Raw genomic sequence first — 461,373 nt, forward strand, 5'->3', positions numbered from 1 at the left:
CTCATGTTGAGAATTCGATATTGGCTTGTCGTCACGTTACTGAATCGACGAGAACTCACACTCGTTTTAAAACCAGCCCGCACGCTTCACAGCGCCGCAGACATGGCCGGCCTCTTGCGAAGCCAAAACGAAGTGTTGTCTCTTGATAAACGTGACCGCCAAAGTCTCTTCCAGGACAATCCTTCCGGACCGTCCGCGACACTCCGCCGCCCACGTTTCTCTTTCTTCCAATCTTCAATTGTCAAAGAACAGACGAACTTGGTCGTCTCAACCCAAAGCCGAAGGCCACAGTCGCGTCCGCCGGTCAAAACCGGCCGTTCCTCGATCCGCATCCATTCGGAAACTTCAGAGCGAGTTCGTCAGTCGCTAGCAGCGCCGCCGCCCTCGTTGGTGAGGCGGTTTCTAGGCCCAACCCCCAACCAAGTCAACAGCCATTTTCGGAAAAATAGAAAAAACTTGCAAGTCATTGAAATCAAACAACCGACGCTGATTTTCGGCTGAAAGCATCGGGTTTTCAACCCGTAAGCGAGATCGGCCCCGGGGGCTCGCCCGGTCCGCTGGCTCTCACCTTGCCCGCATGCCCTTGACCGGCCCTAACGGCGGTCGGGCCAGCCTGCAAAGGCGCTTCCGCCGATCATGGCAGGGGTTTATGGAAGCAGGGAAGTGACAGGAGGCGAGACGGTGATGGATATCGTTACACAGGAGCAGGCGCGGAATGCCCTTCTAAAGATGGGCGGCGCGCCGGCTGCCCCTGTTGGGGCCGGCCGCGACGATTGCAGCGACAGAGATTGAGCCGGTGCAGAACGACGCCCCATATACTGCGAAGCTCGCCTCCGTGATCGCGCTGCCGAGCCTGCCGGTTTCGGAGGTGCTCCCCGCCATCTCGAACGCCCTGAGTGAAAAAACCCTGGCGGTGCTGGCTGCCCCGCCTGGCGCCGGCAAGACGACGCTGGTGCCGCTGCATATTCTGTCCGAACCGTGGCGCGGCGACGGCCGGATCATCCTTCTCGAACCGCGGCGGCTTGCGGCGCGGGCGGCCGCAGGGCGGATGGCGGAGCTGCTGGGCGAGAAGATCGGCGAAACCATCGGCTACCGGATGCGGCTGGAAAGCCGCGTTTCGTCGAAGACCCGGGTTGAGGTGGTGACGGAGGGCGTCTTCGCCCGCATGATCATCGACGATCCGGAGCTTTCCGGGGTCGTGGCCGTGCTCTTCGACGAGTTCCACGAACGCTCGCTCGACGCCGACCTCGGCCTGGCGCTGGCGCTTGATACCCAGGGGGCACTTCGGGAGGACCTGCGCATACTCGTCATGTCGGCGACCCTCGACGTCGCTGGGGTTTCGCGGATCATGGGCAATGCCACGGTGATCGAGAGCGCCGGACGCAGCTATCCGCTCGAGATCCGCCATGCCGCACGTCCCGCCGGTGAGCGGATCGAAGACAGCATGGTGCGGTCCATCCGCGAGGCGCACGCCGGCGAGGCCGGATCGATCCTGGCCTTCCTGCCCGGCCAGGCCGAAATCCGCCGGACGATGGAGCGGCTGGAGGGGCGGTTCGGCGGCGAGACGATGCTCGTGCCGCTCTACGGCAACCTGACCCAGCAGGAGCAGGACGAAGCGATCCGACCGCCGCCGGCGGGCCGGCGCAAGATCGTGCTTGCAACCGCGATCGCCGAGACCTCGATCACCATCGACGGTGTGCGCATCGTCGTCGACAGCGGCCTGCAGCGGCTGCCGGTGTTCGAGCCGTCGACCGGCATCACGCGGCTGGAAACGGTGCGCGTCTCGCGCGCTTCGGCCGAGCAGCGGGCCGGCCGTGCCGGGCGCACGGAGCCGGGCATCGCCATTCGCCTCTGGCATGCCGGCCAGACCGCCGCGCTGCCAGCTTTTACGCCCCCGCAGATTCTCGCAAGCGACCTGTCGGGTTTCGTGCTCGACCTGGCCCAGTGGGGTGTGACCGACCCGGCCGACCTGAAATTCATCGATCCGCCGCCGGCGGCGAGCTTCGAGGAGGCGCGCGCCCTGCTTCGGCTGCTCGGCGCCATCGACGCGTCCGGGCGGCTCACGGCGGCGGGGCGGAAGATGCGCGCGCTGGCATTGCCGCCCCGGCTGGCGGCGATGGTCATTGCCGCGGCGAGCGAAGGACGGGCGGCGGATGCCGCATTGCTGGCCGTGCTTCTGACCGAACAGGGGCTCGGCGGCACCTCGCTCGACCTTGAGGAGCGGCTGCGGCGGTTCAAGGGCGAGCGCGGCGAGCGGGCCGAGTCGGCGCGCCGCCTTGCCTCAAGAATTGCGGAAGCCGCTGGCGGTGCGGCCGGAGCAAAAATGGTGTCGCATCCAGGCGCCCTGCTGATGCATGCCTTCCCGGACCGGATCGCCCTGCAGCGCGGCGGCCGCGGGCGCTTCGTGATGGCGAACGGGCGCGGAGCGGAGCTGCCGGAAACCGAACGGCTCGCCGGCAGCCAGATGCTCGTCATCGCCGACCTCACCGGCCAGGCCGGACGCCAGCGCATCCTGGCCGCCGCCGAGATCGGCCGTGCCGAGGTCGAGGCGGAAATGGCTGGCAGCATCGTTACCGAGGAACAATGCCTGTTCGATCCGGCGAGCCGGCAGGTCCGCGCGCGCCGGGTGACGCGGCTCGGCGCGATCATCTTCGAGGAGACGCCCCTCCCCCGCCCATCGGGGCCAAAAGCGGCGCAGGCACTCGCCGACGGTGTTCGCCAGCTGGGACTGCAGGTCCTGCCCTTCTCGAAATCCGGCGGCCAGTTGCGCGAGCGCATCGGCTTTCTGCATCGCAGTGTCGGAGCGCCGTGGCCGGACATGAGCGATGAGGCGCTGCTGGCACGGCTGGCCGAATGGTTCACCCCATTCCAGGAGCAGGCGCGCGGCCTCGACGACATCAGCCCGTCGAGCCTGTCGGAGGGGATGATGGCGCTCGTGCCCTACGAATTGCAGCGGGACATCGATCGGCTTGTGCCCACCCATTTCGAAGCGCCGACCGGCCAGCGCCATCCGATCCGCTATGACGGCGCCGAGCCGACGCTGCCGATCCGCGTGCAGGAACTTTTCGGGCTGCGTCAGCATCCCTCCGTCGCCGGCGGTCGGCTGCCGCTGCTGCTCGAATTGCTGTCGCCGGCGCACCGGCCGATCCAGACGACGCGCGACCTGCCGGGCTTCTGGGCCGGATCGTGGAAGGAGGTGCGATCCGAGATGCGCGGACGCTATCCGCGCCATCCCTGGCCGGAGGACCCGGCCGAGGCCGCGCCGACGACACGGGCGAAGCCGCGTGGTACATGAGGAACAGAAGACGCAGTAGCGGCAGAAGCGCCAAGCACTGCTACCCTGTCTGGATCGCCTGGAGACATCGCCGGAATGACCGTGCCGACCCATCACGACATCATGGACATCAGCCACAGCCAGCACCTGCGGCTGGAAACGCTGATCCGGCTCCGGTGGCTGGCGGTCGCCGGGCAATCGATCACGGTGATCGCGGTCGCCTTCTGGCTCGCCTTTCCGCTTCCCCTGGTAGCGTGCGCGGTGCTGATCGCCCTGCTCGCCGCCGTCAACTTCTATCTTGCCGTGCGCTATTCGCCCGCGCATCGGCTGACGCCGGCGGCCGCGCTTGCGCTGCTCGCCTTCGACCTCGCACAATTGATGGCGCTCCTGTTCATCACCGGCGGCCTCGCCAATCCCTTCGCGCTGCTGATCTGCGTGCCGGTGATCATCTCGTCGTCGGCGCAGCCGATCCGCTACAGCCTGGTGCTCGGCATCCTCGCCGTTGCCGGGATCACGGCGCTCGCCTTCACGCCGTATCCGTTGCCGTGGTTTCCCGGGACCCTTCTGGTGCTGCCGCCGGTGCTCACGGCCGGATACTGGATCGCCATCGTTTCGACGACCGCCTTTGCCGCCTTCTATTCCTACCGCGTCTCGCTCGAGGCCTCGGAACTCTCGGACGCGCTGGCTGCCACCGAACTGGTGCTGCAGCGCGAGAAGCACCTGTCGCAACTGGATGGCCTTGCCGCCGCAGCGGCGCATGAACTGGGAACGCCGCTCGCCACGATCAGTGTCGTGGCCAAGGAGATGGAGCGCGAACTCGGCGCCGACCCCCGTTTCGGCGAGGACGTGCAGCTGTTGCGCAGCCAGAGCGAGCGGTGCCGCGACATCCTCCGTCGGCTCACCACCCTGTCGGCGGAGGACGAGGAGCACATGCGCCTGCTGCCGCTCTCCTCGCTGCTCGAAGAGGTGATGGCGCCGCACCGCGAGTTCGGCATCCGGATGACGCTGGTTGAGACGAGCGATCGCAAAGGCGAGCCCATCGGCCAGCGCAATGCCGGCATTCTCTACGGGCTCGGCAACCTGCTCGAGAACGCCGTGGACCATGCGCGTGAAGAGGTGACCGTCACCGTCAGCCACACGGCCGACCGGGTCACGCTCGTGATCGAGGACGACGGCGAGGGCTATGCGCCCGACATCCTGCTCAGGATCGGCGAACCTTATGTCACCAAGCGGCAGCGCGACGACCGGGCCGGCGGGCTCGGTCTGGGGTTGTTCATCGCCAAGACATTGCTGGAGCGCTCCGGCGCGCGGCTGACGTTCGGCAACCGGCAGGGCGGAGCACCCGGCGCCCGGATCGAGGTCGAGTGGCCGCGTTCGCGCATGGACGTCAAGCTGGCGAAATGACTTTACCCTCCATGCCGAACCGGTCATAACAAAACGGACGGAAACCGAGGAAAATCAGCGCGGACTGGCATGATGACAGAAAACACTTCTGCCCCCGATGCGGCTTCAGACGACGCCGACTACATCGGCCCGGATCGCTCCCTTCTGATCGTCGACGACGACGCGCCTTTCCTGCGCCGGCTGGCCCGCGCCATGGAAACGCGGGGGTTCATCGTCGATGTCGCCGAATCGGTGGCGGAAGGCATCGCCAAGGCGAAGGGCGCACCGCCGAAATATGCGGTGATCGATCTGCGGCTCGGCGACGGCAGCGGTCTCGACGTCATCGCCGCCATCCGCCAGCGCCGCGACGACACGCGCATCATCATGCTGACCGGCTACGGCAACATCGCAACGGCGGTGAACGCGGTGAAGCTCGGCGCCGTCGACTACCTGGCGAAGCCCGCCGATGCCGACGACATCTTTGCCGCCCTCACCCAGAGGCCGGGCGAAAAGGCGGAACTGCCGGAAAACCCGATGTCGGCCGACCGGGTGCGTTGGGAGCACATCCAGCGCGTCTACGAAATGTGCGACCGCAACGTCTCCGAGACGGCACGCCGGCTCAACATGCACCGACGCACGCTGCAGCGCATCCTCGCCAAGCGCGCACCGAAATAAGTATCCGGGTCAGTCGCGGTTGCCGGAAACGATCGCCGCCATTTCGGTACCCTCGCCCCCCCCTGTCGGTCAGGAGCTCCGCCTGCAACAGGCGGCTGGCCGCGATCCGGGCGAAGGAAAAGGTTACCGACTTGCGGGTCGGCGGCGCGATCCGGTGCTCGGGCGCCTCGCGGGTGACGTGTGCGCCATAGCCGTCCGAGACGATCAGCCCGCATTCCTCCGGAAAAATATCCAGCGGGACACCGCGATGGGTGGCGAAGAACAGACGATCGCAGTGAAAGCGGTAGTCCGGCCATTTCCGGTCGACGCGAAAATCCTCGATCGACGTCTTGATCTCGACGATCCAGATCTCGCCCTTCGGCGACAGGCTGACAAGGTCGGCGCGCCTGCCGCTCGCAAGCGTCATTTCCGCCAGGACCGCATGGTTCAGCTCGGCGAACAGCCGCTGGACCCCGCGCCGGACCATCATCGCACGCTCCGACTGCCGGCCATCGACCAGCGGATTATCGTTGTGCAGCGATACGATCGTCATCGGCAGATCTCCAGGCGAGCGCGATTCCCGCACCTTAGCAGATCACGCTTCGATGCGCCTTAGCCGCCGGGCGTGGCGAGATTGTTGCAAAAAAGCAATCCGACCACTTTTTGCTGCCTTGCAACCGCCGACATCGGGGCCCGCGCTTGCAATTCCGGGCTCTATCGAAAATAAACCATCGCCGACGAACGTCCGGGAGTCCTGGACGTCTCACCCCCTAGTTGAAGAGAATTCGATGCGCCTTCGCACTGCCCTGCTTCTGTGCGGTCTTGCAGCGTCCACGACGCTTGCCGCCTGCTCTTCCGTTCCCGCCGACGCGCCGGTCATCGGCGAGAAGGTCGCGACCAACCAGATCTTCACCTCCGAATACGGTCCGATCGAGGATCACGGCTACACGCTGCCGGCGATTCCGATCAAGCGGGTCGATTCCAAGTTTCACCGGCAGATCGTCGATTATCGGACCAGCGAGAAGCCGGGCACGATCATCGTCAATACCCCGACCCGCTTCCTCTATTTCGTACTGCCGGGTGGCAAGGCGGTGCGTTACGGCATCGGGGTCGGCAAGCAGGGCTTTGCCTGGGAGGGCGAGGCCTATATCGCCTGGAAGCAGGAATGGCCGATGTGGCATCCGCCCGAGGAAATGGCCGAGCGCAAGCCGGAGATTGCCAAGTACGTCAAGGAAGGCATGAAGCCGGGGTTGACGAACCCGCTCGGCGCCCGCGCGCTCTACCTTTTCAACGACAAGGGCCATGACACGCTGTTTCGCATTCACGGCTCGCCGGAGTGGGCCTCGATCGGCACCGCCGCCTCCTCGGGCTGCATCCGCATGATCAACCAGGACATCATCGATCTCTACAGCCGCGTCCGCCCGGGCAAGGGCGCGCGTGTGGTCGTGCAGCAGTAAGACTGCTCATCAATGCTGATGAGAAAGGCCGCCGGTCATCCCGGCGGCCCTTTCTATTTGTGCCGGCCTGTTCAATCGCGGGAAGGTCTAGGCCCAGCGGGCGGCCTTCAACTCGCGGCGTCGGCGGTGGAGGACGGGTTCGGTGTAGCCGTTCGGCTGCTCGCGGCCCTTCAGTACCAGTTCGCAGGCCGCCTGGAAGGCGACGGAGGCCTCGAAATCCGGCGCCATCGGCGTATAGAGCGGATCGCCGGCGTTCTGGCTGTCGACGACTGCGGCCATGCGCTTCATGGTCTCAATGACCTGCGCCTCCGTGACAACCCCATGATGCAGCCAGTTCGCCATGTGCTGGGCGGAGATGCGCAGCGTCGCGCGGTCCTCCATCAGGCCGATATCGTTGATGTCCGGCACCTTCGAGCAGCCGACACCCTGGTCGATCCAGCGCACCACATAACCAAGGATGCCCTGTGCATTGTTGTCGAGGTCGCGCTGGATCTCCTCCGGGCTCCAGTTCGGCCGCACGGCGACCGGCACAGAGAGAATGTCGGAAAGCCGGGCGCGGGGCCGGCTCTTCAGCTCAGCCTGAACCGACGCGACGTTGACCTTGTGGTAGTGGGTGGCGTGCAGCGTCGCCGCCGTCGGCGACGGCACCCAGGCCGTGTTGGCACCTGCCTTCGGATGGGCGATTTTCTGTTCCAGCATCGCCGCCATCAGGTCCGGCATGGCCCACATCCCCTTGCCGATCTGGGCATGGCCGGATAGGCCGCATGCGAGGCCGATGTCGACATTGGAGTTCTCGTAAGCGGCGATCCAGGCTGCCTGCTTCATGTCGCCCTTGCGGATCATCGGGCCGGCTTCCATGGAGGTGTGAATCTCGTCGCCTGTGCGATCAAGGAACCCGGTGTTGATGAAGAAGACCCGGTCCTTCGCCGCCCGGATCGATTCCTTCAGGTTGACGGTGGTGCGCCGCTCCTCGTCCATGATCCCCATCTTGACCGTGTTGGGGGCAAGGCCCAGCGCTAATTCCACCCGGTCGAAGAGCTTGCTGGCGAAGGCGACCTCCTCGGGTCCGTGCATCTTCGGCTTGACGACATAGATCGAACCCGCGCGCGAATTCCTCCGCCGGCCGTTCGGGCCGATGTCGTGCAGCGCGATCAGCACCGTCACCATGGCGTCCATGATGCCTTCCGGCACCTCGCGGCCATCCTTGTCGAGGATGGCCGGATTGGTCATCAGATGCCCGACATTGCGCACCAGCATCAGCGACCGGCCCTGAAGGGTGATCGTCGACCCGTCCGGCGCGGTATATGTGGGATCGGGATTCAGCCTGCGGGTGAAGGTCCGGCCCGCCTTTTCCACCTCCTCCTCGAGGTCGCCCGTCATCAGGCCGAGCCAGTTTCGGTAGACGACAACCTTGTCGGCCGCATCGACGGCGGCAACCGAGTCCTCGGCATCCATGATCGTCGTCAGCGCCGCTTCGATGCGAACATCGGAAATGTGCGCGGCATCGCCGCGGCCGATCTCCGTGGAGGCGTCGACCACGATCTCGATGTGAAGGCCGTTGTTGCGCAGAAGAATGGCGCGCGGAGCGACCGGCTCGCCGGCATAGCCCGCAAACTTTTCCGGCGACGCGAGGCCGGCGACTGCGCCGCTTGTAAGGGTGACGCTGAGAACGCCGTCCTTGACCGAGAACGCGCTGGCATCGCTCCAGGTCGCCCCTGAGAGGGGGGCGCTCGCATCGAGGAAATCGCGCGCCCATGCGATAACCTTCGCGCCGCGCTTCGGATTATACCCCTTGCCGCGGGCTGCGCCGTCCTCGTCGGAAATCGCGTCGGTGCCGTAAAGCGCATCGTAGAGCGAGCCCCAGCGGGCGTTAGCGGCGTTCAGCGCATAGCGGGCGTTCATCACCGGCACGACCAGTTGCGGACCGGCGACCGTCGATATCTCCGGGTCGACATTGGCGGTGGTGACGGTGAAGTCCGGACCCTCCGGCACGATGTAGCCGATCTGCCGCAGATAGGCCTCGTAGGCGGCCAGATCGGTCGGCGCGCCGTTCGCCTTGTACCAGTCGTCGAGCTTCTGCTGCAGAAGATCGCGCTTTTCGAGCAGGGCCCGGTTCTCCGGCGCCAATTCTCCGACGATCCCGGCGAACTCCGAGAAATAGCGGTCCGCGTCGACGCCCGTCCCCGGAAGTGCCTCCTTGACGAGGAAGTCCAGCAGTTCGCTGTCGAAGGAAAGCCCGTATTTCTCGGTGTAACTCATCTGGTGCGCTCCGTTTGTGCGGGAACTGTCACCGTCCCCTGGATGCTGCCACTTTTCAGAGCCTTCATTCACAGTCAATTCGGCGATGGTTCAATGGATTTGTTCCATGCCGGAACAAATCCATTAGAGCTCAAGAGCGATGCGCGGGCGCCCGCTCGCGGTGGCGGTGAAGCGCGCCTCGACCAGCTTCCGCCGCCCCTCGACCTCGGGCGCGTCGATCGCTTCGGTCAGGGTGACGGCCGGTTCGTCGGCACCGCTGAGCCGGGCCGCGTGCAACGCCGCGCTGATGGCACGCTCGCGCGCCAGCGAGAACGCCGCCTCCTCGTCCACGAGCCGTACGCTCTCGCCTGCTCCGCCGACGATAAACAGCCCCTCTTCAGGGCTGGTGACAAAGACCGTGATGCTCTCGCGGACCTGGCCGACGACAGCGCCGATCGCATTGGCGACGTCTGCATCGGTCGGAATGATGGACTCGGCCCCGAGCATGGCGGCGATCGCGGGATAGTAGACCGGCGCCGACGCCCCGAGACCGATCAGCGGACGATCGAGGTGGACGCGAAACTGGACGATGCCGCGCATGCGCTGCAGCGCCCGGTCGACCGGTAGCGATTCGGCCGGGTCGATCGCACCGGCGCCGTCCTCGGCAAGGCAGGCCGCCATGATGACGTCAGCGGACTGCCGGGTCAGCCGGTCGACGATCATGCCCGCCAGTTCCGTCGCCGAGCCGGCGATCGGACGGCCGGAACCGTCCTTGGCACGGGCGGCGAGCTCCAGTCCCAGCCTCGCGGCTTCGCGGTCCCACTGGTTCTGCCGGCCGAGCACGTGCATCGCGTCGGAAGGGGTGATCGCGCAGAGGTGCACGAGCCCGCGCCCGACGAGCCGATCGAGCGTCGCCTTCTGCAACGTGTTCGTCAGCAGCGTGTCGAGGGCGACCGGCACGGCACCGATCCGTTCGTACAACGCCTGTTCCTGCGGCTGAAGACCGCTGGCGAGATGTTCCGGCACGCCGGTGCGCACCGCGAAGCGGCCCTCATTGCGCGCCACGTGCTGGCTGCGGAGCTGACGCTCCAGCGCCGCGTGCATGACCTCGCCATGCACCGCAGCGGCAAGGCTCAGCGGCAGGAAGCGCCGCGGCCCGAGATCGAGCCGCGCGGCAAGGCCGCGATCGTTGATGCGCACCTCGGAATCGCCGCCGAGCCCGTAAGTGCGCATGGCGACGGCCTCGACCATCGTGCGGTAGCCGCCGACGACCGCTCCGTCGGCGTCGAGCCGGGGACGGCCCTGGTCGAGGACCGCCACGTCGGTCGTCGTGCCGCCGATATCGGAAACCACCGCATCGTCGCGGCCGGTAAGGTGGCGCGCGCCCACGAGGCTTGCGGCCGGGCCCGACAGGATGGTTTCGATCGGCCGCAGCCGCGCCTCGGCGGCGGAGATCAGCGCGCCGTCGCCGCGCACGACCATCATCGGGACGTGAATGCCGCGTTGCTCCAGATACCGCTCGCAGGCCCCGATCAGCCGGTCGATCATCGACACGAGCCGGGCGTTCAGCAGCGTCGTCAGGGCGCGGCGCGGGCCACCGAGCTTGGACGACAGCTCGTGGCTGCAGGTGACCGGGAGCTTGGAGATCTCACGGATCCGGTCGCGCACACGCAGCTCGTGCGCGGGGTTGCGAACGGCAAAATAGCCCGCGACGGCGAAGGACGAGACAGTGGCGGAGAGTTCGGGAAGGGCGGCGTCCAGGGCCGTCATGTCGAGCGGGTTCTCGTTGCCGTGCACATTGTGCCCGCCAGGCAGGAAGATGACCGGATCGCTGCCGAGTGCCTCGGCAAGTCCGTCGCGCTTCAGGTCGTCGGGAGCGAAGCCGATCATCACCAGTCCGGCACGGCCGCCCTGGCCCTCGACGAGGGCGTTGGTGGCGAGCGTCGTTGAAAGCGACACGAGGCTGATGGCCGTCACCGGCACCCGCGCCTCCTTCAGCACCGCCTCAACGGCCCCCGAAATACCGACGGCGAGGTCGTGGCGGGTGGTCAGCGCCTTGGCCTTGGCGACGACGCCCGTTGTTTCGCTGAAAAGCACGGCATCCGTGTAGGTTCCGCCAGTATCGATACCGAGTAACAAATGATCTGCCACGGGAATTTTCCGGTGTCTGCGGCCAATCCGAACGGCTGGCCAGGAATGGTCGTCACCGATCTATTGCATCTTACACGGGATTGCCACAGCCCCACCCGCGACAGCTTCTGTCGGGGTGCCGCCGCATCGATACACGGGCGGATTCCGGCGAGGACCAGGGCTGTGCGGTCAGACGGACGAAGCGGCGCCCGGGCGCGCGCTGACCCGCATCGGCAGGCCATTGGCCGGCTGGGTCGTCAGCCGCTGCACCGGCCAGGGCCTGGTCGCTGCGGTGACGTCGAAGCGGAAGCGGTGCATGAGCACAGCAAGCGCCACGACGGCCTCCTGCAGCGCGAAGGTCGCGCCGATGCAGACGCGCGGGCCGGCGCCGAAGGGCAGGTACTGGAAGCGGTCGATGCGGTCGCGATTTTCCGGCAGGAACCGCTCCGGCATGAAGGCCCGGGGGCGGTTCCAGTAGAGCTCGTGCCGGTGCAGGGTCCAGGGCATGATGAGGACGGTGATCCCCTGCGGAATGTCGACCACCTCCCCTTGCGGACTGGTCCAACGGTCCGCCTCGATCGCCGCCCGGTTGATGGACGGCGCCGGCGGGTAGAGCCGCATGCCCTCCTCAAAGGCGGCGCGCGTCCGGGGCATCAGCTCGAGCCACTCGACGGGCTCGGCACCCGAGGCCAGCACCTGGTCGATTTCCGCCTCCATGTCCTTGCGGACGTTGGGACAGTTGGCGACGCAGTAAAGCGTCCAGGCGAGCGCCCGCGCCGTCGTCTCATGACCGGCACCGATGAAGGTGAGAATGTTGTCCTCGATCTCGCCGCTCGTCAGGCCGTCGGATCCGAGCTGTTCGAGCAGAAGGGTCAGCAGATCCTTGGGGACGGCGTCGGGCTCCGCCTTCATCCGCTCCAGTCGCATGTCCATCGTGCGGCGCACGATCTCCCGGAACTTGTCGAGCACCTTCCGTCCGCCGATCCGCGTCAGCCGCGGCACCCAGGCGGGCGCCTTGAGGAGGTCCATCGGGTCGACCCGGCCCATGCGGTGCAGCAGCGCATTGACGTCATCGGCGAAGTTGCTGGAGGACGCGATCTCGCCGGAAAAGAGCGTGTCGGCGAGGATCGCGAAGGTCAGTTCCGTCATATCGGTGGAGATGTCGAAGACCACGCCTTCCGCTCCCGCGCCGGCATATTTCTCCGCGTATCGCTCGGATTGTCGCAGCATCTGTCCGGCGAAGCCCTGCGAATGTCGCGGCGTGAAGATCGGCGCGACCGCCTTGCGCGAGCGCTTCCAGACTGCCCCTTCCGCCGTCAGGAGGCCATCGCGCAGGATCGGCCGAAGGACGAGCTGGCGCACGTCGGCCATGCGGTAGTTCCTGGCATTGTCGACGAGAATGTGCCTGATCAGCCCGGGATCGTTGACGATCAGCGTGTGCTCGCGGAAGAAGCGCGTCTCGATCCACGGCAGCGTGTAGGACGGCACGCCCCAGAGCTCCAGCGGGTTGCGCAGGATGGTTCGGATGATCTCCAGGCGCGAGGGCGGCACCGTACGCGGCTCGGGCGCCGGCGGCTCGAATGGCTCGGGGCGCATATCCATCAGAACCCTCGCACATGTCGCAATCGCGGCGGACGGCACCGCCGGCGGCCAACTGAATGGCCGCGCCTGGAGACGGAGTTTAGAGCAGGCCCTGCAGTTCGGCCAGCTTGTCGTTGACCAGCCAGCCGTAATAGTTTTCCTCCGGCCAGGCCGTCGGATCCTCGGCGCGGCGCCGGGCGAAAGCGCTGGCACGCGCGTCGGGGTCGCCGACATTGTAAAGCGTTGCCGTGATGCCGGGGTTGCCGGAGATGTCGACGCCGCCGATCTGCTTGTAGGCGTCGATCGAGTGGCGCAGCGCCGCCGCCATGTAGGCGAGCGAGATGTCCGGATCCATGATCGCCTGGTAGACGCCGGAGGCATTCTTCTCGTCGAGCCGCTCGTAGCCCGAAATCCGGGCGACCATGTCGGTCAGCATCAGCGCTGTCAGCGGATTGATCTGGCCGAGCCCGAAAGTCTGCCCGGCATAGAAGGGCTGGAAGAAGACAGCGCTGAAGCGATTGTCGGGGTAGGCTGTTCCTCCAACAACCCGGCCCCGGAACTTCCGGTCCCAGACCGACTCGCGGCAGGACCAGAGGGCGTAGGAACCTTTCCTGCTTTCACAGGCGGAAAATTCGGGCCGCTGGACGAACTGGTCGACGCGCTCGCCATCATATGCGAATCGAAAGCGGTCGCCGGCATAGGCTGCCGCCTTGATGTAATAGCTCTGCAGCCGATCATAGGCGTCGACGTTATAGGTGTGCTCGCCGACGATGGCACCGATCATGTGGATCGGCGCGATGCCGTATTGCGCCGCCGTCGACCTGATCTTGCCGAGCAGTTCGCGATCGGTGGCGAGCAGATCGCGCACCTTCTCGTACTTGGCGTCAAAGCTCGTCCGGCCAGCCTTGGTGCGGCGCACGGATGCGCCGGGCACGGGCGGCTGTTCGGCATGCCGGTTGCCGGCAGGGACGACATCCATGGCCCGTACGGCGGGGGCGCCGGCAAACAGGGCAGCGGCAATGGCAAGCATTGTCAGCAGATGTCGCACGTTCCGATATCTCCAATGGTCGCAAGCCATTCAGGTCGGCATGAGCCGCCAGTTTCGCGGAACCCCATGTAGGCCAATCATGTCGGAATGATGCCTGGCCTTGCGGGAATGCGAAAACGAGCCGCGTTTCTAGATGGAAGCGCGGCCCCTGTCGAGGCGATGCGATCGATTTCGCGCAGTCAGCGGCCCTCCCCGGCCGTCAGCCCTAGAGGATGTAGCGCGACAGATCGGTGTTGGAGGCCAGCGCACCGACGTGCTTGCGCACGTATTCGGCGTCGATCGTCACCTGGTTGCCGGCCTTGTCCGGGGCCTCGAACGAAATCTCGTCGAGCACGCGTTCCATCACCGTCTGCAGGCGGCGGGCACCGATGTTTTCGACGTTCGCATTCAATTGCACGGCGACATCGGCCAGCGCGTCGATCGCGTCTTCGGTGAACTCCAGCGTCACTTGCTCCGTCTCCATCAGCGCCTTGTACTGGCGGATGAGGCTCGCCTCGGTTTCCGTCAGGATACGGCGGAAATCCTCCTTGGTCAGCGCGCGGAGCTCGACGCGGATCGGCAGCCGGCCCTGCAGCTCCGGCAGGAGGTCGGAAGGCTTGGAGACGTGGAAGGCGCCCGAGGCGATGAAGAGGATGTGGTCGGTCTTGACCGGCCCGTACTTCGTCGCGACCGTCGTGCCCTCGACCAACGGCAGCAGGTCGCGCTGCACGCCCTCGCGGGAGACGCCGGCACCGATGCCGCCCTCGCGCGCGGCGATCTTGTCGATCTCGTCCAGGAAGACGATACCGTCGTCCTCGACCGACTTCACGGCCTCCCGCTGGATCTGCTCGTTGTCGAGCAGCTTGTCGGATTCGTCGGCGATCAGCAGCTTGTATGAGTCCTTTACGGTCGTCTTGACCTTCTTGGTACGGCCGCCCATCGCCTTGCCGAACATCTCCGATAGGTTCAGCACGCCGACATTGGCGCCCGGCATACCGGGGATCTCGAAGCCGGGCAGTCCGCCGCCGGTATCGGCGACGTCGATTTCGATCTCCTTGTCGTCGAGTTCGTTGTTGCGCAGCTTCTTGCGGAAGGAATCGCGCGTCGCCGGCGAAGCGGTCGCGCCGACAAGGGCGTCGAGCACGCGCTCCTCCGCATTCATATGCGCCTTCGCCACCACCTCGGCACGCTTCTTCTCGCGCACCAGGCCGATGCCGATCTCCACGAGGTCGCGCACGATCTGCTCGACATCGCGGCCGACATAGCCGACCTCGGTGAACTTCGTCGCCTCGACCTTGACGAACGGCGCGCCGGCGAGCTTGGCAAGACGCCGGGAAATCTCGGTCTTGCCGACACCGGTCGGTCCGATCATCAGGATGTTCTTCGGCATGACCTCGTCGCGCAGGTCGTCGTCCAGCTGCTGGCGGCGCCAGCGGTTGCGAAGGGCGATCGCCACGGCGCGCTTGGCGTCCTTCTGGCCGATGATGTAGCGGTCCAGTTCGGAGACGATCTCGCGGGGGGAAAAGTTAGTCATCTCGTTCTCGCCTTCGGGCCCGGTCCCGGGCCATCATCAGCGCCGGGCCGTCCTCTGTCTGTCGTTGATCAAAAACACGGAAACCCGCCTTCTCATAGGCCCGGATCGCCGGTCTGTTGTCGGGGTGCGGGTCGATGATGATCCGCTCCACCCCCTGTTCGAAAAGGCCTGCGACGAAAGCCTCTATCATCTGCGGTCCGAGGCCCCGGCCGATATGTGATCGCGGCCCGATGAACTGATCGATGCCGACCGTGCCGGCCGGCTGGTCTCCGTAAGGATGCTCCGGCCCGTCGACCACGTAGCTCTGGATGTAGCCGATCGGTTCGCCATCGAGCAGGACCAGATAGGGGTTCACCAGGGGATCGCTGAAATGTCCGCGGATTTCCTCCGCCTCGACCTCCGGTTCGCCCCACCAGCGCCGCACATGGGGTTCAGCCAGCCAGCGCAGCAGAAGCGGAAGGTCCGCCTCCGTCACGGGCCGAAAGACGAACATCTCAGCGCTCTGCCTCGAGCGTCTCGACCACGATATTCTGGTTCGTGTATACGCAGATGTCGCCGGCGATCTGCATGGCGCGCCTTGCGATCTCCTCGGCCGACTTGTCGGTGTCCATCAGCGCGCGTGCCGCCGCATAGGCATAGTTGCCGCCGGAGCCGATCGCGAGCGTGCCGTGCTCGGGTTCCAGCACATCGCCATTGCCGGTGATCGCCAGCGTGATCGACTTGTCGGCGACCAGCATCATCGCCTCCAGATTGCGCAGGTACTTGTTGGTCCGCCAGTCCTTGGCAAGCTCGACCGCCGCCCGCATCAGCTGGTCGGGATACTGTTCGAGCTTCTCCTCCAGGCGCTCCAGCAGCGTGAAGGCATCGGCGGTGGCACCCGCGAAGCCGGCGATCACGTCGCCCTTGCCGATGCGGCGCACCTTGCGCGCATTGCCCTTCATTACCGTCTGGCCGAGGCTCACCTGGCCGTCACCCGCCATCACCACCATGCCGCCCTTGCGGACGGTGATGATCGTCGTGGCATGCATCGTTCCATAGGGATCGTGTTCGCTCATAGACACACCTTGATTTCCGCACCCGCCGAAGCCGGGTCTGCGCCGCCCGCAGCGGGCCGGCCTTCTTGTCTCCTATGTAGGCGGCGGAACCGCAAATGCAATCGGCGGTGCGACTGCGGTTCCGGCAATGCTGGCGTTTTCTCCATTCGCCTGTTATGGGACGGCTAACACTTCTAAGATCACCCGAGTGGGTCCCATACATGAGCCGCAAAGCCACCATTTCCCGCACGACGAACGAGACCGCTATCTCCGTGAGCGTCGATATCGACGGCACCGGCACGTCGAAGATCGCGACGGGCGTGGGCTTCTTCGACCACATGCTGGAGCAGCTTTCCCGCCATTCGCTGATCGACATGGAGATCGAGACGAAGGGCGACCTGCACATCGACGACCACCACACCGTCGAGGACACGGGTATCGCAATCGGGCAGGCGATTGCAAAGGCGCTCGGCGACCGGCGCGGCATCACCCGCTACGCCTCGCTCGACCTCGCCATGGACGAGACGATGACGCGCGCGGCGGTCGATGTTTCCGGCCGTCCCTTCCTGGTCTGGAACGTCGCCTTCTCGGCGCCGAAGATCGGCACCTTCGACACGGAGCTGGTGCGGGAGTTCTTCCAGGCTCTGGCCCAGAACGCGGGGATCACGCTGCACATCCAGAACATCTACGGCGCCAACAATCATCATATCGCCGAGACCTGCTTCAAATCCGTCGCCCGGGTGCTGCGCACAGCAACCGAAATCGATCCCCGCCAGCAAGGCCGTATCCCTTCGACCAAGGGCTCGCTTGCCTGACCGGCAGACCGGCAGGAACACCCACGTTGACCGCGTCTTTCCTGATCCTGACCCCGCCCGGCGAACCCGCTGCGACTGAGAGCGCCGCCTTCGTCCGCGACGGCTTCCGCTGGACGGCATTCTTCTTCCCGGCGCTGTGGCTGCTTGCACACCGGCTGTGGCTCTGGGGTGCGATAGCGCTGGCACTGCAAATCGCCGCCACGGTCCTGACGGGATCGCCCGGGCTCGAACTCGCTGGATGGACGCTGGCGCTGACTGTTTCCGTCCTGACGGCCCTGGAAGGACCCTACGCGCTCGCCCGTGCCCGGGAGGCCTCCGACTGGACGCTGCGGTCGGTCATCACCGCGCGCGATCTCGAGACGGCCGAGCATATCTACTACAGCGAGCATGCGCCGCCGGAGAAGCCCGCGGCTTACGCCCTGCCCGCTTCTGACACTTCCTCGAAGGCCGCCCCTCCGCCCGCGATCGGCCTTCTCGGCTACGACGGAGACTGACCATGCGCGTGGCAATCATCGACTATGGCTCGGGCAATCTGCGCTCCGCCACCAAGGCCTTCGAGCGCGCCGCCCGCGAGGCCGGCATTGCGGCGGAGATCGACCTCACCGATCGGCCTGAGCGCGTCGCCGCCGCCGACCGCATCGTTCTGCCCGGCGTCGGTGCCTACGCCGACTGCCGACGCGGACTCGATACGGTGCCCGGCATGGTGGACGCCCTGCGGGAAGCCGTCGAAGCCGGCGGCCGCCCCTTCCTCGGCATCTGCGTCGGCATGCAGCTGATGTCCTCGCGCGGCCTCGAAAAGACCGTGACGCAGGGGCTGGGGTGGATCGACGGTGACGTGGTCCCGATGAAGCCTGACAATCCGCAGCTCAAGATTCCGCAGATCGGCTGGAACACGCTGCAACTGAAGCGCGAGCACCCGCTCTTTGCCGGCATCCGTACCGGCGACGACGGCCTGCACGCCTATTTCGTCCATTCCTACCATCTCGCGGCTGCCAAAGCCGAAGACGTGATCGCGACGGTAGACTATGGCGGACCGATGACCACCTTCGTCGCCCGTGACAACAAGGCCGGCGCGCAGTTCCATCCCGAAAAGAGCCAAGCGCTCGGCCTTGCCCTGATCACCAATTTCCTGCGCTGGAAGCCCTGACCTTCCGCGCCCACCGAACGGACGACAAGAATGATCCTCTTTCCCGCCATCGACCTGAAGGACGGCCAGTGCGTCCGCCTGAAGCTCGGCGACATGGACCAGGCGACGGTCTACAACCCCGACCCGGCAGCCCAGGCGAAAGCCTTCGAGGACCAGGGTTTTGAGTGGCTGCACGTGGTTGACCTCAACGGTGCCTTTGCCGGCGAGAGCATGAACGGTGCTGCCGTCGACGCGATCCTAAAGGCGACGAAGAACCCGGTTCAGCTCGGCGGCGGCATCCGCACGCTGGAGCATATCGAGAGCTGGCTGTCACGGGGGCTCGCCCGGGTCATCCTCGGCACCGTTGCCGTGCGCGATCCCGCCCTCGTGGTCGAGGCCTGCCGCACATTCCCGGGCAAGGTCGCCGTCGGCATCGATGCCAAGGGCGGCAAGGTCGCCGTCGAAGGCTGGGCTGAAGCCTCGGAGCTCGGGGTGATCGAGCTTGCCAGGAAGTTCGAGGGCGCCGGCGTCGCCGCCATCATCTACACCGACATCGACCGCGACGGCATCCTAGCGGGCATCAACTGGGCCTCCACGCTGGAACTCGCCGATGCGGTCTCGATTCCCGTGATCGCCTCCGGCGGGCTGGCTTCGCTGGACGATATTCGCCGGATGCTGGAGCCCGATGCTGCAAAACTGGAAGGTGCGATTTCGGGGCGCGCGCTTTATGATGGGCGCATTGATCCGAAGGAGGCGCTGGCCCTGATCCGCGCCGCGAAAGGACAAGCGCAATGACGCTCAAGGCCCGCGACATCCCCTGCCCGGACGTCAAGGACAGGCCGCGCCGCCCGCAGCCGCACTACGGCAAGGAGGCGCCAATGCAAAAGAAGGAGGCCGTCCTTTGACCTTGAAAGCTCGCGTCATCCCCTGCCTGGACGTAAAGGACGGTCGTGTCGTCAAGGGCGTCAGCTTCGTCAACCTGGTCGACGCCGGCGACCCGGTGGAATCGGCCAAGGCCTATGACGCCGCCGGTGCCGATGAGCTCTGCTTCCTCGACATCACCGCCTCCTCCGACAACCGCGACACGATCTTCGACGTCGTGGCGCGCACGGCCGACCACTGCTTCATGCCGCTGACGGTTGGCGGGGGCGTGCGCAGCATTGCCGACATCCGCAAACTCTTGCTTGCCGGCGCCGACAAGGTCTCGATCAACTCGGCCGCCGTGAACAATCCGGATTTCGTCGCCGAGGCCGCCGACAAGTTCGGCAACCAGTGCATCGTCGTCTCGATCGATTCGAAAAAGGTTTCGCAGGACGGCGAGGAGGATCGCTGGGAAATCTTCACCCACGGGGGGCGGCAGGCGACCGGCATCGATGCGGTCAGCTTTGCCGAGAAGATGGTCCAGCGCGGAGCGGGAGAACTGCTCCTCACCTCAATGGACCGCGACGGCCAGAAGAGCGGCTACGACATCGCGCTGACGCGCACCATCGCCGACCGGGTTTCGGTGCCGGTGATCGCCTCGGGGGGCGTCGGCACCCTCGACCATCTCGTCGAAGGCATCCGCGACGGACATGCGACCGCCGTGCTGGCCGCTTCGATCTTCCACTTCGGCACCTACACCGTCGGCGAGGCCAAGCGTTACATGGCCGAGCACGGCATCGCCATGCGGCTCGACTGAGCGGAAAGGCAGGCCCTTTGATGAGCGACTTCACCCTGGCCGATCTGGAGCGGATCGTCGCCGCGCGCGCCGGCGCGTCGCCGGACGAATCCTGGACCGCCCGGCTTGCCGCCGCCGGCCAGCCGAGAGCAGCCAAGAAGCTCGGCGAAGAGGCGGTCGAAACCGTCATCGCCGCGATCGAGGGCGACCGCACCGCGCTGGTCAGCGAGACCGCCGACCTTCTCTATCACCTGATGGTGGTGCTGCGGATCGGCGGCGTCGGACTGGCCGAGGTCATGCAGGAACTCGAACGGCGTACCGGGCAGTCCGGCATCGCCGAGAAGGCGGGCCGGCCGCAATGACCGCACCGTCCCTTCGCGCTCAGATCCAGGCGGACATCCCAGACAACTACGGCCAGACCCGCTACTCCCCCTATCGCTTCTTCTCGGCCGAAGAGTGGGCGCAGTTCCGGGCGGATACGCCGCTGACGCTGACGGCGGACGAGGTGCGGCGGCTGCGCTCGCTGAACGACCCTGTCGATCTCGACGAGGTGCGCCGCATCTACCTGTCGCTGTCGCGGCTGCTCTCGGCGCACGTCGAATCCTCGCAACTGCTGTTCGAGCAGCGCAAGCACTTTCTCAGCCTTTCGGACGAGACGAAGACGCCGTTCGTGATCGGTATCGCCGGGTCCGTCGCCGTCGGCAAGTCGACCACCGCGCGCATTCTCGCCGAATTACTATCGCGCTGGCCATCGAGCCCGAAAGTGGATCTCGTCACCACCGACGGCTTTCTCTATCCTAATGCGATCCTGACCCGCGAGAACCTGATGGAGCGCAAGGGCTTCCCGGAGAGCTACGATACCGGGGCGCTGCTGCGGTTCCTCTCCACCATCAAGGCAGGGCAGGCAAACGTCAGGGCGCCGACCTATTCGCACCTCACCTACGACGTGCAGCCGGACGCCTTCCAGATCATCGACCGGCCGGACATCCTGATCTTCGAGGGGATCAACGTGCTGCAGTCGCGCAGCCTGCCGGCCGATGGCAAGATCGTGCCGATGGTGTCCGATTTCTTCGACTTCTCGATCTACATCGACGCCGACGAGGAGCTGATTCACAACTGGTATGTCGAACGCTTCATGCGGCTGCGCGAAACCGCTTTCCAGAGGCCGGAGTCCTACTTCAACCGCTATGCCAAGGTCGACGAGACGGAAGCGCTCTTGATCGCCGAGGGCCTGTGGCGCGATATCAATCTGAAGAACCTGCGGCAGAACATCCTGCCGACCCGGCCGCGCGCCGACCTCATCCTGCAGAAGGGCAAGAACCATCTGGTGGAGACGGTAGCGCTTCGGAAGATCTGACCACCCGTCCGCCCCTATTTGCCGCTCCTCCTCAGGGCGTCACGCGGCGCAGCGTCAGATTGATCCGGCCACCGTTGCGCAGCAGCGTCGAGGTGCCGGGGTAGACCCGGTCGACGCCATGGAAGCTCAGCCGGCTTTCGCCGCCAAGGACGACCACGTCGCCACTGGACAGACGAAACGATCGCGTCGGCGCACCATGTGCGGTGCCGCCAATGCGGAATAGGCACTGGTCGCCAAGCGACACCGAAACAACCGGCGCCTCGAATGTGCGCTCGTCGCGGTCCTGGTGAAGGCCCATCTTTGCCTCACCCTCATAAAAATTGACGAGGCATGCCTCCGGCGGCTGCGGGTAGCCGGAGACCTCCTGCCAAAGGCGCAGCAGCACCGGCGGGATCGGCGGCCATGGTAGGCCGGTCACCGGATGCAGTTCCTGATAGCGATACCCGCGGTCTTGATCCGTCACCCAGCCGAGCGTGCCGCAGTTGGTCATCCGCACCGACATCGGCTTGCCGGTCTTCGGCATCCGCGGCACAAAGAGCGGCGCCGCAGCCACCACGGCCCGAATCTCGTCGACCATCGCCTCCTGCGCCAATCGGTCCAGGTATTCTGGCAGGTAGCGGAACCCTGCGGGAAGCTCGTGCACGGCGATTGTCCTTTTCAATTTGCGGCCGAAGCAGCCGAAGGCTTCAATGAGCTTCGGCTGCGCAACACCTCGCGCGGACAATCTTGTCCGGTTCAAACCGCATAGGGGCGATTGACCTCGAAGATCCGGGCGTGTTTGGCGCCACCTGCTTGCCATCGGCCCTTCTTCATCGGCCTCTAAGGTTATGGACGGTGAGAATGACCGGCCGTGCGGCGGTTCAAGGTGGTGGGCCTTGCCTGTCACTCGGCCGTCGGCTTGCCCCGCATTCGCTTCACGTCCGAACGGCCGGCCTTGGCCTTCAGCCGCCGTTCGACCGCCCCTTTCGACGGTCGGGTCTTCTTGCGCGGCGGCGGCGGCGGCTCCGCCGCCTCGAGCAGCAGGGCCTTCAGCCGCTCGCGCGCATCCTCCCTGTTCCGCTCCTGGCTGCGGAAGCGGTTGGCCTCGATCATCAGCACGCCGTCCTTGGAGAGGCGTCGGCCGGCGATTTTAGTTGCATTGGCCTTGATCCGCTCGCTCAGCGACGGCGAATTGCGCAGATCGAAGTACAGCTGAACTGCCGTCGAAACCTTGTTGACGTTCTGCCCGCCGGGACCGCCGGCCAGCACAAACTGCTCGGTCAGTTCCCAGCCGGCGATGACGATGGAGCCTTTGATGGGGAGCGGATCGCTGGCCATGGATTTATCCTCGTTAGGTTTCCTGCATAGCGCAGGCTCCAAGGAATCGGAAACCCGCATTCTGCGAGCCGTTCCGTTGCCAATCGGCCCATCACCGACCACGAAAAAACCCGGCCGGAGCCGGGTTTCACGTGAATCATCCAATGGCGGGGCTGTTATTCGGCTGCGACCCGAAAGCCCGGCGCCGCTTCGCGGACGCCCCCCTCGACATGGTCCTCGAACTTGGCGAAGTTGGCGACGAACATTTCGACCAGCTTGCGTGCCTGCTTGTCGTAGGCCGCCCCGTCAGACCAGGTCGAGCGCGGGTCGAGGATCTTGGTGTCGACGTTCGGAACCGAGACCGGCACCTCGAAGCCGAAATTGTCGTCGCGGCGGAACAGTGCGCCGTTCAGCGAGCCGTCGAGGGCGGCCGACAGCAGGGCCCGCGTCGCCTTGATCGGCATGCGGCGACCTTCGCCATAGGCCCCACCGGTCCAGCCGGTATTGACCAGCCAGCAGGTGACGCCGTGCTCGGCGATCAGCTTCTTCAGCAGGTTGCCGTACTCGGCCGGATGGCGCGGCATGAACGGGGCGCCGAAACAGGTGGAGAAGGTCGCCTCCGGCTCGGTGACGCCACGCTCGGTGCCGGCGACCTTGGCGGTGTAGCCGGAGAGGAAGTGATACATCGCCTGGTCCGGCGTCAGCCGTGCGATCGGCGGCATCACGCCGAATGCGTCGGCCGTCAGCATGATGATCGTCTTCGGGTGCCCTGCCCGGCCGGTCTCGCTGGCATTCGGGATGAAGTGCAGCGGGTAGGCGCAGCGCGTGTTTTCGGTCAGCGAGCCGTCGTCGAAGTCCGGCACGCCGTTGGCGTCGAGCACGACGTTCTCCAGAACGGTGCCGAAGCGCTGCGTCGTGGCGTAGATCTCCGGCTCGGCCTCGGCCGAAAGCCGGATGGTCTTGGCGTAGCAGCCGCCCTCAAAGTTGAAGATGCCGTTCTCGCCCCAGCCATGCTCGTCGTCGCCGATGAGCGTGCGGTTCGGATCGGCCGAAAGCGTCGTCTTGCCGGTGCCGGAAAGGCCGAAGAAGACAGCCGCGTCGCCGGCGGGCCCAACGTTGGCCGAGCAATGCATGGGCATGACGTTGCGGGCCGGCAGCAGGTAGTTCAGCGCCGTGAACACGGACTTCTTCATCTCGCCGGCGTAATAGGTGCCGGCGATCAGGATGAGGCCGTTGGTCAGGTCGCAGGCGATCATCGTTTCGGTGCGCGCGCCATGCCGGACCGGATCGGCCTTGAAGGTCGGCAGGTCGATGATCGTCAGCTTCGGCAGGAAGCTGTCGAGCGCTTCGCGCGCCGGGCGGATCAGCAGGTTACGGATGAACAGCGAATGCCATGCGAGTTCCGTCACCACGCGGGTCGGCAGCGCATAGTCGCTGTCGGCACCGCCGATCAGGTCCTGGACGAACAGATCCTTGCCGGCCGCATGCGCCAGCATGTCCTGGCGCAGCGCCTCGAAATGCGCCGGCGACAGTTCCTTGTTGTTGTCCCACCAGATCTGGTCGGCCGTGTTCTCGTCGCGCACGACGAACTTGTCCTTCGGCGAGCGGCCGGTGTGCTGGCCGGTCAGGGCGCGCAGCGCGCCATGGGCCGTCTTGACGGCTTCCCCGCGCCCGAGCGCCTGCTCGTAGAGGTCGACTTCGGTGAAGTTATAGTGGACCGTGCCGGTGTCCTTGAAGCCGATCTTTTCGAGCCCATAAGAGGGATTGCGAGAGCCCAGTTCCTTCATGGCCCAGTTTTCCTTCGCGTTTTGGGAGAGGGGAATTTCTTCGAAAACTAATCTTTGTAGCGCCAGAAGACAAGGGGCCGCTCAAAATATCTCAATAATATCAGTATATTAATCGATTAAACAATTTCATTGACGTTTAAATCGTTTAGAAAATCGATTGAAATCGCGCATCCTGATTGCCTGCGGCAAGCCGACCCATTGCGCCGAAACCCGCTTTGCCACAATTTGTTCCACCTTTATACCCAAAGGAAGCGCAGCAGATTTCCGGGCCCCGGACATGTCTAGGACAAAGCGAGGCGCACATGACCATGGAGACAAGCAGGATGCAGACCATTGCGCTGGTGGACGACGACAGGAACATTCTGACGTCGGTCTCGATCGCGCTCGAGGCTGAAGGCTACCGGGTCGAGACCTACACCGACGGCGCGTCGGCGCTCGACGGGCTCCTCGCCCGTCCGCCGCAGCTTGCCATTTTCGACATCAAGATGCCCCGCATGGACGGCATGGAACTGCTGCGTCGGCTGCGGCAGAAATCCGACCTGCCGGTGATCTTCCTGACCTCGAAGGACGAGGAGATCGACGAGCTCTTCGGCCTGAAGATGGGCGCCGACGACTTCATCACCAAGCCGTTCTCCCAGCGCCTGCTGGTCGAGCGCGTCAAGGCGGTGCTGCGCCGCGCCTCGAGCCGCGAGGCAGCCGCGGCAGGTTCCGCCCCCTCGGCCAAGCCCGGCGACGTGCAGGCCCGATCGCTCGAACGCGGCCAGCTGTCGATGGACCAGGAACGCCACACCTGCACATGGAAGGGCGAGCCCGTCACCTTAACGGTGACCGAATTCCTCATCCTGCACGCACTCGCGCAGCGCCCCGGCGTGGTGAAGAGCCGCGACTCGCTGATGGATGCCGCCTATGACGAGCAGGTCTATGTCGACGACCGGACGATCGACAGCCACATCAAGCGGCTGCGCAAGAAGTTCAAGATGGTCGACGCCGACTTCGACATGATCGAAACGCTCTACGGGGTCGGGTACCGGTTCCGCGAAACGGCCTAATCGGTCGGGAAGCACCCGAAACGCCGCGCCGGGCGCGATTTTGCTTGCATCACCACCGGCGGCAGTGGCATCCCAGCCGGTACGGAGGCGGCCGGGCGCCGTTGGAAACAAGTGACCGCTTTGCCACAGAACACGCTGGACAGGGAATTGGACGACCAGGACGGCCGCCCGACCCGCCGGCCTGCGCGCCTCTACTGGACCTATCCGTTCAAGCTGATCCGCCGCATCTTCGGCAATGCGGTGTTCTCCAGCCTGACCCGGCGCATCCTCTTCTTCAACCTCGTCGCACTGGTCGTCCTGGTCGCCGGCATTCTCTACCTGAACCAGTTCCGGGAGGGGCTGATCGATGCGCGCGTCGAAAGCCTTCTGACGCAGGGCGAGATCATCGCCGGCGCCATCTCCGCCTCGGCCTCCGTCGACACCAACTCGATTACCATCGAGCCGGAGAAGCTCCTGGAACTGCAGGCCGGCCAGAGCATAACGCCGCTGCCCAATGACGAGGACCTGGAGTTTCCGATCAACCCTGAACGCGTCGCCCCGGTGTTGCGGCGGCTGATCTCACCGACCCGGACGCGGGCGCGCATCTATGACACCGACGCCAACCTGCTGCTCGATTCACGCCATCTCTATACGCAAGGCCAGGTGCTGCGCTTCGAGCTTCCGCCCGTCGAGCCGGAGGAAGCCTCCCTGTTTGACCGCTTCAATGCCTGGTTCAACCGCATCCTGCAGCCGGGCAACCTGCCCGAGTACAAGGAGGCGCCGGGCGGTGACGGTTCGATCTATCCGGAAGTGATGAATGCGCTGACGGGTGTGCGGGGCGCGGTGGTCCGCGTCAACGACAAGGGCGAACTGATCGTCTCGGTGGCCGTGCCCGTCCAGCGCTTCCGCGCCGTGCTCGGGGTGCTGCTGCTGTCCACCCAGGCCGGCGACATCGACAAGATCGTTCATGCCGAGCGTCTGGCCATCATGCGCGTGTTCGGCGTCGCCGCGCTCGGTAACGTGTTCCTGTCGCTGCTTCTGTCGAGCACGATCGCCAATCCGTTGCGCCGGCTGTCAGCCGCGGCGATCCGGGTGCGACGGGGCGGAGCCAAGGAGCGCGAGGAGATTCCCGACTTCTCCTCCCGGCAAGACGAGATCGGTAATCTTTCGGTGGCGGTGCGGGAGATGACCACCGCCCTCTACGACCGCGTCGATGCGATCGAGAGCTTCGCCGCCGACGTCAGCCATGAGTTGAAGAACCCGCTGACCTCGCTGCGCAGTGCGGTCGAGACGCTGCCGCTGGCGCGCACCGACGATTCGAAGAAGCGGCTGATGGACATCATCCAGCACGACGTCCGCCGGCTCGACCGGCTGATCAGCGACATTTCCGACGCGTCGCGCCTCGATGCCGAGCTGGCCCGCAGCGACGCCAAGACGGTTGACCTCGAAAAGGTGCTCGGCGACCTCGTCGACATCTCCCGCCAGGTGCGGAGCAACAAGAAGCCGGTCATCCTCGATTTCGTCGTCGACCGCAACGACAACCCCAAGGCACGCTTCGACGTCAGCGGGTATGAATTGCGCATCGGCCAGATCATTACCAACCTGATCGAGAACGCCCGTTCCTTCGTGCCCGACCAGGGTGGGCGGATCGTCGTGCGGCTTTCGAACGGGCGCAACGGCCAGCGGATCGTCAAGGTGGAGGACAACGGGCCTGGAATCCCGGGGGAAGACATCGACCGTATCTTCGAGCGCTTCTACACCGATCGCCCGGACAGCGAAGGCTTCGGCCAGAATTCCGGGCTGGGCCTCTCGATCTCGCGGCAGATCGCCGAGGCACATGGCGGCACATTGAAGGCGGAGAACATCATCGACCGCAGCACCGGCGAGATCAAGGGCGCGCGCTTCATCCTCTCGCTGCCGGCCGGACGGACACAATGAGCAACGGTGTCAACGTCCATGGCACGGCGATCGTCATCGGCACCACCGGGCTGATTTTCCTCGGACCCTCCGGATCCGGCAAAACGGCGGCGGCCCTACACTGCATCGGCCGCGCGCGCGAGCGCGGGCTGTTTTCGGCGCTGATCGCCGACGACCAGGTCCTCCTCAAGGCAGCCTCTGGCAGCATCGTGGCCAGCGCGCCAACAGCGATCGAGGGCCTGGCGGAGGTGCGCGGCTCCGGCATCATCGCAGTCGAGCCCGTTCCCTGCGCCATCCTCCACCATGCCGTCCGGCCGGTCCGCCCGCCCTTTCCGGACCGGATTGCTCCCGAAGGCGAAAGCTGCGAAATGCTGCCGGGGCATAGGCTTGCCGTGGCCCGGCTGCCGATCGATGACGGCTACGATTGTTTTGATCGCCTGGCGCTTTTGCTGCCGTTTGTGCTCCGAAACTAGCGCGGACAGCGGGCGAACGGCCCGGCGCGGGGCATTTTTAGCTTGCACTCGGGCTTTTCATGGATATGATGACCTCCCCGGCGGTAGACGTCTCTTTCGCAGCGCGGTATGGGCGGCGGCCGTAATCTGGGCAATTGGAGCTGTGCATATCATGATCGGACTGGTGCTTGTCACCCATGGCAAGCTGGCGGAGGAATTCCGTCTCGCGCTCGAGCATGTCGTGGGGCCGCAAGAGGCGATCGAGACTGTCTGCATCGGCCCGGAAGACGACATGGACCAGCGGCGCCAGGATGTGCTGGATGCGGCAAGGCGCGCCGACCGCGGCCACGGCGTCATCATCCTGACCGACATGTTCGGGGGCACACCCTCCAACCTCGCCATTTCCGTGATGAGCGCCGGCACGATCGAGGTCATCGCCGGAGTGAACCTGCCGATGCTGATTAAGCTGGCTGGGGTGCGCAACGACGGCGACATGGAGCGCGCTCTGGTCGAGGCCTCGGAAGCCGGACGCAAGTACATCAATGTCGCAAGTCGAGTGTTGAGCGGTAAATGATATGGATGCGTCCAACTCCACGCACGGTCCGGCCATGACTGCCTGCAAGGACCTCCTGATCGTCAACAAGCGCGGCCTGCACGCCCGCGCCTCGGCGAAATTCGTCCAGACCGTCGACGGCTTCGACGCCGAGGTGACCGTCTCGAAGGACGGCATGACCGTCGGCGGAACCTCGATCATGGGTCTGATGATGCTCGCCGCAAGTCCCGGCTGCTCGGTGCAGGTGACGGCCACCGGGCCTCAGGCGACAGAGGTTCTCGCCGCTCTGGAGGCGCTCGTCGCCAATCGGTTCGGCGAGGAAATCTAGCCGCGACCAAACATAAAGATATAAAGACCTCTTTATATCCCCGTTGCTCCCTTGCGTGTTTCCTGATACAGCTGCGCCCACTTGCGGGTGGGGCGGGGCCCCCTTCCATTTACGCCGGATAACCGGCTTCGCGGCATGATAATTCATCTGGAGAAACGCATGAGCAACACCAAGGACTACCATGTTGCCGACATCGGCCTTGCCGACTTCGGGCGCAAGGAAATCGCCATTGCCGAAACCGAAATGCCTGGCCTGATGGCCTGCCGCGAGGAGTTCGGCACTGCCAAGCCCTTGACGGGCGCGCGGATTACCGGTTCGCTTCACATGACCATCCAAACGGCCGTGCTGATCGAGACGCTCGTGGCGCTCGGCGCCGAGGTCCGCTGGGCATCGTGCAACATCTTCTCCACCCAGGACCATGCGGCTGCCGCAATCGCTGCCGCCGGCATTCCGGTCTTCGCCGTCAAGGGCGAGACGCTCGAGGAGTACTGGACCTACACCGATCAGATCTTCCAGTGGGCCGATGGCGGTCTCTCCAACATGATCCTCGATGATGGCGGTGACGCCACCATGTATATCCTGCTCGGCGCCCGCGCCGAGGCCGGCGAGGATGTGCTTTCCAATCCGGGCTCCGAAGAGGAAGAGATCCTGTTCGCCCAGATCAGGAAGCGGCTGAAGGCCTCGCCCGGCTGGTTCACCAGGCAGCGCGACGCCATCAAGGGCGTTACCGAAGAGACGACCACCGGCGTCAACCGCCTCTACCAGCTGCAGCAGAAAGGCCTGCTGCCGTTCCCGGCCATCAACGTCAACGACTCGGTCACCAAGTCGAAGTTCGACAACAAGTATGGCTGCAAGGAATCGCTGGTGGACGGCATCCGCCGCGGCACCGACGTGATGATGGCAGGCAAGGTTGCGGTGGTCTGCGGCTACGGCGATGTCGGCAAGGGCTCGGCCGCCTCGCTGCGCGGCGCCGGCGCCCGCGTCAAGGTCACCGAAATCGACCCGATCTGCGCCCTGCAGGCGGCGATGGACGGCTTCGAGGTCGTGCAGCTCGAGGATGTCGTTTCCTCGGCCGACATCTTCATCACGACCACCGGCAACAAGGACGTCATCCGCGTCGAGCACATGCGCGAGATGAAGGACATGGCGATCGTCGGCAACATCGGCCACTTCGACAACGAGATCCAGGTCGCAGCCTTGCGGAACCTCAAGTGGACGAACATCAAGCCGCAGGTCGACATGATCGAGTTCCCCAGGGGCAACCGCATGATCCTGCTGTCTGAAGGCCGCCTGCTGAACCTCGGCAACGCGACCGGACATCCGTCCTTCGTGATGTCGGCTTCGTTCTCCAACCAGGTGTTGGCCCAGATCGAACTGTTCACCGATACCGGCAAGTACAACAACGAGGTTTATGTGCTGCCGAAGCACCTCGACGAGAAGGTCGCCCGCCTCCACCTCGCCAAGCTCGGCGTGAAGCTGACGGCGCTTTCGGAGGAACAGGCTGCCTATATCGGCGTGAGCCCGCAGGGTCCCTTCAAGGCCGAACACTACCGGTACTGATCGTTACCCGACTTACCCACAACATTTAGTTGACCGCGCCCTTGACAAGGGCGCGGCTTCTTTTTTGCCAGCGTGGCTTTTCGCAGATTCCCTAAAGAAGTATGGTTATCTCGTTGATTCGACGCCGAGATGCGGACATGGAGCGCCGCACGTCCCTTGCACTGAAGGAGGGGCGCTCCCGAGCCATGCATCCGCCGCCAGCCTCCCGGGTTCAGTTTGGGGAGGCCGTGCGCGGGCGCCGGACATGGGATGTCTTGTCGATCAAGCGGCAAATGGACGGAGACATACCGGGGATGATGTCGGAACTGAAACGGGCGTCGTTGAATATCGCCGGACCTGTATGGTCGATCCTGGCGACGATCGCATCCGCGAGGCGCCACCACCGGCGGCGATTGCGGTGGCTCGCGGCCGGTACCGCCCTTTCCGCCTTCGCCGGTCCCGCTAATGCCCTCGACGGCGAACCGGCGGCGCGTATGCTCGGCTCCTCCGAGGTCATCAGCTTCGCGGTGCTTCTCGGGGTCGTGGCCGCCGCACTCTTTTCCGCCATCTGGATGATCCGACAGCGCGCAAGGCTGGAAGAGGAGAACCGCGTGTTGCGCGCCACGGTGTCCGACGCCCGGCACCGGAATGCCCGCCTGCAGGCGCTGATCAGCGACAAGAACCGGCGCATCATCGTGTGGGACGGCATGTCGCAGAAGCCGGAGGTTATCGGACATCTGCCGCCGGAAACCGGCGCACCACTTGCCGACAGCGAGTTCCTCGCGCTGGGCCGCTGGCTGACCCCGGGCTCGGCATCGGCGCTGGAGCGGGCGATCGAAGCGCTGCGGTCTCAGGCGCAGAGCTTCGATCTCATTATCGAAACAACCCGCAACGAGATCATGGAAGTGCAAGGCGGCGTGGCCGGCGGCCAGGCCTTCGTCCGTTTCGTGGCGCTCAACAACCTACGGCGGGAAGCGGCCGAACTGCAGCTCGAGCGCGATCGGCTGTTGCAATCGTTGAGCGTGCTGCAGAACCTGCTCGATTCACTCGATCTGCCGGTCTGGCAACGCTCGAGGGAAGGCACGCTCGTCTGGGCCAATGCCGCCTATGGCGAAGCCGTTGAGGCCCGTGATGCGCAGGAGGCAGTGCGCGAGGGGCGGGAGCTCCTGCCGGCGATCACGCGCGAAAAAATCAGCAGCACCAGCACCTTCGACACGCCGTTCCGCGACAAGGTCTCGACGGTCGTGCGCGGCATGCGCAGCTTCTTCGAGGTCGTCGATGCGCGTTGCCCGGCAGGATCCGCCGGCATGGCGCTCGACGTGTCGGACATCGAAGGCGTTCGCGAAGAACTGCAGCGGACGCTGAAGAGTCATGCCGAGACGCTCGACCATCTGGCAACGCCCGTCGCCATCTTCGATGGTGCACAGCGCCTGCAGTTCTACAACCAGGCCTTCCAGCGCCTCTGGGACCTCGACACCGCGTTCCTCGAAGGCAATCCGGATCACGGCGAGATGCTCGATCGGCTGAGAGCGGCCGCGAAGCTCCCTGAGCAACTCAACTGGCGGCAATGGAAAGAGAACGCTCTTTCCGTCTACCGCGCCATCGACACGCAGACCGACCTCTGGCACCTGCCGAACGGCCAGACGCTGAAGGTGTTCGCGACGGCACGCCCCCAGGGCGGCGCCACCTGGGTATTCGAGAACCTGACCGAGCGGGTCGATCTGGAAACGCGCTACAACACGCTCGTGCAGGTCCAGGACGAGACGATCGACCACCTTTCGGAGGGCGTTGCCGTGTTCGGGCCGGACGGGCGCATCCGCCTGTCGAACCCGGCCTTCCGGGCGCTGTGGGGCATCACCGAGACGCAGGCGCAGCCGGGGACCCATATCCGCGCCATCGAACAGGCCTGCGGACCGTCCTACGACGGCGCAGACGGCTGGAAGCGGTTCGGGCACATCATCACCAGCTTCGACGACGAGCGCCCGTCCTACCGGGGCGTCCTCGAGCTCAATACCGGCCTGGTGCTCGATTTCGCCGTGACCCCGCTCTCCAATGCCCAGACGATGCTGACCTTCGTCAACATCACGGACAGCGTGCGGGTGGAACGGGCCCTGACCGAGAAGAATGAGGCGCTGCGCAAGGCCGACGCGCTGAAGAACGATTTCGTCCAGCACGTATCCTATGAGCTGCGCTCGCCGCTGACGAACATCATCGGCTTTGCCGATCTCCTCAAGACGCCGACGATCGGCATGCTGAGCGAACGACAGGCCGAGTATGTCGATCATATCGCGACCTCGTCGGCCTTGCTGCTGACGATCGTCAACGACATTCTCGACCTTGCCACCGTCGACGCCGGCATCATGCAACTGGATCTTAGCGATATCGATCTTTCCGGCCTCCTCGACGACGTTGCGATGGAATTCGCCGACCGGCTGCAGGAAAGCCGCGTGACCCTCGAAATCGCAGCGCCCTCCCCTCTCGGGACGATCGTTGCAGATTATCATCGGCTCAAGCAGATCGTGGTCAAGCTGCTGACGAATGCGGCAAACTTCGCCCCGGAAGGCTCTTCGGTCGAACTGAAATGCTGGCGCGACGGGCAGGACCTGCTGTTCTCGGTTTCCGACAACGGCCCCGGAATTCCGAAGGACATGCTTCGCACCGTCTTCAACCGTTTCGAAAGCCACGGCCGTCGCGGCGGCGCCGGGCTCGGTCTTTCCATCGTCGAAAGCTTCGTCAGCCTCCACAACGGCACCGTGACGATCGACAGCCGCGAGGGTGAGGGAACACGCGTCACCTGCCGCATCCCATCGGGACCGATGCCGGCGATCGTTGCCGCGGAATAGGGCCATGCTGGTCGGCACCATCCATCTCGCCGACGAGGCAGAGACCATCCGCTTCGGCGAGGACATCGCCCGGGCCATCAGGGCCGGTGACCTGATCGCCCTTTCCGGCGACCTCGGTGCCGGCAAGTCGACCTTTGCGCGGGCGCTGATCCGCGCCGTCGCCGACGACGAGTTCCTTGAGGTGCCGAGCCCGACCTTCACGCTGGTGCAAAGCTATGCGCTGCGTATTCCGATCGCCCATTTTGACCTCTACCGCATTGCCGATTCCGCCGAACTCGACGAACTCGGCCTCGACGAGGCGCTGGAGGGCGGCGTCTGCCTGGTGGAATGGCCGGAGCGGGCCGACGACGCCCTGCCGGCCGAACGCCTGACGCTGCGTTTCCTGCACGAGGCAACCGGACGGCGTGTCGAGATCGACGCTCCCGAGGGGATCGCCGCGCGCGTCCGCCGCACGCTCGATATCCGTGCTTTTCTTGCCGATGCCGGGCTTGCTGACGCGCGCCGGCGGCATCTGACCGGCGACGCATCGGCCCGCGCTTATGAACATATCCATGCCGGCGGCCAGCGCCTCGTGCTGATGGATTCGCCACGCCACCCGCCAGGGCCGATTCTTGCAAACGGCAAGTACTACCAGCAGATCGCCCATATCGCCGAAGACGTCCGTCCCTTTGTCGCCATCGCGGCGCATCTCGGCAGCCGCGGCTTTGCGGCGCCCGTCGTGTTTCATCAGGATCTCGACCGCGGTATCCTCCTGCTCGAGGATCTGGGGCAAGACGGCATCCTCGACAGCCATGGGCGGCCGATCGCCGAGCGGTATCTGGAAAGTGTCGCCGCTCTCGCCAAGTTGCACGGGCAGCCTGCACAGGCGACGATCCCGGTCGGCGACGGTTCCGACTACCATATCCCCGATTTCGATCACGACGCTATGCAGATCGAGGTGAGCCTGCTCACCGACTGGTACCTGCCCTGGAAGGCCGGCAGGAAGACGGATGAAGGCCTGCGCGCCGAGTACCGCGCGATCTGGAGCGCCCTCATCGCAAGGCTCGCCGCGGCGGAAAAGAACCTGCTGTTGCGCGACTTCCACTCGCCCAACATCATCTGGCGGCCAGACGCCACCGACATCGGACGCATCGGCATCATCGACTTCCAGGATGCCATGATCGGTCCCACAGCCTACGACGTGGCCTCGCTGGTGCAGGACGCGCGCGTCGACATTCCGGCTGACCTTTCCGCGCGGATGATGGAGCACTACCTGACGCTGCGTGCCGGCTCGGGCGCCTTCGATCGTGACGCTTTCCTCGAGGCCTGGCACATCATGGCGGCGCAACGGAATTGCAAGCTTGCCGGGATCTGGGTCCGGCTGTTGCAACGCGACGGCAAGCCGGCCTATATGCGGCATATGCCGAGAACCTTGGAAAACCTGCGCATTGCACTCGGTCATCCCAGTCTCGCCCCCTTGCGCGACTGGTGCGGAAAGGCTGGAGTCCTGTCCGACGAATCATAGGACGGATACCATCGATGCAGATCGAGAGTGCCATGGTGCTGGCGGCGGGGCTCGGAACCCGCCTGCGGCCCGTGACGAACACGATGCCGAAGCCGCTGGTGCCGATCGCCGGAAAGCCGATGATCGACTACGGTCTCGACGCCCTTGCCGCCGCCGGCGTACAGCGCGCGGTGGTCAACGTCCATCACTTCGCCGAGCAGATGATCGATCATCTCGCGCGTCGCGACCACCCGCAAATCCTGATCTCCGACGAGACCGCCGCGCTGATGAATTCCGGCGGCGGCCTTGCCAGGGGGCTGAAACTGCTCGGCCCCGACCCGGTCTTCGTCCTTAATGCCGACCTCTTCTGGGTCGGCGAGCGCGAGGGCGAAGAAAGCAACCTGCGCCGTCTCGCCACCTTCTTCGACCCGGCCCGCATGGACATGGCGATGCTCTGCGTCCGGCTCGAACAGACCACGGGCCACAACGGCAAGATAGACTTCTCGATGCAGGGCGGCCGGCTGTCCCGCTACGTGCCCGGTCAAGGCACGCCGGTCGTCTATGCGGGCGCCATGGCAATGCTGCCGGCGCTCCTTGCCGATGCGCCGGACGGGCCCTTCAATCTCAATGTCTACTTCGACCGTTCCATCGCAGCCGGCCGGCTCCACGGACTGATGCTCGACGGCCACTGGATCACGGTCGGCACGCCGGAGGCGATCGCCGCGGCCGAGGCGGTGGTCGGCAAGCAGGCTGGCGCCGCATGAGCGAGCGGACGGCATCGGCCGGGAACGTCTTTTCGATCCGGCTGGGCGCACCGTTCCTGCGGACGCTCGCGGAGGCAATCTGCGACGGCACGGTCATTGACGGGTTCCGCTACGATCCTGCGGACCCGCTCTCGCTCGCCGACCTGACCGTGTACGTTCCGACGCGCCGCTCGGCGCGAACGTTGCGATCCGAGTTCGTCGACCTGCTCGGTGGCTGCTCGGCCATCCTTCCCGTTATTCGCCCGCTCGGCGAAACCGACGACGACAGCGGCTTCTTCGATGAGGCGGCGCCTGCGGCGCTCGACATGGCCGAGCCGCTTGCCGGCCCGGCGCGCCTGCTGGAACTGGCCCGCCTCGTTCTTGCCTGGCGCAACAGCCTTCCGGCGGCGATCACCGCCGTCCATGCCGAAAGCCCGCTCGTGGCACCGGCGAGTCCGGCCGACGCCATCTGGCTCGCCCGCGAACTCGCCGATCTCATCGACGCCATGGAGACCGAGGGATGCGACTGGCGGGCGCTCGACGCGATCGACGCCAGCGACCACGCCCAGTGGTGGCAGCTGACGCTCGCCTTTCTCGGCATTGCCAGCGAATTCTGGCCGCGACGCCTGGAGGAGCTGAACCGCTCGTCCCCCTCGATCCGCCGCAATGCCACCTTGGACGCCGAGGCCCAGCGCTACCGGACCACGGTGTCGACCGGACCCGTGATCATCGCCGGGTCGACCGGCTCCATTCCGGCCACCGCCCGGCTGATAGAGGCGGTGGCGGCGATGCCGAACGGTGCGGTCGTCCTTCCCGGTCTCGATTTTTCGATGTCCGAAGAGGCGTGGCGGCTCATCACGCACGACCCGCAATCGGACCAGCCTTCTCAGGAGGCCGCCAACCGCAGCCACCCGCAATACGGCTTGTGCCGGCTACTCCAACGGCTCGGTCTGGCGCGAAGCGAGATCGTACAGCTTGGTGAGCCGGTACAGGAACTGGTCTCCCGGGGCGGCGTGCTGTCACGGGCGCTGCTGCCGGTACACGCCACCGCCGGCTGGGAAGAGCAAAAGCAGGACCTGAACGCCGACCAGCTTTGCGCGGCCTTCGTCGACGTCGCGCTGGTAGAGGCGGCGAACGAGCGCGAGGAAGCGACGGCGATCGCGATCGCGCTTCGCCTTGCGCTCGAAGCCGACGAGGAGAGCCAGGCGGCGTTGATCACCCCCGACCGCAAGCTTGCGCGGCGCGTCACCGCCGAGCTCTCCCGGTTCGGCATTGACGCCGACGATTCCGCCGGCACGCCGCTGTTGTCGACGCCGCAGGGCGAACTTGTGCGGCTGCTGCTGGAGGCGACACTGCGTCCCGGCGATCCCGTTGCCCTGGTCGCACTGCTGAAGCATCCGCTCGCGCTGTTCGGACTGCCGGCCGAAACGGTGCGTGGCGCCGCGACCGCGCTAGAGCTTCTTGCGCTTCGCGGCGGAACGACGGAGGTTGACATTTCGGCGCTGGAACCGCTGCTCGAGGAGGCGCTGGCCCGTCATGCCGCGGACGTAAAGCCGCCCGCCTGGCGCGAAGCGATCCCAGCTGACGCCGTCGCGCCGGCCCGCGAACTCGCCCGACGTATCGCGGACGCCGTCGAGCCGCTGGCAGGAGCGCTGGTGCGCCACGGCCGCACCGGCCGGCGCTTCACCACGGCGCGCTCCCTTTCCGACTGGGCCGAGCGCACCGGCCGCGCCCTGGAGGCGATCGCCGCCGACGAACGCGGCAATCTGGCCGGGCTCTGGTCGGGCGAAGCGGGCGACGGGCTGGCGTCGCTGCTGAAGGGCGTGATCGAGGCCGAGGGTCAACTGGAGGCGGACGGGGCGCAATGGTGCGACGTGCTCGTGGCGCTCGGCGCCAGCGAAGCGGTCAAGCCGCGCTCCATGCGCCATCCCCGCGTATTCATCTTTGGGGCGCTGGAGGCGCGCCTGCAGGAGGTCGGGACGGTCGTCATCGGCGGCCTGAACGAGGGGACCTGGCCGGGACAGACGACCAACGACGCCTTCCTGTCGCGCGTGATGAAGGCCAACATCGGTCTCGAGCCGCCCGAGCGCCGCATCGGTCAGCTGGCACACGACTTCCAGATGGCCTGCGCGGCGAAAAAGCTGGTGCTGACCCGCGCCATGCGCAGCGGCACTTCACCAACGGTGGCGTCGCGCTGGCTGCAGCGGCTGCTTGCGGTTGGCGGCGAGACGCTCGCCAGCGATCTCAGGCGCCGCGGTTCGGAGCTACTGCATTGGGCCGGCCTGCTCGATCAGGGCCCGCCGCTGCCGGTGACCAGGCGACCGGAACCGCGTCCGCCGGCCGAATTGCAGCCACGCAGCTATTCCTTTAGCGAGGTGGGACGGCTGCGCCGTGACCCCTACGCTGTCTATGCACGGCGAATCCTGCGACTGCATCCGGTGGCACCGTTCAATGTCGATCCGAGTGCTGCCGAGCGCGGCACGCTCTATCACCGGATTGTGGACCGCTTCGTGCGCGAACGGACCAGCGACGGCAGCGATGCCGCGCTTATGGAGCGCATCATCGCGGAAGAATTCGACGTCATGGCGCTGCCGCTGCACGTCGACGCCGTCTGGCGGCCGCGCTTCAAGGCGGTCGCAGACAGCTTTCTGGATTGGGATGAGAAGCGGCGCGCCAGCCTGGAAAAGAGCCTGACCGAAGTGCGTGCCTCGCTCGATCTCAACATACCGGGAATGCGCCTCACAGGGGTTGCCGACCGGATCGACCTGCGCTCGGACGGCCGCGCCGACCTGATCGACTACAAGACCGGCAGTTCGCCGTCCGTCAGCGTCGCACGCGCGCTCCTCGACCCGCAGCTGGCGCTGGAGGCCGCAGCCCTCAAGCGTGGAGCCTTCCGCGACCTGCCGGCGATCGCACCGGCCGACCTGACCTATGTCCGCCTGAAGCCGGGCGAACGCTTCAAGCCGGAAAACGTCAACAACGAATATTCAAAGCCGGCGAAAGACCGCCCGGCCAACTCGGCGGAGGATCTCGCCGACGAGGCGCTCGGGGAACTGGAGAAGCTGCTGACGCAGTTGCTGTCCGGACGCTACGGCTTTGCTTCCCGGGTCATTCCGGCGGCGGAACGGGACTTTGGCGGCGAATACGACCACCTCGCACGGGTTGCGGAATGGTCGACTGCGGAAGCAGCCGAAGGAGACGGCGATGATTAAGGACGACCGGCCCCACGCCGACGATCCCGGCGCCTGGCTGAGCTGGACGAGCCGCAAGCAGGCGGCTGCCTCGGATCCGTCCGGCTCGGCCTGGGTATCGGCCAATGCAGGATCGGGCAAGACGCATGTGCTGACGCAGCGGGTGATTCGGCTGCTTCTGGCCGGCTGCCGCCCCTCGGCCATCCTTTGCCTGACCTACACTAAGGCCGCAGCCTCGGAAATGTCGAACCGCGTGTTCGAGCGCCTCGCCGAGTGGGCGGTGCTGTCGGACGAAGAGCTGGCGGTCCGGGTCGAGCGGATCGAAGGGAAAACCCCGGATCGGCTGAAGCTTCAGGAGGCGCGCCGCCTGTTTGCGCGCGCGCTTGAAACACCGGGCGGGCTGAAAATCCAGACGATCCACGCCTTTTGCGAAGCGCTGCTGCACCAGTTCCCGCTCGAGGCGAACGTTGCTGGCCATTTCTCCGTCCTGGACGACCGCGCCGCAGCGGTGCTCCTGGCCGACGCCCGCCGGTCGCTGCTGACCGCCACCTCGGCGGAGGACGACCCGGCGCTGGCGGAAGCCTTTGCAACCGTTCTCGACATCGCCGACGACACGGGTCTCGAACGGCTGATCGAGGACATCGTCGCCAATCGCGGCGCCATCCGCGCCTTCGTCGAGCAGGCCGCCGGCCATGGCGGTACGGCAGCCTTCCTTCGCGCGAGGCTCGGATTTGCTGCGGATGAGGATGCGGACGCCCTCATCGAGGCGTTCTGGCCGCCGCCCGGCTTCGCGCCGGAGACGTTCGGCCGCTATATCGAGGCGGCGCTCTCCGTCGGCAGCAATACGGTCAAGGCGAATGCACCCATCCTTGCCTCGGTGCCGGAGGAGCGCGAGGCGGAGCGCCGGCGCAGCCTTCTCTGCGGCCTGTTCTTCAACGGTGGCGGCGCGCCTGCCAGCCTCGATCGCGCCTTCCTGTCCAAGGAGGTGAAGGAGCCGGCGTTCGAATCCTTCTTTGCCGACCTGCAAGCCCATGTGATCGCCTGCGAGGACCGGCTCCGGCGCTATCGCATGTTCGAGGCGACGCGCGCCGCCCTGGTCATCGCCGAACGCCTGATCGGGGACTACGAGGACCTGAAGCGCGGCCGCAGCCTGCTGGACTTTGACGACCTGATCGACCGTGCCGCGACGTTGCTGACACGCTCGGACGTTGGCGCCTGGGTCCACTACAAGCTCGACCGGGGCATCGACCATGTGCTCGTCGACGAGGCGCAGGACACGAGCCCGCGCCAATGGGAGATCATCGGGGCGCTGACCGGAGAATTCTTCGCCGGCGCCTCGGCCCGCGCGGCCGCCCGCACCGTCTTTGCCGTCGGCGACGAAAAGCAGTCGATCTATTCCTTCCAGGGTGCACGGCCGGAGCGCTTCGCAGCCGAGGGACGACAAACGGAACGACGCGCCGGCGACGCCGGCGCGTCGTTCCATCCGATCCGGCTGCTGCTGTCCTTCCGCTCCACCCGCGACGTGCTGTCGGCGGTCGATCGGGTCTTTTCCATCGCCGACAATGCGCGCGGGCTTTCACCCGATAACGACCAGATCGTCCACGCCTCCAACCGCGGTCACGAACCGGGCGCCGTCGACGTCTGGGACGTGATCGCGCCGACGGAGACGGTCGACGAAGACGACTGGACGGCACCGTTCGACGCCGTGCCGGAAAAGTCGCCGGTGAACATCCTTGCCCGGCGTATCGCCGGCACGCTTGCCGCCTGGATCGGCAAGGAATCCGTCAGGGAGAAGGGCGTTGTCCGCCCCATGCGGCCGGGCGACGTGATCGTGCTGGTGCGCAAGCGCGACGCCTTCGTCAACGCCCTGACCCGCGCGCTGAAGCAGCAGCACGACATTCCCGTCGCCGGCGCCGACCGGCTGGTGCTGACCGGCCACATCGCCGTTCAGGACCTGATGGCGCTCGGGCGTTTCGTCCTGCTGCCCGAGGACGATCTGTCGCTTGCCGCCCTTTTGAAAAGTCCGCTGTTCGGCATATCGGAGGAGACGCTTCTCGATCTTGCGGCCCGTCGGCCCGAGCGCACGAGCCTGTGGCAGCACCTTCGCATGCTTGGGGCGGAGAACGAGGTGCTGGCGGCGATAGTGAGCCGGCTCGAAACATTTGCAACACTCGCCCGGGACCTGCCGGTCCATGATTTCTATGCCCGCGTGATCGGCAAGCTCGGCGGCCGGGCCGCCTTCCTCGCGCGTCTCGGACGGGAGGCCGGCGAAATCATCGACGAATTCCTGTCGTTCGCGCTGGAGCACGAAGAAAACGGGCTGCCGGGGCTGCAGGCCTTCATTTCGACGCTCGAGTTAGAAGCGCCCACTGTCAAGCGCGAACAGGACAAGGGCCGCGACGAGGTCCGCATCATGACGGTTCACGCCGCAAAGGGCCTCGAGGCGCCCGTCGTCTTCCTCGTGGACGGGGGCGGCGCGCCCTTCACCCACACGCACCTGCCGAAACTGCGGTTCCTGACGGCTGCCGGCGGCGACCCGCTCCCGGCCTGGCTGCCGGCCAAGGCGCTCGGCAATGCCTTGAGCGATGCGGACGCCGAGCGCATCCGCATCCAAGCGGAAGAGGAGTACCGTCGGCTCCTCTACGTGGCGATGACGCGGGCCGCCGACCGGCTGATCGTCTGCGGGTATCGCGGCAAGAGGGAAAGCAAGGGTACCTGGCATGAGATGGTGCGGCTGGGTCTTCGCGACGACCCGCGCTGCAGCGAGGTGTCGTTCACCGCAGGGGAAGAGGAGTGGTCGGGCTGCCGCTGGCGGGAGCCGAATGCTCGGCCCGAGGCGCCCACGGCCGTTGAAGAGCGGCCCGAAGCACCGAGACCAGCTCTGCCGGCGGCACTCGGCCGGGCCGTGCCGCCGCAGCGCCGCCTGCCCCGCCCGCTCAGCCCCTCCGGCGCCGCGGCCGTTATCGACAGCTCGCAATCCGATCTTGTCGTCGGCTCCGCCCTGTTCGCGACCAGGACCGGGACGGGGTCTGGCTCGGCGCGATCGCTCGAGCGTGGGCGCATCCTGCACCGGTTCCTCCAGGTCCTGCCCTCGATGCCCGCAGCGGAGCGCCGGAGTGCCGGGCAGCGCTATCTGGAGCGGGCGACACGGCACTGGTCGGGCCGGGAGCGGGATGCGCTCGTCGCCGCCGCCCTGTCGATCATGGTGGACCCGTCGCTGGCCGCGATCTTTTCGCCCGCCGCCCGTGCCGAGGTGTCGATCATGGGCACGCTGCGCCTGGGCCGTACCGACTATGCGGTATCAGGACGGATCGACCGGATGGTCGTCACCGACGACAGCGTCGAAATCGTCGATTTCAAGACGAACCGGCAGCCGCCTGCTGTCCCCGCAGATATCCCCTCCGAGCACGTCGCGCAGCTTGCGATCTACCGGACGATCCTCGCGCCGCTCTATCTCGGCCGGTCGATTCGCTGTGGCCTGGTCTATACCGAAGCACCGTCGGTATTCTGGCTCGACGAGGCGGCGATTGCCTCCAGCCTTGCCGACCTCGCGACAAAGTGAGATACCGGTCATTGAAATGGGCCGGCCGCCCATCACATGAACTGCAACCGCAATTTCCAAGGAGCAGCCCCCTCATGGCTACCGTGAAAGTCGACAATTCCAATTTCCAGGCCGAAGTTCTCAACGCTGCCGAGCCTGTCGTGGTTGATTTCTGGGCCGAATGGTGCGGACCGTGCAAGATGATCGCCCCGGCGCTGGAGGAGATCTCCGCAGAGCTCGCCGGCAAGGTGAAGGTTGTAAAGCTCAACATCGACGAGAACCCGGAACTCGCCGCCCAGTTCGGCGTGCGTTCGATTCCCACCCTTGCCATGTTCAAGGGCGGCCAGGTCGCCGACATCAAGGTCGGCGCAGCGCCGAAAACGGCGTTGTCGTCCTGGATTTCGTCGGCCGCGGCCTGAGGTCAAACCCTCGATTGCTTACGAAAAAGGCCCGGCATGTCCGGGCCTTTTTTGTTTCACGTGAATCCGAAGCAACCAGCGAAGAAATCAGGTGGGCGGCGTGCCGTTGTCCGCCAGCACATCCCCGACGAGATATAGCGAGCCGCCGATCAGGATACGCGGCGCAACAGTGTCTTCCTCGACGATCCGTCCGATCGCCTGCAAGGCTTCGGCCACCGTCGAGACGGGCGCCGCCGTAAGGCCGGCTTCCATTGCATCGCTTGCCAGCACGGCCGGGTCGATGCCCGCATCCGAGCCGCGGATCGGCACGGTGAAGACCCGCTCGGCAATGCCGCGGAAGGCGTCGAAATAGCCGACCGCGTCCTTGGTGTTGATCATGCCGGTGACGAGAAACAGCGGCCGCGGGTCCCGATCCTCGAAATTGGCCATCGTTTCGGCGATCACCACGCCGGCAGCGGGATTGTGCCCGCCATCCACCCAGATCTCGGAAGATGCGGGGGCCACCTTGGCGAGGGCCCCGACCGGCAGGCGCTGCAGTCGTCCCGGCCATTCCACCGAGGCGAGGCCGCGCTCGATGGCGTGCTCGGTCACCGGAAGGCCGCTCGCCTTGATCGCGCGGATCGCCGCTGCGGCATTTGCGAACTGATGGCGACCGGGAAGCTTCGGGGCCGGCAGGTCGAACAGGCCGAACTCGTCCTGATAAACCATCCGTCCGAATTCTTGGTAGGCCAGATAGTCCTGGCCGTAGACGGTGTAAGGGCAGGACAGGCGCTCGGCCGTTTCCACCAAGACGGCGCGCGCCGCATCCTCCTCCTGATGGCCGATGACGACCGGGGCCCCCCTCTTCATGATGCCGGCCTTCTCGGCGGCGATCAGTTCGACCCGGTCACCCAGATAGGCCTGGTGGTCGAGGGAGATCGGCATTATGACCGAAACAGCGGGCCGCTCGATGACGTTGGTCGCATCGAAGCGGCCGCCGAGCCCGACCTCAATGATCGCAACGTCGGCCGGGTGCTCGGCAAAGAGCAGGAAGGTCACGGCCGTCAGTATCTCGAAGACGGTGATCATCTGGCCGCCGTTGGCATCGGCAACACGGCGCACCGCGTCGGCGAGCACCGGATCGGAAACGAACGCGCCTCGTCCGCCCTTGCGCCCAAGGCGGTAGCGCTCGTGCCAGTTGACGAGGTGCGGCGAGGTGTGGACATGGACCGACAGGCCGGCGGCCTCGAGGATCGCGCGGCTGAAGGCCGTCACCGATCCCTTGCCATTCGTGCCGGCCACATGGATCACCGGCGGCAGGCGCTTATGCGGATCACCGAGGGCGGACAGCAGTCGGCTGATCCGGTCCAGTGAAAGATCGAAGCCCTTGGGATGAAGGGCGAGCAGTTTCTCGATCTCCCGTCCTGCTTCGGTCGTGGCAGCCGCCTCCATCGCCTCCCCCGTCTGCCTGCGTCAGGCGCTTGCGGCAATGGCGACAACGCCGTCTGTCTTGGCAGCTTCGGTCACCGGCTTCTTGGTCAGAATGTTCAGCAGGCGCGCAAGCGTGTCGGGGATGTCATGGCGCTTCACCACCATGTCGATCATGCCGTGCTCCAGCAGATACTCCGACGTCTGGAAGCCTTCCGGCAGCTTCTCGCGGATCGTCTGCTCAATCACCCGCTTTCCGGCAAAGCAAATCTCCGCGCCGGGCTCGGCCAGGTGGATGTCGCCGAGCATGGCATAGGACGCGGTGACGCCGCCGGTCGTGGGATTGGTCAGGACGACGATGTAGGGCAGGCCGGCCTCCTTCAGCATCTCCACGGCGACAGTCGTGCGCGGCAGCTGCATCAAGGACAGAATCCCCTCCTGCATGCGCGCGCCGCCGGAGGCCGGGAACATCACGAGCGGGCATTTCTCTGCAATGGCGCGCTCGAAGGCCCGGATGATCGCCTCGCCTGCGGCAATTCCAAGCGATCCGCCCATGAAATTGAACTCATGGACGACCGCCACCAGCTTCAGGCCACGAACGCGGCCGACGCCAGCCAGGATCGTGTCTTCCTGGTCCGTCTTGATGCGGCTGTCCTTGAGACGGTCGACATATTTCTTCGAATCCCGGAATTTCAGCGGATCCTGTGCCACTTTCGGCTGCGGCAGCGCCTCGTAGACCCCGTCATCGAACAGGTCCTTCAGGCGCGCCTTGGCCGGCATTTTCATGTGATAGCCGGAGGCCGGGATGACCCACTTGTTCTCTTCGAGATCACGATGGAAAACCATTTCACCGGTTTCCGGGCACTTGATCCAGAGGTTCTCCGGAACTTCCCTGCGGCCCAGCATCGAATTGATCTTCGGCCGAACGTAGTTTGTAATCCAGTTCACTGAGGTTACTCCTGAATCTCTCGCCCCAATGTGGGGATTTATTCCGCCGCAGCAAGCCGGGCGCTGCGCACGCCTGATGCCAGGCTGCGCACCAGCGCCTCGACGCCGGCGACGGTCGCTTCGGTGGCGGCGCCTTCAGCCGTCAGGCTGGAGGCGATCTGGTTGACGATCGCGCTGCCGACCACGACGCCGTCCGCCGAGGCGCCGATGGCACGCGCGTGCTCTGCCGTCTTTACGCCGAAGCCGACGCAGACGGGAAGCGGGGTGTGTTCCTTGATGCGCCGCACCGAACCGCCGATGAGCGCAGGATCGGGCAGGGCCGACCCGGTGATGCCGTTCATGGAAACGTAGTAGACGAAGCCCGAGGTGTTTTTCAGCACCTTCGGAAGCCGCTTCGCGTCGGTCGTCGGCGTAGCCAGGCGGATGAAGTTGATCCCCCGCTCGAGTGCCGGAATGCAGAGCTCGTCATCCATTTCCGGCGGCAGGTCGACGACGATCAAGCCGTCGATGCCGGCCTCCAGCGCGTCCGTGAGAAACCTGTCGACACCATAAATATAGATCGGGTTGTAGTAGCCCATCAGCACGATCGGGGTGTTGGCGTCCTCGAGACGGAAGTCGCGGGCCATCTGCAGCGTTTTCGCCAGCGTCTGCCCGCCCTTCAACGAGCGCTGGCCCGCCAGCTGAATTGCCGGTCCGTCGGCCATGGGATCGGAGAACGGCATGCCGAGCTCGATCACGTCCGCGCCAGCCTTCGGCAACGCCTTCATGATGGCGAGCGAGCTGGCATAATCGGGATCGCCGCCCATGAAATACGTCACCAGCGCCGGGCGGCCCTCGGCTGCGAGATTGGCAAAGCGTTTGTCCATGCGCGCGGTCATCTTAAAGCTCCATGCCGAGAATCTTGCCGACGGTGAAGATGTCCTTGTCGCCACGGCCGGAGAGATTCATCAGGATGATTTCGTCCTTGCCCATCTTCGGCGCCCGCTTGATCACCTCGGCGAGCGCGTGGCTCGGCTCGAGCGCCGGGATGATGCCTTCGACGCGGGTCAGCAGCTGGAATGCTTCGAGCGCCTCGTGGTCCATGATCGGAACGTACTCGGCGCGACCGATGTCGTTGAGCCAGGAATGTTCCGGGCCGATGCCCGGATAGTCCAGGCCGGCCGAGATCGAATGGCCTTCTTTGATCTGGCCGTCGCCGTCCTGCAGCAGATAGGTGCGGTTGCCGTGCAGCACGCCCGGCGAGCCGGCCGTGATCGAGGCGCAATGCTCCTCGCCCTCGAGCCCCTTGCCGCCGGCCTCAACGCCGACGATCCTGACGTCCTTGTCATCCAGGAAGGGGTGGAAGATGCCGATGGCATTGGAGCCGCCGCCGACGGCGGCAATGACGACGTCCGGAAGCCGGCCCTCGGCGGCAAGGATCTGCTCGCGTGCTTCACGGCCGATCACCGCCTGGAAGTCGCGCACCATCTCGGGATAGGGGTGCGGCCCTGCGGCGGTGCCGATCAGGTAATACGTGTCGTCGACATTCGTGACCCAGTCGCGCAGCGCCTCGTTCATCGCATCCTTCAGCGTGCCGTGGCCGGCGGTGACCGGCTTGACCTCGGCGCCGAGCAGCTTCATCCGGAAGACGTTGGGGGCCTGACGCTCGACGTCGGTGGCGCCCATGTAGACGACGCAGGGCAGACCGAAGCGCGCCGCGACGGTGGCGGAGGCGACGCCATGCTGGCCGGCGCCGGTCTCGGCGATGATCCGCGTCTTGCCCATGCGCTTGGCAAGCAAGATCTGGCCGATGCAATTGTTGATCTTGTGCGAACCGGTGTGGTTCAGCTCCTCGCGCTTGAAATAGATCTTGGCGCCGCCGAGGTGCTGCGTCAGGCGTTCGGCGAAGTAGAGCGGCGACGGCCTGCCGATGTAATGGGTGCCGAGATCGGCCAGTTCACGCTGGAATTCCGGATCCGTCTTCGCCTCGTTCCACTTCTCCTGCAGGTCCAGGATCAGCGGCATCAGCGTCTCGGCGACGAAGCGGCCGCCGTAGATGCCGAAGCGACCGTCCTCGTCGGGACCGCCGCGAAACGAATTCAGATTGGTTGACTGCTTCACATCGTGCTCCCTGCGGCCGAGGCCCGATCGGTTGCCCGCCGCACCGCCTCGAAGAATTCTTCCATCCGGGTGATATCCTTGACGCCCGGTGCGCTTTCGACCCCGGACGAAACATCGATGCCGGCCGCCCGCGTCATCGCGATCGCCTCGCCGACGTTGTCCTTGTTCAGTCCACCGGAAAGCATGTAATCGACGCCGCCGTCAAGCGCATGCATGAGCGTCCAGTCGAAGGAGACGCCATTGCCGCCGGGCAGATCGGAGCCGGCCGGCGGCTTGGCATCGAACAGGAACCGATCGGCGATGCCAACATAGGCGTCGATCCGGGCAAGGTCGCCCGCCTCGCGGACCGAAAAGGCCTTGATGATCGGGAGGCCGTACATAGCCTTGACCGTCAGCACCCGCTCGGGGCTTTCACTTCCGTGCAGCTGCAGCATGTCCGGCCGCAGAAGCGCGACGATTTCATCGAGATCGTCATTGTCGGCATTGACCGTCACGGCGACCACCTTCGCCCGGCCGCGCGCCAGTTCTGCGAGTTCGGCGGCATCCGCCGGGTCGATGTTGCGCGGGCTCTTTCCGAAAAAGATAAAGCCTACATGGGTGGCGCCGAGATCGAGGGCGCGCTGCACGGCCTCTGCTGTCCTCAGACCGCAGATCTTGACGTCGATGTTCGTTCCGGCACTGGTCTTCATGGCGATGGACCTCGCATGAATTCGTTCAAGAGTCGAGGGTGTCCATCCCGCTCTGGACATCGCATTCAGTCGAAGTCGAGGGCATGCAGCATCGTGCCATTGCGCTTCAACCAATGCTTGGCCTCGTCGACACGCGCGCACAACTCCCCACACAGACTCCAAAAGGCAGGGCCGTGGTTCATTTCGCGCAAATGCGCGACTTCGTGGGCGGCGAGATAGTCTATCACAAAGGGCGGCGCCATGACGATGCGCCAGGAAAAGCTGAGCGCACCGTCCGCGGAGCACGATCCCCAGCGGCTGCGGGTGTCGCGGAGCGTCAGCGATCGGACTTTTCGGCCGACCTTCGCCGCGTGCACGGCGACCCGCTCCTCCAGGTCCCTGCGAGCCTCTTTCTTCAGATAGTCGCTGATGCGCCGCGGCACGTGCTCGGGCAGGCCGCTGACATGGATAACCGCCTCCCCGTCAACCATCAGTGTCTCGGTCAGGCCGCGCAACCTGCCGGTCTCCTCGATGCGATGGGCGACACCGCGGATGAAGATGTGGTTGCCGTGCGACAGCGCACTGCGTGTCGAAAACCGCGCCAGCTTCGTCATCAGCCAAGGATGGTGGCGATCGAGGAAATCGCGGATCTCGCGCTCGGACAGGCCGCTCGGCACCGTCATCCGCAACGCGCGGCCGCCGGGCTCGATCCGAAGCGTCAGGCGCGTCGCCTGGGCGTTGCGACGGATCGTCAAGGGCACGCTCTTGCCGTTCACCTCGACCTGCCTGGTCTCCGGAGAAGATGGCCCGGGGTTCTGGCGAGGTTTGAGGACGGAGCGGAACATCACGCCTTTCACTATCCGATTCGCGCCGGGCTTTGAACACAACAAACCGGCGCCGCGAGGCGCCGGCACAACCGATCGACAGAGCTATCGTTCAAGCACTCGGCATTTCCTGCACCGGGCCACCGTTGCCGGAACGGCGCTCCCGCATGAAGCGATCGAACTCTTCCCTGTCCTTGGCCCTGCGCAGCTCACGCACGTAGGTTTCGAACTCCTCGCGCATCTCGTCGAGCTTGCGGCGCTCTTCCTCGATACGGTTCAGTTCGGCTTCGCGCCATTCGTCGAAGGCGACGTTGCCCGAGCCGAACCCGGGACCGCGGAAACCGCGAAAGCCACGAGAGCGTCCGCGGCAGGAGGCGAAGAAGCCGTCCGCGGCGTCGTTGGCATCTTTCTTGAAGCTCTTCAACCGTTCGCCGAACACGATGTAGGCGAGCATGGCCAGGCCCAGGGGCCAGAAGACCATAAAGCCCAGCACCATCAGCGCGATGGTCGCAGGCGTCCAGTCAGGACGCAAGAATGCAGACTGGTTCATTTGCAATCTTCCTCACATTCGGCGGATCGCCACAATGGCGCCCGATGATTTCGATGTGGTAAGACCGCTATGCTGCTTCAAGGCGCCACCCGGGGGAATCGGACAAGCGCCTGAAAGCTCCGCGAAAATTCGGCTGCCAACTAGGTGGTACGGGCCTTGCCGCGCTTTATGACGCCTTGCACGGCCTTCTCGCCGCGGCCGTGTTCGGCGATGAAGGAAAGGATGCGCGGAGCGATCTCGCGGCGGAATCGGGAGCCGTTGAAGACGCCGTAGTGGCCGACATCCGGCTGCATGTAGTGCATCCGCATGCTCGCGGGGATATTGGTGCAGATCTTCTGCGCCGCTCGGGTCTGTCCAACGCCGGATATGTCGTCGTTCTCGCCCTCGACGGTCAGAAGCGCCACGTTGCGGATTGCCGTCGTGTCGACGCGCCGGCCGCGGTGCATCATCTCACCCTTCGGAAGGGCGTGCTGCATGAACACCGTCTCGACCGTCTGCAGGTAGAACTCGGCGGTCATGTCCATGACCGCGAGATACTCGTCGTAAAAATCGCGGTGCTTTTCGGCCGCATCGCCGTCGTTCTTGACCAGGTGTTCAAAGAACTCGCGGTGTGCCACGAGGTGACGGTCGAGGTTCATCGACATGAAGCCGGAGAGCTGCAGGAACCCCGGGTAGACCATGCGCATGAAGCCCGGCTGCGGCCACGGCACCGGCATGATGACATTGTCGCGGAACCAGTCGATCGGACGCTCCTCCGCAAGCCGGTTGACGGCGGTCGGATTGACGCGTGTATCGATCGGCCCGCCCATCAGCGTCATCGATGACGGGGCGAGCGGATCCCTGTCCTCCTCCATTAGCGAGACGGCCGCCAGCACCGGCACCGCCGGTTGGCAGACGGCGATCACATGCGTGTCCGGGCCGATCGCATGCAGCATCTGGATGACGTAGTCGATGAAATCGTCGAGATCGAAGGACCCTTCCGAGAGCGGCACCATCCGCGCGTCGACCCAGTCGGTTATGTAAATCTCGGCGTGCGGCAGCATCGCTTCCACGGTGCCGCGCAGCAGCGTTGCATAGTGGCCGGACATCGGCGCCACCATGAGGATCTTCGGGTCGCGGCGGTGGGCGGCCGGCAGGCAGCGTTCGAAATGGACGAGATTGCAGAACGGCAACTGCCAGACGATCTTCTCGTGGACGGATACATCTTCGCCGTCGACCACGGTTTCGTGCAGCCCGAATGACGGCTTGCCATAGCGGCGGGTGACGCGCTCGAGTACCTCCAGCCCCGCCGCCATCGTCCTGCCGAGATAGGTGTGGGAGATCGGATTGAGCGGATTGCGATAGGCGAGCCGCATCTGATCGGCGACGGCACGCCACGGCGCCAACATCGCATGATTGAACTCATACAGCTGATAGTACATTCGGGAATCACCTCTCGTGAATTCCAAGGCCACCCGGCCGCCGCGCCGGGCAAGAGGCATTTCTTGGCCTTTTGCAGGTGCTAACACACTATCAGGTTTTCGCTGCAGGGCAACAGAACTGCGCGGCAATGAACGGCGGAAGCGGCGCCGCAGCGGCCGATCGAAAGACGCTCAGCCTGTCCAGCCACCGTCGATGATGTAGGCCTGCCCGGTGGTGTAGGTCGCGCCGGAGAGGTATACGGCGAGGTCGGCGATCTCCTCCGGTGTGCCGATCCGCCCCATCGGCTGGCGGGCGATGAAGGCGGCACGGGCCGCCTCGTAATCACCGCCGGCGCGCATGCGCTCCTGCAACGACGGGCTTTCCACGGTTCCCGGGCAGATGGCGTTGCAGCGGATGCCCTGGCCGACATAGTCGGCCGCGACCGACTTCGTCAGCCCGATCACGGCAGCCTTGGTCACCGAATACGCGAAGCGGTTCGGCACGCCCTTGACGCTGCTCGCCACCGAAGACATGTTGACGATGGCGCCGCCGCCGCGGGCCAGCATGCCTGGCAGCACTGCACGGATGGTGCGCACCATCGACCGGACGTTGAGGTCCCAGGCGAAGTCCAGATCATCGTCATTCAACTCCAGCACCGAGCCACCATGGACGACGCCGGCGCAGTTGAACAGGATGTCGACCGGACCGATTTGGGCGGCGACTTCCGTCACGGCCTTGGCGTCCAGCACGTCCAGCAACCGCGTGGAAATTCCCTCGGCAGCCAGCGTACCGAGCGTTTCGGCGTTGATGTCGGTGGCGATGACGCTCGCGCCGGCCCGCTTGTAGGCCAAGGCCGAGGCGCGGCCGATCCCCTGCCCCGCCGCCGTCACGAGCGCGGTCTTTCCTGTCAGATTTGCAGTCATTCCCTCATCCTTGCCCTTGGATTTCTATTGCTATGCGGCCGCTGTTGGTCAGCGGCTGCTGCGCCGCCGCAACTGGTCGAAATAGACGATCACGATGATCAGCACGCCGGTAATGATGCGCTGCCAGAACGAGTTGACGTTTAGGAGGTTCGCGCCGTTGTTGATGGTGGCGAGGATGAAGGCGCCGATCAGCGGGCCGTGGACCGAACCGATCGCGCCGAACAGGCTGGTGCCGCCGATAACCGAGGAGGCGATCGCCTGCAGTTCCCACCCTTCCGCCTGCGTCGCGTTGCCGATGCCGATGCGGGAGGCGAGCAGGACGCCGACGAAGGCCGCGCAGGTGGCCGACAGGATATAAGCCGTGTAGATCGTGCGGGTGACGTTGACCCCTGACAGGCGCGCCGCCTCGCTGTTGGAACCGACGGCGAAGAGATAACGGCCCCAGCGGCTGAGATGCAGGAAGACGTAGGCCGGCACCGCAATCAGAATGACCATCCAGAAAAGGCTGGGGATGCCGAGAAAATCGGCGCGCGCGAAGTTAGTGAACGCCTCGTTGGTGATCGAAATGGTTGAGCCGTTGGTGATCAGGAGGCCGATGCCGCGCAACGCCGTGAGCGTCGCAAGCGTGATGATGAACGGCGGCAGGCCCATCCGGACAATACCGAAGCCATGAAACGCGCCGATCGCAACGCCCAGAAGCAGCGTCGCCGCAATTGCAATCCAGAGTGGCACTCCGGCCTGCAGCAGCCAAGCCAGGATGACGCTCGAAAAGCCGACGATCGCGCCGACCGACAGGTCGATGCCGGCGGTGATGATGACGAAGGTCTGTCCGACTGCGAGGATCGCCGTCATCGCGCCCTGCCGCAGCAGGTTGGAAATGTTCAGCGGGGTCCAGAAGCTGGCGGTCGCGAAACCGAGTACGATCCAGAGGGCGAGCAGCAGGCCTATCAGGGTCAGACTGAAGAGGACGTTCATCCCGCGCCGTGGTGCGGCTGCGGCGCTTTCCGTCGAAGTGATGGCCATGTGCGTCTCCCTCTTCGCTCTTCCTGTCGCTCAGATGCCGATCGCTTCGGCAAGCACGTCCTCATGGCTGGCGGCATGGAAATCATGGCTGCCGACCAGGTGGCCGGCCCGAAACACATGCAACCGGTCTGCCAGCTCGTAGACCTCCGGCAGGTAGGACGAGATCAGGATAATGCCGGCGCCCGCCTTCAAGAGCTTGGCAAACAGCCGGTAGATCTCCGCCTTCGTTCCGACATCGACCCCGACCGTCGGCTCGTCGAAGATGAAGAGCCGAGCGCCGTGGCTCAGCCACTTGCCGATAACGATCTTCTGCTGGTTGCCGCCCGACATCGACGAGACGAGCACGCGCTGGCTCGGCGTCTTGATGCTGAGGTCGCGGATCTGCTGGTCGGCGTTGCTTGCCGCCTCGGCCCGCCCGATCACCGGGCCGTGGCTCAGCCGCCGGAGGATGGGCAGGTTGATGTTGAGGCCGATCGGCAGATTGAGGCAGAGGCCCTGGTCGCGGCGGCTTTCCGGAGCCAGCGCGATGCCCAGTTCCATGGCGGCCCGCTCGTCCTTGATATCGACCATCCGGCCCATCCAGTGGACCTCGCCCGCCGAAACCGGATGGCGGCCGTAGAGACCCAGCGCAAATTCGCTCCGCCCCGCCCCAATGAGCCCGTATAGACCGACGATCTCGCCGGCCCGCACGGACAGCGAGACATTCTCGAAGCCGGGGCCGGAGAGGCCGCGCGTTTCGAGGATGGTCTCGCCGAAGGCAATCTTCTCCTTGTGGTAGATCTGCTCGATCGAGCGATTGATCATCAGCGCAATCAACTCGTTCTCGTCCGTCTCGGCAATTTTGCGCGTGCCGACATGGGTGCCGTCGCGCAGCACCGAGACCCGGTCGGCGATTTCGAACACCTCCTCCATGCGATGGCTGATGTAGACGATCGTCACGCCCTCGCTCTGCAGGCGACGGATCAGCTTGAACAGCTGCGCCGATTCCTGGCGCGTCAAATAGGCGGTCGGCTCGTCGAAGATCAAAAACTGCGTGCCGCGCATGGCGGCGCGGGCGGTGGCGACGAGCTGCTGCTGGCCGATCGTCAGCGAACCCAGCGGCACGTGCGCCGGCAGGCCGAACCCGAGATCGTCGAGCACGGCCTGCGCCATCTTCTCCATCTGCCGTTTACGCATCAGCCCATTGCGGTTGATCTCGTCGCCAAGGAACAGGTTGGCGGCCACCGTGAGGTGGGGACAGAGCACCACCTCCTGGTGCACGGCGTTGATGCCGCGGGCGATCGCCTCGTTGGGCGTGGCGAGCGCGACCGGATGGCCGCACCAGATTATCTCGCCGGCGGTGCGCGGGATGACGCCGGTCAGGAGCTTGATCAGCGTCGACTTGCCGGCGCCGTTTTCGCCGACGATCGCATGGATCTCTCCCGCCAGGAACGTCATCGTCGCAGGCTTGAGCGCCTGAACGTAGCCGTAATTCTTCTGAAGGCCCTTCAGTTCGAGGATGGGCGCGCCCAACGGAACACGATTTGCCTCGGTCAGCCTGGCGCTGCTGTCGTCGTGGCGATGGGCAACCTGTTCCAGGGTCATGACCTTCCTCCTCGGTGTGGACCCGTTCGTTTCGGCGATGCTCCGGGTCTCCTCCACGCGCCGGCGCAACGACGAAGGGCGGCCGCGCCAGCCATGCCGGCGCGACCGTTACATTCTACTTGATCTTCGGATTGAGCAGCGCGTCGATCTTTGGCTCGTTCATATTGGCCTTGGTGACAAGGTTCGCCCCGGTGTCGACGAAGGTCTCGACCTTTTCGCCCTTGGAGACCGCAAGAGCGGTCTTCACCCCGTCATAGCCCATGCGATAGGGGTCCTGCACGACGAGGCCGGCAAGCGCGCCTTCCTTCAGGAAGCCGACGGTCTTGTCGTCGCTGTCGAAGCCGATCACCTTGATCTTGTCGCCGAGCTTGTTTTCAGCGATCGCCTGGCCGACGCCCTGGGCCATGATCAGGTTCGAGGCGAAGACGCCGACGAGATTGGGGTTGGCGGTGATCAGGTCAGTCATCATGTTGAGACCGGTCGTGGCCTGGCCGTCGGCATACTTGTCGGCAACCACCTTGAAACCCGGATACTTGGTCTTGACCTGGTCGAGGAAGCCCTCGCGCCGCTGGTCGAGCGAGCCGACACCCGGGAGACTGGTGATGATGGCGACCTCGCCTTCTTCCTTGCCGGTCGCTTCCTTGATCGCGGCAGCGAGCCCGTCGGCAGCGATGCGGCCGCCTTGGACGTTATCGGTCGTCAGGAACGAGGTGAATGCCTTGGAATCGGCCGCTGAATCGATGCCGATGATCGGCACGGCTTTTGCGGCCTCGTCGATCGGCTTGCCGAGCGCCTTGAACTCGGTCGGTGCGATCACGACCGCGGCCGGACTGCCCGCGACGGCATTCTCCAGAATGCTGATCTGGCCGTTGATGTCTGATTCCGACTGGGCCCCGAGTTCCGGGACGTTGACGTTGAGGTCCTTGCCGGCCGCGCGAGCGCCGGCCAGAACGATTTGCCAGTAGAATGAGGTCGTATCCTTGACGATGATCGGGATCGTGACAGTCTGGGCGAAGGATGGGAATGGGGCCATCGTCGCTAGCATGGCGGCGCCTGCGAGCGCGGTGAAGGAGCGGCGTGTCACAAGCTTCTTGGCGATGCGCATAACTTCTCCTCTCTGGTGCGTTCTCCTCCGGGAAACCGATCTGCCGAACGCAGGCGGTCGGTCGTTATGGATCAAAATCGAAAGATTGCATTCCTTGTCCTGATGCGCTTCCAGCTGTCTCGCTGAGCGTCCCCGGCTCAACTTGTGTTTGCGTGAACGCAACTGAACCACTCGTTCATGATTTCTGTCAACGTGGATCCATTTGTTGCCCTTCAGGGGATCGCCCAGCCTGGAAGGCCTCATGCGGATGCACGACGCCCTTGCGGAGGATGATGTTACCGTAGAGCCGGTACTCCGTCGTTGCGACGATACAGGCCGCGCGCCTCGCCAGATCGTAGAAGGCGAAGCGTTCGACCGAGTGTACGACGAAACTGCCGGCCAGCCGCGACACGACCTTCTGGAACTCGGCGCAGACCGGCGGCACCGCAGCAGGGTCGTCGACGACCTGCATTCGCCAGGCGGACTCGGGCACGAAGGTGTCGAGCGGCATGTGCGACAGGACGGCCTCGGTCATCGCGATGGCGTCGACACCGTCGGCGCGGATCACCTTCGGGCCCATGGAAGTGGCCGGAAAGTTCGCGTCGGCGATAACGATGTCGTCGCCATGCCCCATCGACCGCAGCGCGTGCAGGAGATCGGGACCGAGCAGGGGATGGATTCCTTTCAACATGCGCTTGCACTCCCGATCTGAATACCTCTACTGCCGCACCGCCTCGCCCATGAGCGGCGGCGCGACGAGACTGAAAGCCTCGGCCTCTGCATAAAGCGTTTCCGGAACCGGCAATCGCATCAACCCGGCGTTGCGGTGCAGGCTCGACGGTTGGGCGGTGCCGAGCAGGACGGAGGCGACGGCGGGGTGCCGCAACGGAAATTGCATTGCGGCCGCCGCAAGAGGCACGCCGCTCTTCCGCGCCAGTCCCTCCAGCGCCCGCACCCGGCCGAGCACGTCATCCGTCGCCGGCATGTAGTCGAAGTGGGCACCGTCGACCGGCCCCGTCGCCAATATGCCGGAATTGAAGACACCGCCGATGACGAGGGAGGTGTTGCGCGCCGTGCAGAGCGGCAACAGCTCCGCGACGGCCGAGCGGTCCAGCAAGGTATACCGGCCGGCAAGCAGGATACAGTCGAGCGGCGCCCGCTTCATCACCTCGAGGCAGACGGGCACTTCGTTGACGCCGAGCCCATAGGCCTTGATGGTGCCTGCAGACTTCAGCTCCTCCAGCGCCTTCAGGCCCGAATCCATCAGCGCCCGGAGATGGAAGGCATTGCGCTCGGCCCCGTGAGTATAGACCCCGATGTCGTGGACGTAGAGGATGTCGATGCGGTTCAGCCCCAGACGAGCATGGCTCAGTTCCAGCGATCGCATGATGCCATCGTAGCTGTAGTCATAGCGCACGTCGAAGGGGAGCGGATCGACGTAACCGTAGTTGGGCACCTGGTCGTCGGCGACGGGAAACATGATCCGCCCGACTTTCGTGGACAGGACCCATTCCTTGCTCGGCTTGTCGCGCAGAAAATCGCCGACGACACGCTCGGCGCGGCCAAAGCCATACCAAGGTGCGGTGTCGAAATAGCGGATCCCCTCGTCCCAGGCCGCCTTCAGGGTGTTGACCGCCGTCTGGCGCGGGCAGGCCCGATAAAGGCCTCCGAGCGGAGCCGTACCGAAGCTGTATTCGGTAACCGCAAGGTCGGTCGTGCCGATGGTCCTCGTGCGCATCCTCCTCCCCGACCGGCCCTCTTGCGCTCACTGCCCCTCGCCTTGCGCCGCAAGCATGCCTTTGTCATTTATCGACAACAGACAGATCAGGGTCAACGGCTATTGTGTGGGCGCTTGTCATGACAGTCGGCCAAGTGCTGCGCTCGTGCCCATGACGCATGGGCACAGAAGATATAGCGCCGACGCGCGAAACGCTGCTGGAGCCGTTTGGGCTAGATACGACGAATGTTCGGCCCGGTGGCCTAGTACCCCCCACCCCGTTTGTTCGAAGACGGGGCTTCACCCAGAAAATCGCGTCGCAATCCGTCCAGTGCCGCCGAAAGGCTGGTGACGTCGGTGCCAATCGCCATGAAATCGGCACCCATGGCGCGGTATTCGTGCGCCTGGTCGAGGGCCAGCGTCATGATTCCGCGCGCCTTGCCGTGCGCATGCGTTCGGGCAAAGGCATCGCTGATCGCTTCCCGCACCGGCCCTGCCGAAGGCCTGCCGAGATAGCCCATGTCCGCTGCGAGATCGGACGGCCCGATGAAGATTCCATCAACTCCTTCCACCGCTGCAATCTCGTCCAGCGCCGCCAGCCCGGCGCGGCTCTCGATCTGGAGCAGAAGACAGATCTCGTCGTCGGCGGTCTCCAGGTAATCCGGGATGCGGTTGAAGTTCGTTGCCCGGCCGAGCGCCGCGCCGACGCCGCGGATGCCGGCCGGCGGATAGCGCACGGCCCGCACCAGCGCGCGTGCCTGCTCGACGGTCTCCACCATCGGAATGAGAAACGTCTGCGCGCCGAGGTCCAGCAGCTGCTTCAGGAGCCAGGCCTCGCCCATCGGCGGCCGGACGATCGGGTGACTTACACTGCCGCGAAGGGCGCCGAGCTGCGCCCCGATCAACGGCACGTCATTCGGTCCGTGCTCACCGTCGATCAGCAGCCAGTCGTAGCCGCTTCCCGCCGCGATCTCGGCGGCATAGGCGCTGCCGAGCGCCACCCACATGCCGAGCTGAAATCGGCCCTCCCGCAGGGCGGCCTTGAAATGGTTCTTCGGGGCGGGCATCGCGCTAATCCTCGGTGCAATGACGTAAAGAAAATGCACCGGCCGGTTCTCCCGGCCGGTGAGGGATCGCTATCGTTCAGGCGATGCCGCCGAGGCAGACATACTTGATCTCGGTGAACTCCTCGATGCCATACTTCGAGCCCTCGCGGCCGAGGCCGGATAGCTTGACGCCGCCGAATGGCGCCTCGGCCGTCGAGATCAGGCCGGTGTTGACCCCGACCATGCCGTATTCCAGCGCTTCGGCGACGCGGAAGACGCGGGCGAGATCCTTCGCATAGAAATAGGAAGCGAGACCGAATTCGGTGTCGTTCGCCTGAGCAATGACGTCGGCCTCGTCCGTGAACCGGAACAGCGGCGCGACCGGGCCGAAGGTCTCCTCGCGGGCAACTGCCATCTCCGGCGTGACGTCGGCAATCACCGTCGCCTCGTAGAAGGTGCCGCCGAGCGCGTGGCGCTTGCCACCCTGGACGACGCGGCCGCCCTTGGCCACGGCATCGGAGACGTGCTCCTCGACCTTTGCGAGCGCGGCGCTGTCGATCAGCGGCCCGAGGATCACGCCCTCGTCGAAGCCGTTGCCGGTCTTGAGCTTGCCGACCGCGGCGGCGAGCTTTTCGGCGAACGCATCATAGATGCCGTCCTGCGCGTAGATCCGGTTGGCACAGACGCAGGTCTGGCCGTTGTTGCGGAACTTCGCGATCAGCGCGCCTTCGACGGCGGCATCGAGATCGGCATCGTCGAAGACGATAAAGGGCGCGTTGCCGCCGAGCTCAAGGCCGAGCTTCTTGATGGTCGGCGCGCTCTGCCGGTAGAGCTCGGCACCGATCTCGGTCGAGCCGGTAAAGGTGAGCTTCCGCACGGTGGGGTTCGCGGTCATCTCCGCGCCGATTGCCGCGGCCGAGCCGGTGATGACGCTGAACAGCCCAGCGGGCAGGCCGGCTCGCTCGGCGAGAAGGGCTATGGCGATCGCCGAGAACGGCGTCTGCGAGGCCGGCTTCAATACCATGGCGCAGCCTGCGGCGAAGGCCGGACCGGCCTTGCGGGTGATCATGGCGTTCGGGAAGTTCCAGGGGGTGATCGCCGCGACGACGCCGATCGGCTGCTTCATGACCAGAATGCGCTTGTCCTTCTGGTGTCCCGGCATGATGTCGCCATAGACACGGCGTGCTTCTTCGGCGAACCACTCGATGAAGCTCGCGCCGTAGGCGATCTCACCCTTGGCTTCGGCGAGCGGCTTGCCCTGCTCCATCGTCAGGATCCGGCCGAGGTCGTCCTGATTGGCCATCATCAGTTCGAACCATTTGCGCAGGACCGTCGAGCGCTCCTTGGCGGTGCGGCCAGCCCAGTCCTTCTGTGCCTTCTCCGCAGCGGCGATCGCTTCCTTCGTTTCGGCGGCGCCGAGCTTAGGCACATAGCCCACCAGTTCGCCGGTGGCCGGATTCTTCACCGCGATCGCGGTTTCAGGGTCTGCCTCTATCCAGCGTCCGCCGACAAGGGCTGCCTGGCGTAAAAGGGTCGGGTCTTTGAGGCTCATGCTGTGGTCTCCTGATGCATATCGTCCGCAGCGTTTATAGGCCCTTTGCAGCCGGGCCGACAATGTCGCTGCAGGTGAAATAACGCATAGACCGGCCACTGCGTTGAACGGCCGACGGCCGTCCCGGTCCGCGCGAGCTATCCCGGGCAGCAACCACCGCGAGCCGCAGCCGGAATCAGATGTCGAGGTTCGCCACGTTCAGGGCGTTGTCCTGGATGAACTCGCGCCGCGGCTCGACCTCGTCGCCCATGAGGCGCGAAAATAGACCGTCGGCGTCCGTCGCGTCGGACACCCGCACCTGCAGCAACGAGCGAACGTTCGGGTCGAGCGTCGTCTCCCAGAGTTGCTCGGCGTTCATTTCTCCAAGGCCCTTGTAACGCTGCAGGTTGAGGCCCTTGCGGCCAGCGGCAAAAACCGCGTCGAGCAGCGCCCGAGGGCCGCTGATCTCGGCTTGGCTTTCCTTGCGCTTCAGCGTCGGCGGGATCGCGTAGATGTCCTTGAGGCGCTCCGACATCTGGTCGATGTAACGGGCGTCCGATGAGCCGATCAGCGCCATGTCGAGATGGGCAAACTCCTTGACGCCGCGCACCATCCGCTCGAACTTCAGCCCCCCATCGGTGGCCACGGTGCCTGTCCAACCACGCTCGGTCTCTTCGGCGATCAGGTCCAGGCGGCGCGCCACCTGTTCGGCCATCTCGGCATAGTCTTCGCGGTTGTGGCTTAGTTCGAGGTTCAGTGCGCCGCAAATTGCCGCCTGCTCAACGATCCCACGATTGTACCGGGAGTGCAGGCCGTCGAGCAGCGAGCGCAGGCGCATCGCGTCCTGGATGACCTCGCGCATGTCCTGGCCGGCGCGCACCTCGCCCGAACCGAGTTCCAGCGCCGCATCCTCGAGGCCCGCGGTGATCAGATACTCGTCCAGCGCCTTCTCGTCCTTCAGGTACTGGGACGACTTCCCGCGCGATACCTTGTAGAGTGGCGGCTGGGCGATATAGAGGTGGCCGCGCTCGATCAACTCCGGCATCTGCCGGAAGAAGAAGGTCAGAAGCAGCGTGCGGATATGCGCGCCATCGACGTCGGCGTCCGTCATGATGATGATCTTGTGGTAGCGCAGCTTCTCGGGATTGAACTCGTCCTTGCCGATCGAGGTACCGAGCGCGGTGATCAGCGTGCCGATTTCCTGGCTCGAAAGCATCTTATCGAAGCGGGCACGCTCGACGTTGAGAATCTTGCCGCGCAGCGGCAGGATCGCCTGGTTCTCGCGCGACCGGCCCTGCTTAGCCGAGCCGCCAGCCGAGTCACCCTCCACGAGGAAGACCTCGGACTTTGCCGGATCGCGCTCCGAGCAGTCGGCGAGCTTGCCGGGCAGCGAGGAAATGTCGAGCGCACCCTTGCGGCGCGTCAGTTCGCGCGCCTTGCGGGCCGCCTCGCGGGCAGCGGCGGCTTCGACGACCTTGCCGACCAGCACCTTGGCCTCCGAGGGGTGCTCCTCCAGCCAATTGCTCAGCGCCTCGTTGACCAGGCTCTCCACGACCGGCCGGACCTCGGACGACACGAGCTTGTCCTTCGTCTGGGACGAAAACTTCGGATCGGGGACCTTGACCGACAGGACGGCGGTCAGGCCTTCGCGACAGTCGTCGCCGGTCAGCGATACCTTCTCCTTTTTCAGGATGCCCGAGCTCTCGCCGTAGGATACGACCTGGCGCGTCAGCGCACCGCGGAAGCCGGCAAGATGGGTTCCGCCATCGCGCTGCGGGATGTTGTTGGTGAAGCAGAGCACGTTCTCATGGTAGCTGTCGTTCCACCACATCGCCACCTCGACCGTGATGCCGTCGCGCTCGCCGCGGATGGCGATGGGCTTGGGCACCAGCGGCTTCTTGGCACGGTCCAGAAAATGGACGAAAGCCTCCAGGCCGCCGTCATACATCATCTCGTCCTGCCTGACGTCGGAGTGGCGGCGGTCGGTCAGCAGAATGCGCACGCCCGAGTTCAGGAAGGCGAGTTCGCGCAGCCGGTGCTCGAGCGTCTGGTAGTTGAATTCGATGTTGGAGAACGTCTCCGGGCTCGGCAGGAAGGTCACCTCGGTGCCGGTCTCATCGCCGCAGTCGCCGGTGATCCTCAGGGGTCCGTCGGCAACGCCATGGGTGAAGCTCATCTCGTGGATGTGGCCGCTGCGGCGGATCTTCAGTCTGAGCATGACGGACAGCGCGTTCACGACCGACACACCGACTCCGTGCAGTCCCCCGGAAACCTTGTAGGAGTTCTGGTCGAATTTTCCGCCGGCGTGCAGTTGGGTCATGATGACCTCGGCGGCGGAGACCCCTTCCTCCTTGTGGATGTCGGTCGGAATGCCGCGGCCGTTGTCCGTCACGCTGACCGATCCGTCGGCGTTGAGGGTCACGGTCACGAGGTCGGCATGCCCGGCCAGCGCTTCGTCGATGGCGTTGTCGACCACCTCGTAGATCATGTGGTGCAGGCCGGAACCGTCGTCGGTGTCGCCGATATACATCCCCGGCCGCTTGCGCACCGCGTCCAGGCCCTTCAGAACCTTGATCGAATCCGCGCCATACTCGGCCGCGCCGCCGGTCTCGGTCTCATGCGTATCAGTCATAAAGGGTGTCTTTCCAGGGTTCCTGAGGAGGAGGACGGAAACGGCGAATCACCGCTCACCGGTCAAGCAAATATAGGGATTTTGCCACCGCTTTCCAAATCATGTGGGGGTCAATAGCGGCAGAATTCGGGGGATCAGCCCGTTTTCCGCCGCGAATTGCAGGCCTTTTCAAGAATACCGGCAAGCCGCCTGATCGTCTCGGGTGGCAGATCGCGGATTTCGACGGCCAGGCGATTGGCGAAGGCGGTGTATTCCGGCGGCAGCCCGGCGGTATCGACGATGATGCGCGGATCGGAAATGCCTGCAATCCGGAACAACTCCTCAGCCTCGTCCCAGATAACGTTGAAATAGCCGGCGACGCGCTGCAGGAAGTCGAAGCTTGGCGTACCGCGCCGGCCATGCTCCAGCGCCGAAAGATAGGCCGGAGAGACGTTCAACGCCGCTGCCATTTCCTTCTGGGACACGCCCTTCCTTGCCCGCAGGTGGCGCACCGCGACGCCGAACGGTGTCGTCATCGCTCGGCCCCTTTCACGCGGGCGAGGCGGACATAGAGCGCGCCCTCGCCGCCGTGATTGCGGGCCGCGGTTTCATAGGAGGAAATCAGCGGCCGGAACTCCGGCAGCGAGAACCAGAGCGGAACCGCCCGTTTCAAAGCGCCGTCGCTGCCGAACGACGTGCCCTTGCCGGTGATGACCAGGACATGCCGAAGTCCGCGGGCATGGGCATTCAGGATAAAGTCGAGCAGAAACCCGTGCGCTTCGCTCTGGACCATCCCGTGAAGATCGATCCGAGCCTCGAGCGCCAGCCGCCCCTTGGCGATCTTGCGCTTGACCGGCCGCTCCAGCGGATTATGCCGCCCATCGCGGGATGGGGCGCCGGCGGTTAGCCGGATTCCTGCATCGCTCGCCGGCTGTCGACCCGATGCGGGTGCGGTTGGCGCCGCTGCCGGCTTCTCGTCCGGCATGGTCAGCGCCTCGGCCGCCTCGAGGTCCTCGAGCCGGCCCGGCAGAGCCCGTGCGCTCCTGGCAACCTTGCCCCAGAGAATGCGATCCTCGACGCTGAGCGGCTTATGCTTTGCCATGGCCAAGTCTCTGTGCGGCCGTCTTCGGCACGAAGACATAGAAATCAGCGGGGTTGCGGACGTTTCCGGCAAGATCGCCGGCCGCATCGCCGGAGCCGGTAAAGATATCGCCACGCGCCGGTCCGACGATCGCAGAACCGGTGTCGAGCGCCAGCATGGTCCGGGCGAAGGGTCTTCCGCCGTCAAGATGGGTCAGGCTCTCGCTGCGGATAAAGAACGGCGTGCCAAAGGTATGGATCAGACGGTCGACGGCCAGCGACCGTCCCGCCACGATCGGCACCTTGGCGGCCGCCACCGGTCCGAGTCGATGATCCTCCACCGGTGCATCGCGGAAGAAAATATAGGATCGATTATGCCAGAGCACCTCGTCGACTCGGTCCGGGTGGCGGGCGAGCCAGTAGCGGATCGAGGCCATGGAGACCGTGGCCGCATCAATCTCCCCGCGGTCGATCAGGAGCCTGCCGATCGGCGAGAAGCGGTGCCCGGTCTTGGCCGCGTAGGTAATGCGCCGCACCGTGCCGTCCGGATAGAGCAATCGGGCGGCACCCTGGATGTGAATGAAAAACACATCCACCTTGGAGCGCGCGTAGGCGATTTCAAGCCCCTGCCCGGCGAGCAGACCACGGTCGATCGCAGCACGGTCGGGATACTCCTCGATCCCGCTTTCCCGTTGTCGCCCGAACGCTAGATAGGGATCAAAGCCTTCCGGCCTGTTGGTGTCGTCGATGTCGACGAGATCTTGGGGCCGGCGATGGAAGGGAAAGCGAAACGCGTTGTCCGGCGTCGCCCGAACCTCGACCTCCGGCTCGTAATAGGCCGTGACGATGCCTTGCCCGCCGTCGGCCGCCGCAATCAGAAAGGGCTGGAACCTGGCCTCGAAGAAGGCCCGCGCCGCGGCTGTGTCCGACGGCGCGAAAGAACCCGCCGCCGCAAGTTCCGGCAGCAGGTCTTGGGCGGTGATGCCGAGCGATCCGGTGCGGTAGGGCTTGGTGCCGAGGATATGGTCGCGGCAACGCCGCATCGGCTCCAGCAGTGGCGTCGGGTCGTCTTCCGTCCATCCGGGCAGATCCGAGAAAGCGACCGGGGTCAGGCGGAAGTCCATGGTTGTTCCGATCAGCCTTCCGATTCGGTGGCGATCAGCTTCCAGTTGGGATCGCGTGAGCGGATATCGCGTGCGAACGTCCAGACGTCGTTGACTTCCGCGACCGATTCCGCGTCGCCATCGATCAGGCTGCCGGCCTTGTCGTAGGTGGCGGAGATCAGCTGGCTGACGATGCGAATGGTGATGTTGACCTCATGGTCCTTAACCTCGGCCGAGAGGATGTCTGCCTTCTCGATCCCGACGAAGTTCGACTTGACGACCTCGCCCTTGCTTTCGCGCTCCGAAATGGCCGCATCGAAGCCTTCATAGACGTCGCGGGACAAAAGGTTCTTCAGGGTCTTGCGGTCACCGTCGGCAAAGGCGACGACGACCATCTCGTAGGCGAGCTTGGCACCGTTGATGAACTCCTTCGGGTTGAAGGAAGGATCGGCATCGACGACGCGGCGGAGCGACTGGTTGAGCGGGTTGCCGGCGGTAACGAGCGCATCGACCTCGGCATACGCGCCTTCCTCCGCCTCCGCGCCGTCGCGGCGCGGCAGGGTGACGACCTTGCTGCCATCGGGCTTCGGAAGCGTTTCGGCAGACTCACGGCGCGAGTATGGATCGAAGGGCGGCTTCTCATTCCCCGTGCGCCGGCCAAGAACGTTGCGGAGCTGCAGAAAGATCACCACCGCCGCCACAAGGAAGAAAACCGTTATAAAGTCGAATGAGCCCATATCGATCCGGAACCACCGTTCACCTTTTCATCTTGATCCCCATATAAGCCGCAAACGTCCATTCTTCAAAGGTCCGCGGCAGCGTTTGTGCGATTGGGCGCGTTCTCCTTGACCCTGCAGCGGAAAGCAGGACAAGGAGTTGTACTTTTACAGCGCCGCAACGCGCCAAACACGGCCACCCAGTCCCAATGATGAAATCGATCGTCGCCCTTTTCGCTCTTTCGCTTCCGCTCCTGGAAATCGCCGGGTTCGTCGTGGTGGGACGGCTCATCGGCCTCGGGCCTACGCTGCTGCTCGTCATCATATCGGCGGTGGTGGGGATGGCGATCCTGCGGAGACAGGGCTTTCAGGCCCTTGCCGGGCTGCGGCGAAGGTCGTTTTCACGGGAACTGCCTGCCGAGCGCTTTCTCGATACCGCGATGGTACTCCTTGCCGGCCTGCTGCTGATCGTGCCCGGTTTCGTAACCGACGTGCTCGCCCTGGTCCTGCTGCTGCCGTTCGTCCGTCGGATGCTGGCAGCCCGGCTGGCCAGCCGCTTCGTCGTCGTTGACCTCGATGCCGCCGCGAGACCGGATTATCCGCCTCCTTCGACGCCGCGGACCATCGATCTGGACGCCGACGATTTCAGTCGCGATAACCGTCGCTGAGGCGCGAAGGGGCTGGCCGCCGGAGTGCCGCAGGGTTGTAAGCCCATTGTCGAAGTGCTAGACCGCTGCCCACCTTTTTACGTCCCGAGGAAAGATCATGGCAACCGACAACCAATCCGCCAACAGCGCGGCCAGCCCGTCCATCAACATCCTGGCCCAGTATGTGAAGGATCTTTCCTTTGAGAACCCCGGCGCCCCGCGCTCGCTGCAGGCGCGTGACAAGGCCCCGTCGATCAACATCAATGTCAACGTCAACGCCAACCCGCTGTCGGAAACCGAGTTCGACGTTATTTTGTCGCTGAATGCCGAAGCCAAGGACGACACCAAGGTCCTGTTCAACGCCGAACTGGCTTACGGCGGGGTCTTCCGCATCTCGGGCTTCCCGCAGGAGCACATGCTGCCGGTGCTGTTCATCGAATGCCCGCGGCTGCTGTTTCCCTTCGCCCGCCAGATCATCGCCGATGCGACCCGCAACGGCGGCTTCCCGCCGCTGATGATCGACCCGATCGATTTCGCCCACATGTTCCAGCAGCGGATGGCCGAGGAGCAGTTGAAGGCGAAGGTTGCCACGACCACGCCGAACTGATCGGTCTGATCCGTCATCCTGGATCGCCTACGCCCGGCTCCGCCGGGCGTTTGCATTTCAGGACGATGCTTCTGCTTCCTGCTGCCGGTATTCGAGCCAGATCGCCTTGGCGCCGATCTTCTCGACCATGGCCGCATGCGCCGCGAGTTCTGCGGGACTGATCCGGTCCGGCAGCGGTCTTGGGCGACGACCGATCGGCAGCACGATCTCCTCGCCATCGGCCGCTTCAAGCGCATCACGCCGCTCGGCAATGCCCAGCCCCAGCGCGGCCTGCCGCCCGCCGATCATCTCGATATAGACTTCGGCGAGCAGTTCGGAGTCGAGCAGGGCGCCGTGCTTGGTGCGATGCGAGTTGTCGATGCCATAGCGGCGGCAGAGCGCATCGAGCGAGTTCGGGCCCATCGGGTGCTTGCGGCGCGCCAGCGCCAGCGTATCCGTAACCCGCTCGGCCGGAACCGGCGGGATGCCGAGGCGCTCGAACTCCGCGTTGATGAAGCCCATGTCGAAGGTGGCGTTATGCGCGACCCACCGGGCGTCGCCGAAAAAGACCTGCAATTCCTCAACGATCTCGGCAAAGACCGGCTTGTCCTTCAGGAACTCGTCGGAAATGCCGTGCACCGCAAGGGCGTCCGGATGTACCTTGCGGTCACCTGGATTGATGTAGACGTGGAAGGTCCGGCCGGTCGGAAAGTGGTTCTCGAGCTCGATGCCGCCGATCTCGATGATCCGGTCGAGCCGGTTGTCGAGACCGGTCGTTTCCGTGTCGAAGATGATCTCACGCATCGCCGCTGATTTCCTTGTTAAGGGCCTCGACGATCTGTGCCACCTGTTCGCGCGCTTCTTCAAGCCCACCGTCGGTGTTGACCACAAAATCCGCTCTGGCGCGCTTCTCTGCATCGGGGAGCTGTCGCGACAGCAGCATCGTGAACTTCTCGTCGGTCATGCCCGGTCTTGCCAGCACGCGCTGACGCTGGGTTTCCGGCGCGCAGCTGACAACGACGATCTTGTCGACCCGTTTTTCCCCTCCGGTCTCGAACAGCAAGGGAATGTCGAGGACAACGTAGGGTGCCCCGGCGGCTCGTTGCGCATCGAGGAAAGCGACCTCCCTGCCCCGGACCAGCGGATGAATGATGGCCTCGAGCCGCGCAAAGCCCTCAGGCCGCGCCGAGAGTTCCGCCGCGAGCGCCTTGCGGTCGACGACACAGTCGATGACAACACCCGGAAATGCCTGCCCGACCGGTTCGACGGCTTCGGCGCGATAGAGGTCATGGACAGTAGCATCGGCATCGTGCACCGGAACGCCCAACTCGCGGAACATCGCCGCCGTGGTCGACTTGCCGGTCCCGATCGATCCGGTCAGTCCGACGACGATCATGCGTGGTGCTCCATGTCGTCGATGATGCGCTGACGGAGGGCCGCATCGACCTGCGGCCGCCGGCCAAACCATTTTTCGAAACCCGGCACCGCCTGGTGCAGCAGCATGCCGAGCCCGTCGACGGTCGCAAAACCCTGTTGCTCGGCCTGCTGAAGGAAGGGCGTCTTCAGCGGCACATAGACGATGTCGGTGACGATCGCGCCGCTTGCCAATCCACTGAAGTCCAGTTCCGGCGCCGCCTCGCCGGCCATGCCGAGCGACGTCGTGTTGACGAAAAGCCCGGCACCCTGCATCACCTCGGCAAGTGCGTCCATGCCGTGGGCGTGGATCCTCGCACCGAACCGGTCCGCCAGTTCGCGGGCGCGGGCGACGGTGCGGTTCACGACGTGGATCTCGGCAAGGCCGCGATCGCCGAGCGCCTGCAGCACCGCGCGGCTCGCTCCGCCGGCGCCGAGCACGACGGCGCGGTCGGCCCGCTCCCAGCCCGGCGCATGCTCGTCGAGGTTGGCGACAAAGCCGCGGCCGTCGGTGTTGGTGGCGTGGATCAGACCGTCCTCGACCCAGAGCGTGTTGGACGCACCGAGTTCCTCGCTAAGCGCATCGGGCCGGTCCGCCAGCCTAAAGGCTGCTTCCTTGTGCGGAATCGTCACGTTGCCGCCGACGAACTTGGGGTGCTTGTCCCTGAGTGCGGCGATGAACGCAGGAAACGCCTGCGGCGCCACGTCCTGGCGCGTGTAGCTGCCGGCAATGCCAAGCTGGTCTAGCCAGTAGCCGTGGATCAGCGGCGAGCGCGAATGCCGGATCGGGTGACCGACGACAAACGCATGGTTAACAAATGTTTCACGTGAATCATGCATCGATCGTACCCATGGCGCGCAGTTGGCCGAGAAGGGGGAGCATCGGCAGGCCGATGATGGTGAAGTAGTCGCCCTCAATCCTCTCGAACAACTGGATCCCCTCACCTTCGAGCTGATAGGCGCCGACGCTGCCGAGGGCCCGCTCGCCGACCCGGGCCAAGTGGCGATCGATGAAGGCGTCCGACAACGACCGCATCGTCAACAGCGCCGTTGAGACGTGGCGCCATCTGGTTTCGCCGCCATGGCAGATCGCGACCGCGCTGTTGAGCGCATGCGTACGTCCCGACAGGGCGCGCAGGTGCTCGCGCGCGTCGGCCATGTCGCGCGGCTTGTGGAAAATCCGATCGTCGAGGGAAAGCGTCTGATCGGATCCTATCACAAGGTGTTCGGGATACCGGGCGGCCACCTCCTGTGCCTTTGCTTCGGCCAGGTGCAGCGCGATCTCCGATGGCGAGGCGGCGTCGTCGAGTTCCTGCTCGATTGCGCGCTCGTCGATGGCGGCGGCGATCGCCTCGAAGACCAATCCCGCATTCTTCATCAGCATGCGGCGAAACGGACTTTGCGAGGCAAGAATCAGCGGTCGGGTCATGGATGAATGCCTTCTTCGTCCATCGGGCTTAGCGGAGCTTCGGTCTCAGGGCAACAATTGCCGCCGCCGTCTCCTCGATCGATCGCCGGGTTACGTCGATGATCGGCCAGTTGTGACGGGCGCAGACCGAACGGGCATATTTGAGCTCCTCGGCGATCTGCGCCCTGTCGGTGTAGTCCTCGCCGTGGAAATCCTTCGCCGACCCGAGAACCCGGTTTTCCCGGACTTGAGCGATCCGGTCGGTGGTGGCGATCAGGCCGACAACCAGCGGCCGCGACACCTGCGACAGGCGCTCCGGCAGAGGGACGCCGAGCACGATCGGGATGTTGGCGGTCTTTATGCCGCGATTGGCGAGATAGATACTGGTCGGCGTCTTCGAGGTACGGCTGATGCCGACCAGGATCACGTCGGCCTCTTCCAGGTCCGCCGGCAACTGTCCGTCGTCGTGGTCCATGGTGAAATTCAGCGCTTCGATGCGGGCGAAATATTCGGCGTCCATTACGTGCTGGGCACCGACCCGTCGCCGCGATGTCGCCCCCAGATAGGATTGAAAGACATCGATGATCGGCTCAAGCACCGAAACGCACGGCAGTCCCATCTCGCGGCAGCGCTGGTCGATGGCGGCGGAGAGTTCCCGGTCGACGATCGTGTAGAGCACGATGCCGGGAGCGGCATCGATCGCATCGAGAACCGGCGCGAGCTGCTTGCGGTTGCGCACGAGCGGATAGACGTGCTCGAGGGCCTGCGAGGCCTGGAACTGCGCGGCCGCAGCCCGTCCTGCGGCGATTAGCGTTTCGCCGGTCGAATCGGAGATCAGATGCAGATGGAAGTAGTTTTTGTGGTTCTCCACATGATCCTCCGTGGGCTGTTGATAGAGCGGGACAAAACTGCCGGTCATCAGCCCGGGGGCGGCCGGCCGGGGAAAACCGCCAGTTTTTCCACAAATCGGATTTCGGCGGACGGCCTTTCGCCGGGGTTGTGGAAAAATGGAAGCGGGCGGCATAGTGTCACGCAGTTTCAGAATCTGTCCACAGGCTGTTCAAAACGGGCCATGGCGCAACACACTGAATCGCAATCGTTTTCTTCGTTATTCACAAATTCGGCTGTTTCGGAGCGATCTTCTGCTCCAGCCTTTGCCGATTCCGGCGGCGGCGGACCAGGTGTGGACGGGATTTAATCCTTGATAGTCACCGACTCTAAGAAATAGAAACCTCTTCAATATAGATTTCTTTGTTAGAGGGAGTACCGCACCGGTGGCGAGCGGAACGCGAAAGATCGTCGATGTGCTGAACGGCAACACCGTCTTCCCGCCTCCGATCTGGCTGATGCGGCAGGCAGGACGATATCTGCCGGAATATCGTGAGACCCGGGCAAAAGCCGGCAGCTTTCTGGATCTGTGCTATTCGCCCGAACATGCGGTCGAGGTCACCCTGCAGCCGATCCGGCGTTACGGTTTCGACGCGGCGATCCTGTTCTCCGACATCCTGGTGATTCCCGATGCCCTGAAGCGGCAGGTTCGCTTCGATGAGGGGCATGGTCCTCGGATGCAGCCCTTGAGCGTTGACGAGATTCCATCGCTCTCACCCATGCCCGTGATGGAGCATCTGGAGCCGGTGATCGAGACCGTTCGCCGTCTGCGCCGCGAACTGCCGTCCGAAACGGCGTTGCTCGGCTTCTGCGGTGCACCCTGGACGGTCGCCACCTACATGATTGCCGGGCATGGCACGCCGGACCAGGCGCCGACCCGGCTGTTCGCCTACCGGGAGCCGAAGGCATTTGCCGCCCTGCTCGACATCCTGGCCGAGAAATCCGCCGAGTATCTGGTCGCCCAGATCGATGCCGGTGCCGATGCCGTGCAGATCTTCGATTCCTGGGCGGGTGTGCTCGGTGAGCCCGAGTTCGCGGCCTATGCGGTCAAGCCGGTCCGCCGCATCATCGATCTCGTCCGGGCGCAGCGGCCGAATGCCAGGATCATCGCCTTTGCCAAGGGTGCTGGAATGCTGCTGAAGGATTACCGGCAGGGTACGGATGCCGATGCGATCGGACTCGACTGGACTGTTCCGCTGTCGTTTGCAGCCGATCTGCAGAAGGACGGGCCGGTGCAGGGCAACCTCGATCCCCAGCGCGTCGTCGCCGGCGGGGCAGCGCTCAGGGACGGCGTGGATGCGATCCTGCAGGCGCTTGGTAACGGCCCACTGATCTTCAACCTCGGCCATGGCATCACCCCGCAAGCCGACCCCGCAAACGTCGCGGAACTGGTAAACCGGGTCAGGGGATCGTCGCGATGAGCACCCGCCAGACGGAAGGCGCTGTCGGCCGTCGCGCCGCGCTGCGCGCCGTCACAGTGCTCGGCTTGTTCGCTCTGATAGCCGCGGCGCTGGTCGCCTTTCCTCCGGAGAGCCTCTATCTCTGGGTCAAGGCGCTCCACATCGTCGCCGTGATCTCCTGGATGGCCGGGCTGCTCTACCTGCCGCGGCTGTTCATCTATCACACGGACGCCCCCCCCGGATCGCAGATGGATCAAACTTTCAAGACGATGGAGGGGCGCCTCTACCGCGTGATCATGAATCCGGCGATGATGCTGAGCTGGGCGCTCGGGCTCTATCTCGCCTGGTCGGTCTATGGTTTTTCCGGTGGCTGGCTGCACGCAAAGCTCGCTCTCGTGCTGCTTCTGACGGCGGTGCATAGCTTCTTTGGCCGTGCGGTCGCCGCCTTCCAGCGCGACGACAACCGCATCAGCGCGCGGCGCTGGCGCGCCCTCAATGAACTGCCCGCCCTGCTGATGGTGGCGATCGTCGTGCTTGTCGTGGTGAAGCCATTCTAGGGCACATCCGTGACAAGCGACCAACCGGACCGTGGTGCTCCTGCCGTGCAAGGTTTGCTCCCAAGCGCTACTCGTTCAGGGATCGCACGTAGCCGATTGGCAGAAACCTGACTGGAAATTTCGCAAGGGACTTGCGGGGTGTCATATGAACGGCTATTTTCCGCCCATCTCATCTCATCTTTCGTGGCATGTGTATCCGCTTTGTGAACTGCACCCCTCCGCAGTTCGGTCTCGACCCGCACGCCAGTTTTCCATCCTAAAATCACGCATGGTCCCCCTTCATGGCTGAAATGAAGCTACAAGAACTGAAGAACAAGACGCCGACCGATCTGCTTGCTTTTGCCGAGTCGCTCGAAGTCGAAAACGCCAGCACAATGCGCAAGCAGGAGCTGATGTTCGCGATCCTGAAGATGCTTGCCGCCCAGGACACCGAAATCATCGGCGAGGGTGTCGTCGAAGTGCTTCAGGACGGCTTCGGCTTCCTGCGTTCGGCGAACGCCAACTATCTGCCGGGACCCGATGACATCTACATCTCGCCTTCCCAGATCCGGCGCTTCTCGCTGAAGACTGGCGATACGGTCGAGGGACCGATCCGCGGCCCGAAAGAGGGCGAACGCTATTTCGCGCTGCTGAAGGTCAACACGATCAATTTCGACGACCCGGAGAAGATTCGCCATAAGGTCCACTTCGACAACCTGACGCCGCTCTATCCCAACGAGCGGTTCAAGATGGAACTCGAGGTCCCGACCTCCAAGGACCTGTCGCCACGCGTCATCGATCTCGTCGCGCCGCTCGGCAAGGGACAGCGCGGGCTGATCGTCGCACCGCCGCGTACCGGTAAGACGGTTCTCCTCCAGAACATTGCCCACTCGATCACCGCCAATCACCCGGAATGCTATCTCATCGTCCTGCTGATCGATGAGCGGCCGGAGGAAGTGACGGACATGCAGCGCTCCGTGAAGGGCGAAGTTGTCTCGTCTACTTTCGACGAGCCGGCAACCCGGCACGTTCAAGTGGCTGAAATGGTCATCGAAAAGGCCAAGCGTCTGGTCGAGCACGGTCGCGACGTGGTGATCCTGCTCGACTCGATCACCCGCCTCGGCCGCGCCTACAACACCGTCGTTCCCTCCTCCGGCAAGGTCCTTACCGGCGGCGTCGATGCCAACGCGCTGCAGCGGCCGAAGCGCTTCTTCGGCGCCGCTCGCAACATCGAAGAGGGCGGTTCGCTGACGATCATCGCCACCGCGCTGATCGACACCGGCAGCCGCATGGACGAGGTGATCTTCGAAGAGTTCAAGGGCACCGGCAACTCCGAAATCGTGCTCGACCGCAAGGTGGCCGACAAGCGCATCTTCCCGGCAATGGACATTCTCAAGTCCGGCACCCGCAAGGAGGATCTGCTGGTGCCGCGGCAGGACCTGCAGAAGATCTTCGTCCTGCGGCGCATCCTTGCGCCCATGGGCACAACCGATGCGATCGAGTTCCTGATCGACAAGTTGAAGCAGACGAAGAACAACGGTGATTTCTTCGATTCGATGAATACCTGATCCGGATTCATAGCCGGATTCAAATCTGGAAGACTGCAGGCGCTTTGCCGGCGCCTGCGATACCCCCGCCTCCCGTGCGAGTTAGGGACGCACAATGGCTGGACCTTTCGAGGCACATGGTGTATCGGACCGGCTTGCGAGCGGCGGGTCCATCGGGACGCGCCACGCCCTATTGTCCCCCTTGGCATCCGTGATCTCAAATGGTCGGCACTGACACCATTTTCGCGCTATCCAGCGGCGGACTCCCCTCCGGCGTGGCTGTGATCCGCATCAGTGGGCCGGGCTGCCGCGAGACGCTGGTGACCATGTCCGGTGGCTTGCCGCCGCCGAGGCTCGCAACCCTTCGTTCGATTCGAGACCGAAACGGTTCCTTTCTGGATCAGGGATTGGTGATTTTCTTCCCCGGGCCGGCATCGTTCACAGGCGAGGACACGGCGGAACTGCATATCCACGGCGGCAGGGCGACGGTCAGGGCGGTTCTGCAGGCACTTGCATCATTGCCAGGTCTGCGGGCGGCGGAGGCCGGCGAGTTCAGCCGCCGCGCATTCCACAATGGCAAGCTCGACCTCGTTGAAATTGAAGGATTGGCAGACATTGTGGCTGCCCAGACCGAGATGCAGCGCCGGCTTGCCCTGGAGCACGCCGCCGGCGGCGTCTCCGAGCTTTACGAGAATTGGACGCGTCGCCTGACCCACGCCCGGGCAATGATCGAAGCCGAGCTGGATTTTGCTGACGAGGAGGACGTGCCGGGTGCCATCGGCCAGACGATCCGCGCCGACCTCCATGCTGTCATCGACGAGATCGAGTGCCATTTGCAAGGAGCAAGGGCTGGCGAAATCATCCGGGATGGTCTGACCGTGGTAATTACCGGTCCTCCGAATGTCGGGAAGTCAAGCCTGCTTAACTATTTGGCCAGGCGCGACGTCGCCATCGTCACCGACATACCCGGAACGACCAGGGATATCGTTTCGGTGGATCTCGATCTGGATGGATTCGCCGTCCGGATCCTCGATACGGCCGGCATTCGCGACACGGCCGAACTCGTCGAACAAGAAGGAATCCGGCGCGCCAGAACCGCCGTAGCCAATGCGGATCTCGTCCTGGCACTGCAGGATGGCGCCGAGGTCCGAGTACCGAGCGTGCCAATGCCGAACGGCGCTGCGCCGGTCATCCGGGTTGTCACCAAAGCAGACCTGCTTGGCGATATTAGCAGCACTCCGGACGCACTCGCGATCTCCACGAAGACGGGTGCCGGAATGAACGAGCTGCTCGACCGGATCCGGGCACATCTGCCGCAACTGTCGGAGGCGACTGCCTTTGCCGTGCCGTCGCGCGAGCGGCACAATGAGGCGCTGCGGACGGCGCTCCATGCGATCGACGAAGCGCTTCGGCTGCCCGGGGATGAGTTGGAACTGCAGGCCGAAAGCCTGCGGAGAGCCGCGCACGCCATTGGCCGGATCACCGGGCAGGTAGACGTCGAGAACTTGCTGGACATCGTCTTTTCGGAGTTCTGCATCGGCAAGTGATTCACGTGAAACAGAGACTGCAACGCAGGCGAGTCTGCGCTAATGTTTCACGTGAAACGATTCAATCGGCCCCGATCAAGAGGCAGGGTAGACATGAATTATGATGTAGTGGTGATTGGTGGCGGACATGCCGGTTGCGAGGCCGCCGCTGTGGCGGCACGGGCGGGCGCCAGGACCCTGCTCCTCACCCATTCACGGCAGACGGTCGGCGTTATGTCCTGCAATCCCGCCATCGGCGGGCTGGGAAAGGGGCATCTGGTCCGGGAGATCGACGCTCTGGACGGACTGATGGGGCGTATTGCCGACCGCGCAGGAATCCAGTTTCGGCTGCTCAATCGCCGCAAGGGCCCGGCCGTGCGCGGTCCACGCACCCAGGCCGACCGGAAGCTCTATCGCGAGGCGATGCAGGCGGAGATCGCCGCGATTGCCGGCCTCGACGTGATCGAGGGCGACGCCTTCGACATCGATGCCGCAGACGGGCAGATCAAGGCGGTCATTACCGCCGACGGGCGTCGCATCGCTTGCGCAGCCGTCGTTCTGACGACCGGCACGTTCCTGCGCGGGCTGATCCACATTGGCGATGAGACCATGCCGGCCGGCCGGATGGGTGAGCGCCCCTCCGAGGGCCTGTCGGACACGCTGGGCCGCCTTGGCTTGCGTCTCGGGCGCCTCAAGACCGGCACGCCGGCGCGGCTTTCCAGTAAAAGCATCGACTGGGCGGCAATCGGGCGGCAGGCTGCCGATGCCGACCCCGTGCCGTTCTCGTTTCTGACCGACCGCATCACCAATCCGCAAGTCGAGTGTGGTGTCACGCGCACCACCCCAACAACCCACCGGATCATTGAGGAGAACATCGGGCAATCGGCCATGTACTCCGGGCAGATCAAAGGGGTTGGACCGCGTTATTGCCCGTCCATCGAGGACAAGATCGTCCGCTTCGGCGAGCGCGACGGCCACCAGATCTTCCTCGAGCCCGAGGGGCTGGACGATGACATCGTCTACCCGAACGGCATTTCCACCTCCCTGCCCGCCACAGTCCAGGCGGAGTTCATCCGCACCATTCCCGGGCTGGAGCGTGTCGAGATTCTGCAGCCCGGCTATGCCATCGAGTATGACCATGTCGATCCGCGCGAGCTTTCGCCGGCATTGGAGGTAGCGAAGATGCGCGGGCTGTTCCTCGCGGGCCAGATCAACGGCACCACCGGCTATGAGGAAGCGGCGGCGCAGGGGCTCGTCGCCGGCCTGAACGCCGCGCGCAAAGTGGGTGGCCAGGCGCCGTATCACTTCAGCCGGACCCAAAGCTACATCGGCGTGATGATCGACGACCTGACCTCACGCGGGGTCGCCGAACCTTATCGGATGTTCACCTCGCGAGCGGAGTACCGTCTGTCGCTGCGGGCCGACAACGCCGACATGCGCCTCACTCCCGTTGCGATCGAGCTGGGCATCGCCGGCTGGGAGCGGCGCCAGAAGTTTCAGGATTGGCAGCGCGAGCTCAACCGTCATCGTGAACTGGCCAAAAGCCTAACGATTACGCCAAGCCAGGCGGCGCAGCACGGATTGCGCCTCAACCAGGATGGCCAGCGGCGGAGCTCCTACGAGCTGCTCTCCTATCCGGAGCACTCGATCGCGTCCCTCGCCGCCATCTGGCCCGAACTGGAGAACGCATCGCGGCGCAGCCGCGAGGCGCTGGAGATCGAGGCGGCGTACGCGGTCTATATGGATCGGCAGGCCGCCGACATAGCCGAGGTTCGCCGTGAGGAGGAACGCGCCATCCCCGCTGATTTTTCATTCGAGGCCTTGCCCGGTCTGTCGAACGAGCTTCGTCAGAAGCTGACGCGCGATCGGCCGGCCAATGTCGCCCAAGCCGCTCGCATTGACGGAATGACCCCGGCGGCGATCTCGCTGTTGCTCACCGCGTTGCGCCGAACCGAAATGGAAAGCCAGAACGGCGCCAGACGGAGCGCTGCAGAATGAGGGCTACGGATCCATCGTTCGATCAGCTGGCTGTTTCACGTGAAACCAATGAGCGCCTGCAGCGGTTTGTGGCGCTCTTCGACAAGTGGGCCCGCTCGATCAACCTGGTGGCGCCATCGACGCTCGATGATTTCGGCGAACGCCACATCCGCGACAGCGCCCAGATCTTCCAGCTTCATCCCCATCCGGTCCGATGGGTCGATCTCGGCAGCGGTGGTGGCTTTCCCGGCATGATCACCGCCATCCTGTTGCACGAGACGAGCGGCGGCTGGGTGCATCTCATCGAGAGCAACAATAAGAAGGCCGCCTTTCTGCGGACGGCGATCGGTGAGACCGGCGCCCGGGCAAGCGTGCATCCGATTCGGATCGAAACGGCGGCGTCCGTCGTGCCGCAGTGCGACGCCATATCGGCGCGGGCGCTGGCGGATCTGCCGACGTTGTTCGGATTCAGTGAACCCTGGATGAAAAGCAACCCGCACTGCCGGGGCTTCTTCCACAAAGGCCGGGATTACCAGGCTGAAGTGGACAAAGCGATTGGCCGCTGGAGTTTCGATCTGGTACAACACGACAGTGTCGTAGAGCGCGATTCTGTCGTGCTGGAGATAGCGAATCTTTCCCGGATCAATCAGTGACGGCGGACCCCATGGCAAGCCTATCCAACCGGATCATCACCATAGCGAACCAGAAAGGCGGGGTTGGCAAGACCACCACAGCCATCAACCTGGCGACGGCCTTGGCGGCGATCGGCGAGAGCGTTCTAATCGTTGATCTCGATCCGCAGGGAAACGCTAGCACCGGCCTCGGCATCGAGCGCCGCGACCGCAAGCTCTCGTCCTACGATCTTCTGATGGGGACACACGGCATTTCCGAGATCGTTCAACCCACAGCGGTGCCGAATCTGGCCATCCTCCCGTCGACCATGGATCTTCTCGGCATCGAGATGGAGATCGCCGGCGCAAGTGACCGTGTCTTCCGGCTGCGGCGCGCACTTTTTGCGGATGATGCGGCAGCCTATTCCTACATTCTCGTTGATTGCCCGCCGTCGTTCAACCTGCTGACGATGAACGCGATGACGGCGGCGCATTCCGTTTTGGTACCGTTGCAATGCGAGTTCTTCGCCCTCGAGGGATTGAGCCAGCTGCTTGAAACGGTCGACCAGATCCGCCGGACCGTCAATCCGTCGCTGGATATCCAGGGTATCGTGCTGACGATGTATGATTCGCGCAACAATCTGGCGCTGCAGGTCGTCAATGACGTCCGGACTCATCTTGGCGAGAAGGTGTACCACACGCTCATTCCTCGAAATGTCCGGGTCTCCGAAGCGCCGTCCTACGGAAAGCCGGCTATCCTTTACGATCTGAAATGCGCTGGAAGCCAGGCCTATCTGCAGCTCGCTTCGGAGGTGATCCAGCGCGAACGCCAGCGCAAGGCAGCATAAGCTAACCGGAAGTGGTGATCATGAGCGACGACAATTCCAAGCGGCGTCTCGGCCGTGGCCTGGCAGCCCTGATCGGCGAGATGGATCGGCCGATGGTGACCGCGGATACGCCAGCACCGGCCGCCGTCAATGCCGACCGGCTGGTGCCGATCGAGTTCGTGGGGCGCAACCCGCGCAACCCGCGCCGTTACTTCGACGAAGCCGAGCTGCAGGACCTGGCCGCTTCCATTCGCCAGCATGGCATCGTCCAGCCGGTTGTCGTGCGCACCATCGCCAATGAGCGCTACGAGATCATCGCCGGCGAGCGGCGCTGGCGAGCGGCACAGCTCGCCGGCTTCGTGGAGATACCGGTGATTGTCCGCGATGTCGACGACCGCACCGCGCTCGAGATCGCCATCGTCGAGAACGTGCAACGGTCGGACCTCAATCCGCTTGAAGAGGCGCTGGGCTACGAGCAGCTGATTGCCGAGCACGGCTATACGCAGAACGACCTCGGCGAGATCATCGGCAAGAGCCGCAGTCATGTTGCAAACAGCCTGCGGCTGCTGAAGCTGCCTGAGCCGGTCCGCGACATGCTGGCTTCGGGGACGCTGTCCGCCGGCCATGCGCGTGCCCTCGTTCCGACCTCCGATCCCACCAGCTTGGCGAAGACGATCGTCGCCAAGGGACTTTCGGTGCGTGACGCAGAGCGGCTGGCACAGAACGATATCAAGGCGCAGACCGATCCGGAGCACGGCCGCAAGCCGGTGCACAGGGACGAGAAGGATGCCGATACGCTGGCGCTCGAGCGTACGCTCTCCGACAGCCTTGGTCTGGATGTGACCGTCAACCACAAATCCGGTGGCGGCTACTTGCGTATCAACTACAAGACGCTCGACCAACTCGAAGAAATATGCCGGCTTCTGGAGCGGCGTTAAGCGGGACGCCGAGGTAATAGCGCTGCCAGCCGGCAGTCTCGAATCTCCCACGGGCCTTCGTTGCTGACGCAATGTTAGCCGGATTCCATGACTGCAGCTGCGGTGTCAAGCGGAGTTTGCACGGCAATGGTACCTTCGAGAGCAGGCCGTTCACGGCTTTGCAGGATGCCGAAGCCTGGCCGTTTCGCGGCGGATGGCCGGCAGCTGCCGGGTTTTCAGCGCTTGTTCGATGACCGGTCTGCGCCTGAAATGGAGGTGGCGGCCGAGCGTTCCAAAGACCTGACCGGCCCTCGGCGCTTGTCAGCCATTTCGGTATTGATAGCGCTGCCTGCCTGGCAGCCTCGAATTTGCCACGGTCATTGTCTCAGACCTTGTTGAGATACATGCACCGCTGCCGGTGGAATCATCGCAGTTGCGGTCGGTCAGCGGCGCGCCGACTGGAGCACCGTGCCAAGCAGGGTCTGCATGGCAATGGTACCTTCGAGAGCAGGCCGTTCACGGCTTTGCAGGATTGCCGATTGAAGCCTGGCCGTTTCGCGGCGGATGGCCGGCAGCTGCCAGGTTTTCAGCGCTTGTTCGATGACCGGTTTGCGCCGGAAATGCAGGTGACGGCCGAGCGTTCCTAGCACCTGAGCGGCGGCCATTCGCTTTTCATCCATTTCGGCGCGCATCAAATCCAGCAACTGGAATTGCCTGAGGCAAGACTGCAGAACGAGAAAGACCGGCGTTTTCGAGCTCATGATCTTCTGCATGGCGTTCAGGAATGCGGCCTGCTCACCCTTCAAGATGGCGTCCACGGCGTCATCGACAGATATGGCGCTCGCATCGCCGATCGCCGCCAGTACGTCTTCCTCCTCGACCACCACGCGGCCGTTGCAATAGAGGGCCAGCTTGCGGATCTCGTTGCGCGAGGCAATGCGGTCGCCGCCGATCAGGTCCATCAATCGCTGCCGGGCCGCCGGGACGATGCGAAGACCCGCGGCTTCCAGTTCCTTGTCGACAAGCGCGCTCAAGGCGCGGCTGTCGTCGGGGTAACAGGGAATCGCGATGGCGCCACGTGCCCCCTCCACCGCCTTGCGCAAGCCGGCGCCCTTCTTCAGATCGCCAGCCTCGATTAGCAAGGTCACGCCGCGCGGCGGCTCCTTGTCGAGGATCCCAATGGCGTCCAGCAACGGTCGCTCGTTGGCAGCGTCTTTGATCCAGACCAGACGGTCGCCGCCAAACAGGCCGATCGCATTCATCTCGTCGAGCAGGCGGCCCGGTTGGCCGTTGAGCTCGGTGGCCGCGATCTTCAGTACAGAGAATGCGTCATCGAGCGGAACTCCCGTCTGACGGGCCAGCTGCGCCGCCCGTTCCGAGACGAGGCCGCGATCCGGCCCGTAGACCAGGAAGATGCCACCCGAACGCGGGGCCCTCTGCAGGAAGGCCTCGAACTCGTGTGACTTGATCTCGGCCATGGAAGCTAACGTTGCGCTAGTGCGGCAGCCACGTCGGCACTGATAAGCTCCGCCAGTTCGCGCGCCGCCCTGTTCTCGGCATCACGGATCGCGCGCAGCTTCGCAAACTCCTGGGTCGGGAAGTCAACGAGGGCCACCACCTGCCGCCTGCCGGAGCGGAGTGTTTCGCCGGATTCCGCGAGGGCAAGATTGTAATCGGCCGTCATAACGATCCGGCCGGCGCGGGCCACGTCGTCCGAGGAGCGGAGCAGAACGCCGGTGGCGCGCGACCGGACATTCATTTCCATGTTGTAAGCTGCGTCGGCCGGTTCGCCGCGGCCACCACCCAACAGGAAGACCAGTTCGTTGCGGACCCTTTGCTCGACCCGGCTATCAGCCTCCGAAATCGATACGGAAGCTGCCGCAGACTCGGTGTTGGAACCGGTTGAGTAAAGCGGGCGAGCCTGACATCCGGCTACAAGTCCCAGAGCAATCATTCCAAATGCCGTTGCGGCCAGCTTCCTCATGCGCGATCCGTCACACAACAACATTCACGATCCTCTGCGGAACGACAATGATCTTCCTTGGGGTCTTGCCGGCTAGCGCCGCCTGCACCTGTTCAAGGGCCAGAACGGCCGATTCGATCGCCATCTGATCCGCGTCGCGCGCAATTGTCAAATCGGCCCGCTTCTTGCCATTGATCTGCACCGGAAGGGTCACCTCATTCTCGGCGACCAAGGTCTCGTCGTAGGCCGGCCACGCGGTTCGTGCGACGAGATCGCCGCCGCCGATCGCCTGCCAGCACTCCTCGGCCAGGTGCGGCATGATCGGAGCGATCACCGCGACCACGATTTCGACAGCGTTGCGCAGGGCCGCGGCCATGTCGGCTTGTATCTTGCCCTCGCCGGCGGCGGCAAGCGGGGCGGCGATCGCGTTGACGAGTTCGTAGATGCGGGCAACCGCCTTGTTGAAGGCCAGCTTGTCGTAATCGGCCTGAATTGCCTTGAGCGTCCTGTGGGCCGTCCGGGAAATGGCCAGCGCTTCGCCATCGGTGCCGGGCCGCGACGGTACCGTCTTCAGCACGGCGGCTGCTTCGGAGACGAGACGCCAGATACGCTGGACGAACCGATGCGCCCCCTCCACCCCGGCTTCCGACCAGATGACGTCACGGTCCGGCGGCGAATCGGAGAGCACGAAGAAGCGTGCCGTGTCGGCCCCATAGGAGGCGATGATGTCGTCCGGGTCGACGACGTTCTTCTTCGACTTCGACATCTTCTCGATCGAGCCGATCGAGATCTCTTCGCCGGATTCGATGTGTACAGCGTGCCGCTTGCCGTCGACCTCTTCGATGCGGATCTCCGCCGGCGTCACCCACTCGCGCTTGGCTCCCTCGCCGCGGCTGTAGGTCTCGTGCACGACCATGCCCTGGGTGAACAGCCCCTTGAAGGGCTCCTTCACGTCGAGGTGGCCGGCGACCTGCATGGCACGGGTGAAGAAGCGTGAGTAGAGCAGGTGCAGGATGGCGTGCTCGATGCCGCCGATATACTGGTCGACCGGCAGCCAGGCGTCGGCGGCGGCAGGGTCGGTCGGCCGGCTCTCCCACGGCGCGGTGAAGCGGGCGAAGTACCAGGATGAATCGACGAACGTGTCCATCGTGTCGGTCTCGCGCCGCGCATCCTTGCCGCATTGCGGGCAAGCGACATGCCGCCAGGTGGGGTGACGGTCCAGCGGGTTGCCGGGACTGTCGAAGGTGACGTCGTCCGGCAGCTTGACCGGCAGGTCGGCCTTCGGAACCGGAACGACGCCGCAGTCATCGCAATGGATCACCGGTATCGGGCAGCCCCAGTAGCGCTGGCGGGAAATGCCCCAGTCGCGCAGCCGGAAATTCACCTTGCGCTCACCCTGCGGCGCGTTGCCGAGCATCGTCTGCGTCAACCTGCTCGCCACCGCCTCGAATGCGGCTTCGGTGGTCAGGCCGTCCAGAAAACGCGAATTGATCATCACGCCATCGTCGACATAGGCCTCGTCACTGATCGTGAACGTCGAAGCGTCCCCGTCCTCGGGCATGACGACCGGCACGACCGGCAGGTCGTACTTGCGGGCAAAATCGAGGTCGCGCTGGTCGCCGGATGGGCAGCCGAAGATGGCGCCGGTGCCGTAGTCCATCAGCACGAAGTTGGCGACATAGACCGGCAGCTCCCAGCTATCGTCGAGCGGGTGGCGGACGCGGATGCCGGTGTCGATGCCCTTCTTCTCGGCCGTCTCGAGCGCGGCCAGCGAGGTTCCAGCGTGGCGACATTCATCGCAGAAGGCCGCGATGGCGGCGTTCTGCGCCGCCGCATCCCTGGCGATCGGGTGGTCGGCGGAGATCGCCAAGAACGAGGCGCCAAACAGCGTGTCGGGGCGGGTGGTATAAACGCTGACTTCGCCGGCATCCGTCAGGCCGGCCCGCTCGGTTATCTCCCAGCGGATTAGCATGCCTTCGGAGCGGCCGATCCAGTTCTTCTGCATGAGCCGAACCTTCTCCGGCCACTGGTCGAGCTCGTCCAGCGCCTTGAGCAGGTCGTCGGAGAAATCGGTGATCTTGAAGAACCATTGCGTCAGTTCGCGCTGCTCGACGAGCGCGCCGGAGCGCCAGCCGCGGCCGTCGATCACCTGCTCGTTGGCGAGCACGGTGTTGTCCACCGGGTCCCAGTTGACCTTCGACTGCTTGCGATAGACCAGCCCCTTCTCCAGGAAATCGAGGAACAGGCGCTGCTGTTGCTGGTAGTAGGCAACGTCACAGGTGGCGAACTCGCGCGACCAGTCGAGCGACAGGCCCATCGCCTTTAGTTGCGCCCGCATGGACGCGATGTTCTGGTAGGTCCAAGCGGCCGGATGGACGCCACGCTCCATCGCCGCGTTCTCGGCCGGCATGCCAAACGCATCCCAACCCATCGGATGCAGCACGTTGAAGCCGCGGGCCCGCTTGTAGCGCGCCACCACGTCGCCCATGGCATAGTTGCGGACGTGACCCATGTGGATGCGCCCCGACGGATAGGGAAACATCTCCAGCACGTAGTACTTTTCGCGCGGGTCGTCGTTTTTGGTCAGGAAGACGTTCTCGTCGTTCCACCTTGCCTGCCAGCGGGGCTCCGCATCGCGCGGGTTGTAACGTTCGGTAGCCATGTCGTCGATGTTTCCGGATAAGCTGATCGGGCAAAGCCCATGCGAATTTGTGGCGAGACCTTCACCATGAAACCGCCATAGCGTCAAGGTTTCCGCGCTGCCGCGACCGGCGCAAACCGTACGCGGCAGGCCGGCGGACTTGGCAAGCGAGGGCGATTTCGCTACGTCCGGGGCAGGATCAGGCAACGGAGGTCGGCATGGAACTGGAAGAGCGTCTGCACGAGGTTCGCGACCGGATCGGCGCGGCATCCGTGGCAGCCGGTCGTGCACCGGATGCAGTGGTGCTGGTGGCGGTGTCCAAGACCTTCGGGGCGGAGGCTATCCGCCCCGCGATCGCCGCGGGCCAGCGCGTCTTCGGCGAGAACCGCGTGCAGGAGGCCCAGGGCAAATGGCCGGAACTGCGGGCCGAGACGCCGGGCCTCGAACTGCATCTGATCGGTCCCCTGCAGTCGAACAAGGCGGCCGATGCCGTCGCGCTGTTCGACGTGATCGAGACCGTCGATCGCGAGAAGATCGCCAGGGCGATCGCGGCGGAGATGCAGCGGCAAGGACGGCGGCCCCGGCTCTATGTGCAGGTCAACACCGGGCTTGAGCCGCAAAAGGCGGGGATCGCACCGGATGATACGGCCGCGTTCGTCGATTTCTGCCGCAATCAGCTCGGGCTGGAGATCGAGGGCCTGATGTGCATCCCGCCAGCAGACGAGAACCCCGGTCCGCATTTCGCCCTTCTTTCGAAGCTCGCCGGAAGGGCCGGGCTCGCGCGCCTGTCTATGGGCATGTCCGGCGATTACGAGACTGCCATTGCATTCGGGGCGACGAGCGTGCGCGTCGGATCGGCGATCTTCGGAGCCCGCTGAGGCGGCAGCTGGCCGCGGACCGGCCGGATCGCCGCACCCTTTTTTTGCCTAGTCCGTTGGTCTGGCTTCCCTGCCGGGACGGCGTTTCCTATTGTTGCTTCCGGAGACGGCCGTCAGCGACGGCCATGGGAATTCGGGAGGTACAGATCATGGCAAGCACCTACGCGGCCGTGTACGCGCGATGGAAGTCCGAACCGTCGGTCTTCTGGTCGGAGGCGGCGGCTGCGATCGACTGGTTCAAGGCGCCCGATATCGCCTTTGATGGCCAGCGCGGCGTCTACGGGCACTGGTTTCCGGATGGGGAGACCAACACCTGCTACAACTGCCTGGACCGCCACGTTGCGGGCGGCCGCGGCGAACAGACAGCCCTCATCTATGATAGCCCGGTCACCGGCCGGAAGCAGCGCTTCACCTACCGGGAGATGCTGACGGAAGTCGAAGCGGTCGCAGCCGTGCTCGCCGATCTCGGCGTGGGCCGCGGCGATCGGGTGATCATCTATATGCCGATGGTGCCCGAAGCGGTCTTCGCCATGCTGGCCTGCGCCCGCCTCGGTGCCGTCCACTCGGTGGTCTTCGGCGGTTTTGCGGCGCACGAGCTGGCGACCCGGATCGAGGACTGCAAGGCGAAGGTGGTCGTGGCGGCCAGCTGCGGCATCGAGCCCGGCCGCATCGTCGCCTACAAGCCGCTGCTCGATGCCGCGATCGATCTTGCCGTCCACAAGCCCGAGCACTGCCTGATCCTGCAGCGGCCCGAACTGGAGGCGCCGTTGTCCGGCGAGCGCGACGTCGATTTTGCCCTGTCAGTCGCCGCGGCAAAGCGGGCCGGACGGCCGGTGTCCTGCGTTCCGCTGCCGGCAACCGACCCGCTCTACATCCTCTACACATCCGGCACGACCGGTCAGCCGAAGGGCGTGCTGCGCGACAATGGCGGGTACATGGTGGCGCTCGCCTGGAGCATGAAGCACTTCTACGGCGTCGCGCCGGGCGAGGTGTTCTGGACCGCCTCCGACATCGGCTGGGTGGTCGGTCATTCCTATATCGTCTATGGGCCGCTTCTGAACGGCAGCACCACAGTGCTCTACGAGGGCAAGCCGGTCGGCACGCCGGATGCGGGGGCCTGCTGGCGGGTGGTTCAGGAGCATGGCGTGCGGGTGATGTTCACGGCCCCGACCGCATTTCGGGCGATCCGGCGGGAAGATCCGGAAGGCGCGCTGGTCGCCGGCTACGACCTGTCCTCCCTGCGCTGCCTGTTCCTGGCCGGCGAGCGCGCCGATCCCGATACGCTGCAATGGGCCGAGCGGGTGCTCGGGATTCCGGTGATCGATCACTGGTGGCAGACGGAGACCGGCTGGCCGATGGCCGGCAATCCGCTCGGGCTTGGCCTGCTGCCCGTCAAACACGGGTCACCGTCAGTGCCGCTGCCCGGCTATCACATCGATGTGGTCGACGACGCCGGTCATCCGGTCGGCCCCGGCACGCTCGGCAACATTGTCGTCAGGCTCCCCCTCCCCCCAGGTTGCCTGCCAACCTTCTGGAACGCCGACGAGCGGTTCCACACCACCTGCCTTGCTGAATTCCCGGGCTACTACAAGACCGCCGATGCCGGCTATATCGACGAGGACGGATACGTCTTCATCATGGCGAGGACCGACGACATCATCAACGTGGCCGGCCATCGCCTTTCGACCGGCGCGATGGAGGAGGTCTGCGCCAGCCATCCCGACGTCGCCGAATGTGCGGTGGTGGGCATCGCCGACACCGTGAAGGGCCAGATCCCGGCCGGCTTCCTCGTGCTCAACAGCGGTGTTTCACGTGAATCATCGTTAATCGAGCAGGAGGTGGTGACGCTCGTCCGGGAGCGGATCGGCCCGGTGGCGGCGTTCAAGACGGTTGTCTGCGTCAAGCGGCTGCCGAAAACCCGTTCCGGAAAGATCCTGCGCGGGACGATGCAGAAGATCGCGGACCGCGAGGCGTGGAAAATGCCCGCAACGATCGACGATCCGACGATCCTCGACGAAATCCGCGAGGCGCTGCAGGCGCGGGGTATTGGCATTTGACGCACATCGCCCGGAAGCGGGTGGCGGTTGCAGGAAAAAGAACCTGATTGCGGACCAGGGCCGATCCGGCTTCAGGGCAAAGCCGCTCTCTGGGTCATCTCAGCGGCGGCAAACAAAAAGCCCGGCCGTCGGAGAAACGGCCGGGCTTGAGTGGCATTGAGGCGCGCGCCGCTCAGAAGTTGTCGTCTTCGTCTTCCTGGCGCGTCGACTTCAGCGACTTGAGTTTGGCGAAGACCGCCTCGGCGTCGATTTCCTTCTCCTCCTCGCGCTCGTGGCTTTCGTAGGGGAGCTTCTCGGTCTCCTGCGCGGATGCCAGGGTGGCGCCGACCTCGGCTGCGGTCGGCAGCGGCCGCCCCTTGGAAGCGCGCTCGACCTCGAGGTCGAGGTCGATCTGCGAGCACAGGCCGAGCGTGACCGGGTCCATCGGCGTCAGGTTGGCGGAGTTCCAGTGGGTGCGCTCACGGATCTGCTCGATCGTCGACTTGGTCGTGCCGACGAGGCGCGAAATCTGCGCGTCCTTCAGTTCCGGGTGGTTGCGAACCAGCCAGAGAATGGCGTTCGGCCGGTCCTGGCGCTTGGAGACCGGTGTGTAGCGCGGGCCCTTGCGCTTGGATTCCGGTACGCGCACCTTTGGCTCGGAAAGCTTCAGCTTGTGGTTGGGGTTTGCTTCGGCGCGGGCGATCTCGTCGCGGGAGAGCTGGCCGGTGGCGATCGGGTCGAGACCCTTGATGCCTTGGGCCGATTCGCCGTCGGCAATCGCCTTGACCTCAAGCGGGTGCAGCTTGCAGAACTGGGCGATCTGGTCGAACGACAGCGCCGTGTTGTCGACCAGCCAGACGGCAGTCGCCTTTGGCATGAGCAGTTGTTGGGCCATGGATACAATCCTTCTGTGCGTCCGCGCCGGTGTCGCGGGCCGTGGGGTATAACCACTGATTTCCGGGAATTGTGCACCTCTATAACGCTGCTGTCGCGGAAATGCAATTCTTCAAGTGACAAATGACCTTTGTCTAATTGCCGTAAGGCCTTGACCTGATATGAATGGCGAAATCGACGGGTCGGAGGAGTTGACCCGACCATCTGCGCTGAGGAGAATTTCATGTCTGCCAAGACCTATCCGGTCCTGAAATCCGCGAAAAATCGGGCGCTGATCGACAACGATACCTATCTGAAATGGTATCGCGAGAGCGTCGATAACCCCGAACGCTTCTGGGACAAGCACGGCATGCGGATCGACTGGTTCAAGCCTTATACCAAGGTCAAGAACACGTCGTTTTCCGGCAAGGTCTCCATCAAGTGGTTCGAGGACGGCATCACCAATGTGTCCTACAACTGCATCGACCGGCACTTGAAGACCCACGGCGACCAGGTGGCGATCATCTGGGAGGGCGACAACCCCTACATCGACAAGAAAATCACCTACAACGAACTCCACGAGTACGTCTGCCGGCTGGCCAACGTGATGAAGAAGCACGGTGTCAAGAAGGGCGACCGCGTCACCATCTACATGCCGATGATCCCGGAGGCGACCTACGCGATGCTCGCCTGCGCCCGCATCGGCGCGATCCATTCGGTCGTCTTCGGCGGTTTTTCACCGGATGCGCTCGCCGGTCGCATCGTCGACTGCCAGTCGACCTTCGTCATCACCTGCGACGAAGGCGTGCGCGGTGGCAAGCCGATACCGCTGAAGGAGAACACCGACACGGCCATCGACATCGCGGCCAAGCAGTATGTCATCGTCAACAAGGTGCTGGTTGTCCGCCGCACCGGGGGCAAGACCGCTTGGGCCCCTGGCCGCGACCTCTGGTATCACGAGGAGGTCGCAAGCGTTGCGCGCGACTGCCCGCCGGCGAAGATGAAGGCGGAAGACCCGCTCTTCATCCTCTACACCTCCGGTTCCACCGGCAAGCCGAAGGGTGTTCTGCACACCACCGGCGGCTATCTCGTCTATGCCTCGATGACGCACAAATACGTCTTCGATTATCAGGATGGCGATATCTACTGGTGCACGGCCGACGTCGGCTGGGTCACCGGCCATTCCTACATCGTCTACGGGCCGCTGGCGAACCGGGCGACGACGCTCATGTTCGAGGGCGTGCCGAACTTCCCGGATGCCGGGCGGTTCTGGGAGGTGGTCGACAAGCACAAGGTCAATATCTTCTACACTGCGCCGACGGCGATCCGTGCGCTGATGGGGGCCGGGGACGCCTTCGTTCAGCGCTCCTCGCGTTCATCGCTGCGCCTGCTCGGCTCCGTCGGGGAGCCGATCAATCCCGAGGCGTGGGAATGGTACTACCACGTCGTCGGCGAGGGCCGCTGCCCGATCGTCGATACCTGGTGGCAGACCGAAACCGGCGGCATCATGATCACGCCGCTTCCGGGCGCCACCGAGTTGAAGCCGGGGTCGGCGACTCGGCCGTTCTTCGGCGTCAAGCCCGAGCTCGTCGACGCCGACGGCAACGTGCTCCAGGGAGCGGCCGACGGCAATCTCTGCATCGCCGACAGCTGGCCGGGTCAGATGCGGACTGTCTACGGCGACCACCAGCGCTTCATTCAGACCTATTTTTCCACCTACAAGGGCAAGTATTTCACCGGTGATGGCTGCCGCCGGGATGAGGACGGCTTCTACTGGATCACCGGCCGCGTCGACGACGTGCTCAACGTATCGGGCCACCGCCTCGGCACGGCGGAGGTGGAATCGGCGCTCGTTTCCCACCACCTCGTATCCGAGGCCGCGGTCGTGGGATACCCGCACAGCCTCAAGGGACAGGGCATCTACTGCTACGTTTCGCTCATGGCCGGCCAGGATGGTACGGACGCGCTGCGCCAGGACCTCATCAAGCACGTGCGCAAGGAGATCGGACCGATCGCTACGCCGGACAAGATCCAGTTCGCACCGGGTCTGCCGAAGACCAGATCCGGCAAGATCATGCGCCGTATCCTGCGCAAGATCGCCGAGGATGACTTCGGGGCGCTGGGCGACACCTCGACGCTTGCCGATCCGGCGGTTGTCGATGATCTGATCGCCAACCGCCAGAACAAGGCTGCGGTCTGAATGCAAGTTTCGTGGGGCTGACTTGACCCCTCACCTACCCCTCAGGGAGCGTCGCCGCAGCGCGGCGACGTCTTGCGGCCGCCGTCATACGGCAGCGCCAGCCCGGCGGCGATGAGGTCGTGAGCCGGATTGGAGCCGTCCGGCAACTCGACGTCGGCAACGACGCGACCAAAATATTTGTCGCCCGTTACGTTCGTCAGCAGCAGCGACGTCCCTTCGCCGGCCAATCGTACCAGCCGGTCCCGCGCCGCAGTGGCGGCCTCACGCTCCTGCCTGCACCTGGCCTTCATTTCCGGCGCGTCGATGCCGCGCAGGCGGACAAAAACCTCGACAGTCTGTTGCGGCCATGGCCGCGCCGACACCAGCAGCGTGTCGCCGTCGACAATGCGGAGCACTTCCGCGGCCACGGGGCCGAAAACGCGATGGCGGTCAGCGGCTTTCGCAACGGCGACCGGAAAGACTACGCCAAGGGCAGCAACAAAGCAGGGAGCGAACATGTGCATGAAAGGAATATATTCCGCATTCATGCCGCTGGCAATGGGAAACTAATCTTAGAAATCGATTGCCCGGCCCTTGATCTCCCAGTCACCGAAGCGCGCCGGGTCGAGTCCTCCCCGCCCGCCGATCTCACGCGGGAGCGGCTGCTGCGTTTCGGCCGCACGTCGCGCCGCGGCCTCCTCAAGTGCCCGGACCGCAGCCGGGGGAAGGACGCGGCCGCTTCCCATCGCGTTGTCGTTGTCGCTCTGCAAGATTTTGTCCAAAGTCTTGTCCATATTGAACTGAGCCTTCGTCTTTCCCATCATATAGGCGCAAGATCACCACCGGCAAAGCGCTGATTCACGTGAAACATCGCCGCACCGGTACAGTTGGAGGCTTCCCATGAATCTCGTCCGAACGGCAATGCTGCTGGCCTTCCTGACAGCGCTCTTCATGGCCGTCGGTTTTCTGATCGGCGGCAAAAGCGGCATGATGATCGCGCTGTTGATTGCCGCCGCCACCAACCTCTTCTCCTATTGGAATGCCGACAAGATGGTGCTGTCGATGTATGGCGCCCAGGAGGTCGATGAACGCAGCGCCCCGGAATATTACGGAATCGTTCGCGATCTCGCGCAACGTGCCGGCCTGCCGATGCCGCGCGTCTTTGTCATCGACAGCGCCCAGCCGAACGCCTTCGCGACGGGACGCAATCCGGAAAATGCCGCCGTTGCCGCCTCGACCGGCCTCCTGCAAGCGCTTTCCTACGAGGAGGTGGCCGGCGTGATGGCCCACGAACTCGCCCATGTCCAGAACCGTGACACGCTGACGATGACGGTGACGGCGACCATTGCCGGCGCCATTTCGATGCTGGCCAACTTTGCCTTATTCTTCGGCGGCAACCGCGAGAACAACAATCCGCTCGGCTTCGTGGGCATGCTGGTCGCCATGATCGTCGCGCCTCTCGCCGCCATGCTGGTGCAGATGGCGATCAGCCGGACACGCGAATATTCCGCCGACCGCCGGGGCGCAGAGATCTGCGGCAATCCGCTGTGGCTCTCTTCGGCGTTGCGGAAGATCGCGATCGCAGCCGGCCGCATTCCCAACGAAGAGGCCGAGCACAACCCGGCGACGGCGCACATGTTCATCATCAATCCGCTGTCGGGGGCGCGGATGGACAACCTGTTTTCGACCCATCCGGACACCGAAAACCGGATCGCTGCCCTCGAGGCGATGGCTACGGACATGCGCCAGACCTCGACGGGCCCGGTCGCGGCTGCTAAGCCGGCACGCAAATCGCGTTCCGTTCCGACAACCGGCTGGGGACGCGGTGGTTCGCAGCCACCGAAAGGTCCCTGGTCTTGACATCCGAGCGCAGCCGAAACGAATCGCATCCGAAACAAAGGCCGGCGCCCCGTGCAAGCGGCTCCAGTGCGGACCCCAGAGCGGAGAAGCCTGGGCTGCAATCCCGGCAAGCGGCGGCCAAGCTTCTCGCTGCTGTCGTCGATCGGCAGACCCCGCTCGACGGCATGCTCGACGTCGAGCACGGCAATCCCGCCTATCGGGCGCTCAGCGAGTCGGATCGGGCCCTGGTGCGCGCTGTCCTCAATACGGCCCTGCGCCACCTGCCCCGTATTCAGGCGATCATTGATTCGCTCGTGGAGACGCCGCTGCCGGAGGGCGCCCGCTCGCTCTATCACGTGCTTACGGTGGCGGCAGCCCAGATTCTCTACCTGGACGTGCCGGACCATTCCGCTGTCGATCTCGCAGTGGAACAGGCGCGCGCCGATCCGCGCAGCCGACGCTTCGCCAATCTGGTCAATGCAGTGCTCCGTCGCCTGGCTCGCGAGAAGGTGGCGCACCTGACCGCGACGCATGCCATCCCGGTCGTCCCATCCTGGTTCTTCAATCGGCTGGTGCAGGTCTACGGCGATGAGCACGCGCGGCGGATCGCCGATTCGCTGCTCGAGCCGGCGGCAATTGACCTCACTGTCAGGTCAGACCCGGAGGGCTGGGCCGACCGGCTCGGCGGGCTTGTGCTGCCGACCGGATCGGTGCGGCTTGCGGCGTTCTCCGGCAGGATCCCGGAACTGGCCGGCTTCGCCGAAGGCGAATGGTGGGTGCAGGATGCCGCGGCCGCGATTCCCGCAGGTTTGTTTCCCGAGCTTGCCGGGCAGCGGGTCGCCGATCTTTGTGCCGCGCCGGGCGGCAAGACGGCGCAGCTGGCGCTGGCCGGCGCCGACGTCACGGCGATCGACCAGTCGACAAGCCGCCTGAAGCGGTTGCAGGCAAACCTCGCCCGCCTTTCCCTGCCGGTCCAAACCGTCGAGGCCAACCTTCTGGATTTCCAGCCCGAGACCCCGTTCGATGCCGTGCTGCTCGACGCCCCCTGCTCCTCGACGGGAACGATCCGCCGCCATCCCGACGTATTGTGGACGAAGGGACCACAGGACATCGCGAAGCTCGCCGGACTGCAAGAGAGAATGCTCCGTCATGCGATGACACTGGTCCGGCCGGGCGGTCACCTGGTGTTCTCGAACTGCTCGCTGGACCCGCTGGAGGGCGAGGAGGTCACCGCACGGGTGCTAGCCGACGTTTTCGGCTGGTCGCGGGTCGCGATCGATCCGCAGCGGTGGCCCGGCCTGGGAGAGGCTGTCTCGCCGCTCGGCGAAATTCGCACGACGCCGGCCATGCTGCCGGGCCACGGTGCCACCGCAGGCGGACTGGACGGCTTTTACGCCGTGCTGCTGCGGCGGGCGGACTGATCGGCGCCGCTGCCATCTTGGCCTAAACCGCCTCTTGCGGCCCGCCCTCATCAACAACGTGCATCGGCGGGTGAATTGACGCCATTGCATCCTGTGCCTACCAATGGTGCAGGCGGGGAAAGAGTTTGTTAACAATGCGGCTTTCAGACCGGCACAGGCTTGCCTGCCTTTACGCATCCGAGGCGTGGAGGCGCTTTTCGCAGCGTTTGGCTGTCGGTCGTGTCAGCGCTCTGCGTTTTGCCGGCCGCACGCCAGACCGGCTGGTGGTTGCGCCCACCGATCTGCGGCCAGCCGACGCCTTCACCGCCGAGGAAATAATCGCCGGCCGGTTTCCGCTGGCGGGGCGGATGCTGGATTGCGAAGGCGAGTCTCCCTTCGCGCTCGACCTGCCATCCGAGGAATTCGCGCGTCGGCTCCATTGCTTCGGCTGGCTTCGCCACATGCGCATGGCCGAAAAGGACGTCGCTTCCGCTGTCGTGCGCACGGTCATCGACGACTGGATGCAGACGCATGGGCGCGTCATCGCCGGCCTGGCCTGGCACCCGGAGGTCATCGCCCAGCGAATTATCGCCTGGTTGTCGCACTCACCGGTCGTGCTGCGCGACGCCGACTACCGCTTCTATCGCCGATTCCTCAAGAGCCTCGCCTTCCAGGTGCGGTACCTGCGCCACATCGCTGATGTCATCCGTGACGGCGAGCCGCGCCTGCAGGCGCGCATCGCCCTGGCCATGGCCTCGATCGCCATGCCGCACTCCAATGCGGCCATCAGGCGGGCGGCGCGGCACCTCGATCGCGAACTCGACAGGCAGATCCTTGCAGACGGCGGTCACGTCTCCCGCAATCCCCGCGTCGGCCTGGATCTGCTCTTCGACCTGCTGCCGCTGCGTCAGACCTATGTCAATCTCGGCCACGATGTGCCGCAGCGCCTCATCCCGTGCATCGATCGCATCTACCCTGCCCTGCGCTTCTTCCGCCATCAGGGCGGGGAACTGGCGCTGTTCAACGGCGCCACCTACACGATGGCGAACGAACTTCTGTCGGTGCTGCGCTACGATGAGACGGCGGGCGCACCGTTCCGCGCCTTGCCGCAATCCGGCTATGCAAGGCTCGCCGCCGGTGAAACCACGATCATCGTCGATACCGGCAAGCCGCTCTCCACCCCGCTGTCCAACACGGCGGGGGCCGGCTGCCTGTCGCTTGAGATGTCTTCGGGGCGGCATCGTTATTTCGTCAATTCCGGGATGCCGCGGTTTGCCGGTGAGAAAATCCGGCAGCTGTCCCGCGCCACGGCCGCCCACTCGGTGGCGACCCTGAACGATACCTCCTCGGCAAGCCTGTCGGCGTCGCGCTTCCTTGGGCCCATTATCTTCGGCGGGGTGTCGGAGATCGACATCACCCGCCAGGCCGGAGAAACCGGGGCCGAAGACCTGCGGGCGCGGCATGACGGCTACCGCGAAAAGTTCGGTCTGCTTTACGAGCGTGACATCCACCTGAGCGCCAAGGGGACGGAAATTCGCGGGCTGGAACGGTTCGTCAGGCCGGACGGCACCCTGCCCAAGGGGGGACGGGATGTTGCTGTGGTGCGCTTCCATGTCCATCCGGCGATCCGCATCTTCCCAATGAACCAGCACGAGGTCCGGCTGGCAGCGCCCGACGGCGAAAGCTGGACGTTCTCCTGCCTCGACGCCGTTGTCGTCGAGGAGGACGACGTGTTCTTCGCCGATCCCTCCGGTGTGCGCGCGGCCCGCCAGCTGACCCTCACCATGCCGCTCACGGGTATCCCCGAGGTCCAGTGGCTGATGCGGCGCGACTAAGGGCGGATTGGCGGTTTCCACGGGGTCGCTCGTGTGTTAACGGGTCCCCATGCATTCCGCCGGCGGCATGCTCGGACGCCGGCCCCCACCTCCCGGAGAGTACCATGGCCGTCGCCTCGAAGAAAATTCCCGCACCCGATCGCGTGGAGGTCCGCACCGCGCTGCTGTCCGTCTCCGACAAGACGGGGATCGTCGAGTTCGCGCGCGCCTTGGCAGAGCGCGGTGTGCGGCTTCTTTCCACCGGCGGCACCCACCAGGCGCTGGCGGATGCCGGCGTTCCCGTCACCGACGTCTCCGAGGTGACCGGCTTTCCCGAGATCATGGACGGTCGCGTCAAGACCCTTCACCCAAATGTTCATGGCGGCCTGCTGGCGATCCGCGACGATGCCGAGCACGTCGAGGCGATGAAGGCGCACGGCATCGGCCCGATCGATCTCGCCGTCATCAATCTCTATCCGTTCGAAGAGGTGCGCGCCAAAGGCGGCGACTACCCGACCACCGTCGAAAACATCGACATCGGCGGCCCCGCCATGATCCGTGCCGCCGCCAAGAACCATGCCTATGTGACGATCGTCACCGATCCCGCCGACTATTCCGCCCTTCTCGAGGAACTGGCGCACGGCAGCACGACGTACGCCTTTCGCCAGCGCCTGGCTGCGAAGGCCTATGCCCGCACCGCGGCCTACGACACCGCGATCGCCAACTGGTTTGCCGAGGCCCTCGACATTGCAGTCCCGCAGTACCGCACGGTCGGCGGCGTCCTGAAGGAAGAGATGCGCTATGGCGAGAACCCGCATCAGAAGGCGGCGTTCTACCTGACCGACGAGAACCGGCCGGGTGTCGCCACCGCGACGCTGCTGCAGGGCAAGCAGCTGTCCTACAACAACATCAACGACACCGATGCGGCCTTCGAGCTCGTCGCCGAGTTCCGTCCCGAGAATGGCCCGGCTTGCGCCATCATCAAGCACGCCAATCCGTGCGGGGTGGCGACCGCCCCGACCCTGAAGGAAGCCTACATGCGGGCGCTTGCCTGCGACCCGGTCTCGGCGTTTGGCGGGATCATCGCCCTGAATTCGACGCTGGACGGTGAGACGGCCGGCGAAATCGTCAAGCTCTTTACCGAGGTCATCATCGCGCCGGACGCCGACGAGGCGGCGCGGGCCGTCATGGCCGCCAAGCCCAATGTGCGCCTCCTGGTGACCGGGGGCCTGCCGGATCCGCGCACGCCGGGTATCACCGCCAAGACCGTCTCCGGCGGCCTGCTCGTGCAGACGCGCGACAACGGCATGGTCGAGGATCTGGAGCTGAAGGTGGTGACGAAGCGCGCACCCACGGCGCAGGAACTTCAGGACATGAAGTTCGCCTTCAAAGTGGCCAAGCACGTCAAGTCGAATGCCGTCGTCTACGCCAAGGACGGGCAGTCGGCGGGCATCGGTGCCGGGCAGATGAGCCGCGTCGATTCGGCGCGGATCGCCGGCATGAAGGCCGAGGAGGCCGCCAAGGCGATGGGACTGGCCGAGCCGCTGACCCGCGGTTCAGCGGTTGCGTCGGAAGCGTTCCTGCCGTTCGCCGACGGCCTGCTGTCGGCGATTGCCGCCGGCGCCACCGCGGTGATCCAGCCGGGCGGCTCGATGCGTGACGCCGAGGTGATCGCCGCGGCCGACGACGCCGGCGTCGCGATGGTGTTCACCGGCATGCGCCACTTCCGCCACTGAGGCTGGGGCAGGTCGCCGAGCGCCGCGGGGCCCCCGGTTGCTGACGCCTTACCCTCAACACGCCGTCACTTGCCGGCGTGTTGTCCGATCCGTCCGAGGTGGGTGAACGTGAATCCCTCCTGCGCCTTCAGTCCGTAGCCGAGCATCCGGTCGAAGCCGGAATGGGCCATCCACAGAGCGCCGAGCGACCACAAGGTGGGGTTGGACGTCAACAGGCCGGCAGCGAAGAACGCCAGCCCGAACGCGTAGACGTGAACGGCATTGTAACAGAAGGCGCCTACCTTCGGCCCGAAGGCGTATCCGGCGAAACTGAGGTCCGGGGCAAAGAAGATCAGCACTGCAGCCCACCAGGGCAGATCGGTGTTGGCCTGCCGCAACAGCAGAAGTCCAACAACAAATATGATCAGGCCTTCAACCCGCTGCCATTGAACGGCTCGGTGCATTTCGTTTCCCCCGAGAATGTAACGTCGCCTTAAAACGGCGCGCCGTCACAAACAAGGGCATGCATTATCTCCGATCCGGATGAACGCCGTTCCCTTTGGTTCACTCTGGCAATTCAGTCAGCCGACGGTGCTGTGGAATACAGGGCCCGTCTGCTGAGCAAGGAAACAACGTTTTGCGCGCCCCGAGCAGCGCCGCGGCGGTGTTGTCATTCGGCAGGTTGCGAACGCTGCTGCGCTGCCGGAGGATGAACGTAAACAGGCCGTCCTATCCCGCAGCAAAAGATCGGGACAGGCGGCGCATCTGCGTCCGCTCTCCCGTCCTCCGTGCTCGCGGCGGCGACCAGCCGAGCAAGGTAATTGACCAGGAGCTTCCAGCGGGCGGTGCTGGCTGAAGCGATTACCTCAGCCGGCGCCGTCAAGCGCGACATATTGCTGATCATGTGCTCCTCCCAGGCATTGATCCGGCCGTCAGTGTACTGGTGTCACACGCTGCAGCGAAAATTTATTCGCCAAATGCTTCTATTTGCGGCGCTTTGCGTCGATTGATGCCGCTGCGGGGCGCGCCCGGTGCTGATTTGCAGTCGCTCAAGCCGTGCGATGCCCAGTATAATTCTTTGAAATGACGACATCAGGTGAATAAATTTTCCTGATGCGAGCCGTCCCATTAACGTCAGCGCCATCTAAGGTCCCAGGCAATGGAGGAATGCGATGACCGACGACATGCTGCACGTGATGAAATGGCATAATGGCGAGAAGGACTATTCACCCTTCTCCGACGCCGAGATGACGCGCCGCCAGAACGACGTGCGCAAATGGATGGCCGAGAACAAGGTCGATGCGGCCCTGTTCACCTCCTATCACTGCATCAACTACTATTCGGGATGGCTGTACTGCTATTTCGGCCGCAAGTACGGCATGGTGATCGACCACAACAACGCCACGACGATCTCGGCGGGCATCGACGGTGGTCAGCCGTGGCGCCGCAGCTTCGGCGACAACATCACCTACACCGACTGGCGTCGCGACAACTTCTACCAGGCCGTCCGCCAGCTCACCCCGGGCGCCAAGCGGATCGGCATCGAGTTCGACCACGTTACGCTCGATTTCCGCCGCACGCTCGAGGAGGCGCTGCCCGGCGTCGAGTTCGTCGATGTCGGCCAGCCCTCGATGTGGATGCGCACCATCAAGTCGCTTGAGGAGCAGAAGCTGATCCGCGAGGGCGCCCGCGTCTGCGACGTCGGCGGTGCCGCCTGCGTGGCCGCCGTCAAGGCCGGCGTGCCCGAGCATGAGGTGGCGATCGCCACCACCAATGCGATGATCCGCGAGATCGCCAAGTCGCATCCGTTCGTCGAATTGATGGACACCTGGACCTGGTTCCAGTCCGGCATCAACACCGACGGTGCCCACAACCCGGTGACCAACCGCATCGTCCAGTCGGGCGACATCCTGTCGCTCAACACCTTCCCGATGATCTTCGGCTACTACACCGCGCTGGAGCGGACGCTGTTCTGCGATCACGTCGACGACGCCAGCCTCGACATCTGGGAGAAGAACGTCGCCGTTCATCGCCGCGGTCTCGAACTCATCAAGCCCGGCGCCCGCTGCAAGGACATCGCCATCGAGCTCAACGAGATGTACCGCGAGTGGGATCTCCTGAAGTACCGCTCGTTCGGCTACGGCCACTCCTTCGGCGTGCTCTGCCATTATTACGGCCGCGAAGCCGGCGTGGAGCTGCGCGAGGACATCGATACGGTGCTGGAGCCCGGCATGGTGGTGTCGATGGAGCCGATGGTGATGCTGCCCGAAGGCATGCCCGGCGCCGGCGGCTACCGCGAGCACGACATCCTGATCGTCAAGGAGGATGGCGCCGAGAACATCACCGGCTTCCCCTTCGGCCCCGAGCACAACGTCATTCGCAACTGAGCACGGCTCAGGCCGAAAAGGAGGGCCGCCCGGTGTCGGCGGCCCTTTTTGTCGGCAGTCGGAATGCTGGCTCGTCAGCCGGGAAACTCGGTACGCAGCGCATCGACGATGCCTCGGACGCAGACATCGAGCAGGATCCGTCCTTTTTCCTCGGAAGCCTGTTTGGGCGAGGAAAGCGTGCCGCTCTGCGGCGTCCATTCGGGCTTCGGCGGATAGACGTCATAAGGCGGGAAACTGGCGGGCGCATGCTCGATGGCACGCTCGAGATGCACCATATGCGGATGCAGCGCCAGCATCAGCGATGTCTCAAGTACGCCGCCATGTTCGATTTCCCAGCCGGGAAAGCCGTCCGGGTAGAGCTTCGCGATCGTCGCCTTGTCGACGAAATCCCAATAGGACAACACCACGATCTTCACGTCGTCGATGCCGCCCCAGCGCAGTTCGCGCAGCGCCAGGTCGATGCCCTCGATGATGAACCAGGAATTCTCGAAATGGCCGTTCACCAGACAGATTCTACGAACCCCATGCCGGGCGAATTCCTTGATCACGTCGCGCAAGGCCGCGACCAGCGTCGCGCCATCGAGGCTGGTCGTGCCGGGAAGGTGGTTTCCGCCGCCGGATTTCTGGTGCGACTTGTACCCGTAGGTGAAGGGTGGCGCCACCAGAGCGCCGATCGATTCTGCGACCCGGCGGGCAAATTCGACCGGCAGAAGCACGTCGACATGCATCGGCATATGATGGCCATGCTGCTCCATCGAGCCGATCGGGATCAGGATCGGAACGGTCCCGTCCCTGACCTTGGCGTCGTAGTCCGGCCAGGGCAATTCCGCGGCAAAAACTGAATCGGCAGGCATGTCCATTCTCCTCCTTCTCCATGAGAGGAAGAATGTTTGCGTTTCCCGATTCGATATGTGAAATTTATTATCGTCATTGCTCCATGAGAAATGTAAATGCGCAACTTCGTCAATTTTCAGACTGATCTTTTGCGTACCTTTGTCTCGGTCATCGACCTCGGGGCATTCACCAAGGCCGGAGACGCGCTCGGCCGGACCCAGCCGGCCGTCTCCCTGCAGATCCGCCGGCTCGAGGAACTTGTCGGCGCGCCGATCATCAAGCAGGTCGGCCGGGCGCTCGTTCTGACCGGAGAAGGCGAGATCCTTCTGAGCTATGCCCGGGAAATCCTGCGCCTCAACGATGAAGCCGGGTCCTACTTCAATCGCTCGAAGATTGCGGGCGTTCTCCGCGTCGGCCTGCCGAACGACTATGCCGTGGCATTCCTCCAGGGACTGATCACCGAGTATACCCGGCAGCATTCGGACATCTCGCTCGAACTGCACTGCGGATGGAGCGCCGAGATCCTTGATCGCTTGCGCTCCGATGAACTCGACCTCGCCGTTGCCATGGTCAATAACGAGCAGTCACAGTATCTGTCGCGCTCCTGGATCGAGAGGCCCATCTGGGCGGCGGCCGAAAACGCCACATTCGACCCGTTGCTCGGCATTCCGCTGGCCGCGCACCCGGAAGGCTGCGCCTACCGCGCGCGGATGATCCAGGCCCTGGACAATGCCCAGATCCGCTGGCGCGTGGCCTATACCGGGTCGGGCATCTCCGGCCTCCAGAACGCCGTGATCAACGGGCTCGGCGTCAGTGCGCTGACGCATTATACGATGCTCCCGGGGATGCGGGCGCTTGACGAGCGGGACGGATTCCCGCCGCTGGCCGAGATCCGGGTCGGCCTGTTCTACAAGCATCCGCGCCTGTCCGATGCCGGTATCGGACTGGTCAATCATGTCATCGCACGCTTGGATGAAGCCGGCGTGTCCCCCGTGGCGATGAACCGGGTGGAGCTGGTGCGCCAATAAGCGAGGCTAATGCGAAAATTATTAGAATTAATTTTCCAAATGTATTGCCCCTTACTACGATTTCTGGAAACAACAGAACTAGGGGAACTTCAATGTCTATCAAGAAAACACTTTCAGGATGCCATAGTCGGCGCACAATTCTGAAGGGTGCTGCCGTCCTCGGCGGTAGCGCGCTCGCCACGCCCTTCGTGAGCCGGCTGGCTTTTGCCGCGCCGGTCGAATTGAACATGCTCGCCTGGTACGGTCACGCCGAACCGGACGTCGTGGCCGAGTTCGAGGCCGAGCACAACGTCAAGTTCAAGCCGAAATACTATACCGGCGGCGACAACATGCTGGGGCTGATCGCCCAGTCTCCTCCCGGAACCTTCGACATCATCCTGTCGGACGCCGAATACGTACAGCAGCTCAATGCGGCCGGCTATATCGAGAAGCTCGATCCTGCCGACTATCCGTTCGACGACTTCTTTCCGGAGTTCCAGAAGTTCCCCGGCCACTGGGAGGGTGACGAACTCTATTCGGTGATCACCCGCTTCGGTTTCCTCGGGGTCGCCTACAACACCGAGGCCATCACCGAGAAAGAGGCCTCTACCTACAAGGTCTACTGGGACGAGAAGCTCAAGGGCAAGGTCGGCCATTTCGACTGGCACCTGCCCAATCTCGGCCAGATCAGCCTGCTGAACGGCAATGCTTCTCCCTATGACATCGACGAAGCCGGTTGGGAAAAAGTGCAGGAAGTAACGAAGACGCTGCGCCCGCAGATCGGCGGCTTCTTCGACTACGGCGGCACCTTTTCGTCGCTGCAGAACGGACAGATGCTGGTCATGGCCGGCATCGGCGACTGGATCACCGGCGCCCTCGAAAAGGGCGGCGCCAAGGTGCGCACCCAAATCCCAGAGGAAGGCGGGCTGCAGTTCACCGAATCCTTCTCCATCGGCAAGGGCTCGCAGAAGGCCGATCTCGCCAAGAAGTGGATCCAGTACATCACCTCGGCCAAGGGCCAGGTCAAGTCGGCCAACATGGCGGCCTATCCCTGCCTGATCCCGAACAAGAAGGGATGGGAGCTGCTGGCCAAGGAAACGCCGGAAGAGGCGAAGCGTCAGGGCATGCTGCTCAACGAGAGCAACGTGATGGATCTGATCCGCGCAGGCCGCATCAAGTACCGGCAGCTGCCGGTGCAGCAGAGCCTTGAAGACTGGAACGACTTCTGGTCCGACTACAAGGCAACGTGATCGCCGGCAGCCATACGGCTACCCCGGACGTCAGCGCGCTGATTCCGGCAAGGTTGCGCGCAGCGCCGTGAGGGGGCGGGCATCAGTCCCGCCCTTTCTCTTGGGATCATTCGCCACCGCCGGGCGATAACAACTCGTCTGCCGTGGCCGGGACATTCGTAATGCGCAAATCGATTACCCTGTATGGGATGACGTTTTCACTGCCGATGGCGATCTGGCAGGTAATGTTCTTTCTGGCTCCGCTCGTCTTCCTGATCGCCTTGAGCTTCTGGTCCGTCAAGAACTTCCGAATGGAGCCGGATTTCAATCCGGACAACTGGACGCGCGTCCTGGGACGTGCCGTCTTCTGGCAGGCCTACCTGAGGACGGTCATCCTGTCGGCGGTCGCAGCCATGGTCGCCAGCGTGCTTGCCTTTCCCTGCTCGTACGGCATTGCCTTCAAGCTGTCGCCGACCGCGCGGCGCTGGGCCATCTTCATGATGGTCATCCCGTTCTTCACCAGCTACCTCGTCCGCGTCTATTCCTGGCAGATATTCCTGTCTGACAACGGCATCATCAACGCGGCGCTGGCACGGGTCGGGCTTGGGCCGTTTCCCATGCTGAACTCGGACTTCGGCGTGATGGTCGGCTATCTCACCCTGTGCTTTCCGCTGGTGGTGCTGCTGCAGCTCTTCAGCCTGATCTTCGTCGACAGGACCTTGATCGAGGCGGCGCACAACCTGCAATGCGGCCGGCTGCGCACCGTCTTCGAGGTCGTCATGCCGTCCGCCAAGGTCGGGCTGGTGATCGCCGCGCTCTTCTGCTTCATCCTCACCTTCGGGGATTTCGTCAGCCCGCTCTATCTCGGCGGCGGTGATCCGCCGACGCTCTCCATCCTGATCACCGACACCACCAAGTCCGGGCAGCAATGGCCGCGCGCCGCGGTGATCGCCCTGACCATGATCGCAACCCTGCTCTGCGTCGCCTTCGCCGCCGTGAGCTACGCCTACAGGGAGCGCGGACGATGAGCCCACACAACCGCAATCAATGGATCGACTGGGGATTGAAGCTCTATATCCTACTGTCGTTCGCCTTCATCTTCGCGCCGATCGCCGCGAGCTTCGTCTTCTCGCTGAACGTCGACCGTTTCCCGTCAATGCCGCTCGGCGGCTTCTCGACCATCTGGTACGAAGCCGTCTATGCCGATCCGCTCGTCTGGGAGGGCCTGCGCAACACGCTGGTGACCGGCGTTGTCGTCTCCCTGACGGCCACGGCCATCGGCTTCGGCGCCGCCTACACCGACTTCCGCTACCGCTTCTTCGGAAAGCCCGTTTACCTGGCGCTGGCGTTGCTGCCGCCGACCATTCCGGTCGTCATTCTCGGCCTGGCGATGCTGGCGTTCCTGGCCAACATCAGGCTTTCCGGCGAGATCTATTCGGTGATCATCGCCCACGTGGTGATGTGCGCCCCGTTCGCCATGGCGATCATTCGCCTGCGGTTGTCGCAGATGGATCCCTCACTCGAAGCGGCGGCATGGAACCTCGGCGCGTCCGAGTGGATGGCGATGCGGCACGTGATCGTGCCGTTCTGCCGGCCGGCCATCTTTGCCGCCCTGTTCATCACCATGGCCGTGTCCTTCGACGAGTTCGCAGTCGCCTGGTTCGTATCCGGGCTGCACGAGACGCTGCCCGTCAAGGTCCTCGGCTTCCTCCAGGGCCAGGTGAGCCCACGCATCAACGTCATCGGCACCTTCGTGTTCCTCGTCTCGATGACCCTTGTGGTGCTCGCCCAGCTCCTTCTCATGAAACGCAGTGCCGCGCCGAAAGCCGCCGGAAAAGTGGAGTAACCCTGAATGTCAACGGAAGCATTGGTCGTCTTCGACGGCGTCATCAAGAAGTTCGGTCAGTTCCTCGCCGTCGAGCGCGTCGATTTCGAGATCCGAAAGGGCGAGTTCCTGGCGATCATGGGTTCGAGCGGCTGCGGCAAGACCACGACGCTGCGCATGCTGGCCGGCCTCGAGGCGCCGACCGAAGGTGAAATTCGGCTTGCTGGAAAACGGATCAACGACCTGCCGACATGGCAGCGCGACACGCCGATGGTATGGCAGAGCCTGGCGCTTTTCCCGTTCCTCACCGTGCGCGAGAACGTCGAGTTCAGCCTGCGGATGCGCAAGATCGAGAAGGCGGAACGGCAACGCCGGGTCGACGAGTGGCTCGAGCGGATGCAGATCACAGAATTCGCCGACCGTAACGTCGCCCACCTGTCCGGCGGCCAGCGCCAGCGCGTGGCGCTGGCCCGATCGCTGGTCACCGAGCCGGAAATCCTGCTGCTCGACGAGCCCCTGTCCGCGCTCGACGCCCATCTGAAGGTGCGGATGCAGACGGTGCTTTCCAATCTGCAGCGCGAACTCGGGATCACTTTCGTCTATGTGACCCACAGTCAGTCCGAGGCGTTCTCGATGGCCGACCGCGTCGTCATCATGAGCCGCGGCCGGATCGAGCAGATCGGTAACCCGCAGGAGATCTACCGCGCTCCGCGAACGAAATTCGTGGCCGAGTTCCTCGGTTCCTCCAACATTTTCAGCGGCCAGGTGACGACGGCTGGAAACGGGATGATCCGGATCGCGACGCCGGCCGGCGAATTCGACGCGGTATCCGGCGCCGCCAAGGCGCTCGGCAAGGGCGACAAGGCGACCTTCGTTGTTTCGGATGACCGGATCCAACTGAGCAATCAGCGGCCGGAGACCGGCAACGCCCTGCGGGCTTCGGTGGTCGGCGAGGAATTCGTCGGCGCCACCGCTGTCGTTCACCTCGAAAACCCTGCGGGAGGGCTCGAGCTGAAGGCCCAGAAGAGCCATGAGGAACTGGAGCACCTGGATCTTTCACCCGGTGCCCAGGTGTGGCTGTCCTGGCGCCCCGAGGCGGCGCACATTCTGCCGGGCGAGTGAGCCGGGACATTCCGCTCGCTAGTCGGTCGACGGAACCGGTCGATCTTTGGCAAGACCGAACGGTCATCGGCTGCAAGTCGTCGGTTCATGAGATAAGCCGGACGTCGCTGGTGCAGCGACGTCCGGGTTTACGCTACGTTCGGGCTCTGTGACCCGGCGGCCCAGGGCGTGTCCGCCTTTCCCGTCGGGAGGGGCGGCCGCCTGCGACTTCGCGTCAGTCCCCTGGCCTCAGACCGTGCGGGCGCTCATCGTCAGGAGGTCATAGCGGGCGACCGTCTCGTCGTGCTGGTTGAAGACTTCGGCATCCCAGCGCACCTCTCCGTATTCCGGGCTGCGTGCCGCCCTCTTGTCCTTCACCGTCAGCCGCACGCGGATCGAATCGCCGGGCGAGACGGGTTTCAGGAAGCGCAGGTTGTCGAGGCCGTAGTTGGCGAGCAGCGGGCCCGGCGCCGGATCGACGAACAGGCCTGCGGCAAAGGACAGGATCAGGTAGCCGTGCGCCACCCGGCCCGGGAAGAACGGATTGGCGCTCGCCGCCTCCTCGTCCATGTGCGCATAGAACTCGTCGCCGGTGAAGCGGGCGAAATGCTCGATGTCGTCCAGGCTGATCGTGCGCGACGGCGTTTCCACCGTCTCGCCAACCTTGAGCCCTTCATAGTTGCGCTTGAAGGGATGCTCGGGCGTGACCGGTGCGGCCGCACCCTTCGTCCAGCGCCGGGTGATCTGGGCGATCCGTCCGGGCGAGCCCTGCAGGGCTGTGCGCTGCATGTAGTGAAATACGCCGCGAAGTCCGCCCATCTCCTCGCCGCCGCCGGCCCGGCCCGGGCCGCCGTGCACGAGACCCGGCAGCGGCGAGCCGTGGCCGGTCGATTCCTTGGCGCAGTCGCGGTCGAGCACCAGCACGCGGCCGTGATAGGGGGTGATGCCGAAGATCAGCGCATCGGCGACATCGGCGTCATAGGTGTAGACGGAGGCGACGAGGCTGCCCTCGCCCTTCTTCACCAGCTCGACTGCCTCGTCCAGCGTGTCATAGGGCATCAGCGTCGCGACCGGGCCAAACGCCTCCACCGAGTGGACCTTCTTCGCCTTCAGCGGCTGGTCGCAACGCAAGAGTACCGGCGCAAAGAAAGCGCCTTCGCCTTCGGGAATGTCGACGTGGCCGAAGGCGATCTCCGCCTCGCTGCGCAATTCCTCGATCGCTTCGACAACCGATGCCCGCTGCGCGCGCGAGGCAAGGGCGCCCATCCGCGTCTCGTCGAGGCGCGGATCGCCGGGAACAGCCTTGCCAAGTGCCGCCTTCAGCGCTTCGGTCACGGCCTTCTCCTGCGCCCGGGGCACGAGAACGCGGCGGATCGCGGTGCACTTCTGCCCGGCCTTCACCGTCATCTCGCGCGCCACTTCCCTGACGAAAATCTCGAACTCCGGCGTGCCCGGCACCGCATCCGGTCCGAGTACCGCGGCGTTCAGCGAATCGCGCTCGGCGATGAAGCGCACCGCATTGCGCGAGATCGACGGGTGATTGCGCAGCTTTTCGGAGGTGTCGGCCGAGCCGGTGAAGGAGACGACGTCCTGGCCGGTTAGGTGGTCGAGCAGGTCGCCGGTGGAGCCGGCGATGAACTGCAGGGCGCCCTTCGGCAGGATGCCGCTTTCGACGATCATCCGCACGCAGGCTTCCGCCACATAGGCGGTCGCCGTCGCCGGCTTGGTGATCACCGGCACGCCGGCGAGGATCGTCGGCGCCAGCTTCTCCAGCATGCCCCAACAGGGGAAGTTGAAGGCGTTGATATGGACGGCGACGCCGGTCAGCGGCGTCAGGATGTGGCGGGCGACGAAGGTGCCGCCCTTGGACAGAGGCTCGGTCTCGCCCTCGATGACGAAGCGCTCGCTCGGCAGCTCCTTCTTGCCGCGCGAGGCATAGGCAAACAGCGTGCCGATGCCGCCGTCAATGTCGATCCAGTTGTCGCGGCGCGTGGCACCGGTGTCGAAGGCCAACTGGTAGAGCTCTTCCTTGCGCTCGTTAAGATAGACCGCGATGGCCTTCAGCATCCCTGCACGCTCGTGGAAGGTGAGCGCGCGCAACGCCGGCCCGCCGATCTCGCGGGCATGGCGAAGGGCTGCGGCGAAATCGAGGCCCTTGGTCGAGGCGCGGGCGACGACGCGGCCATCGATCGCGCTCGGAATGTCGGCAAAGCCGCCTTCCGGGGTGAACCAGCGGTCCTCGACATAGCTCTTCAGGATGGTTGACATGGCATGGTCTCCTGTTTGCGGCACGCGTCAGTGGCGGCGCCACGCGGCAAAGGTCTTGCCCGTGCCGGCGAGTTCAATGAGAAGCGGAGCGGGCTCGGAGCCGACACCGCCGGCCTTGTGCGCCGCCTCGACCTCTTCGAGGATGTGGGCAAGGCCGATCTGATCGGCCGCCCACATCGGGCCGCCCTTCAGGCGCGGGAAGCCGTAGCCATTGACGAAGGCGAGATCGATGTCGGAGGCGCGCAACGCGATCCCCTCGGCAAGCACCTTGGCGCCTTCGTTCGCCATGACGGCGACGAGGCGGCGCTGGATCTCTTCCGGCGTGAAGGCGCGGGGCGAAATGCCCTTTGCCGCGCGGGCGGCCTCGATCGTCTGCGTCGTCATCGGATCGACCGATTTCTTGCCGGCGGCGTCATAGGCATACCAGCCGGCGCCCGTCTTGCGGCCGAGCCGGCCGGCCTCCACCAGCGTGTCTGCGATCGTCACATAGCGCTCTCCCGGATCGCGGCCGGCGGCGCGACGCTTGCGCATCGCATAGGCGATGTCGAGGCCGGACATGTCGGAGACGGAAAAGATGCCCATGGCAAAGCCATAGGCCTCCAGCGCCGCGTCGACCTGTTCCGGCGAAGCGCCGTCCTCGATCAGGTACTCGGCGTGGCGGCGATAGACGGCGTAGATGCGGTTGCCGACGAAGCCGTCGCAATTGCCGGCGACGACGGGAATCTTTCCGATTTTCTTCGCCAGCGCCAGCGCGGTTGCAAGTGTTTCACCACTGGTCTTCTCGCCCCGCACCACCTCCAGCAGCTTCATGATGTTGGCCGGCGAAAAGAAATGCAGGCCAACGACATCTTCGGGCCGCTTCGTCACGGCGGCGATCGCGTCGAGGTCGAGATAGGAAGTGTTCGAAGCAAGGATCGCCCCCGGCCGGCAAAGCGCGTCCAGCCGCCTGAAGATATCGGTCTTCACCGCCATGTCCTCGAAGGCCGCCTCGATGACGAGGTCCTGCCCGGAGAGCACGTTCCAGTCGGCGCCGACCGTCAGACGGCCAAGCCGCTCGGCCATGATTTCGCTGCTGATGCGGCCGCTCTTGATCTGCCGCTCATAGAGCCCCTTCACCCTTTCCCGGCCTGTCGCGGCTGCCGCCTCGTCGCGTTCAAGGACGGTAACCGTCAGTCCGGCATCGGCGAGCGCCACGGCAATGCCGGCGCCCATCGTGCCGGCGCCGATGACGGCCACCTTGGCGACCGGTCGGGCGGCAACACCCTGCAGCCCCGGCACCTTCCAGACCTCGCGTTCGGAGAGAAACAGGTGGCGCAAGGATTTCGCTTCCGCGCTCTCCCGCAACTGCAGGAAGGCGGCGCGCTCGGTGGCTAGCCCGTCGGAGAAGGCCGGATTGCGCGCGGTGCGGATGATCGGGATGACCTCTGTCACCGCCGGCACGCCCTTGGCGCGGGAGATCGCTGCCGCGGCGGCCGCTTCCTCTTCGGCCTCGTCGCCTTCGGGAACCGGCAATTCGCGCACGCGGCGCTTGTCCATCGTCTCCGCCGCTGCGATTGCGGCGGCGAGCAGGTCGCCCTCGACGACGCGATCGATGATGCCCTGCTTTTCGGCTTCCGCCGCCTTCAGGATCTTGCCCTCGGCGATCAGGGTGATGGCTGCCGCCATGCCGGTCAGGCGCGGCAGCCGCTGGGTGCCGCCGGCGCCGGGGATGATGCCGAGCCGCGTTTCCGTCAGGCCGAGTATCGCCTTCGGACCGGCGATGCGGTAGTCGCAGGCAAGCGCGATCTCGAGGCCGCCGCCGAGGGCAGCCCCGTCGATCGCCGCGACCACCGGCTTTTCCAGCGCATCGATCGCCGCCACCACGTCGGGCAGGAACGGCTCGTCCGGCGGCAGCGCCATTTCCTTCAGGTCGGCGCCGGCAATGAAGCGGCCCGGGCCACCATAGAGGACGGCGGCGGTGACGCTGTCGTCCGAGGCCACCTCCGAAGCGACAAAAAGCAACCCCTCGCGCACCGCCTTGGACAGCGCGTTGACGGGCGCGTAATCGATGGTGAGGAGTGCGACCCCGCCATGGCGGGTGATGGAAACGGGATGGGCAGGGCTGGTCATGTCACACCCTTTCGATCAATCCGGCGATCCCCTGGCCGACGCCGATGCACATGGTGGCGATTGCCCGCTTGCCGCCACGCCCTTCCAGGGCGCTGACGGCCGTCATGGCAAGGCGCGCACCCGACATGCCGAGCGGATGGCCGAGCGAGATGGCGCCGCCATGCGGGTTGACGTGCTCGGCGTCGTCGGGCAGGCCGAGCTGGCGCAGCACCGCAAGCCCCTGCGAGGCGAAGGCCTCGTTCAGCTCGATCAGGTCGATGTCGGAGAGCGAGAGCCCGGTCTTTTCAAGCAGCTTCTTGGTCGCCGGGGCCGGACCGATCCCCATGATGCGCGGAGCGACGCCGGCGCAGACGACCGAGACGACACGGGCGCGCGGCGTCAGGCCGTAGCGCTTGACGGCGGCTTCCGAAGCGATGATCAGCGCGCCGGCCCCGTCATTGACGCCCGAGGCGTTGCCGGCCGTCACCGAGCCGCCCTCTTTTCGGAACGGCGCCTTCAGCTTGGCGAGCTGTTCCGGCGTCGTCTCCGGGCGCGGATGTTCGTCGACGCTGACCGTCGTCACCCCACCCTTCTTGCCGGCGACTTCGATCGGCGAAATCTCGCCGGCGAAGAAGCCGGCATCCTGCGCGGCCTTGGTCCGCTGCTGAGAGCGGTACGCAAAGAGGTCCTGGTCCTCGCGTGAAATGTTGAACTCGGCGGCGACGTTCTCTGCCGTTTCCGGCATCGAGTCGACGCCGTACTGCGCCTTCAGCACCGGATTGACGAAACGCCAGCCGATCGTGGTATCGAAGATCTCCGCCTGCCGCGAGAACGCGTCGGTCGCCTTGCCCATGACGAAGGGCGCGCGGGTCATGCTCTCGACGCCGCCGGCGATCACGAACTCGGCGTCGCCGGCCTTGACCGCGCGGGCCGCCATGCCGACGGCATCGAGGCCAGAGCCGCAGAGGCGGTTGATCGTCGTGCCCGGCACGCTCACCGGCAGGCCGGCCAGCAGCACCGCCATGCGCGCCACGTCGCGATTGTCCTCGCCTGCCTGGTTGGCGCAGCCGAGGATCACGTCGTCCACCGCTTCCCAGTCGATGCCGGGATTGCGCTCCTTCAGCACGCGCAGCGGATGGGCGGCAAGGTCGTCGGCGCGGACGTCCTTCAGCGCGCCGCCATAGCGGCCGATCGGCGTGCGGGTGAAGTCGCAGATATAGGCTTCCGACATGAAATCCTCCTTGGAATGCGGTTCAGGCCGCTGCCGGACGGCGGACGCAGACAACGCGGAAGCGCTGGGCGACATAGGCCGTATCGGTCAGGCAGGCATTGCCGGCGGGGTTGGCGCCGGTGACATGGAAATCGCTGAAGGCGGCACTCTGGTTGACATAGATGCCGCCGGTCAGGTTGACCGAGAGCGGAGCGCCGGCCTGCGCATAAAGCCCGGCCGCCTTGTCGATCAGGTCGCTGTCGCGGCTGTAGAGGGCCGCAGTGATACCGCCCTTCGTGCGGGCCGCGCGCGTGGCGCGATCGATCGCGTCCGTGACATTTTCGCAGGATACCACGAAGCTGATCGGGCCGAACTGTTCCTTGGGATAAGCCGCCTCATCCGTCGCATCGACTGCCAGGATCAGCGGGGTCGCGGTGCGCGCACCCTCCTGCCCGGCAACGGGGGCGCTGGGGCGGATGATGCGGCCGAGGCTGCTCGCCTTGTCGATCCGCTCCAGCGTCGCCGGGTTCTGGATTGCGCCGCAAACTGCTGCGGCACGAGCCGGATCGGCAAGCAATGCGTCGACCGCCGCGGCAATGCCTGAGGCGACCTCGTCAAGGCTCTTGTGGCCCTCGTTCGTCTCGATGCCGCCGCGCGGGACGAAAATGTCCTGCGGGGTCGTGCACATCTGACCGCTGTAGAGGGACAGCGAAAAGGCGATGTTCTGGCACATCGCCGCAAAATCGTCGGTGCTGTCGATGACGATGGTGTTGATGCCGGTTTCCTCGGTGAAGACCGGCTTGCCCCGGACATTTTCGCGCAGCCAGCGGCCGAACTCGGAAGAGCCGGTAAAGTCGACGAGCGCGACGGCCGGATGAACGGCAAGCGTCTGTGCGACGGGTGCCTCGGGGGCGTCAACGGCAAGTTGAATGACATCCGCGTCAAAGCCGGCCTCGGTCAGCACCTCGCGGGCAATCTTCACCGTGATCGCCAGCGGCAGGATCACCGCCGGATGCGGCTTGACGATCACCGGGTTGCCGGTGACGAGATCGGCAAAGAGCGCCGGATAGCTGTTCCAGGTCGGGAAGGTGGCGCAGGCGATGACGAGCCCGATGCCGCGCGGCACGAGGTGGAATTCCTTCGTAAGCCGGATGACTTTGCGGCCGGCCGGCTTCTCCCAGGCGACGTCGCCCTGCGGAATGTCAGTCATTTCCCGATAGGCGTAAGCGACGGCCTCGAGAGCGCGGTCATGCGCATGCGGGCCACCGGCCTGGAAGGCCATGGCGAAGGCCTGGCCGGTCGTCTGCTCGACCGCATGCGCGATCAGGAAGGAGGCGCGGTTCAGCCTGGCGATGATCTCGAGGGCGACCCCGCAACGCGCCTCGACGCTCGCCTGTGCCCATCCGGCGGCAGAGGCCGACGCCCGTTCGATCAGACGATCGATACCGGTGCGTGGATAGGTGATGCCGAGGGCCGGGCCGAAGGGCGAGACCTCGCCGCCGGCGCGGCCGTCGTCTTCGCTCTGGTCGAGCGGGAAGGGCTTGCCGAGCAGCGCCTCGAAGGCGGCCTTGCCTTCTTCCGGCAGCGTCTCGCCATAGCTGCGCGGGACTTCGGAGAAGGCGCTCCAGAAGCCGCGCTCCTCGATGGCCTTTACCGCGTCGGCAAGCAGACCGGCGTGCGTTTCGAACAGCTTGGTCATCGATTCCTCCATGTTCGGCGCGATCGTGCTTGATAGTTGACACCGGCTCGATTTCCGCTAATTATTAACCGAACGATCGGTCAATTCAAGTGAAACTTGTGACCCGGCCAACGGAGGTAGACAGTGACGTCGACGATCAAGGTGGACCTGCGCGACGGCTGGACCAGGATCACGTTGAACCGTCCCGACCGGCTCAACGCCTTCAATGAAGAGATGCACCGCGCACTTGCCGCAGCACTTGACGAGGCCGCTGATGAAAGCTGTCGCGCCGTGCTGCTGACCGGCGAGGGCCGCGGCTTCTGCGCCGGGCAGGACCTGTCCGACCGGGTCGGCACGGATGGACCGCCGGACCTCGGCCAAACGATTGAAACCTTCTACAATCCGCTGGTGCGTCGCCTGCGGGCGCTTCGCAAGCCGGTCGTCTGCGCCGTCAACGGCGTCGCCGCCGGTGCCGGTGCGAACATCGCCCTTGCCTGCGACATCGTACTCGCCGCCCGCTCGGCCCGCTTCATCCAGTCCTTCGCCAAGATCGGCCTCGTGCCGGATTCCGGCGGCACCTTCTTCCTGCCCCGCCTGATCGGCGAGGCCCGCGCCCGGGCCCTGGCGCTGACCGCCGAGCCGCTTTCCGCCGAAAAGGCCGAGGAATGGGGACTGATCTGGAAGGTCATCGACGACGACAGCTTGATGGCCCAGGCTGAAGCTCTCACCGCGCATTTTTCCACCCAGCCGACGCAAGGCCTTGCCCTGATCAAGGAAGCGATGCAGGCCTCAAGCGCCAACGACCTCGACACCCAGCTCGAACTGGAGCGCGATCTGCAGCGCCAGGCCGGCCGCACGCCGGATTATGCAGAGGGCGTCAAGGCTTTCATGGAGAAGCGCCCGGCCGCTTTCACGGGAAAAGCGAAATGACCACAGGCGCCGAACTCGCAAGCCTTTCGGCCCAAACGATGTGGGAGAGCGACCGCGCCAGCCAGGGACTCGGCATGGAGATCGTCGCCGTCGAGCCCGGCAAGGCCACGCTTGCAATGCAGGTCCGTGAGGACATGACCAACGGCCACGGCACGGCGCACGGCGGCTTCATCTTCGCGCTTGCCGACAGTGCCTTTGCCTTCGCCTGCAATTCCTATGGCGAGACGACTGTCGCCGCCCATTGCAGCATCAGCTACATCCGCCCCGGGCGGTTGGGCGACCTGCTCGTCGCCGAGGCGCGAGAAGTCTCGCGCTCCGGCCGCTCGGGAATCTACGACGTGACGGTCAGCGCCGACGGCGTGACCATCGCCGAGTTCCGCGGCCACTCGCGCAGTCTCGGCAGCGCTTTCGTTGACCATGGCGCAGCCGGCCGGCCCGCCTGATTTCGCCTGGACGACAGCCCCGACACGGAGGAGAATATGAACATGAGGTTCCCCAACATCCAGTCCGGTCGGGACTTCGTCGGTCTCGACGAGCATGAGCGTGCTTCGCGCGACCGGATCCAGTCGCTGCAGCGCGAGCGCCTGGCCTGGTCACTGCGGCACGCCTACGAGAACGTACCCTTCTACCGGCGGAAATTCGACGCGGCCGGCGTTCATCCTGCCGATTTCCGTGATCTTTCCGATCTCGCCAAGTTCCCCTTCACAGTGAAGCAGGACCTGCGCGACACCTATCCCTATGGCATGCTCGCCGTGCCGAAGGAAAAGCTCGCCCGCGTGCACGGCTCCTCGGGAACGACCGGCAAGCCGATCGTCGTCGGCTACACGAAGAACGACATCGACATGTGGGCCGATGTCATGGCCCGGTCGATTCGCGCGGCCGGCGGCAAGCCGGGCATGATGGTGCATGTTGCCTACGGCTACGGCCTGTTCACCGGCGGTCTCGGCGCCCACTACGGCGCCGAGCGGCTCGGTTGCACCGTCGTGCCGATGTCCGGCGGCATGACCGAGCGGCAGGTGCAGCTCATCAGCGATTTCCAGCCGGACATCATCATGGTGACGCCGAGCTACATGCTGGCGCTGCTCGACGGCTTCACCAAGGCCGGCATCGACCCGCGGTCGACCACGCTGAAATACGGCATCTTCGGCGCCGAGCCGTGGACGAATGCCATGCGCCAGGAGATCGAACACGCCTTCGAGATGCAGGCGACCGACATCTATGGCCTCTCCGAGGTCATCGGTCCCGGCGTTGCCCAGGAATGCGTCGAGACCAAGGACGGCCTGCACATCTGGGAAGACCATTTCCTGCCGGAGATCATCAATCCGGAGACCGGCATGCCGGTCGAGGACGGCGAATATGGCGAGCTGGTCTTCACCTCGCTGACGAAGGAAGCCTTCCCGATCATCCGCTATCGAACCCGCGACCTCACCCGGCTGCTGCCGGGCTCGGCTCGCCCGGGCATGCGCCGCATGGAGAAGGTCACCGGCCGCTCCGACGACATGATCATCCTTCGCGGCGTCAACGTATTCCCCAGCCAGATCGAGGAAGCGCTGCTCGCCACCGACTGGTGCGCCGGCCATTTCGTCATCGAGCTTTGCCGAGAGGGGCGCATGGACAAGATGACCGTGCTCGCCGAGGCCCGCCAGGAACATTGGGACGGCGAAGGGCTGCAGGCGCATGCACAACGCCTGGCAAAGCACATCAAGGACACGATCGGCATCTCGACCGCCATCGCCATCCAGGCCCCGAACTCCGTGGCTCGCTCCGAAGGCAAGGCCAAACGGGTCATTGACAAGCGTCCGAAGGATTGATGCCCACGGGCTGAAACCGTTCGGGGTTTCGGCACGCCAATGAATCAGGCGGCTATACGCCGCCGCCAGGCGATGCATGGGCGAGGACCTCAACGGCCCCGAACCGGTGTGTCAGCCTTCAGGCTGCAACCGGTTCACTCGAAAGCCGCGACGGCCGGTCACTCGCTCTGCCGGGCTCCGTTTGAGTTTCATACGGCCGGACGTCGTCGTTCCGGGCGCGCGTCTCATGTGGCGCGCAACCATACATCTCCCGATAGCATTTCGAAAAATGCGAGCTCGCCACGAACCCGCAGGCGATGGCGATGTCGACGATCGGAAGGGCCGTCTGGGTCAGCAGCAAGCGGGCGCGCTCCAGCCGAACCTCAAGATAGTAGCGGGCTGGAGAGCGCTTCATCTCCTGGCGGAACAGCCGCTCGATCTGCCTTCGCGACAGTCCGGCGTGGGCCGCAAGCTCGGACAGGGCGAGCGGCTCGGCCAGGTGTGCCTCCATCTCCTCGACGACCCGCAGCACGGCCGGATGGCTGCTGCCAAGTCGGGCCGACAATGGCAGCCGTTGGCGGTCGGACGAACAGCGGACCCGGTCCATCAAGGCCTGCTCGGAAACGCTGGCCACGATCCGGTCACCGAAGTCCTGGCCGATGAGATGCAGCATCATGTCGACCGCTGCCGTTCCGCCGGCGCAGGTGTAGATGTTGTCGTCGATCTCGTAGATGCGCGTCGTCACGGTGACGTTCGAGAACCGCTCCACAAAGCCTGGAAGATTTTCCCAGTGCATGGTGCAGCGCTTGCCATCGAGCAGGCCGGCCCTTGCCAGGAGATAGGCGCCCGTGCACAGGCTGCCGATCTTGACCCCACGACGGCCGCATTCGCGAAGCCAGGCTTCCGCGCTGCGATCCATATGCTTCTCGACATTCCGGCCGGCCGCGACAATGGCCATCCCGGGGCGCGACAAGGTCGACAGGGCCGAGCGCTCCGCAGCGATCGAACAATCCGGCTCGATCGACAGGCCGCAGCTCGAACGCACGCGATTGCCGTCGGCGGATGCCACGCGCCAGGCATAGGCATCGTAACCGAGCACGGTATTGGCAAGGCGCAGCGACTCGATCGCCGAGGTTAGCGCGAGCATCGTGAAGTCCGGAACGAGATAGAAGACAAACAGACGTCTTTGGTGCTGCATTGCGTCCACGACAAGCCTCCCTGGAGCACGCCGTAAACCGTTCCCCGCCGGCGCGTGCAGGAGCGAGTATTGACGAGGGATGTCGGAGCGAACAGAGTAAACGCGACATTTCGCCAGAAGGTTTGAGACGTATCATGTCCAATGTGAGCCGCGCCGCTCTTCGTTCGCCGATCAGGCTCGGCGGTCGAACCGCATCGCTCTCGGTGGGGGTCATCCTCCTGAAGCGCTTCACGCTCTGCGCCTTCGCCAATTTCATCGACGTCTTACGCCTGGCCGCCGACGAAGGAGACCGAAGCCGCCCCATTCACTGCCAGTGGTCGGTCATTTCGGCCGACATGCAGCCGATCGTGTCGAGTTGCGGCATCTCCATCCAGCCGCAGGCGCGCTTCGGTGATCCGGGCCGCTTCGATTACATCGTGATCGTCGGCGGGCTCGTGGACGAGATCGCCCAGAAGGACGAGAAGGTGGACGGCTATTTGCGGCAGGCCGCTGCGGCCGGCGTGCCGCTGGTGGGATTGTGCACTGGCGCTTTCGTTCTCCACCGTGCGGGCCTAATGCAGGGTTACCGGTGCTGCGTCAGCTGGTTTCACCACGCTGACTTCCTGGAACAGTTCGACGGGCTGCGGCCGGTCTCCGACCAGATATTCGTCGTCGACCGTGACCGGCTGACCTGTTCGGGCGGAGCCAGTGCTGCCCATCTCGCCGCGTTCCTGGTCGAGCGCCACGTCGGCCGCGCGCAGGCGACGAAAAGCCTGCACATCATGATGATCAGCGAGGCGGCCGTCGGCGAGACGCCGCAGCCGGGCTTTCCAGCCAATTTCGAGACGAACGATCCCGTCGTGCGGAGGGCGCTTTTGATCATGCAGCAGAGCCTCGACGTACCATTGCCGATCAAGGTCATCGCTGCGCGGATGCAGAGCGACAAGCGTCGTCTCGAGCGGCGGTTCCAATCGGCCCTGAACACCTCCCCGCTCAGCGTCTATCTCACGATGAGGCTCGACTACGCCTGCCATCTCATCGAAATGACCGAGCGTTCCGTCGCGTCGATCGCCGCCGACTGCGGGTTTTGCGATTCCTCCCACTTCGCCCGCATGTACGCCCGGCGATTCGGTTCGACGCCCGGCAAGCATCGCGAGTTGCTGCGGGCCCGCACTGAAGGCCCGGCCGCGGCCTTGACCGCCTAGCTCGCCGTCAACGGATCGCGACGGGTTCGAGCGGCGCGTCAGGAGGAACAGGCACCGTGCGGGCCCCCACGTAAAGCGCCCGGCCCGCAAACCAGCCGTTGACCGCCGCGCCGAGGCCGAGCGCGACGAAGAGGGCGGAGGTCCAGGCAAAACTGCCGGTCCAGTCGCGGATCAGGCCGACAATTAGGGGGCCGACGGCGGCAAGCAGGTAGCCCACGCATTGTGCCATGCCGGACAGATGTGCCGCGGCATGGGGATCGCGCGTGCGCAGGACGATTACCGTCAGGGCGACGGCGATCAGCCCGCCCTGGCCGATACCCTGCAGGATGGCCCAGAACCAGACCGTCCAGAGCGGTGCGAAGAGCAGGCCGAGAAGGGCTGTGACGGCAAACACGCACAGCACGACATTGATCAGCCGCTGGTCCTTGCCGCGCACGGCGAGATGGGGGGCCACCAGGCAGGCGCCGGCCTGCACCATCACCGACACCGAGACGATCGCCCCGGCGGTGACACCGTCAAGGCCGCGTTCGCGCAGGATCGGCACCAGCCAGCCGAAGATGCAATAGGCAAGCGCGGATTGGAGGCCCATGAACAGCGTGACGTGCCAGGCGAGCCTGTCGCGCCACAGGCCTTCGACGCGAAAGCCGGTGCGTTTTGCCTGCGAGCGCGAGCCGAGGACCTGCGGAAACCAGAGGAAGGCGACGACGAGCGCCGGGATGGCCCAGGCCGCGAGCGCGCCGCTGACCGAACCGCCGAGCGCGTGCTCGATCGGCAGGGTGAGGCCGGCCGCCCCGGCTGCCCCGGCGCAGAGCGCCATCGTATAGCATCCGGTCATCAGCGCCGCCCGGTCGGCGAAGTCGCGCTTGACGAGCCCCGGCAGCAGCACGTTTCCGACCGCGATGCAGGCGCCGGCAAGCGCGGTGCCGACGAACAACAAGGGAACGGCAGTGAGGCCCCGCAGCGCCGTGCCGAGCGCCAGCAGGAGGACGACGCCGAGCAGGGTGCGCTCGGTGCCGATGCGCTGCGCAAGCCGCGGCGCCAGCGGCGAAAACAGGCCGAGGCAGACGACCGGCAGCGTCGTCAGCAGGCTGACCCCGAAGGGCGACAGGCCGAACATGCTGCGGATCTCGGGCAGCAGCGCCGAGGCGCTCGAAAACACCGGCCGCAGGTTGAAGGCGATCAGCACGAGACTGGCGCCCAGCAGCAACCGCGCCATCGCCGTCGGCGGCCGATGCGCCTCGGGCGCCGGCAGGCTGTCAGCTTCGGCATCGATCAGGTCGATCGCGGCGGGATCGTCCAGGGTAGGGTTCGTCATGATGTCAGCAATCGGTCGAGGGCGGACAGGACCGGCGCCATGAAACGGCGCACGGCCGCCTCCGCCTTTTCCGGATCGCCGGTTTCAATGGCATCGACGATCGCCGCATGAGCCTCCATGTCCGGCTCCGGCAGGTCCTCACCGAGCGTTGCCTCGATGGTTTCGGCGATCAATGTCGAGAAGAAGTCATACATGCCCACCAGCACCTTGTTTTGCGATGCGGCGATCACGGCCTGGTGGAAGGCAAGATCGCGCGCGACGAAGGTGGCCCTGTCGCCGCCCTGGTAGTTGCCCCGTTCGGCAAGCAGGCTGCGCAGCCTGGCGATCACCGCCGGCGTGCGGCGGAGAGCGGCAAGCCGTGCGGCCTCCTTGTCGAGTGCACAGCGCGCCTCGAACTGGTCGCGCAGGCCGGCGCCGCGCGCGATCGTCAGCGGCCGGCTGGCATCTGCGGTCGAAAGCACATAGGTGCCGGAGCCCTGACGCGTTTCCAAGTAGCCTTGTGCGACGAGGACCCGCACTGCCTCCCGGACCGTTCCGCGGCTGACGCCGAGCATGGCCGACAGACCCGCCTCGTTCGGCAGCCTGTCGCCAACGGCCCAGCGTCGCCCGAGGATCTCGTTGCGGATCGCCTCGACGGCATTGTCGGCCAGGTTGATCTTGCTCAGGGATTGCATGACGTCGACTCAAAAGTCATCTGATGACTTGGTGGCTAGCGCAAAGCAGCGGGGCGGTCAACGAGCATCGCTCTCATCGACCTTCTTTGCCGGCTGCGCTTTTCGTCCGTCAGGAACGCCTGCCGTGCTCGATCAATCCGGCCAGCGCTCCAGCGTCTCCATGAAGCGGGTGAGCCACTGGTTGGTCTGATGGCCGTCGACGGCACGGTGGTCGATCGTCAGCGAGACATAGGCCATTGGACGGATCTGGATGGTGTCGACACCGTCGACCTCGCGCACGACCACGCGTTTTTCCAGCTTGCCGACGCCGAGGATGGTGGTCTGCGGCCGGTTGATGATGATGGGGGAAGCAAAGAGCGATCCGGAGACGCCGTGGTTGGAGATCGTGAACGTGCCGCCGCGCATGTCCTCGGGCTTGAGCATGCCGGCGCGGGCGCGGGTGGTGAGGTCCTGCAGGCGGGCGGCGATGCCGGACAGCGACAGGTGCTGGACCTGGCGGATGACCGGAACGACCAGCCCCTTGTCCTCAAGCGCGGTGCCGATGCCGATATTGACGTCGTCGAAGATTTCTAGCCGGTCGGCATGCCAGCGGCTGTTGATTTCGGGAACGGCGCGCATAGCGGCGGCCGCAGCGGCGACGATGTAGGCCGTATAGGAGAGATTGATGCCCTCGGCTGCAAACTGCGCCCGGTGCTTTTTGCGATGCCTCATGATGGCGGAAAAGTCGGCCTCGAACACCGCCGTCACATGCGGTGCGGCGGTGACCGAGTTCAGCATGTTTTCGGCGATGGCAAGCCGCATGGTCGAGTGCGGAACCGACCGGCTGCTGCCTTCGGTAGCCCTGTCACGTGCGGAGCGGTCTTCTGCGGGCGGCGAAGCGGGAGAGAAAGGCGTCGCATTGGTGCGGGATGTTCCGGATCGGGCGGCAAAGGCGGCCTCGATGTCGATCCGGGTCACGCGCCCGTTCTTCCCGGTTCCGGTGACCGTGGCCGGGTCGATGCCGTATTCCAGCGCGGCATGGCGAACCGCCGGCGAATAGCGCATCACCTCGGGAACGGCTGTCGCCGTTTCATGTGAAACGCCGCTGTCGCTTGCCGCTGTTTGCGGGCGCTTGTCCGCTTCGTCGGCACGGATGCGCCCCAGCACGGCGCCCGGCCCGGCATCCGCGCCGCTCTGCAGCAGGATCTCCTCGAGGATGCCGGCCGACGGGGCCGGAACCTCCTGCGTGACCTTGTCGGTTTCCAGTTCCACCAGCGGATCGTCGACGGCCACGGCCTCGCCCGGCTGCTTCAGCCAGGCGCGCACCACCGCCTTCGTTCCTTCCTGCTCGAGCGGCGTCACGACATCGGTCAGCGTGGTCATGCTCAGAACTCCACCAGGGACTGGATCTTGTCGCGGATCCGTTCGACCGACGGCACGGCCCAGTCGAGCAGCGCCGGATTGTGCGGGCTCGGGATGTCGGGCATCGTCAGCCGCGACACCGGCGCGTCGAGGTCCATGAAGGCCTCGTCGGCGATCACGGCGGCGATTTCCGCGCCAAAGCCGGCCGTGCCGAGGTCCTCGTGCACGATCAGGCAGCGCCGGGTACGGCGAACGGAGGAGAGCACCGCCTGACGATCCCACGGCATCAGCGTGCGCAGATCGATGACGTCGGCGGAAACGCCCTCGGCTGCTGCCTCGCAGCGCGGCACCATTGCACCCCAGGTGACGACGGTGATCGCCTCGCCCCGCCTTGTGAGGCGCGCCTTGCCGAAGGGCAGTGCGAAAGCATCGCCGGGATAGGGCCGGCGCGCCCAGGCATGGTCGAGCATGGCGCGGTGCTCGAAGAAGATCACCGGGTCGTTGCCGCGCAGCGCCGTCCGTAGCAGCCCCACCGCATCCTCGGCATTGGAGGGCACGGCGACCTGCCAGCCGGGCTGGTGCACGAAGGCGACCTCGTTCGTCTGGCTGTGCCAGGGGTCGCCGCACTTGAAGAAGCCGCCCGGCATCCGCAGAACGATCGGCGCGGCGAAGCGGTTGTTGGTGCGCCAGCGGATCGTGCCGCAATCGTTGATCTGCTCGGTCGCCGGCTCGGCGTATTTGCGGAACTGGATTTCCGGTACCGGCACGAGGCCGGCCAGCGCCATGCCGACGGCGCGCCCGACGATGCCCTCCTCCGACAGCGAGGTGTCGAAGACGCGCTCGCGACCGAATTTCTCCTGCAGGCCGAGGGTGACCGCGTGAACGCCGCCCTTCGGGCCGATGTCCTCGCCGAACAGCACGACGCGTTCGTTGACGGCAAGCTCATGCTCAAGGGTGCGGCGGATCGCCGTCACCATGTTGATGCGCGTGCCGTCGCCGGCCGGCTGGTCGGTGGTCTGCGGCGGGCGATAGCCGAGCCGGTGCTGGCCACCCATTTCCTGCATCTCACCTTCGAAGAAGACGTGGCGGGTCACGGTTTGCGGATCGGCGACCGGACGCGCCTCGGCGGCCTCGCGGGCGGCCTCGGCGACGGATGCGGCTTCGGTGGCGGCGGCCTGCCAATCCGCCTCGCTCATGGCGGCCGGCACGAGATAGTCCTTCAGCCGCGGCAACGGGTCGCGCGCCCATTCGGCCCGCACCACGTTCTCGCTCTTGTAGGCTTGCGTGTCCTGGAAACTGTGGCCCTCGAGACGCGGTACGGTCAGCCGCAGCAGCGCCGGCGCGCGGTTGTCGCGCACGAAGGCGACCGCCTCGGTCGTCAGCCGCGCCGCCTCGGCCGGATCGCAGCCGTCTCCGTCGAGCACCATCAGGTTCGGCCAGCCGGACAGGTTGGCAGCGATGTTGCCGGCCGGCGTCTGCAGGGTGGAGGGGACGGAGATGCCGTAGCCGTTGTCCTCGATGTAGAACAGCATCGGCAGGGCTTGCGTGGTGGCGATCGTCAGCGCCGACCAGAAGCCGTTGGTGGCCACCGAGCCGTCGCCGCCGAGCACCACGGCGATGGAGCGGTCGTGGTCCGGGCTCTTCAGCACGGTGCGGTAGTATTCGATCGCCTGCGCCCAGCCGGCCGTGGGGGTGTATTGCGAGCCGACGCCGCCGCACATGGGCAGCGCCGAGGCGCCGTCGGGGTTGGGAAAGTTGAAGACGACGCCGATGTCGCGACCGTCCGAATAGCCGCCGGCGCGGCCCATCGCCGAGCCCAGCGCGTCGACCGGATCGACGCCGAGCGCAAGCAGCAGCGGGCGCGAGCGATAATAGCCGCAAACCCCGTCATGCCGCTCGGTGAGAAGACAGCCGAGCATGACCTGCGCCATGTCGTGACCGCGCGCGGAGAACTGGTAGAGCACCTTCTTCTCGGGTGCCAGCCGCGTTTCCTCCATCGCGTCCAATGCTCGGGAAAGTTGCAGTAGATAGGCGATGCGCTTCCAGTCGACCGTCTCGTCGGGTGCATTGCGGACGAACCGCTTGAGCGCTGCCTGTGCCATCTCGCAACCTCCTCACTGCAAGCCGATAAGAAATGATAATACGGACGGCGCGAGATTTCGTTTCAGAGTTCCGCCAGAAGGTTGTAGCTTTGAAACGTATGTTTCATGAAACGGGTGCGAATGAACGATATCGAACTGGATGCGGTCGACCGGCAGATCCTCCGCATGCTGCAACATCGGGCCGACATGAGCCATGCCGCGCTTGCCGAGAAGGTCGGCGCCTCGAGCGCCTCCTGCTGGCGGCGGATCAAGGCGCTGGAGGCCGCCGGGGTGCTCGGGAAAACCGTCCGCCTGGTCGAACCCGAGGCGATCGGCCGGGGCCTGATCGTCTTCTGCCAGGTGCGGATGAAGAGCCACGACCCGGTGGCCCGGCGGGATTTCGAGCGCTTCGTCGAGAGCCACGACGAGGTGCTCGAATGCTATTCCATGTCCGGCGAATGGGACTATCTGCTGCGGGTCGTGGCGGCGGATGTGCGCGACTATGAGCGGCTTTTGATGCACGGCATCCTCACCCACGAGGCGGTGGCGAACTCGTCGTCGCATTTCGCGCTGAAGAGCGTGAAATACACGACGGCGTTGCCGGTCTGACAGAACGGCCGGGGTGAGGCCCTCCTCGACGAATGGGTCGCCTCGCCCGGGCCTTCCGAACGCGCGCGATTTTGTGATCGGCCCCAGCCGCGAGATGGCGCACATTGCCGTTGACTCTTGTCCGGCGTTCTGGAATCCATAAGAACATAACAGGAACAAAAAGAGGAATGAACGCCATGGCAACCCCTGCCCTGGCGCAGGAGCGGCTTGTTGCCCTGCGTGAGGCCATCGCCCGCATCGAGAACGCCGACGGCCCGGCGCTCGCCCGGCGCAAGCGCCGCTGGCAATGGGATGGTCGGGAGTCGGCGGACGGCGCCCCGCCCTTATCCGGTTCAGGCGAAACGGCCGATCTTGACACTGTTTTCGACGGCGGCCTTCCGGCCAGCGGGCTGGTGGAGATCCGCAACGCACAGACCCGCGACATGGGCGCTGCGACGGGCTTTTCGCTCGCCCTTGCCGCGCTCCGGCAGGACTTGGCCGAAGGCGGCGGTGGCGCGACTCTGTGGATCGGCCAGACGCTGGCACTTTCCGAAGCCGGCACCCCTTATGGGCCAGGGCTGAAGAGGCACGGCCTCGATCCGGCCCGCTTCCTGCTCGCCCGGCCGCGCACCGTTGCCGATGCGCTCTGGATGGCGGAGGCGGCGCTCGGCGTGCCGGCCTTTTCCGCCGTGATCCTGGAGATCCGCGGCAATCCCCAAGGCTTCGGCCTGACGGAAAGCCGCCGGCTGCAGATGCGCGCAAGGGCGGGCGGCATCCTGCTTCTGCTTCTGCGCCAGGCCGGCCAAGAGGAGGCGAGCAGCGCCCTCTGCCGCCTGCGCATCGAGCCCGCCCCGGCCGGCGAGCGCCCGCTGCCGGATGGAACGACGCTTGAGGGCAGTCTCGGCAACCCCGTCTTTCTCGTCACGCCGGAGAAAAGCAAGACCGCCGATCCCATCGGCACCTTTCTGGAATGGAACCCCGATGACCGCCGCTTCAACCGCCTCGAGCCCCGCCCTGCCGCTCCTCCGGAAGAGCGGCGACCAGCGGATACTCTGCCTCTGGTTTCCCTATCTTCCCGCCGACCGGGTGGCCCGGCAGCGCTGGGGAAGGTCGTGGCTTTCCAGGGGGGCGTCCTGATCATCCGCCGGTCGTCTTCGCCGGCCGCAGCGACAATGCCATGCGCCTCGTCTTCCTCGATCGCCAGGCCGAACGCATCGGCCTGCGAAAGGGGCAGGGCGTGGCGGAAGCCCGCGCCATCTGCCCGGACCTGGACGTCCTCCCCGCCGACCCGGCCGCCGACCGGGCCCTGCTCGAGGCGCTGGCCGACTGGTGCGACCGCTACACGCCGCTGGTGGCGCTGGACGGCGAAGACGGGCTGCACCTCGACATCACCGGCTGCACACACCTGCATGGCGGCGAGCGCGCGCTGCTCGACGGCGTGCTGGCGCGTCTGTTCGCCCTCGGCATCGAGGCCCGCGGCGCGATTTCCTCCGCCGTCGGCATGTCCTGGGCGGCCGCCCATTTCGGCGACGGCGGCGTCATCGGCGCGGATGCGGCGCAGGAGACCCTCGCCCCGCTGCCGGCCGCCGCGCTGCGGCTGCCAGACGAGGTGCTCGGGCCGCTCGGCCGGGTCGGGCTGAAGACGGTCGGCGATCTCCTGCCCCTTCCCCGCGCGCCGCTCGCCCGCCGCTTCGGTCCGCTGCCGCTCCTCAGGCTCGACCAGGCGCTCGGCCTGGAGGACGAGCCGATCTCGCCGCGCCTGGCCGTGCCGATGCTCTCCGCCGAGCGCCGGCTGTTCGACCCCGTCCAGTCGGAGGACGACATCCTTGCCCTCGCCGCTCATCTCGCCAGAACCCTGAAGGAAGGGCTTGAGCGGCGTGGCGAAGGCGGTCGCCTGTTCGCGCTCTTGCTCTTTCGGGTCGACGGCCGCGTCTTCCGCCTTCACGCCGCCGCCTCGACGCCGCTCAGGGATCCGGATCGCATCGTCCTGCTCTTCCGCGAGCGGCTTGCGGCCGTGCATGACGACCTCGATGCCGGCTACGGGTTCGACCTCATCCGTCTCTGCGTCCTGCGCGGCGAGCCATTCGAGACGGCGCAGGCGGGCTTTTCCGACGATGCCGGCGAGGGCCGGTCGCTCTCGGCCTTTGCCGACCGGGTCGTGGCCCGCTTCGGCTCCGAGAGCCTGCTCGCCGTCACCCTGCCCGAAAGCCATGTGCCGGAGCGCGCCGCCTTTCTTGCGCCTGTTGCCGACCGGCAGGAACACGACCGGGCGATCGGCGGTGACAAGCCGGCCCATGTCGCGGCCGCCCCCGTCTCCGACCGCCCCCTTCGTCTGTTCACGCCGCCCGAGCCGGTCGAAACCGTGGCGGGCGTGCCGGAAGATGCGCCGAAAACCTTCCGCTGGCGGCGCGGCTTTCACCGGATCACCCGCACGGAGGGCCCGGAGAGGATCGCCGGCGAATGGTGGATCGACGGCGAGGATCATCCGGCCCGCGATTATTTCCGCGTCGAGGACGATGCCGGCCGCCGCTTCTGGCTGTTTCGCGAGGGCGTCTACGGCACGGAGACCAGGCTTCCGCGCTGGTTCATCCACGGGGTGTTCGCATGAGCGGGCCGCCTCCCTTCTTCGAGCTCGGCGCCCGGACCGGTTTTTCCTTCCTGGAGGGTGCCGCCCTCCCTGAGGCCATGGTGGAGGCGGCCAGGCGGATCGGCCTTTCCGGCCTCGGCATCGCCGACCGCAACACGGTCGCCGGCGTCGTGCGCGCCCATTCCAAGGCCAAGGTCGAGAATATCCCCTTCCAGCCCGGCGCCCGCCTCGTCTTTGCCGACGGCACGCCCGATGTCCTCGCCTATCCGCAGAACCGCCAGGGCTGGGCCGGTCTCTGCCGCCTGCTGAGCCTTGGAAACCTGCGGGCCGACGAGAAGGGCAAGTGCACCCTGTTCCTGTCCGACCTCCTGGAATGGCAGGCGGAGCTCCAGCTCATCGTCATGCCGCAGGTCGGCCGGCCGCAACCGGAGCAGTTGCGGCCGCTTCTTCAGCGTTTGCGAGAGAGCGCCGGCGACAGGGTCCATCTGGCGCTGGTGCCGCGCCGTGACGGCCTCGACCGGTTCCACCTCGCGGCGCTGGCGCAGCTTGCCCATGAAAGCCGCGTCCGGACGATTGCCAGCAACGATGCGCTTTACGACGTGGCGGAACGCCGGCCGCTCGCCGATGTGGTCACGGCCATCCGCCAGAAGACGCCGATTACGGAACTGGGCTTCCACCGGCAGGCCAATGCGGAGCGCCACCTGAAAGGTCCCGCCGGGATGGCGCGGTTGCTTCGCGACTATCCCGAGGCGATCGCCAATACCGCACGATTCTTCGGCGGGCTTCGCTTCGATCTGGAGGAACTGAGCCACCAGTATCCGGACGAATCCGACGCGGGCACGACGCCGGCCGAGACGCTGCGGCGGCTCGTGCGCGAGGGCGGGGCCAGGCGCTATCCCGAAGGCATCCCGGAAAAGGTCGAGGAACGGCTTGCCTACGAGCTGGCGTTGATCAGCACGAAGAAATACGAACCCTATTTCCTGACGGTCCACAAGCTGGTGACCTTTGCCCGGAACAAAGGGATTCTCTGCCAGGGGCGCGGTTCGGCCGCCAATTCCTCGGTCTGCTATTGTCTCGGCATCACCGAGGTCGACCCGAACCGGTTCACGCTGCTGTTCGACCGCTTCCTTTCCGAGGATCGTGACGAACCGCCGGACATCGATGTCGATTTCGAGCACGAGCGGCGCGAGGAGGTCATCCAGTATATCTACGAAACCTACGGCAAGGAGCATGCCGGGCTCGCCGCTGCGGTCATCAGTTATCGGGGCCGCTCGGCCGGGCGCGAGGTCGCCAAGGTTTTCGGCCTGTCGGACGATGTCCAGTCCGCCCTGTCGGGTTCGATCTGGGGCTGGGGACGGTCGGCCTTCTCCGAGGAACAGGTCAGGGCCGCCGGTCTCGACCCGGGCGATCCGACGATCACGCGGGTCCTCTCCTATGCCCGGCAATTGATGGACGCTCCGCGCCACCTCTCGCAGCATGTCGGCGGTTTCCTCATCACCCGTGACCGGCTGGACGAAGTCGTGCCGATCACGCCGACGGCCATGCCGGGCCGCTTCATGGTGGAATGGGACAAGGACGACCTCGATACGCTGAAGCTGCTCAAGGTCGACGTGCTGGCGCTCGGCATGCTGACCTGCATCGCCAAGGCATTCAAGCTTTTGGAAACCCATTATCACGAGCCGAAGACGCTGGCAGCGATCTATCCGGACCAGAACGCCGAGGTCTACGACATGATCTGCCGCGCCGACACGCTCGGGGTCTTCCAGATCGAAAGCCGCGCGCAGATGAGCATGCTGCCGCGGCTGCGGCCGCGCGAATTCTACGATCTCGTCATCGAGGTGGCGATCGTTCGCCCCGGGCCGATCCAGGGTGACATGGTTCACCCCTATCTGAAGCGGCGCGAGGCGGTCCGGGCGGGGCGGAAGATCCGCTATCCCAGCAAGGAGCTGGAGCAGGTTCTGGAGCGCACCCTCGGCGTGCCGCTGTTCCAGGAGCAGGCGATGCAGATCGCCATCACCGCGGCCGGCTTTTCGCCGAGCGAGGCCGACCGGTTGCGCCGCGCCATGGCCACCTTCAAGCGCACCGGCACGATCGGCACCTTCCGCGACAAGATGGTCGAAGGCATGGTCGGCAACGGCTACGAGCGCGCCTTTGCCGAGCGCTGCTTCCGCCAGATCGAAGGTTTTGGTGAATACGGCTTTCCGGAGAGCCATGCCGCCTCCTTCGCGCTCCTCGTCTATGCGTCCTCCTGGCTGAAGGCCTACTATCCCGACGTGTTCTGCGCGGCGATCCTGAATTCGCAGCCGATGGGTTTTTACGCGCCGGCGCAGCTGGTGCGCGATGCACGCGAACATGGCGTCACCGTGCGCCCCGTCGACGTGAACCATTCCGCCTGGGACTGCCTTCTGGAGGGCGAGGGCCTGTTCGACCCGGCCGCGATCGCGCCCCGCCACCGTCAGATGTCTAAAGTGATCCGCTCGACGAAGGGGGTGCGGCTGGGCTTCCGGCTGGTCAAGGGCCTGCGGGAGACGGACATGGCAAGTCTGGTTGCCCGGCGCGGCGACGGCTTTCGCTCGGTGCGCGACCTCTGGCTTCGCTCCGGCCTGTCACGCAGCGTCCTGGAACGCCTTGCCGACGCCGATGCCTTCCGCTCTATGGGGCTCGATCGGCGACGGGCGCTCTGGGCCGTCAAGGCCCTCGACGACGGGGATGCGGCCGAAGCGCTCCCGCTTTTCGACGGGGCGGAAGCAGACGAGTTGCGGCCGGAGCCTGAGGTCAGGCTGCCGGTGATGCCGGATGGCGAGCAGGTCATCAACGACTACCGCTACCTGACGCTGTCTTTGAAGGCGCATCCGGTCTCGTTCATGCGCGCCGATTTTTCACGCCAGGGGATCGTGCAGAACGGCTCGCTCGAGACCCTGGCAAAGGATCGTATCGTCACCGTGGCGGGGCTGGTGCTGGTGCGGCAGCAGCCCGGTTCGGCCAAGGGCGTCGTCTTCATGTCCATCGAGGACGAGACGGGAATTGCCAACATCATCGTCTGGAAGAAGATCTTGGAAAAGTACCGCAGCGTGGTGATGGGGGCGCGGCTCATCAAGGTGCGCGGCCGCCTGCAGCGGGAAAGCGGGGTCATCCATGTGGTGGCCGAACATATGGAGGACATGACCGACGCGCTCGGTCTGCTCAAGGGGGAGGCACACAGTTTCGGCGCGATGAGCCGGGCTGACGAGATCCTTCATCCGGTGGACGGCGAAGCACGCGAGAAGCGGGCGCTACGCCAGTTGCGCATGTTGGGGCTGGATGCGAGCCGTGACGGCAACGCCAGGTCCGCGCTGCGGCAGGCCGCCGAGGTACTGCCGAAAGGCCGCAACTTCCAGTGAGAGACCTTGGGGGCCGGCCGGCGTTCTCCTGCGACATCACGGCCGGTGCAACAATAAGTGATCGGCGGACCGACAGGTGAAGCCTGCACCGGCAAGGCCGTCCGGAAAGCCAACATTCTGGAAATACAAAGCATTCAGCCGAGGTTAGAATGGCTCCAAAGAAAGCGGCAGCAGTGCTGACCTGTTTTATCTTGACAGCCAATGTCGCCTTTTGCTTAATCCAGCCACTCAGGGCCCGATAGCAGGGCGTAGTGCATGGCAGGCGGAACGATGCTGGTTTGCAGCTGCAACTTCATCAGTGAACAAGAGATCGTCGACGTCATCAACGAACTCCTCGATCAGGACTGCTGGCAGTTGATCGTGCCGGCGAAGGTCTATCACGCCATGCAGAAGCGCGGCCGTTGCTGTGGCTGCTTCCCGAATGTCGTCGACATCATCGTACGCACCACCGAACAGTATCACGCCGGCCGCCCCTCGACGGATGCGGCAATATTTGATTTCATGATCCGCCTCAAGCAGTTCCACGAAGAACACAGGAGAGCGGATCTTGAAAGGCGACAAAAAAGTCATCGAGCAGCTTAACGAAGCGCTTTTCCTCGAACTCGGCGCCGTCAATCAGTACTGGCTTCATTACCGCCTCCTCGAAGACTGGGGCTACACGCTGCTTGCCAAGAAGGAGCGCGAGGAGTCGATCGAGGAGATGCATCACGCCGACAAGCTGATCGCCCGTATCATTTTTCTCGAGGGCCACCCCAACCTGCAGACGGTTGCCCCCCTGCGCATCGGGCAGAACGTCAAGGAGGTGCTGGAAGCGGACCTGGCCGGCGAGTATGACGCGCGCAACGCCTACAAGAACTCCCGCCACATCTGCCACGCCGCCGGCGACTACATCAGCATGCGGCTGTTCGAGGAACTCCTGGCCGACGAGGAGGGCCACATCGATTTCCTGGAATCGCAGCTCGGTCTGCTGAACGAGCTCGGCCCCGAGCGCTACGGCCAGCTCAATGCGGCGCCGGCCAACGAGGCGGAGTGACCGCCCGCGTCGCGGCGAACATCCAGAACGTAAACAGAAACCCCGAAGGCGGGTCAGGCTTTAGGGTTTCTGTTGAAGCACGCTTGAAAATTGATTGCCGAGCGACGGTGTGGGCGAGAAGGCCGCGGCCTCCGGCCCCGTGCCGCGAGCGGGGCGAGCATCGGCGCGGCGTCGCTCTTGCACCGGATTCGATCCGCGACGCGCGCGGGAGCGGACGCGGCCATCCGTTTCCGATGATGACGGCTACGGCGCCAGATGGGCGAAGGTGGCAACGACCTCTTCGTAGACCTTGCGCTTGAAGGGAACGATCAGATCGGGCAGTTCGCGCATCGGTTTCCACGCCCAGGCATCGAATTCGGGCTCGTGACCCGCTGGCGGCGGGTTGATGGCGATCTCGCTCTCGTCGCCTTCGAAGCGGAAGGCATACCAGCGCTGCGTCTGGCCGCGGTACTTGCCTTTGAGGCCGATGCCGACCAGATGGGGGGGCAGATCGTAGTTGATCCACCGGCCCGCATCGGCAAGCAGCGACACGGTTCGCATTCCGGTTTCCTCAAAAAGCTCGCGCCGTGCCGCGGCGAGCGGATCCTCGTCATGGTCGATGCCGCCCTGCGGCATCTGCCAAAGCTGCGGCGATCCATCATACTCGGAATTGCCGACGGGGAGCCGACGTCCGGCCCAGACGAGGCCATCCCGGTTCAGCACCATGATGCCGACGCATGGCCGGTAGGGCAGGTCCTCGGGTCGCACCGGCTTCTTCGCTTCCTTGCTCATCGGCATTCCTATCGTTTCGGGTCCAGGTCGGCGAGGGCTGCGACGCCCACGATCTCGATGCCGCGTTGGCTGGCTTCCTGGATCCAGTCCGCAATCGCCTGCACACTTTCGTCAAAAGCTGAAGCGACGCCGATCGCCGTGCCGTTGCGGCGGGCCACGCGTTCAAGTTCGTCGAGCTTGCGCAGGATCGCCTCGCGCGACAGCGTCGCGTCGAGCTGCAGGTCGGCAAAGGCGTGCGGCATCTCCAAGGCGCCGGCGATCGTCCCGGACAGCGATTGTGCCGACGAGCTGTCGTCAAGGAACAGCAGCCCGCGCCCGCTGACGTCGCGCAGCACCGGCTCAAGCGCATCGGCGCTCGACAGGAACTTGCCGCCCATGAAATTCATGACGCCGGTGTAATTGGTGATCTTGGCCATGGCGCGATGCAGCAGGTCCAAATTCTTCTTCGCGTCGAATCCGGCGCGCAGCGTGTCCGGGCCTGGATCGTTCTCCAGATCATCGAACGGCTCCAGCGGCAGCTGCAGCAGAATCTCGTGGCCGTTGCGGCGCGCCTCCTGCATCCAGCGGGCGAGGCTGTTGCCGGTGGAGGCGAAGGCGAGCGTCACTTCGCCAGGCAGCGTGCGGATTGCCCGCTGCGTCCCGGTCTGGCTCAGGCCCAGCCCGCCGACGACGATGGCGATCCGCGTGCCGCGGGTGCCGGACCAGGGGCGCGCATACTGCTCGAGCGGCCGCAGGCCGTCGGGGCCGATGACGGGCAGCTTGCCGAAGGCGGTGACCTCTATCAGGTCGTCGTTGGGGAAAGCGGCGGAGCGGGGGTCCTGGCCGATCCGGGCCGCGTCGAGGATCACGGGGCCGCCGCCATCGCGGCTGGCCGGAGAAAACTTCCGCACGATGCTGCCGTCGGCGGTGCGTGTTTCCTCGATTCTTGCGCCGGAGCGGCCTTTCTCACGACGGATTCCGGCCTGCGCCGGCGTATCTGTTCCTGCCGCCGGGGCAGCAGCGTCGAGAGCGGCCTGAGCGCCGCTGCCGGTTTCGGCTGTTTGCGAAGCGGCGCTTTCGGGTTCCTTGAACGGGCCTTGCGGCGCAAGAGCAGTCCACAGCGAAAGGCCGAGGACGAAGGCTGCGACCACGCCGCCGGCGATGCGGGCGGGGGTCAGGGTGGCCAGCCGCGCACGCCCGGCCGCAGCCTTCCGGTTCTGGCCGAGTGGTGCGTTGAGATCCGTTCCCAAATGACAGGCCGTCCTGACGATGGAGGAGCGCACCCGGATCGCGGCGACGCCACTATCCGGGCTGCTGCATCAGTTTTTCAGCTCGGCCTTTTCCGGGTTGGCGGGGAAGGACGGATCAGTCTTTTCGCCACGCAGCAGCTGAAGCGCGTACTGCAGCTGCAGATCGTCCTTGGCCTCCGGCGGCACGTAGGCGGACGAGCCGGAGCCCTCCTCGCTCTCGCTCTGGCCCTTGATGTGGCCGCGCAGGTTGGATTCCCCGGCGGTCTCGACCTTGCCCTGCAGTTCGGGCGGCAGAGGCTGGTCGACCTTGATGTCCGGCGTAATCCCGGTGCCCTGGATCGACTTGCCGGACGGCGTGTAATAGAGCGCCGTCGTCAGGCGCAGCGCACCGGCATCCCCCATCGGGATGATGGTCTGCACCGAGCCCTTGCCGAAGGAGCGGGTCCCGACCACCGTGGCGCGGCGGAGATCCTGCAGCGCGCCGGCGACGATCTCCGATGCGGAGGCCGAGCCGCCGTTGATCAGCACGATCACCGGCTTGCCGTCGGTGAGGTCGCCCGGCGAGGCGTTGAAACGACGGGTCTCGTCCTCGTTGCGGCCGCGGGTCGAGACGATCTCGCCGCGCTCCAGGAAGGCGTCGGAAACGTTGATCGCCTGGTCGAGCAGGCCGCCCGGATTGAGGCGCAGGTCGAGCACGTAGCCCTTGAGTTTGTCGGCCGGCACGTCGGCCTTGATCTTCTCGATGCCCTTTTCGAGGTCGTCGAAGGTCTTCTCGGTAAACGAGATGACGCGCAGATAGCCGACGTCGCCTTCCTCGCGGAACTTCACGGCCTTCACCGCGATGATATCGCGGACGATCGTCAATTCGATCGGCTTGTCGGCGCCCTTACGCAGGATCGTCAGCTTGATCGGCGTGTTGACCTTGCCGCGCATCTTGTCGACGGCTTCCTCAAGCTTGAGGCCGCGCACGTCCTGGCCGTCAATCTTCGAGATCAGGTCGCCCGCCAGCACGCCGGCGCGGGCGGCCGGCGTGTCGTCGATCGGGGTGATGACCTTCACCAGCTCCTCTTCCATCGTCACTTCGATGCCCAGCCCGCCGAACTCGCCGCGCGTCTGGGTGCGCATTTCGTCCGCATCCTTGGCATTCATGTAGGAGGAGTGCGGATCGAGCGAGGACAGCATGCCGTTGATGGCGTTTTCGATCAGCTGGTCATCCTTCGGCGGCGTCACATACTGCGCGCGCACGCGTTCGAACACGTCGCCGAAGATCGAGAGTTCGCGATAGGTCGACGCGCCCGCCGCCTCGGCCGGCACCGTCACCGAATAGATTGCGCTCATGGCCGTCGCACCCATCAGTGCTCCGACGAGAACAAGGGAAGCCCTACGAATCATTGCTTGCCTTTCCAGAGACAGTAGCGGACCACCAGGGTCGGGAATCAACCGGTTTGCCGTTTTTTCGGAACTCAATGTAAAGCGTCGGCCGGTCCGTTTCCAGCGCCAATGCGTTCACGCTTGCCACTCTTTTCTCCCCCATGACGGCGAGCGGCTCTCCCGCCACGACGAACTGGCCTTCCCGGACATTCACCCGGTCCATGCCTGAGAGCACCAGGTGATAGTCGTCACCGGCATTCAGGATGATCATGCGGCCGTAGCTTCGGAACGTGCCGGCGAAAACCACCCAGCCGTCGGCCGGTGCGGTCACGAGCGCGCCCGGATTTGTCGCAAGTATCAGCCCCTGAGACGAGTGGCCGGTTCCATCCTCCTCACCGAACTGCCGCACCGCTTCGCCCGCGGCCGGATAGTCCAGGCGCTTCTGCAATTCAGAAAATGCATATGCTGGAGCAATGCGGTTTTTGTCGGGCGATCCGGCAAGCGCCGCCTCGCGCGCCCGCTGGCGTTCCTCTTCGGTTTGCTTGGCGCGCTCAGCCTCCTGCCGCCGCGCCAGCGCTGCCGCTTCGCGAACCGACGCGATCTCGCGCTCGAGGCCGCCGATCAGGCCCTCGAGGCTGGTGGCGCGGCCGGCCAGCTCCTCGGAGCGTCTTCGTTCCGCCTCGAGCGTGCGCCCATTTTCGGCGGCGAGCGCCTCGTTCTGGGCGATCAGCAGTTCGGAGCGCCGCTCTTCCTCCAACCGGCTCGCCATGGCGCTGGCGAGATCCGCCCGCTCGCTGCCGATCTCCATGCGGATTGTCGCCAGCCGCTGCAGGTCGGCGACGAGCCGATCGGTCTCGGCCCGGATTCCCGGCACCACGGCACCGAGCAGGATCGCGCTCCGCACCGAGGCGAGAGCATCCTCCGGGGTGACGAGAATGGCCGGGGGAGGATTGCGGCCCATCCGCTGCAGCGCTGCGAGGACTTCGGCAAGCAGGCCTCGGCGTTCGCGCAGCGAGCCGCGCGTCTCGTCCTCCTCGGCCCGCATCGCCGCCAGCCGCTTCTCGCCGGCGAGGATCTTGGCTTCCATCTCCTGGCGCGCCCGCGCCGACTTGACGATCGCCTCGCGCAGGGTCGCGCGGTCCTTTTCCAGCTTTGCTATGCCGGCCTCGAGCTCGCGCGCCTTTTCTTCGGAAAGCGTGATCGTGCGCGACAATTCTTCCAGTTCGCGGCGCGTGCCGTCACGGCGAAGTTCGATCTCTGCGGCCGGGTCCGGTTCGGCGGCTTGTGGCGCAGCGATCCGGCCCGTCGTGTTCAGGGCGGCGGTGGGCTCGGCCACCAGCGGTGTCGCTGGGAGCGACAGGCAGGCGCCGACCAGCATCGCCAGGCCCGCCCGCCGGCCGGGCCAGGGGGCGGGCAGGCGCAGGCAATTCCTGGATTTTGCGGAGGTGGTCATGATCGCGCGCTGCCGTTTCCCGTCGGTCTAAGCCGATTTGCCGATTTCGCCAAGAAACAATGCCGAAATTTCGACTGCCGTGCCACCGCATGATGCTGCGGCGTCGGACGGATGCTTGCGTCAGGCGCGATGGTAGGGATGTCCGGAAAGAATGGTCGTGGCGCGATAGAGCTGTTCGGCGATCAGGATGCGGACGAGCTGGTGCGGCCAGGTCATCTTGCCGAGGTTCAGCACGGCGTCGGCCCGGGCGTGGAGCGCGGGGTCGAGGCCGTCGGCGCCGCCGATGGCGATCGTCACGTCGCGCTTGCCGCCGTCCCGCCAGCGCCCGATCAGCTCGGCGAAATCCTCCGAACCGAGCGCCTTTCCACGCTCGTCAAGCAGGACGAGCACCGTGTCGGCCGGCAGCGACTTGTCGAGAAGCGCGGCTTCCTCGCGCTTGCGGGTCTCCGGGTTAGAGGCGCGGCTCTCGACGACCTCGACCAGCTTGCCGAGTTCGAGCCCGACGGCAGGACCGGATTTGGCGAACCGGTCGAGATAACGGGCGGCAAGCTCCTTCTCCGGACCGGCCTTGAGCCGTCCGACTGCAAAAAGCCCAACCCGCATGCGATTCCTCCGCCGGCGCGCCGGCCACGCTCACCCGCGAGGGGCGATTTGACGATCAAGACGCTGCCACGCTCAAAGGCCTGAGCGGCCGCGCCGGCATAGCGCGTCGCGTGAAACGATATCCACGCAACCTCTTTGGTGTCGTGTCATGCACAGCTTGCCAGGGAAGCGCGCACGCTTCCGCAGATGTGCATTAGTGCAGGGTGCCCTCTTCCAGGTCCGGAGCGGCCCACATTCGTTCGATGTTGTAGAACTCGCGGATCTCGGGCCGGAACACATGGACGATGATGTCGCCCGTATCAATGAGCACCCAGTCGCCGGCCTCAAGCCCTTCGATGCGGGCGGAGCCAAGACCTTCATCCTTGAGGTCGGTGATCAGGTGGTCGCAAATCGCCATGACGTGACGGTTCGAGCGTCCGGACGCGACCACCATGTAGTCGCCCAGCGCCGATTTTCCGACAATATCGATCGTGACGATATCTTCAGCCTTCGAGTCCTCGAGGCTTGCGAGGACCACTTGAAGAGCGCGGTCGGCGGCAAGTTCGCCGCGTTCTGCGCTTTCGGGAAGAGCGCTGCGGGCGCTTCCCTTCGCGTGCACTGTTGTCAGAGTGTTTCCTTTCCTTTTAACAGATCCAGCACGTAACAAGTCAGCACGGATGCGATTCGTGCCATCCGGAGCGAACCACCCCTAAATTTAGGCATCAATGGGGCCCGGTTTCAAGGTGTCACGTGCTGCCGGTTTCCTCGCCGGAATCCTGATGGTGCCTTAGCGCGCTCGAACTGAGCGGCGAGCGGGGCCCGTGGATGAAGGTCCACGCCGGCGCCTTGCGGAAGGCAAGCGCTCCGGCATCCTCCTCGTCGACGCGGGCGAAGTCGAACGTCTTCGCCATCTTGGACGACAAATAGGCCAGTGTCGAACCCGGCCGGTCGATGACTGCGATCGGGAAGGTGCGGGCGATCTTCTGCCACTGTTGCCAGCGGTGGAATCCATGCAGGTTGTCGGCGCCCATGATCCAGACGAAGCGGACGCCGGGGTTCCTGGCGCGGACCACCTGCAGCGTTCTTGCCGTGTAGCTCTGCCCGATCGACAGTTCGAAGGCGGTTATCTTGATGCGCGGGTCCGGCGCGATCGCCTCGGACAGACGCAAGCGCTCTTCCAGCGGCGCCAGCTGACGATGGTCCTTCAGCGGATTGCCCGGCGTCACCATCCACCAGAGCTGGTCGAGGCGAAGGCGGCGTAGCGCGATGTCGGCGACGAGGACGTGACCTTCGTGCGGCGGGTTGAACGAGCCGCCGAACAGGCCGACGACCATACCCTTCTCCGCATGCGGCATCCGAAGATAGCGCGGCTCGATCGGGACCGACTGCACCTAGGGCCGCACCTGTCCGGTGCCGCGCACCCGGTACTTGAAGGAAGTGAGCTGTTCGACGCCGACCGGGCCGCGGGCGTGCATCTTGCCGGTGGCAATCCCGATCTCGCCGCCCATGCCGAACTCGCCGCCGTCGGCGAACTGGGTGGAGGCGTTATGCAGCAGGATCGCCGAATCGATCTCGGCGAAGAAGCGGTCGGCTACGGCCTGATCCTGTGCGATTACCGCTTCAGTGTGCGCCGAGGACCAGCGGTTGATGTGTTCGATCGCGCCGCCGATGCCGTCGACCAACGCGACCGAGATGATGGCGTCCAGATATTCCGTCGACCAGTCCGTTTCGCCCGCGGTTTCCAGACCGGGAACGAGCGTGCGGATCTCCTCCGTGGCGCGGACTTCGCAACCAGCCACCTTGAGGGCGTCCAGTAGCGGAGCGAGATGCGTCGATGCCGCCGCCCGGTCGATCAGCAGCGTTTCTGCCGCGCCGCAGATGCCCGTGCGGCGCATCTTCGAATTGACCACAATGGTGCAGGCCATGCCGAGATCGGCCGACTTGTCGACATAGAGGTGGCAGAGCCCCTCGAGATGGGCGAAGACCGGAACGCGCGCCTCGTTCTGCACGCGAGCGACGAGGCTCTTTCCGCCGCGCGGAACGATCACGTCGATCGAACCGCCCAGGCCGGCAAGCATGGCGCCGACGGCGGGACGATCGGCAACCGGCACCAGCTGGATCGCGTGCTCCGGAAGCCCGGCCTCCTTAAGGCCGCGCACGAGGCAGGCATGGATCGCCCGCGACGAATTGAGGCTGTCGGAGCCGCCACGCAGGATCACCGCGTTGCCGGCCTTCAGGCAGAGCGCCCCGGCATCCGCCGTGACGTTCGGGCGGCTCTCGTAGATGACGCCGATCACGCCGAGCGGTGTGCGCACGCGCTCGATGTGCAGGCCGTTCGGCCGGTCCCATTCGGCGATCACCTCGCCGACCGGATCCTTGAAGGCGGCAATGTCGCGAACACCTGCTGCAATCGCGTCGATCCGATCCGGCGTCAGGGTGAGCCTGTCGATGAAGGATGCGGCAAGCCCGTTATTCCCGGCACTGGCGAGATCGATGGCATTGGCGGCGAGAATGGCCTCGCGATCGGCCAAAATCGCTTTCGACATCGCGTCGAGCGCCGCGTTCTTCGCCGCGGTGGACGCCATGGCGAGCGGCCGGGAGGCGGCGCGGGCGTTGCGGCCGATGGCGGCCATCAGTTCGGCCACGTCATCCTGTGTATGAGCCTGATCAGGCATGGGCGGCATCCCTCTCCTGCGCGGCGTCCGTCCTTGTAGCGCCGGTCATGACGAGGTCGTCACGGTGAACCATCGCCGCACGCCCCGGATAGCCGAGGATGCCGGCGATCTCGGCGGACTTCTTGCCGGCGATCTGCCGCGCTTCGTCGGCGTCGTAGCTCGAAAGTCCGCGGGCGATCTCGCGGCCGCTGGCACCGAGGATTGCAACGGTGTCGCCGCGCGAAAACGTGCCCGTGACCGATCGCACCCCGGCGGGAAGCAGGCTCTTGCCCGACCGCAGTGCGCTCTCGGCGCCGGCGTCGATCGAAAGCGTCCCGGCCGGCTGCAACTGACCGGCGATCCACGTTTTGCGCGCCGTGACCGGCGAGCCGGACGGGGCGAACCAGGAGGAGCGCGCGCCGGCGTCGATGGCGCGCAGCGGGTGTTCGGTCTTGCCCGAGGCGATGATCATCGCGCAGCCGGCGCCGGTCGCGATCTTGCCGGCGTCGATCTTGGTGCGCATGCCGCCGCGTGAAAGCTCGGAGGCCGCACCGCCGGCCATTGCCTCGATCTCCGGGGTTATTTCCGCGACGGTCTCCAGGAAGCGCGCCTCGGGATCGAGATGCGGCGGCGCGGTGTAGAGCCCGTCGATGTCCGACAGCAGCACCAGCAGGTCGGCGCCAGCCATGGTGGCGACCCGCGCCGCCAGCCGGTCGTTGTCGCCGTAGCGGATCTCGCTCGTCGCCACCGTATCGTTCTCGTTGATGATCGGCACCGAGCCGAGCTTAAGTAGCTGGCTAAGAGTTGCGCGGGCGTTGAGATAGCGGCGGCGCTCTTCGGTGTCGCCCAGCGTCAGCAGGATCTGGCCAGCGACGATGCCGACGGCAGACAGGCTCTCCGACCAGGCGCGGGACAGCGCGATCTGGCCGACGGCCGCCGCCGCCTGGCTCTCTTCGAGCTTCAACGCGCCCTTCGGCAGGTTCAGCACGGTCCTGCCGAGCGCGATGGCCCCCGAAGACACGACGAGCACCTCTGTGCCGCCCTTGCGCAGGTCGGCGACATCCGCGCAGATCGCATCGAGCCACCCCTTCTTCAGGCCGCTGGCGCGATCGACGAGCAGCGCCGAGCCGATCTTGACGACGATGCGCCGGTACGCCGACAGGGGCTTGCGGGTGGCGGCCATCTCACGTCTCGCCGTCTTCTTCGGTGCCGAAGCGCACGATCTCGTCGCGTAGCGAGCGCTGGGCCTCCAGCATGCCGGCGCCTGTCACGGCCGAAAGCAGCAGCGGTTTGTGCCCGCATGCCTTCTCGAGCTCCTTCGCCTTTTTCTTCAGTTCGTCCTCGCCGAGAATGTCGATCTGCGACAGCGCGACGATCTCCGGCTTGTCCGTCAGCCCGCCGCCATAGGCCTCGAGCTCCTTCTTGACGGTCGCATAGGCCTTGCCGACCTTCTCCTCCTGCGCCGAGACCAGGTGCAGCAGTACGCGGGTGCGTTCGACATGGCCTAGGAACCGGTCGCCGAGGCCGGTGCCTTCATGCGCGCCCTCGATCAGGCCGGGAATGTCGGCGAGGATGAACTCGCGCCCGTCGACGGTCGCCACGCCGAGGTTCGGGTGGAGCGTGGTGAAGGGATAGTTGGCGATCTTCGGCCGCGCCCGCGTGCAGGCGGCGAGAAAGGTGGACTTGCCGGCGTTCGGCAGGCCGACCAGGCCGGCATCGGCGATCAGCTTCAGCCGCAGCCACAGCGTCTTCTCCTCGCCCTCAAGCCCCGGATTGGCCCAGTTCGGCGCCTGGTTGGTCGAGGACTTGAAATGGGCGTTGCCGAAGCCGCCATTGCCGCCGCCGGCGAGCCGGAAGCGCTGCCCCTCCTTGGTCAGGTCGACGATCAGCGTCTCGTCGTCCTCCTCGAACACCTGGGTTCCGACCGGAACCTTCAGCGTCACCGAGGCGCCGTTTGCGCCCGTCCGGTTGCGGCCCATGCCATGCTGGCCGGTCGCGCCCTTGAAATGCTGCTGGAAGCGGAAATCGATCAGCGTGTTGAGCCCGTTGACCGCCTCGATCCAGACATCGCCGCCGCGTCCGCCGTCACCGCCGTCCGGACCGCCGAACTCGATGAACTTCTCACGCCGAAACGACACTGCGCCTGCCCCGCCGTCGCCGGAGCGGATGTAGACTTTCGCTTGGTCGAGAAACTTCATCGGTCCGCCGTTCTTGGTTGTCTAGCGCCTGATCATCAATTCGCTGCCATCGATATAGCCCGTGCCAGCGGAGGTCAAAGACAATCGTGCTGCTCGTCCGCCGACGATCGGGCCGGAGCCCGGCCGCGCCGCGGTCCCGGCCATCTCGACCGCCCGGCTAGGCCGGCGTTGCAGAGGGCGGGACGGTCTCATCGGCTGCCCCGCCCTAGCCAAGGTCGCCTATCGGTGCTGCGGGCTCGGGCGAAAGTCGCCCGCCAGCAGGCATGTCTCGACATGCGGCACCATCGCGCCGCGCGCCGCCGAATAGACCTCGCTCAGGCCGGTGATACGAAATCCGACCTTCTCCTGGACCCTGAGCGAGGCCTGATTGTCGGCAAAGACGCCAGAATGGACCTCCACGCCCGGCATGCGCATCAGAAAGCGGCCGGTCGCCGCATGCACCGCCTCGCTCATGTAGCCCCGCCCCCAAAAGAAGCGGTTGAGCCAATAGCCGAGATGCCAGCTTCCGGCACGCCATTCGAAGGCGACCACGCCGATATGCACGTCGTCGCCGGTGGTGATCGCCAGCGCCCAGCCGGGCAGCAGCCCGCTGGTGATGCCGGAGAGCCACTCGATGGCGTCCTGCCGGTCGAACGGAGCACGCACCCGGGCCAGCATGCGCGAGACACGGAAGTCGCCGAGCGATTGCGCGATGGCCTCCGCGTCGGAAATCCGGTGCGGCCGCAGGACCAGCCGATCGGTCTGGACCAGCGGGGCGGTGCCGGGATCAAAATTGGCACCCGGCGCCCGTGCCAGGGGCAGCGCGCTCATCCGATGTTCCCCCAGCTCTTCAGCGAGACCCAGGTCTTGCGGTCGAGGCGGTACCATTCGACAGGCACCATGCCGCCGACGGCAAGGCTCTGGACCATGCCGGTCGCCTGGAACTGGAAGCCGCACTTCTGGATGACCCGGCGCGAGGCGATGTTCATGACGCGTACGCGCGCGTCGATCTGCTCGACGTCGCGGGTGCGGAACACCATGTCGGTCAGGGCTTGCGCCGCTTCGGTTGCGTAGCCCTGGTTCCAGTAGGGCTCGCCCAGCCAGTAGCCGAGTTCGACGGTCTTGCCGTCCTCGTGCGGCTCGATGCCGCAGCAGCCGAGGAATGCGCCGTTGTCCGCCTTGGTGATCGCATAGACGCACTTGCCAATCGCGCCGGCTTTTGTGCGTCGCACGAAGTCGGTCGCGTCCGCAATCGTGTAGGGATGCGGCATGCGGGCGACCATCGTGGCGATGTTGGCGTTGTTGGCGAGATGGGCAAGGGCGTCGATGTCGTCTTCGTGCGGGGCGCGCAGGACCAGCCTGTGCGACAGCAATATCGGACAATCGGTCCTTGACCGTTCCGGCCTTGGCCGTTCTTCGGGAGACCGGGACTGGTCTTCCCTCAACAATTCGCTGAACATGGTTCAAACCTCCAGATGAACAAAGGGGAGATGGATTGCCCCATCTCCCCTTTTGTTTCTGCAGGTTTGCCACCTGTAGCATCAGCCGGGTCGATGAGACGCCGGCTGTTTTAGAGCGCTACCGGCTTATTCCGCTGCCTCGGCTTTCGGCATTACAGACACGTACACGCGGCCATTGGCCTTCGTACGGAAGTCCACGTTGCCGGCCGTAAGCGCAAAAATCGTGTGGTCCTTGCCGAGGCCGACATTGGCGCCCGGATGCCACTTCGTGCCGCGCTGACGCACGATGATGTTGCCTGCGAGGACGGCTTCGCCGCCGAACTTCTTCACGCCGAGGCGCTTGGACTCGGAATCGCGACCGTTGCGCGAGGAACCGCCAGCTTTCTTGTGTGCCATTGGAGTTCTCCTTTTCCTGTCCTGATCTCAGTTCGCTGCTGCTTCGGCAGCGGCTTCGGCCTTCTTGGTGGCCTTCTTTGCCTTGCCGCCGGCTGCCGCGATCTCGACGATGCGGACGGTGGTCTGGTGCTGGCGGTGGCCGCGCGAACGCTTGGAGTTCTGGCGGCGACGCTTCTTGAAGGCGATGACCTTCTTGGCGCGGCCCTGCTCGACGACTTCGGCGGTGACCACCGCGCCTTCGACGAAGGGAGCGCCGATCGTCGCGTCGGCGCCTTCGCCGACCATCAGCACTTCGACAAATTCTATTCTGTCGCCAGCGGCGCCGGAGAGTTTTTCAACCGTCACGACATCGTTGGCCGCCACGCGGTACTGCTTACCGCCGGTCTTTATGACTGCGAACATTTCTTGTCCTTTCATGTTCGTTCCGGCTCTGCGCTTTAGGGACGCGGCCGTCTTTTTGTCAGTCGGTTCTGGCAAGCGGTTCCCGCTCGCCGGTGGATGGACCTTCGCACCATGCCCATAGGCGGCGCACAAGCCACGTCGCGCGGAAACGGTATGAGCCCCTTTGCCACGCACGTGCGGCAATAGGCGAGCTTGGAAAACCTGTCAAGGCCGATCGCTGCGCCGCTGGAATTATGTTGGCCAATGGCCATTAGTTTCTCTTGCAAGGCCGCCGAACAGCCGCTATGAACCCCACCGCGCCTTCGGGCGCCAACCGGCGACGCGGAGAGGTGGCAGAGCGGTTGAATGCACCGCACTCGAAATGCGGCATAGGGGCAACTCTATCGGGGGTTCGAATCCCCCCCTCTCCGCCAGTTTATCCTTTTACATCAAATGTTTATACCGTGACGACTAAATTTGTGCAGGCGACCATTAACAAGTTGTCGGCAGTTCTCATCGCAGGGCCACGTTCTCGGCACTAAACGGATCTGCGCCGCAATATTCCACGGCTCCGGTCGCTGAGACGAGCGCGATAGCGATGCCTTCCCGGTTCGCTCTACACGCCATCTTGATCGCGAGGTCGCGCGTTGTGTTCGTCAACGGCACCACCCTGACCTCATGAGAAGTTGGCCAGCCGGCCTCGTGCAGTCCCTTTGGAGACCTGCCCGGGATGCCGTGTATTGACGATGCCGCCCTTGCATTCGGCAACAGCCGATTGCCTCTCGATCGTGGCAACGACGTCGCCCTGGACCGGCTTCGTTCAGATACCAACCGGCATAACTTGTCGTTCCCAGCCTCCCTGCCACGTGAAGCCGTGCGTCGCCAGCCTAGCCTATGCGCAAGCTTTGCGACGCTATTTGGTGGGCAAGCCGGCCGGGGCAGGGGTAAGACGCGGCGCGGTCAGCTTTTCAAGAACCGGATTAAAATGGTCGAAAACACGCCGAGCGAAGAGCGAAACCGACTTAATTATCACCTCGATGGAGGCTTCCATTTCCGTCTCGTCATCAAGCTGTTCGCTGTAGATTTCCTTCTTTGCAAGACACATCCAGTCCTTTCCGACACGTGATGTGGGGCGGTGAAGGCGGTTCTTCTCCAAAATAGTGACGTATCGCTGGCGGATCCCCTCATCGCCTGGCCCGAGATAGAGGTATGCATTTATCCTGGGGCCTTCGCGTTTGAGCTCGAGCAAGATGAACCTTTTCGAGTCCGTCCATTGGGAATTTTTGAAACCAGGCAGAGCATCCCAACTTTCAAATGCCAGTCGGATGATCGTTTTGTAATCGGCATCTAATACCATCTCGACATCGAGTTCCTTCAATGTCTTGATAAATTCCATACGTCGATCTTTTAGTGCTTCGAAAAGGTTACCAGTTGCATCTGGTCTGCGATCAGCAAGGAATTCAAGAGCTTCACTATGCTGAGCCCATAATTTCCGCGCTATTTCTTCCAACCGGCGATCTTCCAAGTGGTGCCTCCTAAGCATCCGCAAATAGGACCGTAGCATCTCTGCCGCGGGGCTATCGTTGGGCTGGTTCGCTAAGATTTGTAAGTGCTCGACAAGATCGCCAATTCGCAGCGGTTCCCAGTGGTCGACATCTATGGGAACTTCCTCGTGCTTGGTGAGGAAGATATTGATGTGCTTCCATCCCTGGGAGCGGGGCCATTCTTGTTCCGTGATTCTTCGGTAGCGCTCTAGCTGGTCGTGACCTTGGCTTGAGTCAATCTTAAGCTCTATGGGGATCACGATCTTCGAAGATCGCAACACAATGAGGAGATCTATGTTTCGCCACTCCCGGCGGACGTCCGCTTGATCGATATCCATCAAGTGAACGTCCAGAGCCTTCAAGCTGAATTCGCTTTGAAGGCTGACACATTTCTGAGTAATACACATCAGGAATGCGCGAAGGACTTGGGTGTTGAAGCCGTGAGGGCGTCCGGGGCTCAATAGGTAGGAAAGGTAATTTCCATGCCTCACCTCTGAACGGACCATTCCTAGGGCTTCGAAAGGGCAATACTGATCGAACTCTCTCTCCAGCTCAGCAAAATTGGCGTCTTCGAGCAGCAGCTTCTCAAGCTGGTTTTCCATTTCCGTCGTGTCTGCTGCCAATGCCATTCCTCTGCATTTTTTGGGTCGCGTGCGGTGGCTACACTCTTGGCGTGATTCTTGGTTGCGAACAATCGTGATTCGAGAGGAAGCTTGGAGCGCCGGGATAAAGCTTCGTTCCCCTCCGGGGGGGGCTGCCGATAGGAGGACGGGTGCATTCGCCTTGCTCACATCATGAGGCTTCGCATTCTCAATCGGCGCTTGAGAGAGAATGAGAGTGTTCAGATATGAAGAGCTCTCCTGATGCCTTCCTGGAAGCCGACCGACCCGGAGAACCTCAAGATCGACGCCCTAGCATGCACAGAGACGAGCACGACAGCTGAAATTATAGCGAGCGCACTCACAGGCCAACCTCGTTAGCAGACGCAGAGGCAGCTAGAGAGGATGAATTAATCCATAAAAAAAGCCCTCCGGATGGTCCGGAGGGCGCATTGATCCGCTCATTGAGGTGGCGCCTGGTGGCAAATTAGAACTTCACGCCGATGCCGAGCGTAACCTGATGCTGGTCGAGATCGACGTTCACACCCTGGATGTCCTTATCGCCGAAATCGTTGTAGCGATATTCTGCGCGCCCGAAGATGTTATTCGTGAAGGCGTAGTCCGCTCCGGCGCCGATGGTCCAGCCGTTGAAAACTTCCGTTTCCTTGTCGAAGCCGGGAACGTCGACGAAGCCACGGGTCGCCGTCCAGCCTGCCGTCGCGTAGATCAGCGCTGAATCGAACGCGTAGCCGGCGCGGCCGCGGACCGAGCCGGAGACGTCGGTGCCCACTTCCGCGGTGGTGCCGAAGATGTCGTAGTTGTTGTCGTTCCAGTTGTAGGAGACGTCACCCTCGACGCCAAAGACCCAATTGCCCTGTTGGAAATTGTAGCCGGCAAAACCGCCAATCAGTCCACCGTTGAAGTCCTCGGATGCGCTTGCACCGGGAATGCTGAAATCGCCGTTCAACCACGCACCGCCGCCCTGCAGACCGACGTAGCCGCCGGTCCATGAGAACGCGGGGGAAGCTTCAACCTGCGGCGCCGGCTCCTGATAGGAAACGACATCAGCAGCGAGCGCCGGTGCCGCGACCAGTGCGAGAAGGGCAGTTGAGGTCAAGAATTTCATCGACATTTGTATACTCCTTGTATGCTGGCCTCCGAATAGCAACTTGCCGCCTCAGGGTCTGTAGTAAAATTGCCACAGGGAGGCGTGAGGCGCTACTGCATCCCAACGTAATCATATATCTCGCCTTCTTTCGGTAGGGCTGCAAGCAACGACCGTTTGTCTCTGCAAAAATAAATAGTTTATACATAAATATACAGGATTACCCCAGGCTGGGTATAACATGATGAATACTTGTTAACTGTAAACTGCTGCGTAATCATCAGGATGACGCGCCTCTGTAGTTGGTTTTTTCTTGGGCATCGTGAAAATTTTACAGACAGCCCGCGCCACCCCGCGCGGCGCCCGCGATTAACGCCGGCTGCTGCCTATGAGCGACGGCAATGGCCGGTGCATCACTGGGCCCGGTGATGCTGGCCGTGAGTGATTGCGCAGAGCGGATGCCAGACGCGCTGCCAATCGCCTGCATGAGACGTTGGAAAGCATCCCTGGGAAGCGGTCCGCACGACTCACTTGGGCGCGCGCTCTCGCAGCAAACCTCCTTCGGCCGGACCGAAACGCACTTACATTTTCTTCATGCGCAAAGCGTCTGGGCGCATCGAAACGTCGCAATCCAATTTCAGCACCCTTGCAGACGGCCCTGACGATCCCAGGCAAGCGCTCCTCAACGCAACACGGGCCTGACCGTTTTCACTCTGGAGGCCAGTGACAAGCTGACGGGATGGCCGTCTGTTTCGATGGTAGAGTTGAAGCAGGAAAAGCCAGGGAAGCAGCTTCACCGCGGTCGCCACACTCGGCGAATATCTGTCCCAAAATCATTCTGGGATTTACAATGCGGTCGCGCCAGATCCACGCATAGTGAGGCTCAGCCATGCCGACGTTCACAGTCACGACAACCCTTAAGGTAGAAGCAGACACCGCCGAGGAGGCTGCCCTGCTGATGTATCGCGCGCTGACCAGAGCGGCGCCTGTGGGCTACCTGGTGACGGACGAGACGAGGGCAACGACGGAGTTGGTGCTCGATCGGGAAAGGGCAGACGAATACGCGGTGACCGATCACACCGCCGATCCTGGGAACTGGTAGCTGACTCAAGCACTGGGATGATCCGGGAGCTGGGGATGCTGGCGAGCGCCGATGATCCGAAAGCTCAGGGGACGCTGGCAAGCCCAGGTCCGCCGACGCGGCATGAAACCTCGCTGCAAATCTTTCGACACGAAGCAGGAGGCCGAGAAGTGGGCGCGCGACTTGAAGCTCAGGTCGATCGCTTCGGTGCCGCACCGGACACCAAAATCCTTGAGACCACCACGCTCGGCGAACTCCTCGAGCGCTACCAGCGCGAGGTCTCGCCGACCAAGCGCGGCTCGCTCCAGGAGATACAGCGGATCGGACGGCGAGGTGGACTTCGCATAAGCAAGGTTGGCACTGGCATCTACTGGACGCTGCAGCGCTGGAACAAGGACGCAGGCGAGGAGATCGTCATCGACATGAACGCTCACAAAGGCGAGCAGGACGACTATCTCGACAGGACGCAGGCGCTCAAGCTGCACGAGACGTTCTGGATCGAGCCGGCTGCCATCATTCGCTCGATGCTCGGCGTGTAAGTAGGCACTAATATGCAACTTTCAGTGGAACGGAAGCACATGCTGCCGCGTTGGGCCCGTTTATGTCGACCGTCCGGTCGACATAGGAGAGGAGACCAGGCATGTTGAAATCGGAAGACCAGCGCGCACTCAGGATCGCCGAGAAGACCGTCAAGGCGCACATTCAGATAGCCATGGAGGCACTGGTGTCTCTGGAGAACGAGAATGTCTCGCCGCTCAACCCCATCGCCGATGCGTTAATGAGCCATACGGAGTCGCTGGCGCAGCTCTCCGAGCTCCTGCGAGGTTACGACGACCACATGGCACAGCAGCGCGCAAAGAAGCTCCACTGACCAGGCAAACTGCTAGGCGCTCCTCGAGGGCGCCTCTCTGCCGGCCGATCCCATGGATTGCCGCTTGCACGCCCTATGGGTCGGTTGGTCGAATTTCACTCCTACCCTCAATCAAGGCTGAGTATTTTTGCGGGCGAGAACGATTCCAACGTCTTGAATCCACTAACCATGTTTTTCCCGAACATTGGTTTTCCGATCGCGCCTTTGAGCCAGCACTCTTTTTTTGCCTTAATGTAGGTGAAGGCAATGCATTGTCTGTCGTCCACGCAGGCTAACCTACAATCGAGTGGCGTCCTCGCCGACCGGTGCGGATATCGCGAGAGATCACCGCCAGGCAAATCGACGTCATTGAAGAGAGCGCTTTGCGGATCGATGGTCCCGAGAGTGAATGTCGGTGGATCTGGCTCGGCACCACTGAGAAAGCGACCGGAAAACGCCACGCTGTTTCCATCGGCCCTGCCAGCGCTCGCCTTTAGGAAGCAGTTCGGTCCCTTCCGGATCTTCGGATTGGTGTTGAAGGTAAAAGCCTTGCACTGCCCGTCCATGAGCAAGCAACTCTTTGCGCATGCTCCAGCGTCGTCGACTCGGATCGAGGAGATGTCGTCACCGAAGAGATCTAGGCCGGTGTAGATCGCGATTCTGTTTGGGCGCTTTGTGAACTCCTCAATAGGCGACAGCTTCGCCTGAGGACTAGGGCCCGCCTCGAGAGAACTAGAACTAGTCGAGCCGGAGGTGGGCGCTTCGGGCAGCGTCGTTTTCGACACTTCGGTCGCACTTGTGTCACCGCTCGCCGCAGGGACGGTAATGACCGTCGGAGTTTTCGGCGGATTGTCTCCAGAACGATTCAGGCCATAGCGGAGGATCTCGTCCTGGCTGAACACATGCATGTCGTCTGGTGGCGTCTTGAACATGACGTGCATCACGTCCATCGGCGTGTCGAAGCGATTCAGAACCTCGATGATGTCTGATATCGCGAGTTGCGCGCCGACGAGATCCGGCGAGTCGGAAGATATCTGATGAACGCCGAGCTCCCCGTCGACTTTGCGCTCTTTGCCGGCCAGAAAGATAAAGGAGCATGCTGAATAGCATTCACTTTCTTTGGGAATATACGTTGCGAGCTTTCGCTGATGGATATCGTCGGCAATCAGCAGTCCCATCTGGACGTTGCCACCAGGGCTGTTGAGTGTGACCAGCTTGGCGTTCGGCGCAGCCTGGAGCGCGCGCCGGAAGTTCAGCGCTGAGCCCGCATCGATCAACCCGTTCAGCGTGATCAGGTCTGGATTTGTGCTATCGACGACGAACGGGCCGAACGTCTGGTCTTCCGCAAATGCTCTCTCAGCCGCGGCCGCGACAAGCAACGTAGCGAAAACGCCCATGACGGCGGAACGAATTGTTTTGCGCATACCTAGCCCCTCAGTCCATTCATGAGACAGTAACTGGCGCTTGCTGACAAGGATGGCAGGTGTCAACCGCAGCGAGCAGTTAATGTCTGCGTGCCGGGATAATCCTTGGTTCCCCTCTTGGGGCATCCTACGCGTGATCGACAGCAAAAACTGTTGGAGATCACATGGCGACGATCAGAAAGCTCAGAGGACGGTGGCAGGCACAGGTGCGCCGACGCGGCATGAAACCTCGATGCAAGTCCTTTGACACGAAGCTGGAGGCCGAGAAGTGGGCACGCGATCTTGAAGCCCAGGTCGATCGCTTCGGTGCTGCACCGGATACTCGGATTCTCGAGAGCACAACGCTCGGCGAACTCCTGGAGCGCTATCAGCGCGAGGTCTCTCCGACGAAGCGCGGCTCGGTCCAGGAGATCCAGCGGATTGACGTGCTTCGTCGTCACGAACTCGCTTACCGGACCATCATCGGGCTCTGCCAGCAGGACATCGCCTCGTTTCGTGACGAGCGGCTCCGGGCGGTGGCACCATCTACCGCCGTGCGCGAACTGGCGATCCTCAGCCACGTCATCGAGGTCGCGATCCGAGATTGGGGCTTGCCGCTTGCCAGGAACGTCGTGAAGCTCGTGCGCCGCCCAGTCATTCGGAACGAGCGCAGCCGGCGACTGACGGGTGACGAAGAGCAGCGTCTGCTCTACGGCTGCGACGCTGGACAGATCCCGTTCCTCAAGACGATCGTCATTCTCGCGATCGAGACCGGGATGCGCCGAGGGGAGATCCTGGGACTAAGGTGGTGCGAAATCTCGCACAACCGGCGAGTGATCACGCTCGCCATGACCAAAAACGGCTCCGGACGCGAGGTGCCGCTGTCACAACGAGCGTTTAATGCCCTCACCACATGGAGAGACGCTGCCAATCCGGACGAGCAGCGGGTGTTTCCGATGGCGCCCGGAACGCTAGAACAAGCCTGGCGACGTCTTCTTACGAGATCGAACGTCAAGGCTCTGCGCTTCCACGATCTACGCCATGAGGCAGTTAGTCGGCTGTTCGAGCGTGGGCTAAACATGATCGAGGTCAGCAGCGTGTCGGGTCACAAAGAGCTCCGAATGCTCCGGCGCTATACCCACTTGAACGCTGATGACCTGGTCGGTCGCCTCGGGTAGATCGATCTACCGACGCGCAACTCGTTCGGTGGCGATCGAAGTCCCAGAAAAAGGGCTCGACGCAGAACATGATGCCTCCTGCTGCCTGAGCAGATTTGGCCTGCGACTACCCATCCCCTTGCTTCGAGGGGCGGGTATGGGAACATGTGCTGCCGAGCACACGACACCGCACAGAGGCAGCAGCAGCCTTTCAGGAGCTCGCCTTCGCACACCTCGCCATCGAGGAAGAGAACCGCCTAGTTACACTCTCGGCAGCAGAGCCACGCCAAGCACTAGGCTATGGGCAGGGAAACGTTTGGATCAATGCTCCCAGCATTGCGTAGCCAATCAAGCCGGCCGGCATCGAGGCAAGAGCAGGACTCCTTCTCGCTCGATTAGCCAGGATCTCGACATATTGGTCTCCGGTGAAAGCCATCTTCTCAGGCGGACAATAGAGCTCCGGCTGCTTGACCGCATATAAGTGCAAATTGACGCCTTCCATGCCCCGACCGGCACCTTCGATAACGCGGCGATAGCCGACGTTTGTCTCAGCCGCCTGGACGAAATCACCAACGGTCAACACTTCGGCCACGGCAAAATTCACCGTAGAGAGCACGGCACACACCGCGCCAATGATCACCTTCGATCGCATAAGCCCCCCGCGATCGACCAGGAGACTCTCTGGCGCGTTTGGCCATGCCCGGTGCTGTAATGCAACGTTAGAGCGCTCGGCGCCAGCCGATGAGCGGCTGTGAGTCAACCAGAAGCGTTTCCTTCAGCAATCAAGCCTTCTTCTTTGACCCAGAGTGCTTGACCCGGATCCGGAGTGGCTTACCCTCGGGCTGATCGACGGTCTTTTGCTCGCCAAAGCCGAAAACGTCCACACCCTGCTCACGGATCCGCGAAGCGAGGCGAGTAAAATCACTGTCAGAAGACACCAGGCAGAAGCCGTCGAAGCGTCCGCTGTGCAGCAGATCCATCGCGTCGATGACGAGCGTTATATCGGAGGCGTTCTTGCCGGTCGTGTAGGCGAACTGCTGCTGTGGAATGATCGCATGGTTCGAGAGCACATCGATCCAGGCCTTCGAGCGTGCAAGCGCAAAGTCGCCATAGATGCGGCGGACGCTCGCCTCTCCGATCTTGGCGATCTCCTCGAACAGGCCGTCGACGATCTTTGCCGAAGCGTTGTCGGCGTCAATGAGGACGGCAAGGCGCGGGGAACGAGGTTCAGCTGGCATGTCTCTGTCTCCGCAGCTTGATCGTGTTGTGGGCCAAAGCGTTACGGGCCCATTGAGCCCAGAGATTTGTTGGCGGCAACCAAAACCACCCGCCAACCTCGTCGCCGACGACCTCCGATTTTCCGGCCGCAGCGCAAGCCGCAGTGAGGAGGCATATCCAAGCGGCTCGCTTCTCGTGATCCTTCTCGGCCAATACAGCGTCTATCAGTTCGAGGTTCAGCCATCCGATTGTGTGAAAAAGGTTCTCGAGAACTCCGCTATCGACGGCATGATCATAGAGCCAATCAAATTTCTTGCGCTTGCCGGCCGCCGGCATGGCAAAGCGCGCCTCGGGCAAGAGAACACCCAAGAATGCATTGGGGAATGCCTCGACGATCGAGGCGCCATTTCGAATAGCCTTTTCGACCAAAACATTCCGGTCGGCGAGATGAACGACCTGCTCGGCCGTCTCTGCAGCGGCACGCCTCAAATCACGTCCATACCCAATGTGGCTCAAGCCAGGCTTGCAGCGAGACTGAAAAGCGCCGCGGATGAACATCCGCTCGCAGAGCCGGTCGAGGCTGTCAGCCGAACCAAGAGGGACGAGCGGACCATCGATCGCGATCACCGAGAACGTCGTGCTCGCCGGAATGTGCTGGCTTCGGCGCAGCCAGTCGGTGTGGGTGTTTGTGGCCTTGAACGCTCTCCCGTTGCTCCAAGCGATGCCCGTCGTCGGTCGGGATCTGGAGAAGCCTACGTCAATACCTAGCAGCGCCACCTTGTCTAGATCGAGCATTGGCTTCTTACCCCGCAGCGCTCCCGTCAGTCCTTTGATCACTTCGACCAGGTTCTTGGTCTTCTCGAAGTCGAAGACCTGCTGTGGCCCCTTCTGTTGATCAACATAGCGGCGACGAGTTCGCAGACAATTAATGCGTTGCACGATTGCGCCGTCGCGCAAATCGACCAGGGAGAATCGCTGGCGCGATTGATATGCTTGGTGTTGCGGATGCATCGGAGGGCGCGCGACGCAATCCAGCGAGCGGCTGTGAGTCAGGGCGCGCTATTGCAACACTGCCTCACGCACCCGCTCCGCCGAGCGCCTTCGACACGCTCCGGAATTTATCGAGGGCAACTTTCGACCACCTCAGCCGCGACTTGGTCTGGGGGCGGCAAAAGGGCGGTGTCGTCGAGGTTGTCGTCCTTCAGCCAGAAGAGGTCCAGTCGGGGTCATCGGAATCTCCTTTAGGGTGAAGCGCTTGTTGGTTCTTAGATCGTAGAGTTGCAATGGCTGCTAGCGATCATCCAGGACTGCGGTTTCAGCAGGGTCTGTGAGCGGCCTCAGGCCCCACGCCATCAGAACATGCGGCATAACTCGTGGCGGCGGCTCGGTTCGTTCCAGCGCATACATCCGGCGCGAAACCCGCTGAACATAGTCCGCAAGAGGGATGGGCTTCTGCGAAGCTTCCCATTGTTTCGGTGTCGCATTCCGCACCGGAAATGGGCGATTCCCAGTGAAAACCTGATCAGTTCGACATTTCCTCTTCAGAAGTCCGAGCCCGGAGGCCACAATGCCAAACGCGCCATCGTGATCAGTCCCTTCCATACCCTCGAGCCAGTCGAAATAAAAATCGGCAGTGGCAGAATGTATAAACCCGGTGCCCGAATGAACGACATTATTCATTGCGGGCTGATTGAGCCTATCGCGCAAGCTAGTTAGCAAATTGCAGACCCTCTTGTCGCCAATGTGCAAGAGCGCACCAAACGCGGCACCTTCATTCTTTAGCAAATTTCTTTCGATCATCCCGAGAATGTCTTTCACGCGGCTCATTGGATCGCCGTTGCTGAGCGGACCAAGCGACACGTAGTCGATAACGGCTGTTGAGACTATAGACCTAGAATCGTCCTCAACGATGAATGGTAGAAACGCGTTAACTGATACCATCGTTGTATGTTCAACAAACCTTGCTACATGTATATAAGCAGCAAGTCGCGCATCTTCAGGAATTTTCGTTATCAGCCAGCGATACAAACTTGCAAGCGGTCCGATCATTTCCTTTTTATTGAAGAGTCCATAGCGGATAACTTCGGCTAGCAGGAGATCATCAAGAGTCCCGACGGCCGCAAGTCGCGCCTTCGAATCATCGTTAATCACGATTTCCCAGAACCGATCGGGCTCGGTTTGGAAGAGGAATCTCTGTTCGTCCGACACAGCCACGCGTCTCCAAGCACAAACAATTTTTCAACTAGCCGGGTTGGCTAGAGACTCTACAGGGAGCACATTCTTCGCAAGGGTGTCAGAAAGGTCTACGATTGTCGAGAACTCGATGAAAGCTACTCGATACGTCCAGCAGACTTCGGCTAAGATCACAAAATACCAGCGACAGTGTCTGAATACTTTTGGAGTCGATCGCAGGGACGTTGGCGGTAAGTCAGTTGCTCGACGATACTCGACAACGAGTTGTGGACAAGGTCACTTCGTTGCGTTTGCGGGGCAAGTCCGGTGAGAGGTCGGGAGCTGGCAGACAGCGCCGATCGCGTTTGTAGCCGCAGCGGCGCCGCCTTTCTTGATAGTTGCTTTTTTATTATGCAACCTCATGTGCGGATTATGGATGTTGACTTATTAATGCATTGTCCATAAGCGTTTGCTAAATCAAGGGAGGATCACATGTCTCTCCTGAAGTTGGATGAAGAGCCCTCGGCAAAAGCAAGTGTGGCTGAGGTAGCGCAATTTTTGGAAGACGCTCCCGGGCCAATGACGGTTCCGGACGTGCTGATGAAGCTAAACGTGTTCGATCCCGCCCGGCAGCGAAGCCTTAGCGCCGCCTTCCTGAAAGAGTGCCGGAAAGGCAGAAAGTATGCTCATTTGGTGGGCGCCAAGGTCCGCCCATCGACCGCCGCGCGCGGGCGTATCAGTTCCGTATTTGAAGGCGTCCCGCCTCTCACTCCGGAAACGGCACTTGTGAAACGGTCGGATGCCTTCCAAGGCATTCGCGCAATCGATCGCTCAACTTACGCACCGGATTTGCGAGCGGAGTTGGATCGGGTATCGGAACTCAACCTCACCGGGAAGGCCGGTTTTGCCGTCAACCAAATGGCCGTGGAATTCGACCACGCTTTGGAACTCGAGAAAGTCAAGGTCGAAAATTTGACCCTGCTCGCTGAAGAGCGCCGCAAGATGAATGAGGACCTGCTCAACGTGCTGAACCGCATCACCGGCGGCCCAAATGAAGATGGCGGTGTCGCTCGGCGCCTCCCCTCCGACCCACGTTCGGACGCGGCGGAATAGGAGGAATCGCGCTATGGCTAAAGACCTATCCCCTTCCGAGCGCCAGCGCGAGGAAGAACGGCTGAACGCCATCTTTTCGCAAATTCAATCCGACAATGAAGGAACGCGCAACAACGCGGCAACCGCCCTCTACAAGTGGATGGGCAAGCACGATACGCAACCTCGCGTGACCCTCAACAGCTCGTCCGCTGACCGCACCATGCGCGTCATCGATGATTTGGAGCGGCGCAACCGGGTTCTTCAGGAGGAGAATGCGCAATTTCGGACGTTCCTTGGGAAGAAAGGCGTCCGGCAAGTTGAGCAGCTTCAACGGGCAACGGCGGGCGGGTTACTGGATGAGTTCATTCAGGCGGTGAAAGGTATGTATAACCCTATTCCGCTGGAAATCCCGAGAGGCGCTGTTAAGGCGATTGCGGGTGTGCTGGGCCTTTCTGAAACTACAGCGCGGCAGACGTTGCGCGGCAGGCGAAAGGTCGGGTCCGAAGAGATCGCCAGAATCCGCAGTGCGCCCCGAATTTCAGCGCCCCGCAAGGCGAAACGCCGCAAGAAATCAAGAGCGCCCAAGCCGAAGTCAGGCCAAATGGAACTGACGGGATTGAATGGAAGCTATTCGGAAATCGGTTAACCAGGCGCAGCACTATCGAAGTTCAGGCACACAGAGTGACGCAACATCAGAACGCGCGGAGCAAGCCGGTAAGCTTCTGTGAGACCACGGCGTGCATCGTTTGAGCTAGGCGCGCTGCGTTCTGATTTAACGCTGCTTTTGCCCAATTTGCCGACAGCGGCCTCGGCGGCAACCAAATCCATCCGCTAACCGGATCTCCGACGATCTCAGCATTTCCTGTCGCTGCACACGCTGCCGTTAAAAGACAGATGAACGCGCCTCGTTTCTCATGATCGCGCTCGGCTCAATAGCATGCAGCAGGTCGGGCGCGGTCCAGGTGAGGTGAGACATCAGAGCAGACAGCCGGCCGCTCTCGACGGCAAGTTCATACATACGGTCGAACTTCTTCCCTCTTGCAATTCGTCCGTCGGCGAAGGCGACCTCGAGCATCACGCCAAGAAGCGCGTTCGGAATTGCCTCGATAATGGGCACCTCAGGAAAGACGGCCTGGCCGAGCATCTGGGTGGATCCAAGGTGCCTGATCTGGTTCGCAGTTTCGAGGGCGGCCCGTTTCAGTTGAAGACCAGTTCCGTAATGACTGGAGCCTGGATTGCACCGCCTCTGAAACGCACCACGCGCGAGCAACTGTTCACACGTCCGGACGAGGGTATCCGGCGTTCCCCGGCACCAATGGTCCATCGATGGCGATAACGGAGAACATCGTTGCCGGAGGCAGATTTTTTCGGCGCCTCTCCCAGTCGGTGTGCGTCTTCGCTGCTCCGAAAGTGCCGTTGGCAATCCAGGCAATTCCCGTCGTCGGGCGATATTTCGAGAAGCCGACGTCGATACCGAGAAGTGCTATGTCACGGTAGTTCATGCCGCTTTCGAAGCCCGGACAAGCGGCCAGGGGCGGGGGGATTGCCGTTTGACGATGTTTCTATTCCAGCTCGGTTGAAGTGAGTCCACCAATGAGGCCTCACCGGCGACGCGGTCCGCTTTCGACCCAATCTGCGGTCGGAACCAGAGCTCAATTAGGTTGCCACCGCGGGCTGTTTTGAGAACGAGATTGTTGACCCGACAATTCGTTTGCTGACCACCCTTGAAGCAGTTGCGCGGTGAAATCGAGCCGTAGCCATGGGCCCATCGCTTGTGAAGGTTCGCACACTCTCCGACATAAAGCGGCTCCCCGGTCACAGTCACCACATACAGACCCGCCGCCTTGATTTTGGAGCCTATGTGAAAACGGCAGAATGGGCCTTGGCCGTAAGCGTGCAGAGGATTTGTCTCAGCTCGCGCGAAACGGGCCTGAGGAAAAAGCTCGATAGGAGTGCCGTCAGAATCTCGTTCAACCTCGATCGCACCGATGTAGCAGAATTCTAGGTCAGCAAAGCACCTCAACACCCGTGCATCGTGTGAGCTGTGATCTACAATAGACACGGGATCGACTACTCCGCCGCATCTGTTGTCTGGTTGTCTGCCGATCGTCTCGGGGCAAGTTTCATGGCCTCGACAATATCCATTGTCTCTACGGAAACGCGAGTAACGCGAGCGATCAAGTCTATCACCTTCTCCTTATGTTCGGCGAAGCGATAGGTGTTGAACCTTTCACGGATAGTCGGGTCCTTCGGTGTCTTTTCCCTGTATTGGTCGAGGATCCATTCGATTCCGGAGCGATTGCCGAGTTTGTAGGTGAGCCGGAGAACGCGGACATCGAGGCTGAAGGTGCCGGATTGCGCCGGTGGCCCTGTCGACTGGTGAGCCGAAGGAAAATCAATTATTTGACACGTTCCGTTGAGGAGTGGGTCAGCATGTCGACTGCACGACAATCGGCAAGCGCGCATCTATGCTGATGTCAGGATGGCGATCCGGAAGAAAATCTGAATAAATTGGCGCATCTGCATGACAAGGGCAGCCTCACCATGCAGATGCAATACGTTGCAGCCGATCTATTGGCGCACTGCTCACTTTCTGACCTTGCGCCACCAGGTTCGCTACAACCCAGCCGCTCGTCGGCAGGAAACAATCATACCGGCGCGGCCGCTTGCTCGGCCGCCAGTTCCGCCGCGTCGAAATTGCGATCCTGGATGCGGGCGTGAGGCCGGCCGCCGGTCGATGCACCGAGCACGACCACGATTTCGTGCGGTGCCGGTGCTTCGGGCAGGATGATCTCCATCGTCAGAAAGTGCGAGCGGGCGGCGGCATCGTGAAGATGCTTGAGCGGCATCTGTATCGACGTTCCGGGACCGCCCCGCTTGTTGGTGAAGGTCAGGTAGCTTTCGGCCTTCACGGCATCCCGGTACTTGTTCCCGAAGCGCAGATTGTGGATCACGGCCGAGGCGTGTTCGATCTCGCCATCCATGCCGACGACCGCAGCCTTGCCGTAGGCTTCGATCCGCTCCGCGCCGCCAATTTCCTCCAATATGATGTCGACCATCTGCTGGCCGAGCTGAGCGCATCCGTCTTTCTGTTCGACAGAAAGGTCGTGGACGTAGCCCCGCCCGTGCCAGGGATTGCGAATGATGGCCGCCACCGCCAGCATGGTGACCGGCGTGGTCACAACACGCTCGCCTTCCTGGAAGGTCGTTTCTTTGACGGTAACGATCTTGCGAATTTCGAACGGCATGATGAACCTCTCCTTGAGCAGCTCCGCTCCTCTTCAAACTGCGGGCCGCTCCATTTCCTTGTGTTTGCAATACCGGATAGAAACCGGCCCCGCAGTTATCCGGGAGTTTTCTCTGGTTGGTCTTTTTCGGCGTTCAGGACCTTGCGGGCGACACGGAAGCAATCGACCCCGGCGGGAATGCCGCAATAGACCGCGATCTGCGTCAGAATGGCCCTGAGTTCGTCGTGTGAAATGCCGTTGCGGAGGGCTCCGGCGGTATGGAGTTCAAATTCGTGCATGCGCCCAAGGGCGGCAATCATGCCGAGATTGAGAATCGACCGCTCTCGCGGGCTGAGGGTCTCGTCGGCCCAGGTTTCGCCCCAGCAATATTCCGTGACGATGCGTTGGAAGTCGCGGTTGAAGGCATCGGCCTGTCCAATCGACCTGTCGACGTAGTCATCGCCTAGCACCGCGCGGCGCATCTTGAGGCCCCGCTCATAGCGGCTCTGTTCCATTCTAGGATCCTCCGGGACTTCGCTCAGGAATTGTTCGATGAGTGCGCCGACCAGGTCCGGCGCCTCCAGCAGGACCGAATGCTTCAGGCCTGGAAGGATCCGGAGCCTGGCATCGGGCATGAGATCGCACATCGTTTGCGCCATTCGAGGCGTCGATCCGACATCGTTTTCTCCGGTCATGACAAGAGCCGGACAGGCGATCTCTTTCAATCGATCGACAAAATCGCTTTCAGCCAGGACGGAATAGGCGGCCGCATAGCTTTCCGGATCGTTCATCATGCTGCGGGCCTTCCGCGCCTCGATCACTTCCGGATGAGCTGCTGCAAAGGCGTCGCTGAACCACCGATCGACAGCCTCGCCGAGATGGGCAGCAGCCCCGCTTTCCCGCAGTTTCTGTGCGCGTTGCCGAACCTTCTCCCGCTCCTCTGGCGTGCGCCCTGCCACCGAACTCACGATTGTCAGGGAGCGCACTTGCGCGGCAAAGCGCAGCGTGAAGGCCTGCGCAACGAGGCCGCCGAGCGAGAAGCCGACCAGATCGAAGCGGGCCCAACCAAGCCGGTCGACCAGCGCTTTCAGATCGGCAACGAAATCCTCCATGGAGTAGGGGCCAGGCGGCTTCTCGCTCTCCCCGTGGCCGCGAAGATCGTAGCTGAGGCTGTGCACGCCTGGCCCCAGCCTGCCGATCACGCCGTCCCAGCTTTCGAGATGCGAGCCGACACCATGAATGAAAACCACCCGGCGCCCGGCAGCATCGCCCTTGAGCCGTACGTTCAAGCCCGGCGGCAGATGCATGATGCTGGCCGCTTCGTCTCGCGACGTCGTCATGCCGTCTGCCGTCCCGCGTTCGACGCGGGCCCGCCGGTACGGTTTGTCTCACTAAACGCCGGCATCACGTGGCGGGTAAAGAGCTGGAGCGAACGCTTCATCGTCTCGTAGTCCTGCCCGAACGAGGCACCATAGAGGAAATAGTCGATGCCGAGCGCTTCATAGGCTCTCAGCTTGCGGATGACTTCGTCCGGGGTTCCGAACATCATGTTCTTAAGCAGCGATTCCGGAGCGTAGTCGGATTTGTTGGCGACGACCGAATAGTCGACCGGCTCGGGAAAACCGTTTCTGACGGTGCCGACATTCTTCAACAGGTTTTCGAAATAGCGGCCGTAATTCGTCAGTGCGGTGATCGGCACTTCCCAGTCGGCGGCGCTTTCGTAGACGCTGGTGCGGCGAAGCATCATCATCTTGGGGCGCGGAACGTGGGGATGGCGTGCAACCGTTGTCTCGAAGCGTTCCATCAACGCCTCGACCTCCTTGTGAGGGGCGTGCAGCGGGGTGGACATGATGTTCATTCCGCTGGCCACCGCCCAGTCGAAGGTTCCCGGGTCGCGAGCCGCCACCCAGATCGGCGGCTCCGGCGACTGTAGCGGCTTTGGCACCGAAGTCGTCGTCGGGAACTGCCAGTATTCGCCGGAGTGGGCGTAGTCTCCGCGCCACAACGCCCGTACAGCCGGCATGAGTTCCTTCATGAAGGCGACGCCTTCACGCTGATCGATGCCAGGACGCATGCGGTCGAATTCGTACTGATAGCTGCCGCGGCCGATGCCAAGCTCCAACCGGCCGCCGGTTATGATGTCACAAAGGGCTGCTTCTCCGGCGAGACGAATCGGATGCCAATAGGAGGCCGAAACGACGCCCGTGCCGAGGCGGATGCGTTTGGTATGGGCTGCCCAATGGGCGAGGACCTGAAATGGGTTCGGAGCAATGGTCGTTTCGATCGTGTGATGTTCGGCAGTAAAGGCCATCTCGAAACCACCGTCTTCGGCGATGGTCAGCATTTCGAGCAGACGCTCCCAGACAACCGTGATCGGGGTCTCTTCCGAGAAACGGTCGAGGTTAAGAACAATCGCAAATTTCATGAGTGCATCCCTACCTAACGCGCATTACAAAGGTGTCGTAAGTGTTGCCGGAATAATCGAGGATGACGCTCTTCAGGCGCGAATATTCGCGTAGAGCTTCGATGCCGTAATGCTTCCCGTATCCGCTATCCTTGAACCCGCCCATCGGCGTGGCGTATGAGGGACTGCGATAGGTGTTCACCCAGATTGTGCCCGCCTCGACGTCGCGGGCGAAGCGAAACGCGCGCTCGATGTCCTGGGTCCAGACGCCTGCCGCGAGGCCGTAGGGCGTGTCGTTCGCCAGCGCCACGAGGTCGCGTTCGTCTTCAAAGCGGATGATTGTCCCGAAAGGCCCGAAGATCTCTTCCTGCGCGATGCGCATGTCGTTGCTGGCGTCGGCAAACAATGTCGGCTCGAAGTACCAGCCCCCGGTCTGCTCGGCGAGTTGCGGCTGCTTTCCGCCCGCAATCAGGCGCGCTCCTTCTTGCCTGCCGTAGCCGACGTAGCGCGCAACTTTTTCGAGTTGCTCCTTCAGGGCAAGCGGCCCCAGGTCGACATCGTCCGCCGGATGGCCGACGCGCACCGAAGCGGTCAGCGCGACAAGGCGCTCGACAAAATCGTCATAGATCGCCGACTGGACGAAAATACGTGAACCCGCCACGCAGCTCTGACCAGCTGCGCCGAATATGCCGCCGAGGACCGCGCGGGCGGCGCGGTCGACGTCCGCATCGGCGAAGATGCAGTGCGGAGATTTCCCGCCAAGCTCGAGATTGGTCTGGGCAACGTTGCCTGCCGCCGCCCTGGCGATCTCGCGGCCGGTCGTGCTGGAGCCGGTGAAGGCGATCTTGGCAACGTCCTTGTGGCAGGCAAGCGCCGCGCCGGCCTCGCTGCCAAGCCCGGTAACCACGTTCACGACGCCCGGCGGGAAGCCTGCCTCCTCGATCAGTTGCGCCAAGGCCAGCGTCGAGACAGAGGTGTGCTCCGACGGCTTGATCACGACGGTGTTGCCCATCGCCAGGCACGGGGCCAGGGTCCAGCTCAATTGGTAGAGCGGCGAGTTCCAGGGTACGATGATGCCGACCACGCCGATCGGCTCGCGAAGCGTCAGGTTCAGCATATCGAGCTTGTTGCCCGGTATGGTCGAGCCTTCGAACGTGGCCGCACTGCCGGCGTAATAGTGGTAGGTCTCCGGCAGAACCCTCATCTGCGCCCTGCTCTCCTTGAGCAGCTTGCCATTGTCGCGGGTCTCCAGGAGCGCCAGCCTTTCCGAATCGCGTGCGATCAGGTCGGCCAATCGGCGCAAGAGCTGGCTTCTGTCGGCTTGCGTGGTGCGGCGCCACGATGGCGAGGCCAACGCGTCCTTGGCGGCAGCAACGGCGGCTGCCACGTCCGCTGCGTTGCCCCGCGCGAACTCGTACCAGGGCTGACCGGTGGTCGGGTCATAGCTCTGGCCGTAGAGATCTTGCGACGGCTTGACCATCACGCCGCCAATCCACAGACCCTGGCGTGACCCCTCAACCGAACTCACGTCTAGCATCGTGCTACTCCCTGGTGATCGAGACACTTGTTCCTCCCTGCGCACGCGACCGGGGGCTTGCATCGCCCCCTTCGCTGGCGTCCGCCCATCGCGCCGGCCGCCGGCCGGCGTGGTTTCGCCCGGCTGTCTGGCTCATTGCGCGAGCATTTCGATAGAGGAGAAAGGAAGGACGGCGTCCTCCAGCTTGGCTACGCGGCCCCCGTCCTTGGAATCGACATAAACTCCGAAACGGGACCGATCGCGCTCGTCGAAATAGCGGCGCAGCATGGTCGACAGCTGCGGATGTTTCAGGCGCTCCCAACAGAGGTCATCGCGGCTGAAAAACTTGAAGCACTCGCAATCGCGCAGATTGGGACGCTCGCGAACAGTCCCCCGATAGACGATATAGGTTTGCCGCTGGTCGAGCAGTTCGAACACCGAGTAAAGGAAGTTAACGTCCACCGGCACGCCGAGATCGTCGAGCTTCGCGATCAGGCCGCCCATATGGGCTTGGGCCGATGTCGATGCGGCGCCCGGGATAGTCCAGACGTCGCTCCCATCGTGCTCGCGCATGAGCAGGACACTGCCGTCATGCTCCACGATGCAGCCGAAAACGGTATTGGGAGCGATCTTGGGCGTTTCTCGTTCCAGGCTGAAGGAAACGTATCCGCCCTTGAAAAATCCAAGCGGCTCGCCGGCTCCTTCATGAAGCGACACGACCTTGCCCACCAGCAGAACATGGTCGCCCACCTCCACAATCTGGTGATTTTCGCAGTCTATCCATGCCAGGGAGCCCGCAAGCAGCGGCGGGCCGGCGCCGATCTTCTCGAAGGAGACGCCTGCGAACTTGTCGCCGGTCTTGGAGGCGAACCGGGACGATAGATCCCGCTGCGATTCGGCCAGCACATTGATGGCAAACCGCTCGCACGAGGCAAAAGCCCGGAGGCTGGCGGCCTTGCGGTCGATGCAGACCAGGACCAAGGGAGGATCGAGGGAAACCGAAGTGAACGAGTTTGCCGTAAATCCGCGCGGCTGCCCTTCGCCATCGATTGTCGTGACGATGGTCACACCGGTAAGAAAGGAACCAAAGATCCGGCGAAGATGCGACGGGTCCAGATGATCCAGAGGCACGCGGATCGCTTTATTCATCTCTGCCAAACCTCGATGCCGTGTTTACTATGCCTCCTTAGTCTTCCATAACGCGGTGGCTCGCTATCTACGAATCAAGGAAGCCGAACCTCTATTGACTGACGTTTCCTTCAAGGCTGACGAGGGCCGGCGGTGTTAGAACATTGATCAATGCGATCGCTATTCAGTGTTGAATTGCCACGAAAATGTGGGCTGCGACCCCATTCCAAAGTGGCCGGCCGGCGCCGATGGCACGCTGGCTCCGCAGGGCAAGTCGCTGACGCCAACTGCATCTCTTTGCGCGATGCTCTAAGCGCTCGTTTCACGCGGATCATGGCCATGTCGCGGACGCTTTGGCTCTTGTCCTGATGCGGAAGCTTCCTTCAGAACCGCGCCGCCTGGAGCTGCGCAATGCAGCCTCACAGATTTGGAAAGCAAAAAGTAGGACCTTGACCCGATGGATCTGCCGAACCTGACAACGAGTGGCGAGGACACCGCAGTCAATGCACTGCCGGCCGGGGCTCCCACTGAATACAGGCAACGGATTGCGAGCCTGCGTGCAATATCGAGCTTGATCAACGTCAGTTCCGATCCGGCGACCGTTCTCGATCACATTGTCTTCGCCGTCTGCCAGCACACGCGCTGGTCGGCAAGCAGCATCATGGCACTCAACCGAACTGCCGGATTGTCCGAGCTCATCGCGCGGTGCGATCCTCATGTCACCGACCTGGCCGGGCTTTCCACGCGGTGGAATCTGCTTCGCAGTCCGGCATTGCGTGTCGCTGAAACCCGTGCCCCCGTCGTCATCGCGGACGCGCAAGTCGATGCCGCTTTTCCCGATTACCGGGAGGATGCGATCGCCAGGGATTATCACACGGTGGTTATATTGCCGATGCATGCGACCGACAGCCTCGGCCGCGACATGGTCTTTTCGGTGAATGCGCGCACCCGCATCGAGGTGGATGAGGACGAACTCGATCTGCTGCTCACGATCTCGCACCTCGCGTCGGTGGCCGTGCAAAGAGGGAAATCGCTGGCAGCCGAACGACAGACCGCCGAGCGGCTGCAACGCGCACGCGAGATCAATATCAGCCTTCTTGAGCGGGTCCTCGCGGGCAGCACCACGGCCAAGGTGACCGAGATAGTCGCCAGCATGCTGCCACATGCGGTCGTTCTTTTCGACGGAATCGCCGATGAATTTCACGTCGGCGGATCTCCCAACCCGGCGCGGATCAACGACCGGGAATGGGCGCTGCTGGTCAAGGGCGCCGCTTCTTCCCAACTGCTGGAGCTGTCGCAGTCGCAGGGCGCGTCTGAATTCAAGAAGTGTCAGGTGCTCCACATACAGGGCGAGGACGCAACGTTAGAACTCAAGACCTTTGTCGAACCGTTGATCGTCGACGGGCACACAGTTGGAGCGCTCTTCCTGTTTTCACGCGAAGCCGCGCTTGATGATCTTGAGCTGCTGATCGCTCAGGAGGCGAAATTTGCGCTCTGCGTGCAACTGATGCGCGCCTACGTTCAGCTTCATGGAAAGGCCAATGCGATCGCGGAATTCTTCGACGAATTGCTGGGGGGCAATTGGTCGAGCGATCCGCAGATTGTCCGCCGCGCCGGAAGGTTGGGGATTGATCTTACCCGACCCTCCCAACTGCTGGCGTTCCAGCAGAGCGGCAGCGCCCCCGACGATGCGGACTACCTCCAGCAGAAACTTGTCAACGGACTTCATGCCGTCAATCGCGATGCTGTTGTCTCTTGGCAGGGCGATGCCTGCCTGATTCTCATTCCATTGTCCGCCAAGGTCGGTAGTGGCGACGGCGAGATGCTCGTCGCGAGAGTCCGGCAGCTCGTCAAGTCGATCACCGGAGCCGATCCCGCACTCGCCGTGGGGCCTGTCTGCCGGGAACCGAAGGACTATGCGCCGGCGTGGGAGGGGTGTGTCCAGCTCTTGCGGCTGGCCAAGCTGTTCGGGCGGTCGGGCACCTTGCACGCCGGGGACTTCGGTGCCTTTTCGCTTCTCGTGTCGGCGTTGGGCGACAGCTCGCTGGAGGCATATGTGGAGCAGACGCTCAGTCCAATCGACGAATATGACAGCGCGCACGGAACCGAGCTGCTGCGCTCTGCCGAAGTATTTATCGAGGAAGGTTGCCGCTATCAGAGCGCCTCGGAAGCGCTCGGCGTTCACGTCTCGACGCTCCGCTACCGGCTCGGCCGGCTCAATGACGCGTTGAATGTCGATGTCGGATGCCCCGACGTCCGCTTCTCCCTCTGGTTGGCCATGCGGCTTCGGCATATGAAGAAGCGAGCAGGGTGATGGCTGTCCAGGGCGTCAGGGGCCTGCGCGTTCTGCAATCCGACGAACAAGTGGCCGCGATGTTCTACAAAACGTAGATAGTTGGCTTTTGCCCATTTTCCTACATTGGCAACGACATGAGAGGACGGGCGCCGCGTTGTGGCTGCCCGGCAAGCGCATAGGGAGAATTCGATGAGGCAACCACGCGGACTGCAGGGAACCCACGAGACGCTGAAGTGGCATCTTTTCTGCGACGACCTGTTCTTTTGCGTCCACGTTTTCACCGGTGAGTCGATCGAGGTCAGTACGGCCTGGGTATACGACGGTGGCGTGCGTGAGATCTTCCGGCACGAAAACACCTTGCAGCAATCCGCTGCCGACTATCTCGACATTTCCTCGCGGACCCTTCAGATCGTTGACGTCGATGGCGGTGTTTCGATTGTGTGCCGGGATGACTCCGGCGAGGTCGCCTTCTCCATGGAGTTGAAGGAGCGCAACGTCTTTGCGTGGAAGGATCCGGCCGACCCGGACAACGAAGGCGTCATTCATTGGCCGGATATGTCCGGAACGGCTACCTACAAGGGGAAGACCTATAGCGGTCACGGATACTGCAAGCGTGTGATGTGGGCAGAGAGCCCGCGCTACTGGGGCTACCGTTTCCTGCAGAGCACCAAACCCGACGGTTCGCTGGCCCTGTGGGGAGCGGATGGCGTTTTCGGCTTCTCCAAGTACGACTATTTCCGTCTTGTCAGGCCGGACGGCACCTTGCTGAGCGCCGATCCGGAAATGTCCTCGCACAAGCAGAACACGTTCTACGCCAAGGCGGGCGACACCAATTACCGCATCGCGTTCGAGGAACTGGGCTATTGGGAGACCCGGCTGGTCTCGAAGTCGATGGACTCGATGCTGCGCCAGCAGTACGGCCGCATGACCCTTTTCGCGAACGAGAAAGAGGTGACCAGCGGGCCTGCGTTCCGTGAATACTGCTACGGAACGCTCGGCTGATCCTGAGCGATGACGTTGGAGGCGACGGTCACGGGAGTTTCCTGCCAAGGATGGCGGGAGTCGTCCCGGCGTTGCGTGTCGCCGAGTGTCGCCTTCCGGCGCTCGCTGCCTCGCGACTCAGATAAGCGGTGAGGTTGAATTCCCGCCTCGAGCGGGCAGTGAAAAATTGTGTTGCCGCGTGCTCGGCATGCGGCAGCAAGCGAAGGGCTGGCCACTGGCTAGAGGGGGTTCAGGCCAGTCCGATCGCAAACGCGTCAACTTGGGAGATGGCGCCTTCACACATGTCGGCGGTTCTGCGCGGGAGGTCGTCCCGGCAGCGCGTCGCCAACATGTCCGCAAGGGCCGAATGGGAGGTGGAAATGCAATCTAACAGCAAGAACATCACGCGCAGACGCATGTTGGCCGTTTCCGGAGCCGCGCTCGGCGTCGCTTCGACTTTCGGGTTTTCTGCATCGGCCCGGGCTTCGGCGGCAAAGTCAAACGTCCAGGATATCCTGGACGCGTTGAAGGATGTACCAGCCGCCGAGCGGACGCAGTTCCTGCGGGCGGAAGCCGCCAAGGAGGGCAAGGTTGTCCTCTACGGTTCCGATGCTCCGAACCTGCTGCGGGCATGGGGCACGGCCTTCACGAGCGCCTTCCCGGAAATCGAGGCCGAGTTCGTGCGGGTATCTTCTCGCGAACTGTTGCAGCGGTCGGTAGCCGAGTCCCAGGCCGGCCGGCCCGTAGCCGATGTGCTGCACGCTCCGGCGGTGCAGCTGGCGATTCTCCAGAACATGGGCCTGTTGGCACGCTACGTATCGCCCGAGGCGGCTTCGTTCTCGAGCGACTATCTCGATCCCGAAGGTTACTGGACCACGCATTGGTTCGCGCCCTGCGTCGTCGCCTATAATCGCAACCGCATCGAAACCGGCAGCGTGCCAGTCACGCTCGACAATCTGGCTGCGCCCGAATTGAAGGGGATGCTCGGGCGAACCTCCAATGGCGGTCGCTGGGTTGCCGGCGTGCTGAAGGCGCTCGGCGACGAACAGGGCGGGGCGGTCATCAAGCAAGTGGCTGAGCAAAAGCCGCGGCTGTTCGATTCCAACTCCGCTCTGTTGGCGGCCCTGTCGAGCGGACAGATCGGCGTCGGCTTCGATGCCAATTTGAGCGATGTGAAGATCGCGCAAGCGACCGGCGCACCGATCGATTATGTGGTGCCCGATCCGCTGCTGGTGGTGCCGATGTACCAGTTCATAATGAAAGACGCACCTCATCCTCATGCGGCAGCGCTTCTCTACGACTGGATCCTCTCAAAGGAAGGCCAGGCCGCGTATCCGGAGCTAAGCCAGATCGGGCCGCGCCCGGATATTGCCTATCCGGGAGCCGAGGTGATCGAGGGCGCCAAGAATGTCATCAGCCTCTCGGCCGAGCTTCTCGCCGATCCGGTGCCATTCGATCGGCTCTTTGAAGACCTGTTCATCAGAACCTGAGATTAGGCAACGCCCGCCACACTGTCACACGCGCAAAGCATTCCGAAGCGAGCCTTCGGCGGTCTCAAGCCGCCGAAGGCCGCCGCAAAGGCGGGCTGGCTTCCAATGCTGACGCTGATGACAATCCGCAGTCGGGTCCGGGCGGGCGTTGAGTGTGAAACTGCAAGTGTCGGAAGCGACAAGGTGTTATCGTGATCCAGATTTCTCGTCTGTACAAAACGTATCCGGGTTCCAAATATACACCGGTCGACGACCTTTCCCTGGAAATACAGGACGGACATTTCTTCACGCTACTTGGGCCAAGCGGCTGCGGGAAGAGTACGACGCTGCGTTGCATCGCGGGTCTGGAGCGGCCGGATCAGGGCGAAATAAAGATCAACGGCGTCTCGGTGTTTTCTGCTGAAGCGGGCAGAAATCTGCCGCCATACAAGCGGGCACTCAGCATGGTCTTCCAGAGCTATGCGATCTGGCCGCACATGACCGTTTTCCAGAATGTCGCCTATCCGCTCAAATGCCAGGGTCAAAGCAGGGAGGACATCCGCAAGGAAGTGGCCTGGAGCCTGGATCTCGTAGGCCTCGGCCATCTGGCCGACCGGCCGGCACCGCTGCTGAGCGGTGGCGAGCAGCAGCGTGTGGCGCTCGCCAGAGCCATCGCCGGTCGCTCGAAGGTCATCCTGTTCGATGAGCCGCTCAGCAATCTCGATGCAAAGCTTCGAGAGACGATGCGATCCGAGATCCGCGCTCTCCACCAGCAACTCAAGTTCACGGCTCTCTATGTGACCCACGACCAGGAAGAGGCATTCTCCATGTCCGACATGGTCGCGATCATGAACAAGGGGAAGGTCCGCGAACTCGGCAGCCCGGAAGAGCTTTACACCACGCCACGCTCCGAATTCGGGGCCGAGTTTCTGGGCGCAAGGACGAAGGTCTCGGGCACCGTTCGGGGCAGGACGGATGACAATCTCCTGGTTGTAGAAACGCCGCTCGGGGTTGTCCACTGCCGACATTTTGCCGATCATCCGCCGGGAACGTCGGTTTTTGTCTATGTGCGCCAGTCGGAGATCTTGCCATCCGAAGGTGCGGCACAGCCCGGCGCTCCCGTCTTCAGCGCCCGGATCGACAGCGTTGAATTCGTCGGGGATACCATCGACTGGGTGGCACGCGCCGGCGATATAGCCCTCCATGGCCGATCGCTGCTGGGGCGGCCCGACTGCAAGAAGATTCGCGAGCATCTGAACGAGGCCATCGACCTTCAGATCGTCAGCGCTTGCTGCGTCCCGTCTACCTGATCATCCAAGGCCCATAGCAATGAATAGACTCGGCATCACCGCTCGCAACGTCTTCGGAAATGGCTACGCGGTCAGAAATCTTGTGATCGGTATCTGCGCGATCATCGTCACATACCTCGTCATCTTCCCGTTGTTCGTGCTGTTCAACGAATCCCTGTCCGTGGTGCCAGCAGGAGGCGAACGAACCTATTCGCTCTCCGGCTTCTACGAGATGTTGGGGCAGTGGCGGACCTACCGCATTCTCATGAATTCCATCATTTATGCCGCGGGGTCTTCCCTCGTCGCCCTGTTGATTGGCGGGTCCCTGGTATGGCTGGTGCAGCGGACGGATATTCCGGCCAAGAAATTCGTGATGCTGTTTGCGCTGTTTCCGCTGTTCATGCCGCCGGTCCTTTCGGCAATTGGATGGGTGCTTCTGCTTGATACCAACGTCGGCCTGCTGAACGTCGTGACGCAGGCGATCGGACTCGGCTCGATCTTCAACGCCAACTCCATGGCCGGAATGATATGGGTCGGCGGCGTTCTCGAGGTGCCGCTGGTGTTCCTTTGGCTGTGGCCGGCCTTCGCCGCAATGAACCCGGCGCTCGAGGAGGCCGCCGCAATATGCGGGGCACGTAGCATCAAGGTGATCATGACGATCCTGTTGCCGATCATGCTGCCCGCGTTCGGTGCCGTCCTTCTGATCAATTTCATCCTGTCGATCGAGGACGTGATGGTGCCGATCGTGCTGGGCCTTCCCGCAGGCATCAACGTGCTCGCCAGCGAGATCTACATCGCCCATATCAGGGTGCCGACCGACACCCACACCGCCAGCGTCTATTCGGTGCTGCTTCTCGTGATCACCATGGCGCTGGCTTTCTACTACCTGCGCCTCACCGCCAATGCCGATCGCTACGTCACGGTGCGCGGCCGCGGCTTCAACCAGAAGGCCTTGGAACTCGGCAGAGCACGGCTTCCCGTGTTTGCCGGCGTCTGCCTGCTGCTCGGGCTGATTGTCGGCCTGCCGATGTTCATTCTCGGCTGGACCTCGCTCATGCCCTATCTCCAGGTGCCCTCGATCGCGGGGCTGAGCCTGATTTCACTCAACTCGTACCGGATGCTGCTTGACGATCCGGCGGCGCTGAGGGGCATCGGTAATACGCTGATCGTCGGCGTCAGCGCCGCCTTTGTCGTGATGTCGCTGGCCGTCGTCATCGGCTGGCTCCAGGTGCGGACCCGCAACTGGTTTTCCAGAACGGTCGACATGCTGGCCTTCACGCCGATCGCGGTTCCCGGCCTGGTGATCGGGTTGAGCCTCTCGATCCTCTACCTCAACGTGCCGCTTGAGATTTACGGAACGCTGCTGATCATCTGGATCGCGTTCGTAACCCGCTTCCTGCCCTATGGCGTCCGGTTGACTTATTCGGGCTTCTCGCAAATCCATCGGGAACTCGAGGAAGCTGCGCTGATCTCGAAGGCTGGCTGGTTCCGAACCATTCGGACCATTTCCCTCCCACTTCTCGGCCCCACGCTGCTCGTCGGTTTCATCTACACGATCCTGAGAGGCTTTCGTGAGATCTCCGCGTCCCTCCTTCTGTCGTCATATGGCAACGAGCCCTATTCGGTCGTCGCCTATCACATGTGGGACGGAGGCGAGGTCGGGAAGGCCTCGGCGTACGGAATTGTCGCCCTTTGCTGCATGGTCGTGCTGGTGGTTGTGGGGCAGTGGATCGCCGGACGCAAAGTCATCGGACCGGAGAGCTAGCGTAGACTCCCGTCATTCCCCGGCCGTGACCCGCCTGCCGGCGGGTCTCCCGGTCGCGGGTGATAGGGTGCGGGCGCCGAGCGCGAGCCTTGATGCCGGTCATATCTGGCTGGGCTTGATCGTTGCGACTGAAATCTCTCCCGCCAGAACCCCGCGTTCCAGATCTGTCCTGCCGTGCTCGACCTCGATGACGGTATAAAGCTTTTCGGAGCGGAACGCGCTTGCGTTTGCGGTCGTGACGTCATCGGCCGGCGCGGCATCGATGTCCATGTAATCGAGCTCTCGCCCGGACGCGACGATCCGGGCGTCTCTGCCGTGCGCGCGGCGACCAGAACCTCGCCTTCATAGGGCCCATTGTCCCATCGCGGATCACCCGGCTCGGCGATCGGAACCAGTCGATAGATGTTGAGGGGCTCGCCCTTCCCGACTTCGGGGGATGAAAGCAGCGAGGCATCCTCCCTCTGGGCTCGACTTTCGGCCGAGGAACCGAACGTCGTGCCGCTGGTTCCGGTGTTGCATTCGTCGGTTCCGGTCTTTGAGGTGTTCGACATTGGCGCCTCCGGAGTCTTTGTGTGTCCGATCTGGTCAACGATGCCGGCTGCACCAAGGTTCCAGCCTTCTTTTTTGATTTCGACATGGAAGCCCCGGACGTGGAACATCGCAAAACGCCGTGTGTTTTAGGCGCCGATCAAGGAGGCGCAGCGTGCCGGACAGCAAGAAGGACGCCCGCCGGGAGGGCTTACCCATGGCCAGGGATTCTCGCGAGGTGCGTTACCAGTTCGCGCCATCATCAAGGCTGGTGCGCCCTTATGCCGGCAGTTGAATTGCGGTGGCGGGCGTATATCATCATCGACTGCCGTCGGTTTTCCGTCGGCATCGGAACGATTTCTTCCGCTTTCCAGGGAAGAGATCGTGCGTCGGAATTTCATCCGAAAGCGGCAGAAGCTCAAGGCGATCGACCGCATCGATGCCATCAGCAGCAACGGCTGGTTTGATAACCGGCAGCCCAACCAGGACTGGCTGCGCGACTACCTGTCGACGCTGTATGATCGTGGCCTGGTGCTTTATGACGAGCTTATCGCGTGCGGCACAGCAGCGGCGCGGCACCGTTTCTCTCCGCACGGTGAAGAAACGGGCGCGAAGAAGGGCGTGTTCGGTCCGGAGGACGTCGCGCTCATGACCTCCATCTTCTGGCTGGCCAATCAAAATCCGACGCTGCCGAAAGACAGCGAGGAAGCGCAGCAGATGGCCCGTCGGGTGATGCGGCTGTATGAGGCGGGGTGCCAGGATCCGGATTGTGCCCTGCGGCTGCTGAAGAGTATCTAGTTTGAGGCAATCTGCGAGCGTTTCACCGGCCGGCGTCGGCGCGGCACGGGTTGCCCCGGTGCTCGGCGCCCGGCCGGAGCGGCCGCTTGGCGGCCGCCTCAAGCGGGCGGACCTGCTGGCGGAACCAGGCGACCGTGTGCTCCAGCCCTTCCGACAGGACCACCTTCGGCTCCCAGCCGAGCAGTTCCTTGGCGCGGGTGATGTCGGGGCGGCGGCGCTTCGGATCGTCGGCAGGCAGGGGCCGGTGCACGATCTTGGAGCGCGTCGGCACGCGCGCGAGCACCATCTCCGCCAGTTCGGCGATCGTGAACTCGCCCGGATTGCCGAGATTGATCGGTACGCCCGGATTGGGATCGATGTTCATCAGGCGCATCAGGCCCTCAACCAGATCGGAGACGTAGCAGAATGACCGTGTCTGCTGGCCGTTTCCAAAGATCGTCAGCGGCTCGCCGCGCAGCGCCTGCACGATCAGGTTCGAGACGATCCGACCGTCGTCCGGCTGCATCCGCGGTCCGTAGGTGTTGAAGATGCGCACGACCCGCGCATCGATTGCGCCGGATCTCAGGCTGTCGAAGCAGAGTGCCTCGGCGGCGCGCTTTCCCTCGTCGTAGCAGGCGCGCGGCCCGGTGCAGTTGACGTGACCCAGGTAGCTCTCGTCCTGCGGATGTTGCTCCGGATCGCCGTAGATCTCGCTGGTCGAGGCCATCAGGAACGTGGCGTCGTGCTGCCTGGCCAGCTTGAGCAGGTTGGTCGTGCCGGCGACGCTGGTCATCATAGTATGGATCGGATCCGCCTGGTAGCGCGGTGGCGAGGCGGGGCAAGCGAGATTGTAGATCTGGTCGAGCGCGATCGTCGCCGGCAGGGGCTCGCAGATGTCGTGCCGGACCACCGAAAAGCACGGATGGTTCTGCAGTGGCGCGATATTCTCGAATGATCCCGTCAGGAAACTGTCGACGCAGACGACGCGGTGCCCGAGCTCCAGGAGTGCGTCGCAAAGATGGGAGCCCAGGAAACCGGCACCGCCTGCGACGAGCACGGTCTTGCTGCCGAAAGCATTGGATCGCTGCAACATCGGAACCTTCCTTCTATACCCGCGCCTGTCGGGACTGCCGTGGGAGCCTTTGCTTTTCTCTCAGGCCCAGGCATCGGAGCGCCGAGGCGAATTCGCGGGCGCGGACCTGTCCCGTATGGCGACGGAGCACGCAGGCCTGTGCCCGCGCCGCCAGGTCCTGCCTTCGGGGTTCATCGATCACCGTGAGGGCGCGAACCACGTCGGTAGTATCGCCGACGACCACGAGCGCGCTGCCGAACAATTCGTCGAGGCCGGGCCAGCAGTCGCTGATGAGCGGCGTCCGGCAGGCCGCCGCCTCGAACAGCCGCACGCTCGGCGACCACCCTGCCGCCACCATGTCGGCGCGGGTGACGTTGAGGGTGAAGCGCTGGCGGCTGTAGAACGAGGCGTGCCGTGCCGGCGGCAGGTGTTCGATCCGCTCGACGTTGGCCGGCCAGTCGATTGTCGCTGGATATTGCGGTCCGGCGACGACAAAGCGCATTTGCGGCAACTGGCGGGCCGGCTCGATCAGCAGCCGCTCTAGGACGGGCTGGCGGTCGTCGCTGTAGGTGCCGAGATAGCCAAGGTCCCAGGATGCCGGCTCGCCGGTGTGGCGATAGCTTTCCGCGGCCACGGAACAATAAAGCGCGATCGCACGCCGGGCGCCATACACCCGTTCCAGCCGCTCCAGCACCGCACCGCCGGTGAACGAGAAATAAAGGTCGAAACGCGGGATCTGGCGCCGTGCCAGATAAGCTTCGTCTCCCTTGTCGAGTTTTGCCAGCGTCACGGGCGTGTCGATGTCATAGAAGCACACGCCTTCGTTCCGTAAGCCAAGCAAGGCGTCGATGACGGCCACGCCGTCCGGCAGGTAGGAGCCGACCACCACCGCGTCGGCGCTCGCCAGCCGATCCGAAAAGCGCGCCAGCAGGTCCGGTACGTCGCGGTAGAACGAAAGCGCGCAGAATTCGGGGTCCGCGAGGTCGCGGTTTTGGGCATACCAGGGGACGTCACGCTCGAGAAAGAGCAGCCGATGCCCGTCCGCGTCCAGCCCCTTCAGAAGGGCTCGGTAGGTGGTGGCGTGGCCGTTGCCCCAGGAGGAGGACAGCGACAGGCCGAGAAAGGCGATGTCGAGCTGATCTGTCATTCGGCGGCCTCCCGCTTCGCCAGCATGGCGAGGACGCGGTCGACCTCGGCTGCGCGCTGGTCGTAGGTGTGGTGTCGCAACACGCGCTGCAGCGCGGCGGCGCCGATCTCGGCAGCCCGCTCGGGCGTCAGTTGCGAGACGATCTCCTCGACATCCTGCCCGTCGCGGGCGACCAGCACCTCCTCGCCGGGCGCCAGGAACAGTTCGATCCCTTCCCAGGCATCGGTGACGAGGCAGGCCCCGGCCCCGGCCGCCTCGAAGACGCGGGTCGCCGGCGAGAAGCCATTGGTCGCCATGTCCTGTCGCGAGATGTTGAGCACCGCGAGCGGCGAGGTGTTGAAGGCGTTGTGGTCGCGGGTCGGTACGTGACCGAGATAGCGCACGTTCGGCGGCAGCGACTTGTCCTGCCAGCCGCTGCCGCCGAGCAGGAATCGGTGGCGGTAAAGGTGCGTGGCCGGCTGCAGGAAGAACGCTTCCACCCGGGCCTCGCGGTCCGGCAGGCGGTTGCCGAGGAAGGCGAGGTCGGCGGCAAATCGCGGCTTCGGTGGCACCGGCCGATGCGTTTCTGGATCAAGTGCATTGTAGATCGGTACGCACAGCCCGGCACCGACCTCCCGATAAGCTTCTACCACGGGCTCGCCGCCGCCGTAGGTGAGCACGGCGTCGAGGCTCGGAAGCGCGCGGCGCAGCGGACTGCCGGGGTCAGCCCGCAGGGCGGCGAGCGTCGCAGGCGCGTCGACGTCCCAGAACAGCTTGAGCGCGCCCGGCCGGGCTGCGGCAAGTAGGCATTTCAGCAGGAGGTCGTCCTCGAAACCGACGCCGCTCGCCTTGACGACGACGTCCGCAGCCGCCGCCTCGGCCGCCGCCGCCTTCAGTGCCGGCACGGTGCCCGCATAGACGACGACGTGGCACCAGTCGGGCGGCTCGATGTCGCGATTGGTCTGCCGGTCGTAGACGTCGGGCTCGTAGAAGGTGATCGCGTGGCCCCGGGCGGCAAGGGCGCGCAGCAGCCCCCGGTAGTAGGTCGCAGCACCATTCCAATAGGCCGACAACAGGCTCGAACCATAGAACGCGATCTTCATGCGGCCGTCTCCCGTAGTGGCGTCCTGCCGAGTCCGGCGAGGATGGACAGAAGCTCGTCGACGCGGTGCCGGCAGGTATGCCGCGCGCGGATGGTCTCGAGGCCCGACGCAGACAGCGCCGCGGCGAGGGCCGGGTCCGAGAGGATCGCACGCAGGTGCTGCGTCATCTCTCCTTCGCTTCGGGCGAACAGGAAGTCCTGCCCCGGCCGGAACAGGCCTTCGCTGTCCTGCCAGGGCGCGGAGACCAGCGGGATCCCGCAGGCGAGCGCCTCGAAGACGCGGATCGTCGGGATCCCGGCAAGCGCCTGCACATAGGGCCGGCGCGGGATGTGCACCGTGAGGCGACTTCCGGCGAAGGCCCGCGGCACGTCGGCATTGGCGATCCAGCCGCCGTAGTCGATACCGGCATCGCGCAGCAGTTCGATGGCTTCAGCCGGGTAGCGCACCCCGCGCACGGCGGCGCGGATGCCGAGTTGCCGGACCGGCCCGACCAGATAGGTCATGATCTCGTCGCTGCGTTCGCCGTCGCCCCAGTTGCCGACCCAGAGGAGGTCGTTCGTCCTTTCCACCTCCGGCAGCGGCCGGAACAGCCGATCGTCCGCCGCCTCGTGCCAGGTCACGACCTGCCGCCCCCAGCCGGCACGGAGATAGCGCTGCCGAAGCGTTTCGCCGAAAGCCAGCACCAGGTCGTAGTCGCCGAGATCCAGACTGGCGAGTTCGCTGCCGCGGGACACGGCGCGGTGATGGGTGTCGTGGAAGGCCAGCACGAACCTGCCGCCGTCGCGGCGAATGCGCCCGATCCGCGCCACCAGCGCCGGATCGGTCCACTCGTGGACCACGACGACGTCCGCGTCGCCGGTCTCCGCCTCGTGATCGCACGCGCCGGTATAGATTTTCGTGCGAAGTTCGGGGAACGCCCGATGAAAATCGGTGATCGCCGCACCGCCCCGTTCGGCCACCAGGCTGCAGCGGCTCCAGGAATCCGCGGGCTCCAGCGCCACCGCCTCGTGTCCGCGCGAGACCAGGTCGCGCATCACCCCGCGCAAGAAATGCGCGTTGCCGTGGTTCCAGTCCGATATCAGCGAGTGCGTGTAGAATACGAACTTCATGGCCTACTCCGCCGCCTCCATCCTTTGCATGCGCTCCAGCGCACGGGCATAGACGTCGAGCGCCTGCCGGCACTGATGCTCGAGCGAGAACTGCTGCGCCCGTTCGCCGGCCTGCCGCGCGAGTCGGCTCCTGAGCAGCGGATCGTCTGCCAGCCGGTCGATCGCCGCGGCGATCGCGGCCGGATCATGCGGGTCGGCGAACAGGGCGGCCCCATCCCACAGTTCCCGGTAGGTCGCGATGTCGGCGAGCACCAGCGCCGCGCCCTTGCGTGCCGCTTCCAGGGCAGCAAGTCCGAACGGCTCGTAGAGCGACGGCGAAACGAAGATCGCGGCGGTTTCCATCAACGCGGCGACTTCGGCGTGCGGAAGTTCGCCGGGCGCGCGCGCATGGGTGACTGCAAGCTGACTGCCCTCCGGGCCTGTGAGCGCCCCCGCCATCAGCACGGGGGTGCGGCACTGCGCGGCCGCCCGGTCGAGCGCCGCGCCATTCTTGCCCTCGTCCCACCACCTGGCGGCGGCCAAAGCGAAACCTTGCTTCGGATGCCGTGCGACCGGCAAACAGCTGGCGTTGTGGATCACCTCCAGCCGCGCCACCGGGCCATAGCAGCGCCGAAGCGCTTCGGCATGGCTGCGGCTCGGCGCAAGCACGACGTCCGCCCTTTCGAAGCCGCGCCGGTTGCGACGCTCGTGCCACGCCCAGCGCTCCGGGACGGGGCTGCCGTGGACAGCCTCGAACCAGGTGACGACGCAGGAATGCGACACGGCGATCACCGGCACCCGCACATCGAGTCCGGCCGCCTGCGAGGGCGCATTCAGGTGCACGAGGTCGATGGCATGGCGTTGGACGAGCGCTTCGATCAGCGCCGGGATGCGATCGAGTCCCTCTTCTCCGTCGCCGGTCCAGTCGAGATCGGCGTCGAGCCAGACCAGCGTGCCGATCGCCGACGCTTCTTTCGACTGGGCAACGGAGGGCTGCGGCCCGAAGCCGGCGAACACCACCGTGCATCCTTCCCGGTGCAGTGCGCCGGCGAGGTCCATCGCGTAGCGCCAGACGCCGCCGACCGCGTCGACGCTCATCAGCACGCGACAGCCGCGGGCGCCGTCGCGGCACCCGGTCGGCTGCCGTTTGATGCCGGGTGGAGCGTTCATGCCACGCCCCTCCTATGCTGCATCTCCGCGCGGTCAGGACAATTGTCGCGAATCCAATCGCAAAGGTCCGAAAGGCCCGGCCGCCAGCCGATCCGCGGCCGCCAGCCGATGGCGTCGCCCAGGCTCCGCGTGTCGGAAACGTAGTAGAGCTGGTCACCCGGCCGCCACGCCCGGTGCTCGCGGGGCACCGGATGTCCCAACAGGGCCTCGATTTCACTTAGGAGGCTCAGGAGGCTGACGGCATTTTCCGGGCCGCCGCCGAGGTTGAAGGCACGTCCGGCAAGCCTCTCTATCGACTCCAGTACTGACCGGTAGGCGGCCACCGCGTCCCCGACGTGCAATACGTCGCGTACCTGCCGGCCGTCGCCGTAGAGCGTGATGGTTCCCCCGGCGATCGCCCGCATCAGGAAGTGGGCGACCCAGCCCTGGTCCTCAGTGCCGAACTGGCGCGGGCCGTAGATGCAGCTCATGCGAAGCACCGCCGTCGGCAGTCCGAAGCTCGTCGCATAGTCGAGCACATACTGGTCCGCCGCGCCCTTGGAGCAGCCATACGGGGTGCAGAAGTCGAGCGGCCGGTCCTCGCCGATGCCGTGGAGGCGGATCGCCTCGTCGGTCGGCAGGTACTGGTCGCGCGCCTTGGCAATCTCGATGTCGCCGAGCGCGCCATAGACCTTGTTGGTGCTGGCAAAGATGACGGGCGCGTTCCGCCCCGCCTTCCGCGCCGCCTCGAGCACGTTGAGCGTGCCAAGGGCATTGACCTCGAAATCCTCCCGCGGCTGTGAAAGGCTGGTCGTAACCGCTGTCTGTGCGGCGAAGTGGAAGATCGCCCGGGCATCGGCGAAGGCCGGTGTGATCGCCGCCCAGTCACGGATGTCGGTGATTACAGGATGAACGCGTGCCCCGTGCCGTTCCTTCAGCCAGTCGAGGTTTTTCTCCACGCCTGCGCGGCTAAGATTGTCCAGCACGATGACATCTTCGCCGTCCGCAAGATAGCTGTCGGCCAGGTTCGAGCCGATGAACCCGCTGCCGCCGACGACGAGGACGGGAGCCGCCCCTCCGTTGAGAGCGGGCCGGGCCAGCGCCCCTGCCTTGCCGCGCATTTCATGTGAGAGGTTTGTGCCCGTCATGAAACCAGCCCCCGTTCTTCCAGCTGCCGTCTCATCTCCGGCCCGCGGTCGATGGCACCGCTCTCCCGAACCCAGCGGGCGAAGTCCTCCAGTGAGCCTTCGAGCATGTGCTGCGGTTCAAAGCCGAGCAGGCGCTTGGCCTTGGAAATGTCCGCAAAGCAGTTGCGGATGTCGCCGCTGCGCACCTTGCCGGTGATCTCCGGGGCGATGTGTGGCACGCCCATCTCGCGCGCCAGCAGCCTGGCGACATCTGCGATGGAATAGGATCGCCCGCTGCCGATGTTGATCGCTTCGCCTGCCGCCTGCGGCTCGTCGAGCGCCAGCCGGAAGGCGCGGGCGACGTCGCGCACGTGCACGAAGTCACGTCGCTGGCGCCCGTCCTCGAAAATGGTCGGCGGCTGGTGGTTGGCGAGGCGCGAGGCGAAGTTCGCAAGCACCCCGGTATAGGGATTGGAGAGCGCCTGTCCGGCGCCGAACACGTTGAACAACCGCAGCGCCACGGCGTCGACGCCATAGGCGCGACCGAAGATCAGCACCTGGCGTTCCTGGGCGTATTTCGTCAGCGCATAGATCGACTGGAGATCGGCGGGCTTCGCCTCGTCGGTGGGAACCGGCGTGACCGCGCCGCCGTCCGGTCCGGCGGGATCCCATCCGTGGGCAGACGTGGACCCTGCGGAACGGCGTACCACCTCCAGCCGATCCCCCGCTTCGTTTACGTAGCGACCCTCGCCGTAGATGCTCATGGAGGAGGCGACGACGACGCGCTCGATCGGGAGACCGATCATCGCCTCGAGCAGCACGGCCGTGCCGAGGTCGTTGGTGCCGACATAGCGCGCGATCTCGTACATCGATTGGCCGACCCCGACCTCGGCGGCGAGATGCAACACCTTGGTCACTCCGTCGAGCGCCCGGCGCACCGCGCTGCCGTCGCGCACGTCGGCGCGGACGATCTCGGCTCCCGCCGGCACGTCTGTATCCGCGTCCTGGTGCACCTGTGCGATGAGGGCGTCCAATATTCGTACTTCATGTCCGCCGGCGAGGAGTTCTTCGACGACATGGCGGCCGATGAAGCCGCAACCTCCGGTGACGAGTATCCGCTTCATATCAAGTCCTACGTGTCAGGTACAAACGTTATGGGTGCGCCAGAACAACGGCATCCCGTGAATGTTCCATTGCAGGTTCTTTGTAGTGGCGGGTCCCGGCCGGACGCGGGAACTGTTCGGCGTACGCCGCGTTGGCGGAGTCGTTGAATTCTCAAAGCGGATGTCGCGTATGGAACGCCCCCCAAAAATTGCTGAAGCCCCGTCGTCCGATGATCCTCCGGCGGACGATGGACGGATTTCGAGGGTGCTGGATCGCAATATCGACGTCCTGCTCTCCCGCCAGGACGCCGCGGAAAGCGCGATGACGCTGCAGACACGCGTCGCCGACGCGATAACCCGGTTCGTGGGCAGCATGCCATTCGTCTATATTCACCTGGCGGCGGTGGTCCTCTGGGTGCTGGCAAATGTCGGCTGGCTGCCGCCCATTCCCGTCTTCGATCCGTCGTTCGTGATGCTCGCGATGATTGCCTCGGTCGAGGCGATCTTCATCACGACCTTCGTGCTCATCAGCCAGAATCGAATGATGGAGATGGAAAGCCGGCGCGCGGACCTCAATCTGCAGATCTCCCTGCTCGCCGAGCACGAGACCACGCGCCTGATCGCCCTCGTCTCTGCCATCGCCGAGCGGCTCGACGTCGAGACTGACGTCAATCCGGAGGAACTGGACGACTTAAAGCAGACCGTCTCTCCCGAAGCGGTGCTCAACCAGATCGAGCGCAAGCGCAAGTCGGATTGAGGCTGCATCTTCTTTGTACCTCGCGGGAACCGGGCAGCGACCTTCGAGTTATGAGCGCATTCGGACGGCGCGTCGGCGAAGGGACCTGCGACATGAACGTGACCACAGTGGCGCGAGAGATGAAGGCGGCGATCGTCACCGGTCCGGGCAGGATGAAGGTCGAGACGCTGCTGGTCCCTGAACCCGGGCCGCGGCAGGTCCGGATCCGGCTGGAAGGCTGCGGCGTCTGCGCCTCCAACCTGACGCCCTGGGCCGGTCCGGAATGGATGATTTTTCCGACCGAGCCCGGCGGACTCGGGCACGAGGGCTGGGGAAGGATCGACGCGGTCGGCGAAGGGGTGCGGGACATCCACATTGGCGAGCGCGTCGCCGCACTCTCCTATCATGCCTATGCCACTCACGATCTGGCCGATCGGTCGGCGATCGTGCCGCTGCCGGCGGAGCTCGACGGCATGCCGTTTCCAGGCGAGCCGCTCGGTTGCGCCATGAATATCCTGCGCCGGAGCGGGATCGTCGCCGGCGAGACGGTCGCGATTGTGGGCATAGGCTTTCTCGGAGCGCTTCTGACGCAGCTTGCGTCTGCTGCCGGCGCAAGGGTCATCGCGATATCGCGCCGCTCCTCGGCGCTGGCGCTCGCCGAAACAATGGGGGCGCGGACTTGTATCCCCATGAGCGACCATGCCCGCATCATCGGTGAGGTCCGCGACCGCACGGAGGGTCGCTTCTGCGATTGCGTCATCGAGGCGGTCGGCAAGCAGTGGCCGCTCGACCTTGCCGGTGAACTGACGAAGGAGCGCGGCCGGCTGGTCGTGGCCGGCTACCATCAGGATGGTCCCCGGCAGGTCAACATGCAGCTCTGGAACTGGCGCGGCCTCGACGTGATCAACGCCCATGAGCGCGATCCGGCCGTCTACGTGCGCGGCATGCGCGAAGCGGTCCAGGCGGTGGTTTCCGGCCGCCTGTCGCCCCTTTCCCTCTACACCCATACCTTCCCGCTCGATGAGCTGGACACGGCGCTCGACATGACGCGCGATCGTCCCGAGGGCTTCGTCAAAGCACTGGTGGACTGCACATGAGCGAACCGCCAGCCAGCGTCGGCCCCGCCCGACCTCGCCCCTTGCGGCTCGGCTTTGCCGGCGTCGGCTGGATCGGCCGCCACCGGATGAAGGCGATGCTGGAGACCGGCCTGGCGGAGGCGGTGGCGCTTTGCGATCCCGCCCCTGCGATGCTTGAAGAAGCGCTGGCGATCGCACCCCTTGCGACCGTCGTCCCTACCTATGGATCCATGCTGGAACACGGGTTGGACGGCATCGTGATCGCCACGCCGAGCGCGTTGCACGCCGAGCAGGCGATCGCTGCGCTCGACACCGGCCATGCGGTGTTCTGCCAAAAGCCGCTGGCGCGATCGCGTGAGGAAACCCGCCCGGTGATCGAAGCCGCCCGGCGATCCGACCGGCTGCTGGCCGTCGATTTCTGCTACCGGCATACCGTCGGCATGCAGGCGCTGCGGAAGCTGGCGTCCGACGGCAGCCTCGGCCGGATTTTCGCCATCGACCTGACGTTCCACAACGCCTACGGCCCCGACAAGGACTGGTTCTATGACAAGGCTCGTTCCGGCGGCGGGTGTGTGATCGACCTCGGCGTTCACCTGGTCGACCTTGCCCTTTGGTTGCTCGACTTTCCGCAGGTAGTCTCCGTCGACAGTCATCTCTTCCATCATTCCCGGCCGTTACCGCCCGGTTCTGACGAGATCGAGGACTTCGCGGTGGCGACGCTCGGGCTCGAAAGCGGCGCCGTCGCGCGCATTGCCTGCTCCTGGCGCCTCCACGCCGGCCGCAACGCGGCCATTGGCGCAACCGTCTACGGCTCCGAAGGCGGCGGCCGGTTCCACAATGTCGACGGCTCCTTCTACGACTTTGCGGCCGAGCGTTTCGACGGGACGAACTCTGTCCCCCTCACCTCTCCGCCCGACGACTGGGGCGGCAGGGCGGCGGCGGACTGGGTGCACCGGGTCGCCGACGGCGCCCGCTTTGACGAGCGGTGCCTCGAGTTGGAAGCGGTGGCCCGGGTCATCGACGCCATCTACGGACAATGATTCAAGCGGCAGCCGAACAAATCGCGCCGGGCGCGGTTATCCATGTACGAAGACCCGGAGATGCGACGATGGCCCGTTCGGCAAGGAAGCAAAACCTGGACGCGATTGCCCAGCAGGAACAGGCGGACTACCTGCGCCGGACCTCGATGACGTTCCTTGAATGCGCCATTCATCTGTGCGTCACCCACATGCCGACGAAGGAAGTAGTCCGCGTCCTCGAAACCCACGCCTGCATCCTCCGGGACTACGAGTAGGCTCGCCTGCAGGTTGGCGGAAGCGCGCTCAGTCGAGCAGGCGTGACAGCCGTTCGGCATAGCTCCGGACCATCGCATGCGCTCGGCCACGGTCGGCGACATCGCCGTTCTCGCTGGCCCGCCGCCAAAGCCCGATCTGGAAGGCGAGGTAGCAGGGCACCAGCATGTCGAGCAGTTCGGCGCACACCGTTCGGCCCGTTTGATGCGAGACAATGCCGGTGATCTCGCTGCGCTCGTCCGCGGAAAGGTCGAACTCGACGGTGGCTCCGGCAATGTCCCAGCCGATGTCCTGCGGTCCGATGAGATCATGGCCGGTGCTGTGGTCGAGCGCGTCAGTCTTGATCAGTCGACCGTCCGCTGTCAACAGCCATTCCCATCGGTGCAGGCGGTTGTCGGTATCGACGGGGATAAGCCGCCCCTCCAGCCGCTCGGCAAAGCCAAGTAGGCTCTTCAGGGCCGACGCCCTCTCCTGGCCTAGCTGCTCGCCGGTGTTGGCGAGCGCCATGGCGAACAGCCGGTCCGGGTCGGCGCCAATGGCCGGCGCCCGCAAATTGGCCGCCCGGAAGCCGAGATAGCGTCCGATCCGCTCCACCAGCTGCGTCCGCTCGAGGTGGCCGGCATCGACCGGCTGGCCGTCGATCCAGCGTTCGATGAGGAAGCCATGGCAGAGCCCGGCCACGGCCGGACAGAACCCGGCTTCGGCAAGGACGCGCGCCGTGCGCAGCTTGCGCACCCCGGGCTCGCCGATGCCGGCGAACCGCGCGCACCATGTCCCCGAGCGCGTCTGCGCCAGATATTTCCGCCGCTCGTGCAGGCCATCGATGGGCGGCTGCTGGTCAGCACCGGCATGGCGAAGCTCCCGCCACCTGCCGCCGCCGATGTCCCGCAAGGGTCGGACGAGCGGTCCGGTGCAGCGTGCGATCCATGTCCCGAGATGGTGGCGTGGATCGGCCGCGCTTGTCAGCATGTCGTCGAAGCCGACGACATGCTGCGCGGTCCTGTTCCAGTTGTCGCGGGTCTTCCGGCTCGCCCTCTCCCCGCACCCCCCTGCATGGCTGGGAAAGAAGTGGATGCGGCTCCTGCTGACGCCGTGACCGGTCAGCCAGTCGGCCACGCTCGCAAACGAGCTCCCGGAAAGCCCCGGCCCTTCGTCGACGACTGCGAAACACGCCTCCGGCTTCGCCAGCAGCCGCGCCGCCAGTCGCGGCCCGACGCGTAGTTCGCGCTGAAAGGGATGCCCGACCGGTCGGACGGTGACCGGCGGCGCGGCCCCCAGCGCAGCCGCGACGATGGCGGCCAATCCGGTGCCGATGCTGCGGATGCCGATCACGACGGTGTCCGCGGCAAGTCCAGACCGCATGGCGGCCTCGCCGTAGGCCTCCGGATAGAGCGCGTAAAAGGCATGCCCTTCCGGCTCCCTGATCCGAAGCCGAGCGTCCGTCGCCAGCGCCGCGAGTGTTTCCGGCCAATCGCTCGGCCACGTCAGCACGTTGGCAAAGCCGCTGTTCCACGATGCAAGCACGGTGCATGCCAGTTCCGTCAGCAACCGCGCGCACGCCCTATGCGTGTCCGTGTCCTCATCTGCGCCATTGCTCTCGAACTCGGCATCGGCGATCCCTTGTGCGAGCTGGCCGACGCGGAGGAAGACGTTGACGAGTGCGGCGTGGCGGTCCAGCCCGGCCGGCAGGCGCATACACACGGAACGGGCCGCTTCGATCCCGGCGACCAGGGAAGACCCCGTCTCGATCCGCTCCGCATCACCGTAAACCAGCATTGCCGCACTCCCTCCGTCGAATGTGTCCGAACATCCGACCGGCAGAAATGGTCCTCGTCTCCTGCGCCGCCGACGTGAAATATTTGCAGGGAACCATTCAGGGTCGAACCGGTTCGGTGAGGATTGTAGATGCCGGGGAGCGACGAAAAATGCGTTCGAGGAGCATTCGCATCGGGATCGTGGGGGTCGGCAACTGCGCCTCTTCCCTCGTCCAGGGACTGACCTATTATCGTGACGCCACCGACAACGAGCCGGTACCGGGCCTGATGCACGTCGATCTCGGCGGCTATCGGATCGGCGACATCGAGGTTGTCTCCGCCTTCGACGTCGCCGCTGCCAAGGTCGGGCGCGACGTCGCCGAGGCCATCTACGCGCCGCCCAACAACACCCACCGCTTCGCCGCGGTCGAGCCGACCGGCGTTCGCGTCATGCGCGGGCCGACCCTCGACGGCATCGGCCGCTACCTGCGCGACGAAGTAGAGGAATCCGGCGAACCCGCCGTCGACGTCGCGGACGTCCTGCGGCGCACCGAGACCGACATCGTCGTCTCCTACCTGCCGGTCGGCTCCGAAGAGGCGACCCGCTGGTATGCGGAACAGGCGCTCGCCGCCGGCTGCGGCTTCATCAACTGCATTCCGGTCTTCATCGCCTCGAGCCGGGACTGGCAGCGGCGCTTTGCGGAAAAAGGCCTGCCGCTGATCGGCGACGACATCAAGAGCCAGGTCGGCGCGACCATCGTCCACCGGATGCTTGCCAATCTCTTCCGCGAGCGCGGGGTCCGCATCGACCGCACCTACCAGCTGAACTTCGGCGGCAACACCGATTTCCTCAACATGCTGGAGCGGGAGCGCCTCGAGTCAAAGAAGGTTTCGAAGACGCAATCGGTGCTGAGCCAACTCGACGTGCCCCTGCAACCCGGCGACATCCATGTCGGCCCGAGCGACCACGTGCCATGGCTCGCCGACCGCAAGTTCGCCTATATCCGCGTTGAGGGCACGACCTTCGGCGGAGTGCCGCTCAACGTCGAGCTGAAGCTGGAAGTCTGGGACTCGCCCAATTCCGCCGGCGTCGTCATCGACGCGATCCGCTGCGCAGCGCTGGCGCTGGACCGGGGCGTCGGTGGGCCGCTGGTCGGGCCGGCAAGCTATTTCATGAAATCACCGCCCCGGCAGTTCACCGACGCCGAGGCCCGGCGCCTGGTCGAGGAGTTCATCGCCGATAAGGACGGCGCGCTTCTGGGGGCGGCGGAGTGACCACGACCTTCTTCCTCGTCCGCCACGCCGCCCACGACGACGTCGGTCGCTTCCTTGCCGGCCGCGCCGATGGCGTGGCGCTGAGCGAACCGGGCCGAGCGCAGGCGCGCCGGCTCGGCACCCGCATGGCTCGCGAGGATTTCTCCACGATCTATGCCAGCCCGCGCCAGCGCGCCCAGCAGACGGCCGCAGCGATTGCCGCCGCCAATGGCGGCGGTCCGGTGCGCACCGCGGACGAGCTCGACGAGGTCGATTTCGGGCACTGGTCGGGAAAGACCTTTGACATCCTCAACGGCGATCCAGGCTGGCGGCGCTGGAACAGCCTGCGCAGCCTGGCCCGAACGCCCGGTGGCGAGACGATGCTGAACGTCCAGCAAAGGGCGTTCGCGTTCATCGAAACCCTTGCCGCCGATCCCGGCGACCGACGACTGGTCCTCGTCAGCCATGCCGACGTCATCAAGTCGGTCGTCAGCCATGTGCTCGGCCTGCCGGCCGACGCCTGGCCCCGTTTCGACGTGGCGCCCGCTTCCGTCACCACCGTGGTGCTCGGCGAATGGGGTGCCAAGGTCTTGACGCTGAACGAAATCATCCCGTGACACCAGGCAGGGGAGCGTGCCGCATGACCATGACCACCAGCGAAGTGCGCCGTCGGATCGAAGAGCTCGGGCCGTGGTTCCACAACATCGAGCTTGGTGGGGTGGCGACCGCCCCCGACCATTTCCTCGGCGACTATCCGCGCGTCAAGTGGCGCAAGTTCGCCGAAGCGCTGCCCCTGGACCTCACCGGCCGGACGGTGCTCGACATCGGCTGCAATGCCGGCTTCTATTCGATCGAGATGAAGCGGCGAGGCGCCGACCGGGTCGTCGGCATCGACTTCGACGACGTCTACCTCGCGCAGGCCCGCTTCGCGGCGGAGATGACGGGGGCCGACATCGAGTTCCGCAGGCTCTCCGTCTACGACATCGCGGCGCTCGGCGAGCGCTTCGACATCGTCCTGTTCATGGGGGTGCTCTATCATCTGCGCCACCCGCTCCTTGCCCTCGACCTGATCCGCGAACATGCGGCCGGCGACCTGCTCGTCTTCCAGTCGATGCAGCGCGGCGCCGCCGAGATCGCCAACGTCGAGCAGAATTATTCTTTCTGGCGGAGCGATCCCTTCGAGCGGCCGGATTTCCCGCGCCTGCACTTCATCGAGCATCGCTATGCGGACGACCCGACGAACTGGTGGATCCCGAATGCGGCCTGCGTCGAGGCGATGCTGCGCAGCTCCGGCTTCGAAATCACCCAGCATCCGGAAAGCGAGGTCTACATCTGCCGCACGGCCGAACGGCCGGAGCACGGCAGACCGGTCTATCCAGCCAAGGGGAGCCGCTCATGATGGAAGCAGCCATGATCTGGAACGAGCCGAACAACAAGTCGCACTGGGACCCGGAGATCGACCCGGACTGGAGGCTCTTTGCGCAGATGGCGATCCTGGCGGGCGATGCGATCGCCGCCGCCGATCCAGGGCTGACGCGGGTGCTCGGCGGCATTTCGCCGATCGATCCCGGTTTCATCGGCCGCATGAAGGACTACGGCGTGCTGGATCACGTCGATGCGGTCGCAGTGCATGGTTTTCCGCTCGACTGGAACCTCTGGCAGATCGGCGAGTGGCCTCAGAGGATCCAGGAGATCAGGAGCGTCACCAGCCTGCCGATCTGGGTCAGCGAGGTCGGCGTCTCGAGCTTCGGCGCCGAGGAGGTGCAGCGCTGGGGGCTCGAGCGAACCGTCGCTCTCCTGAAGGGAAAGGCCGAACGCATACAGTGGTACAGCCTCTACGACCTGCCGCGCGCCTGGGAAGCGACGACGCGCCACCGCGAGGCGGAGGGTTCCTCCTACTACCGGCATTTCTACATGGGGCTCCTGCGCGAGGACGGCTCGCCGAAGCCGGCGCTTCAGGAATTCATCCGCCACACGCCGGAAATCGGCCTGGTGCAGTGGTTCCATTTCGAGGACCCGCGGCTTGACGACGCCGTGGCCTGGATGAAACAGCTCGGCGTCACCCATCTGAGGACCGGGCTCTCCTGGGCCGACAGTTTCCGGCCGGGCGCGCTCGACTGGTTCGATCGCCAGATGGCGGCGCTGGAGGATTTCGACGTCACCGTCACCTTCTGCTTCACGCCCGAGCATCGGGGGCTCGCGCCGCACCACACAAGCGCCCCGATCCATCCGGAAGAATTTGCCGAGTTCTGCGCGCGGATGACCGAGCGCTATGCGCCGGGCTCCCGCCGCTGTCCTGCCGCAGCCGATGGTTACGGGTCGCGCCCTTCCATGCCGCTCCAGCCCAGCCGGTCGAGCAGCGATCCCAGCCAGCCGCGCCCATAGGCCAGCCCGTGATAGAGGGAGAGGGCCGCTCTCGCCCAGCCGAGATAGAGGCCCGGCCACCGCGTGAGCCGCGCCAGCCGGAATACCCGGTGGCTCCATCGGCCGATCTGCCGCCGCATTGCATAGATCAGCTTCCGGCGGGCGGAGAGCCCTTTGTCGCCCGGCTCGACCCTCTTCCTCGGCAGGACCGGGCCGCGAAAGCGCTGCAGACGGTAGGCCAAGCCCTCGCGGCGATGGCGCAGGCCTGCCGCCTGCGTGCGTGCCACGAAATCGGCGTCCACCTCGGCAAGCTCGAGCCTGCCCTCGGCGGTCCCGGCCCGTAGCAGAGCGTTCAGTTCTCCGGTGCGTACGATCACGACGTTCGTCCCCCGGCCGTCGGAGGAATAGGGCTCCACCCAGGCGTCGCCGAAGGAGATGTCGGCAGTCTCGGCGACGACGTCGTCGCAGAAATCGCAGGCCTGGTTCTGGAAGAACCCCGCGCCCCAGTCGCCGTCCGCCATGTCCCACCAGTAGCGCCGTCGCCTGCCGCCGTCGCCAAGGCTCAGCTCAGCGACATACCAGTTGGCCGGCTGATCGGGGCGCTTCAACCGGTAGTCCACTCCGCGCACCGTTTCCGGCCGCACGCCCATTTGCCAGGCAAAGCTCTCGACGAGGCGCAGGCTCTTCATGTGGCCGCAGAAGAGCCCGAGCGTTAAGGTCACGCGCTGTGCCAGTAGCGGGTCGACCCGGCCGGCCAGGTGAAGCGCCTTGATCATGCAGGGAATGCCGACGACCGCATAGCGACCGGGTCGCGCCCGCATTTCGGCGATGACCCCGGAGAGCTCGACGGGATGGTAGCGCGACTTCGCACCGGCGCGGATCTCCCGTTCCGAGCGCGAGATCCGGTATTTGAAATACCCGTCTGCCGATCCTCCCCCGTCGGTCGGCGCCGCGTGGACGATCCCGTCGACGATCCCCGTGCGCAACAGCTCGACGGCGACCCAGCTGACCAGCCCGCCGGAACTGCCATCCATCCGGAAGCCAGTCTCGGCGACATGCCCCACATAGGCCGCCTCGAAGCGGCCGATCCGCCGGTCCATATGCGAGGCGCCGGCAAATCGCTCGCCCGCCAGCTCGTCCTCATTCGGTGCCAGCGGCGAGAACGGACACAACCGCTCGAAATCCGGATCGGCCATGCGCCAATCCTTCGGACCATGCGGCTTGAACTGGCCGTACCGGTCCAGTCGCATCTGCGCCCCTGCGGGTCCATGCGCGACGCAGGCGCCGCACCCGATGCAGAGGCCGGACGAGACGATGTCTCCCGGGCCGATCGCCCGCGTGGCCGACCGTTTGGGCGGCGAAGCCGCCGGCGGATCAATGGAGGACACGGTCGAGATACTCCGACGAGGCGCGGCGCAGATCCGCGATACGCTGCGCAACATTCCGCCCCGGCGGTGCGTCGAGCAGGGCGGCGATCGCGCCGGCTGGCGTCTCCTTGGAGATTACGCGGTTGTCAGCGCCGATTGCCTGCGCCAGGTCGCAGACCTTGTTGGACCGGTAGCTCGATGGCTCGCAGATGTACGGTCGCTGGTTCAGGAGCGCAAAGACGCAGCCGTGGAAGAAATTGGTGGCGATCGCCGTTGCGTTTGCCATGAAGGCGGCGAAGTCGTCCGGCCCGGCGTCTATCCACTGGCTGTCCGCCCAGTCGTTGCGATAGCCGATGCTGACGACCGGAATCGAGCGCCTGTCGGCCCAGAGCCGCACCGCTCGGCCAAACTGGCCGGTGAATCCGTGCCCGTAAAGAGCGAGGTAAGGCCAATCGGCCGGCAGTGCCGCCTCGCTTTTGATATGTGGCGCGAACTGGAGGCATGGATCGAGCACGAGCGTCGTCGACCGGCCCAGCGCCTCGTCCACCATCCTTTTCGAGTTGCTGTCCCGCACGGAAACATGCTCGAAGCGCCGCAGCCGGCGGCACCAGTCTTTGCCGAGCCCGTCCGAGGCATTCTGGTTGCCGAAGCTCGCGGCGTAGGAGGCCAGCCTGCCGGTTGAGAGGCCGTCGCCGTAGAACAGCGGCTGACCGCCGTACCAGGGGTGGCGAAGGTTCCACACCTCGTCGCTGCCGACGAGTACCAGGTCGTGGCCTTGAGGGATGCAGTTCCCCTCGAGCCCAAAGGCATCGCTAAGCGGCAGGGCCGAAATCGCCCGCAGGAACTTGCGGACCTTGGCGGCATGACGGTCGGCGTCGAGGTGGCCGGACAAGGCCGGCCGTTGCGGGTGCAAGGCGCAGCGCCACTCCTTTCGATCGATGCGAGCGGACCTGTGGTCGAGTATGTAGGCCTGCAGTCCCCGCTCCCGCAGCCCCTCGACGAGGCAGCGGGCCTGCCAGTAGGAGCCGTAGTTGATGCAGCGATGAAAGGTCAGCACGCCCACCGTTCGGATCATCGAACCTCCAGTCGATTGGCCCGGATTGCCGGTTCGAACCCGAGGCGCCGAGCTTTGTTCCTTGCGTTTCCGGGAGCGCGAGTTCACGCTATTCCATAAAGATATATTGACATAAAGATATCTTTATGTGATCTGCCGCTCCAGATAATCTGTATTGGAGAGCTGTGCCATGCCATCGGTCGACCTCGACGACCTGTTCGGTCCCGAACTTCCACCTCGCAATGGCAAGGACATCGCCGACGCGCTCCGTTCTGCCGCAAGCACGCGCATCCTCGTCCTTGACGGCGCCATGGGCACCGAAATCCAGGGGCTCGGCCTCGGCGAGAGTGACTTCCGCGGCGACCGCTTCGGTGACTGCGCCTGCCACCAGCAGGGCAACAACGACCTGCTGACGCTCACCCAGCCGGCCGCGATCGAGGACATCCACTATCGCTACGCACTGGCCGGCGCCGATATCCTCGAGACCAATACCTTCTCCTCGACCCGCATCGCCCAGGCCGACTACGGGATGGGGGACCAGGTTTACGAACTCAATCGCGACGGCGCCCGCCTCGCCCGCCGCGCCGGCCTCCGAGCACAGGAGAAGGACGGCAGGCGCCGCTTCGTCGCCGGGGCCCTCGGCCCGACGAACCGCACCGCTTCCATCTCCCCGGACGTCAACAATCCCGGCTACCGCGCCGTCGCTTTCGACGACCTGCGCATTGCCTATGCCGAACAGGTGCGCGGCCTGATCGACGGCGGCGCCGACACCATCCTGATCGAGACGATCTTCGATACGCTCAATGCCAAGGCGGCGATTTTCGCGACCAAGCAGGTCTTCGTCGAAAAAGGCATCGAGCTGCCGGTGATGATCTCCGGCACGATCACCGACCTGTCCGGCCGCACGCTCTCCGGGCAGACGCCGGAGGCCTTCTGGAACTCGGTCCGCCATGCCGCCCCCTTCTCGATCGGGCTGAACTGCGCGCTCGGCGCCAACGCCATGCGGGCGCATCTCGACGAGCTTTCCTCCGTCGCCGACACCTTCGTCTGCGCCTATCCGAATGCCGGCCTGCCGAATGCGTTCGGCAAGTACGACGAGACGCCGGAGCAGATGGCCGCCCAACTCGAAGGCTTCATGCGCGACGGCCTCGTCAACATCGTCGGCGGCTGCTGCGGCTCGACGCCGGCCCATATCGCGGCGATCGCCGCGGCTGCCGCCCGCCACGCGCCGCGGCCGATCCCGGATATACCGCGCTACATGCGCCTGTCCGGCCTTGAGCCCTTCACGCTTACCAAGGACATTCCCTTCGTCAACGTCGGCGAGCGCACCAACGTCACCGGCTCGGCGAAATTCCGCAAGCTGATCACCGCCGGCGACTACGCCGCCGCGCTCGACGTCGCCCGCGACCAGGTGGCGAACGGTGCCCAGATCATCGACGTCAACATGGATGAGGGCCTGATCGATTCCGCCCGGGCGATGACGGAGTACCTGAACCTGATCGCCGCCGAGCCCGATATCGCCCGCGTGCCCGTCATGATCGATTCGTCGAAGTGGGAGGTGATCGAGGCGGGCCTGAAATGCGTTCAGGGCAAGGCGCTGGTCAACTCGATCTCGTTGAAGGAGGGCGAGGAGGCCTTCCTGGATCACGCCCGGCTGGTGCGTGCCTATGGGGCAGCCGTCGTCGTCATGGCCTTTGACGAGAAGGGCCAGGCCGACTCCATGCAGCGCAAGGTCGAGATCTGCACCCGGGCCTACAAGCTCCTCACCGAGCAGGTCGGCTTCCCGCCGGAAGACATCATCTTCGATCCGAACATCTTCGCCGTCGCCACCGGCCTCGAGGAGCACGACAACTATGGCGTCGACTTCATCGAGGCGACCCGCCGGATCGTGCGGGACCTACCGCACGTCCACGTCTCCGGCGGCGTTTCCAACCTCTCCTTCTCCTTCCGCGGCAACGAGCCGGTGCGCGAAGCGATGCATGCGGTGTTCCTCTACCACGCGATCCAGGCGGGCATGGACATGGGCATCGTCAATGCCGGCCAGCTCGCCGTCTACGATGCGATCGACCCGGAACTGCGCGAGGCCTGCGAGGACGTCGTGCTGAACCGGCCGCCGAAGGCCGGCGGCACCGCGACCGAGCGGCTCCTGGAGATAGCCGAGCGCTTCAAGGGCACGAGCGGCCGGGAGGCGATCGAAAAGGACCTCGCCTGGCGCGAATGGCCGGTCGAGAAGCGGCTGGAGCATGCCCTCGTCAACGGCATCACTGAATTCGTCGAGGTGGATACGGAAGAGGCCCGCCTTGCTGCCGAGCGCCCCTTGCACGTGATCGAGGGGCCGCTGATGGCCGGCATGAACGTCGTCGGCGACCTGTTCGGCGCCGGAAAGATGTTCCTGCCGCAGGTCGTCAAGTCGGCACGGGTCATGAAGCAGGCAGTTGCCGTGCTGCTGCCCTACATGGAGGCGGAGAAGCTCGCCGGTGGCGGTAGCCAGCAGCGCGAGAGCGCCGGCAAGATCCTGATGGCGACCGTGAAGGGCGACGTGCACGACATCGGCAAGAACATCGTCGGCGTCGTGCTCGCCTGCAACAACTACGAGATCATCGACCTCGGCGTCATGGTGCCGGCGGCGAAAATCCTCGAGACCGCGCGCACCGAGAAGGTCGACATCATCGGACTATCCGGGCTGATCACGCCGTCGCTCGACGAGATGGTGCACGTCGCAAGCGAGATGGAGCGCGAGGGTTTCGACCTACCGCTTCTGATCGGCGGCGCCACCACGAGCCGCGTCCACACGGCCGTCAAGGTCCATCCCCGCTACGAAAAGGGGCAGGCGGTCTATGTCACCGACGCAAGCCGCGCCGTCGGCGTCGTCTCCAACCTGCTGTCTGCGGACGCAAGGCCCGGCTATGTCGAGGCGCTGCGGGCCGAATACCGCAAGGTCGCCGACGCCCACCTGCGTGCCGAAGCCGAAAAGCAGCGCCTGCCGCTGGCAAGGGCCCGCGACAACGCCTTCAAGCCCGATTGGCCGGCCTACCGCCCAGAGACCCCGTCCTTCCTCGGAACGCGTGTCTGGCAGGACTGGGATCTTGCCGAGCTTGCTCGCTACATCGACTGGACGCCGTTCTTCCAGACCTGGGAACTGAAGGGCACCTATCCGAAAATCCTCGACGACGAGAAGCAGGGCCCGGCCGCCCGTCAGCTCTTCGCCGACGCCCAGGCGATGCTCGAGAAGATCATCGCCGAAAAATGGTTCACGCCGAAGGCCGTCGTCGGGTTCTGGCCGGCAAACGCGGTCGGCGACGACATCCGGCTCTTTACCGACGACAGCCGGTCCGAGTCGCTGGCGACATTCTTCACCCTGCGCCAGCAGCTTTCCAAGCGCGGCGACCGCCCCAACCTGGCCCTCGCCGACTTCGTCGCCCCGCAGGAAAGCGGCCTTGCCGACTATCTCGGCGGCTTCGTCGTCACCGCCGGCATCGGCGAGATTGCCATCGCCGAACGCTTCGAGCGCGCCAACGACGACTACTCGTCGATCCTGGTGAAGGCGCTGGCCGACCGCTTCGCCGAGGCTTTTGCCGAGCGCATGCACGAATATGTCCGCAAGGAACTCTGGGGCTACGCGGCGGACGAGGCATATACGCCGCAGGAACTGATCGCCGAACCCTATGCCGGCATCCGCCCGGCTCCCGGATACCCGGCCCAGCCCGACCACACCGAGAAAACGACGCTGTTCCGGCTGCTCGACGCGGAAAACGAGATCGGCGTCAGCCTGACCGAGAGCATGGCGATGTGGCCGGGCTCGTCGGTCTCCGGCCTCTACATCGCCTCGCCCGAGAGCTATTATTTCGGCGTCGCCAAGGTCGAGCGCGACCAGGTCGAGGACTACGCGGCGCGCAAGGGGATGGCGGTTGCAGAGATCGAACGCTGGCTGGGGCCGGTCCTCAACTATGTGCCGGGGCCGGTGGTGCAAGCTGCCGAATAGTTGCCATCAAGCCGCAGTGATCTGCAGCAGCAGGATCATTGCGTAGCTTGCCGCAAGCAGCACCAGAAGCGACAGGATGACGGTGGCACTCACTCTGGTGCCCGCCTCCATCACCTTGCGCACGTCGACGCCGAGCCCGAGCGCCGCCATGGCGAGAACCGTCAGCCCGCCGGACAGCTTGCTCAGGATAAGCGCCGCCGGCTCCCCGATCACCCCGAAGGAGCGCGCCGCGAGCATCAGCAGGAAACCGACGATGAACCACGGAACCAGCCGGCCAAGCGGCGGTCGCCGCCTTTCGTTGGCGAGACGACCGGCGCTGAGCAGCGACAGGGCGACCACCACGGGGCCGAGCATCATGACCCGCACCAGTTTGACCAGCATGCCCACCTGCACGCTTGCGGCCGAGACCGGCGCGGTGGCGGCAAGGACCTGCGGGACGGCATAGACGGTCATCCCCGCCAGGATCCCGTAGTCGGTACCGGAAAGCTGCAGGGCCGGCACCAGTAGCGGCAGGAGCAGGACGGTGACAACACCAAGCACCGCCGTGAACGCGATCGACGAGGCGACGTCTTCGGGGCGCGCATCGATGACGGGCGCCGTTGCGGCGATCGCCGAATTACCGCAGATCGAGTTGCCGCAGGCGACCAGCATGGCCATGCGCTTCGGCAGGCCGAGAAGACGGCCGATGCCGTAGCTTGCGGCAAGGACACAGAACACGACGAGGGCGATTGCGCCGAGCATGATCGGCCCGATCGAGGCGAGGGCGGCGGCGCTGACCCCGGCGCCGAGCAGCACGATGGCGACCTCCAGGAAATATTTGGCGCTGAATTCGATGCCCGGCTCGAAGGCCGCCGGACGCCGCAGCAGGAACCGCACCGCCGCCCCGATGAGGATCGCCAGCACCAGCGCCTCGAGCCAGGCCTGGCCGGCGACATACCGCTCGGCGAGATCGCCAAGAAGAGCGATGCCGGCAACCGCCAGCGACAGAAGGACACCGGGGGCATGGGTGCGAAGCGGAATGACTTTGCTCATACGGCACTTATTGATGGAATTATATTGTGCAATCCATCGGCAAATAAGATACGTTTCGTTCGATTTTTCCGAATGATCCCCCATGACCCTCGAACAGCTTCGAATCTTCATCGCCGTCGCCGAGCGCGAACACCTCACCCAGGCAGCGCTCGCCCTGCACCTGACGCCCTCGGCCGTCAGTTCCGCCATCCGCACGCTGGAGGAGCGCTACGCGGTCGCCCTGTTTCATCGCACCGGCCGCCGAATCGAGCTGACCGAAACCGGACGTGCCTTCCTGGCAGAAGCGAGGGCGACGGTGGGGCGGGCGAGGGAGGCGGAGCTGTTCCTGGCCGAAGTGGGCGATCTCAGACGCGGCTCGCTGACCGTCCATGCCAGCCAGACCATCGCCAGCTACTGGCTGCCGCCGGTGCTGATGCAGCTGCATTCGAAGCATCCCGGACTGGAGCTGCACGTAACCGCCGCCAACACCGAACTGGTCACCGCGGCCGTTATCGACGGAGCTGCGGAGATCGGCCTCGTGGAGGGGGCGATTGAAAGCGCTCTGCTATCCCAGCAGGTGGTCGCCCGCGATCGCCTCGTCATCGTCGCCAGGCCCGACCATCCGCTGGCACCACGCCGCGGCATCGAACGGGACGAACTGCTGGCGGCGCGATGGATCCTGCGCGAGGCGGGATCGGGCACCCGCTCCGTCCTCACCTCCGCGCTCGACGCCGAGCCGGGCCAGCTCACGGTGGAACTCACCCTGCCCTCCAACGAGGCGGTGCGCGCCGCGGTGCGGACTGGGCCGTTCCTGGGGGCGTTATCGGAACTGATCGTGCAGGCAGATATCGACGCCGGCCGGCTTGTGAAGCTCGATTTCACCCTGCCGGAGCGCGAGTTTCTGATGCTGCGCCATCGCGAGCGGCATCGCTCCAAGGCCTCGATCGCTTTCGAGGACCTGGTGAAACCCCAAGCGCGCTGACCCCTGGGGCTGACCTAGGTCAGTGGGTCACTCGCCCCGGCCCCGGAACCGCCGCTGGTAGGCAGGGTCGTAGAGCGAACTCTCGCGAAAATCCTCAGCCGCTAGGCTGCGGCCGACGAGGATCAGCGCCGTGCGCTCGATCGGCTCCTCCGCGACCTTCGCCGCGATGTCGGCGAGCGTGCCGCGCACGACCCGCTCGTCCGGCCAGGACGCCTTGACGACGATCGCCACCGGGCAGTCTTCGCCATAGAGCGGCGTCAGTTCGGCAACGACCTGGTCGAGCGCGTGGATCGCAAGGTGGATGGCGAGCGTTGCGCCGGTGGCACCAAAACCCTGCAGGCTCTCGCGGTTCGGCATCGGCGAGGCGCGGCCCGACACGCGGGTCAGCACCAGGCTCTGGGCGACCGCCGGGATCGTCAGCTCGCGCCCGAGTGCCGCCGCTGCCGCCGCAAACGAGGGAACGCCGGGCGTCATCGTATAGGCGATGCCGTGCTTCTCCAGCCGGCGGATCTGCTCGGCGACGGCGCTCCAGACCGAAAGGTCGCCGGAATGCAGCCGCGCCACGTCCTCGCCGGCCTCCGCCGCCCGCACGTACTCCGCCTCGATCTCGTCCAGCGACATCGGCGCGGTGTCGACGATGCGCGCACCCGGCGGGCAGTACTGCAACAGCTCCGGCGAGACGATCGAGCCGGCATAAAGGCAGACCGGGCAGCGCTCGATCAGGTCGCGGCCGCGCACGGTGATCAGGTCGGCGGCGCCCGGGCCGGCACCGATGAAATGGACTGTCATTCTCTATCCTCTATCCGGCTGCGCCACGGTTCCGGCAGGACCTTCTGCAACAGCCTTTTTCTCACTACGGCCGACCACCTTCGCTGGGGCCGCCTCATTCCTTAGCCGGCTTAACCCAGCTCCATTGCGTCACCGGCATGGCCGGCCGCCAGCCGGTCATGGTGCCGACCGGCGCGGCGCGGGCGATGTCGATGCGCACCAGCGTGCCGCCGAGCTTTGCCTGCGCGGCAAGCAGCACCGCCTCCATCTCCGTCGTCACCGCATTGGCAACCATCCGCCCGCCGGGCTTCAGCGCCGCGACCGCGGCGTCGAACACGCCGTCCTCGCTGCCGCCGCCGCCGATAAAGATCGCGTCTGGCGTCGGCAGGCCGGCCAGTGCGCCAGGCGCATTGCCCTCGACCACCGAAAGCCCCGGAACGCCGAACTGCGCCGCGTTGTGCCGGATTCGCGCCGCCCGCTCGGGCGCCGCCTCGATGGCGATCGCCTGCAGCGACGGATCGGCCAGCATCCATTCGATGCCGATCGAACCCGAGCCGGCGCCGATGTCCCAGAGCAGTTCGCCCCGCCGCGGCGCCAGCGCCGAGAGCGTCAGCGCCCGCACCTCGCGCTTGGTGATCTGGCCGTCATGCTCGAACAGCGCGTCGTCGAGGCCGGGCGTGAGCGGCAGGACGCGCGCCGTGCCGGCGGCGGCGACCTCGACGGCGCAGACGTTGAGCATGTCGATGTCCTCAAGCGCGAACCGGTCGGCCCGATGCGTGCTGACGCGCTCGCGCACGCCGCCGAGCGCCTCCAGCACCGACAGCGTTGAAGCGCCAAAACCGGTCTCGGCGAGGAGCGCTGCCAGCGCGGCCGGCCCGTCGCCGTCCGAGGTCAGGGCGAGGATGCAGCTGCCGGGGTGCAGGTGCGGACGGATCAGGTCGAGCGGCCGGCCATGCAGCGACACACAGACCGTATCCTGCAGCGCCCAGCCCATGCGCGAGGCGGCGAGGCTGAACGAGGACGGCGCGGGCACTACGATCATCTCGGATCGCGGAATCTTTCGCGACAGCGTCACGCCGACGCCATAAAAGAACGGATCGCCCGAAGCGAGCACGACAACCGGACGGCCACGCGCGGCAAGCACGGCCTCGACGGAACGCTCGAAGGGGCTCAGCCAGGCGTGGCGTTCGCCGGAGATGGCGTCGGCGGCAAGCTCCAGATGCCGGGCGCCGCCGAAGACGATCTCCGCGCCTGCGATCGCCGCCTTGGCCGCATCGCCGAGACCGGCTAAACCATCCTCGCCGATTCCGACGATGGTGAGCCACGGCGCGGGTACGGCGGGCGAAACGGACGGATCAGGCATGGACAAGAGACGCATCCTCGTTCTGGGCGGCACCGCCGAAGCCCGCGAGCTGGCGGGTCGGCTGGCGCTGCGGGCCGATCTCGACGTCACGCTGTCGCTTGCCGGCCGCACCGCCGATCCGGCGCCGCAGCCCGTGCCGGTGCGCACCGGCGGATTCGGGGGCGCCGATGGACTGGCTGCCTTTCTTCAAGGCAACCGCATCGACCTTTTGATCGACGCCACCCACCCCTTCGCGCGGCAGATTTCGGCCAACGCCGAGCGCGCCGCCGAGGCAACCGGCACGCCGCTGATCCGGCTCGAGCGCGCCGGCTGGCGCCCGACCGAAGGCGATCGCTGGACGCGCGTCGCCACGCTTTCCGATGCGGTCGTTGCGCTCGGAAGCACGCCGCTGCGCGTCTTCCTCGCGATCGGCCGGCAGGAGGCCTTCCACTTCGATGCGGCTCCGCAGCATCATTACCTCGTCCGCAGCGTCGATCCGGTTGAGCCGCCGCTCACCGCACCCTCGGTCGACTATCTCCTTGCCCGCGGCCCCTTCGCCGTCGAGGACGAGATTGCGCTGTTGCGCGACCGCCGCATCGACGTGATCGTCTCCAAGAACAGCGGTGGCGAGGCGACCTACGGAAAGATCGCCGCCGCCCGTGCGCTTGGCCTTCCGGTCGTCATGGTCGACCGCGGCAACAGTGGCCGGGTGACCACCGCGGAGACTGTCGAGGAGGCGCTGCGGCTGATCGATCATGTCGCCCCCGGGGCGAGGAAACGCGGCGTATAGACGAGGTCGTCCTTGCCGTCGCGCGCGATCACCCGTGTCTGCGGTGAGCCGATGATGACGCAGGTCGCCATGTCGGCGCGCGCCGCATCCGCCTCGCCGAGCGGCATCACCAGCATCCTTTCGTCCGGGCGCCCGGCGGCGCGACCGAAGATCACCGGCGTCTCGGCCGGCAGCACCGTGCGCAGCACCTCGAAGGCCGTGCCGAGCTGCCACGGCCTGGCCTTGCTGATCGGGTTGTAGAGGGCGATCACCAAGCCCGCTTCCGCAACCATGCGCAGCCGCTTCTCGATCACGCCCCAGGGCTTGAGATTGTCGGACAGCGAAATGGCGCAGAAATCATGCCCGAGCGGCGCGCCGATGCGGGCGGCGACCGCCAGCATGGCGGTGACGCCGGGCACGACGACAAGGTCGAGGTCGCGCCATTCCGCCGGTCCCGCGTCGATCGCCTCGCAGACTGCCGCCGCCATTGCAAACACGCCCGGATCGCCGCCGGAGACGACGCAGACGTTAACGCCCTGGGCGGCCCGCTGCAGCGCGGCCTGGGCCCGGTTCAGTTCCTCGCGGTTGTCGGAGGCCACCTTGACCTGGTCCGGTCTGAGCGCCAGCCGGTCGATATAGGGGAAATAGCCGAAAAACTCGGTCGAAGCCTCGACGGCGCGCGCCGCCTCCGGCGTCATCTGGTCGGGATTGCCGGGCCCGGTGCCGATCACATACAGCTTGCCCGTCATGGCCTGCCGCTCCAGCCGGGGACGAGCACCAACGAGAAATAGGGCGCGGCATCGTCGGGTTTCTCTGAAAGACGGACCGCCCGGCTTTGCGGCATGGTGCCGCGTTCGACATAGATCGCGTCGGCGAGCCGGCCGGCGGCCGACAGCGCCCGGCGGATCTTTGGCAGGTTGCGCCCGACCTTCATGATGACGGCGGCCTGCGTGTCGCCGAGCCGGCGCGACAGCTCGCCCTCGCCCATCGTGCCGGGCAGCACCGACAGCACGTCGTCGCCCTGCACGATCGGCAGGCCGGAGAGCGACCAGCAGCCCGACATCGCGGTGATCCCCGGAATGACCTCGGTCGGGAACCGGTCCGCCAGCCGCACATGCAGGTGCATGTAGGAGCCATAGAACATCGGATCCCCCTCCGAGAGGATCGCGACCGTGCGGCCGGCGGCCAGATGCTCGGCGACGGCCGCCGCCGAAGCGTCGTAGAAGGCGGTGATCTGGCGCTTGTAGTCGTCGTGGTCCTTGTCGATCTCGACGGTCACCGGATAGTAGAGCGGCAGTTCCACCAGCCCCGGCTTCAGCATTCCCTCGACGATCGCCCGCCCGTTGCCGGAGCGTCCAGCCTTGGCGAAAAAGGCGAGTACGTCGGCTTCGCCGATCGCGCGCACCGCCTTCAGCGTGAGCAGCTCCGGGTCGCCCGGCCCAGTGCCTACGCCGTAGAGGCGTCCGGTCTGCGCCGCGCTCACAGGCCCGCCCTCGCCAGCGAATTGAGCGCCGCCGCCGTCATGGCGCTGCCGCCCATGCGGCCCCGCACGATCGCAAACGGCACGCCGTAAGAATTTTCCGCCAGCGCCTGCTTGGATTCCATGGCGCCGACGAAGCCGACCGGCATGCCGAGGATCACGGCAGGCTTGGGCGCGCCGTCACGCAACAGTTCGAGTAGGTAGAACAGCGCTGTCGGCGCGTTGCCGATGGCGACGACCGAGCCGGCCAGCCGCTCCAGCCACAGGCGGATCGCCGCTGCCGAGCGGGAATTGCCGATCTCGGCGGCGAGTTCCGGCGTGCGCGGGTCGCGCAGCGTGCAGATCACCTCGTTCTTGGCCGGCAGCCGTGCCGCCGTCACGCCGCGCGCCACCATCTCCGCGTCGCAGAAGATCGGCGCGCCGGCCTTGAGTGCCGCCCGGCCGGCCGCCACGAAGCCGGGCGAGAAGACGATGTGTTCCGCCGCCTCCACCAGCCCGCAGGCGTGGATCATCCGCACGGCCACATCGGCCTCGTCCTCGGAGAAGCGGCCGAGCTCGGCTTCGGCGCGGATGATCGCGAAGGATTTCTCGTAGATGGCGTTGCCGTCCTTGATGTAGTCGTAGTCTGTCATTGCAAATCCTGCTGAAATGCCTTGGCGAGGGCGGCTGCCCCGATCCGGTCGAGCACGTCGCGCGCCGGGTCGCCCTGTCGTTTTTCCTGTCGGTACAGCGCGGTGAGGCGGTCGATCGCGGTACCGAGCGCATCCGCCGGCACCACCCCACCGGTCGCGTCACCTGCCCTGCCGCCAATCACCAGCGCCACGCCGTCAGCCCGGCCGACCAGCGTCAGCGCGGCCGCACTTGGATGCGCGCAGCCCTTGCCGCAACCGGAAATGTGGACGGCAGCCGAGCCGTCGAGCAGATCGGCCCCTCGCGCCACCAGCAGATCGGCGGCCGCCTTCGTGTCGAAATGGCCGGACGCGCAGCCGGCCGCGCCGGCGCACACGGCGATCGCATTGCCAGGCTCGTCGGCGTGCGTCCAGAACCCTTCGGCCGCCGCCAGCGCGCCCGCCGGCTCGATCCGCTCCGCGGCGAGGCCGAGCACCAGCAGCGCGCGCTGCGGCGCCAACCGCACTTCTGTCGCGCCCAGGGCCTGCAGGCCCCGCATCAACGCTTCGAGACGCGCGGCACTGGTCTGCCCGTAGGCGAGGCCGAGGCCGAGAATTTCTGTGTCGCCGAAGCCACGGCGGCCGATAGGTGAGGCGGGCGGGGCCGTTGCGCCTGCGGCTTCGGCGGGCAGCGCCATGGAGCCAAGCTGCCGTCGCACGGCGTCAACGTCGACGTCGCGGCCGCGGACGGCCGGGCCGAGACCATGCAGCGCCTCGAGGACCGCGAGCACCGCAGCGACCGCATCCCGATCGGCGACGACGGCGATCGGACGGGCCGACCGGAGCGTGCCGCCCGCCGCAAGCCGCCAGAACAAGGCCCCGTCCCGGCGCACGGCGTCGAGCCGCACATCGGCGACCATGGCGGAAAGGTCGAGCCGCCCGCCGCCATTGACGACGATCGACAGCTTTGGCGCCAGAAGGAGCGGCGGCCGGCATGCGGTGATCGCCGCACGGATCGCGGCGGCCGGCGGGTTGGCGTCGGCGATCTCGCCCGGGTCGATGCCCGACAGCGCCGGCGTTTCCACCGCCACCCCGCTGTGGAGGTCGATCCCCGCCTCCGCCAGTCCGGCGGCGAGCTTCGGCACGCTTTGTTCCGTCAGGCCGCGGACCTGCAGGTTCCCCCGCGCCGTCACTTCGAGCAGGCCATTGCCGTGCGCCGCCGCCAGCCGGGCGATTTCAATCCAGTCGGAAGGAGCAATGCCCGGCCGGGCAGGGCGCAGGCGCACCAGCAGCCCGTCGCCGGTGCGCATCGGCGCCGTGAGCGAGGGGCAGGCGCCGCGGCGCAGCGCCGAGATCGATCCGGATGCAGCCGTGCTGCGATCCGTGTCGCAGCCGGCATCGACGGCGGCGATCATGTCCCGTCCTCCGTCCCGACCTTCCGTGTCCGGCGGATCAGGTAGGTGTCCATGATCCAGCCGTTTTCCTGCCGGGCGCGCTTGCGGATCTCTGAGATTTCCTCGGCGACCTCGCCGAGGCGGCCGGAAACGGTGATCTCCAGCTCGGTGCCGAGATAGGCACCCCAGTGTATCTCGGCGTCGGGATCCTGCACGGAGCGAAAGGCCTCGACGCCGTCCAGCATGACCACGACGTCGTCCGTCCCCTCCGGCCAGCCTTCCGAGAGCCGGCGACCGGTGGTGATCTCGACCGGCAGGCCGATGCGGTTCAGCGCGATGCGGCGGCTGGCGCAGAGCGCCTGGATGCTGGTGATGCCGGGGATGACCTCGAGATCGAAGGCGATGCGGCCGTTGGCGCGGACGTGCTCGACGATGCGGAGCGTGCTGTCGTAGAGCATCGGGTCGCCCCAGACGAGGAGGCCGATCGTGTCGTTGTCGCCCGACGTTTCGAGGATCACGTCTTCATAGATCTTGGCGATGGCGTGGTGCCAGTCGTGCACGCCGTTCTCGTAGCTGCCGTCGTTCCGGCGGGTCGGCACGGCATAGTTGTAGATGCGGGTATCCGGATTGGTCAGGTAGCGCTCGCAGATGTCGCGGCGCATGTCGGCGAGAAAGGCCTTCTCCTCGCCCTTGGTCGGGACCAGCAGCACGTCCGCCCGGTTCAGGGCGTTGATCGCCTGAACGGTGATGTGCTCGGGATTGCCCGCGCCTATCCCGATGATCAAAATGGTTCTCGACACACCCACTCCCGTGCGGCCAGCGCTCCCGGTTGCGTCCCGACTTGGGTCCCGCCCGTCCCTTCCTAATCCCAAAGTGCCGCGGCGAACAGTGCCTGATTAGCGGCGTCGGCCGGTCTTTTTGAGACGCGTCCCAGGCCAGGACCTAGGCTGCTGCCCGGCGCGCCTTGAAATAGAGCCGCGGCGAGGTGCCGAGCATCCGCCGGAACATGGTGGTGAAGGCGGGGACGCTCTCATAACCTGCTTCGAGTGCCACCGTCGTCACCGCTTCGCCGTTGGCAAGCCGCGGCAGGCAGGCGAACAGGCAGGCCTGCTGCCGCCACGTGGCGAAGCTGACGCCGGTCTCCTCGCGGAAGAAACGCGTGAACGATCGCCGGCTCATGTTCAGGCTGTTCGCCCATTCGTCGATCCTGGCGCCGGAGACCGGTTGTTCGAGAAACCGACGGCAGAGCGTCGAAAGCCGGTCGCTGGCCGGAAAGGGCAGGCCGAGCGGCTGCTCGGCGAGCCGGTCGATCTCGTCGACCAGCAGCGCCAGTACCAGCTCGGCCCGATGCCGATCCTCGTCCAGGCCCTGCAGCCGGATCGCCTCCGCCAAAAGCTGGCGTGCAAGCTCGGTGACCTCCAGCACCACCGGCGCTTCGGCTGCGGCCCGACCCGCCTGAGAGGCCAGGTAGATCGAGCGCATGCTGACGTCGCTGTACATCTCGACCGAATGCTCGAGCCCGCGCGGGATGACCAGCGCATGCCCCGGTGGGATCAGCCAGCGGCCGCGCGCCGTCGCCACCAGCACGACGCCCGAGGAGACGCAGAGCACCTGCGTCCGCCGATGGTGGTGCGGCGGCACGACATAGCCGTGCGGAACGTCGTTGCTGTGCACCAGCACGTCTTCGTTCGATTGCTCCATCCAGGCAAGATTGCGGATGTGCTCCTTGCGAAGGCTGGCAAGCAGTGATGGGTTCAGACTTGGCATGAATTGGCCCAATCGCGAAAGAAATGGACCTCAGCACGAAAGCAGGCCGAAGGCAATCACGCTATGCAATGCTGGCAGCCATCTGTCCCTGCCGGAATTTTTTGAGGATCCCATGTCGACGGCCGTTTCCGTCGCGCCGGCGCATGCCGCGCGAACCAGCTTTTCAATCATCGTCGCTGTCAGCGTCTGTCACATGCTCAACGACATCATGCAGTCGCTGCTGACGTCGCTCTATCCGCTGCTGAAGGAGAACTACGCGCTGGACTTCGTCCAGATCGGCCTCCTCACCATGGCCTTCCAGGTCACCGCCTCGCTGCTGCAACCGGTCGTCGGCATGGTCACGGACCGCTGGCCGATGCCGTTCTCGCTGCCGCTCGGCATGGGCAGCACCTTCTTCGGCCTGTTCTTCCTCGCCTATGCGCACTCGTTCCCCGTGCTCGTGCTCGGCGCCTGCCTGATCGGCTTCGGATCGGCGGTGTTCCACCCCGAATCCTCGCGCATCGCCCGCGCCGCCTCCGGCGGCCGTCACGGCCTGGCGCAGTCGCTGTTCCAGGTCGGCGGCAATGCCGGCACGGCGATCGGGCCACTGCTGGCCGCCTTCATCGTCCTGCCTTTCGGCCAGTCCAGCGTCGCCTGGTTTTCGGTCACCGCCCTGCTCGGCATGGCCATCCTGACCTGGGTCGGCCGCTGGTATGCCGGCGAGCGCCTGCGCCTGGCGAACCGTCCGGCGATCAGCCGCGACCTGCCGCTGCCGAAGGGCCGCGTCGCCTGGGCGATCGCCATCCTGGTGCTGCTCACCGCGACGAAGAACGTCTACATGTCCTCGATCGGCAGCTACTTCACCTTCTACACGATCGGCCGCTTCGGGCTGACGGTGCAGGAGGCACAGCTGATGCTGTTCCTGTTCCTGGGGGCCTCGGCGGCCGGCGTGTTTCTGGGCGGGCCGATCGGCGACCGCTTCGGCGCGCGCTTCGTGATCTGGTTCTCGATCCTCGGCGTCATCCCCTTCGCGCTGCTTCTGCCCTACGCTAACCTGTTCTGGACCGGCGTGCTCAGCGTGATCATCGGCCTGATCTTCTCCTCCGCCTTCTCGGCCATCGTCGTCTTCGCGCAGGAACTGGTGCCGGGCCGGGTCGGCCTGATCGCCGGCGTGTTCTTCGGCTTCGCCTTCGGCGCGGGCGGGCTCGGCGCGGCCACCCTCGGCGTCTTCGCCGATAGCCACGGCATCGACTTCGTCTACCGCGTCTGCTCCTACCTGCCGCTGCTCGGCATCCTCACGGTGCTGCTGCCGCGGCTGCGGACGCGGTGAGGCCGCTCGGCGCGGCAGCCGCCCGCCCGGCCCACTCCTAGGAATCAAAAACCCCCGGCAAGCCGGGGGTCAAAGCGCTCAGGCCGGCGGCGATCGCCGCCGGCCATTGACGTTCGCACACCAGTCGCGATCAGCCCATCCGTTCGGATTTGTACGAGCCCGGGCTCGGCGGGAAGACGATGGTGCGGTTGCCGTTCAGGAAGCAGCGGTGATGGATATGGGCGTGCACGGCGCGCGCCAGCACCTGGCTTTCCACGTCGCGGCCGATCGAGACATAGTCGTCGGCGCTCTGGGCGTGGGTGATGCGGGCGACGTCCTGCTCGATGATCGGACCCTCATCGAGATCCTCGGTGACGTAGTGGGCGGTGGCGCCGATCAGCTTCACGCCGCGCTCGAACGCCTGCTTGTAGGGGTTGGCGCCCTTGAAGGATGGCAGGAACGAGTGGTGGATGTTGATGATCTTGCCGGACATCTTCTTGCAGACGGCGTCGGACAGCACCTGCATGTAGCGGGCCAGCACGATCAGTTCGGCGCCGGACTGCTCGACCACCTCCATCAGCCGGGCCTCGGCCTGCGGCTTGTTCTCCTTCGTCACCTTGATGTGGTGGAAGGGGATGTCGTGGTTGACGACGACCTTCTGGTAGTCGAAGTGGTTGGAGACGACGCCGACGATGTCGATCGGCAGGGCGCCGATCTTCCAGCGGTAGAGCAGGTCGTTGAGGCAGTGGCCGAAGCGCGACACCATCAGGAGCACCTTCATGCGCTCCTGCGAATCGTGGACCTCCCAGGTCATGTCGAAGGCCTTGGCGACCGGCTGGAACCCGTCGCGGATATCGGCTTCCGTGGCGCCATCCTGGCTGATGAAGGTCAGGCGCATGAAGAACAGCCCGGTCTCGACATCGTCGAACTGCGAGCTGTCGACGATGTAGCAACCCTTCTCGGCGAGATAGGTGGAAATGGCGGCAACGATGCCGCGGGTCGATTTGCACGAAACGGTCAGTACATAGTTCTTCATCGGTTCCACTCTCGCTGTCGATGCTGCGCGGCAAGCCTCGCCGGCCGGTCGGCCAAACGCTCCCGTCTGCCGGTGGCGGTATTCCAGCGGCCGAACGATTTTGCAAGGTCGGATTGCAAGGCTTGTATGGGAGGAAAAGCTATTCCTGGCCGCGGGCTCGGGCGCATTTATTCGCGACATCGGATGAACCGTAAGAGGCAAGGACTGGCGAGCGGCGCGATCTTCTGCGAAAAGGCCGGCATGTCGCCCCACCACGCCTCTCACCCGACCCGCGCCGTCTGGCGCGATCCGGTTCGCAGCATCGGCTGATCATGTTCACACTCGACACCATCGCCACCTTCGAGCAGGACGTCAAAAAGAGCCGCTTCATCGCAACCGCGGGGCCGGTCGCGAGCGAACAGGCCGCGAAAGATTTCATCGCCGCCCATTCCGACCCTGGCGCCAATCACAACTGCTTCGCCTGGCGGCTTGGCCAGGTCTACCGGTTCAACGACGACGGCGAGCCGAGCGGCACGGCCGGCAAGCCGATCCTGCAGGCGATCGACGGCCAGTCGCTCGACGGCGTCGCCGTCGTCGTCACCCGCTGGTTCGGCGGCATCCTGCTCGGCAGCGGCGGTCTGATCCGCGCCTATGGCGGTACCGCGGCCATGTGCCTGCGGGCGATGGACAAGGTAGAGTTGGTCGCCCGTACCGAGGCGCGGGTGACCTGCGTCTTTTCCGACCTCGCCCTCGTCAAGGCGCGGCTTTCGGCCATGGAGGGCGTCCGGATCGAAGCGGAAACCTTCCTGCCGACCGGCGCCGAGCTTGTCGTCGCCCTCCCGGAGGCGGAAGCGCCGGGCATCGCCCGGATGCTGGTCGATATCACCGCCGGCCGCACGATCGTGGCTTTTTCGGCCTGACCGACGGATCGGCCAGACATGGCTTGGCCTCCACATCGGCCTATCCCAGTCAAACTCGGGCCACACCTGACATGAACCGATTGCGTCCAGCGGCCGGTCACGCCTTCGTCGGCGGGCGCCCACCGCGCTTGTCTGCTTCCGCCGCCGTTTCGCGGCGGAAGGCGGCCGGGCTTTTTGCGATCCACTTGCGAAAGGCGCGATGGAAGGCGCTCGGCTCGGAGAAGCCGAGCTGTGCGGCGATCTCGCCGACGCTGCGCGCGGTCGTCTGGAGCATTTCGATCGCGAGGTCGCGGCGGATCTCGTCCTTGATGGCGGCGTAGCTCTGGCCCTCCGATTGCAGCCGATGTCGCAGTGTCGATGGCGACATGCGCATCTGGGCCGCGAGCGTGTCGAAATCCGTCCACGCGGCGGGCGGTATCTGCCGCAGTCGATTGCGGACGCTTGCCGCCAGCCCCGCATCGTAGCGGTAGCGGACGAGGATGTTCGCCGGCGCCCCGCGCAGGAACTGCTTCAGCGCCTGCTCGCTGCGGGCGATCGGCAGCTTGAGCACAGCGGCGTCGAAGGCCAGCCGGCTGACCGGCTGCGAAAAGCGCACCGGTGCGCCGAAGAACAGCCGGTAGTCGGCGCCCTGCTGCGGCTCGGCGCAGCGAAAATCAACCATGCGGATCGGAATGCGCCGGCCGACGAGCCAGCAGGTGATGCCGTGCAGCAGGATCCAGTACATGCGGTAGGTGAAGGCGGAGCGCGGTCCGTCCCGGTCGGACAGCACGATCTGCGCCAGCCCGTCGGCGACCTCCAGCCGGCCGCTCGGATCCTCCAGCACCACGTCGAGGAACCGCAAGGCGCGGTGCAGCGCCCGTTCCAGCGTGCCGGCATGCAGCACGCAGTGGCAGAGCAGCGTGAAGCTGCCGCGCCGCATCGGCCGGCCGCCCATGCCGAAGAACTCGTCGTCGACCTCGGCGGCGATCGCCAGCCACAGCGCGCCGTAGCTCTCGGCGGAGATCGGCGCGTCGATGGTCTCCGGCAGCCCGAGCGCCGCCAGCAGCGGAGCGGTCGGCCGGCCCCGCCTGCGCAGGCAATCGAGCGCTTCCTCCACGAAGGAGGGCGATATCATCCGCCGCCCGGTTTCCGTCATCGTCATGACCTGCGCAATATGGTAAAACTGGCCGAAAAATCGAGACGCTTCGGTCATCGCTTGCAATACCGCGCCGGCATAGAGTTCGGCAAGACGCCATGCGACCGCGTGGGTGGAATGCGGCACTGGGAGGACTTCATGACGCATCGGGGCACCTCGACTGATCGCCGCCGTTCCGGGAGGGATCTGGCATGCTGATCCGCGACAAGACCTTTCTCGTCACCGGGGGCGGCTCCGGCCTCGGCGCCGCCGTGGCGCGCATGCTGGCCGCCGATGGCGCCAGCGTCGTCGTCGCCGACGTCAACGCGGAAGCCGGCGCCCGGATCGTCGAAGAGATCGGCGAGGCGGCGATGTTCGTCCGCACCGACGTCACCCAGGAAAAGGACGCCCAGGCCGCCGTCGCAGCCGCGCTGGAGCGCTTCGGCCACCTGCACGGCCTCGTCAACTGCGCGGGCGTCGCGCCGGGCGAAAAGGTCGTCGGCCGTGACGGCCCGCACCGGCTCGACAGTTTCGCCCGCACCATCGCCATCAATCTCGTCGGCACCTTCAACATGATCCGGCTCGCCGCCGAGGCGATCGCCAGGGAGGCGCCGGACGGCGAGGGCGAGCGCGGCGTGATCGTCAGCACCGCCTCGGTCGCCGCCTTCGACGGCCAGATCGGCCAGGCGGCCTATGCCGCCTCCAAGGGCGGCGTGGCGGCGATGACGCTGCCGGTCGCCCGCGAGCTGGCGCGCTTCGGCATTCGCGTCGTCACCATCGCGCCGGGCATCTTCGAGACGCCGATGATGGCCGGCATGCCGCAGGAGGTGCAGGACGGGCTCGGCAAGAGCGTGCCCTTCCCGCCGCGGCTCGGCCGCCCGCCGGAATTCGCCGCGCTGGTGCGGCACATCTGTGAAAACACCATGCTGAACGGCGAGGTGATCCGCCTCGACGGCGCGCTGCGGATGGCGCCGCGCTGAGACAAGGCATCATTGCGGAGGTTTGAAATGACGCAGCAGGACCCGATCGTGATCGTTGGCTCGGCCCGCACGGCAATCGGCGGCTTCCAGGGCGACCTGAAGGACGCCGCGGCACCCGAGCTCGGCGCCGCCGCCATTCGCGCCGCGCTGGAACGCAGCGGCGTCGAGCCGCAGAGCGTCGAGGAGGCGGTGTTCGGTTGCGTGCTTTCGGCCGGACAGGGCCAGGCGCCGGCACGCCAGGCGGCGATCGGCGCCGGCCTGCCGTTTGCCACCGGCGCCACGACCGTCAACAAGATGTGCGGCTCGGGCATGAAAGCGGTGATGCTGGCGCACGACCTGATCTCCGCCGGCAGCGCGTCGGTCGCCGTCGCCGGCGGCATGGAGAGCATGACCAACGCCCCCTACCTGCTCGACCGGGCCCGCGGCGGCTACCGGCTCGGGCATGGCAAGGTCATCGACCACATGTTCCTCGACGGGCTGGAGGACGCCTACGACAAGGGCCGGCTGATGGGCAGCTTTGCCGAGGACTGCGCCGAGGCCTACCAGTTCACCCGCCCCGCCCAGGACGACTACGCCGTCACCTCGCTGGCGCGCGCCCAGCGGGCGATCGAGACCGGCGCCTTCGACGCCGAGATCACGCCGGTCACGGTGAGGTCGGCCCGCTCCGAACAGGTGGTCAGCCGCGACGAGCAGCCGGGCAAGGCGAGGCTGGAGAAGATCCCGACGCTGAAGCCGGCCTTCCGCGAGAACGGCACGGTCACCGCGGCGAACTCGTCGTCGATCTCCGACGGCGCGGCGGCGCTGGTGCTGATGCGCCGCTCGCAGGCCGAGCGGCTCGGCCTCGACCCGCTGGCGACCATCGCCGGCCACGCCACCCATTCGCAGGAACCCAACCTGTTCGCGACCGCTCCGATCGGCGCGCTGCGCAAGCTCAGCGAGCGCACCGGCTGGAACCTCAAGGACGTCGACCTGTTCGAGATCAACGAAGCCTTCGCCGTCGTCGCCATGGCGGCGATGCGCGACCTCGACCTGCCGCACGACAAGGTCAACGTGCATGGCGGCGCCTGTGCGCTCGGCCATCCGATCGGCGCCTCCGGGGCGCGCGTCATCGTCACGCTGCTGTCGGCGCTGGAGCGCTACGGTATGAAGCGCGGGATGGCGAGCCTCTGCATCGGCGGCGGCGAGGCGACGGCGCTCGCGGTCGAACTGCACTGACCGGTTTTCCGGAGGAGACCGACGCATGATCCTGACCGAACAGCAGATCCAGATCCGCGACATGGCGCGCGATTTCGCCCGCGAGCGGCTGGCGCCCGGCGCAGCCGAGCGCGACCTGAACAGCAGCTTCCCGCGTGAGCAGCTGAGGGAGATGGGCGAACTCGGCTTCCTCGGCATGCTGGTGCCGGAGGCCTATGGCGGCTCGGAGACCGGCACGATCGCCTATGCCGTCGCGCTCGAGGAGATCGCCGCCGGCGACGGCCCCTGTTCGACGATCATGAGCGTGCACAGCTCGGTCGGCTGCGTGCCGATCCTCAAATACGGGACCGAAGAACAGAAGCAGCGCTTCCTGCCGAAGCTTGCCTCCGGCGAATGGATCGCCGGCTTCGCGCTGACCGAGCCGCAGGCCGGCTCCGACGCCTCGAACCTCAAGACCCGCGCCCGCCGCGACGGCGACCACTACGTCATCGATGGCGCCAAGCAGTTCATCACTTCGGGCAAGAACGGCAACGTGATCATCGTCTTCGCCGTCACCGATCCGGATGCCGGCAAGAAGGGCATCTCCGCCTTCATCGTGCCGACCGACACGCCCGGATACGACGTGGTGCGCGTCGAGCACAAGCTCGGCCTTCATTCCTCCGACACCTGCCAGATCGCCTTTTCCGGCATGCGCATCCCTGCCGACCTCCGGCTCGGCGCGGAGGGCGAGGGTTACCGGATCGCGCTGTCCAACCTGGAGGGCGGACGCATCGGCATCGCCGCCCAGTCGGTCGGCATGGCGCGGGCGGCCTTCGAGGCGGCGCGCGACTATGCCCGCGAGCGCAGCGCCTTCGGTATGCCGATCATCGAGCACCAGGCCGTCGCCTTCCGCCTTGCCGACATGGCGACGCGGATCGAGGTGGCCCGCCAGATGGTGCTGCATGCGGCGCAGCTGAAGGAAGAGGGGCAGCCCTGCCTGACGGAAGCGTCGATGGCCAAGCTGTTCGCCTCGGAGATGGCCGAGAAGGTCTGCTCCGATGCGATCCAGATCCACGGCGGCTACGGCTACATGGCCGACTACCCGGTCGAGCGCATCTACCGCGACGTCCGCATCTGCCAGATCTACGAGGGCACGAGCGACGTCCAGCGGATCGTCATCGCCCGCAATTTGTAGGATAGTGAGGGCCGCGCCTTCCACGAGGAGGAGGGATGCGGCTGGCAAGGGGAGGTTCGTTACGGCATGACCGAAGTCCAGCATTTGAGCCTGCATGTACCGGAGCCGGCTGTCCGGCCCGGCGGCCAGCCGGATTTTTCCAACGTGAAGATCCCAAAGGCCGGCTCGGTGCCGCGGCCGCCGGTCGACGTGGCGCCGGAGGACATCCGCGATCTCGCCTATTCGATCATCCGCGTCCTCAACCGGGACGGCGAGGCGGTCGGCCCCTGGGCCGGGCTGCTGTCCGACGACGACCTGCTGGTAGGCCTGCGCAACATGATGAGGCTGCGGGCCTTCGACGCCCGCATGCTGATGGCGCAGCGGCAGGGCAAGACCTCCTTCTACATGCAGCACCTCGGCGAGGAGGCCGTCAGCTGCGCCTTCCGCAAGGCGCTGAACAAGGGCGACATGAACTTTCCGACCTATCGGCAGGCGGGGCTCCTGATCGCCGACGACTATCCGATGGTCGAGATGATGAACCAGATCTACTCGAACGAGGCGGATCCGCTGCGCGGCCGGCAGCTGCCGATCATGTACTCGTCCAAGGAGCATGGCTTCTTTACGATCTCCGGCAATCTCGCCACCCAATACGTGCAGGCGGTCGGCTGGGCGATGGCCTCGGCGATCAAGAACGACACGAAGATCGCCGCCGCCTGGATCGGTGACGGCTCGACCGCCGAGTCCGACTTCCATTCGGCGCTGGTCTTCGCGTCGACCTACAAGGCGCCGGTCATCCTCAACATCGTCAACAACCAGTGGGCGATCTCGACCTTCCAGGGCATCGCCCGCGGCGGCTCCGGCACGTTTGCCGCCCGCGGCCTCGGCTTCGGCATCCCGGCCCTGCGGGTCGACGGCAACGACTATCTGGCCGTCTATGCGGTCGCGAAATGGGCCGCTGCGCGCGCCCGCCGCAATCTCGGGCCGACGCTGATCGAGTACGTCACCTACCGCGTCGGGGCGCACTCGACCTCGGACGATCCGAGCGCCTACCGGCCGAAGACCGAATCGGAGGCCTGGCCGCTCGGCGACCCGGTGCTGCGGCTGAAAAAGCACCTGATCGTGCGCGGCGTCTGGTCGGAGGAGCGCCACACCCAGGCGGAGGCGGAAATCCTCGATGAGGTGATCCAGGCGCAGAAGGTCGCCGAAAGCCACGGCACGCTGCATGCCGGCGGCAAGCCGTCGGTGCGCGACATCTTCGAGGGCGTCTATGCGGAAATGCCCGCCCATATCCGCCGCCAGCGGCAGAAGGCAGGATACTGACATGGCAAGAATGACGATGATCGAGGCGGTGCGCAGCGCCATGGACGTGTCGATGGGGCGCGACGACGATGTCGTCGTGTTCGGCGAGGACGTCGGCTATTTCGGCGGCGTCTTCCGCGCCACGCAGGGACTGCAGGCCAAGTACGGTAAGACCCGCTGCTTCGATACCCCGATCAGCGAGTCGGGCATCCTCGGCACCGCGATCGGCATGGCGGCCTACGGCCTGAAACCCTGCATCGAGATCCAGTTCGCCGACTACATGTATCCGGCCTACGACCAGATCACCCAGGAAGCGGCGCGCATCCGCTATCGCTCCAACGGCGACTTCACCTGCCCGATCGTCGTGCGCATGCCGACCGGCGGCGGCATCTTTGGCGGCCAGACCCACAGCCAGAGCCCGGAGGCGCTGTTTACCCATGTCTGCGGGCTGAAGGTGATCGTCCCCTCCAACCCCTTTGACGCCAAGGGCCTGCTGATTGCCGCGATCGAGGACCCGGATCCGGTGATCTTCCTGGAGCCGAAGCGGCTCTACAACGGCCCCTTCGACGGTCATCACGAAAAGCCGGTCACGCCCTGGTCGAAGCACGAACTGGGCGACGTGCCGGACGGGCACTACACGATCCCGATCGGCAAGGCCGAGGTGCGCCGGCGCGGCGAAGCCGTCACCGTCGTCGCCTATGGCACCATGGTGCATGTGGCGCTTGCCGCCGCCGAGGAGACCGGCATCGATGCCGAGGTGATCGACCTGCGCAGCCTCCTGCCGCTCGACCTCGACACGATCGTTCAATCGGTGAAGAAGACCGGCCGCTGCGTCGTCGTCCACGAGGCGACCCTGACCTCCGGCTTCGGCGGCGAGGTGGTCTCGCTCGTGCAGGAGCACTGCTTCTACAATCTCGAGGCGCCGGTGGTGCGCGTCACCGGCTGGGACACGCCCTACCCGCACGCCCAGGAATGGGATTATTTCCCCGGACCCGCACGCGTCGGCCGGGCCCTGCAAGAAGTGATGGAGGCCTGAGCATGGGCGAATTCGTCATCAAGATGCCGGATGTGGGCGAAGGCGTTGCCGAGGCCGAGCTGGTGGAATGGCACGTCAAGCCCGGCGATCCGGTGCGCGAGGACATGGTGCTCGCCGCCGTCATGACCGACAAGGCGACGGTGGAAATCCCCTCACCGGTCGACGGCATCGTACTCTGGCTCGGTGCCGAGGTCGGCGACACCGTGGCCGTCAAGGCACCGCTGCTGCGGATCGAAATCGAAGGCGAAGGCCACGCCACCGCCGACACGGCTATGAAACCGCCCGCAAAGATCGAAATACCCGCACCCGCGGTTCCGCCGGTGGAATCGGCCGACGTCATTCCGCTGGAGCGAGCCCCCCGGCCGGAGAAACCCGCCCCGCCCCGCCAGGAGGAGGCGGGCGCACCACGCCGCGATGCGCCGGCGGCCCCGCCTGCTGCTGCCCGCCACGAACCGGGTGAGAAGCCGCTCGCCTCGCCCGCCGTCCGGTTGCGCGCGCAGGAGGCGGGCATCGACCTTCGCCAGGTGCCGGCAACCGGACCGGCCGGCCGCATCACCCATGACGATCTCGACCAGTTCCTGGCCCGTGGCGCACAGCCGGCCATCGCCGTCCCGGGTCTCGCCCGGAAGACGGCGACCGAGGAGATCAAGGTCACCGGGATGCGCCGCCGCATCGCCGAGAAGATGCGGCTCGCCGCCTCCCGCATTCCCCACATCACCTATGTCGAGGAAGTCGACGTCACCGATCTGGAGGACCTGCGGGCGACGATGAACGCCGGCAAAAAATCCGACCAGCCGAAGCTGACGATCCTGCCCTTCCTGATGCGGGCGCTGGTCAAGACGCTCGGCGAGCAGCCCGGCATCAATGCCACCTTCGACGACAACGCCGGCATCATTACCCGCCACAGTGCCGTCCATGTCGGCATCGCCACCCAGACCCCGGCCGGCCTCACCGTTCCGGTCGTCCGCCACGCCGAGGCCCGGTCGATCTGGGACAGCGCCGCCGAACTGACGCGCCTTGCCGAGGCCGCCCGCAACGGCACCGCCGCGCGCGAGGAGCTATCCGGCTCGACCATCACCATCACCTCGCTCGGCGCGCTCGGCGGCATCGTCACGACGCCGATCATCAACCATCCGGAAGTGGCGATCGTCGGGGTCAACAAGATCATGACGCGGCCGGTCTGGGACGGCACCCAGTTCATCCCGCGCAAGATCATGAACCTGTCGTCGAGCTTCGACCACCGCGTCGTCGACGGCTGGGACGCCGCCGTGTTCGTCCAGCGGCTCAAGGCGCTCCTCGAAACGCCCGCGCTGATCTTCATCGAAGGCTGATGGACATGAAAGAGATCGTCTGCAAGCTCCTCGTCATCGGCGCCGGCCCGGGCGGCTATGTCTGCGCCATCCGCGCCGGCCAGCTCGGAGTCGACACGGTGATCGTCGAATCCACCAAGGCCGGCGGCACCTGCCTCAACATCGGCTGCATCCCCTCCAAGGCGCTGATCCATGCAGCGGACGAGTTCGAAAAGGTCCGCCACATGGCCGGTGCTTCGAACGGGATCGGCATCACCGTCGAGGCGCCGAAGCTCGACCTCTCACAGACTGTACGCTGGAAGGATGGCATCGTCGGCCGGCTCAACGCCGGCGTGCTCGGTCTTCTGCGCAAGGCCAAGGTCAAGATCGTGCACGGACCGGCGCGGTTCCGCGACGGCAAGACGGTGGAGGTCGAGACCGAGACCGGCACCCAGGTGATCCGTGCCGAGACGGTGGTGATCGCCACCGGCTCCGAGCCGGTGGAACTGCCGGCGCTGCCCTTCGGCGGAGCGGTGATCTCGTCGACCGAAGCGTTGTCGCTGACGACCGTTCCGAAGACGCTGGTCGTCGTGGGCGGCGGTTATATCGGCCTCGAGCTCGGCACCGCCTTCGCCAAGATGGGCTCGGAGGTCACGGTGGTCGAGGCAACCCCGCAGATCCTGCCGCAGTACGATGCCGAACTCGTCAAGCCCGTCGCTAGGCGTCTCGGCGAACTGGGCGTCCACGTGCTGACCGGCGCCAGGGCCAAGGGGCTTTCCAAGGAGGCGCTCGTCGTGGAGACGGCGTCTGGCGAAGAGAAGCGGTTCGCCGCCGACCGGATTCTCGTCACCGTCGGCCGCAAGCCGCGCATTCAGGGCTGGGGGCTGGAAGAACTTGACCTTGACCAGTCGGGCGGCTTCGTCCGCATCGACGAGCGCTGCCGCACCTCGATGCGTGGCGTCTACGCCATCGGCGACGTCACAGGCGAGCCGATGCTCGCCCACCGCGCCATGGCGCAGGGCGAGATGGTCGCGGAGATCGTCGCCGGCCGCAAGCGCGTCTGGGACAAGCGGTCGATCCCGGCCGTCTGCTTCACCGATCCCGAGATCGTCACCGCCGGCCTGTCGCCCGACGAGGCGCGCGCACACGGCTACGAGGTCCGCATCGGCCAGTTCCCCTTCAGCGCCAACGGCCGGGCGATGACCACCGAGGCCGAGGAGGGCTTCGTGCGCGTCGTGGCGCGGGCGGACACCAACCTCGTGCTCGGCCTGCAGGCGGTCGGCGCCGGCGTCTCAGAACTTTCCAGCGCCTTCTCGCTGGCCCTTGAAATGGGCGCGCGGCTGGAAGACATAGCCGGAACGATCCATGCCCACCCGACCCGCAGCGAAGGCCTGCAAGAGGCCGCCCTGAAAGCACTCGGCCATGCCATCCACATCTGAACGCGCGAGGCCAGCCGTGGCCGCACCGGAACCGCAGACAATAATCGAGCGCACCGGTGCGATCGGCCGAATCCGGCTCAACAGGCCGAAGGCGCTGAACAGCCTGACGCTGGCGATGGTGCGCGACATCGAGGCGGGGCTCGATCGTTTCGAGGTCGACCCCCAGGTCGCAGCCGTGCTGATCACCGGCGAAGGCGAGCGCGGCCTCTGCGCAGGCGGCGACATCCGCATGATCTACGAGGGCGGCAAGGCCGACACCGACGCGCCCACCATGTTCTGGCGCGAGGAATATCGCATGAACGCCCGGCTGGGCCGGTTCGAAAAGCCGTTCATCGCGATCATGGACGGAATTGTCATGGGCGGCGGCGTCGGCGTTTCCGTCTATGGCAGCCATCGCATCGTCACCGAGCGGACGCGCCTCGCCATGCCCGAGACCGGCATCGGCTTCTTCCCCGACATCGGAGCCTCCTGGTTCCTGACCCGGCAGGACGGCGAGCTCGGCACCTATGCGGCGCTGACCGGCGAGCAGCTTTTGGCCGGCGACGCCATCGCGCTCGGCCTTGCCGACCTTTACGTGCCCTCCGACCGCCTGCCGGCACTGATCGAGGCGCTGGCGGCCCTGCCCGCCGCCGCCGGCCATAACGAGATCTCTGAAAGCATCGCCGCCTTTACCGAGTCGCCGCCGAACGGAACAATGGCGTCGCGGAGAGCCGCGATCGACCGGCTCTTCGCCTTTGACACGGTCGAGGAGATCATCGCGGCGCTGGAGCGGGACGGCTCGGATTTTGCCGACGGCACGCTCGCCGTGCTGCGCACCAAGTCGCCCACCAGCCTGAAGGTCACGCTGAGGCTGCTCCGCCTCGGTCGCAAGGCGCCGTCGCTGGAGGCCTGCCTCGCGCACGAGTTCGCCGCCACCGCCGCGGTGCTGCGCAGCCACGATTTTTACGAGGGCGTCCGCGCCGCGGTGATCGACAAGGACCGCAACCCGCAATGGCGGCCGGCGCGGCTCGACGGGGTTAGCGGAGCAGACGTCGCGGCCTACTTTCAGCCATCGACCGAGCCGCTCTTTCCGGCCGGGTCCGGGAAAGGAGAACGCACATGACGGCAATCGCATTCATCGGTCTCGGCCACATGGGCGGCCCCATGGCCGCAAACCTCGTCAAGGCCGGCCATCAGGTTCGCGGCTTCGACCTCGTCGCGCAATTGCTTGACCAGGCCGCCAGGAGCGGTGTCTCGCCCTGCACTTCGCTCGCCGAAGTGGTGTCCGGCGCCCAAACGGTGATCACCATGCTGCCGGCCGGCCAGCACGTGCTGTCGGTCTGGCAGGAACTCGTGGAGATCGTGCCAGCCGGCACGCTGCTGATCGACTGCTCGACGATCGACATCGACAGCGCCCGCAAGGCCCACGCGCTTGCCGAGGCGAAAGGCTGTCCGGCGCTCGATGCGCCCGTCTCCGGCGGCACCGGCGGGGCCACGGCCGGTACGCTCACCTTCATGGTGGGCGGCGCCGCGGAAACCTTTGCCGGCGCCAGGCCGGTCTTCGAGGCGATGGGGAAAAAGATCATCCACTGCGGCGAGGCGTCTGCGGGACAGGCGGCGAAGATCTGCAACAACATGATCCTCGGCATTTCGATGATCGCCGTCGGCGAGGCCTTCGTCCTCGGCGAGAAGCTCGGCCTGACGCACCAGGCGCTGTTCGACGTCGCGTCGGTCTCCTCCGGCCAGTGCTGGTCGCTGTCGACCTATTGTCCCGTCCCCGGCCCGGTGCCGACCTCGCCCGCAAACCGCGACTACCAGCCGGGCTTCGCCGGAGCGCTGATGCTGAAGGACCTCAAGCTGTCGCAGGAGGCCGCGGAAGCGACCGGAGCGATGACGCCGCTCGGCGCGAAGGCCACCCGCCTCTACCAGATGTTTGCCGACGAGGGATTCGCGGATAAGGATTTCTCTGGCATCATCAACATGTTGCGGGATAAATCCGGCACGGGCGCCGAGTAGCGGCGCGGCAGCAAGGGGAGTAGCCAGGTGGAACAACCGATCATCATCGAGCGGCAGGGCCGCGTCGTCATCGTCACGCTGAACCGGCCGGCGGCCCGCAACGCCTTGAACTCCGAAGTGATGGTCGCCATGGCCAACGAGCTGGCGCCGCTTGACCGCGACCCGGGCGTCGGCTGCTTCGTCATCCGCGGCTCGGAGAAGGCGTTCGCCGCCGGCGCCGACATCAAGGAGATGGCCGACAAGTCGTTCTCGCAGATGTACAACGAGGACTTCTTCGCCGCCTGGGACCGGTTCGCGTCCTTCCGTACGCCGAAGATCGCCGCCGTGTCCGGCTATGCGCTCGGCGGCGGCTGCGAGCTCGCAATGATGTGCGACATGATCTTCGCCGCCGACACGGCTATGTTCGGCCAACCGGAGATCAAGCTCGGCGTCATTCCCGGCATGGGCGGCTCGCAGCGGCTGACCAAGCTCGTCGGCAAGGCCAAGGCGATGGACCTGATCCTCACCGGCCGGATGATGGATGCGCAGGAAGCCGAGCGCTGCGGCCTCGTCGCCCGCGTCATCCCGGCCGAGAAGCTGATCGAGGAGACGCTCAAGACCGCTGAAACGATAGCCGGCTACGGAAAGGCGGCGACCACCGCCGCCCGCGAGGCGGTCGATCGTGCCCTCGAGGGCGGCTTGCGGGAAGGCATCCTGTTCGAGCGCCGGCTGTTCCACGCGCTTTTTGCCACCGCCGACCAGAAGGAAGGCATGGCCGCCTTCGTGGAAAAGCGCGCCCCGGCGTTCAAGGGCGAATAGCCCGGCCACGGCCTTGCCGGATGTCTCCCGGAAGCCGGCAACGGCTCCGGGCCGATACATGCAAAGAACAAAGACCAAAGCAGAGCGGGTGAATCGTTCTTCCGCGCTCTGCTTCAGGCGGGCATCGCCCGGATGGATTTCCGTGCAGCCCGTCTGCTATGAAGCGATCCGGTCTCCCCTCAAATCGCGCAGGCCCGCCTTGTCACACGACCCGACGTCACACAATCCGACCAGAACTCGACTCGAGACCATCCTTGCGCGCCTTGCAGCGCGCCGGGAGACGGAACGAACCTACACGACGCTCTATCCGGAAAGCGCCCGCGCCGAAGCCGACGCCGCGGATGCCCGCCTGCGAGAGGGCCGGAGCCTTGGCCCGCTCGATGGCCGCATCGTGTCGATCAAGGACCTGTTCGACGTGGCCGGCGAGCCGACGCTGGCAGGCTCGGTCATCCGCCGCAGCGCCCCGGCGGCTATGGCCGACGCCGCGGTCGTGCGCCAGCTGCGCGCCGCCGGCTGCGTCATCATCGGCAAGACCCACATGACCGAGTTCGCCTTCACCGCCGTCGGCCTCAATCCGCACTACCCGGTGCCGGGCAACGCGACGGACGAGAGCCTCGTTCCCGGCGGCTCGTCGTCGGGCGCGGCGGTCTCGGTCGCCGAGGGCACCTGCGACATCGCGATCGGCTCGGACACCGGCGGCTCCGTCCGCATCCCGGCGGGGCTCAACGGGCTGGTCGGCTTCAAGCCGACGGCGCGGCGCGTGCCGCTCGACGGCGCCTTCCCGCTGGCGCCGAGCCTCGATTCAATCGGACCGCTCGCCGCCTCCGTCGCCGACTGCGCCCTGGCCGACGCCATCATGGCCGGCGAGCCACCGGTGCCGCTCGTTACAACGTCGCTGGACGGACTGAGGATCGGCGTTCCGCGCGGCCGCTTGTTCGAGGATGTCGTGCCGGAGATCGCAAACGCCTTTGAGGCCGGCTTGGACAAGCTGAGGCAGGCCGGCGCCGAGTTGGCCGACTGCCCGATCGACGATCTTCTCGACGACATGGACCGGGCCACCCGGATCGGCTCGGTCGCCGGCATCGAGGCAAGCCGCATCCACGCCGACTGGCTGGACGACGAGCAGGCGCCGGTCGATGTCCGCGTTTCGGGCACGCTGCGGCGCCGCCGGCTGGTCTCCGACGCCGATCTAGAAGCGCTGCTGGCGCGCCGTGCCGAACTTGCTGGTGCCATGGACCGGCGCTTGGCGCCCTTCGAAGCGCTCGCTCTTCCGACCAGCCCGATCTTTGCCCCGAGCATCGCCGCGGTCTCGTCGAACGAGGAAACCTACCGCCGCGTAGAGGATCTGCTTCTGCGCAACAACCAGGTTGCCAACCAGTTCGACCTGACGGCGATCACCCTGCCGATGGCCGGCCTCGCCCGTCCGGCCGGCCTGATGCTGTTCGGCCGCACCGGCACCGACCGGACCCTGCTGCAGATCGCCGCCGCCGTGGAATTGCAGTTGCGCGCCTGAACCGACCGGTCGAAAGCGGATCGCGTGAAATTGAAGAACGGTGACGCTATTTAAGCATCTGATCTGAGGCATTTCTCTCTCCCGAAACCGCAATAGCCTTCGGGAGAGACGCCGCCGCCTCAGTGGCGGGTCTCGACCGGCTCGTCCTCGGCCAGGAACTGATGCGCCTCCCGGAGCGCGCTGACCAGCATATCGGTCAGTTGCTCGCCGCCGCCGGCATCGAGCAGCAGCGCCACCATCTCGTTGCAGGCATTGCCCTCATGGCTTCCATCGATCGACATCATGTCGTCCTCTCGTCGCATTGTGCTCGTTTCGGCCGTGTTAGGCCGCAGGCCTTGCGCTGAGCTTGCCGCCGCCGGTGCTCGCAGGGAGCGGCTGCGTACAGGGAGACAAGCGGACGTCAGCGCCCGAGAGGTGCCGTTGCTGATCCTGCGGCCGACCGGCGCGGCTGGTCGGCCGGATAGGGGGTCGGCAGCAGCAGGACGAGACCGCCGAGCAGAAACAGCACAAGCGTGCCCATGCCGAGCGCGGCCGAACCGGTCGCGCTGGTGACGAGGCCGACCGAAAGCGGGGCGGCAAACGACGTCGCCCGGCCGGTCAGCGCATAGAGGCCGAAGTAGCGGCCCGCCTCGTCGGGTGCGACGCTGCGCGCCAGGTAGGAGCGGGCCGAGGCCTGCACCGGCCCGAAGGCGAGGCCGACGAGCAGCCCGTAGACGATGTAGGCCTTCTCGGCCGCGGTGCCGAACAGGCCGCCGCTGTCGTCGGCAGGAAGCGGCAGCAGGCCGAACAGCGTGTATCCCGGCGCGGTCGAGACGATGCCGAAGGTGGCGACGGTCAGGCAGATCAGGCTGGCGACGACGACCGCCTTCGAGCCGAAGCGGCCGTCGAGCCGGCTCGCCCAGAAGCAGCCGCCGATCGCCACCACGTTGAGGATGATGCCGTAGATGCCGAGCTCCATCGTCTGCCAGGCGAACATGCCGGCCGCAAAGGTGCCGCCGAGCGCCAGCAACCCGTTGACGCCGTCCTGGTAGATCATCCGCGCGATCAGGAACCGCAGGATACCGGGCCGGGCCTTCAGTTCGCCGAGCGTGGCGCCGATGGAGAGGAGGCCCGACCGAACGGCCTGGCGGATCGGCAGGCCGCGCCCGCCGTCCGGCGTGAAGAGAAACATCGGCAGGATGAACACCAGGTACCAGACGGCCGAGATCGGCCCGGTGATCCGCGCATCCTCGCCCTCAGCCGCGCTCAGGCCGAACAACGGCGCGATGCCGAGCGCGGTCTTTCCGGTGTCCGGATTGGCGGCCAGAAGCAGCACGACACCGATCAGCACGACCATGCCGCCGAGATAGCCAAGCCCCCAGGCGAGATTGGAGATCCGTCCCGCCTCTTCCGGCTTCACCAGCCGCGGCATCATCGAATCGTTGAAGACGATGGAAAACTCGGCGGCGATCGTCGCAAGCACCATCATCGCAAGCGGCATCAAGAGCCCGGTTCCCGGCGCCGCGTACCAGAGCGCCCAGAGCGCGCCGACCTGGACGACGGCGAACAGGCCGATCCAGGGCTTGCGGCGTCCGGTGGCGTCGGCAAGCGAGCCGAGCACCGGCGAAAACAGCGCGATGACGATGCCGGAGATCGTCAGCGTGTAGCTCCAGGCGGCCTGGCCGGAGACCGGATCGGCGGCAAGCCGCGAGACGAGATAGGGGCCGAAGATGAAGGTGGTGATCACCGTGAAGAAGGGCTGTGCCGCCCAGTCGAACAGCATCCAGCCCCAGATGCCGAGCCGTCCGGTCCGGCGCCCGGCACTCTCTTCCCGATCCCTCATCGATCCTCCAACGCCAAACGATAGCCGCTGGGCATCGCCTGCGCGGCCGGTTCACGGGTCCGCCCGCAGGCCGGCTTATTGGGCCGATGCCGGGTCAGCACGCCGGACGCGGCAGCGCGCCCGGCGGCACCTTCTCACCTCATCCGGCCGTGCGCAAGGTCGCTGACCACGCCGGCGGCGACGGAAATCTTGGACAGCGTCGCTTCGCCCGCTTCCGTCAGGGCGCCGAGGCGTCCCGTCACCATCCCCAGCCGTTCGGCGTCGGCAGCGCGCCAGGCCGCAAGCGGATTCTTGTCGCCCTTGTGCCGGTTCAGGATCGACACGGTGAGCTCGCGGCGGGCATTGGCGATGTCGGTCAGGTTGCGGGCGAGCGCCAGCGATTCGTAGAGATCGCTGGTCGGCACGCGGGCGGCCGCGCCGAGCAGCGCGCCGATGTTGAGCGTGTCGCTGATGCCGGCATAGGTCTGGGCCGTGCGGATCAGGTTGTCGCCGGTCTGCGCGGCGATCAGCATGATCTCGGGAACGAAGCTCATCGCCAGCAGGCCGGCGACCTCGCGGGCAAGCTCTTCGGGTACGCCCTTGTCCTCGAAATAGAGGGCCTTTCGGCGCATTTCCTCGCGGGCGGCCTCCGACATGAGGCCGGCAAGGTGCGGGCGGAGCTGCTTCAGCGCCAGCTTCAGCTTTTGCACGGCGCCGTCCAGCGGTGTGTCGATGGCGCCGGTCGTCAGGATGAGCGCCGTCGCATTGGAGAAGACCCGCCCCAGCTCCTCGTAGAGTTCGTTCTGCGTCGAGCCGCTGACCAGGTTGTCGAGAGCGTCGGTGGCGGCATAGAGCGGGAACAGCTCGTAGCCCTCGAAGGCCAGCATCGCCGCCTTCACCACGTCGGCGCTCATGTAGCCGGTGCCGTCGGTGAGCTGGCTGACGAAGGCCGGCCCGCCGCGATTGATCACCCCGTTGGCCAGGATCGTGGCGATGATCTCGCGCCGCAGCCGGTGCGCCTTGATGTCCCCGGCATGGCTGCGCTGCATCTTGGCCGGGAAATAGCCGATCAGCGTCGGTTCGAAATAGGGGTCGTCCGGCAGATCGCTGTCGAGGATCTCGTCGAACAGCACGAGCTTGGCGTAGGACAGCAGCACGCCAATCTCCGCGCGCGTCAGCGGCTTGCCGGCATGGTAGCGCTCGTCCATGACCTGCTCGCTCGGCAGCATCTCGACCTTGCGGTTCAGCTGGCCGGCGGCCTCGAGCCGGCTCATCAGCCGCGAAAGGCCGGTTCGGTTGGCCTGGCCCTGGCGCTCGCAGAGCGAGATCGCCAGCGACTGCAGGTAGTTGTTGCGCAGCACCAGATGGGCGACCTCGTCGGTCATCGAGGCGAGCAGCTTGTTGCGCGTCTCGCGCGTCAGCCGCCCCTCGCGCATGGCCGAGGCGAGCGCGATCTTGATGTTGACCTCGACGTCGGAGGAATTGACGCCGGCGGAATTGTCGATCGCATCGGAATTGCAGCGTCCGCCCTTGAGCCCGAAGGCGACACGGGCGCGCTGGGTGACGCCGAGATTGGCGCCCTCGCCGATCACCTTGGCGCGCACCTCCTCGGCCGTGACGCGGATCGGGTCGTTGGCACGGTCGCCGACCTCCGCATCCGTCTCGCCAGCCGCCCGCACATAGGTGCCGATGCCGCCGAACCACAGGAGATCGACAGGCGCCTTGAGGATCGCCGACATGATCTCGAAGGGCGTCGCCTTCTGCTTGTCGATGCCGATCGCCGCCATCGCCTCGCTCGTCAGGGTCACCGATTTCTCGGTGCGCGGAATGATCATCGCCCCCTTGGACAGCGCCGCGCGATCATAGTCCTGCCAGCTGGAGCGCGGCAGCGCGAACATGCGCTTGCGCTCGGCGAAGGAGAGTTCGGTATCGGGGTTTGGATCGATGAAGATGTCGCGGTGGTCGAGGGCGGCGATCAGCCGCGTCTTGCGCGACAGCAGCATGCCGTTGCCGAACACGTCGCCCGACATGTCGCCGACGCCGACGACCGAAAACGGCGTCTTCTGGATGTCGACATCCATTTCGCGGAAGTGCCGCTTCACCGTCTCCCAGGCGCCGCGCGCGGTGATGCCCATCTTCTTGTGGTCGTAGCCGGCCGAGCCGCCCGAGGCGAAGGCGTCGTCCAGCCAGAAGCCGGCTTCCTGCGCCAGCGCGTTGGCGGTGTCGGAGAAGGTCGCCGTGCCCTTGTCGGCGGCGACGACGAAATAGGGGTCGTCGCCGTCCAGCCGCACCGTGTCGCGCGGCGGCACCACCGCCTGTCCCTCGATGTTGTCGGTTACCGACAGCAGCGTGCGGATGAACGTCTTGTAGGCCTCCTTGCCGGCATTGAAGACGGCGTCGCGGCTGCCGCCGACCGGCAGCTGCTTCGGATAGAAGCCGCCCTTGGCGCCAACCGGAACGATGACGGCGTTCTTGACCTGCTGCGCCTTCACCAGGCCCAGCACCTCGGTGCGGTAGTCCTGCGCCCGGTCGGACCAACGGAGGCCGCCGCGGGCGACGCGGCCGAAGCGCAGGTGAACCCCCTCGACCTCGGCGCCGTAGACGAAGATCTCGCGGAACGGCCGGGGCTCCGGCAGCCCTTCCAAGGCCTGCGGATCGAGCTTGAAGGCAAGCGTCGCAAGCGGCCGGCCTTCGTCGTCGCGCTGGAAGTAGTTGGTCCTCAGCGTCGCCTCGATGGCATTGACGTAGCGGCGCAGGATCTTGTCCTCGTCGAGGCTTGGAACGCCCGACAGCGCCTCCTCGATGCGGGCTGCGAGCTCCTCGCTGCGCTTGGCGCGCTTGCGCTCGGCCAGGGTCGGATCGAGCCGGGCCGAGAATAGATGGAACAGGTCGGCTGCGATGACCGGGTACTTGTTGAGCGTGTCGGCGATATAGTCCTGCGAATAGGCGATGCCGGTCTGGCGCAGGTAGCGGGCATAGGCCCGCAGCGCCATGATCTCGCGCGCAGTCAGGCCCGCCGTCATGATGAGGCGGTTGAAGGTGTCATCGTCCGTCTGGCCGTGCCAAGCGGACAGGAAAGCCTCCTGGAGCACGCCGGCGAGGCGAGAAAGGTCGATGTCGAGGCCGTCGTTATGGCGCAGGTCCATGTCGTGCAGCACGACGAGGCGGCGGCTGCCGTCGGCTGCGACGACCTCGATGTCGTGCGTCTGCTCGCTGACGACGTTGAAGCCGAGGTTCTCGAGAAGCGGCACGCGCCGGGACAGCGACACCGAGCCGCCGGCGTGGAAGATCTTCAGTTCCAGCGCCTTGGTATCGGTGTTGCCGGGTTTGCGATAGAAGGCGATGTGGATCGGGTCGGACTCGGTCGCAGCCTCGAAGAAGCGCAGGTCGGCGTGGGCCTCGGCCGGCGTGAACGCCTCCTGGTAGGCCCGGGGCGTGACCAGCTTGACTGAATCCGGACCCGCCAGCGCCTCGAATCGGTCGATCCAGCGCGTAGCGATCTCGCGGATCGCCTGTTCGAGCTTCTTCTGCGGGATGCGCGGCGTCTTGCCGGCCGAGCGACCGATGATGAAATGGACCCGCGCAAGGCCGCCTTCCGGAAAGGCCGGGTAATAGGCCGAAACCCGCCCGTCATAGACGGTCTTCAGGTATGTCCCGATCTTTTCGCGTACATCGGAATCATACTGCTCGCGCGGGACGTAGACGATGACGGAAACGAAACGGTCGAAATGGTCGATGCGCGGCAGCACGCGGATGCGCGGCCGGTCGGCCAGTTCGTTGATCTGCTCGCAGAAGGTCGCAAGCAGCCCCGTGTCGATCTGGAAGAGATCGTCGCGCGGATAGGACTCCAGCGAGTTCATCAGCATCTTGCCGGAATGGCTCTGCGGATCGTAGCCGAAGTGCTCGATGATCGTCTTTACCTTGGAGCGCAGCAGCGGAATCTGCGAGGCAGCGTGCGTATAGGCGGTCGAGGTGAACAGGCCGACGATGCGCAGTTCGCCGGTGACGTTGCCGTTCGCATCGAAGCGCTTGACGCCGACATAGTCCATGTAGGCGCGGCGGTGGACGACAGAGCGCACATTCGCCTTGGTGACGATCAGGAAATCCGGGCCCTCGAGGAAGGCCAGGATTTCCGGCGTGGTCGTCACCGCGTCGCTGCCCAGCCGCAGCACGCGCACGTCGGGATCAGACAGGATGCCGAGCCCCTTGCCGGTGCCGCGCTCGACCGAGGCCTGGCCGCCCGTGCCGCTGTAGGTGTATTCGCGCATGCCGAGGAAGGTGAAGTTGTTGTTGCGCAGCCAATGGAGGAACGCGATCGCCTCGTCCTTGTCGGCCTGACGGCGCGCAGGCCCGTGTTCCACCATTTCCGCCACGGCCACCGCCAGCGTGTCCAACATCGGCTTCCAGTCGCTTACCGCCAGGTGGACCTGGGAGAGCACGTGCCGGATGCGCTCGATCAGGCTTTGCGCCTCCGACGCGGCAAGCGCCGACAGGTGAATCTCGATGTGGCTGACCCGGTTGGCCGGATCGCTTGGCTCGTCCGGTGAAAACAGACGCGGCTCCTGATCCGGCTCGATCACCAGGATCGGGTGGATCGCCAGATGGATGTCGCGATGGGTGCTGGTCACCTCGCCCATCACCGAATCGTAGAGGAACGGCTGGTTGCGGTCGGTCACCGACAGGATCGAGATCGGCGCGCCCTGCGGCGTGACGGCGGCGAGATCGGCGACCGTCACGCGTGGTTCGCAGCCGTCCCAGGCGGAGATCTCGGCGTAGGCGTGCGTCGCGGTGGCCGCCAGCATCTCGGCGCTGTAGAGGTCGAGATCGTCGCTGCTGGCGCGTCCGAACAGGAGCGCCGGATCTATGAACTGTTCCCCCGTTTTCGTCGCCACCGACGTGGCTGCCTCGATCTGCTTCTCGCGTCTGGTATTGCTGCGTGTCGCCATGAACTTCCCCCAGGAACGGTGTCAGGAGCCTAGCAGAAGGAATTTTCTTGGCGAAGGTTTTGTCGAAAGCCGGCCGATTTCAATCGATTTTGGCCAAAACTTCCCGAAAAGCGTGGAGTTTTCGCGCTAATTTCGTCGGAATGCCGAGGTTTTGGCCCGGAACGGCCGCGAAACGCCCAACTTTGCTTTGGTCTCGTACTTGGCCACACAACGTCCTGAAACCGGCAAGGGTGGCTCTGAAAATGTCCCTGGACGGTGCAACATTTTCTTGCGAGGCCGGGCGCCATGGTCCATTGGAGATCGTCGGCGGAAACAACCCGGGAAACCTTGGATGGGTGCGAGCGAAAAGGGCGCGGTCCTGGTCATATCCAGTCACGTCGTGCGCGGAACGGTCGGAAACCGCGCTGCCGTATTCGCGCTGGAGACGCTTGGCCATCCGGTCTGGGCTGTCCCGACCGTCATCCTGCCCTGGCATCCGGGACATGGCCGTGCCACCCGCGTGACGATCGGCGCCAGCGATTTCGACGCGATCATCGACGATCTGATCCGCGCGCCCTGGCGCGGCGAGCTCAGGGCCGTGATGTCCGGCTATATCGGTGATCCGAGCCAGGCCGCTTCCATCGCCCGCCTCGTTGGCGCGCTCCGGCTTGAAAACCCCGATCTCGTCTATCTCTGCGATCCGGTCTGCGGCGACCAGGGCGGCCTCTATGTTCCGGTCGCGACCGCCGAAGCGATCCGCGACACGTTGCTGCCGCTCGCGTCGATCGCGACCCCCAACCGCTACGAACTCGGGCTGCTGGCCGGGGCCCCGCTGGAAAGCAATGCGGCGATCATCGACGCCGCGCTGTCGCTCGGGCCGTCGCGCGTGCTGGTGACCTCGGCCGTGCCGATGATGGCCGGCAGCACGGGCAACCTCTATCTTTCGGGCCGGACGGCGCTGCTCGCCGAGCATCGCCAGGTGCCCAACTCACCGAACGGAACCGGCGATCTGGTCGCCTCCGTGTTTCTGGCGCGGATGCTCGAGGGCCTGTCCGAGGAGCGGGCGCTGCATCTGGCCACCGCCACGGTGTTCGAGGTGGTGGCCCGCAGCGCCAAGCGCGGCGCCGACGAGCTCACGCTCGAACAGGACGCCGCCAGCCTGTCCACGCCGATGGCCATGGTGCAGATGCGGCGCCTCGTCCATCCCGCTGGAGCCAAGCGTACACCATGAGCGTTCCGCCGCCCGTTACCGTCAAAAGGGGGCTGCAAGCCGTCGCCCGGCGGGCGGGGTCACGTCGCGCCCAATCGTGCCGGCCGCTGCCGCTTTTCTACTCATTCGTCACCGCACGGGAGTATCGCCCACATGCACCGCTTTCCTGATCACCTGCTGACCGGCTACCAGAACTTCATGGACGGCCGCTTCAGCGAGCAGCAGCAGCGCTACAAGACCCTGGCCGAGAGCGGCCAGAAGCCGAAGACCATGGTGATCGCCTGCTGCGATTCGCGCGCAGCGCCCGAGACGATCTTCGACTGCGGCCCCGGCGAGCTCTTCGTCGTCCGCAACGTGGCAAACCTGATGCCGCCCTACGAGCCGGACGGGCACTACCACTCGACGTCCGCAGCACTCGAGTTTGCCGTGCAGTCCTTGCGCGTCGCCGACATCGTCGTCATGGGGCACGGCCGCTGCGGCGGCATCAAGGCCGCCCTCGACCTGGATGCCGAGCCGCTGTCGCCCGGCGACTTCATCGGTCGCTGGATGAACCTCCTGAAGCCGGCCGCCGAGCAGATCCAGAACAACGCCGTGATGACCGCTTCCGAGCGCCAGCGGGCGCTGGAACGCGTCTCGATCCGCAACTCCATCGCCAATCTCAGGACCTTCCCCTGCGTGCAGATCCTCGAGCAGCGTGGCAAGCTGAACCTGCACGGCGCCTGGTTCGACATCTCCACCGGTGAGCTCTGGATCATGGACTCCAAGACCGGCGACTTCCAACGTCCCGGAATGTAAGAAGGCCCGGCAGCTGGCCGGGCCTCCTTCGAATGTCGTCACGGGGGGCGTGGCTCAATCGCCGTCGATCGCCGCGCCGATGATGGCGATCGCCTGCTGGTAGACGCTGGCGGCGTTCCAGCCCTGGATCGCCGCGAAGTTGATCTCGCCCGGCTGATAGCCGCCGCCGGCGCTCCAGCCGTGGCCGCGCAGGAAGTTGGCCGTCGAGGCCAGGGCGTCGGCCTTGGAGCGGACGAGATCGATGCGGCCGTCGCCGTCGCCGTCGACGCCGTAGCGCAACACGTTGACCGGCAGGAACTGCGTCTGGCCGATCTCGCCATGCGCGGCCCCGATCGCGTCGGGACTGAGCGTGCCGGACTCCAGAAGATTGAGCGCCGCGTAAAGCTGCTCGGTGAAATAGGGGGAGCGGCGACAGTCATAGGCGAGCGTGGCGACCGCCGACAGGGTGTGCTCCTTGCCCATGAAACCACCGAAGCCGGTTTCCATCCCCCAGATGGCGACCAGCGGCCCGGCCGGCACGCCGTACTGGCTTTCGATCCGCGCCAGGATGCTGGCGTGCTGCTTGCGCAGGCTGCGGCCGCGATTGATGATCGTCTGGCCGCCGCGCTTCTGCATGAACTGGTCGAGCGTCAGCTTGAAGCTCTTCTGGCCGCGGTCGGCACGGATCGTGGCGCGGTTATAGCCCACATTTGCGAATGCCAGGTCAAGCGTGCTGCGGCTGATGCCGCTGGCGGCGGCCTCGCCCTTGAACTGGTGGACCCAGGCCTCGAAACCGGCTGCATCGTTGCCGCACTGCGCGGCCGTCGCAACCGCCGGCGGCGCCGCCGTCAGCGCGATCGCCGCCAGACCCTGGAACATCCGCTTCATCAAATTCATGGAAACAACCTCGTGATCTCAAACCGCCCTGGAATGCACCAGGCCAGTAACTGCCAGACGTTTGTGCCGATCGTGCGGCAATCGGCGATTGCCGCTGGCTCGATCAAAGCAAAAGTCCCGCGCCCGTCCGACGATAGACGCGGGATCTTCATGTTTGCGATTCTGTCTGTCCGCTCAGGCGGCCTGCTTCTTTGCCTTGATCAGCCCGCGGTTGACCAGCAACTCGGCGATCTGAACGGTGTTCAGTGCCGCCCCCTTGCGCAGGTTGTCGGAGACCACCCAAAGATTGAGGCCGTGCTCGACCGTGGCGTCCTCACGGATGCGCGAGATGTAGGTTGCGTCCTCGCCCGCCGATTCGTAGGGCGTGATGTAGCCGCCGTTCTCATGCTTGTCGATCACCTGGCAGCCCGGGGCCTCGCGCAGGATCTCGCGTGCCTCGTCGGCGGTGATTTCGTTCTCGAATTCGATGTTGACCGATTCGGAATGGCCGATGAAGACCGGAACGCGCACAGCCGTGCAGGTCACCCTGATCTTCGGGTCGAGCATCTTCTTGGTCTCGGCCAGAACCTTCCACTCTTCCTTGGTGTAGCCGTCCTCCATGAAGACGTCGATGTGCGGGATGACGTTGAAGGCGATGCGCTTGGTGAACTTCTTGCTCTCGATCGGGTCGGCGACGAACACGGCGCGGGTCTGGTTGAAGAGCTCGTCCATGCCGTCCTTGCCGGCCCCGGAGACCGACTGGTAGGTCGAGACGACGACGCGCTTGATGGTGGCGCGGTCGTGCAGCGGCTTCAGCGCCACGACCAGCTGGGCGGTCGAGCAGTTCGGGTTGGCGATGATGTTCTTCTTGGTGAAGCCGACGATGGCGTCCGGGTTCACTTCCGGCACGATCAGCGGCACCTCGGCGTCGTAGCGCCAGGCTGACGAGTTGTCGATGACGACGCAGCCCTGGGCGCCGATCTTCGGCGAATACTTCAGCGACGCCGCGCCGCCGGCGGACATCAGGCAGATGTCGGTGTCGGAGAAGTCATAGGTGTCGAGATTGTGGACCTTCAGCGTCTTGTCGCCAAAGGAGACTTCCGTACCGACCGAGCGGCTGGAGGCGAGCGCCACGACCTCGTCGGCCGGGAAGCCGCGCTCGGACAGGATCGTCAGCATTTCGCGTCCGACATTGCCGGTGGCGCCGGCGACTGCAATCTTGAAACCCATGTGTCTAGCTCTCTTTCTCTGCCTCTCCTCGGTCCTTGAGGGGAAACCCGACAGCCACGGCGGCGGGTTTCGGTCCCCGGCCTTGCCGGGGAGAGAGCGGCGGGCCAGAGACGTCAGACGGTTTTCGTCGTCGTTTTGGCCACGGTTGTGGAAGAAGCGGGCACGCGCCGGTCCTGCCCGGCGATCTCCGCCAGGAAGCTGCTGTCAGCGATATCGATGTCGCGGCAAAGCATGGGACACGGTCCTTTTCCGGGGCTGCTATTACGGGAATTTCTCCGGGAGTCAAGCGAGGCCTTTTTCTCGCCGGAGGTCCGGCGATCGCCGTCGCGCGGCATGCGCGGCTGCCGCGATGGGGCAAATAATCCGGATCTGTCATTCGGCGCGATCACCGGCGTTTGGCGGCTCGTCCCCGGGCTCTTCGCGCGAATTCGACTAAAGTCTTAATTCCAAAGTCATAATCCCAAAGCCGCGCTGCCGCGGCTGCCGCTTTTCTGCCATTCTTTCTCGCCCGCAACCACGTTCGCCCGGTCGAGGAGGGCCGGCGGGCGACGGACAGGCGTCCCAGAAAAGCCGTTGAAATGGAGGATTTCACAATGGCCAATGTTGCGACAGCGGAGGGCCGCAGGGCCGGCCCCATGTCAAGCGAGGAGAAGAAGGTCATCTTCGCCTCCTCGCTCGGTACCGTCTTCGAATGGTATGACTTCTATCTCTACGGCTCGCTGGCCGTCTTCATCGGCGCGGCCTTCTTCAGCGACTATCCGGAAACGACGCGCAACATCTTCGCGCTGCTGGCCTTTGCCGCCGGTTTCCTCGTGCGCCCGTTCGGCGCGCTGGTCTTCGGCCGCCTCGGCGACCTCGTCGGCCGCAAGTACACCTTCCTGGTCACCATCCTGATCATGGGTCTGTCGACCTTCCTGGTCGGCATCCTGCCCGGATCGGCCTCGATCGGCATCGCCGCCCCGATCGCGCTCTTGGCACTGCGCATGCTGCAGGGCTTGGCGCTCGGCGGTGAATACGGGGGCGCTGCGACCTACGTGGCCGAGCACGCCCCGCATGGCCGCCGCGGCTACTTCACCTCCTGGATCCAGACCACGGCGACGCTTGGCCTGTTCCTGTCGCTGGTCGTCATCCTCGGCGTCCAGTTCATGCTCGGCAAGGAAGCCTTCGCCGCCTGGGGCTGGCGCATTCCCTTCCTCGTCTCCGTCGTGCTCCTCGGCATCTCCGTCTGGATCCGCCTGAAGATGAACGAATCGCCCGCCTTCAAGAAGATGAAGGAAGAGGGCAAGGGCTCCAAGGCGCCGCTGACGGAAGCCTTCGGCCAGTGGCGCAACGCCAAGATCGCGCTCTTGGCGCTGTTCGGCGCCGTCGTCGGCCAGGCCGTCGTCTGGTACTCCGGACAGTTCTACGCGCTGTTCTTCCTGACCGGCGTGCTGAAGGTGGAAGGCCAGTCGGCCAACATCATGGTCGCCGTCTCGCTGCTGCTCGGTACCGGCTTCTTCGTCTTCTTTGGCTGGCTCTCCGACAAGGTCGGCCGCAAGCCGATCATCATGGCCGGCCTGCTTCTGGCCATCCTGACCTACTTCCCGCTGTTCAAGGCGCTGACCTGGGCCGGCAATCCGGCGCTCGCCCAGGCCCAGGCAACGGTGCGGGCGACCGTCACCGCGGCCCCCGGCGACTGCAAGTTCCAGTTCAACCCGACCGGCACGGCGAAGTTCACCACCTCGTGCGACATCGCCACCGCGTTCCTGACCAAGAATTCGGTGCCCTATGACGTCGTGACTACGGCTGCGGCCGGCACGCCGGCGACCGTGAAGATCGGCGAGAAGACGATCAGCAGCTTCGACGCCATCGCCGCCGGCGACCAGGCCAAGGCGCAGACCGCCGCCTTCGAGAAGCAGGTCAACATGGCGCTGCACGATGCCGGCTACCCGCTGGTGCGCGCCGCCGCCAAGGTGCCGGACGCCAAGCTGGACGCCTTCGTCGCCGCAAACCCGGAACTGAGCCTCGACGCCGCGGCCATCCGCGCCGGCGACAAGGCGACCATGACGGGCGCGGACCTCGTCGCCGCCAAGCTGATGACGGCCGACGAAGCCAAGGGCGTCGACAACATGGCGGTGTTCACGATCGCCAACGGCGGCGCCTACACGATGGTTGCCGACCCGGCGGCGGTCAACTGGATCAAGGTCATCGCCGTGCTGACCGTCCTGGTCATCTACGTGACCATGGTCTACGGCCCGATCGCGGCCCTGCTGGTCGAACTGTTCCCGACCCGCATCCGCTACACCGGCATGTCGCTGCCCTATCACATCGGCAATGGCTGGTTCGGCGGCCTGCTGCCGGCGACCGCCTTTGCGATGAGCGCCGCCAGGGGCGACATCTACTACGGCCTCTGGTACCCGATCGTCTTCGCCGCGATCACGCTCGTCATCGGCCTGCTGTTCCTGCCGGAAACAAAGGACCGGGATATCCACGCGATGGATTGATCCAACGATGTAATCCCGACAAGCGACCGGCGCGTGGCCACACGCGCCGGTTTTTCGTTGTCGTCAATCCTTTGCCGGGGCGTCGAAGTCCCGTTTGGGGACTGGCCATCCGGCGGCGTCGAGACGGAACAGCACGTTCCAGCGGGCGAACAGGAAGGCGGCCATCACCGCGCACCACAGCCCGACCAGCAGCCCGGCTGCGACGTCGCTCGGATAATGGGCGCCGACGATCACCCGCGACACGCCGATCAGCAGCGCGCCTGCAAGAAACAGCGGCCGCAGCCGCGGCACGAGCAGCGCGAATGCCCCGAAGAACGAGCCGACCGCCGCCGAGTGGCCGGAGGGAAAGCTCTCGAACACCATGTTTCCGGTAAAGGGCGTCAGGCTGTAGGCGCCGAGCTCGACCAGCATTTCCGGCCGCGCCCGGCCGATCAGCGTCTTCAGGAGGTGGACGAGCGCGCTGGCGCTGCCGATCGTGACGAAGAAATAGGAAAACAGCCGCATCGCCGTGCGCGCCCGGCCGGCGACCGTCTCGCTGCGACTGGCGTGATGGACGACGAAAGCCACGATCGCCAGGGATCCGGACCCGTAGATCATCCAGCGGAAGGTGCCGAAATCGGTGATCGTCCGGTTGAAGGTGACGATGGCCCCGGGCAGACCTTGCGCGTATTCCGACAGCTGCGCATCGAACGGGACGAGGGCGGCAACGAGCACGATGGCGGTGGTGAAGATCCACAGCGTGGAGGAAAGCGGCCGGTTCATGGGGGCTCCTGTTGCAAGCCCCGACCTTGGGCGCCGCCGCAGGCGTTTTCAAGATTGCGGCGAACTATTGGGGTAGGGGCGGGGGACCACGATCGACCTTGTCGCCGGGATAGCAATTGTACCGTGGCGGCCATATCGGCCGGCCAATGGAAGGCCACCGAGCGAGCCCTTTCCCGGCGCTTTGCACCGGCCCCGCCCCGCGGGACGGCAGGTTAGGCTGCGTCAGCGTCGTAGGGGAGGGGCTGCTTGGTTCGGCATGGGGCGTGGTCACGCCCGCCCTTGATCAGGCCGACAGTGCCTTGAACTCGGCGAGGATCGCGTCGCCCATCTCGGCGGTGCCGACCTTCGTGCAGCCCTCGGCCATGATGTCGCCGGTGCGGATGCCCTTCTCGAGCACGTTGGCGATCGCCTTCTCGAGATTGTCGGCCTCGGTCACGAGATTGAAGGAATAGCGCAGGCACATCGCGAAGGAGGCGATCATGGCGATCGGGTTGGCGATGCCCTTGCCGGCGATGTCGGGCGCCGAGCCGTGCACCGGCTCGTAGAGCGCCTTGCGCTTGCCGGTCTTCGGGTCCGGCGCGCCGAGCGAGGCCGACGGCAGCATGCCGAGCGAGCCGGTCAGCATGGCGGCGACGTCGGAGAGTATGTCGCCGAACAGGTTGTCGGTGACGATCACGTCGAACTGCTTCGGCGCCCGCACCAGCTGCATGCCGCCGGCGTCGGCCAGCATGTGCTCGAGCTGCACGTCGGAATAGGCGCGCTTGTGGGTCTCGGTCACGACCTGGTTCCACAGCACGCCCGACTTCATGACGTTGCGCTTCTCCATCGAGCAGACGCGGTTGTTGCGGGTGCGGGCCAGCTCGAAGGCGACGCCGGCGATGCGCTCGATCTCGTAGGTGTCGTAGACCTGCGTGTCGATGCCGCGCTTCTGGCCGTTGCCGAGGTCGATGATCTCCTTCGGCTCGCCGAAATAGACGCCGCCGGTCAGCTCGCGCACGATCAGGATGTCGAGGCCCTCGACCAGCTCCGGCTTCAGCGACGAGGCGTTGGCGAGCGCCGGATAGCAGATCGCCGGGCGCAGGTTGGCAAACAGCTTCAGGTCCTTGCGCAGCCGCAGCAGGCCGGCCTCGGGGCGCACCTCGTAGGGCACCGCGTCCCACTTCGGACCGCCGACGGCGCCGAATAGCACGGCGTCGGCTTTGAGCGCCTTCTCCATGTCCGCTTCCGAGATCGCCGCGCCATGCGCGTCGTAGGCCGAGCCGCCGACGAGGCCCTCGTCGGTGACGAAGCCGGCGCCCTTTTCGGCGTTCATGTAGGCGATGATCTTGCGGACTTCCGCCATGGCTTCCGGGCCGATGCCGTCGCCGGGCAGGAGGAGGAGGTTGCGCTCTGTCATGGGAGATTCCTTCTCGAAAAAAGCGGGTTCGCGGGGTTCTTAGCGCAACTTCCGTTCAAGGCAAATCGCGGCGGCGAAAGAAATTTGCGTCGCCGACGCCGCCGACCGATTGACGCCCGTGCCCACGCGCTACGCTTTCCGCCGGCCCGTTTCCGTTGCAGGATGGTCCTTGCCGGCCCGGCGTCCGGGCATCGCATAATGAGGAGAACCCGCCATGAAGATCGAGCCTTGCGGCAGCCGCCCGTCCGCGACCCCATCCGCCGATTATTTCACCGGTCGCGTCCGGCAGGATCCGATCATCGAGGCGCCCGAGCCGTCTCGGCTTCGCGCCGTGACGGTGACCTTCGAGCCGGGCGCGCGCACCGTCTGGCACACCCACCCGCTCGGCCAGACGCTGGTCGTCACCGCCGGTAAGGGGCTGGTGCAGAGCTGGGGCGGCCCCGTGAGGGATATCCGCGCCGGCGACACCGTCTGGTTCGAACCGGGCGAAAAGCACTGGCATGGCGCAGCACCCGACACCGCGCTGACCCACATCGCGCTGCAGGAGGCGCTGGACGGCAAGGCCGTCGACTGGCTGGAACCGGTCTCAGACGCGCAATATGCCGGCGCGTGAGCTGCCCTGAAGCATTTCACCCGAGGCCTACATCGGTTCCGGGGCAAGGGCATGCATTACAACAAAAACGAAAAGCAGATCGCGTGAAAGACTTCCACGCGATCTGCGGTGGGCTCAGAGCCCGAAGGCGTCCTTGAACTGGTACCACCAGGAGCCGATCGTCGAATACTGGGCGCGGAACATGCGGCCGCCGGGGAAGGGAATCCACGGCAGCTTCTCGAACCGGCTGAACCGGCTGACGTCGCCATGGATCGCTTCGCTCAGGATCTTGCCGAACAGGTGCGAGCCGGTGACGCCGTGGCCGCTGTAGCCATGGGCGAAATAGGTGTTCTTGCCGATCTTGCCCATCTGCGGCACCCGCGAGAAGGAGAGCGCGAAGTTGCCACTCCAGGCATAGTCGATCTTCACGCCCTTCAGCGACGGGAAAACCTTTTCCAGGTTGGGACGGATCTTCGCCCGCACGTCCGCCGGGTCGGTGCCGCCATAGACGGTGCCGCCGCCGAAGATCATGCGCTTGTCGGCCGAGAGCCGGAAATAGTCGAGGATGTAGCGCACGTCCTCGACGCACGTGTCGGACGGGATCAGCGCGTCGGCGCGATCGCCGAGCGGCTCGGTGGCGATCATCTGCGTCGAGACCGGCATGACGCGCGAAACCAGCTTCGGCACCACATTGCCGAGATAGGCGTTGCCGCAGAGCACGGCGACGTCAGCGATGACGCGTCCCCTCGCGGTATGGATGACCGGCTTGTCCGCCTCGTGCTCGACCCTGGTCACCGGCGACTGCTCGTAGACGATGCCGCCGAGCGATTCGAGAGCCTTGGCCTCGCCGAGAACGAGATTGAGGGGATGCATGTGGCCGCCGGTCGTATCCAGCATGCCGCCGACATAGGCGTCGGTGTTCACCAGCTTTCGCATCGCCGCCTTGTCGAGCAGCTGGTGGTCGTTCATGCCGTAGCGCTCCCAGAGCGCCTTCTTGTGCTCCAGTTCCTTCATGTGCGCCGAGGTATAGGCGGCGTAGATGTTGCCGTCCTTCAGGTCGCAGTCGATGCCGTACTGGGCGACGATGCGGCGGATGATCTTGCCGCCCTCCTGCACGAGGCTGCCGACGAAGGCGCCGGCCTCCTCGCCGTAGCGGCGCCGGATCGTGTCGAGGCTGGCGTTCAGGCCGTTGACGATCTGGCCGCCATTGCGCCCCGAGGCGCCCCAGCCGACGCCGGCGCCCTCGACGACGACGACCTTGTAGCCCTTTTCGGCGAGGTGGATTGCGGTCGACAGGCCGGAATAGCCGGCGCCGAGCACCGCCACGTCGGCCCGCACCTCGCCCTCGAGGATTTTCGGCGTGCGGATGATGTTGCGCGAGGCGGCGTAGTAGCTGTCGGGATAGCGGCCGTCGCCGGCATAGGATCGTGTGTCGTTGGCCATCAGACGATTTCCAGGTAAGCGCTGAACTCGAAGTCGGTGACTTGCTCGGCGAAGCCGGCGATCTCCTGCCGCTTGCAGGCGATCAGCATCGAGCGGAAGTCGGGATCGAAGATCTCCGATACGATCGAGCCGTTTTCGAAGGCGCTCACCGCCGAACCCCATTCGCTCGGGATGCGCGGCGCCTTCATCTGGTAGGCGCTGCCGACGACCGGCGGCGGCGGCTCCCACTTGTTGCGGATGCCCATCAGCGCGGCGCCGAGGATTCCGGCCATGACGAGATAGGGGTTGGCGTCGGCGCCGGCGACCCGGTGCTCGATGCGGCGGGCCGCGGGGTTGCCGCCTGGGATGCGGATCGCCGCGGTGCGGTTCTCATAGCCCCAGGTGATCGACGTCGGCGCATGGGTATCGGGCCGCAGCCGCCGGTAGGAATTGTAGTGCGGCGCAAACAACAGCGTCGTCTCCGCCATGCCGCGCGTCAGGCCGGCCACCGCGTGGCGCAGGATGTCGGAGCCCTGTTCGGTGCCGTCGTCGAAGACGTTCCTGCCGGCCTCGTCGACGAGGCTGAAGTGCACGTGCATGCCGCTGCCCGAGCGCAGGCCGTAGGGCTTGGCCATGAAGGTGGCGGCGAAGCCGTGCTTGCGGGCCACGCCCTTGATGATGCGCTTGAAGAAAAGCGCATCGTCGGCGGCCTTCAGCGGATCGTCCGAATGCACCAGGTTGATCTCGAACTGGCCGATGCCGTTCTCGGCGACGGCGGAGTCGGCCGGCACGTTCTGCCGCTCGCATTCGGCATAGACGTCGGAGAAGAACTGGCCGAAGTCGTCCAGCTCGTCGATCGACAGGATCGCGTCGGAATCGAGGCGCTTGCCGGTATAGGGCGAGATCGGCGGCTCGGCATGATCCGGCTCCGGATCGATCAGGTAGAACTCCATCTCGGAGGCGACCACCGGCCGCAGCCCCAGTTCGTGATACTGGCGGACGATATGGGCCAGCGCCTGGCGCGGGTCGGCGAGGAACGGCTCGCCGTCCTCCTTGAACAGCCACAGCGGCACGACGGCGCTCGGCTTCAGCGTCCAGCCGACCGGCAGGGCGCCGCGGCCCGTCGGGCTGCAGACGCCGTCCTGGTCGCCGCTGGTGAACACCTGCGACGAATTGACGATGTCCTCGCCCCAGACGTCGACGCCGACGATCGACAGCGGCATGCGGATGCCGCCCTCCAGCACCTTCTTCGCCTGGCCAACCGGCACGCGCTTTCCGCGCAGGATCCCGTTCAGGTCGCAGACCACCGCCTGGATGCTTTCCACCGACTCCGCATTGATGAGCCAGTCGTTCCCCGCTGAATTCGTCATTGATTTTTCCATATCACATATTTATTATTGTGATCACATTTTGAAGATATGCACACTTTCTTGTTACCGGTCAAGCTGGTAAGAGCGAAGCAGAGGCGGGGCCGGAAACAGCGGTGCCCAGGCGGCCGGGAGGGAACGTTGGGAGCATTGAAACTGGCGCCGCTTGCTCGGCCGGACGGAATGCCCACCCACGAATACGCGCATCGACGGCTGCGCCAGGCGATCATGGTCGGTTCCATCCGCCCGGGGGAATCCCTCACCATCCGCGGCATCGCCGAGGCGATGGAGAGCAGTCCCACTCCCGTGCGCGAGGCGCTGCGGCGGCTTTCCTCCGAAGGGGCGCTGAAGGTGCTCGACAATCGCCGCATCATGGTGCCGAAGATGACCGCCGACCGGTTCGGCGAACTGATGGCGCTCCGGGCGGTGCTGGAGCAGCATGGCGCCCGCCGCGCCGTCGGCCACATCACCGAACGGCAGATCGACCGGCTCGCCGAGATCGACCGGGCGCTGGACGACGCGATCGCCCGCAAGGACAAGGCGACGGCGCTGCTTTTGAATCAGGAGTTCCACCGCACCCTCTACACCGCCAATCCGGACCAGATGATCATGCCGATGGTCGAGAGCGTCTGGCTGCAGCTCGGCCCCTTCCTCGGCATTGCCATGGAACACGTGGCGCAGCTCTATGTCGTTGACCGGCACCAGGAGGCGATCGCAGCGCTCCGCAAGCGCGACGAGGATGCCGTCGCCGCGGCAATCGCCGCCGACATCCGCGAGGGCATCGGCGGGTTCGACCGGGGCGCGATCGAAAATCTCCTCCGGCTGGCCGGCCAGTAGGGCGGTTCGCCGTCGCCGCCGGCGAGGGGCGGGAAGTCTGCCCATTTCGGTGCTTTCCTTTTGCCGTCCGGCGTGATCCTCTCGGGTACGGCTGCGCGGTGCTGGTGATCCGGCCGCGGCAGCCGGGACAAGCCGCGCAGACGACCTGCAGACGGGAAAGGATCAGAGCCATGTCATTTCCATTGTTTGATCTTTCCGGGCGACGGGCTCTCGTCACCGGGGCGGGGCAGGGCATCGGCTTCGCCCTTGCCGAGGGGCTCGCCGCCCATGGCGCCAGCGTGCTGCTGAATGGCCGTTCCGCCGAAAAGCTGACCGGCGCGGTGCAGGCGCTGCGCGACAAGGGTTATGCGGCGCAGGCCGCCCCCTTCGACGTGACCGACGGCGCCGCCGCGGCGCAGATGGTCGCGGTGATCGAGGAGGAAACCGGCCCGATCGACATTCTCGTCAACAATGCCGGCATGCAGTTTCGCGCCCCGCTCGAGGACTTCCCCGTCGAGAAATGGGACGAGCTGCTGCGCACCAATGTCTCCAGCGTCTTCCATGTCTCCCGCGCCGTCGCCCGCCACATGATCGGACGCGGCCGCGGCAAGATCATCAACATCGCCTCCGCCCAGAGCGAACTGGCGCGTCCCGGCATCGCTCCCTATACCGCGACCAAGGGCGCGGTGCGCAATCTCACGCGCGGCATGTGCGCCGACTGGGCGCGGCACGGCCTGCAGGTCAACGCCATCGCGCCCGGCTATTTCCGCACACCGCTGAACCAGGCGCTGGTCGACGATCCGCAGTTCACCGGCTGGCTGAAGAAGCGCACCCCGGCAGGCCGCTGGGGCGAGGTCGGCGAACTGGTCGGCGCGGCCGTCTTCCTCGCCTCCGACGCCTCCTCCTTCGTCAACGGCCATACGCTCTATGTCGACGGCGGCATCACCACCTCGCTGTGACCGCCGCATGCGCTTTCGGTGCCTTGCGTCGGTGCCCGCCCGTGTGCATTGATCGGGGCAACGGCGGAGAGATTTGAGGCGGAGCACATGAAGACGGATGTCATCGTTCTGGGCGCGGGCGTCGTCGGCATTTCGACGGCGATCCATCTGGCGCGGCGGGGGAAATCGGTGGTGCTCGTCGACCGGCGCGGGCCGGCGGAGGAGACCTCCTACGGCAATGCCGGGCTGATCCAGCGCGAGGGCGTCTACCCTTACGGCTTTCCGCACGATTTCGGCGCGCTGTTCCGCTACGCGCTGAACAACACGATCGATGCGCACTATCACCTCTCCGCGCTGCCCGGGCTGGTGCCGTTCCTGGCCCGCTACTGGTGGCATTCCGGCTTCCGGCAGCACCAGAACATCGCCCACATGTACGCGCCGCTGATCGAGCACTCGATCAGCGAGCACGCCGACCTGATCGAAGCCTCCGGCGCCGGCGCGCTGATCCGCAAGGACGGCTGGATGAAGGTGTTTCGTACCGAGAAGGCCCGCGATGCGGCCTATGCCGAGGCCGAGCAGTGGTCGGCAAAGTTCGGGGTCAATCATCAGAAGTTCACCGCCGCCGAGATGAAGCAGGTCGAGCCCGATATCCGCGCCGAGCTGACCGGCGGCCTGCGCTGGACCGATCCCTGGTCGATCCTCGATCCGGGCGCGCTGCTGAAGGCCTATGTAAAATATTTCCAGTCGCTCGGCGGCACCCTGGCGGCGGGTGATGCCGCGACGATCGAGCATGTGCTGGAGGGCGAGAACTGGCGCATTGCCACCCCGGAGGGGCCACTCGAAGCCCGCGACGTCGTCGTGGCGCTCGGCCCCTGGGCAGACACCGTCACGCGAAAGCTCGGCTACCACTTCCCGCTCGCGGTGAAGCGCGGCTATCACATGCACTATGGTGCCGCCGAGGGCGCTAAGCTTAACAACTGGGTGCTGGATGCCGAGCGCGGCTACTTCCTGGCGCCGATGAACCGCGGCATCCGCCTGACGACCGGCGCCGAGTTCGCCAGGCGCGACGCCCGCAAGACGCCGGTGCAGCTGCGCCGCGCCGAGAAGGTGGCGCGCGAGTTTTTCCCGCTCGCCGAGCGCCGCGACGACGAGCCCTGGATGGGGGCGCGGCCCTGCACGCCGGACATGATGCCGATCATCGGCAAGGCGCCGCGCCATGCCGGCCTGTGGTTCGCCTTCGGCCATGCCCATCACGGCATGACACTTGGGCCGATCACCGGTCGCGTGCTGGCCGAAAAGATGCTCGGCGAGCGGCCCGTCCTCAACATCGGTCCCTACCGGCCGGAGCGTTTTCTGGCCTGACCCGGGCCGGAGCCGTTCGGACGGAAATCCGGTCTCGCCTCGAAGCTGCCCAGAGCCGGCGCGTGCCCCTGAGCCAGCGCTGCGAGCGTTTCCGCCCTGCGGAGGGAAGAAAAACCCTTTTAGCGGCTGATCCGCGTCGACAGGATGATCGAGGAAAGCGTCCGCTCCACGCCCTCGATCGCGCCGATCCGGTCGATCAGATCATCGAGTTCGGCAATCGAAGCCGCGGCGACGATGGCGATAAGGTCGAACGTGCCGGAAACGGAGTGAAGCGCGCGTACCTCGGTGATGGCGTGCAATTCGGTCGTGATCCGCGACAGAGTCTTCGGCGCAATCGTGATCAGCACGTGCGCCTTCACCATGCCGCCCTCATACTCGTCCGACAGCCGCACGCCGTAGCCGGTGATCACCCCTTCCCGCTCCAGCCGCTCGATCTTGGCCTGCACAGTCGTGCGCGACAGGCCGAGCCTTCGCGCGATCGTTGCGGTTTGCTCGCGGGCGTTCTCGCTGAGGATGGCGAGGAGTTCGCGATCCTTTGGATTCAACGTCGGTAACGTCGATATGGCCATTCTTGTCGTCACTTTGCCGATACGGATGGTGCAATATGCCAAATCCGCAGCTGTGAATCGACAGGAATCGGCGCGAAAATCTTGCCGTCAGTTTATTGCCTTACCGGGGGAAGCATTCATGAAAGACATCGTCGTTATCGGCGCGGGCAAGATCGGCTCCACCATGGCGCGCATGCTCGCGCATAGCGGAGACTACAACGTCACCATCGCCGACCGTTCGGCCGAGCAGCTCGCAGCCATCGAGGCGCACAAGGCCGTGAGCACCGCCGTCGTCGACATCGCCGACGGCAAGGCGCTGGTCAACCTGCTCAAGGGCAAGTTCGCCGTTCTCAGCGCCGCGCCCTATCACCTGACCGTGGCGATCGCCGAGGCCGCGGCCGCCGCCGGCATCCATTACCTCGATCTCACCGAAGACGTCGAATCCACCCGCGCCGTCAAGCGCATCGCCGCCACGGCCGAGACCGCCTTCATCCCGCAGTGCGGCCTGGCGCCGGGCTTCATCTCGATCGTCGCCAACGACCTCGCCAGCCGTTTCGATACGCTGGAAAGCGTGCGCATGCGCGTCGGCGCCCTGCCGCAATATCCGTCGAACGCGCTCAACTACAACCTCACCTGGAGCACCGACGGCGTCATCAACGAATACATCGAGCCGTGCGAGGCGATCGTCGAAGGTTCGCTGATCGAGGTTCCCGCGCTCGAGGAGCGCGAGGAATTCTCGCTCGACGGCGTCACCTATGAGGCCTTCAACACCTCCGGCGGCCTCGGCACGCTGTGCGAGACGCTCAAGGGCAAGGTGCGGACGCTGAACTACAAGACCATCCGCTATCCCGGCCATGTCGGCATTATGAAGGCGCTCTTGAACGACCTGGGCCTCCGCCATCGCCGCGAAGTGCTGAAGGACATCTTCGAGAACGCGCTGCCGACCACCACCCAGGACGTCGTGATCATCTTCGTCACCGTCTCGGGCCGCAAGGACGGCCGCCTGGTCCAGGAAACCTACGCCAACAAGGTCTACAGCGCCGTCGTCGCCGGCCGCATGCACTCGGCGATCCAGATCACCACCGCCGGCTCGATCTGCGCCGTGCTCGACATGCTCGCCGACGGCTCGCTGCGTGCCAAGGGCTTCGTCAAGCAGGAAGAAATCGGCCTCGACGCCTTCCTCGCCAACCGCTTCGGCCACTACTACGCCCAGGAGCATCACGGCCACCGCGCTGCGAGCTGAATTTTTCACACGATACACTCGCGCCATAACCAAGTAGTAATGGGGCGCAGTCGTGTTTCTTTCCCCCACGCAAAAGAAATTCTGCGTGGGTTTTTTGATAAGGATTACACTGAATTTCGAGAGCTTTTGCTTGTTTCGTCGGCTTAGCAGATTTTACGTAAATCGGAGCTCACGAAAGCAAAGGTTGACATTGGGCTGCATAGCCCCTATCTATAGTAAATCGATATTTGCTTGCTGAGCTTTGCTTCCCGCGCATGTGGCAACCGCGCCCTGAACGAACCTTTCTCTCAAAAATCGCTATGTCACTATCCGCAGCGCAACCTCGCGGCGGTCGTTCAATATGCTATGAAAGGGTTCATCATGACCACTGGCACAGTTAAATGGTTCAATGCCACCAAGGGCTTCGGCTTCATTCAGCCTGACAACGGCGGCCCGGACGCGTTCGTCCACATCTCCGCCGTCGAGCGCGCCGGAATGCGCGAGATCGTCGAAGGCCAGAAGCTCGGCTATGACCTGGAGCGCGACAGCAAGTCGGGCAAAATGTCTGCCTGCAACCTCCAGGCTGCCTAAATCGGTATCGGCTCTCCCTTGACCACGGATGTACTGGCACTGTCGAGAGCATGATCCCAACGAAGGTCAGGCAGTTTGCCTGGCCTTTTTTATTGCCGCTCGGTCGGCCGAGCCCGTCAGCGTCAGGACCACAATGACACAAACACACAGCAAATCGCGCCAACAGGCCGAGATCGCCTTTTCCAAGACCCAATCGCAATTCTTCGCGCGCGACCGCGCGCTGGAGGAGCAAGAGGCGATCGTCCGAGCCCGCGAGGAAAAGACCCTGCGCCTGCGGGAAGCCCGCCTGGCCAAGGAAACGCATGATCGGTCAACCGCGACCGCGGCGCTTAAATTGAAGCGCACCACAAAGGCCTGACCTTCAGGCCGCAACACGTCAACCGGGATACGGACTTGAGAAACACCAGAGACAATGAACTCGTCGATCGGCGCAGTGCCGCTGACAACGCCAAGGCTGCTCTTCTGCAGGCCTATCGTGCCGCAAAGACAGCTGCAGAACCGACCCAGCAAGCCCGCCAGGCGGAGCGTCAGGCGATCGCCGCAGCCAGGGAGGAACGGCGCGCCGAACGGGAGCGGGTAAAGATCGAAGAGCGGGAGCGCGTGCACGCCGAGGCGGCAGAGCGCGAGGCTGCGATCGCCGCTGCTGCGAGAGCCGAGGTCGAAGCGCGCGAAACGGCCGACAGGGACCGGATTGCTCGCGTCATCGAGGACGAGGCCGCTCGCAAGGCCGAGCGCGACCGGCGTTACGCCAATCGCAAAGCCAGACAAGCGTAGCGGCTCCCTTTACGAATCCCACACACTGGCTGCGCCTGGGGCAGATTGCCCCTCACCCTCTTCCCGCGTGCGGCGAAGGTGGCGCCAGCCGGATGGCGCGGGCCGTTCCGGCTGGACCTTCGAGTTTGTCGTCTCTCTCTCCCAAGGAAGACGGGCCTGATCAGGCGAGCTTGCCACAAGCCTCCGCGATCCGCTTCAGCGCTTCCTTCAGCTCCGCTTCCGACGTCGCATAGGAAATGCGGAAGTACGGCGACAGGCCGAAGGCGGAGCCCGGCACCACGGCGACGTGGGCGACCTCCAGCAGGTAATCGGTGAAGTCGGCGTCGGTCTCGATCCGCTTGCCGGCCGGCGTCGTCTTGCCGATCAAGCCGCCGCAGCCGGCAAAGGTGTAGAAAGCGCCTTCGGGCGTGCGGCAGTCGATGCCGTCAATCGCGTTCAGGCCGGAGACGACGAGGTCGCGGTGGTGCTTGAAGCTCGCTTGGCGCTCCTTCAGGAAACCTTGCGGGCCGTTCAGCGCCTCGACCGAAGCCGCCTGGCTGACGGAGGAGGGGCAAGAGGTCGCCTGGCTCTGGATCACCGCCATCGCCTTGATCAGCGCCTTCGGGCCGCCGGCATAGCCGATGCGCCAGCCGGTCATCGCATAGGCCTTGGAGACGCCGTTGATCGTCAGCGTCCGGTCCTTCAGCTGCGGCTCGATCGCAACCGGCGTGACGAACCTGAAGCCGTCATAGACGATGTGCTCGTACATGTCGTCGACCATCAGCCAGACATGCGGATGCTTCAGCAGCACGTCGAGCAGCGGACGATAGTCCGCCTCGCTGTAGGCGGCACCGGACGGGTTCGACGGCGAGTTCAAAAGCACCCAACGTGTCTTGTCGGTGATCGCCTTTTCGAGCTGCTCGGTCTTCAGCCGGAAGCCGGCCTCGGCGTCGCAGGGGATCAGCACCGGCACGCCGCCGCAGATCTCGACGATATCGGAATAGGAGGTCCAGTAGGGCGTCGGGATGATCACCTCGTCGCCGGGGTTGACGCTCGCCATGAAGGCGTTGAACAGGATCTGCTTGGCGCCGGTCGCAACGGTGACCTCGTCGAGCGCATAGTCGATGCCGTTCTCGCGGCGGAATTTTTCGGCGATCGCCTTCTTCAGCTCCGGCGTGCCGTCGAGGGCGGTGTACTTGGTCTCGCCGCGGTCGATCGCCGCCTTGGCCGCCTGCTTGACGTTGTCGGGGGTATCGAAATCAGGCTCGCCGGCACCGAGGATGATGACCGGCAGGCCTTCGCGCTTCATCGCCGCGGCCCGCGCGCCGATCTGCAGGATCTTGGAAACGCCGATCGAGGCGATCCGCGAGGCGGGCCTGAAGCCCGCCTCCTCTATCTTGGTCGCTATGGTCATGGGCGCTCGCTCGCCACTTACTCGATGTCGAAGGAGACGCCCTGTGCCAGCGGCAGGGCCTTCGAGTAGTTCACCGTGTTGGTGGCGCGGCGCATGTAGGCCTTCCAGGCGTCGGAGCCGGATTCACGACCGCCGCCGGTTTCCTTCTCGCCGCCGAACGCGCCGCCGATTTCAGCGCCCGAGGTGCCGATGTTGACATTGGCGATGCCGCAGTCCGAACCGTCAGCGGAGAGGAAACGCTCGGCCTCCTGCATGTTCAGCGTGAAGATCGACGAGGAAAGACCGGCCGTAACCGCATTGTGCTCCTCGAGCGCCTTGTCGAAGTCGGAATACTTCATGACGTAGAGGATCGGTGCGAAGGTCTCTTCGAGAACCGGGCCGGACTGCTTCGGCATTTCGACGATCGCCGGCTTGACGTAGTAGGCGGTGTCCTTGCCGGCTTCCGTCACGCGGTGGCCACCGACGACCTTGCCGCCTTCTGCCTTGGCCGCTTCCAGCGCCTTCTGCATGTTGTCGAAGGCCTGCTTGTCGACGAGCGGGCCGACGAGGGCGGAGGTTTCCAGCGGGTTGCCGACCGAGACGCTCTCATAGGCCTTCTTCAGGCGCGGCACGAGTTGGTCGTAGACGCTGTCGTGCACGAACAGGCGACGCAGCGTCGTGCAGCGCTGGCCGGCGGTGCCCATGGCGCCGAAGGCGATGGCGCGCAGCGCCATGTCGAGGTCGGCCGACGGGCAGACGATGCCGGCATTGTTGCCGCCGAGCTCGAGGATCGAGCGGGCGAAGCGCTTGGCAAGGCGCGGACCGACTTCCTTGCCCATTCGGGTGGAGCCGGTGGCCGAAACGAGGGCGATCTTCGGGTTGTCGACCAGGGCCTCGCCGATGGTGCGGTCGCCGATCAGCACTTGGCTCAGGTTCTTCGGCGCGTCGCCGAAGCGGGCGATGGCGCGCTCGAGGATCGCCTGGCTGGCAAGTGCGGTGAGCGGGGACTTCTCGGACGGCTTCCAGACGATCGGGTTGCCGCAGACGAGCGCCAGTGCTGCGTTCCACGACCAGACGGCGACGGGGAAGTTGAAGGCGGAGATGATGCCGACGACGCCGAGCGGGTGCCAGGTTTCCATCATCCGGTGGCCGGGACGCTCGGTGGCGATCGTCAGGCCGTAGAGCTGGCGGGAGAGACCGACGGCGAAATCGCAGATGTCGATCATTTCCTGCACTTCGCCGAGGCCTTCGGAGGTGATCTTGCCGGCCTCGATCGAGACGAGGCGGCCGAGGTCGGCCTTGGCGGCGCGCAGTTCCTCGCCGAGCAGCCGGACGAGCTCGCCGCGCTTCGGGGCCGGGACGAGGCGCCAGGCCTTGAAGGCCTCGTGGGCGGCGTCGATCGCCTTGTTGGTGTCTGCGGCCGAATGGGTCTTCAGCTTGGCGATCTCCTCGCCGGAAACCGGGCTGAAGGAAGCCATGTCGCCGCCCTGCCAGGCGGAGGCCGGTACACCGAGCTTGTCGAGAAGCTTGGCGGTTTCCTGTTTCACGTCGACGTTGGTCATGGTTGTGTTCTCCATTGTGACTCTATCGTTTCGCAGGCAGCCGACCGGCCGCCGATCTCTCAAAAGGTTACGCTGCCGAGCGGGCCCGGCGAGGTGATCGCCTTCAGCCCCGCGGCAAGCCTGCGGACCGCCTCCGGCGTGTAGCGGTCATAAAAGACCTGGTTCTTGCGGCCGATCGCGTGCTCGGCGCTGTAGCTCCCGCCGAACTCTTCCACTGCCACCATGAACACCCACTCGCGCAAACGCGCCTCGAAAGCGCCGTCCGACAGACGCGGATCATCGGCGGGAACGACCAGGTTGAAGTGCACGCCGCCGTCGCCGATATGGCCGAAGTCGCAGATCGTGACGTTCTCGAAATGTTGTGGCATCTCCGCCTTCATATGGTCGAGGAAGCGCATGATGTCACCCCGGCGGAAGGAAAGATCAAACGCGATCAGTCGACCGCTATGCTTCACCCCTTCCGACAGCGCGTGGCGCAACGCCCACATCTCCGCCGGCGGACCGACGAAGGCGTCGGCGAGCGGCGTTTCCTCACGTTCCCAGATCCCGCCCAGCACCTCTTCCAGCACCGCATCCAGCGGCTGTTCGCCTTCGCGCGGCGGCGAGGTGCGGGAGATTTCTGTGAGGATGACGAAATCCGGCACGACCCCGCCCTGGAAGGGATTGCGCAGCGACGGCACGTGCGAAAAGGCCGCCGCGACCGCGTTCCTCGACATGCCCTCGAAGGCGGAAAGATAGCTGCCCAGCGCATCTTCCATCGCCACCAGCAGTTCCGGCACGCGGTCGGGCGAGGCGGGCACCAGCAAGGCGGTGGCGACCTGGCGCGGCAGCGGCTCGAGGTTCAGCACGCATTCGGTGACGATCCCGAAGGCGCCCGAGGTGCCGATGAAGAGCTGTTTCCAGTCGACGCCGGTATTGTCCTTGCGCAGGCCGCGGCCAAGGTCGAGCACCGTGCCCGCCTCGTCGGCCAGCACCACCTTCAGGCCCAGCGTGTTGCGGCGCACGTCGCCGTAGCGCAGGAACCGCGAGCCGCCGGTATTGGTGGCGATCATGCCGCCGAGCCGCGGGTCGGCGCCGAGGTCGATCGGGAAGAACAGGCCCGCGTCTTCCAGCCGGCCGTTGACGTCGGAGAGCCGCAGCCCGGCCCCGGCCGTCAGCGTCCGGTTCACCCGGTTCAGTTGGAAGGGCGTGGTAAGGCGATCCAGGCTCAGCACACCTTGGCGACCCGATCCGTCCGGCGTCGAGCCGGAGACGAGACCGGTGTTGCCGGATTGCGGCACGAGCGCGATGCCGTTCTTCACGCAATAGGCGACGACGGCCGAGACTTCGCCGGTCGAGGCCGGGCGCGCGACGAAGGCGGCACGGCCCTTATCGTAGCGCGCGCCGGTCTCGTAGGCCGCCATATCGGCCGGTTCGGTGAGAAGGCCCTTCTCGCCAAGCAGCACGCGCAGTGCCTCGATATGCGTCTCTTCGATCATCGCCCGTTCGTCACTCCGCAGCGACCGCCATGTTGACGATGTCCAGGCACATTTCAAGCGAGGCACGCCGAATGCCGGCATAGTGGGCGAATTCGTCGAGCACCGGGCCGCCGAGGTCACGCTCGAACATCACCTGGTTCGGGCTTGCAACGAAGTCCTGGGTCGCATCGTCGCCGAGGTTCGACTGGAAGATCCCCGCGGCGCTGACCGGCAGGAAGTCTTCGTAGACGATCGGGTCGAACTGGATGAGGCCGGCCTCGATCGCTGTTTCGAGATCGGCGCGGCGACCGCTGACGCGCTTGCCCTTTTCCGTCAGGGAGTAGCTGAAATAGCCGAGTCCCGCCTTGCGGATGCCGTCCCAATCGTCCGGGAACGCCTTGAAGACGTCGGCGAGCGCGGCTTCGTATTCGGCGGCGTTCGAACCGTCGGCGGCCGGCCGCACGATGGCGCGGGTGTCGTTGAGGAGCTTGTCGTAAAGGGCGCGGCCCTTCGGGGTCAGCGCGATGCCGCGCTGCTCGATCTCGCCAAAGCGGGCGGTGTGGGAACCGGGTTTCCAGGCCCCGTTCTCGCCGACGAAGGAAACCGGCTCCTCCAGCGCCTTGAAAGAGGTCTGGCGCAGCAGGATCGGGCACTTGCGGGTCGGAGGTCCCTCGACGACAGCCTTCGGAGCTATGCCTTCCTCCGGCATCAGCGCCTGCACCTCGTCGATGTCGAGGGTGCGCGGGGTGAGGTGGTTGATATGCGGGCCCTTGAAGGAAACGACATCGGCGATCAGCCGGTGCGCATCGTGCAGCCGCTTGTACATTTCGGCGGAAACGATCGCCTGGTCGTGCCAGCGGAAGGTCTCCAGCACCTCGCGGACGAATTCGGCAGCGTCGGAAGCGTCGAGCCCGCCTTCCTTCTCCGCCTTTTCGACCAGTTCGATCGCCCGCTCGGTGAAGATCTTCCGCGAAGCGAGCACCGCGGCGGCCTCGGCGCGCAGGGCCTCGTCGGCAATCAGGTCGAGACGCAGCAGCGAGGTGAACACCCGGAACGGGTTGCGCTTCAGCGCCGCGTCGCCGACCGGGCGGAAGGCGGTGGAGTGGACCGGCACGCCGGCGGTCGACAGGTCGTAATAGCCGACCGGATACATGCCCATCACCGCGAAGACGCGGCGCATCATCGAGAGCTCTTCCGGCGTCCCGAGCCAGATCGCGCCGTGACGCTCCTCGGAGATGCGCTCGAGCGAGTCGGTCGCTTCGAGGCGGGCCTGGAGGTGCGGGTCGGCCGCCAGCGTCTCTTCGTTGACGCGCGCCACCAGTGCCATCAGCGTGCCGTATGCCGGCACCTCGTTGCGGTACATGGCGGACATGGCGGCGGAAAAGTCCGAGCGGATCGCGTCGGCGGAAACATGCGTTCTGGCTGTCATGCGTCAGTCTCGTCTCATTTTGCGCGATTCCGGGCGGAAATCGCTTCACACTCTTCCTGGTATTGGTCTACAAGGGTGGGAGGACCCGTTCATTCTGAAAACAGATCATAACGGATCGCACTGGCGAGTGATCGCGCATGTTTTGACTGGGTTGATGCGAGAGTCGAATGAAGTTGAGCCGCAGGTTGATACCCGACGTGACGACGCTGCAGGCCTTCGAGTGCGCGGCGCGCCATGGCAGCTTCACGCAGGCCGCCAATGAGCTGAATCTCACCCAGAGCGCCGTCAGCCGCCAGATCAAGGACCTCGAGGAGCAGCTCGGCGTTCTCCTGTTCGAGCGCGTGCGCCAGCGCGTCGTGCTCTCCGAGGACGGCCGTCGCTTCCTGCCGGAAGTGCGCAAGCTGCTGCACCAGACCGAAGAGACGATGCTGCGCGCCATGTCGGCGGCACGCTCCGACCACAGCCTGACGATCGCGACGCTGCCGACCTTCGGCAGCCGCTGGCTGACCCCGCGGCTGCCCGCCTTCCTCGCGCAGTTTCCGGGCACCGTCATCAACGTCGCCTCGCGTTCCGCACCGTTCGACTTCGACGAGGAGAGTTTTGATCTCGCCATCCACTACGGCCAGCCCGTCTGGGCCCGCGCCAGCTGCTCCTATCTCTGCAGCGAGGTGATCCTGCCGGCGGGGAGCCCGGAGTTGCTGCGGCACTGGAAGCTCGCGGATCCGACCGATCTGGAGAGCGCGCCGCTGCTGCATCTCGCCACCCGCCCGAAGCTGTGGGCGCAGTGGTTCGAGCTGAACGGCGGGGCGGCCGAGACCGCCTATCGCGGTCATCGCTTCGACCAGTTCTCGATGGTCATCGAGGCGGCGGTGGCGGGGCTCGGCTTTGCGCTGCTGCCGCGCTACCTGATCGAGCAGGAGCTTGCCAGCGGGCGGCTTTCGGTGGTGTTCGACCGGCCGATGCAGACCGACAACAGCTATTATCTCGTCGTGCCGGAGGGCAAGCTGGAGAACTCGCTGAGCCAGGCTTTTCGGGCCTGGATCGCCACGCAGGTCACCTGATACCGATCCATCGGCCGAACCGCTCATTCGCAGCCAGAATGATCCGGTGTCGAAACAGCACTTTCCTCCTTGCCTTCGATCGTCGAATGTGGCGGCATCGGAAAACCTCCCAACCCGGCGATCGAAGAACATTTTCATGCAGAACGACCCGCGTTCCCACGGTCTGTGGGAAATGACCGCCCCGCCCGCCCCCGCAACCGAGACGCTGACCGGCGCTACCGAGGCCGACGTTGTGATCGTCGGCGGCGGCTTCACCGGCTTTTCGGCGGCACTGCATCTGGCCGAGCGCGGCACGAAGGTGGTGCTTCTCGAAGGCAAGGAAATCGGCTTCGGCGGTTCGGGGCGCAATGTCGGCCTCGTCAATGCCGGCATGTGGGTGATGCCGGACGACCTGCCGGGCGTCCTCGGCGACCTCTATGGCGGCCGACTGCTCGATCTTCTCGGCAACGCCCCTCGCCTCGTCTTCGAACTGGTGCAAAAGCACGCGATCGACTGCGAGATCAACCCGGTCGGCACCCTCCACTGCGCCGTCGGCAAGTCCGGCCTTGAGGAGCTTCAGGCCCGCGCCGAGCAGTGGGCAAGGCGCGGCGCTCCCGTGAGGCTGCTCGATGCGGCTGAGACGGCGCGGCGCGTCGGCACCTCCGCCTATACCGGCTCGCTGCTCGACATGCGGGCCGGCACGATCCAGCCGCTCGCCTATGTGCGCGGCCTGGCCAGGGCAGCCATCGCCGCCGGCGCCAGGGTCTATACGGCAAGCCCGGTCACCGGTGCGGAGCAATCCGGCCGCCGCTGGACGGTGAAGACCGACCGGGGATCGGTGACGGCCGACTGGGTGATCGTCGCCACAAACGCCTACACGGTCGCCCCCTGGGCGGAGGTGCGGGCCGAGCTGGTGCATCTTCCCTATTTCAACTTCGCCACGAAGCCGTTGTCACCGGCGATGCAGGCGAAAATCCTGCCCGGTCGCGAAGGGGCATGGGACACGGAGGAAATCCTCTCCTCCTATCGCTACGACCGGCTCGGCCGGCTGGTGTTCGGCAGCGTCGGCGCGCTGCGCGGCACCGGCACCGCGATCCACAAGGCCTGGGCGCGGCGAGCGCTCAAAAAACTCTTTCCCGAGATCGGCGACGTGGAGTTCGAGGCCGAATGGTACGGCAAGATCGGCATGACCGCCGACAACCTGCCGCGCTTCCACCGGCTTGCCCAGAACGTCATCGGCTTTTCCGGCTATAACGGCCGCGGGATTGCGCCGGGCACGGTGTTCGGCCGGGTGCTGGCGCAGCACATCTCAGGCGAGATTGCCGAAAAAGACCTGCCGCTCCCGGTGACCGACCCGGTGGCGCAGTCGTTCCGGCCGATCCGCGAGGGTTACTACGAGGTCGGCGCCCAGCTTGCCCATCTCGTGCAGGCCCGGATCTGAGTTTTTCCAACACAGGAGCCCGTGCGAATCATGGCGCAAGGGCCCCGTTCGCCGATGAGAGCGACGGTCAGATCTCGTCCGGCCGCAGCGGAGCGTAGTCGGCCGCATTCACTGCCGTCGGCCGGCCCTCCAGCTTCAGTTCGCTGAAGCGCGGCGCCGAACGGGCGATCACCTTGCCGCGGCGCATGACGACGAGGCGATTGGCCTTCAACCGCAGCGCCTCCAGCGGATCGCGCGCCTGCAGGATCACCAGGTCGGCGTTGCAGCCCTTCTCCAGCCCGTAGCCTTCCAGCCCCATGGTTTTTGCCGAGTTGACGGTGAGCGCGGCAAAAATCTTCTTCTTGTCCTCGATCCCGGCCATCTGCGCGACGTGGATTGCCATGTGGCCGACCTCGAGCATGTCGCCCGAGCCCATCGAGTACCAGGGATCCATCACGCAGTCCTGACCGAGGGAGACGTTGAGGCCCGCCTCCATCAGTTCGCGCACCCGCGTCATGCCGCGCCGCTTCGGATAGGTGTCGTGCCGGCCCTGCAGCATGATGTTGATCAGCGGGTTGGGAATGACGTCGATCTCTGCTTCCAGCATCAGCGGGATCAGCTTCGAGACGTAGTAGTTGTCCATCGAATGCATCGAGACCAGGTGCGAGCCGGCGACGCGGCCCTGCAGGCCGTAGCGCACCGTCTCGGCGGCGAGCGTCTCGATGTGCCGCGACATCGGGTCGTCGGTCTCGTCGCAATGCATGTCGACCGGCAGGCCGCGGTCGGCGGCGATCTTGCAGAGCGCTGCGACCGAGGCGGCGCCGTCGGCCATCGTCCGCTCGAAATGCGGAATGCCGCCGACGATGTCGAGGCCCATGTCGAGCGCGCGGTTCAGCGAATCGACCCCGCCCGGTGCGCGGTAGTAGCCGTCCTGGGGGAAAGCGACGAGCTGCAGGTCGATATAGGGAGCCACCTTCTCGCGCACCTCGATCAGCGCCTCGGCGGTGACGAGCGCCGGATCGCTCGTGTCGACATGGCTGCGGATCGCCAGCAGCCCCTGCGCGACGGCGAGGTCGCAGTAGCGCAGCGCCCGCTCCACCAGCGCCTCGCGCGTCAGCGTCGGGCGCAATTCGCCCCAGAGCGCGATGCCCTCGAGCAGCGTGCCGGAAATGTTCATCCGCGGCAGGCCGAGCGACAGCGTGGCGTCCATGTGGAAATGCGGATCGACGAAGGGCGGCGTCACCAGCCGGCCGCTCGCCTCGATCGTCTCGCCTGCCTCCGCCTCGATCCGCTGATCGACCGCAACGATCTTGTCGCCGTTGATGCCGATGTCGATGCCCTCGCGGCCGTCGGGAAGATTGGCATTCTTGATCAACACGTCGAACATGGGGCACCTGGTCTGGAATCGAAAGGCGAATGGCGTTCAGCGCTCCCGCGCCGTAACGGCCGCCGAGGATGGCGCCCGCGGCGGCGAGTGATGGGAGATAATATAGAGCACCCTAAGGCCGGGCTGGTAGGCCACCACCCCCCGCAACCGGGCCCTTGAATTTGCCGGGCGGAGCTCGGCGCCGCGAGCATCCATTGCCGGTCGGACCTTTGTCTCCAATGGGTTCCCACCTGATCGGGCGCGCGCATTCAGGCTCCTGTCAGCATCGCCCGGCAGGTTCGCGCCGCGGATCGGAATACTATCGCGTGCGTTTGACGGTGTGCTGCAGCTGGAGTTTGCAGTATCCGGGGACCAGGTCAAGGCTCCTGATCCGCGACGAAGCGGATCGAAGGAGCATCAATGGCCGCGCACACCGAAAGTCCGATCCCGGCCGAGCGCAGGCTTCGCCCCGCCATCGGCGCGATCCCGCTGAGCATTGCGGTGACCTTGTTCGTGCTTTGCACGGCCAACCAGAGCTTCTGGCACAAGACGGCCGCCTATTTCAGCGGAACGGTCGGGGCGACCGCGGTATTCGGCGTCGGCCTCGCCGCGCTTCTGTCGGCCGTCTGCATCATGATGTCGGTGCGTTTCCTGACAAAGCCGCTGTTCATCTTCCTGCTTCTCACCAGCGCCGTGGCCTCCTGGTTCATGGATCGGTTCGGCGTGGTCGTGAATGTCGACATGATCCGCAACGCCGCCGAGACGACGCAGGCCGAGGCCTCCAATCTCATCACGCCCGCCTTTGTCTGGCACCTCGTCGGCTTCGGGCTCCTGCCCTCGCTGCTGGTTGCCTGGGTGCGGATCGATCACCGGCCGTTCTTCGCCAAGGCCCGGATGAACGCGGCCTTCGTGCTGCCGCTTCTGCTCGTCGCCGCCGTTGCCGCCACGATGCAGATGCGGCTGCTGGCGAGCACCAGCCGGGAGCACAGGGACTGGCTGGCGAGCCTCAATCCCGTCGGGCCGATCGTCAGCGCCATCCGCTACGGAGCCAGTACGGGGGCTGAGAAGGACATCGCCGTGCAGAGCCTCGGGGCCGACGCGCGGGTTGTCGCCGCCGCCGGACGCCGCCCCCGCGTTCTCGTCGTCGTCGCCGGCGAGACGGCGCGCGCCGAGAATTTTTCGCTCGGCGGTTACGCTCGCCCGACCAACCCGGAGCTCGCGGCGCGCGACGTCACCTACTTTCCCGAGACGACGAGCTGCGGCACGGCGACGGCAGTGTCGCTGCCCTGCATGTTCTCGGTCTATACCCGCGACAGCTACACCCATCGCAAGGGGCTGGAGACCGAAAACCTTCTCGATGTCCTCTCCCATGCCGGCATCGCGGTCGAATGGTGGGACAACAACACCGGCAGCAAGCGGATCGCCGACCGCGTCGGCTACACCTTCCTGCCGAAAAGCGCCGACCCGCGCTTCTGCAGGGAGGGCGAGTGCCAGGACGGCATCCTGCTCGATCGGCTCGGGCCCTGGCTCGACGGCGTCACCAAGGACAGCGTGCTGGTCCTCCATCAGCTCGGCAGCCACGGGCCTGCCTATTTCGAGCGCTATCCGGACGCCTATCGTCGCTTCAAGCCGGACTGCCGCACGGCGGAGCTCGCAGATTGCACCGCCGAGGAGATCGTCAATGCCTATGACAACACGATCGCCTTCACCGATCACGTGCTGTCGGCGATCATCGACGAACTGCAGCGCCGGCAGGACCAGCTCGATGCCTCGATGATCTACATGTCCGATCATGGCGAGTCGCTTGGCGAGCATGGCCTCTACCTACACGGCGCGCCCTATCTGATCGCGCCGAAGCAGCAGACGCAGGTGCCCTTCGTCCTCTGGCTCGGCGGGCAGGACCGCGCCGCGATCGACCGGACGTGCCTGCAACAGCGCGCCGGCGAGCCGGCGTCCCACGACAACCTGTTTCACACCGTGCTGGGGCTGATGTCGGTGGCAACGAGCGTCTACGAGCGGCCGCTGGACGTGCTGTCGGAGTGCCGCCATGCGCCCTCTGCCTGACGCGCCGGGCATGGACGCTGCGGTGCCGGGCGGTATAGTCTGGCGACCAGAGCGGGGTGCCACGGCGTGCGCCCGGGAAGGGCGACGACGTGCGGATTTTGTTGATCGAGGATGACGCCATTCTGGGCGAGGCGGTGCGCGATCACGTTTCCGCCGGCGGCCACGCAGTCGACTGGGTGCGGCGGCTTGAGGATGCCCACGCCGCGACGCGCGCGGTCAATTACGGCCTCGTGCTCCTGGACCTGCGCCTGCCTGACGGCAACGGCATCGGCTTTCTCAAGGGACTGCGCGAGGCGGGCGACAGGACGCCGGTGATCGTGCTGACCGCACACGACCAGATTTCCGACCGCATCGAGGGGCTGAACAGCGGCGCCGACGACTATCTGGTCAAGCCCTTCAATCTCGGCGAACTGACGGCGCGGATGCTGGCGGTGACGCGCCGCTACGGCGGCAACCCCTCGCCGGTCGTCCGGCTCGGGGACCTGGAGATCGGCCCGGCCGATCGCCGTATCACCTGCGACGGCCGCGAGATCATTCTGTCGGGCCGCGAATGGGCGGTGCTGGACGTCCTGCTCGCGCGGCCTGGGGCGACCGTATCCAAAGGGCAGATCGAGGAGGCGCTCTATGCCTTCGGCTCGGAGATCGAGAGCAACACCGTCGAGGTCTATGTCAGCCGGATGCGCAAGAAGCTTGGGCACGCGCATATCCTCACCGTTCGCGGCGTCGGATACAGGCTCGGAATGCCCGCATGAGGGAACGCAGCATCACCCGCCGCCTCATCCTTTCGATGGCCGGGGCCATCGCGGCCCTCTGGCTGCTCGCCGCCGGTCTCGGCGTCATGGTGATGCAGGACGAGTTCGGGGAAATCTTCGACAGCGCGCTGCAGGAGACGGCGGAGCGGCTGCTGATCCTGTTCGTCGACGACATCGAGAGGAGCAAGGCGGCCCCCGACGGGCACCTCGACAGCATCATTGCTGCGACCGGAAAGGAATATCTCGTCTACCAGCTGCGTGATGACCAGGGCCAGGTGCTGCTGCGCTCCCACGACGCGCCGGCGGCTCCCTTCGACGTGCCGTTGAAGCGCGGCTTCTGGCGTGACGCCAGCTTCCGTTTCTACACCACCTCCAGCAGCGACGGCACGCTGTATCTGCAGATGGCCGATGCGCTCGCCGATCGCCGCGAGGCGCTGGTCGAGGGCGCCTTGGCGCTGCTGTTGCCTGTGCTGCTGCTCGTGCCGGCCAGCATCGGGCTGGTCTGGTTGATTGTCCGGCGGTCGATGAAGCCGATCGACGAGCTGCGCCAGGCGATTGCCGGCAAGGATGGCGGCAACCTCGCGGTGATCGCCCGCGAGGGGCTGCCGCGCGAGCTGCTGCCGATCGTCCGCTCCATCAACCTGCTTCTGTCCCGGCTGCGGGCGGTGCTGGAGGCCGAGCGCGAATTTACCGCCAACAGCGCCCACGAACTGCGAACGCCGATCGCCGGCGCGCTCGCCCAGACGCAGGTGCTGATCGAAGAGCTGCCGAACGGCCCGCGCAAGGCCCGGGCCCGCCAGGTGGAGACCTCGCTCGTCCATCTCAGCCGGCTTGCCGAGAAAATGCTGCAACTGGCCCGCGCCGAGGCCGGCATCGGCGTCGGCGACGCGCCGGTGGATCTGGCGCGCGTGCTGGAACTGGTCGTGCTCGATTTCCAGCGCGATCCGCAATTCTCCAGCAGGCTGCGCCTCGAGCGCGCCGAGGGGGCGATGCTGCGTCGTGTGGCGAGCGAGGACGGCTTCGCCATCGCGGTTCGCAATCTCATCGAGAACGCGCTGGTGCACGGCGCCGCCGAGGCGCCGGTCGAGGTGCGGCTCGAACAGGACGGAACGGTGCGCATCATCAACGACGGGCAGGTTCTGGCCGGCTGGGAGCTGGAGCTGATCCGCAAGCGCTTCGGCCGCGGACGCACAGCGGCGTCCGGCTCCGGCCTCGGCCTTTCGATCGCCGAGCGACTGCTCGGCCACATGGATGCGCGGCTGGAGCTGCTTTCGCCGCCACCGGGACGCAGGTCGGGCCTGGAAGCGCGCATCCGCTTCGAGCCCGACCTGCCGGCCGTCACTGCTCCGACAGCTTGATGTCGGGGTGATACTCCTTGCCCTCGACCTCCTTCACGACGGCCTGGCCGCATTGCATCTGCTGGGTATCGGCATTGTAGCCATAGGTCGGCGAGCCGTGCAGCGCCCAGCCCTGGTTGAGGGCCAGCGTGACCTTGTGGCAGAACGAGGCGTCGTCGGGGCCGGTCAGGAAGCGATAGACTTTCATGTGCGGTTTTCTTTCTGCGTTATGAGTTCGGCCCGCGCGATCAGGCGTCGTGCCTGGTCGAGATGCAGGCGTTCGACCATGCGGCCGTTCAGGTTGATCGCCCCCTTGCCGGTGTTTTCCGGCAGGGCGAAGGCGGCGGCGATGGCGCGGGCCTCGGCAAGCGCCGCATCCGCAACGCCGAAGGCGCGGTTGGCCGGACCAATCTGGGCGGGGTGGATCAGCATCTTGCCGTCGAAGCCCATCTGCCGGCCCTGCTCGCACTCCGCGGCAAAGACGTCGAGTTCCGTGAAGCCGTTGTAGACGCTGTCGATCATGTCCAGCCCGAAGGCGCGGCCGGCGACGATCGCCTGCATCAGCAGCGGCACGAGAAATGGCCGCCCCGGCATGTCGGCAATGCCGGTTGCCAGCCGCAGGTCGTTGAGGCCGAGGACGAGGCAGTCGAGCCGGCCGCCGCGTGTGCGGCCGACCGCGGCGATTCCGGCGAGGTTGAGGATCGCCGCCGGCGTCTCGATCATCGCCCAGAGCCGCGGCGTCTCCTCGGCGCCACGCTCGGCCAGCCAGTCGGCGACGGCAAGCACGTCCTGCGGTTCCTCGACCTTCGGCAGCAGCACCGCATCCGGCCCGCAGGCGATCACCGCCTCGAGATCGGCCGGGCCTTCCCTGCCGGAGAACGCATTGATGCGGACGATCCGCTCCTGCGGCACCGTACGATCCAGCGCGGCGAAATGCGCGACGAGGGCGGCGCGGGCGTCGGCCTTCTTCTCCGGCGCCACCGAATCCTCGAGGTCGAAGATGACGCCGTCGCAGGCCAGCGACGACGACTTCTCGAGGGCCCGCGCGTTGCTTGCCGGCACGCTGAGCAGCGAGCGGCGCAGGCGGAGCGGGTGATGCTGGAAGGGCTTGTCCATGGCGCCTTTGTGCCCCGCTTCGGTCAATTCGGCAAGCCGGGGGTCGGGCGCTCTTCGATCGAACCCCCGATGCGACGGAGTGGCCAGCCGGCAAGCCTTGCAATGAACATATTCATTGCCCACATTGAGCCCAGAGAAAGGGCCAAACATGCACAGCTTCCGCTCCATCTTCCTCGCCACCGCTGCCATCGCCGTCACCGGCATGATGCTCGTCTTCGCCGCCTCGCTTGGCCTGGCGCTGGCCGGTATCGCCGTCGTGGTCATGCTCGGCAGCTGGATTTCGGCGAAGCTGCAGCCGGCGCCCGTCCGCGCCAAGGTCTACGCTCGTGCCAACCGCGCCGGCCAGCGCGAACCGCGCGTCTGGAACGACGGCCGCGGCACGATCATCGACCTCTGATCGCCGTTTCAACGGCGGCTTTCTCCGGGCCTCCCCGGCCCGACGAGCAAGCGCGGCCAAGTTCCCCCTTCATTTCCGGGCGAAACTGATCTACACGCTTCGGCAGAAGATCTGGCATCGCAATCGAGGTTCACATCATGGACAAGTTCGTCAAGCTGACCGGCGTCGCAGCGCCGCTGCCCGTCGTCAATATCGACACGGACATGATCATCCCGAAGGACTATCTCAAGACCATCAAGCGCACCGGTCTGGGCACGGGTCTCTTCGCGGAGGCGCGCTACAACGAGGACGGCTCGCCGAACCCGGATTTCGTGCTCAACAAGCCCGCCTACCAGAACGCCACGATCTTGGTCACCGGCGACAATTTCGGTTGCGGCTCCTCGCGCGAACATGCGCCCTGGGCGCTGCTCGACTTCGGCATCCGCTGTGTCATCTCGACCTCGTTCGCCGACATCTTCTACAACAACTGCTTCAAGAACGGCATCCTGCCGATCGTCGTCAGCCCCGAGGACCTCGAGAAGCTGATGGACGACGCCGGCCGCGGCTCCAACGCCGTCTTGACCGTCGATCTCGAGGCACAGGAAATCACAGGTCCCGACGGCGGCCGCATCTCCTTCGAGGTCGACGCCTTCCGTCGCCACTGCCTGCTGAACGGCCTCGACGACATCGGCCTGACGCTGGAGAAGTCGGCTGCGATCGACAGTTTCGAGAAGAGCGCCGCCGCCGCCCGCCCGTGGGCCTGATCGTGACGGCGCGATGATGCGGTTCGTGCCGAAGCGGTTCGAAGGGGCGGCCTTCGGGCTGCTGCTCTCCGGGCTGATGTCCTGCATCGTCTCGGGCCTTTCGACTGCCCTTTCCGCCGGCGTCACCGCGGAGTTCCCGATACGTTGGATGGGCGCGTGGCTGCCGTCGTGGGGCGTCGCATTTCCGGCGGTCCTCCTCGTCGCGCCGCTGGTGCGGCGCATCCTAGCCAAGGTCGTCATCCAGGAGGGCTGAAATGCGCAAGCTGATCTCCTCCGGTTCGCCCTTCGAGCGCACCGCCGGCTATTCGCGGGCGGTCGTCCAGGGCGACTGGTGCTTCGTCTCCGGCACGACCGGCTACGACTACGCAACGATGAGAATGCCGGCGAGCGTCGAGGAGCAGACGCGCAACTGCCTGTCGACCATCCGCAAGGCAATGGAAGAGGCCGGCTTTGCGCTCGCCGACGTCGTGCGCTGCCACTACTACGTCACCGAGGCCGGCTTCGCCGACCGGGTGTTTCCGATCCTCGGCGAGGCCTTCGGCGAGATCAGGCCGGCTGCGACCATGGTGGTCTGCGACCTGATCCGCCCGGAAATGCTGATCGAAATCGAGGTCACGGCGCTTCGCCAGCGCTGAGCCCCGACGCGTGCAGGCACGGGCTTGCGGCCACGGGCGGGGCAGCGCCGTGGTGCGGGTGAATTTCGGACGGGGCACTGAAAGCTGCCACATCGAAACAAATAAACGTGCACCTCTCAGTGCCCCGTTCGGCGGTTTTTGCCCGCGAACTTGGTCCTCTGCTGCTCCCGCCCGCAAGGGCGGGGCGATGTGTGCCACCCCATGGGCACGTCCGGTGCGCAAATCGGGATAACCCGCCGTCACCAGAGGGGACCTGTCTCGCGAACCCCCGATGCCGGGACTTGCGTCCTTTCCCCGCACCAGGCGCCGATCCCGCTCCGCCGCGACGTCTCGCGGTGTCTCCATCGGCGGGACAATGCCATTGTCGCATCGAACGCCGACCTGTGGATGTACTGCGGGGCAATTTTTCGGCCGGCGCTGTGCCCAAAGGATTTTCGCGTCATAATAGCAAAGTGAAATCAATACATTATGTAGAACAAAAAACCCCGGCTGTGGTCGAAGCGATCCGCCTGGCGGCGAAAAATGTCCCCGTTCAAGGGCGTGCAAGGCCGGAAATCCCGCATGCGCGACGCCGGCACGGCACCTGGTGCCGGCTCGCGTCCCCGGTCCGGACCGTGCCGGCGCGGCGCTGACGAATTCGTCACTCGAAAAGCCTGCACGAAGTGCTATATGACCCTAAAGGAGTGCTTATGGCCCGCATAGACCAAACCGACGAGTGGCAGAACCGCCACGCCCCGACGATCAGCACATTCGAGTCGCTGGCGATGGAGGCGTATGGACACCTGCCGGAAGAATTCCGGGCGCTTACCGGCAACTTGATCATCGAGATCGCCGACTTCCCGAGTGACGACGTGTTCGACGACATGGCGCTGGAGACGCCGTTCGACCTGCTCGGCCTGTTCGAGGGGCGCGGCATTTCCGAGCGCTTCACCGTCGAGACCGGCGAGATGCCGAACCGCATCACCCTCTATCGGCGCGCGATTCTCGACTACTGGGCCGAGAACGAGGAAACCCTCGGCGACATCATCACCCATGTGCTGATCCACGAGATCGGCCACCATTTCGGCCTGTCCGACGACGACATGGAGCGGATCGAGGCCAGCGCCGACCTCGCCGCGGGCGACAGCAACACCTGAACCGCCCAAAGACGACCTCTTCCAGAGAGCGGGGAGGGCGCGTCTGCTTGAAGCGCTGCGCCCGTTGATCAGCGATGGAGCAGAAACAGTCTCTGTGGGCCGGCGTCCGGGGCTTGTTCTTGTCCCGCTGCGCGCGGTGAGAAGGTTCCCGCAGGACGCAGCCGGAACCGAATCCGGTGCTGCCCGGTCCTGGCCTACGCCTATTCAGCAACCTTTTCGGAAACCAGTCAGGACGCCGCCCGCGCGGCCCAAGCGGCTACATCTGGTCGAAGTCGACGACGACGCGGGCGCTCTTCGGATGCGCCTGGCAGGTCAGCACGAAGCCGGCCTCCAGTTCCCACGGCTCCAGCGAATAGTTTACCTCCATCGGCGCCTCGCCCTCGACCACCTTGGCCCGGCAGGTCGAGCACATGCCGCCCTTGCAGGCAAACGGCAGGTCCATGCCGGCGCGGAGCGCCGCGTCGAGGATCGACTCCCCTTCGGCCACCGGCACCTCGCGACGCTTGCCGTCCACGGTCAGCACTGCGGTGTGTGCCGGAGGCGCATCGGCGGCGATCTTCACCGGCGCCCGCGGGCGGCCGTTGAAGACCGAGACGAAACGCTCGGTGTGAATGCGGTCGGCGGCGATGCCGATGTCCTGCAGCGTCGCCTCCAGGTCGTCGATCATTCCGGTCGGGCCGCAAATGAAGACGTGGTCGACCATCTGGGCCGGCACCATCGAGGTCAGAAGCACCCGGGCCTTGTCGCCGTCGAGCCGGCCGTTGAGGACGGAGATGTCCTGCTCCTCCTTGCTGAGCACGTGGAACACGGCAAGACGGCCGAGGAAGCGGTCCTTCAGTTCCTCCAGGTCGTTGCGGAACAGAATGTCGCCGGTCGAGCGGTTGCCGTAGAACAGGAAGAAGTGGCTGTCCGGCTCGATCTCCAGCACGCCGCGCATGATCGACAGGATCGGGGTGATGCCGGATCCGGCTGCGAAGCCGACATGGATGCGGCCGTTGCCGGGAGCGTTGGCCAGGCCGAAGCGGCCCGTCGGCGTCATCACCTCCATCTCGTCGCCGGCCTTCAGCGTGTCGTTGACCCAGTTGGAGAAGATGCCGTCATCAAGCCGCTTGATGGCGACCCGCAGGTCGCTGTCCTTCGGCCCGGAACAGATGGAATAGGAGCGGCGCAGGTCCTCGCCGTCGATCGTCGCCCGCAGGGTCAGGTACTGGCCCGGGTCGAAGCGGTAGTCGGCGGCCAGCGCGGCAGGGACCTCGAAGGCGACCGAGACGGCATGATCGGTCTCGTGCCGCACGTCGGCGACGCGCAGCCGGTGGAAGCGCGGCGCGTGCTGCGGGGCCGAGGTCGGCGCGTGATTTTCCGCAATGGTCGTGGCTTGCTGGGAGACGGACATCCGGGTCACCTCGTCAATGGCATTTGAAATAGTCGAAGGGCTCGCGGCAGTCCTGGCACCGCCAGAGCGCCTTGCAGGAGGTGGATCCGAACTCGGCGAGCCGGACGGTGTTGGCGGAGCCGCAACGGGGGCAGGTCACCTCGTCGGCGCCGAACAGGGCGCCGCGGCCGGCGCGCTTTTCCGACGGCGGGGCGATGCCGTAGGCCTTCAGCTTGCGCCTGCCTTCCTCGCTCATCCAGTCGGTGGTCCAGGCCGGCGACAGAACGGTCGTCACCCTGACGCGATCGAAGCCGGCCTTTTCGAGGGCGATCTCCAGCTCCAGCGCGATCATGTTCATCGCCGGACAGCCGGAATAGGTGGGGGTAATGACCACCTCGATCGACCCGTCGGCCGAGCACGTCACGTCACGCAACACGCCGAGATCCTCGATCGAAAGGACGGGAATCTCCGGGTCGCACACCGTTGCCGCCACCGCCCGGGCGCGGGCCAGCAGTGGTTCGTTGCCCGCCGGCGGAAAGGATGCCGGCATCGGCCGCTCTTCCCGCCCCTCGCTCACCAGACCGCTCCGGGGATGGTGTGCTGCACGTGCTGCAGTTCGGCAAGCAGGTGGCCGAGATGCTCGCTGTGGATGCCCGTGCGGCCGCCCTTCTGCATCCAGCCGTCCGCGGGCGTGGTCAGCGTCGCCTCGTCCAGCACCGCCTTGACGTTGGCACGCCAGCGCTCGCGCAGGGCGGACAGATCGACGGCGATGCCGGCGTCCACCAGCGCCTTCTCGGAGGCGTCCATCTCGAACAGTTCGCCGGTATAGGGCCAGAGGTCCTCGAGCGCGGCGGCGATGCGGGCATGGCTTTCGGCCGTGCCGTCGCCGAGGCGGATGACCCATTCGCCGGCGTGGCGGACGTGGTAGGCCATCTCCTTCTCGCTCTTGGCGGCAATGGCGGCGAGGGTCGCATCCTTCGACGCCATCATGGCCCGCCAGTAGAGGTCGGCGAAATGGGCATAGAGGAACTGGCGCAGGATGGTGCGGGCGAAATCGCCGTTCTGCTGCTCGACCAAAAGCACGTTGCGATAGCCGCGCTCGTCGCGCCAATAGGCGAAATCGTCCTCGGTCCGGCCGCCACCTTCCGCCTCGCCGGCATAGGTGTAGAGCGAGCGGGCCTGGCCGATCAGGTCGAGCGCCATGTTGGCGAGCGCCATGTCCTCCTCCATCATCGGCGCGTGGCCGCACCATTCGGAAAGGCGGTGGCCGAGGATCAGCGCGTCGTCGGCGCGGCGGAGCGTGTAGAGAACGAGCGGCGTTTCGTTGACGCGAATGGTCTTGGCCATGGGGTGCCTCCAGGGTCGTCCGTCAGGCGAACGATGAACGGATACAGGCCGGCGGTCCCGCCGCCGGCGTCATGCGGGGGGTCGGGCCGCAAGCCGCGGGTTACATATGGCCGACTTCTTCCGGCACGTCGTAGAACGTCGGGTGGCGGTAGATCTTCGAGGCGGTCGGCTCGAACATCATCTCCTTGTCGGCGGGGTCGGAGGCGGTGATCGCGTTCGACGGCACCACCCAGATCGACAGGCCCTCGCCGCGGCGGGTGTAGATGTCGCGCGCCGCCTGCAGCGCCAGGGTGGCGTCGGTGGCGTGCAGCGAGCCCACATGCTTGTGGGCGAGGCCGTTGCGCGAGCGGATGAATACTTCCCAGAGGGGAAAGACGTCCTTCATGTCGGGTCTCCTCAGGCCGCCGCCTTGCGGGCGTGGCGTTTTTCGGCATAGGCGAGGGCGGCTTCGCGCACCCAGGCGCCTTCGGCATGGGCCTTGTTGCGGGCGGCGAGGCGATCTCGGTTGCAGGGGCCGTTGCCGGCAATCACCTGCTTGAACTCGTCCCAGTCGATGGCGCCGTATTCCCAGTGACCGGTCTGCTCGTTGAACTTCAGGTCCGGGTCCGGCAGCGTCAGGCCGAGGTAATGGGCCTGCGGCACGGTGGCGTCGACGAATTTCTGGCGCAGCTCGTCGTTGGAGAAGCGCTTGATCTTCCACTTCGTCGACTGGTCGGAATGCTGGCTTGCCGCATCCGGCGGGCCAAACATCATCAGGCATGGCCACCACCAGCGGTTCAGCGCGTCCTGCGCCATCTCCCGCTGCGCCTCATTGCCCTTCGATAGCGTCACCATGATCTCGTAGCCCTGGCGCTGGTGGAAGGATTCCTCCTTGCAGACGCGGATCATCGCCCGCGCATAGGGGCCGTAGGAGCAGCGACAGAGCGGGATCTGGTTCATGATCGCAGCACCATCGACCAGCCAGCCGATCGCGCCGATGTCGGCCCAGGTCAGCGTCGGGTAGTTGAAGATCGAGGAGTACTTCGCCTTGCCGGTCAGAAGCTGGTCGACCAGCTCCTCGCGCGAGGTGCCGAGCGTCTCGGCGGCGGCGTAGAGATAGAGGCCATGGCCGCACTCGTCCTGGACCTTGGCGAGCAGCGCCGCCTTGCGGCGCAGCGACGGGGCGCGGGTGATCCAGTTGCCTTCCGGCAGCATGCCGACGATCTCGGAATGGGCGTGCTGGGAGATCTGGCGCGTCAGCGTCTTGCGGTAGGCGGCCGGCATGCGGTCGTTCGGCTCGATGCGATCCTCGGCATCGATGCGGGCCTGGAACGCTTCGAGCAGCGCTGCATCCTCGAGCTGGGGCTCGCCGGCGTCCGGCTTGGCGTTGAGAGCTTGGGTGTACATCAGCTACCTCCGTCGATTGGGCGGATTATATGTGACGAAAATCATCTCGACAATAAAATTCTGTAACATGTTGCGGCGCAACCTTGTGGCGCCGGGCAGCGAACGGGAATCACCGGCGTCTAGACGAAGCGGTCGGCGATCGGAATCCGCGGCGGCTTCAGCGGGCCGTCCTCGTCGATGCCGTTCTGGTCGAGCCAGCGCTCGGAAGCGGAGGCCAACTGGCGGTAGAGCGCGGCGCAGAGCTGGCGGGCGGCCGTCCCCGGCCAGTCGTCGGGCAGGATCGCCGCCGGCAGGCCGGGATCGCGCAGCACGATGCGGCGGTATTCGTGGATCATCAGGACGCGGGCGGTGATCGCGCCGAGATCGGAGGGGTGCAGGCCCTGGTCGAGGGCGGCGAGCAGCGGGGCGAAATCGGCGATGAAGTGGCGGTAGTGGCCGGCAAGCTCGGCGACCGGCCAGGCGCGCTCTGCCAACGCGCGCATGTCGGCCGCGCTACCCTCGGCCCAAAGCCGGGGCTCGTCGCGGGCAATTTCCGGAAGGTCCCAGGCGGACGGCGCGATCCAGGTGCCGGGCACGGGCGTGCCAAAGCCCGCCTCTTCCAGTGCCTTGCGCAGCGCCTCACGGTCGGCTCCGGGCAGGGGCATCAGCAGGGTGTAGTGGCCGTCCCAGCCGTCGGGCCGCGGGTGATAGATGCGGTTGGCGGCGGCGAGGAAGGTCTCGCGGCCCTTCTGCCCGAGCCGGTAGAAACTGTTGCGGCCGACCTTGTTGCGCTCGATCCAGCCGTCGGCGGCGAGCCGCGACATGGCCGTGCGCACCACGCCGTCGCCGATGTCGAGGCCCTTGAAGAAGGCATTGAGGGTGCCGAGCCAGACCGAATCGCCGCGCGGCAGCAGCGCGTCGCCATAGAAGGTGATGATGATCGACCAGGTGCGCGACGGCTGCGACTGCAGGCGCTCCAGCACCTGCGACAAGGCCTGCCGCAGCGGGGTGTTCTCGCTCGCCTGCGTGCGGCCCCGGGTGGTCATCGGCTGCCGACCCGGCTGACCTTGCCGTCCTGCGACGCCGGCTGGGCGACCTGCGGCGCGCCGGACAGGATCAGCGTCGTCACCATTTCGGCATAGTCTTCGCGCGTCAGTCCCTTGCCGTCGCGGAACCAGAGGTAGTGCCAGTTGAGCATGCCGAACATCGACATGGTCAGCGGCTTCAGCAGCGGCCCCCTGCCGATCTCCGGCAGCGCCTCAGCGAGCGCGTCCGACAGCAGCACCACCAGCTGCCGCTCCATTTCGAGCAGCCGCTGGCGGCGCTCGTCGGATAGAAGCTTGAGATTGGCGATCTGCACCTGGTGCTCGGCGTCGGCGTCGCGATAGGCGTCGAGCAGGGCCTGCGCGATGGCGCGCACCCGCAGCCGTGGATCGGCCGTGGAGGCAGAGGCCTGCCCGACCACCTCGACCAGCTCCTGCAGATGGTCGTTGAGGATGTCGAAGAGCAGCGCCTCCTTATCCGGATAGTAGTGATAGAGCAGCGCCTTCGAGACGCCGCAGGCCTCGGCGATCATGTTGATCGAGGTGCCGGGGAAGCCGAACCTGGCGAACAGCTCGGCGGAGCGCTGCAGGATCGCCAGGCGCTTGGTGTCGTAATCCTGGGCGCGGGTACGGGCCATGTGACTCCAGTGCGATTGGCCTGCGACGGCGCGCCGGCGCGACCGATAAAACGTCCGATAGGTCTGGTCTGTCGGTTGCTCCGGCGCCCGGCTCCGGTGTGGAGGCGGGTCGCGGCAAATATGATTAACCAGTCGGTCGGTAAATTATAGCGCAGTGGCCGCGAATTGCAAACTGGCGACGCTCGCCGCTCCCCAGTTACCCAACGTGACAGCCCGGGGGCGTCTTGCTTGGCAGGGCCCTGTATTTCCGAAGCCGGCGAGGCGGCTGCGGGCGTGGCGAATCAATAGAAGACGTGGATGGGCCAGACGTGCGGCTGACGGCGGGCGATTTCGCGGGCGAACATGGCCTTGATGACGGCGGACAGACGGTTTTTCGGCCGGTCGACCGAGTTCACCGCCGGCAGTGCCGGTTGCTCCGGTGCCGTATCGGTATCGGTCGCGCGTGGCGAGAAATAGCCGAGCGTCACTCCGCCCATGTAGAACATGCATCCATCCCTGATCGTCCCGGCCGTTAACGGCCTGGCAAGGATAATGGCGAAAATGCGGCGCCTGTCAATAGTCCATAGATTTGGTGGGGTACGCCTCAGCCGGTCCGGCCGACGACCTTCTTTTCCGGAACCTCGTCGTCGACGATGCCTGCGGCGCCCGGCGCGGCGACGAACTGTTCCAGCGTCATCGTGTCGAGGATCGCGGCGATCGCGTCGCGCACCTCCGTCATGGCGCGGCGCACCTGACAGGCCTGGGGGTCGGCGCAGTCGTCGCAGGCCTCGAAGGCGGTGCGGCTGGCGCAGCGGATCGGCGCCAGCGGCCCGTCGAGCACGCGGATGGCATGGCCGATGCGGATCGCCGAGGCCGGCTGCGACAGCGCATAGCCGCCGCCCGGTCCCTTCTTGGAGCGCAGGATGCCGGCATTGCGCAGTTCAAGCAGGATCGTGTCGAGGAACTTCTTCGGGATGTTGTTGCGCAGCGCGATCTCGCTGACGAAGGCGGTCTCGCCGGGCGCGAGCCGCGCCAGATCTACCAGCGCCTTCAACCCGTATTTGCCCTTTTTCGTCAGCATATCTGCCTGCTTTCCACCTGCGCATCGGCACCGGCCATGCGCGCGCCTATCCGGCCGCGCCTGCGCCGCGCCCGCTCGGGAACTGCCACCCGCCTGTCCGGGAAAACGAATGCCGGCTACCAATACGGATGATTCCGACGCATTTTAGGCACGCAAGTGCTAAAAACATATAAAAAAAGTATATTTTAGCCGCGGCAGTTCATGCCGCCGGCGAATCGGCCGGGACGGCGCCCCGGCACGATCAATGCGGCTCAGGCCAGACCGGATTCACCGCGCGCTGCTCGTGCCGCCCGTGCCTCGTGGCGCCGGCGCAGTTCGCATTGCACCTCGTCCTGGAAGTCGAGCACCTGCAGGCGCATTTCCGCCTCGTCGCAGCCGAGCGCCGCCAGCTCGTTCGCAAGCTTGCGGCATTCGGCGCGCCAGTAGCGCAGCGCCGGCTCGCCGTGCAGCGCCTCCAGTTCGGCCGCGCAACGCCGCACGATGCCGGTGCGGCGCGCCATCGGGAACGGGATCGGCGCCGTGCTCGACGCGTGACTGACGGTTACGGATGCTGCGCTCATGAAATGCTGTCCCCTCGATGCGGTCGGTCCTGCATACGGGGTGCATGGTTAATGCCGGGTTTCCGAAGCGCCCGTCGTGTCTCGAATGGGCGCGGCAGCGAAGGGCGTCCAGGGGCGGGCGGCTCAGGGAAGGGCCGCCGCGATGTTGGTGGCGCTGCTGTCCTTCACCGCCTGCATCACCACGAAGGTCGAGGTGTTGGCGACGTTCGGCAGGCTGGAGATCTTCTCGCCGAGCACCTCGCGGTACCTGCGGATGTCGGAGGTGCGGACCTTCAGCAGATAGTCGAACGAGCCGGCGATCATGTGGCACTCCTCGACCTCCTGGATGCGGCGGACTGCGGCGTTGAACGCCTCCAGCGCCTTCTCGCGGGTGTCCGACAGCTTCACCTCGGCGAAGGCGACGTGGTCGAGGCCGAGCTTGCGCAGGTTGATCTCGGCGTGGAAGCCGAGGATGAATCCCTCGTCGATCAGCCGCTTCAGCCGCGCCTGGCAGGGAGTCTTTGACAATCCAACCCGCCTGGACAACTCTGTCACCGAGATCCGGCCGTCCTGGCTGAGGACGTCGAGGATGCGAAGGTCGAACTGATCCAAATTTTCGATATCATGCGTCTTCGCCATGCAATCAGCCTCCAATTCAATTGATAAATAGATCGATCTGCCTATTTCCAGTGAAAATCAAGTCAACATGATTTTTGCTTCGGTGCTAACATTCGGCCGCTGCGAGACGGGCGCCGGACGAGACCGGCGGCAACGGCGCGGCCGGGCCGGATCCGCCGTCCTGAAACGCCTTTCTTCACCATGAGCGCGCCCCCATGACACAGCCCTCCACTCGCCGTCCCTTTGCCGATTTCGCCCCGCCGATCCGCCCGCAGGATCAGCTCCGCCAGGCGATCACCGCCGCCTATCGCCGCCCGGAGGCCGAGTGCCTGGCACCGCTGCTCGAGCAGGCGACGCTGTCGCCCGAGCAGCGCCGCGCCGTCGCAGCCACCGCCCGCAAGCTGATCACCGCGCTGCGCGCCAAGCACAAGGGCACCGGCGTCGAAGGCCTGGTGCAGGAATACTCGCTGTCGAGCCAGGAGGGCGTGGCGCTGATGTGCCTCGCCGAGGCGCTGCTGCGCATCCCCGACACCGCCACCCGTGACGCGCTGATCCGCGACAAGATCGCCGACGGCGACTGGAAGTCGCATATCGGCGGCGGCCGCTCGCTGTTCGTCAATGCCGCGACCTGGGGCCTCGTCGTCACCGGCAAGCTGACCGGCACGGTCAACGACCGCAGCCTCTCGGCGGCGCTCACCCGCCTCATCGCCCGCTGCGGCGAGCCGGTCATCCGCCGCGGCGTCGACATGGCGATGCGCATGATGGGCGAGCAGTTCGTCACCGGCGAGACGATCGACGAGGCGCTGAACCGCTCGCGGGCGCTTGAGCAGAAGGGCTTCCGCTACTCCTACGACATGCTCGGCGAGGCGGCGACGACTGCCGCCGACGCGGCGCGCTACTACCGCGACTACGAGAACGCCATCCATGCGATCGGCAAGGCCTCGGCCGGCCGCGGCATCTATGAGGGCCCCGGCATCTCGATCAAGCTGTCGGCGCTGCATCCGCGCTATTCGCGCGCCCAGGCCGAGCGTGTCATGGACGAGCTGCTGCCGAAGGTGAAGGCGCTGGCGCTGCTGTCGAAGACCTACAACATCGGCCTCAACATCGACGCGGAAGAGGCCGACCGGCTCGAACTGTCGCTCGACCTGCTCGAAAGCCTCTGCACCGATCCGGACCTGTCCGGCTGGGAGGGCATGGGCTTCGTCGTCCAGGCCTACGGCAAGCGCTGCCCGTTCGTGCTCGACTACATCATCGATCTCGCCCGCCGCTCCGGCCGGCGCGTCATGGTGCGTCTCGTCAAGGGCGCCTACTGGGACGCCGAGATCAAGCGCGCCCAGGTCGACGGTCTCGCGGAGTTCCCGGTCTACACCCGCAAGATCTACACCGACGTCTCCTATATCGCCTGCGCCAAGAAGCTGCTGGCCGCCACCGACGCGGTGTTCCCGCAGTTCGCCACCCATAACGCCCAGACGCTTGCGACGATCTACCACCTCGCCGGTCCCGACTACTCGGTCGGCAAGTACGAGTTCCAGTGCCTGCACGGCATGGGCGAGCCGCTCTATGACGAGGTCGTCGGCCGCGGCAATCTCGACCGGCCGTGCCGGATCTACGCGCCGGTCGGCACGCATGAGACGCTGCTTGCCTATCTCGTCCGCCGCCTGCTGGAAAACGGCGCCAACTCCTCCTTCGTCAACCGCATCGCCGACCCGGCCGTATCGATCGACGACCTGATCGCCGATCCGGCCGAGGTCGTCCGCTCGATGGCCGTCGTCGGCGCCCGTCACGACCAGATCGCCCTGCCGGCCGAGCTCTACGGCGCCCGGCCGAACTCCGCCGGCCTCGATCTCTCCGACGAGACCACGCTGGCCGCGCTCAGCGATGCCCTCGAGGCCAGTGCTGCCATTGGCTGGAAGGCCGCGCCGCAGCTTGCGAGCGGCGTTGCCGACGGCGAGACCCGCCCGGTCCTGAACCCTGCCGACCACGGCGACGTCGTCGGCGAGGTCACCGAGGCTTCCGACGAGACGGCCCGCAAGGCGGTGACGCTCGCCGCCGCCGCGGCACCCCGCTGGGCCGCCGCCCCGCCTTCCGAGCGCGCCGCCTGCCTCGAGCGGGCCGCCGACGCCATGCAGGCGCGCATGCCGACCCTGCTCGGGCTGATCGCCCGCGAGGCCGGCAAGTCGCTGCCGAACGCCATCGCCGAAGTGCGCGAGGCGATCGACTTCCTGCGCTACTACGCCGAACAGGCGCGCCGCACCCTCGGCCCGACGCATGCGCCGCTCGGCCCGGTCGTCTGCATCAGCCCGTGGAACTTCCCGCTGGCGATCTTCACCGGCCAGATCGCCGCAGCCCTGGTGACCGGCAATCCGGTGCTCGCCAAGCCGGCCGAGGAAACGCCGCTGATCGCTGCCGAAGGCGTGCGGCTGCTGCACGAGGCCGGCGTCCCCGCCGAGGCCTTGCAGCTCCTGCCGGGCGACGGCCGCGTCGGCGCGGCGCTTGTCGCCGCTCCCGAAACGGCCGGGGTGATGTTCACCGGGTCCACCGAGGTCGCCCGCCTGATCCAGGCACAGCTTGCCGGCCGGCTTTCGGCCGACGGCCGGCCGATCCCGCTGATCGCCGAGACCGGCGGCCAGAACGCGATGATCGTCGATTCGTCCGCGCTTGCCGAGCAGGTCGTCTTCGACGTCATCGCCTCGGCCTTCGACAGCGCCGGCCAGCGCTGCTCGGCGCTGCGCGTGCTCTGCCTGCAGGAGGACGTCGCCGACCGCACGCTCGCCATGCTGAAGGGCGCTCTGCATGAACTGACGATCGGCCGCACCGACAAGCTTTCCGTCGACATCGGCCCGGTCATCACTGCCGAGGCCAAGGGCGTCATCGAGGGCCACGTCGAGGACATGCGCGGCAAGGGCCGCAAGGTCGAGCAGCTCAGCCTCGACGGAGACACCGCGCAGGGCACCTTCGTGCCGCCGACGATCATCGAGCTCGGCAGCATCTCGGAGCTGAAGCGCGAGGTGTTCGGCCCGGTCCTGCACGTCATCCGCTACAAGCGCGAGGACCTCGACCGGCTGATCGACGAGATCAACGCCACCGGCTACGGCCTGACCTTCGGCCTGCACACCCGCCTCGACGAGACGATCGCGCATGTGACGAGCCGCGTGAAGGTCGGCAACGTCTATATCAACCGCAACGTCATCGGCGCCATCGTCGGCGTCCAGCCGTTCGGCGGGCGCGGCCTTTCCGGCACCGGACCGAAGGCCGGCGGACCGCTCTATCTCGGCCGGCTGGTGAAGACCGCGCCGATCCCGCCGCACCACAGCTCGGTCTACACCGATCCGGCGCTGTCGGACTTCGCCAAGTGGCTGGGGCAGCGTGGCATGAACGCGCAGGCGCAGGCCGCCCGCGACACCGGCAGCGCCTCGGCGCTCGGCCTCGACATCGAGCTGCCAGGCCCGGTCGGCGAGAAGAACCTGTACGCGCTGCATCCGCGCGGCCAGGTGCTCCTGGTGCCGCAGACCGAGACCGGCCTCTATGGCCAGATCGTCGCGGCACTCGCCACCGGCAACCGCATGGTGATCGACGCGGCCAGCGGCCTGCAGGGGGCGCTGAAGGACCTGCCGCCAAGCGTCGCCGCCCGGCTGTCCTGGTCGAAGGACTGGGCGAAGAACGGCCCCTATGCGGCGGCCCTCGTCGAGGGTGACGCCGAGCGCATCCGCTCGGTCAACGAGACGATCGCCGGCCTGCCGGGCCCGCTGGTGCTGGTCCAGGCCGCTTCGCCCGAGGCGCTCGCCGCCGCCAATGCCGACGCCTACTGCCTGAACTGGCTGTTGGAAGAGGTCTCCACCTCGATCAACACCACCGCCGCCGGCGGCAATGCCAGCCTGATGGCGATCGGCTGACGAAAAGGAAGGCGACGCCTTCCGCCGGATGCCGGGCAGACCCGGCGTCCGCCGGGTTCGCGGCAGGCGGACTGCAGGGCAGCAGCCCGCCGCAAGCCCCGGGGAAAGCGCCGCCTCCGCCCTTTCAGCCACCCCCTCATTGCGGGCGTGCCGACGGACGTTGCGGCGCCCGGAAACCGGAAGAGGCAGACATGAACGGAACACGGATCGGGTGCGAGCGGCTGCGCTCGAAGGTGATGAGTGCCGAGGACGCGGCATCGCTGATCGATAGCGGTTCGACCGTCGGGATGAGCGGCTTCACCGGTTCCGGCTATCCCAAGACCGTGCCGTTGGCGCTTGCCGCCCGCATCGAGGCGGCGCATGCTGCCGGCGACCCCTTCCGGCTGCGCGTCTGGACCGGCGCCTCGACCGGACCGGAGCTCGACGGCGCGCTCGCCAAGGCCGACGGCATCGAATTCCGGCTGCCCTACAATTCCGACCCCATCGCCCGCGAGAAGATCAATCGCGGCGAGATGGAGTATTTCGACATGCACCTGAGCCAGGTGGCGCCGATGGCCTGGCAGGGCTTCCTCGGTCCGCTCGACACGGCGGTGATCGAAATTTCGGGCATCCGGCCGGACGGCTCGCTGATCCCCTCCTCCTCGGTCGGCAACAACAAGACCTGGCTCGATCGCGCCGACAAGGTAATCCTGGAGCTGAACTACTGGCAGAGCGCCGACCTTCAGGGCATGCACGACATCTACTACGGCACGGCGCTGCCGCCGCACCGGGTGCCAATCCCGCTCACACGGTCCGACGACCGCATCGGCGAGACCGCCTTCCGCTGCGATCCCGACAAGATCGTCGCCATCGTCGAGACCGACGCGCCGGACCGCAACCTGCCGTTCACGCCGCCCGACGACGTCGCCCGCGCCATCGCCGGCCATCTCCTCGAATTCTTCGCCCACGAGGTGGCGAAGGGGCGGCTGCCGGCCTCGCTGCTGCCGATCCAGTCGGGGGTCGGCAACATCGCCAACGCCGTGCTGACCGGGCTGGTCGACAGCCCGTTCGAAGACATGACCGCCTTCACCGAGGTCATCCAGGACGGCATGCTGGACCTGCTCGACGCCGGCAAGCTGCGCATGGCCTCGGCCACCGCCTTCTCGCTGAGCCCCGAAGCGGCGGCCCGCCTGAACGCCGACATGGGCCGCTATCGCGACCGGATGATCCTTCGCCCGCAGGAGATCAGCAACCACCCCGAACTGATCCGCCGGCTCGGCTGCATCGCCATGAACGGGCTGATCGAGGCCGACATCTACGGCAACGTCAACTCGACCCACATCATGGGCTCGCGCATCCAGAACGGCATCGGCGGTTCCGGTGACTTCGCCCGCAACGCCTATGTGTCGATCTTCATGACCCCGTCGACGGCGAAGGGCGGCAAGATCTCGGCGATCGTTCCGCAAGCGAGCCACGTCGACCACATCAGCCAGGACGTCCAGGTGCTGGTGACCGAGCAGGGCCTGGCGGACCTGCGCGGGCTTTCACCCAAGCAGCGCGCCCGGCTGATCATCGACAACTGCGCGCACCCGGACTACCGGCCTGCCCTCCAGGACTATTACGCACGCGCGCTTGCCGGCTCGTACGGGCTGCAGACCCCGACGCTGCCGGGCGAGGCCCTGTCGTGGCACCAGCGCTACATCGAGACCGGCTCGATGCGCTGACCGGCGTAGAACGCCGTCCTGTCGACGCATCCCGCCGGCGGCGATGATAACATTGCCCGGCGGCCCGCTCAGGCGCGCCGCACCCTACGGATCAGGCTCAGCAGCACGAACAGCGCGATCGACACGGTGGTCAGCAGGCTGGCCGCCGCCATGATCGTCGGGTTGATCTGGTCGCGGATCCCGGAGAACATCTGCACGGGCAGGGTGCGCTGGTCGGCGCCGGTGAGGAACAGCGCCACGATCACCTCGTCGAAGGATACCGCGAAGGCGAGCAGGGCGCCCGAGACGATGCCGGGCAGGATGAGCGGCAGGGTGACGGCGAAGAACACGCTGACCGGTCCGGCGCCGAGACTTGCGCCGGCGCGGGTGAGATTGGCGTCATAGGTCGACAGCGCCGAGAGCACGGTGACGACGACGAAGGGGATGGCGAGGCCGGCATGGGCCAGCACCAGGCCGGTGCGCGTGTCGGTCAGCCCGAGCGCGCCGAAGAACATGTAGGCGCCGACCGCGACGATGACGACCGGCATGATCATCGGCGAGATCATCAGCGCCATGACGGCCTTGCGCCAGGGAAAGCCGGGCCGGCTGATGCCGAGTGCCGCCAGCGTGCCGAGGAGCGTTGCGAGCGCGGTGCTGAAGACCGCGGCGATCAGGCTGTTCACGAGGCTCTTCGTCCAGCGGGTGTTTTCGAAGAAGTCGGCATACCACCGCCAGGAATATTCCTTGATCGGAAAGGTGAAGAACGGATCCTTCGAGACCGAGAGCGGAAAAACGACGAAGAGCGGCCCGATCAAAAAGACGAGCACGGCCACGGCGAACAGGACGACGAACAGGCGGCCGAGCCGTTCGCTGCGGGTCGCGTAAGCGGGAAGCCACATGGTTCTCTACCCGAGCTTGATGCGTTCCGCGCCGACGATGCGGAGGAACGCGAGATAGATGGAGAGCGTCATGACGAGGAGCAGGCAGGCAAGGGCGGCGGCCATGCCCCAGTTTAGGTCGCGGTTGATGTAGGTGGCGATGAAGTTCGACACCATCTGGTCGCGCGGACCGCCGACGAGCGCCGGGGTGATGTAATAGCCGAGCGACAGGATGAAGGTCATCAGGCAGCCGGCCGCCACGCCGGGCAGCGTCTGCGGCGCATAGATCCGCCAGAAGGCGGCAAGCGGCGGGGCGCCGAGCGAGCGCGCCGCCCGCATCTGCCCCTCCGAGATCGACTTCATGACGCTGAGGATCGGCAGGATCGTGAACGGGAGCTGGATGTGGGTCATGGCGGTCACGGTGCCGAAGCGCGTCAGCATCAGCTGCAGCTTTTCGGTCGTCAGGCCGAGCGCGAGCAGCACCTGGTTGATGACGCCATCGGTCTGCAGCAGCACGACCCAGGCGGTGGTGCGCACCAAAAGCGAGGTCCAGAGCGGCAGCAGCACCATCAAGAGCATCAGACCCGCCACGCGCGCCGGTGCCAGCGAGATGACGTAGGCTGTCGGAAAGCCGAGCAGCAGGGTTGCGACCGTCACCAGCCCGGCGATCCAGAGGGTGCGACCGAGGATGTCGAGGAAGACGGCCTGGTCGGCCGCGACCCGGCCGATGCCGCCTGTGGCGTCCTGCCCGAGATCGACGGCCGTCAGCAGGTAATAGAGGGTCACCGGCGCGCCGTTGCGCTTGATGATGGCCCAGAGTTCGGTGTCGGCCCAGGCGGGATCGAGGGCGATAAATTGCGGGGCCAGCGGGCCGTCCGCGAAACTGCCGAGATGGCGCGTCACCGACATGATGCGGCTGCGCATGCCGGCGCTCTCATAGTTCAGCCGCTTGCCGAGTGCTGCGGCGGTGCTGTTCTCCTTGGCGCGGGCAAGATCGGCCGCGAGCGCCGCGAAGGCTTCCTCGCCGGGAACGCCCTGACCGTCCCATTGGTCGAGCGTACTTACGGTTTGCGGCAGGATATGGCGCACCTCCGGGTTTCGGACCGCGGTGGTGAGGAAGAGCCCGATCGGCGCGCCGAAGGTGACGATCAGGAAAAGCAGCGCCGGCAAGGCGAGCGCCAGCGCCCTGAGGCGGTTCGGCCGCTCGGCCCGCCGGAGTGCTGCGCGGAGATCCGGGCGGGACAGCGGGGTGGCAAGGGACATCGTTTGCGCCATGACTACCTCGTCAGTGTCCGGCAATCGGCGGCGGCGCAGGCCATGGCGACGGTGCAGCCCGGCACGATCGCCGCCCCTTCGGCCGCCGGCAGGCTGGCGACGAGGCGCGCATCGCCGAAGGCTTCGAGCGCCAGGCGCACCCGGTCGCCCAAAAAGGTCTTGTCGAGCACCCGCGCCGTGATCCGGTTGTGCGCGCCCTGCCTGCTGCCGGTATCGAGGCCAAGTCGCTCCGGGCGCAGCGAAACGGTCATGCTCTCTCCCGGCGAACCGGCGGGACCGGTCGTCAGAAGCCGCGTCCCGTCCTGCATCCGCACGACGACAAGGCCGTTCTCGGTGCCGGCGAGTTCGCAGGCAAGCGTGTTGTTGTCGCCGATGAAGCCCGCGACGAAGCGGTTCTCCGGCTGCTCGTAGAGGGTGACCGGATCGGAGAGCTGCTGGATGCGGCCCTGGTGGAAGACGGCGATCCGGTCGGACATGGTGAGCGCCTCCGACTGGTCGTGCGTCACATAGACCATGGTGATGCCGAGGCGCTGCTGGATCTGCTTGATCTCGATCTGCATATGCTCGCGCAACTGCTTGTCGAGGGCGCCGAGCGGCTCGTCCATCAGGATGAGTTTCGGATTGAACACCATCGCGCGGGCGAGCGCGACGCGCTGCTGCTGGCCGCCGGACAATTGCGCCGGCCGGCGCTCGCCGAGGCCGCCGAGCTGGACCATTTCCAGCGCATCCTCGATGCGCCGGGCGGCCTCCGCGCCCTTCACGCCGCGATAGCGCAGCGGGAAGCCGACGTTCTCGCGCACCGTCATGTGCGGAAACAGGGCATAGTTCTGGAAGACGAAGCCGATGTCGCGGCGTTCCGGCGGCAGACGCTCGACCGCCTGTCCCTCCAGCAGGATGCGACCGCTGGTCGGCTGCTCGAAGCCGCCGAGCATCATCAGCGTCGTCGTCTTGCCGGAGCCGGACGGCCCGAGCATCGTCAGGAACTCACCGCGGCGGACGGCCAAGTTCAGGTCCTCGACGACGAGCGTGCGCCCGTCGTAGGTCTTCTGCACCCGCTCGAAGACCACCATGTCCTCGGCAGCACTGCGGGTTGGCGGCTCGTCGCCGAGCCGCCTCCTTTCCAGCGATATCGTGTTCATCGACCTGCCTCTTAGTTGGAGAGCCAGGTGGTGAAGCGCTTTCTGATCTCGTCGCCGTGATCGGCCCAGAAGGCATTGTCGAGCGTGAGCGAGGTCGTCAGGTTGGCGGGGCTGGTGGGCAGGTTCCTGGCGTCTTCCGGCGCCACTTCGGCCGCCGCCGTGGTGCGGACGGGACCGTAGGGAATGTACTTCGCAGTCGCGGCGAGAATCTTGGGTTCGACGGCGAAGTGGATGAAGGCGAGCGAGCCCTCGATGTCCTTGGCGCCCTTGGGAATGGCCCAGAAGTTCGAATCGAGGATCTGGTTGTCCCAGACCATGCCGAACTTGCGGCCCTCCTTGTTGGCGTTGAAGATGCGGCCGTTCCAGGCGGTCGTCAGCGTCACCTCGCCGGAGGCGAGCAGCTGCGGCGCCTGGGCGCCCGCTTCCCACCAGACGATCTGGTCCTTGATCGTGTCGAGCTTGGCAAAGGCGCGGTCGAGGCCCTCCGGGGTCGACAGCGTCTCGTAGACGGCGTCCGGCGCGACGCCGTCGGCGAGCAGCGCGAATTCGAGATTGGTGGCCGGGTTCTTCCACAGGCCGCGCTTGCCGGGGAATTTTTCGAGATCGAACAGGTCGGCGAGCTTGGTCGGCTTGTTGGCGAGCTTCTCCTCGTCGTAGGAGAGGATCGTCGCATAGACGATCGTGCCGACGCCGCAGTCCGACGTGGTGCCGGGGAGCCATTCCGACTTCGGCCCGATCTTCTCCCAGTCGATCGGCTCGAAAATGCCCTCGTCGCATCCCTGCAGCAGGGTGGGCGCGTCGACATCCACCACGTCGAGCGTTGTGTTGCCGCTGTCGATCATCGCCTTGATCTTGGCGATCTCGCCGCCGTATTCCTGTTCGGACACCGGACGGCCGGTCGCTTCGGCATAGGCGTTGAACACCGCCTTGCGCTGGGCTTCCTGATAGGCGCCGCCGAAGCTCATGACGGAAAGCGGCTCGGCGGCCATCGCCGCACCGAGAGCCAGGCCATAGGCGAGCGTCGTCGCTGCCAGAAACATGCGTTTGCTGACCATGATATCCCTCTCTGAAGATCATTTATGTGCTTGTCACGCCGCCCGTCTTGCCTGCGGGCTGTTGACGAACGCTATGTTCCGACATGCCGTGGTGCAAATAAGTAACCGTCATGGGCGCATCAGTGGCGCTTATCAGCTGCTATGACTTTTCGCCGCGGGGCGCGCGCACCGCTCAATGCGGATGCCGCGGGGCAGCCTTCGGCGCGCCAAAGGCGGCCGCCGCCCCAACGGCGGGGCGCCCAGATAATGACCTTGTGAAAAAGTGCATCCTGGGGCAAGATTTGCCACTATACCCTGAAGTGCTGAACTAGACCGAATCCGGCCGTCTCGCGCTCTGCGAGATCTCGCGTGAGGATCGGAGTCGATGGATCAGGGGCTCTTCCTACTGTTTGCTGCGGTGGCCGTGATCACGGCCCTGGCGGTGGTCGTGGCGCGCAATCCGGTCCATAGCGCGCTGGCGCTGATGGCGTGTTTCCTGCAGGTCTCGGCGATCTTCGTGCTGCTCGCCGCACCGCTGCTCGCCGTCATCCAGATCTTCGTCTATGTCGGCGCGATCATGGTCCTGTTTTTGTTCGTGATCATGATGGTCGATGTCCGCGAGGCGACGTTGCAGCGGTTCCTGCCGGGCGACAACCTGCCGGCGATGATGCTGCTTGCCCTTCTGGCTGTCGAGATGATCGCGCTTATCCTGTGGAGCAACGGCTTTTCGGGGACCGAACCCGCCCTGGCGACCGGGCGCGACCAGATCAGGCGGCTCGCCACGACGCTCTTTGCCGATTATCTCCTGCCGTTCGAAGCGGCCTCGGTCATCCTGCTGGTGGCGCTGGTCGGCGCCATCGTGCTGGCGCGGAAGGAGCCGGGATGATGGTTCCGCTTGCCTGGTACCTCCTGCTCGGCGTCGCCCTGTTCGTGATCGGCGCGGCGGGCGTGCTGCTGAGGCGCAATATCCTGGTCGTGCTGATGTCGCTGGAGCTGATGCTCAACTCCGTCAACATCAACTTCATCGCCTTCGGGCGCCAGTCCAACGATTTCCGCGGCCAGATCTTCGCGCTCTTCGTCATTGCCATCACCGCCGCGGAAGTCGCCGTCGCCCTCGGCATCCTGGTCGCCCTGGTGAGGAACAAGCCCACGCTCAAGGTCGACGACGTCACCATCATGAAAGGATAGCGGCTTGGACCCGGCGATCTCGATCCGGCCGCTGCTTGCCATCGCCGTCCCTGGGCTGGCGGCGCTCGCCATCCTGTTCCTGAACCGCCGCGAGCGGCTGCGCGATCTGGTCTCGCCGCTCGCCGCCGTCATCCTGTTTGCGATCGTTGCCTCGATGGCGCCGACGGTGCTTGCCGGCGGCAGCGTCGAGCTGCGCCTGTTCGAGATCCTGCCGGGCATCGCGCTTGCCTTCCGGGCCGATGCGCTCGGCATGGTGTTCGCCACCGTCTCCTCGCTGTTGTGGATCCTGGCGGCGATCTACTCGATCGGCTACATGCGCCACCTGAACGAGCACGCGCAGACCCGGTTCTTCGCCTGCTTCGCCGCCAGCATTGCGGCCGCCGTCGGCGGCGCCTTTTCCGCCAACCTGTTCACGCTGGTGATCTTCTACGAGGCGCTCAGCCTCGTCACCTACCCGCTCGTCTACCACCATGAGGACGATGAGGCCTGGCGCGGCGCCCGCAGGTACCTGGTCTACCTGATGGGCGCCTCGAAGAGTGCGCTTCTCGCCGCGATCGCCCTGACGTACCAGTTGGCTGGATCACTCGATTTCGTGGCAGGCGGGCTGCTCGCCAAGGCCGAGGCCGCGCCGATGCTGCTGACGGTCGTCTATTTCTGCTACCTGTTCGGCTTCGCCAAGGCGGCGGTGATGCCGATGCACGCCTGGTTGCCGGCTGCGATGGTGGCGCCGACGCCGGTCAGCGCGCTGCTGCATGCCGTCGCCGTCGTCAAGATGGGCGTGTTCTGCGTGCTGCGGGTGGTGTTCGACGTCTTCGGGGTCGGGCTGGTGGCGAAACTGGGCCTCGGCATCGCCACCGCCTACCTGGTGTCGTTCACCATCCTGATGGCATCGGTCTATGCCCTGACCCGCGACGACCTGAAGGCCAGGCTCGCCTATTCGACGGTCAGCCAGCTCTCCTACATCGTGCTCGGCGCGGTGCTGCTGTCGCCCGTGGCGATGGTCGGCGGCATCGTGCACATCGCCGCGCACGCCTTCTCCAAGATCACGCTGTTCTTCTGCGCCGGGTCGATCTTCTGCGCCTCGGGAAAGCGCAACATCAGCGACATGGCCGGCATCGGCCGGCGGCTGCCCTGGACGATGGGGGCCTTCTTCGTCGCCTCGCTGAGCATGATCGGCATCCCGCCGACCGCGGGCTTCGTCAGCAAATGGTACCTGGTGCAGGGCTCGGCGGACGCCGGGCAGATGGCCTTCCTGCTCGTGCTCTTGGTGAGCTCGGTGCTGAACGCCGCCTATTTCCTGCCGGTCAGCTACACCGCCTTCTTCGAGGCGGGGACCCAGGAGAGCCTGTCGAAGGTCCGTGAAATCCCCCTGGTCGCGGCGCCGCTGGTGGCGACGGCAATCCTTTCGGTGCTGATGGGCATCTTTCCCGGCTATTTCCTCACGCTCGCGGACGGGGTGGTGCGATGATCCGGCGCATCGTCGACTTCTTCGGGGACGAGGCCCATGCCAGGCAGCGCCGGAGATTGTTCTACCTCGTGCTCGTCCTGGTCGTCATCGCCGACTTCGTCGTTCCGCGCGAAAGCACCGACTACCTGTGGGAGCGCCTGCCGGGCTGGTCGGCCGCCTACGGGTTCTTTTCCTGCGTGGTCCTGATCTTCGTCTCCAAGTTTCTCGGCCATCGGGCCGGGCTGATGCGGCGCGAGGACTATTATGAGTGACTTCGTCCACCCGGGCCTGCTCTTCATCCTCGGCAGCCTGCCGATCCCCTTCCTCAAGGGATCGGCGCGCAAGGCCTACCTGCTGCTGATCCCGGCGCTGGCGATCCTCGCCGTGCTGACCATGCGGCCGGGCAGCTACGGCGCGGCGAGCTTCCTCGGGCAGGACATCCTGCTCGCCAGGGTCGACAAGCTGAGCCTCGTCTTCGCCACCGTCTTCAGCATCATGGCGCTGATCGGCACGGTCTATGCGCTGCACCTGACCCGGGCCGGCCAGCACGTGGCGGCCTTCGTCTATGTCGGCAGCGCGCTCGGCGTAGTGTTCGCCGGCGACTACCTGACCCTCTACCTGTTCTGGGAAGCCATGGCGTTTGCCTCCGCCTACCTGGTGTTCGCGCAAGGCGGTGGGCCGGCGATCCGCGCCGGGTTCCGCTATCTGATGGTGCACGTCACCGGCGGGCTGGTGCTTTTCGGCGGCATCATCCTGCACGGGCTCGGCACCGGATCGATGCTGTTCGGCCCGATCGAGAGCGCCGCCAGCGCCGGCACCTACCTGATCCTGGCCGGCTTCCTGCTGAATGCGGCGGTGCCGCCGCTGAACGCCTGGCTGACCGACGCCTATCCGGAGGCGACCGTGACCGGCGCGGTGTTCATGAGCGCGTTCACCACCAAGACCGCCGTCTACGTGCTGGCGCGGGCGTTCCCGGGCACCGAGCTGCTGGTCTGGCTCGGCACCATCATGGCGATCTACGGCGTCATCTACGCGGTGCTGGAAAACGACTGCCGACGGCTGCTGGCCTATCATATCGTCAGCCAGGTCGGCTACATGGTGGCGGGCATCGGCATCGGCACCGAGATGGCGGTGAACGGCGCCGCCAGCCACGCGTTTGCACATATCCTCTACAAGGCGCTGCTGTTCATGGGCGCCGGCGCGGTGATCCAGGTCACCGGCCGGCGCAAGCTCACCGAGCTTGGCGGCCTCTACAAGGCCATGCCGCTGACGGTGGCGCTCTACATGGTCGGCGCGCTGGCGATCTCGGCCTTCCCGTTCTTCTCCGGCTTCGTCACCAAATCGATGGTCATCGCCGCGGCCGGGCAGGATCACCGGGCGCTGGTGATGCTGGCGCTGACGATGGCCTCGTCGGGGACGTTCCTGCACACCGGGCTGAAGCTGCCCTACTACATGTTCTTCGGCACCGACCGGAAGCTTGAGGCACGCGAGCCGCCGCGCAACATGCTGGTGGCGATGGGCATGGCGGCGGTGCTCTGCATCGGGATTGGCGTGTTCCCGCAGCCGCTCTATGCGCTGCTGCCCTATCCGGTCGACTTCCAGCCCTATACGGGCCAGCATGTCACGGAAAGCCTCGGCCTTTTGATGTTCACCGCCCTGGGATTCGTGCTGTTCCTCAAGGCGCTCGACCCCGAAAACACCATCAGCCTCGACACCGACTGGTTCTACCGCAAGGGCGCGCGCGCCTTCATGTGGCTCGCCCAAAGGCCGCTGGCGCGCTACGAGCAGGCGGTCAGCAGCGTGTCGGAGACGGTGGTGCTGCCTTTCCTGCACGGGGCGGCCCGCACGGGGCTACGGATCGACCTTTCCGGCGTGGACGGCGTCGTGAACGGCGTCGCCCGCTCGATCCTGCGCGGCGGCGCGACGCTGCGGCGGCTGCAGACCGGGGTGGTCACCCAATACGCGCTCGCTATGATCGCCGGCGTCATCGCCGCCGTCGTCGTCTTCACCGTGGTGTGGCGATAGGGGGAGCGATGGGATTGCCGCTGCTCAGCCTCATCGTCTTCACACCAGCCGTCGGGGCCGCCCTGCTGCTGCTCCTGCGCGGCGACGGTGCGGTGCGGTGGACGGCGCTCGGCGTCACGATCCTCGACCTCGCGCTCTGCATCGCCATGCTCGCCGGCTTCGACACCACCACGCACGCGATGCAGTTTGTCGAGCGCCACCGGTGGGTGCCGGCGCTCGGGATCACCTTTTCGCTCGGCGTCGACGGCATCAGCGCCTTGTTCGTGTTTCTGACGGCGCTTCTGGGCACGGTCTGCGTGCTCGCCTCCTGGGCCGCGATCGACCGCAGGGTGAAGGCGTTCATGGTCAGCCTGCTCGTCATGCAGGCGTTGATGCTGGGGGTGTTCTGCGCCCTCGACCTGTTCCTGTTCTACGTCTGCTGGGAGGCGATGCTGATCCCGATGTACCTGATCATCGGGGTCTGGGGCGGCGAGGGACGGGTCTATGCGGCCTTCAAGTTCTTCCTGTACACCCTGGCAGGCAGCCTTGTGTTCCTGGTCGGGGTCATCGCCCTTTATTTCCAGGGCGGCGAGACCTTCGACATCATTGCGCTGACGGCGCATAACCTGCCGTTTGCGGTGCAGTCCTGGCTGTTCTTCGCCTTCCTGATCGCCTTTGCCGTCAAGGTGCCGATGGTGCCGGTCCATACCTGGCTACCGGACGCTCATGTGCAGGCGCCGACGGCCGGCAGCATCATCCTGGCCGGCGTGCTGCTGAAGATGGGCGCCTACGGGTTCCTGCGGTTCTCGCTGCCAATGTTGCCGGAGGCGTCGCTGTACTACTCGACGCTGATGCTGGCGCTGTCGGCGCTGGCGATCGTCTACGGCGGACTGCTGGCGCTGGCGCAGGACGACCTGAAGAAGCTGGTGGCCTATTCCAGCATCAGCCACATGGGCTTCGTGACGCTGGGGATATTCGCGCTGAACCTGCGCGGCCTGCAGGGCGGCATCCTGCAGATGTTCAATCATGGCGTGACGACCGGAGCGCTGTTCCTGTTGGTCGGGCTGATCTATGAGCGGACCCATACGCGCAGCATTGCGGACTATGGCGGCCTGATGAAGCTGGCGCCGGTCTACACCTCGTTCCTGGCGCTGTTCACGCTGTCGTCGATGGCGCTGCCGGGGACGAATTCGTTCGTCGGCGAACTGCTGGTGCTTTCCGGCGGGTTCGCCGCCAACCTGGCACTGGGGGCCGTCGCCGTCTTGGGTGCGCTCCTGAGCGCCGCCTATCTGCTTGGAATGTACGGCCGGGTGTCGCTCGGTCCCGTGTCGGCTGCCGGCCTCTCCAAGATCCGCGACGTCAACGCCCGCGAGATGGCGGCGATCGTGCCGCTCGCGATCTTCGTGCTCTGGGTCGGGCTCTATCCGAAGCCATTTCTCTCCATCATCGACGCCTCGGTGCGGCACTTGCTGGTGCAGGTGCACGGCGCGGGGAGCGGCCCATGAACGCCGCGGCACTTTACCAGTCGGCGCTGGCCAGCCTGCCCGAAATCGTGGTGGTCATCGGGGCCTGCATGCTGCTGATCCTCGGACAGGTCGTGCGGAAGAAACGGCACGACCTCTTCGTCTGGGTCTCCATCGCGGTGGTGCTGGTCGCCGCTCTGTTTACCCTGGTGCCGGCCGGCGGGGCGGGGCCGGCCTATGCCGGCATGTTCATCGCCGATCGCTTCTCGGTGTTCTTCAAGCTGATCTTCTACCTGGCGACGCTGCTGACCTTCCTGCTGTCGCGCAAATATGCCGACTTCGAGGGGATCGGCAGCAGCGAATACTATGTCCTGCTGCTCTTTGCCCTTTCGGGCATGATGATCATGGCCTCGGCGACCGACCTACTGTCGATCTATGTGGGCCTCGAACTGACGGTGATCTGCACCTACGTGCTGACCGGCTTTTTGAGGCGGGAGCGCCGGTCCAACGAGGCGGCGCTCAAATATGTGATCCTGGGCGCCGTCTCGACCGGAATCTTTCTCTACGGCGTGTCGCTGGTCTACGGCCTCACCGGAACCACCCAATTGGATGCAATGGGCGCGGCGGTGACCGGCGACCCGGTCGATCCGGGCCTGCTGCTGGCAGTGGTTTTCGTCATCGCCGGCCTGGTCTTCAAGGTCGGCGCGGTGCCGTTCCACATGTGGCTGCCGGATGTCTACGAAGGCGCGCCGACGACGATCACCGCCTTCATGTCGGTGGGCCCGAAGGCGGCCGGCTTCGCGGTGATCCTGCGGGTGTTCCTCAATCCGCTGGTCGCCGAGTCCAATGCCTGGATCGTCGTCGCCGTCCTTGCCGTGGTGACGATGGCGCTCGGCAGCTTCGTGGCGCTGGTGCAGGACAACTTCAAGCGCCTGCTCGCCTATTCCAGCATCGCCCATGCCGGCTTCGCCCTGTTCGGCGTCGTCGCCGGCGGCACCGACGGGATTGCGAGCGTCATGCTCTATCTGCTGATCTACGCGTTCATGAACCTCGGCATTTTCGCCGCCGTCATCATGATGCGCAACGGCACGTCCTCAGGCGAGGTCATCGAAGACTACGCCGGCTTCGCCCGGCCGCATCCCGTCCTGGCGCTGCTGATGCTGCTCTATCTCTTCTCGCTGGCCGGCATTCCGCCGACGGCCGGCTTCTTTGCCAAGTTCTACGTGCTGGTCGCCCTGGTGGCGCGGGGGCATGTCCTGCTGGCGGTCGTCGCCGTGCTCCTCAGCGCCGTCGCGGCCTACTTCTACATCCGCATCGTCATGCTGGTGTACATGCGCGAGCCGAAGCGGGCGTTCGAGCCGGCGCTGACCCCGATGGTCGGCGCCGCGCTCGCCGTCACCGCCGCCGGCACCATCGGCATCGGCCTGTTTCCGGCCTGGTTCCTGCGGCTGGCGCAACAATCGGTGTTCGGCGGTTGATTGCAATGCTCCGCCCATCGGAATAAACTGGCGGTTCAAAGGATTACCCGGGTTGCTCCCCGGGGTTTTTCCCGGAGCGTCCGGTTCGCGCAAGCCCCCTTTCGCGGGTGGCCGATATGACTGCGAAGGAGTTCCTGTCGGTTCTTTTCATGGTTGCCGGGATCGTGCTGGTGGCCGGCGGGACGATGTTCGTCTCCTCGCTGCTGCGCCCGTCCAATCCCTATCGTGAAAAGAACGCGCCCTATGAATGCGGCATGGACGCCGCGGGCGAGGCGGCCGGCGGCCGCTTCCGGGTGCCGTTCTTCATCCTCGCGATCCTGCTGGTGGTGTTCGACGTCGAGGCGATGTTCCTCTTTCCCTGGGCGGTGGTGCTGAAGGAGATCGGCCCGGTCGGCTATGTCGAGATGTTCGTCTTCATGCTGCTGCTGCTGGTGGGCTTCGCCTACGCCTGGCTGAAGGGAGCGCTGGAATGGGAGGACTAGGCAACGCCATCCGCGACAGCGTGCTGTTCACGACGGCCGACAGCGTCATCAACTGGAGCCGGAGCTCGGCCCTGTGGCCGGAGACCTTCGGCATTGCCTGCTGCGCCATCGAGATGATCTCGGCCGGCTGCGCCCGCTACGATCTCGACCGGTTCGGCGTGGTGTTCCGCCCCTCGCCGCGGCAGTCCGACGTGATGATCATCGCCGGCACCGTGACGCGGAAATTCGCCCCGGTGGTGCGCCGGCTCTACGACCAGATGCCGGAGCCGCGCTGGGTGATCGCCATGGGCACCTGCGCGATATCCGGCGGCGTCTACAACACCTATGCCGTGGTGCAGGGGTCGGAAACCTTCGTGCCGGTCGACGTGCATGTGCCCGGCTGCCCGCCGCGCCCCGAGGCATTGATGCACGGCTTCCTGCTGCTGCAGGAGAAGATCAGGAGGTCCCGGGCGCTGGCCGGAACGCCTCTCGATCGGATCGTCGCGTCATGAGCGTGCGGCCGCCGCTGGACCGCGCCCCGATCCTGGAGCGCTTCGGAGCAGCGATCGAGGACCTTGGCCCTGTGCACGGCATCGATGTCTTCGCCGTTCCGCCGGAACAAATCGTCGAGTTCTGCCGGTTCCTGAAGGAGCATCCGGCGCTGCGGTTCAATTTCCTTTCGGACATCTGCGGGGTCGATCACTATCCCGAAACGCCGCGGTTCGAGGCGGTCTACCATCTCTATTCGCTGGCGAACAAATGGCGGGTCCGCATCAAGTGCCGGCTCGGCGATCCGCCGCAGGTCGCCTCGGTCACCGGCGTCTGGCGCACCGCCAACTGGCACGAGCGCGAGGCCTGGGACATGTACGGCATCCGCTTCGAGGGCCACCCCGACCTGCGCCGCATCTACATGTGGGAGGGCTTCGAGGGCTTTCCGCAACGCAAGGATTTCCCGCTGCGCGGCTACAGGGACAAGCTGAACCCCTTTGGCGCCGAAGGGCCGCCGCCGACGCAGCCCGACCTCGTCACCAGGGACATACCTGAGGGGAGCCAGTTGACGCCGGAGCCTAGAAAATGACCGAAGTCACCGAACTCGAAAGGCCGGAAGGCGAAGCGCTCAATACCAGGGAAGTGCTTCTCAACCTCGGCCCGCAGCACCCCAGCACCCATGGGGTCCTCCGGCTCGTGCTCGAGCTGGACGGCGAGTTCGTCGAGCGGGTGGACCCGCACATCGGCTATTTGCACCGCGGCACCGAGAAGCTGGCGGAGAGCTTTACCTATACCCAGATCTTCCCGCTGACCGACCGGCTCGACTACCTCTGCCCACCCTCGAACAACCTGGCCTTTGCGCTGGCGGTGGAAAAATTGCTCGGCATCGAGGCGCCGATCCGGGCGCAGTACATCCGCGTGCTGATGGCCGAACTGGCCCGGATCTCCGGCCATTTGCTGATCACCGGCGCGCTGCCGATGGACCTCGGCGCCATGACCGCGCTGCTGTATGTCATGCGCGAGCGCGAGATGATCATGGACATCATGGAAATGATCACCGGGGCGCGCATGCACACCTCGTTCTGCCGGGTCGGCGGGGTGCGCGAGGACCTGCCCGACGGCTTCCTGCCGAAGATCCGCGAGTTCTGCGAGATCTTCCCGAACCGGATCCGCGACTATGAGCAACTGCTCGAAACCAACCGGGTGTTCCTGAAGCGCACGCAAGGGGTCGGCATCATCTCCGGCGAGGACGCCATCGACCTCGGCCTGAGCGGCCCGAACCTGCGCGCCTCGGGCGTCGACTGGGACATCAGGCGCGACGAGCCCTACGAGATCTACGACCGGCTCGATTTCAAGGTGATCACCCGAACCGAGGGCGATTGTTACGCGCGCTGGCGGTGCCGGGTCGACGAGATGCGAGAAAGCATCCGCATCATCGAGCAATGCCTGGATCAGATGCCGGAAGGCCGCTTCCAGGTCGACATGCCGACCATCGCCTTCCCGGTCGACAAGGAGCGCGTGCACTGCTCGATGGAGGCGCTGATCCAGCATTTCGACCTGTCGGCCTATGGCTTCGTCGTGCCCAAGGGCGAGGTCTACTCGGCGATCGAGGCGCCGAAGGGCGAGCTTGGGTTCTACATCATCAGCGACGGCACGCCGAAACCATTCCGCATGAAGGTGCGGGCCCCATCCTTCGTCAATCTGCAGGGGCTGTTCGGGGTGAGCAATGCCCGCTACCTGGCCGACATGATCGCCGTGCTCGGCAGCCTCGACCCGGTGATGGCGGAGGTGGACAAGTAAAGGAGGTACGAACGCGATGGGCATGCGCGAACAGATCGAGACCGCGGCGGCGCGGTATCCCGACCGGCGCTCGGCAATCATGCCGGCGCTGCTGATCGCGCAGCAGGCGCACGGCCATCTGCCCGGCCCGGTGCTGGAGGAGGTCGCCGACATCCTCGGCGTCGAGCGGATCTGGGTCTATGAGCTCGCGACCTTCTACACGCTGTTCCATACCGAGCCGGTCGGACGGTTCCACCTGCAGCTCTGCGACAATCTATCCTGCATGCTGTGCGGGGCCGAGCGCCTGCTGGCGCACATGGAAACGGTGCTCGGGATCGGCAAGGGCGAGACCACTGCCGACGGGCTGTTCACGCTATCGACCGTCGAGTGCCTCGGGGCCTGCGAGATGGCGCCGGTGATGCAGGTCGGCGACCATTATCACGGCAATCTCAATATTGCGCGGGTCGACGAGCTGCTGGACCGCCTGCGGGCTTCGGCGCCGCGGGTCGAGACCATCGCGCCCGCCGCTGCACCGTCGCCGGGGGAATAGCGCCATGTTCGACCCGGTTCTCCTCAAGAACATCGACCTGCCGGACAGTCATCTGCTGTCGACCTACGAGGCCGGCGGCGGCTACCGGGCGCTGGCGAAGGTTTTGCGCGAGCACACGCCGGACGAAGTGATCGAACTCGTTAAGCAGTCCAACCTGCGCGGCCGCGGCGGTGCCGGTTTTCCGACCGGCATGAAGTGGAGTTTTGTGCCGAAGCGGGCCGACAAGGAGAAATACCTGTGTTGCAACGCCGACGAGGGCGAGCCCGGCACCTTCAAGGACCGCATCATCATGGAGCGCGACCCACACCAGCTCGTCGAGGGGCTGGCGGTCAGCGGCTATGCGATCGGGGCGAGGACCGCCTATGTCTATGTCCGAGGCGAGTATGTGACGGCGATCCGCCGGCTCGAGCAGGCGATCGCCGAGGCACATGCGAAGGGTTATCTCGGCACCGGCATCCTCGGCTCGGACTTCGATTTCACCATCCACATTCATTGCGGGGCCGGCGCCTATATCTGCGGCGAGGAGACCGCGATGCTGGAGTCGCTCGAGGGCAAGCGGGCCCAGCCGCGGCTGAAGCCGCCGTTCCCGGCGGTCGCCGGCCTCTATGCCAGCCCGACGGTGATCAACAATGTCGAGACGCTCGCCTGCGTGCCGCATATTGTGATGCGCGGCTCGGAGTGGTTCCGGGACATCGGCCCGGACAAGAGCCCCGGCCCAAAGCTCTACTGTGTCAGCGGCCAAGTGCGCAGACCCGGCCTCTACGAGCTGCCAATGGGCATCCCCTTGCGCGAACTGGTCGAGGAGCACGCCGGCGGCGCGCTGCCGGGGCGCAGGATCAAGGCGGTGATCCCGGGCGGGGTGTCGGCGCCGGTGATCCCGGCGAGCGGGCTGGAGGTCGGGATGGACTTCGATTCGCTGGCCGCCGCCGGCTCGATGCTCGGCTCGGCCGGGGTGGTGGTGATCGACGACACGACCTGCATGGTCAAGGTCGCCACCAGGATCGTCGAGTTCTTCCACCATGAGTCCTGCGGCAAGTGCACGCCGTGCCGGGAGGGGCTGAACTGGGCCGTGAAGGTGATGCGCCGGATCGAGGCCGGCGAGGGCGCCCCGGGTGACCTGGAGCAACTGGACATGCTCTGCAAGGGCATTTTCGGCAACACATTCTGTGCGCTCGGCGATGGTGCGGCGATGGGGTTGCGGGCGGCGCTGAAGCATTTTCGCGACGAATTCGCCGCCCATGTCGAGGAGCGGCGCTGTCCGTTCCACTGAAGGAGCGTGCAGGAAAGAAGGCAGCGAGGAACAATGGCTAGCATCACGATCGATGGGCAGACGCTGGAGGTCGAGGCCGGCTCGACGGTGCTGCAGGCCGCCGAGCGTCTCGGCATCGCGATCCCGACCTTCTGCTACATGAAGCGGCTGCCGGCGCTGGCCTCCTGCCGCATGTGCCTGGTGGAGATCGAGGGGCAGCGGCGGCTGCAGCCGGCCTGCGCCACCGCGATCATGGACGGCATGGTGGTGCGGACCAATACGCCGCTGATCGAGGAGACGCGCTCGTCGATGCTCGACATGCTGCTCGCCAACCACCCGCTCGACTGCCCGATCTGCGACAAGGGCGGCGAGTGCGAGCTGCAGGACATGGTGATGGCCTACGGGCCGCGCGAAAGCCAATTCCGCGACGCCAAGCGCGTGTTCCATTCCAAGGACATCCGCCTCAGCCCGGTCATCATCATGAACGTCAACCGCTGCATCCAGTGCCAGCGCTGCGTGCGGATGTGCGAGGAGGTTGTCGGCGCGGTGGCGCTCGGCACGGTCGAAAAGGGCATGGATACCGCCGTCACCGGCTTCGAGGGCAGCCTTGCCAGCTGCGACCAGTGCGGCAACTGCGTCGAGGTCTGCCCGGTCGGCGCGCTGATGAGCTTCCCCTATCGCTACAAGGCACGGCCCTGGGACCTTGCCGAGACCGACACGATCTGCCCGCATTGCGGCACCGGCTGCCAGCTGACCGTCGGCGCGCGCAAGGGCGAGTTCATGCGGGTCCGCTCCAAGCAGGAGCACGGCATCAACCGCGAAACGCTCTGCGTGCGCGGCCGCTTCGGCCTCGATTTCATCGAGAGCTCGGATCGCATCAAGCGGCCGATGGTCCGCCGCGACGGGGCGCTGGTGCCGGTGTCCTGGGAGGAGGCGGGCGACTATCTGCGCCAGCGGCTGGTCGCCGTCGCCAGCAAGCAAGCCGGCGGTCTGGCCTCGCCGCGCCTGCCCAACGAGGTGCTCTACCAGTTCCAGAAGCTGATGCGGACGGTGTTTTCCACCAACAGCGTCGACTGCTCGTCGCGCTGGTCGACGCCGGTCGACACCCTGGCCCCGCTGCTGGCGGGTTATTACAGCCGCGCGCCGCTGCAAGACGTGCTCGGCAACGATTGCGTGCTGGTCGTCGGCGGCAACGTGAGCGAGGAGAATCCGGTCACCGAATACCTGCTGCGCGACGCGGCGCGGCGGCGGGGGACCCGCCTGCTGATGCTCTCGACGCGGCCGTCCCGCCTTGACGCCGACGCGCGGGCGGTGGTTCGCGCCCCTCCGGGCGGCGAGTCGGCGAGCATCGGTGCGGTGGTGGCCGGCCTCGTGGCGGCGGCCGGCCAGGCATTGCCGGGGGAGGTGTTCGCAGCGGTCGGCGCGACGGCCAGCGGATCGGCGGCCGCCGCCAGTGAGGATGGGCACCCGATGGCCGCGGCGCTGATGGAAAGCCGGAGCGTTGCCCTGCTCGTCAGCGTCGATTTGCTGCGATCGCCCGAAGCGCGCCTCAGCCTGCAGCAACTCGGAAACCTGCTCCAGCTTCTCAGGCTGCTCGACAAGGCGCCGGTGATGCAGTTCCTCTTCGACCGCGCCAACCAGCTGGGCGCCTGGGACATGGGGGTGTTGCCGGCGGCGCTGCCGGGACTGCGGCCGGTTGCCGACAGTGTGGCGCGCGCAGCCCTCGGCGAGGTCTGGGGCGCCGACGTCCCGGCCGAACCGGGCGCCGATTTCGGTGCGATGCTCGACCTTTGCGACCGGAGGCAAATGGGCATGCTCTACATTATCGGAAGCGACCCGCTGCTGTCCTGTCCCGACCGGGCATTCGTGCAGCGGGCGCTCGGGTCCGCGGACCTGCTGATCGTGCAGGACGCCTTCCTCACGGAGACGGCCGGCCTGGCCGACGTCGTGCTGCCGGCGGCGGGCTACGGAGAGGAGGCCGGCACCTTCACCAACAACGAGGGCCGGATCCAGACGGTCGCGAAGTTCCGCGAACAGCGGTTCGCGGCGCGGGATAACCTGGCGATCTTCGACATCGTCGCGGCGGCCCGCGGGCGACCGCTGCAGCCATCGGCGCCGGAGGGAATCTTCGACGAGATCGCCCATCTGGTTCCGGCCTATCACGGGTTGGCACGGGACGAGCTTGGCCTGGACGGCGCTTTCACCCGCACGACCCCGACGCGGACGGACGGCCGGTTCTTCGCGCCTCCGCCTGCGGCGGCCGCATCCGACCGGCTGATGCTGATCACCGGCAACAGCCTGTTCCATGACGGCTATCTCACCGAGCACTCGGAAATCCTGAACACCGTCGCCGACGATCCCTATATCGAGATGAGCATGGCGGATGCGATGCAGCGGGGTCTGTCGGACGGTGAGGAGATAATTGTGCGATCCTCCCAAGGCAAGCTGACCGCGACGCTCAGGGTCAACAGGCGCTTTCCGAAGGGCCTGGTGTTCATCCCCGAGAACTACCGGGCCCTTCGCCTCAACAGCCTGATGCGACGCGGCGAGTATCCTTGCCCGGTGGAGGTCGAAAGCGCACTGGCCATCGTCGTTGCCCAGGTCGGGGACATCGCGACAGGATCGCAGCAAGGCGGCCAGGGCATCGAAGGCGGAACGGCCTGATCTTGCGCTGCGGCATGCCGTCGGGACGCCTGCAGCGGCGTCAGTGGTAGCTCACTCCGGCGATGTAGTTGTGCAAATCCTGCTCCGTGCGCATCGCCTCCTCGAGCCTGTGCTTGACCACGTCGCCGATGCTGACGATGCCCGCGAGCGTGTCGCCGTCCATGACCAGCACGTGCCGGGTGCGCCGTTCGGTCATGATGGCCATCGCCACCGGCAGCACGTCGTGCATCGAGCAGGTCGGCACGCTGAGGTTCATGATGTCGGCAACCCGCATCAACGGAGCCTCGGTTCCGTATTCGGCGATCGCCCTGCAGCAGTCCCGCTCGGACAGGGTTCCCAGGCATTCTCCCGGTGCGCCGCGAACGATCACGAAGCCGATGTTGTTGTCGCGGAACAGCCGCAGGACCTCCAGCATCGTCTCGTCCGGCGTGACCGAGATCACCTCGGGCGACTTCCCCTGCAGAATATGGTGGAGCAGCATCTGACCCTCCTAATCTTCGCGCGGCGGCCGGCGCGCGTTCACCTGCGTCTGATATTCCGCCACCAGTCATAGCCGCGTAGCGCGCTCGCCTCGACCTGAAGCGCCTCTGCGGTGTTCAGGCGGGCCGCGACCACGCCGCCCCCGGTCATCGCCTTGCCGGGCTTGGCGAGCAGATCGTCCCGGCCGATCACGAGGTCGCGCGAGGAGAAGCTGGAGAACTCGTACTGCTGGCCGAGTGCGATCGCATCGGCCGGACAGGCGTCCTCGCAGAGCCCGCAGAACAGGCAGCGGGCCGTGTCGATCTCGAACTTGGCCGGATGGCGCTGGCCGTTTTCGTCCTCATAGGGGACGACCTCGATGCAGTCGCAGGGACAGATCCGCGCGCAGAGCTCGCAGGCGACGCATTTGATTTCGCCGGCCTCGTCGCGCTTGAGGAAATGGTGGCCGCGGTAGCGCGAGTAGGGGAGCCATTTCTCCCTGTCGGGATATTGCATGGTGACGGGGCGGGAGAACATGTAGCCGATCGTCAGGGCAAGCCCGCTTGCCAGATCGGCGAAAAACGCCCAGCCGATCCACGTTCCAGCCTTGTCCAGAGCGCGCGACATCGGCGGCTCCTAAGAGATAACGACACCTGTGATAATTATGTTCGCCAACGACAGGGGAAGCAAGACCTTCCAGCCGATCGCCATCAACTGGTCATAACGGTAGCGCGGGAAGGTGAAGCGGAACCACATGAACACGTAGACGAAGAACGCCACCTTGAGCGCGAACCAGAGGAGCGGCGGCAACGGGATCAGCACGCCGTTCCAGCCGCCGAAGAACAGGATCACCGTCAGCACCGAGACCAGCACCATGATCACGTATTCGCTGACCATGAAGAAGGCGAAGCGGATGCCGCTGTATTCGGTATGAAACCCGGCCCCGAGATCGCCTTCCGCTTCGGCGAGGTCGAAGGGGATGCGCTGCGCTTCGGCGAGCCCCGCGACGAAGAACACGATGAAGCCGACCGGCTGGTAGACGATGTTCCACACGTCGGCCTGCGCGCGGACGATTTCGAGCAGGCTCATGGATTGCGCCATCATCACGACGCCGATGACCGCGAACCCCATCGGGATCTCGTAGCTGATCATCTGCGCGCAGGTCCTGAGGCTGCCGAGCACGGCGTATTTGCTGTTGGCGGCCCAGCCGCCGAAGATCACGCCATAGACCTCGATGCCGAGCACCGCGAAGACGAAGAGCAGCGCCATGTTCATGTTCGAGACGTAGAGCGAGATATCATGGCCGAGGACCGAGACTTTCTCGCCGAAGGGAACGGCGACGAACACCACGAAGGGCGGGGCGAGCGCCAGGATCGGCGCGAGCTTGAACAGGAAGCGGTCCGCCTCGGCCGGAATGTGGTCCTCCTTGGTCAGGAGCTTGATGCCGTCCGCCACCGGCTGCAGCAGCCCGTGCCAGCCGACGCGCATCGGACCCATCCGCTGCTGGATATGTCCGGCGATCTTGCGTTCCAGCCAGGTCAGCGGCAAGGGCAACAGCAGCAGCATCACGATCAGCAGCGCGACCTTGAAGGCGATCAGGCCAAGGGCGAGGACGAGGGCCATGTTCCCGGCTCCTCATGCGACGGGTGAAACGGCGACGACCGGGCTTCTCCCGGCCATCCATCAATCACTTCATTCATGCCACCGCTTGCACGGTACCGCGGCCGTCGGCCCGGTGCAACGCCGCCGGCCCGCCGCGGCAGGCGTTCGCGCGCCGGAGCCTCACGGCTCCCGGATCGCACTGTCGAGCCCGCGCAGCAGCGGGTAGAGGAAATACGAGATGACCGTGCGGTGCCCCACCTTGATCTCCGCCGACACCGTCATGCCGGGCAGCAGCCGCACCGGTTCGCCGGATGCGTGGAGCTGCGCGTCGGTAAGCAGCACCCGGGCCTTGAAGAAGGCTGCCTTGGACGGGTCCTCGGGGGCGTCCTGCTGCGGCGGGACGAAGGCGTCGCGGCTGATCGTGCGGACCGTGCCGGACGCGGTGCCGTATTTCTGGAACGGATAGGCGTCGAACTTGACCCGGGTCTCCTTGCCGGCGGTCACCCGTCCGATGTCGCGCGAACTGATCGATACCTCCGCTTCCAGCGGCACGTTCAGCGGGACGAGCGTTACGATCGGCTCGGCCTCGCGCACCACCGAGCCGACCGAACGCTGCGCAAGATCGAGAACGACCGCGTCGGCCGGAGCGACGAGTGCGACCATGTCGCGCCGCAGGCCCATCTTCTTCAGCTCCTCGCCGACCGTATCGCGCTGGTTGCGCAGCTCGACCAGCTGTTCCATGGCGGCGCGGCGGAAGTCTTCGATAAAGGCCTGCCGGTCTGCCCGGAGCTTGGCCAGCATGTGCCGGGCTTCGGCCGCCTTGCCGCGCACCTCGGTCAGTTCCACCTCGACGTCGAGACGCAGGTCGCGGGCCCCGAGAAAGGTGATCAGCGACCCGCTGTCCTTCTTGTAGAGCGTCTCGCGGGCGGCCTCGATCCGGCTCAGCGTTTCGCGCCGGTAGCCCAGGAGCGCCTGCTGGTCCGCGCTCGAGGCGAGGGTCGCGACCTGGCCGGCGATCTGCTGGTCGAAGTTCTGGACCTGGGCCAGGTAGAACGCCCGCCGCTGGCTGAAGAGCCGTGCCTGCAACACCTCGTCCGGCGTGCCGCCGGCAAGCAGCGTGTAGTCCGCACCCTGAAGTTCGGCTTCGATCCGCTTCACCTGGGCGTCCAGGGCGGCAAATTTGGTGCGGTTCTGGTCGACGTCGGACTGGCTGAAGGTGGCGTCGAGCGTCGCCAGTGTCTGGCCGGCGCGAACCACGTCGCCGGTCGCGACCTCGATGGTGCGGATGATCGAGGTTTCCAGCGGCTGGACGACGATGGTGGGTTGGGTGGTGATGAGCTTGCCGGGGGCGACCACGACCTCGTCGATGCGCGACACGCACGCCCAGAGCACGGCGGCGCCGATCAGCGCCGTGACGCCGTAAAGCGTCAGCCGGGCGATCCTGGGGGGCGCGCGTTCCTCCAGTTCCACCGCGTCGGACTGGAATTCGGCGATGACCGGCAAAAAGGCGCGCTGCACGACCAGGTCCGTCCCGGGGCGCTTGATCGGGGCGGGGAGGTTCTCCGGCGGTCTTTCGTCTGCGGTGCTCATGCGACCTGCCTCGTCTGCTGGGTCCACAGATGCCGATAGGTCATGCAGCGCGAAATCAGCTGGTCGTGGCGGCCGATGTCGGCCACCTTGCCGCGTTCGACGACGAGAATGGCGTTGGCATCGACCAGCGTCGACAGCCGGTGCGAAACGATGATCACGGTTCGTCCGGCGGCGATCTGGCTCAGGTTCTGCCGCAGGATCGCCTCGCTGTCGGGATCGAGCGCGCTGGTGGCCTCGTCGAGAATGAGCAGCTTGGGATCGGTGATCAGCGCGCGGGCGATGGCCAGGCGCTGCCGCTGGCCGCCCGACAGGTTGGCGGCATTTTCCTCCAGCATGGTCTCGAAGCCGCGCGGCAGCCGTTCGACGAACTCCTGGGCGCCGGCGATGCGCGCCACCCTGGCGATCTCCTCGATGCTGGCATCCGGCCTTGCCGCTGCGATGTTGTCGCGAACCGTGCCGCGGAACAGAAAATTGTCCTGCAGCACGACGCCGATGCTGGACCGGAGATGGACGAGGTCGATCTCCCGGCTGTCGTGTCCGTCGATGCGGACGAGCCCCTGCTGGTTCTGGTACAGCCCTTGGATCAGGCGCGTCACCGTGGTCTTGCCGGAGCCGCTCTTGCCAACGATGCCGAAGACCGACCCCGCCGGGACCGTGAACGAGACGTCGTCTAGCGCGGGGGCGAGATCGGGCGCGTAGCGGAAGGTGACCCGGTCGAACTCGATCTGGCCGCTGAACTGCGGCCGCATGCCCCGCCCGCGGCCGGACTGCTCGCGGCGCTGGTTCATGATCTCGCCGAGCATGCGCACCGACAGCGCCACTTCCTGGTATTCGTGAACCATCGTGACGATCTGCACGAGCGGCCCGGAGACCCGGCCGGCCAGCATGTTGAACGCCACCAGCGCACCGATCGTCATGGTCCCGCCGAACACGTCGAGCGCGCCAAGCCCGACGATGGCGACGCTCATCAGCTTCTCCAGCAGCCCGGTCATCGCCTGGGCGACCGACGAGATCTTGTCGACGCGGAAGCGCACCGAGATCGCCGCGGCGGAGCGGTCGTCCCAGACCCGCCGCTGACGCGGCTCCAGCGCCAGTGACTTCACCGTCCGCATCCCGTGCACGGTTTCGACGAGCAGCGCCTGCCGCTCCCCCTCGGCCTGGTAGAGCGCCTGCAGTCGCCTCTGGAACGGGCCGATCAACACGAGCACGACCAGACCGACGAGCGCTGCGAAACCGAGCACCACGAAGGTCAGCTTGACGCTGTAGAGAAGCAGGACCGGGATGAAGACCAGCAGCGAAAGTCCGTCGAGCAGGGTCAGGAAGAGCCGGCCGGTCAGGAACTCGCGGATCCGCCCCGTCTGCTGCATGTGCTTGACGATGACGCCGGCCGACGACTGCTCGAACAGGGCGATCGGCAGATCGAGGAGATGGCCGAAGGTTCGCGTCGCGATCCTGATGTCGATCTTGTTGGTGGCATAGAGCAGGAGATAGCGGCGCAGGAAGGTGAAGGCGGCGTCGAAGATGAGCGCCACGCCGATGCCGACGGTCAGGACCGTCAGCGTCGCATAGCTCTGGTGCACCAGCACCTTGTCGATCACGAGCTGGAAGAAGATCGGCGTGGTCAGGCCCAGCGCGTAGAGCACGAACGCCGCCACCGCGACATCGCGGAACAGTGCGCGCTGGCGGACGATTTCGGGAACGAACCAGCGCAGGCGAAAGGGCTGATCGCTGTCGAAGAGGCGATAGCTTCGCTTCACCAGCACGATCGACCCGTGCCAGGACCGCGTGAACCGCTTCTTGTCGAGCATGATGAACTCGGGGCGCTGGGCTAGCGGGTCGAACACGCGGACCAACCGTTCGGCACCGTCTTCAGCGACGCCGGCAATGGCGACCCAGTTGCCGTTGGCGAGTTCGGCAAGCAGCGGATAGGCATTGCCAACGGTAAACAGGGCGTCCCAGGTGAGGCGCACATGGCGGGCGCGCAAGCCGGCGTCCTTTGCCATGCGCAGCAGCCGGCGCGTGGTGACGGGCTGATCGCCCACGGCGTAGTCGTGCATCAGCCGTTCGGCGGAGAGGTCGACACCATGATGGCGCGCGACGAGCGCAAGGCACTGGAGGTTGGTGTGCTGCTGCGCGATCATGATGCCTACCGAACAGCGCCCTCAGTTGAAATTCGGCGATTCGTTCGTCGGCCCCGCCGGCCGGGGTGTTTCGCCGGCCGTGACGCTCTGGATGTCGCCGATGCGCCGGATGGCCCCCGCCTCGACCAGGCCGGTAAAGGCCTTCTGCATCAGGTCGACGGCGTTTGCGAACGCGTCCACCGGCATGATCACCCGCTGGCGGAATTCCTGCGTGGGGTTGTTGTTCGCGTCACGCTCGGTGGCCGACAGCGAAACAAAGTCGATCCGCACGATCGTGCCGGTCACGGTGATCTCGCCCACGCCGTCTGCGTAAAGTTCCTGGGTCATTGGATACTCCCTGGGTTGGCTTTGACCGGTTCATGGAAATCGTCGTTCTGCCAGGCGGGAAGAGCGCACCGGTGCCCTGCTCGCACGCTGGCATTGCCGCACCGGCGAACTTGACCGAGCGACGAACAGGGCGTCGATGGAGATGGGGGATCGGGCCAGGGCTGCACCGCGGCGGCCCACGCGCCACAGGGTGCGCCAGCCGGTGGCCCGGAGGAACTGCTTGCGCATGTCGCCGGACATGCTCAACAGGTCGTGGTGCTCGAAGCTCAGCGTGAACATGCTCCGCCTCCGTTCAACGAGCGTACGCGCGTGACGCGTTCGGTCCTGCGGCGGATTGATCCCTGGTCAAAGGGCATTCTGCCAATTTTTCCCGGGCAACGAACTACACCAATCGGTCGTAAGCCCCGAAAAACCGGAGTCCTCCGTATTGACGATCCCCGCCATTCGTGCGCGAAGCGTGCGCCATTGGCGGCATCGATTGGCGTAGGAGCTCGCGGCCGGCCACCGTGTTGACCAGAGCTATTTCGCCGATGATCCGCTCAATGGCAGGCGCGATCGGTTCGTCAGGCGCGGTACCGCTCGACGAGGGCCACGATACGCTCGCTGGCGGCAACGGCGGCGGCATGATCCTGCGAAAAGTTCAGGCGCACGCAGTTTCCGGAAAAGGGACTGAACTCCGTTCCCGGCGTGACGATCACGCCTGACTGAAGGCGCAGGATGCGGACGAAGTCCGGGCCGGAAACGGAGAGCGCCGGCAGGCTGGGGAAGACGTAGCTGCCGGCTTCGGTGGTGCGCACGCGAATGCCGTCACCGGCCCGGAAGACCTTCAGCAGATCGTTCCGGATCGCTTCGTGGTAGCGGATGCGCTGCGCCATCCAGCCCTCCGGCTCGTTGAACCAGGTGCGCAGGACCGCCTGGCTGTAGCCGCCGGCGCGCAGCGACACGATCGCCTGCAGCTTCTCCATGCGGGCGATCACCTCCCTGGAGCCGAAGGCGACGCCCAGCCGGTAGCCGCTGAGGGATTCGGTCTTGGACGGGCCCATGATGGTGATGACGTTCTGCGCCTCGATCCTGCCGGCGCGCAGGTGGGTGTAGGCGACATCGGAATAGACGAGCCGCGCGTAGAGCTGGTCGACGATCACCGTCGCACCGTATCGGCTTGCCAGCGCGGCGATGGCCTCGATCTCCTCGCGGGAATAGACCACCCCGACCGGGTTGTTCGGGTTGGAGAAAAGAAACACCTTCGCGCCGGCCCTGAAGGCGTCTTCCAGCTGGTCCAGATCAAGGCCGGCCCGCCCCTCGCCTCTCTCATAGTGCAGCCGGACCGGCAGCATTTCGCCTTCGAGGAACTCGACCAGCTTGCGGTTGGCGAAATAGTCGGGCTGCACGATCGCAACCTTGTCGCCGCGCGTGACGGTCGAGGCGACGGCCAGAAAGAGCGCGCCCTGGCTGCCGGGAGTGATGATCATGCCCTCCTCGCCGTCGACAGGGGCGCCGGTGAAGGTGGTCAGCCGCTCGGCAAGCTCCTGGCGGATCGTCAGCGCGCCACGATACTCCGTATAGGCCTGGCAGCCACCCGTCGCGACGCCCTCGGAGAACACCTCGAAGGAGCCAGGCGTCGGGGCGAAGGCGTCCACGTCACCGTGCGAGAAATCGACCGGACGCCCTTCCAGCCTGCCGCCGCGCATCATGGCCTCGAGGCCGCCCGGCTTTTGACGGACCTCCTGGCCGGGAGCGTTGTCGGTGCCGAGGCGGCTGAACTTGTCATGGATCGTCAACTGAAATCCCTCCCGAAATATCTATCGGTCGCAACCCTACGTCAGGCGGCGACCGATAAGAAACATTCGTTGGCAGTTTTCAGGGATGACGCTGCGCTGGACGGTTGACCGCACCTGCGGCGGCCCTGCCCCGGCGCTTCCGTGAAGCGCCGGGGCAGCGGTTCAACGGGCGGCGTTACCGGGATACGGCGCGAACATCACGACCCGACCCTGGCGGGGGCCGGCCGGAGCAACGCCTGCAAGTCGGTGGTTTGCGCGATCAGTTCCTCCGGCAGATCGGCCTGCAGCGCCAGGATCTCGCCGATGGTCTTGCCGGTTGCCAGGACTTCCTTGGCGAGGTCCGCGGCACGCTCGTAGCCGATGGCCGGGGTCAGCGCCGTGGCGACGGCGGTGCTCGCCTCCAGGTGCTTGCGGCAATTCTCGGGGTTTGCGGTTATTCCGTCGACGCATCTGGTGCGCAGCGTATTGACCGCGTTCGTCAGCAGTTCGATCGAATGAAGCGCGTTGTAGACGATCACCGGCTCCATTACGTTCAGCTGCAACTGGCCGGCCTCGGAGGCCAGGGTGATCGTCAGGTCATAGCCGATGATCTGGAAGGCGACCTGATTGACCACCTCGGGCACGACGGGATTGACCTTGCCAGGCATGATCGACGAGCCGGGCTGCAGGGCAGGCAGATTGATCTCGTTCAGGCCGCCACGCGGGCCGCTCGACAAAAGTCGAAGGTCGTTGCAGATCTTGGAAAGCTTCGTCGCCGTGCGCTTCAGCATGCCCGAAAACAGCACGAAGGCTCCGGTGTCCCAGTTGGCTTCGATGAGGTTGCCCGCCGCCGTCATAGGCAACCCGGTAACGGCCCTCAGCTCATCGACGGCCGCCTCCTGGTAGCCGGCGCGCGTGTTGATGCCGGTGCCGATGGCGGTTCCGCCGAGATTGACCTCGCAAAACTGCGATGCGATTTCCCCGAGCCGGGCGACGTCCTGGCGCAAGGTGGCGGCAAAGGCCTCGAACTCCTGTCCGAGCGTCATCGGGACCGCGTCCTGCAGCTGGGTGCGGCCGAGCTTGATCACGTCGTCGAAGCTCTCGGCCTTTGCCGCGAAGGCGCTTGCGAGCAACTCCAGCGCTTCGCGCAGCTTTTCCTGCGAAAGCAGGATCGCCAGGCGGATGGCGGTCGGATAGACGTCGTTCGTCGACTGCGAGAGATTGACGTCGTTGTTGGGGTGTAGGGCGTCGTAGCTGCCGCGCGGCAGTCCGAGGATCTCGAGGCCGCGATTGGCGATGACCTCGTTGATGTTCATGTTGGTGGAGGTGCCGGCGCCCCCCTGGAAGACGTCGAGCGGGAAGGCGTCGAGATGCTGGCCGGCGATGATTTCCTCGCAGACGCGGCAAATCACCTCCCCCTTGCCGGGGGCCAGGTCGCCGACCCTGACATTGGCACGGGCTGCGGCCATCTTGACGTAGGCCAACGACGTGATGAACAGGGGGAAATGGCTGATCGGGATACCCGATATCGGGAAGTTGGCGATGCCGCGCGCTGTCTGCGGCCCGTAATAGGCATCGGCCGGAATCGCCACCGGGCCGATCGAATCCACTTCGATGCGTTCTGTTTCCGTGGTCACTGTCAAGGAAGTCTCCCGTCTCTAATCAACTTTCACCAATGCATGTCTCCCAGATCCCACGGTGGAGATTCCGGCGCGCACGCTGCCGCGAAATGGACTTGCCGGGCCGAAGTTGAGGGAGAATGAATACAGGTCGCCGATGGCTGTTCGCCGCATGTCTCCAGGTTCGCATCGCCGGCGCGACCTGCCCGCGACGAGCGTCGTGCCAACCGAAAAGACGAAACCGGCTGCCGCCGGCCAGCCTCGAATGGCATTTTCATACCAGCCGCCGTCTAGAACAGATCGCGTGAAAAGGAAAGCACGCGATTTGCCTCGGGGTTTGCGGCCCTGATGTCGCCATGAGATCGCGGCCGGGCGATCCGCCCGACGCCGACGACCTGGAGTGGTGGGGTTGATTAGCGGATCACCAGCACCGGCACACTGGTCTTCACCAGCACCTCGGAGGTCTGACTTCCGAGCAGGACCTTCTGCACGCCACGCCGGCCGTGCGAGGACATCACGATGAGATCGCAACCGTTCAGCTTGGCGAAGCTGGCGATGGCTTCGGCAGGCGATTCATTGATTTCATGCACCAGATCGACCGGCACGCCGTGTTCGGCGCCGCGCCGTTCGATATAGGAAAACCGTTCCTTCATGATTGCGTCGATCTGCTGGTCATAGCGCCCGACGGGATCTTCGATGCCGCCCAGGCGGGCGGCACTCGCCATCTCCTGGCGCAGCGGTTCGGAAACGGTCAGGACGGTGACTTTCGCGTGGAGCGGCTTGGCGAGCGAGAGGCCGTGTTCGAGGCCCTTGCGGGCAAGTTCGGATCCATCGGTGGCGATCAGAATGTGCTTGTACATTTGTCTTCTCCGGCAGGAACTCTCCGGCATCCTGCACGACATCGGGCCGAAAGCAAATGCCGCCGGTGCCTGGCCACGGCAACTGCGGCGGATTGTCGGACCGGTTCCGCAACGCAAGGCCGCAATCCCGATCAGCTGCCGGCCGACCCCGCCGACGCAGATCGGCACGGCGGTGGCGCCAAACGGGATTTCGACAGATCAACGCCCGTTAGCAACTGCGCCTTGGCGGCGCGCAGCGGCCCCGCCGGCCCGGCGGATCAGCCCCGCGGCGCGCCGCCATGCCAGCCTTGCGAGCGGGACGGCTTGATTTAGCGGCCGATTTGGACTGGGATAGGAGCCTAGAAGAAGAAGAAGACCGGACGAAGTTCCGGCAGCCGCAATCGCATGGGGGCGGCAGAACCGGTCACAGCCTTTGGGAGGGGCTGCTGTGATGACGGACATTCTCATTGTGGAAGATGAACAGGCGATTCTGGAATCGCTTGAATTCATCCTCACCCGTTGCGGCTGGTCCGTCGGCGTGGCGCGCGACGGCGAGGCCGCGTTGCAGGCGGCGTTGCGTTTTCAGCCGCGGCTCGTGCTCCTGGACATCATGCTGCCCAAGCGCGGCGGTCTCGACGTCCTGAAGATCCTGCGCTCCAACGCGGCGCTGGCCTCGACCCCCGTACTGATCCTCACCGCACGAGGCCAGCAGTACGACCGGCAGGCGGCCATGGACCTGAAGGCGGACGGTTTCATCACCAAGCCCTATGCCAACGGCGAGGTGGTCGACGCCGTGCGGCGCATTCTCGACAGCCGGCCGCGCCCGGCCGCCTCCCGCGCCCATGCCTAGCCCGCCGGCCACCCCGAAGGAAGAGCCCGCCGAGCGCGAGGACGTCGCGTTCCTGGTGCCGTTTTTGGGCGTCGTGCTGCTGCTGCCGCCGCTTCTGAACCTGTTTGAGGATCTGCGCACCCCGTACGGCGTGCCGGTCGAGGTGCTGTACCTGTTCGGGGTCTGGCTCCTCATCATCGCAGCGGCGGTGCTGCTGTCGCGCCGCCGGCCGTTCCGCGAGCCGACGCCCGTGGCGGAGGCGGACCAGCCCTCCCGACCGGCCCCGGCAGCACCGGACCGGACATGATGCTGTCGCCCGATTTCGTCATCCTGACGGCGGTCGGCTATGTGGGGCTGCTGTTCCTGCTCGCCTATCTGTCGGACGCGCGGGCCAAGACGGGCAATGCCGGTTTCTTGCGCTCGCCGATCGTCTACACGCTGTCGATCTCGGTCTATTGCACGAGTTGGACATTCTACGGCGCCGTCGGCACCGCGGCGCGCAGCGGGCTGGAATTTCTGGCGATCTACATGGGGCCGACGCTGGTCTTCGTCGGCTGGTGGTTCCTGCTGCGCAAGCTGATCCGCATCGCCCACAGCCAGCACATCACCTCGATCGCCGATTTCCTGTCGTCCCGCTTCGGCAAGTCGAGCCGGGTGGCGGTTCTGGTCACGCTGATCGCGGTGGTCAGCATCACCCCGTATATCGCCCTGCAACTGAAGGCCATCACCACCTCCATCCAGGCCGTGTCGGTCGCGAAGGGCGGCGGAACCGACCATCTGGCCACGCTCGACGAGGTGACGCTGGCGCTGGGGGTCGCGATCGGCATGGCGGTGTTCACCATCCTGTTCGGCACCCGCAACGTCAACGCCCGCGAGCAGCACCCGGGCGTCGTGGCGGCGATCGCCTTCGAGGCCGTGGTAAAGCTGCTGGCGCTGCTCGCAGTCGGCATCTTCGTGGTTTTCGGCGTCGGCGGCGGCATCGCCGACATCTATGCGCGCGCCGTGGAGGCGGGCGTGCGCATCCATGAGAGCGAGCCGTTCGGCAGCCGTTGGGTCGCCGTGCTGTTCCTGTCGGCCTGCGCCGTCATCTGCCTGCCGCGGCAGTTCCAGATCACCGTGGTCGAAAATGCCAACGAGGACCACCTGCGCACCGCAAGCTGGGCCTTTCCCTGCTATATGCTGGCCATGAGCGTGTTCATCCTGCCGATCGCTCTCTACGGTCAGTCGACCATGGCGGCGGGGTCGAATCCGGACATGTTCGTGCTGACCCTGCCGATGGAGACCGGGCATGACGCGCTGGCGCTCTTTGCCTTCATCGGCGGTTTCTCCAGCGCCACCTCGATGATCATCGTCGCCTCGATCGCGCTGTCGATCATGGTGTCGAACCACATCGTCGTGCCGCTGGCGCTGCGGGCCGCCTCCACGGCAGACGAGGCCGGCGAGCGCGACATCGCAAAGCTGCTGCTGCGCAGCCGCCGCATCTCGATTGCCGTGATGCTGCTGCTCGGCTTTCTCTATTTCTGGCTGACGCAAGGCTCCGACGCGCTGGCGCCAATCGGGCTGATCTCGTTTGGCGGGGTCGCCCAGCTCCTGCCCGCCATGCTGGCGGCACTCTACTGGCGGACCGCGACGATGAAGGGGGCGCTGGCGGGGATCTCGGCCGGCTTCGTCGTCTGGGCCTGGACGCTGTTCCTGCCGTCCTTCGCCACATTCAGCCCGGTGGTTGCCGAGGTGGTGGCCAACGGACCCTGGGGCATCCGGGCCCTGCGCCCCGAGGCGCTGTTCGGCATGGAGGGCATGGATCCGCTGGTGCACTCGGTGTTCTGGAGCATGCTGACGAATGTCACGATGCTGCTGTGTGGCTCGGCGCTGACCAGCCAGACTGCGCTGGAGCGGATCCAGGCGGCGCTGTTCGTCGACGTGTTCCGGCGCGCCCGGTCGTTCAAGCCGCGCATCCTGCGCGGCTCCGCCAGCACCAGCGAGCTGTTCTTCGTGGCCGAGCGGGTTCTGGGCTGGAGCCGGGCGCGGGCGCTGTTTGATTCGGCCGGCGTGCCGCACCGGCAGACCACGCCCCAGCAGGGCGTTCCGGCCGACTTCATTGCCCGGCTGGAGCGCGAACTGGCCGGCTCGATCGGGTCGGCGTCGGCGCATATCCTGCTGACCAAGGCGATTGCCGGCGATGCGATCTCGCTGGAGGAGATGATGCAGATCGCCGATGAAACCCAGCAGGCGATCGAATATTCGCATGCGCTGGAGGTGAAGTCGCAGGAGCTGCATTCCACCGCCCAGCAGCTGAAGGAGGCGAATGCGCTGCTGAAGGAGCTGCATCAGCAGAAGGACGAATTCCTGTCGCAGGTCAGCCACGAGGTGCGCACGCCGATGACCTCGATCCGCTCCTTTGCCGAAATCCTGATGGCGCCCGACGAACTCACGCCCGAACAGCGGGCGCGCTTCATCACCACCATCCACAATGAGAGCGTGCGGCTGACGAAGCTGCTCGACGAAATCCTCGATCTCAGCGCGCTCGAGCAAGGCAAGCGCGACTGGGAGAACGTGCCGGTCGATGCGGAGGAGGTGCTCGAGCAGGCCATCGCCGTCTGCGAGGCGCTGGCGCGCAAGCGCAGCGTCTCGATCGAAAGCGGTGCGCGGGCCGGGAGCTGCATCGTGCCGGCCGATGCAGGCAGGCTGAGCCAGGTGTTCATCAACGTCATTGCCAACGCGATCTCGCACAACGATGCGACCGATCCCGTGGTTCACATATCATCACGGCGCTGCGAGGCGGGCTATGTGGTCGATATTTCCGACAACGGCCCGGGCATTCCGGCCATGTACCACAAGACGATCTTCGACAAGTTCGTCCGGGCCGAGCCGGACGGCATGCCCGATTCGCAAGGGCTGGGGCTTGGTCTGAACATCAGCCACAAGATCGTCGGCAAGCTGAACGGGCGACTGGAACTGACCAAGGGCGTGCTGCCGGGCGCCTGCTTCCGGATAACCCTGCCGACCTTGCGGGCGGCGGAGATTGTCGCGGTGCCCTAGGCCGGCTCAGGCCGGGATCTCCTGCCGGTGGGCGCAGCTCAGGCGCGGGCAGGGGACGCAGGACGGCCCGACCTCGACCGGGGCGCCACCGAGATCCAGCCCGTCGCCATAGACGGTGCGATCGGCGTGGACGACGTCGCAGGCCAGCATGATCGAGAATGTCAGCGGCTTCTGGCCGAACCGGGCGGCGTGCTTGGACACGGTCCTCGCCACCAGCAGGAATCGCCCGCCGCCCGGAAAGACGGAGACCTGCCGCACCACGCCACTGGTCGCGAACGCATCATAGATCGGCCACAACGGGCAGCCGTGGCCGAAGCCCGGTATCGTCAGGCCGGGCAGCGGAAAGCGCTTGGTGAGGCGCCCGGAGCGATCGGCGCGCAGAAAGCCGAAGGGCAGGCCTTCGCGGCCCTTGCCGCGCAGCGTCACCAGCCGGTGCGCGGCCTGCTCGAAGCTGACGCCGGCGAGCACGCTCAGCAGCTCGACGTCATAGCGGTTCTCCTCCGCCATGCCCAGGAACGCGTCATAGGGCATCATGATGGCGCCGGCGACATAGGAGGAAAGCGCGCGCAGGGCGAGCCCCCTGGCCTCCTCGGTGGACAGTTCGAGGCGGTGCATGGTTTGCCCGAGGCTTTCGGCGGAGGCGTGCGAGGCGTAGGCGCGCAGCATGCGGAATATCCGGGCCGGGCGGGGCGTGGTGTCCGGGAACACGAGCTCGGGCGTGCCCGGATCGGCGCTGCCGCCGATGCGGCACGCAATCCCGAACCGCCGCTCCAGTGCCGCCGCAAGCGGTTGTTCCGCGATCGGGCCGGTACCGGCAATTTCCCCGCGCAGGGCTTCGGCGATCGTCTCCAGCTCGGGAAAATGGTTGTTGTGGGCGATGATCGCCTCGTCCACTTCCCTGATCGGCGAGACCGGGCGCTGGCGGGCGGAGGTCTGGTCGAAATAGGCGAGCAGGCTCTGCGTGGTCGGAACCAGCTCGCGCGCCTCGGTATTGATGGTGGTGATGAAGCGCCGGCGTTCCTCCTCGGTGATGTCCGGGATGTCGGCAAGGATTTCGGCGCCGGACTTGATGCCGGCGATGCGGTTCAGGATCTCGTGCAGCATTTCCGACAGCAGCGGATCCGACTTCAGCCGGTGCCGGAGCGTTTCGATCTCCATCGTGGCGTCGGCATAGGCGCGGTGAAGGCGGGCGAGTGCCGTCCCCGCGTCCGGAAAGCGGGCGACGAGGTCGCGAACCGCCTGGGGCTCGATCTCGATTCCGCGCATCAGCGGCTCCGCCATCAGGTCGCCGATCGCGGCGATGGTGCGGGCCTCGCTCTCGCCGGACAGATGCTCCAGATCGATGCCCAGCCGCTCGCCGATGCGCAGCAGCAGCTTGCCGCCGATGCTGCGCTTGTTGTTCTCGATGAGGTTGAGATAGCTGGCCGAGATCCCCAGCATGCGAGCCAGGGCCACCTGCGACAGACCGGCGGCGATGCGCTTGCGCCGGATGCGGGCCCCGATCGGCGTCCTGAATTTGACCATTGTAAATTCTTTACAGGTTTGAATTTACCAATTCGCGCTTTGTGACAAAATCGATAAGTAAAGTCAAATACTTATTGAGAATATAACATTCTGTGACAGTCTCTTGCCGCGACCCGAAGACTCGGCCGCGTGGAGGAGATGAAATGACCAACTTTCGGACCAACAGGCGAGGCCTGCTCAAGGGGGCCGGCGCCGGCATCGTCGCGCTCAGCACGCCTCATATATTCACCAAGGGCGCCTGGGCGCAGAATTTCTGCAACGACCCGACCAGTGGCAAGATCGTTTTCGGCTTCAACGTGCCGCAGACCGGCTCCTATGCCGAAGAGGGGCTGGAGCAGCTCAAGGCCTACGAACTGGCGGTCAAGCACATCAACGGCGAAGGGGACGGCGGCCTGCTGAACACCCTGAAGCCCGCGGCGCTGAAGGGCAACGGCGTGCTCGGCCGCAAGGTCGAATACGTGACCGGCGACACCCAGACCAACACCGACGCCGCCCGCGACGGGGCACGGCGCATGATCGAGCGCGACAAGGCCATCATGGTCACCGGTTCGGTCACCTCCGGCGAGGCGATCGCCCAGCAGAGCCTGTGCCAGGAAATGGGCGTCATCTACATGTCCGGCCTGACGCACTCCAACGACACCACCGGCAAGGACAAGCGCCGCTACGGCTTCCGGCACTTCTTCAACGCCTACCAGTCGGGCGTCGCCATCGCGCCGTTCCTTGCCAAGGAATACGGCACCGACCGGCGGGCCTATCACCTGACCGCCGACTACACCTGGGGCTGGACGCAGGAGGAATCGATCAAGAACGCCACCGAGGCGCTCGGCTGGGAAACGGTGGCAACCGTGCGAACCCCGCTCGGCCTCGGCGACTACTCGCAGTATCTCACCCCGGTGCTGAACTCCGGCGCCGACGTGCTGATCCTCAACCACTACGGCCACGACATGGTCAACTCGCTGCCGCAGGCGGTGCAGTTCGGCCTGCGCGAGCGGCAGGCCAACGGCAAGAACTTCGAGATCGTTGTGCCGATGTTCTCCGAATTGATGGCGGTGGGCGCGGGCGAAGCGGTGAAGGGCATCATCGGCACCTCGAACTGGCAGTGGTCGCTGGACGACGAGGGCACCAAGGCCTTCACCAAGTCCTATGGCGAGGCCTATGGCCAGCCGCCGTCGCAGTCGGCCCACACCGGCTATGTGCAGGCCATCCTCTACGCTGACGCTGTGGAGCGGGCCGGCACTTTCTATCCGCCGGAAGTCATCAAGGCGCTCGAGGGCTTCGAGTTCGATGGCATGGGCAACGGCCGCACCGTCTACCGCGACACCGACCACCAGTGCTTCAAGGAGGTCCTGGTGGTGCGCGGCAACGAGAACCCGTCCAGCCGCTTCGACGTGCTCAACGTGATCGGCCGGACGCCGCGCGAGGACGTCACCTATGACGCCTCGATCTTCGGCGGCGAGCTCGGGCCATACGAACCCAACAAGTGCTGACCAAGGCATCGGCCTCCGCCCCGCCTGCCGTACGCGGGCGGGGCGGAGGCGCTCTGCCCCTGGAATTCGCAATGCACACCGTCTCGCATCGAAGGGTTACTTAGATGAACGTGTTCCTGGCCCAGCTGCTCAACGGGCTGGACAAGGGCGGCGCCTACGCGCTGATCGCCCTTGGCCTCACACTGGTTTTCGGCACGCTCGGCGTCGTCAATTTCGCCCACGGCGCGCTGTTCATGCTCGGCTGCTTCTGCGCCGTCACCTTCCGCTACCTCATCACCCTCGAGACGGTCACCATCGACCCGGAGAAGCTGTCGCCCTGGGGCTCGCCGGTCGAGGTGCGCACGCCGCTGGTGCAGAACTGGTTCGGCGACTTCGGCGCGGTGCTGGTCGACTATTCGGTGCCGATCTCGATCCTGCTCGCCATTCCGGCGATGCTGATCATCGGCATCGCAATGGAGCGCGGCCTCATCAAGCATTTCTACAAGCGCAGCCATGCCGAGCAGATCCTCGTCACCTTCGGGCTTGCCATCGTGCTGCAGGAGATCGTCAGGAGCTTCTTCGGCGCCAACCCGGTGCCGCAGCCGATCCCGTCCGATCTGCGCGGCGCGGCCGACATCGGCGTCTGGTTCGGCATGGCGGCCCATACGCTGACCTATCCGTGGTGGCGGCTGATCTACCTGCTGTTTTCCGCCGTGGTCATCGGCGGCGTGTTCGCGTTCCTGCAATTCACCACGTTCGGCATGGTGGTGCGCGCCGGCATGGCCGATCGGGAGACCGTCGGGCTGATGGGCATCGACATCGACCGGCGCTTCACCATCGTCTTCGGGCTCGCGGCGGTGGTGGCGGGGGTTGCCGGCGTCATGTACACGCCGCTGCTGGCGCCCAACTACCACCTCGGCATGGACTTCCTGGTCCTGAGCTTCGTCGTCGTCGTGGTCGGCGGCATGGGCTCGCTGCCCGGCGCGGTCGCGGCCGGCTTCCTGCTCGGCATCCTGCAGTCCTTCGCCTCGATGACCGAGGTGAAATCCCTCATCCCCGGCATCGACCAGGTCATCATCTATCTCGTCGCAGTCGTCATCCTGCTCGTGCGTCCGCGCGGCCTGATGGGACGGCGCGGAATCATGGAGAACTGATCCACCATGTTCTCGCTTTCTCGCAAGGACCTTGCCGCACTCGCAGTGTTCGCTGCCGTGGTGCTGACCATGCCGATCTGGCTGGCGCCCTTTGGCGCCGCCTATCCCGGCCTCATGCAGAAGTTCGCGATCTACGCGATCTTCGCGATCGGCTTCAACATCCTGTTCGGGCTCACCGGATACCTTTCGTTCGGCCATGCCGCCTTCCTCGGGGTGGGTTCCTACACGACCGTCTGGTCGTTCAAGCTGCTCAGCATGGACATCGGGCCGGCGATGCTGTTCGCGATTATCGTCAGCGGGGTGTTCGCGCTGTTGATCGGCTATTTCAGCCTGCGCCGCACCGGCATCTATTTCTCGATCCTGACGCTGGCCTTCGCCCAGATGAGCTACAGCCTCGCCTATTCGGTGCTCACGCCGATCACCAACGGCGAGACGGGCCTGCTTCTGGCGCGGGACGATCCGCGGCACCTCGATGCCTTGTTCGGCGCGCAGGCAACCGCGGCCGGGCTGCCGCAGCCGACACTGTTCGGCATGTCCGTGACCGGCTACACCGGTTTCTATCTCTGCGCCGTCATCCTGATCATCGCGTTCTATCTGTCGCAGAAGATCTTCGCCTCGCCGTTCGGCATGGCGCTGCGCGGCATCAAGTCCAACCAGACCCGGATGAACTACACCGGCTTCAACACCCGGCCCTACATGCTGGCGGCCTTCGTCATCTCCGGCATGTTCGCCGGCCTGGCGGGCGCGCTGCTGTCCATCACCGATCCGCTCGCCGGTGCCGAACGGATGAAGTGGACCGAATCCGGCAACGTGGTCCTCATGACCATCCTCGGCGGCGTCGGAACCCTGTTCGGGCCGGTGATCGGCGCCTGGCTGATCAAGTATTTCGAGAACATCTTCTCCGCCATCAACACCAACATGCTGAACGGCCTCTTCTCGTTCCTGCCCGATGGCGTGCAAACCTTTGTCGTTACCGTGCTCTCCAAGTTCGTCGGCGAGGGCTGGCACCTCACGCTCGGCCTGATGTTCGTGTTGATCGTGGTCTTCCTGCCGGGCGGGCTGGTGGAGGGCTTCCACCGCCTCATGGTGCGTCTGAAACGACAGAAGGCGACGCCGGACGGCGTCACCTCGGTCCAGCCGGCGGAATAGGAGCGCGCCATGATCGAAGCAACGCCCAACATCATCCTGCACGCGGCCGACGTTCACAAGAATTTCGGCGGCCTGCGGGCCCTCTCCGACATCGACCTGCAGATCGAGGAGGGCAAGACCCACGCCATCATCGGCCCGAACGGTGCCGGCAAGTCGACGCTGCTCAACGTCATCATCGGCCGCATTCCGCCCAGCAGCGGCGCGGTCGTCTTCGACGGCACCGTGCTGACCGGCAAGGCGCCGCACGAGATCAACCAGCTCGGCATTTCGCGGGTGTTCCAGACGCCGGAAATCTTCCCCGACCTGCCGGTGCTGCACAATGTCATGGCGCCCGCCTTTGCCCGGCGCGACGGCGCCTTCCGCGTCAACTTGCTGCGCAGCATCGATTCGGAGCGGCAGATCCGCCAGGAGGCGGAAGACATTCTCGACGATATCGGCCTGCACGGCCGCCGCGGCGATCATGCCGGTTCGCTGTCGCGCGGCGACAAGCGCCGGCTGGAACTGGCCATGTGCCTGATCCAGCGGCCGCGGCTGCTGCTGCTCGACGAGCCGACGGCCGGCATGAGCCGGCACGACACCAACACCACCATCGAGCTTCTGCGCAAGATCAAGTCCAGCGGCATGACCAAGGTCATCATCGAACACGACATGCACGTCGTCTTCTCGCTGGCCGACCGGATCTCCGTCCTGGCGCAGGGCCGCATCATCGCGTCGGGCCTTCCCCAAGAGATCAAGGAAGACCCGCGCGTGCAGCAAGCCTATCTGGGCGGGAGCGTGCAATGAACGACGTCGCGATGAAACGGGAAGCGATTTCGGCCGCCACCGAGTCTGATCCATCCAAGGCCTTTTTCGCGGTGCGCGATGTCCATGCCTATTACGGCGAGAGCTACATCGTCCAGGGCGTCACCCTCGACGTGAGGAAGGGCGAGATCCTGGCGCTGCTCGGCCGCAACGGCGCCGGCAAGACCTCGACCTTGCGCACCATTGCGCGGATGGACAATCCGGCGCTGCGCTCCGGCCAAATCTGGCTGGAGGGGCAGCCGCTGCACGCCATGAAGTCCTGGCAGGCGGCGCAGGCCGGCGTCCAGCTGGTGCCGGAAGACCGCCGGATCATCCCCGGCATGACGGTGGAGGAGAATCTGGTGCTGGCGCAGGTGGCGCCCGGCCACGGCATGTCGCTCGACGAGCTCTACGAGCATTTCCCGCGGCTGGCCGAACGACGCAAGCAGGAGGCCGTCACGATGTCCGGCGGCGAGCAGCAGATGCTGGCGGTCGCCCGGGCGCTGGCGCGGGAGGTGAAACTGCTCTTGCTTGACGAGCCCTACGAGGGGCTGGCGCCGGTCATCGTCAAGGAGATCGAGCGCATCGTCGAACAGATCAAGGAGCGTGGCATCACCACCATCATCGTGGAGCAGAACGCCATCGCCGCGCTCAGGCTGGCCGATCGCGCCGTGATCCTCGACACGGGCGAACTCGTCTTTGCCGGCTCTGCCAAGGAGCTGCTCGAAAGCGAGGAGCTCCGCAACGAATATCTGGCGATCTGAGGCGAGGGAGAAGCATGTCGAAGGAAACAGTTCACCGTGTTCAGGCGGCCTGGAAGAAGGACGCGCTGATCGACGACGAGACCTACCTGGCCTGGTACGCCGAGAGCGTGCGCGACCCGGACGGGTTCTGGGGGCGGCATGGACGGCGGCTGGACTGGTTCAAGCCCTATACGAAGGTGAGGAACGCCTCCTTCGAGGGCGAGGTGTCGATCAAGTGGTTCGAGGACGGCGAGCTCAACCTGTCGCACAACTGCGTCGACCGGCATCTCGAGGCGCGCGGCGACCAGGTGGCCATCATCTGGGAGGGCGACGATCCGAACGAGGGCCGGAAGATCACCTACCGCGAGCTGCACGAGCAGGTGTGCCGCTATGCGAACGTCCTGAAGTCGCATGGGGTGAACAAGGGCGACCGGGTGACGATCTACATGCCGATGATCCCGGAGGTCGCCTATGCGATGCTGGCCTGCACGCGCATCGGGGCGATCCATTCGGTGGTGTTCGGCGGCTTTTCGCCCGATTCGCTGGCCGGGCGCATCGTCGACTGCGAATCGCATGTCGTGATCACCGCCGACGAGGGCTTGCGCGGCGGACGCAAGGTGCCGCTGAAGGCGAATGCCGACAAGGCGGCCGAAATCGCCGCGGCGGCCGGCAATCCGGTGCACAAGGTGCTGGTGGTGCGCCGGACCGGCGGGGCGATCAACTGGGTGGACGGGCGCGACGTATGGCTGGACGAGGCAGCCAGGGCGGCGTCGCCCGTCTGCCCGGCGGAGCCGATGAACGCCGAAGACCCGCTGTTCATCCTCTACACCTCCGGCTCGACCGGCAAGCCCAAGGGGGTGCTGCACACCACCGGCGGCTATCTGGTGCATGTGTCGATGACGCACCAGTACGTCTTCGACTATCGCGACGGCGATATCTACTGGTGCACGGCGGATGTCGGCTGGGTGACCGGCCACTCCTACATCCTCTACGGGCCGCTGGCCAACGGCGCGACGACGCTGATGTTCGAGGGCGTGCCGAACTATCCCGACGCCTCGCGCTTCTGGCAGGTGGTCGACAAGCACAAGGTCAACATCTTCTACACCGCACCTACCGCCATCCGGGCGCTGATGGGGGCGGGCGACGAATGGGTCAGGAAGGGGGCGCGACGCAGCCTGCGCCTGCTCGGCTCGGTGGGCGAGCCGATCAACCCGGAGGCCTGGGAATGGTACTTCCATGTGGTTGGCGAGGGCCGCTGCCCGGTGGTCGACACCTGGTGGCAGACGGAGAACGGCGGCATCCTCATCGCCCCGCTGCCGGGGTCAACCGACCTCAAGCCGGGCTCGGCCACCCGGCCCTTCTTCGGCGTGGTGCCGGAGATCGTCGACAATGACGGCGCCGTCATCGAGGGGGTGGGCGCGGGCAACCTGTGCATCGCACAGCCCTGGCCGGGCATGATGCGCACCGTGTTCGGTGACCACGACCGCTTCGTCGAGACCTACTTCTCCACCTACAAGGGCAAGTATTTTACCGGCGACGGCTGCCGGCGCGACGAGGACGGCTACTACTGGATCACCGGGCGGGTCGACGACGTCATCAACGTGTCGGGTCACCGCATGGGCACGGCGGAGGTGGAATCGGCGCTGGTGGCGCACGAAAAGGTGTCGGAGGCGGCGGTGGTCGGCTATCCGCACGACGTCAAGGGCCAGGGCATCTACTGCTATGTCACGCTGATGGAGGGCGAGGAGCCGAGCGACGCGTTGCGCAAGGATCTGATCGCCCATGTTCGCCAGGAGATCGGGCCGATCGCGGCGCCCGACAAGATCCAGTTCGCGCCTGCACTGCCGAAGACGCGCTCGGCCAAGATCATGCGCCGCATCCTGCGCAAGATCGCCGAGGACGACTTCTCGGCGCTCGGCGACACCTCGACGCTCGCCGACCCCTCCGTCGTCGATGACCTCATCGCCAACCGGCAAAACAGGAAAGCCTGAGCGCCGGCGGCAAGGATGCGGAACTCCTCGCGGCCCCCGCAATCTACGCAGCTTGAATGGGCCGGATAGCTAAGGCTGGTCGGCCGAAGCCGGCCGGCGCCTCGATGATGCGCATGGCGCCCGGTGGACGTCCGTCCTGTCGGCGGCCCCTATGGACATTCAAACCTGACGCATCGCCGGCTGTTCAGGATCGGTCACATGTCCGAGCACGAACCGCGAGACACGGCGATCCTGGCTCACCGCACGACGTGGACGATTTTGATGCCGATGAGGTTGTCGTTGGCATCGGAAACGACCTGGCCGTAGCCGATGAGGCGACCGTTGACCAGCAGGTCGACCGGTTCGCCGAATTCCTTGTCCAGCCGCAGGCGATGGCCCGGATCCACGCGCATCAGCTCTTCGACGGAAATCTTGACGCGTCCGATAACAGCCTCGATCTCGACGGGAATGTCGTTGAACCGTTCACCGAGTTCGGGGCGCACCGGAACCTTGTCTTCGGGAGGGGCCTTTGAAAAGACCAGGCTTGCTCCGGGTTCGTGCAAGCGGCCGCTCGCCTCCGTGGCAACATCGACGCTGCCCGCCTCGGGATCGAAGGCGGCATCGGCAAGTGGCGGCAGGTTGTCGGAATCATCGCACATATAACACCATCCTAAAGGTCGCTCGGTTCGGCCAAAGGGCATCCTCCGTTTAGGACAGCGGGGAACGACACGCTGTTGAATTTTCAGATCAGCCATCTGTAAACCTTAACAAAAGGTTTCCTTCCACAGGCCTGCACGCCACCGTTGCTCGTTTCGAAACAGGATGGGCGCTCAGACCATCACAGCGACTGCGGCTGCTGATGGATTGCGAACAGAGCGCGCGAAAAGCGATTCGGCCGAATCACTCGGGGGGAGATGATTCCTCAGGCGTGCGTGTGGGCAGGCACGCACAAGCAGGTTGCAATGTCGCCGCAGGATAATTAGGGTGTTAACGATTAGTTAACCTTTAACTCTCCCGCAGCCAGCCATGCTGAATTCACAGGTCGCGCGCAACTACTTGTCCCGCCTCGCTTTCGTGGGCGACGACACAGAGCCAGCCTACCAGAGGGTCAACCTGGTCGTCCGGGCGCTCTGCCCTGTCAAAGGCGTGAAATCATTCGCCGTCCATCAGGTGCGGATCGTCAGCATCAGCGAAGCCGGGGCGGTCCTTCAGGGGCGAGCAATAGAGAGCCTGACGGATCACTTCTATCTCTGCCTCGGCAAGTTCGAGATCTTCCTGACCTGCGCCCGCGTCAAACAGCAGGAAGGCAGCCTGTTCGTGCGGTTTGCAAAGCGGGAGGAGAGCGAGTTCATTCGCGCCCTGACGCGGATCAGCTTTCCGATGACGACGCTGCAAACGCTTCGCGGACATTCGCCTCGCGCGGTCGAGATGCGCATCGAACCGAATAGAGCACGCGGGGCATCTCACGGATGAGACGACGAGGGCCTGGTTTCGCAGGCACTCGTTGTCCTCGATAAAACCGCGTCCCGCGCCGTCGCTAGCTTCGCAGCGTGTGGCGGGGCGCTAGCCGTCGGCTCCTTCACATGACAGGCCCGGAATTCCCGGGCGCCGATGAGTGAAAGACATTTTCCGCGATGTCCATGAACTCGCGGATCGCGCCCTTCCCGGCATGTTTCGGCAGGGCGACGAGATATTCGCCGGCCGACATGTTCGCGCCGGTGACCGGAATGCCGCGCAGGCGACGATCAAATCCGAGTTCGTTGCTCAGCACGATGCCGGCACCGAGACCCGCCGCGGCGGCCTCCTTGACCGCTTCGCGGCTGCCCAGCACAAAGCGCGGGACAATCTCGACCGATGCGAGCGCCAGGCCGCGCTCGAACAGCTGCCGCGTCATCGACCGTTCCTCGCGCAACACGAAGGTCTGCCCCTCGAGTTCACTGACGGATACGCTCTTGCGATCCCACCAGGGATGCGCCTCGTTGACGACGACGAGCACTTTCTGGTCGACGAGATGGCGGCACAGGAAGTCCGGCGCGGGCTCCGTCAGCGTCGCCAGCGCCAGGTCGATCCGGTAGTTGGCGACCAGATCGAGCAGCTGGCTCGAGTTCTCCATGCGCACATCGACGCGGACGCCCGGAAAGGTCGCCGCGAAGCGTTCGAGAACCGGCATGACGAGGCAGGGCGAGCAGACGCCCAGGGACAGGTAACCGGAGCGAAGCGACCGGCCGTCCTCGAGCTGCGCGGCGATGTCGTCGATCGTCAGCATCACCTCGCGAGCCTTGGGCAACAGATCGAGGGCGACCGGCGTCAGTTCGACGGTGCCGCCGCTTCGCACGAAAAGCCGGGCGCCGCAGCTATCCTCCAGGGATTTCACGTGCTGGGTGACGGCCGGCTGGCTGACCCCCAGCGCCTGGGCCGCCGCCGAGAACGTGCCCGTCACGGCAACGGCATGGAAGGCCCGCAGCTGCGCAAAATTCATGATGATCCCCTCGCTATAAGTTTCGCTTCATATGCCTGTCACGAAACTAAGTAAGATTTATAACACGCCGGTCAATCTGATGCACTGGGCGTTACGGAGATCCACAATGGCAATCATCAAATCCAATCTGAAACATCTGACGACGACGCTCGCGTGCCTTGCGCTCACCTCCACGGCCGCCATGGCGAAGGAACTGGTCATCTATAACGCATCGGACAGCGTCAACACGGCGCTCGTCGAGGCCTTCCGCGCCAAGCATCCCGACATCGAGGTCAAGTTCGTCTCCGGCTCGACCGGCCCGATCGCCGAGCGCGCCATCGCCGAAAAGGCCAATCCGCAGGCCGACGTCATCTACCTGGTCAACAACACCGCGCTCGAGCAGCTCACCGCCGCCGGCGTCTTCGAGCCCTACGAACCCAAGGACTCGCAGATCAGCGAGCAGTTCCGTCATCCGGACGGCTTCTACAACAAGCATTTCGCCACCACGATGTGCATGGTCGTCAACACCGAGCGCCTGGCCAGCAAGAACCTGCCGATGCCGAACAGCTGGGAAGACCTGCTGAAGCCGGTCTACGACAATGAAATCTCGCTCCCCTCGCCGATGAAGTCGGGCACCGGCGGCGCCATCCTCACCACCTTCGTCGACGCGTTCGGCTGGCCGTTCGTCGAGAACCTGAACGAGAACGTCTTCAAGTACTCGGACGGTGGCTCGGGCGGCGCTGAACTGGCGGCGGCCGGCGAAGTGGCGATCGGCCTCAGCTTCGACACGACCTGCTACCAGCTGAAGTCCTCCGGCCGCCCGGTGGAAGTCGTCTACAGCGGCATCACCCCCAACGTCACCGAAGGCGGTGGACTGGTCGCCGGCGCGCCGAACCCGGAAGAAGCCAAGCTGTTCCTCGACTTCATGGCCAGCAAGGATGCCGCCGAAGTGCTCGGCAAGGTGGTCGGCGCGACTGCCGTGCCCGGTTACGGCCTGGTCGACCTGTCGAAGGTCACGCTCTGGAACATGCGTCGCCCGGTCGCGATCGATGAGTTCCGGACCGAGTTCAACACCCGCATCCTCAGCAAGTCATGAACATTTCGGCACCGATAGCGGCCGAACGGCTGGTCCCCCACGGGGGCCAGCCGCATATCCGCGTCAGCAACATCCGCAAGGCCTTCGGCGGCTCGGCGGCGGTCGACGATGTCAGCCTCGACTTGGGCCAGGGCGAGTTCGTCAGCCTGCTCGGTGCCTCGGGCTGCGGCAAGACCACCTTGCTGCGCATCATCGCAGGCTTCGTGTCGGCCGATTCGGGGAGGGTCCTGCGGGCGGGGAACGACGTCACCGGACTGCCGCCATCGAAGCGGCAGATGGGCTTCGTCTTCCAGTCCTATGCGCTGTTTCCGACCAAGACGGTGGCCGACAACATCGGCTTCTCGGACGCCATCAAGTCGACGCCGCGCGCGGAAATGCGGGCCCGCGTTCGCGAACTCGCGACGCTCGTGGAACTGGACCATCTGCTCGACCGCTACCCGCACGAACTCTCCGGCGGCCAGCAGCAGCGCGTCGCCCTGGCGCGGGCGCTCGCCTCGCGGCCCGAAGTGCTGCTGCTCGACGAGCCGATGTCGGCGCTCGACGCCCGCATCCGCGCCAAGCTGCGGACCGACCTGCGCGTCCTGGTGAACCGGCTCGGTCTCACCACCCTTTACGTGACCCACGACCAGGAGGAGGCGTTCGCCCTTTCGGACCGGATCGCCGTGATGGCCAACGGCCGCATCGAGCAGGTCGGCACTCCGTCTGAGATCTATCATCGGCCGAAGACCCGTTTCGTCGCCGAGTTCGTCGGCGTCTCCAACGTCATCGAAGGGGTCGCAGTCCGATCTGGCATTGAGGCCGATGGCGAAGTCTGGCCGGCCAACCTGCCCTCGACGACCCCGCTCAACAGCCGTGCGACGGCCATCTACCGGCCCGAACATCTCGGCATCGCCGCACCCGACCAGCCCGGCTTCGCCGGCCGCATCGTCACGACGACCTTCTGCGGCGCCCATCTGCGGCTGCAGGTGAAGCTGGAATCCGGCCGCACCGTGGTGGCCGACCGGCCATCGGCGGAGAGCGACCTGGTCCTGCGGCCGGGCCTGCCCGTGCGCGTGCAGCCGAGCGCCGCCCATTGTTGCGTTCTTCCGGATGGAAACTGTTGATGACTGTATCGGCGCGAAACGTCCCCGGCATCGTGCTCTCCGCCATCATCGCGGCGGTGCTGGTACTGTTCATCGCTTACCCGCTCGGCACAGTCCTGGTGGAAAGCTTCGTGATCCGCGGGCCGATGACGCTCGAACGCATCAGCGCCGTCACCAGTCACGCACTCGAGGCGATGCCGCCGGAAGAACGGAGCCAGGCGACCGAACGCTGGGTGGCGACGGCGACGGAGGCGGAAACCGTCGATGCGACCGCAGCGGCCTTCGAACTGACCGGCATCCCGGTGACCTGGGACCGCAAGGCGCCCTACAGCGATCAGAGCGTCAGGGCAACGGCTGCCGTGGCGGCATTGTCGCCGCAGGAGCGTGCGTCCTTCGACGAAGCCTATCCGCTCGCCCATATCGCGCTCCACAAGCGCATTGCTCTCGCCTTCAAGGTCAAGGACGCGCTCGGCCAGGACGGCTTCGACGAGCTGCGCCTTGGCTCCGAATCGCGCTTCGGCCTCGACAACTACCTCGAAGTGATGCGGGACAGCCAGCTGCGCACCGCGGCGTTCAACAGCCTCAGGCTCGCCTTCTGCGCCATGCTGTCGACGGTCTGCCTGGCCTTCGCGCTGGCCTATGGCGTCAATTTCGGTGGCGTGCGCTGGCCGGGCGTGACGCGCGCCGTGCTGCTCACCCCGCTGGTGGCGCCGCCTGTCCTCATCGCCACCGCCACGGTCATGCTGTTCGGACGGCGCGGGCTCGCCACCTTCACATTCCTCGACCAGTGGCTCGGCTTGATCGATGCCGAGAAGTCCAACATCTATGGCTTCGCCGGCGTACTGATCGCCCAGACGCTCGCCTTCATGCCGGCCGCCTTCATCGTCTTCGACAACGTCATGCGCAAGCATAACGGCAACCTCGACGAGGCCTCGGCCAACCTCGGGGCGAGGCACGCCCAGACCTTTGCACGCGTCACCCTGCCGATGACCTGGCCGGCGATCAAGCGGGCCGTGGTCCTGGTGTTCATCCTCAGCCTGACGGATTTCGGCAATCCGATGCTGCTCGGCAACGACATGCCGGTGCTGGCCGAACTGATCTACGACCAGATCACCGCCTTCCAGAACACGCCGCTGGCCGCTGCCATCTGCGTGTGGCTGCTGATTCCCTCACTGATCATCTACCTGATGCTCGAGAGCGTCGGGCGGCGGAAGCGCTATTCGAGTGCCGGCGCAGGCGGCCGCCGGTCCGAACTGGCGCTTCCGCTCGGTTGGCGTGCCGTCCTTTCGGGCCTGACCACCACCGTCGCACTGATCATCCTTGCCATCTACGTGACGATGGCGCTCGGAGCGGTGGTGCGCGTGTGGGGCGTCGACTGGAGCTTCACGCTCGGCTACTTCACCGACGCCGGTGTCGATGTCGGCCTGGCCGGAACCGGCTACGGCAGCTCGGACCGCGGGTTGGGACTGGTGTGGAGCAGCGTCTCGCTGGCCCTCGTTGCCGCGCCGATCGGGGGCCTGCTCGGGATCGTCGTCGGCTACGTCATCGAACGGCTGCGGCCGCCCGGTGCCAACATCATCTTCTTCATCGCGATGGCGCCGGCGATCGTGCCCGGCATCATCTTCGGCATCGGCTATATCGTCGCCTTCAACCTGCCCTTCGGCGTCAAGGCGCTGGCCCTGACCGGCACTTCGGCGATCCTCGTGCTCAACATCCTGTTCTCCAACCTGTTCGTCGGGGTGCTGGCGGCGCGGGCCGCGCTGCAAGGGCTCGACCCCGCGATCGAAGAGGCCGCCGAAGGCCTCGGCGCCGGGCTGGTGACACGTTTCGTGCGGGTGATCCTGCCCATGCTGAGGCCGGCACTGCTGCTTGGATCGCTCTACGTCTTCATCGACGGCCTGACGACGCTCTCCTCGGTGATCTTCCTCGTCTCGGGCAACCACAAGCTCGCGTCGGTGGCGATCTTCAACCACGCCACGTCCGGAGAGTTCGGTTACGCCGGTGCCAAGAGCCTGCTGCTGCTGCTGTTCGCGCTGACGGCCATGGCGCTGGTCTGGCTGCTGGACGCGCCTGGAAACAACCGCGCCCGGGACCTCGGGCGCAGACTTAAAGCAGTGGCGGAGCGGCGGCGCGCCGTTCCCGCCCGACCGGAGAAAGCATGATGACCGACAATCTCACCGAACGCGACGGGCTCGTGTTCTTCCACCAGCACGGCTCCTCGCCCTGCCAGTCGACGCTGCGTTCGGTGCGCGGGATCTGGCTGGAGGAAACCGACGGCCATCGGCTGATCGACCTGCACGGCAACACCGCCCATCACGTCGGCTACAGCCATCCCGCCCTCGTCGCCGCGCTGAAGGCGCAGATCGACGAGCTGCCCTTCTCGCCGCGCCGCTTCACCAACGCGTCCGCGGTCGGCCTTGCCGAGAAACTGCTTTCCCACTGGCCCGGCGCCCCGGCAAAGGTGCTGTTCGCCAACAGCGGCTCGGACGGGATCGAGATCGCGATGAAGCTCGCCCGGGTCGCAACCGGCCGGCACGAGACGATCTCGCTGCAGGGCTCATACCACGGCCACGGATTCGGCGCCTTCGGCCTGTCACGCACCGACACCGACCCGCGCCTCGGACCGTTCCTGCCGGGGCGACACCACGTCGCGCCCTATTGGGGACCGGGCGGCGCGGAGCGGATGCTCTCCGAGATCGAGGCCGCTTTCGCCGCTTCGGAAACCGGCATTGCGTGCCTCGTCGCCGAGCCCATCCGAACCAACTGCCACGTGCCGCCGGACGGGCTCTGGGCCGAAGTCCGGCGCCTGTGCGACCGACACGGCGCGCTGCTGATCTTCGACGAGATCCCCACCGGGCTCGGCAAGACCGGCAAGTTCTTCGCGTTCGAACACGTCGGCGTGGTGCCGGATGCCGTGGTGCTAGGCAAGGCGCTCGGCGGCGGCATGCTGCCGATCTCGGCGGTGATCGCCGACGCCCGGCTCAACATCGCCCCCGAGCTCGATCTCGGCCACTACACCCACGAGAAGAACCCGCTCACCACCCGCGCCGCGCTGTCCACGATCGAGATCATCGAGAGCGAAGAACTGGTGGAGGCCGCCGCCGCGGGAGAGAAGGTCTTCTTCGAAGCGGTCGCGGCCCTGTCGCAGAAGGTGCCGGCCATCACCGGCGCACGCGGCAAGGGCCTGTTGCTGGCCATCGAACTCGACCTGCCGGTGATGGGCTGCGAGCCGGGGCGCGACTTCGAGCGTCGCATGCTGACGGCGCTGCGTAAGGAAGGCGTGTCGACCGTCTTCAAGGGCCAGGCGAGCATCTCGTTCTCGCCGCCGCTGGTCATCTCCAAGGCAGAGATCATCGATACGCTCGAGCGGATCGGCAGGGCCGTCCAGGCCGTTTCCGCCTAATCTTAGTTCAGTCAAACCGCCTGATCCGCCAGCCGGCGGGTCAGGCCCTGCACGCCGTCGTCGTTCGAGGCGTCGCGGGACCGGCCACCAGCTGATTAGCGCAAGCAGCGGCCGCGCCAGGCGAAAACGCCCGTGACCCTTTCCGGCATCACCACGACAGATACCCGGCGTAGCGGTCGCTGAAATGACGGCCTTCCAGGCTCGGATCGCTACCGGTTGCGGTCGACAGCGGCCTGTCATGCACAGTCCCGGGGTGCGCTTGCGGCAATCGCATCGGTTTCCTCCTGACCTTCGCATCGCGCGCAATTCCAACCAGTCAATCCAGACTTCCGCGAGCCTCCGGGTCGACGGTAGCATCGCGGCGGAACCGCTCGTCGATGGGCTGCGTTCAGCCCCGGTTCACCCTCGCCCGCCTAGGTGTGCTAGGATGTCCCTACTCTCGCCGATGGAGTTGATTGCTTGCCCTGCCGTCGTGTTGCAACCGATTGTCATTACGGCTAAAAAATGCCGCTTTCACGATGCGCATTGTATGTCGCCTGCACCATTTCGCGCGCCCTTGTCGAGACGCGTGTCCTGATCCCTGCACGCCGGTGTTGGTTGCGGCACGGAGAAGACGCATGATCGTCCTGACAGGCGGCGGCCAGGCGTGACGCTCGTCACGGAATGCGGTCCGCAGTCCCGGGGATTTGCGGACGACCCCCATTGCTCGAACCCAGAAACTTAAAGCAGATGTCCCTTCATACCAGACCACAGGCTTCGTCCCGCGAGGCGGAATCCAGGCAGATCGATTACAACGATTCGATCCGGGATACCTATTTCACTCTGGAGGAGCTCAGCGCCTGCGGCGAGGACCTGGCGCGCAACGGCGCGGATACGCTGCCGGGTTTCGTGCCGTTCGACTTCCGCGCCCGCCACCGGGAGAACGAGAAGGAGATCTACCGGGTCTACCAGACGATCGCCCGCGACGTCGAAGCCGGGGCGACGATCACGCCGGCCGCCGAATGGCTCATTGACAACTACTACGTCGTCGAGGAGGCGATCCAGGAGGTCCGCCGCGACTTCCCGCGCCGCTTCTACCGCCAGCTACCGACCATGAAGGTCGGCGACCTCGAAATTCCGCGGACGATGGCGCTGGGCTGGCTCTATGTCGCCCACACTCACAGCAGCGTCTCGCGCGAAAGCCTGACGGCGATCGTCGAAGGTTACCAGAAGATCGAAGCCTTCAAGATCGGCGAACTCTGGGCGCTGCCGTCGATCATCCGCTTCATCCTCATCGAGAACCTGCGCCGGATCGCAAGCCGCGTCGACCGGTCGCGCGGCATGCGCCGCAAGGCCAACGAGATCGCCGACGAGCTGATCCGGCTGAACGATCCCCAGCGCAGCATCGTGATCCTGCGGGAGATCGAGCATCTCGTCGCCGACAACACCTTCGTCGCCCAGCTGCTCTACCGCCTGCGGGACGGCCTGCAGGCTTCCGGCGCGGCGATCCAGTGGCTCGAGCGGCAGATCGAGATGCGCGGCAGCGACCTGGAGGAGGTGCTCGTCGCCGAGCAGAACCGCCTGTCGTCCGGCAACGCGACGATGAGCAACCTGATCCGCGGGCTGCGGGCGATCGACGACACGGAATGGCCGGTCTGGGTGGAGAGCGTCAGCCGGCTCGACGCGGCGCTGCGCGAGGGCTCGGACTACTCCGACCTGGACTTCGGCTCGCGCAATGCCTACCGCGACACGATCGAAAAGCTCGCCCGTCGCTCCGGCCAGACGGAACTGCAGGTGACGCAAACCGCCCTGGCGTTGACGGCCGAGGACATGGCCGCCGGCAACGTGGCCGGCGCCCACGAGGCCAATGTCGGCACCTATCTGGTCGGCAAGAAGCGCATTCTCCTGGAGAAGCGGATCGGCTACCGCCCGTCGGTTCTGGAGCACATCCTCCGCTTCACCCGCTCGCTCGACTGGGTGGCGATCGCCGGCCCGGTGGTGCTGCTGACGCTGTGCGCGATGATCGGGGTCTACTACTTCCTCGACCAGATGGACATTCCCGACGGCGCCTGGCTGATCATGCTGATCCTCTTCGCCCTTCCGGCATCGGAAGGGGCGGTCGGACTGTTCAACACCCTGGTGACGCTCAGCGTGAAGCCGACGCGGCTGGTCGGCTACGAGTTCCACGAGGGTATCCCGGAGGAGGCGCGCACGCTCGTGGCGGTGCCGTGCCTGATCTCCAAGCGCGACCACGTCGACGAACTCGTCCGCAACCTCGAGGTCCATTATCTCGCCAACCCGCGCGGCGAAATCTATTTCGCGCTCGTCAGCGACTGGGTCGACAGCAAGGTCGAGGAGAGCCCGGAAGATCTGGAGGTGCTCGAATACGCCAAGCGCGAGATCGCGCTGCTGTCGGCGCGCTATGCCTATGACGGGCGGACCCGCTTCTACCTCCTGCACCGGCGTCGGCTGTTCAATCCGCAGGAAGGCGTGTGGATGGGCTGGGAGCGCAAGCGCGGCAAGCTGCATGAGCTCAACCTGCTGCTGCGCGGCGACGGCGACACCAGCTTCCTGCCGGGCGCCAACACCGTGCCTGCGAACGTCCAGTACGTGCTGACGCTCGATTCCGACACCCGCCTGATGCGCGACGCCGCCACCAAGCTGGTCGGCAAGCTCTTCCATCCGATCAACCGGCCGCAGATCGACCCGGCGACCCAGCAGGTGGTGGCCGGCTACAGCATCCTGCAGCCGCGCGTCACGCCGTCGCTGACGACCGGTGAACAGGCCTCGACCTTCCAGCGCATCTTCTCCGCCAACCGCGGCGTCGACCCCTATGTCTTCACGGTTTCCGACGTCTACCAGGACCTCGTCGGCGAGGGGACCTTCACCGGAAAGGGGCTGTACCACGTCGATGCCTTCGAGGCGGCGCTGAAGGGTCGCATCGATGAGAACACCGTCCTCTCGCACGACCTGCTCGAGGGCTCCTACGCGCGTTGCGCGCTCGTCACCGACGTCGAGTTCGTCGAGGACTTTCCGATCCGCTACGAGGTCGAGACCTCGCGCCAGCATCGCTGGGCCCGCGGCGACTGGCAGTTGCTGCCCTACATCTTCGGTCCGTCGAGCGGCGTTCCGATGCTCGGCCGCTGGAAGATGTACGACAACCTCCGCCGTTGCCTGATCCCGGTCGGCTGGCTGGTCGCCTCGGTGATGGGCTGGTACTACATGGAGCCGCACCAGGCGCTGATCTGGCAGCTCGTGCTGATCTTCCTGCTGTTCGTCGCGCCGACCCTGTCGCTGATCACCGGCGTCATCCCGCGCCGCAGCGACATCGTGGCCCGCGCCCACCTGCAGACCATTCTCTCCGACGTGCGGGCGGCGAATGCGCAGGTGGCGCTCCGGATCGTCTTCATCGCGCATCAGGCCGCGCTGATGGCCGACGCGACGGTGCGCTCGCTCTTCCGCATCTTCGTCAGCCGCCGGCACATGCTCGAGTGGCGCACCGCCGCGCAGGTGCACAGCGCGTCGGGCGGCAGCGTGGCGTCCTACTATGTCGACATGTGGCAGGCCCCGGCGTTGGCCGCGATTTCGGTTGCGCTTGCGGTGTTCTCGAAGACCGGCCTGCCGTTCATCGCCATCCCGTTTGCGGCGATCTGGGCGCTGTCGCCGGCGATTGCCTGGTATGTGAGCCGCACGGCCGAAACCGAGGACGAACTGATCGTTCCGGACGGCGTGGTGACCGAGCTGCGCAAGATCGCCCGCCGCACCTGGCGCTACTTCGAGACGTTCGTGACCGCGGAGCAGCACTTCCTGCCGCCGGACAATTTCCAGGAAACCCCGCATCCGGTGCTGGCCGAGCGCACCTCGCCCACCAATATCGGCGTCTACCTGCTGTCGGTGGTCTCGGCCCGCGATTTCGGCTGGATCAGTTTCGAGGAAACCGTTCGCCGCCTGGAAGAGACCGTTTCCACGATCGACGGCATGCCGAAGTTCCGCGGCCACCTCTACAACTGGTACCGCACCAACACGCTCGAGACGCTCGGGCCGCGCTATGTCTCCTCCGTCGACAGCGGCAACCTGGCCGGCCACCTGATCGCCGTGTCGTCGCTCTGCCGTGAATGGGCGGAAGCCCCCTCGGCCCATCTGCACGCAAATCTCGACGGCATCGGTGACGTCGCCTCGATCCTGTCGGAGGCGTTGGCCGAACTGCCGGACGACCGCAAGACGGTCCGCCCGCTGCGGCGACTGATCGAGGAGCGCATCGCCGGCTTCCACAACGCGCTTGCCGCGGTGAAGCGCGAGCACGAGTTCGCCTCGATCCGGGTCATCAACCTGGCGGTGCTGGCGCGCGACGTAAACAAGCTGATCGCCAACCTCGATCACGAGATCAAGAGCACCCAGAGCGGCGAAGTGGTCAGCTGGGCGAACGCCCTTGTCGCCACCTGCGAGGCCCATATCGCCGACAGCGTGTTCGACCTCGGCAGCATCGAGGCGCTGCGCCAGCGCCTGATCGTGCTGCGTGACCGCACCCGCGACATCGCGTTCTCAATGGACTTCGGGTTCCTGTTCCGCCCCGAGCGCCGGTTGCTGTCGATCGGATACCGGGTCGAGACCAACGAGCTGGACGAGGCCTGCTACGACCTGCTGGCCTCGGAGGCGCGGCTGACCAGCCTGTTTGCGATCGCCAAGGGCGACCTGCCGACCGAGCACTGGTACAAGCTCGGCCGCCCGATCGTGCCGATCGGCGCGCGCGGCGCGCTGGTCTCCTGGTCAGGCTCGATGTTCGAGTACCTGATGCCGCCGCTCGTCATGCAGGAACCGCAGGGCGGCATCCTGCACCAGACCAACAACCTGATCGTCAAGGAACAGCAGAACCACGGGCGGCGGCTCGGCACGCCATGGGGGATCTCGGAGGCCGCCTTCAACGCGCGCGACCACGAGCTCACCTATCAGTACACCAACTTCGGCGTGCCGACGCTCGGCCTGAAACGCGGCCTCGGCCAGAACGCGGTGATCGCCCCCTATGCCTCGCTGCTGGCCGCCCAGTACGCCCCGAAGGCCGCTCTCGCCAACCTCGAGGAGCTGCGCCGGCTCGGGGCGCTCGGCATCTACGGCTTCCACGACGCGGTGGACTTCACCCCGACCCGCGTGCCGGAGGGCAAGCGCTGCGCGGTCGTTCAAAACTACATGGCCCATCATCACGGCATGTCGATCGCCGCGGTCGCCAACGTCGTCTTCAACGGCGCGCTGAGGTCGCGCTTCCACGCCGATCCGGTGATCGAGGCAGCCGAGCTGCTCCTGCAGGAAAAGGCGCCGCGCGAGATCCCGGTCATCACCACCAAGCGGGAGCCGGAAACGGTCGGAAGCACGCAGGCCGACCTGCTGCGCCCGGAAGTGCGCGAGATCGAGGACCCGATGAGCCAGGACCGGGAAGCCGTGTTCCTCTCCAACGGCCACTATTCGGTGATGCTGACGGCGACCGGCTCCGGTTATTCGCACTGGAACGGCCAGTCGGTCACCCGCTTCAAGCCGGACCCGGTGGAGGACCGCTGGGGCACCTTCATCTTCCTGCGTGACACGGCCACCAACGAATGGTGGTCGGCGACGACGGAGCCCAAGCGCACAGAGGGCGAGGAAGCCAAGGCGCAGTTCAGCGACGACAAGGCGGAGTTCTTCAAGACGGTCGGGACGCTGACGAGCGAGGTCGAGTGCATCGTCGCCTCCGAGCACGACGCAGAGGGGCGGCGCCTGACGCTGCTCAACACCGGCCCGGAGGATCGTTTCATCGAAGTGACCTCCTACATGGAGCCGGTCGTGACGATGGACGACACCGACAATGCGCACCCGCTGTTTGCGCGGATGTTCCTGAAGACCGAGATCGGCCGCCGCGGCGACGTCGTTCGCGTGCTGCGCAACAAGCGTGATCCGAACGAGCCGGACATGTGCGTCGGACACCTGATCGTCGACAATGCCGGCTCGCGCCGTACGGAGATCGAGACCGACCGACGCAATTTCATCGGACGCGGCCGCAGCCTCGCCACCGCCGCAGCCTTCGATGCCGGTGCCCAGCTTTCGGGCGTCGACGGCTTCACGCTCGACCCGATCGTGGCGCTGCGCCGCGTCGTCCGCGTGCCGGCCGGCAAGAAGGTCAAGGTGATCTTCTGGACGATTGCCGCGCCGAACCGCGAGGAACTGGACCGGGGAATCGACCGCTACCGCCATCCGGACGCGTTCAACCACGAGCTCATCCATGCCTGGACCCGCTCCCAGGTGCACCTGCGCCATATCGGCGTCACCTCGCAGGAGGCGGCGAGCTTCCAGGCGCTTGGCCGCTATCTCGTCTATCCCGACACCCACCTGCGGGCGGACGTGGCGACGGTCGAGGCGGGGCTCGCCTCGCAGTCGGCGCTGTGGCCGCTCTCGATCTCCGGCGACTTCCCGATCTTCGTCTTGCGGATCAACGACGATGCCGACCTCGAGATCGCCCGCGAAGCGCTGCGGGCCCAGGAATATCTGCGCCATCGCGGCGTCATCGCCGATCTCGTCATCCTGAACGAGAAGGCGTCGTCCTACGCCCAGGACATGCAGCACACGCTCGACCAGATGTGCGAGAACCTGCGCATGCGCGGCCAGCCGGACGGCATGCGCCCGCACATCTTCGCCGTCCGGCGCGACCTGATGGAGGCTGCGACCTGGCAGGCGCTGCTGTCGACGGCGCGCGCCGTCTTCCACGCCCGCAACGGCACGCTCGCCGACCAGATCCAGCGGGCGGTCTCGCTGTTTGCGACGCCGGCTGCTGCCCAGCCGGCCGAGGCCCGGCACGCCGCGCCACTGAAAAGGCTGGCGCGGGTTCCCCGGCCGATCGAGATCAACGGCGCCGAACTGGACTTCTGGAACGGCTATGGCGGCTTCAATGCCGAGCGCCGGGAATACGTGGTCAAGCTGCGGGGCGGCGAGGGCACGCCGCAGCCGTGGATCAACGTCATCGCCAATCAGCACTTCGGCTTCCACGTTGCCGCCGAGGGCGGCGCCTATACCTGGAGCCGCAACTCGCGGGACTACCAGCTGACGCACTGGACGAACGATCCGGTCATCAACCGCCCGAGCGAGGCCTTTTACGTCAAGGATCGCGAAAGCGGCGCGGTGCTCGTGCCGTTCGCCGGCCTGTCGCGCGACCCGTCGATCCTGTTCGAGACCTGGCACGGCCTCGGCTACTCGGCCTTCCGCAGTTCGTCGGACGGGCTGGAGCTTGATCTCGTGCAAACGGTCGATGGGGAGCGGCCGGTGAAGTTTTCGCGCCTGATCGTTCGCAATCACGGTCCTTCGGCGCGCAGGCTGTCGGCTTACGGTTATGTCGAATGGGTGCTGGGCAACAATCCGGCCAAGACCGCTCCGTTCGTGCTGTGCCGACAGGGCGATACCGGCAGCGCCATCTTCGCCACCAATCCCTACAGCCTCGACTTTGCCGGCCGGGTCGCCTTCTTCGCGACCGACGCCGAGCTTTCGGGCACGACGGCGAGCCGGCGCGAGTTCATCGGCCGCGAGGGGGACATCGTCATGCCGGCGGCGGTCACCGAAGGGCACCAGCTGTCTGGCAACATGGAGTGCCTGGGAGCACCGTGCGCGGCCCTGATGACCGATTTCGAACTGGGCCCCGGCGAGAGCCGGGAAATCCATTTCGTGCTCGGCGACTGCGACGATGCGGAAGCGGCGGCGGCGCTTGCCAAAGAGGCGACGACGGCAAGGTTCGACCCGGTCCTCGAGAAGGTTCGGACCTTCTGGGGCGACTTCACCGGGACCCTGCAGGTCGACACGCCCGACCCGGCGCTGAACCTGATGGTCAACACCTGGCTTCCCTACCAGGCGCTCGGCTGCCGCCTGCTGGCGCGCGCCGCCTTCTATCAGGCAAGCGGCGCCTACGGCTTCCGCGACCAGTTGCAGGATACGCTGGCCTTCCTGACGCATCGCCCCGAGCTGGCTCGCAAGCAGATCCTGAACGCCGCCTCCCGCCAGTTCCACGAGGGCGACGTGCAGCACTGGTGGCTGCCGGAAACGGGCGCCGGCGTGCGCACGAACATTTCGGACGACGTGGTGTGGCTCGCCTACGCGGTGATCCAGTATTGCCGCTCGACCGGCCGCCACGACATCCTCGACGAGAAGCTGACCTTCATCGAGGGGCCGCCGCTGGCCGAGGGGCAACACGATGCCTTCTACAAGCCCAACCGCTCGGACGAGGCCGTCAGCCTGTTCGAGCATTGCGCCCGGGCGCTCGATCTGGCTATCCGGCGGACCGGCGAGAACGGCTTGCCGCTGATGCTCGGCGGCGACTGGAACGACGGCATGAACCGGGTGGGCGCCGAAGGCCGGGGCACCAGCGTCTGGCTCGGCTGGTTCCTGGCCGGCGCGCTGCGCGACTTCGCACCGATCGCCAGCGAGCGCGGCGATGCGGCGCGCGCAAAAGCCTGGCTCGCCCATCTCGAAACCCTCAAGGCGGCGCTGGAATCGGCCGGATGGGACGGCGCCTACTATCGGCGCGGCTATTTCGACGATGGAACCCCGTTCGGCTCGCAGGAGAGCGACGAATGCCGGATCGATTCAATTGCGCAGTCCTGGAGCGTGCTTTCCGGCGAGGGCGACGCGGAACGGGCCCGGCTGGCGATGGATGCGGTGCTGGACGAGCTGGCGGACGAGGAGACGGGCATCATCAAGCTCTTCACGCCGCCGTTCGTCGACGGCGCGCATGACCCCGGCTACATCAAGGCCTATCCGCCCGGCGTCCGCGAGAACGGCGGACAGTACACCCATGCCGCCACCTGGGTGGTGATGGCGCTCGCCATGCAGGACCGGGCCGACGAAGCTTGGACCTGCCTGAAAATGCTGAACCCGATCAATCACGCTTCCAGCCCCGAGGCGATCGAGACATACCGCGTCGAGCCCTATGTGGTCGCCGCCGATGTCTATGGCGAGGACTTTCGGAAGGGCAGGGGCGGCTGGACCTGGTACACCGGCTCGGCCGGCTGGCTGTACCGTTCCGCCGTCGAGGGCGTGCTCGGCATCCGCAAGGAGGAGGGTCGCCTAGTCGTGACGCCGGCGATCCCGTCCGACTGGCCGGGCTACTCGGCCGTGGTCAGGCTGGACGGGATCGAGCATCGCATCCAGGTCCAGAGAACGGCGGAGGGCAAGGTCGTGGCGACGATCGAGGCGGTCAAGGCGAAGGAGGTCGAGACCACGGCGTAGACGGAGACGGGCAAGCAAACGGCCGGACTGCCCGACGACGCCTTCCGGTTCTAACAACCAAAGCCGCCCGCCACGGGACCGTAGCGGGCGGCTTTGCGCGTTGAGGATCGCATCAAATGGCTTTCAATGTGGGCTGTTTCGGAACCAGCCGTGAAGCCTTTGAATCGTCACAAAAATCTCCGAAGAGGCCAATGGTACTTGATCGGGCTCGGATTCGGGCATGCCGGTTCCAGCGGAGGACGCTGGTGCCGTCGTGCCCGTTTTTGCGTCTGGCGTGAGAAAGGCATGATAATGGCAGGTAATGGTGCGAGCGCCGACGCGACGACAGCGGCGGGGGCAAGCCGGAAAAGGGATACGCGGCTCGACGTGTTCCGCGCCCTGGCGTTGCTGACGATCTTCATCAACCACGTTCCGGGACAGTTCCTCGAGCCGCTGACGCACAAGAACTTCGGCTTCTCCGATTCGGCGGAGGCATTCGTGCTGATCTCGGGACTGGCGGTCGGGCTTGCCTATGGAAGAAAGTTCGCCGGCTCGCGCCTGGCCGTCACCGTGCAGATCCTGCGGCGTGCCTTCAGCCTCTACGTTGCCCACATCATGACGAGCATCGTCACGTTCGCGATCTTCGCCGGCGGGGCGCTGTGGTTCGCGCGGCCCGAGCTGCTGTCGGAGATCAATCTTCGCGCGGTCGTCGATCACACCGAGCAGGGTCTGCTGGGCATGGTGCTGCTCGGCCATCAGTTCGGCTACAACAACATCCTGTCGCTCTATGCCGTGCTGCTGCTCATGCTGCCGGCGATGCTCTGGCTGCATGGGCGCAGCCCGCTGCTGCTCCTGGCGCTGTCGGGATTGCTCTGGCTCGGGGCAGGCCTCTGGCACGTTGCGCCGTCGAATTTTTTGGATGACGGCTACTGGTTCCTCAATCCACTGTCGTGGCAGTTCCTGTTCGCCATCGGCCTCGCCGTTTCGATCCGCCGCAGCCGCGGCGGGCATTTGCCGCGCAGCGTGCTCCTGGCGGCCCTGTCTCTTGGCTATGTCGTTCTCTCCTGCCTGTGGGTGGCGCTCTCCTGGTGGCATTACGATGTGTCCCTCGGTCTCCCCCCGGTGCTGACAGGCTTCGACAAGACGTTCCTTTCGGCTCCGCGGCTCCTGCACGTCCTGGCGCTTGCCTACCTGATCGCCACCATTCCCGCTCTCTCCCGCTGGAGCGCGCTGCCGCTCACCCATCCGCTGACGGCAATCGGCCGCCATTCCCTGGCGATCTTCATCTTCGGCACGATCCTGGCAATGGTCGGCCAGGTGCTGATGATCGTTACCGGCAAGAACCCGTGGTTCGGCACGCTTTATGTCGCCGGCGGGCTCGGGCTGCATTTCGTCTATGCACGGTATCGCGACTGGCTGGCCGGCCTCGGCAGCCCCGTCGCCACAAAGAGCGCCCGACAGGCCGCCTGACCATGACCGGGCGGAGCCGCGCCCGGCTGCTCCGCAAACGAAAACCGCCGCGCTTTGTCACGAGCGCGGCGGCCGGGGTACGGGAGCGTTCGGCCCTCAGGCGGCGGTATGGCTGTGGCGGACGTCCTCGTCCGTCAGGATGCCGCTCGCCCGCAGCAGGGCGGCAAAGCTTTGGCTGAGGTCCTGGAAGCTGCCCATCCCGGCGATGCGGCGATGACCGAGGAAGCGCACGATGTCCGCCTCGCGCCCGGTCGACAGCCGGTGGGCGATGATGAAGGTGGTGGGGTTCTTGCGCAGATTGTCGATGGCCGCCTTGACGCGCGCCTCGGTCTCCACGTCCAGCGCGCTCGCCTCCTCATCGAGCACCGGGATCGGGGCATACTTGAGGATGGCGCGGGCGATGGCGATGCGCTGGCGCTCGCCGCCGAAGAGCCAGAGCGCGCGCCTGGCTGCTCCGCAAACGAAAACCGCCGCGCTTTGTCACAAGCGCGGCGGCCGGGGAACGGAAGCGTTTAGCGGTCAGGCGGCGGTATGGCTGCGGCGGACGTCCTCGTCCGTCAGGATGCCGCTCGCCCGCAGCAGGGCGGCAAAGCGGCCGTTGCTCTGGCTGAGGTCCTGGAAGCTGCCCATCTCGGCGATGCGGCCGTGATCCAGGAAGAGCACGATGTCCGCCTCGCGCACGGTCGACAGCCGGTGGGCGATGATGAAGGTGGTGCGGTTCTTGCGCAGATTGTCGATGGCCGCCTTCACGCGCGCCTCGGTCTCCACGTCCAGCGCGCTCGTCGCCTCGTCGAGCACCAGGATCGGCGCATCCTTGAGGATGGCACGGGCGATGGCGATGCGCTGGCGCTCGCCGCCGGAGAGCCGGTTGCCGCGCTCGCCGACATGGGTGTCGTAGCCGTTCTGGCGGGTGCGGATGAAGTCGCCGGCAGCCGCCGCCTCGGCGGCCTGCATGACCTCTTCGAGGGTGGCGCCCTCCCGGCCGAGCCGGATGTTGTCGGAGATGGAGCGGTTCAGCAGGCCGGCGTCCTGGAAGACGGTGGCGATCGAGCGGCGCAGCGACTTGCGCGTCACCGTCGAGACGTCGACGCCGTCGATCAGGATCTCGCCTTGCTTCGGGTCGTAGACGCGCTGCAGAAGGTTGACGAGCGTTGTCTTGCCCGCCCCGGTCGGGCCGACGATCGCGACGGTCTGGCCGGCTTCGGCGGTGAACGAGATGTCACGCACGCCCTGGGTGGCGTTGGCGAAGTCGAAGCTGACATTGCGGAACTCGACCTTGCCGCGGACGTTGGTGAGCTCGCCGGCGCCGGCCGGCTCCTCGCGGTCCTTCACGGCGTCCTCGAGCGTGAAGAAATCCTCAAGCTTGGCGCGCGCCTCGAAGATCTGCGTGGCGAAGGCCTTCATCTGATCGAGACGGCCGATCAGCAGACCGGCGAAGCCGATGAACGCGATCACGTCGCCGACGCGCAGCTCGCCGCGCTGGACGAGGATGGTGCCGATCACCAGGATCGTCATCATCGAGATCGTCGAGGCGATGCGGTTGAGGGCGCTTGCCAGCGCCCACCAGTCGAGCACCGGGTACTGGGCGTTGATGAGCTGCTGGGTGAACTGCTTGAGCTGCTTCGTCTCGGCCTCGATGCGGTTGTAGCTGTGCACGACGGAGACGTTGCTGATGGCGTCGGAGACGTGCGAGAAGACGGTGTGGTAGTGGTTTTCCACCGAGGCCTGGCCTTCGCGGGTCTTGCTCATCACCACCTTGCCGATGACGACATAGGCGGCGCCGAGCACCAACAGAACCAGCGACAGTCGGTAGTCCATGGCAAACGCCGTCGGCACCAGCAGCACAAGCGCTATCGCCGTCGCCAGGTGCGTGCGCATGAATTCGAGCCAGAGGCCGAACAGCGTCTCGCAAGCGCGCAACAGCGTGTGCAGCGCATTCGAGGTGCCGCGCTGGCTGTGCCAGGACAGCGGCATGGAGACGATGCGGCCGAACGCCTCGGTGATCAGGCTTGCCCGGCGCCCGTGCGCCAGCCGGTCCGCCTCGCGCGCCACCAGAACGAAGGCGACGGTGTTGAACACGCCGAACGCGGCCCACATCAGCAGCATCGGCGTGACGGCGGCCTGGTTGGAGATGGCATCGATGATCTTGCCGAACAGGATCGGCTCGGCGATGGTGATCCCCGCCAGCACGATGTTCGCAACGATGATCGACGACACGCGGAATTTGTAGACGGACAGATAGCTGAGCGCCCGCGCGTAAACCTGGTACAACGACACTTCGAAACCCTTTCGCGGTCCTGCATTGTGCGCCGCGTCGCCCTTCACGTCGGACGCGCGCTACGCGGTGTCCCGGCTGCCGATCGGCAGTGCTGCCGGGCATGTTTCCAGCGACTGTCGAATGCTATTTGGTTGTCCATGAACGGGCGCTGAACAGTCCGTTGCCAAATCGTTTGAACTTGCTAAACGGGTCTCTGGCGGCCGTTTTGTTTGCCGAAGCCGCCTGCATACGTAAAAATATTGTGACGTTAAATGTATTTGGGGGCGGCTGCGCGTGCGGCCGGTATTAACGTGAGAATCAATCTCCTTGCGCAGTTCATAGGTCTGCTCGACGAGCTCACGCATCACGACGATGTCGTGTCGGAGTTCGAGAGACTGCTGGATGGATACGGCTTTGAATACTACGGGGTAATCCGGCAACCAAAACCGCACGAGGATCCGATGTCGCTCGTGCTGGCCGGGCGGTGGCCGCCGAAATGGCCGGAAAACTATATTCGCAAGAAATACATCGTCACCGACCCCACCATCCTGTACCTCGGCCATGCGCACGTGGGGTACCGCTGGCGTGACTCGATCGCCGCCTTCAAGCCCAATCCGCATCGCAAGCGCATGGAGCGGATGCTGGTCGATGCCCGCAACCACGGCCTGGAGGACGGCTACATCTTCCCCGTGCACGGACGGCGCGGCCTGCTCGGCACCATCATGCTCGGCGGCAAGGCCGTGGATCTCCAACCGGCGGAGATGGGCCTGTTCGAGGGCGTGGCGACCAGACTGTTCTGGAAGTTGCTCAACATCGTCGATCCGACCCTGTGCACGGCGCTCTCCGGCGACCCCGCCATTCACCTGACGCGGCGGGAAATGGAAGCCTTGAACTACCTCGCCGACGGCATGACCTCGCACGAGATCGCCCGCGTGCTGTCGATCTCCAATCACACCGTCGACTGGTACATGAACGGCATACAGGAGAAGCTGAAGGCAAAGAACCGGCATCACGCGGTAGCATTGTCGTTCCGGCTGGGGCTCGTGTCCTGAGGCCATTGTCGAGAAACCGAATGGTTTCCGGACAACGGGTGCACAACAACCGTCAGTAACCCGCGTGAAGGGGCATTATAAAAAGGCAGGCGCATCTTTTTCCGCCCATGTCGCGGATATTGTGGCTTGCATTGTTGCTGTTCTGGTAGTTCTCTTCGCAACTGCAGCATTTTCTGCGCGCCAAGTCATGAGGAGTTCGACTTGTCCATCTCGAAAATTCTCGTCGCCAACCGTTCCGAAATCGCCATCCGCGTCTTCCGCGCGGCCAATGAGCTCGGGGTAAAAACGGTGGCGATATGGGCAGAGGAGGACAAGCTGGCGCTGCACCGCTTCAAGGCGGACGAGAGTTACCAGGTCGGCCGGGGGCCGCATCTGGCCCGCGATCTCGGCCCGATCGAAAGCTACCTGTCGATCGACGAGGTGATCCGGGTCGCGAAGCTGTCCGGCGCAGATGCGATCCATCCAGGCTACGGCCTGCTGTCGGAGAGTCCGGAATTCGCCGAGGCCTGTGCCGCAAACGGCATCACCTTCATCGGGCCCAAGCCGGAGACGATGCGCCAGCTCGGCAACAAGGTCGCGGCGCGCAATCTCGCCATCGCGATCGGCGTGCCCGTGGTACCGGCGACCGAGCCGCTGCCGGACGACATGGACGAAGTCGCCCGCATGGCCGAGGAAATCGGCTATCCGGTGATGCTGAAAGCGTCGTGGGGCGGTGGCGGCCGCGGCATGCGGGCGATCCGCCATCCGAAGGACCTCGCCCGCGAGGTGACAGAGGCCAAGCGCGAGGCGAAGGCCGCCTTCGGCAAGGACGAGGTCTACCTGGAAAAGCTCGTCGAGCGGGCCCGCCACGTCGAGAGCCAGATTCTCGGCGACACGCACGGCAACGTCGTGCATCTCTTCGAGCGCGACTGCTCGATCCAGCGCCGCAACCAGAAGGTCGTCGAACGGGCGCCGGCGCCCTACCTCAGCGAGGCGCAGCGCCAGGAACTCGCCGCCTATTCGCTGAAGATCGCCGAGGCTACGAACTATGTCGGGGCCGGTACCGTCGAGTACCTGATGGACGCCGACACCGGCAAGTTCTACTTCATCGAGGTCAACCCCCGCATCCAGGTCGAGCACACCGTCACCGAGATGGTGACCGGCATCGATATCGTCAAAGCTCAGATCCATATCCTGGACGGCTTCGCCATCGGCACGCCGGAATCCGGAGTGCCGAAGCAACAGGACATTCGCCTCAACGGCCATGCGCTGCAGTGCCGCATCACCACCGAGGACCCGGAGCAGAACTTCATCCCCGACTACGGCCGCATCACCGCCTATCGCGGCGCCACCGGCTTCGGAATCCGCCTCGACGGCGGCACCGCCTATTCCGGCGCGGTGATCACCCGCTACTACGACCCGCTTCTGGAAAAGGTGACCGCCTGGGCGCCGACGGCAGACGAGGCGATCCGGCGCATGGAGCGGGCGCTGCGCGAGTTCCGCATCCGCGGCGTCGCCACCAACCTGACCTTCCTGGAAGCGATCATCAGCCATCCGAAGTTCCACGACAACAGCTACACCACGCGCTTCATCGACACCACGCCGGAGCTCTTCGCCCAGGTGAAGCGCCAGGACCGCGCCACCAAGCTGCTCACCTACCTCGCCGACGTCACCGTCAACGGCCACCCGGAAACGAAGGGGCGGCCGAAGCCGTCCGACGACATCGCCCCGCCGGTGGTGCCCCACTCGGAAGGGCAGATAGGCGCGGGCACCAAGCAGAAGCTCGACGAACTCGGCCCGAAGAGGTTCGCCGAGTGGGTACGCGCGCAGCCGCAGGTGCTGATGACCGACACGACGATGCGCGACGCGCATCAGTCGCTGCTGGCGACCCGCATGCGCACCTATGACATTGCCCGAATCGCCGAGACCTATGCCCGCACGCTGCCGCAGCTGTTCTCGCTCGAATGCTGGGGCGGGGCGACCTTCGACGTCGCCATGCGCTTCCTCACCGAGGACCCCTGGGAGCGGCTGGCCAAGGTGCGCGAGGGCGCGCCGAACCTGCTTTTGCAGATGCTGCTGCGCGGCGCCAATGGCGTCGGCTACAAGAACTACCCCGACAACGTGGTGAAATACTTCGTTCGCCAGGCGGCGAAGGGCGGCATCGACGTGTTCCGGGTGTTCGATTGTTTGAACTGGGTCGACAACATGCGCGTCTCCATGGACGCCGTGATCGAGGAAAACCGGATCTGCGAGGCGGCGATCTGCTATACCGGCGACATCCTCAATGCCGCCCGGCCGAAATATGACCTGAAGTACTACACCGCCCTTGCCGCCGAACTGGAGGCGGCCGGCGCGCACATCATCGCGGTCAAGGACATGGCCGGGCTTCTGAAACCGGCAGCGGCGCGCGTGCTGTTCAAGGCGCTGCGCGAGGCAACCGACCTGCCGATCCATTTCCACACGCACGACACCTCCGGCATCGCCGCCGCGACCGTGCTGGCGGCGGTCGATTCCGGCGTCGATATCGTCGACGCCGCGATGGACGCGCTCTCCGGCAACACCTCGCAGCCGTGCCTCGGCTCGATCGTCGAGGCGCTTTCCGGCTCCGAGCGCGACCCCGGCCTCGATCCTGAATGGATCCGCCGCATCTCCTTCTACTTCGAGGCGGTGCGGCACCAGTACGCCGCCTTCGAAAGCAACCTGAAGGGGCCGGCGTCGGAGGTCTACCTGCACGAGATGCCGGGTGGGCAGTTCACCAACCTCAAGGAACAGGCCCGCTCGCTGGGCCTGGAGACGCGCTGGCACGAGGTGGCGCAGGCCTATGCCGACGCCAACCGCATGTTCGGCGACATCGTCAAGGTGACGCCGTCCTCGAAGGTGGTCGGCGACATGGCGCTGATGATGGTCAGTCAGGACCTGACAGTAGCCGATGTCGAGGATCCGGCCAAGGACGTCTCCTTCCCCGAATCCGTGGTGTCGATGCTGAAGGGCGATCTCGGCCAGCCCCCCGGCGGCTGGCCGCAGGCGCTGCAGGAGAAGGTGCTGAAGGGCGAGGCGGCCTACACGGTGCGGCCGGGTTCGCTGCTGCCGGAGGCCGATCTCGATGCGGAGCGCAAGAGCATCGAGGCCAAGCTGGAGCGCAAGGTCACCGACTTCGAGTTCGCTTCCTACCTGATGTATCCCAAGGTCTTCACCGACTACGCGCACGCCGCCGAGACCTATGGGCCGGTCAGCGTGCTGCCGACCCACGCCTATTTCTACGGCATGGCGCCGGGCGAGGAGCTCTTTGCCGACATCGAGAAGGGCAAGACGCTGGTCATCCTCAACCAGACGCAGGGCGATGTCGATGACAAGGGCATGGTCAAGGTGTTCTTCGAGCTGAACGGCCAGCCGCGCCCGATCAAGGTGCCGGATCGGAACCGCGGCGCATCCGCCACGGTGCGCCGCAAGGCGGAGGCCGGCAACCCGGCGCAGCTTGGCGCACCGATGCCGGGTGTCGTCTCGACGGTGGCCGTTTCCGCCGGCCAGCCCGTCAAGGCCGGCGACGTGCTGCTGTCGATCGAGGCGATGAAGATGGAGACGGCGCTGCATGCCGAAAAGGACGGCACGATCGCCGAAGTGCTCGTGCGCGCCGGCGACCAGATCGACGCCAAGGACCTGCTGATCGTGTTCGGGTGACGCAGGCCGCAGGTGCCGGGTGCCAATGCTCCAGAGCAGGTCGCGTGAAAACGGGTTCATGCGGTCTGCGCCGGACGGCCGGAGTGCTCCGATCGGCCGGTCGCCTTCAGATCGCCGACACGGGCTGCAAGCCGCTGCGTCCCGTCAGTTTTCAATAACATTTGTGGAACCGCCCATGCATTTCCTGATCCGCAGCGCCGAGGCCGGCGATCTTGCCGCCATTGCCGAGATTTATCGCGAATCGGTGCTGAACGGCGTTGCCTCCTACGAGATCGAACCGCCGTCGCTCGACGAGATGCGCGGCCGGTTCACGGCGATCACGGCGGCGGGGTACCCCTACATCGTCGCGATCGACGCAGGCAGAAGCATCCTCGGCTACGCCTACGCTTCGGCGTTCCGCACGCGGCCCGCCTATCGCTGGCTGGTCGAGGATTCGATCTATCTTGCGCCCGAGGCGCGCGGGCGCGGCATCGGCAAGGCATTGCTGGCCGAACTGATCGAGCGATGCACGGCACTCGGCTTCCGGCAGATGGTGGCGGTGATCGGCGGCGCCCACCCTGCTTCCATAGCGGTGCATCGATCAACCGGCTTCGAGCATGGCGGCGTGATGAAGGCGACGGGCTTCAAGCACGGCCGATGGCTCGACACCACCATCATGCAACTGCCGCTTGGCGAGGGGGCGAGCACCGATCCGGAGCACGACGTTCCCCGGCGATAGGGAAGCGCTGAAAGCAGGCGCGCGCTGGCCAAGGCGGCGGGCGCATGTGAAGATCATGGCGAGCGCCGGAGATGGTCTTTGGAGCAGAGGCGATGACGACCGACGTGGAACTCAGCTTCATCAGGGTGGCTGAAGGTTGCGGCGTCGTTCGTGACGCCCCGTTACCGGCGAAATACCGGGACAAGGCCTACGACTCCCGCTACGACTTCGAGACGATATTCTACGACGTCTACAGGAGCGGCAACCACACTGTCCTGCAGGGGCCGCCGCTGTTCAATTTCCGGAAGCATGTCGAAGCCACCGACTTCTACGCCGGCCTCGTCAGACGCGGCGGCTTCCTGATCGAGAGGCCGGCCGGTGCGGAATATTGGCTGAAGGGCGACATGGCCGAGGTGCGGATCGACAGCGCCCTTGCCGCAGCGACAGCACGCGTGCAGCCGGATCTCAGCCATCTGTTGCAAAACAGGCGCGTCCTCTTCACCTTGTCCAGGAACAATGACGTTCAGTGGATCCTGGACTGGGTGCAGTTCCATGTCCGCATGCACGGCGCAGACGCGGTGCTGTTGTATGACAACGCCTCCACGTCGTATGGGTCGCGCGACCTGGAGGCAGAGCTTTCGCGCGCGTTTCCGGAACTGACCGTTTGCGTTGTCGACTGGCCGTTCAAGTTCGGGCCGCGCGTCTGGCGGCGGCGGGCCGCAGACGGTGGCGAGGAACGGATAAGCTCAAAATTCTGCCAGGCCGGCGCCCTGCAGCACGCCCGCTTCCGGTTTTTGCGCAAGGCCCGCAGCGTCCTGAATTGCGATGTCGACGAACTGGTGTTGGCCTCCGAAGCCGGCGGCTCGGTCTTCAGGGCGGCGGAGAGATCGCTGTTGGGCGTCGTGCACTTCAGGGGCAGGTGGATCCACGAGGTTGGGGTCGAAAGGGGCGGGCGGGCGTTGCGTCATGCGGATTCTGTTCATTATGACCCGAGCGACACAGTCGGCTGCCCGCAGAAGTGGGCGGCCGTCCCGTGGCGATGCCCAAGGGCGATGACGTGGTCCGCTCACCGGGTAAAGGGACTGGACAACCGGCTGACGCGCTCCCGTCGCTTCACCTACGGCCACTTCAGCGAAATCACGACGAACTGGAAATATGGCAGAACCGGACGGAAGACGGCCGCGAACTCTTCCGGCTATGAGGCGGACAAGGTGTTGATCGGCGCCATGCGGGCGGCCGGGCTTCGTGGAGCCTGCCTGCCGCCGGCGTGACTGCGTTGGAGGTGTCAGGTCTCGACCAGCTTGAGAGCCTTGTCGAAGACCTTCAGCACCTGCTGCAGCTCGTGTCCCCGTTTGAGGATCATGCCGTGGGCGTTGACGACGCTGTAGGCGCCTTGCCGGGCGGCGAGCTTCGGATCCTTCTCGACGCGGTAAAGCGGCACTTCGCCCGAACGCTTGAATATCGAGAACACCGCCTTGTCGCGCGTGTGGTCGATGGCATAATCACGCCATTCGCCGTCGCCGACCATCCGTCCGTAGATCCTCAGGATGGCGTCAAGCTCGCGGCGGTGAAAGGTAACGGGGAGCGGATTTTTGCTGTTCCGATATTCCCGGAGGTCCACGACCACATCTGGCCCGGCACCTCGCGGCGGAAAATCCGGCTGATCAGTCATCGAACCTCACTTCGACTGTGACAGTTACAAGACAGTTTGCCCCAGCTTCGCACAAATGCAAGCGCGGACCTGCCTGTTCCACCGCCGGGATTTGCCGAAGCCGCGATCGCAGAGCCAGGGAGGCGGCGTGCACGGCGATTTCGGCCCCAACGGCGGGCGCGATCGGCGTTTGCAACCCGTTGAATTTCGGTCCTTCTCCAATCGGCCCGGGCTGCAGGGGCAGAGCCCATGGCATGGCGTGGATCGCTGTTAACGCCTGCGGCAACCGAAAAATCGCCCTTGCCGCAATTCAGACAAAACCGCGCCCAAATTTTCGAGGAAAGTCTCCCTCGCTGTCCCGCAGCCGAACCGCTTTGCATGTGCGGGAAACCGGTCGGCCTCAGGGGGCATGCGTCGAAGCTGTTCCTGTATTCCGTTGCCGGAAGCTTCGTCACGGTCCGGTCCGGCGTCTCTTCGAACCCTCAAGCCCCAGCCCCTCGAAGAACCCGGTCCGGACCACTCCCCTGGTCCACTGAACAGCAAACCCACCTGACCTGGCGTGTTGTCGAGCTTGGCGGAGGCGTTCAGTTGCGTCTGGCCGTTTCCGGCAGCGGGCGTTTGGTCGTGATCATTCTTGCGCCCAGAATCGCGCCCGGCGTGTCGGCGGACTTCATCCGCTGCAGCAGGATGGCACAGCCTGCCCTGTCGTTCAGCATGCTCGCCGGCAGCACGAGGCTCATGGCTCGCCCTTCCCACATGCCGATCGTCTCAATGGCCTTCACGGCATGCCAGTAGGCCACCCGGCGCCCGCGGTTTTCACCATCCTGAATGTCGACCGCCTGCTCGCCGTCGAAATAGGCGACCACCACGTTGGCCTTGCCCTCGCCGCTGCCGATGTCGATCCTGATCTCGTCGCCGGCGATTTGCGCATTGACCGGGACGGAAAGGCCGCGGCCCTGCGTGGCCATGCCCTGCACCTGGGTCCGGATGCGGTCGATATCGCCGCCATTGACGTGCTCGCGGCCGTTGATGACGGCTTGCGGGGTGTAGACGGTGCCGCGGCCGAACATGCGCGCATAGGCGTATTGCCGGTCGGTGTTCTGCCTGGAGGACATCGTGTCGGTCCAGCCTAGATAGTTCCAGTAATCGACGTGGTAGGCGAGCGCCACGACATTGCCCTCGCGGATCAGCGTCTCCAGCGCCTTGTCGGCCTTCGGACAGGAGGAGCATCCCTGGCTGGTGAAGAGCTCAACCACGCCCTGCGCCGCGGAATCTCCGGCCAGAGCGGGCGTGTTGCCAGCGAGAACCGTCAAGAGGCTCGACAGGCAACCTATGATTAGCGCTCTGGGCATGATTCATCCGGGAAATACAATGCGATGCCGATCATCGGCCAAACTCATACCCGCTTGCCCGGTCAATAGGAAGTCACGAAGGAGTGAGACGCTTGCGGCTGGGCGCGACGGCAGGAAAAGAAAATGCCGGGGTGTTGGCCCCGGCATCTTTTGTCTGAAGCTTCAGAGTTTTCAGGCGGCGAGATCGCGGAGCACCGTCTGCAGGATGCCGCCGTTGTTCATGTAGGTCACCTCGTCGAGCGTATCGATGCGGCAGAGGATCGGAACCTCCTTCACCGAGCCGTCGCCGTAGGTGATCCTGGCGATCTTCTTCTCGCGCGGCTTGATCTCGCCCTCAAGGCCATCGATCTCGACGAGCTCGTCGCCCTTGAGGTCGAGGCTCTGCCAGGACGTGCCTTCCTCGAAGACGAAGGGCACGACGCCCATGCCGACCAGGTTGGAGCGGTGGATGCGCTCGAAGGACTGCGCGATCACGGCCTTGACGCCGAGCAGGTTGGTGCCCTTCGCCGCCCAGTCGCGCGACGAACCGTTGCCGTACTCGACGCCGGCGAAGATGACGAGCGGAACGCCCTCTTCCTTGTACTTCATCGCCGCGTCGTAGATCGACATCTCTTCCTTGGACGGATAGTGGATGGTGTAGCCACCTTCCTTGCCGTTCGGGCCGAGCATGTGGTTGCGGATGCGGATGTTGGCGAAGGTGCCGCGCATCATCACCTCATGGTTGCCGCGACGGGTGCCGTACTGGTTGAAGTCGGCGACCTTCACGCCGTTCTCCAGAAGGTATTCGCCCGCCGGCGAAGCGGCCTTGATCGAGCCGGCCGGCGAGATGTGGTCGGTGGTGATCTTGTCGCCGAAGAGACCGAGGACGCGGGCGCCCTTGATGTTCTTCAGCCCCGAGCCCTTCTTGCCCATGCCGACGAAGTAGGGCGGGTTCTGCACGTAGGTCGACTTGTCGTCCCAGGCATAGGTCTGGCCGGCCGGAACCTGCACCGCCTGCCAGTTGGCATCGCCCTTGAACACGTCGGCGTACTTCGTCGCGTAGAGCTCACGGGTGACGTACTTCATGATGAAGTCCTGGATCTCCTTGGAGGAGGGCCAGATGTCCTTCAGGTAGACCGGCTGGCCGTCCTGGTCCTCGCCGATCGGCTCCTTGGTCAGGTCCTTCTGGACCGTGCCTGCGAGCGCATAGGCGACGACGAGCGGCGGCGAGGCCAGGTAGTTGGCCTGGACGTCGGGCGAGATGCGGCCTTCGAAGTTGCGGTTACCCGACAGAACGCCGGCGGCGATCAGGCCCTTCTCGTTGATGGTCTTGGAGATCGGACCCGGCAGCGGGCCGGAGTTGCCGATGCAGGTCGTGCAGCCGAAGCCGACGAGGTTGAAGCCGAGCGCGTCGAGGTCCTTCTGCAGGCCGGACTTCGCCAGGTATTCGCCGACCACCTGCGATCCGGGCGCCAGCGAGGTCTTCACCCAGGGCTTGGTCTTCAGGCCCTTGGCCACGGCGTTGCGGGCCAGCAGGCCGGCGGCGATCAGCACGGACGGGTTGGAGGTGTTGGTGCATGAGGTGATCGCGGCAATGGCGACGTCGCCGTGGCCGAGATCGAAGTCTTCGCCTTCCACCGCGTAGCGGTTGGAAAGCTGGCCGGGCTTCTTGTAGTCGTTCTCGAGCGCGGTCGCGAAATTCGGCGCGATCGTCTCGAGCGGCAGGCGGCCTTCGGGGCGCTTCGGGCCAGCCATCGAGGGCACGACGTCGCCGAGGTCCAGTTCCAGCGTGTCGGTGAAGACGAGGTCGGAACCGTCACCTTCGCGCCACATGCCCTGCGCCTTCGAATAGGCTTCGACGAGCGCGATCCGCTGTTCTTCGCGGCCGGACATGGTGAGATAGTTGATCGTCTCGCTGTCGACCGGGAAGAAGCCGCAGGTGGCGCCGTATTCCGGGCCCATGTTGCCGATCGTGGCGCGGTCGGCGAGCGTCATGTTGTCGAGGCCGGGGCCGAAGAATTCAACGAACTTCGAGACGACGCCCTTCTTGCGCAGCATCTGTACGACGGTGAGCACGAGGTCGGTGGCGGTGACGCCTTCCTTCAGCTTGCCGGTCAGCTTGAAGCCGATGACTTCCGGCAACAGCATCGAGACCGGCTGACCGAGCATGGCTGCTTCCGCCTCGATGCCGCCGACGCCCCAGCCGAGAACGCCGAGGCCGTTGATCATCGTCGTGTGGCTGTCAGTGCCGACGCAGGTGTCCGGATAGGCGATGGTCTCGCCGTCCTCTTCCTTGGTCCAGACGGTCTGGCCGAGGTATTCCAGGTTGACCTGGTGGCAGATGCCGGTGCCGGGCGGAACGACGCGGAAATTCTTGAACGCCTGCTGCCCCCACTTCAGGAACCGGTAGCGCTCGCCGTTGCGCTCGTATTCAAGCTCGACGTTGCGGGCGAAGGCAGTGGCGGTGCCGAACTCGTCGACGATGACGGAGTGGTCGATGACGAGGTCGACGGGGACGAGCGGGTTGATCTTCTCCGGATCGCCGCCAAGCGCCTTGATGCCGTCGCGCATCGCGGCGAGGTCGACGACGGCGGGAACGCCGGTGAAGTCCTGCATCAGCACGCGGGCCGGGCGGTAGGCGATCTCGCTCTCGACCAGGCCCTTGTTGGAAAGCCAGGCAGCGACGCTTTCAATGTCCTTCTTCGTGACCGAGCGGCCGTCTTCGTTGCGCAGCAGGTTCTCGAGCAGCACCTTCATCGAATAGGGAAGCTTTGAGACGCCGGGAAGGCCGTTCGCTTCTGCCTTCGGCAGGCTGTAGTAAACGTAGTCGACACCGTCGACCGTGAGGGTCGAGCGACAGTTGAAGCTGTCTAGGGACTTGGACACTGGATACCCCGTTCCGTCTGATCGCCAAATGTTGACGTACGAACGCCCGTGCACCGGAGAGGCGCGAATTGGGATGCGGGTGCGGCCATTTCCGCTGTCCGTACGCGGAAGTCATTTCCGGGTTCGGCGCTTGGATGATAAATCACGCCGACCGCTGGCGTGTTGCCGGCCTTATAGATAATTTCTAAGGAACGATCCAGAGCGGCCGGTCCGGGATCGGAAGAATATTTGTGCAATGCGACGAAGGTCGTAACGGGAAAGTGAAACGCGATGCGCCTCGTTGCCGAGGGCCTGAGTGCGAAACGGGGCGAGGACCTGATCTTCCGGGACATCTCCTTTCAGATCGGAGCGGGGACGGCACTTGTCGTCAAGGGGCCGAACGGCTCCGGCAAGTCGACGCTGCTGCGCGTCGTCGCCGGCCTGCTGCCGCGCGAATCGGGCAAGGTCCAATTGAACGGCTGCCCGGCCGATGAATTCGAGACCGTTGCCGCCGCCTGCCACTATCTCGGCCACCGCAATGCGATGAAGCGCGAGCTGACGGTGGCGGAGAACCTGCACTTCTGGAAGCGCTTCTTCGGGGAAGCGCAGGGCAATGCCGGCTTTGGCGTCGAGGAGGCGGCCGAAGCGGTCGGCCTCGGCGGCATCGTGCACCTGCCCTTCGGCTATCTTTCGGCCGGCCAGCAGCGGCGCATGGCGATGGCCAAGCTGCTGGTCGCCTGGCGGCCGGTCTGGATCCTCGACGAGCCGACGGCAGCGCTCGACACCGCCGCCGAGATCATGTTCGCGGGTCTGGTCAAGGAGCATCTTCGGTGTGGCGGGATTGCGCTGGCGGCGACGCACCAGCCGCTCGGGCTCGGTAGCGCGGCGGAACTGCACATGGCCGGCTTTGCCGGTGTGTTTGCGGAGGTATGGGGGTGATGATGGAGCGTTTCTGGCCCACCCTTTCTAAGGGCAGGGCTATCACAACTGAATGGCCGGGGCAGCAGTACGCTCCTTCTTCTCCCCAGTGGGGAGAAGTGCCGAGCGCATGCGAGGCGATGAGGGGGCCTTGCGGCACGCCCTTGGCGCTTCGCGCCCCCCTCATCCGGCCCTTCGGGCCACCTTCTCCCCGTTGGGGAGAAGAGGAAGCGTGCCCGCCTCGTTCCCGATCCGAAAGCGTTTCCCCTGTCCTCAAGGAGGGTGGCCTGCGGCAACCGCGTGCCACGGCTGCGCATGTTCGGCCAGTCTTCTCCATTCATCTGGACCCCGCCGCATGACCGCGCTGCTGCTTCGCGACCTCAAGCTCTCCGTGCGCGCCGGCGGTGGCGCGATGATCGGGGTGCTGTTCTTCATGACGGTGGTCGCCGTCATCCCCTTCGGCGTCGGGCCGGATCTTAACCTGCTTGCCCGCATCGGCCCGGCGATTCTCTGGATCGGGGCGCTCCTCGCTTCACTGCTCGGGCTCGACCGGCTGTTCCAGGCCGAACGAGAGGACGGTTCGCTCGACCTCATGCTGATGCAGGACACCCCGCTGGTGCTGACGGTGCTGACGAAGTGCCTCGCGCACTGGATCGCCACCGGGCTGCCGCTGGTGATTGCTTCGCCGCTCCTGTCGCTGTTCATGAACATGGAGGTTCCGGCGATCGGCGCCACGGCGCTGACGCTGCTGGTCGGGACGCCGGCGATCACCTTCATCGGTGCGGCGGGAGCGGCGATCGCCGTGGCCCTGCCGCGCGGCGGCCTGCTCGTCTCCATCCTTGTGCTGCCGCTCGCGATCCCTGTCCTCATCTTCGGGGTCAGCGCCGTCTATGCAGCCGTCCAGGACCCGGCGCCGTTCCTGCCTCCGTTCATGATTCTCACGGCGCTGACCCTGACCTTCGCCGTGATCGGCCCGGTCGCCGCGGCCGCGGCACTTCGCGCCTCGACGGACTGACGCAAATGTGATTGATCCCCGTCAATTGAAGCAAAGCGGTGAAAGCGTTAAGACACCGAGATGAGCGAACCGAGCCTGGCAATCCGCAAGTTCACCGACCTCGCCAACCCGACGCGGTTCCTGGCGCTGAGCGGCAGCCTGTTGCCGTGGCTGGCCGCTGCGACGGCGGTCGCCTTCGCCGTCGGGCTCTATCTCTCGTTCACGACGGTCGGCGACTACCAGCAGGGCGAGACGGTGCGGATCATGTACATCCACGTGCCCGCCGCCTGGCTTGCGATGATGTGCTATTCGGTGATGGCGATCTCGGCGCTCGGCACGCTCGTCTGGCGCCATCCGCTCGCCGACGTCTCCGCCAGGACGGCAGCACCGATCGGTGCCAGCTTCACCTTCATCGCGCTCGTCACCGGCTCGTTGTGGGGCAAGCCGATGTGGGGCACCTGGTGGGTGTGGGACGCGCGGCTGACCTCCGTCTTCGTGCTGTTTCTGATGTATCTCGGCCTGATCGCTCTGAACCGGGCGATGGACGATCCGACGCGCGCCGCCAAGGCGAGCGCCATCCTGATCCTCGTCGGCTTCGTCAACATCCCGATCATCAAGTTTTCCGTCGAGTGGTGGAACACGCTGCACCAGCCGGCAAGCGTCATCCGCCTCGACGGACCGACCATCGATCCGGAATTCCTGCGGCCGCTGCTGGTGATGGCCGTCGCCTTCACGCTGCTGTTCTTCACGCTGCACATCCTGGCAATGCGCAACGAAATCCTGCGCCGGCGCATCGCGACGCTCAGGCGGCTTGCCGCCCGCAACGCCGGTCGCGAGCCGATGGAGGGACGCCGGTGAGCCATTTCGCCTATGTCGCCGCGTCCTATGCCGCTGCCTTCGGCACGATCGCCGGCCTGATCCTGTGGGTCTGGCTCGACGGCCGGGCCCGCCGCCGCGAGCTCGACGCCCTGGAGGCCGCCGGCATTCGCCGCCGATCGGCCGGAGAGCCGCAATGACGCCGTCGGCCGACGAGAAGCCGGCCGGATCGCGGACGCGCCTCCTTCTGGCGCTGTTGCCGCTGGCGATCTTCGCCGTGCTTGCGGCGATCTTCTTCCTGCAGCTCCGTTCGGGGCGCGACGTTTCCGAAATTCCCTCCGCCCTGATCGGCACGAAGGCGCCGTTCCGTGATCTCGCGCCACTCGAAGGCGCGATGCGCAACGGCGTGCCGGTGCCGGCGCTGACCGCCCAGACCGCAGCCACGGGCAAGCTCACGCTCGTCAATTTCTGGGCGTCGTGGTGCGTTCCCTGCCGGCAGGAGCATCCGGTCATCCTGGCGCTGTCGCAGGACCCGCGGCTGACGGTTGTCGGCGTGAACTACAAGGACGGCAACGAGAACGCGCTGCGCTTTCTCGGCGAACTCGGCAATCCCTACACGGCCATCGGCCTCGACCCGAACGGCAAGATGGCGATCGACTGGGGCGTCTACGGCATTCCGGAATCCTATCTCGTCGGCCCGGACGGCACGATCCTCTACAAGAAGGTCGGCCCCTTCGACGAAAACACCGTCAGGACCGGGCTGATGCCGGCGATCGAGAAGGCGCTGGCGGCGCTGGCCAGGTCCGGCTGATCGCGCCCGATTTTTCTCCCATCATGTCCTGCGGCAAGCACGAACTGCAATAAAAGGCACCGGCAAAAGGCTGGCCGACGCGATGCTTTAACCGGCGCGCCTATGCTTCCGGGCTGTGATGCGGGAGCTTTTGCCATGTGGCAGGAGCCGACGTTTGCGGCCGGGCGCCATGGAGCTTCACGCGATTGCGAAGTGACGGCTGTAGAACAGAAATGCGATGCGTGGCATTCTAGCCCGATGCCGGGACCCTGTTCCGGCGGTGCGCATATGGCCGAAAGGAGACTTTCGTGACCCAGGCGACAGACACCTACCGGGGCAACGACCGGCTGCTCTACGGCATCATCCTCGGCGTGCTGGCCTTCTGGCTATTCGCCCAGACGACCCTGAACATCGCCCCGACGATGGCCGCCGATCTCCAGGTCGACCAGTCGTTCATGAATATCGCCGTGTCGATCACCGCGCTGTTCTCCGGCATCTTCATCGTCGTCGTCGGCGGCCTCGCCGACAAGGTCGGCCGGGTGAAAATGCTCAATCTCGGCTTCATCTTCTCGATCGTCGGCTCGCTGCTGGTCGGGCTCGCTCCATCGGGGGCTCTCGGCGGCACCTTCCTGATGCTGGGGCGGATCTTTCAGGGGCTGTCCGGAGCCTTCGTCATGCCTTCCTCGCTGGCGCTGGTGAAGGCCTATTGGGACGGCGCCGAACGGCAGCGCGCCATCTCGCTGTGGTCGATGGGGTCCTGGGGCGGCTCGGGCTTTGCGGCGCTGTTCGGCGGCCTGATGGCCGAAAACGTCGGCTGGCGCTGGATCTTCATCATCGCCGCCGCCGTATCGCTGATCGGCCTGCTGATGGTGCGCGGCACCCCGGAGAGCAAGGCTCCCTCGAAAGAGGGCTACAAGTTCGACCTTGCAGGCGTGCTCACGTTCATGGTCGCGATGGTCGCCCTGCAGATCTATGCGACGCAAGGGGCGAAGTTCGGCTGGGGCAGCCCCGCCTCGCTCGGCCTGCTCGCCGCGGCGGTGATCTTCGGCGTCGCCTTCTACCGGATCGAATCCGGCAATCCGAACGCCTTCGTGCAGTTTCGCCTGTTCCGCAACCTGACCTATACCGGTGCCACGATCTCGAACCTGCTGCTGAACGCGACGGCGGGGATCATCATGGTGGCGATGCTGCTGTTGCAGGAGGGCGGTTCGATGACGGCGCAAAGGGCCGGCCTGCTGACGATCGGCTACGCCATCACCATCATGGCGTTCATCCGCGTCGGCGAAAAACTGCTGCAGCGGTTTGGCCCGCGCAAGCCGATGCTGTGGGGCTGCTACATCGTCGGCCTGTCTATCCTGCTGCTGATGCCGACCAACCTGATGCTGGGCCCCTACACGGTGCTGTCGGTGATCGCGTTCTCGCTGTTCGGGCTCGGCCTGGCGTTCTACGCCACGCCCTCGACCGACGCGGCGCTGTCGAACCTGCCGGAAGACCAGGCGGGCGCCGGCGCCGGCATCTACAAGATGGCCTCGTCGCTCGGCGCCTCCTTCGGGGTGGCCATCTCGTCGACGATCTATACGGCGATCGCCGGCCAAAACGACGCCTTCCGCTGGATCGAAGGCGTGATCACCTTCGTCGGCCGGCAGGGAAACCTGGCTTCGCGCGAGGCGGCGTTCTTTGCGCTGTTCGCCAACCTCGTGATGCTGGTCGCAGCCATCGTCTCGATCGTCACCACCGTGCCCGCTGGCCGATCCGACGAGCGCAGCCCGGTACAACCCTCGGCGCAGGGGACGTGACATGAACGCGATCGTCAGGGAACTGGAAGAAGACAGCGCCGCCATGAGGGAATGGTTCGAGCACATGCATCGCCATCCCGAACGGTCGATGCGGGAAGAGAGCACCGCCGCGTTCATCGCCGAAACGCTGCGCGGTTTCGGCGGCTACGAGGTCGAGACAGGCATCGGCAAGCACGGGATCGTGGCGACGCTCAAGGTGGGCGACGGGGACAAGGCGATCGGCCTGCGCGCCGATTTCGACGCGCTGCCGATCCAGGAGGAAAACGACCTGCCCTACAAATCCACCGTCGACGGCGTGTCGCATCTGTGCGGTCACGACGGCCATACGGCCATGCTGCTGGGAGCCGCCAGATATCTGGCGAGGACCAGGAATTTCAACGGCACCATCCGGCTGATCTTCCAGCCCGCCGAAGAGACCATGGAAGGCGGCCCGGCCATGATCAGAGACGGGCTGTTCGAACGCTTCCCGGTCGATGCCGTGTTCGGCATGCACAACATCCCCGGTCTCGAAGAGGGCAAATTCTACTTCCGTCCCGGCGAGATGATGGCGTCGGTCGACAACTGGGAGGTCGAGATCATCGGCAAGGGCGGGCACGGCGGTATCCCCGAGCTGACCATCGACCCGGTCGTGGCCGGCTCATCCGTCGTGATGGCGATCCAGAGCATCGTATCGCGCAACGTAGCGCCGGCGCATCGGGCGGTGGTGACCATCGGCGCTTTCCTGGCGGGCAACGCCGGCAACGTCGTCGCCAGCAGCGCCATCCTGCGTCTGTCGGTGCGCACCACGACGCCCGAGGACCGCGAGATGGTGCTGGGCAATATCCGCCGCATCGTCGCCCACCAGGCGGAGTCCTTCGGCTGCACCTCGCAAATCCGCGAAGGCGTTCCCGGCGCCGTGCTGGTCAACGATGCGGAAGAGACCGACAGGGCTGCGCGGATTGCGCAGGCGGCCTTCGGCGAGGATCAGGTGATCTATCCCGGCCCGTCATTCCTTGCCTCGGAAGACTTCGCCTTCATGCTGCAGGAGAAGAAGGGCACCTACTGCTTTCTCGGCGGCGGCCCGGGCAAGATGGTCCATCACCCCGAATACCGTTTCAACGAGAACATTCTGCCCGTCGGCGCGGCCTACTGGGTGGCGCTCACCGAAAGCTACCTGCGCTGATTGAAATGGCGTCCACAAGGTGCGGAAGCCCCGGGCGAATGCGCTTGACCGGCGCAAAACCGGCGCGCGGTCATGCGGGTCAGGAGCGCTTGCCGTCCTCGGGGGTCTCGACCGAATATTTCATGATCAGCGGCATCTGGGAGAGGGTAAAGAGCACGGTGATCGGCATCGTGCCCCAGACCTTGAAGGCCACCCAGAAATCCGTCGAGAACTGCCGCCAGACGATTTCGTTCAAGACGGCGAGCACGAGGAAGAACAGGCCCCAGCGCAGCGTCAGCTTGCGCCAGCCTTCTTCCGTCAGCCTGAAGGCGGCGTTGAACACGTAGCCGAGCAGCGGCTTGCCGAAAGCGAGCCCGCCGAGCAGGATCACGCCGAACAGCGTGTTGACGATCGTCGGCTTCATCTTGATGAAGGTGTCGTTCTGCAGATAGAGCGTCAGCGCGCCGAACACGAAGACGACGATGCCGGAGACCAGCGGCATCATCGGCAGCGTCCGCGTCAGCACCCAGGAAACGAGCAGTGCCGCCGCCGTCGCCGCCATGAACAGGCCGGTGGCGATGAAGATCGGGCCGCCGAGTTCGGCCAGCGCCGGGAAATGCCCGGCCAGCCACTCGCCGCGTGAATTGGCGAAGAAGAAGACGACGAGCGGACCGAGTTCCAGCACCAGCTTCAGGAGCGGGCTCACCTTCGGCTTGCCGGCATCCTCCAGCGTCTCGATGATCCTGTCTTCGCTCATGCCTCAACCCCTGCGATCGCCTGCGCGAAATCCCTGGCCTCGAAAGGCTCGAGATCGTCGATGCCTTCGCCCACGCCGATGAAATAGACCGGCAGCTTGTGCTTGGCGGCGATCGCCACCAGGATGCCGCCCCGAGCCGTACCGTCCAATTTTGTCATGATCAGGCCGCTGACGCCGGCAACGTTGCGGAAGATTTCCACCTGGTTCATGGCGTTCTGGCCGGTGGTGGCATCGAGCGTCTGCAGCACCGTGTGCGGCGCATCCGGATCCAGCTTGCCGAGCACCCGGACGATTTTCTCCAGTTCCGCCATCAGCTCCGACTTGTTCTGCAGCCGGCCGGCGGTATCGATGATCAGCACGTCGCTCTTCTTCTCCTTGGCCTGCTCGTAGGCCTCGTAGGCGAGGCCGGCCGCATCGGCGCCGAGCCTGGAGGAGACGATGTCGGACCCGGTCCGCTCGGCCCAGATGTGGAGCTGCTCGATCGCCGCGGCGCGGAACGTGTCGCCGGCGGCCATCATCACCTTGAGGCCGGCGCCGGAAAGTTTTGCCGCGAGCTTGCCGATCGTCGTCGTCTTGCCGGTGCCGTTGACGCCGACGACGAGGATCACGTGCGGCTTGTGCGACAGGTCGAGCTCGAGCGGCTTGGCGACCGGCTCCAGCACCTTGGTGATCTCGCCGGCCATGATCCGGCCGACGTCCGTGCCGGTGACGTCCTTGCCGTAGCGCTCGGCGGCGAGCGTGTCGGTAATGCGCAATGCCGTCTCGACGCCGAGGTCGGCCTGGATCAGGAGGTCCTCCAGGTCCTGCAGCGTCGCGTCGTCGAGCTTGCGCTTGGTGAAGAGGCCGGTGATCTGGCCGGTCAGGTGCGAGGAGGTGCGGGCAAGGCCCAAGCGCAGCCGCTGCAGCCAACTGCGCTTCGGCGCCTGTTGCGGCGCTTCCTGTTCCTCCGGCTTGTGCCGGGCGGTGGAGAAGCCTTTCGGCAGGGCCGGTGCGACTTCCTCGGCCTCGAGTACCGTCTCATCCAGCTGCCGATCCGCCAACTGCGCTTCGGGCACGATCGCCTCAGCGGGATCGGGCTCTTCGCTCACAGCCGTGGCCGGTTGCGGCGGGGCCTCGGGCGCCGGAATTTCATGTGCCGCAGGCTCCGGATCGGCCGTGTCCGGTTCTGTTTCGGCAACCGATGCATCCTCGGCCGCCATTTGGGGCGATAGGTCTCCGGTGGGCTCCGGCGCGGGGGCCATCGCCGCTTCCCGTGCGGCGATCTCCTCGTGGGCATGTTCCACGCCGCCCATGCCGATATTGACGAGTTCGGCGGCGCGGGTGGTTTCCGCCTCCGGAGACAGCGCGGCATGCGGCTCCGGCACGCCGGCATCGATATCGCCGGCTCCCGGTGCTGCGCTCGTCTGGTCGGAGGCGGCCGGCGCCGGGTGGTCGACCGGGGGAAGCGGATATATGCCGGCCTGCAGTTCGGTGCGGTGCAGGTCCACCTCCGGGTTGGCCGCTTCGGCCTCCTCCAGAAGCAGATCGCGATCCGAGGCCGGCTCTGGCGTCTCCGGCGGCGCCACTTCGGCCGGCAGCTCGTCTGGCCGGATGGCCTGTTCCTCGTTCACCGCCTCCGCGGCATCGGAAGCCGGGTGGTCCTTGCCGAAGGAGAAGATCTTCTTGATGAAGCCGAGGGCCATGGTGAAATCCGCTAGTTGCGAAGAGATGCTGGATTGGTCCGCATCGTCAGATGCTTGCCATTGTGGCCGGTGACAATCACCGGCACAAGATCGCGCGGCGCAAGCCCGGCCGCGTCGACGAGCGTGAAGTTTTCGGTATGCGCCAGTCCGTTGCTTTCGACAAGGATCATTTGCCGGCTGCCGGCCATCGACGCCAGGTGAGCAAGGTGGAGCTGGCGGCCGCAGTCGCGCAGGCGGGCGGCGCGTGCCTTGACCAGAGCCCGGTCGAGTTGCGGCATGCGCGCCGCCGGCGTGCCCGGGCGTGGGCTGTAGGGAAAGACGTGCAGGTTGGCGATGCCGCATTCGGCGGCGAGGCTGGCGCTCCGCTCCGCCATCTCCTCGGTCTCGGTCGGAAAGCCGGCGATCATGTCGGCGCCGAAACTGATCTCCGGCCGCAGCCGGCGGACCTGGTGGCAGAAGGAGACGGCGTCGGCACGCGAATGGCGGCGCTTCATCCGCTTCAGGATCAGGTCGTCGCCATGCTGCAGCGACAGGTGCAGGTGCGGCATGAAGCGCGGCTCGTCGGCGATCAGGTCGAAGAGGTGGCGGTCCGCCTCGATCCCGTCGATCGACGACAGCCTGAGCCGCAGGATGTCCGGCACCTGCTTCAGCAGCGTCTTCGCCAGAAGCCCGAGGCTGGGCTGGCCGGGCAGGTCGGCCCCGTAGCTGGTTGCATCGACGCCGGTCAGCACGATCTCGCGATAGCCGCTCTCAACCAGTTGCCGCGCCTGGTCGACGATCGCGCCCATCGGCACCGAACGGGAATTGCCGCGGCCGAAGGGAATGATGCAGAATGTGCAGCGGTGGTCGCAGCCGTTCTGCACCTGGATGAAGGCGCGCACGTGCCCGTCGATCGCCTTGACCAACTGCGGCGCAGTCTCGGTCACGCTCATGATGTCGTTGACGCGAACCTTCTCCTCGGCGGAGACGCCGAAATCCGGGAGGCCCCGATAGGAGGCGCTCTTCAGCTTCTCCTCGTTGCCGAGCACCGCATCCACCTCCGGCATCGCCGCGAAGGTGTCCTTCTCCGTCTGTGCAGCACAGCCGGTGACGATGATGCGGGCATGCGGATTGTCGCGTCGGGCGCGGCGGATCGCCTGGCGGGCCTGGCGCACCGCCTCGCCGGTCACAGCACAGGTGTTGACGAGGACGGCGTTGTTGAGCCCCGCCTTCTCGGCCTCGCCGCGCATCACTTCCGATTCATAGGTGTTGAGGCGGCAGCCGAAGGTTATGACCTCCACCCCGCTCAAGGCACCGCCGCTCCGCTGCCGGCAATGTCCGCGTCACGCTGCCAGGCGCCGCTCGCAGGGTCGAGGGTGCCCGACCATTCCCATTCGGCGGGGCCGGTCATGACGACATGGTCGTCGCTTTCGCGCCAGTCGATGGTGAGGACGCCGGGCGGGTTGGCCGAGGCGACGTGGACGTCGACCTTGCGGCCGGTGCGTCCTGTCCGGGCAGCACTAACGGCGGCGGCGCAGGCGGCAGAGCCACAGGCGAACGTCAGCCCGGCGCCGCGCTCCCAGGTGCGCGTCGTCATCGCGGTGCGCGAGGTGACCTGCGCCAGGGTGATGTTGGCCCGCTCGGGGAAGATCGGGTGGTTCTCCAGCAACGGACCGAAGCGGGCGAGATCGTAGGACATTACGTCGCGGTCGACCCAGAAGACTGCATGCGGATTGCCCATCGACATGGCCGATGGCGAATGCAGCACGGGATCGTCGATCGGGCCGATCTGCAGTTCGATGCGGCGGGTGTCGTGGAATTCCTCGGCGAGCGGGATCCGGTTCCAGTCAAAGACGGGACTGCCCATGTCGACGGAGATCGTGCCGTCCTCGTGCTCGATGGCGTTGAGGATGCCGGCGACCGTCTGGAAGGTGAAAGCCTTGTTGCCCGTCTCGGCGGCAAGCGCCTGCACGACGCAACGCGTGCCGTTGCCGCAGGCCTGCGCCTTGGTGCCGTCGCAATTGAGGATGTCGATGAAGGCGTCGGTGCCGTGGACCTTCGGATCGTGGATCGCCATGATCTGGTCGAAGGCGGTTTGTGGATCTGCGGCGAGCGCGATCGCGGCCTCGGCGGTCACGCGGTCCGTGCGGCCGCGCATGTCGACAACGAGGATCTTGTTGCCAAGCCCGTTCATCTTGGCGAATTCGACCGTGCTGTTCATCGGGATGCTTTCTTAGTGTTTGGCCGTCTATATGGCGGAAACGCGGGGAAAATGCCAGTGGCGCGCGCGGCGCCGTGCAATGACGCGTCTCGCCCGCGAAGAGGCGCGCAGCCGCTTCCTGGCAGGGTCTGTGGATGAGAGCCGACTTGCAGTCTCATGCCTCCGGCACGTCGAAGATCTCACCGGCCCGCAGCGCGCGGAACCGTTCGGACTCAACGCCCTTGTCGGCGAGTGCGGCCTTCAGCATGTCGACAGGGGCGTCGATCGCCTCGTCGGTCAGTTGCACCGTTCCGAAGTGATGGCCGACGGCATGAGCCGCCTTGCAGGCGAGCATCCCGTCGACGGCCTCATCGGGGTTCTGGTGCTGGCTCTTCATGAACCAGCGGGGTTCGTAGGCGCCGATTGGCAGGCAGGCTAGGCGAAAGCCGCCGTGCCTGTCGGCGGCGGTCCGGTAGTTGATGCCGTCGTGAAAGCCGGTGTCGCCGATGTGGTAGATTTTCCCGGCCGGGGTCGTCAGCACGAAGGCGGCCCACAGCGCCATGCGGCGATCGCGCGTCCCTCGTGCCGACCAGTGGTGGCAGGGCTCGCAGTCGATCGTCAGGTCGTCCCAGCGGGAAATCCGATCGCCCCAGTCCATGCGGTAGATCTTCGCATCCGGAATGGCGCGACGGATGATGGTGTCGTTGCCGAGCGGTGTCACGATGTGGGGCGCATGCCGCGCCTGCAGCCGCTTCAGCGTGGCAAGATCGAGATGGTCGTAGTGGTTGTGGGTAACGAGCACGACGTCGATCGGCGGCAGGTCGTCGAAGCCGATGCCGGGTGGGACGACACGCCTTGGCCCGGTGAAGGTGAAGGGGCTGGTGCGAACCGACCAGACGGGGTCGGTGAGGATGTTCAGGCCTGCCACCTGAACAAGCAATGTCGCATGGCCGACCATGGTGACCCGCAGGTCCTTGCCGCCAATCCGTTCCTCCGGTCGGGCGGCGGGAAAGGGGCTCGGCGCCGACCTCGGCCAGCGCGCCCGGCCACCGCTGAACTGCCAGCGCAGGAGATCGCGAAGACCGCGAGGCGGATCGCCGCCGGGATTGAAAAAATGCGTGCCGTCGAAATGATCGGAAATGGGGCCGGTGTAATAGGGGTTTCGAAGTTTTTCCGGCATGAGCGGTTCGTCCAATCTGTCCGGCCCGTGCAGTTTCCCGTTGGACACCTAATCTGGCGTGGCTGACTTCCGATTGCCAGCGTGAACCTTGACTTTCCGCCTGCCTTGCTGTTTAAGCGCGCAATCTGCGACAAGTAACGACACTTGAAGCCGCCGACCGGGACCCGCAAAGGTATAAAGAGATCCCGGAGGTCAGCACCCGACAGCGCGATGCGCCCTCGGGTGCTATTCGGCTTTGCGTCTTGTTTTTGCCGTCGATTGCACCGACGTTTCCGCCAGAAGCGGAAACTAGAAGGAAGACGTGATGTTCGAAACACTCCAGGACCGCCTTGGCGCCATCTTGAATGGCCTGACAGGCCGCGGCTCGCTCTCCGAGGCAGATGTCTCGGCGGCGCTGCGCGAGGTCCGCCGCGCGCTGCTGGAAGCCGACGTCGCTCTGGAAGTGGTCCGCTCCTTTACCGACGCGGTGCGTGAGAAGGCGGTCGGTGCGGAAATCCTGAAATCGATCAAGCCCGGCCAGATGGTCGTCAAGATCGTCCATGACGAGCTTGTCGCCATGCTCGGCTCGGAGGGCGTGTCGATCGACCTCAACGCCGCCGCCCCCGTCGTCATCATGATGGTCGGCCTGCAGGGCTCCGGCAAGACCACCACCTCGGGCAAGATCGCCAACCGGCTGAAGACGCGCGACAAGAAGAAGGTCCTGATGGCCTCGCTCGACACGCGCCGTCCGGCCGCGCAGGAGCAGTTGCGCCAGCTCGGCGTCCAGACCGGTGTCGACACGCTGCCGATCATCGCTGGCCAGTCACCGACCGACATTGCCGCCCGCGCCGTGCAGGCCGCCAAGCTCGGCGGCCATGACGTCGTCATCCTCGACACCGCCGGCCGCACCCATATCGACGAGCCGCTGATGATCGAGATGGCGGAGATCAAGCGGAAGTCCAATCCGCACGAGATCCTGCTCGTCGCCGACGCGCTGACCGGTCAGGACGCCGTCAACCTCGCCCGCAACTTCGACGACCGGGTCGGCATCACCGGCCTCGTCCTGACCCGCATGGACGGCGACGGCCGCGGCGGTGCGGCGCTGTCGATGCGTGCCGTCACCGGCAAGCCGATCAAGCTGATCGGCGTCGGCGAGAAGATGGGCGAGCTGGAGGAATTCCATCCCCGCCGCGTCGCCGACCGCATCCTCGGCATGGGCGACATCGTCAGCCTCGTCGAGAAGGCGGCGGAACACATCGACGCCGAGAAGGCGGCCGCCATGGCCGCCAAGATGGCCAAGGGCAAGTTTGACCTCAACGACCTCGCCGACCAGCTGCGCCAGATGCAGAAGATGGGCGGCATGGGCGGCATCATGGGGCTGATGCCCGGCATGGCCGGCATGAAGGACAAGATGGCCGCCGCCGGCCTCGACGACAAGATGTTCGGCCGGCAGCTCGCCATCATCTCCTCGATGACCAAGGCCGAGCGCGCCAATCCGGACATTCTCAAGCATTCACGCAAGAAGCGCATCGCTAGCGGCTCCGGCACCGATGCGGCCGACATCAACAAGCTTCTGAAGATGCACCGCCAGATGGCGGACATGATGAAGATGATGGGCGGCAAGAAGGGCGGCGGCCTGATGAAGCAGATGATGGGCGGCCTGGCCGGCAAGATGGGGCTGGGCGGCATGGGCGGCGGCATGGGCGGCATGCCGGACCTGTCGAAGCTCGATCCGAAGCAGCTGGAAGCCCTGCAGAAGCAGGCGGAAGCCGCCGGCATCAAGCCGGGCGCCGGCCTGCCGGGCCTCGGCGGCAACGGCGGCCTGCCCGGCCTCGGGGCGAAGCTGCCTGGCCTTGGCGGCGGTTTCCCGGGTCTGCCCGGCCTGCCGAAGAAGAAGTGAGGGAAGCGGCGATGATCGACCCCGAAGTCAAGAAGCAGCTCGCCGGCTACCGGCAGTCGATCGACAACATCGACGCGGCCCTGGTCCACATGCTCGCCGAACGGTTCCGCTGCACCCAGGCGGTCGGCGTGCTGAAGGCCACCCACGATCTGCCGCCGGCCGACCCGGCGCGCGAGGAATACCAGATCGAACGCCTCCGCCGCCTGGCGAAGGACGCCAATCTGGATCCGGATTTCGCGGAGAAGTTCCTGAACTTCATCATCCGCGAGGTGATCCGGCATCATGAAGCCATCGCCGCCGACTACAGCGGCTCGAACAACCAGCATACCGCTTGAGAAGAGCGGCCAGTTACATCCCGAAGGAGAAATGCAATGTCCCTGAAGATCCGTCTCGCCCGTGGTGGTTCCAAGAAGCGCCCGTACTACCAGATCGTCGTCGCCGACGCCCGCTCGCCGCGCGACGGCCGCTTCCTCGACCGGGTCGGCGCCTGGAACCCGATGCTCGGCAAGGAAGACGCCAAGCGCATCGAGCTCAATGAAGAGCGCATCAAGGAATGGCTCGCCAAGGGCGCCCAGCCGACCGACCGCGTGCTGCGTTTCCTCAACGAAGCCGGTATCGCCAAGCGCGACGCCCGCAACAACCCTGACAAGGGCAAGCCGGGCAAGAAGGCACTCGAGCGCGCCGCCGAGAAGAAGCAGAAGGCCGAGGACGCCGCTGCTGCCGCTGCTGCGGAATAATCCGGCCCCAGCCTAGTTTCGAACGGGCGGCGTGTCTCATGCCGCCCGTTTCGTTTGCAAGCATGCTTGCTCCGCACGCACTTCGAGGCGTATTGGAGCGGCAGGACAGATTTGCGCACGCTCGGTGCGCGCCGGATCAAAAACGATGAGCAAACTCGAAAACCCCGTTCTGATGGGCACGATCGGTGCGGCGCAGGGCTTGCGCGGCGAGGTTCGCGTCAAGGCTTATACGCTCGATCCGACCGCGCTCGGCGATTACGGCAATCTTCATAGCGGCGACGGCCGGGTCTTCGAGGTGCTGGAGGTCCGCGAGGCCAAGAATGTCGTCGTCGTCCGGTTTCGCGGCATCAACGATCGCAACGCCGCCGAGGCGCTGAAGGGGCTCGAGCTCTATATCGAGCGCGACAAGCTGCCCGACGAGGAGCTCGACGACGACGAGTTCTTCTATGCCGATCTCGAGGGAATGGAGGCCGTCGACGAGACGGGCCGCAGCCACGGCACGGTCACCGGCATCTTCGATTTCGGCGCCGGCGACCTCCTGGAGCTGAAGGGCCCCGGCAAGCGGCCGGTGCTCATCCCCTTCTCCGAGGCCGCCGTCCTTGAGGTTGATTTCGAAAACGGCAAGCTTTTGATCGATCCGGTCGCCGCCGGCCTCGACGAGGAGAATGAGGATCGCCCCGGCAGCCGCCGGCGCCGCCCGCCGCGCGAGGGGGAATGACGTGGGGTTCCGCGCCACCGTCCTGACGCTCTATCCGGAGATGTTTCCGGGCTTTCTCGGCCAGTCGCTGTCGGGCAAGGCGCTTGTGCGGGGCGACTGGTCGCTCGAGGCCGTGCAGATCCGCGATTTCGCCACCGACCGTCACCGCACCGTGGACGACACGCCGGCTGGCGGCGGCGCCGGCATGGTGCTGAAGCCCGACGTCCTGGCGCGCGCGATCGACCATGCAGCCCCTGAAGGCGATGCCCGACCCCGGCTGTTGATGAGCCCGCGCGGCCGGCCTCTAACGCAGGCGCGCGTGCGCGAGCTTGCAGCAGGGGAAGGTGCGGTCATCGTCTGCGGCCGCTTCGAGGGGGTGGATCAGCGGGTGATCGATGCGCGTGGCCTCGAGGAGGTGTCGATCGGCGACTACATCCTCTCGGGCGGCGAGCCGGCGGCGATGATCCTGCTCGACGCTATCGTGCGGATCCTGCCCGGCGTGATGGGCAATGCGCTGTCCGGCGTACACGAGAGCTTCGAGGGCGGGCTGCTGGAGCATCCGCACTACACCCGCCCGCAGGTCTGGGAGGGACGGGAGATCCCGGCCGTGCTCGCCTCGGGCCATCACGCGGAAATCGAGAAGTGGCGGCTGGCCGAGGCCCGCCGACTGACCGAGGAGCGCCGTCCGGACCTGCTCGCCGAACAGCGCGGCCCCTCTCAGCCCGTCACGAAGTAGTAGATCGTCAGCAGGCCGCCCACGGCGACGACCAGCGCCCGGATGACGTTCTGCGGCACGCGGCGGGCGATCCAGACACCGGAATAGCCGCCGATCGCGCCGGCCGGGATCATGACCGCGGCCTGCGGCCATCCGACCACGTCGCCGCTGGCGAACACGATGATCGCCACCGCGGCGATCAGCATGGCCAGAAAGTTCTTCAGGGCATTGAGCTTGTGGTAATCGCCGCCCTTGGAGAGACCGAGAACGGCGAGCGTCATGATGCCCATGCCGGCGCCGAAGAACCCGCCGTAGATCGAGGTGGCGAACTGGCCGGCGAGCCCGAGCAGGCCGATCGGCTGCTCGGCGTGGAGGGTCTTCGGCCGCAGCAGCGGACCGGCCGCGAAGATCACCGTTGCGGCGAGCAGCAGCCAGGGCACGAGGGCGCGAAATCCGGGGTTCGACATCGAAAGCAGCAGCAGGGCTCCACCGACGCCACCGATCAGTGAAAGGATGCCGACCTTGAGGGCCTCCCTCCAGTCGGCGCGGATTTCGCGCCGGTAGGCCAGTGCCGAGGTAACGTAGCCGGGGAACTGCGTTATGGACGAGGTGGCGTTGGCGACGATCGGCGGCAACCCGGTCAGCGTCATGGCGCCGAACGTCAGAAAGGTGCCGCCGCCCGCGATGGCGTTGACCACGCCGGACAGAAAGCCGGCAACGAACAAGAATGCGGCATCGGCAAACGACATCTCTCCCCCAAGAGGCTGTATCTCCCCGCCCTCGGCTGATATCGTTCGCCCGCCTCGACGGCAATCCCCGATGCACCGGGCGATTTATCCCGCTGACGGGGATGACAACGGCGACCGATTGGTGTATTGGCCGGCACGGTTTTGGGATCGTCCCGGAAAACCGCAAGCAAAGAATGGCGAATCCGCTCCTGTCCGGCAACGGGCAAGTCCTTGAGGTCAAACCGGAAGGACAAGGTCGAGCGCTCTGGCTGTTTCAGAAGAACGTAAAGGTTAGACCGATGAACATCATTGAGCAGCTCGAGGCCGAACAGGCCGCCAAGATCGCCGCCAAGCGCACCCTCCCGGAATTCTCCCCGGGCGACACGCTGCGCGTCAACGTCCGCGTGACGGAAGGCAGCCGCACCCGCGTGCAGGCCTATGAGGGCGTCTGCATCGCCCGTTCCGGCGGCGGCATCAACGAGAGCTTCACCGTTCGCAAGATCTCCTACGGCGAAGGCGTCGAGCGCGTGTTCCCCGTTTACTCCCCGCTCGTCGAGAGCGTCGACGTCATCCGCCGCGGTAAGGTCCGCCGCGCCAAGCTCTACTACCTGCGCGACCGTCGCGGCAAGTCGGCTCGCATCGTCGAGAACACCGGCACGCGCGCCCGCAAGCTGAACGACGCCGAGCGCCAGGCCGTTGCCGAGGAAAAGGCACGTCTGGAAGCCGAAAAGGTAGCCGCCGCCCAGGCGCTCGCCGCCGAGAAGGCAGCAGCCGAGGCCGCCGAAGCGAAGGCTGCCGAAGAGGCCGCAAAGGCAGCGGAAGCCGCAGCCGAATAAGGTTGGCGAACTGTTATTCTGAAAAGGCCGCCGGGAACGATTCCGGCGGCCTTTTTTCGTGCCCTCGTGCGTTGTGGGCGATACGGCACGGGCAGAGGCGGCGCGACAACCTTTGCGGAAGGGAATTGCCGGCTGCACCCTCATTCCGGCATGATCTCGCTTGCCAGTGCCGAGCCAACTATGACAGGTTTCGCTCGCCACTCTTCGGGAGAATTTTCATGCTGTTCCGTCGCACTGTCCTTGCCGGGCTATCCACACTTGCCCTGATGCCGCTGAGCGCCGCGGCCGCCGATCTGCCCGATCTCGGCGGGCGCACGGTCGTCGTCGTCACCGAGAATGCCTATCCGCCGCTGCAGTTCGTCGATCCGAAGACCGGCGAGCAGGTGGGCTGGGAATACGACGCGATGAACGAGATCGCCAAGCGGCTGAACTTCAAGGTCGAGTACCAGAACACCAGCTGGGACGCGATGATCCAGGCGGTGCATGACGGCCAGTACCAGATCGGCATGACCGGCATCACCATCAAGGACGACCGCAAGGAGAAGGTCGATTTCTCCGATCCCTACATGCGCTCGCAGCAGTTCATGCTGGTGCGCGGCGAGGAGGACCGCTTCACCGACGCAAAGAGCTTCGCAGCGCTTGAAGATGGGCTGGTCGGCGCGCAGCCGGGTACCTCGCCCTTCTACACCGCCGTCTACGAGATCCTCGACGGCAACGAGCAAAATCCGCGCATCAAGCTGTTCGAGACATTCGGCGCCACCGTGCAGGCGTTGAAGGCCGGCGACGTCGACCTGGTGCTGACCGACAGCGTTGCCGCCAAGGGCTATGTCGATGCCTCGGAAGGCAAGCTGAAGGTGGTCGGCGAGCCGCTCGGCACCGAGGATTTCGGCTTCATCTATCCGAAGGGCTCCGACCTCGTTGCGCCGATCAATGCCGCCATTGCGGCGCTGAAGGCAGACGGCACCCTCGACGCGCTGAACAAGAAGTGGTTCCTCGACTACAAGATGGGCCAGTAAGCGCCGCTTGATGCCGCCACCCAGCCAATCTCCGGCCGCAGCGCGGGGCGACCATCCCTGGTGGCTGGTCGCCCTTGTCGCGATCGGCCTCGCCATCGCCGTCGTCATCGCCGCGAACGATGTCTACGCCCAGGTCTTCGGCGTCATCCTGAAGGGTCTGTGGGTGACGGTCTTCGTCACCCTCGTCGGCTTTTCGCTGGCCACGCTGCTGGGGCTCGGGGTGGCCCTGCTCGCCTTGTCCGACACTGCGCTCTTGCGGCAGGTGGCGCGCTTCTACACGGAAGTGATCCGCGGCGTGCCGATCCTGGTGCTGCTGTTCTACGTCGCCTTCGTCGGCGCGCCGGCCTTCGTGGCGCTGGCGAATCTCATCCTGGAGCCGCTGGTCGATGCCGGCTACCTGAAGCCGCTGCTGGTGCGTGATGTGTCGCTGATGTGGCGGGCCATCATCGCGCTGATGATCGGCTATTCGGCCTTCATCGCCGAGGTCTTCCGCGCCGGCATCCAGTCGGTCGACAAGGGGCAGGTCGAGGCGGCCAAGGCGCTCGGGCTGTCGCGCGTCCAGCGCTTCCGGCTCGTCGTCTTTCCGCAGGCGATCCGGGTCATCCTGCCGCCGCTCGGCAACGACTTCGTCGCCATGGTCAAGGATTCCTCGCTGGTCTCGGTGCTCGGCGTCGCCGACATCACCCAGATGGCCAAGATCTATGCCTCCGGCTCCTTCCGCTTCTTCGAGACCTATTCGATCGTCGCCTATGTCTACCTGATCCTGACGATCGGCCTGTCGCTGGCGCTGCGGGCGCTGGAACGGCGGCTGCGCCGGGGCGTCGAACGATAGGGTCCGGCCCGTCTCTGTCCTGCCGCGTCATTCTCCCCGATTGCCCGGCCCGCAAAAAATTGATATGTGCAGGCCCATGGAAACCAAGTTCGCATGCACTGGTGCGCGCATCTTCGTACTGCAGGACCATAAGCGCCTGCCGGTACGCTTTTTCGCGCGTGTATGCGGGGCGCTCACGAGCCGCCTGGCCTGATCCATTACGGATCCCCGCGGCTGCGGCCGCTTTCACTTCCATTTCCTTCGCATCAACGGATTGAATTGCCATGAGCGCACCGCGTACCCTCTACGACAAGATCTGGGACGACCACGTCGTCAGCACGCAGGAAGACGGCACCTGTCTTCTCTACATTGACCGTCACCTGGTCCATGAGGTGACGAGTCCGCAGGCCTTCGAGGGCCTGCGCATGGCCGGCCGAAAGGTCCGTCATCCGGAGAAGACGCTCGCCGTCGTCGACCACAACGTGCCGACCTCGCCGGACCGCAAGAACGGCATCAAGAACGAGGAAAGCCGCATCCAGGTCGAGGCGCTCGCCAGGAACGCCGCCGACTTCGGCGTCGAATACTATTCGGAGAACGACATCCGCCAGGGCATCGTCCACATCGTCGGTCCCGAGCAGGGCTTCACCCTGCCGGGCATGACCATCGTCTGCGGCGACAGCCACACCTCCACGCACGGCGCTTTCGGCGCCCTGGCGCACGGCATCGGCACCTCCGAGGTCGAGCACGTGCTCGCCACCCAGACGCTGATCCAGAAGAAAGCGAAGAACATGCTGGTGCGCGTCGACGGCCAGCTGCCGCCGCATGTCACCGCCAAGGACATCATCCTTGCCGTCATCGGCGAGATCGGCACAGCCGGCGGCACCGGCTATGTCATCGAGTTTGCCGGCGAAGCGATCCGCTCGCTGTCGATGGAAGGCCGCATGACGGTCTGCAACATGACGATCGAGGGTGGCGCCCGCGCCGGCCTGATCGCGCCCGACGAGACGACCTTCGCCTATGTGAAGGACAAGCCGCGCGCGCCCAAGGGCAAGGCCTGGGACATGGCGCTCGAATACTGGAAGACGCTGCACACCGACGAGGGCGCCCACTATGACCGCGTCGTCGTGCTCGACGCCGCCAACCTGCCGCCGATCGTCTCCTGGGGCTCCTCGCCGGAGGACGTCGTCTCGGTGCAGGGCGTCGTGCCGAACCCGGACGACATCGCCGACGAGACGAAGCGGGCTTCCAAGTGGCGCGCGCTCGACTACATGGGCCTGAAGCCGGGGACCAAGATCACCGACATCGCCATCGACCGCGTCTTCATCGGTTCGTGCACCAACGGCCGCATCGAGGACCTGCGCGAAGTCGCCAAGGTCGTCGAGGGCAAGAAGGTGGCCTCGACCGTCAGCGCCATGATCGTGCCCGGCTCGGGCCTCGTGAAGGAACAGGCGGAGGCCGAGGGGCTCGACAAGATCTTCAAGGAAGCCGGCTTCGACTGGCGCGAGCCCGGCTGTTCGATGTGCCTTGCGATGAACGATGACCGGCTGAAGCCGGGCGAGCGCTGCGCCTCGACCTCGAACCGCAACTTCGAGGGCCGGCAGGGCTTCAAGGGCCGCACCCACCTTGTCTCGCCGGCGATGGCTGCGGCGGCGGCGGTGGCCGGCCACTTCGTCGATATCCGCGAGTTCAAGTAAGCCGGACGCAGCCGGCACGGCTGCAAGCATCGGCGATGTGAATAGACAAGGGGCCGTCCGCGAGGAACGGCCCCTTGCAATTGTGCCGCATGATGGTCGTATTGTCTTGGCCGGGAGGAACAACGATGACCAGTCGCCGCCTTTTCCTGCTACGCCATGCGAAATCCGCCTGGCCGGACGGTGTTGCCGATCAGAAGCGGCCGCTGGCGCCGCGCGGGCAGAAGGCGGCGCCTGTGATCGGCGCCTACATGGCGAAGGAGCGCCTGGTGCCCGACCTGGTCCTGGTCTCGACCGCTCGCCGGACGCAGGACACCTGGAATCTCATCGCGCCCAGCCTGCCAAAGGGCATCGATCGGCGTGACATCGCGGCGCTCTACGAGGCGCCCCCGAACCGGCTGCTGGAGGTGGTGCGGGATACGGACGCGGCCGTGCGCGGCCTGATGCTGGTCGGCCATAATCCCGGGCTGCAGCAGTTCGGTCTGGCGCTCGTCGGGGCCGGCGATGCCGATGCCATCCACCGGCTTGGCGCCAAATTCCCGACAGCGGGGCTGGCGGTATTCGATCTCTCGCTCGATCTGTGGTCCGATCTGCATGCCGGATCCGGCACGCTGGAACGTTTCGTCACGCCGAAATCCCTCGCCTGATGGCGGATGTGGCGGGCACCGCCGCGAAACTGGCGCCGGCGCTGCGGATCGGCTTCAGACGACGCGCAGCATCGTGCCCCGCCGCAGCACCGGCAACAGCCGCATCATGTCGCGCGCGGTGATCGCGACGCAGCCGGCGGTCGGCTCGAAGGCGGGCCGGATCAGGTGAAAGAAGATCGCCGAGCCGCGGTTTCTGCGTCGTGAGGTGATGTTCCAGTCGAGCACGAGGCAGACGTCGTAGAGCCCGTCCGCGCGCCGCATCTCCTCGTGGCTGGCCAGGAACGGCGCCCGCACGAGGCGGTTGTAGGAGGGGTGGTCGGGCGCGTCGCACCAGAGCATGTCGGCACGGGTGCGCCGGAGCGGCAGGGGGGTGGCAACTCCCCGCAACCGGTCACCGCGAATGAAGCCGTGCAGCAGCCGCATCGGCGCGATCGGCGTCGCGCCGTCGCCCTCGCGCTTGAACGGGGTCGTGCCGCTACGGCCGATTGCCGCCGGAAGCCGCACGGGGCCGTATTGCAGAATGGCGCGGCTCTTTTTCGCAGGGGCGCGCCGGACCACGATTGTGCCGTGTTTTTCTGATGCTGTCTTTCTTACCCGTCTCATGCCCGGAGTCCACAGATGCTGATGCCGTCTGCCTTGCCCTCGGGCCCCGAGGCGGGAACCGCTAGGCTACATGCCTGCATATAGCCTGTGCGGGGTTGTCAAAAGTGCAATTTCGCTTAGGTTCAACCCCATATGCCGGAAGGAAACAGATGACATCGCGAACCATCCTCATAGTCGATGACGACGACGACCTGCGCGAGACGCTGATCGAGCAGCTTGCGCTGTATGAGGAATTCACGATCATGCAGGAGACGACCGCGGCCAAGGGCATCCAGGCGGTGCGGGCGGGCCAGGTCGACCTGCTGATCATGGACGTTGGCCTGCCGGACATGGACGGGCGCGAGGCGGTGAAACTGCTCCGCAAGGGCGGCTTCAAGGCGCCGATCATCATGCTGACCGGCCACGACACCGATTCCGACACGATCCTGGGCCTTGAGGCCGGCGCCAACGACTACGTCACCAAGCCGTTCCGCTTCGCCGTGCTGCTCGCCCGCATCCGCGCGCAGCTGCGCCAGCATGAGAGCAGCGAGGACGCCACCTTCACCGTCGGTCCCTATACGTTCAAGCCCGGCCAGAAGCTCCTGACGATGGACAACGGCCAGAAGATCCGCCTGACCGAAAAGGAGGCGGCGATCATCCGCTACCTCTATCGCGCCGACCAGAAGGTCGTGACGCGCGACGTGCTGCTGGAAGAGGTCTGGGGCTACAATTCCGGCGTCACCACCCACACGCTCGAGACCCACGTCTACCGGCTGCGCCAGAAGATCGAACGCGATCCGTCGAACGCCGAGATTCTGGTCACCGAGAACGGCGGCTACAAGATCGTTCCCTGAACCTCGGTTTTCTGCTCCCCGGAAGGGAAGGGCCTGGAAGGCCGGAGCGAAGCTCCGGCACGCCACGACGGGGAACGCGCCAGGTTCTCGGCAATCATGATGCTTCGCCATACCGGGCCTGCTGCCGCTGGACGGCGGCCGGCTTTGTCGGCTATTGGAATCGCTCGACAGTATGCCGAGCGTTGCCCTGCTCGGCCCCGCATGCCGGAGACGCCGCTTGGCCCTCAGTGACGACATCAAGCTCTTTGCGCAGGTTCCGCTGTTTTCCGGCCTGTCGGAGGACAAGCTGCGGCTGATGGCGTTCGGCGCGGAGCGCCGGCGGATCATCGAGGGGCAGACGCTGTTTCGCGAGGGAACCTCGGCCGACTGCGGCTTCGTCGTGGCGTCCGGCAGCTTCCGCCTCTATTCGACGGCGCGCGACGGCTCGGTCCGCGACGACGGCACGGCCGGACCCGGCACGCTCCTGTCCGAGCTGGCGATGATCTCCGTCGTAGAGCGCAAGTTCACGGCGACCGCCACCGAGGACGGCGAGGTCATCCGTATCAATCGCGCCCTGTTCCGCCGCATGCTGGAGGAATATCCCGAGGTTGCGGTGATGGTGCACGGGCGGATCCGGGCCAACCTCGAGGCGATGATCAGCGGCGCAAGCGGCATGAGCGGCCGTTTCGCCTGAGCGGCGTTTCCGGCTCCTAGAGATCGAAGGTCGCGATCACCGGGACGTGGTCGGACGGGCGCTCCCAGCCGCGCGCCTCGCGCAGGACCGTGATCTCGGAGAGATGCGCCTCGAGGTCGGCCGACGACCAGATGTGGTCGAGGCGGCGGCCGCGATCGGCGGCGTTCCAGTCCTGGGCGCGGTAGCTCCACCAGGTATAGAGCTTCTGGTCGGCGGGGATCTTGCGCCGCATCAGGTCCACCCAGGCGCCCTTCGTCATCACCTCGGTCAACCCGTCGACCTCGACGGGCGTATGGCTGACGATCTTGAGCAGCTGCTTGTGCGACCAGACGTCATGCTCCAGCGGCGCGATGTTGAGGTCGCCGACGAGGATGGAGGAGATGCCGGCTTCGGCCTCGGCATGCAGCAGCTTCATCTCCTCGATGAAATCCAGCTTGTGCCCGAATTTCGGGTTGATCGTCCGGTCCGGCTCGTCGCCGCCGGCCGGGACGTAGAAATTGTGCAGACGGATCGACTTCGCGCCGTGCCGGAAGACGACGGAGAGATGCCGCGCGTCGCCGACGCCGCAATAGTCGCGCCGTTCCACGAGCTCGGTCAGCGGAACGCGCGAGATGGTCGCGACGCCGTGATAGCCCTTCTGGCCGTGCATGACGATGTGCTCGTAGCCGAGCGCCTTCAGCGGCTTCGACGGGAACTGGTCGTTCGGGCACTTCGTCTCCTGCAGGCACAGGATGTCGGGCGCATGGGTCTTCAAAAAATGTTCGACGAGGCCGATTCGCAGCCGGACGGAGTTGATGTTCCAGGTTGCGATCGAAAGTGCCATATATCGTGTCCTCGTATGCCCAGCGTCCACTTTGCCAGCTACTTAGACGCGTCTTGCACAGAAGAAAACAGCCGCTGCGGCAAAACCGCTGCGGCGTTTCGGCCTGAAGGCATGCTGCCGCAGCTAGCGGCGAATTTCGCTGTAGGGGATGGCGAAGACCTTGGGGTCGAGCTGCACGCCGGTCTTGACGTTGAAGATCATCACCGAGGTATCCTTGCCCTGGGCGTCGCGGATCGTCCACTGGCGCAGATCGTACGTCTTCGGGTCGAACATCATCGTGATGGTCGAAGTGCCGAACATGTTGCGGTCGCCGAGCACGATGGTGATCAGGTCATCTTCTTCCTTGACCCCGCGGACCATGTTGGACTGCAGATCGATCCTGTTGCCGAGAAGCAGCTTGAGCGGCGTCTTGGAGAGCGGATAGACGTCCCAGGTCTTCATCTTGCGATTGCCGATGACCACCGTGCTGCCGTCGGAGATGACCCGCATCGGCGAGGGATCCTCGTAGTTGAAGCGGATCTTGCCGGGGCGGCTGATGTAGAACTTTCCGCCGGTCTGCTCGCCGCGCGGGCCGAACTGCACGAACTCGCCCATCATCGTCTTCACCGAGGAGAAGTGATCGGCGATCCGCTGGGCTGTCGACGAGGCCTGGGCCGCAGCCGGCGACGCAGCCAGCAGCGAGGGGCCGGCTGCCAGCAGCAGCGCCGCGATGCCGACGAAACAGCGCCGCGTGATGGCCGGGCCGCTGGGGGTCGTCGTCTCGTTGTTGCGCATCGTCGTCTCCTTCATGCAGTTTTCATGTGCGCCAAGTGCGGCGTCATCAAGGCGCAGCCGCGGGCGGGCGATCCGTTGGCCGGCGGAGCCCGGTCGCCTGCTCGTCACCGGCTCGTGATCTCGTCCTCGGTCGGGACCAGGATCTCGCGCTTGCCGGCATGATTGGCCGGGCTGATGATGCCCTCCTGCTCCATCCGCTCGATCAGCGAGGCGGCGCGATTGTAGCCGATGCCGAGGCGGCGCTGGATATAGGAGGTGGAGGCCTTGCCGTCGCGTAGCACCACGGCCACAGCCTGGTCGTAGGGATCGTCCGAATCCTCGAGGTTCGAGGTGCCGGCCGGGCCGCCGCCGTCCATGTCCTCGTCGTCGTCCTCGGTGATGGCATCGAGGTATTGGGGTGCGCCCTGGGTCTTCAGGTGCGCGACGACAGCCTCGACCTCGCCGTCGGAGACGAACGGGCCGTGGACGCGCTGGATGCGGCCGCCACCGGCCATGTAGAGCATGTCGCCCATGCCGAGCAGCTGCTCGGCGCCCTGCTCGCCGAGGATGGTGCGGCTGTCGATCTTCGAGGTGACCTGGAAGGAGATGCGGGTCGGGAAGTTCGCCTTGATCGTGCCGGTGATGACGTCGACAGACGGGCGCTGCGTCGCCATGATGACGTGGATGCCGGCGGCACGTGCCATCTGCGCCAGGCGCTGCACGGCGCCTTCGATGTCCTTGCCGGCGACCATCATCAGGTCGGCCATCTCGTCGATGATGACGACGATATAGGGCATCGGCTGCAGGTCGAATTCTTCCGTTTCGTAGATCGCCTCGCCGGTCTGGCGGTCGAAGCCGGTCTGGACGGTGCGGGTGATGGCCTCGCCCTTGGCAAGCGCCTGCTCGACGCGGCTGTTGAAGCCGTCGATGTTGCGCACGCCGATCTTCGACATCTTCTTGTAGCGCTCCTCCATCTCCCGCACCGTCCACTTGAGCGCCACCACGGCCTTCTTCGGGTCGGTGACCACCGGGGAGAGCAGGTGCGGGATGCCGTCATAGACAGACAGCTCCAGCATCTTCGGATCGATCATGATCAGCCGGCACTGTTCCGGCTTCAGGCGATAGAGGATCGACAGGATCATCGTGTTGATCGCCACCGATTTGCCCGAGCCGGTGGTGCCGGCGACGAGCAGGTGCGGCATCTTGGCGATGTCGGAGATGACCGGCTCGCCGCCGATCGTCTTGCCGAGCGCCATGGCGAGCTTCGCCTTGCTGGTCTCGAAGTCGCGGCTAGCGAGCAGTTCGCGCAGGTAGACGGTCTCGCGGCTCTGGTTGGGCAGTTCGATGCCGATGGCATTGCGGCCGGGAACCACCGCGACGCGGGCGGCGATCGCGCTCATCGAGCGGGCGATGTCGTCGGCAAGTCCGATGACGCGCGACGACTTGATGCCGGGCGCCGGCTCCAGTTCGTACAGGGTGACCACCGGGCCGGGGCGGACGTGGATGATCTCGCCCTTGACGCCGAAGTCCTCCAGCACGCCCTCGAGCATGCGGGCGTTCTGCTCCAGCGCGTCGGCCGAGAGCGAGGCGTCGCGGGTGACGTTGCGCGGCTCGGCGAGCAGGTGCAGGGAGGGAAGCTGGAAGCCGCCCGGCGACATGAACGAGGTCTGGGCTTCGCGTTCGATGCGCTGCCCGGATTTTGGCTTCGGGGCGGCCGCGGCGATGCGCGACCGCAGACCGGCAGGGCCGGCCGGCGCTGTGCCCGACGCCCAGTCGTCGCCTTCGTCGTCCGGCAGGATGCCGGCGGGGCGCGGCAATTCGTCGTCATCGTCCCCGAAGTCCACCATCGGCGGCGGCGAGACGGTGCGGCGGGCGCCGCCCTCCAGCGACGGCTCGACGCGCTCGGCAAGCCGCGGCGCGGCCTTGGCGCGGGTCGGCTCGTTGAGGGTGCCGAACTCGTCGTCGTTGAAATCGTAAGGCTGCTCGACGGCGCGCGAGTGGGCCTTTCGTCCGGAAAGGCCGAACAGCCGCCGCAGCCGCGCCTGGCCCGTATACCAGGCGTGGGTGATGGCGCCGGCGACAAGCATCAGCGGGCCTTCGGCCTCGTCTTCCTCCTCCGCGTCGCGGACCGTGCGCGTCCGCTCGACCGGAGCGGGAGCGGGAAGCTCGCTCTCGTCGGCCGGATCGTTGCCGATCAGGCCGGCACTGAAGACGAGCATCCAGGCCGACGGCAGGGCCAGCAGCGCGCCCAGCACGCTTGCCAGCGTGCCGGTCGGATAGGCGCCGGTGAACAGGGCCGGAAAGCGCAGGATCATGTCGCCGAACACGCCGCCAAGCCCGTTCGGCAGCGGCCAGGTGACGGGTGCGGGGATGCAGCTGAGCGCGGCGGAGCCGAGCACGGCGCCGGCGAACCAGGCGCCGGCGCGCTTCAGTATGCGCAAGACGGGCTTGTTCCGGATAAGCGCCAGCGCCCAGGCGACGACCGGCAAGAGGGCGACGACGCTGGCGAGGCCGAAGAACTGCATGAAGATGTCGGCGAAGGCCGCGCCGCCATAGCCGAGCGCATTGGTCGGCTCGCTGCCGGAGGCGTAGGAGAAGCTCGGGTCGGCGACGTTCCAGGTGGAAAGGGCGGCGACGGCCAGGGCCAGCGCCAGAAACAGTCCGAAACCCACAAGGGCTCGGAACTGCCGCCATAGGAAGGCGGACAGAACGAACCGCTCGGGACGGTTATCCAGCATTGCCGATGTGCTTCTCGCCATATGTCTAAGCCTGTCGCGCGATCCGCCCGGAAAAGGTCGTTCCGCCGGGCCCGGGAACATGGATGATTTGCGACCCTAACGGGGCAAGCCTTAAAGGCATGTTAACCATGGCGCGAACACGGCGCCTCTTCCAACATTTAGGGGGGCAGAGACGGAAAAAGCCCGGACCATGGGCCCGGGCCATGTGCGCCGACGCAACATATGGCCGCCCCGGTTGGCGGCGGCCGAGCCGTCGGTCACGCGTGATAGGCGGCTTCACCGTGGGCGGAGAGGTCGAGGCCTTCGCGCTCGGCTTCGACGGAGACACGCAGCCCGACTGCCAGGTCCACCACCTTGTAGAGGATGGCCGAGACGATGCCGCACCAGGCGATGGTGATTGCCACCGCGGTCAGCTGAATCGCGAACTGCGAGGCGATCGAGAAATCCTCGCCGCCGGTGCCGCCGAGCCAGGGGGCGGTGAAGATGCCGGTGCCGAGCGCCCCGACGAAGCCGCCGACGCCGTGCACGCCGAACACGTCGGCGGTGTCGTCGTAGCCGAACTTGTTCTTCACCACGGCGATGAAGACGTAGCAGATCGGCGAAACGAGCAGGCCGAGCACGATGGCGCCCATCGGCCCGACGGAGCCCGCCGCCGGGGTGACGACGACGAGGCCGGCGACCATGCCCGAAGCCGCGCCCAGCAGCGATGCCTTGCCGCGGGCGAAGGTCTCGACGAGCGACCAGGCGAGGATCGCCGCGGCGGTGGCGACGAAGGTGTTGACGGTTGCAAGCACCGCGCCGCCGGAGGCCTCGAGATTGGAGCCGGCGTTGAAGCCGAACCAGCCGAACCACAGCATGGCGGCGCCGACGAGCGTCAGCGTCATCGAGTGCGGTGCCATCATGTCCTTGCCGTAGCCGGTGCGCTTGCCGACCAGGATCGCGCCGATCAGGCCCGCCACGCCGGCATTGATGTGCACGACGGTGCCGCCGGCGAAATCGAGCGCGCCCATCTTGAAGATCAGGCCGTTGTCGTCCCAGACCATGTGGGCGATCGGGAAATAGACGAAGGTAGCCCAGAGCAGCGTGAAGAGAATGACGGCGGAGAACCGGATGCGCTCGGCGAAGGCGCCGACGATCAGGGCCGGCGTTAGCGCCGCAAACGTCATCTGGAACAGCATGAACAGGTATTCCGGAATGACGACGCCGTCGGTGAAGGTCGCTGCCGTGCTGTCGACCGAGACGCCCCACAGGAACAGCTTGGCGAAGCCGCCGAAATAGGGGCTGGTCGAGCCGCCGAAGGTGAAGGAATAGCCATAGGCGACCCAGACGAGCATCATCATCGCGCCGATCACCGTGCACTGCATCAGGACCGACAGCATGTTCTTGGCGCGCACCAGGCCGCCATAGAACAGCGCGAGGCCGGGAATCAGCATGAAGAAGACGAGCAGCGTTGCAATGAACATGAAGGCCGTGTCGGCCTTGTCGGGGACCGGTGCGGCGGCGGCAGCCTGGGCGGCCGCGGGTGCTGCCTCCTGCGCGAGGGCCATGACGGGAGCGAGAAGGGCCACGGAAAAGGCGCCTGCGCGGGAAAGTATCGTGGAAAGATTATGCGACGACATGGAAAGTGCTCCTGATCAGCGTTCTTACAGCGCTTCGGAATCGGTTTCGCCGGTGCGGATGCGCACCGCATGGTCGATCGAGTAGACGAAGATCTTGCCGTCCCCGATCTGGCCGGTGCGGGCGGCGGATGTGATCGCCTCCACGGCCCTTTCGACGAGCTCGGTGGACACGGCGATCTCGATCTTGAGCTTGGGCAGGAAGCTCACCGCATATTCGGTGCCGCGGTAGATCTCCGTGTGCCCCTTCTGGCGCCCGTAGCCCTTCACTTCGCTCACTGTCAGGCCCTGGATACCCACTGCCGTGAGGGCTTCACGCACCTCATCGAGCTTGAACGGCTTGATAATGGCCATCACGATTTTCATCTGGTTCCCATCCTTCATGTTCATCCACGGCCGAGGCCGTTGCCGGAGCTGCCGCGGTCAGCGCGCGCCAGCCGCCAGCCTTACACATTCAAGGGGCGTGCCAGATTCGAGGGATCTATTTAACGTGTTGAAAAGATTGCTTCTTCACTGAAGCGGGCGGCCGGATTCCGAGCCGGCAAAAGCGTATTCGGGCTAAAAAATAAGCATGGATTAGAATGTGCGCAAAAATTAACCAGATGCTTTCCGGCGGATCAGGCCCTCCTGCGCTACGGAGGCCACCAGCGCGCCCGACCGGCTGAACAGGCTGCCGCGCGTCAGGCCGCGGGCGCCGGAGGTCGAGGGGCTGTCCTGCGCGTAGAGCAGCCAGTCGTCCATGGCGAAAGGCCGGTGGAACCACATGGCGTGGTCGAGGCTGGCGATCTGCAGGGCCCGGTCGAACACGGAGGTCCCGTGGGCGAAGAGGGCAGTGTTCAGCAGCGTCATGTCGGAGAGATAGCCGAGAACGGCCGCCTGGACAATGGGGTCGTCCGGAACCGGACCGGTGGCGCGCACCCAGACGTTCTGGGACGGCGACAGCTTCTCGGGGGCGAGGTATTGAGTCAGTTCCACCGGCCGGAGCTCGATCGGCCGCGGCCGTTCCCAATAGTCGCGGACATTCTGCGGCGCCTTGGCGAGGAAACGTTCCCGCATCCCGCTCTCGAGCACCAGGTCCTCCGGCGGCGGCACGTCGGGCATGGAGACCTGGTGGTCGAAGCCGGGCTCGTCGGCATGGAAGGACGCGGTCATGAAGAAGATCGCCTCGCCGTGCTGGACCGCCTTGACGCGCCGGGTGGTGAACGAGCCCCCGTCGCGGATGCGCTCCACGTCGTAGAGGATCGGCACGGCAGGATCGCCGGGACGGACGAAATAGGCATGGAGCGAGTGGATATGGCGACCGGCCTCGACGGTGCGACCCGCCGCCACGAGCGCCTGGGCGATCACCTGGCCGCCGAACACCCGCTGCCAGCCCACCTGCGGGCTTCGCCCGCGGAAAAGGTTTACCTCGAGCGGCTCGAGGTCCAGCGTCGACAGCAGTTCGCCCATTGGGGATCGGTTTTCGGTCGGGCGCGACATTTGGGCTTCTCCCCACGGTAGGAAACTTTACCTTCGTCCTCTATATAGACCGCTCGGGATTGCTCAAAGGCAGGAGAGGCGCGGATGATCGACATTCTCGTGGCGGGCGGCGGCTATGTCGGATTGTCGCTGGCCGTGGCGCTGAAGCACGCCGCGCCGCATCTCCAGGTCGAACTCGTCGACGGGGCGCCCGCGACCGCCTGGCAGCGCGACGAGCGGGCCTCCGCTCTCGTCGCAGCGGCGACCAATCTGCTCCAGGTGCTCGGCGTCTGGGAACAGATCGCGCCGGAAGCCGAGCCGATCCGTCGAATGGTCATCACCGATTCGCGTACCTCGGACCCGGTTCGCCCGGTGTTCCTGACCTTCGAGGGCGCCGGCACGGCCGATGACGCACCCTTTGCCCACATGGTTCCGAACCGCGCCGTCACCGGCAGCCTGCTTTCCGCGGCCGAGCGGCTCGGCGTACCGATCCATTGGGCGACCTCGGCGGTGGATTTTACCACCGGCCCGCATGCGACCGAAGTGCGCCTTTCCAGCGGCGAAACGGTCAACGCCCGCCTTCTCGTCGCCTGCGACGGCGTGCGCTCGAAGCTGCGCGACATCGCCGGCATCAAGACCGTCCGCTGGGAGTACGGCCAGTCCGGCATCGTCACCATGGTCGAGCACGAGCGTCCGCACGAGGGCACGGCGGAAGAACATTTTCTGCCAGCCGGCCCTTTTGCGACGTTGCCGATGACCGGCAACCGCTCCTCGCTGGTCTGGACCGAGCGGACGGAGGACGCCGAGCGGCTGATCGCGAGCGACGACCTGTTGTTCGAGGAGGAACTGGAGCGCCGGTTCGGCCACAAGCTGGGGGCGCTGAAGGTGGTCGGCGGCCGCAGGGCATTCCCGCTCGGCCTGACCTTGGCGCGCGCCTTCGTGGCGCCGCGCTTCGCGCTGGCCGGGGATGCCGCGCACGGGATCCACCCGATCTCGGGGCAGGGGCTCAATCTCGGCTTCAAGGACGTCGCCGCGCTGGCAGAGACCATCGTCGAGGCCGACCGCCTCGGCCAGGACATCGGCTCGCTGGCGGTCCTCGAGCGCTACGAGACGTGGCGGCGCTTCGATACCTTCCGCATGGGGGTGACGACGGACGTGCTGACCCGGCTGTTCTCCAACGACGTGACGCCGATCCGGGTGCTGCGCGACGTCGGGCTCGGCATCGTCGATCGGCTGCCGGGGCTGAAATCCTACTTCATCCGCCAGGCCGAAGGGCTCTCCGGGCACAACCAGCCGCGGCTCCTGATGGGCCAGCCGATCTGAGCTTTTCCGTTCGGTCGGCTAGTCGACGATTCTTCCAACCGGAATCCGCGGATCACCTTGCTGTCGCGGACTTGAAGACGTCGTCGTAGCGAACTTCCGTCACATGCTCCCGGGCTGAGTTGCCAGTCAGCAGCCATTGGCGAGCAGCGTCCTCGCCCTTGCGGGCGGCCGGCCGCTGGCGTCAGTCCTTCAGTTCCCGGGCCTCGGACACCAGCATGATCGGAATGCCGTCACGGACCGGATAGGCGAGCTTCGCCCGCTCGGAGACCAGTTCGCCGGCTTCAGCGTTCCAGCTCAGCCGCCCCTTGGTCAGGGGGCAGACCAGCAGCTCCAGGAGCTTCGGATCGACCCTGTTGGTCTTGTTGTCCATTTGCAGTCCCTATTGCAGGCGCGTGTCGACGTCGCCGAAGGTGCGCGCCAGCACGATCTCGGTGATGGCGATCAGCGTCTCGGCGCGGGTCTTCAGGTCGGGGGCCTCGAGCAGCGCCTGCTTCTCGGCCGGGCCGTAGGGTGACATCATCGACATGGAGTTGACCAGCGTCGTGTTGCTGGCGCGCTCGACGCTGTCCCAATCGGCCTCCAGCTTGTTGGCGTCGAGATAGGCCCGGAAGGCGGACAGTAGCGCCTCGCGGTCGACGCCCCGCTCGTCGTCGGTGCCGGAGAGATCGCTGACGAAGGGGGCGATCTTGAAGCAGCGATAGGCCTTGGAGGTGCGCACCTCGCTGATCAGCCGGTAGCGGCAGACGCCGGTGAGGGAGGTGATGTAGCGCCCGTCGCCGGTCTCGGCGAAGGAGGTGATGCGGCCGATGCAGCCGACCTGGCAGAGTGCCGGCGCCTCCGATGACGGATCGGATTCGACATGGTCGCCGAATACCGGCTGCACCATGCCGATCAGGCGGCTGCCCGCAAGAGCATCGTCGAACATCGAAAGATAGCGTGGCTCGAAGATGTTGAGCGGCAACTGCCCGCCCGGCAACAAAAGCGCGCCGGTCAGCGGAAACACCGGAATCATCGCCGGAAGGTCTTCCGCTTTCAGATAGCGCGCATTGCCGACGTGCATGTCATTGCCTTTTCGTGGCGTCGCGACCTCCAGCCCAATGGAAGTCGCCGCGATGCTCCTGAAATGGGGCCGGCGGCGAAATTCTCAAGATGTGCCGGCCGGCGATCAGGAAACATCGATCAGGAGAACAGGATCGACGACATCCTGCGACGGGCGGCGATCGTGGCCGGATCCTTCGGCCCCCAGACCTCGAAGAACTGCAGCAGTTCGCGCCGGGCGGCATCGTCCTCGTAGGAGCGGTCGCGCTTCATGATCGTCAGCAGGTGCTCGGCGGCCGCCTGGCGGTCACCTTCGACGTTGCGGATCTTGGCAAGCTTCAGACGGGCGGCATGGTCGTCCGGGTCCCTTGCCAGCACCTGCTCCAGCGCCTGCGGGTCGCCGAGCTTGCGCGCCTCCTCGATCTGGTCGAGCTGCTTGAGCACGGCGGCGATGGCGGGATCCTTCGCCATTTCTTCGGTGGCGGCGGCAAGTGCCTGCCTTGCGTTGTCGTGCTGGCCGGCGGCAATCATGCACTGCGCCATGCCGGCGAGTGCTGCGGCATTCTCCGGGTCGGCCTGCAGGATGGCGCCGAAGAGGTCGGCGGCACCGGCGACGTCATTCTGGTCAAGCAGCGTCTTCGCCTCGCCGAGAACGGCCTCGATCTCGGCCTTCTGGTCGGCCCCGGCCGGGCCGGCGATCTTGTCGATGAAGGCGCGCACCTGGCTTTCGGGCAGGGCGCCCATGAAGCCGTCGGCCGGCCGGCCGCCGACGAAGGCGATCACGGCGGGAATCGACTGGATGCCGAGCTGGCCGGCGATCGAGGGATGGTCGTCGATGTTCATCTTGACCAGCTTCACCCGGCCGGCGGCTTCCTTCACCACCTTCTCGATGACCGGCGTCAGCTGCTTGCACGGGCCGCACCAGGGCGCCCAGAAGTCGACGAGGACCGGCTGCTGGCGCGAGGCCTCGAGCACGTCCTTGGCAAAATTAGCCGTGGTCGTGTCCTTGATCAGGTCGGCTTCCGGCGCGCCGCCAAAATTCACAGAGGCGTTCATCTGCCCGCCGAATGACGACGCATAGGGATTGTCGCTCATCATCTTCTCCCGCCGGACCGTCGTCCGATCTCAATCGATTTCGCCAGAAGATCGTATGTCAGGCGGTCACTTTCAAGACAAGCGGTTCGTGCCCGGTCGCCGCGATGAAGCGCAAAAGGTCGTTTGAGGCGATCGAGGTGGTTGCATCGTTGCGCAGCGGATGGGCGTTGATGACCTCGTAGCCCATCAGGTCCTCGTCGATGATCACCTTGACGTTCAGGCCGGTGTCGTTGATGGCGCCGAAGGCGGTCACGGCACCCGGGATGACGCCGAGATATTCCATCAGCTTTTCCGGCTTTCCGAAGGAAACGCGGCCGGCGGCACCGATGATGCCATGAACCGTCTTCAGGTCGACGGTGGCGTTCTCCTCGACCGTCAGCAGGAAGTAGTTGTCCTTCTTGTCCTTCACAAACAGGTTCTTGGTGTGGCCGCCGGGGATCTCGTCGCGAAGCGCCACCGATTCGGCAACGGTGAACACCGGCGCGTGCTCCTTCGTCGTGTGTGCGATGCCAAGGCTGTCGAGGAAGGCGAAGAGATCCGTGTCGGTCTTCGGCTGCTGGGCGTCCCGCTGCATGTCCATGTCTGGTTCCCGATTGCTTGCTTCGTCCGGCGGTCCGGCGCCGCCCGCCGTTCTTTCTCGCAGCGTTGCTTAAGCCTGAACGCCCTGCGAGGCAACCAGCGACACGCCGCGGCCGCGCTGCGCCATCCCGTCAGTTTCGGGCCTTTCCACCGCCCGGCCAAAAATTTCTGAAAAAACGCGTCATTTCCCTGTTGCATTTGAAAAAGGCTTAGGCCATATACCGCCCGTCGCCGCAACGCAGCGACCTTCGGCCACCGACTACCCCAGGCCGTCGACGATGAGCGGGTGTAGCTCAGGGGTAGAGCACAACCTTGCCAAGGTTGGGGTCGAGCGTTCGAATCGCTTCACCCGCTCCATTATTTCCAAGACGTCGCAAGCCTCGGTCCGCCGGGGCTTTTGTGTTTTTCGGCGCGACTGAAAGCGCGGCTATGCTGTTGCGGCGTGCCGATGCCGGCTGCCGTCAGCAACTGCTCCGCTCTTTGCGTAGCGCAGGGTTGCCACGAGGCGGTCAAGGACTGAAGGCTCCCCTCCGCGCGGACATGGCCGACACGTACAGCGTGCCTCATTGCTGATCAGATCACCCCCGAGCACTTTGACGCTGAACATCAAGGATCATCGCTACCCTGCCCGGGTGCCCACAGCGGCGAGGGCCCGGACGACAATGCGGGTTTGACTTTCTCTCCTCATAAATTCAAAAGCTTGGGCGACTCCGTCGGAGACCGGGGTTGCAGAGGGTTGAGCAGCGCAGGGAGGACTTAATGTACCGCAAACACATGCTCGCAATTTCGATGGCAATGCTGGCGGCAGTCGGCGTGGCGCAGGCTGAGGAAACCGTCAAGCTCGGCATGGTTGCCGAACTTTCCGGGCCGGGCGCGCCGGCCGGCATCAACTGGCGGGACGGCATCAAGATCGCCGCCGAGGAAATCAACGCCGAGGGCGGCATTCTCGGAAAGAAGGTCGAGGTCGGCGAGTACGATACCCAGACCGATCCGCAGGTTTCGCGCGCCATGGTCCAGAAGGCGATCGATGACGGCGCCTTTGCGATCCTCGGCACGATCTATTCCGGCTCGACCATGGTCAACATGCTGGTCGCCCAGCAGAACAGCATCCCGCAGTTCGTCGGCTCGGAGGCGCCCAGCATAGTGGAGAAGGGCAATCCCTTCGTCTACCGCACCTCGTCCGGCGCGCAGAAGGGCGTTCCGGCCCTGACCAAGTATTTCACTGACACGCTGAAGGCGAAGAAGGTGGGCGTCGCCTGGCTGAACAACGAGTTCGGCAAGGGCGGCCATGATGTCTTCGTGGAGGAAATGAAGAAGGCCGGCATCGAGGTGATCGTCGACGTCGCCTCCGAACAGGCCCAGACGGACTATGCGTCCGACGTCGCCAAGCTGAAGGACGCCAATCCCGAGGCGGTGTTCGTCTACATGAACCAGGAAGAATCGGCGCGCTTTTTGATCGAGGCGAAGAAGCAGGGCCTTGCCATGCCGCTCGTCGGCGAAGTCACCCTCACCGAGGCGAAGGTGATCGAACTGGCCGGGGCTGCCGCGGAAGGCGCCATCGCGCATGTCGGCGTCACCGCGACGGCGACCGAGGTGCCCGGCATCGCGGCTTTCAGCACGAAGTTCGAGGAGACCTTCAAGCGCAAGCCGACCCATGACGCGATCAAGGGCTATGTCGGCGCCTGGACGACCAAGTACGTCACCGAGATGGTCGGCGAGTTCGACGGCGAGGCATTCTCCGCGAAGATGCAAGGCCTCTGCCTGAAGGCGGCAGACTATCCGAAGATCCTGCTCGACACCTGCTGGGACGATCGCGGCGAGATGTCGCGCCCGAGCTTCATGGTTCAGGTCAAGGATGGCGCGCCGACCGTCATCGGGACGATTGCCGCGGACTGATCCACCCTTTGTCTTGCCGCGGCGACGATACTCGCCGCGGCCATCGGAAGAGACGCGATGTCCCAGTTCTCACAGGTTGTTCTATCCGGTCTGGCCACCGGCTCCATCTACGCGCTTGTCGCGATCGGCTTTACCCTCGTCTGGCAGGCCGCCCAGACCGTGAACTTCGCCCAGGGTGAGTTCGTCATGTTGCCGGCCTTCTTCGTGCTGGCCGGCATGAGCCTGTTCGGCCTGTCGTTCGGGACTGCGTTGCTGTTCGGCCTCGCCGTTTCCGTCGTGGTGCTCGGGCTGTTGTTCAAGAAGCTGGTCGCCGAGCCGATCCTGCCGCATGGCGGCATCACGCTGATCATCGCCACGATGGCGCTCGGCATCCTGCTCAAGGAAAGCGTCAAGGAGTTCTACTCCGCCGAGGCGCAGCCGTTCCCGTCGATCTTTCCGAATGACCCGATCGATGTCTTCGGCGCCGTTCTGTCGATGCAAGACATCCTCAATCTCGCCTTCTCGCTTGCCGTCGTGGTGGCGCTCACGCTGTTCCTCAACAGGACGCGCACCGGCCGCTGCATGCAGGCCACCGCGCAGAACCCGGCGGTCGCCGAGATCCTCGGCGTCAACGTCAAGCGCATGATCCTCTACACCTTCCTGATCAATGCGGCGCTGGCAGCCCTTGCCTCGTTCCTGATCACGCCGGTCTACCTGGCAAAGTTCTCGAACGGCGAAACGCTCGGCCTGATCGCCTTCATCGCCGCGATTGTCGGCGGCTTCAACCAGATCCGCGGCGCGCTCGCCGGCGGTCTCTTGATCGGCGTTCTCGACAATCTCACCGCAGCTTATGTCACCGCTGAGTATCGTGCGGCACTGCCGCTCGTGCTTCTGATCGTCATCATCCTCGTCAGGCCGCAGGGCCTCCTCGGCACCAAGGAAGGCAGGGCGGTATGATGAACGTCCGCATGCGCACCCTCTCGATCCTGGGTCTGGTCGCTCTGGCGATCGCAGCGCCGATCGGTCAGGGCAACTACATCATCTATGTGCTGACGTCCTGGCTGGTCTTCGCCATCGCGGCCATGGGGCTGAACCTGACGCTCGGATATGCGGGCCAGATCTCGCTGGCCCAGGCGGCGTTCATGGCGATCGGGGCCTATGTGACGTCGCTGCTGACGCTCGCCGGCTGGCACTGGATTCTGGCGATGCCGCTGGCCCTTCTTGCCTGCTTCGTGGTCGGGCTGCTGCTCGGCTACCCGGCGCTGCGGGTGAAGGGGCACTTCCTGGCCTTCGTCACGCTCGCCTTCAACACGCTCGTGTTCCTGGTGCTGCGCAACGAGGACTGGCTGACCGGCGGCTCCTATGGGCTGGTCGGCATGCCGCGGCCGGACTTCGGCCTGTTCTCGACGATGAAGCAGCTGCATTTCTACTACTTCACGCTTGGCGTGACCGTGCTTGCCGCGCTGGCGATGTGGGGGATCGTTCGCTCGCCCTGGGGGCGCGCCTTCAAGGCGCTGCGCGAAAACCCCATCCGCGCCGAGAGCCTCGGCGTCGATACCCGCCGCATCACCCTGCTCGCCTTCGCGATCGGCTCCGCCTACGGCGGACTGGCAGGTGCCCTGGTTGCGCCGCTCGTGCAGTTCATCGAACCGGGATCGTTCGGGGTGGCCCATTCCCTTCGCATTCTGCTGATGGTCGTGGTTGGCGGCTCCGGCTATTTCTTCGGCCCGTTCCTGGGGGCTGCCGTCGTCATCCTCCTGCCGGAGGTGCTGCGTTTCGCCGAGGGGTACTACCTCATCATCTACTCGGCGCTGGTCATCGTGATGCTGGTGTTCGTGCCCTCCGGATTGATCGGCGTGTGGGGCCGGTTGCATGAAAAATTCTGGCCCAGGCACGAAATCCGGGCTGACCTGAAAGAGGGAGCGGGCCTGAAATGAGCATGCCAGTCCTTTCAGTCCGCAACATCGAGAAGAGCTTTGGCGGCATCCGGGCCGTGAACGGTGTCTCGTTCGACGTGCACAAGGGTGAAATCCTCGGCCTGATCGGCCCGAACGGCTCGGGCAAGTCGACGCTCTTCAACTGCATCCTCGGTCAGCTGCCGCCGGATGGCGGCGACGTTTCGGTCAACGGCAGGAATGTCTCCGGGATGCGCGCCTCCGACCTCAACAGGCTCGGCGTCGGCCGGACCTTCCAGCAGCTGTCGGTGTTCCCGAAGATGTCGGTGCTCGACAACATCATCCTTGCCGGCCAGGAACACCACGGCAGCATGCTGTCGCGGCTCTTCGGCCCGGGCGACGCCGGGCTGACCGCGGAGGCCGAGAAGCTGATCGCCTTCTTCCGCCTGAGCCATCTGCGCGACACACTCGCCGGTTCGCTGTCCTACGGCCAGCAGAAGCTGGTCGATGCGGCGATGGCCTTCATGGCGGGGCCGAGCCTCGTGCTGCTCGACGAGCCGGCGGGGGGCGTGAACCTCACCATGCTCGCGGGTCTGAAGGAGCGGCTGACCGCCTACAATGCCGAGCACGGCACGACCTTCGTGGTGATCGAGCACAACATGGAGTTCGTCATGAGCCTCTGCACCCGCATCATCGTGCTTTCGGAAGGCAGCATCATCGCGGAAGGCACGCCGGACGAAATCCGCGCCAACCAGGCCGTCATCGACGCCTATCTGGGGGGCTGACCATGCTTGAACTGAAGAACATCCACGGCGGCTACGGCAAGATCACGATCCTGAACGGCGTGTCGTTTTCGATTCCGAAGGGGTCCATCACCACCGTGATCGGACCGAACGGCGCCGGCAAGTCCACCGTCTTCAAGGCGATCTTCGGCCTCCTCAACATCCACTCGGGGCAGGTGCTGCTCGACGGCAAGGACGTGACGCGAAACACGCCGCGGCAGATGATCGGCCATGGCGTCACCTACGTGCCGCAGGGGCGCAACGTGGTGCCGCAGCTGTCCGTGTACCACAACCTGGAGCTCGGCGGCATCACCGCGACCGACCAGGCGAAGGTGCGCCAGCGCATCGAGACGGTGATGGACCAGTTCCCGATGCTGCGGCAGTTCCGCGACCGCAAGGCCATCGAACTTTCGGGCGGGCAGCAGAAGCAGCTCGAAGTGGCGCGCGCGCTGCTGCTCGATCCGAAGCTGATCCTGATCGACGAGCCGTCGATCGGCCTGTCGCCCAATCTCGTGCAGGAGGTCTTCAGGACGCTCGTCCGGCTGCGCGATAAGGGCGTCACCATCCTGATGGTGGAGCAGAACGCCAGGTCGGCGCTGGCGATCTCCGACTACGGCTTGGTGCTGGAACTCGGGCAGACGCGCATGCACGACGAGGCCGGCAAGCTGCTTGCCGACCCGCGGGTCGGACAACTTTTCCTGGGCGGTCACGTCGGGGGGGACGCTGCCGAAGCGGAAAGCTAGCTGAACCGGCTAGGGGATCCGAACCGACAAAGGGCGAAGTGGGCGCATCGTCCGCCGCCGCTGATCGACATGGACCTGCGCTGTTCGAGGCGCTAATCCTGCAACATGCAGGGGAGGGGCAATCTGCCCGTCGCGGAGAAGGGAAACGGATCATGGCGAACGACAAGCTGGATACGGCCGCCCTTCTCAAGGAGATCGCCGAAACCCCGAAGCGCGACAACAGCGCCTATCATCGCGCCGTCGCCGAGGCGCGCCACGCGTTTGCGCAGGCCGAGATCGCGCTCGGCGGGGCCGTGCGCCTGCAGACCAAGGCGAAGCTGAAGCGCAGCGGCAAGTATGTCGTCAAATGGACGTTCGAACGGCTGAAGTGACGCCGCGGGGCCCGCGCCCTATTTCAGCCCGTTCGCCTCGGCGACGAAGTCCGACAGCATCGGCACGTAGTCCTCGCCGCGACCGGCGCCGACGGCTAGCGCGAAGGCGTTGCGGACCGCCGCCCCCATCGGATTGGCCGCACCTGCCGCATTGGCGAAGGCGGACAGATAGCTCATGTCCTTGAAGCCGTTGCGCATCGCGAACTTGTGGGCGTTCGGGTCGCGCTCCAGCACCCAGCGGAAGAAGGTCTGGTAGAAGCCGCAATCCATGCGGCCGCCGCGGATGACGCTGTCGAAGGTCTCGGGCGTCAGACCCGCCTTGCGGCCGAGCATCAGCGCCTCCGCATAGAGGGCGGCATAGCCCATCGACAGGAAGTTGTTGAGCAGCTTCATGGTGTGGCCGGTGCCGGTCGGGCCGGTATGGATGACCCGGCCGGCGAAGCAGTCGAGGATCGGGCGCACCTTGGCGACGTCCGCCTCCGCGCCGCCGACCATCACGTCGAGCGTGCCGGCGGCCGCATCGGCCGGGGTGCGGCCGAGCGGCGCGTCGATCAGGGTGATCTGCTTTTGCGCCAGCCGGGCGGCAAGCGCGGTGGTGACGGAGGGGTCGGAGGTCGAGCAATCGACGATCGTCAGCGGCCGGCCGGCCGATGCGATGCCGCCCTCGCCCTCGACGACGGCAAGAACCTCGGGCGAGCCGGTGACGCAGAGGACGATCACGTCGCAGCGCTCGGCCATCTCCCGTGGCGACGTCGCCTCGCTCGCTCCCTTGGCGACCAGTGCCTCCAGCGGCGTGCGGTTGCGATGCGCCATGCCGACCAGCGGATGGCCCTTGGCAAGTATGTTCGCCGCCATGCCCTGCCCCATGAGGCCCAGGCCGATGAAACCCACTGCAGTCTTTGTCATTCTTGCTCTCCCGATTTCGATTTCGTTCGGCGACATTCCCATTCGCTGTCGCCCTGTTTCAGTCCTTGTGAGAAGCAGCCTCCCCCTTCTGCTGCGCCCGCAGTGCGGTGGGCCAGATTTTTAGTGCCAAGCCGATGCTCCCGCGGTCAGCTTCTCGCAAAGACGTAATCCGTCTCCTGTCTCAGTGTTTCGCCAGGACGCAGCACGGCAGCCGGAAAGCCGGCATGGTTGACCGCGTCGGGCCAGATCTGGGTTTCAAGGCAGAAGCCGGCGAACGGGCCGTAGCGCCGGCCGTCGAGACCGGCCACGGGCACGTCGATCTTGCTGCCGGTGTAGAGCTGCACGCCCGGCTCGGTGGTGTGCACCTCCATCGACACGCCCGAGATGGGGCTGTGCGCCCGTGCGACCGGCGTTTTGCCCCGCCGCTGCGGCGAGAGGCAGAAGTTGTGGTCGAAGGCCACGCCGCCCGCCTCCAACTGGCGCCGCATCGGCGTCGTGGTGCGCAGGTCGAAAGGCGTGCCGGCGACCGGCCGGATCTCCCCGGTCGGGATCAGCCGCTCGTCGACCGGCAGGTAATGCTCGGCGGCGATGGTGATGTCGTGCCCGAGCGCATCGGCTTCGCCGTCCAGGTTGAAGTAGCTGTGCTGGCAGAGATTGGCGATGGTCGGCGCGTCCGTCGTCGCCTCGTAGAGCACCGACAATGTTCCCGCTCCGGCGAGCCGGTAGGTGCAGGTGATCGTGCAGTTGCCCGGATAGCCGGCACGGCCGGCGGGATCGACGATCCTGAGGACGACGTGGCTGTCGGATTGCTCGACGACCGACCAGTTGCGCCTGGCGAGGCCGTCGCTGCCGCCGTGCAGGTGCGTGACGCCGTTCTCGTTGCATTCCAGCTGGTAGGCCGTGCCGTCGACCGTGAACCGTCCGCCGCCGATGCGGTTGGCGTTGCGGCCGGGCGTGGCGCCGAAATAGGGCGAATAAGCGATGTAATCGGGCAGGGTGGCAAGGCCCAGCACAAGCGGCGGACGGTGGCCTTCGAGCCGCAGGTCCTGGATCACCGCACCCCAGGTGATCACCCGTGCCGTCAGCCCGCTGCCGGAAATCGAGATGCGGTGGACCGGCTCGCCGGAAGGCAGTTGGCCGAACAGCTCAATTCCAGCACCCACCGCGCGACCCTCCGCATGTTTCCCATGCGGCAGACTGCGGCAAGACTGCGGGCCAGCGCAACTGAAAAATCATATTTTTCGGTTGCGCCGAAGTGACCGGCGGACGACACCGGCCGAACGAAGGCGTCGACGGCGCCCGCGCGCGGGTCAGACGTTCTTCTGGTAGACGATGAACGGCGTCTTCACCGCCACCCGGTCGTATAGGCGGCGTGCGGTGGCGTTGAACTCCTGCGTCAGCCAATAGACCTTGGGCGCTCCGGCTTCGGCCGCCCGCGCGTGGACCGCCTCGATCAGCGCCCGGCCGATGCCGGTGCCGCGGACCTCCGGGTCCGCATAGAGATCCTGCAGGTAGCAGACATTGTTGATGGCCCAGCAGGAGCGATGGAACAGGTAGTGGGTGAGGCCGACGGGCTTGCCGTCGACCAGGGCCAGCAGGCCGGAAAACTCGTTGGCGCCCTCGCCGGTCAGGCGGGCGAAGGTCGAGCGGAACACCTCCTCGGGCAGCACGGTCTCGTAGAAGGCGAGGTAGGCGGTCCACAGGCGCCGCCACTCCGCTTCGTCGGCTGCCGTCAGTGGCCTGATTTCGAGACCTGCCATCAATTCATTCCTCCGAACCGATCTTCTCCAGATCATACGGCGTCGACTGGTACATCTCGTTGATCCAGTTGCCGAACAGCAGATGTGCATGGCTGCGCCAGCGGTTCAAGGGGGCGTTGGCGGGATCGTTGTGGGGAAAATAGTTCTTCGGCATGTTGATCGGCACGCCGGCGTCGACGTCACGGAAATACTCGTCGGCGAGCGAGGTCGAATCGTATTCGACGTGGTTGAAGACATAGAGCCGCTTGCCGGCCTTTTCCTGCACGAAACAGACGCCGGTCTCGTCCGATTCCATCAGGATTTCGAGGCCCGGGTGCTTGCGGATGTCCTCGGCGCGCACCTCGGTCCAGCGCGAGACGGGGATCTGGAAATCGTCGGAAAAGCCGTTGAGGAACACCGAGGAGGGATTGCGGTTGTGATGGCGGAAGACGCCGAACGCCTTCTCGTTCAGAGTATACTTCGGCACGCCGTGAAAATGGTAGATCGCCGCCATCGCCCCCCAGCAGACGTTCAGCGTCGAGTGGACGTTGGTCACGGTCCAGTCGAAGATCCGCTGCATCTCGTCCCAGTAGGTGACGTCCTCGTAGTCGAGCGTCTCGATCGGCGCGCCGGTGATGACGAAGCCGTCGAACTTGCGGTGCCTGATGTCCTCCCAGGTGTCGTAGAAGGCGAGCAGATGTTCTTCCGGCGTGTTCTTCGGCTTGTGGCCGCCGATGCGCACCAGCGACAGTTCCACCTGCAGCGGCGTTGCGCCGATCAGGCGCGCCATCTGGATCTCGGTCTTGATCTTGTTGGGCATGAGGTTGAGGAGCCCGATCTGCAGGGGGCGGATGTCCTGGCGCACCGCCGCCGTCTCGGTCATCACCCGCACGCCCTCGTCGACGAGGGTCTCGAAGGCGGGCAGCGTGTCGGGAATCTTGATGGGCATGGCTCACTCGATCAGAAACAAAAAAACCGGCGGCGATTGCGTCGCGACCGGTCCACGGGAGAGTTTTCTTCTCGCGGCCCTTTAGCGACTTCTTTTACGTGGCTGCAAGCCGGCCGGCCAAATCACCACGGGACAGAGCGTTCATAACGCCGCTGCGCTCCAGAATCAATCGCGGCGCGCCAGCAGGTTTCGATCGCGCCGGGCCATGCCGGCAAGCGGCCGTGGAGGCACCATCGCCGCCACAGGGTGATTTGACCGGGCTCAGACGAAGAACTGGCCGCCATTGGCGGAGATCGTCGAACCGGTGATGAAGCCGGCATCGTCAGAGGCCAGGAACACCACGCAGCGGGCGATCTCCTCGGGTTCGCCCAGCCGGCCGACCGGAATCTGCGGAATGATGCGCTCGTTCAGCACCTTTTCGGGCACGGCGCGGACCATTTCCGTGCCGATATAGCCGGGACAGATGGCGTTGACGGTGATGCCCTTGGCAGCCCCCTCCTGGGCGAGCGCCTTGGTGAAGCCGAGGTCGCCGGCCTTGGCAGCGGAATAGTTGACCTGGCCCATCTGCCCCTTCTGGCCGTTGATCGAGGAAATGTTGATGATGCGGCCAAAACTGCGGTCGCGCATGCCGGTCCAGACCGGATGGGTCATGTTGAAGAGGCCGGTGAGATTGGTGTTGATCACCTCGCCCCACTGCTGCGGCGTCATCTTGTGGAACATCGCGTCGCGGGTGATGCCGGCATTGTTGACCAGCACCTCGATCGGCCCGACGTCCGCTTCCACCCTGGCGATCCCCTCAGCGCAGGCTTCATAGCTGGAGACGTCCCACTTGAAGACCGCGATGCCGGTTTGCGCCTTGAAGGCGTCGGCGGCCTCGTCGTTGCCGGCATAGTTGGCGGCCACCTTGTAGCCGGCGTCCCTGAGCGCTGTCGAAATCGCTGCGCCGATGCCGCGCGTGCCGCCCGTGACCAAAGCTGTCCTGCTCATGTCTGCACTCCCCCCTGATGTTGATCTCGTTGGGAAAGCGCGGCGCAAAGCGCCACGCTTTGAATGCGACGGTCGACGGGCGACGCTTGTGGTGCGTGCGGCCTACATCCGCTCGACGCACATGGCGACACCCATGCCGCCGCCGATGCACAGCGTCGCCAGGCCCTTGGAGGCGCCGCGGCGCTTCATCTCGAACAGCAGCGTGTTGAGGACGCGCGCGCCGGATGCGCCGATCGGATGGCCGATGGCGATGGCGCCGCCGTTGACGTTGACGATCGACGGATCCCAGCCGAGGTCCTTGTTGACGGCGCAGGCCTGTGCGGCAAAGGCCTCGTTGGCCTCGACGAGGTCGAGGTCGCCGATCTTCCAGCCGGCCTTCTCCAGCGCCTTGCGCGAGGCGGGAATCGGGCCGGTGCCCATGATCTGCGGATCGACGCCGGCGGTCGCCCAGGAGACGATGCGGGCAAGCGGCTGGATGCCGCGGCGCGACGCCTCGGCTTCGCTCATCAGCAGCGCCGCCGCCGCGCCGTCGTTGATGCCCGAAGCATTGGCGGCCGTCACCGTGCCGTCCTTGTCGAAGGCCGGCCGCAGCTTGGTCATCGCGTCCAGTGTGGCGCCGTGGCGGATATATTCATCGGCGTCGACGACGACGTCGCCCTTGCGGCCCTTGATGGTGAAGGGAACGATCTCGTCCTTGAAGCGTCCCGCCTTCTGGGCGGCCTCGGCCTTGTTCTGCGAGGCGACGGCGAAGGCATCCTGTTCCTCGCGCGACAGCTGCCACTGCCGGGCGACGTTCTCGGCGGTGATGCCCATGTGGTAGCCATAGAAGGCATCGGTCAGGCCGTCCTTGATCATCGTATCGATCATCTTGAAGTCGCCCATCTTGACGCCGCCGCGCAGGTGCGCGCAGTGCGGCGCCATCGACATCGACTCCATGCCGCCGGCGACGACGATGCGCGCATCGCCGGTGGCGATCTGCTGCATGCCGAGGGCGACGGCGCGCAAGCCGGAGCCGCAGAGCTGGTTCATGCCCCAGGCGGTCTTCTCCTGCGGCACGCCGGCCTTCATCGCCGCCTGTCGGGCGGGATTCTGGCCTTCGCCGGCCGGCAGGACCTGGCCGAGGATCACTTCGTCGACGTCCTCAGCTGCAACGCCGGCGCGCTCGAGCGCGGCGGAGATCGCCGCCGCACCCAGTTCATGGGCCGGCGTGTTGGCGAAGGCGCCATTGAAGGAGCCGACTGCGGTCCTGGCCGCGCTTGCAATGACGATGGACGGGGTGCTCATAAGCGTTCTTCCTCGCTTGTCGGTCCGGGATCGCCAAACCGTCCGGCGGACGGTTGCGCCCGGTCCAAGAATCTCCACACGATTGCCGGGGCAACCGCCTCAAAGCAAAACTGACAAAGCTTCGGGGGAGAGTCAAACGGCTTGTCTCCGCCCGGTCGGCCGCCCTGAACCGCCGCAGTCGCGCGGAAGGCTTGTTGCGCAGCATTTTCCCGCCGCAACGCACAATTGGATTGTCACACCTTTATTTTTGCGGATACTCGCTGCGAGCAGCAAGCCACGGGACGCGGGGATTGAGGAGGCCCAGATGGCCAAGACCGACGGTCAGATCACGATCAAGAAATACGCCAACCGGCGTCTCTACAATACCGGCACGAGCACCTACGTGACGCTCGACGACCTGGCGGAAATGGTGAAGAAGGGGGAGGACTTCGTCGTCCAGGACGCCAAGTCCGGCGAGGACATCACGCACTCCGTCCTGACCCAGATCATCTTCGAACAGGAATCCAAGACCGGCAACACGCTCCTGCCGATCTCCTTCCTGCGCCAGCTGATCAGCTTCTATGGCGACCAGATGCAGATGGTGGTGCCGAGCTATCTCGAACACTCGATGCAGGCCTTCACCGCGCAGCAGGCGCAGATGCGCGAGCAGATCAACAAGGCCTTCGGCGACACGCCGCTCGGCAAGAACCTGCAGATGCCGATGCAGCTGGTCGAGGAGCAGGTGCGGCGCAACACCGAAATGTTCCACCAGGCGATGCAGATGTTCTCGCCCTTCATGAGCGCGCCGCCGCCGAAGGAGACGAAGAAGGCCGAGGCCAAGGACCTCGACGAGCTGAAGGAACAGCTTCGCGCCCTGCAGTCGAAGCTCGACAACCTGAGTTGAGCTCCGGGGTTCCAAGCCTTCTGCTTGGCCGTTCGCGCAAAAGAAAAGGGCCGGTCAATGCCGGCCCTTTTGCAATTTATGTACCGAAAGCGTTATGCGCTTTCCTTCGGCGTCAGCACCTGGCGGCCGCGATACATGCCGGTCTTCAGGTCGATGTGGTGCGGGCGGCGCAGTTCGCCGGAGTTCTTGTCTTCGATGTAGCTCGGAGCCTTGAGGGCGTCGGCGGAGCGGCGCATGCCGCGCTTGGACGGGCTCGTTTTTCTTTTCGGTACAGCCATTTCACTACTCCACTGAACGGGCAAACACGTCCCAGGCCACCCAAATGGCCGAAAAAGACATGCATCTATCTCGGAAATTTGGCGGGCTTATACATGGCAATTAGCCGCTTGACCAGTCCCCGCGCCGATTTTTTCGCGCCGCTGCCGGGCGTTCGTCCGCCCCGGCGACCTCATGCGCTCACCCTGCCCCGCCAGGCCAGTCGCGATTGCGCTGCATCAACCGGGGACGTCGGCGCTCCGGCCTTATGTTAGGCCTCGTCTTCCGGAACGATCCAGGGCTCGGCGCGGGCGGCCGTTTCCCAGTCCTTCCAGGCCGGCTGCGCCATGACGCGGTCCATGTAGGCCAGTGAGGTCGGGTTGCGGGTGAGCTCATAGACGTGGAAGCGGTTGACGACGGGCGCGAACATCGCATCGGCGGCCGAGAAGGCGCCGAACAGGAAGGGGCCGCCCGAACGCTCCAGCGCGTCGCGCCAGATCGCCTCGATGCGGGCGACGTCGTTCAGGACACCGTCGGGCAGGTCGATCGCCCGCTGTGGCCGGCGGATGTTCATCGGGCAGGCGCCGCGCAGCGCGTGAAAGCCGGCGAGCATTTCCATCGAGACGGAGCGTGCCACCGCCCGTGCCGCCCGATCGGCCGGCCAGATACCGGCGTCAGGGTAGAGCTCGGCAACGTATTCGATGATGGCAAGCGACTCCCACACCCGCACCTTGCCGTGATGCAGCACCGGGACGCGGCCGGTCGGGGAGAGTTCCTTGAAGGCCGGATTGCCTGCGGCGAAATCGAAGGGGATCACCCGGTCCGAAAACGGAATTCCCGCCGCTCGCATCGCAATCCAGGGGCGGAACGACCACGACGAGTAATTCTTGTTGCCGATATAGAGAATGAGGTCGGACATTGCGGCTCCCGTTTGTCTTCGGCCTGAGTCTAGAACCCCTGCCCGATCAGTGCCAATGAAAAGGCCTGAACTCAATCATAAAGGCATCTGATGTATTCGCCGGACCGGCTGGCGCGGCGTTCGATGACAGTGGCGAGCCGTTTGAGCCCGCGCCCCGGCTTGCCGGCGTTGCGGTCGATCGGGTTGGGCAGCGAAACGGCGAGCAGCGCGGCCTGGCGCCGCGACAGCTTGCTGGCGGGGACGTCGAAATGATGCCGGGCGGCGGCCTCGATGCCGTAGATGCCGGGCCCCCATTCGGCGATGTTGAGGTAGATTTCCATCGTCCGCCGCTTGCTCCAGACGAGATCGGCGGCGACGGCAAGCGGCAGTTCCAGCGCCTTGCGCACGAAGGAGCGGCCGTTCCAGAGATAGAGGTTCTTGACCGTCTGCATCGGGATCGTGCTGGCGCCGCGCGTCGGTTCACCGTCGAGCGCATCGTTGACGACGCCCCGCATCTCGGCCCAATCGACGCCGCCGTGGCGGCAGAACTGGCCGTCCTCCGACATCATCACCGATTGCACGAGCACCGGCGCGATATCCTCGAAGTTCACCCATTGGCGGTCATAGCCCCGCAGGGTCGCGAGATCGGCGAGCATCAGGGTCGAGACCGGACGGACGAAGCCGAGGGCGTAGACTGGAATCAGCAGGTACGGCAGGGCCAGCAGCGAGACCAGCACCAACGCCGTCTTCCTCCAGCCGCGCCGCAGGCGGCGGGTCAAGCCCTTGTCCTCGCCCGTGTCGGATTCACCGGCGTCCAGCTGCCTGGCATCGAGTTCCGCCTCTGCGCGTGGTTCCGGTGCGATCTCCAAGGGCGTCCTCTCGCCGTTCTGCGGTTACATACCGTCATGACGCCCGATTTGCCAGTGGTTGCACCGAAACTTTGCCGCAGCCGATGCGGCTGTTCGACCTTCGCCGTTGCCTATCGGGCCGCCTCATGCCAAAGAGCCCGCATGACCAGCCAATCCCCCCTTTTCAGGAAGCGCCTGAAGTCGAACGCAGAGAACGTCGAGGCCGCGCTCGCCGGCCTGCTGTCGGGCGAAGTCCGTGCCGGCGAGATCGCGCGGCCGGAGCGCCTGCTGGCTGCCATCCGGCACGGCGTGCTCAATGGCGGCAAGCGGCTGCGGCCGTTCCTCGTGATCGAATCGGCGGCGCTGTTTGGCGACGCCTTCGCGCCGGCGGCGCTGCGGATCGGTGCGGCGCTCGAATGCGTCCACTGCTACTCGCTGGTCCACGACGATCTGCCGGCGATGGATGACGACGACCTGCGCCGCGGCCAGCCGACCGTGCATGTCGCCTTTGACGAGGCGGCGGCGATACTCGCCGGCGACAGCCTGCTGACGCTCGCCTTCGAGACGATCGCCGCGCCCGAGACCGCGCTTTCCGACCGGATCAAGACCGAGCTGGTCCTGTCGCTGGCGCGCGCCGCCGGCATCGGCGGCATGGCGGGCGGGCAGGCGCTGGACCTCGCCGCCGAGAAAATGGCGCCCGACGAGGCGGGCATCGTGACGCTGCAGGCGATGAAGACGGGTGCGCTGATCCGCTTCGCCTGCGAGGCAGGCGCGATCATCGCCGATGCCGACGGCGCCACGCGCGCACGGCTCAGGCGTTACGGCGAGACCGTGGGTCTTGCCTTCCAGCTCGCCGACGACCTGCTCGACCTGACGGCGGATGCCGAGACCATGGGCAAGGCCACCGGCAAGGATGCGGCGCGCGGCAAGGGCACGCTCGTCGCGCTCAAGGGCCAGGAATGGGCCGAAAGGCGGCTGGGCGAACTGGTGGACGAGGCCCAAGCCCTGCTTGCGCCGTTCGGCGAACGCTCCGCCATACTTGTCGAGGCCGCCCGCTTCATCGCCAACCGCAGGAGCTGATCGCATGAGCAAGTTCTGGTCGCCAGTCGTCGCGACGCTGAAGCCCTATGTGGCCGGCGAGCAGCCGCGCATCGCCAATCTCGTCAAGCTGAACACCAACGAGAATCCCTACGGCCCCTCGCCGAAGGCGATCGCCGCGATGCAGGCAGCGGTAGCCGACAGCCTGAAGCTCTACCCCGATCCGTCGGCGCTTCACTTGCGGGAAGCGATCGCGAAGACCTATGGCGTTGCGCCGGACGAGGTGTTTGTCGGCAACGGCTCGGACGAGGTGCTGGCGCACGCCTTTGCCGCACTGCTGAAGCACGACAGGCCGCTGCTCTACCCGGACATCACCTACAGCTTCTACCCGACCTATTGCGGGCTGTTCGGCATCGAGGCCGTCGAGGTGCCGCTGAGAGACGACTATACGATCGACGTCGCCGACTACCGGCGCGATTGCGGGGCGATCATCCTGCCGAACCCGAACGCACCGACGGGGATCGGCCTGCCGCTGTCGGCCATCGAGGCGATCGTCGCCGAGCACCCGGACCAGCCGGTGGTGATCGACGAGGCCTATATCGATTTCGGCGGCGAGAGCGCGATCCCGCTGACGCGCAAATACGACAACCTGCTCGTCGTGCACACGCTCTCGAAGTCGCGCTCGCTCGCCGGCCTCCGCGTCGGCTATGCGGTCGGCCAGCGGCCGCTGATCGACGCGTTGGAGCGGGTGAAGGACAGCTTCAATTCCTATCCGCTCGATCGTGTGGCGCAGGCAGGTGCCACGGCGGCGATCGAGGACGTCGCCTGGTTTGACGAGACGCGCAGGAAGGTGATGGAATCGCGCGAGCGGGTCACCGGCGCGCTGCGCCAGCGCGGCTTCGAGGTGCTGCCGTCGCAGGCGAACTTCGTCTTCGCCCGCCATCCCGGCCACAGCGGCGCGGATCTGGCAAAAGCTCTGCGCGAGCGCGCCGTGCTGGTGCGCCACTTCGCCAAGCCGCGCATCTCGGACTTTTTGCGCATTACGATCGGCACGCCCGAAGAGTGCGACCGGCTGATCGCGGCACTCGAGGAGATCGTCTGAGCGCTCACGCGCCGGCGAGGGTCTCGCTAAAGGCGCTGGGGCGGTTCAGTCGGGGAGGGGCTACCCTGCGGCGTTCGCCCGATCAGTCCCCACCGTATGCGGCTGCCCGCAGCGAGGCGACCAGCTACTCCGCCGCCGCCTGCCCGGCGCCAAACCGCTTCTCGATATAGTCGGCGACCAGCGCCTCGAACTCGCCGGCGATGTTGGCGCCGCGCAGCGTCATCGCCTTCTTGCCGTCGATATAGACGGGGGCGGCCGGCAGTTCGCCGGTGCCGGGCAGCGAGATGCCGATGTCGGCGTGCTTGCTCTCGCCCGGGCCGTTGACGATGCAGCCCATGACGGCGACCTTCAGCGCTTCGACGCCCGGATACTTCTCCCGCCAGACCGGCATGTTCTTGCGGATGTCGTCCTGGATCTTCTGGGCGAGCTCCTGGAACACGGTCGAGGTGGTGCGGCCGCAGCCGGGGCAGGCGGCGACGACGGGCACGAACTGGCGGAAACCCATGACCTGCAGCAGTTCCTGCGCCACCTGCACCTCGCGGGTGCGGTCGCCGCCGGGCTCGGGGGTGAGCGAGATGCGGATGGTGTCGCCGATGCCCTGCTGCATCAGGATGCCGAGCGAGGCTGACGAGGCGACGATGCCTTTGGTGCCCATGCCGGCCTCGGTGAGGCCGAGATGCAGGGCATGGTCTGAGCGGGCCGACAGCATGGCATAGACGGCGATCAGGTCCTGCACGTTGCTGACCTTGGCCGACAGGATGATCTTGTTGCGCGGCAGGCCGATTTCCTCGGCAAGCTCGGCGGAGAGAAGCGCCGACTGGCAGATCGCCTCGCGCATCACCTGCTGGGCGGTGAGCGGAAAGCCCTTCTCCTGGTTCTCGTCCATCAGCCGGGTCAGCAGTTCCTGGTCGAGCGAGCCCCAGTTGACGCCGATGCGCACCGGCTTGTCGTGGCGGATCGCCGTCTCGATGATCGCGCCGAACTGCCGGTCCTTCTTGTCCTTGAAGCCGACATTGCCGGGATTGATGCGGTACTTGGCGAGCGCCTCGGCGCAGGCCGGGTGGTCGGCGAGCAGCTTGTGGCCGATGTAGTGGAAGTCGCCGACGAGCGGCACGTCCATGCCGAGACGCAGCAGCCGCTCGCGAATCTTCGGCACGGCGGCAGCACTCTCGTCGCGGTCGACTGTGATGCGCACGATCTCCGAACCGGCGCGGAACAGGGCGGCCACCTGCGCGACCGTCGCGTCGATATCGGCCGTATCGGTGTTGGTCATCGACTGCACGACCACCGGCGCCCCGCCGCCGACCAGCACGCCGCCGACGTCGACGCCGACGGAGCGGCGGCGCGGCTTGGGTTCGAAATCGAAGGAGAAGGACATGCGGGCCTCGTCTCGGCGGAAATGAAGGCGGCGTCTTAGCGCCGGAATGTGACAGTTTGCCGGCGGTTGATCGTCCATCAGGTGGAACAGGAAACGCGGCTTGTCAACCGCCGCGGCGGCACAGGAGGCAACGCCGACGGCGCAGGCGGTCCGGCCGGCCTTGTCCTCAATGCGTCTGTCGTACATCGGCATGCACGGCGTGCCTGGAAAGCAGCAGCACCACAACCAACAGCAGCGGCAGCATCGAGAACACCCAGGCAAAGCCCGTGTGCTCGGCGATGAAGCCGATCGAGGAGGGTGCGAAGAGGGAGCCGGAATAGCCCATCACCGTCGTCACCGAAAGGGCCACCCCTTGCGCAAAGCCTGGAAGGTTGCCGGCGGCCGAAAAAGCGATCGGCACCATGTTGGCGATGCCGATGCCGCAGATGGCAAAGCCCGCCATCGCCACATAGGCGTTCGGCGCGAAGCCGGCGAGCGCCATGCCGACGATGGCAAAGATAGTGGAAACGCGCAGCGTCTTCACGGCACCGAAGCGGTCGCGGATATGGTCGCCGGCAAAGCGCATGACGGCCATGGTGCCGGAGAAGGCGCCGAAGGCGAGGCCGGACAGCGCCAGCGACGCGCCGAGTTCGTCGCGCACATAGAGCGCGCTCCAGTCGAGGATCGCCCCTTCCGGAACCATGCTGAACAGCGCCATGATGCCGATCAGCCAGGGCAGCGGCGACAGCGGCAGCCGCGCCTTCCGGTGGGCTTCTGCCACGTGCGGCTTGTCGGCCAGGACCGAGGTCCAGACGGCGGCAAGGCCGGCCAGCGCCACTCCGGTCACCACGGCCGCCTGCCCGAGCCCGCCGATCGTTTCGATCAGGAAGCCGCCGGTGGTGGCGCCGAGGAAGGCGCCAAGGCTCCAGAAGGCGTGGCAGGAGGACATGATCGCCCGCCGCATCGATTTCTCCACCTCGACTGCATTGGCATTCATGGAGACGTCCATGGCGCCGGCCAGGCCGCCGAAGAGGAAGATGAAGACGGCGCTGATCCAGATGTTCGGTGCAAGCGACAGCAGAAGCAAGGTCGGCAGGAAGGCGGTCGCTGCCGCCTTCACGGTCCACGCGCTGCCGAAGCGGGCGATCAGGATGCCGGCGATCGGCATCAGCACCAGCGAGCCGACGCCGAAGCAGACGATCATCAGGCCAAGCTGGGATTCGCTCAAGGAAAGGCGGCTTGCGAATTCGGGGATCTTCGTTGCCCAGGCGCCGATGAAGATGCCGTTCAACAGGAACAGGCCGGACACGGCAATGCGGGTGGCCGGAAAGTAGGCCGATCTTGTTCTCGAGGCCGTGGTCTCTTGCGTGCTCATTTCAAATCCAAACGTTGTAAAGGCGATCTGGGCGGCCGGCCCTTCTAAGTCAGTTCGACCCGATGTTCTTCTGGTGTCCGGTCCCGCGTGTGGCAGGGGGATCGGCGCGGGTGACGCGGATGCCGGCGGCGGCGCAATCGGCGACCTCCTGCTCGTCCGCATCGGCCTCGAACACGGCGTGGCTCAACGCTGCGGGCCCGATCACCGCATAGGGCGCCGCCATGCCGAGCTTGTCGTTGGTGACGGCGATCGATACGGCGCGGCTGCGCTGCGCCACAAAGCGCTTGAATTCGGCCTCCTCGAAGCTGTCGGCGGTGACGCCGGCGTCGGGGTGCAGGCCGCAGACGCCAAGGATGCAGAGATCCGGCCGCAGCGCCTCGGCATCGCGCAACGCCTTGGCGCCGGTCGCCGCACCCGTCTTCCTGTCGATCGGGCCGCCGATCTGGATGACGTCGATGCCGGGCGTGTCGATGAGGGCGGCGGCGATGGCCGGGGCGTTTGTCGCGATCGTCAGGCTCCTGTCCGGCGGCATGGCCCGGGCGATCGACAGATTGGTGCTGCCGGCGTCGAGAAAGACGGTCATGCCAGGGGCTACGAGCGAAACGGTGGCGTGGGCCAACGCCGTCTTGCGCTCCACGTCGGCGGTGACCCGTTGGCTGAACGACGGGGCGGGGCCTAGTGGCAGTGCACCGCCGTAGACGCGCCGGCACAGGCCGGCGGCGGCCATCTCGCGCAGATCGCGGCGGATCGTGTCCTCCGAAACGCCCAGTTCGGCCGCGAGCTCGGCCGAAATGACCCGGCCATCGCGGCCGATCCGGTCTTGGATGAGCCTGTGCCGCTCGCCGAGAAGCAGTTCGCTGATCGACATCGATTCCCTCAATCATGCATGATCGTGCACAAATATGCACAATCCGTCACAATGATCAAGCCATGAGCGGCCGTTCGCCGGCAGATCCGACCATTTCGGCGAAATGCCGAGAGCACAAACGAAAACCCCGCCGTTATCGGCGGGGTCGTTGTCGTCCATCCTGCCCTTGGGCGGATATTTCGTTAGTCGTTGCGGTTTCCGAGGAAACGCAGCAGGAACAGGAACAGGTTGACGAAGTCGAGGTACAGCGTCAGCGCGCCCATGATCGCCTTGCGACCGGCCACGGCGACCTCGTCGGCCTCGTAGTACATTTCCTTGATCTTCTGCGTGTCCCAGGCGGTCAGGCCGGCAAAGACCAGAACGCCGATCGCGGAGATCGCAAAGTCGAGCGCCGAAGACTGCAGGAAGATGTTGACCAGCGAGGCGATGATCAGGCCGAACAGGCCCATCACCATGAACGAGCCCATGGCCGAGAGGTCACGCTTTGTGGTGTAGCCGTAGAGCGACAGCCCGCCGAAGGCCGCGGCCGAGACGAAGAACGTCTGGACGATGCTGGCACCGGTATAGATCAGGAAGATCGACGACAGAGACAGGCCCATCAGGCCGGCATAGACCCAGAACGTCGTCTGCGCGGCGGAGACGCTCATCGTGTGGATGCGGAAGCTCAGGAAGAACACCAGCGCCAGGGGAGCCAGGATCACCACCCACTTCAGCGGGCTTACATAGATCGCCTGACCGAATGCGGTCAGCTGGCCGCCCGAGAACGCCGCCTGCGAGGCGAAGAACGCGACGAGACCGGTGATCGCCAGCCCGAGTGCCATCAGGTTGTAGACCTTGAGCATATAGGCGCGAAGACCTTCGTCGACGACGGCGCCGGCTTGCGTGCCGGTCGTCACCCGGGTCTGGTAGTTGCGGAAATCAGCCATTTTATCCTCTCAAAAGCCCCGTAGATCTCTCCGGTGTCGGGTATCGCATCCGGTCCGTCTCGGACCGAGGTTCCTTGCGGGCCCTCCGGCTTTTCCAGCCGCAGCAATCACCCAGGCGCCGCTGCGGGGCTCAGCATGCCTCCGGCAAATATGATGGCGAAGCAAACCAAGTACAAGTGGCAATGCGCGAGAGGCGATCAATTTCGCGCGAGTTGCAACGCCCAGAAATGTCGCTGCTCGATAGATATTCATCCATCACAATTCGCGCAGAACGGGTGCTGCCTTCTGCCCCAGCACGCGCCAGGTTCCGGCCAGGCCGATGCCGACGGTCATCAGCAGGGCAATGATCACCGTCGCCACGGCGACATCCGGGAGGAATCGCGACGGCAGCGTCATGATCCGGCTGACGACGAACCAGGCGGCGACGCCGCCTGACAACAGCGCGAAGACGGCGGTCGCCACCCCGAGCATCATGTATTCGTAGCTGAAGGCGCGGATCAGCGTGGCACGCGTTGCCCCGAGCGTCTTGAGCACGACCGCGTCATGGGTGCGGGCGCGATTGCCGGCGGCGAGTGCGCCGGCAAGCACCAGCACCGAGGCGATCAGTGCCACGGCGGCGGCGGCGCGCACCGCCGTCGCCAGTTGCCCCATCAGGTCGTTGACGATGTCGAGTGCGTCCTTGACGCGCACGCTGGTGATGGTCGGATAGGCGTCGGTGACGGCGCGCAGCGTCTTCGCCTCCTGTTCCGGGGTCGCGCCGGGATCGATCATCGTGGCGAGCCAGGCGTGCGGCGCGCCGGCGAAGGTGTTCGGCGAAAACACCATCACGAAGTTGATCGACAGCGATTCCCATTCGACATTGCGCAGGTTGGCGATCCGGGCGGTGATGTTGCGGCCGAGCACGTTGACGGTGACGGTGTCGCCGATCTTCAGGCCGAGCTCGCCGGCCTCCTCGGCCGAGAATGACACCAGCGGCTCACCGGCATAGTCGGCCGGCCACCATTCGCCCGCAGCAAGCGTCGAGTTCTCCGGCACGTTCTTCGCGTAGGTGATGCCGCGGTCGCCCTGCAGCACCCAGCGACCGGAGGGCGGTACGTTGCGGCGCGACACGTCCTCGCCGTTGAAGGCGGTGATACGGCCGCGCAGCATCGGCACCTCGATGATCTTGCCGGCCGGCATGTTCTCCTTCAGCACGGCGCGGAACCCGTCGAGGTCGGCGCGCTGGATGTCGATGAAGAAGAAATTCGGCGCGCGCTCCGGCAGGCTGCCGGTCAGTTCGCGGCGCAGATTGCCGTCGATCAGCGCCAGCGTCACCAGCAGCGCCAGCCCGAGCCCCAGCGAGAGCACCACGGATGGCGTCAGCGCCCCCGGACGGTGGATGTTGCCGATCGCCAGCCGCAGCGCCGGCGAATGCACGCGCGGCGCCCGTCGGGCAAGGACCGTCAGCAGGAAGGCGACGGCCCGCAGCACGACGAAGGCGAAGGCGATCGATCCCAGGAAGACCAGCGCGATGTAGCGGTCATAGGCGGTCCAGATCGCAAGTCCGGCAAGCGCGGCGAGGAAAAGGCCCGCGCCGGCGACATAGGGCCAGGCCGGCAGGCGGCTGCGCTCGAAACCCTGTTCGCGGAACAGCGCCGTCGCCGGCACCTCGCGGGCGTGGCCGAGCGGCATGATGGCGAAGGCAAGTGCGGTGATCAGGCCAAAGGCGGCGGCGAGCGCAAGTGCTGCCGGGTAGAGTGCGATTGCGGAGGGGACCGGCAAAACGCCCTCAAGGAAGCGCATCGCCACCACCGGGATGAGCGCGCCGAGCACGAGGCCGAGCACGATCCCGATCGCTGCGATGAGCATGATCTGGACGAGGTAGATGACGGAGATCAGCCGGGCCGGTGCGCCGAGGCACTTGAAGGTGGCGATCACGCCGCGCTTGGAATCGAGATAGGCGCGCACCGCATTGGCGACGCCGACGCCGCCGACGATCAGTGCCGTTAGGCCGACCAGCGTCAAGAACTGCGAGAAGCGGGTGAGATTCGTGGTCAGCGAGGGGGTGGCGTTGTCGCTCGTGCGCACCGACCAGCCGGCGGACGGGAACTGCTTTTCCGACTGCCGGCGGATATTCGCCAGGTTGGTTGCGGCAGGGTCTTCAAGGCGGATCTTGTAGGCGTGCTCGACGAGGCTTCCGGTCTGCACCAGTCCGCTCGCCGCCAAAGCTGCCTCCGAGATCATCAGCCGCGGCGCCAGCCCGAAACCGTCGGAAAGCGAGTCCGGTTCGCGATCGAGCATCGCCGTGATGCGGACACGGGCCTTGCCGAGTAGGAGCTCGTCGCCGACCCGCACGCCGAGCCGTTCCAACAGCAGCGGTGCGGCAAGCGCGCCGAACGTGTCGCCGTCGCGCCCCAGGAGGTCGGCAAGGGGACGCTGTGGCGAGGTCTGGACGGTGCCGTAGAGCGGGTAGGCGCCGTCGACCGCCTTGAGTTCGACCAATGCCTGGTCGGAGCCGTCGGGCAGGCGTGCCATCGAGCGCAGGCCGGAGGAGACGGAGACCGTGCCGAGCGTGTCGAAATAGGCGCGCTCGGCATCGGCCGCGACCCGGTTCCGCAACTGGAAGCGCAGATCGCCGGCAAGCAGCGACTGCCCCTGCGTGGCGATCGAGCTGCTGATGGCGCTCGAGACCGAGTTGACGCCGGCGATCGCGGCCGTTCCGAGCGCGATGCAGGCAAGGAATATGTAGAAACCACGCAGGCCGCCGCGCATCTCGCGCAGGGCCAGACGCAGGGCAAGCGGAAGGAAGGCGCGCGATCCCGGTGCGCCGGTCATGCCGGCACCCGTTTTCCGGGTGTCGAAGCGGCGGGTTCCGCCTCGCCGGCGATCTCGCCCGAGCGCATGTGCACCTGCCGGCGGCAGCGTGCGGCGAGCGCCGCGTCGTGGGTGACGAGGACGAGCGTCATGCCGCGGCGGGCCTGTTCGGCAAAAAGAAGATCGGAGATCTGCCGGCCGGTGTCGGCATCAAGATTGCCCGTCGGCTCGTCGGCGATCAAAAGCCGGGGTTGGGGGGCAAGGGCGCGGGCGATGGCGACGCGCTGCTGCTCGCCGCCGGAAAGCTGGCCGGGGTGATGCGACAGGCGCTCGCCGAGCCCGACCGCCTCAAGCTCGCGCCGGGCGATCGCAAACGCGTCGCGCACATTGGCAAGCTCCAGCGGCACGGCGACGTTTTCGAGCGCCGTCATGTTCGGGATGAGGTGGAAGGACTGGAAGACGATGCCGACGTTGCGGCCGCGGAAATCGGCCACCTGGTCCTCGCTCATCCGGTGCAGGGCCGCGCCGGCAATGTGGATCTCGCCGCGGTCGAGCCGCTCGAGGCCGGCCATGACCATCAGCAGCGTCGACTTGCCGGAGCCGGAAGGGCCGACGATGCCGACGGACTCCCCGGCCTCGATCGACAGGTCCACCTGCTTCAGCACGTGGACCGAAGCCGCGCCGGATCCGAGGGTCAGGTCCGCCTTTTTGAGTTCGATGATGGTTTCGCCCACGAGAATCTATCCTATATCTACGCCGATCGCCGGATCGGCATGGACCGTTTCGACGCCGATGTCCCGACGCGCGTGCCCATCTCATCGTCTCGCGCTGCCGCCGGGGCGGACGCGTCAGCAACTTAGGATCACCATCATGTCGTTTAAAGCCGCTCACGGAATTTTCATCGCCATCGTCGTTGCGGTCTGCGGTCTGTCGCGCCCAGCGGCGGCGCAGCCGATCGCGCTGGTCGGCTTCGGCGACAGCCTTATGGCGGGCTACCAGCTTCCGGCCGAGGAGGCTTTTCCGGTGCAACTGGAGACGGCGCTGAGAGCCAGGGGGCTGGACGTCACGATCGCCAATGCCGGGGTGTCCGGCGACACGACCTCCGGCGGGCTGGCACGCATCGACTGGTCGGTGCCGGACGGCACGAAGGGGGTGATCCTCGAACTCGGCGCCAACGATGCGTTGCGGGGCGTTGCGCCGGAGGAAACGGAACAAAACCTGGACCGCATGGTTTCGGGGCTCAAGAGCCGGGGCATCGCGGTGCTGCTGGTTGGCATTCTCGCTCCTCCGAACATGGGTGAGGAGTACAGCGCCCGGTTCAACAGCATTTACGAACGGATTGCCAAGAAACACGGCGTGCCGCTGTACCCGTTCTTCCTCGACGGGGTCGTCACCAATGCGGACCTGCAGCTCGACGACGGCATGCATCCGAACGGCAAGGGCGTCGGCGTGATGGTCGAGCGGATTCTGCCTACGGCCGAGGCCTTCGTGAAAAGGCTGGGGGAAACGGAGTGAGCCGTTTTCGCGGTTGCGAAATAAGAGTTGCGCCTGGGGCCAATGCGTGATCCGCTGATCGTACGATCACAGATTCGGGGAGCTCGCCATGCCGAGATTATTCGTCGCCCTCGAAGTGCCGCGCAATGCCGCAATGAGCCTGTCTCTGCTCCGCGGCGGTCTCCAGGGAGCGCGCTGGATCGACGTCGAGAATTTCCACATCACGCTGCGGTTCATCGGCGACGTCGATGGCCGCACGGCCGACGAGGTGGTCGAGAAGCTTGACCGCATCGAGCGGCCGGAATTCCAGCTCAGCCTGTCCGGCGTCGGTTCGTTTGGCTCGAGGAAGCCGCATTCGGTCTATGCCGGCGTCTCGCCGGAGCCGGAGATGTATGCGCTGCAGGCGGAGATCGAACGCATCTGCCAGCGTCTCGGCCTGCCGGCCGATCCCCGCAAGTTCACCCCGCATGTGACGCTCGCCAGGCTGCGGAACGTCCGGCCGGAGGACGTGGCCCGGTATCTGTCGGGGCGCGGAGATTTCTTCTCCTCGCCATTCACCGTCAACCGCTTCGTGCTGATGTCCTCCAAGGAATCGGTCGGCGGCGGCCCCTACGTGATCGAGGAGGTCTTCCCGCTGTTCGAGGCCGGGCCGTCCATCGAGACGCCCGCCATGAGCGCGCATCCGCGGTAAAGCATCCGGTAGACCGCCTCGAACTCGGCCAAGCCACCGCAATACGGATCGGGGACGTCCTCCACCGTGCCGGAGGCGTGGGCGGAAAAGAGTTCGAGCCTGGCGCGGCAAGGGAAGGGCGCGCGTTCCTGCAACGCCTGCAGGTTGCTGCGATCGAGCGCCAGGATGAGGTCGAAACGCGTGAAGTCCGCATCGGCGACCCTGCGCGCCTTCAGCCATCGAGGTCGACGCCGTGGCGGGCGGCGACCTCGATGGCCCGCTCATCCGGGGGATTGCCGACGTGCCAGCCGCCGGTCCCGGCCGAATCGATAAGGCAAGCATCGGCGCGTGCACCCTGTGACATCAGATGGCGGAAAATTCCCTCCGCCAGCGGCGAGCGGCAGATGTTGCCGAGGCAGACGAACAGGACAGAATTCGGGACCACGGGGCGCTCCTTGACGATAAGCGACGGCAAACTATCTGCTAATGCAGATGCCGAACACGTTCTCGATCGTTTGCATGCATTTTCGCGCAGCCGTGGACCCTTCCGGGAGGCATGCGCCAGGCTGACCCCGCACGGAGGAGATTATTGATGAAGCATGAGAAGCTCGGCAAGGAAGCAATCACCTCCAGCCTCGCGATGCTCGACGGCTGGACGCTCGAGGACGAAGAGCTGGCCATTGCCAAGTCGTTCAAGTTCAAGGGCTTCGCCGAAGCCTTTGCGTTCATGACGGAGGCGGCGCAGGCGGCCGAGCGGCTCAATCATCACCCCGAATGGTTCAATGTCTACAACCGCGTGGACGTGCGGCTGACGACGCATTCCGCCGGCGGCGTCACCGCGCTCGATTTCCGCCTGGCCGAGGCGATGGAGAAGGCGGCGCGGGCGCATTGAGGCGTCTTGCTTGCGCCGCAGTGCTGTCCCATATGTTGAGCGTGGTTTAGGACGCGACCGCGCAAGGGAGTAGTCGCATGGACGATGTGAAGATCGGAGAGATCCTGCTGCCGGGCGAGGAGCCCGAGCAGGAACGCCGGCGCCAGAAGGTGGAGAAGCGCTTTTGGCCGGTGTTCAAGCGGGCCTTCCGCCAGGTTCCGTTCAGCCGCGATCTCGTCGCCGCCTACTATTGCGCTCTCGATCCCACGACGCCGACGCGGGTGCGCGGCATCCTGCTCGCCGCGCTCGCCTATTTCGTGCTGCCGTTCGATGCCGTGCCCGACATGCTGGTCGGGATCGGCTTCACCGATGACATCGCCGTGCTGACGGCCGCCTTCGCGGCGATCCGCGGCCACATCCGCGGCGAACATTACCAGTCCGCCGATCGGGCGCTTTCGGACGGAGCCGGGGAGGCGGGCTGAAGGCGCTGGGGCGGCTTCCTTGCCTGTGTGGCGGTGGCGGATCGCTCGTGCACCGCGTCAAACTCTTGCCTGAATCTTTGTCGACTAACGCCTCGCGATGGGAAGGGCTTTTCATCGGCGTTCAAGCGATCGCGCCTGCGATCCTGCCGGCAAATTTGCAATGCCGCAGGATTCATAGTAACCGCCGGCTCGATAAAATGAGCGCCTGTTGACGATTTGGTAACCAGAATTAAGCCAAATTAATTCAAATCGTGATCATGCGAGCCGTCCGGTCACGGCGACGACGGCAAGACAACCGGCAGGGAATCATGTTTGTAAGAAAATTCGCGACCGCACTCACCCTCGTTCTGGCGACTGCCAGCGTTGCATCGGCGCAGTCTCCGACCCGGATCCAGCAGTTCAACGCCTGGGGCGCCTATTCCTACCAGGCGACCGGCGGCAAGGTTTGCTACGTCCTGTCCATTCCGAAGGAAAAGGCGCCGTCGAGTGTCGACCACGGCGACATCTTCTTCCTGGTCTCCCAGCGCCCCGGCCAGAACATCTCCTACGAGCCGCAGGCAATGATGGGTTATCCGCTGAAGGAGAACTCCAAGGTCAACGTCGTCGTGGACGGCCGCACCTTCGTCATGTTCACGAAGGGCAACTCGGCCTGGGTCGAGAATGCCGCCGAGGAGCCGGCGCTGGTCGCCGCGATGAAGTCGGGCAAGGACATGTCGGTGCAGGCCACCTCGCGCCGCGGAACCGGCACCACCTATTCCTATTCGCTTTCCGGCATTTCGGCAGCTTTGAAGCAGATCGAAGGCTGCAAATAGGCCTGCTGCACCAGCCAGTTCTGCAAAGGCCGGTCGGAGGATCGGCCTTTTTTCGTTGCAAACCTTGCCTGTCCGGCCCGCCGCCTCCAATTTTGCCACAGGTGACTTTGCGGCCGAAGGATGCTAATGCGCCCGCAAGCGAGAGGAGCCGCGCACTGTTGATTGCGCCGTCGGGCTCCGAAGACTTCACGAACGATAGGCGGTTTACCCGAGGGCTTACGGCCGGGCTGCCGCAACGGGACTATAGATGGCGACCTTGGATTTCCTGAACGGGGCGGAACCTGCGACGCGCGGGCCTGCCCGCAAGCCGGCGGCCGAGAAGCCGTCGCTGATCGGCCTTTCGCGCGATGAGATGGGCAAGGCGCTCGTCGAAAAGGGCGTTTCCGAGCGGCAGGTGAAGATGCGGGTCAGCCAGCTCTGGCACTGGCTCTACGTGCGCGGCGTCTCCGATTTCGACCACATGCTGAACGTGTCGAAGGACATGCGCGAGATGCTCAAGCAGCATTTCGCGATCGCCCGGCCCGAAATCGTCGAGGAGCAGGTCTCGAACGACGGCACGCGCAAGTGGCTGCTGCGCTTTCCCCCGCGCGGCGCTGGCCGTCCCGTCGAGGTCGAGACCGTCTACATTCCCGAGGAAGGTCGCGGTACGCTCTGCATCTCCAGCCAGGTCGGCTGTACGCTCACCTGCTCCTTCTGCCACACCGGCACGCAGAAGCTGGTGCGCAATCTGACCGCCGAAGAGATCCTTGCGCAGTTGCTGCTGGCGCGCGACCGGCTTGGCGACTTCCCTGACCGCGAGACGCCCGCGGGCGCCATCGTGCCGAGCGATGGCCGCAAGGTCTCCAACATCGTCATGATGGGCATGGGCGAGCCGCTCTACAATTTCGAGAACGTCAAGCAGGCACTGCTGATCGCCACCGACGGCGACGGGCTGTCGCTGTCGAAGCGGCGCGTCACGCTGTCGACCTCCGGCGTCGTGCCGGAGATCTACCGCACCGGCGAGGAGATCGGCGTGATGCTGGCGATCTCGCTGCATGCGGTGCGCGACGAGTTGCGCGACATGCTGGTGCCGATCAACAAGAAGTATCCGCTGAAGGACCTGCTCGACGCCTGCCGCGCCTATCCGAGCCTGTCGAACGCCCGGCGCATCACCTTCGAATACGTGATGCTGAAGGACGTCAACGACAGCCTCGAGGACGCCAAGCTCTTGGTGAAGCTGCTGAAGGGCATTCCCGCGAAGATCAACCTGATCCCCTTCAATCCCTGGCCGGGCACGAACTATCAGTGTTCGGACTGGGAGCAGATCGAGAAGTTTGCCGATTTCATCAACCAGGCGGGCTACGCCTCGCCGATCCGCACGCCGCGCGGCCGTGACATCCTTGCCGCCTGCGGCCAGCTGAAATCGGAATCGGAGCGGATGCGCAAGGTCGACCGCATGGCCTATGAAGCGATGATGATCGCCGGCCATGGCGAGGATGACTGAGCGCCTCGGCGAGGTCTCGACAGACCACCGATGTCGCCGTCCCATGAGAAAGTGTGATTGAACAAGTGCGATCCAAGAATTGATTTGCACGGCCGTTTTGCCTAGAAGCTGGCCGCAATTCATTCTGGGAGGATAATTCATGCGCTCACTTCTGCTCGCCGCCGCTGCAACGCTCGCGCTGGCGCTGCCCGCCAAGGCCGAGGACGTCACGGTTGCCGTGACTGCCATCGTCGAACATCCGGCGCTTGACGCCGTTCGTGATGGCGTCAAGGAAACGCTGGAAGCGGCCGGCTACAAGGAAGGCGAGAACCTGAAGTTCCTCTACGAGTCGGCGCAGGGCAATCCCGCGACGGCCGCACAGATCGCCCGCCAGTTCGCCGGCGAAGGCCCGAACGTGATCGTGCCGATCTCCACCCCCTCGGCGCAGGCCGTGGTTTCCGCGACGAAGGATATTCCGGTCGTCTTCACGGCCGTCTCCGACCCGCTCGGCGCACAGCTGGTCAAGGACATGGACAAGCCGGGCGGCAACGTCACCGGCCTTTCCGACATGTCGCCGGTCGCCGATCACCTGGCGCTGATCAAGGAAATCCTGCCTGAGGCGAAGACCGTCGGCTACCTGTACAATTCCGGCGAGGCGAACTCCGTCTCGCTGCTCGCCGTTCTCAAGGCCGAGGCCGAAAAGGTTGGCCTGACCGTCGTCGAATCCGCCGCCACGAAGTCGGCCGAAGTGCAGGGCGCCGCCCGTGCGCTCGTTGGCCGCGCCGATGCGATGTACATTCCGACCGACAACACCATCGTCTCCGCGCTGGAAGGTGCCGTCGCCGTCGCGGAAGAAGCCAAGCTCCCGCTCTTCACCGCCGACACCGATTCCGTCTCGCGCGGCGCCATTGCGGCCCTCGGCTTCAACTACAAGGACGTGGGCAAGCAGACGGGCGAAATCGTCGTGCGCATCCTGAAGGGCGAGAACCCGGGCGACATTCCGGTGAAGGTAGCCGCCGGCACCGACCTCGTCGTCAACAAGGGCGCGGCCGCCAAGATGGGCGTCACGCTGCCGGAATCGGTCGTCGGTCGCGCCACCCGCGTGATCGAATAATACCGGTTCGCCGGAAAACTGAAATCAGGAATCAACCGCTGCCGGATCGCCCGGCGGCGGTTGATCCGTTAGAACGGCCCCTCCCGTGAAGACCGCGGAACGGGCAAGAAGAGAAAGCCAAGAGCCGTGAGCCTGATTGCCTTTTGGGGTGCCGTCGAACTGGGGCTGGTCTATGCCTTCGTGGCGATCGGCGTCTACCTTGCCTTCCGCGTGCTGGACTTTCCGGACCTGACCGTCGACGGGTCGTTTCCGCTCGGCGCCGCCGTCACGGCCGTGCTGATCATCGCCGGCGTCAATCCCTGGCTGGCCGCAGCGGTGGCCATGGTGGCCGGCGCCGGCGCCGGCCTCGTCACGGCGATGCTGAACGTCCGCTTCCGCATCCTCAACCTCTTGGCGTCGATCCTGACGATGATCGCGCTGTTCTCGGTCAACCTGCGGGTCATGGGCAAGCCGAACGTCGCGCTGATCAATGCCGACACCATGCTCAGCCCGTTCTTCGGGCTGGGCCTGCGCGATTTCTACGTTCGGCCGCTCTTCATCGGCGTGCTGGTGATCGTCGCGCTGTTTCTGGTGTGGCGCTTCCTCGAGAGCGATGCGGGCCTGTCGATGCGGGCGACCGGCGCCAATGCCCGCATGGCCCGGGCGCAGGGTGTCGACACCAACCGGCAGATCTATCTCGGTATCGCGCTTTCCAACGCATTGGTTGCTTTCGGCGGGGCGCTGTTCGCGCAGACCAACGGCTTTGCCGACGTCACCTCCGGCGTCGGCACGATCGTCGTCGGCCTTGCCGCCGTCATCATCGGCGAGACGCTGTTCGGCGCGCGCGGCATCCTGATCGCGCTGATCGGCTGCGTGCTCGGCTCGATCATCTACCGTATCGCCATCCAGCTTGCGCTGTCGTCCGACGTGCTCGGCCTGAAGGCGTCCGACCTCAACCTCGTGACGGCCGTGCTCGTCACCGTGGCGCTGGTGCTGCCGCGGCTGCGCCGCGGAGGAGCCGCCTGATGATTTCCGTTTCCGATATCAAGGTCGTCTTTGGCAAGGGTACGCCGCTGCAGAAGCAGGCGCTGAACGGCGTCAGCCTGACGATCGAGGAAGGCCAGTTCGTCACCGTCATCGGCTCGAACGGCGCCGGCAAGTCGACGCTGCTCGGCGTTCTCGCCGGCGACGTCATCGCGACCGAGGGCCAGGTGAAGATCGGCACCGCCGACGTCACCCGGCAGGGCACTGCGGCACGGGCCGGCCGGGTGGCGCGGGTGTTCCAGGATCCGCTCGCCGGCAGCTGCGGCGCGCTGTCGATCGAGGAAAACCTGGCGCTGGCGGGCCGCCGCGGCGAGCGGCGCGGCCTGTCGCCGGCGCTCGGCGCCGGGCGGCGTGCCCTGTTCCGCGAGCGGATCGCCGAGCTGAACCTCGGGCTCGAGAACCGGATGCGCGACCGCATGGACCTGCTTTCCGGCGGGCAGCGCCAGGCGGTGTCGCTGGTGATGGCGACGCTTGCCGGGTCCGACGTGCTGCTGCTCGACGAGCATACGGCCGCGCTCGATCCCGGCATGGCGGAGTTCATCATGAACCTGACGCAGAAGATCGTCTCGGAACGCAAGCTGACGACGCTGATGGTCACCCACTCGATGCGGCAGGCGCTCGACTACGGTCACCGCACGGTCATGCTGCACGGCGGCGAGATCGTCCTCGACGTCACCGGCGACAGCCGCAAGACGCTGCAGGTCGAGGACCTGATCGCCATGTTCCGCAAGATGCGCGGCCAGACGCTCGATGACGACGCGCTGTTGATCGGCTGACGCCGTTCGGCGCGCCGGCTCGTGCTTCAGCGTGCTGTCGTCATGAAGATCTTCACCGCAAAGAGCGAGAAGACGCCGGCGATCGAATAGTCGAGGCCGCGCAGCACCTTCCTGTTGTTCTGCAGCCAGTTCGACAGTCCGTCTGCGGCAAGCACGACCAGGGCGTTCACCGGCATGCCGAGCAGAATGAAGAAGAAGCCGAGGAAGATCAGCTTGCCGGTCACGTGCGGATCGCCTGCGGAGACGAACTGCGGCAGGAAGGTCATGAAGAAGATGATGACCTTCGGGTTCAGGAGATTGACCCAGAAACCGCTGGAGACATTCGCAAGGGGCGACATCCTCGGACCGTCGACCGCATTGACGGTCAGGCTCGAGCCGTAGCGGATCGCCTGGATCGCCAGCCAGAGCAGGTAGCCGGCGCCGCCGGTCTTGAGGATCATGAAGGCGGCCGGCGACGCGGTGATCAGCGCCGCGATGCCGAAGGCGACGAGCAGCGTGTGCACGACGATGCCGCAGCCGGTCCCGAGCACGACCCAGAGTGCGGCGGCCTTGCCCTGCGACAGCGCCCGGCTGATCGTCAGCGTCATGTCCGGTCCGGGCGTCGCGGCGAGCAGCAGCGTCGCAACGGCAAAGGCGGCAATCGTCGTCAGGGAGGGCAGGAAATCCATGGTGTCGAGGTCCCGATAGCAGTGCTGCGTCGGTGATACTCCGCGCCTGACGGCTTTGGAAGCCAAATTGCATCGGCCGTCGCCGCCGCGCTTGTGTCCGCGCGGTTTCTGGCTAAAAGTGCCCGCGAAATCGATGCGCGGCCCGGCCGCCCCTTCTCACCAGACGGACACATAACCATGGCATCTCCCAAGCAAGTCAAGAAGGTCGTTCTCGCCTATTCCGGCGGCCTCGACACCTCGATCATCCTGAAGTGGCTGCAGACCGAACTCGGGGCGGAGGTCGTCACCTTCACCGCCGATCTCGGCCAGGGCGAGGAGCTGGAGCCGGCGCGCAAGAAGGCCGAGATGCTCGGCATCAAGGAGATCTTCATCGAGGACGTGCGCGAGGAGTTCGTGCGCGACTTCGTCTTCCCGATGTTCCGCGCCAACGCCGTCTACGAGGGCGTCTACCTGCTCGGCACCTCGATCGCCCGCCCGCTGATCTCCAAGCACCTGATCGAGATCGCCAAGAAGACCGGCGCGGACGCCATCGCCCACGGCGCCACCGGCAAGGGCAACGACCAGGTCCGCTTCGAGCTGTCGGCCTACGCGCTGAACCCGGACATCAAGATCATCGCGCCGTGGCGCGACTGGTCGTTCAAGAGCCGCACGCACCTGCTCGAATTCGCCGAGCAGCACCAGATCCCGGTCGCCAAGGACAAGAAGGGCGAGGCGCCGTTCTCGGTCGACGCCAACCTGCTGCACTCCTCCTCGGAGGGCAAGGTGCTGGAAGACCCGGCGGTCGAGGCACCCGAATACGTGCACATGCGCACCATTTCGCCAGAAAATGCTCCGGACAAGGCGACCACCATCAAGGTCGGTTTCGAGCGCGGCGACGCCGTCTCGATCAACGGCGTGCGCATGTCGCCGGCCACGCTGCTCGCGACCCTTAACAATTACGGCCGCGACAACGGCATCGGCCGTCTCGACCTCGTCGAGAACCGCTTCGTCGGCATGAAGAGCCGCGGCGTCTACGAGACCCCGGGCGGCACGATCCTGCTCGCCGCGCACCGCGCCATCGAATCGATCACGCTGGACCGCGGTGCTGCGCATCTCAAGGACGAGCTGATGCCGCGCTATGCGGAGCTGATCTACTACGGCTTCTGGTTCTCGCCGGAGCGCGAGATGCTGCAGGCCCTCATCGACAAGAGCCAGGAGCATGTCGAGGGCGAAGTGACGCTGAAGCTCTACAAGGGCAACGTCATGGTCATCGGCCGGGAATCGGACAAGTCGCTCTATTCCGACAAGCTCGTCACCTTCGAGGATGACCAGGGCGCCTACGACCAGAAGGACGCCGCCGGCTTCATCAAGCTGAACGCGCTGCGGCTGCGCACGCTCGCCGCCCGCGACCGCCGCGGCTGAGCAATCCGCTGACAGAACCGAAAAGTGCGAACCCGCCGGAGGAAACTTCGGCGGGTTTTCTCGTCGCTATTCCCGGCATGCCGCCTGCTCGCCGGCCAGGCGATCGGCCCGGCGGAGGGCAGCGAGGAACAAGAAATAGGAGAGGGTGGCGATCATGCCCAGCGCGGGCACGACGATGCCGAAGGCGAGCAGCGGATCGCCGATCAACGCCGCGACGATGCCGCCGAGGAAGCCGGATCCCATCTGGATGAAGCCCATCAGCGCCGAGGCGGAGCCGGCGATGTGCGGGAAGGGAAACATGCCGGACGTGGTGACCTGCGGTGAGACGAAGGCGATGCCGAAGGTGTAGACGGCGACCGGCAGCATGACCGATGCGAAGCTCGGCGGCAGCAGCGGCACCGAGAGGACGATCATCGCGCTGCCCGTGACGATCATCACAAGCCCCGCCTTGACGGCGGCGGACCCGCCATAACGGCGGGTGAACAGGCGCAGCGCGATCGAACCGAAAAAATAGGCGCCGGACTGCATGATCATGCTCAGTCCGAACTGCGTCGGCGTGAGGCCGACCTTTTCGATCAGGATGAAGGGCAGCATCGTCGCCTGCGCGTAGAGGGCGCCGACCGCCCCGGCCATGACGAGGGCGGCAGAGACGAAGCGCGCATCGCCGGCAAGTTCCACATAGGCCTTGACCAGCGGTCCCGGCCTCGCCCGGCGCGGGTCGGGAACGACCGTCTCGCGCAGGAAGAAGAACACGACGAGACACGCCGCGACGCCGAAGCCGACCATCAGGAAGAAGACCGAGGCCCAGCCGAAGACGGCGAGCGCCAGGCCGCCGATCGTCGGCGCCATTGCCGGGCCGATCGCCAGCATGATGCCGATCAGGTTCATGATGCGCGCCGCTTCGCCGCCGACGAACTGGTCGCGCACGATCGCGCGCGAGACGGTGACGCCGACCGAGGCGCCGATGCCCTGGATCAACCGCCCGGCCAGCAGCCACTCGATGCCCGGCGCGAAGGCGGCGGCAAGGCTGCCGGCGAGATAGATCGACAGGAACAGCACGGTGGCGACGCGGCGGCCAAAGGCGTCGGCAAGCGGGCCGGCCACCAGCTGGGCGAAGGCGAAGCCGCCGAAATAGAGCGACAGCGTCAGCTTGATGGTGGAATCGTTCGTATCGAAGGCATGCACCAGCGCCGGCATGGCCGGCGTATAGAGCGACATCGAGATCGGACCGAGAGTGGTCAGGAGGGCGCCGATGAGTGCCGTGCGTCGCTCGGTCATTTTCTCAGGATGCATCTGTCCAGTCCTTCGGAGGCCGTGTGCTACGCCACGGCGGTCCAGCTTCATCAGATCATCTTGGAGCGCGCAGGTGCGCGCGCGGCATTTGTCGCGCGTTCCCCGCCAGCGCTTGGAGAGAACCGTTTCCAAGAGGATGGTTTGCTTAACATCGGTTTGCCGTAGCCGGCAATCGGGCCGGGCGTACTGAAGACGGAAGGAAGAGGGATTGACGCGCCGGTGGTTGCCGGCTCGAATGCGGTTGCATTCCAGGGGATTTCCATGACCGGTACCATGCTGTTCGGCGCCTTCCTCGCCGCCCTCTTCTACGTGCGGGGCTGCCGCATGGCGCCGGGCGGGTTCCGCCGGGCCCGGCCGCCGGCGCCGCAGTTCAGCCGGACACCGGTTCCGGGTCGCATGCCGGAAACATGATGCTGGCGGCAAGGCCCTTGCCGCGGACGGCATCTTCCAGCGTCAGCTTCGCCCCGAAAAGCGCGGCGATGTCCTCGACGATCGGAAGGCCGAGGCCGACGCCTGGCGAACTGTCCTGTCCGCCGCGGGCGAAGCGCTGCAGCACCTCGCCACGCCGCTCGGGCGGAATGCCGGGGCCATCGTCCTCGACGCAGAGCCGGATGCCGTCCGGAAGGGCCCGCACCGATACGGTGACCTCGGCACCCTGACCGGCATAGGCGATGGCGTTCTCGATGAGGTTGCGCAGCATCTCGCCGAACAGCAGCGGCTCCGCACGAACCATGGCGGGGCCATCGCCTTCGAAGCCGAGATCGATACCGGACTGCGCGGCGACCGGCACATATTCGGCGGTCAGGTTGCGGGCGAGGGAGGCAATGTCGATCCTGGCGCCGGGCCGGGGCACGACGGAGCCGGCCGCATCGATCTTCGCCATCAGCAGCAGCTGCGCCAGGATGCGCTCGGCATGGGCCACCGCCTCGTCGCCCTTGCGCGCCGCCTCCTGCGCGGCGGCGAGCGAGGAGGCCCGGCCGGCGAGCGCAAGCTGCGTGCGGATGATGGCGAGCGGCGTGCGCAACTGATGGCTGGCATTGCCGGAGAAATGGCGTAGCGCATCGAGCGCCGATTGCAGGCGCACCATGAAGGAGTTGACCGTATCGACCAGCCCCTGCACCTCGCTCGGCACCTGCTGGTCGATCGGGTGGAGGTCGCTCGGGTTGCGTTCGGCGATGGCGTCGCTGAGCCGGTAGAGCGGGCGAAGCGCCAATGTCACGGCAATCCACACGATCGCCGCGGCGCCGGCAATCATCAGCCCGAGGCGCAGCGCCGATCGGACAAGGATCGCCTGCGCCAGTTGCCGCCGGGCGATGGTGGTCTCGGCGACCGTCACGACGAAGGGGACGGAATTGACGCCCGTCGAGGCCGAGCGCTGCAGCACCGCCACCCGGATCGGTTCGCCGCGAAACGTCGCGTCCGCATAGGCGGTCGGCTGGCCGTGCGTGTCGGCGATCGTCGGCAGCGCCTGATAACCGGTGATGAAATGGCCCGGCGGCCCCTCGACCCGGTAGAAAACCCGGTCCTGGGCGGCGGAGGTGAGCATTTCCAGGGCAACGTAGGGGATATCGACCTCGAGCGCGCCGTTCTCGTTGACGACCACCCGCTCGGCGATGGCCAGCGCTGAACCGGCCAGGACGCGGTCCGAAATGGTGTTGGCGGTCGTCATCGCCTCCCGGTAGGTGTCGAAGAGCGCAAGGATGCCGAACACGGCGGTGGCGACCAGAAGCCAGCCCAGCAGCTGGCGGCGCAGCGAGGATGCCGGATGGCGGGTCAAACCGGGGCTGCCTTGTCGAGATAGTAGCCGATGCCGCGGGCGGTGCGCACCGTCAGGCCGTGCGGCGCCATGCGCTTCCTGAGCCGGCTGACATACTGTTCGATCGCATTGGCGCTGAGGTCGTCGTCGAAGGCGGCGAGCGACTGGATGATCGCCTCCTTGGAAACGACCTTGCCGGCCCGCAGGAACAGAATCTCCAGCAGGCCGAGTTCACGGGCCGGGATGTCGAGCGGCGTACCGCCGGCGGAGAAGGTGCGGGAGTTGAGATCGAGATCGACGCCGCCGAAGCTGAGCGCCGAGGAGCGCAGCCCCGCCTGCCGGCGCAGCAGCATGCGCACGCGCGCCTCGAACTCGGAGATGTCGAAGGGCTTGCTCATGTAGTCGTCGGCGCCGAGGTCGAGCCCCTTGACCTTGTCCTCCGCCGCCCCGCGCGCCGTCAGGATCAGCACCGCCGCCCGGTTCTGGCGGGCCCGCATCGCGCGCAGCACCTCCAGCCCGTCCATTTCCGGCAGCGTCAGGTCGAGGATGACGAGGTCGAAGGCTTCGGCCGAGATGGCGGCATCGGCGGAGGCGCCGTCGCTGACCGCGTCGACGGCGTGCCCCGTGCCGCGCAGGATGGCGGACAGGCCGTCGGCCAGCGCCTGGTTGTCTTCGACGAGCAGTATGCGCACCTGGATCTCCACCTTCGCCCCACATTAGCGAGCGGCAGCCGGCTTGTGAACGGTGCCGGGCTGAGGCAAGTTCGCCGTCATGCGCATTTCTCTCGCCCTTACGCTCCTGGTCTGCTCGTGCATCCCCGCAATGGCCGCCGAGACCTTCTACCCGGCCCCCGACGGGCGTGGAAACGCCTCCGTGCTCGTCGTCTATTCCTCGCTGGACGAGCCGCTCGCCCGGCCAATGATCAAGGGGTTCCAGAGGGCCAATCCGGACGTGGCGGTGCGCTACGAGGAGATGCTGACCGGCGAGGTGTACGACCGCGTCGTCAAGGAGACGGATGCGGGGCAGAAGACGGCCGATTTCGCCTTCTCCTCGGCGATGGACCTGCAGGTCAAGCTCAGCAATGACGGCTACGCCCAGCGCAGCGACCTGCCGATGAGCGAGCGCTGGCCGCAATGGGCCAACTGGCGCAACACGGCCTATGCGCTCACCTTCGAGCCGGCCGTCTTCGTCTATCACAAGCCGAGCTTCCGCCACGAGAAGCCGCCGGCCTCCCGCGCCGAGTTCGTCGACTACCTGAACCGGCACGGCAACGCGATCCACGGCCGCGTCGGCACCTACGACATCGAGCGCTCCGGCGTCGGGTTCCTGTTCATGGCGCGCGACCAGGAGCAGTTCGGCGACATCTGGACCGTCATTCAGGCCATGGGCGCGGCCGGCGTAAAACTTTATTCCACGAGTTCGGCCATCCTCGAGCGGATTGCCGACGGCCGCTTCGTGATCGGCTACAACATCCTCGGCTCCTATGCGGCCGACTGGGCGGCAAAGCACCCTGACGTCGGGATCGTGCTGCCGAAGGACTACACGGTGGTGATGTCGCGCATCGGACTGGTGCCGCAGGCCGCCGCCTCGCCGGATCTCGGACGGCGCTATCTCGCCTTCTTCATGTCGGAGGAAGGCCAGTCGATCATGGCCCGCGAATTGCAGATCGCCGCGGTGTCGCCCGACGTCGCCGGCGACAACACCGCCACCAGCATGCGGACGTTGCTCGGCGCGCAACTGAAGCCGGTTCCGGTCAGCCCGGGGCTGATGGTCTATCTCGACCAGGTCAAGCGCGCGCGTCTGATCGCCCGCTGGAACGAGGTGCTGCGGGCACAATAGGGCAAAGGTCCGGAGCGCATCGCGGCGGGACCGTGTCACGATGTCAGCTGGATGACAGGTTTCTGTGATCGCTTGAGGGCCTCATCGTCCGTGGAGGCGGGCGATAAGGACCGGGAGGAGACCGTCGAAAGCGCGCAGGGGGCCCTTGGTCTGCGTGCAAAGGCAATCCTCCCATCGCTCAATGTGCAACGACGCGCCGCCGAAGAAGCCGCGCCTGACGGAGGACCCGCCTTGAAACAATTCTTCCTTGCTTCCATTCTCGCCGGCGCCATGGCGCTGCCCGCGCTTGCCGCGGACTACAAGATCATCGCGCCGGCAAACCCGGGCGGTGGCTGGGACCAGACGGCCCGCACGATCCAGACCGTCATGCAGGCCGAGGGCATTTCCAGCAACGTCCAGGTCGTCAACGTACCGGGCGCCGGCGGCACGATCGGCCTCGCGCAGTTCGCCAGCCAGGACAAGGGCAATCCGGGGTCGCTGATCGTCGGCGGTTACGTCATGGTCGGCGCCATCCTGACCAACAAGTCGCCCGTCACGCTGAAGGACGTCACGCCGATCGCGCGCCTCACCGGTGAATACGAGGCGATCGTCGTTCCGGCCTCCTCGCCGTTCCAGACCTTCGGCGATCTCGTCGAAGCGCTGAAGAAGGATCCGGGTGCGGTCTCCTGGGCCGGCGGCTCGGCCGGCGGCACCGACCACATCGCAGTCGGCCTGATCGCCAAGGCAGCCGGCGTCGATCCGAAGAAGATCAACTACATCGCCTATTCCGGCGGTGGCGAGGCCTTGGCTGCAATCCTCGGCGCGCAGGTCAGCGCCGGCATTTCCGGCTATGGCGAGTTCGAATCGCAGGTCAAGGCCGGCACGCTGCGCCTGCTCGCGGTGTCGAGCGAAGAGCGCCTCGAGGGCATCGACGCGCCGACGATCAAGGAAAGCGGCCTTGATGTTGTCGTGCAGAACTGGCGCATGATCGCCGCGGCTCCGGGCCTCAGCGACGAGCAGAAGGCCGCCGTCAACGCCGACATCGAAAAGCTGGTCAAGTCGGCCAGCTGGCAGGAGCAGCTGAAGACCAAGGGCTGGCAGGACACCTACCTCGCCGGTAATGCGTTCGACGAACAGCTCGCCCAGGATGTCTCGGCCACCGAAGGCATCCTCAAGGAAATCGGACTGGTCGAATGACGAACGGGACCAAACCCGCCAACGCAAAGCGTCGCCCCGATGGGGCGGCGCTGGTCATCGCGGTCGTGCTGGCGGCGATCGCCGCCGTCATCTTCTGGGATGTCTCGCGGCTGACCGGTGCCGCAGGATACTCGCAGGTCGGTCCGACGTCCGTGCCCTACGCCATCGGCTGCTGTCTGATCGGGCTTGCCGTCTGGACCGCGGTGGCGGCCTGGCGCAACGATTTCCCCGAGCGCGAGCCGCAGCAGTTCGGGCCGGTCGTCTGGATCGTCGCCGGATTGGCCGCGCAGATGCTGTTGCTCAATGTCGCCGGCTTCTCGGTCGCCACCGGGCTGCTGTTTGCCTTGACCGCCGCAGGGTTCGGCAGGCGCAAGCTCTGGCTGACGATCCCGGTCGGCATCGTCATCAGCTTCGCCGTCTGGGCGATCTTCGCCAAGCTGCTGCAGCTGTCGCTGCCCAGCGGCCCGCTCGAACACCTGTTCTTCTAGAGCAATTCAGCCCAACCGCTGAAATGCTCTCACCTTCGTTTTATGCAATTCCTGACGCAGAGCTGCGCCCGTTTGCTGGAATTGCCTAGGGGACCGGCAGATCATGAATACGTTCGAATTCCTCATGCAGGGCCTGCTGGTCGCCGCCCAGCCGATGAACCTGCTTTATGCGCTGATCGGCGTGACGCTCGGCACCGCCGTGGGCGTGCTGCCCGGCATCGGCCCGGCGCTGACCGTGGCGCTGCTTTTGCCCGTCACCTACAAGCTCGATCCGGCCGGCTCGCTGATCATGTTCGCCGGCATCTATTATGGCGGCATGTACGGCGGCTCGACCACTTCGATCCTGCTCAACACGCCGGGCGAGAGCGCATCGATCGTTACGGCGCTTGAGGGCAACAAGATGGCGCGGGCCGGCCGCGGCGGACCTGCGCTGGCCACGGCGGCGATCGGCTCCTTCGTCGCCGGCCTGATCGCCACGCTGGCGCTCGCCTTCGTGGCGCCGTTCATCGTCAAGGTCGCGCTGGTCTTCGGCCCACGAGAGTACTTCGCGCTGATGGTGCTCGCCTTCGTCACCGTCTCCTCGGCCTTCGGCGATTCGACGCTGCGGGGGCTCACCTCGCTGTTCGTCGGCCTGACGCTTGCGATGATCGGCATCGACCAGCTGAGCGGTCAGGCACGCCTGTCGTTCGGCATCCCTGACCTTTTGGACGGGATCGAGGTGACGACACTTGCGGTGGCGATGTTCGCGATCGGCGAGACCCTCTACATCGCCGCGCAGGGCGACAGGGGGCCGGACAAGGTGGAGGCGGTGAAGGGCTCCGTCTGGATGAACGCCGCCGATTGGGCGCGCTCGTGGAAGCCGTGGCTGCGCGGCACGGCCATCGGCTTTCCGATCGGCGCGATGCCGGCCGGCGGCGCCGAGATCGGCACCTTCCTCTCCTACGCAGCCGAGAAGCGGATGACCAAGCATCCGGAGGAATTCGGCAACGGCGCCATCGAGGGCGTCGCCGGACCGGAAGCGGCAAACAACGCGTCTGCCGCCGGCACGCTGGTGCCGCTCCTGACGCTCGGCCTTCCGACCACGGCGACGGCGGCGATCATGCTCGCCGGCTTCCAGCAGTACGGCCTGCAGCCCGGCCCGCTGCTGTTTGCCACCAATCCGCAGCTCGTCTGGGGTCTGATCGCCAGCCTGTTGATCGCCAACCTGATGCTGCTGGTGCTGAACCTGCCGCTGATCGGGCTGTGGGTGAAGCTTTTGACGATCCCCAGGCCGTGGCTATATGCCGGCATCCTGCTGTTTGCGACGCTCGGCACCATCGGCGCCAACCCGTCGGTCTTCGAGCTCGGCATGCTGCTCGCCTTTGGCCTTCTCGGCTACGTCATGCGTATCTTCGGCTACCCGATCGCGCCGGTTGTCGTCGGCCTGATCCTTGGGCCGCTCGCCGAGCAGCAGCTGCGCCGGGCTCTCGCGATCAGCCAGGGCGACATCACCACCCTCGTCGCCTCGCCGGTGGCGGTGGCGCTGCTGCTGATCGCCGCGGCGGCACTGATCATACCGCTGGTGCTGCGCGCCCGCGGGCGTGGCCTGGTGCTGTCGCAGCTGGCGGCCAGCGAGGACTGAGCGCCCGCGCGCATCTGAAAGGCAGCGCAGGCCGCGGGGTAATCCGCGGCCTGCGCGATTTGCATGGCTGACCTGCCGAGCCTGCCCTTGTTTGCAAGGCTCATCGGCGTCATATTTAGCTCGTTAACAAGCGAGAGAAAAGCAAGAAGATGAGAGAGTTTCGCAACGCCGCTCGTCAGGGCTTCCTCGGGCGCGCTTTTGCAATGCTGGGAGCTGCGAGTGCGGCCGCCGCGGCTGTCGAAAACCACCGCCGTCCCAGGAATAGCGACCTGAAGGTCCTCGGCATCGAGCCGGCGTCCTTCCCCAACCGATAACAGCGTCCGAAAAGGACCCGGGATCGCCAAGCGATCCGCGCCGGCATACGGCGCGCGTCTAAGCGGACGCCAAGTGCAGTGACCAGCATCATCCAGCAAGAAGGCCCGTTGATCACCGATCATCGGGCCTTCTTCGCATGAAGAAAACGCAAGCCGGGTGGCCCACATGCAAAGACAACAAAGCCCCGGCATTTCTGCCGGGGCTTTGTTCGATCTGGGTAGGGCTTGGCGTAGCGTTGCAGATTATGCAGCGCCGGCCGAGCGCTGCTTTTCGAAGCGCTTGCGGTCGTTGGAGTCGAGATAGAGCTTGCGAAGGCGGATCGACTTCGGCGTCACCTCGACCAGTTCGTCGTCCTGGATCCAGGAGAGCGCCCGCTCCAGCGTCATCTTGATCGGCGGGGTGAGGCGGACGGCCTCGTCCTTGCCGGCGGCGCGGATGTTGGTGAGCTTCTTGCCCTTCAGCACGTTCACTTCCAGATCGTTGTCGCGCGTGTGGATGCCGACGATCATCCCGGCATAGACCTTGTCGCCGGCGTCGATCACCATCGGACCGCGGTCTTCGAGGTTGAAGAGCGCGTAGGCCACGGCCTCGCCGGATTCATTGGAGAGCAGCACGCCGTTGACGCGGCCGCCGATCTCGCCCTTGTAGGGCTGGTACTCGTGGAACAGCCGGTTCATGATCGCCGTGCCGCGGGTATCCGTCAGAAGTTCCGACTGGTAGCCGATCAGGCCGCGGGTCGGCGCGAAGAAGACGAGGCGGACGCGGTTGCCGCCGGACGGGCGGAGCTCCACCATCTCGGCCTTGCGCTCGGACATCTTCTGCACGACGATGCCGGAATGCTCTTCGTCGACGTCGATGACGACTTCCTCGACCGGCTCGAGCATCTGGCCGGTCTCCTCATCCTTGTGCATGACGACGCGCGGACGCGAGACGGCAAGCTCGAAGCCTTCGCGGCGCATCGTTTCGATCAGCACGGCAAGCTGGAGTTCGCCGCGGCCGGAGACGAAGAACGAGTCCTTGTCGCCCGACTCTTCGATCTTCAGCGCCACGTTGCCTTCGGCTTCCTTGAACAGGCGATCGCGGATGACGCGGCTGGTGACCTTGTCGCCCTCGGTGCCGGCAAGCGGGCTGTCGTTGACGATGAAGGACATGGTGACGGTCGGCGGGTCGATCGGCTGGGCCTTCAGTGCCTCGGTCACCGACGGGTCGCAGAACGTGTCGGCGACGGTGCCCTTGGTGAGGCCGGCGATCGCAACGATGTCGCCGGCTTGCGCCTCCTCGATCGGCTGGCGCTCGATGCCGCGGAACGCGAGGATCTTCGAGACGCGGCCGGTTTCGATCAGCTTGCCGTCCTGACCGAGCACCTTGACGGCCTGGTTCGGCTTGATCGAGCCGGAGTGAACGCGGCCGGTGATGATGCGGCCGAGGAACGGATTGGCCTCGAGGATCGTGCCGATCATGCGGAACGGCCCTTCGCCCACCGTCGGCTCCGGCACGTGCTTGAGCACGAGATCGAGCAGCGGCGCCATGCCCTGATCCTGCGGGCCTTCCGGGTTGACGTTCATCCAGCCGTTGCGGCCCGAACCGTAGAGGATCGGGAAATCGAGCTGCTCGTCGGTGGCGTCGAGGTTGGCAAACAGGTCGAAGACCTCGTTCAGCACTTCCTCGTGGCGGCCGTCGGGACGGTCGATCTTGTTGATGGCGACGATCGGCTTCAAGCCGACCTTGAGCGCCTTGCCGACGACGAACTTGGTCTGCGGCATCGGGCCTTCGGAGCTGTCGACAAGCACGATCGCCCCGTCCACCATCGACAGGATGCGCTCGACCTCGCCGCCGAAGTCGGCGTGGCCGGGGGTGTCGACGATGTTGATGCGGGTTCCCTTCCACTCGACCGAGGTGGCCTTGGCGAGGATGGTGATGCCGCGTTCCTTTTCGATGTCGCCCGAGTCCATGACGCGTTCGGCGACGCGCTGGTTCTCGCGGAACGAGCCGGACTGCTTCAGGAGCTCGTCAACGAGCGTGGTTTTGCCATGGTCGACGTGCGCGATGATCGCGATATTACGAATGGACATGTTTGATCTCTGGGTTTTGGGCGCACACGGCGGAGGCAGCGCCATCTTCAATGGCGCGCTCTTACATGGTTTTCCGCACATGCGAAAGGGGCAGGCCGGCACTGCGTTGTGCCGGTCGCGCGAAAAATGGCCGTCCGACAGCCCTCATGAGATCACCGCAGGGTCGAGCGTGGTGCTCCAGAGTTCGTGGTCGTCGCGATCCATGAGCCGCACCGTCATCTGCTCGCTGGCGCCATCGATATCGACCAGCCCGAAGAACTGCAAGCCGGCCGAAGGGGGCAGATTGCTGTCGGCGCCGCCGCCCGAGACCTTGATGAACCGCACCTCCGGTCCGAAGGTCATGTCGAGCGGGTGCGGCCCGTACGTGCCCGAATGCAGCGGTCCGGAGACGAACTCCCAGAAGGGCTCGAACTCCTTGAACCTCGCGCGCGCCGGGTCGTAGTGATGGGCGGCGGTATAGTGCACGTCGGCTGTCAGCCAGACGACATTGCGGATGGCATTGTCGCGCATGAAGCTGAGCAGTTCGGCGATCTCGCGCTCGCGGGCTGCCGGCGGGCCGTTCAGCCCGTCCGCCACGCCCTCGTAGCCGAGCTTCTGACCATAGTCGTCCCAGATGACGACGCCGAGCGGCATGTCGCAGGCAATCACCTTCCATGTGGCCTTGGAGGCGAGCAGTTCGCGCCGCAGCCAGTCCGCCTGCCGCCAGCCGAACAGGCCGTTGTCTGTGCTGCCGCGGTTGGCGGTGCGATAGGAGCGCAGGTCGACGAAGAAAACGTCGAGCAACGGGCCATAGGCGATCTTGCGAAAGATGCGTCCCGGCTCGGTCGGTATGTAGCGGATCGGCGTCATCTCCTGGAACGCCCGCATGGCGCGCGCGGCATAGATGGCGATGTCCTTCTCCGGATAGCGCGGATCGTCGCGCAGGTCCGTCGAGGCCGACCAGTTGTTCAGCACCTCGTGGTCGTCCCACTGGAAGAACGTCGGCACCTGCGCATTGAAGTTCAGCACGTGCCGGTCGAGCATGTTGTACTTCCACTGGCCGCGGTACTCGTCCAGCGTCCGCGCGACCTGGCGCTTCTCGTCGGTGACGATGCGGTTCTTCCAGACCGTGCCGTCGCGAAGCCGGATCTCGTCGGGGATCGGTCCGTCGGCGTAGATCGTGTCGCCGGAATGGATGAGAAAATCCGGCTCGTGCAGGAGCATGGTCGAATAGGTCTCATGCCGACGTCGTCGATGCCCCAGCCTTGGCCCGCCGTGTCGCCCGACCAGGCGAAGCGGACCGAGCGGCGGCGCAGCGGCGCGGTGCGGAACCGGCCGACGACCGGCTCGGAGACGAGATGCGCCGAATAGGGATCGTTGGCCGTCAATCGAAAAAAGATGTCCTGGTCCGGCAAGAGCTCGGTCAGCAGGTGCTTGGCGGCGCAATCCGTCTGGCGTCCCGCCTTGAGCACCGGGCCGCGCATCGGATTTGTGAAGCTCTCGGTGGTCGAGTATTCGACGGCGATCTCGACCGGCCGGTCCGCCCGGGCCCAGATCATGCCGGACGAGGTGTCGACGTCGACGGACTGCACCCCGTGCGTGAAGACGGGGCTGCCGTGCCGGCGCGCATAGTGGGGAACGGCCAGCGCCGAGGACGTGGCAAGACCGGCCACTCCGGCCGTCAGGAGGAACGAACGCCTTGTCAGAACATCGGAAACGATCGTCATGATCCCCCGTCGAACGTCGCGAATCGGAAGGCAATTCGCGATGTCCACCATCGGGGGATCACATGTCAGTTCCGTAACGGATCGATTGCACGCCGGCGACGGTTCGGTGAAGGTCTTGTGACGGGCGCCGCCCGATCTATGCCGCCAGCCCCTTCTTCTCCAGCATGGCATCGATCGAAGGCAGCTTGCCGCGGAAGGCCTTGTAGGCGTCTTCCGGATCGACGGCGCCGCCGATCGAGTAGATGTTCGCCTTCAGCTTCGCCGCCATGCCGGGATCGAATGCGTCGCCCGTCTCGGTGAAGGCGGCGAAGGCATCGGCGTCGAGCACCTCCGACCACATGTAGGAATAGTAGCCGGCCGAATAGCCGTCGCCGGAAAAGACGTGCTGGAAGTGCGGCGTTGCATGGCGCATGACGATCGAGGCCGGCATGCCGATCTCTTCAAGCAGCTTGGCCTGTACCGCCATCGGATCCTCGACGGCCCCTTGCGTGTGGTAGGCCATGTCGACCAGCGCCGAGGAGGTGAACTCGACGGTGGCGAAGCCGGCGTTGAAGGTGCGGGCGGCGAGAACCTTGTCGAGCAGCGCCTGCGGCATCGGCGCGCCGGTCTCGTAATGCACGGCATAGGTCTTGAGGATTTCGGGAACGGTCAGCCAGTGCTCGTAGAGCTGCGAGGGCAGTTCGACGAAGTCGCGCGACACGCCGGTGCCCGACACGGTCGGATAGGTGACGTCGGAGAGCATGCCGTGCAGGGCATGGCCGAACTCGTGGAAGAGCGTGCGCGCGTCGTCGAGCGACAGCAGCGCCGGCCGGCCCTCGGCCGGCTTTGCGAAGTTGCAGACGTTGTAGACGATCGGGATCTCGCCGATGGTGCCGTCCTTCATCGGCAGCTTGTGCTGGCTCCGGTAGGCGCTCATCCACGCCCCGGAGCGCTTCGACGGCCGCGCGAAGTAGTCGCCGAGGAACATGGCGACGAGTTCGTTCTGGCGATTGCGGATCTCGAATACGCGCACGTCCGGGTGATAGACCGGCACGCCCGGGAGCGGTACGGCCCGGATCCCGAACAGCCGCCCGGCCACCTCGAAGCAGGCGTCGATGATCTTTTCGAGCTGCAGATACGGTTTCAGCTCCGCTTCGGAGAAATCGAATTTCTCGGCGCGCAGCTTTTCGGCATAGTACCGCCAGTCCCAGGGCATCACCGGATGGTTGCGGCCTTCGGCAGCGACAAGGCGCGCCAGTTCGGCCTCTTCCTCGCCGGCGCGGGCGACCGCCCGTTCCCACACCCTGTTCAGCAGCTCATTGACTGCCTCGGGCGTCTTGGCCATGGTGTCGTCGAGCTTCAGAGCCGCATAGTTCTCGTAGCCGAGCAGTCCGGCCTTCTCGGCGCGCAGCGCCAGCGTCTCCCGCACGATCTCCCGATTGTCCGTCTCCCCGCCATTGGTGCCGCGCGCCGTCCAGGCACGGAACGCCTGCTCGCGCAGGTCGCGGCGGCTGGAGAACGTCAGGAACGGCTCGATGATCGAACGCGACAGGGTGACCGCGTACTTGCCCACCTCGCCCCGCTCGCGGGCGGCCGCCGCCATCGCCTCCCTGAGGAAATCGGGGATGCCTTCGAGTTCCGCTTCATCCGACAGGATCAGCGACCAGCTCTTCTCGTCGGAAAGCACGTTCTGGCCGAACTGCGCGCCGAGCTTCGCAAGCCGCTCGTTGATCGCCGCAAGCCGCTCCTGTTCCGGCTTGGTCAGCTTCGCGCCCGACCTGACGAAACCCTTCCAGTGCCGCTCCAGCACCCTTGTCTGCTCGACCGTCAGGCCGAGTGCGTCGCGACCTTCCCATAGCGCATCGATGCGGGCGAAGAGCTCGGCGTTGTTGCCGATCTTGGAGCGGTGGCGCGCCAGCTTCGGCGCGATCTCGCGCTCGAGCGCCTGGATCGTCTCGTTGGTGTTTGCGCCGGCGCGGCTCCAGAACAGCGCCGAAATGCGCGACAGTGCGTCCCCGGCGGTCTCCAGGGCGACGACCGTGTTGTCGAAGGTCGGGGCCTCGGGACTGCCGGCGATTGCGTCGATCTCGGCTTCATGCAGCGCCAGCGCCACGTCGAAGCCCTCGGCAAAGGCGTCGTCGGAAACGAGATCGAAGCGCGGCAGGCCGTTGATCCCGCTCCAGTCGACCAGAGCAGGGCTGATTGTCTTGGGGTCGCTCATGAAAATTCCTCGTGGCGGCAAATCGTCATGGCAGCCAATATAGGAACACAAATCCGCCTTGTGTACGACGTGGCGTGATTTCCTACGATTTGCGGCCGATCGTCCCGGATGCGGACGCAAACGGCGAAACATCTTGACGAAGCACGAGACATCGGGGAAAACGGCAGTCGTTGCGGCCCCGGACATACCGCCGCAACCGAACTATGGTGCCGGGCCCCTCTGGCGAGAGTTTTACGGCGCTCTCGTGATGTCGGTACCGCCAGCAATTGAGCCGGCGGATCAGAGAAACATGAAAATCCTGACCATGCCTGACGCGCATGCCATTGTCGGCACGCGCGATTCGTTTCCATTTGCCCACGACGATGCGATCACGTTCGAAAGCGAGGTGTCGGCATGACCGCCCCCTCTCGGCCGCAAAGCGCCATCGGTTATTTCAAATGGGCCTTCATCGTCACCGCCTTCGGTCTTCTGCTCGGCGCCTGGCTCGGCTGGCAGTCGACCGGCACGATCGGCGGCATGGCGACCGTCTTCTTCATCTGCGCCGTGCTCGCGGTGCTGGAAATCTCGCTGTCCTTCGACAACGCCATCGTCAACGCCAACAAGCTGAAGGACATGACGCCTGTGTGGCAGCACCGGTTCCTGACCTGGGGCATCGTGATCGCCGTCTTCGGCATGCGGATCGTCTTCCCGCTGCTGATCGTCGTGATCGCCGCCAAGATCGGGCCGATCGAGGCGATCGTCCTGGCGGCCAGGGAGCCCGGCGAATACGCGCGCATCATGAACGAGGCGCACCTGCCGATCGCCGCCTTCGGCGGCACCTTCCTCATGATGGTCGGCCTCACCTACTTCTTCGACCATGAGAAGGACGTGCACTGGATCGCCGCCATCGAGAAGCGCATGGCCCGCTATGCGACGATCAAGGGCGTCGAGATCGCCTTCGTGCTCATTCTGATCCTGGTGTTTTCGAACCTGCTCGAGGGCGAGGCGGCGGATACCTTCGTCTACTCGGCGATCTACGGCCTGCTGACCTTCCTGGCCGTCGAGGTCGTCGGCGGCATGCTCGATGCTTCGCAGCAGACCATGAGCGCCGCCGCCAAGGGCGGTCTCGGGGCCTTCATCTATCTCGAGGTGCTCGATGCCAGCTTCTCCTTCGACGGCGTGATCGGCGCGTTCGCGCTGACGCAGAACCTGTTCATCATCGCCATCGGCCTCGGCATCGGCGCCATGTATGTGCGCTCGATGACGATCATGCTGGTCGACAAGGGCACGCTCGCCGAGTACCGCTACCTGGAGCACGGCGCCTTCTACGCCATCCTCATCCTCTCGGTGATCATGTACTGTCAGACGCTGGTGCATATCCCCGAGGTGATCACCGGGCTTGGCGGCGCGGCGCTGATCGGCATCTCGCTCTGGTCGTCGATCCGCTACAACCGCAAGGAAAAGGCGGAAGGACGCGAACAGGCGGTCGAGAACGTCTGACGAAGAGCCACGGCGCTTCGGCGTCCCCATCGGCCTTCGGAAAACCCGCCGTCCTTGCGGCGGGTTTTTCTTTGTCCGGAGTTTGGAGTTCCACCGGCCCGGCCACTGGGCTGCATCGCCCCACCGGTCTGGTGATTCGCGAACCGGGCCGAACAAAGGGCCTATCGGCGCTCCTGCTTTTTCATGTGTGTGCCGGCCTGTTACGCCCTGTTACGCCTTGTGGCGATTCTTAAAAAGGCGTTAACTCTGCAGGACGCCGCAAGGAAACTTGCCTGTGGGCAAGGAGGGTCCCGGGAGGCACCGGGATTCCGGCGGAGTCGGTGCGGGTTTAGAGTCAAGTCGATGAAAACACTATCAATCGATGTGCGGCGTGCCGAGCCGCAGGATGCGCGGGCGATCTCCGAGACCCATCGGGCATCCTGGCTGCAGGGCTATGGCGGCATCATCCCGTACAAGCCGCTGATGCAGATGGTGCAGCGCCGTGACGAGACCTGGTGGCGCAAGGCCACGCGCGGACCGGCGACGCTGCTCGTCCTCGATGTCGCCGGCGTCGTTGCCGGCTACGCGACGCTTGGGCTGAACCGCGCGCGGGCGCTGCCGCAGGACGGGGAGATCTACGAGATCTATCTTCGCCCGGAATACCAGGGGATCGGGCTCGGGCGGCTGCTGTTCGGCGAAAGCCGGCGCCTGCTCAAGTCGCTCGGCTGCGAAGGCCTGGTCGTCTGGTGCCTGGAAGACAGCGAGCATGCCGAACGCTTCTTCCGCGCCGCCGGCGGCGTCGACATTGCCGAGGGGGTCGAGAGCTTCGGCGACAAGGACCTGAAGAAGATCGGCTTCATCTTCCGTTGAGACAGGCGGCGCGGGCCATCCCTCATCCATCCGGTCTACATTGACTTCTGCAGGTTGAGGCATACCATTTCCAGTTGGTGGCCACCGCCCTGCTGGCGAACAGCCGGTAGCGCCGGCTGAGCCGGCGCCGAGTCAATCCGGCATCCTCACGCAGGTCTCCGTGGGCGACACCCCGGCAACGCTAGTGGAGGTTGGATTGCCATGCGGTTTCGTCAACTCCTGATCGGACCGTCGCTGGTCCTGTTGCTCGCCAATGTCGCATCCGCTCAGGAAGGCGACGCTTCGGCCGGCGAGACGGTGTTCAAGAAGTGTGCCGTCTGTCACGTCGTCGACAAGGATCAGAACAAGGTCGGCCCCTCCCTGCACGGCGTGATCGGCCGGACAGCGGGCACGCATCCGAACTACAACTACTCCAAGGCCATGACGGATGCCGGCAAGGGAGGCCTCGTCTGGGACGAGGCGAGCTTGCGCGACTACCTGCATAATCCCAAGGCGAAGGTGAAGGGCACCAAGATGGCCTTCCCCGGCCTGAAGGACGATACCGAAATCACCAATCTCCTCGCCTACCTGAAGAAATACTCACCGTAATGTAGAGGCATGCGTAGCGCTGCGCCGCCAGGCAGACCCGCCCATAGGGAGGTTTGCTGTAATTGCTTGTGTTTTTGGTTCATGCAATACTTAGCATAGACTAAATTGCGGATTGCAGGTTCATGCCCACGGCCGATTGAGGCGGGAGGGACGGAAATGGCAGTCGTGCTGGTGCTGGTGGCGATCGCGGTGGGCTCGGTGCTGTTCCACCTGGTGAGCCCGTGGTGGTGGACGCCGATCGCCTCGAACTGGGGCTATATCGACAGTACGCTCGTCATCACCTTCTGGATTACCGGCGCCGTCTTCGTCGCCGTGGTGATGTTTCTGGCCTATTGCATCTGGCGGTTCCGTCACGACCCGAATCGACGCGCCCATTACGAGCCGGAGAACCGCCGGCTGGAAAGCGGACTTGCCGCCGGCACGGCGCTCGGCGTCTTCGTGATGCTGGCGCCGGGGCTGTTCGTCTGGCACCAGTTCATTACGGTGCCCGCCGACGCCTCTGAGATCGAGGTCGTCGGCCAGCAATGGTTGTGGAGCTTCCGGCTGCCCGGGGCGGACGGCCGTCTCGGCCGGGCCGAGACGCGGGACGTCACCTCCGACAATCCCCTCGGCATCGACAAGACCGATGCGAGCGGGCTCGACGACGTGATCATCCAGGGGGCCGAACTGCACCTGCCGGTCGGCAAGCCGGTGAAGGTGCTGCTGCGGTCGATCGACGTCCTCCACGATTTCTACGTGCCGGAATTTCGCGCCAAGATGGACATGATCCCCGGCACGGTCACCTATTTCTGGCTGACGCCCACGCGCACCGGCACGTTCGACGTCCTGTGCGCCGAGCTTTGCGGGGTCGGCCACCCGCAGATGCGCGGGACCGTCGTCGTCGACAGCGAGGCCGATTACCAGGCCTGGCTCGCACAACAGTCGACATTCGCGCAGTTGCAGGCATCCGCACAGCCGGCGGGCGCCACGATGGCGGAGGTGGCCGCCGGCAAGTAGCAGGTGAGGCTTCGGACGGAAGCCAAGGGGAGGAATGAAGATGGTCGATGCCAGCCATGGAGCGAGCGATGTCATCCCGCCGGCCGCGGTGGAGGACGTCGAGCTGTACCATCCGCACAGCTGGTGGACGCGCTACGTCTTCAGCCAGGACGCCAAGGTCATCGCGATCCAGTATGCCTCGACAGCGATGGCGATCGGCCTGGTCGCCCTCGTCCTGTCCTGGCTGATGCGGCTGCAGCTCGCCTTTCCCGGCGACTTCCCCTTCATCGATTCCCAGCGCTACTACCAGTTCATCACCATGCACGGCATGATCATGGTGATCTACCTGCTGACCGCGCTGTTTCTCGGCGGCTTCGGCAACTACCTGATCCCGCTGATGGTCGGCGCCCGCGACATGGTGTTTCCCTACGCCAACATGCTGAGCTACTGGCTGTACCTGGTGGCGGTGCTGGTGCTCGTCGCAGGCTTCTTTGCGCCCGGCGGACCGACCGGGGCGGGCTGGACGCTCTACCCGCCTCAGGCGATCCTCTCCAACACCCCCGGCGGGCAGGACTGGGGCATCATCCTGATGCTGGTCTCGCTCATCCTGTTCATCATTGGCTTCACCATGGGCGGCCTCAACTATGTCGTCACGGTGCTGCAGGGGCGCACCCGCGGCATGACGCTGATGCGGCTGCCGCTGACGGTATGGGGCATCTTCACGGCCACCGTCATGGCGTTGCTCGCCTTCCCGGCGCTGTTCGTCGCCTGCGTGATGATGCTGTTCGACCGCGTGCTCGGTACCAGCTTCTTCATGCCGGCGATCGTCGAGATGGGCGAGCAGCTGAAGCACGGCGGCGGCAGCCCGATCCTGTTCCAGCACCTGTTCTGGTTCTTCGGCCATCCAGAGGTCTATATCGTCGCGCTGCCGGCCTTCGGCATCGTCTCCGACCTGATCAGCACGCACGCCCGCAAGAACATCTTCGGCTACCGGATGATGGTGTGGGCGATCGTCATCATCGGCGCGCTCTCCTTCGTCGTCTGGGCCCACCACATGTATGTCAGTGGCATGAACCCGTACTTCGGCTTCTTCTTCGCCACGACGACGCTGATCATCGCGGTGCCGACGGCCCTCAAGGTCTACAACTGGGTGCTGACGCTGTGGCGCGGCAACATCCACCTGACGCTGCCGATGCTGTTCGCGCTGGCCTTCATCGTTACCTTCGTCAACGGCGGGCTGACCGGGCTGTTCCTCGGCAACGTCGTCGTCGACGTGCCGCTGTCCGACACGATGTTCGTCGTCGCGCATTTCCACATGGTCATGGGGGTGGCGCCGATCCTCGTCATCTTCGGGGCGATCTACCACTGGTATCCGAAGATCACCGGGCGGATGCTCAACGAGGGCATGGGCCAGGTGCATTTCTGGATCACCTTCATCGGCGCCTACCTGATCTTCTTCCCGATGCACTATGTCGGGCTCGTCGGCGTGCCGCGCCGCTACTACGAGATCGGCGAGACGAGCTTCGTGCCCGCCTCGGTGCACGACCTGAACATCTTCATCACGGTGATGGCGCTTGTCGTCGGCGCCGCACAGATGCTGTTCCTGTTCAACCTGTTCTGGAGCTTGCGGCACGGCCGCGAGGCCGGCGGTAACCCCTGGCGGGCGACGACGCTCGAATGGCAGACGCCGCAGACGCCACCGGCGCACGGCAACTGGGGCAAGGACCTGCCGATCGTCTATCGCTGGGCCTATGACTACAGCGTTCCCGGCGCACCGGAGGACTTCATCCCGCAGAACCAGCCGGGCGCCTATGGCCTGACGCGGGAGGCGATCGCATGAGTGCAATGATTGTCTTCCTGGCCGTCCTTGCCGTGATCATCACCTGGTGGCTGTCGCGGCAGGGGCTGATGTCGAAACCGTGGCTGGAAGTCGGCCATGTCCCCGCTGGATTGAGCGATCGGCGCGAGGCGTCGCAAATTCCCGCCCTCAAACTCGGGCTCGGGGTGTTCCTCGCGGTCGTTGGCGCGCTGTTCACGCTCTTCATCAGCGCCTATCTGATGCGCGTCGACGCGCAGGACTGGTGGGCGACGCCGGTTCCGCGGCTGCTCTACCTCAACACGGCCGTCCTCTGCACGAGCAGCCTCGCCCTGCATTGGGCGAAATTCGAGGCCGACCGCGGGCGCGACGACGGGCTCCGCACCGCCTTGCTTGCGACCTTTGCGACGGCGCTCGCCTTCATCGCCGGCCAGGTGCTCGCCTGGCGGCAGATGGTCGCCTCCGGCTTCACCCTGACGGACGATGCGGCGGCGAGCTTCTTCTACCTGATCACCGGCATGCACGGCCTGCACATCCTCGGTGGCATGGTGGCCCTGACCCGCACGGCGCGCTCGGCCTATCGCGCCGGTCCCGTCACCGAGCGGCTGCAGCTCCGCGTCGAACTCTGCGCCATCTACTGGGATTTCATGCTCGCCGTCTGGCTCGTGCTGCTGGCGCTGTTTGCCGGCTGGGCCAGCAATTTCGTCGATCTCTGCCGACAGCTGCTCACCTAGGGAGACCGGACCATGGCCGAGACCGTGCAGACGCATCCTTCTCCTCCATCGCCGGGTGGCATTCGCGGCTTCGTGTCCGATTGGGCTTCCGACCAGCAGGCGTTCAAGAACGTCTCCTGGGGCAAGGCCATGATGTGGATCTTCCTGCTCAGCGACACCTTCATCTTCGGCTGCTTCCTGCTCGCCTACATGACGGCCCGGATGTCGACGGTGGTGCCCTGGCCCAATCCCAGCGAGGTGTTCGCCCTGAACATCGCGGGTCACGACATTCCGCTGATCCTGATCGCCATCATGACCTTCGTGCTGATCTCGTCGAGCGGCACCATGGCAATGGCGGTCAACTTCGGCTATCGCCGCAACCGGCGCATGACGGCGCTGATGATGCTGCTGACGGCGCTTTTCGGCGCCACCTTCGTCGGCATGCAGGCCTTCGAGTGGACCAAGCTTATCCTCGAGGGCGTGCGTCCGTGGGGAAACCCCTGGGGCGCCCCGCAGTTCGGCGCCACCTTCTTCATGATCACCGGGTTCCACGGAACGCATGTCACGATCGGCGTGATCTTCCTGCTGATCATCGCGCGCAAGGTGTGGCGCGGCGATTTTGACACCGAGCGGCGCGGCTTCTTCACCAGCCGCAAGGGCCGCTACGAGGTCGTCGAGATCACCGGCCTCTACTGGCACTTCGTCGATCTCGTGTGGGTTTTCATCTTCGCCTTTTTCTATTTGTGGTGAGACAGCGCCATGGCTCAGGTAACCGTCGATTCTCCCAGGCAAGCGGCCGTTCAGAAAGCGGTCCACGCCGAGCATCAGCAGCATCCTATCGGCCTCTATCTCGTGGTCTGGGGGCTGCTGTTCGTCCTCAGCGTCTGCTCCTACCTCGTCGACTATTTCGGCCTGCAGGGCTACCTGCGCTGGTCGCTCATCCTGATCTTCATGGTGCTCAAGGCCGGCCTGATCGTCGCCGTGTTCATGCACATGGCCTGGGAGCGGTTGGCGCTGCTCTACGCCATCCTGCTGCCGCCGATCGCCATTCTGGTGTTCGTCTGGCTGATGACGGCGGAGTCGCACTATACACTCCTGACCCGCATGGCCTTCTTCGGCACGGCGCCGGGCAACTGACCGGCAACGGTCATCGGTTGCAGTCTGGCGCCGCCCTACCAAAGGCTTGTTGCGTCACAGAGGAATTCGCTCTACGAGACCGGCGAAATCCACTGCATAACGGAGTCCCCATGCGTATCGATGCAATCTCCATCGGCAAGAACCCGCCGGAAGACGTCAACGTCATCGTCGAGGTTCCCGTCGGCGGCCACCCGATCAAGTACGAGATGGACAAGGAAGCCGGTGCGCTGATCGTCGACCGGTTCCTCTATACGCCGATGACCTATCCGGGGAACTACGGGTTCGTGCCGCACACGCTGTCCGAAGACGGCGACCCGATCGACGTGCTGATCGCTAACACCCGTCCCCTCGTGCCGGGCTGCGTCATCAACGTTCGCCCGATCGGCGTGATGGTCATGGAAGACGACGGCGGCAAGGACGAGAAGATCCTCGCCGTTCCGGTGCCGAAGCTGACGCGCCGCTACGACAAGATCGAGAACTACACCGACCTGCCGGAAATCACGCTGAAGCAGATCGAGCACTTCTTCGAGCACTACAAGGATCTGGAGCCCGGCAAGTGGGTGAAGATCGCCGGCTGGCAGGACGTGAACGTCGCCAAGAACCTCATCGTAGAGGCGATCGAGCGTTACAAGGCGCAGAAGTAAGCCGTCGCGCTGCGCATTCCGCGGCGCGCTGCCTGCTCAAAGACCAAGTCTTTTCAGGATCTCCTCCGGGTCGCCGTCGATCCGGAGGATTTTCTTTCTCTGGGTTTCGCCGCTGACCAGCGACACGGCGGATTTCGGCACGCCGGCCGCCTTGGCGATAACGGCGACCAATGCCTTATTCGCCTGACCCTTCTCGGGCACGGCCCGGACGCGGATCTTGAGATGGCGGTCGCCGCTGGCGTCCGTCTCGACACCGTCGATCGCATCTCGGCCGCCGTTCGGCGTCAGCCGCACCGTCAGGCTGATGTAGTCCTCGTGCCGGCGGTACGGCAAGGTGCCCTCAGAGCCCGAGGAGGGCCGGGGCGAGGACGCTGCGGATGACCTGCTCGAGGAAGAAGAGGATGACAAGCGCCACCAGCGGCGACAGGTCGACGCCGCCGAAGTCCGGCAGGAAGCGGCGGATTGGACGGTAGACCGGCTCGGTCAGGTTGTAGAGGGCTCGGCCGATCGAGGCGATCACCTGGTTGTTGGTGTTGATCACGTTGAAGGCGTAGAGCCAGGAAAAGATGGCCGAGGCGATGATGATGAACCACGCGATACTGATGATGAAAAGAAGCGTGTTGATGATCGCGATCATGGTTGTCTCGTTTTCTCCGGTTCCGTGCGCTCACATGTAGCCATTGGCCGCGCCGCCAGCAAGTATGCTCTGCCGGCGCAACCGCAAACATGTTTAATGTCGAGGCTTTTCGTGCTGCGGGTTGCTCAGTTCTCGTGGAAGACGCGGTCCAGGAAGCCCATCATCCACTGGCGCAGGGCCGCGTCATGCAGCAGGCGGCCATCAAGATGGGCGCGGCCGACCTGGGCGCCGGGCAGCTCGAAGCGGTGGGCGCCGTGCACCACCCAGCGGTGCATCATCGCCAGCGTCAGCTCGCCGTGGAACTGGATGCCCCAGGCATTGTCGCCGTAGCGAAAGGCCTGGTTCTCGTAGTGCTCGCCGGTGGCAAGCAGTGTCGCCCCCGACGGAAGCGTGAAGCCTTCGCGATGGAACTGGTACACCATCGAGGGCCAGGCCATGAGTTCCCGGCCTTCTTCGGTCGGCTCGAGCGGGTACCAGCCGATTTCCGTCAGGCCGTCGACGTGCGGGCCGACCTCGCCGCCGAGATGGCGCACCAGCATCTGCGCGCCGAGACAGATGCCGAGGAAGGGGCGGTCCTCGGCAAGTGGGACGGAGAGCCAGTCGATCTCGCGCCTGATGTAATCGTCCTCGTCGTTGGCGCTCATCGGGCCGCCGAAGACGACGGCTGAAAGCGTTGAGGGAAGGGCATCGCCCATCACCGGGCGTCGGATGTCGAGCCCGTAGCCCATCTGTTGCAGGATCTGGCCGACGCGGCCGGGGCTGGAGGTTTCCTGGTGCAGGACGATGAGGATCGGTCGCTTCGGCCCGGGTCTGCGGGGGAGCTGGAGCATCGTGTCGGCTATCCTGGTGTATCGGGCATGCTGGCGAGTGGTCATCCTGGCCGTCCGGCTTCGCGGTCGCGAAGGTCCGGTGGCGTGCAATCCAAGATGTCAGAGCCGATCTTGCATGTCCACCGATTGCGCGCCGTCGCCGCGGCTCAGCCGTCGTCGCCGGTCTCGGTGGCCCGCCGGCTGGCGACCTGCTGGCGCTTCATGATGCGCTCGCGGCCGGATACGCCGAGCAGGTCCGCGATGCGCCAGATGGCATGATCCTCGAGCTCGCTGCGCTCACCGTCGGCGTAGACGATCTCCCAGAGCAGCCCGACGAGATCGACCTTCTGCTCCTCGGACAGCTGGCGCTTGAGCTCGGTGGTGAACTGGAAGAAGTCGATCGCCTCGCTGGCGGCCGTCGTGCCGGCCGCCACCAGCGCGTCGAGTTCGGCGCCCTCGAGGCCGTAGAGCGTGCGGAAACGCTCACGCAGCTTTGCGCGCTCGGCGTCGAGCACCTTGCCATCCGCCTCCATTACCTGGATGCACAGCGCCATCACGGCAAGGCGCGGATCCCCGCCATCGAATGTCTGCCTGTCGGCGCCCGAAAGGCCGGAGAGGAATCGCTGCAGTCGCTCGAACATGTCATCCCTTACGGTCTGAACCCATCAGCGCGACCACCATCGCGGAAGCGCTCCAACTCTGGTCAAAGCCCGTCGCGATCCTTCGGGTTCGCTGCCCGTGCTTCAAGTCCTTGTTTCTGTTACGTCCTCGCGGAGGGACCTGCTCAAAACAGCCGGAAGCTGGCCGTGCTGCCGCCGCTTGTGATCTTCGTCTCATTTTTGACGCCCGGATCATCCGGAGGGCCGCCGAAGAACGGCTTCGGCTCACCTTCCGGCGACACGGCGTTGATGGCAGCGCCCGCTGCGGTCGCTCCAGCAGTCGCTGCGGATCTAGGGGCGGCCTCGATGTCGATGGCGGAGGAGGGGGGCTTGCGTTGCGGACGCGCGTCGGCGTCCACCGGCGGCAGGGCGCGGATCGCCTCGTCGACGCGGTTGACGGCGCCCTCTTCCACCGGTCCGTGCCATTCGCTCACCGGCGTCTTCCACTCGAAGGCGTCGAGCTTGCCGGTCACCGGCGACACCGGCAGCCACTCCGGCGATGTCACGCCGTCGGCGGTCCAGGCAGGATCGCGCGGCGCCTTCAGCGCCTGGTTCATCCAGTGGCGGATGCGGCCCTGGTGGCCGTTTTCCGCGTCCTCGATGTCGGCAAGCAACAGGAAGGTTCGCTCGTTCGGCGCCAGGCGGGCGGCGGCCTCCGCCTTTTCGCGGGCCAGCGCGAACTTCCGGGCGTCGAGCGCCGCCTGAGCGACGGCGAACAGCGTTTCGGCATTGTTCGGATGCAGCGCCTCGAGCTTTTCGGCCCGCTTCAGGCGGTCGGCAGGGGAATCGCCGCTGCGCGCATGCACATAGAGCCGTGCCACCTCGGGGTGCGGACCGACCTTCCAGAGCCGTTCCAGGATCTGCGCCGCCTTGCGCAGGTTGCCTTCGCGCAAATAGGCCTTCGCCGCGATCAGCCCGGCGGGGACGAAGGTCTCGTCGATCCGGAGGGCTGCAAGCGCATCATCCCTTGCCGCCTTCGGATCGGACTCGCTCTCAAGCCTCGCCCCGGCCCGGGCCGTCAGCAGCACCACCTTGCGGCGGTCGACCTGCTTTCGCTCCTCCGCCGATGCCGGCTTGTGCTGGTCGAGCAAGCGGAGCGCCTGGTCCCATTCGCCCGTCCCGGCGCGATGTTGCAGGACCGCGTCGGCCGCCCAGGGAAGCTGCGGCGCCTTCTCGGCGGCGCGCTCGGCGTACTGGCGGGCGGCCTCCGTGGCGCCAAGGCGTCGCGCCTCAAGGTAGAGACCGCGCAGCCCCAGTTCCCGGGTCTCCGGATCGTCGGCCATCTGTTCGAACTTCCGCCGCGCCTCGTCGTGCTGGCCGTCGATCAGCGCGGCCTGTGCTTCGAGCAGATGGACCAGCGGCTCCTGGTCGGGCCTGATCAGCCCCTTGGTGCGCGCCAGCATCTTGCGGGCCGAGGCGGCGTCGCCCGCGCCGGCCGCGATCAGTCCGGTGGAGAGCGCCTGATAGCCGCGATCGCGCTTGCGGGCGCGGAAATGGCGCCGGATCGCATGCGGAGAGGTCAGGACGGCGCGCACCAGCCACAAGAAAAAGATCACCGCCGCCATTGCCGACACCGCGATGGTTGCCGCTACCATCAGGCTCATGGCGATGCGCTGGCCCTGCCAGACGATGGAAAGCTCGCCAGGCCGGTCCGCAAGCCAGGCGAAGCCGGCAGCGAGCGCGAGCACGAGGAGAACGAAGCCAAGCAATCTTGCCATGATCATCCGCCCCCTCAGCCCTGGCCGCCATTCGAGGTGATTGCCCCGGACACGAGCGCGCCGACGGCGTCCTCGACGGCAATCCGCTCGTCGAGCTTGGTCTTGAAGTCGGCCCCGGCCTTTTGCGCGGGTTCGGGCAGCGTCTGCCACTCGATCTGCGCGCCCTTCAGGTCGCCGTTCTGCAGCTTGTTCTCGATGCGCGCCACGATCGCCTCCGGCGTGTCGCCCTCGACGCTTCCTACGGGGCGGACGGTGACGAGGGAGGCGGCGCTCGACAGCAGCCGGTCGACGATTCCCTGATCGCCCGCCGGCCGATGGGACGCTTCGATCATCGCGTCGGCGACTGGCTGGAAGGCGCGGACGAGATCGGCCCGCGAAGGCACCCCGGTGGCGGCATGGGCGCGGAGCGGGGCAATCGACGGGTCTTCCGGGGCGATGCTGGCAAAGGCTTCCAGTTCGGCCAGATAGGGGCCGCCGCGGTCGATCGCCGTCTTCAGCGCGCTGGACGCCACGGCCTTGGCCATCGCCACGTCGCTGCGCGGCTCCTCGAGCTTCCGCTCGGCGGCGTCGAGGCGTTCGGTCAGCCGCGCCGACTGATCCGCGGCAGCGCGCGCCGCTGCGCTGGTCTGGTCGCGCAGGGCGGCGACGTCGGTCGTCAGCTTTGCGACGGTTTCCTCGAGAGCGGCGATCGATTGCTGGGATTCGCCGGTCGCCGCAGGTCCGTTCGTTGCCAGCTCGCCGGTGACCTTTTCGACTGCGGCCAGGCGCGCCTCGATCGGTTGCAGGTCACTGGCCTGCGCGGCGGGCGCGGTTTCGATCCGGATCAGCCGCGCGTCCAGCGCTTCGACCGCGGCGCCCAGCGCTGCCAGGTCGTCGCTGCCGGTCCTGGTCGGTCCGAGCGCCGGCAGGTAGCCGCCGTACTGCAGCGCGCCGGCGCCGGCAAGCGCCACCAGTCCGCCGAGGATCGCGGCGGCAAACGCTCCGGACCTGCTCGGTTCCTCGCGCGGATGCGGGACCTCCGCCTGTGGCGTGAAAGCGGGTTCGGCCGGCGTTTCCGCGATCGGCTCGGCGGCGGCGGGCTCGACCGGCGACTGTGGTGCGGTCCGGTCGGTGCCCGGCTGGTCGTCCGGCGACGGGATCGGCCGGGCGGCAGGTTCAGCAGCGGGGTCTGCTAGTGGCTCGGGCGCGTCTGTTTGCGGGGGCGGCGCATCTGCGCCGGCCGTGGACGCGGCTTGGAGATCTATCGTCACGGGCTCACCGGATTTCTTGCGGCGCGGCGGCTTTTCCGGGTCCATGACGATCTCCTTCATTCCAATGCGTTGCAGTAAACCTAGTCAGCGAAGCCGGGGAGGAAAAGCCCCTCAGACGAAATTGGTACCGGACCTCGCCGCCGAACGGCGCCTGAAACCGCTACAGAAGATCAAAAAGGCCGGCCTCGTCCGGCGTTGCCGCGACGGCCACAGATTTCGACAGAGCGGCGGGCACGACCGCCGCGACATTGCGGCTGATGCAGAGGAAACGCATGCGCTCCAGCCTTTCCAGGTGCTCGGCCACCAGCGGCAGTTCGAAGAAGTGGCGGGTCGATTCCCGTGAGTAGAGCAGGACGGCATCGACCGGCTCGTCGACCAGCGCCGGCCGCAACGCGTCGTCGGCCGGCCGGATCGGCTCCATCCGATAGCACTCGACGGTAACATGGGCGACGCCGGCTGCGGTGAGGCGGTCCTCGAAGTTGCTCGAGCGCGGGAAGCCTGCCAAGTAGAGAAGGGGATCGGTGGGGACGCCGTGCTGGCGGCGATGGTCGACGATCAACTCGGCGAGGCCGTCGCCGTCGCTGCGCGCGGCGGCCAGCACGTTGCGGAAGCCGGCCCGGGACGCGGCGCGGCCGGTCGCGTCACCGACCGCAAAGACCGTCGTCTGTAGATGGGGGTCGAGGGCGTCGCCAAGTGACTGCAGCACCCGCGCCGCCTCGCCGCTGGTGATCGTGATCGCCGAATGGCGGCCGGCAAGTGCTGCGAGCGTCGCTTCGCGATCGTGCACGGGAGCCGACAGCGGAACAGAGACGGCCACGTGGCCGAGCGCGGCAAGCCGCGCCGCCGTCGCGGGTGCAGACACTTGCGGCCGCAGGACCAGGACGCGCATCATCGCCAACCGTCGAAGAAACCGGTGCCCGCCGCGTCCCGCACCACCTGGCCGGCGCGGGCGCCGAGCGCCGCCGCGTCGGAAGCAGGTCCCTCGATCGTGGTTTCATGGACCTGCGAGCCGTCGGGGGTGAGGATCATGCCGCGGAAGCGGATGTGGCCGTCCTGCGAGACCGCATGGCCGGCGATGGGGGTGCGGCAGGAGCCGTCGAGCACCGCCAGGAAGCTGCGTTCGCAGGCGACCGCCTCGTGCGTCGGGGCATCGTCGATGGCCGCCAGCAGCGCGCCGATGCGCTCGTCGCCGATCCGCGCCTCGACGCAGATCGCGCCCTGCGCCGGTGCCGGCAGGAAGACGGCCGGATCGAGGATCTGCGTCGCCACGTGCTCCTTGCCCATGCGCTTCAGGCCGGCATAGGCGAGAAGGGTCGCGTCGGCCTGTCCCTCGGCAAGCTTGCGCAGCCGGGTATCGACCTGGCCGCGGAAGATCACGACGTTGAGGTCCGGCCGCAGCTTGCGGATCTGGGCCTGCCGGCGCAGCGAGGCGGAGCCGACCGTCGCACCGTGCGGCAGTTCCTCAAGTGTCGGCGCGGTCCGGCCGATGAAGGCGTCGCGAACATCCTCGCGTGGCAGGAAGGCGGCAAGCTCGAGCCCGTCGGGCAGGCGCGTCGGCATGTCCTTCGAAGAATGCACGGCGAAGTCGATCTCGCCGGAGAACAGCTGCGCCTCGATCTCCTCGGTGAACAGGCCCTTGCCGCCGATTTCGGACAGGGCCCGATCGGTGATGCGGTCGCCTTTCGTGGAGAGCACGACGATCTCGAACATCTCTTCGGCGAGCCCGTGTGCGGCCATCAGCCGATCGCAAGTCTCATGCGCCTGCGCCAGTGCCAGCGGGCTGCCGCGCGTGCCGATCCTGAAAGGTTTTGTTTGCATCCGCCTTGATCCGTTGTTACCGGAAGTCCTCGTATCCGGCTTTCGCCGCCATCGCAATCAAACAGCGTGCTTCATGTCGTCCCACCTGACAATCCTCGGCATCGAGACGAGCTGCGACGAGACCGCGGCGGCGGTCGTCGCGCGCGAGGTGGACGGCCGTGGAACGATCCTCGGCGAGGTGGTGCTGAGCCAGCTCGACGAGCACAGCGCCTATGGCGGCGTCGTGCCCGAGATCGCCGCGCGCGCCCATGTCGAGGCGCTGGATACGCTGATTGGCCAGGCGCTGGCGCGAGCCGGCAAGACGCTTGACGATGTCGATGCCATCGCGGCGACCAGCGGGCCGGGTCTGATCGGCGGCCTGATCGTCGGGCTGATGACCGGAAAGGCGATCGCTCGTGCCAAGGGCAAGCCGCTCTATGCAGTCAACCATCTCGAAGGCCATGCCCTGACCGCCCGCCTGACCGACGGCCTGCCGTTTCCCTACCTGATGCTGCTCGTTTCCGGCGGCCATACCCAGCTCGTTCTGGTGCGCGGCGTCGGCGACTACGAGCGCTGGGGCACGACGATCGACGATGCGCTCGGCGAGGCCTTCGACAAGACCGCGAAGCTGCTCGGCCTTCCGTATCCGGGCGGGCCGGCAGTCGAGAAGGCGGCGGAAACGGGCAATCCCGACCGCTTCTCCTTCCCGCGCCCGCTGGTCGGCGAGAAACGGCTGGACTTCTCATTCTCTGGACTGAAGACGGCGGTCCGCCAGGCGGCCCAGTCGATCGAGCCGGTCACCGACCAGGACATCGCCGACATCTGCGCGTCGTTCCAGAAGGCGGTTGCTCGAACGCTGAAAGACCGCATCGGCCGCGGCCTCGAGCGCTTCCGGCAGGAATTTCCGACCGCCGCTGATCCGGCGCTGGTGGTCGCCGGCGGGGTCGCCGCCAACAAGGTGCTGCGCTCGACGCTCCAGGAGCTGTGCGATCGCAACCGCTTCCGTTTCGTGGCACCGCCGCTATCGCTTTGCACCGACAATGCGGCGATGATCGCCTGGGCGGGGCTGGAGCGGATGGCAGTCGGACTGTCTCCCGACGATCTCACCGTGGCGCCGCGCTCGCGCTGGCCGCTGGACGAAGATGCCGCCGCCAAACTCGGCTCGGGCAAACGGGGAGCTAAGGCATGAGCGAGCAGTCGCACGTCGTCGTCGTCGGTGCCGGGGCGTTCGGCACGGCGCTCGCTACCGTTGTCGCCGAAACCGGCGAGAGCCGCGTCACGCTGCTGGCCCGGCGCGCCGAGACGGTCGCGGCGATCGTCGCGAGCTGTCGCAACGAGGCGGTCCTGCCCGGCATCACCCTGTCGGCGTCCCTCGAAGCCACGCTCGATCGCGCCGTTCTCGAAGACGCCTCGGTGGTGCTGTTTGCCATGCCGTCGCAGGCGCAGCGCGAGGCGGCGCGGGAGCTTGCGGGCCACCTTCCCGATGGTGCCGCGGTCGTCATCTGCGCCAAGGGCATGGAGAAGGCGAGCGGCCGGCTGCTGACCGACGTGCTCGAGGAAGAGCTGCCGCGCCGGCATGTCGCGGTGCTCTCCGGCCCCGGTTTTGCCGCCGACATCGCGCGCGGCCTGCCGACGGCAATGGTGATCGCGGCCTCGACGCTGGAGCGGGCCGCTGACCTGGCACACGTCCTTTCCGGCCCGACCTTCCGCCTCTACCCCTCCGTCGACCGCATCGGCGTGCAACTCGGCGGCGCGCTCAAGAATGTGTTGGCGATCGCCTGCGGCATTGTCGAGGGCGCCGGACTCGGCGATTCCGCCCGGGCGGCGCTGATCTCGCGGGGGCTGGCGGAAATGTCGCGCTTCGTCGCGGCCCATGGCGGCGATGCGGCGACCGTGACCGGTCTCTCCGGACTGGGCGATCTCGTTTTGACCGGCACCAGCCACCAGTCGCGCAACCTGCGCTTCGGCATCGCGCTCGGGCGGCAGGGCAATGCGGAGGGCTGGGCCGGGGAACTTGTCGAAGGTGCCTTCGCCGCCGGCGTGGCCTCGAAGATCGCCGCCGAGCGCAACATCAGCATGCCGATCACCGATGCGGTGGCGGCGATCATCGACGGCAGGCTCGCCCTTGCCACCGCCATCGGCCAGCTGATGAGCCGGCCGATCACACAGGAATTCTGAGGAGGAAGAAACGACATGCTCTTCGCCCTTTTGTGCACCGACAAGCCTGGCGCCCTGCAGGTGCGGCTCGACACACGACCCGAGCACCTGGCCTACCTGAACAGGCTGAACGAGGAGGGGAAGCTCGCCTTTGCCGGCCCGTTCCTTGGTGAAGACGGCAAGCCGAACGGCAGCCTCGTCGTGGTCAAGGCTGAGACGATCGAAGCAGCGCGCGACCTCGCAGACGCCGACCCCTACGCAAAGGCCGGCCTGTTCGCCGGCGTCGAGATCAAACCCTGGAACTGGGTCTTCAACAATCCGGAGGCCTGAGGCGAATGGCATACTGGCTGTACAAGTCCGAACCCTTCAAGTGGTCCTGGGACATGCAGAAGGAAGCGGGCGAAAAGGGCACCGAGTGGAACGGCGTGCGCAACTACCTGGCGCGCAACAACATGCGGGCGATGAAGATCGGCGATAAGGGCTTCTTCTACCACTCCAACGAGGGGCTGGAGATCGTCGGCATCACCGAGGTCTGTGCGCTGTCGCATCCGGATTCCACGGCCGGCGACGACCATCGCTGGGACTGTGTCGACATCCGCGCCGTCTGCGACATGCCGCGCCCGGTTTCGTTGAAGGAAATCAAGGCAAACCCGAAGCTGGAAAACATGTCGCTCGTCACCTCCATGCGGCTTTCCGTCCAGCCGGTGACCGAGGAGGAGTGGCTCGAGGTCTGCCGCATGGGCGGCCTCGACGATCCGCCACGCTGATCATCCCGTGAAGACCGATCCAGAGCGCTTCATTCTCGACAACACATCGGTGCTGTCGCCGCCGCACGTGCCGGAGATCCGGCTGCGGCTGGCATCGGAAGCCCACGATCTCTGGCTGAAGACGGAGGAGGAGCTGGAGGAAATCGGTCTGCCGCCGCCGTTCTGGGCCTTCGCCTGGGCGGGCGGGCAGGGACTTGCCCGTTACGTCCTTGATCATCCCGCCACGGTGCGCGGTTGCAGCGTGCTCGATTTCGCGAGCGGCTCGGGTCTGGTCGCGATTGCAGCGAAGCTGGCCGGCGCCGCCGAGGTCGTGGCGGCCGACATCGACCCGTTGTCACAGACGGCGATCCGCCTGAACGCCGCACTTAACGGCGTGCGGATCGACCATCGGGGGGATGACCTCATCGGGCAGGACCTCGGCTGGGACGTGGTTCTGGCCGGCGACGTCTTCTACGACCGGACCTTTGCCTTGGCGTTGATACCGTGGTTCAGCCGCCTGGCGGGGCGCGGCGCCACCGTGCTCGTCGGCGATCCGGGCCGGTCGTACTGCCCGCGCGAGCAGATGCATTCGCTTGTGACCTACGAGGTTCCCGTCACCCGGGCGCTCGAGGACAGCGAGATCAAGCGGACGACGGTGTGGCGCTTCCTTCCGGATCCCGCCTCATGAGGGCTTGCGCGCTGCAAACGGGGCGCGACGCGAAAGAATCTTCATCGAGTGTGAAAAAAGGGCTTTACAGGGTTTTCGGCGCCGGTTGCACCCCGGTTGCCGCGACTCGGCACGGTAGTGGTGCGGATTCAGCATGTGGTGGGGGAAGATGCCGGAAAGTCAACATGTTGTGGGGAACAAAAGCGGAATCTCCGTGAGTCTTCGTTTCGTGTCCGATTCGTTCGCAAGGTGTTCCGTTCGCCCTTCGCAAAGGGTGCTCGACGCTGGTATAACGCCCCGGAAGTAGCGGAAAAAGCCTGATGATCCGCCTGCTGCCCTTGTCTTTGCGGGCCGTGATGGGCATTTGTGTTGCCGGCATCCGCAACTCGATCGGTGCCGGACGTGAGATAGTTTTTCGAGGCAAGCCTTGTCCGTTGCACCGATGATATTGAGCGGCCGCGGTGTAACCGCGGTGCTTGGGCCGACCAATACCGGCAAGACCCATTACGCAATTGAACGTATGGTGTCGTACGAGACGGGCGTGATCGGCCTGCCACTCAGGCTGCTGGCGCGCGAGGTCTACACGCGCCTGGTGGAGAGGGTCGGCCACCACAACGTCGCCCTCATCACCGGGGAGGAGAAGATCACCCCCCATATGGCGCGCTATTCGGTGTGCACGGTGGAGGCGATGCCGCGCGAGACGCGCGCCGCCTTCGTCGCGATCGACGAGGTCCAGCTCGCCGGCGATCTCGAGCGCGGCCACATCTTCACTGATCGGATCCTGCATCTGCGCGGACGGGACGAGACGCTGCTCCTGGGTGCGGCCACGATGAAGCCGATCCTCGAGCATCTGCTGCCCGGCATCAACGTGATCGAGCGGCCGCGCCTGTCGCAGCTTTTCTATGCGGGCTCGAAGAAGATCACGCGCCTGCCGCAGCGCACCGCGATCGTCGCCTTCTCGGCCGACGAGGTCTATGCCATCGCCGAGCTGATCCGCCGCCAGCGCGGCGGGGCGGCCGTCGTGCTCGGGGCGCTGTCGCCACGCACCCGCAATGCCCAGGTCGGGCTCTACCAGGAGGGCGACGTCGAATACCTGGTCGCCACCGACGCGATCGGCATGGGCCTGAACCTCGACGTCGACCACGTCGCCTTCGCCCAGGACCGGAAATTCGACGGCTACCAGTTCCGCAACCTCAATCCCGGCGAACTCGGCCAGATCGCCGGCCGCGCCGGCCGCCACCTTCGGGACGGCACCTTCGGGGTCACCGGTAGCGTTGATCCGTTCGAGCCGGAACTCATCGAGCGCATCGAGGCGCACGAGTTCGATCCGGTTCGGGTGCTGCAGTGGCGCTCCAAGCGGCTGGATTTTTCCTCGATCGCCAGCCTCAAGGCGAGCCTGGAGGCGGCGCCGACCGTCAGCGGCTTGGCCCGGGCGCTGCCGGCCGTTGACCAGCAGGCGCTGGAGCATCTCTCCCGCTACCCCGACATCAAGGACATGGCGACCACGCCGGAACGCGTCGAGAAGCTGTGGGAGGCCTGCGCATTGCCGGACTACCGGCGCATCACGCCGGCCCAGCATGCCGACCTGATCTCTACCCTCTATGCCGATCTCGTCCGGCGCGGTACTGTAAACGAGGACTTCCTGGCCGAGCAGGTGCGGCGTGCCGATCGGACCGATGGCGAGATCGACACGCTTTCGGCGCGAATCGCACAGATAAGGACTTGGACCTATGTATCGAATCGGCCGGACTGGCTTGCCGATCCGACACACTGGCAGGAAAAGACGCGGGAAATCGAGGACCGATTGTCCGACGCGTTACATGAACGGTTGACGAAACGCTTTGTTGATCGCAGGACATCTGTGCTCATGAAGCGCCTGAGAGAGAATGCGATGCTGGAAGCCGAAATCAGTGTTAATGGCGATGTCTTCGTGGAAGGACATCATGTGGGGCAGTTGGCCGGTTTCCGGTTCACGCTCGCTTCGGGCGCGGAGGGCCCGGATGCGAAAGCCGTACAAGGTGCCGCCCAGAAGGCGCTGGCGCTCGAGTTCGAGGCGCGCGCCGCCCGGCTCCATGCGGCTGGCAACGGTGATCTCGCCGTCGGCTCCGACGGTACCGTGCGCTGGCTCGGCGATCCGGTGGCGCGGCTTGCCGCCAGCGATCACGTCATGCGTCCGCGGGTCATCCTGCTCGCCGACGAGCAGTTGACCGGCAGCGCCCGCGATCACGTCGCCGCCCGCATCGAACGCTTCGTCAACCATCACATCGCCACCGTGCTGAAGCCGCTAGACGACCTGTCGCGCGCCGAGGACCTGCAGGGGCTCGCCAAGGGGCTGGCCTTCCAGCTCGTCGAGAATCTCGGCGTGCTGTTCCGCCGCGACGTGGCCGAGGACGTCAAGTCGCTCGACCAGGAGGCGCGTGCGTCGATCCGCAAGCACGGCATCCGCTTCGGCGCCTACCACATCTTCATGCCGGCGCTACTGAAGCCGGCTCCGGCCGAACTGATCACGCTGCTCTGGGCGCTGAAGAACGATGGCCTCGACAAGCCCGGCTACGGCGAACTGATCCCGGCGCTGGCCGCCGGCCGCACGTCGGTCGTCGCCGACCCGAGCTTCGAGCGGACCTTCTACAAGCTCGCTGGCTTCCGCTTCCTCGGCAAGCGGGCCGTGCGCATCGACATCCTGGAGCGTCTGGCCGATCTGATCCGTCCGCTGCTGCAGTGGAAGCCCGGCACGACGCCGCGGCCCGAGGGCGCCTATGACGGCCGCCGCTTCACCGCCACCACCTCGATGCTCTCCATCCTGGGCGCCACCCCCGAGGACATGGAAGAGATCCTGAAGGGCCTCGGCTACCGCGCCGACAGCGTCAAGCCGGAAGAGGCTGCCGCTTTCCTTGCCGCGGAGGATGCGAAGACCCAGGCGGCCGCCGCTGTCGAGCCCGGGGCCGTCGATGCAGGCGCCGAAGAAGCAGCTGCACAGCCTGAGACCGCCGCGACCGCGGACGCCGAGATTGCCGCCGTCACGGATGCCGACGCCGGAACTGCCGCCGCCGACGTCGACAGCGAAGCTGCAGCGGCAGCGGAGAACGGTGCGGCATCGGGCGAGGCGCCCACAGCCGCGTCGAGTGAAGAGACCGCAGCCACCGTAAGCGATGCCGCGGCCGGCGAGGAGACGGCTGCGAGCGACGACGTCGCTGCCGCTGAAACGGCCGACGAGGCCGCGCCGGCGGAAGCCCGGCCGGTGCTGCTGTGGCGCCCGGGCGGCCGCAACGACAACCAACGCCAGGGGCAGCGCGGGCAGGGCCAGCGCGCTCAGGGTGACCGGCAGGGCGATCGCCGCGGCCGCGAGAACGCCGGTGGCGGCCAGCGCTCCGGTGGGCGTCGCGAAGGCGAGCGCCGTGAAGGCCGGCCGCAGGGCGGGCGCCCGGAGTTTGCGAAGGGCCGTGACGGAAAGCCGCAGGGCGGGCGTCCGGAGCGGGGTGAGCGGAGCGACCGGCCGCAGCGCGACGATCGCTCGGCCAAGCCGGCCAAGTTCGAGGCCCGTCCGCCGCGCAAGGACAAGCCGATCGATCCGGACTCGCCCTTCGCCAAGCTCGCCGCGCTCAAGGAGCAGATGAAGAAGTAGGCTCATGGCGGACGAACGGGAGCAGCCAACCGGTCAGGCGCGCCAGCGCATCGACAAGTGGCTGTTCTTCGCCCGGCTGCGCAAGTCTCGCTCGCTGGCGGCAAAATCCGTCGAACAGGGCGACGTCTCGGTCAACGGCCAGCCGGTGCGCCAGCCGTCGTACAACGTCAAGGCAGGCGACACCGTCGTGCTTTCGCTCGACCGCCACGACATGGTGGTCAAGGTGCTCCACCCGGGCGCCCGGCGCGGTCCTTACGAGGAGGCGCGCCTGCTCTATGACGACCTGACCCCGCCTCCGCCGCCACGGGCGGAGCGCAACCTCTTCGAACAGGCGACGCGCGAACGGGGTGCCGGCCGGCCGACCAAGCGTGAGCGGCGTGAAACCGACGCGTTGCGCCGCCGTTCCGACCTGCCGGACGATGAAGCCTGAGTTCCGTCGCGCGCCTGCCGGGGCGTGGAATTCTGTACCGCTTGCGACCCGTTTTGCGCATGCTTTATTCTTGCAAACAGCGGGCAAAGCCTTTACCTCCACACCCACGGCGGAGGACGCCGGTGACCGTTTTCCTCCGTTGCGCCGGGTGACCGGTGAAGCTGGCCCGCCGGCCTCGGACAGGGAAATTCGCTGGAGTTACTCATGACGTATGTCGTGACCGACAATTGCATCCGCTGCAAATATACCGACTGCGTCGAAGTGTGCCCGGTGGACTGCTTTTACGAAGGCGAGAACTTCCTCGTCATTCACCCGGACGAATGCATCGATTGTGGCGTCTGCGAGCCCGAATGCCCGGCCGAGGCGATCAAGCCGGATACCGAGCCAGGCCTCGACAAGTGGCTGAAAATCAACGCTGATTTTGCGCAGATCTGGCCGAACATCACCGTCAAGAAGGACCCGCTGCCCGACGCGAAGGCCTATGACGGCGAAGAGGGGAAGTACGACAAGTACTTCTCGAGCGAGCCCGGCACGGGCGATTGAAGCGGCCGCACCGATCGGTGCGGCAACGTTCGAAGTGGGGAAAACCGGGCAGGCCATCCGAAACCGGATAGGGCAGGCTTGATGACCCATGCGAACCAAATTATTGATTTCGGCACTTTTTTGTGATAGGGTACGCTTACTGATCCAATCGAGGCACTTGGTGTGCCCGAACATCACCACGAAAGCAAACGATCCCTACGGCGCCGCTCACCTCCCATAAGCAACGTCACGTTGCTGAATTGTGAACGCGTCGTCACATCCGTTTATGCCTTCTTGGACGGAACAGGAATGGTGTCTCCGACGGTGCCCCCGTCTTTTCCGGGCGATCTCGACCCGGCCCCGGCCCTTGCCGGGAGTGTTACAGGGAGTATTTGAATAGAATGACGACCCAGCAGAAAAAGTCTTCCACGCGCCAGGGATTCAAGACCGGTGAATCGATCGTCTATCCGGCCCATGGTGTCGGCCAGATCGTGGCCATCGAGGAGCAGGAAGTTGCCGGCATGAAGCTCGAGCTCTTTGTGATCGACTTCGAGAAGGACAAGATGCGCCTCAAGGTTCCGGTCGCCAAGGCCGTGTCCATCGGCATGCGCAAGCTGTCCGAAACCGACTTCGTCGACCGCGCGTTGAAGGTTGTGCAGGGCAAGGCCCGCGTCAAGCGCACCATGTGGTCGCGGCGGGCGCAGGAATACGACGCGAAGATCAATTCCGGCGACCTGATCTCGATCGCGGAGGTCGTTCGCGATCTCTATCGCGCCGAGAACCAGCCCGAGCAGTCCTATTCGGAG

The 461,373-nt window shown here is 65.4% G+C and carries 410 protein-coding genes, 2 tRNA genes, 7 pseudogenes and 1 riboswitch (1 of these 420 only partly in view); of the genes and pseudogenes, 215 read left to right on the forward strand and 204 right to left on the reverse strand.

The genetic code is table 11. The features are described from left to right. The 4 genes from C7449_RS21915 to C7449_RS06990 all read left to right on the forward strand — a co-directional run. A partial coding sequence (locus C7449_RS21915; protein WP_210204705.1) for a hypothetical protein occupies positions 1–501 on the forward strand: 501 nt, incomplete at its 5' end. A gap of 334 nt (positions 502–835) precedes the next feature. Then, the gene (hrpB, locus tag C7449_RS06980; RefSeq protein ID WP_108002640.1) at positions 836–3,295 is read left to right on the forward strand and encodes an ATP-dependent helicase HrpB; all 2,460 of its coding nucleotides are present in this window, start codon (positions 836–838) and stop codon (positions 3,293–3,295) included. Positions 3,296–3,370: 75 nt separating this feature from the next. Continuing rightward, complete coding sequence (locus C7449_RS06985; RefSeq protein WP_108002095.1) at positions 3,371–4,678, forward strand: ActS/PrrB/RegB family redox-sensitive histidine kinase; 1,308 nt, start codon at positions 3,371–3,373, stop codon at positions 4,676–4,678. A 72-nt stretch (positions 4,679–4,750) separates the two neighbouring features. Further along, a complete protein-coding gene (locus C7449_RS06990; RefSeq protein ID WP_374828288.1) occupies positions 4,751–5,332 on the forward strand; it encodes an ActR/PrrA/RegA family redox response regulator transcription factor in 582 nt (193 codons plus the stop codon). Here the strand turns inward: C7449_RS06990 and C7449_RS06995 are convergent. Then, entirely contained in the window at positions 5,277–5,864 is a 588-nt protein-coding gene (locus C7449_RS06995) for an MmcB family DNA repair protein (protein WP_108002097.1), read from the reverse strand. The two genes, C7449_RS06990 and C7449_RS06995, sit on opposite strands and share 56 nt — an antisense overlap. 235 nt (positions 5,865–6,099) lie before the next feature. On the opposite strand from C7449_RS06995, the gene C7449_RS07000 reads away from it, so the two are divergent. Continuing rightward, positions 6,100–6,768: a L,D-transpeptidase gene (locus C7449_RS07000; protein ID WP_108002098.1), complete on the forward strand. Its 669-nt coding sequence runs from the start codon at positions 6,100–6,102 to the stop codon at positions 6,766–6,768. Positions 6,769–6,855: 87 nt separating this feature from the next. On the opposite strand, the gene C7449_RS07005 is transcribed toward C7449_RS07000, so the two are convergent. From C7449_RS07005 to hslV, 7 genes are all read right to left on the reverse strand, one after another. Continuing rightward, entirely contained in the window at positions 6,856–9,027 is a 2,172-nt protein-coding gene (locus C7449_RS07005) for a malate synthase G (protein ID WP_108002099.1), read from the reverse strand. Positions 9,028–9,150: 123 nt separating this feature from the next. Beyond that, on the reverse strand, positions 9,151–11,157 hold the full coding sequence (locus C7449_RS07010; RefSeq protein WP_108002100.1) for a hydantoinase/oxoprolinase N-terminal domain-containing protein: 2,007 nt from the start codon (positions 11,155–11,157) through the stop codon (positions 9,151–9,153). Positions 11,158–11,325: 168 nt separating this feature from the next. Next, entirely contained in the window at positions 11,326–12,738 is a 1,413-nt protein-coding gene (locus C7449_RS07015; protein WP_108002101.1) for a cytochrome P450, read from the reverse strand. A 79-nt stretch (positions 12,739–12,817) separates the two neighbouring features. After that, the gene (locus C7449_RS07020; RefSeq protein WP_170115819.1) at positions 12,818–13,765 is read right to left on the reverse strand and encodes a DUF1402 family protein; all 948 of its coding nucleotides are present in this window, start codon (positions 13,763–13,765) and stop codon (positions 12,818–12,820) included. Between the two features lie 205 nt (positions 13,766–13,970). Further along, complete coding sequence (hslU, locus tag C7449_RS07025; protein ID WP_108002103.1) at positions 13,971–15,278, reverse strand: ATP-dependent protease ATPase subunit HslU; 1,308 nt, start codon at positions 15,276–15,278, stop codon at positions 13,971–13,973. Then, on the reverse strand, positions 15,271–15,771 hold the full coding sequence (locus tag C7449_RS07030) for a GNAT family N-acetyltransferase (protein WP_108002104.1): 501 nt from the start codon (positions 15,769–15,771) through the stop codon (positions 15,271–15,273). The genes hslU and C7449_RS07030 overlap by 8 nt, the downstream gene beginning before the upstream one ends. Position 15,772: 1 nt before the next feature. Then, positions 15,773–16,333 (reverse strand): ATP-dependent protease subunit HslV, encoded by a 561-nt coding sequence (hslV, locus tag C7449_RS07035; RefSeq protein ID WP_108002105.1) that lies wholly within the window; start codon positions 16,331–16,333, stop codon positions 15,773–15,775. A gap of 200 nt (positions 16,334–16,533) precedes the next feature. Between hslV and hisB the strand changes: the two genes are divergently transcribed. The 7 genes from hisB (at position 16,534) to coaA (ending at position 21,267) form a co-directional block, all read left to right on the forward strand. Next, complete coding sequence (gene hisB / locus C7449_RS07040) at positions 16,534–17,127, forward strand: imidazoleglycerol-phosphate dehydratase HisB (protein ID WP_108002106.1); 594 nt, start codon at positions 16,534–16,536, stop codon at positions 17,125–17,127. Between the two features lie 26 nt (positions 17,128–17,153). After that, positions 17,154–17,621: a DUF2628 domain-containing protein gene (locus C7449_RS07045; protein ID WP_170115820.1), complete on the forward strand. Its 468-nt coding sequence runs from the start codon at positions 17,154–17,156 to the stop codon at positions 17,619–17,621. A 2-nt stretch (positions 17,622–17,623) separates the two neighbouring features. After that, positions 17,624–18,274, forward strand: coding sequence for an imidazole glycerol phosphate synthase subunit HisH (gene hisH / locus C7449_RS07050; protein WP_108002107.1), 651 nt, complete (start codon positions 17,624–17,626; stop codon positions 18,272–18,274). Between the two features lie 30 nt (positions 18,275–18,304). Further along, a complete protein-coding gene (gene hisA, locus C7449_RS07055) occupies positions 18,305–19,048 on the forward strand; it encodes a 1-(5-phosphoribosyl)-5-[(5-phosphoribosylamino)methylideneamino]imidazole-4-carboxamide isomerase (protein ID WP_108002108.1) in 744 nt (247 codons plus the stop codon). Between the two features lie 106 nt (positions 19,049–19,154). Further along, positions 19,155–19,931 carry an imidazole glycerol phosphate synthase subunit HisF gene (hisF, locus tag C7449_RS07060; RefSeq protein ID WP_108002109.1) on the forward strand — a complete coding sequence of 259 codons (777 nt, stop codon included), beginning with the start codon at positions 19,155–19,157 and terminating at the stop codon, positions 19,929–19,931. Between the two features lie 20 nt (positions 19,932–19,951). Continuing rightward, entirely contained in the window at positions 19,952–20,272 is a 321-nt protein-coding gene (locus tag C7449_RS07065; protein ID WP_108002110.1) for a phosphoribosyl-ATP diphosphatase, read from the forward strand. Continuing rightward, positions 20,269–21,267 carry a type I pantothenate kinase gene (coaA, locus tag C7449_RS07070; RefSeq protein ID WP_108002111.1) on the forward strand — a complete coding sequence of 333 codons (999 nt, stop codon included), beginning with the start codon at positions 20,269–20,271 and terminating at the stop codon, positions 21,265–21,267. The genes C7449_RS07065 and coaA overlap by 4 nt, the downstream gene beginning before the upstream one ends. Positions 21,268–21,298: 31 nt before the next feature. Here coaA and C7449_RS07075 read toward each other — a convergent pair whose 3' ends face one another. From C7449_RS07075 to C7449_RS07085, 3 genes are all read right to left on the reverse strand, one after another. Continuing rightward, positions 21,299–21,910 carry an alpha-ketoglutarate-dependent dioxygenase AlkB family protein gene (locus C7449_RS07075; protein WP_108002642.1) on the reverse strand — a complete coding sequence of 204 codons (612 nt, stop codon included), beginning with the start codon at positions 21,908–21,910 and terminating at the stop codon, positions 21,299–21,301. 239 nt (positions 21,911–22,149) lie between these two features. Beyond that, the gene (gene arfB, locus C7449_RS07080; RefSeq protein ID WP_108002112.1) at positions 22,150–22,584 is read right to left on the reverse strand and encodes an alternative ribosome rescue aminoacyl-tRNA hydrolase ArfB; all 435 of its coding nucleotides are present in this window, start codon (positions 22,582–22,584) and stop codon (positions 22,150–22,152) included. A gap of 155 nt (positions 22,585–22,739) precedes the next feature. Further along, the gene (locus C7449_RS07085; protein ID WP_108002113.1) at positions 22,740–24,350 is read right to left on the reverse strand and encodes a phosphoenolpyruvate carboxykinase; all 1,611 of its coding nucleotides are present in this window, start codon (positions 24,348–24,350) and stop codon (positions 22,740–22,742) included. 323 nt (positions 24,351–24,673) lie between these two features. Here C7449_RS07085 and C7449_RS07090 point away from each other — a divergent pair, with 323 nt between their 5' ends. From C7449_RS07090 to trxA (C7449_RS07145), 12 genes are all read left to right on the forward strand, one after another. Then, entirely contained in the window at positions 24,674–25,399 is a 726-nt protein-coding gene (locus C7449_RS07090) for a response regulator transcription factor (RefSeq protein ID WP_108002114.1), read from the forward strand. 147 nt (positions 25,400–25,546) lie between these two features. Then, entirely contained in the window at positions 25,547–27,316 is a 1,770-nt protein-coding gene (locus C7449_RS07095; RefSeq protein WP_245414309.1) for a sensor histidine kinase, read from the forward strand. Continuing rightward, positions 27,313–27,768, forward strand: coding sequence for an HPr kinase/phosphorylase (locus tag C7449_RS07100; RefSeq protein WP_108002115.1), 456 nt, complete (start codon positions 27,313–27,315; stop codon positions 27,766–27,768). Before C7449_RS07095 ends, C7449_RS07100 begins: the two co-directional genes overlap by 4 nt. Positions 27,769–27,919: 151 nt before the next feature. Continuing rightward, positions 27,920–28,321, forward strand: coding sequence for a PTS sugar transporter subunit IIA (locus tag C7449_RS07105; protein ID WP_108002644.1), 402 nt, complete (start codon positions 27,920–27,922; stop codon positions 28,319–28,321). Positions 28,322–28,355: 34 nt separating this feature from the next. Further along, on the forward strand, positions 28,356–28,628 hold the full coding sequence (locus C7449_RS07110; RefSeq protein ID WP_108002645.1) for an HPr family phosphocarrier protein: 273 nt from the start codon (positions 28,356–28,358) through the stop codon (positions 28,626–28,628). 159 nt (positions 28,629–28,787) lie between these two features. Next, positions 28,788–30,188: an adenosylhomocysteinase gene (gene ahcY, locus C7449_RS07115; protein WP_108002116.1), complete on the forward strand. Its 1,401-nt coding sequence runs from the start codon at positions 28,788–28,790 to the stop codon at positions 30,186–30,188. Positions 30,189–30,484: 296 nt separating this feature from the next. Continuing rightward, positions 30,485–33,010: a sensor histidine kinase gene (locus C7449_RS07120; RefSeq protein ID WP_108002646.1), complete on the forward strand. Its 2,526-nt coding sequence runs from the start codon at positions 30,485–30,487 to the stop codon at positions 33,008–33,010. 4 nt (positions 33,011–33,014) lie between these two features. Further along, positions 33,015–34,514, forward strand: coding sequence for a tRNA (adenosine(37)-N6)-threonylcarbamoyltransferase complex ATPase subunit type 1 TsaE (gene tsaE / locus C7449_RS07125; RefSeq protein WP_108002117.1), 1,500 nt, complete (start codon positions 33,015–33,017; stop codon positions 34,512–34,514). Between the two features lie 14 nt (positions 34,515–34,528). Beyond that, the gene (locus C7449_RS07130) at positions 34,529–35,257 is read left to right on the forward strand and encodes a nucleotidyltransferase family protein (RefSeq protein ID WP_108002118.1); all 729 of its coding nucleotides are present in this window, start codon (positions 34,529–34,531) and stop codon (positions 35,255–35,257) included. Beyond that, positions 35,254–38,448: a double-strand break repair protein AddB gene (gene addB, locus C7449_RS07135; protein WP_108002119.1), complete on the forward strand. Its 3,195-nt coding sequence runs from the start codon at positions 35,254–35,256 to the stop codon at positions 38,446–38,448. The genes C7449_RS07130 and addB overlap by 4 nt, the downstream gene beginning before the upstream one ends. Then, positions 38,441–41,989: a double-strand break repair helicase AddA gene (addA, locus tag C7449_RS07140; protein ID WP_108002120.1), complete on the forward strand. Its 3,549-nt coding sequence runs from the start codon at positions 38,441–38,443 to the stop codon at positions 41,987–41,989. The genes addB and addA overlap by 8 nt, the downstream gene beginning before the upstream one ends. Positions 41,990–42,063: 74 nt before the next feature. Beyond that, on the forward strand, positions 42,064–42,387 hold the full coding sequence (gene trxA / locus C7449_RS07145) for a thioredoxin (RefSeq protein WP_108002121.1): 324 nt from the start codon (positions 42,064–42,066) through the stop codon (positions 42,385–42,387). Positions 42,388–42,474: 87 nt separating this feature from the next. On the opposite strand, the gene C7449_RS07150 is transcribed toward trxA (C7449_RS07145), so the two are convergent. The 21 genes from C7449_RS07150 to C7449_RS07250 all read right to left on the reverse strand — a co-directional run bounded on the left by C7449_RS07150 (position 42,475) and on the right by C7449_RS07250 (position 64,724). Further along, positions 42,475–43,818 carry a bifunctional folylpolyglutamate synthase/dihydrofolate synthase gene (locus C7449_RS07150; protein WP_108002122.1) on the reverse strand — a complete coding sequence of 448 codons (1,344 nt, stop codon included), beginning with the start codon at positions 43,816–43,818 and terminating at the stop codon, positions 42,475–42,477. Between the two features lie 21 nt (positions 43,819–43,839). Further along, positions 43,840–44,742 carry an acetyl-CoA carboxylase, carboxyltransferase subunit beta gene (gene accD / locus C7449_RS07155; protein WP_108002123.1) on the reverse strand — a complete coding sequence of 301 codons (903 nt, stop codon included), beginning with the start codon at positions 44,740–44,742 and terminating at the stop codon, positions 43,840–43,842. Between the two features lie 38 nt (positions 44,743–44,780). Then, entirely contained in the window at positions 44,781–45,620 is an 840-nt protein-coding gene (gene trpA, locus C7449_RS07160; RefSeq protein WP_108002124.1) for a tryptophan synthase subunit alpha, read from the reverse strand. A 1-nt stretch (position 45,621) separates the two neighbouring features. Further along, positions 45,622–46,842: a tryptophan synthase subunit beta gene (trpB, locus tag C7449_RS07165; RefSeq protein ID WP_108002125.1), complete on the reverse strand. Its 1,221-nt coding sequence runs from the start codon at positions 46,840–46,842 to the stop codon at positions 45,622–45,624. Then, positions 46,839–47,531 carry a phosphoribosylanthranilate isomerase gene (locus C7449_RS07170; protein ID WP_108002126.1) on the reverse strand — a complete coding sequence of 231 codons (693 nt, stop codon included), beginning with the start codon at positions 47,529–47,531 and terminating at the stop codon, positions 46,839–46,841. Before C7449_RS07170 ends, trpB begins: the two co-directional genes overlap by 4 nt. A gap of 65 nt (positions 47,532–47,596) precedes the next feature. Next, positions 47,597–48,355, reverse strand: coding sequence for a M48 family metallopeptidase (locus C7449_RS07175; RefSeq protein WP_108002127.1), 759 nt, complete (start codon positions 48,353–48,355; stop codon positions 47,597–47,599). A gap of 91 nt (positions 48,356–48,446) precedes the next feature. Further along, positions 48,447–48,884 carry a DUF2852 domain-containing protein gene (locus C7449_RS07180; protein ID WP_108002128.1) on the reverse strand — a complete coding sequence of 146 codons (438 nt, stop codon included), beginning with the start codon at positions 48,882–48,884 and terminating at the stop codon, positions 48,447–48,449. A 140-nt stretch (positions 48,885–49,024) separates the two neighbouring features. Next, the gene (locus C7449_RS07185) at positions 49,025–50,305 is read right to left on the reverse strand and encodes a polyhydroxyalkanoate depolymerase (RefSeq protein WP_108002129.1); all 1,281 of its coding nucleotides are present in this window, start codon (positions 50,303–50,305) and stop codon (positions 49,025–49,027) included. A gap of 171 nt (positions 50,306–50,476) precedes the next feature. After that, positions 50,477–51,208 (reverse strand): SDR family oxidoreductase, encoded by a 732-nt coding sequence (locus C7449_RS07190; RefSeq protein WP_108002130.1) that lies wholly within the window; start codon positions 51,206–51,208, stop codon positions 50,477–50,479. A 48-nt stretch (positions 51,209–51,256) separates the two neighbouring features. After that, on the reverse strand, positions 51,257–52,231 hold the full coding sequence (locus tag C7449_RS07195) for an ABC transporter permease (RefSeq protein WP_108002131.1): 975 nt from the start codon (positions 52,229–52,231) through the stop codon (positions 51,257–51,259). A 30-nt stretch (positions 52,232–52,261) separates the two neighbouring features. Continuing rightward, positions 52,262–53,815: a sugar ABC transporter ATP-binding protein gene (locus tag C7449_RS07200; RefSeq protein ID WP_108002132.1), complete on the reverse strand. Its 1,554-nt coding sequence runs from the start codon at positions 53,813–53,815 to the stop codon at positions 52,262–52,264. A 115-nt stretch (positions 53,816–53,930) separates the two neighbouring features. After that, the gene (locus tag C7449_RS07205; RefSeq protein WP_108002133.1) at positions 53,931–54,920 is read right to left on the reverse strand and encodes an ABC transporter substrate-binding protein; all 990 of its coding nucleotides are present in this window, start codon (positions 54,918–54,920) and stop codon (positions 53,931–53,933) included. A 187-nt stretch (positions 54,921–55,107) separates the two neighbouring features. Continuing rightward, positions 55,108–55,590 (reverse strand): RbsD/FucU family protein, encoded by a 483-nt coding sequence (locus C7449_RS07210; protein WP_108002134.1) that lies wholly within the window; start codon positions 55,588–55,590, stop codon positions 55,108–55,110. Positions 55,591–55,617: 27 nt separating this feature from the next. Continuing rightward, positions 55,618–56,637 carry an aldo/keto reductase gene (locus C7449_RS07215; protein ID WP_108002135.1) on the reverse strand — a complete coding sequence of 340 codons (1,020 nt, stop codon included), beginning with the start codon at positions 56,635–56,637 and terminating at the stop codon, positions 55,618–55,620. Positions 56,638–56,879: 242 nt separating this feature from the next. Continuing rightward, positions 56,880–57,683 carry an aldolase/citrate lyase family protein gene (locus tag C7449_RS07220; protein ID WP_108002136.1) on the reverse strand — a complete coding sequence of 268 codons (804 nt, stop codon included), beginning with the start codon at positions 57,681–57,683 and terminating at the stop codon, positions 56,880–56,882. A 76-nt stretch (positions 57,684–57,759) separates the two neighbouring features. After that, positions 57,760–59,214 (reverse strand): NADP-dependent succinate-semialdehyde dehydrogenase, encoded by a 1,455-nt coding sequence (gene gabD / locus C7449_RS07225; protein ID WP_108002137.1) that lies wholly within the window; start codon positions 59,212–59,214, stop codon positions 57,760–57,762. Between the two features lie 175 nt (positions 59,215–59,389). Next, complete coding sequence (gene gyrB, locus C7449_RS07230) at positions 59,390–61,825, reverse strand: DNA topoisomerase (ATP-hydrolyzing) subunit B (protein ID WP_108002138.1); 2,436 nt, start codon at positions 61,823–61,825, stop codon at positions 59,390–59,392. A 134-nt stretch (positions 61,826–61,959) separates the two neighbouring features. Beyond that, positions 61,960–62,340 (reverse strand): helix-turn-helix domain-containing protein, encoded by a 381-nt coding sequence (locus C7449_RS07235; protein WP_108002139.1) that lies wholly within the window; start codon positions 62,338–62,340, stop codon positions 61,960–61,962. Then, on the reverse strand, positions 62,337–62,906 hold the full coding sequence (locus C7449_RS07240; protein WP_108002140.1) for a Smr/MutS family protein: 570 nt from the start codon (positions 62,904–62,906) through the stop codon (positions 62,337–62,339). Before C7449_RS07240 ends, C7449_RS07235 begins: the two co-directional genes overlap by 4 nt. Beyond that, positions 62,893–64,008: a murein transglycosylase A gene (mltA, locus tag C7449_RS07245; RefSeq protein ID WP_108002141.1), complete on the reverse strand. Its 1,116-nt coding sequence runs from the start codon at positions 64,006–64,008 to the stop codon at positions 62,893–62,895. Before mltA ends, C7449_RS07240 begins: the two co-directional genes overlap by 14 nt. 11 nt (positions 64,009–64,019) lie before the next feature. Next, entirely contained in the window at positions 64,020–64,724 is a 705-nt protein-coding gene (locus C7449_RS07250) for a Tim44/TimA family putative adaptor protein (protein ID WP_108002142.1), read from the reverse strand. Between the two features lie 188 nt (positions 64,725–64,912). Between C7449_RS07250 and C7449_RS07255 the strand changes: the two genes are divergently transcribed. Then, positions 64,913–65,371, forward strand: coding sequence for an FxsA family protein (locus C7449_RS07255; protein WP_108002143.1), 459 nt, complete (start codon positions 64,913–64,915; stop codon positions 65,369–65,371). 97 nt (positions 65,372–65,468) lie between these two features. Beyond that, positions 65,469–65,957, forward strand: a complete 489-nt coding sequence (gene secB, locus C7449_RS07260) for a protein-export chaperone SecB (protein WP_108002144.1) — start codon at positions 65,469–65,471, stop codon at positions 65,955–65,957. Positions 65,958–66,014: 57 nt separating this feature from the next. Here the strand turns inward: secB and dnaQ are convergent, their stop codons facing one another. From dnaQ to C7449_RS07285, 5 genes are read right to left on the reverse strand one after another with little or no spacing between them, the layout of a single operon-like run. Further along, complete coding sequence (dnaQ, locus tag C7449_RS07265) at positions 66,015–66,740, reverse strand: DNA polymerase III subunit epsilon (RefSeq protein WP_245414310.1); 726 nt, start codon at positions 66,738–66,740, stop codon at positions 66,015–66,017. Continuing rightward, positions 66,733–67,332, reverse strand: coding sequence for a dephospho-CoA kinase (gene coaE, locus C7449_RS07270; RefSeq protein ID WP_245414311.1), 600 nt, complete (start codon positions 67,330–67,332; stop codon positions 66,733–66,735). Before coaE ends, dnaQ begins: the two co-directional genes overlap by 8 nt. Further along, positions 67,329–68,189: a shikimate dehydrogenase gene (locus tag C7449_RS07275; RefSeq protein WP_108002146.1), complete on the reverse strand. Its 861-nt coding sequence runs from the start codon at positions 68,187–68,189 to the stop codon at positions 67,329–67,331. Before C7449_RS07275 ends, coaE begins: the two co-directional genes overlap by 4 nt. Beyond that, positions 68,182–68,778, reverse strand: a complete 597-nt coding sequence (locus tag C7449_RS07280) for a Maf-like protein (protein WP_108002147.1) — start codon at positions 68,776–68,778, stop codon at positions 68,182–68,184. The genes C7449_RS07275 and C7449_RS07280 overlap by 8 nt, the downstream gene beginning before the upstream one ends. A gap of 28 nt (positions 68,779–68,806) precedes the next feature. Further along, positions 68,807–69,628 carry a pyruvate, water dikinase regulatory protein gene (locus C7449_RS07285; RefSeq protein ID WP_108002647.1) on the reverse strand — a complete coding sequence of 274 codons (822 nt, stop codon included), beginning with the start codon at positions 69,626–69,628 and terminating at the stop codon, positions 68,807–68,809. A gap of 403 nt (positions 69,629–70,031) precedes the next feature. Here C7449_RS07285 and hemE point away from each other — a divergent pair, with 403 nt between their 5' ends. The 8 genes from hemE (at position 70,032) to C7449_RS07325 (ending at position 79,007) form a co-directional block, all read left to right on the forward strand. Continuing rightward, positions 70,032–71,066 (forward strand): uroporphyrinogen decarboxylase, encoded by a 1,035-nt coding sequence (hemE, locus tag C7449_RS07290; RefSeq protein ID WP_108002148.1) that lies wholly within the window; start codon positions 70,032–70,034, stop codon positions 71,064–71,066. Next, entirely contained in the window at positions 71,063–71,602 is a 540-nt protein-coding gene (gene hemJ / locus C7449_RS07295; protein WP_108002149.1) for a protoporphyrinogen oxidase HemJ, read from the forward strand. The genes hemE and hemJ overlap by 4 nt, the downstream gene beginning before the upstream one ends. A 281-nt stretch (positions 71,603–71,883) precedes the next feature. After that, positions 71,884–73,149 carry a transcription termination factor Rho gene (gene rho, locus C7449_RS07300; protein WP_108002150.1) on the forward strand — a complete coding sequence of 422 codons (1,266 nt, stop codon included), beginning with the start codon at positions 71,884–71,886 and terminating at the stop codon, positions 73,147–73,149. A 200-nt stretch (positions 73,150–73,349) separates the two neighbouring features. Beyond that, positions 73,350–74,675: a tRNA uridine-5-carboxymethylaminomethyl(34) synthesis GTPase MnmE gene (gene mnmE, locus C7449_RS07305; RefSeq protein WP_108002151.1), complete on the forward strand. Its 1,326-nt coding sequence runs from the start codon at positions 73,350–73,352 to the stop codon at positions 74,673–74,675. 42 nt (positions 74,676–74,717) lie between these two features. Then, positions 74,718–76,652, forward strand: a complete 1,935-nt coding sequence (gene mnmG / locus C7449_RS07310) for a tRNA uridine-5-carboxymethylaminomethyl(34) synthesis enzyme MnmG (RefSeq protein WP_245414312.1) — start codon at positions 74,718–74,720, stop codon at positions 76,650–76,652. Continuing rightward, a complete protein-coding gene (rsmG, locus tag C7449_RS07315) occupies positions 76,649–77,284 on the forward strand; it encodes a 16S rRNA (guanine(527)-N(7))-methyltransferase RsmG (protein ID WP_108002153.1) in 636 nt (211 codons plus the stop codon). The genes mnmG and rsmG overlap by 4 nt, the downstream gene beginning before the upstream one ends. Before the next feature lie 11 nt (positions 77,285–77,295). Next, positions 77,296–78,090: a ParA family protein gene (locus C7449_RS07320; RefSeq protein ID WP_108002154.1), complete on the forward strand. Its 795-nt coding sequence runs from the start codon at positions 77,296–77,298 to the stop codon at positions 78,088–78,090. Positions 78,091–78,110: 20 nt separating this feature from the next. After that, complete coding sequence (locus tag C7449_RS07325) at positions 78,111–79,007, forward strand: ParB/RepB/Spo0J family partition protein (protein ID WP_108002155.1); 897 nt, start codon at positions 78,111–78,113, stop codon at positions 79,005–79,007. Between the two features lie 422 nt (positions 79,008–79,429). Here the strand turns inward: C7449_RS07325 and holA are convergent, their stop codons facing one another. Genes holA through leuS form a run of 3 tightly spaced genes read right to left on the reverse strand, consistent with a single transcriptional unit; the run spans position 79,430 to position 83,611 of the window. Beyond that, a complete protein-coding gene (gene holA / locus C7449_RS07330; RefSeq protein ID WP_108002156.1) occupies positions 79,430–80,464 on the reverse strand; it encodes a DNA polymerase III subunit delta in 1,035 nt (344 codons plus the stop codon). Between the two features lie 5 nt (positions 80,465–80,469). Further along, a complete protein-coding gene (lptE, locus tag C7449_RS07335; RefSeq protein WP_245414313.1) occupies positions 80,470–80,970 on the reverse strand; it encodes an LPS assembly lipoprotein LptE in 501 nt (166 codons plus the stop codon). Between the two features lie 10 nt (positions 80,971–80,980). After that, positions 80,981–83,611, reverse strand: a complete 2,631-nt coding sequence (leuS, locus tag C7449_RS07340; RefSeq protein ID WP_108002158.1) for a leucine--tRNA ligase — start codon at positions 83,609–83,611, stop codon at positions 80,981–80,983. Between the two features lie 197 nt (positions 83,612–83,808). On the opposite strand from leuS, the gene C7449_RS07345 reads away from it, so the two are divergent. Both C7449_RS07345 and C7449_RS07350 read left to right on the forward strand, forming a co-directional pair. Next, a complete protein-coding gene (locus C7449_RS07345; protein WP_108002159.1) occupies positions 83,809–84,468 on the forward strand; it encodes a YggS family pyridoxal phosphate-dependent enzyme in 660 nt (219 codons plus the stop codon). 149 nt (positions 84,469–84,617) lie between these two features. Continuing rightward, entirely contained in the window at positions 84,618–86,525 is a 1,908-nt protein-coding gene (locus C7449_RS07350; protein ID WP_108002648.1) for a propionyl-CoA synthetase, read from the forward strand. 172 nt (positions 86,526–86,697) lie between these two features. Here C7449_RS07350 and C7449_RS07355 read toward each other — a convergent pair whose 3' ends face one another. After that, complete coding sequence (locus C7449_RS07355; RefSeq protein ID WP_108002160.1) at positions 86,698–87,399, reverse strand: DUF1013 domain-containing protein; 702 nt, start codon at positions 87,397–87,399, stop codon at positions 86,698–86,700. Between the two features lie 222 nt (positions 87,400–87,621). Here C7449_RS07355 and acs (C7449_RS07360) point away from each other — a divergent pair, with 222 nt between their 5' ends. Further along, positions 87,622–89,577, forward strand: a complete 1,956-nt coding sequence (acs, locus tag C7449_RS07360) for an acetate--CoA ligase (protein ID WP_108002161.1) — start codon at positions 87,622–87,624, stop codon at positions 89,575–89,577. A 41-nt stretch (positions 89,578–89,618) separates the two neighbouring features. Here the strand turns inward: acs (C7449_RS07360) and C7449_RS07365 are convergent, their stop codons facing one another. Both C7449_RS07365 and C7449_RS07370 read right to left on the reverse strand, forming a co-directional pair. After that, positions 89,619–89,984, reverse strand: coding sequence for a thermonuclease family protein (locus C7449_RS07365; protein WP_245414314.1), 366 nt, complete (start codon positions 89,982–89,984; stop codon positions 89,619–89,621). Between the two features lie 144 nt (positions 89,985–90,128). Continuing rightward, complete coding sequence (locus C7449_RS07370) at positions 90,129–90,302, reverse strand: DUF1674 domain-containing protein (RefSeq protein WP_245414341.1); 174 nt, start codon at positions 90,300–90,302, stop codon at positions 90,129–90,131. 154 nt (positions 90,303–90,456) lie between these two features. Here C7449_RS07370 and htpX point away from each other — a divergent pair, with 154 nt between their 5' ends. From htpX to purH, 4 genes are all read left to right on the forward strand, one after another. Beyond that, entirely contained in the window at positions 90,457–91,416 is a 960-nt protein-coding gene (gene htpX / locus C7449_RS07375) for a zinc metalloprotease HtpX (RefSeq protein ID WP_108002163.1), read from the forward strand. Beyond that, on the forward strand, positions 91,407–92,816 hold the full coding sequence (locus C7449_RS07380) for an RsmB/NOP family class I SAM-dependent RNA methyltransferase (RefSeq protein ID WP_374828293.1): 1,410 nt from the start codon (positions 91,407–91,409) through the stop codon (positions 92,814–92,816). Before htpX ends, C7449_RS07380 begins: the two co-directional genes overlap by 10 nt. A 134-nt stretch (positions 92,817–92,950) precedes the next feature. Further along, positions 92,951–94,630 carry a heparinase II/III family protein gene (locus C7449_RS07385; RefSeq protein ID WP_108002165.1) on the forward strand — a complete coding sequence of 560 codons (1,680 nt, stop codon included), beginning with the start codon at positions 92,951–92,953 and terminating at the stop codon, positions 94,628–94,630. 104 nt (positions 94,631–94,734) lie between these two features. Further along, complete coding sequence (purH, locus tag C7449_RS07390; RefSeq protein WP_108002166.1) at positions 94,735–96,345, forward strand: bifunctional phosphoribosylaminoimidazolecarboxamide formyltransferase/IMP cyclohydrolase; 1,611 nt, start codon at positions 94,735–94,737, stop codon at positions 96,343–96,345. 65 nt (positions 96,346–96,410) lie between these two features. Here the strand turns inward: purH and C7449_RS07395 are convergent, their stop codons facing one another. Then, entirely contained in the window at positions 96,411–96,788 is a 378-nt protein-coding gene (locus C7449_RS07395) for a DUF4260 domain-containing protein (protein ID WP_108002167.1), read from the reverse strand. Between the two features lie 708 nt (positions 96,789–97,496). On the opposite strand from C7449_RS07395, the gene C7449_RS07405 reads away from it, so the two are divergent. Continuing rightward, entirely contained in the window at positions 97,497–98,711 is a 1,215-nt protein-coding gene (locus tag C7449_RS07405) for a M24 family metallopeptidase (protein ID WP_108002169.1), read from the forward strand. Positions 98,712–98,785: 74 nt separating this feature from the next. Here C7449_RS07405 and C7449_RS07410 read toward each other — a convergent pair whose 3' ends face one another. Continuing rightward, positions 98,786–99,565 (reverse strand): creatininase, encoded by a 780-nt coding sequence (locus C7449_RS07410; RefSeq protein ID WP_108002650.1) that lies wholly within the window; start codon positions 99,563–99,565, stop codon positions 98,786–98,788. 96 nt (positions 99,566–99,661) lie between these two features. Between C7449_RS07410 and C7449_RS07415 the strand changes: the two genes are divergently transcribed. The 5 genes from C7449_RS07415 to C7449_RS07435 all read left to right on the forward strand — a co-directional run bounded on the left by C7449_RS07415 (position 99,662) and on the right by C7449_RS07435 (position 104,728). Then, entirely contained in the window at positions 99,662–100,573 is a 912-nt protein-coding gene (locus tag C7449_RS07415; RefSeq protein WP_108002170.1) for a LysR substrate-binding domain-containing protein, read from the forward strand. Between the two features lie 92 nt (positions 100,574–100,665). Then, entirely contained in the window at positions 100,666–101,802 is a 1,137-nt protein-coding gene (locus C7449_RS07420) for an extracellular solute-binding protein (protein WP_108002171.1), read from the forward strand. Positions 101,803–101,963: 161 nt separating this feature from the next. Next, positions 101,964–102,809: an ABC transporter permease gene (locus C7449_RS07425; RefSeq protein WP_108002172.1), complete on the forward strand. Its 846-nt coding sequence runs from the start codon at positions 101,964–101,966 to the stop codon at positions 102,807–102,809. After that, positions 102,806–103,627 (forward strand): ABC transporter permease, encoded by an 822-nt coding sequence (locus C7449_RS07430; protein ID WP_108002173.1) that lies wholly within the window; start codon positions 102,806–102,808, stop codon positions 103,625–103,627. Before C7449_RS07425 ends, C7449_RS07430 begins: the two co-directional genes overlap by 4 nt. Positions 103,628–103,633: 6 nt before the next feature. Next, entirely contained in the window at positions 103,634–104,728 is a 1,095-nt protein-coding gene (locus C7449_RS07435) for an ABC transporter ATP-binding protein (protein WP_108002174.1), read from the forward strand. 228 nt (positions 104,729–104,956) lie between these two features. On the opposite strand, the gene paaZ is transcribed toward C7449_RS07435, so the two are convergent. The 4 genes from paaZ to paaN are packed head-to-tail and all read right to left on the reverse strand — an operon-like array spanning position 104,957 to position 111,972. Next, positions 104,957–106,975, reverse strand: a complete 2,019-nt coding sequence (gene paaZ / locus C7449_RS07440) for a phenylacetic acid degradation bifunctional protein PaaZ (RefSeq protein ID WP_108002175.1) — start codon at positions 106,973–106,975, stop codon at positions 104,957–104,959. 27 nt (positions 106,976–107,002) lie between these two features. Continuing rightward, positions 107,003–109,084, reverse strand: a complete 2,082-nt coding sequence (locus C7449_RS07445) for an FAD-dependent oxidoreductase (RefSeq protein WP_108002176.1) — start codon at positions 109,082–109,084, stop codon at positions 107,003–107,005. Position 109,085: 1 nt separating this feature from the next. Continuing rightward, the gene (gene pcaF / locus C7449_RS07450) at positions 109,086–110,294 is read right to left on the reverse strand and encodes a 3-oxoadipyl-CoA thiolase (protein WP_108002177.1); all 1,209 of its coding nucleotides are present in this window, start codon (positions 110,292–110,294) and stop codon (positions 109,086–109,088) included. Positions 110,295–110,316: 22 nt separating this feature from the next. Continuing rightward, entirely contained in the window at positions 110,317–111,972 is a 1,656-nt protein-coding gene (gene paaN / locus C7449_RS07455) for a phenylacetic acid degradation protein PaaN (RefSeq protein WP_108002178.1), read from the reverse strand. A 123-nt stretch (positions 111,973–112,095) separates the two neighbouring features. Between paaN and paaG the strand changes: the two genes are divergently transcribed. From paaG to paaK, 3 genes are read left to right on the forward strand one after another with little or no spacing between them, the layout of a single operon-like run. Continuing rightward, the gene (gene paaG, locus C7449_RS07460; protein WP_108002179.1) at positions 112,096–112,881 is read left to right on the forward strand and encodes a 2-(1,2-epoxy-1,2-dihydrophenyl)acetyl-CoA isomerase PaaG; all 786 of its coding nucleotides are present in this window, start codon (positions 112,096–112,098) and stop codon (positions 112,879–112,881) included. Beyond that, complete coding sequence (paaI, locus tag C7449_RS07465) at positions 112,878–113,324, forward strand: hydroxyphenylacetyl-CoA thioesterase PaaI (protein ID WP_108002180.1); 447 nt, start codon at positions 112,878–112,880, stop codon at positions 113,322–113,324. Before paaG ends, paaI begins: the two co-directional genes overlap by 4 nt. A 36-nt stretch (positions 113,325–113,360) precedes the next feature. After that, complete coding sequence (gene paaK / locus C7449_RS07470; RefSeq protein WP_108002181.1) at positions 113,361–114,692, forward strand: phenylacetate--CoA ligase PaaK; 1,332 nt, start codon at positions 113,361–113,363, stop codon at positions 114,690–114,692. Positions 114,693–114,810: 118 nt separating this feature from the next. On the opposite strand, the gene C7449_RS07475 is transcribed toward paaK, so the two are convergent. Continuing rightward, complete coding sequence (locus C7449_RS07475) at positions 114,811–115,878, reverse strand: GlxA family transcriptional regulator (RefSeq protein WP_170115822.1); 1,068 nt, start codon at positions 115,876–115,878, stop codon at positions 114,811–114,813. Positions 115,879–116,003: 125 nt separating this feature from the next. Here C7449_RS07475 and C7449_RS07480 point away from each other — a divergent pair, with 125 nt between their 5' ends. Beyond that, positions 116,004–117,053, forward strand: coding sequence for a GlxA family transcriptional regulator (locus tag C7449_RS07480; RefSeq protein ID WP_108002183.1), 1,050 nt, complete (start codon positions 116,004–116,006; stop codon positions 117,051–117,053). A 7-nt stretch (positions 117,054–117,060) separates the two neighbouring features. Here the strand turns inward: C7449_RS07480 and C7449_RS07485 are convergent, their stop codons facing one another. The 4 genes from C7449_RS07485 to C7449_RS07500 all read right to left on the reverse strand — a co-directional run bounded on the left by C7449_RS07485 (position 117,061) and on the right by C7449_RS07500 (position 122,485). Next, positions 117,061–118,368 carry a CynX/NimT family MFS transporter gene (locus C7449_RS07485; protein ID WP_108002184.1) on the reverse strand — a complete coding sequence of 436 codons (1,308 nt, stop codon included), beginning with the start codon at positions 118,366–118,368 and terminating at the stop codon, positions 117,061–117,063. Then, positions 118,365–119,042 carry a FadR/GntR family transcriptional regulator gene (locus tag C7449_RS07490; RefSeq protein WP_108002185.1) on the reverse strand — a complete coding sequence of 226 codons (678 nt, stop codon included), beginning with the start codon at positions 119,040–119,042 and terminating at the stop codon, positions 118,365–118,367. Before C7449_RS07490 ends, C7449_RS07485 begins: the two co-directional genes overlap by 4 nt. Before the next feature lie 132 nt (positions 119,043–119,174). After that, on the reverse strand, positions 119,175–120,404 hold the full coding sequence (locus C7449_RS07495; RefSeq protein WP_108002186.1) for a dihydrolipoamide acetyltransferase family protein: 1,230 nt from the start codon (positions 120,402–120,404) through the stop codon (positions 119,175–119,177). Positions 120,405–120,406: 2 nt separating this feature from the next. Beyond that, on the reverse strand, positions 120,407–122,485 hold the full coding sequence (locus C7449_RS07500) for a transketolase C-terminal domain-containing protein (protein ID WP_108002187.1): 2,079 nt from the start codon (positions 122,483–122,485) through the stop codon (positions 120,407–120,409). A 120-nt stretch (positions 122,486–122,605) separates the two neighbouring features. Between C7449_RS07500 and C7449_RS07505 the strand changes: the two genes are divergently transcribed. Then, entirely contained in the window at positions 122,606–123,073 is a 468-nt protein-coding gene (locus tag C7449_RS07505) for an Lrp/AsnC family transcriptional regulator (RefSeq protein ID WP_108002188.1), read from the forward strand. 332 nt (positions 123,074–123,405) lie between these two features. Here the strand turns inward: C7449_RS07505 and C7449_RS21740 are convergent, their stop codons facing one another. Next, on the reverse strand, positions 123,406–123,858 hold the full coding sequence (locus C7449_RS21740) for a hypothetical protein (RefSeq protein WP_170115818.1): 453 nt from the start codon (positions 123,856–123,858) through the stop codon (positions 123,406–123,408). Positions 123,859–124,033: 175 nt separating this feature from the next. Between C7449_RS21740 and C7449_RS07510 the strand changes: the two are divergent. The 4 genes and pseudogenes from C7449_RS07510 to bfr all read left to right on the forward strand — a co-directional run bounded on the left by C7449_RS07510 (position 124,034) and on the right by bfr (position 130,052). Further along, positions 124,034–125,660 (forward strand): annotated as a pseudogene (locus C7449_RS07510) (Y-family DNA polymerase). Continuing rightward, on the forward strand, positions 125,657–129,019 hold the full coding sequence (locus tag C7449_RS07515) for an error-prone DNA polymerase (protein ID WP_108002189.1): 3,363 nt from the start codon (positions 125,657–125,659) through the stop codon (positions 129,017–129,019). The pseudogene C7449_RS07510 and the gene C7449_RS07515 overlap by 4 nt, the downstream one beginning before the upstream one ends. A 270-nt stretch (positions 129,020–129,289) precedes the next feature. Continuing rightward, a complete protein-coding gene (locus C7449_RS07520; RefSeq protein WP_108002651.1) occupies positions 129,290–129,601 on the forward strand; it encodes a (2Fe-2S)-binding protein in 312 nt (103 codons plus the stop codon). Further along, positions 129,567–130,052: a bacterioferritin gene (bfr, locus tag C7449_RS07525; protein WP_108002190.1), complete on the forward strand. Its 486-nt coding sequence runs from the start codon at positions 129,567–129,569 to the stop codon at positions 130,050–130,052. The genes C7449_RS07520 and bfr overlap by 35 nt, the downstream gene beginning before the upstream one ends. Before the next feature lie 243 nt (positions 130,053–130,295). Here bfr and C7449_RS07530 read toward each other — a convergent pair whose 3' ends face one another. The 14 genes from C7449_RS07530 to rplU form a co-directional block, all read right to left on the reverse strand. Continuing rightward, positions 130,296–130,823, reverse strand: coding sequence for an RNA pyrophosphohydrolase (locus C7449_RS07530; protein ID WP_108002652.1), 528 nt, complete (start codon positions 130,821–130,823; stop codon positions 130,296–130,298). An 8-nt stretch (positions 130,824–130,831) separates the two neighbouring features. Continuing rightward, positions 130,832–132,052 carry a divergent polysaccharide deacetylase family protein gene (locus C7449_RS07535; RefSeq protein ID WP_108002191.1) on the reverse strand — a complete coding sequence of 407 codons (1,221 nt, stop codon included), beginning with the start codon at positions 132,050–132,052 and terminating at the stop codon, positions 130,832–130,834. Between the two features lie 69 nt (positions 132,053–132,121). Beyond that, entirely contained in the window at positions 132,122–133,444 is a 1,323-nt protein-coding gene (locus C7449_RS07540; protein WP_108002192.1) for a S41 family peptidase, read from the reverse strand. Next, positions 133,434–134,876: a murein hydrolase activator EnvC family protein gene (locus tag C7449_RS07545; RefSeq protein ID WP_108002193.1), complete on the reverse strand. Its 1,443-nt coding sequence runs from the start codon at positions 134,874–134,876 to the stop codon at positions 133,434–133,436. The genes C7449_RS07540 and C7449_RS07545 overlap by 11 nt, the downstream gene beginning before the upstream one ends. A gap of 120 nt (positions 134,877–134,996) precedes the next feature. Next, positions 134,997–135,479, reverse strand: a complete 483-nt coding sequence (gene rlmH, locus C7449_RS07550) for a 23S rRNA (pseudouridine(1915)-N(3))-methyltransferase RlmH (RefSeq protein ID WP_108002194.1) — start codon at positions 135,477–135,479, stop codon at positions 134,997–134,999. Between the two features lie 193 nt (positions 135,480–135,672). Next, positions 135,673–136,137 (reverse strand): ribosome silencing factor, encoded by a 465-nt coding sequence (rsfS, locus tag C7449_RS07555; RefSeq protein ID WP_108002195.1) that lies wholly within the window; start codon positions 136,135–136,137, stop codon positions 135,673–135,675. Positions 136,138–136,204: 67 nt separating this feature from the next. Then, positions 136,205–136,834 carry a nicotinate-nucleotide adenylyltransferase gene (locus C7449_RS07560; protein WP_108002653.1) on the reverse strand — a complete coding sequence of 210 codons (630 nt, stop codon included), beginning with the start codon at positions 136,832–136,834 and terminating at the stop codon, positions 136,205–136,207. A gap of 15 nt (positions 136,835–136,849) precedes the next feature. Next, the gene (locus C7449_RS07565; protein ID WP_108002654.1) at positions 136,850–138,133 is read right to left on the reverse strand and encodes a glutamate-5-semialdehyde dehydrogenase; all 1,284 of its coding nucleotides are present in this window, start codon (positions 138,131–138,133) and stop codon (positions 136,850–136,852) included. Then, on the reverse strand, positions 138,126–139,295 hold the full coding sequence (gene proB, locus C7449_RS07570; protein ID WP_108002196.1) for a glutamate 5-kinase: 1,170 nt from the start codon (positions 139,293–139,295) through the stop codon (positions 138,126–138,128). Before proB ends, C7449_RS07565 begins: the two co-directional genes overlap by 8 nt. A 1-nt stretch (position 139,296) precedes the next feature. Next, positions 139,297–140,310 (reverse strand): GTPase ObgE, encoded by a 1,014-nt coding sequence (gene obgE / locus C7449_RS07575; protein WP_108002197.1) that lies wholly within the window; start codon positions 140,308–140,310, stop codon positions 139,297–139,299. A 219-nt stretch (positions 140,311–140,529) separates the two neighbouring features. Further along, positions 140,530–141,120 carry a GNAT family N-acetyltransferase gene (locus tag C7449_RS07580; protein WP_108002198.1) on the reverse strand — a complete coding sequence of 197 codons (591 nt, stop codon included), beginning with the start codon at positions 141,118–141,120 and terminating at the stop codon, positions 140,530–140,532. Continuing rightward, a complete protein-coding gene (locus C7449_RS07585; RefSeq protein ID WP_108002199.1) occupies positions 141,117–141,749 on the reverse strand; it encodes a GNAT family N-acetyltransferase in 633 nt (210 codons plus the stop codon). The genes C7449_RS07580 and C7449_RS07585 overlap by 4 nt, the downstream gene beginning before the upstream one ends. A 126-nt stretch (positions 141,750–141,875) precedes the next feature. Then, complete coding sequence (rpmA, locus tag C7449_RS07590) at positions 141,876–142,145, reverse strand: 50S ribosomal protein L27 (protein WP_108002200.1); 270 nt, start codon at positions 142,143–142,145, stop codon at positions 141,876–141,878. 27 nt (positions 142,146–142,172) lie between these two features. After that, positions 142,173–142,547, reverse strand: a complete 375-nt coding sequence (gene rplU / locus C7449_RS07595; protein WP_108002201.1) for a 50S ribosomal protein L21 — start codon at positions 142,545–142,547, stop codon at positions 142,173–142,175. Between the two features lie 323 nt (positions 142,548–142,870). Between rplU and C7449_RS07600 the strand changes: the two genes are divergently transcribed. Next, positions 142,871–142,960 (forward strand) — tRNA-Ser (locus tag C7449_RS07600). A 479-nt stretch (positions 142,961–143,439) separates the two neighbouring features. On the opposite strand, the gene C7449_RS07605 is transcribed toward C7449_RS07600, so the two are convergent. Next, positions 143,440–144,693, reverse strand: coding sequence for a PD-(D/E)XK nuclease family protein (locus tag C7449_RS07605; protein ID WP_170115824.1), 1,254 nt, complete (start codon positions 144,691–144,693; stop codon positions 143,440–143,442). A gap of 463 nt (positions 144,694–145,156) precedes the next feature. Further along, complete coding sequence (locus tag C7449_RS07610; RefSeq protein ID WP_108002655.1) at positions 145,157–145,795, reverse strand: outer membrane protein; 639 nt, start codon at positions 145,793–145,795, stop codon at positions 145,157–145,159. Between the two features lie 868 nt (positions 145,796–146,663). Between C7449_RS07610 and C7449_RS07615 the strand changes: the two genes are divergently transcribed. The 3 genes and pseudogenes from C7449_RS07615 to C7449_RS07625 all read left to right on the forward strand — a co-directional run bounded on the left by C7449_RS07615 (position 146,664) and on the right by C7449_RS07625 (position 147,726). Further along, positions 146,664–146,876, forward strand: a complete 213-nt coding sequence (locus C7449_RS07615) for a hypothetical protein (RefSeq protein WP_108002203.1) — start codon at positions 146,664–146,666, stop codon at positions 146,874–146,876. Between the two features lie 51 nt (positions 146,877–146,927). Continuing rightward, positions 146,928–147,178 (forward strand): annotated as a pseudogene (locus C7449_RS07620) (site-specific integrase); the annotation flags it as partial. Positions 147,179–147,495: 317 nt separating this feature from the next. Next, complete coding sequence (locus C7449_RS07625; RefSeq protein ID WP_108002204.1) at positions 147,496–147,726, forward strand: hypothetical protein; 231 nt, start codon at positions 147,496–147,498, stop codon at positions 147,724–147,726. 107 nt (positions 147,727–147,833) lie between these two features. Here C7449_RS07625 and C7449_RS07630 read toward each other — a convergent pair whose 3' ends face one another. Next, positions 147,834–149,129, reverse strand: a complete 1,296-nt coding sequence (locus C7449_RS07630; RefSeq protein WP_245414315.1) for a PAN domain-containing protein — start codon at positions 149,127–149,129, stop codon at positions 147,834–147,836. Between the two features lie 164 nt (positions 149,130–149,293). Here C7449_RS07630 and C7449_RS07635 point away from each other — a divergent pair, with 164 nt between their 5' ends. Beyond that, complete coding sequence (locus tag C7449_RS07635) at positions 149,294–150,286, forward strand: site-specific integrase (protein ID WP_108002205.1); 993 nt, start codon at positions 149,294–149,296, stop codon at positions 150,284–150,286. 277 nt (positions 150,287–150,563) lie between these two features. On the opposite strand, the gene C7449_RS07640 is transcribed toward C7449_RS07635, so the two are convergent. The 4 genes and pseudogenes from C7449_RS07640 to C7449_RS07660 all read right to left on the reverse strand — a co-directional run bounded on the left by C7449_RS07640 (position 150,564) and on the right by C7449_RS07660 (position 153,691). Then, positions 150,564–150,917, reverse strand: coding sequence for a hypothetical protein (locus C7449_RS07640; RefSeq protein WP_108002206.1), 354 nt, complete (start codon positions 150,915–150,917; stop codon positions 150,564–150,566). Positions 150,918–151,116: 199 nt separating this feature from the next. Then, a pseudogene (locus C7449_RS07645) lies at positions 151,117–151,503 on the reverse strand (NYN domain-containing protein); the annotation flags it as partial. Continuing rightward, complete coding sequence (locus C7449_RS07650; RefSeq protein WP_245414316.1) at positions 151,493–152,494, reverse strand: DUF429 domain-containing protein; 1,002 nt, start codon at positions 152,492–152,494, stop codon at positions 151,493–151,495. The pseudogene C7449_RS07645 and the gene C7449_RS07650, both read right to left, overlap by 11 nt. 279 nt (positions 152,495–152,773) lie before the next feature. After that, positions 152,774–153,691: a hypothetical protein gene (locus C7449_RS07660; RefSeq protein ID WP_108002208.1), complete on the reverse strand. Its 918-nt coding sequence runs from the start codon at positions 153,689–153,691 to the stop codon at positions 152,774–152,776. Between the two features lie 456 nt (positions 153,692–154,147). On the opposite strand from C7449_RS07660, the gene C7449_RS07665 reads away from it, so the two are divergent. Continuing rightward, a complete protein-coding gene (locus C7449_RS07665; RefSeq protein WP_108002209.1) occupies positions 154,148–154,768 on the forward strand; it encodes a hypothetical protein in 621 nt (206 codons plus the stop codon). 13 nt (positions 154,769–154,781) lie between these two features. Further along, positions 154,782–155,393, forward strand: a complete 612-nt coding sequence (locus tag C7449_RS07670; RefSeq protein WP_108002210.1) for a hypothetical protein — start codon at positions 154,782–154,784, stop codon at positions 155,391–155,393. Between the two features lie 237 nt (positions 155,394–155,630). Here C7449_RS07670 and C7449_RS22025 read toward each other — a convergent pair whose 3' ends face one another. The 8 genes from C7449_RS22025 to C7449_RS07710 all read right to left on the reverse strand — a co-directional run bounded on the left by C7449_RS22025 (position 155,631) and on the right by C7449_RS07710 (position 163,043). After that, positions 155,631–155,891 carry a hypothetical protein gene (locus tag C7449_RS22025; protein ID WP_245414317.1) on the reverse strand — a complete coding sequence of 87 codons (261 nt, stop codon included), beginning with the start codon at positions 155,889–155,891 and terminating at the stop codon, positions 155,631–155,633. A 130-nt stretch (positions 155,892–156,021) separates the two neighbouring features. Beyond that, on the reverse strand, positions 156,022–156,249 hold the full coding sequence (locus C7449_RS22030; RefSeq protein ID WP_245414318.1) for a hypothetical protein: 228 nt from the start codon (positions 156,247–156,249) through the stop codon (positions 156,022–156,024). Between the two features lie 568 nt (positions 156,250–156,817). Continuing rightward, positions 156,818–157,213 carry a type ISP restriction/modification enzyme gene (locus tag C7449_RS22035; RefSeq protein ID WP_245414319.1) on the reverse strand — a complete coding sequence of 132 codons (396 nt, stop codon included), beginning with the start codon at positions 157,211–157,213 and terminating at the stop codon, positions 156,818–156,820. Between the two features lie 182 nt (positions 157,214–157,395). Beyond that, entirely contained in the window at positions 157,396–157,995 is a 600-nt protein-coding gene (locus C7449_RS07690; RefSeq protein ID WP_108002212.1) for an amino acid synthesis family protein, read from the reverse strand. Between the two features lie 95 nt (positions 157,996–158,090). Beyond that, a complete protein-coding gene (locus tag C7449_RS22380) occupies positions 158,091–159,314 on the reverse strand; it encodes an alpha/beta fold hydrolase (protein ID WP_108002213.1) in 1,224 nt (407 codons plus the stop codon). Continuing rightward, complete coding sequence (locus tag C7449_RS07700) at positions 159,311–160,399, reverse strand: LLM class flavin-dependent oxidoreductase (protein WP_108002214.1); 1,089 nt, start codon at positions 160,397–160,399, stop codon at positions 159,311–159,313. Before C7449_RS07700 ends, C7449_RS22380 begins: the two co-directional genes overlap by 4 nt. 10 nt (positions 160,400–160,409) lie before the next feature. Beyond that, positions 160,410–161,915: an aldehyde dehydrogenase gene (locus tag C7449_RS07705; RefSeq protein ID WP_108002215.1), complete on the reverse strand. Its 1,506-nt coding sequence runs from the start codon at positions 161,913–161,915 to the stop codon at positions 160,410–160,412. A 132-nt stretch (positions 161,916–162,047) separates the two neighbouring features. After that, complete coding sequence (locus C7449_RS07710) at positions 162,048–163,043, reverse strand: flavin reductase (protein WP_146165058.1); 996 nt, start codon at positions 163,041–163,043, stop codon at positions 162,048–162,050. A 436-nt stretch (positions 163,044–163,479) separates the two neighbouring features. On the opposite strand from C7449_RS07710, the gene C7449_RS07715 reads away from it, so the two are divergent. The 5 genes from C7449_RS07715 to C7449_RS07735 all read left to right on the forward strand — a co-directional run bounded on the left by C7449_RS07715 (position 163,480) and on the right by C7449_RS07735 (position 170,822). Continuing rightward, positions 163,480–165,336: a helix-turn-helix domain-containing protein gene (locus tag C7449_RS07715; protein ID WP_108002217.1), complete on the forward strand. Its 1,857-nt coding sequence runs from the start codon at positions 163,480–163,482 to the stop codon at positions 165,334–165,336. A 171-nt stretch (positions 165,337–165,507) separates the two neighbouring features. Then, on the forward strand, positions 165,508–166,320 hold the full coding sequence (locus C7449_RS07720; RefSeq protein ID WP_108002218.1) for a hypothetical protein: 813 nt from the start codon (positions 165,508–165,510) through the stop codon (positions 166,318–166,320). Between the two features lie 359 nt (positions 166,321–166,679). Beyond that, a complete protein-coding gene (locus tag C7449_RS07725; protein ID WP_170115825.1) occupies positions 166,680–167,789 on the forward strand; it encodes an ABC transporter substrate-binding protein in 1,110 nt (369 codons plus the stop codon). Positions 167,790–167,980: 191 nt separating this feature from the next. After that, the gene (locus tag C7449_RS07730) at positions 167,981–169,078 is read left to right on the forward strand and encodes an ABC transporter ATP-binding protein (RefSeq protein ID WP_170115826.1); all 1,098 of its coding nucleotides are present in this window, start codon (positions 167,981–167,983) and stop codon (positions 169,076–169,078) included. 19 nt (positions 169,079–169,097) lie between these two features. Next, complete coding sequence (locus C7449_RS07735; protein ID WP_108002221.1) at positions 169,098–170,822, forward strand: ABC transporter permease; 1,725 nt, start codon at positions 169,098–169,100, stop codon at positions 170,820–170,822. Positions 170,823–170,921: 99 nt separating this feature from the next. Here C7449_RS07735 and C7449_RS07740 read toward each other — a convergent pair. After that, positions 170,922–171,373, reverse strand: a pseudogene (locus C7449_RS07740) (hypothetical protein). Between the two features lie 361 nt (positions 171,374–171,734). Between C7449_RS07740 and C7449_RS07745 the strand changes: the two are divergent. Then, positions 171,735–172,148: a hypothetical protein gene (locus C7449_RS07745; RefSeq protein ID WP_108002222.1), complete on the forward strand. Its 414-nt coding sequence runs from the start codon at positions 171,735–171,737 to the stop codon at positions 172,146–172,148. Positions 172,149–172,170: 22 nt separating this feature from the next. Here the strand turns inward: C7449_RS07745 and C7449_RS07750 are convergent, their stop codons facing one another. From C7449_RS07750 to C7449_RS07780, 7 genes are read right to left on the reverse strand one after another with little or no spacing between them, the layout of a single operon-like run. Beyond that, positions 172,171–173,220: a UDP-glucuronic acid decarboxylase family protein gene (locus tag C7449_RS07750; RefSeq protein WP_108002223.1), complete on the reverse strand. Its 1,050-nt coding sequence runs from the start codon at positions 173,218–173,220 to the stop codon at positions 172,171–172,173. Positions 173,221–173,233: 13 nt separating this feature from the next. Continuing rightward, the gene (locus C7449_RS07755; RefSeq protein WP_108002224.1) at positions 173,234–174,346 is read right to left on the reverse strand and encodes a CgeB family protein; all 1,113 of its coding nucleotides are present in this window, start codon (positions 174,344–174,346) and stop codon (positions 173,234–173,236) included. Continuing rightward, positions 174,343–175,428, reverse strand: a complete 1,086-nt coding sequence (locus C7449_RS07760; protein ID WP_108002225.1) for a CgeB family protein — start codon at positions 175,426–175,428, stop codon at positions 174,343–174,345. The genes C7449_RS07755 and C7449_RS07760 overlap by 4 nt, the downstream gene beginning before the upstream one ends. Then, positions 175,425–176,537, reverse strand: coding sequence for a CgeB family protein (locus C7449_RS07765; protein WP_108002226.1), 1,113 nt, complete (start codon positions 176,535–176,537; stop codon positions 175,425–175,427). The genes C7449_RS07760 and C7449_RS07765 overlap by 4 nt, the downstream gene beginning before the upstream one ends. A 3-nt stretch (positions 176,538–176,540) precedes the next feature. Next, the gene (locus tag C7449_RS07770; protein WP_245414320.1) at positions 176,541–177,686 is read right to left on the reverse strand and encodes a glycosyltransferase family 4 protein; all 1,146 of its coding nucleotides are present in this window, start codon (positions 177,684–177,686) and stop codon (positions 176,541–176,543) included. Next, the gene (locus C7449_RS07775) at positions 177,683–178,813 is read right to left on the reverse strand and encodes an NAD-dependent epimerase/dehydratase family protein (RefSeq protein ID WP_108002227.1); all 1,131 of its coding nucleotides are present in this window, start codon (positions 178,811–178,813) and stop codon (positions 177,683–177,685) included. Before C7449_RS07775 ends, C7449_RS07770 begins: the two co-directional genes overlap by 4 nt. Further along, the gene (locus C7449_RS07780; protein WP_108002228.1) at positions 178,810–179,916 is read right to left on the reverse strand and encodes an NAD-dependent epimerase/dehydratase family protein; all 1,107 of its coding nucleotides are present in this window, start codon (positions 179,914–179,916) and stop codon (positions 178,810–178,812) included. Before C7449_RS07780 ends, C7449_RS07775 begins: the two co-directional genes overlap by 4 nt. A 169-nt stretch (positions 179,917–180,085) precedes the next feature. On the opposite strand from C7449_RS07780, the gene C7449_RS07785 reads away from it, so the two are divergent. The 4 genes from C7449_RS07785 (at position 180,086) to C7449_RS07800 (ending at position 183,001) form a co-directional block, all read left to right on the forward strand. Then, entirely contained in the window at positions 180,086–180,652 is a 567-nt protein-coding gene (locus C7449_RS07785; protein ID WP_108002229.1) for a DUF1003 domain-containing protein, read from the forward strand. Between the two features lie 92 nt (positions 180,653–180,744). Further along, on the forward strand, positions 180,745–181,728 hold the full coding sequence (locus C7449_RS07790; RefSeq protein ID WP_108002659.1) for an MDR/zinc-dependent alcohol dehydrogenase-like family protein: 984 nt from the start codon (positions 180,745–180,747) through the stop codon (positions 181,726–181,728). Next, on the forward strand, positions 181,725–182,747 hold the full coding sequence (locus C7449_RS07795; RefSeq protein WP_108002230.1) for a Gfo/Idh/MocA family protein: 1,023 nt from the start codon (positions 181,725–181,727) through the stop codon (positions 182,745–182,747). The genes C7449_RS07790 and C7449_RS07795 overlap by 4 nt, the downstream gene beginning before the upstream one ends. Before the next feature lie 68 nt (positions 182,748–182,815). Continuing rightward, a complete protein-coding gene (locus tag C7449_RS07800; RefSeq protein WP_108002231.1) occupies positions 182,816–183,001 on the forward strand; it encodes a hypothetical protein in 186 nt (61 codons plus the stop codon). A gap of 28 nt (positions 183,002–183,029) precedes the next feature. Here C7449_RS07800 and C7449_RS07805 read toward each other — a convergent pair whose 3' ends face one another. Further along, positions 183,030–184,775 (reverse strand): hypothetical protein, encoded by a 1,746-nt coding sequence (locus tag C7449_RS07805; protein ID WP_108002232.1) that lies wholly within the window; start codon positions 184,773–184,775, stop codon positions 183,030–183,032. A 149-nt stretch (positions 184,776–184,924) separates the two neighbouring features. Here C7449_RS07805 and C7449_RS07810 point away from each other — a divergent pair, with 149 nt between their 5' ends. Genes C7449_RS07810 through C7449_RS07825 form a run of 4 tightly spaced genes read left to right on the forward strand, consistent with a single transcriptional unit; the run spans position 184,925 to position 188,392 of the window. Further along, the gene (locus C7449_RS07810) at positions 184,925–186,028 is read left to right on the forward strand and encodes an inositol-3-phosphate synthase (protein WP_108002233.1); all 1,104 of its coding nucleotides are present in this window, start codon (positions 184,925–184,927) and stop codon (positions 186,026–186,028) included. Next, positions 186,025–186,624 (forward strand): histidine phosphatase family protein, encoded by a 600-nt coding sequence (locus C7449_RS07815; RefSeq protein ID WP_108002234.1) that lies wholly within the window; start codon positions 186,025–186,027, stop codon positions 186,622–186,624. Before C7449_RS07810 ends, C7449_RS07815 begins: the two co-directional genes overlap by 4 nt. A 23-nt stretch (positions 186,625–186,647) precedes the next feature. Continuing rightward, on the forward strand, positions 186,648–187,406 hold the full coding sequence (locus tag C7449_RS07820; protein WP_108002235.1) for a TIGR04290 family methyltransferase: 759 nt from the start codon (positions 186,648–186,650) through the stop codon (positions 187,404–187,406). Then, positions 187,403–188,392, forward strand: a complete 990-nt coding sequence (locus tag C7449_RS07825; protein WP_245414322.1) for a glycoside hydrolase 5 family protein — start codon at positions 187,403–187,405, stop codon at positions 188,390–188,392. Before C7449_RS07820 ends, C7449_RS07825 begins: the two co-directional genes overlap by 4 nt. On the opposite strand, the gene C7449_RS07830 is transcribed toward C7449_RS07825, so the two are convergent. Then, the gene (locus C7449_RS07830) at positions 188,320–189,750 is read right to left on the reverse strand and encodes a Coenzyme F420 hydrogenase/dehydrogenase, beta subunit C-terminal domain (protein ID WP_407070385.1); all 1,431 of its coding nucleotides are present in this window, start codon (positions 189,748–189,750) and stop codon (positions 188,320–188,322) included. The two genes, C7449_RS07825 and C7449_RS07830, sit on opposite strands and share 73 nt — an antisense overlap. Continuing rightward, the gene (locus C7449_RS07835) at positions 189,746–190,813 is read right to left on the reverse strand and encodes a polysaccharide pyruvyl transferase family protein (protein ID WP_170115827.1); all 1,068 of its coding nucleotides are present in this window, start codon (positions 190,811–190,813) and stop codon (positions 189,746–189,748) included. Before C7449_RS07835 ends, C7449_RS07830 begins: the two co-directional genes overlap by 5 nt. Positions 190,814–190,982: 169 nt before the next feature. Between C7449_RS07835 and metH the strand changes: the two genes are divergently transcribed. Continuing rightward, entirely contained in the window at positions 190,983–194,774 is a 3,792-nt protein-coding gene (gene metH / locus C7449_RS07840; protein WP_108002237.1) for a methionine synthase, read from the forward strand. A 6-nt stretch (positions 194,775–194,780) separates the two neighbouring features. Here the strand turns inward: metH and C7449_RS07845 are convergent, their stop codons facing one another. After that, positions 194,781–195,794, reverse strand: coding sequence for a YeiH family protein (locus C7449_RS07845; protein ID WP_374828294.1), 1,014 nt, complete (start codon positions 195,792–195,794; stop codon positions 194,781–194,783). A gap of 94 nt (positions 195,795–195,888) precedes the next feature. On the opposite strand from C7449_RS07845, the gene C7449_RS07850 reads away from it, so the two are divergent. Beyond that, positions 195,889–196,767 carry a LysR substrate-binding domain-containing protein gene (locus C7449_RS07850; RefSeq protein ID WP_108002661.1) on the forward strand — a complete coding sequence of 293 codons (879 nt, stop codon included), beginning with the start codon at positions 195,889–195,891 and terminating at the stop codon, positions 196,765–196,767. 27 nt (positions 196,768–196,794) lie between these two features. Here the strand turns inward: C7449_RS07850 and cobM are convergent, their stop codons facing one another. Beyond that, complete coding sequence (gene cobM / locus C7449_RS07855; RefSeq protein ID WP_108002239.1) at positions 196,795–197,556, reverse strand: precorrin-4 C(11)-methyltransferase; 762 nt, start codon at positions 197,554–197,556, stop codon at positions 196,795–196,797. A 94-nt stretch (positions 197,557–197,650) separates the two neighbouring features. Continuing rightward, the gene (gene cbiE, locus C7449_RS07860) at positions 197,651–198,898 is read right to left on the reverse strand and encodes a precorrin-6y C5,15-methyltransferase (decarboxylating) subunit CbiE (protein WP_245414325.1); all 1,248 of its coding nucleotides are present in this window, start codon (positions 198,896–198,898) and stop codon (positions 197,651–197,653) included. Between cbiE and C7449_RS07865 the strand changes: the two genes are divergently transcribed. Then, positions 198,897–199,667, forward strand: coding sequence for a cobalt-precorrin-6A reductase (locus tag C7449_RS07865; RefSeq protein ID WP_108002241.1), 771 nt, complete (start codon positions 198,897–198,899; stop codon positions 199,665–199,667). The two genes, cbiE and C7449_RS07865, sit on opposite strands and share 2 nt — an antisense overlap. On the opposite strand, the gene C7449_RS07870 is transcribed toward C7449_RS07865, so the two are convergent. The 6 genes from C7449_RS07870 to C7449_RS07895 form a co-directional block, all read right to left on the reverse strand. Then, a complete protein-coding gene (locus C7449_RS07870; protein WP_108002242.1) occupies positions 199,631–200,395 on the reverse strand; it encodes a precorrin-3B C(17)-methyltransferase in 765 nt (254 codons plus the stop codon). The genes C7449_RS07865 and C7449_RS07870 overlap by 37 nt on opposite strands. Next, on the reverse strand, positions 200,392–201,129 hold the full coding sequence (locus tag C7449_RS07875; RefSeq protein ID WP_108002243.1) for a precorrin-2 C(20)-methyltransferase: 738 nt from the start codon (positions 201,127–201,129) through the stop codon (positions 200,392–200,394). Before C7449_RS07875 ends, C7449_RS07870 begins: the two co-directional genes overlap by 4 nt. Next, positions 201,126–201,758, reverse strand: a complete 633-nt coding sequence (locus tag C7449_RS07880) for a precorrin-8X methylmutase (protein ID WP_108002244.1) — start codon at positions 201,756–201,758, stop codon at positions 201,126–201,128. The genes C7449_RS07875 and C7449_RS07880 overlap by 4 nt, the downstream gene beginning before the upstream one ends. Then, a complete protein-coding gene (gene cobG / locus C7449_RS07885) occupies positions 201,755–203,149 on the reverse strand; it encodes a precorrin-3B synthase (RefSeq protein WP_108002245.1) in 1,395 nt (464 codons plus the stop codon). Before cobG ends, C7449_RS07880 begins: the two co-directional genes overlap by 4 nt. Next, positions 203,146–203,928 carry a precorrin-6A synthase (deacetylating) gene (cobF, locus tag C7449_RS07890; RefSeq protein WP_170115828.1) on the reverse strand — a complete coding sequence of 261 codons (783 nt, stop codon included), beginning with the start codon at positions 203,926–203,928 and terminating at the stop codon, positions 203,146–203,148. Before cobF ends, cobG begins: the two co-directional genes overlap by 4 nt. A 142-nt stretch (positions 203,929–204,070) precedes the next feature. After that, entirely contained in the window at positions 204,071–204,895 is an 825-nt protein-coding gene (locus C7449_RS07895) for an AraC family transcriptional regulator (RefSeq protein WP_108002247.1), read from the reverse strand. Positions 204,896–205,007: 112 nt separating this feature from the next. Here C7449_RS07895 and C7449_RS07900 point away from each other — a divergent pair, with 112 nt between their 5' ends. Continuing rightward, positions 205,008–206,204, forward strand: a complete 1,197-nt coding sequence (locus C7449_RS07900) for an MFS transporter (RefSeq protein WP_108002248.1) — start codon at positions 205,008–205,010, stop codon at positions 206,202–206,204. Positions 206,205–206,334: 130 nt separating this feature from the next. On the opposite strand, the gene purU is transcribed toward C7449_RS07900, so the two are convergent. Then, positions 206,335–207,219, reverse strand: coding sequence for a formyltetrahydrofolate deformylase (purU, locus tag C7449_RS07905; protein WP_108002249.1), 885 nt, complete (start codon positions 207,217–207,219; stop codon positions 206,335–206,337). A gap of 183 nt (positions 207,220–207,402) precedes the next feature. On the opposite strand from purU, the gene C7449_RS22335 reads away from it, so the two are divergent. Then, complete coding sequence (locus C7449_RS22335) at positions 207,403–207,528, forward strand: hypothetical protein (protein WP_280952459.1); 126 nt, start codon at positions 207,403–207,405, stop codon at positions 207,526–207,528. 2 nt (positions 207,529–207,530) lie between these two features. Beyond that, entirely contained in the window at positions 207,531–208,118 is a 588-nt protein-coding gene (locus C7449_RS07910) for an IMPACT family protein (RefSeq protein ID WP_108002250.1), read from the forward strand. 97 nt (positions 208,119–208,215) lie between these two features. Here the strand turns inward: C7449_RS07910 and C7449_RS07915 are convergent, their stop codons facing one another. Then, positions 208,216–209,253, reverse strand: coding sequence for an AraC family transcriptional regulator (locus tag C7449_RS07915; protein WP_245414343.1), 1,038 nt, complete (start codon positions 209,251–209,253; stop codon positions 208,216–208,218). 191 nt (positions 209,254–209,444) lie between these two features. On the opposite strand from C7449_RS07915, the gene C7449_RS07920 reads away from it, so the two are divergent. The 11 genes from C7449_RS07920 to C7449_RS07970 all read left to right on the forward strand — a co-directional run bounded on the left by C7449_RS07920 (position 209,445) and on the right by C7449_RS07970 (position 221,928). Continuing rightward, positions 209,445–210,212, forward strand: coding sequence for a 3-hydroxyacyl-CoA dehydrogenase (locus C7449_RS07920; protein ID WP_108002251.1), 768 nt, complete (start codon positions 209,445–209,447; stop codon positions 210,210–210,212). A gap of 27 nt (positions 210,213–210,239) precedes the next feature. After that, complete coding sequence (locus tag C7449_RS07925) at positions 210,240–211,427, forward strand: acetyl-CoA C-acyltransferase (RefSeq protein ID WP_108002252.1); 1,188 nt, start codon at positions 210,240–210,242, stop codon at positions 211,425–211,427. Between the two features lie 25 nt (positions 211,428–211,452). Then, positions 211,453–212,580: an acyl-CoA dehydrogenase family protein gene (locus tag C7449_RS07930; RefSeq protein ID WP_108002253.1), complete on the forward strand. Its 1,128-nt coding sequence runs from the start codon at positions 211,453–211,455 to the stop codon at positions 212,578–212,580. 66 nt (positions 212,581–212,646) lie between these two features. Then, complete coding sequence (locus tag C7449_RS07935; protein WP_108002254.1) at positions 212,647–213,879, forward strand: 3-methyl-2-oxobutanoate dehydrogenase (2-methylpropanoyl-transferring) subunit alpha; 1,233 nt, start codon at positions 212,647–212,649, stop codon at positions 213,877–213,879. A 1-nt stretch (position 213,880) separates the two neighbouring features. Then, the gene (locus tag C7449_RS07940) at positions 213,881–214,894 is read left to right on the forward strand and encodes an alpha-ketoacid dehydrogenase subunit beta (protein WP_108002255.1); all 1,014 of its coding nucleotides are present in this window, start codon (positions 213,881–213,883) and stop codon (positions 214,892–214,894) included. Between the two features lie 2 nt (positions 214,895–214,896). Beyond that, entirely contained in the window at positions 214,897–216,225 is a 1,329-nt protein-coding gene (locus tag C7449_RS07945) for a dihydrolipoamide acetyltransferase family protein (RefSeq protein WP_108002256.1), read from the forward strand. A gap of 5 nt (positions 216,226–216,230) precedes the next feature. After that, on the forward strand, positions 216,231–217,622 hold the full coding sequence (lpdA, locus tag C7449_RS07950) for a dihydrolipoyl dehydrogenase (RefSeq protein ID WP_108002663.1): 1,392 nt from the start codon (positions 216,231–216,233) through the stop codon (positions 217,620–217,622). Next, positions 217,606–218,724 (forward strand): enoyl-CoA hydratase/isomerase family protein, encoded by a 1,119-nt coding sequence (locus C7449_RS07955; RefSeq protein ID WP_108002257.1) that lies wholly within the window; start codon positions 217,606–217,608, stop codon positions 218,722–218,724. Before lpdA ends, C7449_RS07955 begins: the two co-directional genes overlap by 17 nt. Then, on the forward strand, positions 218,721–219,617 hold the full coding sequence (gene mmsB / locus C7449_RS07960; protein WP_108002258.1) for a 3-hydroxyisobutyrate dehydrogenase: 897 nt from the start codon (positions 218,721–218,723) through the stop codon (positions 219,615–219,617). The genes C7449_RS07955 and mmsB overlap by 4 nt, the downstream gene beginning before the upstream one ends. 27 nt (positions 219,618–219,644) lie before the next feature. Then, positions 219,645–220,415: an enoyl-CoA hydratase gene (locus C7449_RS07965; RefSeq protein ID WP_108002259.1), complete on the forward strand. Its 771-nt coding sequence runs from the start codon at positions 219,645–219,647 to the stop codon at positions 220,413–220,415. Between the two features lie 199 nt (positions 220,416–220,614). Next, positions 220,615–221,928 (forward strand): amidase, encoded by a 1,314-nt coding sequence (locus C7449_RS07970; RefSeq protein WP_245414326.1) that lies wholly within the window; start codon positions 220,615–220,617, stop codon positions 221,926–221,928. Positions 221,929–222,047: 119 nt separating this feature from the next. Here C7449_RS07970 and C7449_RS21745 read toward each other — a convergent pair whose 3' ends face one another. From C7449_RS21745 to C7449_RS07980, 3 genes are all read right to left on the reverse strand, one after another. Beyond that, the gene (locus C7449_RS21745; RefSeq protein ID WP_170115829.1) at positions 222,048–222,212 is read right to left on the reverse strand and encodes a hypothetical protein; all 165 of its coding nucleotides are present in this window, start codon (positions 222,210–222,212) and stop codon (positions 222,048–222,050) included. Between the two features lie 116 nt (positions 222,213–222,328). After that, the gene (locus tag C7449_RS07975) at positions 222,329–223,750 is read right to left on the reverse strand and encodes an MFS transporter (RefSeq protein ID WP_108002261.1); all 1,422 of its coding nucleotides are present in this window, start codon (positions 223,748–223,750) and stop codon (positions 222,329–222,331) included. Between the two features lie 134 nt (positions 223,751–223,884). Next, a complete protein-coding gene (locus C7449_RS07980; protein WP_108002262.1) occupies positions 223,885–228,675 on the reverse strand; it encodes an NAD-glutamate dehydrogenase in 4,791 nt (1,596 codons plus the stop codon). Positions 228,676–229,006: 331 nt separating this feature from the next. On the opposite strand from C7449_RS07980, the gene pdxY reads away from it, so the two are divergent. Beyond that, positions 229,007–229,885, forward strand: coding sequence for a pyridoxal kinase PdxY (gene pdxY / locus C7449_RS07985; RefSeq protein ID WP_108002263.1), 879 nt, complete (start codon positions 229,007–229,009; stop codon positions 229,883–229,885). A gap of 132 nt (positions 229,886–230,017) precedes the next feature. Then, entirely contained in the window at positions 230,018–230,659 is a 642-nt protein-coding gene (locus C7449_RS07990; protein WP_108002264.1) for a carbonic anhydrase, read from the forward strand. A gap of 54 nt (positions 230,660–230,713) precedes the next feature. On the opposite strand, the gene C7449_RS07995 is transcribed toward C7449_RS07990, so the two are convergent. Further along, complete coding sequence (locus C7449_RS07995) at positions 230,714–231,535, reverse strand: lytic murein transglycosylase (RefSeq protein ID WP_108002265.1); 822 nt, start codon at positions 231,533–231,535, stop codon at positions 230,714–230,716. Positions 231,536–231,709: 174 nt separating this feature from the next. Continuing rightward, entirely contained in the window at positions 231,710–232,744 is a 1,035-nt protein-coding gene (locus C7449_RS08000) for an aspartate-semialdehyde dehydrogenase (RefSeq protein ID WP_108002266.1), read from the reverse strand. 593 nt (positions 232,745–233,337) lie between these two features. On the opposite strand from C7449_RS08000, the gene C7449_RS08005 reads away from it, so the two are divergent. Next, positions 233,338–235,227 (forward strand): MFS transporter, encoded by a 1,890-nt coding sequence (locus C7449_RS08005; protein ID WP_108002267.1) that lies wholly within the window; start codon positions 233,338–233,340, stop codon positions 235,225–235,227. A gap of 63 nt (positions 235,228–235,290) precedes the next feature. Here the strand turns inward: C7449_RS08005 and C7449_RS08010 are convergent, their stop codons facing one another. Together C7449_RS08010 and leuB are read right to left on the reverse strand one after the other, a co-directional pair. Then, the gene (locus tag C7449_RS08010) at positions 235,291–235,989 is read right to left on the reverse strand and encodes a phosphatase PAP2 family protein (RefSeq protein WP_108002268.1); all 699 of its coding nucleotides are present in this window, start codon (positions 235,987–235,989) and stop codon (positions 235,291–235,293) included. A gap of 283 nt (positions 235,990–236,272) precedes the next feature. After that, complete coding sequence (leuB, locus tag C7449_RS08015) at positions 236,273–237,385, reverse strand: 3-isopropylmalate dehydrogenase (protein ID WP_108002269.1); 1,113 nt, start codon at positions 237,383–237,385, stop codon at positions 236,273–236,275. Positions 237,386–237,599: 214 nt separating this feature from the next. On the opposite strand from leuB, the gene C7449_RS08020 reads away from it, so the two are divergent. Beyond that, a complete protein-coding gene (locus C7449_RS08020; RefSeq protein WP_108002270.1) occupies positions 237,600–237,998 on the forward strand; it encodes a (R)-mandelonitrile lyase in 399 nt (132 codons plus the stop codon). Between the two features lie 114 nt (positions 237,999–238,112). Here C7449_RS08020 and C7449_RS08025 read toward each other — a convergent pair whose 3' ends face one another. Then, positions 238,113–239,420 carry an NAD(P)/FAD-dependent oxidoreductase gene (locus C7449_RS08025; RefSeq protein WP_108002271.1) on the reverse strand — a complete coding sequence of 436 codons (1,308 nt, stop codon included), beginning with the start codon at positions 239,418–239,420 and terminating at the stop codon, positions 238,113–238,115. Then, on the reverse strand, positions 239,420–240,769 hold the full coding sequence (locus tag C7449_RS08030; RefSeq protein WP_170115830.1) for a glutamine synthetase family protein: 1,350 nt from the start codon (positions 240,767–240,769) through the stop codon (positions 239,420–239,422). The genes C7449_RS08025 and C7449_RS08030 overlap by 1 nt, the downstream gene beginning before the upstream one ends. A 180-nt stretch (positions 240,770–240,949) precedes the next feature. On the opposite strand from C7449_RS08030, the gene C7449_RS08035 reads away from it, so the two are divergent. From C7449_RS08035 to C7449_RS08045, 3 genes are all read left to right on the forward strand, one after another. Then, positions 240,950–241,603, forward strand: coding sequence for a GntR family transcriptional regulator (locus C7449_RS08035; RefSeq protein ID WP_245414344.1), 654 nt, complete (start codon positions 240,950–240,952; stop codon positions 241,601–241,603). 170 nt (positions 241,604–241,773) lie between these two features. Next, positions 241,774–242,541: an SDR family oxidoreductase gene (locus tag C7449_RS08040; RefSeq protein WP_108002274.1), complete on the forward strand. Its 768-nt coding sequence runs from the start codon at positions 241,774–241,776 to the stop codon at positions 242,539–242,541. Positions 242,542–242,628: 87 nt separating this feature from the next. Then, complete coding sequence (locus C7449_RS08045) at positions 242,629–243,882, forward strand: NAD(P)/FAD-dependent oxidoreductase (protein ID WP_108002275.1); 1,254 nt, start codon at positions 242,629–242,631, stop codon at positions 243,880–243,882. Positions 243,883–244,001: 119 nt separating this feature from the next. Here C7449_RS08045 and C7449_RS08050 read toward each other — a convergent pair whose 3' ends face one another. Continuing rightward, positions 244,002–244,451 (reverse strand): Lrp/AsnC family transcriptional regulator, encoded by a 450-nt coding sequence (locus C7449_RS08050; protein ID WP_108002276.1) that lies wholly within the window; start codon positions 244,449–244,451, stop codon positions 244,002–244,004. Between the two features lie 118 nt (positions 244,452–244,569). Here C7449_RS08050 and C7449_RS08055 point away from each other — a divergent pair, with 118 nt between their 5' ends. The 4 genes from C7449_RS08055 to C7449_RS08070 all read left to right on the forward strand — a co-directional run bounded on the left by C7449_RS08055 (position 244,570) and on the right by C7449_RS08070 (position 247,017). Then, entirely contained in the window at positions 244,570–245,673 is a 1,104-nt protein-coding gene (locus C7449_RS08055) for a saccharopine dehydrogenase family protein (RefSeq protein ID WP_108002277.1), read from the forward strand. A 360-nt stretch (positions 245,674–246,033) separates the two neighbouring features. Further along, entirely contained in the window at positions 246,034–246,243 is a 210-nt protein-coding gene (locus C7449_RS08060) for a cold-shock protein (RefSeq protein WP_108002664.1), read from the forward strand. A gap of 133 nt (positions 246,244–246,376) precedes the next feature. Further along, a complete protein-coding gene (locus C7449_RS08065) occupies positions 246,377–246,601 on the forward strand; it encodes a hypothetical protein (RefSeq protein WP_108002278.1) in 225 nt (74 codons plus the stop codon). 35 nt (positions 246,602–246,636) lie between these two features. Continuing rightward, positions 246,637–247,017, forward strand: coding sequence for a DUF6481 family protein (locus C7449_RS08070; RefSeq protein WP_108002279.1), 381 nt, complete (start codon positions 246,637–246,639; stop codon positions 247,015–247,017). Positions 247,018–247,177: 160 nt separating this feature from the next. Here C7449_RS08070 and C7449_RS08075 read toward each other — a convergent pair whose 3' ends face one another. From C7449_RS08075 to hglS, 4 genes are read right to left on the reverse strand one after another with little or no spacing between them, the layout of a single operon-like run. Beyond that, complete coding sequence (locus tag C7449_RS08075; RefSeq protein WP_108002280.1) at positions 247,178–248,410, reverse strand: pyridoxal phosphate-dependent aminotransferase; 1,233 nt, start codon at positions 248,408–248,410, stop codon at positions 247,178–247,180. 17 nt (positions 248,411–248,427) lie between these two features. Continuing rightward, on the reverse strand, positions 248,428–249,951 hold the full coding sequence (amaB, locus tag C7449_RS08080; protein ID WP_374828171.1) for an L-piperidine-6-carboxylate dehydrogenase: 1,524 nt from the start codon (positions 249,949–249,951) through the stop codon (positions 248,428–248,430). A gap of 59 nt (positions 249,952–250,010) precedes the next feature. Continuing rightward, on the reverse strand, positions 250,011–251,429 hold the full coding sequence (locus C7449_RS08085; protein WP_108002282.1) for an FAD-binding oxidoreductase: 1,419 nt from the start codon (positions 251,427–251,429) through the stop codon (positions 250,011–250,013). A gap of 10 nt (positions 251,430–251,439) precedes the next feature. Then, positions 251,440–252,837 carry a 2-oxoadipate dioxygenase/decarboxylase HglS gene (gene hglS, locus C7449_RS08090; RefSeq protein WP_108002283.1) on the reverse strand — a complete coding sequence of 466 codons (1,398 nt, stop codon included), beginning with the start codon at positions 252,835–252,837 and terminating at the stop codon, positions 251,440–251,442. A 167-nt stretch (positions 252,838–253,004) separates the two neighbouring features. Here hglS and C7449_RS08095 point away from each other — a divergent pair, with 167 nt between their 5' ends. Together C7449_RS08095 and C7449_RS08100 are read left to right on the forward strand one after the other, a co-directional pair. Further along, complete coding sequence (locus C7449_RS08095; RefSeq protein WP_108002284.1) at positions 253,005–253,898, forward strand: LysR family transcriptional regulator; 894 nt, start codon at positions 253,005–253,007, stop codon at positions 253,896–253,898. Between the two features lie 136 nt (positions 253,899–254,034). Further along, on the forward strand, positions 254,035–255,318 hold the full coding sequence (locus C7449_RS08100) for an NAD(P)/FAD-dependent oxidoreductase (protein ID WP_108002285.1): 1,284 nt from the start codon (positions 254,035–254,037) through the stop codon (positions 255,316–255,318). A gap of 67 nt (positions 255,319–255,385) precedes the next feature. Here the strand turns inward: C7449_RS08100 and C7449_RS08105 are convergent, their stop codons facing one another. Continuing rightward, positions 255,386–256,684, reverse strand: a complete 1,299-nt coding sequence (locus C7449_RS08105) for an amidohydrolase family protein (protein ID WP_108002286.1) — start codon at positions 256,682–256,684, stop codon at positions 255,386–255,388. A gap of 399 nt (positions 256,685–257,083) precedes the next feature. Here C7449_RS08105 and C7449_RS08110 point away from each other — a divergent pair, with 399 nt between their 5' ends. The 3 genes from C7449_RS08110 (at position 257,084) to C7449_RS08120 (ending at position 260,837) form a co-directional block, all read left to right on the forward strand. Beyond that, the gene (locus C7449_RS08110) at positions 257,084–258,727 is read left to right on the forward strand and encodes a phosphoethanolamine transferase (RefSeq protein ID WP_108002287.1); all 1,644 of its coding nucleotides are present in this window, start codon (positions 257,084–257,086) and stop codon (positions 258,725–258,727) included. Between the two features lie 89 nt (positions 258,728–258,816). Further along, positions 258,817–259,479 carry a response regulator transcription factor gene (locus C7449_RS08115; protein WP_108002288.1) on the forward strand — a complete coding sequence of 221 codons (663 nt, stop codon included), beginning with the start codon at positions 258,817–258,819 and terminating at the stop codon, positions 259,477–259,479. After that, positions 259,476–260,837, forward strand: a complete 1,362-nt coding sequence (locus C7449_RS08120; RefSeq protein WP_108002289.1) for a sensor histidine kinase — start codon at positions 259,476–259,478, stop codon at positions 260,835–260,837. Before C7449_RS08115 ends, C7449_RS08120 begins: the two co-directional genes overlap by 4 nt. On the opposite strand, the gene C7449_RS08125 is transcribed toward C7449_RS08120, so the two are convergent. Continuing rightward, on the reverse strand, positions 260,818–261,024 hold the full coding sequence (locus tag C7449_RS08125; RefSeq protein ID WP_108002290.1) for a DUF1737 domain-containing protein: 207 nt from the start codon (positions 261,022–261,024) through the stop codon (positions 260,818–260,820). The two genes, C7449_RS08120 and C7449_RS08125, sit on opposite strands and share 20 nt — an antisense overlap. After that, the gene (locus tag C7449_RS08130) at positions 261,021–261,932 is read right to left on the reverse strand and encodes an HpcH/HpaI aldolase/citrate lyase family protein (protein ID WP_108002291.1); all 912 of its coding nucleotides are present in this window, start codon (positions 261,930–261,932) and stop codon (positions 261,021–261,023) included. The genes C7449_RS08125 and C7449_RS08130 overlap by 4 nt, the downstream gene beginning before the upstream one ends. A gap of 148 nt (positions 261,933–262,080) precedes the next feature. Between C7449_RS08130 and C7449_RS08135 the strand changes: the two genes are divergently transcribed. The 5 genes from C7449_RS08135 to C7449_RS08155 all read left to right on the forward strand — a co-directional run bounded on the left by C7449_RS08135 (position 262,081) and on the right by C7449_RS08155 (position 264,843). Then, positions 262,081–262,329, forward strand: a complete 249-nt coding sequence (locus C7449_RS08135) for a hypothetical protein (RefSeq protein ID WP_108002292.1) — start codon at positions 262,081–262,083, stop codon at positions 262,327–262,329. 137 nt (positions 262,330–262,466) lie between these two features. After that, positions 262,467–263,072 (forward strand): 3-isopropylmalate dehydratase small subunit, encoded by a 606-nt coding sequence (leuD, locus tag C7449_RS08140; protein ID WP_108002293.1) that lies wholly within the window; start codon positions 262,467–262,469, stop codon positions 263,070–263,072. A 13-nt stretch (positions 263,073–263,085) separates the two neighbouring features. Further along, entirely contained in the window at positions 263,086–263,325 is a 240-nt protein-coding gene (locus C7449_RS08145) for a DUF2798 domain-containing protein (RefSeq protein ID WP_108002294.1), read from the forward strand. 1 nt (position 263,326) lies between these two features. Further along, complete coding sequence (locus C7449_RS08150) at positions 263,327–263,707, forward strand: RidA family protein (RefSeq protein WP_108002295.1); 381 nt, start codon at positions 263,327–263,329, stop codon at positions 263,705–263,707. A 689-nt stretch (positions 263,708–264,396) separates the two neighbouring features. Further along, complete coding sequence (locus C7449_RS08155) at positions 264,397–264,843, forward strand: metallopeptidase family protein (protein WP_108002296.1); 447 nt, start codon at positions 264,397–264,399, stop codon at positions 264,841–264,843. A gap of 256 nt (positions 264,844–265,099) precedes the next feature. Here C7449_RS08155 and paaE read toward each other — a convergent pair whose 3' ends face one another. The 11 genes from paaE to C7449_RS08210 all read right to left on the reverse strand — a co-directional run bounded on the left by paaE (position 265,100) and on the right by C7449_RS08210 (position 272,846). Then, the gene (gene paaE, locus C7449_RS08160) at positions 265,100–266,236 is read right to left on the reverse strand and encodes a 1,2-phenylacetyl-CoA epoxidase subunit PaaE (RefSeq protein WP_108002297.1); all 1,137 of its coding nucleotides are present in this window, start codon (positions 266,234–266,236) and stop codon (positions 265,100–265,102) included. A 13-nt stretch (positions 266,237–266,249) separates the two neighbouring features. After that, positions 266,250–266,765: a 1,2-phenylacetyl-CoA epoxidase subunit PaaD gene (gene paaD / locus C7449_RS08165; RefSeq protein WP_108002298.1), complete on the reverse strand. Its 516-nt coding sequence runs from the start codon at positions 266,763–266,765 to the stop codon at positions 266,250–266,252. A 23-nt stretch (positions 266,766–266,788) separates the two neighbouring features. Next, positions 266,789–267,562 carry a 1,2-phenylacetyl-CoA epoxidase subunit PaaC gene (gene paaC / locus C7449_RS08170; RefSeq protein WP_108002299.1) on the reverse strand — a complete coding sequence of 258 codons (774 nt, stop codon included), beginning with the start codon at positions 267,560–267,562 and terminating at the stop codon, positions 266,789–266,791. 100 nt (positions 267,563–267,662) lie between these two features. After that, positions 267,663–267,947 carry a 1,2-phenylacetyl-CoA epoxidase subunit PaaB gene (paaB, locus tag C7449_RS08175; RefSeq protein WP_108002300.1) on the reverse strand — a complete coding sequence of 95 codons (285 nt, stop codon included), beginning with the start codon at positions 267,945–267,947 and terminating at the stop codon, positions 267,663–267,665. Positions 267,948–267,958: 11 nt separating this feature from the next. Then, positions 267,959–268,948, reverse strand: coding sequence for a 1,2-phenylacetyl-CoA epoxidase subunit PaaA (gene paaA / locus C7449_RS08180; protein ID WP_108002301.1), 990 nt, complete (start codon positions 268,946–268,948; stop codon positions 267,959–267,961). Between the two features lie 119 nt (positions 268,949–269,067). Beyond that, positions 269,068–269,973, reverse strand: a complete 906-nt coding sequence (gene paaX / locus C7449_RS08185) for a phenylacetic acid degradation operon negative regulatory protein PaaX (protein WP_245414327.1) — start codon at positions 269,971–269,973, stop codon at positions 269,068–269,070. Continuing rightward, complete coding sequence (locus tag C7449_RS08190; protein ID WP_108002302.1) at positions 269,970–270,608, reverse strand: TetR/AcrR family transcriptional regulator; 639 nt, start codon at positions 270,606–270,608, stop codon at positions 269,970–269,972. The genes paaX and C7449_RS08190 overlap by 4 nt, the downstream gene beginning before the upstream one ends. 281 nt (positions 270,609–270,889) lie before the next feature. Beyond that, entirely contained in the window at positions 270,890–271,093 is a 204-nt protein-coding gene (locus C7449_RS08195; protein WP_108002303.1) for a hypothetical protein, read from the reverse strand. A 98-nt stretch (positions 271,094–271,191) separates the two neighbouring features. Then, on the reverse strand, positions 271,192–271,668 hold the full coding sequence (locus C7449_RS08200) for an RrF2 family transcriptional regulator (protein WP_108002304.1): 477 nt from the start codon (positions 271,666–271,668) through the stop codon (positions 271,192–271,194). A gap of 251 nt (positions 271,669–271,919) precedes the next feature. Then, entirely contained in the window at positions 271,920–272,228 is a 309-nt protein-coding gene (locus C7449_RS08205; RefSeq protein ID WP_108002305.1) for a DUF6074 family protein, read from the reverse strand. 123 nt (positions 272,229–272,351) lie between these two features. Further along, positions 272,352–272,846 carry an Lrp/AsnC family transcriptional regulator gene (locus tag C7449_RS08210; RefSeq protein WP_108002306.1) on the reverse strand — a complete coding sequence of 165 codons (495 nt, stop codon included), beginning with the start codon at positions 272,844–272,846 and terminating at the stop codon, positions 272,352–272,354. 194 nt (positions 272,847–273,040) lie between these two features. On the opposite strand from C7449_RS08210, the gene putA reads away from it, so the two are divergent. After that, positions 273,041–276,718 carry a trifunctional transcriptional regulator/proline dehydrogenase/L-glutamate gamma-semialdehyde dehydrogenase gene (gene putA / locus C7449_RS08215; protein WP_108002307.1) on the forward strand — a complete coding sequence of 1,226 codons (3,678 nt, stop codon included), beginning with the start codon at positions 273,041–273,043 and terminating at the stop codon, positions 276,716–276,718. Positions 276,719–276,909: 191 nt separating this feature from the next. Next, a complete protein-coding gene (locus C7449_RS08220) occupies positions 276,910–278,421 on the forward strand; it encodes an acetyl-CoA hydrolase/transferase family protein (protein WP_108002308.1) in 1,512 nt (503 codons plus the stop codon). Positions 278,422–278,489: 68 nt separating this feature from the next. On the opposite strand, the gene C7449_RS08225 is transcribed toward C7449_RS08220, so the two are convergent. From C7449_RS08225 to C7449_RS08240, 4 genes are read right to left on the reverse strand one after another with little or no spacing between them, the layout of a single operon-like run. Beyond that, positions 278,490–279,299 (reverse strand): ABC transporter permease, encoded by an 810-nt coding sequence (locus C7449_RS08225; RefSeq protein ID WP_108002309.1) that lies wholly within the window; start codon positions 279,297–279,299, stop codon positions 278,490–278,492. A gap of 6 nt (positions 279,300–279,305) precedes the next feature. Continuing rightward, positions 279,306–280,541, reverse strand: a complete 1,236-nt coding sequence (locus tag C7449_RS08230) for an ABC transporter permease (protein WP_245414328.1) — start codon at positions 280,539–280,541, stop codon at positions 279,306–279,308. Between the two features lie 14 nt (positions 280,542–280,555). Further along, positions 280,556–281,692: an ABC transporter ATP-binding protein gene (locus C7449_RS08235; protein WP_108002311.1), complete on the reverse strand. Its 1,137-nt coding sequence runs from the start codon at positions 281,690–281,692 to the stop codon at positions 280,556–280,558. Positions 281,693–281,703: 11 nt separating this feature from the next. After that, on the reverse strand, positions 281,704–282,747 hold the full coding sequence (locus C7449_RS08240) for an ABC transporter substrate-binding protein (protein ID WP_108002312.1): 1,044 nt from the start codon (positions 282,745–282,747) through the stop codon (positions 281,704–281,706). A 364-nt stretch (positions 282,748–283,111) separates the two neighbouring features. On the opposite strand from C7449_RS08240, the gene C7449_RS08245 reads away from it, so the two are divergent. From C7449_RS08245 to nuoG, 14 genes are all read left to right on the forward strand, one after another. Next, entirely contained in the window at positions 283,112–283,612 is a 501-nt protein-coding gene (locus C7449_RS08245) for an NADH-quinone oxidoreductase subunit J (RefSeq protein ID WP_108002313.1), read from the forward strand. Continuing rightward, positions 283,612–283,914 (forward strand): NADH-quinone oxidoreductase subunit NuoK, encoded by a 303-nt coding sequence (gene nuoK / locus C7449_RS08250; protein ID WP_108002666.1) that lies wholly within the window; start codon positions 283,612–283,614, stop codon positions 283,912–283,914. The genes C7449_RS08245 and nuoK overlap by 1 nt, the downstream gene beginning before the upstream one ends. A 4-nt stretch (positions 283,915–283,918) precedes the next feature. Next, the gene (locus C7449_RS08255; protein ID WP_108002314.1) at positions 283,919–285,382 is read left to right on the forward strand and encodes a monovalent cation/H+ antiporter subunit D family protein; all 1,464 of its coding nucleotides are present in this window, start codon (positions 283,919–283,921) and stop codon (positions 285,380–285,382) included. Beyond that, the gene (locus tag C7449_RS08260; protein ID WP_108002315.1) at positions 285,379–285,633 is read left to right on the forward strand and encodes a hypothetical protein; all 255 of its coding nucleotides are present in this window, start codon (positions 285,379–285,381) and stop codon (positions 285,631–285,633) included. Before C7449_RS08255 ends, C7449_RS08260 begins: the two co-directional genes overlap by 4 nt. Beyond that, complete coding sequence (locus C7449_RS08265; RefSeq protein WP_108002316.1) at positions 285,626–287,386, forward strand: Na(+)/H(+) antiporter subunit D; 1,761 nt, start codon at positions 285,626–285,628, stop codon at positions 287,384–287,386. The genes C7449_RS08260 and C7449_RS08265 overlap by 8 nt, the downstream gene beginning before the upstream one ends. Positions 287,387–287,394: 8 nt before the next feature. Beyond that, on the forward strand, positions 287,395–288,870 hold the full coding sequence (locus C7449_RS08270; RefSeq protein WP_108002317.1) for an NADH-quinone oxidoreductase subunit M: 1,476 nt from the start codon (positions 287,395–287,397) through the stop codon (positions 288,868–288,870). Then, on the forward strand, positions 288,867–290,306 hold the full coding sequence (locus C7449_RS08275) for an NADH-quinone oxidoreductase subunit N (RefSeq protein WP_108002318.1): 1,440 nt from the start codon (positions 288,867–288,869) through the stop codon (positions 290,304–290,306). The genes C7449_RS08270 and C7449_RS08275 overlap by 4 nt, the downstream gene beginning before the upstream one ends. A gap of 116 nt (positions 290,307–290,422) precedes the next feature. Next, positions 290,423–290,788, forward strand: coding sequence for an NADH-quinone oxidoreductase subunit A (locus tag C7449_RS08280; protein WP_108002667.1), 366 nt, complete (start codon positions 290,423–290,425; stop codon positions 290,786–290,788). After that, positions 290,776–291,279 (forward strand): NuoB/complex I 20 kDa subunit family protein, encoded by a 504-nt coding sequence (locus tag C7449_RS08285; protein WP_108002319.1) that lies wholly within the window; start codon positions 290,776–290,778, stop codon positions 291,277–291,279. The genes C7449_RS08280 and C7449_RS08285 overlap by 13 nt, the downstream gene beginning before the upstream one ends. Beyond that, positions 291,276–291,845, forward strand: a complete 570-nt coding sequence (locus tag C7449_RS08290) for an NADH-quinone oxidoreductase subunit C (RefSeq protein WP_108002320.1) — start codon at positions 291,276–291,278, stop codon at positions 291,843–291,845. The genes C7449_RS08285 and C7449_RS08290 overlap by 4 nt, the downstream gene beginning before the upstream one ends. Beyond that, the gene (gene nuoD, locus C7449_RS08295; protein WP_108002321.1) at positions 291,842–293,056 is read left to right on the forward strand and encodes an NADH dehydrogenase (quinone) subunit D; all 1,215 of its coding nucleotides are present in this window, start codon (positions 291,842–291,844) and stop codon (positions 293,054–293,056) included. The genes C7449_RS08290 and nuoD overlap by 4 nt, the downstream gene beginning before the upstream one ends. Before the next feature lie 16 nt (positions 293,057–293,072). After that, entirely contained in the window at positions 293,073–293,585 is a 513-nt protein-coding gene (gene nuoE, locus C7449_RS08300) for an NADH-quinone oxidoreductase subunit NuoE (RefSeq protein WP_108002322.1), read from the forward strand. A 4-nt stretch (positions 293,586–293,589) separates the two neighbouring features. Then, the gene (gene nuoF / locus C7449_RS08305; RefSeq protein WP_108002323.1) at positions 293,590–294,855 is read left to right on the forward strand and encodes an NADH-quinone oxidoreductase subunit NuoF; all 1,266 of its coding nucleotides are present in this window, start codon (positions 293,590–293,592) and stop codon (positions 294,853–294,855) included. 33 nt (positions 294,856–294,888) lie between these two features. Further along, positions 294,889–297,498 (forward strand): NADH-quinone oxidoreductase subunit NuoG, encoded by a 2,610-nt coding sequence (nuoG, locus tag C7449_RS08310; RefSeq protein ID WP_108002324.1) that lies wholly within the window; start codon positions 294,889–294,891, stop codon positions 297,496–297,498. A gap of 40 nt (positions 297,499–297,538) precedes the next feature. Here the strand turns inward: nuoG and C7449_RS08315 are convergent, their stop codons facing one another. From C7449_RS08315 to C7449_RS08360, 10 genes are all read right to left on the reverse strand, one after another. After that, positions 297,539–297,979, reverse strand: coding sequence for a CBS domain-containing protein (locus tag C7449_RS08315; protein WP_108002325.1), 441 nt, complete (start codon positions 297,977–297,979; stop codon positions 297,539–297,541). Between the two features lie 38 nt (positions 297,980–298,017). Further along, positions 298,018–298,584, reverse strand: coding sequence for an NADH-quinone oxidoreductase subunit I (locus C7449_RS08320; protein WP_108002326.1), 567 nt, complete (start codon positions 298,582–298,584; stop codon positions 298,018–298,020). A gap of 9 nt (positions 298,585–298,593) precedes the next feature. After that, positions 298,594–299,580 carry an NADH-quinone oxidoreductase subunit NuoH gene (gene nuoH, locus C7449_RS08325; protein WP_108002327.1) on the reverse strand — a complete coding sequence of 329 codons (987 nt, stop codon included), beginning with the start codon at positions 299,578–299,580 and terminating at the stop codon, positions 298,594–298,596. 159 nt (positions 299,581–299,739) lie between these two features. After that, positions 299,740–301,149, reverse strand: coding sequence for an HlyD family type I secretion periplasmic adaptor subunit (locus C7449_RS08330; RefSeq protein ID WP_108002328.1), 1,410 nt, complete (start codon positions 301,147–301,149; stop codon positions 299,740–299,742). Beyond that, positions 301,146–303,290: a peptidase domain-containing ABC transporter gene (locus C7449_RS08335; RefSeq protein WP_108002329.1), complete on the reverse strand. Its 2,145-nt coding sequence runs from the start codon at positions 303,288–303,290 to the stop codon at positions 301,146–301,148. The genes C7449_RS08330 and C7449_RS08335 overlap by 4 nt, the downstream gene beginning before the upstream one ends. A gap of 21 nt (positions 303,291–303,311) precedes the next feature. Further along, on the reverse strand, positions 303,312–303,617 hold the full coding sequence (locus C7449_RS08340; protein WP_108002330.1) for a hypothetical protein: 306 nt from the start codon (positions 303,615–303,617) through the stop codon (positions 303,312–303,314). Positions 303,618–303,647: 30 nt separating this feature from the next. After that, on the reverse strand, positions 303,648–303,896 hold the full coding sequence (locus C7449_RS08345) for a hypothetical protein (protein WP_108002331.1): 249 nt from the start codon (positions 303,894–303,896) through the stop codon (positions 303,648–303,650). Positions 303,897–304,180: 284 nt separating this feature from the next. Beyond that, positions 304,181–305,395, reverse strand: a complete 1,215-nt coding sequence (locus C7449_RS08350; RefSeq protein ID WP_108002332.1) for a pyridoxal phosphate-dependent aminotransferase — start codon at positions 305,393–305,395, stop codon at positions 304,181–304,183. Positions 305,396–305,592: 197 nt separating this feature from the next. After that, the gene (locus tag C7449_RS08355) at positions 305,593–307,017 is read right to left on the reverse strand and encodes an aspartate ammonia-lyase (RefSeq protein ID WP_108002333.1); all 1,425 of its coding nucleotides are present in this window, start codon (positions 307,015–307,017) and stop codon (positions 305,593–305,595) included. A gap of 389 nt (positions 307,018–307,406) precedes the next feature. Beyond that, on the reverse strand, positions 307,407–307,853 hold the full coding sequence (locus tag C7449_RS08360) for a universal stress protein (RefSeq protein ID WP_108002334.1): 447 nt from the start codon (positions 307,851–307,853) through the stop codon (positions 307,407–307,409). 430 nt (positions 307,854–308,283) lie between these two features. Between C7449_RS08360 and C7449_RS08365 the strand changes: the two genes are divergently transcribed. From C7449_RS08365 to C7449_RS08375, 3 genes are read left to right on the forward strand one after another with little or no spacing between them, the layout of a single operon-like run. Further along, entirely contained in the window at positions 308,284–308,682 is a 399-nt protein-coding gene (locus C7449_RS08365; protein ID WP_108002335.1) for a response regulator transcription factor, read from the forward strand. Beyond that, on the forward strand, positions 308,675–308,968 hold the full coding sequence (locus tag C7449_RS08370) for a hypothetical protein (RefSeq protein ID WP_108002336.1): 294 nt from the start codon (positions 308,675–308,677) through the stop codon (positions 308,966–308,968). Before C7449_RS08365 ends, C7449_RS08370 begins: the two co-directional genes overlap by 8 nt. Continuing rightward, on the forward strand, positions 308,965–311,700 hold the full coding sequence (locus C7449_RS08375) for a sensor histidine kinase (protein ID WP_245414329.1): 2,736 nt from the start codon (positions 308,965–308,967) through the stop codon (positions 311,698–311,700). Before C7449_RS08370 ends, C7449_RS08375 begins: the two co-directional genes overlap by 4 nt. Positions 311,701–311,706: 6 nt before the next feature. Here the strand turns inward: C7449_RS08375 and C7449_RS08380 are convergent, their stop codons facing one another. Further along, complete coding sequence (locus C7449_RS08380) at positions 311,707–313,224, reverse strand: helix-turn-helix domain-containing protein (protein WP_108002337.1); 1,518 nt, start codon at positions 313,222–313,224, stop codon at positions 311,707–311,709. 143 nt (positions 313,225–313,367) lie between these two features. Here C7449_RS08380 and C7449_RS08385 point away from each other — a divergent pair, with 143 nt between their 5' ends. The 6 genes from C7449_RS08385 (at position 313,368) to acs (C7449_RS08410) (ending at position 320,507) form a co-directional block, all read left to right on the forward strand. Then, positions 313,368–314,711 (forward strand): substrate-binding protein, encoded by a 1,344-nt coding sequence (locus C7449_RS08385; RefSeq protein ID WP_108002338.1) that lies wholly within the window; start codon positions 313,368–313,370, stop codon positions 314,709–314,711. A 104-nt stretch (positions 314,712–314,815) separates the two neighbouring features. After that, positions 314,816–315,844 carry a branched-chain amino acid ABC transporter permease gene (locus C7449_RS08390; RefSeq protein ID WP_108002339.1) on the forward strand — a complete coding sequence of 343 codons (1,029 nt, stop codon included), beginning with the start codon at positions 314,816–314,818 and terminating at the stop codon, positions 315,842–315,844. Positions 315,845–315,850: 6 nt separating this feature from the next. Next, positions 315,851–316,993: a branched-chain amino acid ABC transporter permease gene (locus tag C7449_RS08395; RefSeq protein ID WP_108002340.1), complete on the forward strand. Its 1,143-nt coding sequence runs from the start codon at positions 315,851–315,853 to the stop codon at positions 316,991–316,993. A gap of 9 nt (positions 316,994–317,002) precedes the next feature. Further along, on the forward strand, positions 317,003–317,776 hold the full coding sequence (locus C7449_RS08400) for an ABC transporter ATP-binding protein (RefSeq protein WP_108002341.1): 774 nt from the start codon (positions 317,003–317,005) through the stop codon (positions 317,774–317,776). Between the two features lie 11 nt (positions 317,777–317,787). Further along, the gene (locus C7449_RS08405; RefSeq protein ID WP_170115849.1) at positions 317,788–318,537 is read left to right on the forward strand and encodes an ABC transporter ATP-binding protein; all 750 of its coding nucleotides are present in this window, start codon (positions 317,788–317,790) and stop codon (positions 318,535–318,537) included. Positions 318,538–318,551: 14 nt separating this feature from the next. Continuing rightward, positions 318,552–320,507: an acetate--CoA ligase gene (gene acs, locus C7449_RS08410; RefSeq protein ID WP_108002343.1), complete on the forward strand. Its 1,956-nt coding sequence runs from the start codon at positions 318,552–318,554 to the stop codon at positions 320,505–320,507. Positions 320,508–320,743: 236 nt separating this feature from the next. Here acs (C7449_RS08410) and C7449_RS08415 read toward each other — a convergent pair whose 3' ends face one another. Further along, positions 320,744–321,145 (reverse strand): FliM/FliN family flagellar motor switch protein, encoded by a 402-nt coding sequence (locus C7449_RS08415; RefSeq protein WP_170115831.1) that lies wholly within the window; start codon positions 321,143–321,145, stop codon positions 320,744–320,746. A 367-nt stretch (positions 321,146–321,512) separates the two neighbouring features. On the opposite strand from C7449_RS08415, the gene C7449_RS08420 reads away from it, so the two are divergent. Then, positions 321,513–321,959, forward strand: a complete 447-nt coding sequence (locus tag C7449_RS08420; protein ID WP_108002345.1) for a hypothetical protein — start codon at positions 321,513–321,515, stop codon at positions 321,957–321,959. A gap of 106 nt (positions 321,960–322,065) precedes the next feature. On the opposite strand, the gene C7449_RS08425 is transcribed toward C7449_RS08420, so the two are convergent. Next, positions 322,066–322,965, reverse strand: coding sequence for a LysR substrate-binding domain-containing protein (locus tag C7449_RS08425; RefSeq protein WP_108002346.1), 900 nt, complete (start codon positions 322,963–322,965; stop codon positions 322,066–322,068). 106 nt (positions 322,966–323,071) lie between these two features. Between C7449_RS08425 and C7449_RS08430 the strand changes: the two genes are divergently transcribed. The 6 genes from C7449_RS08430 (at position 323,072) to C7449_RS08455 (ending at position 339,187) form a co-directional block, all read left to right on the forward strand. After that, positions 323,072–324,040, forward strand: a complete 969-nt coding sequence (locus C7449_RS08430; protein ID WP_108002347.1) for an extracellular solute-binding protein — start codon at positions 323,072–323,074, stop codon at positions 324,038–324,040. Then, positions 324,037–325,143, forward strand: a complete 1,107-nt coding sequence (locus C7449_RS08435; RefSeq protein WP_108002348.1) for an ABC transporter ATP-binding protein — start codon at positions 324,037–324,039, stop codon at positions 325,141–325,143. The genes C7449_RS08430 and C7449_RS08435 overlap by 4 nt, the downstream gene beginning before the upstream one ends. Continuing rightward, positions 325,143–327,284 carry an ABC transporter permease gene (locus C7449_RS08440; RefSeq protein WP_108002349.1) on the forward strand — a complete coding sequence of 714 codons (2,142 nt, stop codon included), beginning with the start codon at positions 325,143–325,145 and terminating at the stop codon, positions 327,282–327,284. Before C7449_RS08435 ends, C7449_RS08440 begins: the two co-directional genes overlap by 1 nt. Next, positions 327,284–328,525: an aminotransferase class III-fold pyridoxal phosphate-dependent enzyme gene (locus C7449_RS08445; protein WP_245414330.1), complete on the forward strand. Its 1,242-nt coding sequence runs from the start codon at positions 327,284–327,286 to the stop codon at positions 328,523–328,525. Before C7449_RS08440 ends, C7449_RS08445 begins: the two co-directional genes overlap by 1 nt. Before the next feature lie 729 nt (positions 328,526–329,254). Further along, positions 329,255–337,738: a GH36-type glycosyl hydrolase domain-containing protein gene (locus C7449_RS08450; RefSeq protein WP_108002351.1), complete on the forward strand. Its 8,484-nt coding sequence runs from the start codon at positions 329,255–329,257 to the stop codon at positions 337,736–337,738. A gap of 291 nt (positions 337,739–338,029) precedes the next feature. Beyond that, entirely contained in the window at positions 338,030–339,187 is a 1,158-nt protein-coding gene (locus tag C7449_RS08455; protein WP_245414345.1) for an OpgC family protein, read from the forward strand. 96 nt (positions 339,188–339,283) lie between these two features. On the opposite strand, the pseudogene C7449_RS08460 reads toward C7449_RS08455, so the two are convergent. Together C7449_RS08460 and C7449_RS08465 are read right to left on the reverse strand one after the other, a co-directional pair. Further along, a pseudogene (locus C7449_RS08460) lies at positions 339,284–339,619 on the reverse strand (glucan ABC transporter ATP-binding protein/ permease); the annotation flags it as partial. Between the two features lie 87 nt (positions 339,620–339,706). Then, a complete protein-coding gene (locus tag C7449_RS08465; RefSeq protein WP_108002669.1) occupies positions 339,707–341,464 on the reverse strand; it encodes a glucan ABC transporter ATP-binding protein/ permease in 1,758 nt (585 codons plus the stop codon). Between the two features lie 291 nt (positions 341,465–341,755). Between C7449_RS08465 and C7449_RS08470 the strand changes: the two genes are divergently transcribed. From C7449_RS08470 to C7449_RS08485, 4 genes are all read left to right on the forward strand, one after another. Next, positions 341,756–342,496 carry a LuxR family transcriptional regulator gene (locus C7449_RS08470; RefSeq protein ID WP_108002353.1) on the forward strand — a complete coding sequence of 247 codons (741 nt, stop codon included), beginning with the start codon at positions 341,756–341,758 and terminating at the stop codon, positions 342,494–342,496. Between the two features lie 201 nt (positions 342,497–342,697). Next, on the forward strand, positions 342,698–346,153 hold the full coding sequence (gene pyc, locus C7449_RS08475; RefSeq protein WP_108002354.1) for a pyruvate carboxylase: 3,456 nt from the start codon (positions 342,698–342,700) through the stop codon (positions 346,151–346,153). A gap of 175 nt (positions 346,154–346,328) precedes the next feature. Continuing rightward, positions 346,329–346,871 carry a GNAT family N-acetyltransferase gene (locus tag C7449_RS08480; RefSeq protein ID WP_108002355.1) on the forward strand — a complete coding sequence of 181 codons (543 nt, stop codon included), beginning with the start codon at positions 346,329–346,331 and terminating at the stop codon, positions 346,869–346,871. A 92-nt stretch (positions 346,872–346,963) separates the two neighbouring features. Further along, positions 346,964–348,121 (forward strand): hypothetical protein, encoded by a 1,158-nt coding sequence (locus C7449_RS08485; protein WP_108002356.1) that lies wholly within the window; start codon positions 346,964–346,966, stop codon positions 348,119–348,121. A 14-nt stretch (positions 348,122–348,135) separates the two neighbouring features. On the opposite strand, the gene C7449_RS08490 is transcribed toward C7449_RS08485, so the two are convergent. The 3 genes from C7449_RS08490 to acnA all read right to left on the reverse strand — a co-directional run bounded on the left by C7449_RS08490 (position 348,136) and on the right by acnA (position 352,718). Further along, a complete protein-coding gene (locus C7449_RS08490; RefSeq protein ID WP_108002357.1) occupies positions 348,136–348,522 on the reverse strand; it encodes a DUF2794 domain-containing protein in 387 nt (128 codons plus the stop codon). A gap of 563 nt (positions 348,523–349,085) precedes the next feature. Beyond that, the gene (locus C7449_RS08495; protein WP_108002358.1) at positions 349,086–349,853 is read right to left on the reverse strand and encodes a DUF1223 domain-containing protein; all 768 of its coding nucleotides are present in this window, start codon (positions 349,851–349,853) and stop codon (positions 349,086–349,088) included. A 171-nt stretch (positions 349,854–350,024) separates the two neighbouring features. Beyond that, positions 350,025–352,718: an aconitate hydratase AcnA gene (gene acnA / locus C7449_RS08500; RefSeq protein WP_108002359.1), complete on the reverse strand. Its 2,694-nt coding sequence runs from the start codon at positions 352,716–352,718 to the stop codon at positions 350,025–350,027. A gap of 270 nt (positions 352,719–352,988) precedes the next feature. On the opposite strand from acnA, the gene ccmA reads away from it, so the two are divergent. From ccmA to C7449_RS08535, 7 genes are all read left to right on the forward strand, one after another. Next, positions 352,989–353,636 carry a heme ABC exporter ATP-binding protein CcmA gene (ccmA, locus tag C7449_RS08505; RefSeq protein ID WP_108002360.1) on the forward strand — a complete coding sequence of 216 codons (648 nt, stop codon included), beginning with the start codon at positions 352,989–352,991 and terminating at the stop codon, positions 353,634–353,636. A 334-nt stretch (positions 353,637–353,970) separates the two neighbouring features. Next, positions 353,971–354,630, forward strand: coding sequence for a heme exporter protein CcmB (gene ccmB, locus C7449_RS08510; RefSeq protein WP_108002361.1), 660 nt, complete (start codon positions 353,971–353,973; stop codon positions 354,628–354,630). 60 nt (positions 354,631–354,690) lie between these two features. Then, positions 354,691–355,467 (forward strand): heme ABC transporter permease, encoded by a 777-nt coding sequence (locus C7449_RS08515; RefSeq protein WP_108002362.1) that lies wholly within the window; start codon positions 354,691–354,693, stop codon positions 355,465–355,467. Continuing rightward, the gene (gene ccmD / locus C7449_RS08520) at positions 355,464–355,625 is read left to right on the forward strand and encodes a heme exporter protein CcmD (protein WP_108002363.1); all 162 of its coding nucleotides are present in this window, start codon (positions 355,464–355,466) and stop codon (positions 355,623–355,625) included. Before C7449_RS08515 ends, ccmD begins: the two co-directional genes overlap by 4 nt. After that, complete coding sequence (locus C7449_RS08525) at positions 355,622–356,236, forward strand: DsbE family thiol:disulfide interchange protein (protein ID WP_108002364.1); 615 nt, start codon at positions 355,622–355,624, stop codon at positions 356,234–356,236. The genes ccmD and C7449_RS08525 overlap by 4 nt, the downstream gene beginning before the upstream one ends. Positions 356,237–356,523: 287 nt before the next feature. Next, complete coding sequence (locus C7449_RS08530) at positions 356,524–358,011, forward strand: MFS transporter (protein ID WP_108002365.1); 1,488 nt, start codon at positions 356,524–356,526, stop codon at positions 358,009–358,011. A 1-nt stretch (position 358,012) separates the two neighbouring features. Next, positions 358,013–359,173, forward strand: coding sequence for an amidohydrolase (locus C7449_RS08535; protein ID WP_108002366.1), 1,161 nt, complete (start codon positions 358,013–358,015; stop codon positions 359,171–359,173). Positions 359,174–359,252: 79 nt separating this feature from the next. Here the strand turns inward: C7449_RS08535 and C7449_RS08540 are convergent, their stop codons facing one another. The 5 genes from C7449_RS08540 to C7449_RS08560 all read right to left on the reverse strand — a co-directional run bounded on the left by C7449_RS08540 (position 359,253) and on the right by C7449_RS08560 (position 364,950). Then, on the reverse strand, positions 359,253–359,891 hold the full coding sequence (locus C7449_RS08540) for a septation protein A (RefSeq protein WP_108002670.1): 639 nt from the start codon (positions 359,889–359,891) through the stop codon (positions 359,253–359,255). Positions 359,892–359,905: 14 nt separating this feature from the next. Next, on the reverse strand, positions 359,906–361,591 hold the full coding sequence (ftsY, locus tag C7449_RS08545; RefSeq protein ID WP_108002367.1) for a signal recognition particle-docking protein FtsY: 1,686 nt from the start codon (positions 361,589–361,591) through the stop codon (positions 359,906–359,908). An 11-nt stretch (positions 361,592–361,602) separates the two neighbouring features. Beyond that, on the reverse strand, positions 361,603–362,880 hold the full coding sequence (gene mtaB, locus C7449_RS08550) for a tRNA (N(6)-L-threonylcarbamoyladenosine(37)-C(2))-methylthiotransferase MtaB (RefSeq protein WP_108002368.1): 1,278 nt from the start codon (positions 362,878–362,880) through the stop codon (positions 361,603–361,605). Beyond that, the gene (dapF, locus tag C7449_RS08555; RefSeq protein WP_108002369.1) at positions 362,877–363,791 is read right to left on the reverse strand and encodes a diaminopimelate epimerase; all 915 of its coding nucleotides are present in this window, start codon (positions 363,789–363,791) and stop codon (positions 362,877–362,879) included. The genes mtaB and dapF overlap by 4 nt, the downstream gene beginning before the upstream one ends. Before the next feature lie 154 nt (positions 363,792–363,945). After that, a complete protein-coding gene (locus C7449_RS08560) occupies positions 363,946–364,950 on the reverse strand; it encodes an MBL fold metallo-hydrolase (protein WP_108002671.1) in 1,005 nt (334 codons plus the stop codon). Positions 364,951–365,254: 304 nt separating this feature from the next. Here C7449_RS08560 and ffh point away from each other — a divergent pair, with 304 nt between their 5' ends. From ffh to trmD, 5 genes are all read left to right on the forward strand, one after another. Next, the gene (gene ffh, locus C7449_RS08565; RefSeq protein ID WP_108002370.1) at positions 365,255–366,829 is read left to right on the forward strand and encodes a signal recognition particle protein; all 1,575 of its coding nucleotides are present in this window, start codon (positions 365,255–365,257) and stop codon (positions 366,827–366,829) included. An 11-nt stretch (positions 366,830–366,840) separates the two neighbouring features. Continuing rightward, positions 366,841–367,164 carry a chorismate mutase gene (locus C7449_RS08570; RefSeq protein ID WP_108002371.1) on the forward strand — a complete coding sequence of 108 codons (324 nt, stop codon included), beginning with the start codon at positions 366,841–366,843 and terminating at the stop codon, positions 367,162–367,164. Positions 367,165–367,200: 36 nt separating this feature from the next. Further along, complete coding sequence (gene rpsP / locus C7449_RS08575) at positions 367,201–367,566, forward strand: 30S ribosomal protein S16 (RefSeq protein WP_108002372.1); 366 nt, start codon at positions 367,201–367,203, stop codon at positions 367,564–367,566. A 145-nt stretch (positions 367,567–367,711) separates the two neighbouring features. Then, the gene (rimM, locus tag C7449_RS08580) at positions 367,712–368,284 is read left to right on the forward strand and encodes a ribosome maturation factor RimM (protein WP_108002373.1); all 573 of its coding nucleotides are present in this window, start codon (positions 367,712–367,714) and stop codon (positions 368,282–368,284) included. A gap of 1 nt (position 368,285) precedes the next feature. After that, positions 368,286–368,999, forward strand: a complete 714-nt coding sequence (trmD, locus tag C7449_RS08585) for a tRNA (guanosine(37)-N1)-methyltransferase TrmD (RefSeq protein WP_108002672.1) — start codon at positions 368,286–368,288, stop codon at positions 368,997–368,999. On the opposite strand, the gene C7449_RS08590 is transcribed toward trmD, so the two are convergent. Further along, positions 368,981–369,727, reverse strand: coding sequence for a sulfite exporter TauE/SafE family protein (locus C7449_RS08590; protein ID WP_108002374.1), 747 nt, complete (start codon positions 369,725–369,727; stop codon positions 368,981–368,983). The genes trmD and C7449_RS08590 overlap by 19 nt on opposite strands. Before the next feature lie 278 nt (positions 369,728–370,005). Here C7449_RS08590 and rplS point away from each other — a divergent pair, with 278 nt between their 5' ends. The 5 genes from rplS to C7449_RS08620 all read left to right on the forward strand — a co-directional run bounded on the left by rplS (position 370,006) and on the right by C7449_RS08620 (position 374,707). Then, positions 370,006–370,542 carry a 50S ribosomal protein L19 gene (gene rplS, locus C7449_RS08595; protein ID WP_108002673.1) on the forward strand — a complete coding sequence of 179 codons (537 nt, stop codon included), beginning with the start codon at positions 370,006–370,008 and terminating at the stop codon, positions 370,540–370,542. 218 nt (positions 370,543–370,760) lie between these two features. Continuing rightward, entirely contained in the window at positions 370,761–371,558 is a 798-nt protein-coding gene (locus C7449_RS08600) for a basic amino acid ABC transporter substrate-binding protein (RefSeq protein ID WP_108002375.1), read from the forward strand. A 10-nt stretch (positions 371,559–371,568) separates the two neighbouring features. Continuing rightward, entirely contained in the window at positions 371,569–372,390 is an 822-nt protein-coding gene (locus C7449_RS08605; protein WP_108002376.1) for an amino acid ABC transporter permease, read from the forward strand. Positions 372,391–372,653: 263 nt separating this feature from the next. Continuing rightward, complete coding sequence (leuC, locus tag C7449_RS08615) at positions 372,654–374,063, forward strand: 3-isopropylmalate dehydratase large subunit (protein ID WP_108002378.1); 1,410 nt, start codon at positions 372,654–372,656, stop codon at positions 374,061–374,063. A 125-nt stretch (positions 374,064–374,188) separates the two neighbouring features. Next, on the forward strand, positions 374,189–374,707 hold the full coding sequence (locus C7449_RS08620) for a SixA phosphatase family protein (protein WP_108002379.1): 519 nt from the start codon (positions 374,189–374,191) through the stop codon (positions 374,705–374,707). A 54-nt stretch (positions 374,708–374,761) separates the two neighbouring features. On the opposite strand, the gene C7449_RS08625 is transcribed toward C7449_RS08620, so the two are convergent. Further along, positions 374,762–375,310: a L,D-transpeptidase family protein gene (locus C7449_RS08625; RefSeq protein ID WP_108002380.1), complete on the reverse strand. Its 549-nt coding sequence runs from the start codon at positions 375,308–375,310 to the stop codon at positions 374,762–374,764. Between the two features lie 149 nt (positions 375,311–375,459). Between C7449_RS08625 and C7449_RS08630 the strand changes: the two genes are divergently transcribed. Both C7449_RS08630 and C7449_RS08635 read left to right on the forward strand, forming a co-directional pair. Beyond that, complete coding sequence (locus C7449_RS08630) at positions 375,460–376,143, forward strand: response regulator transcription factor (protein WP_108002381.1); 684 nt, start codon at positions 375,460–375,462, stop codon at positions 376,141–376,143. Between the two features lie 217 nt (positions 376,144–376,360). Next, entirely contained in the window at positions 376,361–376,816 is a 456-nt protein-coding gene (locus C7449_RS08635; RefSeq protein WP_108002382.1) for a cyclic nucleotide-binding domain-containing protein, read from the forward strand. A 16-nt stretch (positions 376,817–376,832) separates the two neighbouring features. Here the strand turns inward: C7449_RS08635 and C7449_RS08640 are convergent, their stop codons facing one another. From C7449_RS08640 to tesB, 6 genes are all read right to left on the reverse strand, one after another. Then, positions 376,833–377,639: an exodeoxyribonuclease III gene (locus C7449_RS08640; protein WP_108002383.1), complete on the reverse strand. Its 807-nt coding sequence runs from the start codon at positions 377,637–377,639 to the stop codon at positions 376,833–376,835. A 123-nt stretch (positions 377,640–377,762) separates the two neighbouring features. Continuing rightward, positions 377,763–378,428: an outer membrane lipoprotein carrier protein LolA gene (locus C7449_RS08645; protein ID WP_170115833.1), complete on the reverse strand. Its 666-nt coding sequence runs from the start codon at positions 378,426–378,428 to the stop codon at positions 377,763–377,765. 89 nt (positions 378,429–378,517) lie between these two features. Beyond that, positions 378,518–381,151, reverse strand: a complete 2,634-nt coding sequence (locus tag C7449_RS08650) for an FtsK/SpoIIIE family DNA translocase (RefSeq protein ID WP_108002384.1) — start codon at positions 381,149–381,151, stop codon at positions 378,518–378,520. A gap of 236 nt (positions 381,152–381,387) precedes the next feature. After that, a complete protein-coding gene (locus C7449_RS08655) occupies positions 381,388–382,749 on the reverse strand; it encodes an ammonium transporter (protein WP_108002385.1) in 1,362 nt (453 codons plus the stop codon). A gap of 24 nt (positions 382,750–382,773) precedes the next feature. Beyond that, positions 382,774–383,112: a P-II family nitrogen regulator gene (locus C7449_RS08660; protein WP_108002675.1), complete on the reverse strand. Its 339-nt coding sequence runs from the start codon at positions 383,110–383,112 to the stop codon at positions 382,774–382,776. Positions 383,113–383,340: 228 nt separating this feature from the next. Beyond that, on the reverse strand, positions 383,341–384,225 hold the full coding sequence (gene tesB / locus C7449_RS08665) for an acyl-CoA thioesterase II (RefSeq protein ID WP_108002386.1): 885 nt from the start codon (positions 384,223–384,225) through the stop codon (positions 383,341–383,343). Between the two features lie 84 nt (positions 384,226–384,309). Between tesB and C7449_RS08670 the strand changes: the two genes are divergently transcribed. After that, entirely contained in the window at positions 384,310–385,527 is a 1,218-nt protein-coding gene (locus tag C7449_RS08670) for a ubiquinone biosynthesis hydroxylase (RefSeq protein ID WP_108002387.1), read from the forward strand. A 181-nt stretch (positions 385,528–385,708) separates the two neighbouring features. Here C7449_RS08670 and C7449_RS08675 read toward each other — a convergent pair whose 3' ends face one another. From C7449_RS08675 to C7449_RS08690, 4 genes are all read right to left on the reverse strand, one after another. After that, positions 385,709–385,897 carry a Trm112 family protein gene (locus C7449_RS08675; RefSeq protein WP_108002388.1) on the reverse strand — a complete coding sequence of 63 codons (189 nt, stop codon included), beginning with the start codon at positions 385,895–385,897 and terminating at the stop codon, positions 385,709–385,711. A 9-nt stretch (positions 385,898–385,906) separates the two neighbouring features. Continuing rightward, a complete protein-coding gene (locus C7449_RS08680) occupies positions 385,907–386,587 on the reverse strand; it encodes an LON peptidase substrate-binding domain-containing protein (RefSeq protein ID WP_108002389.1) in 681 nt (226 codons plus the stop codon). A gap of 119 nt (positions 386,588–386,706) precedes the next feature. Further along, positions 386,707–387,660, reverse strand: a complete 954-nt coding sequence (trxA, locus tag C7449_RS08685) for a thioredoxin (RefSeq protein WP_108002390.1) — start codon at positions 387,658–387,660, stop codon at positions 386,707–386,709. 58 nt (positions 387,661–387,718) lie between these two features. Continuing rightward, on the reverse strand, positions 387,719–388,240 hold the full coding sequence (locus C7449_RS08690) for a prolyl-tRNA synthetase associated domain-containing protein (protein ID WP_108002391.1): 522 nt from the start codon (positions 388,238–388,240) through the stop codon (positions 387,719–387,721). Positions 388,241–388,521: 281 nt separating this feature from the next. Between C7449_RS08690 and C7449_RS08695 the strand changes: the two genes are divergently transcribed. The 7 genes from C7449_RS08695 to C7449_RS08725 all read left to right on the forward strand — a co-directional run bounded on the left by C7449_RS08695 (position 388,522) and on the right by C7449_RS08725 (position 393,905). Next, positions 388,522–388,596: transfer RNA gene (locus tag C7449_RS08695), tRNA-Gly, on the forward strand. Positions 388,597–388,998: 402 nt separating this feature from the next. Then, positions 388,999–390,135 (forward strand): ABC transporter substrate-binding protein, encoded by a 1,137-nt coding sequence (locus C7449_RS08700; RefSeq protein WP_108002392.1) that lies wholly within the window; start codon positions 388,999–389,001, stop codon positions 390,133–390,135. A 57-nt stretch (positions 390,136–390,192) separates the two neighbouring features. Continuing rightward, positions 390,193–391,071, forward strand: a complete 879-nt coding sequence (locus C7449_RS08705; protein WP_108002393.1) for a branched-chain amino acid ABC transporter permease — start codon at positions 390,193–390,195, stop codon at positions 391,069–391,071. Next, on the forward strand, positions 391,068–392,051 hold the full coding sequence (locus C7449_RS08710) for a branched-chain amino acid ABC transporter permease (RefSeq protein WP_170115834.1): 984 nt from the start codon (positions 391,068–391,070) through the stop codon (positions 392,049–392,051). The genes C7449_RS08705 and C7449_RS08710 overlap by 4 nt, the downstream gene beginning before the upstream one ends. Beyond that, positions 392,048–392,794, forward strand: coding sequence for an ABC transporter ATP-binding protein (locus C7449_RS08715; protein ID WP_108002394.1), 747 nt, complete (start codon positions 392,048–392,050; stop codon positions 392,792–392,794). Before C7449_RS08710 ends, C7449_RS08715 begins: the two co-directional genes overlap by 4 nt. A gap of 2 nt (positions 392,795–392,796) precedes the next feature. After that, positions 392,797–393,534 carry an ABC transporter ATP-binding protein gene (locus C7449_RS08720; protein ID WP_108002395.1) on the forward strand — a complete coding sequence of 246 codons (738 nt, stop codon included), beginning with the start codon at positions 392,797–392,799 and terminating at the stop codon, positions 393,532–393,534. 152 nt (positions 393,535–393,686) lie between these two features. Beyond that, positions 393,687–393,905 (forward strand): hypothetical protein, encoded by a 219-nt coding sequence (locus C7449_RS08725; protein WP_108002396.1) that lies wholly within the window; start codon positions 393,687–393,689, stop codon positions 393,903–393,905. A gap of 18 nt (positions 393,906–393,923) precedes the next feature. Here C7449_RS08725 and C7449_RS08730 read toward each other — a convergent pair whose 3' ends face one another. From C7449_RS08730 to C7449_RS08755, 6 genes are all read right to left on the reverse strand, one after another. Then, complete coding sequence (locus tag C7449_RS08730; protein ID WP_170115835.1) at positions 393,924–394,811, reverse strand: NAD(P)-dependent oxidoreductase; 888 nt, start codon at positions 394,809–394,811, stop codon at positions 393,924–393,926. A gap of 146 nt (positions 394,812–394,957) precedes the next feature. After that, positions 394,958–395,974 (reverse strand): aldose epimerase family protein, encoded by a 1,017-nt coding sequence (locus C7449_RS08735; RefSeq protein ID WP_108002398.1) that lies wholly within the window; start codon positions 395,972–395,974, stop codon positions 394,958–394,960. A 147-nt stretch (positions 395,975–396,121) separates the two neighbouring features. Next, entirely contained in the window at positions 396,122–396,571 is a 450-nt protein-coding gene (locus C7449_RS08740; protein WP_245414331.1) for a GNAT family N-acetyltransferase, read from the reverse strand. Positions 396,572–396,575: 4 nt separating this feature from the next. Further along, entirely contained in the window at positions 396,576–397,499 is a 924-nt protein-coding gene (gene metA / locus C7449_RS08745) for a homoserine O-acetyltransferase MetA (protein ID WP_108002400.1), read from the reverse strand. Positions 397,500–397,560: 61 nt separating this feature from the next. Next, positions 397,561–397,638, reverse strand: a riboswitch (SAM riboswitch). Between the two features lie 122 nt (positions 397,639–397,760). Next, positions 397,761–398,486: a beta-ketoacyl-ACP reductase gene (phbB, locus tag C7449_RS08750; RefSeq protein ID WP_108002401.1), complete on the reverse strand. Its 726-nt coding sequence runs from the start codon at positions 398,484–398,486 to the stop codon at positions 397,761–397,763. Positions 398,487–398,588: 102 nt separating this feature from the next. Next, complete coding sequence (locus C7449_RS08755) at positions 398,589–399,770, reverse strand: acetyl-CoA C-acetyltransferase (RefSeq protein ID WP_108002402.1); 1,182 nt, start codon at positions 399,768–399,770, stop codon at positions 398,589–398,591. A 304-nt stretch (positions 399,771–400,074) separates the two neighbouring features. Here C7449_RS08755 and phaR point away from each other — a divergent pair, with 304 nt between their 5' ends. Continuing rightward, positions 400,075–400,653 (forward strand): polyhydroxyalkanoate synthesis repressor PhaR, encoded by a 579-nt coding sequence (phaR, locus tag C7449_RS08760; RefSeq protein ID WP_108002403.1) that lies wholly within the window; start codon positions 400,075–400,077, stop codon positions 400,651–400,653. Between the two features lie 92 nt (positions 400,654–400,745). Here phaR and rpmF read toward each other — a convergent pair whose 3' ends face one another. The 3 genes from rpmF to C7449_RS08775 form a co-directional block, all read right to left on the reverse strand. Then, positions 400,746–400,931, reverse strand: a complete 186-nt coding sequence (rpmF, locus tag C7449_RS08765; protein WP_097137963.1) for a 50S ribosomal protein L32 — start codon at positions 400,929–400,931, stop codon at positions 400,746–400,748. A gap of 248 nt (positions 400,932–401,179) precedes the next feature. Beyond that, entirely contained in the window at positions 401,180–401,827 is a 648-nt protein-coding gene (locus C7449_RS08770) for a glutathione S-transferase family protein (RefSeq protein WP_108002404.1), read from the reverse strand. 71 nt (positions 401,828–401,898) lie between these two features. Next, a complete protein-coding gene (locus C7449_RS08775; protein ID WP_245414346.1) occupies positions 401,899–402,585 on the reverse strand; it encodes a biosynthetic peptidoglycan transglycosylase in 687 nt (228 codons plus the stop codon). A gap of 231 nt (positions 402,586–402,816) precedes the next feature. On the opposite strand from C7449_RS08775, the gene C7449_RS08780 reads away from it, so the two are divergent. Together C7449_RS08780 and hisC are read left to right on the forward strand one after the other, a co-directional pair. Continuing rightward, positions 402,817–403,734, forward strand: coding sequence for a polyprenyl synthetase family protein (locus tag C7449_RS08780; RefSeq protein ID WP_108002406.1), 918 nt, complete (start codon positions 402,817–402,819; stop codon positions 403,732–403,734). Between the two features lie 4 nt (positions 403,735–403,738). Continuing rightward, positions 403,739–404,794, forward strand: a complete 1,056-nt coding sequence (gene hisC, locus C7449_RS08785) for a histidinol-phosphate transaminase (RefSeq protein WP_108002407.1) — start codon at positions 403,739–403,741, stop codon at positions 404,792–404,794. 124 nt (positions 404,795–404,918) lie between these two features. On the opposite strand, the gene ispG is transcribed toward hisC, so the two are convergent. The 6 genes from ispG to C7449_RS08815 all read right to left on the reverse strand — a co-directional run bounded on the left by ispG (position 404,919) and on the right by C7449_RS08815 (position 412,847). Beyond that, complete coding sequence (gene ispG / locus C7449_RS08790) at positions 404,919–406,172, reverse strand: flavodoxin-dependent (E)-4-hydroxy-3-methylbut-2-enyl-diphosphate synthase (protein ID WP_108002677.1); 1,254 nt, start codon at positions 406,170–406,172, stop codon at positions 404,919–404,921. A 166-nt stretch (positions 406,173–406,338) separates the two neighbouring features. Beyond that, on the reverse strand, positions 406,339–407,526 hold the full coding sequence (locus C7449_RS08795) for an MFS transporter (protein ID WP_108002408.1): 1,188 nt from the start codon (positions 407,524–407,526) through the stop codon (positions 406,339–406,341). 49 nt (positions 407,527–407,575) lie between these two features. Further along, a complete protein-coding gene (locus tag C7449_RS08800; RefSeq protein WP_108002409.1) occupies positions 407,576–408,394 on the reverse strand; it encodes a DeoR/GlpR family DNA-binding transcription regulator in 819 nt (272 codons plus the stop codon). Positions 408,395–408,576: 182 nt separating this feature from the next. Continuing rightward, positions 408,577–409,320: a Bax inhibitor-1/YccA family protein gene (locus C7449_RS08805; protein WP_108002410.1), complete on the reverse strand. Its 744-nt coding sequence runs from the start codon at positions 409,318–409,320 to the stop codon at positions 408,577–408,579. 255 nt (positions 409,321–409,575) lie between these two features. Then, entirely contained in the window at positions 409,576–412,134 is a 2,559-nt protein-coding gene (locus C7449_RS08810; RefSeq protein WP_108002411.1) for an ABC transporter permease, read from the reverse strand. Next, on the reverse strand, positions 412,131–412,847 hold the full coding sequence (locus C7449_RS08815) for an ABC transporter ATP-binding protein (RefSeq protein ID WP_108002412.1): 717 nt from the start codon (positions 412,845–412,847) through the stop codon (positions 412,131–412,133). Before C7449_RS08815 ends, C7449_RS08810 begins: the two co-directional genes overlap by 4 nt. Positions 412,848–412,983: 136 nt before the next feature. Between C7449_RS08815 and C7449_RS08820 the strand changes: the two genes are divergently transcribed. Together C7449_RS08820 and thpR are read left to right on the forward strand one after the other, a co-directional pair. Further along, a complete protein-coding gene (locus tag C7449_RS08820) occupies positions 412,984–413,628 on the forward strand; it encodes an arylesterase (RefSeq protein WP_108002413.1) in 645 nt (214 codons plus the stop codon). Between the two features lie 88 nt (positions 413,629–413,716). Next, positions 413,717–414,298 carry an RNA 2',3'-cyclic phosphodiesterase gene (gene thpR / locus C7449_RS08825; protein WP_108002414.1) on the forward strand — a complete coding sequence of 194 codons (582 nt, stop codon included), beginning with the start codon at positions 413,717–413,719 and terminating at the stop codon, positions 414,296–414,298. Here thpR and C7449_RS22450 read toward each other — a convergent pair. Continuing rightward, positions 414,217–414,722 (reverse strand): annotated as a pseudogene (locus C7449_RS22450) (low molecular weight protein-tyrosine-phosphatase). The gene thpR and the pseudogene C7449_RS22450 sit on opposite strands and share 82 nt — an antisense overlap. A gap of 147 nt (positions 414,723–414,869) precedes the next feature. Between C7449_RS22450 and C7449_RS08835 the strand changes: the two are divergent. From C7449_RS08835 to C7449_RS08865, 7 genes are all read left to right on the forward strand, one after another. After that, a complete protein-coding gene (locus tag C7449_RS08835) occupies positions 414,870–415,169 on the forward strand; it encodes a 4a-hydroxytetrahydrobiopterin dehydratase (RefSeq protein WP_108002415.1) in 300 nt (99 codons plus the stop codon). 77 nt (positions 415,170–415,246) lie between these two features. Next, on the forward strand, positions 415,247–415,630 hold the full coding sequence (locus tag C7449_RS08840) for a YkvA family protein (protein ID WP_108002416.1): 384 nt from the start codon (positions 415,247–415,249) through the stop codon (positions 415,628–415,630). A 308-nt stretch (positions 415,631–415,938) separates the two neighbouring features. Then, positions 415,939–416,442, forward strand: coding sequence for an invasion associated locus B family protein (locus C7449_RS08845; protein ID WP_108002417.1), 504 nt, complete (start codon positions 415,939–415,941; stop codon positions 416,440–416,442). A gap of 247 nt (positions 416,443–416,689) precedes the next feature. Next, positions 416,690–417,925: a 23S rRNA (adenine(2503)-C(2))-methyltransferase RlmN gene (gene rlmN, locus C7449_RS08850; RefSeq protein ID WP_108002418.1), complete on the forward strand. Its 1,236-nt coding sequence runs from the start codon at positions 416,690–416,692 to the stop codon at positions 417,923–417,925. Positions 417,926–418,064: 139 nt separating this feature from the next. Continuing rightward, complete coding sequence (locus C7449_RS08855; protein WP_108002419.1) at positions 418,065–419,018, forward strand: ABC transporter substrate-binding protein; 954 nt, start codon at positions 418,065–418,067, stop codon at positions 419,016–419,018. Positions 419,019–419,144: 126 nt separating this feature from the next. Continuing rightward, a complete protein-coding gene (locus tag C7449_RS08860) occupies positions 419,145–420,023 on the forward strand; it encodes an ABC transporter permease (RefSeq protein ID WP_108002420.1) in 879 nt (292 codons plus the stop codon). Continuing rightward, positions 420,023–420,817, forward strand: a complete 795-nt coding sequence (locus tag C7449_RS08865) for an ABC transporter ATP-binding protein (protein ID WP_108002421.1) — start codon at positions 420,023–420,025, stop codon at positions 420,815–420,817. Before C7449_RS08860 ends, C7449_RS08865 begins: the two co-directional genes overlap by 1 nt. A 26-nt stretch (positions 420,818–420,843) precedes the next feature. On the opposite strand, the gene C7449_RS08870 is transcribed toward C7449_RS08865, so the two are convergent. Next, positions 420,844–421,485 (reverse strand): LysE family translocator, encoded by a 642-nt coding sequence (locus C7449_RS08870; protein ID WP_108002422.1) that lies wholly within the window; start codon positions 421,483–421,485, stop codon positions 420,844–420,846. 177 nt (positions 421,486–421,662) lie between these two features. On the opposite strand from C7449_RS08870, the gene C7449_RS08875 reads away from it, so the two are divergent. After that, positions 421,663–422,886: an argininosuccinate synthase gene (locus C7449_RS08875; protein WP_108002423.1), complete on the forward strand. Its 1,224-nt coding sequence runs from the start codon at positions 421,663–421,665 to the stop codon at positions 422,884–422,886. 66 nt (positions 422,887–422,952) lie between these two features. Here the strand turns inward: C7449_RS08875 and C7449_RS08880 are convergent, their stop codons facing one another. Beyond that, positions 422,953–424,179, reverse strand: a complete 1,227-nt coding sequence (locus C7449_RS08880; protein WP_108002424.1) for a multidrug effflux MFS transporter — start codon at positions 424,177–424,179, stop codon at positions 422,953–422,955. 261 nt (positions 424,180–424,440) lie between these two features. On the opposite strand from C7449_RS08880, the gene C7449_RS21750 reads away from it, so the two are divergent. Further along, positions 424,441–424,590 (forward strand): hypothetical protein, encoded by a 150-nt coding sequence (locus tag C7449_RS21750; protein WP_170115836.1) that lies wholly within the window; start codon positions 424,441–424,443, stop codon positions 424,588–424,590. On the opposite strand, the gene C7449_RS08890 is transcribed toward C7449_RS21750, so the two are convergent. Both C7449_RS08890 and C7449_RS08895 read right to left on the reverse strand, forming a co-directional pair. Then, a complete protein-coding gene (locus tag C7449_RS08890; protein ID WP_108002426.1) occupies positions 424,550–425,956 on the reverse strand; it encodes a sensor histidine kinase in 1,407 nt (468 codons plus the stop codon). The genes C7449_RS21750 and C7449_RS08890 overlap by 41 nt on opposite strands. After that, entirely contained in the window at positions 425,953–426,627 is a 675-nt protein-coding gene (locus C7449_RS08895; RefSeq protein ID WP_108002678.1) for a response regulator transcription factor, read from the reverse strand. Before C7449_RS08895 ends, C7449_RS08890 begins: the two co-directional genes overlap by 4 nt. A 79-nt stretch (positions 426,628–426,706) precedes the next feature. Here C7449_RS08895 and C7449_RS08900 point away from each other — a divergent pair, with 79 nt between their 5' ends. From C7449_RS08900 to C7449_RS08915, 4 genes are all read left to right on the forward strand, one after another. Next, positions 426,707–427,774: an ABC transporter substrate-binding protein gene (locus C7449_RS08900; protein WP_108002427.1), complete on the forward strand. Its 1,068-nt coding sequence runs from the start codon at positions 426,707–426,709 to the stop codon at positions 427,772–427,774. Positions 427,775–428,005: 231 nt separating this feature from the next. Beyond that, positions 428,006–428,950, forward strand: coding sequence for a Bug family tripartite tricarboxylate transporter substrate binding protein (locus tag C7449_RS08905; RefSeq protein WP_108002428.1), 945 nt, complete (start codon positions 428,006–428,008; stop codon positions 428,948–428,950). Continuing rightward, positions 428,947–429,438, forward strand: a complete 492-nt coding sequence (locus tag C7449_RS08910) for a tripartite tricarboxylate transporter TctB family protein (protein ID WP_108002429.1) — start codon at positions 428,947–428,949, stop codon at positions 429,436–429,438. Before C7449_RS08905 ends, C7449_RS08910 begins: the two co-directional genes overlap by 4 nt. A 103-nt stretch (positions 429,439–429,541) precedes the next feature. Then, the gene (locus tag C7449_RS08915; protein ID WP_108002430.1) at positions 429,542–431,059 is read left to right on the forward strand and encodes a tripartite tricarboxylate transporter permease; all 1,518 of its coding nucleotides are present in this window, start codon (positions 429,542–429,544) and stop codon (positions 431,057–431,059) included. A gap of 557 nt (positions 431,060–431,616) precedes the next feature. On the opposite strand, the gene typA is transcribed toward C7449_RS08915, so the two are convergent. The 3 genes and pseudogenes from typA to C7449_RS08930 form a co-directional block, all read right to left on the reverse strand. Beyond that, entirely contained in the window at positions 431,617–433,446 is a 1,830-nt protein-coding gene (typA, locus tag C7449_RS08920) for a translational GTPase TypA (protein ID WP_108002431.1), read from the reverse strand. 144 nt (positions 433,447–433,590) lie between these two features. Further along, positions 433,591–435,152: pseudogene (locus C7449_RS08925) on the reverse strand (alkaline phosphatase D family protein). A gap of 136 nt (positions 435,153–435,288) precedes the next feature. Beyond that, positions 435,289–437,352 carry a M3 family metallopeptidase gene (locus tag C7449_RS08930; RefSeq protein WP_108002432.1) on the reverse strand — a complete coding sequence of 688 codons (2,064 nt, stop codon included), beginning with the start codon at positions 437,350–437,352 and terminating at the stop codon, positions 435,289–435,291. A 133-nt stretch (positions 437,353–437,485) separates the two neighbouring features. On the opposite strand from C7449_RS08930, the gene C7449_RS21550 reads away from it, so the two are divergent. The 10 genes from C7449_RS21550 (at position 437,486) to ppa (ending at position 445,553) form a co-directional block, all read left to right on the forward strand. After that, positions 437,486–437,749 (forward strand): hypothetical protein, encoded by a 264-nt coding sequence (locus C7449_RS21550; protein ID WP_146165059.1) that lies wholly within the window; start codon positions 437,486–437,488, stop codon positions 437,747–437,749. Further along, on the forward strand, positions 437,746–438,831 hold the full coding sequence (locus C7449_RS08935; protein WP_108002433.1) for a DUF475 domain-containing protein: 1,086 nt from the start codon (positions 437,746–437,748) through the stop codon (positions 438,829–438,831). The genes C7449_RS21550 and C7449_RS08935 overlap by 4 nt, the downstream gene beginning before the upstream one ends. A 342-nt stretch (positions 438,832–439,173) precedes the next feature. Beyond that, entirely contained in the window at positions 439,174–439,680 is a 507-nt protein-coding gene (locus tag C7449_RS08940; protein WP_108002434.1) for a GNAT family N-acetyltransferase, read from the forward strand. A 201-nt stretch (positions 439,681–439,881) separates the two neighbouring features. Further along, positions 439,882–440,268 (forward strand): c-type cytochrome, encoded by a 387-nt coding sequence (locus C7449_RS08945; RefSeq protein WP_108002435.1) that lies wholly within the window; start codon positions 439,882–439,884, stop codon positions 440,266–440,268. A gap of 156 nt (positions 440,269–440,424) precedes the next feature. Beyond that, the gene (locus C7449_RS08950; protein ID WP_108002436.1) at positions 440,425–441,264 is read left to right on the forward strand and encodes a cytochrome c oxidase subunit II; all 840 of its coding nucleotides are present in this window, start codon (positions 440,425–440,427) and stop codon (positions 441,262–441,264) included. A gap of 40 nt (positions 441,265–441,304) precedes the next feature. Further along, positions 441,305–443,083 (forward strand): cytochrome c oxidase subunit I, encoded by a 1,779-nt coding sequence (ctaD, locus tag C7449_RS08955; protein WP_108002679.1) that lies wholly within the window; start codon positions 441,305–441,307, stop codon positions 443,081–443,083. Further along, positions 443,080–443,793, forward strand: a complete 714-nt coding sequence (locus tag C7449_RS08960; protein WP_108002437.1) for a cytochrome c oxidase subunit 3 — start codon at positions 443,080–443,082, stop codon at positions 443,791–443,793. Before ctaD ends, C7449_RS08960 begins: the two co-directional genes overlap by 4 nt. 12 nt (positions 443,794–443,805) lie before the next feature. Beyond that, complete coding sequence (locus tag C7449_RS08965; RefSeq protein WP_108002438.1) at positions 443,806–444,522, forward strand: heme-copper oxidase subunit III family protein; 717 nt, start codon at positions 443,806–443,808, stop codon at positions 444,520–444,522. A gap of 9 nt (positions 444,523–444,531) precedes the next feature. Further along, positions 444,532–444,909, forward strand: a complete 378-nt coding sequence (locus C7449_RS08970) for a cytochrome C oxidase subunit IV family protein (RefSeq protein WP_108002439.1) — start codon at positions 444,532–444,534, stop codon at positions 444,907–444,909. Between the two features lie 110 nt (positions 444,910–445,019). After that, the gene (ppa, locus tag C7449_RS08975; RefSeq protein ID WP_108002440.1) at positions 445,020–445,553 is read left to right on the forward strand and encodes an inorganic diphosphatase; all 534 of its coding nucleotides are present in this window, start codon (positions 445,020–445,022) and stop codon (positions 445,551–445,553) included. A 36-nt stretch (positions 445,554–445,589) separates the two neighbouring features. Here the strand turns inward: ppa and C7449_RS08980 are convergent, their stop codons facing one another. The 8 genes from C7449_RS08980 to hemC form a co-directional block, all read right to left on the reverse strand. After that, a complete protein-coding gene (locus tag C7449_RS08980; protein ID WP_108002441.1) occupies positions 445,590–445,886 on the reverse strand; it encodes a DUF167 domain-containing protein in 297 nt (98 codons plus the stop codon). Positions 445,887–445,893: 7 nt separating this feature from the next. Continuing rightward, positions 445,894–446,190 (reverse strand): YggT family protein, encoded by a 297-nt coding sequence (locus tag C7449_RS08985; protein ID WP_108002442.1) that lies wholly within the window; start codon positions 446,188–446,190, stop codon positions 445,894–445,896. Positions 446,191–446,315: 125 nt separating this feature from the next. Continuing rightward, a complete protein-coding gene (locus C7449_RS08990) occupies positions 446,316–447,020 on the reverse strand; it encodes a glutamine amidotransferase (RefSeq protein ID WP_108002443.1) in 705 nt (234 codons plus the stop codon). 146 nt (positions 447,021–447,166) lie between these two features. After that, on the reverse strand, positions 447,167–447,640 hold the full coding sequence (locus tag C7449_RS08995; RefSeq protein WP_108002444.1) for a tellurite resistance TerB family protein: 474 nt from the start codon (positions 447,638–447,640) through the stop codon (positions 447,167–447,169). A 143-nt stretch (positions 447,641–447,783) separates the two neighbouring features. Next, complete coding sequence (locus C7449_RS09000) at positions 447,784–449,376, reverse strand: heme biosynthesis protein HemY (RefSeq protein WP_108002680.1); 1,593 nt, start codon at positions 449,374–449,376, stop codon at positions 447,784–447,786. Positions 449,377–449,390: 14 nt separating this feature from the next. Next, positions 449,391–450,671: a COG4223 family protein gene (locus C7449_RS09005; protein ID WP_108002681.1), complete on the reverse strand. Its 1,281-nt coding sequence runs from the start codon at positions 450,669–450,671 to the stop codon at positions 449,391–449,393. 115 nt (positions 450,672–450,786) lie between these two features. Next, positions 450,787–451,518, reverse strand: a complete 732-nt coding sequence (locus C7449_RS09010) for a uroporphyrinogen-III synthase (RefSeq protein WP_108002445.1) — start codon at positions 451,516–451,518, stop codon at positions 450,787–450,789. Next, positions 451,515–452,444 (reverse strand): hydroxymethylbilane synthase, encoded by a 930-nt coding sequence (hemC, locus tag C7449_RS09015; RefSeq protein WP_108002446.1) that lies wholly within the window; start codon positions 452,442–452,444, stop codon positions 451,515–451,517. Before hemC ends, C7449_RS09010 begins: the two co-directional genes overlap by 4 nt. 73 nt (positions 452,445–452,517) lie before the next feature. On the opposite strand from hemC, the gene tsaD reads away from it, so the two are divergent. From tsaD to C7449_RS09060, 9 genes are all read left to right on the forward strand, one after another. Continuing rightward, positions 452,518–453,612 (forward strand): tRNA (adenosine(37)-N6)-threonylcarbamoyltransferase complex transferase subunit TsaD, encoded by a 1,095-nt coding sequence (gene tsaD / locus C7449_RS09020; protein WP_108002447.1) that lies wholly within the window; start codon positions 452,518–452,520, stop codon positions 453,610–453,612. Then, positions 453,609–454,601: an NAD(P)H-dependent glycerol-3-phosphate dehydrogenase gene (locus C7449_RS09025; protein WP_108002448.1), complete on the forward strand. Its 993-nt coding sequence runs from the start codon at positions 453,609–453,611 to the stop codon at positions 454,599–454,601. Before tsaD ends, C7449_RS09025 begins: the two co-directional genes overlap by 4 nt. A gap of 15 nt (positions 454,602–454,616) precedes the next feature. After that, entirely contained in the window at positions 454,617–454,910 is a 294-nt protein-coding gene (locus C7449_RS09030) for a YciI-like protein (protein ID WP_108002449.1), read from the forward strand. Between the two features lie 5 nt (positions 454,911–454,915). After that, positions 454,916–455,347, forward strand: coding sequence for an EVE domain-containing protein (locus C7449_RS09035; protein ID WP_108002450.1), 432 nt, complete (start codon positions 454,916–454,918; stop codon positions 455,345–455,347). Positions 455,348–455,354: 7 nt separating this feature from the next. Next, complete coding sequence (locus C7449_RS09040; protein ID WP_108002451.1) at positions 455,355–456,014, forward strand: class I SAM-dependent methyltransferase; 660 nt, start codon at positions 455,355–455,357, stop codon at positions 456,012–456,014. 421 nt (positions 456,015–456,435) lie between these two features. Then, positions 456,436–459,615 carry a helicase-related protein gene (locus C7449_RS09045; protein WP_170115851.1) on the forward strand — a complete coding sequence of 1,060 codons (3,180 nt, stop codon included), beginning with the start codon at positions 456,436–456,438 and terminating at the stop codon, positions 459,613–459,615. Positions 459,616–459,619: 4 nt separating this feature from the next. Then, positions 459,620–460,045 (forward strand): RNA-binding S4 domain-containing protein, encoded by a 426-nt coding sequence (locus C7449_RS09050; RefSeq protein WP_108002453.1) that lies wholly within the window; start codon positions 459,620–459,622, stop codon positions 460,043–460,045. A 204-nt stretch (positions 460,046–460,249) separates the two neighbouring features. Beyond that, the gene (gene fdxA / locus C7449_RS09055) at positions 460,250–460,588 is read left to right on the forward strand and encodes a ferredoxin FdxA (protein ID WP_108002454.1); all 339 of its coding nucleotides are present in this window, start codon (positions 460,250–460,252) and stop codon (positions 460,586–460,588) included. A 380-nt stretch (positions 460,589–460,968) separates the two neighbouring features. Continuing rightward, positions 460,969–461,373, forward strand: the 5' portion of a protein-coding gene (locus C7449_RS09060; RefSeq protein WP_108002455.1) for a CarD family transcriptional regulator. The gene runs 165 nt beyond the window's last position; 405 of the gene's 570 nt are visible here — the first part of the coding sequence; its start codon is at positions 460,969–460,971; its stop codon lies beyond the right edge, outside the window.

The organism is Mycoplana dimorpha, from assembly GCF_003046475.1.
Classification (GTDB): domain Bacteria; phylum Pseudomonadota; class Alphaproteobacteria; order Rhizobiales; family Rhizobiaceae; genus Mycoplana; species Mycoplana dimorpha.

Coding starts and splice junctions, on each gene's coding strand:
- C7449_RS08450 (WP_108002351.1), top strand. CDS start 329,255: ATGTCCCTTCATACCAGACCACAGGCTTCGTCCCGCGAGGCGGAATCC.
- C7449_RS08930 (WP_108002432.1), bottom strand. CDS start 437,352: ATGAGCGACCCCAAGACAATCAGCCCTGCTCTGGTCGACTGGAGCGGG.
- holA (WP_108002156.1), bottom strand. CDS start 80,464: ATGGCCGAGATCAAGTCACACGAGTTCGAGGCCTTCCTGCAGAGGGCC.
- C7449_RS09045 (WP_170115851.1), top strand. CDS start 456,436: ATGATATTGAGCGGCCGCGGTGTAACCGCGGTGCTTGGGCCGACCAAT.
- C7449_RS08645 (WP_170115833.1), bottom strand. CDS start 378,428: ATGAAGGAGACGACGATGCGCAACAACGAGACGACGACCCCCAGCGGC.
- C7449_RS08055 (WP_108002277.1), top strand. CDS start 244,570: ATGAAAGACATCGTCGTTATCGGCGCGGGCAAGATCGGCTCCACCATG.
- rplU (WP_108002201.1), bottom strand. CDS start 142,547: ATGTTCGCAGTCATAAAGACCGGCGGTAAGCAGTACCGCGTGGCGGCC.
- C7449_RS08990 (WP_108002443.1), bottom strand. CDS start 447,020: ATGCTCCAGCTCCCCCGCAGACCCGGGCCGAAGCGACCGATCCTCATC.
- C7449_RS08525 (WP_108002364.1), top strand. CDS start 355,622: ATGACGCCGTCGGCCGACGAGAAGCCGGCCGGATCGCGGACGCGCCTC.
- C7449_RS08720 (WP_108002395.1), top strand. CDS start 392,797: ATGCTTGAACTGAAGAACATCCACGGCGGCTACGGCAAGATCACGATC.
- purU (WP_108002249.1), bottom strand. CDS start 207,219: ATGAAGAACTATGTACTGACCGTTTCGTGCAAATCGACCCGCGGCATC.
- trxA (WP_108002390.1), bottom strand. CDS start 387,660: ATGAGCGACAATCCCTATGCGTCGTCATTCGGCGGGCAGATGAACGCC.
- C7449_RS07000 (WP_108002098.1), top strand. CDS start 6,100: ATGCGCCTTCGCACTGCCCTGCTTCTGTGCGGTCTTGCAGCGTCCACG.
- C7449_RS08805 (WP_108002410.1), bottom strand. CDS start 409,320: ATGGCTGATTTCCGCAACTACCAGACCCGGGTGACGACCGGCACGCAA.
- leuD (WP_108002293.1), top strand. CDS start 262,467: ATGGACAAGTTCGTCAAGCTGACCGGCGTCGCAGCGCCGCTGCCCGTC.
- C7449_RS07210 (WP_108002134.1), bottom strand. CDS start 55,590: ATGTTGAAAGGAATCCATCCCCTGCTCGGTCCCGATCTCCTGCACGCG.
- hslV (WP_108002105.1), bottom strand. CDS start 16,333: ATGAGCGAACACGATCCCTATGGAACGATGCATGCCACGACGATCATC.
- C7449_RS07395 (WP_108002167.1), bottom strand. CDS start 96,788: ATGCACCGAGCCGTTCAATGGCAGCGGGTTGAAGGCCTGATCATATTT.
- C7449_RS09030 (WP_108002449.1), top strand. CDS start 454,617: ATGCTCTTCGCCCTTTTGTGCACCGACAAGCCTGGCGCCCTGCAGGTG.
- proB (WP_108002196.1), bottom strand. CDS start 139,295: ATGGCCGCCACCCGCAAGCCCCTGTCGGCGTACCGGCGCATCGTCGTC.
- trxA (WP_108002121.1), top strand. CDS start 42,064: ATGGCTACCGTGAAAGTCGACAATTCCAATTTCCAGGCCGAAGTTCTC.
- C7449_RS07240 (WP_108002140.1), bottom strand. CDS start 62,906: ATGGCAAAGCATAAGCCGCTCAGCGTCGAGGATCGCATTCTCTGGGGC.
- ppa (WP_108002440.1), top strand. CDS start 445,020: ATGCGTATCGATGCAATCTCCATCGGCAAGAACCCGCCGGAAGACGTC.
- C7449_RS07355 (WP_108002160.1), bottom strand. CDS start 87,399: ATGGCCCAACAACTGCTCATGCCAAAGGCGACTGCCGTCTGGCTGGTC.
- paaA (WP_108002301.1), bottom strand. CDS start 268,948: ATGTACACCCAAGCTCTCAACGCCAAGCCGGACGCCGGCGAGCCCCAG.
- C7449_RS08365 (WP_108002335.1), top strand. CDS start 308,284: ATGACGGACATTCTCATTGTGGAAGATGAACAGGCGATTCTGGAATCG.
- pdxY (WP_108002263.1), top strand. CDS start 229,007: ATGGGTGCGAGCGAAAAGGGCGCGGTCCTGGTCATATCCAGTCACGTC.
- dapF (WP_108002369.1), bottom strand. CDS start 363,791: ATGAACAGCACGGTCGAATTCGCCAAGATGAACGGGCTTGGCAACAAG.
- C7449_RS08625 (WP_108002380.1), bottom strand. CDS start 375,310: ATGAGACGGGTAAGAAAGACAGCATCAGAAAAACACGGCACAATCGTG.
- C7449_RS08195 (WP_108002303.1), bottom strand. CDS start 271,093: ATGTTCTACATGGGCGGAGTGACGCTCGGCTATTTCTCGCCACGCGCG.
- C7449_RS07185 (WP_108002129.1), bottom strand. CDS start 50,305: ATGTACTATCAGCTGTATGAGTTCAATCATGCGATGTTGGCGCCGTGG.
- C7449_RS08725 (WP_108002396.1), top strand. CDS start 393,687: ATGGCGAACGACAAGCTGGATACGGCCGCCCTTCTCAAGGAGATCGCC.
- C7449_RS08855 (WP_108002419.1), top strand. CDS start 418,065: ATGCGCTCACTTCTGCTCGCCGCCGCTGCAACGCTCGCGCTGGCGCTG.
- C7449_RS08045 (WP_108002275.1), top strand. CDS start 242,629: ATGAAGACGGATGTCATCGTTCTGGGCGCGGGCGTCGTCGGCATTTCG.
- C7449_RS08965 (WP_108002438.1), top strand. CDS start 443,806: ATGGCCGAGACCGTGCAGACGCATCCTTCTCCTCCATCGCCGGGTGGC.
- C7449_RS07325 (WP_108002155.1), top strand. CDS start 78,111: ATGAGCGACGACAATTCCAAGCGGCGTCTCGGCCGTGGCCTGGCAGCC.
- C7449_RS08960 (WP_108002437.1), top strand. CDS start 443,080: ATGAGTGCAATGATTGTCTTCCTGGCCGTCCTTGCCGTGATCATCACC.
- arfB (WP_108002112.1), bottom strand. CDS start 22,584: ATGGCCAGCGATCCGCTCCCCATCAAAGGCTCCATCGTCATCGCCGGC.
- C7449_RS07580 (WP_108002198.1), bottom strand. CDS start 141,120: ATGAGCGCGCTGCCCCTGGCACGGGCGCCGGGTGCCAATTTTGATCCC.
- putA (WP_108002307.1), top strand. CDS start 273,041: ATGACACAGCCCTCCACTCGCCGTCCCTTTGCCGATTTCGCCCCGCCG.
- C7449_RS07500 (WP_108002187.1), bottom strand. CDS start 122,485: ATGGCACAGGCAGCGCTCAAGCGGTTCGTCCGCAATGCACCCGACGAG.
- C7449_RS08315 (WP_108002325.1), bottom strand. CDS start 297,979: ATGCTGCTCCACCATATTCTGCAGGGGAAGTCGCCCGAGGTGATCTCG.
- secB (WP_108002144.1), top strand. CDS start 65,469: ATGGCAACCGACAACCAATCCGCCAACAGCGCGGCCAGCCCGTCCATC.
- lpdA (WP_108002663.1), top strand. CDS start 216,231: ATGAAAGAGATCGTCTGCAAGCTCCTCGTCATCGGCGCCGGCCCGGGC.
- C7449_RS07410 (WP_108002650.1), bottom strand. CDS start 99,565: ATGCCTGCCGATTCAGTTTTTGCCGCGGAATTGCCCTGGCCGGACTAC.
- C7449_RS08440 (WP_108002349.1), top strand. CDS start 325,143: ATGACTGTATCGGCGCGAAACGTCCCCGGCATCGTGCTCTCCGCCATC.
- hslU (WP_108002103.1), bottom strand. CDS start 15,278: ATGACTAACTTTTCCCCCCGCGAGATCGTCTCCGAACTGGACCGCTAC.
- C7449_RS08135 (WP_108002292.1), top strand. CDS start 262,081: ATGCACAGCTTCCGCTCCATCTTCCTCGCCACCGCTGCCATCGCCGTC.
- C7449_RS07280 (WP_108002147.1), bottom strand. CDS start 68,778: ATGACCCGACCGCTGATTCTTGCCTCGCAAAGTCCGTTTCGCCGCATG.
- C7449_RS08795 (WP_108002408.1), bottom strand. CDS start 407,526: ATGAGCACGCAAGAGACCACGGCCTCGAGAACAAGATCGGCCTACTTT.
- hisA (WP_108002108.1), top strand. CDS start 18,305: ATGATCCTCTTTCCCGCCATCGACCTGAAGGACGGCCAGTGCGTCCGC.
- C7449_RS07785 (WP_108002229.1), top strand. CDS start 180,086: ATGGAACGCCCCCCAAAAATTGCTGAAGCCCCGTCGTCCGATGATCCT.
- C7449_RS08330 (WP_108002328.1), bottom strand. CDS start 301,149: ATGAGCACCGCAGACGAAAGACCGCCGGAGAACCTCCCCGCCCCGATC.
- phbB (WP_108002401.1), bottom strand. CDS start 398,486: ATGAGCAGGACAGCTTTGGTCACGGGCGGCACGCGCGGCATCGGCGCA.
- fdxA (WP_108002454.1), top strand. CDS start 460,250: ATGACGTATGTCGTGACCGACAATTGCATCCGCTGCAAATATACCGAC.
- C7449_RS07425 (WP_108002172.1), top strand. CDS start 101,964: ATGCGCAAATCGATTACCCTGTATGGGATGACGTTTTCACTGCCGATG.
- C7449_RS09050 (WP_108002453.1), top strand. CDS start 459,620: ATGGCGGACGAACGGGAGCAGCCAACCGGTCAGGCGCGCCAGCGCATC.
- C7449_RS08390 (WP_108002339.1), top strand. CDS start 314,816: ATGAACGTGTTCCTGGCCCAGCTGCTCAACGGGCTGGACAAGGGCGGC.
- C7449_RS08425 (WP_108002346.1), bottom strand. CDS start 322,965: ATGAATTTTGCGCAGCTGCGGGCCTTCCATGCCGTTGCCGTGACGGGC.
- C7449_RS07650 (WP_245414316.1), bottom strand. CDS start 152,494: ATGCATCCGCAACACCAAGCATATCAATCGCGCCAGCGATTCTCCCTG.
- C7449_RS07565 (WP_108002654.1), bottom strand. CDS start 138,133: ATGCCTGATCAGGCTCATACACAGGATGACGTGGCCGAACTGATGGCC.
- coaE (WP_245414311.1), bottom strand. CDS start 67,332: ATGATCGTCGTCGGACTGACCGGATCGATCGGGACCGGCAAGTCGACC.
- htpX (WP_108002163.1), top strand. CDS start 90,457: ATGAATCTCGTCCGAACGGCAATGCTGCTGGCCTTCCTGACAGCGCTC.
- C7449_RS07120 (WP_108002646.1), top strand. CDS start 30,485: ATGTCGGAACTGAAACGGGCGTCGTTGAATATCGCCGGACCTGTATGG.
- C7449_RS22030 (WP_245414318.1), bottom strand. CDS start 156,249: ATGAACTACCGTGACATAGCACTTCTCGGTATCGACGTCGGCTTCTCG.
- C7449_RS08010 (WP_108002268.1), bottom strand. CDS start 235,989: ATGAACCGGCCGCTTTCCTCCACGCTGTGGATCTTCACCACCGCCATC.
- C7449_RS07005 (WP_108002099.1), bottom strand. CDS start 9,027: ATGAGTTACACCGAGAAATACGGGCTTTCCTTCGACAGCGAACTGCTG.
- rlmN (WP_108002418.1), top strand. CDS start 416,690: ATGGCGACCTTGGATTTCCTGAACGGGGCGGAACCTGCGACGCGCGGG.
- C7449_RS08680 (WP_108002389.1), bottom strand. CDS start 386,587: ATGCACGTCGGCAATGCGCGCTATCTGAAAGCGGAAGACCTTCCGGCG.
- C7449_RS07175 (WP_108002127.1), bottom strand. CDS start 48,355: ATGTTCCGCTCCGTCCTCAAACCTCGCCAGAACCCCGGGCCATCTTCT.
- C7449_RS07805 (WP_108002232.1), bottom strand. CDS start 184,775: ATGCTGGTTTACGGTGATGCGGAGCGGATCGAGACGGGGTCTTCCCTG.
- C7449_RS08005 (WP_108002267.1), top strand. CDS start 233,338: ATGGCCAATGTTGCGACAGCGGAGGGCCGCAGGGCCGGCCCCATGTCA.
- C7449_RS07530 (WP_108002652.1), bottom strand. CDS start 130,823: ATGAGCAAGGAAGCGAAGAAGCCGGTGCGACCCGAGGACCTGCCCTAC.
- C7449_RS07220 (WP_108002136.1), bottom strand. CDS start 57,683: ATGCCCGCCCCGAAGAACCATTTCAAGGCCGCCCTGCGGGAGGGCCGA.
- C7449_RS06995 (WP_108002097.1), bottom strand. CDS start 5,864: ATGACGATCGTATCGCTGCACAACGATAATCCGCTGGTCGATGGCCGG.
- paaB (WP_108002300.1), bottom strand. CDS start 267,947: ATGAAGGACGTCTTTCCCCTCTGGGAAGTATTCATCCGCTCGCGCAAC.
- C7449_RS08060 (WP_108002664.1), top strand. CDS start 246,034: ATGACCACTGGCACAGTTAAATGGTTCAATGCCACCAAGGGCTTCGGC.
- typA (WP_108002431.1), bottom strand. CDS start 433,446: ATGTCCATTCGTAATATCGCGATCATCGCGCACGTCGACCATGGCAAA.
- C7449_RS07990 (WP_108002264.1), top strand. CDS start 230,018: ATGCACCGCTTTCCTGATCACCTGCTGACCGGCTACCAGAACTTCATG.
- C7449_RS08400 (WP_108002341.1), top strand. CDS start 317,003: ATGATCGAAGCAACGCCCAACATCATCCTGCACGCGGCCGACGTTCAC.
- C7449_RS07930 (WP_108002253.1), top strand. CDS start 211,453: ATGATCCTGACCGAACAGCAGATCCAGATCCGCGACATGGCGCGCGAT.
- C7449_RS07910 (WP_108002250.1), top strand. CDS start 207,531: ATGTTCACACTCGACACCATCGCCACCTTCGAGCAGGACGTCAAAAAG.
- C7449_RS07415 (WP_108002170.1), top strand. CDS start 99,662: ATGCGCAACTTCGTCAATTTTCAGACTGATCTTTTGCGTACCTTTGTC.
- trpA (WP_108002124.1), bottom strand. CDS start 45,620: ATGACCGCGCGCATGGACAAACGCTTTGCCAATCTCGCAGCCGAGGGC.
- C7449_RS09000 (WP_108002680.1), bottom strand. CDS start 449,376: ATGGCAAGATTGCTTGGCTTCGTTCTCCTCGTGCTCGCGCTCGCTGCC.
- C7449_RS08620 (WP_108002379.1), top strand. CDS start 374,189: ATGACCAGTCGCCGCCTTTTCCTGCTACGCCATGCGAAATCCGCCTGG.
- C7449_RS07735 (WP_108002221.1), top strand. CDS start 169,098: ATGAATAGACTCGGCATCACCGCTCGCAACGTCTTCGGAAATGGCTAC.
- paaX (WP_245414327.1), bottom strand. CDS start 269,973: ATGACCACCCGGGGCCGCACGCAGGCGAGCGAGAACACCCCGCTGCGG.
- rpmA (WP_108002200.1), bottom strand. CDS start 142,145: ATGGCACACAAGAAAGCTGGCGGTTCCTCGCGCAACGGTCGCGATTCC.
- C7449_RS08435 (WP_108002348.1), top strand. CDS start 324,037: ATGAACATTTCGGCACCGATAGCGGCCGAACGGCTGGTCCCCCACGGG.
- C7449_RS07880 (WP_108002244.1), bottom strand. CDS start 201,758: ATGACAGACTACGACTACATCAAGGACGGCAACGCCATCTACGAGAAA.
- gyrB (WP_108002138.1), bottom strand. CDS start 61,825: ATGACTGATACGCATGAGACCGAGACCGGCGGCGCGGCCGAGTATGGC.
- C7449_RS07900 (WP_108002248.1), top strand. CDS start 205,008: ATGTCGACGGCCGTTTCCGTCGCGCCGGCGCATGCCGCGCGAACCAGC.
- C7449_RS07915 (WP_245414343.1), bottom strand. CDS start 209,253: ATGACGGAAACCGGGCGGCGGATGATATCGCCCTCCTTCGTGGAGGAA.
- C7449_RS07255 (WP_108002143.1), top strand. CDS start 64,913: ATGATGAAATCGATCGTCGCCCTTTTCGCTCTTTCGCTTCCGCTCCTG.
- C7449_RS09025 (WP_108002448.1), top strand. CDS start 453,609: ATGAGCGAGCAGTCGCACGTCGTCGTCGTCGGTGCCGGGGCGTTCGGC.
- C7449_RS08075 (WP_108002280.1), bottom strand. CDS start 248,410: ATGACCATAGCGACCAAGATAGAGGAGGCGGGCTTCAGGCCCGCCTCG.
- C7449_RS07200 (WP_108002132.1), bottom strand. CDS start 53,815: ATGACCCTGGAACAGGTTGCCCATCGCCACGACGACAGCAGCGCCAGG.
- C7449_RS07710 (WP_146165058.1), bottom strand. CDS start 163,043: ATGAATAAAGCGATCCGCGTGCCTCTGGATCATCTGGACCCGTCGCAT.
- mltA (WP_108002141.1), bottom strand. CDS start 64,008: ATGGACTTCCGCCTGACCCCGGTCGCTTTCTCGGATCTGCCCGGATGG.
- C7449_RS07105 (WP_108002644.1), top strand. CDS start 27,920: ATGATCGGACTGGTGCTTGTCACCCATGGCAAGCTGGCGGAGGAATTC.
- C7449_RS07775 (WP_108002227.1), bottom strand. CDS start 178,813: ATGACGGGCACAAACCTCTCACATGAAATGCGCGGCAAGGCAGGGGCG.
- C7449_RS08700 (WP_108002392.1), top strand. CDS start 388,999: ATGTACCGCAAACACATGCTCGCAATTTCGATGGCAATGCTGGCGGCA.
- C7449_RS07715 (WP_108002217.1), top strand. CDS start 163,480: ATGGATCTGCCGAACCTGACAACGAGTGGCGAGGACACCGCAGTCAAT.
- C7449_RS08810 (WP_108002411.1), bottom strand. CDS start 412,134: ATGACCGGCGCACCGGGATCGCGCGCCTTCCTTCCGCTTGCCCTGCGT.
- cobM (WP_108002239.1), bottom strand. CDS start 197,556: ATGACAGTCCATTTCATCGGTGCCGGCCCGGGCGCCGCCGACCTGATC.
- C7449_RS07065 (WP_108002110.1), top strand. CDS start 19,952: ATGAGCGACTTCACCCTGGCCGATCTGGAGCGGATCGTCGCCGCGCGC.
- C7449_RS07670 (WP_108002210.1), top strand. CDS start 154,782: ATGGCTAAAGACCTATCCCCTTCCGAGCGCCAGCGCGAGGAAGAACGG.
- rpmF (WP_097137963.1), bottom strand. CDS start 400,931: ATGGCTGTACCGAAAAGAAAAACGAGCCCGTCCAAGCGCGGCATGCGC.
- C7449_RS07345 (WP_108002159.1), top strand. CDS start 83,809: ATGGAACTGGAAGAGCGTCTGCACGAGGTTCGCGACCGGATCGGCGCG.
- C7449_RS09005 (WP_108002681.1), bottom strand. CDS start 450,671: ATGGACCCGGAAAAGCCGCCGCGCCGCAAGAAATCCGGTGAGCCCGTG.
- C7449_RS07870 (WP_108002242.1), bottom strand. CDS start 200,395: ATGACGGGCAAGCTGTATGTGATCGGCACCGGGCCCGGCAATCCCGAC.
- dnaQ (WP_245414310.1), bottom strand. CDS start 66,740: ATGCGTGAGATCATCTTCGACACGGAAACGACCGGTCTCGACAACCGG.
- C7449_RS08660 (WP_108002675.1), bottom strand. CDS start 383,112: ATGAAAATCGTGATGGCCATTATCAAGCCGTTCAAGCTCGATGAGGTG.
- C7449_RS08190 (WP_108002302.1), bottom strand. CDS start 270,608: ATGGCCCGTACCCGCGCCCAGGATTACGACACCAAGCGCCTGGCGATC.
- obgE (WP_108002197.1), bottom strand. CDS start 140,310: ATGAAGTTTCTCGACCAAGCGAAAGTCTACATCCGCTCCGGCGACGGC.
- C7449_RS08395 (WP_108002340.1), top strand. CDS start 315,851: ATGTTCTCGCTTTCTCGCAAGGACCTTGCCGCACTCGCAGTGTTCGCT.
- C7449_RS08900 (WP_108002427.1), top strand. CDS start 426,707: ATGCGCATTTCTCTCGCCCTTACGCTCCTGGTCTGCTCGTGCATCCCC.
- C7449_RS22035 (WP_245414319.1), bottom strand. CDS start 157,213: ATGCGCGCTTGCCGATTGTCGTGCAGTCGACATGCTGACCCACTCCTC.
- mmsB (WP_108002258.1), top strand. CDS start 218,721: ATGACGGCAATCGCATTCATCGGTCTCGGCCACATGGGCGGCCCCATG.
- C7449_RS07955 (WP_108002257.1), top strand. CDS start 217,606: ATGCCATCCACATCTGAACGCGCGAGGCCAGCCGTGGCCGCACCGGAA.
- C7449_RS08105 (WP_108002286.1), bottom strand. CDS start 256,684: ATGTTCGACGTGTTGATCAAGAATGCCAATCTTCCCGACGGCCGCGAG.
- C7449_RS07485 (WP_108002184.1), bottom strand. CDS start 118,368: ATGACGAACCCTACCCTGGACGATCCCGCCGCGATCGACCTGATCGAT.
- C7449_RS08230 (WP_245414328.1), bottom strand. CDS start 280,541: ATGTCCCTTGCCACCCCGCTGTCCCGCCCGGATCTCCGCGCAGCACTC.
- C7449_RS08430 (WP_108002347.1), top strand. CDS start 323,072: ATGGCAATCATCAAATCCAATCTGAAACATCTGACGACGACGCTCGCG.
- C7449_RS08570 (WP_108002371.1), top strand. CDS start 366,841: ATGATCGACCCCGAAGTCAAGAAGCAGCTCGCCGGCTACCGGCAGTCG.
- C7449_RS22335 (WP_280952459.1), top strand. CDS start 207,403: ATGAACCGTAAGAGGCAAGGACTGGCGAGCGGCGCGATCTTCTGCGAA.
- C7449_RS07435 (WP_108002174.1), top strand. CDS start 103,634: ATGTCAACGGAAGCATTGGTCGTCTTCGACGGCGTCATCAAGAAGTTC.
- C7449_RS08480 (WP_108002355.1), top strand. CDS start 346,329: ATGCATTTCCTGATCCGCAGCGCCGAGGCCGGCGATCTTGCCGCCATT.
- acs (WP_108002161.1), top strand. CDS start 87,622: ATGTCTGCCAAGACCTATCCGGTCCTGAAATCCGCGAAAAATCGGGCG.
- C7449_RS08200 (WP_108002304.1), bottom strand. CDS start 271,668: ATGCTGACGAAAAAGGGCAAATACGGGTTGAAGGCGCTGGTAGATCTG.
- C7449_RS08915 (WP_108002430.1), top strand. CDS start 429,542: ATGAATACGTTCGAATTCCTCATGCAGGGCCTGCTGGTCGCCGCCCAG.
- C7449_RS07755 (WP_108002224.1), bottom strand. CDS start 174,346: ATGACAGATCAGCTCGACATCGCCTTTCTCGGCCTGTCGCTGTCCTCC.
- paaK (WP_108002181.1), top strand. CDS start 113,361: ATGAACATGAGGTTCCCCAACATCCAGTCCGGTCGGGACTTCGTCGGT.
- C7449_RS08025 (WP_108002271.1), bottom strand. CDS start 239,420: ATGGCCAACGACACACGATCCTATGCCGGCGACGGCCGCTATCCCGAC.
- C7449_RS07640 (WP_108002206.1), bottom strand. CDS start 150,917: ATGCGATCGAAGGTGATCATTGGCGCGGTGTGTGCCGTGCTCTCTACG.
- C7449_RS07445 (WP_108002176.1), bottom strand. CDS start 109,084: ATGACCAGCCCTGCCCATCCCGTTTCCATCACCCGCCATGGCGGGGTC.
- C7449_RS07925 (WP_108002252.1), top strand. CDS start 210,240: ATGACGCAGCAGGACCCGATCGTGATCGTTGGCTCGGCCCGCACGGCA.
- tsaE (WP_108002117.1), top strand. CDS start 33,015: ATGCTGGTCGGCACCATCCATCTCGCCGACGAGGCAGAGACCATCCGC.
- ispG (WP_108002677.1), bottom strand. CDS start 406,172: ATGTCCTTCTCCTTCGATTTCGAACCCAAGCCGCGCCGCCGCTCCGTC.
- rpsP (WP_108002372.1), top strand. CDS start 367,201: ATGTCCCTGAAGATCCGTCTCGCCCGTGGTGGTTCCAAGAAGCGCCCG.
- C7449_RS22380 (WP_108002213.1), bottom strand. CDS start 159,314: ATGACGACGTCGCGAGACGAAGCGGCCAGCATCATGCATCTGCCGCCG.
- C7449_RS08245 (WP_108002313.1), top strand. CDS start 283,112: ATGGATCAGGGGCTCTTCCTACTGTTTGCTGCGGTGGCCGTGATCACG.
- C7449_RS09010 (WP_108002445.1), bottom strand. CDS start 451,518: ATGATGCGCGTCCTGGTCCTGCGGCCGCAAGTGTCTGCACCCGCGACG.
- C7449_RS08320 (WP_108002326.1), bottom strand. CDS start 298,584: ATGTCGCGCGCTCTGGACAAGGCTGGAACGTGGATCGGCTGGGCGTTT.
- C7449_RS07090 (WP_108002114.1), top strand. CDS start 24,674: ATGCAGACCATTGCGCTGGTGGACGACGACAGGAACATTCTGACGTCG.
- C7449_RS08290 (WP_108002320.1), top strand. CDS start 291,276: ATGAGCGTGCGGCCGCCGCTGGACCGCGCCCCGATCCTGGAGCGCTTC.
- C7449_RS08225 (WP_108002309.1), bottom strand. CDS start 279,299: ATGTGGCTTCCCGCTTACGCGACCCGCAGCGAACGGCTCGGCCGCCTG.
- C7449_RS07150 (WP_108002122.1), bottom strand. CDS start 43,818: ATGGAGGCGGCTGCCACGACCGAAGCAGGACGGGAGATCGAGAAACTG.
- C7449_RS07795 (WP_108002230.1), top strand. CDS start 181,725: ATGAGCGAACCGCCAGCCAGCGTCGGCCCCGCCCGACCTCGCCCCTTG.
- C7449_RS08770 (WP_108002404.1), bottom strand. CDS start 401,827: ATGTCCGACCTCATTCTCTATATCGGCAACAAGAATTACTCGTCGTGG.
- C7449_RS08845 (WP_108002417.1), top strand. CDS start 415,939: ATGTTTGTAAGAAAATTCGCGACCGCACTCACCCTCGTTCTGGCGACT.
- C7449_RS08910 (WP_108002429.1), top strand. CDS start 428,947: ATGACGAACGGGACCAAACCCGCCAACGCAAAGCGTCGCCCCGATGGG.
- paaN (WP_108002178.1), bottom strand. CDS start 111,972: ATGACCAAGCTGTTCGAAACGCACGCCGGTCTGCTTGCCGACGCGGTA.
- C7449_RS09035 (WP_108002450.1), top strand. CDS start 454,916: ATGGCATACTGGCTGTACAAGTCCGAACCCTTCAAGTGGTCCTGGGAC.
- tesB (WP_108002386.1), bottom strand. CDS start 384,225: ATGTCGCGCCCGACCGAAAACCGATCCCCAATGGGCGAACTGCTGTCG.
- C7449_RS07975 (WP_108002261.1), bottom strand. CDS start 223,750: ATGAGGGATCGGGAAGAGAGTGCCGGGCGCCGGACCGGACGGCTCGGC.
- metH (WP_108002237.1), top strand. CDS start 190,983: ATGCCATCGGTCGACCTCGACGACCTGTTCGGTCCCGAACTTCCACCT.
- C7449_RS08030 (WP_170115830.1), bottom strand. CDS start 240,769: ATGACGAATTCAGCGGGGAACGACTGGCTCATCAATGCGGAGTCGGTG.
- C7449_RS07800 (WP_108002231.1), top strand. CDS start 182,816: ATGGCCCGTTCGGCAAGGAAGCAAAACCTGGACGCGATTGCCCAGCAG.
- pcaF (WP_108002177.1), bottom strand. CDS start 110,294: ATGTCGGAAGCCTATATCTGCGACTTCACCCGCACGCCGATCGGCCGC.
- C7449_RS08100 (WP_108002285.1), top strand. CDS start 254,035: ATGCAGAACGACCCGCGTTCCCACGGTCTGTGGGAAATGACCGCCCCG.
- C7449_RS07720 (WP_108002218.1), top strand. CDS start 165,508: ATGAGGCAACCACGCGGACTGCAGGGAACCCACGAGACGCTGAAGTGG.
- C7449_RS08835 (WP_108002415.1), top strand. CDS start 414,870: ATGAAGCATGAGAAGCTCGGCAAGGAAGCAATCACCTCCAGCCTCGCG.
- C7449_RS07320 (WP_108002154.1), top strand. CDS start 77,296: ATGGCAAGCCTATCCAACCGGATCATCACCATAGCGAACCAGAAAGGC.
- C7449_RS08630 (WP_108002381.1), top strand. CDS start 375,460: ATGACATCGCGAACCATCCTCATAGTCGATGACGACGACGACCTGCGC.
- C7449_RS07945 (WP_108002256.1), top strand. CDS start 214,897: ATGGGCGAATTCGTCATCAAGATGCCGGATGTGGGCGAAGGCGTTGCC.
- ccmB (WP_108002361.1), top strand. CDS start 353,971: ATGACCGCGCTGCTGCTTCGCGACCTCAAGCTCTCCGTGCGCGCCGGC.
- C7449_RS07130 (WP_108002118.1), top strand. CDS start 34,529: ATGCAGATCGAGAGTGCCATGGTGCTGGCGGCGGGGCTCGGAACCCGC.
- C7449_RS07420 (WP_108002171.1), top strand. CDS start 100,666: ATGTCTATCAAGAAAACACTTTCAGGATGCCATAGTCGGCGCACAATT.
- hisB (WP_108002106.1), top strand. CDS start 16,534: ATGAGCCGCAAAGCCACCATTTCCCGCACGACGAACGAGACCGCTATC.
- C7449_RS08800 (WP_108002409.1), bottom strand. CDS start 408,394: ATGTCGATCAGCGAACTGCTTCTCGGCGAGCGGCACAGGCTCATCCAA.
- C7449_RS07995 (WP_108002265.1), bottom strand. CDS start 231,535: ATGAATTTGATGAAGCGGATGTTCCAGGGTCTGGCGGCGATCGCGCTG.
- C7449_RS08095 (WP_108002284.1), top strand. CDS start 253,005: ATGAAGTTGAGCCGCAGGTTGATACCCGACGTGACGACGCTGCAGGCC.
- phaR (WP_108002403.1), top strand. CDS start 400,075: ATGGCCAAGACCGACGGTCAGATCACGATCAAGAAATACGCCAACCGG.
- C7449_RS08705 (WP_108002393.1), top strand. CDS start 390,193: ATGTCCCAGTTCTCACAGGTTGTTCTATCCGGTCTGGCCACCGGCTCC.
- C7449_RS06985 (WP_108002095.1), top strand. CDS start 3,371: ATGACCGTGCCGACCCATCACGACATCATGGACATCAGCCACAGCCAG.
- C7449_RS08600 (WP_108002375.1), top strand. CDS start 370,761: ATGCTGTTCCGTCGCACTGTCCTTGCCGGGCTATCCACACTTGCCCTG.
- hisH (WP_108002107.1), top strand. CDS start 17,624: ATGCGCGTGGCAATCATCGACTATGGCTCGGGCAATCTGCGCTCCGCC.
- C7449_RS08710 (WP_170115834.1), top strand. CDS start 391,068: ATGATGAACGTCCGCATGCGCACCCTCTCGATCCTGGGTCTGGTCGCT.
- C7449_RS07770 (WP_245414320.1), bottom strand. CDS start 177,686: ATGAACGCTCCACCCGGCATCAAACGGCAGCCGACCGGGTGCCGCGAC.
- leuS (WP_108002158.1), bottom strand. CDS start 83,611: ATGGCTACCGAACGTTACAACCCGCGCGATGCGGAGCCCCGCTGGCAG.
- C7449_RS07215 (WP_108002135.1), bottom strand. CDS start 56,637: ATGCGCACGAGGACCATCGGCACGACCGACCTTGCGGTTACCGAATAC.
- C7449_RS07430 (WP_108002173.1), top strand. CDS start 102,806: ATGAGCCCACACAACCGCAATCAATGGATCGACTGGGGATTGAAGCTC.
- hisC (WP_108002407.1), top strand. CDS start 403,739: ATGAGCAAGTTCTGGTCGCCAGTCGTCGCGACGCTGAAGCCCTATGTG.
- nuoH (WP_108002327.1), bottom strand. CDS start 299,580: ATGGCCCTCGTCCTCGCCCTTGGCCTGATCGCCTTCAAGGTCGCGCTG.
- C7449_RS07495 (WP_108002186.1), bottom strand. CDS start 120,404: ATGACCACGCTGACCGATGTCGTGACGCCGCTCGAGCAGGAAGGAACG.
- C7449_RS08110 (WP_108002287.1), top strand. CDS start 257,084: ATGGCCGCGCACACCGAAAGTCCGATCCCGGCCGAGCGCAGGCTTCGC.
- C7449_RS08690 (WP_108002391.1), bottom strand. CDS start 388,240: ATGGACATGCAGCGGGACGCCCAGCAGCCGAAGACCGACACGGATCTC.
- C7449_RS08560 (WP_108002671.1), bottom strand. CDS start 364,950: ATGCCGGAAAAACTTCGAAACCCCTATTACACCGGCCCCATTTCCGAT.
- C7449_RS08485 (WP_108002356.1), top strand. CDS start 346,964: ATGACGACCGACGTGGAACTCAGCTTCATCAGGGTGGCTGAAGGTTGC.
- C7449_RS08950 (WP_108002436.1), top strand. CDS start 440,425: ATGGCAGTCGTGCTGGTGCTGGTGGCGATCGCGGTGGGCTCGGTGCTG.
- C7449_RS07690 (WP_108002212.1), bottom strand. CDS start 157,995: ATGCCGTTCGAAATTCGCAAGATCGTTACCGTCAAAGAAACGACCTTC.
- C7449_RS07895 (WP_108002247.1), bottom strand. CDS start 204,895: ATGCCAAGTCTGAACCCATCACTGCTTGCCAGCCTTCGCAAGGAGCAC.
- ctaD (WP_108002679.1), top strand. CDS start 441,305: ATGGTCGATGCCAGCCATGGAGCGAGCGATGTCATCCCGCCGGCCGCG.
- C7449_RS08985 (WP_108002442.1), bottom strand. CDS start 446,190: ATGATCGCGATCATCAACACGCTTCTTTTCATCATCAGTATCGCGTGG.
- C7449_RS08040 (WP_108002274.1), top strand. CDS start 241,774: ATGTCATTTCCATTGTTTGATCTTTCCGGGCGACGGGCTCTCGTCACC.
- C7449_RS07180 (WP_108002128.1), bottom strand. CDS start 48,884: ATGAACCAGTCTGCATTCTTGCGTCCTGACTGGACGCCTGCGACCATC.
- C7449_RS07205 (WP_108002133.1), bottom strand. CDS start 54,920: ATGCGCATCGCCAAGAAGCTTGTGACACGCCGCTCCTTCACCGCGCTC.
- C7449_RS08940 (WP_108002434.1), top strand. CDS start 439,174: ATGAAAACACTATCAATCGATGTGCGGCGTGCCGAGCCGCAGGATGCG.
- C7449_RS07700 (WP_108002214.1), bottom strand. CDS start 160,399: ATGAAATTTGCGATTGTTCTTAACCTCGACCGTTTCTCGGAAGAGACC.
- mnmE (WP_108002151.1), top strand. CDS start 73,350: ATGGTCGGCACTGACACCATTTTCGCGCTATCCAGCGGCGGACTCCCC.
- purH (WP_108002166.1), top strand. CDS start 94,735: ATGGCCGTCGCCTCGAAGAAAATTCCCGCACCCGATCGCGTGGAGGTC.
- C7449_RS08935 (WP_108002433.1), top strand. CDS start 437,746: ATGACCGCCCCCTCTCGGCCGCAAAGCGCCATCGGTTATTTCAAATGG.
- C7449_RS08275 (WP_108002318.1), top strand. CDS start 288,867: ATGAACGCCGCGGCACTTTACCAGTCGGCGCTGGCCAGCCTGCCCGAA.
- C7449_RS08265 (WP_108002316.1), top strand. CDS start 285,626: ATGAGTGACTTCGTCCACCCGGGCCTGCTCTTCATCCTCGGCAGCCTG.
- C7449_RS07100 (WP_108002115.1), top strand. CDS start 27,313: ATGAGCAACGGTGTCAACGTCCATGGCACGGCGATCGTCATCGGCACC.
- C7449_RS21745 (WP_170115829.1), bottom strand. CDS start 222,212: ATGATGTCGATCGATGGAAGCCATGAGGGCAATGCCTGCAACGAGATG.
- hemC (WP_108002446.1), bottom strand. CDS start 452,444: ATGCAAACAAAACCTTTCAGGATCGGCACGCGCGGCAGCCCGCTGGCA.
- C7449_RS08865 (WP_108002421.1), top strand. CDS start 420,023: ATGATTTCCGTTTCCGATATCAAGGTCGTCTTTGGCAAGGGTACGCCG.
- C7449_RS08065 (WP_108002278.1), top strand. CDS start 246,377: ATGACACAAACACACAGCAAATCGCGCCAACAGGCCGAGATCGCCTTT.
- C7449_RS08280 (WP_108002667.1), top strand. CDS start 290,423: ATGACTGCGAAGGAGTTCCTGTCGGTTCTTTTCATGGTTGCCGGGATC.
- C7449_RS07825 (WP_245414322.1), top strand. CDS start 187,403: ATGATGGAAGCAGCCATGATCTGGAACGAGCCGAACAACAAGTCGCAC.
- C7449_RS08880 (WP_108002424.1), bottom strand. CDS start 424,179: ATGCATCCTGAGAAAATGACCGAGCGACGCACGGCACTCATCGGCGCC.
- nuoK (WP_108002666.1), top strand. CDS start 283,612: ATGGTTCCGCTTGCCTGGTACCTCCTGCTCGGCGTCGCCCTGTTCGTG.
- C7449_RS08370 (WP_108002336.1), top strand. CDS start 308,675: ATGCCTAGCCCGCCGGCCACCCCGAAGGAAGAGCCCGCCGAGCGCGAG.
- tsaD (WP_108002447.1), top strand. CDS start 452,518: ATGTCGTCCCACCTGACAATCCTCGGCATCGAGACGAGCTGCGACGAG.
- C7449_RS08605 (WP_108002376.1), top strand. CDS start 371,569: ATGCCGCCACCCAGCCAATCTCCGGCCGCAGCGCGGGGCGACCATCCC.
- C7449_RS07170 (WP_108002126.1), bottom strand. CDS start 47,531: ATGAAGACCAGTGCCGGAACGAACATCGACGTCAAGATCTGCGGTCTG.
- cbiE (WP_245414325.1), bottom strand. CDS start 198,898: ATGCCTGATCCGTCCGTTTCGCCCGCCGTACCCGCGCCGTGGCTCACC.
- C7449_RS08335 (WP_108002329.1), bottom strand. CDS start 303,290: ATGATCGCGCAGCAGCACACCAACCTCCAGTGCCTTGCGCTCGTCGCG.
- C7449_RS08455 (WP_245414345.1), top strand. CDS start 338,030: ATGGCAGGTAATGGTGCGAGCGCCGACGCGACGACAGCGGCGGGGGCA.
- rimM (WP_108002373.1), top strand. CDS start 367,712: ATGAGCAAACTCGAAAACCCCGTTCTGATGGGCACGATCGGTGCGGCG.
- paaI (WP_108002180.1), top strand. CDS start 112,878: ATGACCACAGGCGCCGAACTCGCAAGCCTTTCGGCCCAAACGATGTGG.
- C7449_RS08220 (WP_108002308.1), top strand. CDS start 276,910: ATGAACGGAACACGGATCGGGTGCGAGCGGCTGCGCTCGAAGGTGATG.
- C7449_RS08670 (WP_108002387.1), top strand. CDS start 384,310: ATGATCGACATTCTCGTGGCGGGCGGCGGCTATGTCGGATTGTCGCTG.
- cobG (WP_108002245.1), bottom strand. CDS start 203,149: ATGATCGCCGCCGTCGATGCCGGCTGCGACACGGATCGCAGCACGGCT.
- nuoF (WP_108002323.1), top strand. CDS start 293,590: ATGTTCGACCCGGTTCTCCTCAAGAACATCGACCTGCCGGACAGTCAT.
- C7449_RS07940 (WP_108002255.1), top strand. CDS start 213,881: ATGGCAAGAATGACGATGATCGAGGCGGTGCGCAGCGCCATGGACGTG.
- C7449_RS07195 (WP_108002131.1), bottom strand. CDS start 52,231: ATGGCCATCACTTCGACGGAAAGCGCCGCAGCCGCACCACGGCGCGGG.
- lptE (WP_245414313.1), bottom strand. CDS start 80,970: ATGAGGAAGCTGGCCGCAACGGCATTTGGAATGATTGCTCTGGGACTT.
- rlmH (WP_108002194.1), bottom strand. CDS start 135,479: ATGCGGGTTGGGCTTTTTGCAGTCGGACGGCTCAAGGCCGGTCCGGAG.
- amaB (WP_374828171.1), bottom strand. CDS start 249,951: ATGACCAACGTCGACGTGAAACAGGAAACCGCCAAGCTTCTCGACAAG.
- C7449_RS08740 (WP_245414331.1), bottom strand. CDS start 396,571: ATGGCAGGTCTCGAAATCAGGCCACTGACGGCAGCCGACGAAGCGGAG.
- mnmG (WP_245414312.1), top strand. CDS start 74,718: ATGTTTCACGTGAAACGATTCAATCGGCCCCGATCAAGAGGCAGGGTA.
- C7449_RS08285 (WP_108002319.1), top strand. CDS start 290,776: ATGGGAGGACTAGGCAACGCCATCCGCGACAGCGTGCTGTTCACGACG.
- C7449_RS07085 (WP_108002113.1), bottom strand. CDS start 24,350: ATGAAGGAACTGGGCTCTCGCAATCCCTCTTATGGGCTCGAAAAGATC.
- C7449_RS07780 (WP_108002228.1), bottom strand. CDS start 179,916: ATGAAGCGGATACTCGTCACCGGAGGTTGCGGCTTCATCGGCCGCCAT.
- C7449_RS07665 (WP_108002209.1), top strand. CDS start 154,148: ATGTCTCTCCTGAAGTTGGATGAAGAGCCCTCGGCAAAAGCAAGTGTG.
- C7449_RS07625 (WP_108002204.1), top strand. CDS start 147,496: ATGTTGAAATCGGAAGACCAGCGCGCACTCAGGATCGCCGAGAAGACC.
- addB (WP_108002119.1), top strand. CDS start 35,254: ATGAGCGAGCGGACGGCATCGGCCGGGAACGTCTTTTCGATCCGGCTG.
- C7449_RS07480 (WP_108002183.1), top strand. CDS start 116,004: ATGTCCAATGTGAGCCGCGCCGCTCTTCGTTCGCCGATCAGGCTCGGC.
- paaD (WP_108002298.1), bottom strand. CDS start 266,765: ATGCCGGCATCCTTTCCGCCGGCGGGCAACGAACCACTGCTGGCCCGC.
- C7449_RS07850 (WP_108002661.1), top strand. CDS start 195,889: ATGACCCTCGAACAGCTTCGAATCTTCATCGCCGTCGCCGAGCGCGAA.
- C7449_RS08420 (WP_108002345.1), top strand. CDS start 321,513: ATGCTGAATTCACAGGTCGCGCGCAACTACTTGTCCCGCCTCGCTTTC.
- C7449_RS07275 (WP_108002146.1), bottom strand. CDS start 68,189: ATGCATGATTCACGTGAAACATTTGTTAACCATGCGTTTGTCGTCGGT.
- C7449_RS08155 (WP_108002296.1), top strand. CDS start 264,397: ATGGCCCGCATAGACCAAACCGACGAGTGGCAGAACCGCCACGCCCCG.
- C7449_RS08205 (WP_108002305.1), bottom strand. CDS start 272,228: ATGAGCGCAGCATCCGTAACCGTCAGTCACGCGTCGAGCACGGCGCCG.
- ahcY (WP_108002116.1), top strand. CDS start 28,788: ATGAGCAACACCAAGGACTACCATGTTGCCGACATCGGCCTTGCCGAC.
- ffh (WP_108002370.1), top strand. CDS start 365,255: ATGTTCGAAACACTCCAGGACCGCCTTGGCGCCATCTTGAATGGCCTG.
- C7449_RS08875 (WP_108002423.1), top strand. CDS start 421,663: ATGGCATCTCCCAAGCAAGTCAAGAAGGTCGTTCTCGCCTATTCCGGC.
- rsmG (WP_108002153.1), top strand. CDS start 76,649: ATGAGGGCTACGGATCCATCGTTCGATCAGCTGGCTGTTTCACGTGAA.
- C7449_RS08820 (WP_108002413.1), top strand. CDS start 412,984: ATGTCGTTTAAAGCCGCTCACGGAATTTTCATCGCCATCGTCGTTGCG.
- C7449_RS08360 (WP_108002334.1), bottom strand. CDS start 307,853: ATGTACAAGCACATTCTGATCGCCACCGATGGATCCGAACTTGCCCGC.
- C7449_RS08385 (WP_108002338.1), top strand. CDS start 313,368: ATGACCAACTTTCGGACCAACAGGCGAGGCCTGCTCAAGGGGGCCGGC.
- C7449_RS08085 (WP_108002282.1), bottom strand. CDS start 251,429: ATGATCGAAGAGACGCATATCGAGGCACTGCGCGTGCTGCTTGGCGAG.
- C7449_RS08640 (WP_108002383.1), bottom strand. CDS start 377,639: ATGGCACTTTCGATCGCAACCTGGAACATCAACTCCGTCCGGCTGCGA.
- C7449_RS07030 (WP_108002104.1), bottom strand. CDS start 15,771: ATGTTCGTCTTTCGGCCCGTGACGGAGGCGGACCTTCCGCTTCTGCTG.
- ftsY (WP_108002367.1), bottom strand. CDS start 361,591: ATGGCCCTCGGCTTCATCAAGAAGATCTTCTCCTTCGGCAAGGACCAC.
- C7449_RS07350 (WP_108002648.1), top strand. CDS start 84,618: ATGGCAAGCACCTACGCGGCCGTGTACGCGCGATGGAAGTCCGAACCG.
- C7449_RS08240 (WP_108002312.1), bottom strand. CDS start 282,747: ATGGTCAGCAAACGCATGTTTCTGGCAGCGACGACGCTCGCCTATGGC.
- C7449_RS07980 (WP_108002262.1), bottom strand. CDS start 228,675: ATGGCGACACGCAGCAATACCAGACGCGAGAAGCAGATCGAGGCAGCC.
- C7449_RS07610 (WP_108002655.1), bottom strand. CDS start 145,795: ATGAAATTCTTGACCTCAACTGCCCTTCTCGCACTGGTCGCGGCACCG.
- C7449_RS08270 (WP_108002317.1), top strand. CDS start 287,395: ATGGGATTGCCGCTGCTCAGCCTCATCGTCTTCACACCAGCCGTCGGG.
- C7449_RS08260 (WP_108002315.1), top strand. CDS start 285,379: ATGATCCGGCGCATCGTCGACTTCTTCGGGGACGAGGCCCATGCCAGG.
- addA (WP_108002120.1), top strand. CDS start 38,441: ATGATTAAGGACGACCGGCCCCACGCCGACGATCCCGGCGCCTGGCTG.
- C7449_RS07405 (WP_108002169.1), top strand. CDS start 97,497: ATGACCGACGACATGCTGCACGTGATGAAATGGCATAATGGCGAGAAG.
- C7449_RS08675 (WP_108002388.1), bottom strand. CDS start 385,897: ATGGACAACAAGACCAACAGGGTCGATCCGAAGCTCCTGGAGCTGCTG.
- C7449_RS07515 (WP_108002189.1), top strand. CDS start 125,657: ATGAGCGGGCCGCCTCCCTTCTTCGAGCTCGGCGCCCGGACCGGTTTT.
- C7449_RS08535 (WP_108002366.1), top strand. CDS start 358,013: ATGAACGCGATCGTCAGGGAACTGGAAGAAGACAGCGCCGCCATGAGG.
- C7449_RS08780 (WP_108002406.1), top strand. CDS start 402,817: ATGACCAGCCAATCCCCCCTTTTCAGGAAGCGCCTGAAGTCGAACGCA.
- C7449_RS08945 (WP_108002435.1), top strand. CDS start 439,882: ATGCGGTTTCGTCAACTCCTGATCGGACCGTCGCTGGTCCTGTTGCTC.
- C7449_RS07110 (WP_108002645.1), top strand. CDS start 28,356: ATGACTGCCTGCAAGGACCTCCTGATCGTCAACAAGCGCGGCCTGCAC.
- C7449_RS08405 (WP_170115849.1), top strand. CDS start 317,788: ATGAAACGGGAAGCGATTTCGGCCGCCACCGAGTCTGATCCATCCAAG.
- C7449_RS07810 (WP_108002233.1), top strand. CDS start 184,925: ATGCGTTCGAGGAGCATTCGCATCGGGATCGTGGGGGTCGGCAACTGC.
- C7449_RS07585 (WP_108002199.1), bottom strand. CDS start 141,749: ATGTTCAGCGAATTGTTGAGGGAAGACCAGTCCCGGTCTCCCGAAGAA.
- C7449_RS07725 (WP_170115825.1), top strand. CDS start 166,680: ATGCAATCTAACAGCAAGAACATCACGCGCAGACGCATGTTGGCCGTT.
- C7449_RS21750 (WP_170115836.1), top strand. CDS start 424,441: ATGACCGGTACCATGCTGTTCGGCGCCTTCCTCGCCGCCCTCTTCTAC.
- paaE (WP_108002297.1), bottom strand. CDS start 266,236: ATGTCCGTCTCCCAGCAAGCCACGACCATTGCGGAAAATCACGCGCCG.
- leuC (WP_108002378.1), top strand. CDS start 372,654: ATGAGCGCACCGCGTACCCTCTACGACAAGATCTGGGACGACCACGTC.
- C7449_RS08375 (WP_245414329.1), top strand. CDS start 308,965: ATGATGCTGTCGCCCGATTTCGTCATCCTGACGGCGGTCGGCTATGTG.
- C7449_RS08490 (WP_108002357.1), bottom strand. CDS start 348,522: ATGACTGATCAGCCGGATTTTCCGCCGCGAGGTGCCGGGCCAGATGTG.
- C7449_RS07920 (WP_108002251.1), top strand. CDS start 209,445: ATGCTGATCCGCGACAAGACCTTTCTCGTCACCGGGGGCGGCTCCGGC.
- C7449_RS07635 (WP_108002205.1), top strand. CDS start 149,294: ATGGCGACGATCAGAAAGCTCAGAGGACGGTGGCAGGCACAGGTGCGC.
- nuoE (WP_108002322.1), top strand. CDS start 293,073: ATGGGCATGCGCGAACAGATCGAGACCGCGGCGGCGCGGTATCCCGAC.
- C7449_RS08715 (WP_108002394.1), top strand. CDS start 392,048: ATGAGCATGCCAGTCCTTTCAGTCCGCAACATCGAGAAGAGCTTTGGC.
- C7449_RS07190 (WP_108002130.1), bottom strand. CDS start 51,208: ATGACTGCAAATCTGACAGGAAAGACCGCGCTCGTGACGGCGGCGGGG.
- C7449_RS08995 (WP_108002444.1), bottom strand. CDS start 447,640: ATGTTCGAGCGACTGCAGCGATTCCTCTCCGGCCTTTCGGGCGCCGAC.
- C7449_RS07250 (WP_108002142.1), bottom strand. CDS start 64,724: ATGGGCTCATTCGACTTTATAACGGTTTTCTTCCTTGTGGCGGCGGTG.
- C7449_RS08755 (WP_108002402.1), bottom strand. CDS start 399,770: ATGAGCACCCCGTCCATCGTCATTGCAAGCGCGGCCAGGACCGCAGTC.
- gabD (WP_108002137.1), bottom strand. CDS start 59,214: ATGAGCCTCAAAGACCCGACCCTTTTACGCCAGGCAGCCCTTGTCGGC.
- C7449_RS08130 (WP_108002291.1), bottom strand. CDS start 261,932: ATGGACAAGCCCTTCCAGCATCACCCGCTCCGCCTGCGCCGCTCGCTG.
- C7449_RS07705 (WP_108002215.1), bottom strand. CDS start 161,915: ATGCTAGACGTGAGTTCGGTTGAGGGGTCACGCCAGGGTCTGTGGATT.
- C7449_RS07630 (WP_245414315.1), bottom strand. CDS start 149,129: ATGCGCAAAACAATTCGTTCCGCCGTCATGGGCGTTTTCGCTACGTTG.
- C7449_RS07235 (WP_108002139.1), bottom strand. CDS start 62,340: ATGACGACACCGTTCGGCGTCGCGGTGCGCCACCTGCGGGCAAGGAAG.
- C7449_RS07750 (WP_108002223.1), bottom strand. CDS start 173,220: ATGTTGCAGCGATCCAATGCTTTCGGCAGCAAGACCGTGCTCGTCGCA.
- acs (WP_108002343.1), top strand. CDS start 318,552: ATGTCGAAGGAAACAGTTCACCGTGTTCAGGCGGCCTGGAAGAAGGAC.
- C7449_RS08495 (WP_108002358.1), bottom strand. CDS start 349,853: ATGCCCAGAGCGCTAATCATAGGTTGCCTGTCGAGCCTCTTGACGGTT.
- C7449_RS08840 (WP_108002416.1), top strand. CDS start 415,247: ATGGACGATGTGAAGATCGGAGAGATCCTGCTGCCGGGCGAGGAGCCC.
- C7449_RS07935 (WP_108002254.1), top strand. CDS start 212,647: ATGACCGAAGTCCAGCATTTGAGCCTGCATGTACCGGAGCCGGCTGTC.
- C7449_RS08415 (WP_170115831.1), bottom strand. CDS start 321,145: ATGTGCGATGATTCCGACAACCTGCCGCCACTTGCCGATGCCGCCTTC.
- C7449_RS07865 (WP_108002241.1), top strand. CDS start 198,897: ATGGACAAGAGACGCATCCTCGTTCTGGGCGGCACCGCCGAAGCCCGC.
- thpR (WP_108002414.1), top strand. CDS start 413,717: ATGCCGAGATTATTCGTCGCCCTCGAAGTGCCGCGCAATGCCGCAATG.
- C7449_RS07765 (WP_108002226.1), bottom strand. CDS start 176,537: ATGAAGTTCGTATTCTACACGCACTCGCTGATATCGGACTGGAACCAC.
- C7449_RS08590 (WP_108002374.1), bottom strand. CDS start 369,727: ATGTCGTTTGCCGATGCCGCATTCTTGTTCGTTGCCGGCTTTCTGTCC.
- C7449_RS06990 (WP_374828288.1), top strand. CDS start 4,751: ATGACAGAAAACACTTCTGCCCCCGATGCGGCTTCAGACGACGCCGAC.
- leuB (WP_108002269.1), bottom strand. CDS start 237,385: ATGACAGAGCGCAACCTCCTCCTCCTGCCCGGCGACGGCATCGGCCCG.
- coaA (WP_108002111.1), top strand. CDS start 20,269: ATGACCGCACCGTCCCTTCGCGCTCAGATCCAGGCGGACATCCCAGAC.
- C7449_RS08730 (WP_170115835.1), bottom strand. CDS start 394,811: ATGACAAAGACTGCAGTGGGTTTCATCGGCCTGGGCCTCATGGGGCAG.
- rho (WP_108002150.1), top strand. CDS start 71,884: ATGGCTGAAATGAAGCTACAAGAACTGAAGAACAAGACGCCGACCGAT.
- paaC (WP_108002299.1), bottom strand. CDS start 267,562: ATGGCCAAGACCATTCGCGTCAACGAAACGCCGCTCGTTCTCTACACG.
- C7449_RS07370 (WP_245414341.1), bottom strand. CDS start 90,302: ATGGGAAGCGGCCGCGTCCTTCCCCCGGCTGCGGTCCGGGCACTTGAG.
- C7449_RS08145 (WP_108002294.1), top strand. CDS start 263,086: ATGATGCGGTTCGTGCCGAAGCGGTTCGAAGGGGCGGCCTTCGGGCTG.
- C7449_RS07790 (WP_108002659.1), top strand. CDS start 180,745: ATGAACGTGACCACAGTGGCGCGAGAGATGAAGGCGGCGATCGTCACC.
- nuoD (WP_108002321.1), top strand. CDS start 291,842: ATGACCGAAGTCACCGAACTCGAAAGGCCGGAAGGCGAAGCGCTCAAT.
- C7449_RS07520 (WP_108002651.1), top strand. CDS start 129,290: ATGCTGGTTTGCAGCTGCAACTTCATCAGTGAACAAGAGATCGTCGAC.
- C7449_RS07820 (WP_108002235.1), top strand. CDS start 186,648: ATGACCATGACCACCAGCGAAGTGCGCCGTCGGATCGAAGAGCTCGGG.
- C7449_RS08345 (WP_108002331.1), bottom strand. CDS start 303,896: ATGTTCACGCTGAGCTTCGAGCACCACGACCTGTTGAGCATGTCCGGC.
- C7449_RS07015 (WP_108002101.1), bottom strand. CDS start 12,738: ATGGATATGCGCCCCGAGCCATTCGAGCCGCCGGCGCCCGAGCCGCGT.
- C7449_RS08235 (WP_108002311.1), bottom strand. CDS start 281,692: ATGAACACGATATCGCTGGAAAGGAGGCGGCTCGGCGACGAGCCGCCA.
- C7449_RS22025 (WP_245414317.1), bottom strand. CDS start 155,891: ATGCTCGGCCAGGCCGTCTTTCCTGAGGTGCCCATTATCGAGGCAATT.
- paaZ (WP_108002175.1), bottom strand. CDS start 106,975: ATGTCAACCATCCTGAAGAGCTATGTCGAGGACCGCTGGTTCACCCCG.
- rplS (WP_108002673.1), top strand. CDS start 370,006: ATGAACATCATTGAGCAGCTCGAGGCCGAACAGGCCGCCAAGATCGCC.
- C7449_RS08970 (WP_108002439.1), top strand. CDS start 444,532: ATGGCTCAGGTAACCGTCGATTCTCCCAGGCAAGCGGCCGTTCAGAAA.
- C7449_RS08150 (WP_108002295.1), top strand. CDS start 263,327: ATGCGCAAGCTGATCTCCTCCGGTTCGCCCTTCGAGCGCACCGCCGGC.
- C7449_RS08020 (WP_108002270.1), top strand. CDS start 237,600: ATGAAGATCGAGCCTTGCGGCAGCCGCCCGTCCGCGACCCCATCCGCC.
- C7449_RS08870 (WP_108002422.1), bottom strand. CDS start 421,485: ATGGATTTCCTGCCCTCCCTGACGACGATTGCCGCCTTTGCCGTTGCG.
- ccmA (WP_108002360.1), top strand. CDS start 352,989: ATGCGCCTCGTTGCCGAGGGCCTGAGTGCGAAACGGGGCGAGGACCTG.
- C7449_RS07490 (WP_108002185.1), bottom strand. CDS start 119,042: ATGCAATCCCTGAGCAAGATCAACCTGGCCGACAATGCCGTCGAGGCG.
- hemJ (WP_108002149.1), top strand. CDS start 71,063: ATGAGCACCCGCCAGACGGAAGGCGCTGTCGGCCGTCGCGCCGCGCTG.
- hglS (WP_108002283.1), bottom strand. CDS start 252,837: ATGACAGCCAGAACGCATGTTTCCGCCGACGCGATCCGCTCGGACTTT.
- C7449_RS07385 (WP_108002165.1), top strand. CDS start 92,951: ATGCGGCTTTCAGACCGGCACAGGCTTGCCTGCCTTTACGCATCCGAG.
- C7449_RS07540 (WP_108002192.1), bottom strand. CDS start 133,444: ATGATTCGTAGGGCTTCCCTTGTTCTCGTCGGAGCACTGATGGGTGCG.
- C7449_RS08445 (WP_245414330.1), top strand. CDS start 327,284: ATGACCGACAATCTCACCGAACGCGACGGGCTCGTGTTCTTCCACCAG.
- C7449_RS07835 (WP_170115827.1), bottom strand. CDS start 190,813: ATGATCCGAACGGTGGGCGTGCTGACCTTTCATCGCTGCATCAACTAC.
- C7449_RS08210 (WP_108002306.1), bottom strand. CDS start 272,846: ATGGCGAAGACGCATGATATCGAAAATTTGGATCAGTTCGACCTTCGC.
- C7449_RS08515 (WP_108002362.1), top strand. CDS start 354,691: ATGAGCGAACCGAGCCTGGCAATCCGCAAGTTCACCGACCTCGCCAAC.
- C7449_RS08125 (WP_108002290.1), bottom strand. CDS start 261,024: ATGAAAGTCTATCGCTTCCTGACCGGCCCCGACGACGCCTCGTTCTGC.
- C7449_RS08050 (WP_108002276.1), bottom strand. CDS start 244,451: ATGGCCATATCGACGTTACCGACGTTGAATCCAAAGGATCGCGAACTC.
- C7449_RS08655 (WP_108002385.1), bottom strand. CDS start 382,749: ATGTCGTCGCATAATCTTTCCACGATACTTTCCCGCGCAGGCGCCTTT.
- C7449_RS07505 (WP_108002188.1), top strand. CDS start 122,606: ATGAACGATATCGAACTGGATGCGGTCGACCGGCAGATCCTCCGCATG.
- C7449_RS08380 (WP_108002337.1), bottom strand. CDS start 313,224: ATGGTCAAATTCAGGACGCCGATCGGGGCCCGCATCCGGCGCAAGCGC.
- C7449_RS07760 (WP_108002225.1), bottom strand. CDS start 175,428: ATGAAGATCGCGTTCTATGGTTCGAGCCTGTTGTCGGCCTATTGGAAT.
- C7449_RS07615 (WP_108002203.1), top strand. CDS start 146,664: ATGCCGACGTTCACAGTCACGACAACCCTTAAGGTAGAAGCAGACACC.
- C7449_RS08120 (WP_108002289.1), top strand. CDS start 259,476: ATGAGGGAACGCAGCATCACCCGCCGCCTCATCCTTTCGATGGCCGGG.
- C7449_RS08340 (WP_108002330.1), bottom strand. CDS start 303,617: ATGACCCAGGAACTTTACGCAGACGGCGTGGGCGAGATCACCGTGACC.
- C7449_RS07545 (WP_108002193.1), bottom strand. CDS start 134,876: ATGACCACCTCCGCAAAATCCAGGAATTGCCTGCGCCTGCCCGCCCCC.
- metA (WP_108002400.1), bottom strand. CDS start 397,499: ATGCCCATCAAGATTCCCGACACGCTGCCCGCCTTCGAGACCCTCGTC.
- C7449_RS08000 (WP_108002266.1), bottom strand. CDS start 232,744: ATGGGTTTCAAGATTGCAGTCGCCGGCGCCACCGGCAATGTCGGACGC.
- nuoG (WP_108002324.1), top strand. CDS start 294,889: ATGGCTAGCATCACGATCGATGGGCAGACGCTGGAGGTCGAGGCCGGC.
- C7449_RS08650 (WP_108002384.1), bottom strand. CDS start 381,151: ATGGCGAGAAGCACATCGGCAATGCTGGATAACCGTCCCGAGCGGTTC.
- C7449_RS08035 (WP_245414344.1), top strand. CDS start 240,950: ATGCCCACCCACGAATACGCGCATCGACGGCTGCGCCAGGCGATCATG.